At 37.0% G+C, this 461,373-nt stretch carries 442 protein-coding genes, 7 tRNA genes, 3 rRNA genes, 18 pseudogenes, 1 CRISPR repeat array and 1 riboswitch; of the genes and pseudogenes, 238 read left to right on the top strand and 232 right to left on the bottom strand.

Annotated features, from left to right (window positions below; genetic code table 11):
* Positions 1-279: 279 nt before the first annotated feature.
* Both dnaN and K2F26_RS03235 read right to left on the bottom strand, forming a co-directional pair.
* Entirely contained in the window at positions 280-1,428 is a 1,149-nt protein-coding gene (gene dnaN / locus K2F26_RS03240) for a DNA polymerase III subunit beta (RefSeq protein ID WP_220610329.1), read from the bottom strand.
* 443 nt (positions 1,429-1,871) lie between these two features.
* Positions 1,872-2,045, bottom strand: coding sequence for a hypothetical protein (locus K2F26_RS03235; RefSeq protein WP_220610328.1), 174 nt, complete (start codon positions 2,043-2,045; stop codon positions 1,872-1,874).
* A 219-nt stretch (positions 2,046-2,264) separates the two neighbouring features.
* Here K2F26_RS03235 and K2F26_RS03230 point away from each other — a divergent pair, with 219 nt between their 5' ends.
* Positions 2,265-3,344, top strand: coding sequence for an RNA-guided endonuclease InsQ/TnpB family protein (locus tag K2F26_RS03230; protein ID WP_220610327.1), 1,080 nt, complete (start codon positions 2,265-2,267; stop codon positions 3,342-3,344).
* A gap of 214 nt (positions 3,345-3,558) precedes the next feature.
* Here K2F26_RS03230 and dnaA read toward each other — a convergent pair whose 3' ends face one another.
* On the bottom strand, positions 3,559-4,935 hold the full coding sequence (gene dnaA, locus K2F26_RS03225) for a chromosomal replication initiator protein DnaA (RefSeq protein ID WP_220610326.1): 1,377 nt from the start codon (positions 4,933-4,935) through the stop codon (positions 3,559-3,561).
* 154 nt (positions 4,936-5,089) lie between these two features.
* Here dnaA and K2F26_RS03220 point away from each other — a divergent pair, with 154 nt between their 5' ends.
* The 6 genes from K2F26_RS03220 to dhaL all read left to right on the top strand — a co-directional run bounded on the left by K2F26_RS03220 (position 5,090) and on the right by dhaL (position 10,101).
* Complete coding sequence (locus K2F26_RS03220; protein ID WP_220610325.1) at positions 5,090-6,349, top strand: HhoA/HhoB/HtrA family serine endopeptidase; 1,260 nt, start codon at positions 5,090-5,092, stop codon at positions 6,347-6,349.
* An 89-nt stretch (positions 6,350-6,438) separates the two neighbouring features.
* The gene (gene def / locus K2F26_RS03215) at positions 6,439-6,978 is read left to right on the top strand and encodes a peptide deformylase (protein ID WP_220610324.1); all 540 of its coding nucleotides are present in this window, start codon (positions 6,439-6,441) and stop codon (positions 6,976-6,978) included.
* A 314-nt stretch (positions 6,979-7,292) separates the two neighbouring features.
* On the top strand, positions 7,293-7,583 hold the full coding sequence (locus K2F26_RS03210) for a DUF5132 domain-containing protein (RefSeq protein WP_220610323.1): 291 nt from the start codon (positions 7,293-7,295) through the stop codon (positions 7,581-7,583).
* Positions 7,584-7,671: 88 nt separating this feature from the next.
* Positions 7,672-8,199 carry an HMA2 domain-containing protein gene (locus tag K2F26_RS03205; RefSeq protein ID WP_220610322.1) on the top strand — a complete coding sequence of 176 codons (528 nt, stop codon included), beginning with the start codon at positions 7,672-7,674 and terminating at the stop codon, positions 8,197-8,199.
* A 173-nt stretch (positions 8,200-8,372) separates the two neighbouring features.
* Positions 8,373-9,446 (top strand): dihydroxyacetone kinase subunit DhaK, encoded by a 1,074-nt coding sequence (dhaK, locus tag K2F26_RS03200; protein WP_220610321.1) that lies wholly within the window; start codon positions 8,373-8,375, stop codon positions 9,444-9,446.
* 1 nt (position 9,447) lies between these two features.
* The gene (gene dhaL, locus K2F26_RS03195; protein ID WP_220610320.1) at positions 9,448-10,101 is read left to right on the top strand and encodes a dihydroxyacetone kinase subunit DhaL; all 654 of its coding nucleotides are present in this window, start codon (positions 9,448-9,450) and stop codon (positions 10,099-10,101) included.
* A gap of 231 nt (positions 10,102-10,332) precedes the next feature.
* Here the strand turns inward: dhaL and K2F26_RS03190 are convergent, their stop codons facing one another.
* From K2F26_RS03190 to K2F26_RS03180, 3 genes are all read right to left on the bottom strand, one after another.
* Complete coding sequence (locus K2F26_RS03190) at positions 10,333-11,631, bottom strand: DHH family phosphoesterase (protein ID WP_220610319.1); 1,299 nt, start codon at positions 11,629-11,631, stop codon at positions 10,333-10,335.
* Between the two features lie 534 nt (positions 11,632-12,165).
* Positions 12,166-13,245: an RNA-guided endonuclease InsQ/TnpB family protein gene (locus K2F26_RS03185; protein ID WP_220610318.1), complete on the bottom strand. Its 1,080-nt coding sequence runs from the start codon at positions 13,243-13,245 to the stop codon at positions 12,166-12,168.
* A 345-nt stretch (positions 13,246-13,590) separates the two neighbouring features.
* Entirely contained in the window at positions 13,591-14,088 is a 498-nt protein-coding gene (locus K2F26_RS03180; protein WP_220610317.1) for an HNH endonuclease, read from the bottom strand.
* A gap of 348 nt (positions 14,089-14,436) precedes the next feature.
* Between K2F26_RS03180 and alr the strand changes: the two genes are divergently transcribed.
* The 6 genes from alr (at position 14,437) to K2F26_RS03150 (ending at position 23,580) form a co-directional block, all read left to right on the top strand.
* Positions 14,437-15,624 (top strand): alanine racemase, encoded by a 1,188-nt coding sequence (alr, locus tag K2F26_RS03175; protein ID WP_220610316.1) that lies wholly within the window; start codon positions 14,437-14,439, stop codon positions 15,622-15,624.
* Positions 15,625-15,758: 134 nt separating this feature from the next.
* A tRNA-Leu gene (locus tag K2F26_RS03170) sits at positions 15,759-15,840 on the top strand.
* A 480-nt stretch (positions 15,841-16,320) separates the two neighbouring features.
* The gene (locus K2F26_RS03165; RefSeq protein ID WP_220610315.1) at positions 16,321-17,370 is read left to right on the top strand and encodes a response regulator; all 1,050 of its coding nucleotides are present in this window, start codon (positions 16,321-16,323) and stop codon (positions 17,368-17,370) included.
* A 310-nt stretch (positions 17,371-17,680) separates the two neighbouring features.
* Positions 17,681-18,178, top strand: a complete 498-nt coding sequence (locus tag K2F26_RS03160; protein ID WP_220610314.1) for a chemotaxis protein CheW — start codon at positions 17,681-17,683, stop codon at positions 18,176-18,178.
* Positions 18,179-18,256: 78 nt separating this feature from the next.
* Positions 18,257-20,554 carry a methyl-accepting chemotaxis protein gene (locus K2F26_RS03155; protein WP_220610313.1) on the top strand — a complete coding sequence of 766 codons (2,298 nt, stop codon included), beginning with the start codon at positions 18,257-18,259 and terminating at the stop codon, positions 20,552-20,554.
* Positions 20,555-20,586: 32 nt separating this feature from the next.
* A complete protein-coding gene (locus K2F26_RS03150; protein WP_220610312.1) occupies positions 20,587-23,580 on the top strand; it encodes a hybrid sensor histidine kinase/response regulator in 2,994 nt (997 codons plus the stop codon).
* Between the two features lie 133 nt (positions 23,581-23,713).
* Here K2F26_RS03150 and K2F26_RS03145 read toward each other — a convergent pair whose 3' ends face one another.
* Together K2F26_RS03145 and K2F26_RS03140 are read right to left on the bottom strand one after the other, a co-directional pair.
* The gene (locus K2F26_RS03145; RefSeq protein ID WP_220610311.1) at positions 23,714-24,520 is read right to left on the bottom strand and encodes a DUF4231 domain-containing protein; all 807 of its coding nucleotides are present in this window, start codon (positions 24,518-24,520) and stop codon (positions 23,714-23,716) included.
* A gap of 311 nt (positions 24,521-24,831) precedes the next feature.
* Positions 24,832-25,131, bottom strand: coding sequence for a hypothetical protein (locus K2F26_RS03140; RefSeq protein ID WP_246605508.1), 300 nt, complete (start codon positions 25,129-25,131; stop codon positions 24,832-24,834).
* A 368-nt stretch (positions 25,132-25,499) separates the two neighbouring features.
* Here K2F26_RS03140 and K2F26_RS03135 point away from each other — a divergent pair, with 368 nt between their 5' ends.
* From K2F26_RS03135 to K2F26_RS03125, 3 genes are all read left to right on the top strand, one after another.
* A complete protein-coding gene (locus K2F26_RS03135) occupies positions 25,500-26,324 on the top strand; it encodes a DUF2382 domain-containing protein (protein WP_220610310.1) in 825 nt (274 codons plus the stop codon).
* 228 nt (positions 26,325-26,552) lie between these two features.
* Positions 26,553-27,476, top strand: a complete 924-nt coding sequence (locus K2F26_RS03130; RefSeq protein WP_220610309.1) for a DUF2382 domain-containing protein — start codon at positions 26,553-26,555, stop codon at positions 27,474-27,476.
* 186 nt (positions 27,477-27,662) lie between these two features.
* Positions 27,663-28,133: a DUF2382 domain-containing protein gene (locus K2F26_RS03125; RefSeq protein ID WP_220610308.1), complete on the top strand. Its 471-nt coding sequence runs from the start codon at positions 27,663-27,665 to the stop codon at positions 28,131-28,133.
* Positions 28,134-28,228: 95 nt separating this feature from the next.
* Here K2F26_RS03125 and K2F26_RS03120 read toward each other — a convergent pair whose 3' ends face one another.
* The 7 genes from K2F26_RS03120 to K2F26_RS03090 form a co-directional block, all read right to left on the bottom strand.
* A complete protein-coding gene (locus K2F26_RS03120) occupies positions 28,229-29,407 on the bottom strand; it encodes an MFS transporter (protein WP_220610307.1) in 1,179 nt (392 codons plus the stop codon).
* Between the two features lie 211 nt (positions 29,408-29,618).
* On the bottom strand, positions 29,619-29,738 hold the full coding sequence (locus K2F26_RS03115) for a photosystem II reaction center protein J (protein WP_220610306.1): 120 nt from the start codon (positions 29,736-29,738) through the stop codon (positions 29,619-29,621).
* Between the two features lie 58 nt (positions 29,739-29,796).
* On the bottom strand, positions 29,797-29,916 hold the full coding sequence (psbL, locus tag K2F26_RS03110) for a photosystem II reaction center protein PsbL (RefSeq protein ID WP_197704893.1): 120 nt from the start codon (positions 29,914-29,916) through the stop codon (positions 29,797-29,799).
* A gap of 9 nt (positions 29,917-29,925) precedes the next feature.
* Positions 29,926-30,063: a cytochrome b559 subunit beta gene (gene psbF, locus K2F26_RS03105; protein WP_096570965.1), complete on the bottom strand. Its 138-nt coding sequence runs from the start codon at positions 30,061-30,063 to the stop codon at positions 29,926-29,928.
* A 9-nt stretch (positions 30,064-30,072) separates the two neighbouring features.
* Positions 30,073-30,321 carry a cytochrome b559 subunit alpha gene (gene psbE / locus K2F26_RS03100; protein ID WP_220610305.1) on the bottom strand — a complete coding sequence of 83 codons (249 nt, stop codon included), beginning with the start codon at positions 30,319-30,321 and terminating at the stop codon, positions 30,073-30,075.
* Positions 30,322-30,417: 96 nt separating this feature from the next.
* The gene (locus tag K2F26_RS03095; RefSeq protein ID WP_220610304.1) at positions 30,418-31,440 is read right to left on the bottom strand and encodes a photosynthesis system II assembly factor Ycf48; all 1,023 of its coding nucleotides are present in this window, start codon (positions 31,438-31,440) and stop codon (positions 30,418-30,420) included.
* 205 nt (positions 31,441-31,645) lie between these two features.
* Entirely contained in the window at positions 31,646-31,990 is a 345-nt protein-coding gene (locus K2F26_RS03090) for a rubredoxin (RefSeq protein ID WP_194059340.1), read from the bottom strand.
* A gap of 194 nt (positions 31,991-32,184) precedes the next feature.
* Here K2F26_RS03090 and ndhC point away from each other — a divergent pair, with 194 nt between their 5' ends.
* From ndhC to K2F26_RS03065, 5 genes are all read left to right on the top strand, one after another.
* Positions 32,185-32,547 (top strand): photosynthetic/respiratory NAD(P)H-quinone oxidoreductase subunit C, encoded by a 363-nt coding sequence (gene ndhC / locus K2F26_RS03085; protein ID WP_220610303.1) that lies wholly within the window; start codon positions 32,185-32,187, stop codon positions 32,545-32,547.
* A complete protein-coding gene (ndhK, locus tag K2F26_RS03080; protein WP_220610302.1) occupies positions 32,538-33,272 on the top strand; it encodes a photosynthetic/respiratory NAD(P)H-quinone oxidoreductase subunit K in 735 nt (244 codons plus the stop codon). Before ndhC ends, ndhK begins: the two co-directional genes overlap by 10 nt.
* Entirely contained in the window at positions 33,265-33,777 is a 513-nt protein-coding gene (locus K2F26_RS03075) for an NAD(P)H-quinone oxidoreductase subunit J (RefSeq protein WP_220610301.1), read from the top strand. The genes ndhK and K2F26_RS03075 overlap by 8 nt, the downstream gene beginning before the upstream one ends.
* Before the next feature lie 443 nt (positions 33,778-34,220).
* Complete coding sequence (locus K2F26_RS03070) at positions 34,221-35,513, top strand: ATP-binding protein (RefSeq protein ID WP_220610300.1); 1,293 nt, start codon at positions 34,221-34,223, stop codon at positions 35,511-35,513.
* Positions 35,503-37,260, top strand: a complete 1,758-nt coding sequence (locus K2F26_RS03065; protein ID WP_220610299.1) for a tetratricopeptide repeat protein — start codon at positions 35,503-35,505, stop codon at positions 37,258-37,260. The genes K2F26_RS03070 and K2F26_RS03065 overlap by 11 nt, the downstream gene beginning before the upstream one ends.
* Before the next feature lie 82 nt (positions 37,261-37,342).
* On the opposite strand, the gene K2F26_RS03060 is transcribed toward K2F26_RS03065, so the two are convergent.
* From K2F26_RS03060 to K2F26_RS03050, 3 genes are all read right to left on the bottom strand, one after another.
* Positions 37,343-37,582 carry a hypothetical protein gene (locus K2F26_RS03060; protein WP_220610298.1) on the bottom strand — a complete coding sequence of 80 codons (240 nt, stop codon included), beginning with the start codon at positions 37,580-37,582 and terminating at the stop codon, positions 37,343-37,345.
* A gap of 404 nt (positions 37,583-37,986) precedes the next feature.
* The gene (locus tag K2F26_RS03055; protein WP_220610297.1) at positions 37,987-38,538 is read right to left on the bottom strand and encodes a phosphate-starvation-inducible PsiE family protein; all 552 of its coding nucleotides are present in this window, start codon (positions 38,536-38,538) and stop codon (positions 37,987-37,989) included.
* Positions 38,539-38,654: 116 nt separating this feature from the next.
* Positions 38,655-39,692, bottom strand: a complete 1,038-nt coding sequence (locus K2F26_RS03050) for a tetratricopeptide repeat protein (protein WP_220610296.1) — start codon at positions 39,690-39,692, stop codon at positions 38,655-38,657.
* A gap of 358 nt (positions 39,693-40,050) precedes the next feature.
* Here K2F26_RS03050 and K2F26_RS03045 point away from each other — a divergent pair, with 358 nt between their 5' ends.
* Complete coding sequence (locus tag K2F26_RS03045) at positions 40,051-42,072, top strand: elongation factor G (protein WP_220610295.1); 2,022 nt, start codon at positions 40,051-40,053, stop codon at positions 42,070-42,072.
* 196 nt (positions 42,073-42,268) lie between these two features.
* On the opposite strand, the gene K2F26_RS03040 is transcribed toward K2F26_RS03045, so the two are convergent.
* From K2F26_RS03040 to K2F26_RS03030, 3 genes are all read right to left on the bottom strand, one after another.
* A complete protein-coding gene (locus K2F26_RS03040; protein WP_220610294.1) occupies positions 42,269-42,748 on the bottom strand; it encodes a hypothetical protein in 480 nt (159 codons plus the stop codon).
* A gap of 74 nt (positions 42,749-42,822) precedes the next feature.
* Positions 42,823-43,284 carry a DUF29 domain-containing protein gene (locus K2F26_RS03035; RefSeq protein WP_220610293.1) on the bottom strand — a complete coding sequence of 154 codons (462 nt, stop codon included), beginning with the start codon at positions 43,282-43,284 and terminating at the stop codon, positions 42,823-42,825.
* A 134-nt stretch (positions 43,285-43,418) separates the two neighbouring features.
* The gene (locus tag K2F26_RS03030; RefSeq protein WP_194051816.1) at positions 43,419-43,616 is read right to left on the bottom strand and encodes a hypothetical protein; all 198 of its coding nucleotides are present in this window, start codon (positions 43,614-43,616) and stop codon (positions 43,419-43,421) included.
* A gap of 449 nt (positions 43,617-44,065) precedes the next feature.
* On the opposite strand from K2F26_RS03030, the gene K2F26_RS03025 reads away from it, so the two are divergent.
* The 6 genes from K2F26_RS03025 to rpsN all read left to right on the top strand — a co-directional run bounded on the left by K2F26_RS03025 (position 44,066) and on the right by rpsN (position 48,319).
* Positions 44,066-44,374, top strand: a complete 309-nt coding sequence (locus K2F26_RS03025) for a hypothetical protein (protein ID WP_220610292.1) — start codon at positions 44,066-44,068, stop codon at positions 44,372-44,374.
* A gap of 300 nt (positions 44,375-44,674) precedes the next feature.
* Positions 44,675-45,478: a hypothetical protein gene (locus K2F26_RS03020; protein ID WP_220610291.1), complete on the top strand. Its 804-nt coding sequence runs from the start codon at positions 44,675-44,677 to the stop codon at positions 45,476-45,478.
* A gap of 57 nt (positions 45,479-45,535) precedes the next feature.
* On the top strand, positions 45,536-46,798 hold the full coding sequence (locus K2F26_RS03015; RefSeq protein WP_220610290.1) for a hypothetical protein: 1,263 nt from the start codon (positions 45,536-45,538) through the stop codon (positions 46,796-46,798).
* 206 nt (positions 46,799-47,004) lie between these two features.
* On the top strand, positions 47,005-47,250 hold the full coding sequence (locus K2F26_RS03010; protein ID WP_194051808.1) for a UPF0175 family protein: 246 nt from the start codon (positions 47,005-47,007) through the stop codon (positions 47,248-47,250).
* The gene (locus K2F26_RS03005; RefSeq protein ID WP_194051806.1) at positions 47,247-47,729 is read left to right on the top strand and encodes a PIN domain-containing protein; all 483 of its coding nucleotides are present in this window, start codon (positions 47,247-47,249) and stop codon (positions 47,727-47,729) included. The genes K2F26_RS03010 and K2F26_RS03005 overlap by 4 nt, the downstream gene beginning before the upstream one ends.
* Positions 47,730-48,016: 287 nt before the next feature.
* On the top strand, positions 48,017-48,319 hold the full coding sequence (gene rpsN, locus K2F26_RS03000) for a 30S ribosomal protein S14 (protein WP_096570571.1): 303 nt from the start codon (positions 48,017-48,019) through the stop codon (positions 48,317-48,319).
* 209 nt (positions 48,320-48,528) lie between these two features.
* Here the strand turns inward: rpsN and K2F26_RS02995 are convergent, their stop codons facing one another.
* Positions 48,529-48,858 carry a DUF8822 family protein gene (locus K2F26_RS02995; RefSeq protein WP_220610289.1) on the bottom strand — a complete coding sequence of 110 codons (330 nt, stop codon included), beginning with the start codon at positions 48,856-48,858 and terminating at the stop codon, positions 48,529-48,531.
* Between the two features lie 227 nt (positions 48,859-49,085).
* On the opposite strand from K2F26_RS02995, the gene aat reads away from it, so the two are divergent.
* The 7 genes from aat (at position 49,086) to K2F26_RS02960 (ending at position 55,658) form a co-directional block, all read left to right on the top strand.
* Positions 49,086-49,670, top strand: coding sequence for a leucyl/phenylalanyl-tRNA--protein transferase (aat, locus tag K2F26_RS02990; RefSeq protein WP_220610288.1), 585 nt, complete (start codon positions 49,086-49,088; stop codon positions 49,668-49,670).
* Between the two features lie 122 nt (positions 49,671-49,792).
* Positions 49,793-50,356, top strand: coding sequence for a peptide deformylase (def, locus tag K2F26_RS02985; RefSeq protein ID WP_220610287.1), 564 nt, complete (start codon positions 49,793-49,795; stop codon positions 50,354-50,356).
* 12 nt (positions 50,357-50,368) lie between these two features.
* Positions 50,369-50,572, top strand: coding sequence for a hypothetical protein (locus K2F26_RS02980; RefSeq protein WP_194051799.1), 204 nt, complete (start codon positions 50,369-50,371; stop codon positions 50,570-50,572).
* A 330-nt stretch (positions 50,573-50,902) separates the two neighbouring features.
* Positions 50,903-51,748, top strand: a complete 846-nt coding sequence (locus K2F26_RS02975; RefSeq protein WP_246605507.1) for a PD-(D/E)XK nuclease family protein — start codon at positions 50,903-50,905, stop codon at positions 51,746-51,748.
* An 87-nt stretch (positions 51,749-51,835) separates the two neighbouring features.
* On the top strand, positions 51,836-52,477 hold the full coding sequence (locus K2F26_RS02970; RefSeq protein WP_194051795.1) for a GNAT family N-acetyltransferase: 642 nt from the start codon (positions 51,836-51,838) through the stop codon (positions 52,475-52,477).
* Between the two features lie 105 nt (positions 52,478-52,582).
* Positions 52,583-54,895: a single-stranded-DNA-specific exonuclease RecJ gene (recJ, locus tag K2F26_RS02965; protein ID WP_220610286.1), complete on the top strand. Its 2,313-nt coding sequence runs from the start codon at positions 52,583-52,585 to the stop codon at positions 54,893-54,895.
* Between the two features lie 55 nt (positions 54,896-54,950).
* On the top strand, positions 54,951-55,658 hold the full coding sequence (locus tag K2F26_RS02960; protein ID WP_220610285.1) for a Uma2 family endonuclease: 708 nt from the start codon (positions 54,951-54,953) through the stop codon (positions 55,656-55,658).
* Between the two features lie 385 nt (positions 55,659-56,043).
* Here the strand turns inward: K2F26_RS02960 and cydB are convergent, their stop codons facing one another.
* Positions 56,044-57,057 carry a cytochrome d ubiquinol oxidase subunit II gene (gene cydB, locus K2F26_RS02955; protein WP_194051789.1) on the bottom strand — a complete coding sequence of 338 codons (1,014 nt, stop codon included), beginning with the start codon at positions 57,055-57,057 and terminating at the stop codon, positions 56,044-56,046.
* A 10-nt stretch (positions 57,058-57,067) separates the two neighbouring features.
* Positions 57,068-58,510, bottom strand: a complete 1,443-nt coding sequence (locus tag K2F26_RS02950) for a cytochrome ubiquinol oxidase subunit I (protein ID WP_194051787.1) — start codon at positions 58,508-58,510, stop codon at positions 57,068-57,070.
* An 828-nt stretch (positions 58,511-59,338) separates the two neighbouring features.
* Here K2F26_RS02950 and K2F26_RS24565 point away from each other — a divergent pair.
* On the top strand, positions 59,339-60,079 hold the full coding sequence (locus K2F26_RS24565) for an MbnP family protein (RefSeq protein ID WP_228019524.1): 741 nt from the start codon (positions 59,339-59,341) through the stop codon (positions 60,077-60,079).
* A gap of 65 nt (positions 60,080-60,144) precedes the next feature.
* Here K2F26_RS24565 and K2F26_RS02940 read toward each other — a convergent pair whose 3' ends face one another.
* The 5 genes and pseudogenes from K2F26_RS02940 to K2F26_RS02920 form a co-directional block, all read right to left on the bottom strand.
* Positions 60,145-60,969: an energy-coupling factor ABC transporter ATP-binding protein gene (locus tag K2F26_RS02940; protein WP_220610284.1), complete on the bottom strand. Its 825-nt coding sequence runs from the start codon at positions 60,967-60,969 to the stop codon at positions 60,145-60,147.
* Entirely contained in the window at positions 60,944-61,756 is an 813-nt protein-coding gene (cbiQ, locus tag K2F26_RS02935; protein WP_220610283.1) for a cobalt ECF transporter T component CbiQ, read from the bottom strand. The genes K2F26_RS02940 and cbiQ overlap by 26 nt, the downstream gene beginning before the upstream one ends.
* A 9-nt stretch (positions 61,757-61,765) precedes the next feature.
* The gene (locus tag K2F26_RS02930; protein ID WP_220610282.1) at positions 61,766-62,068 is read right to left on the bottom strand and encodes an energy-coupling factor ABC transporter substrate-binding protein; all 303 of its coding nucleotides are present in this window, start codon (positions 62,066-62,068) and stop codon (positions 61,766-61,768) included.
* Positions 62,055-62,834 (bottom strand): energy-coupling factor ABC transporter permease, encoded by a 780-nt coding sequence (locus K2F26_RS02925; protein ID WP_220610281.1) that lies wholly within the window; start codon positions 62,832-62,834, stop codon positions 62,055-62,057. The genes K2F26_RS02930 and K2F26_RS02925 overlap by 14 nt, the downstream gene beginning before the upstream one ends.
* Before the next feature lie 22 nt (positions 62,835-62,856).
* Positions 62,857-62,997: riboswitch (cobalamin riboswitch) on the bottom strand.
* A 65-nt stretch (positions 62,998-63,062) separates the two neighbouring features.
* Positions 63,063-63,341: pseudogene (locus K2F26_RS02920) on the bottom strand (YdcF family protein); the annotation flags it as partial.
* A 333-nt stretch (positions 63,342-63,674) separates the two neighbouring features.
* On the opposite strand from K2F26_RS02920, the gene ctpB reads away from it, so the two are divergent.
* From ctpB to K2F26_RS02905, 3 genes and pseudogenes are all read left to right on the top strand, one after another.
* A complete protein-coding gene (ctpB, locus tag K2F26_RS02915) occupies positions 63,675-65,024 on the top strand; it encodes a carboxyl-terminal processing protease CtpB (protein ID WP_220610280.1) in 1,350 nt (449 codons plus the stop codon).
* Positions 65,025-65,152: 128 nt separating this feature from the next.
* Positions 65,153-65,278, top strand: a pseudogene (locus K2F26_RS25115) (glycosyltransferase family A protein); the annotation flags it as partial.
* A gap of 193 nt (positions 65,279-65,471) precedes the next feature.
* A complete protein-coding gene (locus tag K2F26_RS02905) occupies positions 65,472-66,167 on the top strand; it encodes a response regulator transcription factor (protein WP_220610279.1) in 696 nt (231 codons plus the stop codon).
* A 358-nt stretch (positions 66,168-66,525) separates the two neighbouring features.
* On the opposite strand, the gene K2F26_RS02900 is transcribed toward K2F26_RS02905, so the two are convergent.
* Positions 66,526-66,807: an Npun_R1517 family heterocyst differentiation transcriptional regulator gene (locus tag K2F26_RS02900; protein WP_096570543.1), complete on the bottom strand. Its 282-nt coding sequence runs from the start codon at positions 66,805-66,807 to the stop codon at positions 66,526-66,528.
* Positions 66,808-67,511: 704 nt separating this feature from the next.
* On the opposite strand from K2F26_RS02900, the gene K2F26_RS02895 reads away from it, so the two are divergent.
* The 4 genes from K2F26_RS02895 (at position 67,512) to K2F26_RS02880 (ending at position 72,853) form a co-directional block, all read left to right on the top strand.
* Positions 67,512-67,868, top strand: a complete 357-nt coding sequence (locus K2F26_RS02895; protein WP_302850041.1) for an NAD(P)H-quinone oxidoreductase subunit M — start codon at positions 67,512-67,514, stop codon at positions 67,866-67,868.
* Between the two features lie 480 nt (positions 67,869-68,348).
* Positions 68,349-70,340 (top strand): protein phosphatase 2C domain-containing protein, encoded by a 1,992-nt coding sequence (locus K2F26_RS02890; protein WP_220610278.1) that lies wholly within the window; start codon positions 68,349-68,351, stop codon positions 70,338-70,340.
* Positions 70,341-70,466: 126 nt separating this feature from the next.
* On the top strand, positions 70,467-72,053 hold the full coding sequence (locus K2F26_RS02885; protein WP_220610277.1) for a CHAT domain-containing protein: 1,587 nt from the start codon (positions 70,467-70,469) through the stop codon (positions 72,051-72,053).
* Between the two features lie 158 nt (positions 72,054-72,211).
* Positions 72,212-72,853 carry a hypothetical protein gene (locus K2F26_RS02880; protein ID WP_220610276.1) on the top strand — a complete coding sequence of 214 codons (642 nt, stop codon included), beginning with the start codon at positions 72,212-72,214 and terminating at the stop codon, positions 72,851-72,853.
* Between the two features lie 234 nt (positions 72,854-73,087).
* Here K2F26_RS02880 and K2F26_RS02875 read toward each other — a convergent pair whose 3' ends face one another.
* From K2F26_RS02875 to K2F26_RS02835, 10 genes are all read right to left on the bottom strand, one after another.
* Positions 73,088-74,458, bottom strand: a complete 1,371-nt coding sequence (locus K2F26_RS02875) for a PrsW family glutamic-type intramembrane protease (protein ID WP_220610275.1) — start codon at positions 74,456-74,458, stop codon at positions 73,088-73,090.
* 27 nt (positions 74,459-74,485) lie between these two features.
* Positions 74,486-74,611 (bottom strand): hypothetical protein, encoded by a 126-nt coding sequence (locus K2F26_RS25110; RefSeq protein ID WP_302850040.1) that lies wholly within the window; start codon positions 74,609-74,611, stop codon positions 74,486-74,488.
* 246 nt (positions 74,612-74,857) lie between these two features.
* Positions 74,858-75,313: a nitrate reductase associated protein gene (locus K2F26_RS02870; protein ID WP_220610274.1), complete on the bottom strand. Its 456-nt coding sequence runs from the start codon at positions 75,311-75,313 to the stop codon at positions 74,858-74,860.
* Positions 75,314-75,568: 255 nt separating this feature from the next.
* Complete coding sequence (locus tag K2F26_RS02865; RefSeq protein WP_220610273.1) at positions 75,569-76,027, bottom strand: phosphate-starvation-inducible PsiE family protein; 459 nt, start codon at positions 76,025-76,027, stop codon at positions 75,569-75,571.
* Positions 76,028-76,157: 130 nt separating this feature from the next.
* A complete protein-coding gene (locus K2F26_RS02860) occupies positions 76,158-78,350 on the bottom strand; it encodes a molybdopterin oxidoreductase family protein (protein ID WP_220610272.1) in 2,193 nt (730 codons plus the stop codon).
* Between the two features lie 89 nt (positions 78,351-78,439).
* Positions 78,440-79,285, bottom strand: a complete 846-nt coding sequence (locus K2F26_RS02855) for a nitrate ABC transporter ATP-binding protein (RefSeq protein ID WP_220610271.1) — start codon at positions 79,283-79,285, stop codon at positions 78,440-78,442.
* 74 nt (positions 79,286-79,359) lie between these two features.
* Complete coding sequence (locus tag K2F26_RS02850; protein WP_220610270.1) at positions 79,360-81,318, bottom strand: nitrate ABC transporter ATP-binding protein; 1,959 nt, start codon at positions 81,316-81,318, stop codon at positions 79,360-79,362.
* Positions 81,319-81,404: 86 nt separating this feature from the next.
* Positions 81,405-82,247, bottom strand: coding sequence for a nitrate ABC transporter permease (gene ntrB / locus K2F26_RS02845; protein WP_220610269.1), 843 nt, complete (start codon positions 82,245-82,247; stop codon positions 81,405-81,407).
* A gap of 79 nt (positions 82,248-82,326) precedes the next feature.
* Complete coding sequence (locus tag K2F26_RS02840; RefSeq protein ID WP_220610268.1) at positions 82,327-83,652, bottom strand: CmpA/NrtA family ABC transporter substrate-binding protein; 1,326 nt, start codon at positions 83,650-83,652, stop codon at positions 82,327-82,329.
* Between the two features lie 113 nt (positions 83,653-83,765).
* Complete coding sequence (locus tag K2F26_RS02835; protein ID WP_220610267.1) at positions 83,766-85,316, bottom strand: ferredoxin--nitrite reductase; 1,551 nt, start codon at positions 85,314-85,316, stop codon at positions 83,766-83,768.
* A 383-nt stretch (positions 85,317-85,699) separates the two neighbouring features.
* Between K2F26_RS02835 and K2F26_RS24555 the strand changes: the two genes are divergently transcribed.
* The 4 genes and pseudogenes from K2F26_RS24555 to K2F26_RS02815 all read left to right on the top strand — a co-directional run bounded on the left by K2F26_RS24555 (position 85,700) and on the right by K2F26_RS02815 (position 88,001).
* Positions 85,700-86,119, top strand: a complete 420-nt coding sequence (locus K2F26_RS24555) for a hypothetical protein (protein WP_228019521.1) — start codon at positions 85,700-85,702, stop codon at positions 86,117-86,119.
* Between the two features lie 5 nt (positions 86,120-86,124).
* Entirely contained in the window at positions 86,125-86,595 is a 471-nt protein-coding gene (locus K2F26_RS02825; RefSeq protein ID WP_220610266.1) for a type II toxin-antitoxin system VapC family toxin, read from the top strand.
* Positions 86,574-87,634, top strand: a pseudogene (locus K2F26_RS02820) (IS630 family transposase). Before K2F26_RS02825 ends, K2F26_RS02820 begins: the two are co-directional and overlap by 22 nt.
* Positions 87,635-87,746: 112 nt before the next feature.
* Positions 87,747-88,001, top strand: coding sequence for a UPF0175 family protein (locus K2F26_RS02815; RefSeq protein ID WP_220611756.1), 255 nt, complete (start codon positions 87,747-87,749; stop codon positions 87,999-88,001).
* A 63-nt stretch (positions 88,002-88,064) separates the two neighbouring features.
* Here K2F26_RS02815 and K2F26_RS02810 read toward each other — a convergent pair whose 3' ends face one another.
* The 3 genes from K2F26_RS02810 to K2F26_RS02800 all read right to left on the bottom strand — a co-directional run bounded on the left by K2F26_RS02810 (position 88,065) and on the right by K2F26_RS02800 (position 89,264).
* Positions 88,065-88,361, bottom strand: a complete 297-nt coding sequence (locus tag K2F26_RS02810; RefSeq protein ID WP_220610265.1) for a type II toxin-antitoxin system RelE/ParE family toxin — start codon at positions 88,359-88,361, stop codon at positions 88,065-88,067.
* Entirely contained in the window at positions 88,358-88,582 is a 225-nt protein-coding gene (locus K2F26_RS02805) for an addiction module protein (protein WP_220610264.1), read from the bottom strand. Before K2F26_RS02805 ends, K2F26_RS02810 begins: the two co-directional genes overlap by 4 nt.
* 457 nt (positions 88,583-89,039) lie before the next feature.
* Positions 89,040-89,264 (bottom strand): DUF433 domain-containing protein, encoded by a 225-nt coding sequence (locus K2F26_RS02800; protein ID WP_220611755.1) that lies wholly within the window; start codon positions 89,262-89,264, stop codon positions 89,040-89,042.
* A 125-nt stretch (positions 89,265-89,389) separates the two neighbouring features.
* On the opposite strand from K2F26_RS02800, the pseudogene K2F26_RS02795 reads away from it, so the two are divergent.
* From K2F26_RS02795 to K2F26_RS02770, 6 genes and pseudogenes are all read left to right on the top strand, one after another.
* A pseudogene (locus K2F26_RS02795) lies at positions 89,390-89,849 on the top strand (DUF29 domain-containing protein).
* A gap of 84 nt (positions 89,850-89,933) precedes the next feature.
* Positions 89,934-90,137 (top strand): type II toxin-antitoxin system HicB family antitoxin, encoded by a 204-nt coding sequence (locus K2F26_RS02790; protein WP_137666538.1) that lies wholly within the window; start codon positions 89,934-89,936, stop codon positions 90,135-90,137.
* A complete protein-coding gene (locus K2F26_RS02785) occupies positions 90,134-90,340 on the top strand; it encodes a type II toxin-antitoxin system HicA family toxin (RefSeq protein ID WP_096570507.1) in 207 nt (68 codons plus the stop codon). Before K2F26_RS02790 ends, K2F26_RS02785 begins: the two co-directional genes overlap by 4 nt.
* Positions 90,341-90,412: 72 nt before the next feature.
* A complete protein-coding gene (locus K2F26_RS02780; RefSeq protein WP_220610263.1) occupies positions 90,413-90,853 on the top strand; it encodes a QcrA and Rieske domain-containing protein in 441 nt (146 codons plus the stop codon).
* A gap of 197 nt (positions 90,854-91,050) precedes the next feature.
* Entirely contained in the window at positions 91,051-91,995 is a 945-nt protein-coding gene (locus K2F26_RS02775; RefSeq protein WP_220610262.1) for a LysR family transcriptional regulator, read from the top strand.
* Between the two features lie 75 nt (positions 91,996-92,070).
* On the top strand, positions 92,071-93,117 hold the full coding sequence (locus K2F26_RS02770; RefSeq protein ID WP_220610261.1) for an anthranilate phosphoribosyltransferase family protein: 1,047 nt from the start codon (positions 92,071-92,073) through the stop codon (positions 93,115-93,117).
* Between the two features lie 69 nt (positions 93,118-93,186).
* Here the strand turns inward: K2F26_RS02770 and K2F26_RS02765 are convergent, their stop codons facing one another.
* The 5 genes from K2F26_RS02765 to K2F26_RS02750 form a co-directional block, all read right to left on the bottom strand.
* A complete protein-coding gene (locus K2F26_RS02765) occupies positions 93,187-94,092 on the bottom strand; it encodes an MBL fold metallo-hydrolase (RefSeq protein WP_220610260.1) in 906 nt (301 codons plus the stop codon).
* An 11-nt stretch (positions 94,093-94,103) separates the two neighbouring features.
* Positions 94,104-94,487 (bottom strand): aspartate 1-decarboxylase, encoded by a 384-nt coding sequence (gene panD, locus K2F26_RS02760; protein ID WP_220610259.1) that lies wholly within the window; start codon positions 94,485-94,487, stop codon positions 94,104-94,106.
* A gap of 191 nt (positions 94,488-94,678) precedes the next feature.
* Complete coding sequence (locus K2F26_RS02755) at positions 94,679-95,191, bottom strand: inorganic diphosphatase (RefSeq protein ID WP_220610258.1); 513 nt, start codon at positions 95,189-95,191, stop codon at positions 94,679-94,681.
* A 388-nt stretch (positions 95,192-95,579) separates the two neighbouring features.
* The gene (locus K2F26_RS24550) at positions 95,580-95,768 is read right to left on the bottom strand and encodes a TLTLP motif-containing protein (RefSeq protein ID WP_246605506.1); all 189 of its coding nucleotides are present in this window, start codon (positions 95,766-95,768) and stop codon (positions 95,580-95,582) included.
* 454 nt (positions 95,769-96,222) lie between these two features.
* Positions 96,223-97,194 carry an Npun_F2552 family protein gene (locus K2F26_RS02750; protein ID WP_220610257.1) on the bottom strand — a complete coding sequence of 324 codons (972 nt, stop codon included), beginning with the start codon at positions 97,192-97,194 and terminating at the stop codon, positions 96,223-96,225.
* 134 nt (positions 97,195-97,328) lie between these two features.
* On the opposite strand from K2F26_RS02750, the gene K2F26_RS02745 reads away from it, so the two are divergent.
* Entirely contained in the window at positions 97,329-97,982 is a 654-nt protein-coding gene (locus K2F26_RS02745; RefSeq protein WP_220610256.1) for a Uma2 family endonuclease, read from the top strand.
* Positions 97,983-98,049: 67 nt separating this feature from the next.
* Here the strand turns inward: K2F26_RS02745 and K2F26_RS02740 are convergent, their stop codons facing one another.
* Both K2F26_RS02740 and K2F26_RS02735 read right to left on the bottom strand, forming a co-directional pair.
* Positions 98,050-98,526 carry a DUF29 domain-containing protein gene (locus tag K2F26_RS02740; protein WP_220610255.1) on the bottom strand — a complete coding sequence of 159 codons (477 nt, stop codon included), beginning with the start codon at positions 98,524-98,526 and terminating at the stop codon, positions 98,050-98,052.
* Positions 98,527-98,650: 124 nt separating this feature from the next.
* The gene (locus K2F26_RS02735; protein WP_220610254.1) at positions 98,651-100,063 is read right to left on the bottom strand and encodes an aspartate ammonia-lyase; all 1,413 of its coding nucleotides are present in this window, start codon (positions 100,061-100,063) and stop codon (positions 98,651-98,653) included.
* Between the two features lie 115 nt (positions 100,064-100,178).
* Here K2F26_RS02735 and K2F26_RS02730 point away from each other — a divergent pair, with 115 nt between their 5' ends.
* Both K2F26_RS02730 and pgsA read left to right on the top strand, forming a co-directional pair.
* Complete coding sequence (locus K2F26_RS02730) at positions 100,179-100,745, top strand: Uma2 family endonuclease (RefSeq protein WP_220610253.1); 567 nt, start codon at positions 100,179-100,181, stop codon at positions 100,743-100,745.
* A 119-nt stretch (positions 100,746-100,864) separates the two neighbouring features.
* Entirely contained in the window at positions 100,865-101,386 is a 522-nt protein-coding gene (pgsA, locus tag K2F26_RS02725; protein WP_220610252.1) for a CDP-diacylglycerol--glycerol-3-phosphate 3-phosphatidyltransferase, read from the top strand.
* An 897-nt stretch (positions 101,387-102,283) separates the two neighbouring features.
* Here pgsA and K2F26_RS02720 read toward each other — a convergent pair.
* On the bottom strand, positions 102,284-103,078 hold the full coding sequence (locus K2F26_RS02720; protein ID WP_220610251.1) for a L,D-transpeptidase: 795 nt from the start codon (positions 103,076-103,078) through the stop codon (positions 102,284-102,286).
* A 453-nt stretch (positions 103,079-103,531) separates the two neighbouring features.
* Here K2F26_RS02720 and K2F26_RS02715 point away from each other — a divergent pair, with 453 nt between their 5' ends.
* Both K2F26_RS02715 and K2F26_RS02710 read left to right on the top strand, forming a co-directional pair.
* Positions 103,532-104,188 (top strand): sigma-70 family RNA polymerase sigma factor, encoded by a 657-nt coding sequence (locus K2F26_RS02715; protein WP_220610250.1) that lies wholly within the window; start codon positions 103,532-103,534, stop codon positions 104,186-104,188.
* A gap of 161 nt (positions 104,189-104,349) precedes the next feature.
* A complete protein-coding gene (locus K2F26_RS02710; protein WP_220610249.1) occupies positions 104,350-104,985 on the top strand; it encodes an anti-sigma factor family protein in 636 nt (211 codons plus the stop codon).
* A gap of 50 nt (positions 104,986-105,035) precedes the next feature.
* On the opposite strand, the gene K2F26_RS02705 is transcribed toward K2F26_RS02710, so the two are convergent.
* The 4 genes from K2F26_RS02705 to K2F26_RS02690 form a co-directional block, all read right to left on the bottom strand.
* Complete coding sequence (locus K2F26_RS02705; protein ID WP_220610248.1) at positions 105,036-105,446, bottom strand: gamma-glutamylcyclotransferase family protein; 411 nt, start codon at positions 105,444-105,446, stop codon at positions 105,036-105,038.
* Positions 105,447-105,493: 47 nt separating this feature from the next.
* Positions 105,494-106,828, bottom strand: a complete 1,335-nt coding sequence (locus K2F26_RS02700; protein ID WP_220610247.1) for a TRAP transporter large permease — start codon at positions 106,826-106,828, stop codon at positions 105,494-105,496.
* 8 nt (positions 106,829-106,836) lie between these two features.
* On the bottom strand, positions 106,837-107,460 hold the full coding sequence (locus tag K2F26_RS02695; RefSeq protein ID WP_220610246.1) for a TRAP transporter small permease subunit: 624 nt from the start codon (positions 107,458-107,460) through the stop codon (positions 106,837-106,839).
* A gap of 170 nt (positions 107,461-107,630) precedes the next feature.
* The gene (locus tag K2F26_RS02690) at positions 107,631-108,458 is read right to left on the bottom strand and encodes a Uma2 family endonuclease (RefSeq protein ID WP_220610245.1); all 828 of its coding nucleotides are present in this window, start codon (positions 108,456-108,458) and stop codon (positions 107,631-107,633) included.
* A 160-nt stretch (positions 108,459-108,618) separates the two neighbouring features.
* On the opposite strand from K2F26_RS02690, the gene K2F26_RS02685 reads away from it, so the two are divergent.
* The 4 genes from K2F26_RS02685 (at position 108,619) to leuS (ending at position 113,581) form a co-directional block, all read left to right on the top strand.
* Positions 108,619-109,752, top strand: coding sequence for a TRAP transporter substrate-binding protein (locus K2F26_RS02685; RefSeq protein WP_220610244.1), 1,134 nt, complete (start codon positions 108,619-108,621; stop codon positions 109,750-109,752).
* Between the two features lie 131 nt (positions 109,753-109,883).
* Positions 109,884-110,126 carry a hypothetical protein gene (locus tag K2F26_RS02680; RefSeq protein ID WP_220610243.1) on the top strand — a complete coding sequence of 81 codons (243 nt, stop codon included), beginning with the start codon at positions 109,884-109,886 and terminating at the stop codon, positions 110,124-110,126.
* Complete coding sequence (locus K2F26_RS02675; protein WP_220610242.1) at positions 110,126-110,860, top strand: hypothetical protein; 735 nt, start codon at positions 110,126-110,128, stop codon at positions 110,858-110,860. Before K2F26_RS02680 ends, K2F26_RS02675 begins: the two co-directional genes overlap by 1 nt.
* A 141-nt stretch (positions 110,861-111,001) precedes the next feature.
* Entirely contained in the window at positions 111,002-113,581 is a 2,580-nt protein-coding gene (gene leuS, locus K2F26_RS02670) for a leucine--tRNA ligase (protein ID WP_220610241.1), read from the top strand.
* Between the two features lie 127 nt (positions 113,582-113,708).
* Here leuS and K2F26_RS02665 read toward each other — a convergent pair whose 3' ends face one another.
* Both K2F26_RS02665 and K2F26_RS02660 read right to left on the bottom strand, forming a co-directional pair.
* On the bottom strand, positions 113,709-114,116 hold the full coding sequence (locus tag K2F26_RS02665; protein ID WP_220610240.1) for a hypothetical protein: 408 nt from the start codon (positions 114,114-114,116) through the stop codon (positions 113,709-113,711).
* Between the two features lie 2 nt (positions 114,117-114,118).
* On the bottom strand, positions 114,119-115,021 hold the full coding sequence (locus K2F26_RS02660) for a hypothetical protein (RefSeq protein WP_220610239.1): 903 nt from the start codon (positions 115,019-115,021) through the stop codon (positions 114,119-114,121).
* Between the two features lie 118 nt (positions 115,022-115,139).
* On the opposite strand from K2F26_RS02660, the gene K2F26_RS02655 reads away from it, so the two are divergent.
* On the top strand, positions 115,140-115,628 hold the full coding sequence (locus tag K2F26_RS02655; RefSeq protein ID WP_220610238.1) for a helix-turn-helix transcriptional regulator: 489 nt from the start codon (positions 115,140-115,142) through the stop codon (positions 115,626-115,628).
* 298 nt (positions 115,629-115,926) lie between these two features.
* Here the strand turns inward: K2F26_RS02655 and tnpA are convergent, their stop codons facing one another.
* The gene (gene tnpA / locus K2F26_RS02650) at positions 115,927-116,364 is read right to left on the bottom strand and encodes an IS200/IS605 family transposase (protein WP_220610237.1); all 438 of its coding nucleotides are present in this window, start codon (positions 116,362-116,364) and stop codon (positions 115,927-115,929) included.
* A gap of 211 nt (positions 116,365-116,575) precedes the next feature.
* Between tnpA and K2F26_RS02645 the strand changes: the two genes are divergently transcribed.
* From K2F26_RS02645 to K2F26_RS02630, 4 genes are all read left to right on the top strand, one after another.
* The gene (locus tag K2F26_RS02645) at positions 116,576-116,830 is read left to right on the top strand and encodes a helix-turn-helix domain-containing protein (protein WP_220610236.1); all 255 of its coding nucleotides are present in this window, start codon (positions 116,576-116,578) and stop codon (positions 116,828-116,830) included.
* A complete protein-coding gene (locus tag K2F26_RS02640) occupies positions 116,831-117,400 on the top strand; it encodes a PIN domain-containing protein (RefSeq protein WP_220610235.1) in 570 nt (189 codons plus the stop codon). It abuts the gene before it with no gap.
* Positions 117,401-117,536: 136 nt separating this feature from the next.
* Positions 117,537-118,619 carry a DUF262 domain-containing protein gene (locus K2F26_RS02635; protein ID WP_220610234.1) on the top strand — a complete coding sequence of 361 codons (1,083 nt, stop codon included), beginning with the start codon at positions 117,537-117,539 and terminating at the stop codon, positions 118,617-118,619.
* 10 nt (positions 118,620-118,629) lie between these two features.
* A complete protein-coding gene (locus K2F26_RS02630; RefSeq protein ID WP_220610233.1) occupies positions 118,630-118,962 on the top strand; it encodes an MAE_28990/MAE_18760 family HEPN-like nuclease in 333 nt (110 codons plus the stop codon).
* A 141-nt stretch (positions 118,963-119,103) separates the two neighbouring features.
* On the opposite strand, the gene K2F26_RS02625 is transcribed toward K2F26_RS02630, so the two are convergent.
* The 5 genes from K2F26_RS02625 to acpP all read right to left on the bottom strand — a co-directional run bounded on the left by K2F26_RS02625 (position 119,104) and on the right by acpP (position 124,657).
* Positions 119,104-119,709 carry a DUF4360 domain-containing protein gene (locus tag K2F26_RS02625; protein WP_220610232.1) on the bottom strand — a complete coding sequence of 202 codons (606 nt, stop codon included), beginning with the start codon at positions 119,707-119,709 and terminating at the stop codon, positions 119,104-119,106.
* 378 nt (positions 119,710-120,087) lie between these two features.
* The gene (locus K2F26_RS02620) at positions 120,088-120,414 is read right to left on the bottom strand and encodes a hypothetical protein (RefSeq protein WP_220610231.1); all 327 of its coding nucleotides are present in this window, start codon (positions 120,412-120,414) and stop codon (positions 120,088-120,090) included.
* 238 nt (positions 120,415-120,652) lie between these two features.
* Positions 120,653-122,665, bottom strand: coding sequence for a transketolase (tkt, locus tag K2F26_RS02615; protein WP_220610230.1), 2,013 nt, complete (start codon positions 122,663-122,665; stop codon positions 120,653-120,655).
* 334 nt (positions 122,666-122,999) lie between these two features.
* Complete coding sequence (gene fabF, locus K2F26_RS02610; RefSeq protein ID WP_194054163.1) at positions 123,000-124,247, bottom strand: beta-ketoacyl-ACP synthase II; 1,248 nt, start codon at positions 124,245-124,247, stop codon at positions 123,000-123,002.
* A 170-nt stretch (positions 124,248-124,417) separates the two neighbouring features.
* On the bottom strand, positions 124,418-124,657 hold the full coding sequence (acpP, locus tag K2F26_RS02605; RefSeq protein WP_220610229.1) for an acyl carrier protein: 240 nt from the start codon (positions 124,655-124,657) through the stop codon (positions 124,418-124,420).
* A gap of 241 nt (positions 124,658-124,898) precedes the next feature.
* Between acpP and K2F26_RS02600 the strand changes: the two genes are divergently transcribed.
* Positions 124,899-125,819 carry a CoB--CoM heterodisulfide reductase iron-sulfur subunit B family protein gene (locus tag K2F26_RS02600; protein ID WP_220610228.1) on the top strand — a complete coding sequence of 307 codons (921 nt, stop codon included), beginning with the start codon at positions 124,899-124,901 and terminating at the stop codon, positions 125,817-125,819.
* Positions 125,820-126,004: 185 nt separating this feature from the next.
* Here the strand turns inward: K2F26_RS02600 and K2F26_RS02595 are convergent, their stop codons facing one another.
* Entirely contained in the window at positions 126,005-126,649 is a 645-nt protein-coding gene (locus K2F26_RS02595) for a PAP/fibrillin family protein (RefSeq protein ID WP_220610227.1), read from the bottom strand.
* A gap of 50 nt (positions 126,650-126,699) precedes the next feature.
* Between K2F26_RS02595 and K2F26_RS02590 the strand changes: the two genes are divergently transcribed.
* Genes K2F26_RS02590 through K2F26_RS02575 form a run of 4 tightly spaced genes read left to right on the top strand, consistent with a single transcriptional unit; the run spans position 126,700 to position 128,405 of the window.
* Complete coding sequence (locus K2F26_RS02590; RefSeq protein WP_220610226.1) at positions 126,700-127,182, top strand: adenosine-specific kinase; 483 nt, start codon at positions 126,700-126,702, stop codon at positions 127,180-127,182.
* 16 nt (positions 127,183-127,198) lie between these two features.
* Positions 127,199-127,654: a hypothetical protein gene (locus tag K2F26_RS02585; RefSeq protein WP_220610225.1), complete on the top strand. Its 456-nt coding sequence runs from the start codon at positions 127,199-127,201 to the stop codon at positions 127,652-127,654.
* Between the two features lie 38 nt (positions 127,655-127,692).
* A complete protein-coding gene (locus K2F26_RS02580; RefSeq protein ID WP_220610224.1) occupies positions 127,693-128,205 on the top strand; it encodes a DUF4258 domain-containing protein in 513 nt (170 codons plus the stop codon).
* Positions 128,202-128,405 carry a DUF2283 domain-containing protein gene (locus K2F26_RS02575; protein WP_194054179.1) on the top strand — a complete coding sequence of 68 codons (204 nt, stop codon included), beginning with the start codon at positions 128,202-128,204 and terminating at the stop codon, positions 128,403-128,405. The genes K2F26_RS02580 and K2F26_RS02575 overlap by 4 nt, the downstream gene beginning before the upstream one ends.
* Before the next feature lie 86 nt (positions 128,406-128,491).
* Here K2F26_RS02575 and K2F26_RS02570 read toward each other — a convergent pair whose 3' ends face one another.
* The 5 genes from K2F26_RS02570 to K2F26_RS02550 all read right to left on the bottom strand — a co-directional run bounded on the left by K2F26_RS02570 (position 128,492) and on the right by K2F26_RS02550 (position 133,546).
* The gene (locus K2F26_RS02570; protein ID WP_220610223.1) at positions 128,492-129,244 is read right to left on the bottom strand and encodes a DUF6920 family protein; all 753 of its coding nucleotides are present in this window, start codon (positions 129,242-129,244) and stop codon (positions 128,492-128,494) included.
* Between the two features lie 95 nt (positions 129,245-129,339).
* Positions 129,340-132,108 (bottom strand): acetate--CoA ligase alpha subunit, encoded by a 2,769-nt coding sequence (gene acs / locus K2F26_RS02565; protein WP_220610222.1) that lies wholly within the window; start codon positions 132,106-132,108, stop codon positions 129,340-129,342.
* Between the two features lie 70 nt (positions 132,109-132,178).
* The gene (locus K2F26_RS02560; protein ID WP_220611754.1) at positions 132,179-132,640 is read right to left on the bottom strand and encodes a hydrogenase maturation protease; all 462 of its coding nucleotides are present in this window, start codon (positions 132,638-132,640) and stop codon (positions 132,179-132,181) included.
* Between the two features lie 9 nt (positions 132,641-132,649).
* Complete coding sequence (locus K2F26_RS02555) at positions 132,650-133,156, bottom strand: DUF29 domain-containing protein (RefSeq protein ID WP_246605505.1); 507 nt, start codon at positions 133,154-133,156, stop codon at positions 132,650-132,652.
* Positions 133,157-133,207: 51 nt separating this feature from the next.
* Positions 133,208-133,546, bottom strand: coding sequence for an alcohol dehydrogenase catalytic domain-containing protein (locus tag K2F26_RS02550; RefSeq protein ID WP_220610221.1), 339 nt, complete (start codon positions 133,544-133,546; stop codon positions 133,208-133,210).
* A 337-nt stretch (positions 133,547-133,883) separates the two neighbouring features.
* Here K2F26_RS02550 and K2F26_RS02545 point away from each other — a divergent pair, with 337 nt between their 5' ends.
* Entirely contained in the window at positions 133,884-134,270 is a 387-nt protein-coding gene (locus K2F26_RS02545; protein WP_194054189.1) for an Alr5209 family pentapeptide repeat protein, read from the top strand.
* 117 nt (positions 134,271-134,387) lie between these two features.
* Here the strand turns inward: K2F26_RS02545 and K2F26_RS02540 are convergent, their stop codons facing one another.
* From K2F26_RS02540 to K2F26_RS02505, 8 genes are all read right to left on the bottom strand, one after another.
* Positions 134,388-135,836, bottom strand: coding sequence for a Ni/Fe hydrogenase subunit alpha (locus tag K2F26_RS02540; RefSeq protein ID WP_194054191.1), 1,449 nt, complete (start codon positions 135,834-135,836; stop codon positions 134,388-134,390).
* A gap of 170 nt (positions 135,837-136,006) precedes the next feature.
* Entirely contained in the window at positions 136,007-136,621 is a 615-nt protein-coding gene (locus tag K2F26_RS02535) for a CP12 domain-containing protein (protein WP_194054201.1), read from the bottom strand.
* A gap of 172 nt (positions 136,622-136,793) precedes the next feature.
* A complete protein-coding gene (locus K2F26_RS02530) occupies positions 136,794-137,339 on the bottom strand; it encodes an NADH-quinone oxidoreductase subunit B family protein (protein ID WP_194054203.1) in 546 nt (181 codons plus the stop codon).
* Positions 137,340-137,434: 95 nt separating this feature from the next.
* Positions 137,435-137,971 carry a DUF3122 domain-containing protein gene (locus tag K2F26_RS02525; RefSeq protein WP_220610220.1) on the bottom strand — a complete coding sequence of 179 codons (537 nt, stop codon included), beginning with the start codon at positions 137,969-137,971 and terminating at the stop codon, positions 137,435-137,437.
* Positions 137,972-138,069: 98 nt separating this feature from the next.
* Positions 138,070-138,786 (bottom strand): bidirectional hydrogenase complex protein HoxU, encoded by a 717-nt coding sequence (hoxU, locus tag K2F26_RS02520; RefSeq protein WP_194054207.1) that lies wholly within the window; start codon positions 138,784-138,786, stop codon positions 138,070-138,072.
* A gap of 44 nt (positions 138,787-138,830) precedes the next feature.
* On the bottom strand, positions 138,831-140,435 hold the full coding sequence (locus K2F26_RS02515; RefSeq protein ID WP_220610219.1) for a NuoF family protein: 1,605 nt from the start codon (positions 140,433-140,435) through the stop codon (positions 138,831-138,833).
* Positions 140,422-140,931 carry a bidirectional hydrogenase complex protein HoxE gene (gene hoxE / locus K2F26_RS02510; protein ID WP_194054211.1) on the bottom strand — a complete coding sequence of 170 codons (510 nt, stop codon included), beginning with the start codon at positions 140,929-140,931 and terminating at the stop codon, positions 140,422-140,424. The genes K2F26_RS02515 and hoxE overlap by 14 nt, the downstream gene beginning before the upstream one ends.
* Before the next feature lie 107 nt (positions 140,932-141,038).
* Entirely contained in the window at positions 141,039-141,533 is a 495-nt protein-coding gene (locus tag K2F26_RS02505; RefSeq protein WP_220610218.1) for a universal stress protein, read from the bottom strand.
* Between the two features lie 723 nt (positions 141,534-142,256).
* Here K2F26_RS02505 and K2F26_RS02500 point away from each other — a divergent pair.
* Together K2F26_RS02500 and K2F26_RS02495 are read left to right on the top strand one after the other, a co-directional pair.
* Positions 142,257-146,264, top strand: coding sequence for a response regulator (locus K2F26_RS02500; RefSeq protein ID WP_220610217.1), 4,008 nt, complete (start codon positions 142,257-142,259; stop codon positions 146,262-146,264).
* Between the two features lie 218 nt (positions 146,265-146,482).
* On the top strand, positions 146,483-146,869 hold the full coding sequence (locus tag K2F26_RS02495) for a response regulator (RefSeq protein WP_220610216.1): 387 nt from the start codon (positions 146,483-146,485) through the stop codon (positions 146,867-146,869).
* A gap of 160 nt (positions 146,870-147,029) precedes the next feature.
* Here K2F26_RS02495 and K2F26_RS02490 read toward each other — a convergent pair whose 3' ends face one another.
* On the bottom strand, positions 147,030-147,758 hold the full coding sequence (locus tag K2F26_RS02490; RefSeq protein ID WP_220610215.1) for a dienelactone hydrolase family protein: 729 nt from the start codon (positions 147,756-147,758) through the stop codon (positions 147,030-147,032).
* Between the two features lie 86 nt (positions 147,759-147,844).
* Positions 147,845-148,486 carry a phosphoribosyltransferase gene (locus tag K2F26_RS02485; RefSeq protein ID WP_220610214.1) on the bottom strand — a complete coding sequence of 214 codons (642 nt, stop codon included), beginning with the start codon at positions 148,484-148,486 and terminating at the stop codon, positions 147,845-147,847.
* A gap of 665 nt (positions 148,487-149,151) precedes the next feature.
* Here K2F26_RS02485 and K2F26_RS02480 point away from each other — a divergent pair.
* Both K2F26_RS02480 and K2F26_RS02475 read left to right on the top strand, forming a co-directional pair.
* Positions 149,152-149,679 carry a universal stress protein gene (locus K2F26_RS02480; RefSeq protein ID WP_220610213.1) on the top strand — a complete coding sequence of 176 codons (528 nt, stop codon included), beginning with the start codon at positions 149,152-149,154 and terminating at the stop codon, positions 149,677-149,679.
* A gap of 395 nt (positions 149,680-150,074) precedes the next feature.
* Complete coding sequence (locus K2F26_RS02475; RefSeq protein ID WP_220610212.1) at positions 150,075-150,761, top strand: LabA-like NYN domain-containing protein; 687 nt, start codon at positions 150,075-150,077, stop codon at positions 150,759-150,761.
* Between the two features lie 955 nt (positions 150,762-151,716).
* Here the strand turns inward: K2F26_RS02475 and K2F26_RS02470 are convergent.
* On the bottom strand, positions 151,717-152,952 hold the full coding sequence (locus K2F26_RS02470) for an HhoA/HhoB/HtrA family serine endopeptidase (RefSeq protein WP_220610211.1): 1,236 nt from the start codon (positions 152,950-152,952) through the stop codon (positions 151,717-151,719).
* Between the two features lie 347 nt (positions 152,953-153,299).
* On the opposite strand from K2F26_RS02470, the gene K2F26_RS02465 reads away from it, so the two are divergent.
* From K2F26_RS02465 to K2F26_RS02440, 7 genes are all read left to right on the top strand, one after another.
* Positions 153,300-153,893 (top strand): TetR/AcrR family transcriptional regulator, encoded by a 594-nt coding sequence (locus K2F26_RS02465; protein ID WP_220610210.1) that lies wholly within the window; start codon positions 153,300-153,302, stop codon positions 153,891-153,893.
* A gap of 43 nt (positions 153,894-153,936) precedes the next feature.
* Entirely contained in the window at positions 153,937-155,226 is a 1,290-nt protein-coding gene (locus K2F26_RS02460; protein ID WP_220610209.1) for an ABC exporter membrane fusion protein, read from the top strand.
* A 51-nt stretch (positions 155,227-155,277) separates the two neighbouring features.
* The gene (gene devC, locus K2F26_RS02455; protein ID WP_220610208.1) at positions 155,278-156,459 is read left to right on the top strand and encodes an ABC transporter permease DevC; all 1,182 of its coding nucleotides are present in this window, start codon (positions 155,278-155,280) and stop codon (positions 156,457-156,459) included.
* Between the two features lie 104 nt (positions 156,460-156,563).
* Positions 156,564-157,268: a DevA family ABC transporter ATP-binding protein gene (locus tag K2F26_RS02450; protein ID WP_220610207.1), complete on the top strand. Its 705-nt coding sequence runs from the start codon at positions 156,564-156,566 to the stop codon at positions 157,266-157,268.
* 79 nt (positions 157,269-157,347) lie between these two features.
* Entirely contained in the window at positions 157,348-157,476 is a 129-nt protein-coding gene (locus tag K2F26_RS25105) for a response regulator (protein WP_302850039.1), read from the top strand.
* A 296-nt stretch (positions 157,477-157,772) separates the two neighbouring features.
* Positions 157,773-157,979 (top strand): glycogen debranching protein, encoded by a 207-nt coding sequence (locus K2F26_RS02445; protein WP_096571641.1) that lies wholly within the window; start codon positions 157,773-157,775, stop codon positions 157,977-157,979.
* A 152-nt stretch (positions 157,980-158,131) separates the two neighbouring features.
* Complete coding sequence (locus K2F26_RS02440) at positions 158,132-158,692, top strand: methylmalonic aciduria and homocystinuria type D protein (RefSeq protein ID WP_220610206.1); 561 nt, start codon at positions 158,132-158,134, stop codon at positions 158,690-158,692.
* Between the two features lie 79 nt (positions 158,693-158,771).
* Here K2F26_RS02440 and K2F26_RS02435 read toward each other — a convergent pair whose 3' ends face one another.
* Entirely contained in the window at positions 158,772-159,836 is a 1,065-nt protein-coding gene (locus tag K2F26_RS02435) for a potassium channel family protein (RefSeq protein ID WP_302850038.1), read from the bottom strand.
* Between the two features lie 131 nt (positions 159,837-159,967).
* Here K2F26_RS02435 and K2F26_RS02430 point away from each other — a divergent pair, with 131 nt between their 5' ends.
* Entirely contained in the window at positions 159,968-161,236 is a 1,269-nt protein-coding gene (locus K2F26_RS02430; RefSeq protein ID WP_220610205.1) for an aspartate aminotransferase family protein, read from the top strand.
* Between the two features lie 143 nt (positions 161,237-161,379).
* Here the strand turns inward: K2F26_RS02430 and K2F26_RS02425 are convergent, their stop codons facing one another.
* From K2F26_RS02425 to K2F26_RS02415, 3 genes are all read right to left on the bottom strand, one after another.
* Positions 161,380-162,063 carry a Uma2 family endonuclease gene (locus K2F26_RS02425; RefSeq protein WP_220610204.1) on the bottom strand — a complete coding sequence of 228 codons (684 nt, stop codon included), beginning with the start codon at positions 162,061-162,063 and terminating at the stop codon, positions 161,380-161,382.
* A 41-nt stretch (positions 162,064-162,104) separates the two neighbouring features.
* On the bottom strand, positions 162,105-162,764 hold the full coding sequence (gene tsaB / locus K2F26_RS02420) for a tRNA (adenosine(37)-N6)-threonylcarbamoyltransferase complex dimerization subunit type 1 TsaB (RefSeq protein ID WP_220610203.1): 660 nt from the start codon (positions 162,762-162,764) through the stop codon (positions 162,105-162,107).
* 200 nt (positions 162,765-162,964) lie between these two features.
* The gene (locus K2F26_RS02415; protein ID WP_220610202.1) at positions 162,965-163,213 is read right to left on the bottom strand and encodes a Ycf34 family protein; all 249 of its coding nucleotides are present in this window, start codon (positions 163,211-163,213) and stop codon (positions 162,965-162,967) included.
* 136 nt (positions 163,214-163,349) lie between these two features.
* Here K2F26_RS02415 and K2F26_RS02410 point away from each other — a divergent pair, with 136 nt between their 5' ends.
* Positions 163,350-164,627, top strand: a complete 1,278-nt coding sequence (locus K2F26_RS02410; RefSeq protein ID WP_220610201.1) for a tRNA nucleotidyltransferase/poly(A) polymerase-related protein — start codon at positions 163,350-163,352, stop codon at positions 164,625-164,627.
* A 122-nt stretch (positions 164,628-164,749) separates the two neighbouring features.
* Here K2F26_RS02410 and K2F26_RS02405 read toward each other — a convergent pair whose 3' ends face one another.
* Positions 164,750-165,214, bottom strand: coding sequence for an SRPBCC family protein (locus K2F26_RS02405; RefSeq protein WP_220610200.1), 465 nt, complete (start codon positions 165,212-165,214; stop codon positions 164,750-164,752).
* Between the two features lie 116 nt (positions 165,215-165,330).
* Positions 165,331-166,911 carry a B12-binding domain-containing radical SAM protein gene (locus tag K2F26_RS02400; protein ID WP_220610199.1) on the bottom strand — a complete coding sequence of 527 codons (1,581 nt, stop codon included), beginning with the start codon at positions 166,909-166,911 and terminating at the stop codon, positions 165,331-165,333.
* A gap of 232 nt (positions 166,912-167,143) precedes the next feature.
* Between K2F26_RS02400 and K2F26_RS02395 the strand changes: the two genes are divergently transcribed.
* The 3 genes from K2F26_RS02395 to K2F26_RS02385 are packed head-to-tail and all read left to right on the top strand — an operon-like array spanning position 167,144 to position 167,983.
* Positions 167,144-167,275 carry a type II toxin-antitoxin system HigB family toxin gene (locus K2F26_RS02395; protein WP_220611751.1) on the top strand — a complete coding sequence of 44 codons (132 nt, stop codon included), beginning with the start codon at positions 167,144-167,146 and terminating at the stop codon, positions 167,273-167,275.
* 43 nt (positions 167,276-167,318) lie between these two features.
* Positions 167,319-167,660, top strand: a complete 342-nt coding sequence (locus K2F26_RS02390) for a helix-turn-helix domain-containing protein (protein WP_246605503.1) — start codon at positions 167,319-167,321, stop codon at positions 167,658-167,660.
* Positions 167,657-167,983: a helix-turn-helix domain-containing protein gene (locus tag K2F26_RS02385; protein WP_220610198.1), complete on the top strand. Its 327-nt coding sequence runs from the start codon at positions 167,657-167,659 to the stop codon at positions 167,981-167,983. The genes K2F26_RS02390 and K2F26_RS02385 overlap by 4 nt, the downstream gene beginning before the upstream one ends.
* Before the next feature lie 215 nt (positions 167,984-168,198).
* On the opposite strand, the gene K2F26_RS02380 is transcribed toward K2F26_RS02385, so the two are convergent.
* A complete protein-coding gene (locus K2F26_RS02380; protein WP_220610197.1) occupies positions 168,199-168,375 on the bottom strand; it encodes a hypothetical protein in 177 nt (58 codons plus the stop codon).
* Between the two features lie 369 nt (positions 168,376-168,744).
* On the opposite strand from K2F26_RS02380, the gene trpS reads away from it, so the two are divergent.
* The 4 genes from trpS to K2F26_RS02360 all read left to right on the top strand — a co-directional run bounded on the left by trpS (position 168,745) and on the right by K2F26_RS02360 (position 171,529).
* A complete protein-coding gene (gene trpS, locus K2F26_RS02375; RefSeq protein ID WP_220610196.1) occupies positions 168,745-169,752 on the top strand; it encodes a tryptophan--tRNA ligase in 1,008 nt (335 codons plus the stop codon).
* A 108-nt stretch (positions 169,753-169,860) separates the two neighbouring features.
* Positions 169,861-170,775, top strand: a complete 915-nt coding sequence (locus K2F26_RS02370) for a methylenetetrahydrofolate reductase (protein WP_194054260.1) — start codon at positions 169,861-169,863, stop codon at positions 170,773-170,775.
* A 128-nt stretch (positions 170,776-170,903) separates the two neighbouring features.
* Positions 170,904-171,185: a DUF433 domain-containing protein gene (locus K2F26_RS02365; protein WP_194054263.1), complete on the top strand. Its 282-nt coding sequence runs from the start codon at positions 170,904-170,906 to the stop codon at positions 171,183-171,185.
* Positions 171,182-171,529 carry a DUF5615 family PIN-like protein gene (locus tag K2F26_RS02360; protein WP_220610195.1) on the top strand — a complete coding sequence of 116 codons (348 nt, stop codon included), beginning with the start codon at positions 171,182-171,184 and terminating at the stop codon, positions 171,527-171,529. Before K2F26_RS02365 ends, K2F26_RS02360 begins: the two co-directional genes overlap by 4 nt.
* Before the next feature lie 167 nt (positions 171,530-171,696).
* On the opposite strand, the gene K2F26_RS02355 is transcribed toward K2F26_RS02360, so the two are convergent.
* The 3 genes from K2F26_RS02355 to K2F26_RS02345 form a co-directional block, all read right to left on the bottom strand.
* On the bottom strand, positions 171,697-172,023 hold the full coding sequence (locus K2F26_RS02355) for a DUF5615 family PIN-like protein (RefSeq protein WP_220610194.1): 327 nt from the start codon (positions 172,021-172,023) through the stop codon (positions 171,697-171,699).
* Positions 172,007-172,246 carry a DUF433 domain-containing protein gene (locus tag K2F26_RS02350; RefSeq protein WP_220610193.1) on the bottom strand — a complete coding sequence of 80 codons (240 nt, stop codon included), beginning with the start codon at positions 172,244-172,246 and terminating at the stop codon, positions 172,007-172,009. The genes K2F26_RS02355 and K2F26_RS02350 overlap by 17 nt, the downstream gene beginning before the upstream one ends.
* Before the next feature lie 306 nt (positions 172,247-172,552).
* Positions 172,553-173,095: an NYN domain-containing protein gene (locus K2F26_RS02345; RefSeq protein ID WP_220610192.1), complete on the bottom strand. Its 543-nt coding sequence runs from the start codon at positions 173,093-173,095 to the stop codon at positions 172,553-172,555.
* Positions 173,096-173,332: 237 nt separating this feature from the next.
* Here K2F26_RS02345 and K2F26_RS02340 point away from each other — a divergent pair, with 237 nt between their 5' ends.
* The 3 genes from K2F26_RS02340 to K2F26_RS02330 are packed head-to-tail and all read left to right on the top strand — an operon-like array spanning position 173,333 to position 174,827.
* Positions 173,333-173,584 (top strand): UPF0175 family protein, encoded by a 252-nt coding sequence (locus K2F26_RS02340; RefSeq protein ID WP_220610191.1) that lies wholly within the window; start codon positions 173,333-173,335, stop codon positions 173,582-173,584.
* A complete protein-coding gene (locus K2F26_RS02335; protein WP_220610190.1) occupies positions 173,577-174,062 on the top strand; it encodes a PIN domain-containing protein in 486 nt (161 codons plus the stop codon). The genes K2F26_RS02340 and K2F26_RS02335 overlap by 8 nt, the downstream gene beginning before the upstream one ends.
* A gap of 51 nt (positions 174,063-174,113) precedes the next feature.
* On the top strand, positions 174,114-174,827 hold the full coding sequence (locus tag K2F26_RS02330) for a Uma2 family endonuclease (RefSeq protein WP_220610189.1): 714 nt from the start codon (positions 174,114-174,116) through the stop codon (positions 174,825-174,827).
* 1,516 nt (positions 174,828-176,343) lie between these two features.
* Here K2F26_RS02330 and K2F26_RS02325 read toward each other — a convergent pair.
* From K2F26_RS02325 to K2F26_RS02305, 5 genes and pseudogenes are all read right to left on the bottom strand, one after another.
* Positions 176,344-177,090: pseudogene (locus tag K2F26_RS02325) on the bottom strand (ABC transporter ATP-binding protein); the annotation flags it as partial.
* A 130-nt stretch (positions 177,091-177,220) separates the two neighbouring features.
* Positions 177,221-177,745 carry a hypothetical protein gene (locus K2F26_RS02320; RefSeq protein WP_220610188.1) on the bottom strand — a complete coding sequence of 175 codons (525 nt, stop codon included), beginning with the start codon at positions 177,743-177,745 and terminating at the stop codon, positions 177,221-177,223.
* A 36-nt stretch (positions 177,746-177,781) separates the two neighbouring features.
* Positions 177,782-179,197 carry an AAA family ATPase gene (locus K2F26_RS02315; RefSeq protein ID WP_220610187.1) on the bottom strand — a complete coding sequence of 472 codons (1,416 nt, stop codon included), beginning with the start codon at positions 179,195-179,197 and terminating at the stop codon, positions 177,782-177,784.
* Between the two features lie 225 nt (positions 179,198-179,422).
* Positions 179,423-179,507, bottom strand: a tRNA-Ser gene (locus K2F26_RS02310).
* Between the two features lie 57 nt (positions 179,508-179,564).
* The gene (locus K2F26_RS02305; protein ID WP_220610186.1) at positions 179,565-180,494 is read right to left on the bottom strand and encodes a TIGR04168 family protein; all 930 of its coding nucleotides are present in this window, start codon (positions 180,492-180,494) and stop codon (positions 179,565-179,567) included.
* A gap of 372 nt (positions 180,495-180,866) precedes the next feature.
* On the opposite strand from K2F26_RS02305, the gene nadA reads away from it, so the two are divergent.
* Positions 180,867-181,829 carry a quinolinate synthase NadA gene (gene nadA / locus K2F26_RS02300; protein ID WP_220610185.1) on the top strand — a complete coding sequence of 321 codons (963 nt, stop codon included), beginning with the start codon at positions 180,867-180,869 and terminating at the stop codon, positions 181,827-181,829.
* An 87-nt stretch (positions 181,830-181,916) separates the two neighbouring features.
* Here the strand turns inward: nadA and K2F26_RS02295 are convergent, their stop codons facing one another.
* The 4 genes from K2F26_RS02295 to K2F26_RS02280 all read right to left on the bottom strand — a co-directional run bounded on the left by K2F26_RS02295 (position 181,917) and on the right by K2F26_RS02280 (position 187,967).
* Positions 181,917-182,822 (bottom strand): hypothetical protein, encoded by a 906-nt coding sequence (locus K2F26_RS02295; RefSeq protein ID WP_220611750.1) that lies wholly within the window; start codon positions 182,820-182,822, stop codon positions 181,917-181,919.
* A gap of 119 nt (positions 182,823-182,941) precedes the next feature.
* Positions 182,942-184,072: a CO2 hydration protein gene (locus K2F26_RS02290; protein ID WP_220610184.1), complete on the bottom strand. Its 1,131-nt coding sequence runs from the start codon at positions 184,070-184,072 to the stop codon at positions 182,942-182,944.
* 351 nt (positions 184,073-184,423) lie between these two features.
* Complete coding sequence (locus K2F26_RS02285) at positions 184,424-185,923, bottom strand: NADH-quinone oxidoreductase subunit M (RefSeq protein ID WP_220611749.1); 1,500 nt, start codon at positions 185,921-185,923, stop codon at positions 184,424-184,426.
* Positions 185,924-186,110: 187 nt separating this feature from the next.
* Positions 186,111-187,967, bottom strand: coding sequence for an NAD(P)H-quinone oxidoreductase subunit F (locus K2F26_RS02280; RefSeq protein ID WP_220610183.1), 1,857 nt, complete (start codon positions 187,965-187,967; stop codon positions 186,111-186,113).
* 869 nt (positions 187,968-188,836) lie between these two features.
* Between K2F26_RS02280 and K2F26_RS02275 the strand changes: the two genes are divergently transcribed.
* The 7 genes from K2F26_RS02275 (at position 188,837) to K2F26_RS02245 (ending at position 195,094) form a co-directional block, all read left to right on the top strand.
* A complete protein-coding gene (locus tag K2F26_RS02275) occupies positions 188,837-189,145 on the top strand; it encodes a carbon dioxide-concentrating mechanism protein CcmK (RefSeq protein WP_006276527.1) in 309 nt (102 codons plus the stop codon).
* 99 nt (positions 189,146-189,244) lie between these two features.
* Positions 189,245-189,589 carry a carbon dioxide-concentrating mechanism protein CcmK gene (locus K2F26_RS02270; protein ID WP_096571313.1) on the top strand — a complete coding sequence of 115 codons (345 nt, stop codon included), beginning with the start codon at positions 189,245-189,247 and terminating at the stop codon, positions 189,587-189,589.
* A 6-nt stretch (positions 189,590-189,595) separates the two neighbouring features.
* Entirely contained in the window at positions 189,596-189,898 is a 303-nt protein-coding gene (gene ccmL / locus K2F26_RS02265; RefSeq protein ID WP_220610182.1) for a beta-carboxysome shell vertex protein CcmL, read from the top strand.
* A gap of 209 nt (positions 189,899-190,107) precedes the next feature.
* Positions 190,108-191,775 carry a beta-carboxysome scaffolding protein CcmM gene (gene ccmM, locus K2F26_RS02260; RefSeq protein ID WP_220610181.1) on the top strand — a complete coding sequence of 556 codons (1,668 nt, stop codon included), beginning with the start codon at positions 190,108-190,110 and terminating at the stop codon, positions 191,773-191,775.
* Positions 191,776-191,964: 189 nt separating this feature from the next.
* Positions 191,965-192,747, top strand: coding sequence for a beta-carboxysome scaffolding protein CcmN (gene ccmN / locus K2F26_RS02255; RefSeq protein WP_220610180.1), 783 nt, complete (start codon positions 191,965-191,967; stop codon positions 192,745-192,747).
* Between the two features lie 49 nt (positions 192,748-192,796).
* Complete coding sequence (gene ccmO / locus K2F26_RS02250) at positions 192,797-193,582, top strand: beta-carboxysome assembly protein CcmO (protein WP_220611748.1); 786 nt, start codon at positions 192,797-192,799, stop codon at positions 193,580-193,582.
* 570 nt (positions 193,583-194,152) lie between these two features.
* On the top strand, positions 194,153-195,094 hold the full coding sequence (locus K2F26_RS02245; protein ID WP_220610179.1) for a LysR family transcriptional regulator: 942 nt from the start codon (positions 194,153-194,155) through the stop codon (positions 195,092-195,094).
* 67 nt (positions 195,095-195,161) lie between these two features.
* On the opposite strand, the gene K2F26_RS02240 is transcribed toward K2F26_RS02245, so the two are convergent.
* A complete protein-coding gene (locus K2F26_RS02240; RefSeq protein WP_220610178.1) occupies positions 195,162-195,329 on the bottom strand; it encodes a hypothetical protein in 168 nt (55 codons plus the stop codon).
* Between the two features lie 325 nt (positions 195,330-195,654).
* On the opposite strand from K2F26_RS02240, the pseudogene K2F26_RS02235 reads away from it, so the two are divergent.
* The 4 genes and pseudogenes from K2F26_RS02235 to K2F26_RS02220 all read left to right on the top strand — a co-directional run.
* Positions 195,655-195,807 (top strand): annotated as a pseudogene (locus K2F26_RS02235) (hypothetical protein); the annotation flags it as partial.
* A 45-nt stretch (positions 195,808-195,852) separates the two neighbouring features.
* Positions 195,853-196,203 carry an AAA family ATPase gene (locus tag K2F26_RS02230; protein ID WP_246605502.1) on the top strand — a complete coding sequence of 117 codons (351 nt, stop codon included), beginning with the start codon at positions 195,853-195,855 and terminating at the stop codon, positions 196,201-196,203.
* A 196-nt stretch (positions 196,204-196,399) separates the two neighbouring features.
* A complete protein-coding gene (locus K2F26_RS02225; RefSeq protein WP_220610177.1) occupies positions 196,400-196,801 on the top strand; it encodes a hypothetical protein in 402 nt (133 codons plus the stop codon).
* Positions 196,802-196,918: 117 nt separating this feature from the next.
* Entirely contained in the window at positions 196,919-197,665 is a 747-nt protein-coding gene (locus K2F26_RS02220) for a DUF561 domain-containing protein (protein WP_220610176.1), read from the top strand.
* Between the two features lie 639 nt (positions 197,666-198,304).
* On the opposite strand, the gene K2F26_RS02215 is transcribed toward K2F26_RS02220, so the two are convergent.
* Positions 198,305-199,453 carry a DegT/DnrJ/EryC1/StrS family aminotransferase gene (locus K2F26_RS02215; RefSeq protein WP_220610175.1) on the bottom strand — a complete coding sequence of 383 codons (1,149 nt, stop codon included), beginning with the start codon at positions 199,451-199,453 and terminating at the stop codon, positions 198,305-198,307.
* A gap of 169 nt (positions 199,454-199,622) precedes the next feature.
* On the opposite strand from K2F26_RS02215, the gene K2F26_RS02210 reads away from it, so the two are divergent.
* The gene (locus K2F26_RS02210; protein WP_220610174.1) at positions 199,623-200,399 is read left to right on the top strand and encodes an ABC transporter permease; all 777 of its coding nucleotides are present in this window, start codon (positions 199,623-199,625) and stop codon (positions 200,397-200,399) included.
* 32 nt (positions 200,400-200,431) lie between these two features.
* Here K2F26_RS02210 and K2F26_RS02205 read toward each other — a convergent pair whose 3' ends face one another.
* The 4 genes from K2F26_RS02205 to K2F26_RS02190 all read right to left on the bottom strand — a co-directional run bounded on the left by K2F26_RS02205 (position 200,432) and on the right by K2F26_RS02190 (position 202,966).
* Entirely contained in the window at positions 200,432-200,635 is a 204-nt protein-coding gene (locus tag K2F26_RS02205) for a PIN domain-containing protein (protein WP_194054332.1), read from the bottom strand.
* A 73-nt stretch (positions 200,636-200,708) separates the two neighbouring features.
* Positions 200,709-201,212 (bottom strand): restriction endonuclease, encoded by a 504-nt coding sequence (locus K2F26_RS02200; protein ID WP_220610173.1) that lies wholly within the window; start codon positions 201,210-201,212, stop codon positions 200,709-200,711.
* A 167-nt stretch (positions 201,213-201,379) separates the two neighbouring features.
* Positions 201,380-202,153 carry a DNA methyltransferase gene (locus tag K2F26_RS02195; protein ID WP_220610172.1) on the bottom strand — a complete coding sequence of 258 codons (774 nt, stop codon included), beginning with the start codon at positions 202,151-202,153 and terminating at the stop codon, positions 201,380-201,382.
* Between the two features lie 201 nt (positions 202,154-202,354).
* Entirely contained in the window at positions 202,355-202,966 is a 612-nt protein-coding gene (locus K2F26_RS02190; RefSeq protein WP_194054334.1) for a hypothetical protein, read from the bottom strand.
* 135 nt (positions 202,967-203,101) lie between these two features.
* On the opposite strand from K2F26_RS02190, the gene K2F26_RS02185 reads away from it, so the two are divergent.
* Complete coding sequence (locus K2F26_RS02185) at positions 203,102-203,545, top strand: biotin carboxylase (protein ID WP_137666650.1); 444 nt, start codon at positions 203,102-203,104, stop codon at positions 203,543-203,545.
* Between the two features lie 214 nt (positions 203,546-203,759).
* Here K2F26_RS02185 and K2F26_RS02180 read toward each other — a convergent pair whose 3' ends face one another.
* The 3 genes from K2F26_RS02180 to upp form a co-directional block, all read right to left on the bottom strand.
* Positions 203,760-204,032: a YggT family protein gene (locus K2F26_RS02180; RefSeq protein ID WP_096571285.1), complete on the bottom strand. Its 273-nt coding sequence runs from the start codon at positions 204,030-204,032 to the stop codon at positions 203,760-203,762.
* A gap of 131 nt (positions 204,033-204,163) precedes the next feature.
* A complete protein-coding gene (locus K2F26_RS02175) occupies positions 204,164-204,511 on the bottom strand; it encodes a ssl2009 family thylakoid membrane protein (RefSeq protein ID WP_194054336.1) in 348 nt (115 codons plus the stop codon).
* Positions 204,512-204,680: 169 nt separating this feature from the next.
* Positions 204,681-205,331: a uracil phosphoribosyltransferase gene (gene upp, locus K2F26_RS02170; protein ID WP_220610171.1), complete on the bottom strand. Its 651-nt coding sequence runs from the start codon at positions 205,329-205,331 to the stop codon at positions 204,681-204,683.
* Positions 205,332-205,718: 387 nt separating this feature from the next.
* Between upp and crtH the strand changes: the two genes are divergently transcribed.
* Positions 205,719-207,206, top strand: a complete 1,488-nt coding sequence (gene crtH / locus K2F26_RS02165; protein ID WP_220610170.1) for a carotenoid isomerase — start codon at positions 205,719-205,721, stop codon at positions 207,204-207,206.
* 174 nt (positions 207,207-207,380) lie between these two features.
* On the opposite strand, the gene K2F26_RS02160 is transcribed toward crtH, so the two are convergent.
* Both K2F26_RS02160 and purT read right to left on the bottom strand, forming a co-directional pair.
* On the bottom strand, positions 207,381-208,187 hold the full coding sequence (locus K2F26_RS02160; RefSeq protein ID WP_220610169.1) for a DUF4058 family protein: 807 nt from the start codon (positions 208,185-208,187) through the stop codon (positions 207,381-207,383).
* A 212-nt stretch (positions 208,188-208,399) separates the two neighbouring features.
* Positions 208,400-209,569 (bottom strand): formate-dependent phosphoribosylglycinamide formyltransferase, encoded by a 1,170-nt coding sequence (gene purT / locus K2F26_RS02155; protein WP_220610168.1) that lies wholly within the window; start codon positions 209,567-209,569, stop codon positions 208,400-208,402.
* Between the two features lie 291 nt (positions 209,570-209,860).
* Here purT and K2F26_RS02150 point away from each other — a divergent pair, with 291 nt between their 5' ends.
* From K2F26_RS02150 to K2F26_RS02140, 3 genes are all read left to right on the top strand, one after another.
* On the top strand, positions 209,861-211,180 hold the full coding sequence (locus tag K2F26_RS02150) for a serine/threonine-protein kinase (RefSeq protein ID WP_220610167.1): 1,320 nt from the start codon (positions 209,861-209,863) through the stop codon (positions 211,178-211,180).
* Positions 211,181-211,419: 239 nt separating this feature from the next.
* A complete protein-coding gene (locus K2F26_RS02145; RefSeq protein ID WP_220610166.1) occupies positions 211,420-211,785 on the top strand; it encodes a nucleotidyltransferase domain-containing protein in 366 nt (121 codons plus the stop codon).
* Positions 211,742-212,110, top strand: a complete 369-nt coding sequence (locus tag K2F26_RS02140; RefSeq protein WP_220610165.1) for a HEPN domain-containing protein — start codon at positions 211,742-211,744, stop codon at positions 212,108-212,110. Before K2F26_RS02145 ends, K2F26_RS02140 begins: the two co-directional genes overlap by 44 nt.
* Before the next feature lie 120 nt (positions 212,111-212,230).
* Here K2F26_RS02140 and mnmE read toward each other — a convergent pair whose 3' ends face one another.
* Positions 212,231-213,625 carry a tRNA uridine-5-carboxymethylaminomethyl(34) synthesis GTPase MnmE gene (gene mnmE, locus K2F26_RS02135; protein WP_220610164.1) on the bottom strand — a complete coding sequence of 465 codons (1,395 nt, stop codon included), beginning with the start codon at positions 213,623-213,625 and terminating at the stop codon, positions 212,231-212,233.
* Positions 213,626-213,738: 113 nt separating this feature from the next.
* On the opposite strand from mnmE, the gene K2F26_RS02130 reads away from it, so the two are divergent.
* Positions 213,739-213,939, top strand: a complete 201-nt coding sequence (locus K2F26_RS02130) for a hypothetical protein (RefSeq protein ID WP_194054355.1) — start codon at positions 213,739-213,741, stop codon at positions 213,937-213,939.
* Positions 213,940-214,161: 222 nt separating this feature from the next.
* Here the strand turns inward: K2F26_RS02130 and rrf are convergent.
* The 5 genes from rrf to K2F26_RS02105 form a co-directional block, all read right to left on the bottom strand.
* Positions 214,162-214,279 (bottom strand): 5S ribosomal RNA (gene rrf, locus K2F26_RS02125).
* Positions 214,280-214,392: 113 nt separating this feature from the next.
* Positions 214,393-217,218, bottom strand: a 23S ribosomal RNA gene (locus tag K2F26_RS02120).
* A gap of 156 nt (positions 217,219-217,374) precedes the next feature.
* A tRNA-Ala gene (locus K2F26_RS02115) sits at positions 217,375-217,447 on the bottom strand.
* Between the two features lie 86 nt (positions 217,448-217,533).
* Positions 217,534-217,607: transfer RNA gene (locus K2F26_RS02110), tRNA-Ile, on the bottom strand.
* Positions 217,608-217,730: 123 nt separating this feature from the next.
* Positions 217,731-219,217: ribosomal RNA gene (locus K2F26_RS02105) — 16S ribosomal RNA — on the bottom strand.
* The 16S, 23S and 5S rRNA genes sit together here with 2 tRNA genes alongside, the layout of an rRNA operon.
* A 449-nt stretch (positions 219,218-219,666) precedes the next feature.
* On the opposite strand from K2F26_RS02105, the gene K2F26_RS02100 reads away from it, so the two are divergent.
* Positions 219,667-219,822 carry a hypothetical protein gene (locus K2F26_RS02100; RefSeq protein ID WP_220610163.1) on the top strand — a complete coding sequence of 52 codons (156 nt, stop codon included), beginning with the start codon at positions 219,667-219,669 and terminating at the stop codon, positions 219,820-219,822.
* A gap of 63 nt (positions 219,823-219,885) precedes the next feature.
* Entirely contained in the window at positions 219,886-220,752 is an 867-nt protein-coding gene (nadC, locus tag K2F26_RS02095) for a carboxylating nicotinate-nucleotide diphosphorylase (RefSeq protein ID WP_220610162.1), read from the top strand.
* Positions 220,753-220,839: 87 nt separating this feature from the next.
* On the opposite strand, the gene K2F26_RS02090 is transcribed toward nadC, so the two are convergent.
* Positions 220,840-221,787, bottom strand: coding sequence for a zinc-binding dehydrogenase (locus K2F26_RS02090; protein WP_220610161.1), 948 nt, complete (start codon positions 221,785-221,787; stop codon positions 220,840-220,842).
* 125 nt (positions 221,788-221,912) lie between these two features.
* Here K2F26_RS02090 and K2F26_RS02085 point away from each other — a divergent pair, with 125 nt between their 5' ends.
* Positions 221,913-222,308, top strand: a complete 396-nt coding sequence (locus K2F26_RS02085) for a carboxymuconolactone decarboxylase family protein (RefSeq protein ID WP_220611747.1) — start codon at positions 221,913-221,915, stop codon at positions 222,306-222,308.
* A gap of 138 nt (positions 222,309-222,446) precedes the next feature.
* Here the strand turns inward: K2F26_RS02085 and K2F26_RS02080 are convergent, their stop codons facing one another.
* Positions 222,447-223,763, bottom strand: coding sequence for a pentapeptide repeat-containing protein (locus K2F26_RS02080; protein ID WP_220610160.1), 1,317 nt, complete (start codon positions 223,761-223,763; stop codon positions 222,447-222,449).
* A 205-nt stretch (positions 223,764-223,968) separates the two neighbouring features.
* Positions 223,969-224,931 carry a protochlorophyllide reductase gene (locus K2F26_RS02075; protein WP_220610159.1) on the bottom strand — a complete coding sequence of 321 codons (963 nt, stop codon included), beginning with the start codon at positions 224,929-224,931 and terminating at the stop codon, positions 223,969-223,971.
* Between the two features lie 486 nt (positions 224,932-225,417).
* Here K2F26_RS02075 and K2F26_RS02070 point away from each other — a divergent pair, with 486 nt between their 5' ends.
* The 5 genes from K2F26_RS02070 to K2F26_RS02050 all read left to right on the top strand — a co-directional run bounded on the left by K2F26_RS02070 (position 225,418) and on the right by K2F26_RS02050 (position 230,366).
* Positions 225,418-226,161: a tetratricopeptide repeat protein gene (locus tag K2F26_RS02070; protein ID WP_220610158.1), complete on the top strand. Its 744-nt coding sequence runs from the start codon at positions 225,418-225,420 to the stop codon at positions 226,159-226,161.
* 31 nt (positions 226,162-226,192) lie between these two features.
* Entirely contained in the window at positions 226,193-227,059 is an 867-nt protein-coding gene (locus K2F26_RS02065) for an SDR family oxidoreductase (RefSeq protein WP_220610157.1), read from the top strand.
* Positions 227,060-227,340: 281 nt separating this feature from the next.
* Positions 227,341-227,583: a hypothetical protein gene (locus tag K2F26_RS02060; RefSeq protein ID WP_220610156.1), complete on the top strand. Its 243-nt coding sequence runs from the start codon at positions 227,341-227,343 to the stop codon at positions 227,581-227,583.
* Positions 227,584-227,926: 343 nt separating this feature from the next.
* On the top strand, positions 227,927-228,322 hold the full coding sequence (locus K2F26_RS02055) for a GxxExxY protein (RefSeq protein ID WP_220610155.1): 396 nt from the start codon (positions 227,927-227,929) through the stop codon (positions 228,320-228,322).
* An 820-nt stretch (positions 228,323-229,142) separates the two neighbouring features.
* Positions 229,143-230,366 (top strand): GTPase family protein, encoded by a 1,224-nt coding sequence (locus tag K2F26_RS02050; protein WP_220610154.1) that lies wholly within the window; start codon positions 229,143-229,145, stop codon positions 230,364-230,366.
* A gap of 135 nt (positions 230,367-230,501) precedes the next feature.
* On the opposite strand, the gene gcvP is transcribed toward K2F26_RS02050, so the two are convergent.
* The 5 genes from gcvP to gcvT all read right to left on the bottom strand — a co-directional run bounded on the left by gcvP (position 230,502) and on the right by gcvT (position 236,070).
* Positions 230,502-233,414 carry an aminomethyl-transferring glycine dehydrogenase gene (gcvP, locus tag K2F26_RS02045; protein ID WP_220610153.1) on the bottom strand — a complete coding sequence of 971 codons (2,913 nt, stop codon included), beginning with the start codon at positions 233,412-233,414 and terminating at the stop codon, positions 230,502-230,504.
* Between the two features lie 110 nt (positions 233,415-233,524).
* Complete coding sequence (locus K2F26_RS02040; protein ID WP_220610152.1) at positions 233,525-233,902, bottom strand: aspartyl protease; 378 nt, start codon at positions 233,900-233,902, stop codon at positions 233,525-233,527.
* Positions 233,893-234,222 (bottom strand): hypothetical protein, encoded by a 330-nt coding sequence (locus tag K2F26_RS02035; RefSeq protein WP_194056880.1) that lies wholly within the window; start codon positions 234,220-234,222, stop codon positions 233,893-233,895. The genes K2F26_RS02040 and K2F26_RS02035 overlap by 10 nt, the downstream gene beginning before the upstream one ends.
* A gap of 239 nt (positions 234,223-234,461) precedes the next feature.
* Complete coding sequence (gcvH, locus tag K2F26_RS02030) at positions 234,462-234,851, bottom strand: glycine cleavage system protein GcvH (RefSeq protein ID WP_194056882.1); 390 nt, start codon at positions 234,849-234,851, stop codon at positions 234,462-234,464.
* A gap of 82 nt (positions 234,852-234,933) precedes the next feature.
* Positions 234,934-236,070 (bottom strand): glycine cleavage system aminomethyltransferase GcvT, encoded by a 1,137-nt coding sequence (gene gcvT / locus K2F26_RS02025; RefSeq protein WP_246605589.1) that lies wholly within the window; start codon positions 236,068-236,070, stop codon positions 234,934-234,936.
* Positions 236,071-236,323: 253 nt separating this feature from the next.
* On the opposite strand from gcvT, the gene K2F26_RS02020 reads away from it, so the two are divergent.
* Positions 236,324-236,827 carry a pentapeptide repeat-containing protein gene (locus K2F26_RS02020; protein WP_194056886.1) on the top strand — a complete coding sequence of 168 codons (504 nt, stop codon included), beginning with the start codon at positions 236,324-236,326 and terminating at the stop codon, positions 236,825-236,827.
* 175 nt (positions 236,828-237,002) lie between these two features.
* On the opposite strand, the gene K2F26_RS02015 is transcribed toward K2F26_RS02020, so the two are convergent.
* The gene (locus K2F26_RS02015) at positions 237,003-237,329 is read right to left on the bottom strand and encodes a DUF760 domain-containing protein (RefSeq protein WP_194056888.1); all 327 of its coding nucleotides are present in this window, start codon (positions 237,327-237,329) and stop codon (positions 237,003-237,005) included.
* 201 nt (positions 237,330-237,530) lie between these two features.
* Here K2F26_RS02015 and K2F26_RS02010 point away from each other — a divergent pair, with 201 nt between their 5' ends.
* Positions 237,531-238,283 carry a TspO/MBR family protein gene (locus K2F26_RS02010; RefSeq protein ID WP_220610151.1) on the top strand — a complete coding sequence of 251 codons (753 nt, stop codon included), beginning with the start codon at positions 237,531-237,533 and terminating at the stop codon, positions 238,281-238,283.
* 80 nt (positions 238,284-238,363) lie between these two features.
* Here the strand turns inward: K2F26_RS02010 and K2F26_RS02005 are convergent.
* Positions 238,364-238,636 (bottom strand): annotated as a pseudogene (locus K2F26_RS02005) (hypothetical protein).
* 117 nt (positions 238,637-238,753) lie between these two features.
* Between K2F26_RS02005 and K2F26_RS02000 the strand changes: the two are divergent.
* The 3 genes from K2F26_RS02000 to K2F26_RS01990 all read left to right on the top strand — a co-directional run bounded on the left by K2F26_RS02000 (position 238,754) and on the right by K2F26_RS01990 (position 240,711).
* On the top strand, positions 238,754-238,975 hold the full coding sequence (locus K2F26_RS02000) for a hypothetical protein (protein ID WP_220610150.1): 222 nt from the start codon (positions 238,754-238,756) through the stop codon (positions 238,973-238,975).
* A complete protein-coding gene (locus K2F26_RS01995; RefSeq protein WP_220610149.1) occupies positions 238,972-239,388 on the top strand; it encodes a type II toxin-antitoxin system VapC family toxin in 417 nt (138 codons plus the stop codon). Before K2F26_RS02000 ends, K2F26_RS01995 begins: the two co-directional genes overlap by 4 nt.
* Before the next feature lie 540 nt (positions 239,389-239,928).
* Positions 239,929-240,711 carry a reverse transcriptase domain-containing protein gene (locus K2F26_RS01990; protein ID WP_220612030.1) on the top strand — a complete coding sequence of 261 codons (783 nt, stop codon included), beginning with the start codon at positions 239,929-239,931 and terminating at the stop codon, positions 240,709-240,711.
* 211 nt (positions 240,712-240,922) lie between these two features.
* Here the strand turns inward: K2F26_RS01990 and K2F26_RS01985 are convergent, their stop codons facing one another.
* The 9 genes and pseudogenes from K2F26_RS01985 to K2F26_RS01945 form a co-directional block, all read right to left on the bottom strand.
* The gene (locus K2F26_RS01985; RefSeq protein WP_220610148.1) at positions 240,923-241,075 is read right to left on the bottom strand and encodes a DUF6887 family protein; all 153 of its coding nucleotides are present in this window, start codon (positions 241,073-241,075) and stop codon (positions 240,923-240,925) included.
* Positions 241,076-241,158: 83 nt separating this feature from the next.
* Entirely contained in the window at positions 241,159-241,344 is a 186-nt protein-coding gene (locus tag K2F26_RS01980) for a hypothetical protein (protein ID WP_246605588.1), read from the bottom strand.
* An 81-nt stretch (positions 241,345-241,425) separates the two neighbouring features.
* Positions 241,426-241,599: pseudogene (locus K2F26_RS25395) on the bottom strand (DUF6887 family protein); the annotation flags it as partial.
* A gap of 11 nt (positions 241,600-241,610) precedes the next feature.
* Positions 241,611-241,904, bottom strand: coding sequence for a DUF3349 domain-containing protein (locus K2F26_RS01970; RefSeq protein ID WP_220610147.1), 294 nt, complete (start codon positions 241,902-241,904; stop codon positions 241,611-241,613).
* Positions 241,905-241,906: 2 nt separating this feature from the next.
* Positions 241,907-242,038, bottom strand: coding sequence for a DUF1308 domain-containing protein (locus K2F26_RS25100; RefSeq protein WP_302850058.1), 132 nt, complete (start codon positions 242,036-242,038; stop codon positions 241,907-241,909).
* A 222-nt stretch (positions 242,039-242,260) separates the two neighbouring features.
* Positions 242,261-243,868 (bottom strand): IS1634 family transposase, encoded by a 1,608-nt coding sequence (locus tag K2F26_RS01960; RefSeq protein ID WP_220608157.1) that lies wholly within the window; start codon positions 243,866-243,868, stop codon positions 242,261-242,263.
* Between the two features lie 203 nt (positions 243,869-244,071).
* Positions 244,072-244,686: pseudogene (locus K2F26_RS01955) on the bottom strand (transposase); the annotation flags it as partial.
* A gap of 86 nt (positions 244,687-244,772) precedes the next feature.
* Positions 244,773-244,931, bottom strand: a pseudogene (locus tag K2F26_RS01950) (VOC family protein); the annotation flags it as partial.
* A gap of 131 nt (positions 244,932-245,062) precedes the next feature.
* Positions 245,063-245,136, bottom strand: a tRNA-Val gene (locus K2F26_RS01945).
* Between the two features lie 693 nt (positions 245,137-245,829).
* On the opposite strand from K2F26_RS01945, the pseudogene K2F26_RS01940 reads away from it, so the two are divergent.
* Positions 245,830-246,135, top strand: a pseudogene (locus K2F26_RS01940) (ISH3 family transposase); the annotation flags it as partial.
* Between the two features lie 258 nt (positions 246,136-246,393).
* Here the strand turns inward: K2F26_RS01940 and dcd are convergent.
* On the bottom strand, positions 246,394-246,945 hold the full coding sequence (gene dcd / locus K2F26_RS01935) for a dCTP deaminase (RefSeq protein WP_220611745.1): 552 nt from the start codon (positions 246,943-246,945) through the stop codon (positions 246,394-246,396).
* A gap of 123 nt (positions 246,946-247,068) precedes the next feature.
* Positions 247,069-247,141 (bottom strand) — tRNA-Arg (locus K2F26_RS01930).
* Between the two features lie 494 nt (positions 247,142-247,635).
* Between K2F26_RS01930 and K2F26_RS01925 the strand changes: the two are divergent.
* The 3 genes and pseudogenes from K2F26_RS01925 to cutA form a co-directional block, all read left to right on the top strand.
* Positions 247,636-247,902: pseudogene (locus tag K2F26_RS01925) on the top strand (Npun_F0813 family protein); the annotation flags it as partial.
* Positions 247,903-248,064: 162 nt separating this feature from the next.
* Entirely contained in the window at positions 248,065-249,054 is a 990-nt protein-coding gene (locus K2F26_RS01920) for a helix-turn-helix domain-containing protein (RefSeq protein ID WP_220610146.1), read from the top strand.
* 2 nt (positions 249,055-249,056) lie between these two features.
* Positions 249,057-249,389 carry a divalent-cation tolerance protein CutA gene (gene cutA / locus K2F26_RS01915; RefSeq protein WP_367890322.1) on the top strand — a complete coding sequence of 111 codons (333 nt, stop codon included), beginning with the start codon at positions 249,057-249,059 and terminating at the stop codon, positions 249,387-249,389.
* A gap of 97 nt (positions 249,390-249,486) precedes the next feature.
* Here the strand turns inward: cutA and K2F26_RS01910 are convergent.
* Both K2F26_RS01910 and K2F26_RS01905 read right to left on the bottom strand, forming a co-directional pair.
* Positions 249,487-249,717, bottom strand: a pseudogene (locus K2F26_RS01910) (ADP-ribosylglycohydrolase family protein); the annotation flags it as partial.
* Between the two features lie 235 nt (positions 249,718-249,952).
* A pseudogene (locus K2F26_RS01905) lies at positions 249,953-250,369 on the bottom strand (ADP-ribosylglycohydrolase family protein); the annotation flags it as partial.
* Between the two features lie 233 nt (positions 250,370-250,602).
* Between K2F26_RS01905 and K2F26_RS01900 the strand changes: the two are divergent.
* On the top strand, positions 250,603-251,139 hold the full coding sequence (locus K2F26_RS01900) for an autotransporter outer membrane beta-barrel domain-containing protein (protein ID WP_187041093.1): 537 nt from the start codon (positions 250,603-250,605) through the stop codon (positions 251,137-251,139).
* 477 nt (positions 251,140-251,616) lie between these two features.
* Entirely contained in the window at positions 251,617-253,530 is a 1,914-nt protein-coding gene (gene sir, locus K2F26_RS01895; RefSeq protein ID WP_220610145.1) for a sulfite reductase, ferredoxin dependent, read from the top strand.
* Positions 253,531-253,752: 222 nt separating this feature from the next.
* On the opposite strand, the gene K2F26_RS01890 is transcribed toward sir, so the two are convergent.
* From K2F26_RS01890 to arsM, 5 genes and pseudogenes are all read right to left on the bottom strand, one after another.
* Entirely contained in the window at positions 253,753-254,265 is a 513-nt protein-coding gene (locus tag K2F26_RS01890; protein WP_220610144.1) for a hypothetical protein, read from the bottom strand.
* A gap of 378 nt (positions 254,266-254,643) precedes the next feature.
* A pseudogene (locus tag K2F26_RS01885) lies at positions 254,644-254,814 on the bottom strand (ISLre2 family transposase); the annotation flags it as partial.
* A 182-nt stretch (positions 254,815-254,996) separates the two neighbouring features.
* Positions 254,997-255,263 (bottom strand): annotated as a pseudogene (locus tag K2F26_RS01880) (ISLre2-like element ISCst1 family transposase); the annotation flags it as partial.
* A gap of 436 nt (positions 255,264-255,699) precedes the next feature.
* Entirely contained in the window at positions 255,700-256,689 is a 990-nt protein-coding gene (gene arsS, locus K2F26_RS01875; RefSeq protein ID WP_220611743.1) for an arsenosugar biosynthesis radical SAM (seleno)protein ArsS, read from the bottom strand.
* A gap of 404 nt (positions 256,690-257,093) precedes the next feature.
* Complete coding sequence (arsM, locus tag K2F26_RS01870; protein ID WP_220610143.1) at positions 257,094-258,062, bottom strand: arsenosugar biosynthesis arsenite methyltransferase ArsM; 969 nt, start codon at positions 258,060-258,062, stop codon at positions 257,094-257,096.
* 123 nt (positions 258,063-258,185) lie between these two features.
* Between arsM and sixA the strand changes: the two genes are divergently transcribed.
* From sixA to K2F26_RS01825, 8 genes are all read left to right on the top strand, one after another.
* Entirely contained in the window at positions 258,186-258,680 is a 495-nt protein-coding gene (gene sixA / locus K2F26_RS01865; protein ID WP_220610142.1) for a phosphohistidine phosphatase SixA, read from the top strand.
* A 112-nt stretch (positions 258,681-258,792) separates the two neighbouring features.
* Complete coding sequence (locus tag K2F26_RS01860) at positions 258,793-259,929, top strand: citrate synthase (protein WP_220610141.1); 1,137 nt, start codon at positions 258,793-258,795, stop codon at positions 259,927-259,929.
* Positions 259,930-260,567: 638 nt separating this feature from the next.
* Positions 260,568-261,686 carry an NADH-quinone oxidoreductase subunit NuoH gene (nuoH, locus tag K2F26_RS01855; protein ID WP_220610140.1) on the top strand — a complete coding sequence of 373 codons (1,119 nt, stop codon included), beginning with the start codon at positions 260,568-260,570 and terminating at the stop codon, positions 261,684-261,686.
* 96 nt (positions 261,687-261,782) lie between these two features.
* Positions 261,783-262,367 carry an NAD(P)H-quinone oxidoreductase subunit I gene (ndhI, locus tag K2F26_RS01850; RefSeq protein ID WP_220610139.1) on the top strand — a complete coding sequence of 195 codons (585 nt, stop codon included), beginning with the start codon at positions 261,783-261,785 and terminating at the stop codon, positions 262,365-262,367.
* Positions 262,368-262,468: 101 nt separating this feature from the next.
* The gene (locus K2F26_RS01845; protein ID WP_220610138.1) at positions 262,469-263,074 is read left to right on the top strand and encodes an NADH-quinone oxidoreductase subunit J; all 606 of its coding nucleotides are present in this window, start codon (positions 262,469-262,471) and stop codon (positions 263,072-263,074) included.
* A 134-nt stretch (positions 263,075-263,208) separates the two neighbouring features.
* Entirely contained in the window at positions 263,209-263,514 is a 306-nt protein-coding gene (gene nuoK / locus K2F26_RS01835; RefSeq protein WP_006199065.1) for an NADH-quinone oxidoreductase subunit NuoK, read from the top strand.
* A 6-nt stretch (positions 263,515-263,520) separates the two neighbouring features.
* Positions 263,521-264,441 carry an NAD(+) kinase gene (locus K2F26_RS01830; RefSeq protein ID WP_194059069.1) on the top strand — a complete coding sequence of 307 codons (921 nt, stop codon included), beginning with the start codon at positions 263,521-263,523 and terminating at the stop codon, positions 264,439-264,441.
* A gap of 411 nt (positions 264,442-264,852) precedes the next feature.
* The gene (locus K2F26_RS01825; RefSeq protein WP_220610137.1) at positions 264,853-265,629 is read left to right on the top strand and encodes a GNAT family N-acetyltransferase; all 777 of its coding nucleotides are present in this window, start codon (positions 264,853-264,855) and stop codon (positions 265,627-265,629) included.
* Between the two features lie 159 nt (positions 265,630-265,788).
* Here K2F26_RS01825 and K2F26_RS01820 read toward each other — a convergent pair whose 3' ends face one another.
* On the bottom strand, positions 265,789-266,568 hold the full coding sequence (locus K2F26_RS01820; RefSeq protein ID WP_220610136.1) for a Uma2 family endonuclease: 780 nt from the start codon (positions 266,566-266,568) through the stop codon (positions 265,789-265,791).
* Positions 266,569-266,784: 216 nt separating this feature from the next.
* Entirely contained in the window at positions 266,785-267,510 is a 726-nt protein-coding gene (gene sfsA, locus K2F26_RS01815; protein ID WP_220610135.1) for a DNA/RNA nuclease SfsA, read from the bottom strand.
* A 417-nt stretch (positions 267,511-267,927) separates the two neighbouring features.
* Here sfsA and K2F26_RS01810 point away from each other — a divergent pair, with 417 nt between their 5' ends.
* Both K2F26_RS01810 and K2F26_RS01805 read left to right on the top strand, forming a co-directional pair.
* Positions 267,928-268,596, top strand: coding sequence for a 2OG-Fe dioxygenase family protein (locus K2F26_RS01810; protein WP_220610134.1), 669 nt, complete (start codon positions 267,928-267,930; stop codon positions 268,594-268,596).
* Positions 268,597-268,824: 228 nt separating this feature from the next.
* Positions 268,825-270,090 carry a tetratricopeptide repeat protein gene (locus K2F26_RS01805; protein WP_220610133.1) on the top strand — a complete coding sequence of 422 codons (1,266 nt, stop codon included), beginning with the start codon at positions 268,825-268,827 and terminating at the stop codon, positions 270,088-270,090.
* A gap of 284 nt (positions 270,091-270,374) precedes the next feature.
* On the opposite strand, the gene K2F26_RS01800 is transcribed toward K2F26_RS01805, so the two are convergent.
* Both K2F26_RS01800 and K2F26_RS01795 read right to left on the bottom strand, forming a co-directional pair.
* Complete coding sequence (locus tag K2F26_RS01800; RefSeq protein ID WP_220610132.1) at positions 270,375-272,456, bottom strand: serine/threonine-protein kinase; 2,082 nt, start codon at positions 272,454-272,456, stop codon at positions 270,375-270,377.
* 338 nt (positions 272,457-272,794) lie between these two features.
* Positions 272,795-273,301: a 2TM domain-containing protein gene (locus K2F26_RS01795; RefSeq protein ID WP_194059081.1), complete on the bottom strand. Its 507-nt coding sequence runs from the start codon at positions 273,299-273,301 to the stop codon at positions 272,795-272,797.
* A gap of 256 nt (positions 273,302-273,557) precedes the next feature.
* Here K2F26_RS01795 and K2F26_RS01790 point away from each other — a divergent pair, with 256 nt between their 5' ends.
* Entirely contained in the window at positions 273,558-273,944 is a 387-nt protein-coding gene (locus K2F26_RS01790; RefSeq protein ID WP_220610131.1) for a hypothetical protein, read from the top strand.
* Between the two features lie 37 nt (positions 273,945-273,981).
* Here the strand turns inward: K2F26_RS01790 and K2F26_RS01785 are convergent, their stop codons facing one another.
* From K2F26_RS01785 to K2F26_RS01760, 6 genes are all read right to left on the bottom strand, one after another.
* Positions 273,982-274,647 (bottom strand): L,D-transpeptidase, encoded by a 666-nt coding sequence (locus K2F26_RS01785; RefSeq protein WP_246605499.1) that lies wholly within the window; start codon positions 274,645-274,647, stop codon positions 273,982-273,984.
* Between the two features lie 252 nt (positions 274,648-274,899).
* Positions 274,900-275,343, bottom strand: a complete 444-nt coding sequence (locus tag K2F26_RS01780; RefSeq protein WP_220610130.1) for a hypothetical protein — start codon at positions 275,341-275,343, stop codon at positions 274,900-274,902.
* 84 nt (positions 275,344-275,427) lie between these two features.
* A complete protein-coding gene (locus tag K2F26_RS25285; protein WP_220610129.1) occupies positions 275,428-276,861 on the bottom strand; it encodes a protein kinase domain-containing protein in 1,434 nt (477 codons plus the stop codon).
* Positions 276,862-276,873: 12 nt separating this feature from the next.
* Complete coding sequence (locus K2F26_RS01770) at positions 276,874-278,094, bottom strand: FHA domain-containing protein (protein WP_220610128.1); 1,221 nt, start codon at positions 278,092-278,094, stop codon at positions 276,874-276,876.
* A 251-nt stretch (positions 278,095-278,345) separates the two neighbouring features.
* A complete protein-coding gene (locus K2F26_RS01765; RefSeq protein WP_220610127.1) occupies positions 278,346-279,941 on the bottom strand; it encodes a nickel-dependent hydrogenase large subunit in 1,596 nt (531 codons plus the stop codon).
* A 142-nt stretch (positions 279,942-280,083) separates the two neighbouring features.
* Positions 280,084-281,046 (bottom strand): hydrogenase small subunit, encoded by a 963-nt coding sequence (locus tag K2F26_RS01760; RefSeq protein WP_220610126.1) that lies wholly within the window; start codon positions 281,044-281,046, stop codon positions 280,084-280,086.
* Between the two features lie 385 nt (positions 281,047-281,431).
* On the opposite strand from K2F26_RS01760, the gene K2F26_RS01755 reads away from it, so the two are divergent.
* From K2F26_RS01755 to K2F26_RS01730, 6 genes are all read left to right on the top strand, one after another.
* On the top strand, positions 281,432-282,556 hold the full coding sequence (locus tag K2F26_RS01755; RefSeq protein ID WP_302850037.1) for a DNA cytosine methyltransferase: 1,125 nt from the start codon (positions 281,432-281,434) through the stop codon (positions 282,554-282,556).
* A gap of 32 nt (positions 282,557-282,588) precedes the next feature.
* Positions 282,589-283,698 carry a NotI family restriction endonuclease gene (locus tag K2F26_RS01750; protein WP_220610124.1) on the top strand — a complete coding sequence of 370 codons (1,110 nt, stop codon included), beginning with the start codon at positions 282,589-282,591 and terminating at the stop codon, positions 283,696-283,698.
* Positions 283,699-284,115: 417 nt separating this feature from the next.
* The gene (locus K2F26_RS01745; RefSeq protein ID WP_220610123.1) at positions 284,116-285,096 is read left to right on the top strand and encodes a hypothetical protein; all 981 of its coding nucleotides are present in this window, start codon (positions 284,116-284,118) and stop codon (positions 285,094-285,096) included.
* Between the two features lie 249 nt (positions 285,097-285,345).
* On the top strand, positions 285,346-285,606 hold the full coding sequence (locus K2F26_RS01740) for an asr0689 family protein (RefSeq protein ID WP_220610122.1): 261 nt from the start codon (positions 285,346-285,348) through the stop codon (positions 285,604-285,606).
* Between the two features lie 11 nt (positions 285,607-285,617).
* Complete coding sequence (locus tag K2F26_RS01735) at positions 285,618-285,842, top strand: hypothetical protein (RefSeq protein WP_220610121.1); 225 nt, start codon at positions 285,618-285,620, stop codon at positions 285,840-285,842.
* A 168-nt stretch (positions 285,843-286,010) separates the two neighbouring features.
* Complete coding sequence (locus K2F26_RS01730) at positions 286,011-286,817, top strand: NifU family protein (RefSeq protein ID WP_220610120.1); 807 nt, start codon at positions 286,011-286,013, stop codon at positions 286,815-286,817.
* An 84-nt stretch (positions 286,818-286,901) separates the two neighbouring features.
* Here the strand turns inward: K2F26_RS01730 and K2F26_RS01725 are convergent, their stop codons facing one another.
* Positions 286,902-287,687 (bottom strand): Uma2 family endonuclease, encoded by a 786-nt coding sequence (locus K2F26_RS01725; RefSeq protein WP_220610119.1) that lies wholly within the window; start codon positions 287,685-287,687, stop codon positions 286,902-286,904.
* Positions 287,688-287,839: 152 nt separating this feature from the next.
* Between K2F26_RS01725 and K2F26_RS01720 the strand changes: the two genes are divergently transcribed.
* The 8 genes from K2F26_RS01720 to hypB all read left to right on the top strand — a co-directional run bounded on the left by K2F26_RS01720 (position 287,840) and on the right by hypB (position 295,852).
* A complete protein-coding gene (locus tag K2F26_RS01720; RefSeq protein ID WP_220610118.1) occupies positions 287,840-289,003 on the top strand; it encodes an NHL repeat-containing protein in 1,164 nt (387 codons plus the stop codon).
* 45 nt (positions 289,004-289,048) lie between these two features.
* Complete coding sequence (gene hypF / locus K2F26_RS01715) at positions 289,049-291,391, top strand: carbamoyltransferase HypF (RefSeq protein ID WP_220610117.1); 2,343 nt, start codon at positions 289,049-289,051, stop codon at positions 291,389-291,391.
* Between the two features lie 136 nt (positions 291,392-291,527).
* Positions 291,528-291,776: a HypC/HybG/HupF family hydrogenase formation chaperone gene (locus K2F26_RS01710; protein ID WP_220610116.1), complete on the top strand. Its 249-nt coding sequence runs from the start codon at positions 291,528-291,530 to the stop codon at positions 291,774-291,776.
* Positions 291,777-291,867: 91 nt separating this feature from the next.
* Positions 291,868-293,019, top strand: coding sequence for a hydrogenase formation protein HypD (gene hypD / locus K2F26_RS01705; RefSeq protein ID WP_220610115.1), 1,152 nt, complete (start codon positions 291,868-291,870; stop codon positions 293,017-293,019).
* 105 nt (positions 293,020-293,124) lie between these two features.
* Entirely contained in the window at positions 293,125-293,340 is a 216-nt protein-coding gene (locus tag K2F26_RS01700) for a tautomerase family protein (RefSeq protein ID WP_096570868.1), read from the top strand.
* A gap of 140 nt (positions 293,341-293,480) precedes the next feature.
* A complete protein-coding gene (gene hypE, locus K2F26_RS01695) occupies positions 293,481-294,584 on the top strand; it encodes a hydrogenase expression/formation protein HypE (RefSeq protein WP_220610114.1) in 1,104 nt (367 codons plus the stop codon).
* Positions 294,585-294,677: 93 nt separating this feature from the next.
* A complete protein-coding gene (gene hypA / locus K2F26_RS01690) occupies positions 294,678-295,019 on the top strand; it encodes a hydrogenase maturation nickel metallochaperone HypA (protein ID WP_220610113.1) in 342 nt (113 codons plus the stop codon).
* Positions 295,010-295,852, top strand: coding sequence for a hydrogenase nickel incorporation protein HypB (gene hypB / locus K2F26_RS01685; protein ID WP_220610112.1), 843 nt, complete (start codon positions 295,010-295,012; stop codon positions 295,850-295,852). The genes hypA and hypB overlap by 10 nt, the downstream gene beginning before the upstream one ends.
* A gap of 49 nt (positions 295,853-295,901) precedes the next feature.
* Positions 295,902-296,455: a CRISPR direct-repeat array (repeat unit 37 nt; unit sequence GTTTCAATCCTCAATTACCTTAATTAGTAATTGTCAC).
* 228 nt (positions 296,456-296,683) lie between these two features.
* Here hypB and cas7c read toward each other — a convergent pair.
* The 4 genes from cas7c to cas5c all read right to left on the bottom strand — a co-directional run bounded on the left by cas7c (position 296,684) and on the right by cas5c (position 300,474).
* A complete protein-coding gene (gene cas7c / locus K2F26_RS01680) occupies positions 296,684-297,568 on the bottom strand; it encodes a type I-C CRISPR-associated protein Cas7/Csd2 (RefSeq protein ID WP_220610111.1) in 885 nt (294 codons plus the stop codon).
* Positions 297,569-297,710: 142 nt separating this feature from the next.
* Positions 297,711-297,965 carry a hypothetical protein gene (locus K2F26_RS01675; RefSeq protein ID WP_220610110.1) on the bottom strand — a complete coding sequence of 85 codons (255 nt, stop codon included), beginning with the start codon at positions 297,963-297,965 and terminating at the stop codon, positions 297,711-297,713.
* Positions 297,966-298,171: 206 nt separating this feature from the next.
* Positions 298,172-299,824: a type I-C CRISPR-associated protein Cas8c/Csd1 gene (locus K2F26_RS01670; protein WP_220610109.1), complete on the bottom strand. Its 1,653-nt coding sequence runs from the start codon at positions 299,822-299,824 to the stop codon at positions 298,172-298,174.
* Complete coding sequence (gene cas5c, locus K2F26_RS01665) at positions 299,809-300,474, bottom strand: type I-C CRISPR-associated protein Cas5c (RefSeq protein WP_220610108.1); 666 nt, start codon at positions 300,472-300,474, stop codon at positions 299,809-299,811. The genes K2F26_RS01670 and cas5c overlap by 16 nt, the downstream gene beginning before the upstream one ends.
* Before the next feature lie 123 nt (positions 300,475-300,597).
* Here cas5c and cas3 point away from each other — a divergent pair, with 123 nt between their 5' ends.
* On the top strand, positions 300,598-302,664 hold the full coding sequence (cas3, locus tag K2F26_RS01660; RefSeq protein WP_220610107.1) for a CRISPR-associated helicase Cas3': 2,067 nt from the start codon (positions 300,598-300,600) through the stop codon (positions 302,662-302,664).
* Positions 302,665-302,740: 76 nt separating this feature from the next.
* Here the strand turns inward: cas3 and K2F26_RS01655 are convergent, their stop codons facing one another.
* Entirely contained in the window at positions 302,741-303,679 is a 939-nt protein-coding gene (locus K2F26_RS01655) for a phosphoribulokinase (protein ID WP_220610106.1), read from the bottom strand.
* A 290-nt stretch (positions 303,680-303,969) separates the two neighbouring features.
* Between K2F26_RS01655 and K2F26_RS01650 the strand changes: the two genes are divergently transcribed.
* Complete coding sequence (locus K2F26_RS01650; RefSeq protein ID WP_220610105.1) at positions 303,970-304,632, top strand: class I SAM-dependent methyltransferase; 663 nt, start codon at positions 303,970-303,972, stop codon at positions 304,630-304,632.
* A gap of 143 nt (positions 304,633-304,775) precedes the next feature.
* On the opposite strand, the gene K2F26_RS01645 is transcribed toward K2F26_RS01650, so the two are convergent.
* The 5 genes from K2F26_RS01645 to petM all read right to left on the bottom strand — a co-directional run bounded on the left by K2F26_RS01645 (position 304,776) and on the right by petM (position 311,181).
* On the bottom strand, positions 304,776-307,610 hold the full coding sequence (locus tag K2F26_RS01645; protein ID WP_220610104.1) for a zinc-dependent metalloprotease: 2,835 nt from the start codon (positions 307,608-307,610) through the stop codon (positions 304,776-304,778).
* A gap of 395 nt (positions 307,611-308,005) precedes the next feature.
* Positions 308,006-308,692, bottom strand: coding sequence for a response regulator transcription factor NblR (nblR, locus tag K2F26_RS01640; protein ID WP_220610103.1), 687 nt, complete (start codon positions 308,690-308,692; stop codon positions 308,006-308,008).
* Positions 308,693-308,876: 184 nt separating this feature from the next.
* The gene (locus K2F26_RS01635; protein WP_220610102.1) at positions 308,877-309,794 is read right to left on the bottom strand and encodes an NAD(+) kinase; all 918 of its coding nucleotides are present in this window, start codon (positions 309,792-309,794) and stop codon (positions 308,877-308,879) included.
* 80 nt (positions 309,795-309,874) lie between these two features.
* A complete protein-coding gene (locus tag K2F26_RS01630; RefSeq protein ID WP_220610101.1) occupies positions 309,875-310,873 on the bottom strand; it encodes an SDR family oxidoreductase in 999 nt (332 codons plus the stop codon).
* A 203-nt stretch (positions 310,874-311,076) separates the two neighbouring features.
* Complete coding sequence (petM, locus tag K2F26_RS01625; protein ID WP_096567167.1) at positions 311,077-311,181, bottom strand: cytochrome b6-f complex subunit PetM; 105 nt, start codon at positions 311,179-311,181, stop codon at positions 311,077-311,079.
* Between the two features lie 556 nt (positions 311,182-311,737).
* Between petM and pdxA the strand changes: the two genes are divergently transcribed.
* Together pdxA and K2F26_RS01615 are read left to right on the top strand one after the other, a co-directional pair.
* Positions 311,738-312,829, top strand: a complete 1,092-nt coding sequence (pdxA, locus tag K2F26_RS01620) for a 4-hydroxythreonine-4-phosphate dehydrogenase PdxA (protein ID WP_220610100.1) — start codon at positions 311,738-311,740, stop codon at positions 312,827-312,829.
* Complete coding sequence (locus K2F26_RS01615) at positions 312,822-313,118, top strand: helix-turn-helix domain-containing transcriptional regulator (RefSeq protein WP_220610099.1); 297 nt, start codon at positions 312,822-312,824, stop codon at positions 313,116-313,118. Before pdxA ends, K2F26_RS01615 begins: the two co-directional genes overlap by 8 nt.
* Before the next feature lie 10 nt (positions 313,119-313,128).
* Here K2F26_RS01615 and K2F26_RS01610 read toward each other — a convergent pair whose 3' ends face one another.
* Both K2F26_RS01610 and K2F26_RS25095 read right to left on the bottom strand, forming a co-directional pair.
* A complete protein-coding gene (locus K2F26_RS01610; protein ID WP_246605498.1) occupies positions 313,129-313,920 on the bottom strand; it encodes an endonuclease/exonuclease/phosphatase family protein in 792 nt (263 codons plus the stop codon).
* 378 nt (positions 313,921-314,298) lie between these two features.
* Positions 314,299-314,430, bottom strand: a complete 132-nt coding sequence (locus K2F26_RS25095; protein ID WP_302850036.1) for a hypothetical protein — start codon at positions 314,428-314,430, stop codon at positions 314,299-314,301.
* A gap of 268 nt (positions 314,431-314,698) precedes the next feature.
* On the opposite strand from K2F26_RS25095, the gene alaS reads away from it, so the two are divergent.
* Positions 314,699-317,341, top strand: coding sequence for an alanine--tRNA ligase (alaS, locus tag K2F26_RS01605; RefSeq protein ID WP_220610098.1), 2,643 nt, complete (start codon positions 314,699-314,701; stop codon positions 317,339-317,341).
* Between the two features lie 55 nt (positions 317,342-317,396).
* On the opposite strand, the gene K2F26_RS01600 is transcribed toward alaS, so the two are convergent.
* Together K2F26_RS01600 and K2F26_RS01595 are read right to left on the bottom strand one after the other, a co-directional pair.
* On the bottom strand, positions 317,397-317,612 hold the full coding sequence (locus tag K2F26_RS01600; protein WP_220610097.1) for a type II toxin-antitoxin system HicB family antitoxin: 216 nt from the start codon (positions 317,610-317,612) through the stop codon (positions 317,397-317,399).
* A complete protein-coding gene (locus K2F26_RS01595; RefSeq protein ID WP_148766281.1) occupies positions 317,612-317,803 on the bottom strand; it encodes a type II toxin-antitoxin system HicA family toxin in 192 nt (63 codons plus the stop codon). Before K2F26_RS01595 ends, K2F26_RS01600 begins: the two co-directional genes overlap by 1 nt.
* A gap of 375 nt (positions 317,804-318,178) precedes the next feature.
* Between K2F26_RS01595 and K2F26_RS01590 the strand changes: the two genes are divergently transcribed.
* The 3 genes from K2F26_RS01590 to K2F26_RS01580 are packed head-to-tail and all read left to right on the top strand — an operon-like array spanning position 318,179 to position 321,359.
* Entirely contained in the window at positions 318,179-319,561 is a 1,383-nt protein-coding gene (locus tag K2F26_RS01590; RefSeq protein WP_367890354.1) for a pentapeptide repeat-containing protein, read from the top strand.
* Between the two features lie 56 nt (positions 319,562-319,617).
* Positions 319,618-320,706: an AAA family ATPase gene (locus tag K2F26_RS01585; protein ID WP_220610095.1), complete on the top strand. Its 1,089-nt coding sequence runs from the start codon at positions 319,618-319,620 to the stop codon at positions 320,704-320,706.
* A 2-nt stretch (positions 320,707-320,708) separates the two neighbouring features.
* The gene (locus K2F26_RS01580) at positions 320,709-321,359 is read left to right on the top strand and encodes a DUF3226 domain-containing protein (protein WP_220610094.1); all 651 of its coding nucleotides are present in this window, start codon (positions 320,709-320,711) and stop codon (positions 321,357-321,359) included.
* A gap of 68 nt (positions 321,360-321,427) precedes the next feature.
* On the opposite strand, the gene K2F26_RS01575 is transcribed toward K2F26_RS01580, so the two are convergent.
* On the bottom strand, positions 321,428-321,715 hold the full coding sequence (locus K2F26_RS01575) for a hypothetical protein (protein WP_194052320.1): 288 nt from the start codon (positions 321,713-321,715) through the stop codon (positions 321,428-321,430).
* 151 nt (positions 321,716-321,866) lie between these two features.
* Between K2F26_RS01575 and K2F26_RS01570 the strand changes: the two genes are divergently transcribed.
* Positions 321,867-322,697, top strand: a complete 831-nt coding sequence (locus tag K2F26_RS01570; RefSeq protein ID WP_220610093.1) for a 3'-5' exonuclease — start codon at positions 321,867-321,869, stop codon at positions 322,695-322,697.
* A 100-nt stretch (positions 322,698-322,797) separates the two neighbouring features.
* Here K2F26_RS01570 and K2F26_RS01565 read toward each other — a convergent pair whose 3' ends face one another.
* The 3 genes from K2F26_RS01565 to gnd all read right to left on the bottom strand — a co-directional run bounded on the left by K2F26_RS01565 (position 322,798) and on the right by gnd (position 329,888).
* Complete coding sequence (locus tag K2F26_RS01565) at positions 322,798-325,950, bottom strand: Hsp70 family protein (protein ID WP_220610092.1); 3,153 nt, start codon at positions 325,948-325,950, stop codon at positions 322,798-322,800.
* Between the two features lie 180 nt (positions 325,951-326,130).
* The gene (locus K2F26_RS01560; protein WP_220610091.1) at positions 326,131-327,342 is read right to left on the bottom strand and encodes a nucleotide exchange factor GrpE; all 1,212 of its coding nucleotides are present in this window, start codon (positions 327,340-327,342) and stop codon (positions 326,131-326,133) included.
* A gap of 1,115 nt (positions 327,343-328,457) precedes the next feature.
* Entirely contained in the window at positions 328,458-329,888 is a 1,431-nt protein-coding gene (gnd, locus tag K2F26_RS01555; RefSeq protein WP_194052324.1) for an NADP-dependent phosphogluconate dehydrogenase, read from the bottom strand.
* A gap of 239 nt (positions 329,889-330,127) precedes the next feature.
* Here gnd and K2F26_RS25390 point away from each other — a divergent pair, with 239 nt between their 5' ends.
* The gene (locus tag K2F26_RS25390) at positions 330,128-331,057 is read left to right on the top strand and encodes a Ycf66 family protein (RefSeq protein WP_220610090.1); all 930 of its coding nucleotides are present in this window, start codon (positions 330,128-330,130) and stop codon (positions 331,055-331,057) included.
* Between the two features lie 404 nt (positions 331,058-331,461).
* Positions 331,462-332,826, top strand: coding sequence for an NAD(P)/FAD-dependent oxidoreductase (locus K2F26_RS01545; RefSeq protein ID WP_220610089.1), 1,365 nt, complete (start codon positions 331,462-331,464; stop codon positions 332,824-332,826).
* Positions 332,827-332,946: 120 nt separating this feature from the next.
* Here the strand turns inward: K2F26_RS01545 and K2F26_RS01540 are convergent, their stop codons facing one another.
* From K2F26_RS01540 to K2F26_RS01490, 12 genes are all read right to left on the bottom strand, one after another.
* On the bottom strand, positions 332,947-333,345 hold the full coding sequence (locus K2F26_RS01540; protein WP_194052330.1) for a helix-turn-helix domain-containing protein: 399 nt from the start codon (positions 333,343-333,345) through the stop codon (positions 332,947-332,949).
* Positions 333,346-333,391: 46 nt separating this feature from the next.
* Complete coding sequence (locus K2F26_RS01535; RefSeq protein ID WP_246605497.1) at positions 333,392-333,748, bottom strand: type II toxin-antitoxin system PemK/MazF family toxin; 357 nt, start codon at positions 333,746-333,748, stop codon at positions 333,392-333,394.
* Complete coding sequence (locus K2F26_RS01530; RefSeq protein ID WP_220610088.1) at positions 333,726-333,956, bottom strand: hypothetical protein; 231 nt, start codon at positions 333,954-333,956, stop codon at positions 333,726-333,728. The genes K2F26_RS01535 and K2F26_RS01530 overlap by 23 nt, the downstream gene beginning before the upstream one ends.
* Positions 333,957-334,018: 62 nt before the next feature.
* On the bottom strand, positions 334,019-334,156 hold the full coding sequence (locus K2F26_RS24520) for a hypothetical protein (RefSeq protein WP_246605496.1): 138 nt from the start codon (positions 334,154-334,156) through the stop codon (positions 334,019-334,021).
* Position 334,157: 1 nt separating this feature from the next.
* Positions 334,158-334,295 (bottom strand): hypothetical protein, encoded by a 138-nt coding sequence (locus K2F26_RS24515; protein WP_246605495.1) that lies wholly within the window; start codon positions 334,293-334,295, stop codon positions 334,158-334,160.
* A gap of 90 nt (positions 334,296-334,385) precedes the next feature.
* Positions 334,386-334,799: an HNH endonuclease gene (locus tag K2F26_RS01520; protein WP_220610087.1), complete on the bottom strand. Its 414-nt coding sequence runs from the start codon at positions 334,797-334,799 to the stop codon at positions 334,386-334,388.
* Entirely contained in the window at positions 334,800-335,009 is a 210-nt protein-coding gene (locus tag K2F26_RS01515) for a hypothetical protein (RefSeq protein WP_220610086.1), read from the bottom strand.
* A 239-nt stretch (positions 335,010-335,248) separates the two neighbouring features.
* Positions 335,249-335,701, bottom strand: coding sequence for a GUN4 domain-containing protein (locus tag K2F26_RS01510; protein WP_220610085.1), 453 nt, complete (start codon positions 335,699-335,701; stop codon positions 335,249-335,251).
* Between the two features lie 17 nt (positions 335,702-335,718).
* On the bottom strand, positions 335,719-336,336 hold the full coding sequence (locus K2F26_RS01505; RefSeq protein ID WP_220610084.1) for a hypothetical protein: 618 nt from the start codon (positions 336,334-336,336) through the stop codon (positions 335,719-335,721).
* A gap of 109 nt (positions 336,337-336,445) precedes the next feature.
* Positions 336,446-336,697 carry a DUF4926 domain-containing protein gene (locus K2F26_RS01500; protein WP_220610083.1) on the bottom strand — a complete coding sequence of 84 codons (252 nt, stop codon included), beginning with the start codon at positions 336,695-336,697 and terminating at the stop codon, positions 336,446-336,448.
* 22 nt (positions 336,698-336,719) lie between these two features.
* A complete protein-coding gene (locus K2F26_RS24510; protein ID WP_246605494.1) occupies positions 336,720-337,445 on the bottom strand; it encodes a DUF6883 domain-containing protein in 726 nt (241 codons plus the stop codon).
* A 41-nt stretch (positions 337,446-337,486) separates the two neighbouring features.
* A complete protein-coding gene (locus tag K2F26_RS01490) occupies positions 337,487-337,684 on the bottom strand; it encodes a hypothetical protein (protein ID WP_148760455.1) in 198 nt (65 codons plus the stop codon).
* 147 nt (positions 337,685-337,831) lie between these two features.
* Between K2F26_RS01490 and ileS the strand changes: the two genes are divergently transcribed.
* The 3 genes from ileS to K2F26_RS01475 all read left to right on the top strand — a co-directional run bounded on the left by ileS (position 337,832) and on the right by K2F26_RS01475 (position 341,776).
* A complete protein-coding gene (ileS, locus tag K2F26_RS01485; RefSeq protein ID WP_246605493.1) occupies positions 337,832-340,714 on the top strand; it encodes an isoleucine--tRNA ligase in 2,883 nt (960 codons plus the stop codon).
* A gap of 237 nt (positions 340,715-340,951) precedes the next feature.
* On the top strand, positions 340,952-341,107 hold the full coding sequence (locus tag K2F26_RS01480; RefSeq protein ID WP_194052348.1) for a UPF0175 family protein: 156 nt from the start codon (positions 340,952-340,954) through the stop codon (positions 341,105-341,107).
* A 63-nt stretch (positions 341,108-341,170) separates the two neighbouring features.
* A complete protein-coding gene (locus K2F26_RS01475) occupies positions 341,171-341,776 on the top strand; it encodes a Uma2 family endonuclease (protein WP_194052350.1) in 606 nt (201 codons plus the stop codon).
* Positions 341,777-341,875: 99 nt separating this feature from the next.
* Here the strand turns inward: K2F26_RS01475 and K2F26_RS01470 are convergent, their stop codons facing one another.
* The 4 genes from K2F26_RS01470 to K2F26_RS01455 form a co-directional block, all read right to left on the bottom strand.
* Positions 341,876-342,760: a ParA family protein gene (locus tag K2F26_RS01470; protein WP_194052351.1), complete on the bottom strand. Its 885-nt coding sequence runs from the start codon at positions 342,758-342,760 to the stop codon at positions 341,876-341,878.
* Positions 342,761-342,870: 110 nt separating this feature from the next.
* A complete protein-coding gene (locus tag K2F26_RS01465) occupies positions 342,871-345,471 on the bottom strand; it encodes a DNA translocase FtsK (RefSeq protein ID WP_220610082.1) in 2,601 nt (866 codons plus the stop codon).
* 15 nt (positions 345,472-345,486) lie between these two features.
* Complete coding sequence (locus K2F26_RS01460) at positions 345,487-347,592, bottom strand: ATP-binding protein (RefSeq protein ID WP_220610081.1); 2,106 nt, start codon at positions 347,590-347,592, stop codon at positions 345,487-345,489.
* A 101-nt stretch (positions 347,593-347,693) separates the two neighbouring features.
* Positions 347,694-348,551, bottom strand: a complete 858-nt coding sequence (locus tag K2F26_RS01455) for a transcription factor RcaD (RefSeq protein WP_220610080.1) — start codon at positions 348,549-348,551, stop codon at positions 347,694-347,696.
* Positions 348,552-349,128: 577 nt separating this feature from the next.
* Here K2F26_RS01455 and K2F26_RS01450 point away from each other — a divergent pair.
* Positions 349,129-349,368: a hypothetical protein gene (locus tag K2F26_RS01450; RefSeq protein ID WP_220610079.1), complete on the top strand. Its 240-nt coding sequence runs from the start codon at positions 349,129-349,131 to the stop codon at positions 349,366-349,368.
* A gap of 340 nt (positions 349,369-349,708) precedes the next feature.
* A complete protein-coding gene (locus K2F26_RS01445; protein WP_220610078.1) occupies positions 349,709-350,878 on the top strand; it encodes a helix-turn-helix domain-containing protein in 1,170 nt (389 codons plus the stop codon).
* 1,048 nt (positions 350,879-351,926) lie between these two features.
* On the opposite strand, the gene K2F26_RS01440 is transcribed toward K2F26_RS01445, so the two are convergent.
* Positions 351,927-352,307, bottom strand: a complete 381-nt coding sequence (locus tag K2F26_RS01440) for a hypothetical protein (protein WP_220610077.1) — start codon at positions 352,305-352,307, stop codon at positions 351,927-351,929.
* 714 nt (positions 352,308-353,021) lie between these two features.
* Between K2F26_RS01440 and K2F26_RS01435 the strand changes: the two genes are divergently transcribed.
* On the top strand, positions 353,022-354,215 hold the full coding sequence (locus tag K2F26_RS01435; RefSeq protein WP_220610076.1) for a glycoside hydrolase family 10-like protein: 1,194 nt from the start codon (positions 353,022-353,024) through the stop codon (positions 354,213-354,215).
* 72 nt (positions 354,216-354,287) lie between these two features.
* On the opposite strand, the gene K2F26_RS01430 is transcribed toward K2F26_RS01435, so the two are convergent.
* From K2F26_RS01430 to gatA, 5 genes are all read right to left on the bottom strand, one after another.
* A complete protein-coding gene (locus tag K2F26_RS01430; protein WP_220610075.1) occupies positions 354,288-355,784 on the bottom strand; it encodes a site-2 protease family protein in 1,497 nt (498 codons plus the stop codon).
* A 434-nt stretch (positions 355,785-356,218) separates the two neighbouring features.
* Complete coding sequence (locus K2F26_RS01425) at positions 356,219-357,457, bottom strand: glycosyltransferase family protein (RefSeq protein ID WP_220610074.1); 1,239 nt, start codon at positions 357,455-357,457, stop codon at positions 356,219-356,221.
* Between the two features lie 154 nt (positions 357,458-357,611).
* Positions 357,612-358,292 (bottom strand): uracil-DNA glycosylase, encoded by a 681-nt coding sequence (locus K2F26_RS01420; protein WP_220610073.1) that lies wholly within the window; start codon positions 358,290-358,292, stop codon positions 357,612-357,614.
* 123 nt (positions 358,293-358,415) lie between these two features.
* A complete protein-coding gene (locus K2F26_RS01415; RefSeq protein WP_220610072.1) occupies positions 358,416-358,784 on the bottom strand; it encodes a hypothetical protein in 369 nt (122 codons plus the stop codon).
* 124 nt (positions 358,785-358,908) lie between these two features.
* Complete coding sequence (gene gatA / locus K2F26_RS01410) at positions 358,909-360,363, bottom strand: Asp-tRNA(Asn)/Glu-tRNA(Gln) amidotransferase subunit GatA (protein WP_220610071.1); 1,455 nt, start codon at positions 360,361-360,363, stop codon at positions 358,909-358,911.
* 189 nt (positions 360,364-360,552) lie between these two features.
* On the opposite strand from gatA, the gene K2F26_RS01405 reads away from it, so the two are divergent.
* From K2F26_RS01405 to K2F26_RS01380, 6 genes are all read left to right on the top strand, one after another.
* Positions 360,553-360,969, top strand: coding sequence for a XisH family protein (locus K2F26_RS01405; RefSeq protein WP_194052718.1), 417 nt, complete (start codon positions 360,553-360,555; stop codon positions 360,967-360,969).
* Positions 360,957-361,292 (top strand): XisI protein, encoded by a 336-nt coding sequence (locus K2F26_RS01400; protein ID WP_220610070.1) that lies wholly within the window; start codon positions 360,957-360,959, stop codon positions 361,290-361,292. The genes K2F26_RS01405 and K2F26_RS01400 overlap by 13 nt, the downstream gene beginning before the upstream one ends.
* 183 nt (positions 361,293-361,475) lie before the next feature.
* Entirely contained in the window at positions 361,476-362,246 is a 771-nt protein-coding gene (locus K2F26_RS01395; RefSeq protein WP_194052712.1) for a PDDEXK family nuclease, read from the top strand.
* A gap of 187 nt (positions 362,247-362,433) precedes the next feature.
* Entirely contained in the window at positions 362,434-362,718 is a 285-nt protein-coding gene (locus tag K2F26_RS01390) for a hypothetical protein (RefSeq protein ID WP_194052710.1), read from the top strand.
* Complete coding sequence (locus K2F26_RS01385; protein ID WP_220610069.1) at positions 362,715-363,161, top strand: PIN domain-containing protein; 447 nt, start codon at positions 362,715-362,717, stop codon at positions 363,159-363,161. Before K2F26_RS01390 ends, K2F26_RS01385 begins: the two co-directional genes overlap by 4 nt.
* A 97-nt stretch (positions 363,162-363,258) precedes the next feature.
* Positions 363,259-364,938: an AIPR family protein gene (locus K2F26_RS01380; RefSeq protein ID WP_220610068.1), complete on the top strand. Its 1,680-nt coding sequence runs from the start codon at positions 363,259-363,261 to the stop codon at positions 364,936-364,938.
* Here the strand turns inward: K2F26_RS01380 and K2F26_RS01375 are convergent.
* Positions 364,935-365,582: a Uma2 family endonuclease gene (locus K2F26_RS01375; protein WP_220610067.1), complete on the bottom strand. Its 648-nt coding sequence runs from the start codon at positions 365,580-365,582 to the stop codon at positions 364,935-364,937. The two genes, K2F26_RS01380 and K2F26_RS01375, sit on opposite strands and share 4 nt — an antisense overlap.
* A 153-nt stretch (positions 365,583-365,735) precedes the next feature.
* Here K2F26_RS01375 and K2F26_RS01370 point away from each other — a divergent pair, with 153 nt between their 5' ends.
* From K2F26_RS01370 to K2F26_RS01355, 4 genes are all read left to right on the top strand, one after another.
* A complete protein-coding gene (locus K2F26_RS01370) occupies positions 365,736-367,091 on the top strand; it encodes a helix-hairpin-helix domain-containing protein (protein WP_220610066.1) in 1,356 nt (451 codons plus the stop codon).
* 81 nt (positions 367,092-367,172) lie between these two features.
* Positions 367,173-367,517 carry a DUF6464 family protein gene (locus tag K2F26_RS01365; RefSeq protein ID WP_220610065.1) on the top strand — a complete coding sequence of 115 codons (345 nt, stop codon included), beginning with the start codon at positions 367,173-367,175 and terminating at the stop codon, positions 367,515-367,517.
* A gap of 74 nt (positions 367,518-367,591) precedes the next feature.
* The gene (gene ybiA / locus K2F26_RS01360) at positions 367,592-368,029 is read left to right on the top strand and encodes a riboflavin biosynthesis intermediates N-glycosidase (RefSeq protein WP_220610064.1); all 438 of its coding nucleotides are present in this window, start codon (positions 367,592-367,594) and stop codon (positions 368,027-368,029) included.
* Between the two features lie 309 nt (positions 368,030-368,338).
* Positions 368,339-368,641 (top strand): DUF6881 domain-containing protein, encoded by a 303-nt coding sequence (locus K2F26_RS01355; protein ID WP_220611737.1) that lies wholly within the window; start codon positions 368,339-368,341, stop codon positions 368,639-368,641.
* A 62-nt stretch (positions 368,642-368,703) separates the two neighbouring features.
* On the opposite strand, the gene K2F26_RS01350 is transcribed toward K2F26_RS01355, so the two are convergent.
* On the bottom strand, positions 368,704-369,390 hold the full coding sequence (locus K2F26_RS01350) for an HAD family hydrolase (RefSeq protein WP_220610063.1): 687 nt from the start codon (positions 369,388-369,390) through the stop codon (positions 368,704-368,706).
* Between the two features lie 104 nt (positions 369,391-369,494).
* On the opposite strand from K2F26_RS01350, the gene K2F26_RS01345 reads away from it, so the two are divergent.
* Positions 369,495-370,271, top strand: coding sequence for a glucosamine-6-phosphate deaminase (locus K2F26_RS01345; protein ID WP_220610062.1), 777 nt, complete (start codon positions 369,495-369,497; stop codon positions 370,269-370,271).
* Between the two features lie 611 nt (positions 370,272-370,882).
* Here K2F26_RS01345 and K2F26_RS01340 read toward each other — a convergent pair.
* The 4 genes from K2F26_RS01340 to K2F26_RS01325 all read right to left on the bottom strand — a co-directional run bounded on the left by K2F26_RS01340 (position 370,883) and on the right by K2F26_RS01325 (position 375,064).
* Positions 370,883-371,572 (bottom strand): DevA family ABC transporter ATP-binding protein, encoded by a 690-nt coding sequence (locus tag K2F26_RS01340; protein ID WP_220610061.1) that lies wholly within the window; start codon positions 371,570-371,572, stop codon positions 370,883-370,885.
* 159 nt (positions 371,573-371,731) lie between these two features.
* Complete coding sequence (gene devC / locus K2F26_RS01335; protein ID WP_194052689.1) at positions 371,732-372,904, bottom strand: ABC transporter permease DevC; 1,173 nt, start codon at positions 372,902-372,904, stop codon at positions 371,732-371,734.
* Positions 372,905-373,112: 208 nt separating this feature from the next.
* A complete protein-coding gene (locus K2F26_RS01330) occupies positions 373,113-374,312 on the bottom strand; it encodes an ABC exporter membrane fusion protein (protein WP_220610060.1) in 1,200 nt (399 codons plus the stop codon).
* Between the two features lie 428 nt (positions 374,313-374,740).
* Positions 374,741-375,064, bottom strand: a complete 324-nt coding sequence (locus tag K2F26_RS01325) for a hypothetical protein (protein WP_096565517.1) — start codon at positions 375,062-375,064, stop codon at positions 374,741-374,743.
* A 1,006-nt stretch (positions 375,065-376,070) separates the two neighbouring features.
* On the opposite strand from K2F26_RS01325, the gene K2F26_RS01320 reads away from it, so the two are divergent.
* The 15 genes from K2F26_RS01320 (at position 376,071) to proC (ending at position 399,190) form a co-directional block, all read left to right on the top strand.
* Positions 376,071-383,036 (top strand): type I polyketide synthase, encoded by a 6,966-nt coding sequence (locus tag K2F26_RS01320; protein ID WP_220610059.1) that lies wholly within the window; start codon positions 376,071-376,073, stop codon positions 383,034-383,036.
* Positions 383,037-383,174: 138 nt separating this feature from the next.
* Positions 383,175-385,973: a PfaB family protein gene (locus K2F26_RS01315; RefSeq protein WP_220610058.1), complete on the top strand. Its 2,799-nt coding sequence runs from the start codon at positions 383,175-383,177 to the stop codon at positions 385,971-385,973.
* Between the two features lie 168 nt (positions 385,974-386,141).
* On the top strand, positions 386,142-387,797 hold the full coding sequence (locus K2F26_RS01310) for a PfaD family polyunsaturated fatty acid/polyketide biosynthesis protein (RefSeq protein ID WP_220611735.1): 1,656 nt from the start codon (positions 386,142-386,144) through the stop codon (positions 387,795-387,797).
* A gap of 2 nt (positions 387,798-387,799) precedes the next feature.
* Entirely contained in the window at positions 387,800-389,128 is a 1,329-nt protein-coding gene (locus K2F26_RS01305) for a phthiocerol/phthiodiolone dimycocerosyl transferase family protein (RefSeq protein ID WP_220611736.1), read from the top strand.
* 4 nt (positions 389,129-389,132) lie between these two features.
* On the top strand, positions 389,133-389,438 hold the full coding sequence (locus K2F26_RS01300; protein WP_194052681.1) for a phosphopantetheine-binding protein: 306 nt from the start codon (positions 389,133-389,135) through the stop codon (positions 389,436-389,438).
* A gap of 264 nt (positions 389,439-389,702) precedes the next feature.
* Positions 389,703-391,598, top strand: coding sequence for a TubC N-terminal docking domain-related protein (locus tag K2F26_RS01295; RefSeq protein WP_220610057.1), 1,896 nt, complete (start codon positions 389,703-389,705; stop codon positions 391,596-391,598).
* 88 nt (positions 391,599-391,686) lie between these two features.
* Positions 391,687-392,697: an NAD-dependent epimerase/dehydratase family protein gene (locus tag K2F26_RS01290; RefSeq protein WP_220610056.1), complete on the top strand. Its 1,011-nt coding sequence runs from the start codon at positions 391,687-391,689 to the stop codon at positions 392,695-392,697.
* Between the two features lie 227 nt (positions 392,698-392,924).
* Positions 392,925-393,761: a class I SAM-dependent methyltransferase gene (locus K2F26_RS01285; RefSeq protein ID WP_220610055.1), complete on the top strand. Its 837-nt coding sequence runs from the start codon at positions 392,925-392,927 to the stop codon at positions 393,759-393,761.
* A 79-nt stretch (positions 393,762-393,840) separates the two neighbouring features.
* A complete protein-coding gene (locus K2F26_RS01280) occupies positions 393,841-394,044 on the top strand; it encodes a hypothetical protein (protein WP_220610054.1) in 204 nt (67 codons plus the stop codon).
* Between the two features lie 92 nt (positions 394,045-394,136).
* The gene (locus K2F26_RS01275; protein ID WP_220610053.1) at positions 394,137-395,147 is read left to right on the top strand and encodes an NAD-dependent epimerase/dehydratase family protein; all 1,011 of its coding nucleotides are present in this window, start codon (positions 394,137-394,139) and stop codon (positions 395,145-395,147) included.
* Between the two features lie 15 nt (positions 395,148-395,162).
* Complete coding sequence (locus K2F26_RS01270) at positions 395,163-395,921, top strand: class I SAM-dependent methyltransferase (protein ID WP_220610052.1); 759 nt, start codon at positions 395,163-395,165, stop codon at positions 395,919-395,921.
* A 479-nt stretch (positions 395,922-396,400) separates the two neighbouring features.
* Positions 396,401-396,679, top strand: a complete 279-nt coding sequence (pipX, locus tag K2F26_RS01265) for a transcriptional coactivator PipX (protein WP_096565540.1) — start codon at positions 396,401-396,403, stop codon at positions 396,677-396,679.
* Positions 396,676-397,380 (top strand): YggS family pyridoxal phosphate-dependent enzyme, encoded by a 705-nt coding sequence (locus K2F26_RS01260; protein WP_220610051.1) that lies wholly within the window; start codon positions 396,676-396,678, stop codon positions 397,378-397,380. The genes pipX and K2F26_RS01260 overlap by 4 nt, the downstream gene beginning before the upstream one ends.
* A 310-nt stretch (positions 397,381-397,690) precedes the next feature.
* Positions 397,691-398,284, top strand: coding sequence for a cell division protein SepF (locus tag K2F26_RS01255; protein ID WP_220610050.1), 594 nt, complete (start codon positions 397,691-397,693; stop codon positions 398,282-398,284).
* A 90-nt stretch (positions 398,285-398,374) separates the two neighbouring features.
* A complete protein-coding gene (gene proC, locus K2F26_RS01250; protein WP_220610049.1) occupies positions 398,375-399,190 on the top strand; it encodes a pyrroline-5-carboxylate reductase in 816 nt (271 codons plus the stop codon).
* 70 nt (positions 399,191-399,260) lie between these two features.
* Here proC and K2F26_RS01245 read toward each other — a convergent pair whose 3' ends face one another.
* The 3 genes from K2F26_RS01245 to K2F26_RS01235 all read right to left on the bottom strand — a co-directional run bounded on the left by K2F26_RS01245 (position 399,261) and on the right by K2F26_RS01235 (position 401,248).
* Positions 399,261-399,524, bottom strand: a complete 264-nt coding sequence (locus K2F26_RS01245) for a type II toxin-antitoxin system RelE family toxin (RefSeq protein ID WP_220610048.1) — start codon at positions 399,522-399,524, stop codon at positions 399,261-399,263.
* On the bottom strand, positions 399,517-399,795 hold the full coding sequence (locus K2F26_RS01240; RefSeq protein ID WP_220610047.1) for a hypothetical protein: 279 nt from the start codon (positions 399,793-399,795) through the stop codon (positions 399,517-399,519). The genes K2F26_RS01245 and K2F26_RS01240 overlap by 8 nt, the downstream gene beginning before the upstream one ends.
* An 85-nt stretch (positions 399,796-399,880) precedes the next feature.
* Positions 399,881-401,248, bottom strand: a complete 1,368-nt coding sequence (locus K2F26_RS01235; RefSeq protein ID WP_220610046.1) for a pentapeptide repeat-containing protein — start codon at positions 401,246-401,248, stop codon at positions 399,881-399,883.
* A gap of 150 nt (positions 401,249-401,398) precedes the next feature.
* Here K2F26_RS01235 and K2F26_RS01230 point away from each other — a divergent pair, with 150 nt between their 5' ends.
* From K2F26_RS01230 to K2F26_RS01210, 5 genes are all read left to right on the top strand, one after another.
* The gene (locus tag K2F26_RS01230; RefSeq protein ID WP_220610045.1) at positions 401,399-401,590 is read left to right on the top strand and encodes a type II toxin-antitoxin system HicA family toxin; all 192 of its coding nucleotides are present in this window, start codon (positions 401,399-401,401) and stop codon (positions 401,588-401,590) included.
* Positions 401,590-401,805 (top strand): type II toxin-antitoxin system HicB family antitoxin, encoded by a 216-nt coding sequence (locus tag K2F26_RS01225; protein WP_220610044.1) that lies wholly within the window; start codon positions 401,590-401,592, stop codon positions 401,803-401,805. The genes K2F26_RS01230 and K2F26_RS01225 overlap by 1 nt, the downstream gene beginning before the upstream one ends.
* 25 nt (positions 401,806-401,830) lie before the next feature.
* On the top strand, positions 401,831-402,529 hold the full coding sequence (locus K2F26_RS01220; RefSeq protein WP_246605491.1) for a type I restriction endonuclease subunit R: 699 nt from the start codon (positions 401,831-401,833) through the stop codon (positions 402,527-402,529).
* 32 nt (positions 402,530-402,561) lie between these two features.
* Positions 402,562-405,234: a DEAD/DEAH box helicase gene (locus K2F26_RS01215; RefSeq protein ID WP_220610043.1), complete on the top strand. Its 2,673-nt coding sequence runs from the start codon at positions 402,562-402,564 to the stop codon at positions 405,232-405,234.
* Positions 405,235-405,724: 490 nt separating this feature from the next.
* A complete protein-coding gene (locus K2F26_RS01210; RefSeq protein ID WP_194052635.1) occupies positions 405,725-405,985 on the top strand; it encodes a hypothetical protein in 261 nt (86 codons plus the stop codon).
* A gap of 146 nt (positions 405,986-406,131) precedes the next feature.
* On the opposite strand, the gene K2F26_RS25515 is transcribed toward K2F26_RS01210, so the two are convergent.
* The 3 genes from K2F26_RS25515 to K2F26_RS01200 all read right to left on the bottom strand — a co-directional run bounded on the left by K2F26_RS25515 (position 406,132) and on the right by K2F26_RS01200 (position 410,312).
* Positions 406,132-406,296 (bottom strand): DUF8639 family protein, encoded by a 165-nt coding sequence (locus tag K2F26_RS25515; RefSeq protein ID WP_496560036.1) that lies wholly within the window; start codon positions 406,294-406,296, stop codon positions 406,132-406,134.
* Between the two features lie 53 nt (positions 406,297-406,349).
* Entirely contained in the window at positions 406,350-408,497 is a 2,148-nt protein-coding gene (locus K2F26_RS01205; RefSeq protein WP_220610042.1) for a serine/threonine-protein kinase, read from the bottom strand.
* Between the two features lie 96 nt (positions 408,498-408,593).
* Positions 408,594-410,312, bottom strand: a complete 1,719-nt coding sequence (locus K2F26_RS01200) for a serine/threonine-protein kinase (protein WP_220611734.1) — start codon at positions 410,310-410,312, stop codon at positions 408,594-408,596.
* A gap of 197 nt (positions 410,313-410,509) precedes the next feature.
* Between K2F26_RS01200 and K2F26_RS01195 the strand changes: the two genes are divergently transcribed.
* On the top strand, positions 410,510-412,018 hold the full coding sequence (locus tag K2F26_RS01195; RefSeq protein ID WP_220610041.1) for a phenylacetate--CoA ligase family protein: 1,509 nt from the start codon (positions 410,510-410,512) through the stop codon (positions 412,016-412,018).
* Between the two features lie 60 nt (positions 412,019-412,078).
* Here K2F26_RS01195 and K2F26_RS01190 read toward each other — a convergent pair whose 3' ends face one another.
* Positions 412,079-412,441, bottom strand: a complete 363-nt coding sequence (locus K2F26_RS01190; protein WP_220610040.1) for an ArsR/SmtB family transcription factor — start codon at positions 412,439-412,441, stop codon at positions 412,079-412,081.
* A gap of 152 nt (positions 412,442-412,593) precedes the next feature.
* Here K2F26_RS01190 and K2F26_RS01185 point away from each other — a divergent pair, with 152 nt between their 5' ends.
* Positions 412,594-413,703 (top strand): NAD(P)H-dependent flavin oxidoreductase, encoded by a 1,110-nt coding sequence (locus K2F26_RS01185; RefSeq protein WP_220610039.1) that lies wholly within the window; start codon positions 412,594-412,596, stop codon positions 413,701-413,703.
* A gap of 97 nt (positions 413,704-413,800) precedes the next feature.
* Here the strand turns inward: K2F26_RS01185 and K2F26_RS01180 are convergent, their stop codons facing one another.
* Positions 413,801-414,532 (bottom strand): diacylglycerol/polyprenol kinase family protein, encoded by a 732-nt coding sequence (locus K2F26_RS01180; protein WP_220610038.1) that lies wholly within the window; start codon positions 414,530-414,532, stop codon positions 413,801-413,803.
* 83 nt (positions 414,533-414,615) lie between these two features.
* Here K2F26_RS01180 and yidD point away from each other — a divergent pair, with 83 nt between their 5' ends.
* Together yidD and K2F26_RS01170 are read left to right on the top strand one after the other, a co-directional pair.
* Positions 414,616-414,861 (top strand): membrane protein insertion efficiency factor YidD, encoded by a 246-nt coding sequence (gene yidD / locus K2F26_RS01175; RefSeq protein WP_194052615.1) that lies wholly within the window; start codon positions 414,616-414,618, stop codon positions 414,859-414,861.
* A 202-nt stretch (positions 414,862-415,063) separates the two neighbouring features.
* Positions 415,064-415,759 carry a M15 family metallopeptidase gene (locus tag K2F26_RS01170; RefSeq protein ID WP_220610037.1) on the top strand — a complete coding sequence of 232 codons (696 nt, stop codon included), beginning with the start codon at positions 415,064-415,066 and terminating at the stop codon, positions 415,757-415,759.
* 471 nt (positions 415,760-416,230) lie between these two features.
* Here the strand turns inward: K2F26_RS01170 and K2F26_RS01165 are convergent, their stop codons facing one another.
* Both K2F26_RS01165 and glgA read right to left on the bottom strand, forming a co-directional pair.
* Positions 416,231-417,250: an IS4 family transposase gene (locus K2F26_RS01165; RefSeq protein ID WP_220611733.1), complete on the bottom strand. Its 1,020-nt coding sequence runs from the start codon at positions 417,248-417,250 to the stop codon at positions 416,231-416,233.
* A 352-nt stretch (positions 417,251-417,602) separates the two neighbouring features.
* Positions 417,603-419,084: a glycogen synthase GlgA gene (gene glgA / locus K2F26_RS01160; protein ID WP_220610036.1), complete on the bottom strand. Its 1,482-nt coding sequence runs from the start codon at positions 419,082-419,084 to the stop codon at positions 417,603-417,605.
* 754 nt (positions 419,085-419,838) lie between these two features.
* Here glgA and K2F26_RS01155 point away from each other — a divergent pair.
* Entirely contained in the window at positions 419,839-420,093 is a 255-nt protein-coding gene (locus K2F26_RS01155) for a hypothetical protein (RefSeq protein WP_194052603.1), read from the top strand.
* Between the two features lie 143 nt (positions 420,094-420,236).
* Positions 420,237-420,500, top strand: coding sequence for a hypothetical protein (locus K2F26_RS01150; protein ID WP_220610035.1), 264 nt, complete (start codon positions 420,237-420,239; stop codon positions 420,498-420,500).
* 52 nt (positions 420,501-420,552) lie between these two features.
* On the opposite strand, the gene K2F26_RS01145 is transcribed toward K2F26_RS01150, so the two are convergent.
* Positions 420,553-421,935 carry a cytochrome P450 gene (locus tag K2F26_RS01145; RefSeq protein WP_220610034.1) on the bottom strand — a complete coding sequence of 461 codons (1,383 nt, stop codon included), beginning with the start codon at positions 421,933-421,935 and terminating at the stop codon, positions 420,553-420,555.
* 511 nt (positions 421,936-422,446) lie between these two features.
* On the opposite strand from K2F26_RS01145, the gene K2F26_RS01140 reads away from it, so the two are divergent.
* The 8 genes from K2F26_RS01140 (at position 422,447) to K2F26_RS01105 (ending at position 428,374) form a co-directional block, all read left to right on the top strand.
* Positions 422,447-424,657 (top strand): phosphoketolase family protein, encoded by a 2,211-nt coding sequence (locus tag K2F26_RS01140; protein WP_220610033.1) that lies wholly within the window; start codon positions 422,447-422,449, stop codon positions 424,655-424,657.
* Positions 424,658-424,746: 89 nt separating this feature from the next.
* Positions 424,747-425,136, top strand: a complete 390-nt coding sequence (locus K2F26_RS01135; RefSeq protein WP_220610032.1) for a GxxExxY protein — start codon at positions 424,747-424,749, stop codon at positions 425,134-425,136.
* Positions 425,137-425,194: 58 nt separating this feature from the next.
* Positions 425,195-426,550, top strand: a complete 1,356-nt coding sequence (locus K2F26_RS01130; protein WP_220610031.1) for a GIY-YIG nuclease family protein — start codon at positions 425,195-425,197, stop codon at positions 426,548-426,550.
* A 239-nt stretch (positions 426,551-426,789) separates the two neighbouring features.
* Positions 426,790-427,020: a type II toxin-antitoxin system ParD family antitoxin gene (locus tag K2F26_RS01125; RefSeq protein WP_220610030.1), complete on the top strand. Its 231-nt coding sequence runs from the start codon at positions 426,790-426,792 to the stop codon at positions 427,018-427,020.
* 33 nt (positions 427,021-427,053) lie between these two features.
* Entirely contained in the window at positions 427,054-427,308 is a 255-nt protein-coding gene (locus tag K2F26_RS01120) for a DUF2281 domain-containing protein (RefSeq protein WP_220610029.1), read from the top strand.
* Entirely contained in the window at positions 427,295-427,708 is a 414-nt protein-coding gene (locus K2F26_RS01115; protein ID WP_220610028.1) for a type II toxin-antitoxin system VapC family toxin, read from the top strand. The genes K2F26_RS01120 and K2F26_RS01115 overlap by 14 nt, the downstream gene beginning before the upstream one ends.
* Positions 427,689-428,009, top strand: a complete 321-nt coding sequence (locus K2F26_RS01110) for a papain fold toxin domain-containing protein (RefSeq protein WP_220610027.1) — start codon at positions 427,689-427,691, stop codon at positions 428,007-428,009. Before K2F26_RS01115 ends, K2F26_RS01110 begins: the two co-directional genes overlap by 20 nt.
* 23 nt (positions 428,010-428,032) lie before the next feature.
* The gene (locus K2F26_RS01105; RefSeq protein WP_220610026.1) at positions 428,033-428,374 is read left to right on the top strand and encodes a hypothetical protein; all 342 of its coding nucleotides are present in this window, start codon (positions 428,033-428,035) and stop codon (positions 428,372-428,374) included.
* 97 nt (positions 428,375-428,471) lie between these two features.
* Here the strand turns inward: K2F26_RS01105 and K2F26_RS01100 are convergent, their stop codons facing one another.
* Positions 428,472-428,846 (bottom strand): type II toxin-antitoxin system PemK/MazF family toxin, encoded by a 375-nt coding sequence (locus tag K2F26_RS01100; RefSeq protein ID WP_220610025.1) that lies wholly within the window; start codon positions 428,844-428,846, stop codon positions 428,472-428,474.
* Entirely contained in the window at positions 428,840-429,130 is a 291-nt protein-coding gene (locus K2F26_RS01095; protein WP_246605490.1) for a hypothetical protein, read from the bottom strand. Before K2F26_RS01095 ends, K2F26_RS01100 begins: the two co-directional genes overlap by 7 nt.
* Positions 429,131-429,494: 364 nt before the next feature.
* Here K2F26_RS01095 and K2F26_RS01090 point away from each other — a divergent pair, with 364 nt between their 5' ends.
* The 5 genes from K2F26_RS01090 to K2F26_RS01070 all read left to right on the top strand — a co-directional run bounded on the left by K2F26_RS01090 (position 429,495) and on the right by K2F26_RS01070 (position 431,687).
* On the top strand, positions 429,495-429,719 hold the full coding sequence (locus tag K2F26_RS01090) for a type II toxin-antitoxin system HicB family antitoxin (RefSeq protein ID WP_220610024.1): 225 nt from the start codon (positions 429,495-429,497) through the stop codon (positions 429,717-429,719).
* Between the two features lie 116 nt (positions 429,720-429,835).
* Positions 429,836-430,060, top strand: a complete 225-nt coding sequence (locus tag K2F26_RS01085; protein WP_137666340.1) for a ribbon-helix-helix domain-containing protein — start codon at positions 429,836-429,838, stop codon at positions 430,058-430,060.
* A complete protein-coding gene (locus K2F26_RS01080; protein WP_220610023.1) occupies positions 430,039-430,386 on the top strand; it encodes a type II toxin-antitoxin system PemK/MazF family toxin in 348 nt (115 codons plus the stop codon). Before K2F26_RS01085 ends, K2F26_RS01080 begins: the two co-directional genes overlap by 22 nt.
* A gap of 7 nt (positions 430,387-430,393) precedes the next feature.
* Positions 430,394-430,531: a hypothetical protein gene (locus tag K2F26_RS01075; protein ID WP_220610022.1), complete on the top strand. Its 138-nt coding sequence runs from the start codon at positions 430,394-430,396 to the stop codon at positions 430,529-430,531.
* A gap of 127 nt (positions 430,532-430,658) precedes the next feature.
* Complete coding sequence (locus K2F26_RS01070) at positions 430,659-431,687, top strand: GUN4 domain-containing protein (RefSeq protein WP_220610021.1); 1,029 nt, start codon at positions 430,659-430,661, stop codon at positions 431,685-431,687.
* 83 nt (positions 431,688-431,770) lie between these two features.
* Here the strand turns inward: K2F26_RS01070 and K2F26_RS24505 are convergent, their stop codons facing one another.
* Positions 431,771-432,817: a DUF2281 domain-containing protein gene (locus K2F26_RS24505; RefSeq protein ID WP_246605489.1), complete on the bottom strand. Its 1,047-nt coding sequence runs from the start codon at positions 432,815-432,817 to the stop codon at positions 431,771-431,773.
* A gap of 286 nt (positions 432,818-433,103) precedes the next feature.
* On the opposite strand from K2F26_RS24505, the gene K2F26_RS01060 reads away from it, so the two are divergent.
* Positions 433,104-433,697 carry a Uma2 family endonuclease gene (locus K2F26_RS01060; protein WP_220610020.1) on the top strand — a complete coding sequence of 198 codons (594 nt, stop codon included), beginning with the start codon at positions 433,104-433,106 and terminating at the stop codon, positions 433,695-433,697.
* 411 nt (positions 433,698-434,108) lie between these two features.
* Here K2F26_RS01060 and K2F26_RS01055 read toward each other — a convergent pair whose 3' ends face one another.
* Complete coding sequence (locus tag K2F26_RS01055; RefSeq protein ID WP_246605488.1) at positions 434,109-434,360, bottom strand: hypothetical protein; 252 nt, start codon at positions 434,358-434,360, stop codon at positions 434,109-434,111.
* A gap of 248 nt (positions 434,361-434,608) precedes the next feature.
* On the opposite strand from K2F26_RS01055, the gene K2F26_RS01050 reads away from it, so the two are divergent.
* Together K2F26_RS01050 and K2F26_RS01045 are read left to right on the top strand one after the other, a co-directional pair.
* Positions 434,609-435,733, top strand: coding sequence for a saccharopine dehydrogenase family protein (locus tag K2F26_RS01050; RefSeq protein WP_220610019.1), 1,125 nt, complete (start codon positions 434,609-434,611; stop codon positions 435,731-435,733).
* A 226-nt stretch (positions 435,734-435,959) separates the two neighbouring features.
* Positions 435,960-437,324, top strand: coding sequence for a cytochrome P450 (locus K2F26_RS01045; protein WP_220610018.1), 1,365 nt, complete (start codon positions 435,960-435,962; stop codon positions 437,322-437,324).
* Between the two features lie 75 nt (positions 437,325-437,399).
* On the opposite strand, the gene K2F26_RS01040 is transcribed toward K2F26_RS01045, so the two are convergent.
* The 6 genes from K2F26_RS01040 to K2F26_RS01015 form a co-directional block, all read right to left on the bottom strand.
* Positions 437,400-438,398, bottom strand: a complete 999-nt coding sequence (locus tag K2F26_RS01040; protein WP_220610017.1) for a metal ABC transporter solute-binding protein, Zn/Mn family — start codon at positions 438,396-438,398, stop codon at positions 437,400-437,402.
* Positions 438,399-438,679: 281 nt separating this feature from the next.
* Positions 438,680-438,967, bottom strand: a complete 288-nt coding sequence (locus K2F26_RS01035; RefSeq protein WP_220610016.1) for a hypothetical protein — start codon at positions 438,965-438,967, stop codon at positions 438,680-438,682.
* A 50-nt stretch (positions 438,968-439,017) separates the two neighbouring features.
* Complete coding sequence (locus tag K2F26_RS01030; RefSeq protein ID WP_220610015.1) at positions 439,018-440,058, bottom strand: WD40 repeat domain-containing protein; 1,041 nt, start codon at positions 440,056-440,058, stop codon at positions 439,018-439,020.
* Positions 440,059-440,226: 168 nt separating this feature from the next.
* Positions 440,227-441,198 carry a CobW family GTP-binding protein gene (locus tag K2F26_RS01025; protein ID WP_220610014.1) on the bottom strand — a complete coding sequence of 324 codons (972 nt, stop codon included), beginning with the start codon at positions 441,196-441,198 and terminating at the stop codon, positions 440,227-440,229.
* Positions 441,199-441,369: 171 nt separating this feature from the next.
* Entirely contained in the window at positions 441,370-442,260 is an 891-nt protein-coding gene (locus K2F26_RS01020; RefSeq protein WP_220610013.1) for an alpha/beta fold hydrolase, read from the bottom strand.
* A 119-nt stretch (positions 442,261-442,379) separates the two neighbouring features.
* The gene (locus K2F26_RS01015; protein WP_220610012.1) at positions 442,380-442,808 is read right to left on the bottom strand and encodes a SufE family protein; all 429 of its coding nucleotides are present in this window, start codon (positions 442,806-442,808) and stop codon (positions 442,380-442,382) included.
* Positions 442,809-443,103: 295 nt separating this feature from the next.
* On the opposite strand from K2F26_RS01015, the gene psaK reads away from it, so the two are divergent.
* Positions 443,104-443,364, top strand: coding sequence for a photosystem I reaction center subunit PsaK (gene psaK, locus K2F26_RS01010; protein WP_220610011.1), 261 nt, complete (start codon positions 443,104-443,106; stop codon positions 443,362-443,364).
* Positions 443,365-443,487: 123 nt separating this feature from the next.
* A tRNA-Ala gene (locus tag K2F26_RS01005) sits at positions 443,488-443,560 on the top strand.
* 125 nt (positions 443,561-443,685) lie between these two features.
* Here K2F26_RS01005 and K2F26_RS01000 read toward each other — a convergent pair.
* From K2F26_RS01000 to hsdR, 6 genes are all read right to left on the bottom strand, one after another.
* Complete coding sequence (locus tag K2F26_RS01000; RefSeq protein WP_220610010.1) at positions 443,686-444,837, bottom strand: restriction endonuclease subunit S; 1,152 nt, start codon at positions 444,835-444,837, stop codon at positions 443,686-443,688.
* Positions 444,838-445,013: 176 nt separating this feature from the next.
* Positions 445,014-445,418: a type II toxin-antitoxin system VapC family toxin gene (locus tag K2F26_RS00995; protein WP_220610009.1), complete on the bottom strand. Its 405-nt coding sequence runs from the start codon at positions 445,416-445,418 to the stop codon at positions 445,014-445,016.
* Positions 445,418-445,642, bottom strand: coding sequence for a DUF2281 domain-containing protein (locus K2F26_RS00990; RefSeq protein WP_137669239.1), 225 nt, complete (start codon positions 445,640-445,642; stop codon positions 445,418-445,420). Before K2F26_RS00990 ends, K2F26_RS00995 begins: the two co-directional genes overlap by 1 nt.
* Before the next feature lie 92 nt (positions 445,643-445,734).
* The gene (locus K2F26_RS00985) at positions 445,735-447,528 is read right to left on the bottom strand and encodes a class I SAM-dependent DNA methyltransferase (protein ID WP_220610008.1); all 1,794 of its coding nucleotides are present in this window, start codon (positions 447,526-447,528) and stop codon (positions 445,735-445,737) included.
* 51 nt (positions 447,529-447,579) lie between these two features.
* Complete coding sequence (locus K2F26_RS00980; RefSeq protein WP_220610007.1) at positions 447,580-448,881, bottom strand: hypothetical protein; 1,302 nt, start codon at positions 448,879-448,881, stop codon at positions 447,580-447,582.
* Between the two features lie 3 nt (positions 448,882-448,884).
* Positions 448,885-451,272: an EcoAI/FtnUII family type I restriction enzme subunit R gene (hsdR, locus tag K2F26_RS00975; protein ID WP_220610006.1), complete on the bottom strand. Its 2,388-nt coding sequence runs from the start codon at positions 451,270-451,272 to the stop codon at positions 448,885-448,887.
* A 150-nt stretch (positions 451,273-451,422) separates the two neighbouring features.
* On the opposite strand from hsdR, the gene K2F26_RS00970 reads away from it, so the two are divergent.
* Together K2F26_RS00970 and K2F26_RS00965 are read left to right on the top strand one after the other, a co-directional pair.
* Positions 451,423-451,797: an NINE protein gene (locus K2F26_RS00970; RefSeq protein WP_220611730.1), complete on the top strand. Its 375-nt coding sequence runs from the start codon at positions 451,423-451,425 to the stop codon at positions 451,795-451,797.
* Positions 451,798-451,810: 13 nt separating this feature from the next.
* Positions 451,811-452,341 (top strand): ComEA family DNA-binding protein, encoded by a 531-nt coding sequence (locus K2F26_RS00965; protein WP_194056487.1) that lies wholly within the window; start codon positions 451,811-451,813, stop codon positions 452,339-452,341.
* Positions 452,342-452,481: 140 nt separating this feature from the next.
* Here the strand turns inward: K2F26_RS00965 and lepB are convergent, their stop codons facing one another.
* Entirely contained in the window at positions 452,482-453,057 is a 576-nt protein-coding gene (gene lepB / locus K2F26_RS00960) for a signal peptidase I (RefSeq protein WP_220610005.1), read from the bottom strand.
* 404 nt (positions 453,058-453,461) lie between these two features.
* Here lepB and K2F26_RS24500 point away from each other — a divergent pair, with 404 nt between their 5' ends.
* From K2F26_RS24500 to K2F26_RS00940, 4 genes are all read left to right on the top strand, one after another.
* Positions 453,462-453,611 carry a helix-turn-helix domain-containing protein gene (locus K2F26_RS24500; protein WP_246605487.1) on the top strand — a complete coding sequence of 50 codons (150 nt, stop codon included), beginning with the start codon at positions 453,462-453,464 and terminating at the stop codon, positions 453,609-453,611.
* Positions 453,612-453,987: 376 nt separating this feature from the next.
* Positions 453,988-455,682: a beta-carotene ketolase CrtO gene (gene crtO / locus K2F26_RS00950; RefSeq protein WP_220610004.1), complete on the top strand. Its 1,695-nt coding sequence runs from the start codon at positions 453,988-453,990 to the stop codon at positions 455,680-455,682.
* 228 nt (positions 455,683-455,910) lie between these two features.
* Positions 455,911-456,816 (top strand): bestrophin family protein, encoded by a 906-nt coding sequence (locus K2F26_RS00945; RefSeq protein WP_220610003.1) that lies wholly within the window; start codon positions 455,911-455,913, stop codon positions 456,814-456,816.
* Complete coding sequence (locus K2F26_RS00940) at positions 456,813-456,992, top strand: hypothetical protein (RefSeq protein WP_220610002.1); 180 nt, start codon at positions 456,813-456,815, stop codon at positions 456,990-456,992. Before K2F26_RS00945 ends, K2F26_RS00940 begins: the two co-directional genes overlap by 4 nt.
* Before the next feature lie 251 nt (positions 456,993-457,243).
* On the opposite strand, the pseudogene K2F26_RS00935 reads toward K2F26_RS00940, so the two are convergent.
* The 3 genes and pseudogenes from K2F26_RS00935 to K2F26_RS00925 form a co-directional block, all read right to left on the bottom strand.
* Positions 457,244-457,405, bottom strand: a pseudogene (locus K2F26_RS00935) (M28 family peptidase); the annotation flags it as partial.
* A gap of 26 nt (positions 457,406-457,431) precedes the next feature.
* Positions 457,432-458,598: an RNA-guided endonuclease InsQ/TnpB family protein gene (locus K2F26_RS00930; RefSeq protein WP_220610001.1), complete on the bottom strand. Its 1,167-nt coding sequence runs from the start codon at positions 458,596-458,598 to the stop codon at positions 457,432-457,434.
* Positions 458,599-458,705: 107 nt separating this feature from the next.
* Positions 458,706-458,918 (bottom strand): annotated as a pseudogene (locus tag K2F26_RS00925) (peptidase M28); the annotation flags it as partial.
* A gap of 307 nt (positions 458,919-459,225) precedes the next feature.
* Between K2F26_RS00925 and dnaK the strand changes: the two are divergent.
* Positions 459,226-461,328, top strand: coding sequence for a molecular chaperone DnaK (gene dnaK / locus K2F26_RS00920; RefSeq protein ID WP_220610000.1), 2,103 nt, complete (start codon positions 459,226-459,228; stop codon positions 461,326-461,328).
* Positions 461,329-461,373: the final 45 nt, after the last annotated feature.

The raw sequence follows: 461,373 nt of genomic DNA, 5'->3' as shown, positions 1-461,373 counted from the left end.
CTAAAGTCAAAGTCCCCCTTTTCAAGGGGGATTTAGGGGTATCTATAAATATTTGATACGCCATCAGCGACTTTTAAAACATCCTCTAACGCTTTGCAGTAGATGATATCTACAAAATGGGATTTACCTGCTTCGCCCGTACAGCAGATCAAGGAGTCAGGAGGCTGGAGAAATGAAAATTGTAACTTTTGCCTTTTAATTTTCTCCCCCTGCTCCCCCTGCTTCCCCTACTTCCCCTGCTCTCTGTCACCTGTCACCTGTCACCTATTACCTAAGATGCTAATTTCTAAGCTGTACAGGCATAGCTAAATAGGTCATTTTTAACCCACCTAAAGGAGTAAAAATAACTGGGGTTAAACTTTGATTTAAGTGCATTTGAATTTCTGTAGAAGGTAATTCTTTCAAACCTTCCATGAGATATTTGACATTAAAAGCAATGTCTATATCTTCCCCAGAAATTTGCGCTGGCATTGACTCTGTACCACTGCCTACGTCTTGCGCTTCACAGGATAATGTTATTTCTTGATTTTCGTTATCAATGCTGATTTTGACAATATTATTTTTCTGGTCAGCTAATACAGCAATTCTTTCTAAAGTGCTGATAAATTGCTTCCGTTCTAATACTACTTGGCGTTCAAATTGACGAGGAATTAATTGCCGATAGGCGGGATATTGTCCTTCTAAAGTGCGGCTAGTTAAACGTTGATTTTGCCAAGCAAAAACTATTTGACCTTGATCTAAATATAAGGATACAGATTCTTCTGAAGAACTATGAGCCAACATCCGTTGTAATTCTCTTAATGCTCTTGCTGGTACTGTAACTTCTAACTGTTCGCTACCTTCTAAGGGACGCTCGTTAGCGGTTTCTAGCACTGCTAAACGGTGTCCATCGGTAGCTGCAAATTCTAAACTGTCTTGTTTAACGGTTAAATGTAACCCTGTGAGGACTTGCTTGGTTTCGTCGGTGCTGGTAGCAAAGAGAGAACCTTTTAAACCTTCAATTAATGCAGCGGTGGTGAGTTGAATTGGTTCTGAGACTTCAATTACAGGTAATTCGGGAAATTCTTCTGCACCCATAGCGCGGACTTGATATTTACCGCTTTTGGGTTTGAGGGTGACTACTATACCTTCTCCGGTGTTGTCTGCTGACTCGTCATCTAGGGAAATTTCCCCTTCTGGTAAACGAGAGGTGATATCTACCAGTAGTTTAGCAGGAAGAGCAATTTCTCCACCTTCAATTACTTCTGCACTAAAACTGGTACGGATACCCAGACTGAGATCAAACGCTGTTAAACTGACTTGGTTGGTTTCCGCATCCGCTTGTAAAAGCACGTTAGCAAGAATGGGGTGAGTCGGTCTGGATGGTACTGCACGACTGACGAGGGAAAGGTTCGTACTGAGGTCACTTTGAGAGCAAACTAATTTCATAGCGCAGGGAATAGGGAATAGGGAATGGGGAATAGGGTTGAGTTTGAGGAGATATATTTGTTCTCATCACACTGACAACCGCTATCAATATGGATTTAACAAGCGAAAAACAATGGTAACAAATTTTTGACATGGAAGATATAACTGCTAAAAAGCTGATTACTGATAGCTGATTGCTGATTGCTATATCTGTGGAAAAGCTGTGGAAAAGCTCGCTTAGTTTTCCACAAGGTAATTATACTTAATGTATTTTCTTGACAAAATTATTAAGTTTTCCACAACTTTTTCCCCAAATGGTCATATTTTTTCCACAATCGTAGCTAAATTTAACAATTTTTTATACTTGGCTTAACATTAGGTGACAGGTGACAGTGAGTTCTTCTAACAAAATTGTTGTAAATTATGCCCCGCAATAAACGCCAAATACAAGCCGGATACTGTTATCACATCACAACTCGTTGCAACAATCGTGAGTTTAGACTGACTCGATTAGAATGTCGGGAAGTATTTTTATATGCAATTACAATACCTTCGCCAAAATCAAAAATATCTTGATTTGTAGGTTGGGTTGAGGAACGAAACCCAACAAATACGTTGAGTTTACGTTGGGTTTCCACACGGTAAACCCAACCTACGGGAAAATGGCAAAGGTATTGTTCTACAGAGCTTGTCCTAAGTTGACAATTTACTAGACAAACCTATACAAGTACATACAAAACTACAAGTATTTGAAGTATACATGGAATAAGTTGACTAAAAAATTAAGCAAAATGTGTCAGAATTAAATAATAAAGTATAGTGTTGAAAATGGCTATCGCCACGCAAGCTATCAGCAAATGCTTTTATCCATCAAAACAAAACTCAAGTTAAATAAAACCCAGGAAATATTAATGGCTAAACACGCTGGTATAGCAAGGTTTACCTATAATTGGGGTTTAGCTACTTGGCAGGATTTGTATAAAGATGGATTAAAGCCAAACAAATACATCCTCAAGAAATTCTTTAATAATCATGTAAAACCTGAATTGGCATGGATTAAAGAAAAGGGTATTTGCCAGAAAATCACTCAATACGCCTTTGATAGTTTAGGTGAAGCTTTTCAAAGATTCTTTAAAGGACAGTCTCAATATCCTAACTTCAAAAAGAAAGGAAAAAATGATAGTTTTACAATTGATGCAGGTGGTAAACCAATTCCTGTAGGTGGTACATCAATAAAACTACCGACAATTGGATGGGTAAAAACTTATGAAGGATTACCTCACACCACCTGTAAAAGTATTATTATTTCCAGGACTGCTGATAGTTGGTATATAGCCTTTTCTTATGAACAAGAATGTCAACCAACTATCAAAAACCATGCTGTTGTTGGTGTTGATTTAGGAGTCAAGGAACTAGCTACACTAAGCACTGGTGTTATATTTCCTAATCCTAAACACTATAAACAGAATCTAGCTAAACTACAAAGATTATCCAAAGTCTATTGTAGAAAAGCTAAAGGTTCAAGCAATAAGCATAAAGCTAAAATTAAACTGGCTAGACATCATGCAAGAATAGCAAACCTGAGAAAAGATACTCTTCATAAACTTACTACTTACTTATGCAAAAACCACGCCAAGATAGTAGTAGAAGATTTGAATGTTTCAGGGATGTTATCAAACCATAAATTAGCCCAAGCAATAGCTGATTGTGGGTTTCATGAGTTTAAGCGTCAGCTAGAATATAAAGCTAAAAAGTTTGGTTGTGAAATTATAATTGCTGATAGATTTTATCCATCAAGTAAAACCTGTTCTCACTGTGGACATAGAAAAGATAGTCTTTCTTTATCTGAAAGAATTTATCACTGCGAGAACTGTAGTTTTGAGATGGATAGGGATCTGAATGCTGCAATTAATTTATCGCGTTTGGCTAAAGCGTGAAAGTCTACCGAGGGATAACCGCTCCCATGCTCCTGTTGAAGTAGAAAGTAAAGTCTAGCTTTGTCTAGGTTTTATATAGCAGATAATAGACTTGCAGTCCAGACAAGATACGTAGGAACTTCTGCAAATTGTAAACTTTTGTAACAGGTTTCAGATTTCCTCGCTACTCCTATTTCTGATAACGACTATTCATATTGATGCGATTTCTAAACTCCTATTTCTGATAACGAGTATTCATATTAATGCGATCGCTCAACTGTCGTAAGGTTTGCATTAAACTTTTATCTGTCTCCTGAAGTTGGGTAATTTTTTCACAACTATACATCACCGTTGTATGGTCTTTCCCGCCAAATTCCTCCCCAATTCTTGGTAAACTTAATCCTGTATATTGACGCATTAAATACATTGCAATTTGTCTAGCCCAGCTAATTTCCCGACGACGAGAATTACCTTTTAAATCTTCAATCGCCAGATTAAAAAACTCAGCTACCACATTTAAAATAACTTCCGGTGTAGCTTCCGGTTTTTGGCTATAAGTGCTTAAAACTGGGGTGATATTTTCCACAGTCATAGGTAAACCCCAAATCGAAATATAAGCCAAAGCCCGAATTAATGCCCCTTCCAATTCTCTAATATTAGAAGTATAATTATAAGCAATATATTCAACTACATCTCTAGGTAAACGAATATTTTCATATTCAGCTTTTTTCTGTAAAATTGCCATGCGTGTTTCTAAATCTGGGGGTTGAATATCGGCAATTAAACCCATAGAAAACCGCGAACAAAGACGCTCTTGTAAACTCGGAATTTGTTTAGGAGGACGATCCGAAGCAATCACAATTTGCTTTCCTGCCTCATGTAAAGTATTAAAAGTATGAAAAAATTCCTCTTGAGTATATTCCTTACCTTCCAAGAATTGAATATCATCAACTAATAAAATATCAGCAGCCCGGTAATGTTCCCGAAAATTTTGCATACTATCATTACGAATTGCCGTAATTAAATCATTAGTAAACTGCTCGGTTGAAACATAAAATATTTTAGAATCAGGATAAATTTCCCAACGATAATTACCAATAGCTTGCATTAAATGGGTTTTTCCCAAACCCACACCACCGCATAGAAATAAAGGATTAAATTCCCTACCGGGATATTCTGCCACTGCTAAAGAAGCAGCATGAGCCATTCTATTATTAGCGCCAACCACAAATCTAGAAAAAACGTACTTAGAATTTAACTCTGTACTTTTTTGTTGATGTTTGGGAACATTTGATTGAATAGTATTAACTGCTGGAACTGCCCAATTAACATCTTGTTGATTTAATCCAGAAACTTCATCACCTTGAACAGCAGTAATGTAAATTTCTACAGGATAACCTAAAATATCCTGCACCACACGCGCAATAGTATTGATGTAATACTTTTGCAACCAGTTTCTAGCAAATAAATTAGGAGTAGATATAACTAAGCAATTATTTTCTAGCTGTACTGCACTAGCAGTTTTAATCCAAGTTTCAAAGGTAGGACGAGATAACTCTAACTGTAAACGCTCTAACACCTGATGCCACAGATTGTCTAGGGTAAATTCCATCTTCTACTACCTTTGCTGCTAATTGCCACAATAGAAGGAGATATGAGCAAAAAATTATGTAACTTTATGTAACTTGAAACTGTAACCATTCTGGTTGAAACCAGGTAGCTAATATCCTACCACCTAGCGACTAACACGGAGAAAAAATAACATCATGAATACGAATCATCATCATCTAGAATCCAAACATATTGATACCAGTGATTTGATCCACCACAGGAAAGCAAAAACCAGAGTTTGGATGTTAATAACTGGGTTAGCCGCAGTAGTTCTTAGTGGCTGCTCTAACTTAAATAGTAGAACCTTAGAAGCACAACAAGGCACAAATCAATTAGAAAACACTACAAACACAAATTCGGGAATTGTGCCTCCTGCCATTATCGCATCTTCCGGCGACCCTAATTTTGTTGTTAAAGTAGTACAAAAAGTAGGTGGTGCGGTAGTTCGCATTGATTCCGCGAGAACCGTCACATCTCAAATACCAGCAGAATTTTCCGATCCATTTTTCCGCAGATTTTTTGGTGATAGAATCCCCCAACCAAGAGAAAGAGTAGAAAGGGGTAGTGGTTCGGGATTTATTATTAATTCATCTGGGCAAATTTTGACTAATTCTCATGTTGTAGATGGAGCAGATGAAGTTACGGTAACACTCAAAGATGGGCGAACTTTTGAGGGTAAAGTATTAGGAGAAGACCCAGTTACAGATGTGGCAGTCATTCAAATTAATGCTAATAATTTACCAGCTATAGCTTTAGGTAATTCTAATACCTTGCAACCAGGAGAAGCGGTAATTGCTATTGGTAATCCTTTGGGTTTAAATAATACAGTTACTTCAGGAATTTTGAGTGCTACAGATCGTTCTAGTAGTGATATTGGCGCTAGTGATAAACGAGTAGATTATTTACAAACAGATGCAGCCATTAATCCTGGTAATTCTGGCGGTCCATTGCTCAATGCTCGTGGTGAAGTTATAGGAATGAATACAGCAATTATTCAAGGCGCTCAAGGTTTAGGCTTTGCCATTCCTATTAATACGGTGCAAAAAATTTCTCAAGAATTAATTAGCAAAGGTAGGGTAGATCATCCTTATTTGGGTGTACAAATGGTGACGCTGACACCAGAAGTTAAGGAAAGAATAAATGCTAGATTTGGTGATAGACTAAATTTAGTTGCAGAACAAGGAGTTTTATTAGTGAGAATTGTTCCTGAATCACCAGCCGCAATAGGTGGACTCAGAGCAGGGGATGTGATTAAAAGTATTAATAATCAACCTGTAAATAAAGTAGAAGAAGTGCAAAAATTAGTAGAAAATAGTCAAATTGGTAGTCCTCTACAGGTTCAAGTAGAACGCAATGGAACAACTGTTCAATTAATAGTTAAACCTGCACCTTTACCCATTAGAGATGATAGGTGATAGGTGACAGTAATAAGAGTAGGGGTAATTCATGAATTACCCCTACACAAGAATCAAGTTTTTAGTCTGATTTTACAGGAGTTTTAAAAATGACCGATAAATCATCAATTATTCAATTAGGAAATCCTAAATTACGTGAAAAAGCTGCTTGGGTTGAAAATATTCAAGATGAGAAAATTCAAAAACTCATTGATGATTTAATAGCTACAGTTGCTCAAGCTAACGGTGTGGGAATTGCTGCACCTCAAGTAGCTGAATCATTACGTTTATTAATTGTTGCTTCTCGTCCAAATGCGAGATATCCAGATGCACCAGCAATGCAACCAACAGCAATGATTAATCCGCAAATTATTAGTTATTCCACAGAAGTTGTTAAAGGTTGGGAAGGTTGTTTAAGTGTTCCCGGAATTAGGGGTTTAGTTCCTAGATATCAAACAATTGAAATTGAATATACTGATAGAAATGGAAATTTACAACAACAAGAATTAACTGATTTTGTAGCGCGGATTTTTCAACATGAGTATGATCATTTAGAAGGAAAGGTATTTTTAGACAGGGTAGAATCTACTCAAGACTTGATGACTGAAGTGGAATATCAACAGAGGATAGTTAAAGCTGATAATAGCTGATTGCTGATTGCTGATAGCTTAATGCTCAATACAAACCCTACTACATAAGGTTGAGTCTGAATTATGAAAACATCTACCATTAGCCAGAGGATTTCATGAAAGAAATTAGAGTAAATTAAAAAGCTTATTGTAAGCATTCAGCCGTCAGCTAACAGCCATTAGCAAAATTTCCCAAAATATAGGTAGGGAACTAAAATTTATAATTTTCCCACCAATTTATATGTGAAGGGTATTAAAAGCTGATTACTGATTACTGATAGCTAAATGGTGACGGCTTATTTAAGATTCTCTAATTTATTGGAGGTGGATTTAATATGGCAAAAATTACTGCTTTTGTAGAAGATGCTGGCGCTCCTGGAATTATCGCTGGAATTGGTGCAGTTTTGCTTGCACCTGTAGTAATTCCTGTTGTTGCTGGAGTGGGTAAACCCATAGTTAAATCAATAGTTAAAGGTGGTCTTGTTGCTTATGAAAAAAGCAAGGGAGCTTTTGCCGAATTGGGTGAAACTTGGGAAGATATTGTTGCTGAAGCAAGAGCAGAAATAGCAGAAGCAAAACACACCCCAGCATTTGAAGCGGCTGCGGAAAATCAACATAATTCCTAATAATTCGTAATTCGTAATTCGTAATTCGTAATTGAGTTATGAATTATGAATTATGAATTATGAATTTTTCATAATCAGGGGTGAAAATATGTTGCAAATTACAGAGAAAGCAGATTTAAATAAACCCTTTAATCCTATCAATACAAAAATTGTTAGTGATACCCCAGGAAGACTCAGGTTAAGAGTTGCACAGGAAAACCGTGAAGTTGAGAAAATTCAACATATCGCCAATTTTTTAACAGCACAACCTCACGTTAGTCATGTAAAAACTAATATTCATCATGGTAGTATTTTGATTCATCATGATAGTCAAACTGGTACTTTATCAGAGATTTTGGCAACTCTGAAAGATATAGGTATAATTTTTGCAGATATTACCCAAGGTCAAACGGAAGCCGCATCGGGAATATCTAATACAGTGATTGATTTAAACCAACGAGTTGAACGTGCTACAAATGGTACTGTAGATTTGCGTTTTCTGTTTCCCTTGGGACTTGGTACTTTAGCGGTAAGACAGTTAATAATTAAGGGTTTGCAATTAGAAGTAATTCCTTGGTATGTTTTAGCTTGGTACGCTTTTGATAGTTTCTGGAAATTAAATACAGGTGATAGGTGAAGACGATTTTAGATTTTAGATTTTAGATTTTAGATTGGAGTTTATCAATACAATCCAAAATCCAAAATCCAAAATAGAATCCCTGTTCCCTGTTCCCTTCTATGAGCAAAAATGCTGAAATTTGGTGCGGTAAAAGTTTATCCTGATTTTTAGCACCTTTACCAACAGAAATTATGAAAAAGCTGATTAATCAACCGGAAGCATTTGTTAGGGAAAGTTTAGCAGGTATGGCTGCTGCTCATACTGATTTAATTAAGGTAAATTTTGAGCCAGCTTTTGTGTATCGAGCAGATGCACCTGTACAGGGTAAAGTAGCAATTATTTCTGGTGGTGGTAGCGGACATGAACCAATGCACGCGGGTTTTGTGGGGATGGGAATGCTTGATGCTGCTTGTCCTGGTGAGGTTTTTACGTCTCCTACTCCTGATCAAATGTTAGCTGCCGCAGAGCAGGTTGATGGGGGTGCGGGTATTATTTATATTGTGAAAAATTACAGTGGCGATGTAATGAATTTTGAAATGGCTACGGAGTTAGCTAGAAGTGAGGGTATCCGTACATTAAATATTATTATTGATGATGATGTGGCGGTGAAGGATAGTTTATATACCCAAGGAAGAAGGGGTGTGGGAACAACGGTTATGGCAGAAAAAATTTGTGGTGCGGCTGCGGAAAAAGGTTATGATTTGCAGCAGGTTGCCGATTTGTGCAGAAAGGTAAATCTGTATGGTCGTAGTGTGGGGGTGGCGTTAAGTTCTTGTACTGTTCCGGCTAAGGGTACACCGACTTTTGCTTTGGGGGATGATGAGATAGAATTAGGTATTGGTATTCATGGAGAACCAGGAAGAGAACGGGTTTCTATGATGTCAGGAGATGAAATTACTGAAGTTTTATGGCGATCGCTCTTTGATGATACTGCCTATTGTCGCACAGTGCGGGAGTGGAACGAAAGCAAGGAAGAATGGCAGGATGTGGAACTGTTAAATAAACCGTTGCAAAAAGGCGATCGCCTCTTAGCCTATGTTAACAGTATGGGTGGGACTCCCATTTCTGAACTTTATCTGGTCTACCGCAAATTAGCAGAACTCTGTGAGATGGAAGGACTGGAAATAGTGCGTAATCTAATTGGACCCTACATGACATCATTAGAAATGCAAGGTTGCTCCATCACTCTGCTGAAGTTAGACCAGGAAATGCTACAGCTATGGGATGCACCAGTTAAAACCGCAAGTTTACGCTGGGGAGTTTGAAATGGTTACTCAGGTGCAAATTATTGAATGGTTACAGGTGTTTGCTTCTGTCATTAATCATCATAAAGAAGAATTGACGGAATTAGATGCAGCCATAGGTGATGCTGATCATGGTATTAATATGGATAGAGGTTTTAAAAAGGTCAGCAGTATTTTACCGAGTATTGAAGGGAAGGACATCAGCAGTATTTTTAAAACTGTCAGCATGACTTTAATATCTAGTGTTGGGGGTGCAAGTGGTCCTTTGTATGGAACGTGGTTTTTAAGAGCGAGTTCTGTAACTGCGGGTAAGCAAGAATTAACGACAAATGATCTCTTAAATTTACTCCAAGCTGGATTAAATGGTGTAATTGAACGTGGTAAGGCGCAGTTAGGAGATAAGACTATGGTAGATGTGCTGTCTCCCGCCGTTACCACTTTTGAAAAAGCTGTAAATGAAAGTAAGGGCAGTGTGGAAGCTTTGCGGTTAGCTGTAGCGGCGGCGGAACAAGGGTTAAAGGATACTATACCCATGTTAGCAAAAAAAGGTAGAGCGAGTTATTTAGGCGATCGCAGTATCGGACATCAAGATCCGGGGGGGACTTCTGCGTATTTTATGTTGCGGAGTTTGTTGGAAGTGGTAGAAGGTTCGAGGAGGAGTAAATATCGTAAATAGGGGATGCTGAATAAATGTAAAACCTAGATAAATCAAGGGATTGAGGATGGTGAAAATTAAAATTGTGCAATGTTTTAGGTACTGTGAGCCTAAAAAAGCTTGCACTTTGTTAGTGTTTGCACAATTTCCAAATCAAAAAAACTCCTTGAACCACCCTCCTGCCTCCTGCCTTATTTATCCCCAACCTCACAACGGATGGGGAATGAGGCGATTTTTACCGAAACAGTGTAACTAAGACTGAATTGGGTTATCTTTAGGATTTACCAATTTCAATAATTTCTGCTTAATTTGAGAATCAAAAACTTCCCATTTCATTTTCGCATAAGCAGAATTTTCGTTACCGCCTGATAAGAATCCCATCGGAATCTCAAAGCCACCAGCACCAGTGCGTCCACCACCAAAAAACCGCCCTGTGCTATCTTGTCCAAAGGCTTCTTTGATAAATTCGTCAGGATCTAAGGTAAGTTTTGTGGTTCTCAGAGAACCTATGACTACTTCTAGTTCGTCATCTTCATCGTGAACTATGCCGTATACTACCGCAGTATGCACGTTTTCTTCTGTTACCAGAAAATCAGCCGCTTGGGGTATGGCATCTCTGTCGTCGTAGCGTAAATAACCCACACCAGCTATGGAAAAGTTATTTTGGACAATGCGATTTTTGAGCGATCGCTCGATCACATCCATTACACGCTTAGAACGATTTGCTTGTAAAATGGCATTGAGCAACTGAGCATCATAAAACCTGCTCAGATAGGCAGCAGCCATAAAATCTTCTTCCTGCGCTTGCATTAACCGATTGGTATCTGAGCGCAAACCATGCATTAGAGCAGTTGCACATTTTACGTGCTGGCTAAGACTGCTATCTAATGTGAGTAAACCCGATTGTAAATACTGTGTAAAGATTGTGGCAGTTGCTCGTACATAAGGACGAACATCGGTAAACTCTGCTTTGAGTTCTCCTTGCAAGCTATGATGATCAACCAGCACTACTAGGGGAAGTCCGGCCTGTTGTACTGCTGCTAGTAATTGAGATGTAGTTCCCTGATTATCAATCAACACAAACCCTTGATAAGATAACAAATCTTTACTTTTCAGGGTTTGCATTGTCCAGCGTTGAGCAGGTAAAGTAGTTAGCTTAACTAAAGCAATATTCTCTTGATGGCTGAGAGTCCCAGCATAAATGATTTCACATTTGATATCGTATTGTTGGGCAATTAGCTGGTAAGCCCAAGCACAAGAAAGAGCATCAGGATCAGGAAAATCTTGTAGAATTACCAGATGGCGCTCATGTCTATGGTTGAGCAGGGTTTTTTGTAACTCTTCTGACTTCTGAATAGCAAGGGAATTGCCACGTTGAGCTAAATAGATACCTCCATCACCATTTGCTGCTGCCCCATTTGCTGCTGGCAAGGAAGGCCGGGTAAGTGGTGGAAGTTCAAGAGCATCTCTCTCTATTTCTACTTCCTCCCCATTCGGCTCTGTGGTCAATGAAAAGCCCTCAAATTGAGTAACGGGAGAATTCAAGTACATAGGGAATTTAGTTTTCAGCTTGGTGGCTCCCACCAGTTACGCTCTGGCTCGTCCACACATTACGATCTTGACAGAAATCTACAGTCTTTGCACAGCATCATGTTGGTTTATTTTTTGTCAAGCCCATTAGTCAGGGATTGCTGGGAATGTTAGATTTTAGATTTTAGATTTTAGATTTTAGATTAAAAAAATTTGGTACAGGTCTAGGTCCTTCAGGATGGAACAATACTCGCTGCGCTGCGTACGCTTCGCTAACGTAAATCCCAAATCCAACGTTTTCGAGCTTCCACACTTTAGGGTGGAGTCAATCCAAAATCCAAAATACTCGCTGCGCTGCGTAAGCTTCGCTAACGTAAATCCAGAATCGAGTGACATCTAACTGGTGTACATATAGTTACTGGGAATAACCCAGCAACTTTTTCTTAAAAGCTGATTTGAACTTGAATATTTATCTGCTATATAAAACCTAGACAAAACTAGACTTTACTTTCTACTTCAACAGGAGCATGGGAGCAGTTATCCCTCCGTAGACTTTCACGCTTTAGCCAAACGCGATAAATTAATTGCAGCATTCAGATCCCTATCCATCTCAAAACTACAGTTCTCGCAGTGATAAATTCTTTCAGATAAAGAAAGACTATCTTTTCTATGTCCACAGTGAGAACAGGTTTTACTTGATGGATAAAATCTATCAGCAATTATAATTTCACAACCAAACTTTTTAGCTTTATATTCTAGCTGACGCTTAAACTCATGAAACCCACAATCAGCTATTGCTTGGGCTAATTTATGGTTTGATAACATCCCTGAAACATTCAAATCTTCTACTACTATCTTGGCGTGGTTTTTGCATAAGTAAGTAGTAAGTTTATGAAGAGTATCTTTTCTCAGGTTTGCTATTCTTGCATGATGTCTAGCCAGTTTAATTTTAGCTTTATGCTTATTGTTTGAACCTTTAGCTTTTCTACAATAGACTTTGGATAATCTTTGTAGTTTAGCTAGATTCTGTTTATAGTGTTTAGGATTAGGAAATATAACACCAGTGCTTAGTGTAGCTAGTTCCTTGACTCCTAAATCAACACCAACAACAGCATGGTTTTTGATAGTTGGTTGACATTCTTGTTCATAAGAAAAGGCTATATACCAACTATCAGCAGTCCTGGAAATAATAATACTTTTACAGGTGGTGTGAGGTAATCCTTCATAAGTTTTTACCCATCCAATTGTCGGTAGTTTTATTGATGTACCACCTACAGGAATTGGTTTACCACCTGCATCAATTGTAAAACTATCATTTTTTCCTTTCTTTTTGAAGTTAGGATATTGAGACTGTCCTTTAAAGAATCTTTGAAAAGCTTCACCTAAACTATCAAAAGCGTATTGAGTGATTTTCTGGCAAATACCCTTTTCTTTAATCCATGCCAATTCAGGTTTTACATGATTATTAAAGAATTTCTTGAGGATGTATTTGTTTGGCTTTAATCCATCTTTGTACAACCAAGCCCAAGTCGCTAAACCCCAATTATAGGTAAACCTTGCTATACCAGCGTGTTTAGCCATCAATATTTCCTGGGTTTTGTTTAACTTGAGTTTTGTTTTGATAGATAAAAGCATTGCTCGACCTTAACACTGTATTTCTTTGCTGTCTAAAACTGACATATCTTGTACAGGTTTGTCATTGATCTTAATTTTGGGACTATTGGGAAGAATTTACAGCGACAATAATCTATACCTCAAAAAATGAGGTACAATAATAGGTCTGTGTTTGTGTCGGCTCGCTGGAATTTGGACAAACAATCCTTCCAGCTTTAGGGAATGCCCCTGAAAAGCTGCAAAAAACACTTACCAAGGGCAAATTTAACCCTCAACTTGTGGTATACTGTCTGGGTCAAGGTCAAACAGCAACACCTACAGGTGAAGATTCATCCCCCTGCTGTCTAAATTAGTTCTGTGTTAATGTCAAAGTCCTATAACATATTTTTGCCACTCCTGATGAAGTCCACTCTTGAGATGTTTTGTCACCTCAAAATAGAGGCTACTGTATGGTTGACGGGGTGGATGGCGCAAAGGCATCCGGGCTTCTTGAGGTGTACGACAGCCTTTTTTGACGTTGCAGCGTACACAGGCAGTAACGATGTTTTCCCAGGTGTCACCTCCTCCACGCGATCGCGGCATTACATGATCTAGGGTCAACTCCTCACCTGTGTAGCCACAGTATTGACAAGTATGCCCATCTCGATGCAATATATTTCGGCGCGTCAGAGGAATTTCTTTATAGGGAACACGCACATAATGGCGCAACCGGATTACGGTTGGCAGAGGAAAATCCGAGTAGAGGAATTTACCGTTGTGTTCTACGTGTTCTGCCTTGCCTTTTATCAACAAAACTATGGCACGTCGCCAACTCGTGATGTTGAGCGGTTCGTAGGAGGCGTTCAGGACTAAAACCTTCCCCATTGATGTTAGCTCAAGGTATTAGTTTTAGATATTTTAACACAAATATACCTTCCTAGAGAGATGAGAATAATTTATACTTCCTTAATAATTTGGTTGCAGGTGATTGGGGACTGGGGACTGGTGACTGGGGATACAATGAAAGGATTTTGGATTTTGGATTGTTTTTGTCAATTTCAATCTAAAATCTAAAATCTAAAATCTAAAATTATTTTGACTCCTGACTACTTGTACAAACTCCCGGATCAACGTTACACTTTGCTGATTAAATTGATATGGCTTTGAGGGGCAAAAATTAGCACAGTCGGAGCGTCTGGAAGCTTTGCAGTGGTGTGATAGGAGTGAAGAGGAATGTTTAGTAGCAAACAAACCCCTAGTTTTGCTGATAGTGAAGAGTGCAATACTTACGCTTGGTTTTCTCAACGTGCTTGGGTGGAAATTGATTTAGGGGCGTTGTCCGATAATGTCAAGCAATTAGTAAGATTTTTATCACCACGTACACAGTTAATGGCAGTGGTAAAAGCTGATGCCTATGGACATGGGGCGGTAACAGTTGCTAAAACTGCGTTAGAAGCGGGTGCAAGTTGGTTGGGTGTAGCGACAGTTCCCGAAGGGATTCAATTACGGGAAGGTGGGATCAAAGCACCAATTTTAATTTTAGGAGCAACCAATACAGCAGAACAAATTCATGCGATCGCTCATTGGAAACTGCAACCCACACTTTGCAGTCCTAAACAAGCTTTAATATTTTCAAACACATTAGAAGCAATTAAATATAATTCTCCCTTAGCTGTACACATCAAATTAGATACAGGAATGTCTAGATTAGGTACTGATTGGCAGCAAGCTGGTGATTTTGTGCAGTTAGTACAAGGATTACCACATTTGGACATTGCCAGTATTTATTCTCATCTAGCTACAGCAGATAGTCCTGATCCGGCGATTATGGAAGAACAGCATAGAAGATTTGAGGAAGCGATCGCCCAAATCAAATTTAGAGGTATCAAAATTCCCAGTTTGCATTTAGCCAACTCAGCCGCTACCCTGGCAGATCCCAGATTACACTATGATATGGTGCGTGCAGGTTTAGCCATTTACGGACTTTATCCTGCTCCCCACCTGCAAAATCAAATCAAACTGCGACCGGTTTTACAACTTAAAGCCAGAGTTACCCATGTAAAATCAATTGCTGCCGGAACTGGCGTTAGTTATGGTCATAAGTTTATCGCACCCAGAGAAATGCGGATTGCAGTAGTGGGTATTGGTTATGCGGATGGAGTTCCCCGCAGTCTTTCCCAACAAATGCAAGTTTTACTGCGTGGCCAGCGTTTGCAGCAAATTGGCACAATTACAATGGATCAATTAATGATGGATGTTAGTTCTATTCCCGATGTGCAGGAAGGGGAAATAGTCACCTTATTGGGAGAACAGGGAAGAGAAACAATCACCGCTGATGATTGGGCAAATCAATTAAATACTATTTCGTGGGAGATTCTCTGCGGCTTCAAGCATCGTCTACCCCGTGTTGGTGTAATGTAGGTTACTGGGGACTGGGGACTGGGGACTGGGGACTGGGGACTGGGTAATTAATGATATTTTTCCCAATCACCAATCACCAATCACCAATTCCCTCTTGCCATCCTGAAATTGTTATGCTAATATTAAAAACTGATGCGGATGTGGCGGAATTGGCAGACGCGCTAGATTTAGGTTCTAGTACCGCAAGGTGTGAAGGTTCAAGTCCTTTCATCCGCATTTACCAAATAATATGATGTTTGCTGATATCAAAATCTTCAAATCAGCATTAGGAGAATAAATCTAGCTTGGGTTGATCACAGTGTAACTGAACAAAAAGCTAGATCAAAGTATCTTGAATTGCAGGAAATATTTTTTCAGATACCGTGTAGAGCGAGCTAAAAGCAAGTTCTGGTAATTTGGTAATTTACAGTATTTTAAAATAAAGCTGTTATTGTTGGCTATTAATACAAAATAAAACATCGGTATTTGTATTGAGAATGACACAATATCTGATGTTTTATAGTAAATTTTCATTTGATTTTTTATTTAATGTATCTGTTATACAAATTCAAACCATATCATGTCCGGTTAATTACTGAAAATAAACTTTTTTCTATTCCTGATTCCCTATTCCCTATTCCCTGCCCAAACAGATATGATAACTATGCAAACGCAAATGATATGACAATTCTTTAATTTAGCTAAAGCAAAAGCAAAATGATGACAACTCCTCTAGGTAGTTACAGGTTGTTTAACAAACTACATCCATTATCTCTGTTGGCACAGTTAAGCACAAAGAAAGTAACAGGTTGTTTAAATGTATTTACTGAATTAGTTTCTTGGTCAATTTATTTAGAAGAAGGTAAATTAATTTACGCTACTTATTCAGATAAACTATTTGAACGTCTGGAGAGTCACTTACAACGTTTGAATCAGGAAATTCCTGCTTTTAACAATGTAACTTATGAACAGATGGGTTTGATATATCAGTATGACAATAACTGTCAATTGATACCAAACGCTGACTATCATGCGATTGGCTGGCTAGTAAATCAAAATTATATTACCCCTCAACAAGCAGGGATGTTAATAGAAGAACTGGCCAAAGAAGTGCTAGAGTCTTTTATTTCCTTAAAAGAAGGTAACTATAAACTTAATCCTGATAATTCCTTAAATGAACTACCAAAATACTGTCATCTGGATTTGCAATTAATAGTAGAACATTGTCAGAAACAGTTACGTTATCGGCAACAAATTGAGTCCAAAAAATTATCTAATAGCAGTTTAACAAAACAAACAACATCTGCACCAAAAACAGAAGATAAATTAGAGGATAAATCAGCAAAATTTGCCACTATTGAAAGGAATTTTCATAACAATTCGCCATCTGCTTTGAGTGATAAATTATATACAATTGCCTGTATTGATGATAGCCAAACAGTGTTAAATTCTATTAGACATTTTTTAGATGAAAAAATGTTTTACGTTGTCATGATTAATGATCCAATTAAAGCTTTAATGCAAATCATTAGAAGCAAACCAGACTTAATTTTGCTAGATGTGGAAATGCCTAATTTAGATGGTTATGAACTATGTTCATTATTACGGAAGCATTCAGCATTTAAAAATACACCCATTATTATGGTTACTGGTAGAAAAGGATTTGTGGATAAAGCCAAGGCGAAAATTGTCAGGTCATCTGGCTATTTAACTAAGCCTTTTACAAGATCAGATTTGCTGAAAATGGTATCTAAATACATTGGTTAATTTAATTATTTTCCTAAATATTCAGCTATCAGTAATCAGTAAATGGCTACGCCACACTTTACTAAAAGCTTTCACCTTGAGCATGAGAAGTGCTGAATGGGGAAAGTCTTTACAGAAGTCAGAAGAAGATTGATATTATTATTCATGATGGGTAATATTTTTCAATATGGAAACTGATATAACTTTTTATAGCCGTAGACAGAGTAGTTAGGACATCAATTAATCATGAAACTCTTACTACAAAAGGGTTTTACTCCTGACTCCTGCTATAAGTTTTGAGATTTTGCAAACAAATATTTGAATTACAGTCATGAGCAATTCTAAACAAACCGTGTATTATCAAACCATTCAAAACTCTTTGGGAGATAGCTATCTTCAATTTCAAATCAATCAACAAACTACCGCTGTCTTATCCGTCGCTCACACCCAAGAAGCAATTATTGTACCCGTTGAATCTGTAACATCTATGCCTAATATGCCAGCCTGTATATTAGGATTGATGAATTGGCGTAGTCGCGTAATTTGGGTAATTGATTTGCCAAAAATGTTTAATTTAGAAGGTTTAGATCATCGCCTGAGAAAGTATAATATTATCGTGATCAAAGTGGAATCAAAGCTTTTAGGTTTAGTTGTGCAAGAAATTAAAGGTACGACTAAATTGATGGCTGATGATATACATTCTCCTGTGGGACAAGTGGCGGCTAGTTTAGTGCCTTATTTATGTGGCTGCGTGGAACAAAAAGAAGAAATATTGTTGGTATTAGATGCACATAATATTGTAAATTATTCTCATGGGGGCAGTGATTAGTTAATCAAGCTCAGAAAAATCATTTTTTGTTGTTATTATTACATAGAGTCAGGGGTATTAATTTAGGGGTATTCATTTATGTTTAATAAAACTGACACTGCTCAGACTGGTGATCCCAAGAAAAAAGCATCTATTAAGACATTATCGCCCATGAAAGATAAGAGAAAAGAAGTTATTGAACAGGAACACATAAAAACAACTAATAAGTATTTTGCTAATAATATAATTAAATATTTACAGCAACTAAAATTAAGTACAAAAGCATTAATTTTTTCCATTGCTATAGGTACATTGCCAGTATTGGGAATTGGCATAATCGCTTATAGCTTTGGTAGCAATTTGATTAGTAAGCAAATTATCAAAACTCAAGAAAATCAATTAATTAGTTTAGGTGATATTATTAATCTGTTTCTGTTGGCAAGATATGGAGATATTCAAATTCTCTCAACTTTGCCATTTTTGACTAATGCGGAAGTTAGTAAAAGTACCACTCTTGCCGAAAAACAAACTGTATTAAACCGTTTCATTACAGCCTATCAAGGTTATGATCATCTGGCGGTTTTTGACTTGAATGGAAGAGTGATTATCCAATCTCAAGGTGAAACCAGTAGTCAGGAAAAAAACTTGAAATATTTTCAAGAGGTTATACAAAAGAATGCTCCTGTTATTAGTCAACCAGAAACATTACAAAATAATGTAGTAGTGATTTATATTGCTGCTCCTGTGAAAGATGTAGCTACAGGAAAAGTGATTGCTGTAGTGCGAACACGCATATCCATCCAACGATTAATAGAAGCAATAAAAAATTACGTAGATAATAACAAAGATTATTATTTAGTTGATAATGAGGGAAAATTTTTTCTCAGTCTCCAGAGGGAGTTATTAGGTCAAAAAGCTACAGTAATATATCCTGGGTTAGCTGACTTGCTGAACAGTGAAAAGGTGGAAAATTCTAGAGGAGTGCGGACTATTCATCAAACGCCACAATTGGTTAGTTATGCACCGTTAGAAAAATTAGAAGGTTTACCAGAACTCAATTGGCAATTAATTTTAGCTGAAAATGCTGGAATTGCTTTTGGACTGCAAAGACAATTTCTCAAGCTGATTGCTAATATCACAATATTCATAGCATTGGTGATGACATTGCTGGTAGCTTGGTTAGCAAAGAGTATGAGCAAGCAAAATTCTGCTGAGTTAGTAGGGATAGAAAAAACCACTGAGAATGAAAGTGAGAATCTCCTGGAATTTCAGAAAATTGCCGAATTACCTGAAGAATTACCTACTGATGGGGAAGGTAATATTCAGGCGAACCAAGAATTTATCCAAGAATGTATCCAAGAATCTATAAACGAATCTATATCTGAGGAAAAAGAGCAGCAAAAAGATACTCTACATTTACAAATTGTGCAATTAATTAGTCAGGTAGAAAGTGCGGCTAAAGGTAACTTAAAAGTACAGGCTGAAGTGCAAGATGGGGAAATTGGTACTATTGCTAATGTCTTTAATTCTATTTTAGAAAGCCTCCGAGATATTGTTACCCAAGTCAAACAGAATGCTAGTCAAATTAATAGAGATATTAGCTTAAATCAAGACTCTATCAACAATTTAGCAGAGTCAGCTATTACACAAGTTGAAGAAATAAACCGCACCTTGGCCACAGTTGAGCAAATGACCAAATCTATCCAAGCTTTAGCGGATGGCGCTCAAGAAATTACTGCTATTGCTAATCATGCTAACCACAACGCTAACAAAAGTGGAAGAGCAATGGATTTGACAGTAGAAAATATTTTATCTTTGCAAGAAACCGTGGGTGAAACTGCTAAGAAAGTTAGGCATTTGGGAGAATCTTCTCAACAAATTTCTCGTGTGGTTTCTTTAATTAACCAAATTGCGATTCAAACTAATTTGTTGGCGATTAATGCTGGTATTGAAGCGGCACGTGCAGGAGAAGAAGGTCAAGGTTTTGCTGTTGTTGCCGAAGAGGTAGGGGAGTTAGCAACACGCAGTGCGGCTGCTACTCAAGAAATTGAGCAAATTGTCGAGCAAATTAAACGAGATACAGATGAAGTTGTGAAAGCTATGGAGGTGGGGACAAATCAGGTGATTCAAAGTACGCAAATTGCCGCAGATGCCAAGCAGAGTTTAAGCGAAATTGTAGATATTTCCCAACAAATAGATGCTTTTGTCAAGTCAATTTATACGGCTTCAGTTTCTCAGGTAGAAACATCAGAGGTGATTAACCAATTAATGAAAGATGTGCTGGCTATTTCACAACGTACTAGCGAGTCTTGCCGACAAATTTCTACATCTTTACAAAAAACTGCGGATATTTCCCAGCAATTAGAAAAACAGGTTGAGACTTTTAAAGTCAATTAATTTTAAAAAAAATAAATAAGGAAAAATAATCTATGACTACAGATAAAGAACTAGAAATTCAAATGCAGTTTTTGGAGGAAGCAACTGATTATTTGAATACCTTAGAAAGTATTTTGCTGGAACTAGATACAAGTAAACATCTAGATGTAGATAAGATTAATGCTGCTATGCGATCCGCCCATTCTATTAAAGGTGGTGCGGCGATGATGGGTTTTAAAGTTTTGAGTAATTTGGCTCATCGTTTGGAAGATTCTTTTAAGGTTTTAAAAACTCGGAAAAAATCTTTAGAAATTGATACTCATTTACAAAGTTTATTATTATCTGGAGTTGATTGGTTACGGCAAATTGTAGAATTATTATCAGAGAGAAAATCTCTAGATGATAAATGGTTAAAAACTTTTTGTTATCCGATTTTTGATGAACTGCATGAGCGTTTGGGTGATCCTTCTCCAGAGGATATTACTACCATGCTCTCACCAGAAGATGGTCAAGAAATTATTCCTTTGCTGTTTGAAACAGAAGTAGAAGAATGTTTGCAAACTTTAGAACAAACTTTAGAATCTTTATCAGCAAATAGTTCTACAAATGATTTATATTCGCAAGTAGAAGTGATGGCTACAGAGTTGGGTGGTTTGGGTGAAATGTTGGAGTTACCTGCTTTTACTCAGCTTTGTGAGTCGGTGCGTCAACATTTAAAAACTGATGCTGATCGCTGTGTGGAAATTGCTCAGTTAGCATTGCAAGCATGGAGGCGATCGCAAGCTTTAGTATTAACAAATCAACGGGATAGAATACCAGCCAATATTAAGTTAGGTGAGTTAGGTGAAGTAGTTGTTAATCCTATTCCCCCACAGGTTAATACTAGTAAAATTCCCACAGAAAATCAAGAGAATACCTTAGTAGCAGAATTAGTATTAGAAGCAGTAATTCCTGATTTGGCAGCTTTAGAAATAGAATTACCACCAGAAATTAATGCTGTCGAGTTTCCTGATCCCAATGTAGCATTTACACAAGAAACTCCGGCTTTAGACTATAAAAATTTTGACCGCAAAAGCGAAATCAGTGGAGTTAATAAAGATAAAGAAATTCATGAAAATACAGTTAGAGTTCCTAGTAAACAATTAGAAGAAATTAATGATTTATTTGGGGAAATTATCATACAGCGTAATGGTTTAAATTCTCAATTAGAAAGATTACGTAAACTGGTTTTAGGACTAAGCCAACGAGTGCAAACGTTGCATCAAGAAAATCAAGAAGTGCGTGCAGTTTATGAAAAAATCATTAGCGAAGATGTAAATTCTGGAGTATCAACATCAGCAGAGACGATGAGAGAAACAGAAACATTAGATCGCTATCAAAAATTAAACTTGCTTTCTCAGGATGTGATGGAAACTATTGTTCAGGTAGCAGAAGTTGCCAGTGATATTCAACTCAGTATTGATGATACAGATCAAATTGCTCGGAAGTTGAATAAAACATCAAAGCAAGTCCAGAGAAAATTAACGCAAGTGCGAATGCGTCCTTTATCTGATTTAGTTGAACGTTTTCCTAGAGCAATTCGTGATTTAAATGTTGAGTATGGTAAAAATGTACAGTTAAAAATTGAAGGTGGGAAAACCTTAATTGAACGTAGTATTTTAGAAGCTTTGAACGAACCTTTAATGCACTTATTACGTAATGCTTTTGATCATGGAATTGAAGATACTGCTACCCGTCGGAATTTAGGAAAACCAGAACAAGGATTGATAAAAATTAAAGGATTTCATCGTAGCGATCGCACAATTATTACTATCAGTGATGATGGTAGAGGTATTTCTCTAGAAAAAATTCGCCAGCGTGCTGTAACTATGGGTTTGGATACCACATTAATAGCTACTGCAAGTGAAGATGAACTATTATCACTAATTTTTGAACCTGGTTTTACCACTTCTGAAAAAGTGACAGCTTTATCTGGCCGTGGTGTGGGAATGGATGTAGTTCGCAATAACTTACAATTAGTGCGGGGTGATATTAAAGTTGATACACAAGCTGGAATTGGCACAACTTTTACTTTATCAGTGCCATTTACCCTTTCAGTTGCACGAGTTTTATTAGTAGAAAGTGATACTGCTAACAACTCCCATCATCGCATGGTTTTAGCATTTCCTACAGATGTAGTTGCGGAAATCTTTTTATTAGATAATGAGCAAGTTTTTTCAATGGATGGTGGAGAATTTCTTAAATGGCAAGATACCATGTTACCTTTAATGCGTTTGGGTAATTATTTTGAATTTAATTGTTCTCACTATCATCATTTAGAAATCGAAAGTCCAACAGGAATAAATGCTAGTAGTGTATTAATAATCAAACATGATCATCAACCAATAGCTGTACAAATAGATCGTTGTTGGGGTGAACAAGAAGTAGCAATACGTCAAGTTGAAGGAAATATACCTTTACCTGATGGTTTTAGTAACTGTACAATGCTTGGTGATGGTCGAGTAGTACCATTAGTAAATACTAATGAGTTAATCTCTTGGGTGACAAATAATCAACGTCCTCATAAAACTAATAAATTACCGACCACAAAATTAAAAACAGCTTTTCTCAAACCACAAAAACCCAAACTCATAGCTAGAAAAAATCATCAAAAAGGCATGATTTTAATTGTTGATGATTCGATTAATGTGCGACGTTATTTAGCTTTAACCTTGGAAAAAGGAGGGTATCAGGTTGAACAAGCTAAAGATGGTCAAGATGCTTGGGAAAAGCTAGAAAGTGGTTTAAAAGTGCAAGCGGTAATTTGTGATATTGAAATGCCTCGTCTTGATGGTTATAGCTTTTTAGAACGGGTAAAATCTCATGGGGATTTAAAAAGTATTCCCGTTGCCATGTTGACTTCTCGTAGTAGTAATAAACATCGTCAACTAGCCATGCAGTTAGGAGCGCGGGCGTATTTTTCTAAACCTTATAATGAACAAGATTTATTGAGAACATTAGAAGATATGATTTTTAGAATCGCGGAAACGGGAACTGTTAATAATTAAAGGATTAAAGTCAAAAAACAGGGAACAAGAAGAGGACAAGGAACAGGGAGCAGGGAGCAAGGGGGATAAATCTTCTCCCCTGCACCCTGCCCCCCGCCCCCATGCTTCTTCTGCCTCCTGACTCCTTACTTAATTAAGCAGCTTGTTCAGTTTTTGGTTTATCAGAAGAACCAGATTCTTCCTTAGTTCCTTCAGCGGAGACTTCTTCTTTCTTCTTCTCCTGTTGTTGTTCTGCTTGTTGAACTTGTTGCAGGTGAATATTATTTACTTGGCTAATAAATAATTCCACTGCTTGACTTACTCTTTGTTGTTGTTCTGCTTCTCCAGCAACATCATAACAACGGTAAGCTGGTGTAATTCCCAAGATAAATTTTTCTTGTTCTGCTTCTAACAATTCAACAGTTGTGTTAGCAGCAACAGCATTTTTTTGAAAAGGGAAAGAGGTGACAATACTAGCAACAATGGAAGCCAGCGCAGGACAAATTACAGGTAACCACTTCAGCCAAGCTTGTCCTGCTTCTAGTTTATCTACCAACACTAAAATTGGGGTGACACCAGACAAAATAACAGTGGAAATTTGCAAGACATAGTAAAGATTTCTTGCCCAATTTCTAGTGTTTTTGTAATCATTGATTAAATCTTGGCAATACTCTAAAGCTTTGGCTCTGGCAGGAACGATGGTATTGTTTTCCAAGGAATTACTATTCTGTAATAACGAGGTGTATAGTTCAGCTTTTTTTGCTAGTTCGGCTTTTTGAGCTTCTTTCCTAGCATTATTAACTGAGTTTCTGTTGAGGAGAAACAAAAAAATTGCAACAGCTAAAGCTCCAACTCCAGCTAGTACATATTGTTGATTGCTAGAATCGAAATAAATGACAAAAGCCGCACTGATAAAAACAGCTGCTAATAGATAATCAATCAGCTTTAAGAACAAGAGCATTTTTTCACCTGGCGAAGAAAATGGATGAAATGTATAAGCATTTTCTAACTCAATTAAAAATTGAGTGAAAAGCCTGAAAATAGGTTATTTCGCAAACAATTAATCATCTTACACCAAAGTAGCATTAAATACAAGATTGTCATGCGGCTAGTTAACAAAAATAAAAATATTTTGATGAAAAATTTAAAGTTTTGTAAAATCCATACATTTGATTTATACCTTGGTAAGTATTCAGCAATCGGCCATCGGTTTCCATCAACAAGAGGTTGAAAAAACAAATTAAAATATTCATGAAGTAATTGCACATATTTTTAAACTGTGATAAAGAAAACAATTAAGATCATGCTGATAGTCAGAGCAAAAATTAAAGCATATTCAAATCTCCGACTAAAAAATCCGATAATAGTGATTAATCCTACTAATAAAATAGCAATACCAATATATTGTTCTTTTTGCAAATTTTTAGCGATTAATGAATCATCAGTTCGGGAAGGAGTTTCTTCAATATTATTAGTTTTGGGTGTTGAGTATTGATATGAATTTATCTCACGCAGAGACGCAGAGACGCAGAGAGTATGAATTGTTAACATTTGCTGTTGTGTAATTTTCATAAATCCTGTATTCTTGCCAGATATAGATGAGAGATAAAATACAATAATTAACCAAATTACATCAAAAAATTGACAAAATAGCAATGAAGGAATATCAATTGAAAATTGATATTATCAAAATATTGCCCTGAATGCTTAAATAAGTTGGGGATCTTGTCATGAATAAGTTTTGATCAGTTTTTGATCATATCTCTCATTAGTTATATTTCCATCAGCAACATCACTACTAATAATTGCCTAAAATTTCCCTCCCAGTATGAGATATAAACCATAGTATATATCACTAGAAGTCAGTCATCAGCAAGAGGGAAAATAGTCAAATTACTTCTAATGTTGTGAATAGATATTCAAAAAAATGGACATAGAATATGCCTCTTTATAAACTAGAAGAATTTGATCCAAACTATCGTGAAACCTTTGGAGGAGATGATATTAAAAGTTTGAATCTCTATACCGAAGGAGGAACAGAAGTAGGTGCAGTTGCTGATGCTTTAGTCGATGAAAATGGCAGGTTTAGATATTTAGTTATTGATACAAGTTTAGATTCTGTTGGTAAGAAAATATTACTACCCATTGGACTAGCTCGCATCAATTATCCTGCTGGATGTGTCTATGTCGATGGACTTAGCAAGCAGCAAGTAGAACATTTACCTGAGTACCGAGAAAACATCATCGTTGATCAATCATTTGAAGAATTGGTACGCACTGTCTATCGTTCTAACCTTGGTACTGTAACTTATGAACTGGAAACTTACAACTACGAACAAGAACCAACTTTATATGGTTTAAATGAGCAATATCATCAAACTCTCAGACTTTATCAAGAACGTCTAATTGCCAATAAACATCGGGTGAAAACGGGAGAAGTAGCCCTTGGTAAACACATTGAAACTGAAACTGCACGGGTAACAGTACCTATTGAAAAAGAAAGAGTTGTTATTGATAGAGTTCAAACACCAGAGATAGGTACAATGGTAGACCCCAATGAAATCAAATTTCAAGCAGGGGAAGTAGCACATATAGATGTTTATCAAGAAACTCCAGAAATTCATAAAGAAGCATTTGTTCGTGAAGAAGTGCGAGTCAGAAAAGTGGTAGATCGGGATATTGTCGAAGCAGAAGACACGATTCGCCGGGAAGAATTAGACATTAATACTTCTGGTGATTTAAATATCAATGAAAATCGTGCATAAATAAATTCAGGAATCAGGAATCAGGAGATAGTAGGGGTTTAGATCCCCGACTTCTTGAAGAAGTCGGGGATCTGGGTATTGGGTATTTTCATTTCCACCAAATATCTGACTTTTGATAATTAGATTTTCTGGCGATTCATTCGTGAGAAAGATGGAAATATCAGCATCAATTAATATTCTTGAAAGTAAGAAATTCAGAAATACTATTAAACGTTGAGGAAAAATATAATGGTTCTTTACAAATTAGAAGATTTTGATCCTCAGTATCGCACTACTTTTGAAGACAAAGACATCAAGGGATTAGGAGTATATACAGAAAGAACAGATGAAAAAATCGGTACAGTCCATGATGCTTTAGTTGATGAAAATGGACATTTTCGCTATTTAGTAGTTGACTTAGGCTTTTGGATTTTTGGTAAAAAAGTTTTACTACCTATTGGTCGCACCCGCATAGACTATGGTAATGATCGCGTTTATGCTATAGGTTTAACCAGAGAACAAGCAGAAGATTTACCTGAATTTAACGAACGTCTAACAGCAGATTACGACTATGAAGAACGGGTGCGCGGAGTATATCGTCAACCCGAATACCGCACCCCACCTGTAGAAGCATCAACCCCTGTAGAATCACCAGTACCTGTAGACGCGACAGGAGTAGCAACAACCGCAGTAACAACCACCTCTACAGCCACAACTACACCAACTTACACCCCTGATACCTACCGCTACGAACATGAACCGGAGTTATTTGGATTAAATGACCAAGATCATCAAACTCTAAAACTGTATCAAGAACGGCTTATTGCTAATAAACATCGCCGCAAAGTGGGGGATGTAACTGTTGGTAAGCACGTAGAAACTGAAACTGCACGAGTATCAGTACCAGTAGAAAGAGAACACGTTGTTATTGAGCGTGTCACTCCTGAAGATGCTGGTAGAGCAGTTTCTCCCCGTGAAGCTGACTTCCATGAAGGTGAAGTTGCTCGCATGGAAATCCACGAAGAAACCCCGGAAGTTAGAAAAGAAGCTTTTGTGCGGGAAGAAGTGAGAGTGAAAAAAGTTGTAGAGCAAGATACTGTGGAAACTCAAGACACTGTGCGTCGGGAAGAGTTAGATGTTAATGCTCCTAATCTCCCGATTGAAGAAAGATAATTAGTCAAATATTCAGGATTCAGGAGTCAGGATTCAGGAGTCAGAATAATTGTAAAATCAGGAATCAAGAGATTCAAGATTTTATAAAATACATCAAGATCATGAAAGTCTTAATTTATTCTGGATCTGGATTTTGAATTTTGAATCCTTCCATCTTAACTATTGAAATCATATTGATTTTATTTAATGAACGAAGAAGACACGAAGGACACTAAGGACACACAGGAAGAAAAGATTATCTCTCTTCTAGAAGAAAGGTTGTTTATTGATCATAATAAACAAAAGGTAGGAGAGGTAATTGTTCGCAAAGAAATCGAAACTGAAATGATCCAAGTTCCTGTGAGACGGGAAAAATTGATTGTTGAACAAGTGAGTCCAGAGCATAAACAACTAGCAGAAATTGATTTAAGTCACGGGGAAATTTCTGGACTTGAGTTAATTGAAGAAATATCAGAAGTTACCAGTGTTGCGAGGGGTTTAACTGTTAGTGGAGAGTTTATTTCACCAAAGATTGCTAGTTTGTTGTTAAATGCGATCGCTCAAGAAAAAAATCATGGTTGTCAACAAGTCAAAATCACAATTTATGTAGAAAATCAGTCCCAACAGCAAAAGTATCAAGAGTGGTTTAACCGCTGTTCTCATTCTTCTCATATTTAATTTTAGGGTGGGCATTACCCACCTTTTTAATTTTTCAATTAACTAATTAATTATCAATTATCAATTATCAATTATCAATTATCAATTATCAATTATCAATTAATTGGTGTATATCTTTGACGATTATATATGGCAAAAGCTAAAACTAAAAAGGTGCATATTCCTGCTAAATATAAAGGATAGCCATAAGTTATCGGCCGAGATTGCTGGACAATCATTCCCGCAATGACAGGACCAATACCATTGGAAATACTTAAATAAGAAGCATTCAATCCTAATGCAGTTCCCTGCTCTTCCGGTTTAGCATTGAGAGAAATTAATGTGCTAATCATCGGTTGCACCAGAGAATTAAAAAGTGAAAATAATATACTAACTACGACAAAATAATTAATATTAGCCCAAATTGGCATCAAGAAAAATGACAAACTGCGGAAAAACAAACCTAAAAATAATATTTTGACGACATCAAATTTTTCTTTGAGTATAGAAATTCCCCAAGTTTGCATAATCACGCCTAGCGTACCAAAAGTTAAAAATAAAAGAGTTAACGATTGACTATTTTGATTTAGAACTTTAATAAAGTAAGGTTGAAAAGCATAAGTAAACATTGTAAAAGTTGTACCAAGCAAAAAGTTAATGAATAGCAAAATGCCCACTCCTGGCATTGCTAAACCTTTAATTAAATTTCCTAAACCTAAATCAAAAATGTTTTTAGGTTTTGGCGATTGTTTTTGCAGAGTTTCTGGTAAAAATAAAGCTGTTATTAATAAAGCGATAAACGCCACTGCACCAGAAGCTAAAAACGCGGTCCCTAAAGAAATCTGCTGTGCAAACAAACTGATAGCAGGTCCTAAAACAAACCCTAATCCCATCGCCGCCCCATAAATACCAAAAGCTTGGGCGCGATTTTGGGGACTGGTAATATCAGAAATCACAGCTTGAGCAACAGAAACATTACCACCTGTAATACCATCTAAAAATCTGGCAAAAAATAGCAACCAGGCTACTGTCGCATTGCCAGCAATAAAGTTAGCAATTACCGTACCTGCTAAACTGATAATTAATAAAGGCTTACGTCCAAATCTATCTGATAATTTACCAATAACAGGAGTAGCGAAAAATTGAGATATTGAGTAAACAGAAAATAATAAACTGGTGTGAAAATCACTCAGTTCAAATTGTTTACCATAAAGGTAAATAATGGGAATTAAAATTGTCAAACTGAGAGAGTTAACAAAGGCAATTAAAGCAGTAATCCAAAAATGACGATTCATAAATAAGTAAGAATTCAGGAGTCAGGAGTCAGGAGTCAGGAGTCAGGAGTTTTTTATTTTGGATTTTGGATTTTGGATTGTTTTTGTTATCTCCAATCTAAAATCTAAAATCTAAAATTTTTCTCCCCAGTCACCTTAAAACCGCCCATCCTCAAGAGACAGGCGGTTATTTAATGTTGCTTATTAAACAGAAAATCGGATCAGGTTGTCATTATAATGAAGAACCGATTCCAGCGTAGGCTCCATAAAAGAAAATACCTACAACAGTAATTACACCTAAACCTGCGATTGTAGCGACAACCCACAGGGGAATTCTCCCAGTTCCAGACACAGTTTTCTCCTCCCTTAACAACAAATCAACAGAAAGTTAATAATGATGACGATTCCAGTTAGTTAAAGAAGTAACTGGAGAATAGAATACCGAGAACGAAAATCAATAGTAGTCCCAGGTACAAAGAAGTACGGTTTAGTTCAACAGGTTGTTGATTAGGATTAGGCGTTCTTTCCATGATTTGCTCCTAACGTTGAATAAACTGCATTGCTGCGATCGCACCTAAAAAGAAGACAGTAGGTACGCCTAAAGTGTGAACCGCCAGCCAACGGACGGTAAAAATAGGATAAGTAACAGGTTGATTGACGTTATTGCCGGTAGCCATGATCTTAAATTACTTTCCGATAAATGTTTCTACTTGTTTCTTAGCTTCGTAACGGTTGCTAACGATGGGTACTTCTTGACGTACTTGAGTGAAATACTCGTTAGGACGGGGTGTACCAAAAACATCGTAAACCAGACCGGTGCTGACAAATAACCAACCAGCAATAAATAAAGCTGGGATGGTGATGCTGTGAATTACCCAGTAACGAATACTGGTAACAATGTCCGAAAATGGACGTTCTCCAGTGGTACCTGACATTTAACTACCTTCGCAAAAACTACTATTGAGTCTATTATCCTACAAAGTTTAGAAACAGTTACAAGTTGCAACTTTCTTCTCAGAAAAGGTTATCACCTAAGCTGCCTCTGGTTGAGAGGTTGCAGCTACATTGGGATTATATTTGAGCAAAATGCCGTGATCACCGATGATAAAACCTTGATCTGGGCTAAAAAATACAACTTTGTACAGATTAGCAGCGACTTCTTCCACATCACGGTCTTTTTCCCAAGTTTGGCCACCGTCGGTACTGCGTAGCAAGTTACCGCTACCACCACCAATCCAAATTTCATCAGGTGTGCGATAGGCTAAATCTAATAAACCCCAGCTAGTAGACAACTCTGGATATTCTACATCTAACCATTCATCTGATTTAGCTGGATCACTAAATTGCACTTGACCACCGCGTGCTAATAACCACAACTGACCGTTATCAGCAAAACCCATATTTTCTAAACGACGGGAACTGTTGCGGTTATGGGGTTCCCAAGCTTCCATTCCTGGTTGCCATACTGAGTAAAAACTACCTTTAGCAGAAACAGCAATATATTTACCATCGGGCGATCGCTCTAAGTTCCGCACCACACCCACAGCAGTTTCTACCTGTGCTTTCCAGTTTAGACCACCATCGGTAGTTTTATAAATCGCGCCCACATCAGTTGCCATTTCGGCTGTACCTTCACCCAGTGCAGTCACCAAAATGGGACTACCGGGTAATTTTTGACTCAAAGGTAAACTAGACCAAGACTTCCCACCATCAGTAGTATGCAGCAACAAAGAAGGCTCTCCCACGATCCAACCTTCTTGACCGGCAAAACTTACCGAGTCAAAACGGGATCTTGGCTCATCCACAGCCAGTTCTAAACGTTGCCAAGTTCTACCACCGTCTTTAGTTTCCAACAAAGTGGCATTACTACCTACTAAATAACCATGATTGGGGTCATCAGTAAAAGCAATATCAAACAGTTTTTCCTCGGTGGGTACACTAATCACTTCCCAAGGATTAAAAGTTGTAGAGGGAACTTTGCTACAACCTATACAAGCTAGGACTACTATTAACGCGGCAAATATGCCTTGCCACCTTTTGAAAATTGATTGCATCAGTATTTTTTAGTGTGTATCGAAAATTGAATCAAGGGAACAGGAGTCAGGAGTCAGGAGTCAGGAGTCAGGAGTCAGGAGTCAGGAGTTATGTATTTTGGATTTTGGATTTTGGATTTTGGATTGTTTTTGTCAACTCCAATCTAAAATCTAAAATCTAAAATTTTCTTCCCCAATCACCAATCACCAGTCACCAAAGAGGATATTACTGTAGGCCGTAAAGACTGATAAAAAACAAGAAGCCAAGGGCTAAAGCACCAAATATTAAGATATTCTTTTGCGCTGGTGTGAGTTTATTTACACCTAAGCCATAACCTAAGTTTTCTTTGAAACCAGATGCCGTACCCGCAGGACCGATATTAGCAAAAGCTACCTTTTTAGCGGTGCAAACTGGACACTTCCAATTGATTGGCAGGTCTGCAAACTCTGTCCCCGCCGGGATATCATATTTATCGTCTCCCTTCTCCGGTTCATATACATAACCACAGGCGCGACACTCATAACGGTCTAACGCCTGAGTCTCAAGAGCTTCTTCAGCTTGCTCACTCATGGCTGGGTTCTCCTAGAGGGGAAATCTTAAAGATACGTTACAAATTATGACATAATTGTTAAACTTTTCTATCAATCCTAAAACTGAATCAAATACCCCACTCTGTCTGTTTTCCAGATTTCAAAATACCTGGACATATATAATGTAAAAATAAGTTACAGCTTGATTTTCACCCTAATCGGTAGATATTTATTGTGTTTGTCCTTAGCGGTTATGAATATCTTCTAGGCTTCTTGATCCTTTGTAGCCTAGTTCCAGCCTTGGCGCTCTCAGCGTCAAAACTCCTTAGACCTAGTAGTTATAGCCCCGAACGGCGTACTACCTATGAATCCGGTATGGAACCCTTTGGTGGTGCTTGGATTCAATTCAATATTCGCTACTATATGTTTGCTCTCGTCTTTGTTGTATTTGACGTAGAGACAGTATTTCTATACCCTTGGGCGGTAGCCTTTCACAAATTAGGGTTACTGGCGTTTATTGAAGCACTGATTTTTATTGCGATTCTTGTAATCGCCTTAGTTTACGCATGGCGTAAAGGAGCATTGGAATGGTCTTAAATTCTAATCTAACCACCCAGGACAAAGAACAAATCATTAACCCCATCCAACGGCCTACAGTTACTCAAGAACTGTCAGAAAACGTAATTTTAACCACCGTTGATGACCTCTACAACTGGGCGCGGCTTTCTAGTTTGTGGCCTTTGCTGTTTGGTACAGCTTGTTGCTTCATTGAATTTGCGGCTTTAATTGGCTCTCGTTTTGATTTTGACCGTTTTGGGCTAATTCCTCGTTCTAGCCCCCGTCAAGCCGATTTACTTATCACTGCTGGCACAATTACCATGAAGATGGCTCCTCAATTGGTGCGTCTTTATGAGCAAATGCCCGAACCTAAGTATGTAATTGCTATGGGCGCTTGTACCATTACAGGGGGTATGTTCAGCGTTGACTCTCCCAGTGCAGTGCGTGGGGTTGATAAGCTGATTCCTGTAGATGTGTACTTACCTGGTTGTCCTCCCCGTCCAGAAGCGATTATTGATGCAATTATTAAATTGCGGAAGAAAATTGCTAATGATTCGATGCAAGAACGGGGTCAAATCAAGCAAACCCACCGCTATTACAGTACCACCCACAATATGAAGCCAGTTCCCGAAATTTTAACTGGTAAGTATTTACAATCAGAAACTCGCTACAACCCACCCAAGGAATTGACAGAAGCGATTGGTATGCCTGTACCACCTGCGTTGTTAACATCTCAGACAAAGGAGGAACAAAAGCGTGGCTGATGCAGAATCTCAAGAATCTACAATAGTTCCTGCGGGTCAGGTTTCCCAGTGGTTAACTGAAAATGGTTTTGACCATGAATCTCTGGAAGCTGATGTCAATGGTGTAGAAATTATTAAGGTTGCACCTGAGTTTTTACTTCCTACCGCTACTGCTTTGTATGCTTATGGGTTTAATTGTCTCCAGTTTCAAGGCGGTATTGATTTAGGTCCTGGGCAGGATTTAGTTAGTGTTTATCACTTGATTAAGGTAAGTGATAATGCTGATAAACCGGCTGAGGTAAGAATTAAAGTGTTTTTGCCTAGAGAAAATCCGGTTGTTCCTTCAGTGTATTGGATTTGGCGCACTGCTGACTGGCAAGAGCGTGAGTCCTATGATATGTTTGGGATTATCTATGAAGGTCATCCTAATTTGAAGCGGATTTTGATGCCGGAAGATTGGGTAGGTTGGCCTTTACGTAAGGATTACATCTCGCCTGATTTCTATGAGTTGCAAGACGCTTATTAGGTAGTGCTGATTTGTGGTTTACCCCTTTCCGGTGGCGGAGAGGGGTATTGTTTTAGAATTGTGTTTCGCGCAAAGATGCAAAGGAGCAAAGGCGCAAAGTTTTTGAGTTTTTGAAGATTTACGCACATCTAAAGAAAAAACGAACCACAGAGGCACAGAGGACACGGAGAAATTAGGGTTTGAGTGTTATTGTTTCTGGATGTTGGTTTTTTTATGAATTTAATTTTCTATTTTGTCTAGGATGAGTAATGATATAAATAAATAATAACCCAAGTTGCTAGTTATGTAGTTGAGGCTGTTAATGGGTAATTGGTAATTGTTAATAGGTGATGAAATCCCTGTTTTGATCCTGTAAATCCTGAAATCCTGGACATCCTGATTCAGACAGTTTCCCTAACTAGCAACTTACGTTAATAAGATCAGAAAATTTATAGTTAAGTATTATGTCTCAAGATTTGTTAAAAGCATTTCAACAAGCTTATCGAAATTTGGAATTGTTACCACTGATAGAACAGAAAGATTTATCACAGTTTAGAGTTGATTATGGTTCTGAGGTAATTGAGGAATTAGAACAGTTAGTTGAAGATAGTCCTAATGGTGATGGCAAGATTATTTTTACAGGACATCGTGGTTGTGGTAAGTCTACTTTGTTGGCTGAGTTTTCACGCAGATTAGCAGACCGTTATTTTGTGGTTTTATTTTCGATTTCAGAAACTATTGAAATGTCAGATGTAAACCATGTTAATATTCTTTTTGCTATTGCAGTTAATTTAATGTATGAAGCGGAAGCACGTCAGGTAGAAATTCCTAAATCTACTAAGGATGCTTTTTATAAGTGGTTTGCAACGAGAATTAAGACGGAAACGGAAACTTTAGAAGCCGAAGTTTCTGGTGGGTTTGATTTACTGAAGTTATTTAAAAGTGCATTGAAAGTTAATGCTTCTGTGCGGAATGAAATTAAACAGGAGTTTGAACGTAAAATTTCTGATTTGGTTGCCAGAATTAATGAAATGGCAGCAATAATACAGGCAACTTTGAAAAAAGAAGTTTTAGTAATTATTGATGATTTGGATAAGTTAGAATTAGAAAGGGTTAATTACATTTATCGAGACAATATTAAAGCCTTATGTCAACCCAATTTTAGAATTATTTATACAATACCTATTGCTGTTTTAAGAGATAAGTTTCTCAGACCTTTAATTGAAACTGAAACAAATGATCAGGTTGTGGTGATGCCTGTTTTAAAGTTGTTTGAAAAAGGGCAAAGTCGTCAACCTCATCCCCAACCAAGAAGTCAAGCTAAAGATGTTTTATGTGAGATTTTACAAAAACGTATTGCTGATGAATTGATAGAACCAAAAGCAGCAGAACAAATTGTTTTAAATAGTGGTGGTGTATTACGAGAGTTGATTAGAATTGCTAATGAATGTTGTAGGATTTGTCTAAGACTAATTAGGCGTAAACCTGGGGAAGCTATGATTATTAATGAGCAGATTTTAGATGAAGCAGTGAATAATATTCGCAATGATTTCGCTGTTCCTTTAGGTAAGCTTGATTATGCAATTTTGCAAACTACTTATCAAAATTTTACACCTGATGATCCTAAAGAACCTGAGTTTTTAGATTTGCTGCATGGTCTTTATGTTTTAGAATATCGCAATCGTAAAAACTGGTATGATGTTCATCCCATTGTAGTTGAACTCTTGAAAGAACAGGGTTTGATAAATGCTAACTAATGATTTATTCGCAGCAGATGATCAAGAAAACCTTGATGCTTATGATGATTTAATTGTCAGCATTCAAGCTAAGGAAGATGATTTTAGTTTACTGATAGCTGTTGTTGATGATTTGAATTTTCGAGAGGAAATAATTTCTCACTATGAAACAGAATTACAGCCTGATTTTCGTCCCTATCGAGTGACATTAGCAAGGGGTGAACCAAGTTTAAGGGGTGCTATTTCTCAATTAGTAGAAAATGAAGAATATCTGCATCAGGGAGGAAAAGCTGTAATTACTGTGACTGGTGTGGAACAGCTTTATTTTCTGAAAATGGGGGAGGAAAGGTCAGAACAGGAGATTTTTTTCGGATATTTACAATGGACAAGGGAAGCTTTGCGCGAGTTTCCTTATCCGATAATTCTGTGGGTGACAAATCAAATTTTGGGTAATTTAATTAAAAAAGCACCGGATTTTTGGAGTTGGCGCACTGGTGTTTTTCATTTTGTTTCGAGAAAGAAAATTACTGTTTCTAGTAAAGATATAGAACCTATACGTTCTTTTTTAAGTGAAAGTTTATCATCTGGGATTGATGATGATAGTCCCTATTTTTTACCGATAGAAGATTTAAAACAGTTTATCACACAGAAGGAACAAGAGGAAGTTAGAGATTCTAGTTTGGCGACATTATATTTTAGTTTGGGTAATATTTATAGAAGAAGGCTAGAAAAGGGTGAATTTCAGGATTATAAAACTGAACAAGATTTAGCAATTGAGTATTTTAGTAAGGCTGTTGAATTGCAAAAAGAGTTAGGTTTAGAAAAAGAGTTGGCAAATAGCCTAAATAATTTGGCAATACTTTATGATGACCAAGGAAGGTATACAGAAGCTGAACCCTTATTTATTCAGGCTTTGGAATTGAATAAAAAACTGTGGGGAGAATCACATACCAATGTTGCAATTAGCCTAAATAATTTGGCAGGTCTCTATAAATCACAAGGAAGGTATAGTGAAGCTGAAAGCTTGTATATCAAATCTTTAGAAATGAGTAAAATTCTACTTGGAGAATCACACCCTGATGTTGCCAATAGTCTAAATAATCTTGCTGAACTTTACCGCATTCAAGGAAGATACGGTGAAGCAGAACCTTTGTATCTTCAATCTTTAGATTTGAAAAAAAGTGTGCAGGGAGAATTGAATCTTGATGTTGCAATTACATTGAATAATCTAGCATTACTTTACTTTTATCAAAGACGCTATGAAGAGGCTGAAAGATTTGCACTGCAAGCAATAAAAATAGATAAACAATTATTAGGAAAAGAACATCCTGCGGTAGCTACTGACATTCATAATCTTGCATTAATATATCGTGGTCAAAAACGTTATAAAGAAGCAGAAGATTTATTTATTAAGGTATTAGAATTAAAAGAACGTCTACTACCAAAGAATCATCCTGAATTAGTGGATACAATTTATGCTCTTGGTTATATGTATAAAATCCAAGGACGTTATAGTGAAGCTGAACCATTTTGTGTGAAAGCATTGGAACTTGATAAACTTTTGTGGGGAAATAATCATCTCAATGTTGCACAAAGTCTTACTAATCTTGCCGAACTTTACGATTCTCAAGGCAGGTACACAGAAGCTGAATCTTTGTATATTCAAGCTTTCAATATTTATGAACAAAGTTTAGGGATGAATCATTCTCATACGACTACTGTCCGAGAAAATCTAGAAATACTCCGCGCAGAAATGCAAACCAAGTAAAAATTATAAAATTATCAAATAATTTCAAAATTGAATTTTAAATAAATGGTGCGTTATGCTGTCGCTAACGCACCCTACAAAATTACATCTTTCCTTTTGTCATTACTTGTTGCAGATGTTCTCTGATTTCGTGCGCTTCATCAATTTCTGACTGACGCAATTTTTGGAATAGTTCTACACAAGGTTGAGAATTTGCTTCTTGTGCATCTTTTATGTATCTGTCGTAAGCTTGCACTGCTGCGGCTTTGTTATGCAGGACTGTGATAAAGTCATATTCTAAATTACTAATTGGTTCTTGAGTTTTCGTCTGGGTAGCAGTCATTTCTTTGCTCCTTTATTTATCTATTTATTGCATTTATACAGATTATCTAAGCTATATTCATCTATCTCAAAGTGGACAAAAATATTACCTTTAGATATAAGTATTAAGATATAATTTAAAAAGGGTTTAGCATAATACAAAACTGATAACCCGACTGGGAATTAATTCCCAATCTCATAGCAAAAGTCATCTAAAGATGACTAAATAGTGTCAATGATACAGCACTTTCCTTTGTAATGAGGTACACGATTGGCGGGCAAGATGCCCACCCCACAAGAGTTTCATAATTATGATTTGTACCTCATAATAATGAAATCTGCTGTAGTATTAGACACGGCTTTTAGCACTGTCACCTGTCACCTGTCACCTGTCACCTGTCACCTGTCACCTGTCACCTGCTATATTTATTTTGATAGAGGTGGGTTATCCTCATCTTCATCGGAATACTGAAATACCAACTTGTTTTGTATTTCTCTATTCTCTTGATGCACGATAGGACAGTATTTTGTGTTGGCACTCATGCAGTCCATGTGGGGTGTTTTTGCACATACTAATAATAGTCCACCTAAAATGAATAATAAGCTACAAATTGCTGCTGTTTGGGTGCCGGAAATATCTAACGCACCGTGAACTACTACTTCCCGCAGTACGGAAACTATGGCCACTTCTACGGCTACACCAACAGAAATACTATGTTCTTGTAAGTAAACTATGAGTAGTCGAAATAATTCCACGAGAATTAACACAAATAGTATTTTTGATGTCAATTCTTTGTAGTCTAATGAATTAATGATGGCAATAATTATGCCCCACAATTGTATCAACATTACCGCAAATAAGGCTAAACATAAAACCATAACAATTAAGTCTTGAAAAGCCTCCATGTTACGCACTATTGCATGGCGATCTAACCAGCGATCGCAAAATAAAAATCTGCTCTTGAAGCGTTTTTGCATGACTACTTTGCCCCTATGACTCCTGACTCAAGAGGGCAACCACAGGGGTTTGCCCCTACTGACTCCTGACTCCTTACCAATATTCCTATTTTTACTTGATATTAATGTTTTCTGCCTCAGCGTGGTTTGTTATTTAATTTTTGTATTTGTGTTAACAATTTATCGGCATTATTCACCCATTGAGTATTACCTTGATTTTTATACAAATCTCTCGCATATTTGATTACTTTTATGGCTTCTGGATATTGTTTTAATTGGACAAATACTAATCCTGCACCATAATAAGCATCGGCATAATTTGCATTGGCTTGGGTGGATTTTCTAAATGCGTCTAATGCTTCTTTAAATTTACCTTGGTTAAATAAAATTGAACCTAAATTATAATGAGCTTCTGCATATTTGGGATTGATGGTAATGGCGGCGGAAAATGCTGCTTTTGCTAGTTCAATACTGCCTTTTTGTAAATAACAAAGTCCTAAATGATAGGAAGGTTCTGGAGAATTTGGACTGTTTATTATTGCTTGTTGAAAAGAGGCGATCGCCCCATCCCAATCTTTTTTAATTTCTCTTATCAATCCTAAGTTATAATGAGCAAAACCCAATTTTGGATCTAGTTGTAAAGCTCGTTGTAAATAATCATTTGCTAACTGTAAATTATTCCCTTCTAACAAAGCACTACCTAAATTGGCAAAGGCTAATGCAAACTGTGGATCGGCTTGGGTAGCTTGATAAAATGCGTCCGCTGCTGGTTGTAACTTTCCAGTTTGTCGCAGTGCTAACCCTAAATTATAATGCGCTGCTGCTAAAGTCGGATCTAATTTTGTTGCTTGACGAAAAGCGTTAATAGCCTCTTCTACTTTTCCCCCTTGAATAGCTTGTAAACCCCTATTTAACCAGTCTAAAGCAATTTGACGGGGATTTTGAGCTAATAGGTGACAGGTGACAGGTGACAGGTGACAGGTGACAGAAGGTGGGGAGACTTGCACTGAGCGACCTGTACTGAGCGACCTGTACTGAGCGAAGCCGAAGTAAGCCGAAGTAAGCCGAAGTGTGGGGAGGTGGGGAGAAGTGGAAAATACTGGCTTAATATTTACACCTAGTACCAGTAAAGTTAAAATCCCAATTAAAGGATACTTTTTGCAGGAAATATTCATAAATTAGCCGAATAATATTGTCACTAAATATTGAGTATGAACCTATTTTTTAACAAATATTTTAGATTTGGTATATAAGTTAGCATAGCTTAATATTACTTAATCTTAATCTTACGATAAACTACAATTTTTTGAAACCGAGCTTAAAAGATGGATAATAAAAAAGTCAGGAGTCAGGAAACATAAATCAGAAGTCAGAAAGTTTGATTATTAAGTTTAAGATCAGCAAATAAAGATTTTTGGCATAACTGTTAAAAAGCTGAAAGCTGAATGCTAAAAGCTGACTGCTGAGAGCTAAAAAAAAATTACTCCTGAAAAAACAGAATGCGGTTGAGGGAATCACCGTAAAGGAGGGTTTATGAGCGAAAAAGTAAAATCCGGTTCGCGTAATGTAGCAATTGTTGGACCCTATTCCAGTGGTAAAACCACATTATTAGAAAGTTTGTTATTTGTCACCGGAGCGATTTCTCGCAAAGGTAATATCAAAGATGGTAACACAGTCGGAGATAGTGCAAATGAAGCACGCGATCGCCGCATGAGTGTGGAAGTTTCCCCAGCTTTTACAGAATACGAAAATACACGCTTCACCTTTATAGATTGTCCCGGTTCAGTAGAATTTGTTCAAGAAACATACAATTCTTTAATGGGAATTGATGCAGCAATTGTTGTTTGCGAACCCATCAAAGATCGAGTTTTAACTTTAGCCCCATTATTCAAATTTCTCGATGATTGGGAAATTCCCCACATCGTATTTGTGAATAAAATGGATCGGGCAAATATTCATGTTTTAGAAACATTAAACGCCCTCAAAGCCGTTTCTAGTCGTCCTTTAGTGCTGCATCAATTCCCCATTATGCAAGGGGAAGAACTCACAGGATTTATTGATATGGTAAGTGAAAAAGCTTATCAATATCATCCTGGTGCTGCTGCTGATCCTATCCCATTTCCAGAAGCATTAAAAGCCGAAGAACATCAAGCTAGAGCAGAAATGTTAGAAACTTTGGCTGATTTTGATGATCATTTGTTGGAAGAATTATTAGAAGATATCGAACCTCCCCAAGAAGAAATTCTCAAAGATTTAAAACTAGAATTAGGTGCTGATTTAGTAGTACCAGTTTTCTTTGGAATTGCGGAACAAGATTATGGTGTTAGACCTTTATTAGAAGCAATATTAAGGGAAGCACCAGCACCAGAAACCACAATGGAACGGCGTTTAGAAACAATTAGTGATACTCCTTTAGCGCAAGTTCTCAAAACCTTCTATACTCCCCAAGGTGGTAAACTTTCCCTAGTGCGAGTATGGCAAGGAACATTAACAGATGGTATTGTTTTAAATGGTGTTCGTGCTGGGGGAATTTATCGTTTAGTTGGACAACAACAGCAGCAAATTAACACCGCTGTTGCTGGAGAAATTGTTGCTATTTCTCGGTTAGAAGGAATTAAAACCGGAGATACAATTTCTACCAGTTCCCAAATTAAACAATTACCAAAAGCAGCAGAATTAGAACCTGTTTTTGCTTTAGCAATTACTCCAGAAAAACGTAATGATGAAGTCAAACTTAGTGCTGCTATTACTAAGTTATTAGAAGAAGATCCCGCTTTAGCGTGGGAACAACATGGAGACACCCACGAAGTAATTTTGTGGGGACAAGGTGAGATACATTTGCAAGTTGCGTTAGATAGACTCAGACGCAAATATAACTTACCCATGTCTACCCATCTTCCCCAAATTCCTTACAAAGAAACTATCCGCAAACCTGTTTCTTCCGTTCATGGTAGATATAAACATCAAAGTGGTGGACATGGACAATTTGGAGATGTTTATTTAGACATTCAACCTTTAGCAAGAGGTGAAGGTTTCAATTTCAATGAAAAAATAGTTGGTGGTGTTGTTCCTAGACAATACATTCCTGGGGTAGAAATGGGAGTGAAAGAATTTCTGGCACATGGTCCATTAGGTTTTCCGATGGTTGATGTTGCGGTGACATTAACTAATGGTTCTTATCACACTGTTGATAGTTCAGAACAAGCTTTTAAACAAGCTGCACGTCTCGCAATGCAAACAGGAGTACCCCAAGCACAACCTACCCTTTTAGAACCAATTTTAAAGGTAGATGTGAATACTCCTAATGAGTTTACCTCTAAAGTTTTACAACTTTTAAGTGGTAGACGGGGACAAATTTTGGGGTATGAAGGTAGACAAGATTGGCAAGGATGGGATAAAGTTTGTGCATACTTACCCCAAGCAGAAATGCACGATTTTATCGTAGAATTGCGATCGCTTACCTTGGGTGTTGGTTCTTTCCATTGGGAATATGATCACCTGCAAGAAGTACCGGATAAAATTGCCGAACGGGTTTTAATTAATAACGGTAAATAGTCAATTCTTGTTCCCAGTCTCTTGACTGGGAATGTTATTAGGAAGGTTCTACCTTCCGTTCTTTTACAGTTATTGAAAGATATGATTGGCGAAACTGTGATAAAGATCCTGAGTCCATAGTTGCAGGATTTCTTGCAATTCTTCAAAATAGTTAAACATTAAATAATAGGATATATGTATTTTTTGTAACATAAAATCAACGTTTTGGATAAGGTAAAGTACCTCTGAACTCTCCACCTTCCCACCAAGAACTATTCATCCAATCATTATCTTCTGCATCCCACAGCAAATAATAGGCAACTGATAGAGTATTTATAAATTTATCAACTGGAATCATCCAATGTTGTGCCATGATGTTTAATGTCTCTATTGTTGTCGAACTTGATGATGTAAAGTTTTGCTGTATCTCATCGTAATTACAAGAATATCCATCAATAAATTTATCAAAATATGGTTCATACTTTTTTACTGGATATGGTTTTTTAAAGTTGGTAAACCGGACTTTATCAGCAAAAAAATCTAACTTTAACCCAGCGTCAAATCCTTGAGAATCTTGACCATAGGTATAATAATAAAGTGAAGTACCTTGTTTGTTGAAAGTATAAGTAGCACATATTAGTCTTGGAGAGACAAAATCATCATCCTCAAAGTCTGCAAGAACATCATTGATTGACATATTTTATCTTCATTTGTCTATCTACAGGTGAATGTTAATAGCTGATTACTGATAGCTGATTACTTGCATCAAGTTTATTCTGGTAAATAATCTTGATTTAAAATTTCATCTGTAGTAACAGGACAGTCTACAGGAAAAGTATCAAGTGATAAACCTGTTTCCAAGGATGCTTGTTTTCTCGCATCTTGATAACATTCGCTAAATACTTCAGAAAAATATTTTTTTAAACTTGGACTTTCAGTTAATTCTTCTTTCAATCTGCGTCTATGTTCAAAAATAGTAGATAACCAACTATTACTATGTGTATCTGGTTGATATTTATATTTGAGAAGGTGCATTAATAAAATTAATAAGTTGCTTTTTAATGCTCTTTTTTCACCTCTTCCCGTGCTTTCGATTTCTTCAATTAAATTCTCTAAATCAATTTCTGCAAAGTTACCATTTTTTAATTGTTTTGCTGTAGTTTCTATCCATAAATAAAAATCTTCATCATAAAGATTTGAACTAGCAAGGTTTGTAGGTTGAATTGCTTTCATCTGCTGGAAACCTCCGCAAATAAATTGTGAGATTTTTCGGTAGCTTATTCAGATTATAATACGATAATTCCTAATTTCTTTTCCATACCAGTCTCCTGACTGGGAATGCTATCAGGAAGTTTCTACCTTCCGTATTAATATTCATCATCATTATCAAAAGTCACACAAGGACTATCAACTTCTACTGCTGGAGTAAAAGAATTACAAAAAATGACAGTAGCACAATTAACCCCCAACTCATCAGGGTGAGTGCATTCCTCCTGGACAAAAAAAGCACAGTCTTTACAAATACTCTTACATGACATTGGTTGCGCTTCTTTGGAGTCTGACATAGTTAAAAACCCTGAATATCAGATAAAACCCACTACATTGGGTGTATTGTAGTGGGGAATAGCAGTAACAAACAATGTCATTTTCATCATCTGTTATTTTTGTCACTGGTTTAATTATTTTATGTAAAAATTACATCATTATCTTGCATTTATGGCAAAATACCACATTAAGAAAGTTTATTTTTCTCATCAGTTAAAATTTTATTTTCGTTTTTATATGTTGTAACCTTTAATTATACGTTATTTTGTTGGTGATTATGTTCGGGTGTTTTGCGTCAACCCAACCTACTTTTATTTTTTATAAGTTACGTAAATTTTATGTTGCTTTTTGTGTAGAAATTTTTAGCAATTTATAAGAAATATCGAGAAATTAAACAATTTTTTTGTTGTGGTGACATAAAAATTACAATCATTATTATAATAGTTGCAGTTATTTAACACACATCACCATGAGTTCAAAAACTAAGGGTTTACAGGTAAGTTACGCTAAAACTCGCTTGCTGCTTGCGTTGTGGGATTTGGGAGCAAGTCAGCAGAAGGTAGCTAAGGGTAAGTTAAGCAAGCGGGTAGTGTCTAAAGGTCAGAAGATGGCGGACTATCAAAGTATTTTAGAGGATTTGGCAGCACAGGGAGCGATCGCTGTCTCTAAAAAAGGTTCTGCTATTAGTTATTCTCTCACGTCACCAACTGGTTTAGAGGTGTTAGGTGCGGGTTTAAACATTGACTATGATTTGTATAAATTAGTATTAGCGCAATAAAACATAAATCAAATAAATCAAATTAAGCTGTTGTGCTTAATAAAATTAATTTATGTCGTAATTTAAATTAAGAATTACCACTTTAGGGAATAAGACAATGAAAGAATTTGGTTTAACTCTGGAACAAACAAGAATCATGTTTAGCTATCAATACCATCTGGTATTAGCAGATATTAAATACGAGAGCCATTTTGAAACGAAATCTCTGAAACAGCAATGGTTATATCAGTGGCAAGAATCAACTGAACTTTTTTACAAGGACAAATTAATCAATCAAATCATAGTCATTATTCTTCTAATTTGATCACAGATTTTGAATTACTCAAACAATTAGTTACAGTGATTAAGACAGATGCGGGAAATAAATTAACTCTATATATAATGTTCTTAGAAGTAGTTATTTTCAAGCCATATTATAACCTTGGTAACACAAATGATGACAAATATAAAAATCTAAAAATATCTGACGAATACAAACTGATCAAGAAATTACAAATTTTTGCCAGAAGCCTAGATTTAGATTCAGATGTTGTTACACGTTTTAAGTCGAACTATAATGAGGCGATTCAAGGGATTAAAGGTGGTTTAAATCCCTGGCTAATCGGTGTCTTAGGTGCAGTTGTTTTAGCCATCACAGCAGCATTTTTTACACCAGTAATCGCAGGTTTATTAGCACCTATACTAGCACCTGGTTTATCTGGTGCAGCAGCGGTATCAGCTGTTTTAGCCGCTCTTGGAGGAGGTGCAATAGCAGCAGGTGGTTTGGGAATGGCGGGTGGTTTTGCAGTCCTTGTTGGTGGTGGTGCGATTCTTGGCGCTGGTGCGGGTGTTGGTGTTGGTGCTTTGTTTGCTCAGTCTCCAGATGCTGCTTTAACCCAAGCAGCTAAGTTAGAAGTTGTAATGAAAGAAATTGTCCTCATTCAAAAAGATATTCGTTTAGCTCAAGAAATTATTAAGGAGCAAAGGCAAGCTATTCGCTCTCTGGAAGATGAAAGAGATGATTTAATTGTGAATAAGGAACAAAATAAGCAACAAATAGAAAATCTGGAAAAAGCAATTGAGTATTTAAAAAACGCATTAAAGAGAAACCAAGACTTACTATAAATAAATAGGAAATTTTTTATGTCTAGGATATTGAATTGGGATAATGAGTTTTTAGAAATGTCTCAAAGAATTAGAGATGTTTATTCCTCTTTTGCCACAATTAATCAGACTCAGAAACAGGAAACAGAAAAATTGACACAATTACAAAATGATGTAATTAGTCTAGCTAAAGATATTGGAGTTTCAGAAGATATTATCAGAAATATCTTAGATACTAATTTACAACCATCTAGATCACAAAGTCAACTAATTTGGGAAGATGAAATTTTCTTAAATAACAACTTTCTGATTATTGAGGATAGGGTCAAAGAGGAAGTTTTCAGAAACCCAGAAATTTTGCTTCCATTATCTAATTTAGATTATGCAATAGTTGGTATATCAGGTTTAGTCGCTACTATTCTTGATTTTTTAGTTGTCAAGATTCCCAAAGATATCAACTATCTAGGAAAATATCAACAAGAAGGAAGTAATTTTACACAATGGTTAAAAAGTTTAGGTATTGATCAAGAAGGAAAATTAAATCCATTTTTAAAGTGGTGTGAAGATACTTGTAAAGTTTCTTATGACCAAAGTATTAATCCGAATATTAAAGGATTTAATCCGAAAACTCATAGGTTATTAAGTCTTGGTCATGATCCGCTATTTGGTCTGATATTTGGAACAATAGACATTATCAATGGCAATATGACTGCTTTTGACATCAATGGTAATCTTCATATTTTGAAAACATTTGATATGTCATTGGAAAATAAAGCCTTCGCTCCTTTGATTTGGTTGGGTCATATTATATCTGATATGTCTACTAAAATGGGAGTTCCTATTCCTGGATGGGCATTTCTCCAACTTATGCAATTTGGTTTTTATGGATCGGATACAAAAACCATAGCAGATATATCTAGGTGGATGTATTTAAATGGTTATGATCTGAGACACTTTATCACAATGTCAGTTCCTGTAACTGTTATAGAAATAATCGTCAGAGGTTATCACTATCTTTCATGTTTGGATAGTGCAGAACAACTTCAATACCCCTTGCATACTTCTATTGCAAATAGAGAAATGTATCAAATTCAATCTAATCTAAAACTTCATAAAATGTTGTTTTTAGCTCATGCAATATCAGCTAGTGGCAATGCGCTAAAAATTTTTACATACGCTGGTAATCCTTTAGCTATTAATTTCCCTCAATGGTTATTCTTTGCTAAGGAAAGTGTGACTATTTTACAGGCATTTACAAGAGATACAACACCTGAAAAAATAGTTCGTAATCGTGGTAATATTAATGATGATTGGGACGAAATTAAAAATATTAATATTTAAACAATTTTGTTGTCAAAGCTCAGATTTAAACTTTCAAGTTACAGGTTACTTAGGAAGAATTAAAGAAGATGATTGGACAAAAGATCGCTTTTACTACCTACGCGACTTATCAATCAATTAAAAGTAGACTAAACTGAGAGAGATATATATTGCTGCTGTGTAGTAGAAATTTGAGGATAACTTCAAGAAGTTGATGAGGTAAAAAGATGAGTGTGGTGATTACAGATGATGTCTTGCAGACTATTCAAATGTCTGACAAGGAATTAATTCAGGAAATAGCTATCTTGCTGTTTACACAAGAACGGTTTACTTTAGGACAAGCGAGTAATTTTGTCGGTATGAATCAACTTGAGTTTCAGCGATTACTTGCTAGTCGCAACATTCCTCTTCATTATGATATTGCTGAACTGAGAGAGGATATCAAGAGTTTGGAAGCTAACAATTGGCTATGATTATTGTTAGTAATACATCTCCTATCAGTAACTTAGCTGCAATTGGTCAGTTAACTTTGTTGCAGCAACTATATGGTAATCTTTTTATTCCCCCAAAAGTCTATCAGGAAATTCTTGCTTGTGGTAGTACAGATCCAGGTACACTTGCACTGCAAACTGTCGATTGGATTCAAGTTATATCTGTTACCAACTTTGATTTAGTTGACACTCTACAAAAAATTTTAGATCCTGGAGAAGCAGAAGCGATCGCTCTTGCTGTAGAGTTAAATGCTGATAGACTAATTATTGATGAGCGAAAAGGCAGAAATGAGGCTATCAAGTCCCGATTGCAGGTTACTGGACTATTAGGTATTGTACTAGCTGCTAAACAAAAAGGGATTATTCCGCTAGTAAAACCGATATTAGATGATTTGACTGCTAATGGCTTCTGGATTCGTAAACAGTTGTGTGCAGAAATTTTATCAATTGCAGGAGAATAGCGATCGCACAAGCTCAGAAAATAAAGTTGAAGATGAGGTTATTGTTAATTTCATGATTTGACAAAACTTGACACAACTTGTTTATGCACACAAGATAGTTCTTCCTCATCAGGATTAGCATAACAGGGTTTTCGGTCCGTGTCAAGAAGATTTACTACCTCTATTGCGGAAAAATACCAAAAAAAATGATGATTGCAAAACGACGGATTTTTTTGCTTTGATAGAGACGTTCCAGACGCAGAGAGTGTAGAATAGAAAACGCTGCCTTTTAATAGATTAGATATTTTATGGCTAAAAAGAGCATGATTGAGCGCGAAAAGAAACGCGCTAAAATGGTGGAAAAATACGCTGCAAAACGGGAAGCCCTGTTAGAAGAGTTCAGATCAGCAGAATCTCCCCTAGATAAGTTAGAAATTCACCGCCAAATCCAACAACTACCCCGTAACAGCGCACCTAGCCGCCGTCAAAACCGTTGTTGGTTAACAGGTCGTCCCAGAGGAGTTTACCGTGATTTTGGACTATCTCGGAACGTTCTGCGGGAATGGGCGCACCAAGGTTTATTACCTGGGGTTGTCAAGTCTAGCTGGTAGTCATTAACCCAGGGAACAGGGAACAGGGAACAGGTGACAGGTGACAGGTGACAGCAAAGAGGGAGGGGAAGCAGGGGAATAAGAGGCAGGGGAGCAGGGAGCAGGGAGCAGGGGGAGAAGAATATTTATCTTTTGCCTTTTGCCTTTTGCGTTTTGCCTTTTGACTTTTGACTTGATCTTGCCCAATGCCCCATGCCCCATGCCCAAAGTCATTGTCCACAACAACGATCAATTCCCAGACTATCTAAGAGTAGATCGCTAACGGCGTTGGCGATCGCAAACTCTCCATAAAAGCTTTTAGAAAAATCAAAAGACTGCATCTCTGTAACAATAGCAATCACCAGAGATCCTAAATCATTCTCCCCTTCCATGCGTTGCCTGACAAAAATCTGCGCTGCACGTTGGGCAATTTTTTGATTAACCAGTTCGGGCAGAAATTCCGTATCTAGCCATAACAACAGTCGCTTTTGCAACCATTCGCCTTCTTGTTGAGGATTTTCCGTAGGTGGTAGGGTAATGGGTGGAATTGGCTGAGTCATATTTGTATATCTTAAATAGATGTTGTGTACCAAGGTAATCTCATACCATTTTGGATTTTAGATTTTGGATTGTAAAAGTCTTGTTAAACAAGCTTTTAACACCAGCTTTTAACCTTTCGATATCTCAAAATCATGGTTCAAACTGGGATGAGAGAGAAAAACGCAGCAGCAGTCAAATCACAGCCAAATGCGTTCCTCTGGGGGTTTTGTTATGATGTTCATAAACTATGGAATATGATGTTGCTGCTATTATTCGGGGTTATGCTCAAGGATATTTTCTCATGGCTGATGAGCATGATCACCTGGGATGGTATGGAAGTAGGGAACATACTTTAATTCCCTTAGATGAAAGATTCCGCTACCCCAAGTCGTTACGACGAGTTCTGAACCAAGAAAAGTTTACAGTAGCGGTTAACCGTGACTTTATGGGTGTGGTTAATGGATGCGCTAACCGAGAAACAACTTGGATTTCTGAAGAATTAAAAAAAATCTATTGGTTACTATACCAAACTGGTTATGCTTATAGTTTTGAAACCTGGCAAGGTGATCAACTTGCAGGAGGAATTTTAGGTATTGTGATTGGAGGTGCTTTTATTGGTGAATCTATGTTTTACAACATTCCTGAAGGTTCTAAAGTAGCGATGGTGAAGCTGGTAGAAAGGTTGCGGGAAAGGAAATTTTTATTGTTTGACGCACAAATGATGAACCCTCATTTAGCCCGATTTGGTGCTTATAACGCCAATAATAAAGAATATGAAACTTTGCTGAGACAAGCTTTGCAAACATCTTGTTCATTGGTTGGTAATTGGTAATTGGTAAATTTATTTCTGTCACCTGTCACCTGTCACCTGTCACCTGTCACCAATTACCAATCACCAACCAAATAACGATAGAATGAAATTAATCAGACATTCATCATTAAGCTAAGACAATCATGCCCTCTGATATTGCTGTAGAGAAGAAAAAGTTAAAAAATCCACCTTTGAAGCTTCATTATTTAGGCGATCGCGCCCTGCGTCAACCTGCAAAGCGGGTAACAAAAATCGATGATGAACTTCGTCAACTGGTGCGGGATATGCTGCAAACTATGTACAGCGAAGATGGTATTGGTTTAGCCGCACCCCAAGTCGGAATTAATAAACAACTAATTGTCATCGACTGTGAACCTGATAAACCAGAAGCACCCCCTCTGGTATTAATCAACCCCGTTATTAAACAGGTTGGCAATGAGCTTTGTATTGCTCAAGAGGGTTGTTTAAGTATTCCTAAAGTTTTTTTGGATGTCAAACGCCCGAAAGTTGTAGAAATTGCTTATAAAGATGAATATGGTCGTCCCAAAACCTTAAAAGCTGGTGATTTACTGGGAAGATGTATTTTACACGAGATGGATCACCTCAATGGTGTGGTTTTTGTGGATCGTGTAGATAATTCCTTGACTTTAGCACAGGAGCTATCTAAAAATGGCTTCTCGTATCAAGCTGTAAAACCAGTAGCATAGGGTGGTCTTGTTGTGTATTTAACTCCAAAAAGCGGTTTATTTTTAGGTGGTTCTTGTTTTACAGCGATCGCTGCTGTTGGTTCTGTTTTTGAACTGAGTTCTGGACAACCTGATTTTGGTGTCCAAACTACTGCCATTATTCTAGCTTTAAGCATTCCCCTGACTGTTTTATTTTTTATCGCCGCAGTCAAGGATGCACGGGCGAATATTAAATAAGCATCAGGCATCCAAAAAGGTAAAAGTTTATACTAGTCTTTTACCTTTTTTTGGTGATTGGTAATTGGTGATTGGTAAGTATTTAATTTAACATAAAAATATAAAAAAATCCGTAGGAGAGAGGATTGATTTTTTTCTAGGGGCGTGGTAGGCTATAGACTATCTTCAATATAATGGGATGTAAGCTTTTTTAAAAATTTGAGCAACACTCCATTATATTAGAATAGTACCGCGCCCCAGGGAAAAAGTCAACGACCCAAAGATAAAAAGTTGCGCGACTCTCATCAAAAATTAAAAATAAAAATTGATAGATTGATAATTAGTAATTTGATGAAAACAGAAAATGCAAAAATGGTATTAACATCAACTGATAGTAAATTATTAAGACTTTCGCAAGGACACCTCAACGTACTAGAAACCTGTCCGCGTAAATTCCAGCATAATTATTTAGAAAAACTGACAACACCGACAGATCCCAAACAAGAAGAACATCAGATTGCAGGTAGTCGTTTTCACCTATTAATGCAGCAGAGAGAAATAGGTTTACCAATTAATAGTTTTCTGGAAGCAGATGATAAATTGAAAACTTGGATGACAGATTTTAAGGAAACTGCACCAGAAATATTAACACCTGATATTAATAATCAAAATTACCGTGACAGTGAACATTATCGAACTTTGCAAATACAAAATTACCTACTGACAGTAGTTTATGATTTATTAATTGCAGATCAAGAAAAAGCACATATCTTTGATTGGAAAACATATCAAAAACCACAAAAAAGAAATGATTTAGCTAAGAATTGGCAAACCAAACTTTATCTGTATGTTTTAGCAGAAACTAGCACCTATTTGCTGGACAATATATCTATGACTTACTGGTTTGTTCAGGCTAAATCCCGATCTAACAATATTCCTTTTCACTATGAAACCAAAAAACACAAACAGACAGAAAAACAACTCCATCAATTGTTAAATCAATTAACAAATTGGTTAGATGATTATGAAAAGGGTAAGCCATTTCCGCAGGTAGAAGAATCTAAAACCTGTAATTTTTGTCAGTTTGCTAAACAGTGCGATCGCTTTGCTGATCGGAGGTATGACTCAAAAACTTTAGTAGCAACCGCAATTAATGATCTACCTAATTTTGATATTATTGAAGAAGTAGCACTATAACAGGAAACTCTTAACAAAGAACAGGAAATATAGCAAAAATTAACCAAATAAATCTAAATCAAATAAATCTAAAAATTAACAAAAATTATGAAAACCTTTGATGAAACCGATACAATTTATGTTCGGGAATTAGGAATTGATGACATAGCACCTGTTTACCACTTAGGTGAAGAACTATTTACCAGCGATTTATATCCTTATTTATACCGTACCTGGGATGAATGGGAAGTAATAGGACTTTATAATACAGATCCAGAATATTGCTTAGTTGCGGAAACAGAAAGTGAACTTGCAGGATTTATTTTAGGGACAATAATTAGTAAAGCATCATGGACCTATGGTTACATTTTGTGGTTAGGAGTAAATCCCAAATTTCAACGTCAGGGAGTTGCAGATAAATTAGTTGATAAAGTTGTTGCGCGAATGATTGAAGATGGGGCGAGGTTTATGTTAGTAGATACCGATCCTACAAATACCCCAGCAGTGAAATTTTTTAATAGAAAAGGTTTTGGTAACATTCGCCAACATATTTTCTTATCAATGAATTTGAGTAAACATCCATATTATGGCAGACTAATAGATTATGAACATCAAAAAGCAGAAAGGGCAGGTTATAGGCGCACACGAACTACAATTCGTTCTCGAAAATCCGAAGGTATTCCTGGAGAAATAGCGATGAATCCCTTAGTAAATGAATCATCAACAGATTTAATTATTAATGAGGAATAAAGAGAGGAGTCAGGAGAATTTTAGATTTTAGATTGGATTTATGAAATACAATCCAAAATCCAAAATATAATCATCAATCACCAGTCCCTTTTTAAAATTAATTCAATGCAGTGGATTTTATTAGAAACAGAACAAATTACTGAGTGCTTCATCCAAGCAGTTAAACAGTACACACCTTTATCAAGTGGGATTTTTGCTGCACAATTATTATGGCAAAGAGGAATAAAAACAGAATTAGAATTAGCCAGTTTTGTGAATTTCCAAAGTTATCAAGCTGCAAGTCCTTTTGAATTTGGACAAGAGATACACTTGGCGGTTAAACGTTTAAAAAAAGCGGCTATATCTGGTGAAAAAATAGCGATTTGGGGAGACTTTGACGCTGATGGTATTACCTCAACTGCGGTTTTATGGGATGGTTTAGGACAATTTTTTATTCAACATGAACAATTAACTTATTATATCCCTAATCGGTTAACAGAATCTCATGGTTTAAATTTAGCAGGAATTGATAATTTAGCCCAACAAGGTTATAAATTAATCGTTACTTGTGACACGGGAAGTACAAATATTGATGAAATTATTTATGCCCAAAAATTAGGAATTGATATTATTGTCACAGATCATCATACTTTACCTGCTGAACGTCCTCCGGTGACTGCAATTATTAATCCTCGTTACTTACCAAAAGAACATCCATTATTTCATCTTTCTGGGGTTGCAGTTGCTTATAAATTAGTGGAAGCATTATATGAAACGTTACCAGATGTACCCCAACATTCCCTAGAAGATTTATTAGATTTAGTAGCGGTAGGATTAATTGCTGATTTGGTGCAATTAAGTGGAGATTGCCGTTATTTAGCACAAGTAGGAATTGAAAGATTACAAGCAGAATATAAAAAACCTGTTGTTGAAAGAAGACGACCAGGGGTAGGTAGATTATTAGAATTATGCCAGAAAAGTGGCGATCGCCCTACAGATATTTCCTTTGGTTTAGGTCCGAGAATTAATGCAGTTAGTCGCATTCATGGTGATGCTAGTTTCTGCGTAGAATTATTAACAAGTCGAGATATTCAACGCTGTCAACAACTTGCAGAAGAAACAGAATTAGCGAATACCCGACGCAAATCATTACAGAAAGATGTACAAAATCAAGTATTAAAAAAACTCTCCCAATTAGATTTATCAACTACCAGTGTCATAGTTTTAGAAGACCCACAATGGGCTAATGGTGTGTTAGGTTTAGTTGCAGGTCAAGTTGCCCAAGAAACAGGAAGACCGACAATTTTATTAAGCACAGAAAGCGGAGAAAATGAAGCCAATAAACCAAAATTTGCACGGGGTTCTGCCAGATCAATTAATGGTGTGGATTTATATCAATTAGTTAACGAACAATCTCATTTATTACATCGTTTTGGTGGACATCCTTTTGCGGCTGGTTTAAGTTTACCTGTAGAAAATATCCCCTTATTTACAGATGCAATTAATCAAAAATTACGGCAATCTTTAGGGGGAATAAATCTCACACCAACAGTCCAAGCTGATGTGGTGGTGACAGTTGCAGATTTAGGGAAAGAATTATTTTTAGAACTGAAACTTTTAGAACCTTGTGGAATGGGAAACCCTGTACCAAAATTACTGATTAAAAATTGTTGGTTTGAAAATGCTTGGCATCGAAATCAACAAGATTTAAAAGGTAAGAAAATACAATATATTAAAACAGAGTTTGACATGAGAGATGATTCTACTAAAAATCCTTTTCCTGGTATTTGGTGGGGACATTATAAAGAAGAATTGCCTATAGGTAAATGTGATTGTATTGCAGAAATAGATTTTAATAGTTTTAAAAAACGTTATGAAATCAGATTAATTGCTGTGCGTCCTTGTGCAGATTTAGAAGTGCAAACTGAGAAATCAGCAATGATTTTAGATTGGCGAAATCAGGAGGTTTCGGAATTTGATGTAGACAATTCAATATTAATTATTAAAGATTGTCCTACCAGTTGGAATGATGTTCGCGCTTGGTTGAGAAAGTCAATTTATCATCAACAAAAATTAGCTATAGCTTGGTCAAAACCAGACAATAAAACACCCCAGGAAATTTGGTTAACATTGGTAGGAATTGCTAAATATCTCAATCGGAAAAATAACCTAGTTACCCGTGTACAACTTTTAGAAAAACTGGGTATTAGTGATCCTAGTTTATATTTAGGATTTCAGGCTTTGAAATATTTAGGTTTTACTATTGAAAGTCAAGATCGTTATCTACAAATTACGTGGAATGAATTTATTAGTGATGACATAAACATGAATCATGCAATTAATCAATTTTTAGCCGCAGTGACAGAAGAACAATTTCAAAAAGAATATTTTGCCACAGTTCCTATATCTATAATTCAAGGAATGGCGTTTAATGTTTGACCATGATCACAGTAAGATATAATAAATTTAGCTACTCCTAATATTATTTGCAGTTATGGTTAACACTTCTGTAAAAACTGCCCATAATTATCCTGATTATATTCCGCCTTTGGAAAGTGGCGATCGCCTGACTCGTCCAGAATTTGAGCGCCGTTACAATGCTATGCCAAAGCTCAAAAAAGCTGAATTAATTGAAGGAGTAGTTTACGTGGCTTCCCCTCTGCGTTTTGAACCTCACGCCGAACCTCATGCTAATTTAATGGGTTGGTTATGGTCTTATAAAATAGTTACACCTGGTGTCAGACTAGGTGACAATGCAACGGTAAGACTAGATTTAGACAACGAACCCCAACCCGATGCTGTACTATTAATAGATACAGCCTGTGGTGGCAAATCTTATATAGGCGCAGATGGTTATATAGAAGGCGCACCAGAATTAATCGCAGAAGTAGCAGCCAGCAGTGCTACCAAAGATTTATATGATAAAAAAAGAGCCTACCGTCGCAATGGAATTGAAGAATATATAGTTTGGCAGGTTTTTGAAGGTACAGTCAGTTGGTTCAGTTTAAAGAATGGTGAATATATAGAACTTACAGCAGATGAACAAGGAATAATTAAAAGTCAAGTATTTCCTGGTTTATGGCTGAATGTTTCTGCATTAGTAACAGGAAATATGTCACAGGTAATGACTGCTTTACAAACAGGTTTAAGTTCAGAAAAACATCAAAAGTTTGTGGAAAAATTAGCTGGAAATAGGCAATAGACATCTGGTGATATTAAAAATATGTAGGGGTTGCTGAGAAAGTCTTTTCGTGGAGGCAGGGAACAGGGAACAGTTTTAGCTATCTGTCATCCCCCCATTTTGGGATTTCTTGGTTTCAAAATGCACGGTTTTTCAGGTATACCCTTCAAAAGTCTTGCACTTTTTTCCTCTTTATCAACCTCAAACCTTTGATTTATAAAGGGTTGCGCTTTATTCAGAAAACCCTATGTAGTTTCCATATAAAATATCGACTGATATTTAAATTGATAAGCTGTTACACAGCTAAATTTTATAATCATAACATAGTTAACTCTTGTGGTGCGGGCAAGATGCCCGCAAAACTTAATACAAATTGAATGCACAACAGCTTATCAATTATTGCAATTTATTCCGGTTCTTCGCTAGTAACTACCTTGCCTCTAAACACAAAGTAGTTATAGATATTATAAAACAACATGACAGGAATTAAAAACCCAATGAAAGTGATCATAAACACCATTGCACTGGGGGAAGAAGCTGCTTGATAAATAGTAATTGTGGGTGGGATAATATAGGGAAAAGCAATAAATCCTAACCCGATAAAAGTCAACAAAAAAATTAACACTGTATAGACAAATGCAGCCACTTCTTGTTTACTATTTAAGCTTTGTTGCAATAACCAAATTAACAACACACCCAAAACAGGAATCATGGCAAAAATGTATACTTCTGGTTGATGAAATAATCTGGCTCTCGCATTTTCATAAACAATTGGGGTTGTAATTGTAATTAAAACTGCTCCAATTAAAGTTGTCCAAGCAGCTAATTTAGCTGTGCGAAAATGAGTTTCTTGTAATGCTCCCTCGGTTTTGAGAATTAGGTAAGTTGAACCAATCAATACATAACCTTGTACAAGTGTCAATGCTGTTAGTAATGATTGCCAACTTAACCAATCCCATATACCCCCAGTAAAATGTCCGGCTGCATCAACTTTGATTCCTGCTAATACACCACCCAAAGCAAATCCTTGAAATAAAGCAGCAATAAAACTGCCAATACCAAAGGCAAAATTCCAGAAACTTTTATTATCAGAATGTTCCCGAAATTCAAAAGCAACAGCCCGTAAAATTAACCCTACAACCATCACCATTAAAGGCAAATACAGGGCATTTAAAATTGTTCCATAAGCTAAAGGAAAAGCTCCAAATAATGCACCTGCCATCAAAACTAACCAGGTTTCGTTAGCATCCCACACATTACCCAAACTGGTCATTAATAAACTACGGCGTTTTTCATCAGAAGAAGTCAAAGAGAGGATACCAACGCCTAAATCAAAACCATCTAAAAGCACGTAAAGAAACAGAAATAATCCCAGAATTACAAACCAAACTTGTGGTAAAAAGTGCAGTAAAGCTTCCATGTAATTGTTCCTATTGCGGTGTTTCCAAAGGACGACTATCGGGAATATGACTCACAGATTCAGTAGCAATTACTGTTTTGATCTCACCTCCTGGTATGGGTAAATTCAAATCTGGTCCTTTGCGAATAATGCGGCTACCAAAAAACATAGCTGAGACGAACAACACACTGTAAAGAAGAGTAATAACTGTGAGTGAAAATAACACTTCACCTGGTTCTAAATGAGAAGCTGCATCAGTAGTACGAATTTGCCCATATACCGTCCAAGGTTGTCTTCCCACACAGCGAACAATCCAGCCTGATTCAATTGCCAAATAGCCCAAAGGTGCAGACAAAATCCAAGCTCGTAACAACCATTTTTGCTGAGTTATATTTTGATTACTTAGTTGACCTCTTAGCCATTGAATAATACTCCACAGCATTAATCCGACTAAGAAAAAGCCGATTCCTACCATTAAGCGGAAAGAATAATAAATGAGGGGAATCATTGGTGGACGGTTTTCTGGTTTCCATTCTTTGAGTCCCAAAACTGGTTCAGAAAGTTTAGGTTTGAGTTCTAAAATGTAACTTAACCCATTGGGAATAGAAATTTCCCAATCATTTTTTTCCGCTTTGCCATTAGGAGATGCCAATAAACTCCAATTCGCAGATTCTCCAGCGGGAATTGTTTCCCACTGTGCTTCCATTGCTGCTAGTTTGGTGGGTTGATAATGATAAACTTGATCGCCACTAGCATGACCAATGAACACTTGTAAAGGAGCGACAAAAATTGCGATCGCTAAAACTATTTTCAAAGATTTGCTAAAAAATTCTTGCTGGCGATTATTGAGAATATACCAAGCACTAATCCCCCCAATAACAAATAGAGAAGTCTCCAAAGTTGCCAAAAACATATGGAGAACACTATTCACCATGAAGGGATTTAAAATTGCTTGGAAATAGTCATCAACAATAAACTTCCCATTCACCATTTCTCCACCACTAGGAGTCTGAAACCATGAATTAGCAACTAAAATCCAAAACGTGGAAAGATTCGCCCCAAACGCCACGAGAATAGTTGCTAAATAGTGAATTACTGGAGGAACTCGATCCCAACCAAACATCATAATTCCTAAAAAAGAAGCTTCTAACATAAATGCCATTGAGCCTTCAAATCCCAAAATACTACCTAAGAAATCTCCCACCGCTTCTGATAGTGGGGCCCAGTTAGTCCCAAACTGAAAACCCATTGGTAAACCTGATGCAACTCCGATACCAAAGTTGAGTAAATACAGTTTTGACCAAAAACGAGCATGATAATAATAAGTAGGATTTTTGGTTTTTAACCATAGTCCTTCCACGACAATTAAGTAGATAGACATACCTGTAGTTAGCACAGGCCAAATCATGTGGAAAATCGCTGTAAATGCAAATTGCATCCGCGATAATGCTACAGTGTTAGATAAAATTTCCATACTCTTGAAACGAGTTACGCAAAAACGCTAAATATGTATTTAGGATATACAGTAATTTTGTGTTGATCTGGTATTACTTCCAAAAGTTTTAACCTTTGAAATATTTGACAAATCGTCATTTTATTTCTTTTACCTTTTTTGTAATCTGTCATCTATCCCAAGAAATTAACTGTCAAGATATAAGTATGTTGGCGTTGAAAATTGTCGTTGGGGTATTGTGAGCATTTAGCCGTCAGCTATCAGCCCTAATTAGACCCCACCCCTAACCCCTCACAAGGGTAGGTATTTTACATTGTCGTGAGGGCAAGACTTGGAGGACAAGGAAGGACAGTGGACAAGGGAGGAAATCCGTACAAATAATGTACAATTGGTAACAACAAGCAACGCTCAACAGACCATTTTTTGTATAAAATCTTCCTTGTCTACGTTCCCTCCTTGTCTTCCAGGTTCTGCCTTAACAGATAATATTAAAAACCTACCCCTGTGAGGCAGGATGCCCACCCCACAAGAGGCAGATTTTTTACCAATGTTTTAATCGCAGTAGGAGTAACAGGAACTCTTTGGGCAACTTTCTTTAATAACTTGGGATAAAGAAGTTGGCGGTGAGTTATAAACTGAATAATTTTCTAAGAAGTCTCTGTTATTACAACTCAGACTTCTTTTACTTTTAATTATTTAGCACCTTATCTGAAGCCAAAAAAAACAAACATCTAGTTTGACGACCTGTCTTTTGACTATGGGAATTATTTAACTCAAAATGACCCTTGATGACAAGCAATAATCATACAAATCATCATTGGGAAAACTATTGCTAAGATAAAACTGAATATGAAACAGCAACTATTATTGACATCTACCATAACAGCAGGAATTATTCTGGTGGGTAATTTCTGGGGCGTTAACAAAACTATTGCTCAAACAACTAACACCCAAGAAGTAACCATTAATTTTCAAGCCAGAGTCGGTCAACAACCATTTGAATGTGGTAAAACCTATACTTTAGGTAAACCAGCCACAAAAGTTACTGCTGCCGATTTCCGTTTTTATGTATCCGATGTTGCCTTAATTGATAACAAAGGTAAGGCTGTACCTGTGAATTTAACACAGGATGGAAAATGGCAATACCAAAATGTCGCCCTCTTAGACTTTGAAAATAAATCCGGTGGTTGTGCTAACGGTACAATCGAAACACAAATATTAGCAATGTTGCAAAATGATGCGAAATATCGGCAGATGTTTACAGATGCTTTTAGTAATGAGCAAGATGTTATTAACCTCAGTAATTTGACTAAAGCGTTGGCCGCTTTTGAACGCACTTTGATTTCTGTCAATTCTCCCTATGATAAATATCGCTTTGGTGGTGATGCTAATGCAATTTCACCAGCAGCGAAACGGGGTGAAAAATTATTTCATAGCGAAAAGTTAGAATGTTTTCACTGTCATGGTGGGATTAATTTTACAGATTCAGTGATGCACGAAAAATTAGCTTTTCAAGAAATTGCTTTCCACAATACTGGACTGTATAATATTGATGGTAAATTTTACGTCTTTACCTCGCACAAAAAATAAACTTACACATTTGGGATGCTCCCCACTGAAAGGCTTTTCGCATTGTCACCTGCTATACTTCCTGATTAAACATCCTTAAATATCCGTTGTCGCACCCTTTCTAAAACGGCTTTTTCATCAACAGATAACCCAGAAAATAACATTTCATATATCAATGGTAAACCTAATTCTAACTCCTCTAAAAGATGATAGTGATTAAACACATCCTCTGGTGTTCCTTCTAATATCAATCTTCCTTTATCCATGACAAAAACCCAATCTGCCCAACGATAAACTAAATCTAAATCATGGGTAGCTATTAATAAAGTTGTGCCATTATTACTATGAATTTTTTTCAGTGTATTCATCAGATTACGAGTGTGTTTTATATCTAAATATGCTGTGGGTTCATCTAGTATTAAAAGTTGTGGTTCTAATACCATGACATCAGCTATAGAAACTCGTTTTTTCTGTCCTAAACTGAGATGATGTACAGGTTTTTCTGCTAAACTATTTAGCCCAAATTCAACTAATATTTTCTCGACTCTGATTTGAATTTCCGCTGGGGATAAACCCAAATTACACAACCCATAGGATATATCTTCCTCAACAGTAGATGCGACTAATTGCTGTTCTGGATCTTGAAATACTAAACCAATTTTTTGCCGTAATTTTGTCAGATAGTTTCTATGATAGCTTAACGGTTCATTCAACCATTTGATAATTCCCCGATCAGGTTTATATAAACCATTAGATAATAAAAATAGTGTTGTTTTACCACAACCATTTTGACCAATTAAGGCACACTTTTTACCAGAAGGAATTTTGATATTTAACCCATTTAAAACTGATTGTTGTGTACCTGGATAGGTATAATATACCTGTTCAAATTCGAGTAAATATTCCTGCATTTCCCCCTAATTCTAATCCTATTAAGACTACACAGCCACTAATTGCTTCAATAATATATCGTTTGGATAATTGATAGCGTTGGGGATGCCAGACTCTAAATTCTTCTGTCATTCCCCTTGCTGCTAATCCCAAAGAAAAACGATGATATTGTTGTAAAGTACGCTGTAACAATTGTCCTATTAATATTGCTAAACTTCTCATGCCTATTTTCCAGTTGCGGTAGCCACAACGAGAATTTTGTGCTATCCATAATTCATTGGCTGTGTTTAGAAGTAGGAAAATAAACCTATACATTAATAATAATAAATCGGTTAAAATTGCTGGAATTTTTAAGTATCGTAGTGTTTGTAATATTTCTGTAAATGGCACAGTTAACATGAGGAAATATAAACAAGAAATGGCAGCAAAGGCACGACAAAAAATTGCAAAAGCTTGTATACTGCCACTGTGACTAATGTAAATATATTCAGAACCAAACTTTAACCCATATAATAAATCTCTTTGAATTTGTGAAAAGTTAGCGAGGTTGACCATATTAATTGTTAATGCTGGTAAACTTGTCAACCAGAAAAAACTAGCAAAAATTAACAACCGCAAATAGATTTTCAGAGGAATTTTAGCATAAACTACAGTCCAAATACCCATCCATAATGATAGTAAAATTTGTACAAATGGATGGGTTAAAAGTGCAAGTAACAGCGTAGTAAAGGCAAAGATAATTTTATGTGCTGGGGGAATTTGTCGCAGTTGATTGGTGTAAGCTAAAGTATCTAATTTTAGGCTCATTTTGTAGACTTATTCTTCATGTTTTTGTTGTTGAGAACGTCCCTTGTACAAACCAATAACATAACCAATTACTCCCGCACCTATGGCAGCTTGAGCAGAAAATAATAAACTGGCTACTTCCCCACTAGGAGGTTCAAATATTGATTGAACCCAGGGTTGATATTCGGGTTGAATTTCACTAATGGCGGTTTTTGCTTGGTCATCTGCACCACCAAATTCAGCATTTTTGACTAAAATTAGGGGAGCAAATGCTAAAGCAAAAACAGCTAAGACTAATAACCAATTATTAAACCCTTGTTTAAACTGATTCATTACTTTGAGTTCCCAGTTTGATTAATTTTAGCAATTCTAATTCTTGAGGATTATAGGATTGTAACCAATTCCATACCAACACGGTGAGTAGTCCTTCACTAATAGCTAAAGGAATTTGAGTAATAGCAAAGATACCAGCGAACTTGGTAAATGAAGCGATAAACCCACCAACGGGTGCAGGAAAAGCTAAAGCCAATTGAATAGAAGTGATAATGTAGGTGAGTAAATTTGCGATCGCTGCTGATAAAAATATGGCAATTCTTTGTTTACCACCAAACCGAATAATGAGATGATAGATCCAGTAAGCGGCAAACGGTCCAGCGATCGCCATTGAAAAAGCATTTGCTCCCAGAGTTGTTAAACCACCATGTGCCAATAACAAAGTTTGAAATAATAGTACCAAGCTACCCAAAACTGTCATCGTCAAAGGTCCAAACAGCACCGCACCTAACCCTGTACCTGTGGGGTGAGAACAACTACCTGTCACAGAAGGAATTTTTAACGCTGACAACACAAAAGTAAAAGCACCAGCTAACCCTAACAATAATTTTAATTCTGGGTTAGCTTGAGTAATGCGAGTCAAATTTCGCAAACCGAAAATAAAAAATGGTAATGCTACCACCCACCAAAAAACCGCCCATTGCACTGGTAAAAAACCTTCCATAATGTGCATTGCATAGGCAGGTTTAGGGAAACCAACTACTAAATAAAAACTAATAACTGCCATCAGGGTTAGACTCATCCAACCCCGTTTTTTTATAGACATAATCTGTACCTCGCAGATTGATGTAAAAGTATTCTCATCGGCGGGTATCCTGACTTAACCTAATAATGGTTCACAGTTGCGGGACAGCGCCGGACTTGCACCGAACTTTCCCCCTTGCGTCCAATGACTGCTCCTCATCAGAACCGATGGGAGTAACAATATCATGACTAACGCCAGTTGCTAGTAAAGTTTTGCAAATATAGCAAAAGTCAGGAGTCGTAGGGGCGAAATACATGGTTCTGGAGAACCTTGAGAAATGAGAATAGGAGTTTGCGGAAATTGTTTCCCTAGTTGAGCAACATAAATTTCCCGGATAATACTACCACCAAGCACAAACAAGGCATCTACAGGCTGTAAAGAAGCAGAAACTAAGGTTATAGTAGTAGAAATTAACCAAACCACCAGGATTAAACCCAAACCAAATGTAATCTTTTGTAACAATCGCCACAGTTTTCTGAATCTCATCAGCCAAGAAACTAATGATTTGATGGTAGGTTTGTGCTTCATAACATAGAAAATTAAAGCTTTATTGTTTAATATTGAAAAATCCAGTCATCAAGTCAACAAAGTGCTATCGTAGGAAAAGGATCTTAGTTGAAAAAAGAAAGGAGTGATGAAATTCACACAAATGCTGTGGCTGCTTTAACAGTAAAACCACTTCCATCCCAGCGATATTTATTAATAAAAAGACCGTAATTTCCACATCATTTACAAAGGAACAAATGATGGATTAATCTTAGATTAAGCATAGCTCATAAGTAGAGTATAAAAACTTAAAAATTTCAGGAAAGCCTGATTGCTAAACTGTCAACAATACAATTATTTATTCCATCTGTATACATGAATCAATCTGCGAAACGTCACTCACCGCTCCAAGCAGCCTTGATTGGTGGAGCGATCGCTACAACTGCTACTATATCTTTATTTGGTCAAGCTTGGACAAAGTGTGTTCAAGCCGCTTTACAAGATAGTCCAAAAGCGTTAGTTGACCAAGTATGGCAACTTGTAAATAGGGAATATGTTGATGGCAAATTTAATCAACAAGATTGGCAAGCAATTAGGCAAAGCCTGTTAAGTAAAGAATATACTTCCAATGAACAAGCTTATGTAGCCATCCGCCAGGCATTGCAAAGATTGGGTGATCCTTACACGCGGTTTATGGATCCCAAGCAATTTGAAGCCCTCACCCGTCAAACATCTGGAGAGGTTACAGGAATTGGCATTCGCATGGAAATCAACGAAAAAACCCAGCGATTGACAGTGGTTGAACCTATAGAAAATTCTCCAGCCCAGAAAGCAGGTATTAAAACAGGGGATGAAATTTTAGCAATTAACGGTAAACCCACTCTCAAGATGAAAGTGGAAGAAGCATCTAATTTGATTCGTGGTCAAGCGGGTACTGCCATCACCTTACGACTGTCAAGACCAGGAAAAAATCAGTTTGATGTCAAGCTGACAAGGGCAACTATCGAAGTTCCCATAGTAAATTATACCCTCAAACAAGATGGTGGCCGTCGCATTGGCTATATTCGGTTAAGGGAGTTTAGCGGCCACGCTGCGGATCAGATGCGAAAAGCGATTCGTGACTTGAATCGTCAAAATGCTGATTCCTTTGTCTTAGACTTACGAGGCAACCCAGGCGGTTTATTACAAGCAAGTATTGAAATAGCGCGGATGTGGCTAGATAATGGTGGCATTGTCAAGACAGTAGATCGTGTGGGAGGTAGTGAAGAAACCAAAGCCAATCGCACAGCCTTGACAAATCGACCCTTAGCTGTACTTGTAGATGGTAATTCCGCTAGTGCTAGTGAAATTCTCACCGGTGCACTCAAGGATAATAACCGGGCGGTAGTTGTAGGTAGTCAAACCTTTGGTAAAGCCTTGGTACAATCAGTCCATGAACTGCGTGACGGTTCTGGGTTAGCTGTCACCATTGCCCACTACTACACCCCCAAAGGTACGGATATTAACAAGACAGGAATTACACCAGATATTCAGCTAGATTTAACGGAAGCACAAGAGCGTCAGTTAGCTGCTAATCCCAAGTTAATTGGAACTTTAAATGATCCACAATATGCTCGTGCTATTCTAGCTCTCTCCAATACAAAATATGCTCAACCTTCCATACCTGCTCAAACTTCTCAAAATACTCAACCTTTGAGTATTCGCGCTGAAGATTTGAAATTTTAGTTTTCAGGAGTCAGGAGTCATCCAATTTTAGATTTTGGATTTTGGATTTTGGATTGATATCCACTAAAAAAAAGATCCCTGATTTCTCCAAGAAGTCAGGGATCTGCTATTATGTATAGTATAAATATTTGCAAAGTTCCTACGCCGCCCGCAACACAGGAATTAAAGCAGCTACTGGTGAAATTATCGCTTTTACCGATGCAGATTGTCGTCCTCAAACCCAATGGTTACATAAATTAATTCAGCCTTTGATGATATCAATGATAAGTTGCAGCATCAAAATCAGAAATTTGTTTATTTTAAAGGTACTTCTGGTTAGCTACACAGCATAAATTAATACCAGATTCAACAGGAATTGTAAAACTCTCCCATTCCCAGTACCCAATCCTAACCAACTTTCGCTAAATTAGAGAAAGGTAAACAACAGTAAAACTAAGGGAATTTTCAATGTCAGCACAACTGTTACTGGTAGATGATGAACTAGGGTTAAGGGAAGCCGTGAAAGAATACTTACAAGAAAGCGGCTTTAGTGTTCAAGTTGCCAGTAACGCCCGTGAAGGTTGGGAATTGATGCAACAAAATACACCTGATTTGGTGATTTCTGATATTATGATGCCCCAGGTGGATGGCTATCAGTTTCTCAAGCAACTGCGAGATGACCCGCGGTTTCAGGCATTACCTGTAGTATTTTTAACTGCCAAAGGCATGACAGGCGATCGCATTCAAGGATATCAAGCGGGTGTTGACGCTTATCTACCCAAACCATTTGATCCTGATGAATTAATAGCCATTGTAGAAAATTTACTCACCCGTCGCACTGCTCAAGCCCCAGCGATAGGAGAAGATAGTGAAAACATGGACATTGCCAAATTAGCCCATGAAATTTCCAAAATCAAAGATTTGTTAAGTCCCAGAACTGCCATTTCCCAGACTCCACCCCCCTTTAAAATTGATTTAACCCCCAGAGAGCAAAGTGTATTAAACCTAGTAGCACAAGGGTTGATGAACAAAGAAATTGCTCGACGCTTAGAAACCAGCGTCCGCAACGTCGAAAAATACGTCAGCCGTTTATTTAGTAAAACAGGCACGAATAGCCGTACAGAACTGGTGCGTTTTGCTCTAGAACATGGACTAGCTCAGTAGCAGCAAAACGACAACATCATGTCACTCACCATGATCAAGAGCAGTGACAGCAACAGCTTTCTTATGCAAATTGAATCAAAATGATTGGTAAGACTGGTAAAATGCACCTGGTTGAGTTTGCTATCAAACTCTACTAAATGGGTTCTTGTGATAGAAATGAAACCCTAAGTTTTTGTGAAATTTCCCTGAGTATAAATTTAAAACCACCTAACCAAAAATTTAAGCAAGGGGTGACCGAATTAAAAGACATCCAGGTTTTGAGGTAGTGCAACCGGCAAGGGTTAATGTAGATGCTGAATTGAACTTATAGATAATCTTCTTGCTGGTGTTGTAGAGTTACATTATCTCTCTCTATTGTCTATTGGCTGTTATCAACAAAGTTTCTTAAGCGCATCAGTTGTCGTCTCATTTGAGGTGAGGCTTTGAACTCAGAAACCTCCTGCGCCTTTACAGACGCTTGTAGTGTTTCCAAAAAGTCATCAGATCCCTCAGTGAGTGCGTCTAGTAGCACCTGCAAAAGTTGTTCACGATCGCCCAACAGACTCTTTTCCTCAATCAAACGGAACTTGAGATGTATTTCGCACTCATAAACACCTACTTCGAGATTATTGATTTGACGTGGTAATGCTTTAGAGTTCATAGTTTTGAGGATTCCTTTACTGGGTGTTTATACAGGTGAGGAGCTAAAATATCCAGAAAAAAAATTCTTTATATTTTCTTTAAATACAAAGAACTGATTGAATGTAAGAGTTTTTTCTCATCCATCAAATTTGCGTTCAATTTCTCACTCCCCCCTATTGTGATTCCAAGTGGTTTTTTACTGTCTAGGTTTTGATATTCCCGTGGTAGTTTTGGCATATCTAAGTCATACACTATTATTCAGTTTTTCAGATTCTATACAATAAAGTTTCTGTAAGAACTTGTCCAACCTTTTTAAAAGTTTTTACATCAACTTTATGCAAACGTCAATAACTGTTTAACTTTTTACGCTAATCATAGTGAGGTTACTGAAAGAAATTAGAGATTATTTTCCCTTTGTTATCAGCCATTTAAGATTTTAGGCAATTTAGGTTAAATCAACAATGTGTTCTTTTTTATCTGTAAAAATTTAATGGGTAAGATAGTAAGTTTGTAAACTGTAGAAATTCGGTTGTAGATCATCACATATACACCGAACTAAATTATCTTAGCCCAGAATTTTGCCAAAGTCTTACTGATTTTAAATATTACTATTTGTACTGAAAAGGATGTTTTAAGCTCAAAGCTTGTAAATTGAAACAATTAAGCTTAGGGAGAGCAGTTAAAATAGTTGCAGTGTAACTAACCGAAATCTTACACCTTTTTATGGATAACCCGATGCTGCTCAAGTCCACAACCCGTCATATTCGCATTTTTGCTGCGGAAATAGACAAAGATGAATTAGTTCCTAGCAATCACGTCTTGACCTTAGATGTTGACCCAGACAACGAATTTAACTGGAATGAAGACACACTACAAAAAGTTTATCGCAAGTTCGATGAACTAGTAGAAGCTTCCAGTGGTGTAGACCTAACAGATTATAACTTACGTCGGATTGGGTCAGACCTAGAGCATTTTCTGCGATCGCTCCTACAAAAAGGTGAAATTAGCTACAATCTCTCTAGTCGCGTTACTAACTACAGCATGGGACTACCCCAGGTTGCAGCTAACGCCAATCAATAAGATTGAGAATTATTGTTGATGAGTTACAAGATTTATAAAACAGGAGTCAGGAGTCGTAGGGGCGAAGTAGGGGCGAAGTAGGGGCGAAGCATTCGGAAAATAACCTGTGATCAAAATTGATAATTGGTTGCCCGAATGCTTCGCCCTTACAGGAAAATAACCTGTGATCAAATTGATAATTGGTTGCCCGAATGCTTCGCCCTTACAGGAGTCAGGAGTAAAACTGGCTTTGTGTATAGGCAAAACTAACCCCCATAGAGGTAGCTATCCTGGAGGAAGGGGAGAAAAGGCAAGGGAGCAGGGTGCAGGGTGTAGGGTGCAGGGAAAAAGTTGAAAGTTCCCAGTTAATAATCCCCAATACCCAATACCCAATCCCCAGTCCCAATCTCCTATGATGATTGAATACAAAAACATCAGCGGATAAATTACCGCTGCTTATGCTGTTGAATAAATTCGCAATCGCTGATCGGTGCGACAAATATGGAAAATGACGCGGCAACGCTTTACTGCCCAAATGAATATTGTCAAGCTGCCAACCCCTTGGCTCACAAGTTTTGCCAGCGATGCTCCACACCCTTGCCCAAGCGTTACCTGTGGGCAGCGGCAGATAGTTTGAGCCTGGGTAGTCCTGGAGAAATTTTAGCCGATCGGTATTTGGTCATAGGTCAATCAATTATTCTGGATCTCAAACCTGGTTTACTACCCCAAATACCTGAATTAGATAATTTAGAAAAAATCAAAGCTTATCTAAAACTAATTCCTTATCGCTTACATATACCACAAGTATACGGGATCATCTCTGTCAACGAGGGACAATCTCAACCAGAAATCTTACTTCTAGAAAAACCGCCCTTGTTAGTTGATAGTACATATACTCAAATACATCTGTGCAGCCAACTAACAGCAGCTTGGGGTGATGCCTCATCAATGCGACAAATAAATTGGCTTTGGCAGATAGCGCATTTGTGGCAACCACTTTTGACCGAAGGAGTAGGTTCTAGCTTATTAGACCCCTATTTAATCAGAGTGGAAGGGGGTTTAGTGCGGTTACTAGAATTGCGTTTTGATCACCAAACAGCACCAACATTGTCACAATTAGGGGTATTTTGGCAACAACTCCTCAAAAATGCCAAGCCAGCCATAGCTGAATTTCTCAAGCAAATTATTGATGCTTTAATTGATGGTGAAATCCACTCATCTGAACAATTAATTACGGTTTTAGATCAAGGACTGACAGGATTGGGGATAGCCTCCTGTGGACGAAACTCGCCAATCCCAAGCACTAACATTAAAATTATTACCCAAACAGATACAGGACCTTCTCGTCAACGTAACGAAGATGCTTGTTACCCACCTAGTGGCGTTATGGTGAGTAAACCTCCCCAGCAAACCGCCTTAGCTATTGTTTGTGATGGTATCGGTGGACATGAGGGAGGCAACATAGCATCAAATTTAGCCATTGAAACTCTTCAGCAACAGGTGATCCAACTCACTTCAGTTCCTTATGAAAACATAGATCCGTTAACAATTATCAATGATTTAGAACAAGCAGTAGCACTTGTAAACGATAAAATTAGTCAGCGTAACGACACTGAACATCGTCAAGGCCGTCAACGCATGGGAACAACCCTAGTCATGGCCTTGCCTATTGCCCATGAAATGTATATTACCCATATTGGTGATAGTCGTGCCTATTGGATTACACGCCACGGTTGTTATCAAGTTACCCTGGATGATGATGTAGCTTCCCGTGAAGTGCGCCTGGGCTATGCTATTTATCGTGAAGCATTACAACATAGTGGTTCTGGCTCCTTGATCCAAGCTTTAGGCATGAGCAAGAGCGCCTCATTGCATCCTACTTCCCAACGATTTATCATTGATGAAGATGCTGTTTTCTTGCTCACCTCCGATGGATTGAGTGATTTTGATCGAGTAGAAGAGTTGTGGGAAACGGAAATTTTACCAATTCTTGGCGGCAATACAAATATAGAAGATGTTGCTGCCCGACTCATAGAAATTGCTAATACTAAAAATGGACATGATAATGTCACCATCGCTTTAGTACATTATCAAGTCAAATACTGTGAACCAGATATCATTCTCAAAGCGGACATTCCGACTATTTCAGCCAGCAAAACAGTAGATTTGACACCAAGAACCACAAATGCAACAACTTTAGGCAATGAATACCAGCAAACTCAAGTAATTACAGAAACTAAGCCAGGACGTATTACCAAAGTGCCGCTACAGTTATTGATTATTTTAGGTGTGCTGTTAGGAGCCGGTGGACTGGGATATTGGCTCAAAATCCAACGAGAACCACAATCGACAATTACCCCATCAACTCCATCTGCAACCCAACAACCAACAACAACAGTAAAACCAACACCAGTAAAACCAACGCCACAAAACTCAGAAAACCGACAAGAGTCATTGCCATCACCCCCTGACCAAAGTCCCGCGCCTGAGTGATTCTCATTACCATTATGGGATATGATCAAGCAGGTGATCAATACAATTAAAATTCACTTACCAGACACATACCAGACACAAGTTGTTGTCAATTACTGCTACTTAGAGTTTAGTTTCCACAAATCCATGTCCTGCCTAAATCTGGCGATCGCTCGTCTAGTAAATACTGGAAATGATAATTTCGCCATTTGGGTCGTTAAAGCTCCCTATCCCAGTGGTTATGTTTTGCGTGACTGTGTTTTTTCTCCTGAACTGAGTCAAATTTGGCAAGAATGGCAGCAAATGTTTGCTGGTCATAGTCCCCTGGATATTGCTTTGGCTTCGACATCTCCAGGGACTAACTACATGACAATTGATTTGAATTTACCCCAGGTCGGTCAAACTACAAGTCCCTACAGTAGTCGGTTGATGCAATATTTAGGCATCAGTTTATGGCGTTGGGTATTCGATGGGCAAATTCTTGGTAGTCTAGAACGTAGTCGCGGTATGGCTATGGGTCAAAATAAACGGTTGCGCTTGCGATTGGAAATTCGTGACCCTGATCTAATTGCTCTACCTTGGGAAATTATGCAGCGCGAACCTGGCCAGTCAGCAATATCTCTTTCCCAAGATATTTTATTTAGTCGGACTACCAGTGAAGTTGAACCCCTGCCAAATTTACGAATAGACCCGGCTTTAAAAGTCCTGTTGGTTTTGGGGCATGATGATAAATTAGAGTTGGAAAAAGAAGCTGCTATTCTGGAAAAAATTTTGTCAGAATGTAGTCCATTTCAGAAAAATTATGTATCAGCTTGTATAGTGAAGACACTCTTGCAACCCACTCCACAACAGTTAATTCAAGAGTTAGAAACCCAAAGCTACAACGTCTTTTTTTACGCTGGTCACGGTATGCCAGATCCTGATGGTGGTTTATTATTTTTGGGACCTGATCTGACCCTCAATGGTATTGAATTAGCCCAGGTATTAACCCGTACAGGTGTAAAATTAGGGGTGTTTAATGCCTGTTGGGGAGCGCAACCAGCAGCAATTAATCAACAAGCTATACCTGCAAGTAGTTTAGCGGAAGTCCTGATTCGTCATGGTGTACCTGCGGTACTAGCAATGCGGGATGAAATTGCAGACCAAGAAAGTCACAGTTTTATTCAAGCTTTTGCCGAAGCATTGCGAGAGCGTAAACCAATTGATGAAGCAGTGGCAGCAGCTAGACAAGAACTGTTAACAGTATATAAGTTTAATCAACCTGCTTGGACATTACCAGTTCTCTACCTGCATCCAGATTTTAATGGTGATTTGATCAAAAGTGTGGATGAAGGAATTACGGAATTACCAGATACTGCTATTTCTGGTATAAATTCCCCAATATCTACTGCTTCTTTGCGATCGCTTTCACCAGAAGGTAAAACTTGGTTACTGCGTTCTGGTGTCACCCGTATTGGTCGCACTAAGGATAATGATATTGTGATCCCCGAACTCTATGTTTCTAAACGCCATGCCGAAATTCTCTGCCGGAATATTATCGCTGGTTCTCAATCAGTTCCCACTTATTACCTGCAAGATTTTTCTACCTACGGTACAACTTGGTGTTTAGGTCCAAATGGTTGGCAACAAATTCTCCGTGAAGAAATACTTCTGACATCAGGTATGAAATTAAAGTTTGGCAGTGCTAAAGGCGAAACATGGGAATTTGTGATTGAAGATTCAGGTGATTGGTGACTGGTGATTGGGGACTGGGGACTGAGGACTGGGGACTGGGAAGAGTAACTAATGACTAATGACTAATGAATAATGAATTATTTTTTGCGGAAATTTTAATATTCCAGTTGTAGCTGAAAACAAGAATGGATTAATGGGAATGAATTGTGAGGTGAAACATGATTAATAAAATTAATGAGTTAGATAATCGTCAATTTTTACCATCGACAGTAGATTTAGAATTATTAGCAGCACTACTACAACCTGAAGATGAGACTTATCCCTGGAATCTGGCTGATCAAGAATCGGAAGCTTATTTTCATCAACTAGAACAGCAGTTTGAATATGATGATTTACTAGCAGAAGACTTGACTAGGCGATCGCAAGATTTTTATCACAATTTAGACAAAATTTGGGATCAAGTTTACCATTCTAAAACTGACCGTGATGAACAACCATCTAAATGTATAAAATCAGCTTTACACAGTGTTTTTGCTCCTGCTGTTCCTTTAAGTTGGCTAAATACCATCGCTCAAAAAGCATCGGAAATTATCAATAATGTAGAACAATCTACAAGTGAGAAACTAGTAGAATGTGTGCAAACTTTACTGCCAAATTTGCTCACAGAAGATTTATTTGTTTTAGCTCGTCCTTTTGCTTACTCTATGCGAAGTAACGAACAGCAAAACTTGGCAGTTATAATTAGCAATATTGACAATCGAGAGTGGACAGCTTTATCAGAAATAGAACAAGCAAAAGTCAGTTTAGCAATTGCTGATTATGCCTTCAAAGAACTTTCTCACTTACAAAATGAATCGTAAATTTCTGCCCTGATGAATGAATGGGTGATGATTAAATTAATAAACTGATTACAGCATCTGTGGCGCGGTTTTTCTGTGTCTTAAAATCTTCTGCTGATTCTTATTTTTGATGGCAAATTACTTCAGCATAAGTTACATATAGACTGATTGCCAGAATTGCGCCATCTATCCTTAGACATAGAAAAGGATAGTCCCCAGTCAAGAGTCCCCAATCACCAGTACCTGATAACTGTTTCATTTGGGTTCGAGGAAGCGAGTAGCGAAATTTTGCGATCGCGTGGGTGATAATGCTCGTGCTTTGAGAATTGCGGCCATCAAAAAGGCATAAGATAAAACACCGACAACCACTAACAGCAAAGCATTAATAGAACCGGTAGCATTCCATAAAGCATGGAGAGCGGAGGCGCTTAAATAACCAACCGAGAGAATTTGCCAACCCATCAAAGGTTTGAGGACAGCTAACCCTATAAAATAGCCTAAATAACCGCTATAAGCCATGTGTCCAGCGACAGAACCTAAAATTCTGGGAATTAATAGTTGTAAACCCACCAGTTGACCTGCGCCTACTCCTGATTGTTGGGTAACATTTTGTGTAATCATTGGTACATATTGGCCAAGAGTTTCCAGCAAAGTAAAACCCACAGCAGAAGCAGTTCCCAGAAGAATGCCATCTAGTGGTTCCCAAACTCCGATCCGTTCTCGCCAAGGTGATGGTACTGAATTACCGATGAAATATGCAGCTAATATTGGTAATGCCTTGAGTAATTCCTCCATTAAACCTGCACCAAAGAACATTCTGATCAGTAATTCGGTGAAGGTAATAGAATCTTGAGATGAGGGTAAACTACCAGGCAAAATTACGCGAAATACAAAGATAAAAAAATCTAATAAAGGACTGACTAAAATTAGCATTGTACTCACTGCCATAGCTATGAGTACCCACCAAGGCTTTTGTTTACCGCAAAGTTGGTAAACAAAATAATAAGCAGCTGAGGCGATATAAGAGCCGACAATTACTTGATTTGCTTGGGGATGTCCTACAGTACCGAACATTAACACTACGAAGATAACTGTTAATATTCCTGGTATGAGATAAGCTTTGCGAGTTAAATCTTTACCGGTGGAAATGATTGGAAATAGCTGTGTGAAACTAACGGAGTCATGCTGTGAGTGCAGTTTTCCATTTTTGGTAGAGGCTATTGCTGTACCTTGGTTAGTTGTGATTACGGTTGGTTGGGAAATAAATTCATACTCAAATATGAATTGTGGACCATCAGCACCCAAAGAAATGCGATCGCCGTGGTGTAATTCCTGAGAACCTACCAAAAGTTGACCATTTAAAAAAGTACCATTGGCACTGTTTAAATCGCAAATCACCCAGCTAAATCTGCCATCTGGTGATAGGGAGAGGGGACGAACCACTGCATGACGACGAGACACCATCCTGTACATCATGGCATCCAAGACAACTTGGCAGCTAGGATCACGTCCAATTACCATTTCTTGATTCGGAAGCAGTGAGTAGCGAGATTCTGACTGGGAAGCTACTTCATTACTAGACACTAGCCGCAGAAATGCATTCTGTCTTGCGTTTTTGCCTGTCATCGAGTTAGTGAGTGTGTCTAAACAAATTCATGGCTTATGCCATGCTACGCGATCAAATGTTTGGGTAGTAGACTTAATCTTAGCCTGAGAAACGGCAGCACCTTCGATAAATACAACTATAGCTTCACTAACCGATGCTTTGCTCCAGTTCAAAATACAAAATGTTGAATTAACAGCAGTCAGGAGTCGTAGGGGCGAAGCATTCGGAAAATAACCTGTGATAAAAATTGATAATTTATCGCCCGAATGCTGATGCTTCCAGCACGCTTCGCGAACGCCCGTACAGGAGTCAGGAGTTCAAGGAGTCAGGAGTTTTTAATTTAGGATTACAAAATAGAGCGATTCTACAGAAACATAGCTAAAATATAACAATTTAAGCTGAAAAATTAACCCGCAAGGCTATATTAGCTGAAATTCTGCCATTGCTTTGGGAAAGTTTTTGTTTTCATGTCCAGAACGGCTGAGTTTAATTAGAGCAAACCTTTGTAATGGAGTTAAAATTTCCCACTGTTGTAAGGTAATAGTCACACCTATTTCTTGTGCTTTTTCTTGAACACTGGGTGGTACAGTTGCAGTATCTATCCAAGGGGGATGAGGTTCAATGGGTAGTTTGCTAACTGGTGTACCTGTCCTTTCTAAAATTAATTTTTGTAGGTAATCTTGGTAAAATTGAATTTCTGTTTCTTTTGCACAAGGTAATTTTACTAAATTAGCACGTTCTAAAGTATTCATTTGATGCCAATCAGACAATTTCAATTTAATCCCACAGGTATCCAATTTGTAACGGACTTGCATCGGTATGCAACGGAGAGAGTCAACAAAATCTGCTTCAAATTCAAAAAATTCGGCTGTCATGGGATTTTAGATTTTAGATTTTAGATTTTGGATTTTATGTAAGTATTCAGCTATCAGTAATCAGTAATCAGCTTTTAGCTATAAGTGTTGATTAGGAAAATTTTGCAGATGAAATTTGTGTTTTTTAGCATCTTGCTGACTGCTGTTAGCTGACGGCTGAATGCTGACGATTTTAGATTTTGGATGAAAACCACAGATAAATCAGGGTGGTATTTTAGCCTTGAAAGCTAAATGCTGACAGCTAAATGCTGACAGCTAATTTTGATTATTAGACCTACTAGAACGAATTATTAAATAACTAATTGAAAGAGCAAGTACAGCAATTCCTAAACCAATAATATCAATTCCTGTGACTTTTTCTAAATCTAGAATAATAATTTTTCGGGCAACAGCAATTAAAGAGGTAACAATTACTAACTCAACTTGAAAAACGTGCTTTTTGAGATAAGCTGTGATATTTTCTAAAATCTCTAAAGCAATAAGAACATTTAAAAATAAACCGAATACCTTAAATAAAACAGTATTGAATTTACCATAAGGTGCATCGAATAATTCTTTTACCAAAAAAATACTCAAATCTGCGATCGCCACAAAAATTACTATCACCATCAAAATGGAGAGAATCTTAGAAACTATTACTTCGATGTTTTCAATGACGTGCATGAAGTTATCGTCGCTAGTCCAAGCTTTAATTTGCTTAAATAATCTCTTCATTAGTTTCTCTCACTCCAATTGATACTCCAAAATAAATCTTCAAGAATCATCAAGAATAATCGTTACTATAGATTATGGACTATATTAGCCGTTCTTGAGGAATTTACTTAGAAGCTTACCATTATGAAGCTTACCATTGTGAAGACTGAAGCTGATAATTTTTCGTGGTAATTTTTACAGAAATTGGAACTAGTTGCACAGCACAAGCTTTTAATTCTGGCTGGAGTGAATCAGGGCATGATTCAGAGTGAGTTAGTGAGTTAGCCTCTGCTTCATCTGCCCAAAGTTTACCCCAGTGCATTGGTACAAAAACAGTACCGGGAGATATAGCTTTGGTGATTTTAGCAGGAAACTTAGCTACACCACGACGCGATCGCACTTCTACCACCTGACCATCAATCATACCTAACTTTTCTGCATCACGGGGATGAATTTCTAGAAACGGTTCGGGGTGCATTTGTTTAATTTTCTCAATTCTTCCTGTACGAGTTTGAGTATGCCAATGTCCATATAATCTTCCAGAAGTTAGCACAAAAGGATAATTAGGATCAGGGGGTTCAGCTAAACCTTGAGAATAATAAGCACCAAACTTAGCGCGACCATCTGGAGTATTAAACTGTAAATTTGTATATAAACGTTTAATTTCTAGTTTATTTTCTGAATTATTATCCTGAGAAAAAGGCCAATGAGTTGGACCATTTATTGATAAAAACTCATGACTTAAACCAGACATATCACAAGGACGATAACGAGTTAACTGGACAAATTCTTGATAAATTTGGGATGAATTTTGAAAATTAAACTGATCTTCAAATCCTAATCTTCTTCCCACTTCTGCGAAAATTTCCCAGTCTGGTTTTGCTTCTTTTGGTGGTGTTTTAAAAGCTGAACATAGAGTTACCCTTCTTTCAGAATTAGTCATAATTCCGGTTTTTTCACCCCATTGGGCAGCAGGTAATAAAAGATGAGCATAACTAGCAGTTTCTGTAGGATAATAAGCATCTTGATAAATAGTAAAAGGCGAATTTAACAACGCTTTTTTAGTCCGTTCTAAATCTGGCATACTCACAGCAGGATTAGTTGCAGCTATCCATAATAATTGGACAATTCCAGATTCTAAACCTGTAATCATTTCCCAAGCAGTTAAACCAGGAATAGGTGAAATTTTACCCCTTTCTAAACCCCAAAAATCCTCAACTTCTTGGCGATGTTCTGCATTTTTAACTGAACGATAACCGGGTAATAAATGCGATAAACCTCCCGCTTCTCTACCTCCCATTGCATTAGGTTGACCTGTTAAAGAAAAAGGACCAGCACCAGGTTTACCGATTTGTCCAGTCATTAAATGTAAATTAATAATAGTTCTGACTTTTGCAGTACCTTCAGAAGATTGATTCACACCCATTGACCATAAAGAAAGTACAGATTTTGATTTACCCCAATATTTTGCAGCCGTTTCTAAATCTTCAAGAGAAATACCACATTGACGGGCAACAATATCAGGAGAATAATGACTAATTACTTCTGCATAAGCTGGAAAATTGCTAGTACAATCATCAATAAAAGTGGTATCTAAATAGTTCCATTTCATTAATAAATGGGCAATTCCATTTAATAAATCAATGTCTGTGCCGGGACGAATAGCTAAATGTAAATCTGCTGCTTCGGCGGTGGGTGTGCGCCGAGGATCTACAACTACCATTTTTACATGACGATTTTTTTTATGATATTTGGCTAATCTGTTAAATACAATAGGGTGACATTCTGCGGTATTTGTTCCTATTAAAAAAGCACAGTCTGTTAATTCTAAATCATCGTAACAGCAAGGAGGACCATCAGAGCCAAAACTTTGTATATACCCAGATACCGCACTAGACATACAGAGACGTGAATTAGCATCAAAATTATTAGTTCCTAAGCAACCTTTGAGTAATTTTTGGGCAATATAATAATCTTCTGTTTGAAATTGTCCAGAACCATACATACATATTGATTCTGCACTGTAATTATTAATTGTTTGTTGTATTTTTTGGGTAATGATATTAAATGCTTCTTCCCATGTGATGGGTTGAAAATCTTGATTTAATGATTCTCTAAACATGGGATGATGTAGTCTATTTTTATGTATTGCTTCGGTGACTGTTGCACCTTTTACACATACCATTCCTTGGCTAGATGGATGGTTTTTGTCTCCTCTAACTCTCCAAGTTGGTGTTCCTTCACTATCTCTATTTGTGGGTTTTCCATGTTGTGCTGGTGGGGTGACTTCTAAACCACATCCAACTCCGCAATAGGGGCAAAGTGTTTTTGTAATTTCTGTCATAATTCTAGATTTTTTTATTGCACGCAGAGACGCTGAGGCGCAGAGAGAGGTGTTGTTCTTTGCGTCTTTGCGTGAGATATTTTAAGATTTTATTCTTCAATGTGAGCGCAACGACGATATAGGAAGTCGAGGGCGTAGTTTCTGAGGTGATAATATTCTGGGTTTTCCATGATGCGGCGACGGTTACGAGGACGGGAGAAGGGAATTTCTAATATTTCGCCAATGTTTGCTGCTGGTCCGTTGGTCATCATGACTATTTTATCTGCTAGGAAAAGTGCTTCGTCTATGTCATGGGTGATCATTAAAACTGTGACTTGATGATCTGACCAAATTTGCAGTAATTCTTCTTGTAATTCTTCTTTGGTGATGGCATCTAAAGCACCGAATGGTTCATCTAAAATCAGGACTTGGGGACGAATGGCTAAAGCACGTGCTATGGCTACTCTTTGTTTCATTCCTCCTGATATTTGATGGGGTGTTTTTTCGGCTGCTTCTGTTAGTCCTACCATTGCTAAATGTTCTCTGACTATTGCCCTTTTTTCGGCTTGGTTTTTGTTAGGAAATACGGCATCAACGGCTAAGTAAACGTTATCAAATACGTTTAACCAAGGTAGTAAGCAATAGTTTTGAAATACCATCATCCGGTCTGGTCCTGGTTCGGTGATGGGTTGACCTTGTAACCATACAATGCCGTTTGTAGGTGTATTAAATCCAGAAACCATGTTTAAAAGTGTGGATTTTCCACAACCGGAATGTCCTATTAAACAAATAAATTCGCCTTCACTAATTTTTAGGTTAATGTTATCAAGAACGGTATATGGTCCTTCGGCTGTGGGATAAATTTTGTTGACTCCTTCAATTACTAAAAAGTCTTCTTGTCTCTGGGGTTGTAATTGTTGGACTTTGGTTTTGTTATTGAAGTTTAATGTTGTCATGATTTTTTGGTAATGGGTAATTGGTAATAGGTAATAGGTAATTGGTAAAAAAACTAATGACTAATGACCAATGACTAAATAAACACTTCTTCAACTCTAAGCTGGCGTTTAATTTCCAAACTTTTGAGATATTCTATTGGTTCGGAAGGATTAAATATTTTACCATCAAATAGTTGAATGGTTTCTTCTCGACCAATATCTAAAATTCCCATTTCTCTTGCTGCTGCACCGAATATATCTGGGCGGCAAACTTTGTCAATTATTTCTATCCAGTTTTTGGGAAAAGCTACTAAACCCCATCGGGCTAATTGGGTTAGTATCCACAGCGTTTCATTACGGTCGGGATAGTTGGCTTTATTGAAATAAAATTGATGGGAAGTTTGGGTATTTTGGTGATTATTTTTTGAATAAGTATCTATTAAATTTGTATGCAAATAGGGAGAAATTAATGTGATAACTTCGTCTTGGTTGCGAATATCATCACAGTATTCACAAGCTGCTAATAGGGCTTTTACTAATGCTAAATGTGTTTGCGGGTTTTCTTGCGCCCAGTCTTCTCGCACTCCTAATACTTTATCTGGATGTCCATGCCAAATTTCTGATGTGATCTCAATAATAGAGCCTAAATTTTGCTCAACTGCGTGGGAGTTCCAAGGTTCTCCGACACAGTAACCATCAATTTTTTTATCTTCAAGGGCAGTCACCATTTCTTCTGGTGCAACTGTGATTAAACTGACATCTATATCAGGTTCAATTCCATTTGCTGCTAACCAATAACGTAATAATAAGTTCTGCATTGATGCAGGATGAACTATACCTAATGTGTGGGTTTTGTCTAGGTCTGCGTTAATGGTTTTGTGAAATTCTGTTAGGTTTTTAACTCCATGATCAAATAGTTCTTTGCTGAATGTAATGGCGCTACCATTACGAGAAAGTGTCATTGCTGTAACTATGGAAATGGGCGTTTTACCACCTGCACCTAATGTCATTGCTAGGGGCATTCCTGCCACCATTTGGGCGGCATCAAATTTATTTGTGGCTATACCTTTGGCGATGTTATTCCAGTTATTTTCTGGGTGAAGATTGACTGTTAAACCGTATTCGGCAAAGAAGCCTTTTTCTTGGGCAATTATTAAAGGTGCGGCTTGAGTGACGGGGAGATAACCAATTTCTAATTGAGTTTTTTCTAAAGTTGTTGCTAAGTTATTATTAGCAATAATTACTGGTTTTGTGGGTTGTTTTTGGCGTTTTTTCGCTTCTTTTTGTTGGTTGAGGAAGTAGATCATTTCGTTCCGCAAGTTGTAATAACTGGGATGGTTGACTACTTCTAAACGTTGACGAGGACGGGGAATAGGAACTTCTAAAATTTGCCCAATGTGTGCTTCAGGTCCATTGGTTAACATGACAATGCGATCGCTCAATAATAACGCTTCATCAACATCATGTGTCACCATTACACAAGTAATTTTGTGTTCATTACAAATTTGCATTAATTGTTCTTGTAAATTACCTCTGGTTAACGCATCTAACGCACCAAAAGGTTCATCTAACAATAACAATTTCGGACGAGTAGCTAATGCACGAGCGATCGCAACTCGTTGTTTCATCCCCCCAGATAACTCACTAGGATGTTTGTTAGCTGCACGTCGTAAACCCACCAGATCAATATGTTCTTCTATTATTCCTCGACGTTCTCCTGGAGGTAAATTTTGATGTACTTCATCAACAGCTAAAGCAATATTTTCTCTTACAGTTAACCAAGGAAGTAAAGAATAATTTTGAAAAACTACCATTCGATCTCGTCCTGGTTCTCTAACTTCTCTACCTTCCAAAGTCACACCACCAATACTAGCGCGATCTAACCCAGCAATAATATTCAGTAAAGTAGACTTTCCACAACCAGAATGACCAATTAAAGAAATAAATTCACCCTGGCGAATTTTCAACTCAATATTTTTTAAAGCAATATATTTACCACCATTAGGAAGGTTAAATATTTTGTCTAAGTGGTCAATTTCTACAAAAGTATTCATAGGGAATAGGGAATAGGGAACAAGGAACAGGGAATCATGAATAATTCATAATTACGAATTACGAATTACGAATTACAAATTACGAATTATTTATGTTCTGTTTTCACAACTTTATCCGCGATAAAAGCCACCATTCTATCTAACATCAGACCTACCAAACCGACATATATTAAGGCAATAATAATCTCACTCAAGTTAGTTTCCGTGCTGGTATTATAGGCATCCCAAATAAATGAACCAATACCCACACCACCAACTAACATTTCTGCGGCGACAATTGCCAACCAAGATAAACCGATACCAATTCTCAAACCTGTAAAAATATAAGGAACAGTTGCCGGAAATACAATTTTTAAGAAATATTTACCCTTACGTAAACGCAAAACACGGGCAACATTTACATAATCTTGGGGAATATTTTGTACACCCACAGTTGTATTAATTAAAATCGGCCAAATTGAAGTAATGAAAATCACAAAAATTGCCGATGGGTTAGCTTGTTGAAAAGCAGCGAGAGAAATAGGCAACCAAGCAAGGGGGGGAATTGTTCTTAATACTTGAAAAATGGGATCTACAGCATTATATAAAAACTTATTCACCCCAATAAATATTCCTAAAACCACACCAACAACTGCGGCTAAAGAAAAACCTAAAGCTACTCTTCCTAAACTGGTTAAAATTTGCCAACCCAAACCTTTATCACTGTCACCATTATCAAAAAAAGGCTGAATAATAAACGGGTCCCAAGTTTCAGAAAATGTTTCAATCGGACCAGGTAACTGAAAACCAGGAATTAAACAAAGCAATTCCCACAACACTAAAAAAATAAATAACCCAAAGATTGGTGGTATGACTTTATTTACTAAAAACTTATTAATTGCCTTTTGCTGTTTACTACTCACTCTACGACTGCCAACACTAATAGCCATTTCTTACTCCTTAATTCTCTTTTCTCTGCGCCTCTGCGTCACTAATGGGTAGGGGTAATTCATGAATTACCCCTACTAATTAAACTTTTTTAATTTGCAAACTCTTTAAATATTCCTCTGGTTTTTCTGGATCAAATTTCACTCCATCAAAAAATGTTTCTACACCACGAGAAGAACTACTAGGAATTTCCGCAGCAGATACACCCAAAGCCTTAGCTGCTTGTTTCCATAAATCTTCTCTATTTACCTGATCTACAACTTCTTTGATTTTTGTATCTTTAGGTAAATAACCCCAACGAATTTCTTCAGTTAAAAACCAAGTATCATGACTTTTATAAGGATAAGAAGAATTATCAGCCCAATACTTCATCCGATATTGGAAGTTTTGTTCTTTGCGTCCATCACCATAATCAATATTACCTTGAGAACGTTCTAAAATGTCAGCTACAGCCACATTAAAGTATTTTCTATCAGCACAGATTTTACACATTTCTTCTTTATTTTCTGGCTTTTCACACCATTGTTGTGCTTCCATAATTGCCATTAATAATGCTTGTGCTGCGTTAGGATTTTTGTCAACCCAGTCTTTCCGCATTCCAAAGGCTTTTTCTGGATGATCATTCCATAATTCACCAGTAGTTAAAGCAGTATAACCTAATTTTTGGCTCACTAATTGCGCGTTCCAAGGTTCACCTACACAGAAAGCATCAACAGTACCAACTTTCATATTAGCTACCATTTGTGGTGGTGGAACTGCTTCTAAAACCACATCTTGATCAGGATTAATACCACCAGCAGCTAACCAATAACGCATCCATAAATCATGAGTACCACCGGGAAAAGTCATAGCAATTTTGATTGATTTTTTATCAGCTTTGGCTTTATTTACTGCGTCTTTCAAAGATTTACTTTGTACGCCGATTTTTAAATCTTTGAATTTTTCTGCCACAGATATAGCTTGACCGTTGGTATTTAATCTGGCCAATAGATACATTGGAACTTTATCATTTATGGTCAGCAAATAAGGCATAGGGCTGAGAATATGTGCGCCATCAATACCACCACCAGATGAGCCAATTTTTAGATTATCTCTTGTGACTGGCCAGGATTTTTGTTTGCTGACTTCTACATCAGTCATGCCATATTTGGCAAAGAAACCTTTTTCTTTGGCAATAATTAAAGGTGCAGAATCAGTTAAAGCAATAAATCCTAATTTGGCTTTGGTTGTTTCTACTTTTGCAGCATTACTAACTGTGGAATTGTTAGCAAGTTGGGCAGTGGAAGAAGCTGCACTATCTGTTGTTGCTGACTGAGAGTTATTAGATGAACAACCGTGAGCTATGATAGAAGTCGCTGCTGCTAAACTGGAGGTAATTATAAATTTTCTGCGGGAAATATTGCTCATTTTCAACTCTCAGTTGTTCGATTTTAGATTTTGGATTTTAGATTTATGCTAATAGAAAATCATTGCCCAGGTTTGATTGGAGTTTTCAATGATGTCTATATTTTTCGGTTTATTTAATGGGAAATTAAGGCTTCTTCCCTAAGTTTTGCACCGAAGTTTTGAATGAGTATTTCTTTTAATATGGGTTGTACATCTTCACAAGGAACGCTTTTTTGTACACAAGTTCCTAGTTTAGCATCTTTACCAACTTTCCCACCCATATAAATGTCAACGCCTTCTACTGTTTGCCCGTTTTTACGGACTTTTGTACCCATTAAACCAATGTCTGCTACTTGGGGTTGTCCGCAAGAATTTGGGCATCCTGTCCAATGAATACGGACGGGTTTTGATAATATTAATTCCCGTTCTAATGCTTTACTCATGGCAACGGCACGATTTTTTGTTTCTATTAATGCGAAGTTACAAAATTGTGCGCCTGTACAAGATACCACTGCTCGCGTTAATAAACCAGGATTAACACCAAATTTATTTAACAATGGTTCTGTTAAAAATGCGTTTAAAGCTGAATCGGGAATATTAGGAATTATGGCGTTTTGTTCGACTGTAAACCTAATTTCGCCACTGCCATAAACTTCTGCTATCCGGGCAAGTTCAAACATATCATCGGCAGATAATCTACCTACGGGAATGTTTAAACCTACATAATTTAATCCTGGTTTTTTTTGGGGATAAATACCAATATGATCCCGTTTTTCCCAGTCTATTTCGTCTTTTGGTGCTGCGGTTTTAAATGTTTTTCCCCAGCGTTTTTCTACTTCTGAACGGAATTTTTCTAAACCCCATTCATCAATTAACCACATTAACCGGGCTTTTTGACGGTTGAGACGTAAACCATGATCCCGGAAAATTTCGACAATTGCTTTACATAAACTAACTACTTCTTCGGGTTTTACCCACACATTTAAAGGAATAGCTGCTTCACAACGTTTACCGGAGAAAAAACCACCGACTAAAACATTAAAACCAAATCCTTCTTTAAATGCTGGTACAAATGCTAAATCATTGATTTCTGCGTGAACTGAATTATCTTTTCCTCCAGTTACCGCAATGTTAAATTTACGAGGAAGATTGGTAAATTCTGGGTTTCCTTTACCATTATTAGTGAGCATATCTTGAATTTGCTGCACTAATTCTCTGGTGTCGTACAACTCGTTAGCATCTAAACCCGCTACAGGATCACCTGTAATATTACGGATGTTATCCATACCGGATTGAATGCTTGTTAACCCAACGGTGTTAAATTTATTAAAGATGTCAGGAATATCTGAAAAATTGATCCCGCGAAGTTGTATATTTTGTCTAGTGGTGATATCTGCGCTGCCGTCGTCACCGTAACGCTGTATCACTTCTGCTAAAATATACACTTGACTGCTAGTGAGAATACCGTTAGGTATCCGCATCCGCATCATGAATTTTCCGGGTGTCACTGGGCGAAAAAATACACCTAACCATTTTAGGCGATGGTTGAGGTCGTTTTCGTCCATTGCTTCCCAACCAATTTTCACAAATTCGCTGATTTCGTCTTTAACTGCAAGTCCGTCTTTTTCAGCTTTGAATTTCTCGAATTTATTCAGTTTTTCGATGGTAGTTGCTGTTTCTGTCATGGGTTGTTTTTTGGGAACAGGACTTAATTAATTGTGTATCCGTGTTCTTATCGGTGCTGTACTTTCCACTTTTAAGAAAACAACTGATAGTAGTTTCCTGGTTGGTGGTTGTAACAATTTCGATATTGCTAAGTTAAGGTGAATTTTTATAACAATTCGTATAGTGTGTTACGAAATTTCTAGAATTATGCAGAAAACGGATATTGGGATTGCGTTTTTTGCATATCTTATTAGTATTTCTCAGTTTTGGAAAGGGTAAATATTGCCATTCCCAGTAATTATTTAACGCAGATGAACGCAGATGAACGCAGATATTTTTGGAATCTGATATAATAGGAATCAATGATGATTTCAAGAGAAATAATTTTAGGTGAGGTTAAACAATGAAAGCTTTTGAAGTAACGGGTAAAATTGATGAAAAAGGTCAATTATTATTAGATGAACCTTTACATATTGACACATCTAGTCAAGTGAGAGTAATTATTCTTGTGTCAGATGACAATAAAGAACACAATAAGGACAAGGAAAAAGAAGCTATGAAAAATAGAATTGAGAAAGTTGTGAATATTTTAATGGAAGAACGTCCTTTATTTAAGGAAGAACTTAATCCAGAGGAAATGATTCAACATTTATGTAAGATATTTGATAAAAATGTATCTATTGGAGAGTTTTATATGATGGAAGAAGAAGACTTAAAAAATAGATGTAGTGGTATCTTGTCTGTACAAATGTTGTCAGGGTTGTTAGATGATTTAACTCCTGAACAAGTAGCTATTTTTGATGAAGTTGTAAAAAGGAAGTAGAAAAAATGAGTTATTTATTAGATACAAACATTGTTTCTTTTGCCATGAGAAATAACCTGATAATTAAAGAAAAATTAGATCAATTACGATCTCGCAAGGAATTAGTCTCTATTAGTTGTATTACTTACTTTGAAATTAAAAGAGGTTTATTTGCAGCTAAAGCCACTAAAAAGTTAGAAATATTTGATAATTTTTGTAAGGATTATCAAATCCTTTTCTTAGATGATTTAGCAATTGTGGAAAAAGCAGCAGAAATTCATGCAAATCTCAGGTTACGAGGTTTACCGATTCAAACGGAAGATATTTTAATTGCTGCAACTGCTATTATTAAGGGTTTTACTGTGGTTTCTAATGATAGTGATTTGTTGAGAGTTGAGGGTTTAACTGTGGAGAATTGGTTATATCATGTCCGGCTAATCGCTTACGATAAAAGAGGTGAGTGCAAAGATGACCAATGCCGAAACGAATTAGTGTAGCCACACATCTGAGTATTGAAGAGTTAGAAAAACGTTACCGTCAAGCTAAAGACGGGATAGAAAGCCGTCAGTACCAGATTATTTGGTTAGTAGCGCAAGGCAAAAAAACGGAAGAAATCGAGGAAATCACAGGCTACAGCAGAACATGGATGTACGCATTGGTAAAAAGATACAACGAGTTAGGGATCGAAGGATTAGGCGATCGTAGACAGTTAAACCAAGGTACACAGCCGCTAGTAGATGATATCCAGCAGGCACATTTATGGCAAGCGTTACAAGAAAAAGCACCAGATGGAGGATTATGGAATGGGAGAAAGGTAGCAGATTGGTTGAGTGAAGTCACAGGAACAAAGATAAGCAGACAGAGGGGATGGGAAATATTGCGGCAGATGACTTTCAGGCTCAGAGTACCCCGTCCGTCTCATACAAAAAGCGACCCTTTTGAACAACAAGCCTGGAAAAAAAAATTGCTACAGAAGTAGAACAACTGCAAACCAGCTACCCAGATGCGGAAATTCAGTTGTGGTGCGAAGATGAACATCGCTTGGGACTTAAACCAGTTTTACGACGAGTTTATGTACCAGAAGGAGAACAACCAATTGCTGATGTGAATTGGCGGTTTAAATGGCTATGGTTGTATGCTTTTGTACATCCTAAAACTGGAGAAACCTATTGGTGGATTCTTCCTTATGTGAACACAGAGCTATTCAATCAGGTTTTAGCCGATTTTGCTCAAGAATTTGGCTTAGGTGCTAATAAACGTATTCTTTTAGCCGTTGACCAAGCCGGATGGCATACCAGTAAGAGTTTACAGATTCCCGAAGGGCTGCATTTAACATTATTACCATCTCACTCACCTGAATTACAACCCGCAGAAAGGCTTTGGACTTTGGTGGACGAACCAATTGCTAATCAATCTTTTGAGACACTCGATGATTTAGAGGATGTCTTATTTCATCGGTGTCAATCTTTACTCCAACAGCCTGATTTAATTCGTGGTTTGACGGGTTTTCATTGGTGGTTGCAAACTGGCGCTTAATCGTAAGTCATTACCCGGACATGATATTAGAGGAATAAGGGAAAATTAGATAATATAGCAGATGGGATGGTAATTTGTTATAATTTTATCAACCTTTGCTATAGAATAAATTATTTCTTTACAACTTAAAATTAACTACCCTGAAACTTTACCTGATGCTGTTGGTAAAACTAGAGAACAGTTTGAACAAGAAGCAAAATGGGCTATGGCTGTAAAATTATATGAAATGAAACGCCTTTCTTCTGGTATGGCTGCGGGTTTATTAGGAGTTGAGAGAGTGACTTTTATGATGAAATTAAATGATTATGGAGTACCGTTAATTGATTTAAGTGAAGAAGAATTATTATCAGATATGGAAAATGCCTAATACTAGCTAAATTGTTATTAGATACTTCTCCTTTAATTACTATTTGTGATTAACTTCTATTTTTTAGGTTCGCATTTGCCATGATTTTGGATCTCTTCGACTGTGAAAAATTGCTGTCACAATTATACGACTCGACACAATTCGGTAGTATATGGCGTAGGGAAAACGTCGCACTACTACCCGTCGCACGTCAAGATAGACCACTGCATAAGATTCTGGCATTTGACAAATGCGATTTAGCATTTCATCCACGCAGTCTAAAAACTCATCACCAAGTCCTGCTTGCTGATTTTGATACCATATATACGCCTCATCTAGTTCTTCACGAACTTCTGGACGAAAAACTAGAACATAATTCATTGTTTTCCTCTAATTGAAGTTTTAATTTCTTCCCATGTCATCACATTATCTGGATTTGATTCATAATCAGTGATGCGACGATCAAGTTCTTGTTTTTGCGCTGTTGTTAAATCAGGATATGCTTGTTCTGCTGCGATACTTGCTAAAATCTCTTGGACAATACTAATTCTCTCTGCAATACTCAGAGCTTTGATCTGATTTAAGGTTGTACTGATGTCCATGTTTATTGACCTCAAAACGAAGATAAGGCATACATCTATTTTATAGTGTAGGCGATCGCTTCATGCTTTGAATTAATGTCAGGGAGCGATCGTGCTGTTTGGTATATTATAAAATAATTATTTTGTTTGCTAATTCTAATTATTTATTGATTCGGAACGTGACTTGTATTCATCAAAATCCAAACAAGGTGGAGGAAACGGATATATCAACAATACAAGTGCGGAGTTGAGCTAAATTATCATTACTATTTGACATATTAATTAAGTATTTCCCCAAAAAGTTGTGTAACTTTTTATAAATTAGATATCACTTGCTATAGTGTATCATTACACTCCATTTAAGTCAAGTAATTTCAATTAGTGCTTAACCAAAAGATAAAATATTGACAGCTTCCAGTAAATTTATACTCAGAATTTTCCTCAGCAGATAGCGATAAATGTGCATCAACCCAGATTATCATGCAACTAACACCGGATGATTGAGTTTTCGTGAAGCGTATAAAAGTGCAGCTTTAAGATCATCAGCTTCAAGATCCGGCATTTCCTCTAGTATTTCTTCAGCATTTAAACCAACAGCAAACAAATCTAATACATCTGATACCCTAATTCTCATTCCCCGAATACAGGGACGACCACCACATTGTTTAGGATTAATTGTAATTCTTTCCAACAAATTTGACATATAAGCTAATTTCATAAACTCTTATTTTTAGGATACATCAAATTGGTAAAATCTGCAACTCAATTAATAACATTAATCCCTAAATTAAGCTAGAATAAAATAAATAGTAAAATCCTCACCAGTATATGGTTACATCAACACAACCCAAAACTCAAACCTTATACGATCAAGATTATTACCTGTGGATAAAAACAACTATTAACCAACTTCGCACAGGACAATTTTCTGCTGTTGATTTAGAGAACTTATTAGAAGAATTAGAAACTCTATTTAGAACTCAAAAAAGCACAATTTACCATTTATTAATTAAACTCCTTGTACATTTAAAAACTAAAATATTGGGATAATGAAAGAGAAAGAAATCAAGGACATTGGAAAGGTGAAATTAGAAGATTTAGAATACAACTAAAAGATGAACTGAAAGATAGTCCTAGTTTAAAACCTTACATTTTAGAAATATTTGATGAATGTTATCAAGATGCTAGAAAAGAAGCATCAGATCGTTCTCAACTTCCCCTTGATACATTCCCTATTATTCCTATCGGTTCTTTAGAACAAATATTAGATGAAAACTGGTTTCAGTGAAAATAGTCATCAATACTAAAACTGTTATAGTTAATTTAACCACATTGTGCTATAATCTTAATCAAATCAATTAACGGTAAAATCATGAAACTAAAAATCATTGTACATCAAGCAGAAGAAGGCGGATATTGGGCGGAAGTTCCTTCTCTTCCAGGTTGTGCTACTCAAGGAGATTCTTTTGAGGAACTTTTACAAAATTTATATGAAGCTATTGAAGGCTATTTATCAGTAGATATCAATGATATTCAACTACAAGATAATGCTAAGGTTTTAGAAATAGCTATATGAAATCAATGACGGGTAAGGAATTAGCTAAAATCTTGGAAAAACATGATTGGGTATTAATTAGAATCCAAGGAAGTCATCATATTTATGGTAAACCGGGTATGAATGTAAAAATATCTGTGCCTATTCATGGCAATAAAGATATTAAAATAGGATTGCTAAGACACTTATTAAAACAAGCGGAATTATTTGATTATCTTGATTAAATTCACGACAAAAATCAATTTATGAGTAATAATAAACAATAGTCAAAAATCAAACCATAAATCACAGCATCTATGAAACGTCGTGAATTTTTCAACTGGGTCGGTTTAGGTTTATTAGCAAGTTCCTTACCTGTAGCTATAGCAGCTTGTACTACAGACACAACAACAACAGCATCTTCCCCTTCTCAGGGTGCTGCTAAAGACTGGCAAAAAATCGGTACTGTAGCAGAATTAGACAAAACAGGGCAATTATTAGTAGAAGATTCTCCAGTAGGTGCAGTGTTGGTAGTTGGTACATCTAAAGCTGCAAAAAATTTAATTGCTGTTAACCCTACCTGCACTCATCAAGGTTGTACCGTTGCATGGAAAACAGATAAAAATCAATTTGTCTGTCCCTGTCATGATGCAAAATTTGCCCGTGATGGTAAAGTGCAAGCAGCACCAGCCGAAAAACCGCTAAGAACCTACCTAGCTAAGATTGAAAATGATTCTGTGTTTGTTAAACCAGCTTAGTAAAGATTTCTATTACTCAATCAAGCATCAAGATGATTTTATTCTGTACGGGTTTAGCAATGCTAAACTCCTACTGAATTTTGACTGCAATATCAGAAATTTTTACCAAATTTTGTATCATAATCTACTAAAATAATGTAATCAACTTGTTAACTTTGTTAAGTTTATTAAAATTGGGAATGTAATTCCTGCTACCTATGCGTTTAGAGCAGTTACAAGCTTTTTTGGCGATCGCCCAAACTGGCAGTTTTCAACAAGCAGCAAAAAAATGTGGTGTCACCCAATCTACAATTAGTAGACAAATTCAGGGTTTAGAAGCAGATTTAGGTGTAGAACTGTTTCACAGAACCACCCACGCTAAACTCACATTGGGGGGTGAACGTTTGCTTCCCCGTGTGCGGAAAATTTGCCAAGAATGGGATACAGCAATTTCAGAATTAGCAGATTTAGTAGCAGGAAAGCAACCAGAATTATGTATTGCGGCCATTCATTCTATTTGTGCTTCTTACTTACCACCAGTGTTACAAAAATTTTGTCATGATTATCCCCAAGTACAATTAAGAGTAACATCATTAGGAAGCGATCGCTCTCTCAAAGTCCTCAAAGATGGACTTGTAGATTTAGCAATAGTCATGCACAATCGCTTTTTAATCACTGGTAAAGAAATGGTCGTAAAAACATTATATGATGAACCGATAGAAGTATTAACAGCAGCGAGTCATCCCCTGGCGAAATTTGCATCTATACCCTGGAACGAATTAATTAAATATCCCCAGGTAGTATTTAAAGATGGCTATGGAATGCAGCGTTTAATTCAAGATAGTTTTGATAAACTAGGAACAAAACTGCAAGCAGCATTAGAAGTAAATACTTTAGATGCTTTTCGCGGAGTAGTCCGTCAAGGAGAACTAATAGCTTTATTACCTCATTCAGCATTAATAGAAGCAAAATTTGATCCTAGTCTTGCAGTTCGTCCTCTAGACAATAATAGTAATTTACCAGATAATTCTAGTTCTAGTTTAACTCGTCGCGTAGTCATGGTAACAACTCAAGACCGTTTACAAATTCCTCCTATTCAACATTTTTGGCAATTAGTCAGTGATAACATTCCCCCAAAATTAGAACAACAGCGGACAGCATAACAATTAAAAATTAAAAATTAAAAAATACTACCAATTACCAATTACCAATTACCAATTACCAATTACCAATTACCAATGTCTCATACATTTAAAGAATTTATCCAAAAAGTCGGTAGCGGTAGTCATACTTCAGAAAATTTAACTCGTACTGAAGCTGATACCGCCATGAAAATGATGTTATTAGCTGAAGCTAAACCTGCACAAATAGGAGCTTTTTTAATTGCTCACCGTATTAAACGCCCCACAGGTGAAGAATTAGCAGGAATGTTAGATGCTTATTATGAACTCGGACCTAAATTACAACCAATTAACAATAATCATCATCAAATTCCCATCGTTTTAGGTATACCTTATGATGGCAGAACTCGCACTGCACCAATTAATATTATTACAGCTTTATTATTAGCATCTGCGGGACAACCTGTAATTATGCACGGAGGCGATCGCTATCCGACAAAATACGGTTTACCTTTAATAGAAATTTGGCAAAAGTTAGGCGTTAATTGGAATAATTTATCTTTAGAAAAAAGCCAGGAAATATTTAATAAAACTCATCTTGGTTTTATTTACACACCGCATCATTTTCCCCTCACTAACACTCTTTGGGAATATCGAGAACAATTAGGAAAACGGCCACCATTAGCAACAATGGAATTAATTTGGTGTCCTTATGCTGGTGATGCTCATATTATTGCCGGTTTTGTTCATCCACCCACTGAAGCTATGTTTCAAACTGCTTTAGAATTGCAAGGAGTGAAAAAATATACCTTCGTTAAAGGTTTAGAAGGTAGTTGTGACTTACCACGCGATCGCACTGCCATTATTAGCGTATCATCATCCACAACACAAGAAATAGAAAGGTTACACCTCGTACCCCGTGAATATGGTTTTACCCCCAAAAACGTCCCCCTGGGTACAACCGAAGAACTCATCAAAGATATGCAATCTGTTTTAGCTGGAAATGACAGCGAACTGATGCAAACAGCTTTATGGAATGGCGGTTTTTACCTATGGCACTGTGGCATTTCTCCAGATATTGCGACTGGTATAGACAAAGCCAGAGAATTATTTACCAGTGGTTTAGTAGCTGCTAAACTACAAGAGGTAATAGGTAATTGGTAATTGGTAATAGGTAATTGGTAATTGGTAATTGGTAATTGGTAATTGGTAAAAACTATCAACTATCAACTATCAACTCTTCCCTACATACAACATCATACCTTCAGAAGCTAGTACAACATTAGGAAAAATAGACTTAACTTCATCCTGAATTTTGTCTAGAAAATCATCATCATCATCTGGGTGATGGTGAGATATCACCAATTTTTTCACATTAGCAGTTTGAGCCAATTCTACTGGAGTTTTCCATAGCAATTCCCCATATTCATGATTTTTATCAGTTGGTGGAGTATAGGTAGCATTAGCAACTAATAAATCAACATCTTGAATAATGGGTAAAATCTGGTTTTGTTCTTGTATATCAAGACTCTTATGTAAATCTGTTGTATAAGCAATACTATGGTTTCCCCAACTCACCTTGTAGCCTATGGATCTCTGATATTTATTAATTAAGGCTGTTGTCACTTTTATCTCACCTAATTCTATGACGTTGCCAGGAGTCAGGTTATAAAAAAGCAACTCTGACTCCATTACCTGTAAAGGGTAAGGAAAGTGAGGTTGGAGCATCTGATCGCACAGACATTGTTTAATTGATGCACCATTGGAAGCAGCCGTACCGTAAATATGAAAACAATTGTCCGTCACAAATGCCGGGGCGAAAAAGGGAAATCCTTGGATACGATTTGATTGGGAGTTGGTAAAAAATAAATGGGCTTCCAGAGCTTCTTCTTGTTGTTGCCAAGTTTTCCCTAAAATGCGTAAGCCAGTACCTCCATCAAAAATCAAGCGTTTTCCTGCTACGTATATTTCTACACAAGCAGTATTACTACCATAGCGGCAGGTGTGACTGTTTGGGGTAGGAATTAAACCTCGTACACCCCAAAATTTAACCCAAAACTCCCCAGCAAGGTGATTAAGCGGAGGAGTTAATTGATCATTGACGTAGCTTTGGGAATCAGAAGGCTCAAAATTTGACATTTTCCTTGAACTTAGAGCTTACTGAGCAGATCATCGTAATTTCTTACTTCTAAAATTCGGTTTTGTTCGTCCACAATGACGACCGTGGGAGAGTAATTTTTTAACTCCTCTAGTGTAAACTGCCCGTAAGTCATTATAATCAAGCGATCGCCTATGATGCCTAGCCTTGCGGCCGCACCATTCAACTCAATGATTCCTGAGTTAGCTGGAGCCGGAATTGCATAAGTAATAAAACGCTGACCATTAGCATTATTCACTACTTGTACTTGTTCATAAGGTAAAATACCAGATTTATCTAAAAGAACTTGATCGATACTGATACTACCCACATAGTTAATATTTGCCCCTGTGAGGGTACAGTTATGAATTTTAGCCAAAAGGAGAGTGCGCTGCATTTCGTTTTGGGTTGTTCCGCAACAACCAGGAGTAGTTTTAGTCTATTAAACAGGTTTGTGCTTGGTAATGGGTGATTGGTAATTGGTAATTGGTGATTGGTAATTGGTAATTGGTGATTGGGAAGAATGAATTTACTACCCATTACCCATTACCCATTACCCATTACCCATTACCCATTAACCATCATTTATTATTTTTTAGCAGCAGCGATGAACTTTTCTACTAAGGGTGCAACCCTGTCTACATCCTGCCAACCGAGAATTTCTGTTACCTTTTTCTCCAAATTTTTGTAAGAACGGAAAAATTCAGCAATTTCGTCTAAACGGTGGGGATGGATGTCTTTGAGGGAGTTTACATTGGCATAACGTGGATCTTTGGCGGGAACACAAAGAATTTTTTCATCGCGATCGCCACCGTCAATCATTTCCAAAAAACCAATTGGTCTAGCAGCAATGATACAACCTGGAAAAGTTGGTTCATCCATGATTACCATCCCATCCAGAGGATCACCATCATCAGCTAAGGTGTTGGGTATAAAGCCATAGTCATAAGGGTATTGTACCGAAGAAGAAAGCACTCGGTCTAGGGCAAAAGCGTTTAAATCCTTGTCAAATTCGTATTTATTTTTACTCCCGCCTGGTATTTCAATCAAAACATTAACTACACCCGGTTTAGGTTGGGCAGGAATAAGAGATAAATCCACAACAAAACTCCTTCGCTTATAGTGAGAATCCAGGTAGCACGCAGTTTGGCTCCCCGTGTTAGATTTTAGGACAATTGTGTATCTGTTCCCAAGGCTTTGGGCAAAAAGTTAAGTCTTCAGCTATCAGTAATCAGCTTTTGTCTCTAGTGAGACTGAGTTAGTAACAAAGATGCAGAGTTTTGTCAAATTACACCATTGTTAATGAGAGTAATTTATAGCATATTATTGGTGGGTTTCTGATTTCTGCTGCCGGAAACCGACAGAAACCGACGGCTGAATGCTGACTGCACAAAATACAGATCCCCGACTTCTGGGAGAAATCAGGGATCTGCTCATTCATTGTTAATTTTTAATTGCTAAAGCACAACTAAATTGGAAATAAAAGCGGTTATTTATTGCTTCTAGCTAAATCGTATGTCAGGGTTTGCCGAGGATTTGGAACATCAGTTGAAGAATAGTGGGAAATGATAAATACAGGTAGGATCAGGGTCACGAGTGCGATCGCCGTTCCCACAATGTCTGCCACACGTTGGGAATATGTGTCGGGAGGGTTGGCAGACTGGCTATTTGAATTCATAAAAAATTCTGGTTGTTCCTATCACTTGTAGTTCTACTCTCTGTGAGAGAGTTTCATTTCTATTTTAGCTATTTTTCTCAAATCAAGCTGCTAACTTTAAAGAAACTTATCCTGTTGCAAAAATGGCATAGGAGCTTTTTATACATGGCATTTTTGTTACAAATGAAATATCAAACATCTGCTTCTTCATGGGGTAATTAATATTTTCTGGAAATTCGTTTCACTACATCAAAATCACCCGATTTAGTGATCGTAGTCACAGAATTATTAATGTTCTTGTGCATTTACAGCAATTTTAGATTTTAGATTTTAGATTTTAGATTTCTCGTTCCCAGTCTCAGACTGGGAATGCAATATAGAGGCTCTGCCTATGATTTTACCAAAGTCAGAGCCTTTGAAAATTCATTCCCATACAGAGTATGGGAACGAGAAAATTTAGGATATATTTGAGCTTTTATCCTTTAGCGTAAGCACCCATTGGTTCTTTAATAAACCGGATATAAAGATGCCTAAAAGTAGATTTAATGACACGGGGCATTGCAAAGTCAATTGACATTAAATTATCAGGTAAACGCCAATCTTCTATTTGTAAGAGATCAGGAGATAAATTAGGGAATTCAATTTCACTTAATTCTGGACAAATACCCAATTTTTGAGAAGCTGCAACTGTGGGAACTTGTAGAGGATCAACTTTGAGAATTTCTAACACTGCCCGATCTAAAGCAAACACATGATCCGAAGCTGCTAAAACACCTAAATCACGAGGTTCACCACCACTAGGACCATTACCTTCATGACCAATAATACCATCTAAAATGGTTAAACTAGGATTAATTGCTCTGGCAGTTTCTACCAACATTTCCCCAAATCTTGCGGCATCTTTTCCTGCCTCCATGTGCCACCAGGCTTTCATTTTACCAGGTACACAACCAAAGAGATTTTTCACACCCAAAGTTACAGTTAATTGCATATGAGATTTAACTTTAGGTAAATTGATAATTACATCTGCTTCCATTGCTTCTTTTGATAGTAACAGATGATTGAAATTATCATTCACAGTTTGATAACGTTTACCGTGAAATTCCACAATAGGAATATTCAAATCTTCCAAAATTGGTAATAACCCATTAGCTGTAGCGACACCTTTAGCACTACCAAAAGCGGGACTATCTCCCAAAAATGGTTTACCTCCCACTTCCAGCACCATTTCAGCCACAGCGCGGACTAATTCCGGGCGTGTGGTACATTCTTTAGTAGGACGAGAACCGGTGAGTAAATTAGGTTTTAAAAGTACGCGATCGCCCTTTTTCACAAAAGCTGCTATTCCCCCCAAAGGTGCTAACAGCGTAGTCAAGGATTCTCTTAAAGCCTCTTGTTCGTAAGATTTAGCCCGAATTAAACTAACGGCTGGTTTTGGTGTCTGCATAGTTAATTAATAATTGCGTTATTATATCACAATATAGACTATTTTTAGCTAAAATGTCAGCATTCGGCTAAAAGCCAGAAGTTAAAAAACTGAATACATGAAAAAGTAGAATGTTTTATTAGGAGTAAAAATAAATGACAAACACAATTTCCCCAACCCAAAAAACAGAAATTACATATCCCGATAGTGACGGTAAACCAATGGCAGATAATACCAAACAATTTAGATGGATTGTAACAATTCAAGGAGGAATAGACGCATTATTCAAAGAGAATCCTGATGTATTTGTAGCAGGTGATTTACTTTGGTATCCGGTAGAAGGAAACAATAAACTGCGTCAAGCACCAGATATCATGGTAGTATTTGGAAGACCAAAAGGAGATAGAGGTTCTTATCAACAATGGAAGGAAAATAATATTATTCCCCAAGTAGTATTTGAAATACTCTCTCCCGGAAATACATTTCCAGAGATGTTAAAGAAATTCAAATTTTATGAAACTTATGGAGTAGAAGAATATTATATTTACGATCCAGATACAGGAGAATTATTTGGTTACTTGCGTTCAGAAACAGAATTAAAACAAATCGAAGAAATACAGGGTTTTAGTAGTCCAAAATTAGGGATCAGATTTGAAATTGTAGATGGAGAACTACAAATTTATCGTCCTGATGGAGAGAAATTTCTGAAATATGTAGAGTTAGAAGAAAAGAGACAATTAGCAGAAGCAAAAGCAGCGAGATTAGCGGAAAAATTGAGAGAACTGGGAGTGAATCCAGAGGAGATTTAAGAGATTTTATATTCCCGACTTCTTTTCTTGATGTTCTCAGAAGTCGGGGATCTGAATATAAAGACTATTATCTTTTTTTGCGAGGTGATGAGATTTCGATAGGATACCATTCAAGATCAAGTAATTCTGAAAGACTGTAAATAGATTCTGAAGGAAAATTCACAGAATTTTGAGTTTTGATTTTCACAAATCCTAAAGCATCCTGATAAATAAAATCCAACTCTGATTCTAAATAATTACGCAAATTTGTATTAAGTCGGCGGTTTAATTGAACTCTAAAAGTATAGATTTCACTTTGCCAATGTACCCCATTATTCTCGTGTTCACTTGTCCAAAATTGAAATAGTAATAAATGACGAATAATTTGCTCTAACAGACTAGCTACAGCACTTTTATCTCTTCTTCCCAACTCCTCTAACTCCTCAATTAAATTCTCCAAATCTAAATTTTGAAATTGCCGATTTTTTAATAATTTAATAGTTTCTTCCAACCATTGAGAATCATCAGCTTCATAGAGTTGTTTTAAATCATGAATAGTTTTCATAATTCCCACCTCAAAAGAGTATTATAATTATTATATCATCTTTCTTTGTTTCTTTGCACCTTTGCGTCTTTGCGTGAGATAAAAAATCAGGGTTTAGCATTGCTAAACCCCTACAAACTATTTATTAATTTTCCAGAGGAACAATAGAACTCATTTGTTCCAAATCTAAAACAGAAGCTAATTCTTCCTCAGTCATTAAACCCTTTTCCAGAACAATTTGCCGCAGAGACTTTCCAGTTTCCAAAGACTCCTTAGCGACAGCAGCAGCATTAAGATAACCAATGTGAGTATTTAAAGCAGTAACTAATGCTAAACTACCTTCAGCGTAACCCAAACATCTTTCTTTGTTCGCGGTAATTCCGCTAATACAATTGTTAGTTAATGCCCCAATTGTATTACCTAAAATTTCAATGCTGTGAATTAAATTATAGGCAATAAGAGGCATCATCACATTTAATTCTAATTGTCCTGCTTGTGCTGCAAGAGCGATCGCGCTATCATATCCCATCACCTGAAAACATACCATTGATGTCATCTCTGCCATCACGGGATTATATTTCCCTGGCATAATAGAAGAACCTGGTTGCACTGGGGGTAGTTGAATTTCCTTAAACCCGGTTTTGGGTCCAGAGTCCATCAAACGCAGGTCATGGGAGATTTTAACTAGATCCTGTGCTAAATTTCGTACTGCACCGGAAACATTAACAAACGCACCCATACTTTGCATTGCGGCCATTAAATGGGGTGCTGGTTCTAAAGGTATTTCTAATAGTTGCGAAAGCGTCTCTACCACCCGTTTACGGTATTCTGGGTGGGTATTCATTCCTGTACCGGCTGCACTTCCCCCCAAACCCAGAACCATTAAATCACCGGAAGCGGTGTATAATCGGTTTTGATGTTCGCTGAGAATATGCGCCCAAGCGCGGAAGTTTTCACCCAAACGCACGGGTACAGCATCCTGTAAATGGGTTCTTCCAGATTTGACAATATCGTAAAATTCGACTGCTTTGGCTTCTAAGGTAGAAATTGCAGTTTCTAAAGCGGGGTGTAGAGTTTGGGAAAGTGCTAATAAACCACCGATACGAATAGCGGTAGGGATGACATCGTTAGTAGACTGACCGTAGTTGACATGATCATTAGGGCTGACACGCTTATATTTACCTTTTTCCTCACCGAGTATTTCTAAAGCGCGGTTGGCGAGAACTTCATTAATGTTCATGTGGTGAGATGTACCTGCACCTGCTTGGTAAACATCAACCACGAACTGATCACGGAGTTTACCGGCTAAAATTTCATCAACTGCTTGAATGATAGCTTTGCTGATATCTGCGGGAATACAATTTAATTCACCGTTGACGATAGCGGTAGCTTTTTTGATATATAAACCTGCGTTAACGTAGGTGGGTAGAGGTTTTAAACCACTGATGGGGAAATTTTCAACAGCGCGTTGGGTTTGAATACCATAATAGACGTTGTTGGCAATTTGGCGATCGCCCATCGAATCCCGTTCAATGCGAAAATCTGTATTGTTAGTCATAGTGTGTCGTAGGTTATCTGAAAATACAGATCATCCCATGTGAGGATGCTAAAAGCCTAATTTAGCAATCTTTTTTAGGATAAACTTGGGTTAAATACTAAAAGGTAAAAATATTATGGTAACAACACCCACCCGTAAATTAACTTTAGAAGAATTTTTACAACTACCAGAAACCAAACCTGCAAGCGAATATATTAACGGAGAAATAATTCAAAAACCAATGCCACAAGGTAAACATAGCAGATTACAAGGGAAAACAGTTAATGCGATTAACAATGTAGTTGAAGATGCTAAAATTGCTTTAGCATTTTCAGAATTAAGGTGTACATTTGGGGGACGTTCCATAGTTCCTGACATAGCGGTATTTGCATGGGATAGAATACCCGTAGATGAAAAAGGTAACATTGAAAATGCTTTTAATACCCATCCAGACTGGACAATTGAAATTCTTTCTCCAGAACAAAGTATAGCCAAACCTACCAAAAATATTTTACATTGTTTAAATCATGGTACTAGCTTAGGTTGGTTAATTATTCCCGAAGAATATAATATCATAATTTATCCCCAAAACCAACAACCAATTTATTTAGAAAATGAAACAGACATATTACCAGTTCCCGAAATAATGAAAGAATTACATTTAACATTAGGAAAATTATTTGAATGCTTAAAATTAAAATAGATAAAAAATATTACCGACTTCTTATAAAACCTCTTTGTGTTCTTTGCGTACTTTGCGGTTCGTTAATAAAAAACCTGTAAGAAAACGAAAAACCCGAAAAATAACAAACTTTAAAAATCATGAACATACCAAACACAATCACCTTTTCCCGACTCATAGGAATACCATTTTTATTATATGGCTTATATATACCCACACCCCAAGCAAAATGGATATGCTTAACCATATTTTTAATAGCAGCATTAACAGACTGGTTAGATGGATATTTAGCCAGAAAACTTAACCAAATTACAGACTTAGGAAAATTTCTAGATCCCTTAGTAGATAAACTCCTGGTACTAGCACCATTATTAGTATTAGTAGAACTAGGAAAAATCCCAGGATGGGGAGTATTTATAATCTTAGCACGAGAATTAGCCATAGCGGGATGGCGAGTCAATCAAACTAGCATCAGTGGGGCAAATATTTGGGGTAAACTAAAAACAGTAAGTCAAATAATCGCCATAGCATTACTCATCGCACCATTATCAGAAACTTGGCAACTTCCCGCAATAATTTCTTTTTGGATTTCCGTAATTTTAACCATAGTTTCTGGAGTGATCTATGTAGTACCGCCCAAAAGTGGTATAATTACTGAATAAAGCCCATTCAGCAAGTTAAGTCAAATCCAATAGGTATTTGGCGTATGGCATACGACAACCCACATTCTGTACTTCGTTTTGTAATATACAAAGACTACAAAAATTGGGGTTAATGGTCGTTGAATAGCAAACTGCTTGCAGCAGCGCTTCGCTATCGCCAAAGGTCTGTAGTTCATACGTTTAAATACTGAATTATGTCAACATTTTTGGTAAAAATAATTGAAGTATTAACGTATGACATTTTGAGGTTCGGAATGTGGGGTAAATAATACGCGAACTCTTTTCTCTTGATCCTACCCCCTCTTTTTCCTTAACCGAACAGTATTGAGTCGGTTTTTTCGGATTTTTGAATAAATTTAAGGATAAATTTGATACAAAAAATGTGAATTTTCAAGTGTGGAGCTTGAAAATTTTGGATTTGGGATTTACGTTAGCGAAGCGTACGCAGCGCAGCGAGTATTTTTCCGTCCTGAAGGACGGGGCTTGTACCAAATGTTTTTAATCTAAAATCTAAAATCTAAAATTCCCGGTCAATGACCATCCCCTCCCGTGGCAGAAACAAATCACTAAACTCACCCCTGGAAGGGTTGCACAAGCTATGCCTGGGATTTTGCTCAGGGTTTCTACTCCTGCCAAACCACCAAAACCAAGGGGTAAATCTCCTGGATGGAAGACCGGACAGAAGTCGTTTGGGGATTTGAGATTGGTGATCGCCATCTAAGATTTCGACCATTTTGTATCAAAATTATCCTCAACTTGGTTAAAAAATCCGAAATTACCGATTGTGACACTGGGGGGTGCGGAATGTGGGTTGGATTGTATTTCATGAATCCAATCTAAAATCTAAAATCTAAAATCTAAAATTCTCGTGACTCCTGACTCCTGACCACTGCTATTTTAGTCGCGCACTAATACTGGTGTGCCTAAATCGATTTGCTCATATAACATTCGGACATCAGGGTTACGCATTCTCAAGCAACCATGAGACACGGCTGCACCTATTAAATCAGTATCAGGTGTACCATGAAAGCCAATTTCGTTTCTGCCATCTGACCAAAAACCAATCCATCTGTCTCCTAAAGGACTATCTGTACCAGCTTCATATATTTTCCCTGTAATTGGATGCTTCCAAATTGGATGATGTTCCTTATGTATGACTTGAAAATTACCTGTGGGCGTTTCCCAACCTTTTTTACCGATAGCAATGGGGTAACTAGCTATAACTTGGTCATAGCGGTAAACATAAACCCGGCGATCGCTTAAATCAACCACCACTTCTGTCTGAGTAGATTGAGAACCTTGAACAGACGTGGACTCATCCACACCGCGAAAGAAAAAGCCCTTTGGTTTGCTGTTTGTCTTCTGCTTCTCGATCTGTTCTGGAAACACCAACTTTGTATTTTTTGGTGTATCCGCAGCACTAGCTACATATTTTTTCCCAGCAGTAGAATTTGATGGAGAAGAGGGAAAAGACGCGCCGAAAGCGGTTTCCCCAATGCTAATACCTGGAGAAATATTTTTACTAGAGTCAGTCGGGGAAGTAGAATTTTTCCTTAATGTAGTGGATACCGACGGATTTAACTGGGCTGTTGTTCTCATACTGTGCCAATGGACAGCCAGAGATAAAATTGCTGTGCCAAAACAGAGGAACATTACCATCCGTGCTACAGATTCATTTCTTGCCATTGCCATTGCTTATTGTGTATCCCTGACATATCTGGCTCATTAAAATTAATTATGGACTGCCAACAGCAGCCAATTAGCAAAGAATTTATCAATAATTATCAGTTATCTCATTACCCTGACAATATCTTTATAATTTAGGAGTTTTAGGAGTCAGGAGTCAGGAGTCAGAAGAAGCAGGGGGGCAGGGTGCAGGGCGCAGGGGAGAAAAGATTTTTACCAATTCACCAGTCCCCAGTCCCCAGTCCCAATTGTCAAGGGGTAGTAGTCAGTTGTTCAAGTGAATACAGTTTACTGATGTTTTTTCCTAAATCCAACACCCGACAGTGTACACTCAAAACTTTTTTTATAATTCCTGATTTATATTTCCGTGTTGATCTCATAAATCCGTCACTTAACCCAGGAACATCTCTCTAATTATCTAGTCTAATAGGAAGGGATGATTTACAGCCAGTACGATCTATGAGTCAATCGATTACTGTATCCTGGTCAACTGTTGATGCCAATTATTCACAAGCATCGGTGCAAGTTGACAAACTCTCAAACCACGATCTTATTTTACGCTGTCAAACAGGACTGCGCCCAGATAAAGCTGCCTTTGCAGAACTGTTGCGGCGCTATCAGACTCAAGTCGATAGGGTTTTATACCATCTGGCTCCTGATTGGTCTGACAGAGCCGACTTGGCTCAGGAAGTGTGGATTCGAGTCTATCGGAATATTAACCGCTTACAAGACCCTGCTAAATTTCGGGGTTGGTTAAGCCGTATTGCTACTAACTTGTTTTATGATGAGTTGCGTAAACGCAAACGGGTTGTCAGCCCCCTGTCATTGGATGCTCCCCGCTCGGTAGACGACGGCGAGATGGATTGGGAAATTGCTGGTGATACACCAGGACCAGAGGAAGAACTCACTACTAGAGAATTTTACGAGCAACTGCGAGATGCGATCGCCGATTTACCAGAGGTGTTCCGTACTACAATTGTCCTGAGAGAAATCGAAGGATTACCCTATGAAGAAATTGCCGAAATTACCGGCGTTTCTCTAGGAACTGTAAAATCGAGAATAGCTAGGGCTAGATCCAGATTGCAAACCCAGTTGCAAAGTTATCTAGATGGTTAAGTAAATTTACAACATCTTTCCTTAATTTAATGGTAGAATGTTAAAAGAACAAGAACTGTGGTGAAATCTCAATTTTTTTCTGCCATTTGGAAGTAAAATTGCTTAAATTCTCAAATTTATCCGCTGTGTTTACCCGTGTATGACTTGGTAAAAACGTTAAAATGAATACTGATTCTCAGTTTGATGACCGTTCCCCCTCCCAACTCCCTAGCGATGTAGCAAATGGAATGGCTAAATATACCAACGAATCAACGGGTACTAAGGATATGGAGAAACGTGATTGCCGACAACACAACGAAGCTGACCGCTTTGAGTTATTGAGTGCTTACCTTGATGGCGAAGTTACCGCCGCCGAACGTAAGCAAGTAGAACAATGGCTGTCCACGGATGACTCAGTTAAGTGCTTGTATGCACGACTGTTAAAACTGCGGCAAGGTGTAAAAATGATGCCCATACCAGCATCTGCACAGTCTCCAGAAGCGACATTCCAACAAGTCTGGAAACGCTTGAGCTACCGTTACCAACTAGGTTGGATGTTTGGAGGGGCTGCTGTAGCGGCTTGTATCATTGGCTCAATATCTGGTTTCATACCTGGTAATACATCCAAGTTGCAACTGGCACAACAGAAAATACAGCCAATAACGGTAACAACACAGCCAGCAGTTCCTACCTCACCGTTAATGGTAGCTTTGAACAACCCAGTAATTGAAATTCCGAAAACGGCGGTAGCTTCTCCGAAAAAGCCAGTTAATCAGTCAAAAACTTTAGAAAAAGGCACGGAATTAGATATTAACTAATTAGAGGTGACAGGTGACTCTTGACTCTTGACAGTTTAAAAGCTTTGATGTTAACTATTCCAACAACCATCAAGTTGAGGAATACCACGGAATTGGTAAACCTTTTCTGGTGTCATTAAGTACACCCAATTCCAACCTAAAGACAAGCCATCTACATCAAAAATCTCGATAGATTGGCGATAGTAAAGATTTTTTGACATTGGTCTGGTAGACTCGTAATCTTCTAAATCATCCAATGCTGGTAGAATCTGGGAGTCTGGGAAAGACAGTAAATAACCATAAACTTTGCCATCTCCCAGAGTCATCGCTGGATAACCCATTGGTAAATTAAATAGTTTACCTGATGCGATCGCTTTTTTTGCTGTTAATACTTTATGTTCACATAGGTGATAATTATCTTCACGTGGTTTGAGACTACCGTATACAAAAACATTTATTATGGTCGGTTCAACACTGAACATAGTGGTTTGGGAATTGGTAATTTTGCTGAGGGCTGAGGGTTGATTGCTTACGTTGCCGAAATATCAATTAACCAACGAACTGTTTGCGGGAAATTAATTACAATTAACAACACAATAAACTGCAAAACCATAAACGGAATAGCACTTTTATGGATATCAAATGTACTTACCTCTTTTGGTGCAACACTTTGTAAATAAAACAAAGAAAACCCTACTGGTGGAGAAATAAAAGCAGTTTGTAAATTAATAGCCATTACCACCCCAAACCATACCATATCAATATCTAAAGCTTGGGCAGCCGGCACAAATAAAGGCATAGCAATAAAGCAAATTTCCATAAATTCTAGAAATACTCCCAGAGCGAAAATTGCTAAATTACTCACAATTATAAATCCCCAATATCCTCCTGGTAAACCTGTTAATAATTCAGTAATAAGAGTTTTTCCGCCCAAAGCATCAAACACTAAACTAAACATCGAAGAACAGAACAAAATCATTACCACTAAAGCTGTAATTACTGCGGTAGAATGAGCCGCATCACGAATTAATTGGGGAGTTAAACGTTGATTAAAAGCCGCAAGTATAGCAGCCCCAACAGCACCAACAGCACCTGCTTCTGTGGGAGTAGCGACACCAAAGAAAATACTGCCTAATACCGCAAAAATTAAGAGAATAGGTGGAACAACAGCCTTAAAAACCTTTTTAATTAATTGACTACCTTGAGGAATTTCCACATCAGCAGGGATAGGTGGAACTTTTTCAGGGTTAAAAAAAGCTAGTCCTAAAATATAAAGAATATAAGAACCAGATAACATTAAACCGGGAATTAATGCCCCTAAAAATAAATCTCCGACAGAAACACCAATTTGATCACTGAGAATTACTAAGACTAAACTCGGAGGAATTAACTGGGCTAAAGTACCAGAAGCAACTATCACTCCAGCAGCTAATTTTTTATCATAACCATAGCGAATCATTACAGGTAAAGATAACATCCCCATAACAATTACTGTGGCTGCTACCACTCCAGTTGTGGCGGCTAAAACAGTTCCCACTAAAACAACTGCTAAAGCTAAACCACCTCTCACGCGACTAAAAAGAATGCCAATAGTTTCTAATAAATCTTCAGCTAATCCTGATTTTTCTAATACTGCACCCAGAAAGACAAAAAACGGAATAGCTAACAAAGTAAAATTCGACATTGTGCCGAACCAACTATTGGGTAATAGGAGGAGACGAGCAGGATTAAAAGCCCCTACTACTGTACCAATTATTCCAAAAACAATGGCTGTACCTGCAAAGGAAAATGCTACAGGATAGCCACTCATTAAAATAAAGAAAAAGCCGACAAACATTAAAATAGATAACCATTCAAACCCCATAATTTTACCTACTCAATATTGATATTTTCTGAAGTTTCTAAACGAATTTGTTCTGCTACTTGCTGATAGCCTAATAATACAGCTAAATATTTAATTGCTTGAGAAATACCTTGTAAAAGCAGAAATAATAAACCTATAGGAAGCATAGTTTTAATGGGAGCGCGGGGTAAACCATTAGCATCAGAAGATACTTCCCAATTTCCCCAACTACCATCACTTAATCTTCCCCAAGACTGTAAAACTGGGTTAAATGTCACCCAAATACCAATTAGACAAAAGGGAATTAAAAATAATAGTGTTCCCAAAAAATCAACTAAGGCGCGTCTTTTTTCACTCATATTAGTATAGAGAAAATCAACCCGCACATTTTCGCCATGACGTAAAATGTACGCAAATCCTAGTAAGAAAGTGAGAGAAAATAGATACCATTGTAGTTCTAATAAGGCATTAGAAGATAATTGCACTCCGATGAAGCGCCCTAGATAACGGGCGACAACATTAAAGAAACCAACGCCAATGGTGAGTAAAACTAGCCAATTGGATAACCATCCCAATTTATCAGCACAATTGTCAATAAACTGCGAAAATTTTAACAGCTTGCTGATGAGAGTTAATCTTCTTGAGTTACGCATAGAACATAATAAATTCAGGGTAAGAATTGAGAATGCAGGATTAAGTATCAATAATACTTTAAATATTGTTCAAAATTCAGTTATAAAAAATTTTTTACAAGATGATATTTCACAATATTTAATCTATTTATCAGTCCTGTAGGGGTCTAGCACTGCTAAACCCCTACTATTTAATTAATTAATCTTTCCACATCGAAAATATCCAAATTTGTTAACTGTGCTACTTGTTCTACAGACATTCCATTCTGTAATAAATTCATCGCAACTTGTCTTAATTGCAGTTCAGCTTGTTCTGCACGTTGTTTTTCTTGTTCTGCACGTTGTTTTTCTTGTTCTGCAATTTGTTCTACTTCATCTGCTTTTTGTTTTGCAATTTCTGCGATTTCCTGAGAAGTAGGAAATAACTCACCATCCAAAGTTGCCCAGCGTAACCATGTTGTTTCCACACCTCTATACTTACCTTGCCAACGCACTAAAGCCAAATTTAAGACTTTACTTACCAGTTGCTTTTGATCATTTAATGGTATTTGTTGATATACACCACTATTTAGATCAAAACCTGCAAAATCATCTGGGTTAAAAGGGTCATACCAAAAATATTCAGATACCCGCATTTGATTTTGATAAATCAATTTTTTCGCATTTTTATCATTATTAGCTGTACTTTCTGAAAGTAATTCAATTACAACATCTGGCGGTTTTCCCTCTTCCCAAACCACCCAAGATAATCTTTCTGTTTTCGGCACACCTAAAACAGCAAAGAAATCTGGACCGCGAAAATCTTGATTTTTTAATTGTGCTAAACTGTAGTAGACAAACATATTGCCTCCTACATATCCATCAGCCCTTTGATCTAACCAAGGCTGAATCGTATCAATTAAAATATCCATTTGTAATTTATGTCTTTGTGTCTCCATCGGGATACCATCATCACAAGGAAGTTCTGCCTGGGTGGGTGGCAGTTTAACGCTAGGTTTGGCCAAAACAGTTTCTAACATAGCTGTTAAATATTAGTTAGAAATTACTTAATATTTTTATACTAATATGAAATGATGGGAAATTGACAAAATTATCAGAAATCTGATCGGAATTTCTGAATTGTTGCATCATTATGATATTGTGGGAACATCTTATTTTACGTCAATAGTATTAACTGTTATGAAACGTCGAGCTATTGTTAACAGATTATCTCAAAGTGCGATCGCTGCTACAGGAGTGGCAATAGTTGGTGGTTGTCAAAAAGCCACAAACTCAACTACAACAGCAAAAGTAGACACAAGCAACCTACCTACTATTACATGGCAAATGGCTACAAGTTGGCCAACATCCTTAGAAACCATTTTTGGTGGAGCGCAGGTTTTAGCAGAGCGTGTCAAAGTCTTAACCAACGGTAAATTTATCATCGAACCCCGTGCAGCGGGAGAAATAGCCCCTGGTTTAGAAGTTCTGAATGTAGTTTCTCAAGGTGCAGTACAAGCAGGACACACAGCAGCTTATTACTACATTGGGAAAAGTCTGGCTTTAGCTTTTGGAACATCCGTACCATTTGGATTGAATGCCCAACAGCAAAACGCTTGGTTATATGAAGGAGGCGGTTTAGCCAAACTTCAGGAAATTTACGCCCGTAAATTTAATGTGATTCAATTTCCTGCGGGAAATACGGGTACACAGATGGGGGGATGGTTTCGCAAGGAAGTGAAAACACTGAATGACCTCAAAGGCTTAAAAATGCGTATTCCCGGTTTAGGCGGACAAGTCATGTCCAAACTAGGGGTAACAGTACAGACACTTCCAGGGGGAGAGATATTCCAAGCCTTACAAACCGGCGCTATTGATGCTGCTGAGTGGGTAGGCCCCTACGATGATGAAAAATTAGGCTTAAATAAAGTTGCTAAATATTACTATTATCCTGGTTGGTGGGAACCAGGCCCAACCTTAGAAGTACAAGTTAATTTAGACGAATGGAAAAAGCTGCCACCTCAATATCAAGCAGCTTTAGAAACAGCCGCATATCAGTCAAATACAACAATGTTAACTCGTTATGATGCTCGGAATAACGAAGCATTAGAAAGACTGTTAAAAACCGGAACTCAAGTTCGTGCCTATAGTGAAGAAATTTTAGCAGCAGCGGAAAAAGAGTCCTTTGCTTTGTATGATGAATTTGCAGCGAAAGACGCAGATTTTAAAGCCGTGTATGAACAGTGGAAAGCCTTTAGAGATCGAATCTATGCTTGGAATAATCTTAATGAGGGCAGTTTTAGCCGTTATGCTTATGGGAAATTGAAAGCTTAGTGCAATTGTCGGTATTGTAGGGTGCGTTAGTTAACAATAACAAACCCTGTGAGTTTGACAATGAAATTTGGCAATATAACGACTCTGAAAAATTTATATGGTAACTAATTACCTGAGTATGATATCAGGTCATGGCAACGTTTAAGTTTGAGTTTCGTACTACTACAAGTTTTGAAGCCATTGCCAGTCATCTCAATAGATTCTGTGGAATTAGTCGAGAACTTACTAGAAAACGCCTTCACAACCTCAAAACGATTCATGGTTTAGGAGGTGCAGACAATGTAACTTTCGACTTTTCTGGGGGAGTGTACAATACTATCACAGGGGAGTTACTAGGAAGTCTTACTGCTGGAGGCGCAAAGGAGAAAGCCTAATGAAAAAATCAGATGCTTGGGTTGTCCTTAGATTAGATGGAGACGCTGTAGGATTTAAAGATTATATAGCAGTGAAGGGAGTTTATGATAGTGAGAGTGCCGCACAATCAGCAATTCCCAGTTTATCTCCAGAATCCAATTATATAGTTATTAGGTCTCGGCATTATTCGGAAGATAACAAATCAGAAATTATTACAAATAATCATGCAGATAAAGTTCAAGGATTGAAAATTCATTCTGCAAATGGAGGACAAACAAGCAATCATGGTTTATATGAGAAACTTAATGTAATTCGAGATTTTTGGAATCAGCTTCCAACATCAAATCGTCGAGAAATTATTATTCCACTTCTATCACAATTTACAGAATTAGCGATCGCTCAAGTTATGAATGCTGCAATAATTGAAGATCGCAGTTTATGGGGAGATTTGAAATTACCAAATGGTGAAATAGTGGAAGTAAAAACCATACTCCTTGATCCTGAACGGAGAAAATCTCCTCATCTTCAGTTTCCAGCAGAAGCAAATTTTGATTTTCTAGCAATAGTAATCTTTGATCCAGATTTTAATATTGAAACAGCACGAATGATTCCCGTTGACGCACTGAAATTATATGCACGTCCAGTATCTCAACGCGATCGTCAAATGATGAATCTTCGAGTAATACAGCCTTTTCTAGACTATCCGGGTTATAAAGATATTAATTTTGCTAACTACTCACTGAGTGTTGCGTAAAAAGTTTTAAGTGGGAATTTTTGAACTTGTACTGCTGATGAGTTTTTGTAGGATGGAAAGCGATTGGCTGAATGACTTCAGGACAACTCTATATTATGCCACAATAGCGAAACTAGGAAAAAACATTAGGAGTTTTTAGTTGTGGAGTCCACCCAAAAAACATCATACAACCCGGCCGCGATCGAAGAAAAATGGCAACAAACATGGTTAGAGCTAAGCTTAGATAAAACACCTCAAGATATAAGCAAGCCAAAATTCTACGCGCTTTCTATGTTTCCCTACCCATCCGGTAGCTTGCACATGGGTCACGTCCGCAACTACACCATTACAGATGTAATCGCCCGCTTTAAAAAAATGCAAGGGTATAGAGTATTACATCCAATGGGCTGGGATGCCTTTGGCTTACCCGCAGAAAACGCCGCCATTGATCGGGGTGTACCTCCTGCCCAATGGACATATAAAAATATAGACCAGATGAAACAGCAATTAAAACGTCTGGGATTATCCTTAGATTGGGATGCAGAATTGGCTACCTGTTCCCCCGATTATTATAAGTGGACACAGTGGATTTTTCTACAATTTTTAGAAGCGGGTTTAGCTTATCAAAAAGAAGCGGCTGTAAATTGGGATCCCATTGATCAAACCGTACTAGCTAACGAACAGGTAGACAGTGAAGGACGTTCTTGGCGTAGCGGTGCAATAGTAGAACGTAAATTATTACGTCAGTGGTTTTTAAAGATTACCGATTATGCCGAAGAATTATTAAATGATTTGGGTAAATTACCAGGTTGGCCAGAACGAGTTAAAGTAATGCAAGCTAACTGGATAGGTAAATCCACTGGTGCATATTTAGAATTTCCCATAGTCGGCTTAGATGAAAAAATCGCCGTTTATACCACCCGTCCTGACACCGTTTATGGCGTGAGCTACGTCGTATTAGCCCCAGAACACCCTTTAACTCAATTTGTCACCACTTCAGACCAAAAAGCGGCTGTAGAGGCTTTTATCAAGGAAGTTACCAACCAAACCGAGTTAGAAAGAACCGCAGAAGACAAACCAAAACGGGGTATTCCCACCGGGGGGAAAGCTATCAACCCCTTCACCGGGGAAGAAGTACCGATTTGGATTGCAGATTATGTACTGTATGAATATGGTACTGGTGCGGTGATGGGTGTACCCGCCCATGATGTGCGAGATTTCAAATTTGCAAAGGAACAGAATTTAGCGGTTAAAGTTGTCATTGTTCCCGAAATTGGCGCAGATGAAAATTTAAAATCTGCCTATACAGAACCGGGAATTTTAGTTAATTCAGGTGACTTTAATGGCATAAATTCAGTAGATGGGAAAAAGGCAATTACTGACTATGCAGAAAAGCATGGTTTTGGTAAAGAAAGGGTACAATATCGCTTGCGAGATTGGTTAATTTCTCGTCAACGTTATTGGGGCGCACCTATTCCTGTTATTCATTGTCCTGAATGTGGAATTGTACCAGTACCAGAAAAAGATTTACCTGTACAATTGCCAGAAGAAATTGAATTAAGTGGCCGTGGTGGTTCACCTTTAGGACAGTTAGAAAGTTGGGTAAATGTTCCTTGTCCTAGTTGCGGTACTCCAGCAAAAAGAGAAACCGACACGATGGATACTTTTATTGATTCTTCTTGGTATTTCTTGCGGTTTACTGATGCCACAAATGCAGAGAAAATTTTTGATGGTGGTAGAGTAAATGATTGGATGCCGGTTGATCAATATGTGGGCGGTATTGAACACGCAATTTTACATTTATTGTATTCTCGTTTCTTTACTAAAGTGTTAAGAGATAGAGGTTTGTTGAATTTTGATGAACCATTTCAAAAGTTATTAACTCAGGGAATGGTACAGGGTTTAACATACATGAACCCGAAAAAAAGCGGTAAGGATAAATGGATTCCTTCTCATTTAGTTGATGTTAATAATCCTGTTGATCCACAAACCGGAGAACCTTTAGAAAAGGTTTATGCTACCATGTCTAAATCTAAAGGAAATGGTGTAGCACCGGAAGATGTGATTAATAAATATGGCATTGATACGGCGCGGATGTTCATTTTGTTTAAAGCACCTCCAGAGAAAGATTTAGAATGGGATGAAGCTGATGTTGAGGGGCAATTTAGATTTTTAAACCGTGTTTGGCGGTTAGTTACTGATTACGCTGCGGCGGGAGTTTGTAAACAGAAAGCTGATTTGGAGAAGTTAAGTAAAGAGGAAAAAGATGTTAGGAGAGCGATTCATTTAGCAATTCAAGCAATTACGGAAGATGTGCAGGAAGAATATCAATTTAATACTGCTATTTCGGAGTTGATGAAGTTAAGTAATGCGTTGACTGATGCTAAGTGTAATAATTCACCAATTTATGCAGAAGGGATTCAAACTTTGGTGATTATGTTAGCGCCTTTCGCGCCCCATATTGCTGATGAATTATGGCATTTGTTGGGTAATAAGGGGACGGTACATACTCAAGTTTGGCCGAGTTTTGATCCTGCGGCGTTGATAGCTGATGAGATTACTTTGGTAATTCAAATTATGGGTAAAACTCGCGGTTCTATTCAAGTTCCTTCGCAGTTAGATAAAGCTGAGTTGGAGAAGTATGCGCGGGAGTCTGAGGTGGCGAAGCGTTATATTGAAGGGAAGGAAGTTAAGAAGGTGATTGTTGTTCCTGGTAAGTTGGTGAATTTCGTTTTGGGTTAGGTTTTCTCACGCAGAGGCGCAGAGGCGCGGAGAGTTTTTTGAGGTGGGTTGGCGAAAGTTTAACCCACCAATTAGAGGTTGTTTCAAAAGTTTTTAATATATCATTAGGGACTTTGAAAACATCCTCTTAAATAACCCATTCATGATCGGGATCATCAAGGGCTGCTGTTACGGATTGCAAGTTAGCAAAATCTTTAAATGGACTAGACTTTGCTATTTCTGTAATAGAATGCAAAGCTAAAGTTAATTGGTTATTATCACCTGCTGCTATTGCCTGATCTACTTTTTCAAACAGAAAGCTAAAATTTTTAGCTCTTTCATCAAATGAGCTTTCAAGATATTTGAGGAGAATATCACGATCAGCTTTAATTTTGGTGATGGTTGCTTTTTCCCAGGCTGCTATACCACGTCGTTTAGTTTTTTCTTCTTCTGCAACGATTTTGTATTCAGTGTAGGCTTCAACAATAGCCCGTAAGGTTTGAGCCGCATCTGCACCTGTACCTAATACTTCTACATGAACTTTTTTGGCAGTCATTTTTATTTACCTGGCAGAATGCGATATTTTTCTATGACGTTTACAGTTCCAATATTAAGCTGTCCATCACTGTTTAATACTGGAGTTTTCAAAATTTCTACAAGTCCTTTGATGAGAGTTCCTGTTTGTCTAAATTTCTCCGCATCTCTCTTTGCATTAAAAGGTTTAGATTCAAGTTCATTGAGACTTTTAACAGCATAATTATTAATAGATTCAAAGACATCTCTTAATTCAGTAATGCGCTGTTTTACCTTTTGGGAATATTTTTTAGCTGTGTTAATTTCTGTAATAGCCTTATTTACTTTTGCTTCATACTCTATGGCTTTTGTCATTGCTTTTTCACCTTCACGAGCCGCAAAAAAGCCGCCAATAGCCAAAGCTGGCAAAATGGTGATACCGCCCAACACAACAGTACCCAAAGCCATACCACCCCCACCAGCTGCGATCGCTCCACCGCCAAACCATGCCAACATTGCATTTGTAGCTGCTGCTCCACTGAGGCTTGAGATAGCTGTTCCAGTGCTTGCTACTCCTATGGATGTAGCAACAGTTATAGCACCACCGTAACCTGCTGCTGCTGCTCCAGCCGCTTTAGCTCCAGCCATGAAATATTGTTCTGCTGCTATAGCCGCAGCTTTATACTCTTGTATTTGCTTGACTGTAAAGTCTATACCTTCTAAAAGCCGCTTCTCACTTTCAGAAGCCTTTCTCCCAGTACGCTCAACGAAATCAACAAATCTTTTAATAGTTTCTTTTATAACCTTTAATTGGAGTTCACCATACTCCTCAGCTAGTTTATTTGTTGCTGCTTCCTCGGTTTTTAATGACGCTAATGCACGTTCATATCTTTCTTGAGCGCCTTTAGCCAGTTCATTGGCTTTCTGCCCTGGATAAAATGAAACCATAAAGAAATCCTTAAATTCTATAAAATTAGACTAACACTGCTGATTTTAGGTATGTACTAGCTAAGATTAGAAGTTAGGCTAGTATAAGGTTAGGAATTTTATATACACAATGTTGATAATGGCATCTGTTGAAGAAAGCTTTGCTCAGGCTGCTAAATACTGGGATTTGGAAACGCTGTATACTGATCTTGCATCTGCTAAGGGAAAACGTCTTACACCTATTGAGAAACTGCATTTGCGGGGGTTACTTTGTGGTTACAGTCCTTCGGAAATAGCTGAGAGACTGAATAAAAATGTTAAAGGTGTTGAAGTTGATCTATGTAACACTTTGTATAAATATGTGAAAAATCTAGTAGATAAATGTGATGAAAAAATAGAAAATTGGAGAAATATTAGTGAATGGCTTGAGGAAGCAGGATATAAAAGTCAGCTTTATATTGAATCAGAAAGTGGTGATGGTGTATCTATCAAATTATCGGTACAAAAAGCAAATATAACTCTTGAAAAAAATCAATTAATAATTGACTTTAACCTCCGAATAGTAGCTCCTTCACCATCAGAAAATCCGGTAATACAAGACTTTAACAGCAATGGTAAGTTGAATTAACAAATATGGTAAAATCTAAAGAATTAATCACAAACCTGTCATAAAAATGAAAATCTTATAGTCGGCTTCAGCCGACTTTTGCTATTAGACTGGGAATTAATTCCCAGGCGGGTTATTGCGTTTCGACAATTCATTTCCCGGTTGTTGATGATTTCAAATTCATTCCCAGGCGGGTTTTAAAATACATTTTCAGACTGGCTTAAAAATTCCATTGATATCCACATTCCATCTTACCATTATCCCCACGCCCGCCTCAGAATGAATTCTGAGGCTAATAACCAAAGTCAGCTAAAGCTGACTACATATAGAATTTTTGTGGTGGATCATCATCTTGATTAAAATCTTCCAAAGATTTAATTATTGTACCCTGTGCATGATGTTCCTTTTGATTTTTCACATAAATCACAGCTTCTTCTAGTTGTTTTCTGCCTAACGAAAAAACACCATATCCTCTTTGCCAACCAAACATATCTTCTACAGAAAATACATTATTAATATAATGGGTGCTGCTACCTTTGATTTTTTGCACAAATTCAGAAATAGAAATATTGGGAGGAATAGAAGCTACTATATGAATGTGATTTTCTGTACCATTAATAGCATGAATAATCGTTTCTAATTCATCAGCTTTGCTAATAATGTAACTGTAAAGTTTCGGTTCTCTCTCATTGGTAATTAATAATTGACGCTCTTTTGTAGCCCAAACCAAATGATAATACAATCTCCACGAAGCCATAATACACCCTGTTGATAATGATGTTTTCATATTCATTATTCCCACAATTTATAAAAAAATAGTCGGCTTCAGCCAACTTTTGTTATTAGACTGGGAATTAATTCCCAGGCTTGAAAAAATATGGTATCATTGATAATATATGTATAAATATTATTACCTCAACACAAACCCGTTAGAATCATAGTTAAAATTTGTAGATTAGGTTAATAAAATGCAAACCAGAAAAGTGAATCTTACTACATCCGATCAATTAACTACACAAGAAGCAGCTAAAATTCTCAATGTTTCCCATCAGTATCTGATTCAATTATTAGACTCTGGTGAAATTCCTTATCATAAAACGGCAAATCATCGCCAAATATTCTATCAAGATTTAATAGAGTATAAAAATACAATTGATGCTAAACGTCAAGAAACTTTAGCAGAATTAGCAAAACAAGCTCAAAAATTAAATATGGGATATTAAATGCAATCAATTGGTTTGATAGTTGTTTATGATGCTTGTGTTTTATATCCTGCACCTCTCAGAGATTTTTTGATGTGGTTAGCTTTAACTGATTTATTTCAGGCGAAATGGACTGAAAAAATTCATAAAGAATGGATGAATAATGTTTTGAAAAATCGCCCTGATCTCACTTATAAACAGTTAGAAAGAACGAAAAATTTAATGAATCAAAATGTTCGAGATTGTTTAGTTACAGGATATGAACAATTAATTGAGGAATTAGAACTTCCAGATGCAGATGATCGTCATGTTTTAGCAGCAGCTATTAAAAGTTGTGCTGAAATAATTGTTACTTTTAATTTAAAAGATTTTCCATCTGAATATATTGAAAAATATGGTATTAAAGCACAACATCCAGATGATTTTATTTTGAATTTAATCAATCTTAATTCTGAGCTTGTTTGTCAAGCATTTAAAAATCAATTGAATACTTTAAAAAATCCCCCAATGACATCAGATCAATTATTAGATATTTTAATTAAACAACAACTTAATAAATCTATGGCAATTTTACAAGAATTACTGTTATAGGTTATAGTTTGGATTAAATGAAAGAAATGCAACCCAACATATTTATTATTATTGCTTGATGTTGGGTTTCCTCAACCCAACCTACAAATTGATATAATCAGATAATAACAATTACCCATTGCTAACGGTAAATAATATGGATACTGAAAAACTAACAATACAAATCGAAGAACAGAGAAATTTATTACATACCGATAGACTTGACGTATCCTTCGGTGAAATAATGGGTATGTATGAACGTAAGGAAATAGTTATTAAACCTGCATTTCAAAGATATTTTCGTTGGGATATAGAACAGAGAACACGGTTTATTGAATCTATACTTTTAGGTATTCCTATTCCTCCCATATTTGTAGCTGAAGACAGTGAAGGAGTATGGGAATTAGTGGATGGTTTGCAAAGAATTTCTACTGTACTTTCCTTTTTTGGAGTTTTGAAAAGCGAAGATGAAGGTATTAGGAAGAATAACAATTGGATGTTAACAGCAGGTGAAAAAGTTGAATCTTTGGAAGGATTCACTTATGAAACTATACCCAATAAATTTCGATTAAATTTAAAAAGAGCTAATTGTAGAGTAGAAATTCTCAGAACCAATAGTAATTATGATATGCGGTTTGAACTTTTTAATAGATTGAATACTGGTGGTTCTCCTTTAACTACTCAGGAGATTAGAAATTGTATTTACAGGGATATTTCACCTAAGTTTAATGATTTTCTCAAAGAACTTGCAGCTAATCAAGATTTTCGGACATTAATTGATTTGAGTAATGAGCAGTATGAGCAATTATATGATGAAGAATTGGCGTTGAGATTTATTTCTCTTTACAAAAATCTCAAAAAAGTCCGCACCAGTATTTCACAACACATGACTAAGTTTATGAAAGATGCGTTAGAAGATGAACATTTTGATTACGAAGGTTACAGAAAAATATTTACTCAAGTCTTTGCATTGCTGCAACCTTTAGGAAGAAAGATTTTTCGTCAGAATGACGGCAATTTTGCCACTGCTCTTTATGATGTTATTACTATTGGTGTTGCAGAAAACTATGATTATTACAAATCTCAACCCTCAGATGTGATCTTAAATAAAATAAACAAGGAAGTGCGTACAGATACAATTTTAATCAAGTTTTCTAGAAGAGGCGGAAATAATCAAAAAGATAGAATTATCAATCGTCTGACAGAAGCAAAGCGAATATTTGGCAACATCAATAAATAATTAATAAGTAATGAGTAATAATATCACTCTTTTAGAACAAGAAATAATGTCAGACATTGAGGAAAGAAGAGAGTTAATGTCATGGTTAAAATTGCTGTGCGCTAGATATGGATTTTCAAATATAGATGAGGAATTATTTCTTTATTATTCCATCCCCATAGTTTATGCTATTTGGGAAGGTTTTATTCAAACTTCTTTGCAAATCTATGTTCGAGAGTTAAATAAGTTAGAACTTACTATTGATCAAGTGTGTGATTCAATAATAATATATCATATTGAATCTACATTTCCCCAATTTAAACAATATCCAGATTCTGAAACTCTTGGTAGGGACAATTCATGAATTGTCCCTACATCTTTTTCGGAGATGTCTAATAGATATAGGACTCCTATTTGATTTTTGAACAAGCTGTAAACCCTAAACCCTATATTATCAACGATTGATTCTCAGTATATTGAGCAAGATTCAAGTAGGATTCCTATATTATCGACAACTGCGATATTTGATGTGATAAACCAAACCGCGATGAGCAAGATCAAAGGAGTCCACAGTCGCCATCCCTTGACCATTAGCGATCATTGCCGCGTTCACCCGCATATTTACACTATCACCACAGCTTGACCAGACATCACCCACAGTCACTAATTTATCTCGAACATTGTAGTCAGTTTCGCCTCTAAATGTCCTAGAAAAAACAGGGCCACGCTGACCAGCAAAAAAGTATTCTGCTCTTAGTCTTCCAGTTGTTCCAGGAGCAACATATCCCCGATAATCAGCATCATAGAGGGAAATTTGAAAGCCTTGGGGTACTTGAATGGGAATACTTAAGTTACAGCTTTTGCGTGTCTGTGCTGAATTATTTCCTAGTGCTATAAATTGATCAAAGAGAATACTTAACTCTTGACCATCTGGACTGACATTTACACTAGCAGATCCTTCAGGGCAACCGTTACCACCATATTCTGCCCCTAAAATTTGCACTTTTTCATTAGCAAAGGCTGGTCCAACAGAGGCCATTGTCAATGTCGCAGCAGCCAAAAAAGCTGGTGTTGCTTTGCGAGCAATATTCTTGAACTTTTGATGATTCATAACTTACCTGTTCTAAATATTATCAAAGGTGTGACAGATGTTTCCAAGTATTTAAACCACACCCTGAATAATTCTTGTTTTGTCCTGTTTCGCCTTTTTACCTACTCTTACTCAAGATTTATCCAATTCTCTTTCAACATAGATAAACTCAGGGCTGAGTTACACAACTTTCCTTAAAGTGTGTTTCATTTACCTGGAAATAGCTGTAAATAACAAACTTTTCACAAAAGTTGTTCTGTAAACAACTTTCTAAATATCAGACTGACATGAGGACAAATTTGTTTCTGATTTGACAAAATTAGATTATAAAACTTAATATCTCTTTCATAATTATGCGATTTTTTATTTGTTGCCAGCAGCAAAATTGAAGTATCTAAATTAACCAATCTTTGTCATAAGAAGTTCCGTAATTTTTTCAACGCATGATTTACCATAATCAGAATTGCTAAAATTTATATCAATAGAAGTTGAATTTATACTGCGCGTTGTTACTCTGCTAATATGCAACTGAATATAATAATGTGCAAATGGATCACGAACAGAAGTTAAATCTTTACTGTTGATGGTGAAACAGACAATTTTCGTATATGGAATAAATAAGATAGTCCCGTTTTGAATTTCTACACCTTTATCTGTGAATGTCCAGACACTTACAGGACTGCTATCTTCACCGTTTCTTTTTTCACCTTTAAATGTTTGTTGCATATCTAATCTAATGTTATTTTTGTGGGTTCTCATAGCTTATAAGTAGTCGTGCAAAATAAATTTTATATTTGGGAGAGGGAACTCTTAACTCTTAACAGGGAACAGGTAAGGAATACAGACATTTTTGTTTTCACTCAATATGTTAAATTAATTTTGCTTGGGTACTTACCAGTAGACACAAAAAAAGGGCAGGATTTTCATCCCACCCCAGAAAATAAGAGAAATATTCTGTTGCTAATTAACCCAACAATGCTTTAGCTTTAGCCAATACATTATCAACAGTAAAACCAAATTTCTCCATACAAGTACCACCAGGAGCAGAAGCACCAAAGCTATCAATACTGACTGTATCGCCTTCAGTACCAACATATTTATGCCAGCCAAAACTGCAACTAGCTTCTACTGCTAAACGCTTTGTCACAGATTTTGGTAGTACAGATTCTTTGTAAGCTGCATCTTGAGCATCAAATAATTCTGTAGAAGGCATAGAAACAACGCGGACTTTCTTACCTTCGGCGGTTAATTTCTCAGCCGCAGTCACACACAGGCTCAGTTCTGAACCAGTACCAATTAAAATGATGTCTGGTGTACCAGCACAATCTACAATGGTGTATGCACCTTTAGCCACACCATCAACAGATGTACCACCTAAGTTGGGAACGTTCTGACGGGTGAAAGCTAAGAGAGTGGAAGCATTTTCCTTAGACTTTTGGATCGCTACTTTGTAAGCACCAGAGGTTTCATTGCCATCTGCGGGACGAATTACTGTTAAATCAGGAATAGCACGCAGAGAAGCTAAGGTTTCAATGGGTTGGTGAGTAGGACCGTCTTCGCCTTGGCCGATGGAGTCGTGAGTCATTACCCAAATTGCCCCAGCTTCAGAGAGCGCAGCTAAACGAATAGCCGCCCGCATATAGTCTGTAAAGATGAGGAATGTTGCACCGTAGGGCATTAAACCGGAACGATGTAAGGCTATACCGTTACAGATTGCGCCCATTGCGTGTTCCCGTACACCAAAGTGAATGTTACGGTTTTGGAATTGTCCTTTTTGGAAGTCTCCAGCACCTTTGAGTTCGGTGAGGTTGGAGTGGGTTAAGTCAGCAGAACCACCGATTAATTCAGGTAAAACAGCGCCTAGTTTGTTGAGGCAGATTTCTGAGTGTTTACGGGTAGGTTGTGCTTTGTCTTCGGCGGTGTAGGTGGGAAGAACTTGATCCCAACCTTCTGGTAATTTACCACTGAGGAAACGTGCAAATTCTGCCCCTTCTTGGGCATATTTAACTTTGTATTCAGCGAAGGTTTTGTTCCACTCTGCTTCGTAAGCAGCACCACGTTCTACTGCTTTGCGGGTGTGGTTAAGAACGTCTTGAGGAATTTCAAAGGGTGCATAGTCCCAACCTAAGTTTTTCCGGGTTAATGTTGTTTCATCTGCACCTAGCGCAGCACCGTGAATACCAGCGGTATTTGCTTTGTTGGGAGAACCATAACCAATGGTGGTTGTCACCTTGATCATGGTGGGTTTGTCGGTGACAGCTTTTGCAGCTTCGATCGCTTTGGCAATTCCTTCTAAATCGGTGTTACCATCTTTAACGTGAAGTACGTGCCAACCGTAGGCTTCAAATCTCTTAGAAACATCTTCGGTAAAAGCTACATCGGTAGAACCATCAATAGAGATGTGGTTATCATCGTACAGGGCGATTAATTTACCTAATCCCCAGTGTCCAGCGATAGAAGCAGCTTCACCGGAAATACCTTCCATGTTGCAACCATCACCCAGAATTACATAGGTGTAGTGGTCTACAATTGTGGCATCGGGTTTGTTAAATTTAGCTGCTAGGTGTGCTTCTGCTAAAGCTAAACCCACTGCGTTAGCAATACCTTGACCCAAAGGACCTGTAGTTACTTCCACACCATCTGTCACAAAGTTTTCTGGGTGGCCTGGGGTCTTAGACCCCCATTGACGAAATTGCTTGATGTCGTCTATGGTAACGCTATCGTAGCCCATGAGATACAGTAAGGCATACTGCAACATCGAGCCATGACCAGCAGATAAGACAAAGCGATCGCGGTTAAACCATTTAGGATTTTTGGGGTTATACCGCATGAAGGAGTCCCACAGGACAAACGCCATAGGAGCAGCGCCCATAGGTAGTCCGGGGTGTCCCGACTTGGATTTTTCTATGGCATCAACAGCCAAAAAACGGATTGAGTTAATACAAAGTTCTTCGATGGATTTTGTTGCAACAGCCATAATCTTTTATTGTTAACGACGGGTTAGGACTCTTTGTAGCTTTCTGTTTTTGGGTTCATTATCAAGTGATCCCACAATTTACATCATCCCATTCTTACTAGCATAAGGACAAGCGGGATCTTCTGAGTTTTAGGTGATGAATAGAGCTAATAATTTGGTCATGCCAAACCCTTGGTTTAGCTGGGAATGACATATATAATACGTTCCAGGGGGAAAGTTAGGGAGATAGGGAGGTGAGGAGATGGGGAGAAAATCAAGTCAAAAGTCTAAAGTCTAAAGTTAAAAATAAATAACTCCCAATCACCAATCACCAGTCACCAGTCACCAATCACCATTAACGATATTTCCTAAATGCTAAGGTGACATTATGACCACCAAAACCAAAGGAGTTGGATAAAGCCACCTCTACGATTTGAGCGCGGCTGGTGTGAGGTACGTAATCTAAATCACAACCCTCATCAGGATTATCCAAGTGGATGGTGGGGGGGATGTGGTCATGAGCGATCGCCAAAACTGTAGCTACTGCTTCTATTCCTCCTGAACCACCTAACAAATGACCTGTCATGGATTTGGTGGAACTAATTGCTATCTTATAAGCATAATCGCCTAAAGCCTTTTTGATAGCTGCCGTTTCTGTGACATCATTGGCTGGGGTGCTGGTTCCATGAGCATTAATATAGGTAATCATTTCTGGTGTCAGTTGACCATCTTTGAGTGCCAGTTCCATTGCTCTAGCTGCACCTAAACCACCGGGTACGGGGGAAGTAATATGATAGGCATCACAGGTCATCCCATAGCCGACCATTTCTGCATAAATTCTCGCACCACGACTGATTGCGTGTTCTAATTCTTCCAGAATTAAAATTCCTGAACCTTCACCCATGACAAAGCCATCCCGATCTTTGTCAAAGGGACGACAAGCTTTTTCCGGGTCATTTTTTGTAGATAGCGCCCTAGCTGCGGCAAATCCAGCTACAGACAATGGTGTAACTGCTGCTTCCGAACCGCCACAAATCATTGCTTGGGCATAGCCATTTTGAATTAAGCGAAAGGCATCACCGATAGAGTTAGAACCAGCGGCACAAGCTGTCACAGAACAGGAGTTTGGACCTTTTGCACCAGTATGAATTGCTGTTAATCCTGCTGCCATGTTGGCAATCATCATCGGTATCATGAATGGACTACAGCGGTCTGGTCCTTTGTTTAGATAGACTGTTTGCTGGTCTTCTAATACTTTAATGCCACCAATGCCTGAACCGATCATGACACCTATTTGCTCGGCGTTGAGGTCATTGATAACTAATTGTGCGTCTGATATAGCCTGTTTAGCACCTGCGATCGCAAATTGGGCAAAACGATCAGTGCGCTTGGCTTCTTTGCGCTCCATGTATTCATGCGGATCAAAGTTTTTCACTTCCCCCGCAATGCGGCAGTCATGCTTAGACGCATCAAAAGCTGTGATGTGGTCTATGCCATTACGTCCGCTTAACAATCCTTCCCAATATTCAGATGGTGTGTTACCAATAGGTGTAATCGCGCCAACACCAGTTACAACAACGCGGTTACGTTTATAATCTGTCATGATTCAGTTAAAGGTGGCGAAAAAGCAGCAGGTATAACAATATAAAGACTGGTGATGAGGGATGAAGGATAATTGGGATCAAAATTAGGAACATTTCAAAATTCAATATTTCTCAGTCCCCAGCCCCTGATACCCATTCCCTCACAACTCACAAGGCAGATGTAACAAAGTTATTCTTGATTGTCGATGTAGTCTACTACCTCTTGAACCGTTAAAATCTTTTCGGCGGCTTCATCAGGAATTTCTAGATCAAATTCTTCTTCCAAAGCCATGACCAGTTCCACGATATCTAGGGAGTCAGCCCCTAAATCATCTGTAAACGAGGCTTTTGGCACTACTTTTGCTTCATCAACCTCTAGTTGCTCAACGACGATTTTTTTAACCCGGTCAAAAGTTGGTGATTCACTCATAGATAAAAGTCCTTAACCAGTTGCTATGATCTGCTCTTTATAGGCAATCTTGCTTTGAGCATATACATCTTATCGGAAAGGGTGATCCTGAGTACAGTTATCAGAAAAAGGTAATTGATGACTGGGGACTGGGGACTGGGTTATTAATATTCCCCTGCTTGCTGTTGGGAGATAATGAAACTGCTAAATTTGTCTTACCAGGGCGATCGCTACGCCTATAACCAAAACTTAATTTTATTTTATGCTATCTCAAGTCTTAAAATCTCAAGTCTTAAAATACGCTTACTATCCCGGTTGTGTTGCTCAAGGTGCTTGTCGGGAGCTTTATCTGTCTACTCAATCACTTACCCAAGCTTTGGGTATAGAACTCATTGAACTTAAAAAAGCTGCTTGTTGCGGTTCAGGTACGTTTAAAGAAGATTCTCAATTGTTAGAAGATACAGTTAACGCCCGAAATATAGCTTTAGCAGAAGAATTAAATCTGCCTCTTCTTACTCATTGCAGCACCTGTCAAGGTGTTATTGGTCATGTTGATGAACGTCTAAAGCAATGCCAAACAACTAACCCTGCTTATCTTAATCAAGTTAATGGCTTACTAGAAAAAGAAGGTTGTTCTCCTTATCGGGGCAGCACAGACGTTAAACATTTGCTTTATGCTTTGGTTACAGATTATGGTTTAGACAAAATCAGCCAGCGTGTCACCCGCAAGTTATCTAACCTCAAGTGTGCAGCTTTTTATGGCTGTTATCTCCTTCGCGCTCAAAAATCCATGCCCTATGATGATCCATTTAACCCAGAAGCAATGGAAAATGTTTTTCGGGCTGTGGGGGCAACTCCTATATATTATCGTGGACGCACCCAATGTTGCGGTTGGCCTCTTTCTAGTTATGCTACTACCGAATCTTTCCAAATGGCAGGTATGCACATTCAAGAAGCTTTGTCAAGTGGTGCTGATTGTATTGTTACACCTTGTCCCCTGTGTCATCTTAATTTAGATTCTCGTCAACCAGAGGTAGAAAAGGTGATTGGTAAAAAATTAGGTTTACCTATTTTACATTTACCACAATTAATTGCTTTGGCTTTAGGAGTTAGTCCTGAATTACTGGGTTTAGAGCGTCACATTGTTTCCACAAAACCAGTGTTAGAAAAATTGGGAATCTAATCTAAGTAGACTCTTTGAACCCACAATCTGCGTCCCTTGAGGGCGCAGATTGTCAAAAAAAATGTCAGTATTCAGCTATCAGTAATCAGTAAATGGCTACGCTAACAGGTTTTGTCTTGAGTGAGACTGAGTTAGTAAGAAAATTGCTGACGGAGACAGACTGCTGAATGCTTACAAAAAATGGGTTAAATCTGCTGTAACTCAGGTAAATCATCAGCTTTCTGGAGAATAAATAAACTTTCATCACCTCCTCTACCAATCCTTAATGTTTCATCTAAGTAAGTAATATCCAGAGTTGCAACTCTACCTTTGGGACCTTTAGCATCTACAACTTTAAAAGGATTTAACTGAGGAGTGTTAACACCTAAAATTTTGTCAATCGCTAAATAACGTTTATCAAAATAAACATTAATTCGCTTATCTGGTAAGTTAGATTGAGCTAAATCAGGTTCAAATCTAGCTGTTACTTTTACATATCCTGAAATAAATTTTAGGGGATGTTTGACATAAGCAAGGTTAAAAAATTGTGCGTCAGCAACATTAATTACTTGAAATACTTTACCTATTCTTAATCCTAATGGGAGAGAATCCAAAGCGCGAATTTCTCTAGCTGTAGAGTATTGTAATTGCCAGATTCCATTTAATAAATTAATAGCATTCTGGAGTGGTTGAGGATGGGGATTGAGATTTTCTAATTCAACTGTTAAATTTTCTATTTCTGCGGCTTTCTTTTTGTCAATTTTTAAATTAGTAATAGGAGAATCATCATCCTGTTTTTTCAGTTCCTTAATTAATACTTGTAATTTTTCTTTCAATGCTTGACGTTCCATAAACTGATACTTGGCAATGCAGTAATTAACAAATTAAATTGTAACCCAAAATGGAAGTAAAAACTGTAAATTTAGAAATTCCTGTAGGTTGTAACCTGATTTTAGGACAAACTCACTTTATCAAAACTGTGGAGGATTTATATGAAATCATGGTAGGTATATCTTCACAGGTAAAATTTGGTATTGCTTTCTGTGAAGCATCCGCCGCTTGTTTAATTAGAATGGCTGGAAATGATCATACTTTGCAAGAAGTAGCTACTAAAAATGCCAAATCTATAAGTGCTGGACACTGTTTTTTAATTGTGTTAAAAGATGCTTATCCAATAAACTTTCTTAATGCTATTAAACAATGTCCAGAAGTTTGCAATATTTATTGTGCTACTGCTAATCCTGTACAAGTGATTTTAGCAGAAACCGAACAAGGAAGGGGTATTATTGGTGTGATTGATGGATTTTTACCCAAGGGTGTAGAAGGAAATGAGGATATAAAATCACGTCATGATTTACTGCGTAAATTTGGTTATAAAATGTAGTAATTGTGCAAGAAAAATGGCAATTAATTATAGACAAAAAATTATTAATCTATGGATAGTTTTTTTATTAGGTACGTTGTTTCATACACAGTTGGGTTTAATGCCATTATTTCACGGGTTAGATGTATTAGAATCCCAACCAGCAACATCACTTAATGAAGTATCGGGTATTTTTTGGTTAATGTTAGGCTTCTTTGTATTGCCAATGTTAGCAATTATTGGGAATACATTTACAGAAAATAAACGTTATCGAGTTATTCATTTTGGCTTAACTATTTTTTATGGTGTAATGAATTTAATCCACCTAGTTTTAGATTTACTTTTAACCCAAGTTATTTGGTATCAAATTGCTTTGATGGTGTTATTATTTTTGATTGGTTTATTGTTGATTTTTGTGGCTTATCAGTGGATGAAATATCCAGTAAATAGACAAAATCAGCCAGAAGGCAATATTTCTATACCTTTCAGTTAAGGGATAACAAATGATGATATTTTTAAATCTCTTACTTCTTGAATAAGTTGGGTATCTTCGTGTTTATTCAAGGTTTAGAAAAATCTATTGGTCTTACTGGTGACTATCCGCCAGTTTTACAAGATTTGAATTTTGTCCGGGATGCTTATAAAAAAACCGTACCCCATCCCATTTTATTTATTTTACCAGATTATGCTATTAATAGATTAGCTAAATTTGCCCCTGACTTTTGGGCTTGGCGTTCTGGTGTGTTTAGATTTAAAACTGTAGAAAAAACTAGAGAAAATGCCACAAACAACTTTCCTTATGATTTGACCGTTCATGCCCAACAAGTTATTACTGCACGGGAAATTCAACTAGAATGGATAACACGGGTATTAGCAGAACCTCAAAAAACAGAACCAGATCGGGAAGATCCAGAATTACGTCACGCTTTAGCTCGCATTCCTGAAAATGGCAATAGAGTATTGCGTGTTGTGTACAATGAAAATAAAGAACCTTGGCGAATTATCACTGTTTATTTTGACCGCACCCAAAGGAATAAATTATGAAAGTACATATTGATGAAGAAGCGGATGCTTTGTATTTACGTCTTGATGAATCGAAAATTATTGAATCTGAGGAAGTTTATCCAGGAATTGTGCTTGATTTTAATGAAGAGAATCAAGTTGTGGGTATTGAAGTCTTACAGTTATCTAGTAGGATCAATTTGACTACAAAGAATATAAAAGTGGAAATTTCTCAATCTTAAACAAATCTGATCAAGACTTTTGCGACTGATTATTTCATCATCTATAAGCATAAAATTATGTCTTGTACCTACAGACTTAACAACAACTAAAAAAATTCCGCTTCCTCAATACTTGCTTGAAAAAACCCATTATAATTTTCTGTTCCTAACCACCATCCCGCATTTATTTGGGAAGGAATAGTAAAACCTTGAAAAGTGGTTTCCTGTGCAAATGTGCCACCAAAGGGTATATATTGCCAAGTTTTATCTGTGGTTTGATTTCCCCAACGTGGTAATTTTACTTCTAAAACTCTACCATTTTCATCAATAATAAAAGTTAGATTAACTGTTTCACACTCAATATTGCAAGTTGCTTGAATTGTATTGTGATCAATAGCTTGCCAAATTACTTGATTTTGTGGTAATAAAGCAGATGGCAACCAGAATAATTCACCTGCAAATCTACCAATACTAGAACGGTTAATGTCGGGATTTTCCTCTTTGACTAATGGGATTAAACCCAAAATTTTAAACTCTACTTTTCCTGAATGATTATAATAGTAATCTGCCCCTTTAATGTTAAAAAATTTATTACCCATTACTGCTTGCCAAACAAATCCTTTAGCAGTTAAAATTTCTGTAGCTTGCATGGGTAATTTTTTATCTTTACTGGGTTGAAAATAACCTTGCATTTTTAACTTCACACCAGTTGCTAACGGTGTTCCCAAAGTAATAGCGTGTAAGAAATAACGTTGTACTGGTTCTGGTAATTCAGCAATTAAATCCTCGGTAAATGTTTGTTTTTCTGTTTTTGTATTTTCCAAATTTTGCCAAATTTGATTAATTTGTGTTGTCATCATTTTGGATAAATTTACTAACCGAAAAATAAAACAGGGAAGAGATCAAGTCAAAAGTCAAAAGTTAAAATTAACAACTCCTGACTCCTGACTCCTGACTACAAATCAATTTCCGCTTTTAAGACTGTTGCATCATTGCTATGTGACATCTTAAAACCGAGTCTTTCACATACTTTCTGCATTCCTAAATTATCAGCTAAGATATCAGCAGAAATAGAGGATATTTTCTCGTTTTTACCTACTTCTATTAATCTCTTGAGTAACTCTGTACCTAAACCATTACATTGATAGCGATCGCTCACCAGCATAGCAAATTCCGCCCCATCATTACCATGTAATTTACTCAATCTTCCTACAGCTAAAATTTCCGTTGCTTGAGTTTCTGGGTTGTGATGTTCTGCGACTAATGCCATTTCTCGATCATAGTCAATAAAACAAATTCTTGTCAGTCTTTCATGAGCTATTCTTTGACTTAATTTAACCATGTGAAAATACCGCAAATAAACACTTTCCTCTGATAGTGTTTTATGGAATTTTACCATTAATGGTTCATCTTCTGGACGGATCGGACGAATAGTAACAGGTATACCATTTTTCAATGTCCAATTACTAACATATTGGTGAGGATAGGGACGAATTGCTAATTTTGGTAATTCCGTTTCTCCTACATCCGCAGAATGTAAAACTATTCTACCATCTAATGCTATTAAACCACCAGGATGATCAGGAGAGGGAGGAATAGCTAATAAAGGATTAATATCTATTTCTTTAATCGCTGGTTGTTCTACTACCAAATGACTAAATACTACTAACAATTCCTCCAAAGCTGCCATATCAATACTTTGTCTACCCCGCACTCCTTTTAATGCTTTATAGATTTTCGTTTGTTCCATCATCCGCCGTGCTAGGGTAGTATTTAAAGGTGGTAAAGCTATGGCGCTATCTTGGAAAACCTCGACTAATTCTCCCCCAGCACCAAATAATAATACTGGTCCAAACTGCGGATCTAAACTACTACCAATGATCAATTCATAACCGCTAGTTTTGACCATTTGCTGCACGGTTACGCCTAAAAAATCTTCTGGTTTAGCTTTTTCTAATACCGAAGTTTCTATTAAATGATAAGCTCTTTTAACAGCTTCTGCATTTCGCAAATTTAACTGTACTCCTCCCACATCTGTTTTATGGGTAATTGTTTGCGAATACAATTTCAAAACCACGGGATAACCGATTTTCTCAGCACATTCTACTGCTTCTTCTGCACTCTTAGCAATACTTCCAGCAACTACCGGAATACCATAGGCGGCTAATATTTCTTTAGATTCAAACTCTGTTAAAATCGCTCTTCCGGCTTTTCTGGCATCCTTAATAATGGTTTCCACCAATGCACAATTACGGGTATTTGTATCACATTCTAAACTTGGTAAAACAGGAGTTTCATAAATTCCCTTGAGGTTATAACTATACCGCCACATATAGCTAAATATTTTAGCTGCTGTATCGGGATAATCATAAGTAGGAATGCCTTGATGGTTGAGAATTTGTTTTCCTTCTGCCACATCTTCCCCACCCATCCAACTAGCTAAAATTGGTTTATTCGCCATTTGTGAATAGGGTTTTAATTCCTCGGCAATTTTTGTCGGATCGGTCATAGCTTGGGGTGTTAAAATTACTAATAACCCATCACTATTAGGATCTTTGGCAGCAATTTCTAAGGCTTTTGTATAGCGTTCTGGGTCAGCATCTCCTAAAATATCAATCGGGTTATTATGACTCCATTGTGGGGGTAAAATTTCATTTAAACCCTGCATGATTTCTTCGGAAATTGGTGCTAGTTTGCCTCTACTTTCTATCAATGTATCGGTGGCTAATACTCCAGGACCACCAGCATTAGTTAAAATTGTTAAACTTGGACCTTTGGGGCGCGGTTGTTTTGCTAATACTTCTGACATATCAAATAAATCAGAAATACTATTAACTCTTAATACTCCACATCTTCTAAATGCAGCATCTAAAACAGCATCACTTCCTGCTAATGAACCTGTGTGAGAAGCGGCCGCTTTTGCTGCTGCTGCTGTCCGACCGGCTTTGATAACAATTATCGGTTTTGTTAATGCTACTTCTCTCGCTGCGGATAGAAAAGAACGCGCATCACCGATGGATTCCATATAAATTACAATACTTTTTGTATTGGGGTCATCTCCCAAATAATAAATTAAATCTCCCCAACCTATATCTAACATTGAACCGATAGAAACGAAGGCACTAAAACCAACGTTTTCCTGTAAACTCCAATCTAAAATAGATGTACATAAAGCACCGCTTTGACTGAGGAAACCTACATTTCCTGGTTGTGCCATTTTACTCGCAAATGTCGCATTTAAACCGGAAATTGGACTCATGACCCCTAAACAGTTTGGTCCAATAATTCTAATTTTTCCTTTGTGTGCTATTTCCAGAATTTCTTTTTCTAAAGCTATTCCTTTTTCTCCTGCTTCTTTAAAACCAGCGGAGATTATTATTGCTCCTTTTATTCCGGCTTTGACACAATCATTAATAATTTGTGGTACTGTAGGTGCTGGGGTGGCAATTACCGCTAAATCTATTTTTTCAGGAACATCAAAAATAGTAGGATAAGCTTTAATTCCTAATACACTATTGCGTTTAGGATTGATAGGAAAAACTGTTCCATTAAAGGGGTTAGTAATTAAATTCCAAAGTAAAGTTCTACCCACACTTCCAGGTTTTTCACTAGCACCAATAACAGCAACGGTTTGAGGTGCAAAAATCGCGTCTAAGGGGTTTAGTCTCTCAGTTTGTAAGATGTCGTAAGCTTTGTCTGCGGTTGGTTTGATAGATGCTTGCATAATTAATTACTCCTTTCAATAAGTGACAGGTGACAGGTGACAGTAAAGATAGGGAGATGGAGATAAAAATTCATTCTGATGTGATCCCTAAATTGTTATTTTGTTCAAGAATTTGCATGATTTTTGAAAGTGCAGTGGTAATACCTTTTTCTGCTTTTAGTGAAATGCGATCGCCTAATTCAAAATTTTGTCCTGGTACTGTAACTAACCAAGCTATAGGAGATTTACCATAGAGAAATTCAGTTAAAGCTAGGAGCGATCGCGGATCTGCAAAATGTCCTATACTATGATAATGATCATTTGTTAATGATAAAGGTGCTACTACCATATTTTCATTAATCGTAGCATCAACAAAAATTGATAAATTGACATTGGCCAATTCATCCGCTAATTCTGGTGTGAGTTGATGAACTGCTAGGGATTTTACATTTGATAAATTCCAGGAATCAATAGTATCAGCTATTTTTTTTCCCACTCCATCATCACTGCGTAATTCATTACCGTAACCAATCACTATTACTTTTTTCATTATTAATCACTATTAACTAGGAAAATCGAAAAAGTCCTGATCTAATATTTGTTCCAGAGAGAAAGGACAAATATTTGGATATTCATTTTCTTGAGGAATACGCACACCAAAAAACGCTTTTTTCCCTTCTTGAATAGCTAAATTACGCCCATCAGGATAAGCTATCTCTAAGGCGGTTTCTAAATAAGATTTTAACGAAGGAGTATTTTTAATAGCGATGATCACTCGTTGACGATGTTCAATAATTGAACGATACCAACTTTGTTTCATGGAATCAGGAGCATCATGTTGAACCATCAGTTTTAGTAGATGTGCTAATAAAACCATTAAGTTACTTTCTAATGCTCTTTTTTCTGATTTACCCAATTCTTTAAGCTCCTCAATTAAATGTTCAATATCTAATGAGTTAAATTGTTTTGTTTCCAAGGAGCTAATTGTTTGTTCAATCCACAATTGAAAATCTCGTTCATAAAGATTCAACGGTTTATTAGATTGTTGGTTATCTAATTGTGATTTCACTAACTTCTCCTTTTTAATATTGAATTTCTATTAATCATCTTACCATATATCTTAGGAAAAAACATTTTCTTCTCCTCGTAAACAAGCGTCACAAGTTCTGCAAGAGTTACGAATCCAACCAAAACCAACGCGATCGCCTATTTTTAATGAAGTCACATCTTCTCCGATTTTTGTTACTTTTCCCACCACTTCATGTCCAGCAACTAAGGGAAATGTACTCACATTCCATTCATTATCTCTCATGTGAATATCGGTGTGACACAAACCATTATGAGTCACTTCAATTTCAATATCTTGACGACCTAATTCTGCGGGTTCATACTCCCATTTCTGTAGTTTCTCTCCTTGTTTCAAAGCTGCATAACTTGAGAATTTTTCAGTTAGTGTCATAAAAGCTGATCCTATATTATGATTATTTTTTTAATTGTCTTTAATCTTCCCACACCTATCTAATATCTAAACCTGACCACATAAGAAATTATACGAAAATTAAAAGTTCTTAATACAAATGGTTCTTCATACCAAGGAAAATTTTGATCTCGTTAACAACAGATTAATTTTTTTAAAATAGCATCAAAACTTGAGGAATTTGTGAAGAAACTCCACGAAAACAAACGCAAACTTATGTTAATAATAAATGTGATTTATAGATTATTGGTTGTATAATCAATTGCGGTAACTGAATAAAGACAGTTAAAAAATTTTACATAAATCGTGAGGCTGTTTTATGCCTGAAATCAATTTTCAACAGCCAATTAATAGTGCTGCTACTCTTGTAAAAGAATACGCAGTGGGGAAACGAGATTTTGAAAGAGCAGAATTAAGTGATGCTAATCTACAAGATGTTGATTTAAAAGGATCTGACCTCAGCTATGCTGATTTAAGTACAGCCAACCTCAGCGGTGCTAATTTGCGCGGTTGTGATCTTAGCTACGCTGATTTGAGTCAAGCTAATTTACAGAATGCAGATTTGCGGGGTGCAATGTTGTTTTCTGCGAATCTACGTCAAGCTGACTTGCAGGGAACCCATTTAGAGAATGCTGACTGTGACCATAACACCCATTTTCCCCGCAACTTTGACCCAATGCAAGCGGGGATCAAGATGAGCGAATAACAGTATAAATATTGAGGCGGCTATATCAACCGCTTATTTTTTATACAATTAAAAGATCCCTGACTTCTTTGAGAAGTCGGGGATCATATAAAAATTTACTCCTGCCTTATGCCTTCTTTAATCCCGACAAATTTGATTTACTACATTACCATTTTTGTCCACTAATTCTATTAGTAAAGGCATTTGTCCCACCGCATGAGTAGAACAACTCAAACAAGGGTCAAAAGCCCTAATACCAGCCTCTACCCGGTTTAACATTCCCTGTTGAATATCACTACCGTTGACAAAATGACGGGCAATTTGGGCAACTGTGCGATTCATTGCTAAATTATTTTGACCAGTAGCAATAATCAAATTTACCTTTGCCATCAAACCATTTTCATCAACTTGATAATGATGGAATAAAGTCCCCCTTGGTGCTTCACTCACACCCACAGCTTCTAATTGATTAATACCAGCTTCCGCCCGCAAACGAGTTGATAAAATATCAGGGTCATCCAGTAAAATTTCAATGTGTTCAATACAAGCCAAAATTTCAATTAACCGTGCATAGTGATAAAAGAAAGAAGATTTTACAGTACCAGTTCCATGACTGCGAAATTCTTTTAATTCTTTATCTGCTAATGGTGTACCAATATGACTACAAACATTCAATCTAGCTAATGGTCCAACACGATACATTCCACTATCTAAACGACAATGATCACTACTATCTGGATAACCTAGAGGACGATAGTAAGGAGATTTTAAATAAGAATCAGCTTGGACAGCTTCACCGATAAATTCAGGATAATTAGCAGCATCTAATTTATCAGCAACAATATTTCCTGCACTATCAACAAAGCGGATATGTCCGTCGTAGGTTTCCCATAAACCATCAGGAGTTACTAACCCCATAAATAAACTAGGGAAATTACCAAAAGTTTGTGCTTCTTTTTCGTAATCTTTTAGTAATCCTTTAAATAAATCTATGGCATTTAAAACCGTGCTTTTCGCTTCAGGAATACGGTTTTGAATATGGGTTCTATTTTCTGAAGTTAAAGGATCACTCACACCACCAGGAACAGCCCAAGAAGGATGGATTTTTTTCCCTCCTAATAATTCAATAATTTCTTGTCCAAATTGCCGTAAACGAATACCACCTCTAGCTAATTCTGGATCTGCGGCTATCAAACCAAAAACATTTCTAGTTGCTGGTTCGCTATCCATTCCTAATAATAAATCTGGGGCGCTCAGGTGAAAGAAACTCAAAGCATGAGATTGAACAATTTGCCCTAAATTCATTAACCGACGTAATTTTGTCGCGGCTTTGGGAATAGTGACAGCCAATATTTGATCACCTGTTTTTGCTGATGCCAACAAATGACTTACCGGACAAATACCGCAAATTCTTGCAGTAATTCCCGGCATTTCTGGGAAAGGACGACCCACACAAAACTTTTCAAAACCGCGAAATTCTGTCACATGAAACCGCGCATCATTTACTTGACCGTCATCGTCTAAATAAATGCTAATTTTGGCGTGGCCTTCTATTCTCGTAACCGGATCAATAACGATTTTTTTCATATTATTTGGTAATTTGGTAATTTGGTAATTGGTAATTGGTAATTGGTAATTCAATTTTGGATTTTGGATTATTGTTTTTGTCAATTCCAATCTAAAATCTAAAATCTAAAATCTAAAATTTTTCTCCCCAGTCACCAGTCGCCAATCACCAGTCCCCAGTCCCCAGTCACCTAGAAATCATAAACTCTAGCTTCTTCGGCTTCTGGAAACTCTTCACAGTATTCTTCAAAAGCTGTTTTTAAAGGTTTCATTGCCCGTTGGTGGGCAATTTCTGCTTGTATTTCTTCTACCACATCCCAAGCGGCTGCACATTCGGGGGAATTAATTCCTTTTTCCGAACAAACAAGACGAGCTTTTCTAATTTCATCTTGTAATTCTTGTTCTAACAAAATTGCATGGGGTTTTTCTAAGGCACTGCTGCCAGCTAAGATGTCAGTTAATGAAATTATTCCTATTAATTCGCCACTAATTACCGGCGCACGATGTAAACGATAATTAGCAAATAATCTGGCTACATATTCTAAACCTAGTTCGGGATTGACGACAATACAAGGTTTAGTCATAATCTCATAAACACGGACTTTATTTGTATCTTTCCCGTAGGCTACGACTTTATAAACAATGTCGCTTTCTGTAACAATTCCATAAGCATCTTGATCATGACGACGATCTACAATTAACGCCCTCCAGTCTCTAGCTTTCATTAAATCAATTGCTTCTTTAACTGTAGCAGAACCGCGAATCATTGCTACATCTTTGGTCATTACATCTGCTGCTTTTAACATAATTTTATCTCCCAAATTTTTAGGTGACAGGTGACAGGTGACAGGTGACAGGTGACAGGTGACAGGTGACAGGTGACAGGTGACAGTAAGAAGGGAATAGGGAATAGAGAATACTTTTAAATATTACCAATTACCCATTACCAATTACCCATTACCAATTACCCATTACCAATTATCCAAATTTAATCATTTCCCGTCCTTCCATTACTGGTATTTCTCCTTTTAATAATGGTTCAAGTGCCGCACGAATGCGAGGGGCTGAAGGAGGACAACCGGGTAAATAAATATCAACTGGTACTATGTAATGAACGGGTACAACTTTATCAATTAAGGGTGGAACAATACCAGGTGAATGGGGTATTTGTTGATTAACATCTGCACCTTCAATATAAGCTAATTGCAGACTCACATCTGCATTTCCTGTTGGGTTACGCATAGCGGTTACATTTCCAGTAACAGCGCAATCTCCAAAGGAAATAATTGTTTTGGTGCGTTGCCTAATTTGGTGGATCAATTCTAAATGTTCTTCGTTAGCGATCGCCCCTTCTACTAATACCACATCCACGCCTTCTGGATATTCTTTAATATCAGCAATGGGACTATAAACTACATCAACTTGGGCGGCTAAATCTATCAACCATTCATCCAAATCTAAAAAGGACATATGACATCCAGAACATCCACCTAACCAGACTGTTGCTAATTTTATTTTATCCATTTTTTTTACCTTTTTAGTAATCAGCTTTCAGCTTTTAATCAGGTTTAAGATTTGAGTTTTTGAATGAGCGCAGTCAGCATTCTTTTTACTAATTACTAATTACTAATTACTGATAGCTGAATGCTTAAAATTGATTTCCATTCTTTCACAACATTAATTGGAACTGAAATATCAATAGACTTCGCACCAGGTAAAGGTATTGCTAAATTTAAAGGTTCGGTCGGTAATTGGGGCAATATTTCAGTGAGATCATATTGACCAATTGTAGGGGCTGGTGCTTCATCTAAAAATATATCATTAGCGTTCCAAATTTGACCAGTTTTTGAGGTAATTCTTAACGGTTGGGGGTGAATTAATTCCGCAGAACCAGGAAACCCAACTAAGCGCAAATTAATCTTAGATGTTTGCCCAGGGTAAACTTGTTTAAACAAAACAACTTGCCAAACTTTACCTAAGTGATCATCTAATTTTGTGAGTGAGCGATAAAGAACTTCTTCCGGTGCTGGTTCTATTTTGGTGGTGATAGCAATAGCACTTTTCCAAGTTACACTTCCTAAACCCAGGAATATACAAATTGTCAATATTCCCACTATTAAGAATTTGCCCATTTTTAACCAAATCAGATACAACATGAAATTTCATTTTTGGTGAGTAAGTGATTATTGAGTTAGCTATTACTTCAGATAATTACTAAAAGTTGAAAGCTGATTGCTAATTGCTGATTGCTAACTTAATAATTCCATTCTTTCTTAGTTCTAGCATTAACCAAAAATTCAATTTTACCCCGATCATGTACCATTTCTCCCACACTAGAACCTTGATAGAACAGCGCACCTGTGGGACAAGCATTAATACATTTACCACAGGAAGTACAGGTTTGAGAAGTTCCCCAAGGCTGATTTAAATCAGTAATTACGTGAGATTTTGATCCTCTACCTGCCATGTCCCAAGTATGTGCGCCTTCGATTTCATCACACACACGAACACAGCGAGTACAAAGCACACAACGATTATGATCTATGCCAAATCTATCATGAGAAGTATCAACAGAACGTTGAGGATTTTGATATTCTAAACGTACATGATCCATGCCCATTTCTATAGCTAAATCTTGTAATTCACAATTGCCATTAGCCACACAAACAGAACAAATATGATTACCTTCGGCAAATAACATTTCAATAATTGTGCGCCGATATTTTTGGAGGCGATCGCTATTTGTATTCACCTCCATTCCTTCAGAAACTTTGGTAACACAAGCTGGTAAAAGTCTATTCATCCCAGCAATTTCTACCAAACACAAACGACAAGCACCCACATCTCCCACACCTTCTAAATGGCAAAGTGTAGGAATATGTATACCCGCTTCCTGTGCTGCTTCTAGTAAGGTTTCATCCTCACGGGCGCTAATCATTTGCCCGTTAATTGTTAATGTTTTTACTGTCATACGAATTTTAGATTTTGCAATTAGTAATTATCAATTGTCAATTGTCAATTATCAATTATCAAAGCCAAATACTCATCTCGAAAATATCGCAAAGTGCTAAAAACTGGATTTGGTGCAGACTGTCCTAAACCACATAAACTGGTATATTTCACCATGTCACACAATTCTTCTAATAATTGCAAATCAGCTTGTGCAGCTTTACCATCACCAATCTTCACTAATAAATCATGGAGTTGCACAGTTCCCACCCTACAAGGAATACATTTTCCACAGGATTCATCCATACAAAATTCCATGAAAAATCGCGCCACATCTACCATATTTGTGGTTTGATCCATGACAATCATCCCACCAGATCCCATCATTGATCCCAAAGCAGTTAAGGATTCATAATCTACAGGTGTAGCAAATTTTGACGCTGGTATACATCCTCCAGAAGGTCCTCCAGTTTGTACTGCTTTAGCAATACCACCATCAGGAACACCACCACCCATTTCTTGAACAATTTCTTCTAAAGTTGTCCCCATAGGTACTTCTATTAAACCTGTATTGCGGATTTTTCCAGCTAGTGCAAAAACCTTTGTTCCTTTACTTTTTTCTGTGCCAATACTCGCAAACCATTCCGCACCATTTCTCATAATTGGCGCAATATTTGCAAAGGTTTCTACATTATTAATTAAGGTCGGATAACCCCATAAACCAGATTCCGCCGGATAAGGTGGCCGGGGGTGAGGAACACCTCGTTTACCTTCAATAGAAGCCATTAATGCTGTTTCTTCACCACAAACATACGCACCCGCACCAATACGAATTTCGATTTTAAAATCAAAGGGTGATTCAAAGATTTGTGAACCTAAAAGTCCTAATCTTTGGGCTTGGCGAATAGCAGTTTCTAATCTTTTAATAGCGGTGGGATATTCTGCCCTCACATAAATATAACCTTGACTTGCGCCCACAGCATAAGCAGCGATCGCCATTCCTTCTAATACTCTATGAGGATCACTTTCTAATACACTCCGGTCCATAAATGCACCGGGATCACCTTCATCCGCGTTGCAAATAACAAACTTTTTCTCACCTTGAGATTTGGCAACTGTCGCCCATTTTAAACCTGTGGGATAACCAGCACCACCTCTTCCTCTTAAACCACTTTTAGTAATAGTTTCTACTACCTCAGAGGGTTTCATTTCTCTTAACACTTGGTAAAGGGCTTGATAACCATTTTCCACAATGTAAGATTGAATCCTATCCGGGTCAACTTTACCACTATTTTCTAACACAATGGGTAATTGTTTAGTAAAAAATGGTTGGCTCAAATCTTGCTGTTTTAAATCTGTTTCCTTACCCTGTACAGCCTCAATTACTTTTGCTGCATCCTCTGGGGTAACTTGTTCATAAAGTTTCGTTTCTTTGTTGTTTTCTTGATCCACCTGAACTAAAGGACCTTGACAACAAAGCCGCATACAACCCACACCAGAAACATGAATTTCATCCTCTAAACCCGCAGCTTTTACAGATTTTTCTAAGTTATCTTTTACAGCTTGAGAACCAGAAGACAAACAACCCGCAGCAGTACAACAACGAATCTGTACAGGTTTCGCCTGAGAACGTTCTATTCTGGCAATTTCTAATAATTCATTTAGTTCCATTCTGCCATTCTCCCACTTTTTCACAAACTGTTTCTGAAGTTTGATTTCCTAAAACAGCACCATCAAAAACTACCGCCGGTGCAATCCCACAAGCACCTAAACATCTGGCAGTTAACAGGGAAATTTCCCCATCAGGTGTTGTATCTCCGGCTTTAATTTTGGTGGTATTTTCTAAACTTGTTAAAATTGCTTGTGCGCCTTTTACATAACAAGCAGTACCTGTACAAACTACACAATTATGTTTACCTTTGGGGGCAAGGGAAAATAAATGATAGAAAGTTGCTACCCCATAAACCCGACTGGGTGGTAATTTTAATTGGTGGGCAATGTACAGCAACAAATCTAATTCTAGATAACCGAATAATTCCGAAGCCCGATGGAGAATTTCAATCAGTGCATCTTGTTGATATTGATGCCGTTTGATTGTTGCATCCAACATTTTTAAACGTTTATCTCCACTCGGATGAGTAGAGGTTTCTTTAACAGAAGTTGTCATAATGATTGGTAATTGGTAATTGGTAATTGGTGATTGGTAATTGGTAATTGGTAATTGGTAATTGGTAATTGGTAATTGGTAAATTTATTACTGTCACCTGTCACCTGTCACCTGTCACCTATTCCCTCAAAATGTATAATATACACAGAACAAGATGCATGATGTAAAACATAATTACTAACACTACCGATTAAAAATTCTGTGATTCCAGAAAGTCCACGTCGTCCAATCACAATCAAATCCGCATTCCATTCTTTAGCAAAGTTACAAATTACTTTACCCGGACTACCGACATTTTGCGAAAATTCAGTATTAATATTCTCAGCATTTGCTTGGGCGCAGAATGCTTGTAAAATTTCCAAACCTTCGTTTTTATGGACTTCCAGTTTTTGCAAGTACCTTTTCATGCTGTCATCACCCCAGCCTGGATAGTAATCCATCTGAGAAATAACCATTACATCATGAATGCCGTCTTCATCAGGTGATAGAACGTGCAATAGCATTAATTTGGCTGATGTTAACCTTGCTAAAGACAGGGCTTGTTCAAAAACTTGCTTACCCATGTCCGAGCGATCCAATGCAACTAAAATTTTGTTAAACATCGCTACCCCCATCTTAGCTCGTCAATTATTGAAAATAGCTCTTTCTGCTTTCTAGATTCTTGGTTAGTCAAAATATGTTTATTTCATTTGGGTTTCTGGACACTCATCTTCACAATTCCTTAATTTTTCACACCTGCCCTGTGACTTGGTTCTACACTTATGCTTATACGCAAACAATTTGAGGAACTTGTGAGGATAAATTATTGGTACTTCAGTCAGTATTCATCTGAGAAATTCTTGTAAACATTCAGTTGTCAGCCGTCAGCCGTCGGCAATAACCTAAAAACCATCAATAATCAGGTGTTCAAAAATCAAATAGGAGTCCTATAGCTAAATAGTTACGTTTAATTAATATTTAATTAATATTTAATTAATATTCAATTATTATTTAATTAATATTTAATAATCTACTGTTTTATGACTTATAGCGTTTCCTGCTCTAATGAAGTACACACCAATTTATTCCCTGTTCCCTGTTGCCTAAAACGAAAAAACTTTATACCTCACTAGCATGAGAACGGTTATATTCTGATTTGTGACTACTGAATTATTACAGAATATATATTTTTAGCTTTATATAAATTTATGTTTCTACATCAATGTTACTATTGAATGTATAAAGTTAAACTTGTTTAAATTATATCTAGGAAACCTCAATTTAATATTGAGTTCTTTTCCACTATTACCAGCTTTTAAAGGTACGATATTAGGGAAGCTTTTAATATGAAGATTTTAGTGATCGAGGATGACGAGTTAAATGCCTATGCACTTACCACCTTTCTCACTGAGCAAAATTATGCAGTAGAAGTGGCCAATGATGGTGATATCGGCTGGGATTTAGTCGAAACTTACGATTATGATTTAATTCTTTTAGATGTTATACTGCCCAAACTGGATGGTATTAGTTTATGTAAGAAAATTCGCTCTAGTGGTCGGCAAGTACCGATTTTATTATTAACAGGATGTGATAGCTCTCACGATAAAGCCATTGGCTTAGATGCAGGTGCTGATGATTATGTAGTTAAACCTTTCAATCAAGAAGAACTTGTAGCCCGTGTCAGGGCATTATTAAGACGGGGTAGCATCGCCTCACAACCTGTATTAGAGTGGGTAAACTTACGATTAGATCCCAGTAGTTGTGAAGTAACATATCAGCAAAATCTCCTCTCACTCACACCAAAAGAGTATGCTTTGTTAGAACTCTTGATGCGAAATAATCGCCGAGTCTTTAGCTGTGGCATGATTTTAGAGCATCTTTGGTCCTATGAAGACACACCAGGAGAAGAAGCCGTTCGCACCCACATTAAAGGTTTACGTATGAAGCTAAAATCAGTGGGAGCGCCTCACGATTTAGTAGAAACAGTATATGGTATTGGTTATCGTCTGAAACCCCAGGAAGATGAAGGAGAGCAATTAGGAAATAGGGGAAATAAAAAGACCAAAGAAACAGGAGAAACAGGGGTATTAAAGGATCAGAAAAGCAATTTAAAATCTCAGCCAACTCTTACAGCTATTGGGGAAATTTGGCAGCGATTTCGTGGCCGGGTAGAGGAACAAGTTACTATCATAGAACAGGCAGTACAACAGATTGTAAATTCAAGCTTAAACTCAAGCTTAAACTCAAGCTTAAACTCAGAAGTGCAAACTGAAAATTCATCACTTGCGCTATCACAGGCTATTAAAGAAGCCCACACTTTAGCAGGATCTTTAGGCACTTTTGGTTTGCCTAATGGTTCAGAATTAGCGAGAAAAATTGAAAAATTACTCAAATATGGTAAAAACCTAACTACAGTTGACACAACCAATCTCAAAAATTGGGTTAAATTACTCCGTCAAGAAATTGATAGCAAAAATCGGGAAAATCTACCCTCTCCCAATAATAACCATAAACATTCTTTAAATTTACCACAACCATTAGACCAAACAACCACTAAAGCCAAAATATTAGTCGTAGATGATGACCCACAAATTTTAGCATTATTACAAACATTACTTACACCTTGGGGAATGGAAATTATTCCACTTAATGATCCCCTGCATTTTTGGCAAACTTGGCAAAGTTTCCAGCCTGATATGCTGATTTTGGATATAGAAATGCCTGGTACAAATGGGATTGAATTATGTCAAATGATTCGCAACGATCCCCAAGGTAGTGAACTACCAATTTTATTTCTTACTGTCCATAATGATGCCGAAATAGTGAATCAAGTTTTTAGCGCAGGTGCTGATGATTTTGTCAGCAAACCCATCATAGGATCGGAGCTAGTTAACCGCATTATTAACAGATTAGAAAGGGTGAAACTGTTAAGAAGAATGGAGCAAAATCGAAACAAGCAAGTTAATAACCTAGAAAATAAAAATAGATTTATTCAGGAAAGTTATCACAATTTAGTCGAAGTTTATCCAGAAACAATTTTGATTGTCAGTCAAGATAAATTGGTGTTTGTAAACAGTGCCGCAGTTAAACTTTTTGGTGTCACATCAACAGCAGAATTATTAGGGAAGAAATTTATTGACTTTGTACATCCCGATTTTCAAAGGGAAATGAACAAAGAACTGCAAAACCTCCAAATCAAGAAACAATCAATTCCCTTGCATGAAGTTAAATTGATCAGGTTAGACGGTAGGGAAATTCATGTAGAAATAGTAGTTGCTTCTCTCACCTACAAAGGTCAATCAGCAGCCCAAATATTTGCTCGTGATATTACTCAACGCAAGCAAACAGAATTAGCACTGCACAAAGCTAAAGACGAACTAGAATTAAGAGTAGCAGAACGTACAGCCGAGTTAATTACTGTCAATCATCAATTACAATCACAACTTGATGAAAGACGACGGACACAGGAAGAACTGCGAATTTCTCAAACTCGATTTGAAGGCATTTTAAGTATAGCTGATGATGCCATTATTTCTATTAATAGTAATCAAAAAATTACTTTATTTAATCAAGGTGCAGAAAAGATTTTTGGTTACTCTGCTCAAGAAGTGCTAGGAGAAAAACTAGATTTACTATTACCTATACGCTTTGCTGAACAACATCGCCATCATGTATCTGATTTTGGTAAATCTTCAGGTTATGCTCGCAGAATGGGAGAAAGAAGAGAAATATTTGGTTGCCGCAAAGATGGTACTGAATTTCCCGCAGAAGCTTCTATTTCTAAATTAGAAGTGGGTGAAGAATGTGTTTATACAGTAATATTGCGAGATATAACTGAACGTAGACAAGTGGAAAAAATGAAAGATGAATTTGTCTCTGTTGTCAGTCATGAATTGCGTACTCCCCTAACATCAATTCACGGATCTTTAGGAATGTTAGCTAGTGGTTTATTACCAACAGATTCAGAACAGGGTAAACGCTTATTACAAATAGCCACTGATAGCACCGAGCGTTTGGTGAGATTAATTAATGACATTCTCGACATTGAGCGCATCGAGTCGGGTAAAGTAAAAATGGAACGGGAAACTTGTAATTTAGAAGATTTAATTAACTCGGCTGTGAATATTATGCAGCCTCTAGCCAATAAAGCTGAGGTAAATTTATCTATTGCTAGTTTATCTGTAAAAATCTGGGCTGATCCGGATCGGATTATTCAAACTTTAACAAATTTGTTGAGTAATGCGATTAAATTTTCCACATCTGGGGCTACAGTTTCCTTGCTGACAGAATTAAAAGAAAATGAGGTGCTGGTGACAGTTACAGATACTGGAAGGGGAATACCAGCTGATAAGTTAGATAGTATTTTTGAACGATTTCAACAAGTTGATTCTTCAGATTCACGCAACCACGATGGTACTGGTTTAGGGTTAGCGATTTGTAAGAGTATTGTACAGCAGCACGGCGGACAAATCTGGGTAAAAAGTTTGTTAAACAAAGGTAGTAGTTTTTATTTTACACTGCCAATTTGCCAGATTGACCAAACACCTGAATTAGAAAATTATGCCATTGAAGAAACTGAAGAAATTATCATTACTAATCAGCATTCTTCTTTGGTTTTAGTTTGTGATGACGATGCGGTAATTCGTAGTGAATTAAAAAACTTATTGGAACAAGGGGGATATCGGGTAATTACAGTAGATAGAGGTGAAGAGGCGATCGCTCAAGCCATTGCTAAACATCCCGATGTCATTGTATTAGATTTACTTATGCCCGGTATGAATGGCTGGGAAACAATGGCACTATTAAAAAAACGTCCAGATACTCAGGATATACCAATTGTGATTTGTAGTGTCTACAAACCCAATAAAAATAATCCCCCCAGTGCTAATTTTGTTGATTGGTTAAGCAAGCCAGTAGAGGAAAATTCCCTGTTAAATTCCTTGAGAAAAGTTGTATCTGAACCTTCTCGCAAAGTTAAGATTTTAATTGTTGAAGATGATCATGATTTGGCAGATTTATTAGCAACTTTGTTTGCTAGACATGATATTGAAACTTTCCTGGCTAAAACTGGTAGAGAAGCTATTCATCTCAGTCAAAAGGTAAATCCTGATTTACTAATTCTTGATTTAATCTTGCCAGAGAGTGATGGTTTTACAGTTGTAGATTGGTTAAAACAACATAATCAACTTTTTAGTATTCCCGTAGTTGTTTATTCTGCTAAGGATTTGGATGATTCAGAACGCCATCGACTAAAATTAGGACATACAGAATTTTTGACTAAAGGAAGAGTTACTACCCAAGAATTTGAACAACGAGTGATGTATCTGCTACAAAGAATTACCCATAATCATTAGTCAGGAGGCAGGAGGCAGGAGGCAGGAGTCAGGAGTCAGGAGTCAATAGTCAGAGTAGGAAAATGATGTTACAATCAACGTCAGTATTTCACATTCCCAATCTCAAATCCAAAATCTCAAATCCAAAATCTCAAATCCAAAATCTCAAATCCAAAATCTCAAATCCAAAATCTCAAATCTCAAATCTCAAATCTCAAATTTATCAGGGGATAAAAATCATGAACAAAAAGCGAATTTTAGTAGTTGATAATGAGCAGTATATTCAAGAAGTAGCTAAAATTTGTTTAGAAACTGTTGCAGGTTGGGAAGTGCTGACAGCTAGTTCTGGGAAAGAGGGAATAGTACAAGCAGAAAATCATCAACCAGATGCTATTTTACTAGATGTCATGATGCCAGATATGGATGGAATTGCTGCTTTTGCAAATTTACAAGCAAATCCAAATACAAAAGAAATTCCTGTGATTTTGTTAACTGCCAAAATTCAAGCTGCTGATCGTCGTCGCTATGCTCAGTTAGGTATGAAAAGTGCGATCGCTAAACCATTTAATCCTCTAGAATTAGCCGCTCAAGTCGCATCTGCCTTGGGTTGGAATTTGGAAAACTAACACACACAAGTAATTGCATCAAATATGAACAATTGACAATTATCTCTCCCTTAAAGTCAGAGAATTTAAAAAGCGGAATTTTTTGCTGTTTTACCCTGTAAATAGGAGGTTTTAAATCTTGAATGCAACAATTATTGAAACAATTATCAATTGTCAATTATCAATTCTCAATTGATAACGACATCGCGTGTAAATTTAATTCCCCCTTTTCAATTGGTGAGAGATAATATTTAAACCATTGACTCGCTAATCTTGCTACTTCTTCTATAGCACCTGGTTCGTTAAACTTGTGACTGGCTTCAGGAATAATCTCTATTTGTTTATGTTGGGTGGGAATTTCTGCTATTGCATCCTCATTCATGGCAATTATCGCACAATCATTACCACCAACAATCAATAAAGTTGGGGTTTGCACATAACAAAGGTTTTCACTTACCAAATCAGTATAACCACTACGGCAAACAATCGCCCCCACATTCATCGGACGAGCTAATGCAGCTAAAAATGCTGCCCCACTACCTCTATTTACACCAAAGTAACCAACTTTTAAATTACGAGTCAGGGTATTTTCAAACAACCAGTCTGTGACGGTAATTAACCGCGAAGCCAGAAAACTAATATCATAACGTAAATGCTGAGTACGCTGATCAATTGCATCTTCTTCTTCCGTCAATAAATCTATTAATATAGTTGCCAATCCTTCCTGCTGACGCAACAAATGTGCTAAATAATGATTGCGGGTACTATAACGACTACTATCACTACAATGAGCAAATACAACAATTCCTTTTGCATCTGGGGGTACAACTAATTCTCCTTTGAGTCTTAGAAGTCCTAACTCAATGGTAACTATTTGCTCTAAAACATTCCAAGATTGTTTATCGTTCATTGGTTTTACCTTTTGGGTAATTGGTGATTGGTAATTGGTGACTGCTGATTGGTAATATCTAAAATCTAAAATCTAAAATCTAAAATCTAAAATCTAAAATCTAAAATTTCTTTCACTTCCTCATCAGTAGTTTGGGAAAAGTCTTCATACCATAATCCAATAGCAGACAGGTATTCTATAATTTGCAAACACACTATTTCATCTACTTCTGACTGCAATTCTTTATAAGTGCTTGTCGGTGCAACTGGTATAGCAACAACTATTTTTTTAGGTTGTTGTTGTTGAAGAATCGCAATAGCAGCACGCATAGTTGAACCAGTAGCAATACCGTCATCTATCAAAATCACAGTTTTATTTTCGACGTTTATAGGTGGAGCATCCCCGCGATAAGTGCGATCGCGTCTTTGTAATTCTTGCAATTCTTCAGCCGCAACAGCCTGAATCGTTTCTTTATCTATTCCCAAAGTATTGATCACATCAGAATTTAATACTCCTATTCCCCCAGCAGCGATCGCCCCCATTGCCAATTCTTTATGACCAGGTACACCCAATTTTCTCACTATACAAACATCTAAAGGTGCATTTAAAGCTTTCGCTACTTCACACGCCACCGGCACACCCCCACGCGGTAAAGCTAACACCAACAAGTTTTCTTCGTGAGTATAAGCGGTCAAATTTTGCGCTAACATTTTTCCTGCTTCTGTACGGTTGCGAAATCTTAACACCATCACGATCACCTCCTGGTACTGATTTTGGATTTTGGATTTTGGCTGCAAGGATTTTGGATTGATAACTGGTAATTGGTGATTGGTAATCAATCTTTTCCCCTACCTATTAACTATGATTTTTGTAAATCTCCGTAACAGACAGAAAACTTTAAACTTTTAAATTTGTGATCCTCTTTGCACTGTTAAAGATACAGCATATTATCGATAAATGAAGTACAAACATTAATAATAACTCTTGTGGGTTGGGACGCACAGCCCGCCCTTGTGTACCTGATTCTCATCAAATTTGCTGTATGGATGTGAAGATTTCATTTTTTGATTTTTCCAACAAACAATTTAACAAAATACCAGATTTTATCAGAGATCAAAATCCCAAAACTTCATCTAAGAATACTTTGGCTATCATGATTGATATTGTTGATAAAATCTCAAATCAGTTCATTCCTAATTTGAAAATTCTGATCCTGACTCCTGACTCCTGACTCCTGACTGCTGACTCCTGAATTATTACAACAAGATGACAATATTGATACTCAGCTAGTTGATGATTTATTATTCCTGCATATTTCCCAAAAATTGATTAACATGGCCAATATAGCTGAAGTTATATCAGAGAAAAACCACAATAGGTATAGATTTAAAATACTCCCCAAGGAAGACTAACTATGTTTCACAAAATTTTAGTTGCTCTCGACAACTCAGAAAGAAGTCAGTATATTTTTGATCAATCTCTATTTTTGGCTCAGGCAAGTGAGGCAGAAATGATGTTGCTTCACGTTCTATCCCCCTTAGAAGATCCTTACATCAATCCCATATTTTTGCAACCAGAAACAATTTATCCTACCTTGCATACTGAAACTATTAATCAATATATGCAAGCTTGGGATAAACTAAAGCAAGATAGACTAGATTGGATGCGATCGCTGACTCAAACGGCAATTAAGGCAGGTGTCAAAACTGAGTTTACCCAAACCGTAGGTGATGCAGGCCGAGTGATCTGTGAATTAGCTTTAAGTTGGCCAGCTGACTTAATTATAGTCGGTCGCAGAGGACGTACTGGCATTAGTGAAATTTTATTAGGGAGCGTCAGCAACTACGTTTTACATCATGCTTATTGCTCTGTTCTCACCATACAAGGCCTCACGCCTCCTACCATAGCAAACACCGAAAATACACAAGTAACTTCCACCTGAAATGATCACAATTTTTTAATATTTTTTTAATATTTGTCCCTGTGCCAACAGGGATCTTGAAATACTCCCAAATTCTGGGTTATCACTTCAATACAAGCCATAAGTCGAAATACACCAGTGCAGGTAAATGAACTACAAAATTTTCCCAAATTTCGATTCAAAATCAAGTATCAAGGCTGGTTTACTCCTCACTACTTACTGTACAGACAGTTAGTCCAAACGTCTCTGTGGACTCCTAAATTCTGCTGTAAATGCTGTAAGTTAAGTTTATTTGCAACTCGTCTCTTGAGACAGTTTCTTGCTAAGTTTACTACAAATGTTATGAACTTAGCAGCGACTATACTAGATAATAGCAATTTATCAAAGACATCCCAATTTAAAATATCGAGGCATCAATGAATTTTACTAATCTTCACAAAAAAACAAACGAATATAAAGAACTTAAAGAAAAACCACATTGGCAAGGACCAACTGCAATAAAAACAACTGTCAAAGGTCGAGATATCAAGCCACAAGAGGCTATGAACGATATGAGCATTGGTGATGATCTTAATCGCGGTAGAGTAGCCATTTTTATTGATGGTTTAAGCTTATTTCACTCTGCCTTGCAACTAGGCATTGAAATTGACTATGTTAAATTACTTTGTCGTTTAACTCAAACCTCTCGTCTTTTACGGGCTTTCTTTTATACTGGTGTCGATGCCAGCAAAGAGAAACAACAGGGGTTTCTGTTGTGGATGCGTCGCAATGGCTATCGTGTAGTCACCAAAGACATACTAGCAGTTGCCGAAAATGGTAAAAAACCCAATCTGAATGTAGAAATTGCTGTGGATATGATTACTCTAGCTCCTTACTACGATACCGCTGTGTTAGTCAGTGGAGATGGAGATTTAGCCTATGCTGTCAATGCCGTTACCAGCTTGGGATCTAGAGTAGAAGTAATTGGTCTGCAAAGCATGACCAGTGATAGCCTGATTGATGTGGCTGATTATTTCATTGATTTCGAGAGTATCAAACAGTACATTCAAAAAGATTCTCAAGTCGGTTATACTTATCGGTCTTCGTCTACTTCCCAACTTTAAATTCCCATTTAATTACTTTAACTACTGACTCCTCACTCCTGAATTTTGAGGTCAGCATTTTCCCAGCTATTTTGTCTGTTCCAAATTGACTGGTTCTAGTACATCTATTGAGGATGTAGCTGATGCTGCATTGTATTTGCCACTTTTTTAGACCTGTGCTATACCAAAAAGGGAATAGCTGATTAACATTTATATGTATAATTGCTATCCTAACTACCTTATCAATTGATAATTGTCCATTGTGAAAGGCTTGGCGCAAGATTTATGCGAGGAAGTAATCAGAACCAAAAAATTATTTAGGAGTGCAAATAGTGACCCAGATCCAATTAACATTAGTGATTAGTTACCTACTAATGACTTGCTATTTTTTTACCAATTGGTTAAAGTTTTCCCTTCTTCACCCTACACATACACCAGAGGATAAATTTTTATCATTTGTTATGTTTGTAATCACTACCATCTTCTGGCCTGTAATTATTCCGATATCTTGCTTCAAAATCCTCAAAAATCGCCAACTGGAATCTAATACTATAATTCCTGTGCTTTTAGCTATTTTTGCTCTTAGCTTTTCCTACTATATCACCTCTCTTTGAATAGTTATCATATCTGTTTGGAAAGGTAACAGGTAACAGGTAACAGGTAACAGAAGGCAAAAGACAAGAGACAAAATAATTTTAGATTTTAGATTTTAGAGGTTGTTTGAAAACTTTTTCGTATGGGATTTGACACCCGCAGATCCTCCATTATCCCCCTTAAAAAGGGGAGCAAGTGCGTTGGGCGGGTTTACCGACTTGAAGCAACTGGCGTGGATTTTGAGGAATTTAGCCCCCATTTTTAAGGGGGGTTGGGTGTATCTCCATGAATTTTGATACTTTTCCAACATCCTCTGAGATTGGAGATAACAAAAACAATCCAAAATCCAAAATAAATAACTCCTGCCTCCTGCCCACTCTAATTATTGGATATTTGTGGGAAAAGTCCCCGGTCGGACAGCAATATTAATACTTTGTCCATTGCGACGTAAATCTAAGCGCAAATTCCCTCCCACTTGTGCTTTTTCCACCGCTTTCTGTATAGCAGATGCTTCTGTGACTACTTCACCGTTTAGCCTTTGAATCACATCCCCAGCACGTATTCCGGCTTTAGCTGCGGGTGAGTCGGGCATGACTCTAATTATTAATACTCCTTGATTTTCATTCACAGTTAAACCACTGTTGGGATCTGAATTAATCCGTTGTTTTAACTCAGGTGTGATCCCTACCATCTGAATGCCTAAATATGGATGTTGCGCTTTACCTGTAGTGATTAATTGATCAGAAATTCGTTTTGCTGTATTAATAGGAATCGAAAATCCTAAACCTTGCGCTCCTTGAATTATAGCTGTATTCATGCCAATTACTTCTCCACGGGCATTGAGCAATGGACCGCCAGAGTTACCAGGGTTAATTGCTGCGTCGGTTTGAATAAATTCTACTCGTTTATCAGGAACACCTACTTGGTTGCTAGAACGTCCTGTGGCGCTAATAATACCTGTAGTTACAGTATTATCTAAACCCAAGGGATTACCAATAGCGATCGCCCATTGTCCCGGTTGTAACTGATCAGAATTACCCAAAGATACAGTCGGTAAATTATTTGCTTCAATTTTTACCACTGCCACATCAGTTAATTCATCTTTTCCTACTACTTTACCTTGAAAAGTGCGTCCATCCTTTAAAGTGACTGTCACCCTATCCGCACCTTCCACTACATGAGCATTAGTCAAAATACGACCATCCGCACTTATGATGAAACCTGAACCCGCACCCCTTTCTACCCGGTTTCCTCCCCTTGGTAATCTTGACCCAAAAAACTGCCGGAAAAACGGATCATTAAATTCTTCCGGTATCCTGCTTTGCACAGTGCGAGAAGAATTTATCCGCACCACCGCAGGTCCGACTCTCTGCACAACCTGAGTCACAAAATTCGGATCTGTGTTTCCTGGTAATGGCGGCGCTGCATTTACACTTTGTACAGCTAGTTTAGATGCCGTTTCAGCCACTTGCTGTTGGTTATTTGCTAAATAGCCTCCTGCAAAAGTCATCCCTGATCCCAGCAACACCAAGGATAAAGAAGCCGCTGCTTTTTTCCAAGGCGCATGATCATGGCTTTTGGTTAACAGATTATCTTTGTCTTGAGGTTGGTTTTGCATTTCTTTATCTGAAAGGATATTTAGAGTTGTTACTAATGTAGATATTTTTTTGGCAGATTTTGTTGCCTAATTCCATCACTGTCAACAGTTTAGCTGCTATTAATCAGCACCGGTATTTAGTGAGATACACTCACAAATGTAAATTTTTCCAAAAAATCTATAAAATCTGTTAAGATTATACCAACTTTACTCATTTCACAATATTAGGACTTACCCAACTGGAAATTTCGGGAAACCGGATAGCGGTTTGTTAAAAACTCACACCTTGACAAAATTCTATCTCTGATATTAACTTAAAATAACAAACGTTCGATATAAAATAACAAAACAAAAAGAAAACATCAACTATGCCGAAAATTGTGGATCATGAACAATACCGCAAAGAATTACTCGGCAAGTGTTTTGACTTATTTGCAGACAAAGGATATGGCGCTATCACCATGCGGCAAATTGCTAACAGTTTAGGGGTTTCCACGGGTACGCTTTATCACTACTTCCCCAGTAAACAAGCTTTATTTGAACAACTGGTAGAAGAAATTAGTCAGCAAGATGTGATGGCAGCTTTAGCAGAATTAGGAGGAAAAAACAACATATCAGAAATGATGACAGCTTTGGGTAATTATCTTGTCAATAACGAAGATTACCTAATTAAATGGACTTATGTTTGGGTTGATTTTTGTCAAAATCAAGACTCAAAAACCATGCTCAATAATAGCACAGTTTTCCAACGTGCTAACAAAAGATATCAACAAGCAGCTTGTGAATTTTTGGGTATTGAAGATCAAGTTTTAGCATCATTTGTATTGAGTTTTGTCAACGGTGTAATTCTGGAAAAATTATGGGGTGATAAAACAATTGATTTTATGGAACAATGCCAACTTTTAGGGGAAATGTTAACAGCTTATTTACAGACAAAGAATAGGTCAATATCATTAATTTAACGCAGATAAACGCAGATTTTTTTATTGTGGGGAGTCAAAAAAAATGAGTTATAAATTATTATTGAAACCAGGAAATCAAGGGTTAATTGTTTTGGTTTTAGCAGCCACCGCTATAACTGTGGGAATTGCAATCTATGGTATTTCTAATTTTGGTAAAGTTGGCAATGCGACCACTGGAGAATTAACAGAAACTGCTGCTATTCCTAGTAAGGTAACAGCTTTAGGAAGATTAGAACCAGAAACAGAAGTAATTAAGCTATCTGCACCTTTAGCATTAGATGGAGATAGAGTAGAAAAAATCCTCTTTAAAGAAGGTGATATAGTTAAAGCAGGAGAGGTAATTGCGATTTTAGATTCACGGGATAAATTGCAAAATTCTGTCCTCCAAGCTGAGAAACAAGTGAGAGTTTCCCAAGCCAAACTTGAGCAAATAAAAGCTGGAGCTAAAGCAGGAGAAATTCAAGCACAAAAAGCTAATCTTGAAAGAATAAAAGCCCAGTATGAAGGGGATAAAAACGCTCAACAACAAAATATTGCTAGAATAGAAGCTCAATGGCAAGGTGATAGAATTGCCCAACAAGCAACTATTAATAAATTAACAGCAGAATTAAAGAATGCCGAATCAGAATATCAACGTTATCAACAGTTATATTCAGAGGGTGCAATTTCTAATTCTTTAATTGATAGTAAACGGTTAAATGTAGAAACTGCCAAACAACAATTAAGTGAAGCTAAAGCAGTTATTGAACGTATAAATTCTACAGCAACCAAACAATTAGCCGAAGCAAAAGTGGCATTAAATAGAATTAACACTACTAGCAATAAACAAATTAACGAAGCCAAAGCTACACTTAACAGTATTGCCGAAGTTCGTCCTGTAGATGTGAACTTAGCACAAACAGAAGTTGAAAGTGCGATCGCTGATCTTAAACGCGCTCAAACCGAACTCCAAGCAGCATTTATTCGCGCTCCCATGACAGGAAAAATTCTCAAAATTCATACCCGTGTCGGTGAGAAAATAAGTGAATCTGGTATTGCAGACTTTGCACAAACAGAACAAATGTTAGCAGTAGCAGAAGTTTATCAAACTGATATTAATAAGGTAAAGATTGGACAAAAAGCTGTAATTACCAGTCCTACATTTACAGGTGAACTGCGGGGAGAAGTTGCCCAAATTGGTTTACAAGTCAATCGTCAAAATGTGTTTAGTAACCAACCAGGGGAAAATTTAGACAGTCGAGTTATTGAAGTGAAAATTAAACTCACTTCTGAAGATAGTAAAAAAGTTGCAGGTTTTACTAACTTACAAGTACAAACAGCAATTGAATTGTAATGGTGATTGGGTAAAAATAACTAATAACTAACAAATAATAACTAATGACAAATGACTAAAAAACTATTTCTGAAAACGCCTCTTGCTTTGCGTCAGCTAATGAAAGAAAAAACGCGGTTAGCTGTTGCAGTCGCGGGAATTACTTTTGCTGATATGTTGATTTTTATTCAGATGGGTTTTGAAAGTGCATTGTTTGATGCAGCAATTCAACCACATCGCAATTTATCAGCAGATTTAGTATTAATTAATCCTCAATTTAATACCTTATTCTCTGTGAAAAGTTTTTCCAGAGAAAGACTCTATCAAGCATTAAGTTATGATGGAGTAAAATCAGTTAATTCTGTTTATATTGGTACAGGACAATGGCGCAATCCTGAAACACGAATTGATCGAGCTATTTTAGTTTGGGGAGTAGATCCAAATCAACCAGGATTGAAATTTCCAGAAGTGCAAAAAAATAACGATGCTCTCAAACCACTAAATCAAGTAATGTTTGATCAAGCTGGTCGTCCAGAATATGGTGCTGTAGGTGAAATATTCAAAAAAACAGGCAATTTTCAAACAGAACTGAATAATAAATCTGTGAGTGTTAAAGGTGTATTTAGTAATGGTGCTTCCTTTGCTGCTGATGGTAATGTGATTACGAGTGATTCCACTTTTTTGCAATTATTTCCTGAACGTAAACCCGATCAAATTGAAGTAGGTTTAATTAATCTCCAACCAGGTGCAGATGTGGAGAAAATCAAAACACAACTGAGAATAGGATTAAATCCAGATCCTAAAAATCCCTTTGTAGAAATAGGAACACCAGAAGATTTTGCCCAAAAAGAAAAGAATTATTGGGCTAATGGTACAGGTATTGGTTTTATTTTTGGATTGGGTGTAGGAGTTGGATTTATTGTTGGTATTCTGATTGTTTATCAAATTCTTTATTCTGACGTTTCCGATCATCTTCCAGAATATGCAACTCTTAAAGCAATGGGTTATACAGATGGTTATCTTTTGGGAGTTTTAATACAAGAGGCTTTATTTTTAGCTATTTTAGGTTATTTGCCGGCATTTTTTCTTTCTTTTGGATTATATCAACTCACATTTGCAGCCACTATGTTACCCATTTCTATGAAAGTAGATCGAGCAATTACAGTGTTTATTATGACGGTGATTATGTGTAGTGTTTCTGGTGCGATCGCCCTGAAAAAACTTCGTTCTGCTGATCCTGCGGACATTTTTTAAAGTTCCTAAAAAGTTCGTAGTCAGGACTTTAGTCCTGATGTGTTCAGCAAGAATGAGCAATAAATTGCTGACTACAAACCATCACAAAATACTCACAACAAACCATGTTAAAAATTAATACTCAATCAAAAATTGCTTCAAATACAGTAATTCATGTTTCTCAACTGCATCATTATTTTGGTGAAGGAAATTTAAAAAAACAAGTATTATTTGATATCAACTTAGAAATTAAAGCCGGGGAAATTGTGATTATGACAGGTCCTTCTGGTTCAGGTAAAACCACCTTATTATCATTAATGGGTGGGTTGCGTTCTGCTCAAGAAGGAAGTTTGCAAATATTAAATCAAGAAATGCGGGGAGCGAGTAAAAGCAAGTTAACTAAATTGCGTCGTCAAATTGGTTATATTTTCCAGGCGCATAACTTAATGAGCTTTTTAACAGCTAAAGAAAATGTGAGAATGTCCTTAGAGTTGCATAAAGAATATTTAAATCAAGATATTAATACTAAAGCTATTTCCATGTTAGAAGAAGTTGGGTTAGGAGATCGTGTAGATTACTATCCAGAGAGTTTATCAGGAGGACAAAAACAAAGAGTAGCGATCGCCCGTGCTTTAGTTAGTCATCCTAAAATAGTATTAGCAGATGAACCTACTGCTTCATTAGATAAACAATCAGGACGGGATGTGGTAGAATTAATGCAAAAATTAGCGAAAGAGCAAGGTTGTACCATTTTGCTTGTTACTCACGATAACCGCATTTTAGATATAGCAGATCGGATTATTTATATGGAAGATGGAAAGATGAACTAGGGAAAGTCTACTTTATTGAGGCTGGGGTTTTTACATCCCCAGCAGTAGGTTGAGATTTTTGAGACTTCCTCTGGGATAGTTGCCTCAAACTATTGGCTTCACTGCCGATATTTCTTCAGAAACCCGTCATAAATGTTTGGCTATGGGTATGAATAATTTTATCTCTAAACCTATCAAACTGGAAACACTCCAACAAGCCTTACTTTGAATCACAGCAAGAGGCAGGAGGCAGAAGTTCTTTAATTTTGCTTTTAATTTTTCTCCTCTGTTTATCCTATTCGCTATTACCTGCCGTAATATAGGACTCCTATTTGATTATTGAACAAAAATCCGTACACCGAAATTCTCTAAAACCCTTTTGCCTTTTGCATGACTGCCTCTTGTCTGCCTAAACAAATAATTTCAGGAATCAAATTGGATCACTATAGATATGATAAGATTTCAACTGGACATGATATAACAGTTTTACCAAAAGTTTACCACAAGATTTAAAAAGAGGTAGCTATGACTATTTGGGTAAATGAGCAAATTGATCCATCGGGAATGATTCATGCTTGTATTGCTTGTTGTGATCAGAGTCAAGCTCAAGATTGTCATGAGTCCTTTCAAAAAGGGTTGACTGATAAGCAAAAAGCAGATGGTTGGGTTGCACAGTTACGTACTGTAAATTCTTGGGATGAAGTTCCAGTCAATGCTTTAAAACTTAATTGATTTAGAGTTGCTTGATAAAACCTCAAATCTGTTTCCTCCTGACTCCTGACTTCTGACTCCTGACATCAAATATTGATGATTTTTTAGAAGTTTTCAGAGTTATTATCATAAGCAAGGAATAAATAAAACAAACTTGCAAAAACAGATTAAATGTGGTGAACTATTCCAGTGTTTGCACTTCTGAGCCAGGCTATCCCATTAATTTAGTTGGCAAAACGGGACAAGCTGTACAAATTTCTATTCATAACCCCAGTCAATATATCTGTGCCAACTGCGAACAGATATTACCAGATTGGACACAGCAACAGTTTTTGTGGGTGGTGGTTGTTTTACAACAATCAAAATATCCACTTTTAGAAATTACTGCGGAAACAGAAACAGAAAAAGAAAGGTTACGGGAAAAGTTTATGCGGTTCGGTTGTGATGTGGCTTTTAATTTGCGCGATCGCGGTTATGTCACCGATTTAATTGATCCCCGTACAGGTTATCCTTTACTTTCCCATCCCGGTCCTGTTCCCCATGATGATACAGCAGTTGCTAAAGCTTTACTAAATTATCCTGTGATTAAAAATAAATGCTGTGTACTGGTGCATCCTCAATGGGGTGCTGCTGTTTATCCTAGTGTGTTACTTTCGGCAGCATCACCAGAAATAATTGCATCAGTAATGAAAGCGATCGCTCCTTTGCATGGGTGGACGGAAGTTGATGTTTAATTAATTCTCCTCCCATATTATTGCAGCAGTGACAACTATTGAAAATCCCCAACTCTTAACCCAAATCTTAACCCAAATCTTAACTTTGTTTTGGTCTTCTTAGTTGTTGAGAATTAATAGGTCCAAGAATTTGATTTAAACTTCGCAGTTGTTCAGCCGTACCCATACAAATTAGGGTATCTCCTGACATTAAAACAGTGTCTCCCGTTGGTCCACCAATGAGATTTCCATCACTGCGACGAATAGCTAAAACTAATGCGCCGGTTTGCGATCGCAATTTCGCTTTTTGTAAAGTTTGCCCCACAAAAGGACAGAAAGCCGCATCTAATAAAAATTCTTCCATATATAATTGACGGTCTGTACCAGAAAGCATCCCATCCACAAAGTCTAAAATCTGTGGTCTGAGAGCAGCCGCAGCCATGCGTTTACCTCCAGTAATATAAGGAGAAATCACCGCATCAGCCCCTCCTCTTTGTAACTTTTGTACAGCTTCCTCTGTACTTGCCCGTGCGATCGCCCGAATATTAGGATTGAGAGTTTTTGCTGATAAAACAGTATATAAATTTTCCGCATCAGAAGGCAACGCTGCCACAATACAAATTGCCCGTTCAATACCAACTTTCAACAAAGTATCATCCAGTGTGGCATCACCCTGATACACAATATAACCTTCTGACTGAGCTTGCTGCACAGATTCTAACTCAGAATCAATCACTACAAAAGACACACCCTCAGCCTGAAATTCCTTAGCGATTTGTCGCCCAGTCCGACTAAAACCACAGATAATATAATGTCCAATTAATGATTCCATTAAACGCCTTTGTTGTCTGAGTCGAATACCCTCTTGAAAATAACCTTCAATTACTGCTTGAGTAAATCTATTGACAATGTAACCGAGATTGATTACACCCATTAAAATCAGGACAATTGTAAACAAACGTCCCTGATTATCTAACGGGCGAGTTTCGCCATATCCTACAGTAGCTAAAGTAATGACCGTCATGTAAACCGCATCTTCCCATGACCAGCCTTCCACCAACCAATACCATAAAGTGCCACTAAGGAACACAAATACTAGGGCTACAGCCCCAGCCATTAACTCTTGTTGAATACCTTTATATTTTTGCTCAAGGGTAGAATACACAGGTGATTAAAAATTAAAAGTTAAAAATTAAAAATTAAAAAAAATTCTACTTCATACTATAGTAAATTTTGAAATATTTAGAAAAACCTGCTAAATAGATTATAGAATTAAAAATTTCTGGAGGTGCGGTAGTGAGTATCCAAAGTTTAGTTGAACAGCCGATAAACCCCTCAAATATGACTTCCTTTAGTGCAGATAGTTTTAATCAAGTGGTGATGTCCACCTACGGACGCTTTCCCATAGCTTTAGAACGAGGTGCTGGCTGTCGCGTTTGGGATACCCAAGGCAGGGAATATCTCGATTTTGTGGCCGGAATAGCTACTTGTACTTTGGGACACGCCCACCCTGTCATGGTAGAGGCAGTCACACGCCAAATTCAAAAACTGCATCATGTCTCTAATTTATACTATATTCCCGAACAAGGGGAATTAGCCAAATGGATTGTAGATCATTCCTGTGCAGATCGGGTGTTTTTCTGCAACTCAGGCGCTGAAGCCAACGAAGCAGCAATTAAACTAGCGAGAAAATACGCTCACAAGGTTTTAGAAATTGCCCACCCCATTATTTTAACTGCTCATGCCAGTTTTCACGGCAGGACTTTAGCCACTGTCACCGCTACCGGACAACCAAAGTATCAAAAAAACTTTGATCCTTTAGTCCCTGGTTTCCACTATGTTAAATATAACGATATTAAAGAGGTGGAAGCGGCTGTTACTGAGTTGGATGAAGGAAATTATCGCGTCGGTGCAATTTTAATTGAACCTTTACAGGGAGAAGGGGGAGTCCGTCCTGGAGATAAGAAGTATTTCCAACGATTACGGGAAATTTGTGATGAAACCGGCATTTTATTGATTTTCGATGAAGTGCAAGTAGGGATGGGACGCAGTGGTAAATTATGGGGTTATGAACATCTGGGAGTAGAACCGGATATTTTCACCAGTGCAAAAGGACTAGGTGGCGGTATCCCCATCGGTGCAATGATGAGCAAGAAATTCTGTGATATTTTTGAACCAGGAGAACACGCTAGTACATTTGGTGGCAATCCCTTTGCTTGTGGTGTAGCTTTAAGTGTGTGCCAAACTTTGGAAAAAGAAAATATTTTAGAGAACGTGCAAGAACAAGGCGCACATTTACGGGAAGGGTTAAAAATGATTGCCCGTAAATACCCTCATCATATTTCCGAAGTGCGGGGTTGGGGTTTAATCAACGGGATGGAAATCAAAGAAGATAGTTCTTTAACTGCGGCTGATGTTGTCAAAGCGGCTATGGATGAAGGTTTATTATTAGTACCAGCAGGTCCTAAAGTCGTGCGGTTTGTACCTCCTTTAATTGTCACAGATACAGACATCAATCAAGCATTACACACAGTAGAAAAGGCATTAGCTAAAGTTACAGCATAATTGGTAATTTGTAATTCGTAATTCATAATTCGTAAATTTAGGATTATCAATTACGAATTTTTCTACATCATTTTCAAGACTTTTCGTTAAGTGTGAAAAATGAAACAATTATCAATTGTCAATTATCAATTATCAATTGATATCTATCCTAAGTTTTCGACAAAACTTTGATGTTCTGCACCTGCTAAACCTTGCTGTAAAATCTCTAATACTTTAGCTAAATTCCCAGCTAACAAAGCAGATTTATCTAACCATAAACCAGGAAAAACCTGAGAACAAAAAACTCCCTCAGCATTAGCTTCCAACTGTCGATATTCTCCATCTTTTAAAATAAACCAATCAAACTCACCGTCATAAACTCGCCAAATTAAATATTCTTGTACCTGATTTCGCCGATATACTTTAAGTTTATCATAGGCATCAATAGCCGCACTACTAGCCGCAATTTCTACAATCAATTCTGGCGCACCTTCTACATAATCATCTGCACTTATCCGCGACTGTCCCCCATTTTCAATTCTTAATAGTGCATCTGGTTGAGGTTCGTTATCTGCATCTAGACGCACAGTAGTATTATCCGCTAGTTCTACACCTGGTGTAGCTGACTCATAGAAACCTAACCAAGTCATTATATAAGCATGGGGTTTTCCATGACTTCTAATTCTTACAGGTGATGCCATATAAACAATTCCTTCAATTAAATCTGCTTTTTTCACATCTGGCATGGTATGATAACGACGTTCAAACTCAGAACGAGTAAGTCTATCACCATTTTCCAAAGGTGGAATTAATTGCACAGGTTTGATAGTATCTTGAGTCAGCGTCATAATTTTTAACCCACTAATTCAACCATTAATTAATTCTAATATTAAATATCTACAGGATGTTGACCATAATAGGGTAAAGCTTCAGACCAATGAGGACGTTTACCTTGTTGCCAATCTAAATAAGCTAATTCTAAAATACTGGTGACGGTTGCCGCTAAACCAGATGTGGCTTTAATTAATTGATATTCAGTTTGCCAATTATTTAAAGTTTCCTGCCATTTTTCTGGTGTAAAAACAGTATCTGATAATAAAGCAGTAATACCAGAATTATCAGCATTAATTTGATAAATTGCACCAAAAACTTGACCTCTTTGGGCGGGCATTTCAATAGCTAAAATTGGTTGAATTTCTGAATTTTTACTTTTTTCATACCAGGCAAATGCAGCTAAAGTAGAAACTGCAAACACGGGAATTTCTAACTGTTGTCCCAAAGTACGAGCAGTCACCACACCGATGCGAGTACCTGTAAAACCTCCCGGACCTTTAGCCACAGCAATAAATTGTAAATCTTGCCATTTTTGAGGTTTAATTAAATCGATTAAATATTGATGGATATGACTGGATACATCACGTCCTAAATTCCAAACATTTCTGCGAGTATCATCTGCAAAATTACTAATTACTAAACCTAATTCCGGTGTAGTAGTGTGTAGTGCTAAAGCGTATTTTTTTAACGGTAGAGTTTCTAGATTATTGTTCAAGGTAGTTGATTGAAAATAAATAAACAAAGTAAATTATAATATAATATCAAATAAAAAAATCATTTCTCTGTGTCCTCTGTGGTTTGTTACTCCATAAATCATCAATAAATTACACAAATATAAAGTAGAGACATTTTAGAAAACATCTCTACAAATTGACATCAAACAAAATCTAAAATCCAAAATCCAAAATCTAAAATTCAAGTGGGTACTAATTCACCAGGACGTAATTTAGACCATTTACCCATTTCTTTTTTAAAGCTAAGACAACCAACAACATCCCATTCCATTTCAATAATGTCATCTTTTGTGCGAATATTAACATTAATCGAGGGTTCATTGGGGTCAAAATCGGGATTTTCTGTTAAGTGGGGTTGTTGATGTTGTGTTTCTACAGCATTATAGGTTATGCAACGGTCTACATAGTGGCAGTTCACGCAAATACACATAATAGAACCAACTCCTAGAACCTTTTATAGTTAATGTAGCTTAGGGCAAAATATTCAGCATTAGTTGGTGGGTTGATTTTTATTACAATAGTAAGAATTGAGGAGTCAGGAGTCAGAATTTTTGGTAAATCAGTAGATGAATAATTCAATTGTTGATATTCTAGATGCCCAAAATTGGCCTTTTAGCTTGGAATGGTTGCCACAACCAGCTTACATGGTGGGTGGTGCGGTGCGGGATGCGATTTTGGGTAGAAGTCGAGAATATTTAGATTTAGATTTTATGATCCCAGATGATGCGGTGAAAGTGGCACGGGCGATCGCCAAACATTATCATGCTGGTTTTGTGTTACTGGATGCCCAAAGAAATATTGCCCGTGTGGTATTTGCCCATGCTACCGCTGATTTTGCCCAACAGGAAGGGGATAGTTTATTAACTGATTTACACAGAAGAGATTTTACCATCAATGCGATCGCCTATAATCCCCACACCCAGGAAATTATCGACCCCCTTCAAGGTTGTGCAGACATAGAAGCCTGTCTATTACGGATGATATCACCTCAAAATCTGCAAGATGACCCTTTGCGGTTAATGCGTGCCTATCGTCAAGCTGCACAACTGGGATTTACAATAGAACCAACTACCCAAACCACTATTCGCACCTTAGCAGCAGATATTAATAAAGTTGCATCCGAAAGAGTACGGGTAGAAATTAGTTATCTTTTAGACAGTTATCAAGGTACGCCTTGGTTAAAAAGTGCTTGGGAAGATAATTTATTAGCTAGTTTTTTTACAAATGCTAACCGTGAAAGCTTGGAGAAATTAGCCGCAGTTGATCAGGCATACAACTTGATAAGAGAAACATATCCACAGTTAGGGGAAGAACTACAAAAACCTGTCCGTGATACTATCAAAACCACTTGGTTAGCTATTGCTAAACTCGCGTGTTTACTTCACCCTAACCCAGAAATAGCAGAAATCGAATTACAGGAATTAACCTATAGCCGTGCGGAAATTCGAGGTGTAACTACGTCCCTGCGACTGTTCCCGCAATTCAAAAAAGCTAGTTATATGTCCTTACGAGAACAGTATTTTTTGTTTCAGGACGTGGGAGTTGTTTTTAGTGCTACAACTGTCTTAGCCTTAGCAGATGATCTTGTAGTAGGGGCGATGTCTGGCGATAATCCGCTGTGCGTTTATGTACCTTTAATCAACTGTTACTTCAACCCTGATGATTTGGTAGCTCACCCCTCACCGTTAGTGAGTGGTAAAGAGGTAATCTTAGCACTAAATATTCCTGCGTCGCCACTTGTGGGTAAAATCTTGAGTGAAATTGCGATCGCTCAAGCTGAGGGTAAAATTAATACAGCAGAAGGGGCGCTAGAATTTGCAAAACAGGTGACAGGTGACAGGTGACTTTTTAAATTTTAGATTTTAGATTTTAGATTTTAGATTTTAGATTTTAGATTTTAGATTGGATTTGACAAAAACAATCCAAAATCCAAAATCCAAAATCCAAAATCAATGACTCCTGACTCCTATTTTGCATATTTAGGAGAGCGTGCAAGTTCTTCCGCAACTCGTTTAAATCTCTTGAGTTGTGCTTCCATATCTGCTTTTGTCCAAGATGCTGCAAAAGTGTTAAAACCCCAACTGACAACAGGGTTAGGAATTTTAAACTCAAAGCGGTTAATTAATAATGTACCTTGAGGGAGTGGTTGACATTCCCAGCGATCGCTACCTTGAAAAAACCCTTTAAAACCCCAAACTATCAAACCCGGTTGTCTTTCAATCACCACAGTATTTAAAGTAGGTTTAATCACCGGAATTTGAATCATAAACCGACTACGACTACCTAGTTCTGTACTCCACACTTCTCCCACAGGTTCGCAACGGAGAACAGGGTTAAGCCAACGGTGCATTAAAGTTAAATCAGTTAAACATTGTTCTACCAACGTAGCAGGAGCATTAATTTTAATTGATTGTTCTAAAACCTGGGACATTTTTTATTAATAAGGCTATTGCTATGTTTATCATAAGCTACTATAGCAATTCTATCTTATTTGTGAAATATCTCAGGCTCAAATACTCGGCTTTGTTAAAATTAATTCACAGTTTCTTAACTCACAGCTTCTAATTGCAAACTTGCGGTTTCTTTATTCTCCAATTCTTGCTGCTGTAATAATGCTAATTCTGCTGCTAGTTCAGCTTTTACCTCATAACGGAACTTAAAGAAATGTTCACCCACACCTAAAACAATTAAATAATCATATAATAAATTTGGTTTACGCCATGCCATGACTATCAATTGCCACCAAAAATGAAATCTTGTAGAACGTAATATTCCCTGTCTCCAACAAATAGCCTTGAGAAAATCCCACTCTGCTTTTGTTAAAGTACGTTGATATTTAGCCCGCCAACCTTCCATCATCATAAAATGCTTAAAAGTCCGTTTTAGATATGGTAATGGTTCATAAAGATTCCAAAAAGTATCAATAAACTCGTTAACAATTTCCGACATCGGACGGGTAGGAACAAAATTCATCATAGCTTTCTGAGAAGTAAAATATTTACCTAAACCATCCATTAAACGTCCTTCTTTTTGCAGACGAGTCCACATTGCTGTATTTGGTAATGCTTGCAATAAACTGAGATGGGCTTGGGGAATACTCGTTTCTTCCACAAACTCTTGAATCCGTTTACCAGCACCCGTTTTTTCACCATCAAATCCTAAAATAAAACCAGACATAATTTGTAATCCGGCCTTGGTAATTTTGTGACAAGATTCAACTAATGAAGTTCGAGTATTTTGCTCTTTATTTACTCCCGCTAAACTTTCTATATCAGGGGTTTCTATCCCCATAAATACCTGGACAAAACCAGCTTTAACCATCAATTCTAATAATTCATCATCTTCGGCTAAATTCAAAGAAGCTTCTGTTAATAAAGCAAAGGGATAATTACGTTCTTCCATCCAGGGAATTAATGCCCTTAAAAATACTTTGGCATTACGTTTATTACCGATAAAGTTATCATCAACAATAAACACATAACGCCACCAACCCATCTGATATAATACTTCTAATTCTGCTAATATCTGTTCTGGTGTTTTCGTGCGTGGCTTACGTCCAAAAAGGGTGATAATATCACAAAATTCACATTGAAAGGGACAACCGCGAGAAAACTGTACCGTCATTGCTATATAAGCGTCTAAATCTAATAAATCAAATCTTGGGATAGGAGTTTGGGTAACATCTGGTTTTTCTGTGGCGCGGAAAATACCCTTTTCTTCTCCATTTTCTAAAGCTACTAAAAACATGGGAATAGTGATTTCCCCTTCATCCAAAATTAAATAATCTGCTCCTGCTTCTAGGGCAAATTCTGGTACAGATGTGGCAAATGGTCCACCGACTGCAACTTTTTTACCTAATGTTTTAGCTTTTTTAATTAATTCACCAAAATCTTGTTTTTGGATAATCATTGCTGAGATAATGACAATATCACACCATTGCCAATCTGCATCAGTTTCTAAACGAACATTGCGATCTACTAATCTCATTTCCCAGTCATTTGGTAGCATTGCTGCTACAGTGATTAAACCCAAGGGGGGATTTGTAGCACGTAAATTAGCCAAATCAAGAGTTTCCTGATAAGACCAAAAAGAATTAGGCATGATCGGCCATATTAATAAAGCTTTCATCAAGCATATCCCCCAGATTTGCTTTATGTCTAAATACCCATTTAGTCTTGAAATATAAAAGCTAGAACAGTGAGGTTTTATCCATCTGGAGGTACAGATTTATCAATTGATAATTGACAATTGACAATTGATAATTGATAATTGTTTCATTCAGGGTTGAAAAACTCCCCTTTCAAGGGGAAAAAACCAAAAAAATCCGCTTTTTCAATCCTCTCCCTTTAAGAGAGAGGTCATTGTCATTAGAGGAAATAACTATCGTTTAATAGTTGATATTGTCTATCCTAGTCAAAGAATTTATATAAAATATATTTTAACTCATGCTGAATACGATCAAGGAAAATGGAAAAATGACCCTTACTTTTAACCCAGAGTCCTAGGCAGCTTTACTTGCTCAATATCAACCAAAAGTGATCACAACTGAAGCAGAGAATGAAAACGCGATCGCTATTGTACAAGATTTAGAACACCGTTCCCATCTCACTCCAGAGGAAAAAGCATTATTGGAATTATTGGTAACATTAATATCCAAATTTGAAGAAGAAAATTATCCCATACCTCAAGGAACACCACATTCTATGTTACTGCACTTAATGGAAGCGCAAAATGTGACACCAGAAGATTTAGTTGAGGTGATCGGTTCACGGGAGATAGTTACTCAGATTATTAATAATCAGTTACCAATAAATAAAAATCAAGCTCAGGCTTTAGCCAAGTTTTTCCAAGTAGATGTAGAATTACTACAATTATGATCATAATTGCTATCCAAAATCAAATAAATTCTATTTTGGATCAAGAAAACATTACCCAAGATGATCGAGATTATCTCAAGTTTCTCGGTACTTTGGTTTATGATTATGAACAGCAACATGAAAAAATGCCAACTCTTAAAGGTATCGCATTATTTCAAGCATTGTTGGAAGAATCGGAACTACAACCAAAAGATTTAGTTGCTATTTTAGAAAGTGAGTCAATAGTATTAGATGTTCTTAATGGGAAACGGAAATTAACAGAAAAGGAAATTCAAGATTTAGCAGTATTTTTTAAAATAAATTCTAGTTATTTCTTTGAATAATTTTGCATTATAAAATTAATACTTTACCACCACAAAAATACCTATTTAATGAACCACGAAGACACGAAGAACACGAAGGAAGAAGAAAGAAGATAGGAAGATAGATAATCTTAGACCGACAAGTCAGTAATAGACTTCTTGCAAAAGTCTAGGAAGAATAAAAGAAACTTTAGCAAGAGGTCTAACAAGTAGGGATTATAGATTTAGCTGAAAAGCTAATTTTTCTGAGTTGGTGCAGGTATATGGAAACCTATGTAAGTTCCTACTGCGACTTTGGTCAAATCTGTAAATGTTCCACGAGTTGAGGGATCAATTACTGCTAAAACTAATGAACCAAAAACCAAAGTTAATACAACAAACGCTAAAACTTGCTCTTTTTTGGAAAAGTTCATAAAGCCTCCAACCGTTTTATTAGACCTGAAACGAGAGAAAGGAGGCAAGTAGACTAAAGACTCAGTGCGGACAAGTTAGAACAAAATTAACTACTGCAACCAAATCCTCGTTTCAGACTTAAAGTTAAGTCTAAATTTTTATTCTCTAGAAAAACTGTTACGTATATTACTAAATAAAGCCAGATACTAATTATATACTTGTTTTTAGAACAAAATTAATTACTGCGACCCAAATCCTCATTAGAATTTGGGTCTTTTTACTCAAGTTATATTAACCAACCCCCCATCATGAATCCCCAATGACTACTAAAATAGGTTTTGTAACCGCCACCTAAGAAAGCGGTGATAGGAGATAACTAAGAAATAATTATGGGTAAGCAGCGCGTTTTGTCGGGAGTTCAACCAACTGGTAATTTACACTTGGGTAATTACTTGGGTGCTATTCGCAACTGGGTAGAAATTCAAGACCAGTATGAAAATTTCTTTTGTGTGGTAGATTTACACGCCATCACAGTACCACATAACCCCGCCACCTTAGCGGCTGATACTTACACCATCGCTGCTTTATATTTAGCCTGTGGCATTGATTTACAACATTCTAACATTTTTGTACAGTCTCACGTTTCTGCCCACAGTGAGCTTTGTTGGTTGTTAAATTGCATTACTCCCTTAAATTGGTTGCAAGATATGATTCAATTTAAGGAAAAAGCACTTAAACAAGGTGAAAATGTCGGTGCGGGTTTGTTGACTTATCCCGTTTTAATGGCTGCGGATATTTTACTTTATCAAGCGGATAAAGTTCCAGTGGGTGAGGATCAAAAGCAACATTTAGAACTAGCACGGGATATTGTTAACAGGTTTAATCATCAATTTGCTAAGGATAAACCTGTATTAAAGTTACCTGATCCTTTGATTAGAAAAGAAGGTGCAAGGGTAATGAGTTTAACCGATGGAACTAAGAAAATGTCAAAGTCTGATCCATCGGAGTTAAGCAGAATCAATGTTTTAGATCCACCAGATCAAATTGCTAATAAAATTAAACGTTGTAAAACTGATCCAGTTCGCGGTTTAACTTTTGATGATCCAGAACGACCGGAATGTAATAACCTGTTAACTTTGTATATGCTGCTGTCTGGGAAAACTAAGGAAGCGGTAGCTGCTGAATGTGCGGATATGGGTTGGGGTCAATTTAAACCTTTGTTGACGGAAACAGCGATAAATGCTTTAAAACCGATTCAAGATAAATATAAGGAGGTGATGGCAGAAAAAGGTTATTTAGAGTCAGTGTTAAAGGATGGTAGAGAAAAAGCAGAGGCGATCGCCAATCAAACCCTAGCAGATGTAAAATCAGCATTAGGTTATACCGCAAGGTTGTAATTTTGAGGATCTAAGATCCTTGACTTTTCCAAGAAGTCGGGGATCTGTTTAAGCTAGAAAGTGTAATTCAGTTTACCTTGAAAAAAACCTCAAAATTAAATTTGCATTATGCAGGATAGTCATAAAACTAGTACATTAAACAACTTCCGCAAAGCGGTACAAGCGGGAGAATTTTTAGTTACTGCGGAAGTTGCACCACCCAAAGGGGGAAACATCACCCACACCATTGAAATGACAGCGACTCTTAAGGGGAGAGTTCATGCTGTTAACATTACCGATGGTAGCCGTGCGGTGTTGGGAATGTCACCATTAGCAGCTTCAGCAATTTTATTGCAACATGGAATTGAGCCAATTTGTCAATTTGCTTGCCGCGATCGCAATAGAATCGGATTACAAGCAGATTTAATGGGCGCTCATGCTTTGGGTATTCGTAACATTTTAGCCCTTACTGGTGATCCTGTAAAAGCAGGTGATCACCCCGATGCAAAAGCTGTTTTTGATTTAGAATCTGTGCGATTATTGCAGTTAATTAGAAACATGAATGAAGGGGTTGATTTTAATCATAAAACCCTGAATGATGGGGCATTAGATTTATTTGCAGGTGCAGCAGTTGATCCACAGTCGAAAAGTTGGTCAGGTTTGCAAAGTAGGTTTGAAAAGAAGATTGAAGCGGGAGCGCAATTTTTTCAAAGTCAATTAATTACTGATTTTGAAAAATTAGAAAAGTTCATGGATCAAATTGCATCTCGTTACAATAAACCAATTTTAGCAGGAATTTTTCTTTTAAAATCTGCGAAAAATGCCCAGTTTATTAATAGGATGGTCCCTGGTGTGAATATTCCTGACCATATTATTGAGAGGTTAGCGAAAGCGAAACATCCATTACAGGAAGGGATGAAGATTGCAGCCGAACAAGTGCAGATGGCGCGGGGTTTGTGTCAGGGAGTGCATATAATGGCAGTGAAAAAAGAAGAGGCGATCGCGCAAATTTTGGATTTAGCGGGGGTGGAGAAAGTTAGTTAGAATAAATAGCGATTGCATTTATTAAGTTAGGTGCGATCGCTACCCCATATATTGCTAAAATTGGTAATAATTAATTGGTGATCAAACTGGAGTAAGAAAATCAAGTATAACCTATATGAGAGGTAAATATGGTTCAAGCAACAGAATATCTTTATATAGTGCGGGATGATGAAATTCTCAATGGAGAACCTATAATTAGAGGAACTCGCACACCTGTGAGAGCAATTGTTGAAACGTGGCGCATGGGCATTGCACCAGAGGAAATTCCTAAAGGAATGCCACACCTAACTTTAGGGCAAATTTTTGGAGCATTAACTTATTATAGTGACCACCAAGAAGAAATTAATCAATATATTGAAAAAAACCGCATTCCTGAAGAATTAATTGATCCATTGGTGAGAGATTTGTGAGTAAAATATTTATTAGTTTGTATTTGGATGAAGACGTTAATGTCTTAGTGGCCGACTTGTTACAAGCAAGAGGGTTCGATGTTACCACCACACGAGATGCAGGAAAACTGCACGCAACTGATGTGGAACAATTAGCTTATGCTGTAAGTCAAACCAGAACTCTGGTTACTCATAATAGAACTGATTTTGAAGAACTTGTACAAAGTTATTTTAATTCAGGTCAAATGCACTACGGAGTAATTTTTGCTGTGCGTCGTTCTCCTCAAGAGATGGTACAAAGATTACTTGTTATTCTCAATCAAGTAACTTGGGAAGAAATGCAAAATCAAGTGAGATATATTTAGTCAGGTTGTAATTGAATTTTAACGCAACCGCATTTGTTAGGTTAGGTGCGATCTTTACCCCCAGAGAAGGCGATCGCGCAGATTTTGGATTTAGCGGGGGTGGGGAAGGTTAGTTAGAATAAATAGCGATCGTATTTATTAGATTAAGTGCGATCGCTGTTCAACTTTCATAAGCCTCCAATTTCAATCACTGCTCCCGGAGTAATGGTATTCAACACCTGACGAGCATCTGGTATCAGAGGAAGTAAGTCAGCGAGCTTGTTACTCGGTGCTACGAGAACGAGGACTGCCACTCCAGCTTGCTGTAAATTTTGTTGATAACGCAAATTTTGATCGGTAGTAAGCAGAATTGTAAACCCTTCCTGACTCATAAGCCGCAGCAATTCACCGTTCTTTTTTCCTGACCATCCCATCTCAACAACTGTCTGTATCTTGTAATCGGAAAGTTCACGCTTTAGAGGTCTTGGGACACATTCATCAAGCAGGATTCGCATAAGCTGTCAGCATTTCCTTTGCTAATTCAAGGGCTGCGATCGCCTGTTCCCGACTAACACTAGGGAAATGATCTAGAAATACCTCTAATGAATCACCAGCTTCAAGATAATCAAGTAGGGTTCTCATTGGGACACGAGTTCCTACAAAAACAGGGATTCCTCCTAAAATGTCGGGATCACTATGAACGACAGACAGTAATGATCGCTGCAAAGAATTTATCATATTGAAAATCAGAAATATCAGGTTGTAATTGAATTTTAACGCGATCGCATTTATTAGGTTAGGTGCGATCTTTACCACCGGAGAAAACGATCGCGCAAATTTTGGATTTAGCGGGGGTGGAGAAGGTTAGTTAGAATAAGTAGCGATTGCATTTATTAAGTTAGGTGCGATTACTCTCCAAGTTACCTGAGAAGTTACCCTCTTAATTTGGATGAATCTATCCCACTAATCTGATTTGCGGTAAAAATCTTTATTTTTTTGCACATAAAATTGGTATTCAAAAGTTAATACTGTTGCAAAACAAGATTAGTTTTGTAGCTTTAGATGCTCTAACCATTGATCAAGCTCAGTGAATGAAGTTGCAGCATCTTTGATGTCTCGTGATGCGTGTTTCCAAAAAACAACATGAACAGGTATTCCACGTTTCTTGAGTTTCTCTATTGCTGGAACATAGTCAGAATCTCCAGAAACCAATGTTATCTCATCGCCAGGTTGCAAAATCTCATAAGAATCTTCGATCATTGTTGCAACTATATCTGTATCAATTTTCTTTTCGGCATTGACAACGTTTCTGTCATAGATTATTACTTCAAAACCATTTCTTTCGGCAGCAGACCATAAAGAATCGTTATTTGGAGGTTTGGAACCAAATAGTGCTGCTTTTCTAACTTCTTTTTTGTCACCTCCAGCAAAACTGAAAAGCTTGCCAAAATCAATTTTCCAACTGTGCTCGCAAATATTTCCTTTTACCGCAGTCCAAACATCCGTTGCCATACCACTTTTGTAGGCTGCAACGTGGATTCCTTCAATCCATACATTTGAATTATCGACATACAGTAAATTTGCCATTTATTTCTACCTTGACAAGCTAACTACTTATTATACTGATTATACGGAAGTTTGTGTATTTTTATTACAGGCTATTCAACAGAGATAGTATTACTGTTTCCTGGACACCTACTTTAGCAATAGACAAGTGCCTTGAAAATACAATTGGCAAGAAGTTTGATCGCTCCCCCTTCCTCCTCCACACCTTAAAATTGCTAAAGTAAACTTAATAATATTCCTCCAACCCAAATAAACTTCATGACTACCATTACCTTAGAACTACCCGAAGAAATATTTTCAGCCCTACGACTTTCACCTAATGAATTTGTCCAAGAATTGCGACTAGCAGCAGCTATTCACTGGTATCAACGTGGTGAAATCTCCCAAGAAAAAGCAGCTAATATTGCAGGTTTAGATAGAACAGATTTTATCCTCGCTTTATCCCGTGAAAAAGTAGATGTTTTTCATGTTGATTTTGACGACTTACAAAGAGAGTTAGAACGTGGCTGAAAGACCTGTGATTAATGCTTCACCTCTCATATTTTTATCTAGAGGTGGAATACTAGATTTATTGCAATTATTGGGTGATGAAATTTTAGTTCCTTCAGCAGTAGCAGTTGAAATTCAACAAAGAGGAACAAGTGATCCTACTGTTTTAGCACTGACACAAACCAACTGGTTAGTAGTTGTAGAAACACCCCCAACTCCTGAAATTATCCAATCTTGGGATTTAGGTAAAGGTGAATCATCTGTTTTGACTTGGGCATATACACACCCTGGTACAGAAGCAATTGTAGATGATCTAGCTGCGCGTCGTTGTGCAGCAGTATTAGAAATTCCTGTTCGTGGAACATTAGGGTTAGTATTAACAGCGAAACAACGGGGTAAAATACCAGCAGCAAGACCAGTTTTAAATAATTTGCGATCGCTAGGAATGTATTTATCTGACCGTGTAATTAATCAAGCACTAGCATTAGTTGGAGAATGATCAGCATTGGCTTGCTAAACTAAAACAAACCTCACAACCAGCGAGGACACCATGACCTCTGCAACCAACCGCCCCTACACAGAAACCAGTCTCCCAGATCATACCCAACTCCCAGAAATTAATGGTACAAACTGGCAAAAACATCCCCAAAGCATTCTACTAACCCAGTCCATCAAACCAGTATTACAAAAACGTCATCCCGAAGGACAATATACCATAGGCCAAGATTTAGGAATTTACTGGCGTATTACTGACCCCCCAGAACGCGGTGCAGAATCTCCTGATTGGTTTTATGTTCCCAATGTTCCACCTTTGTTAAATGGTCAATTTCGCCGTTCCTATGTCCTTTGGCAAGAATATATTTCACCATTAATTGCCTTAGAATTTGTTTCTGGAAATGGTGAAGAAGAACGAGATAAAACGCCTTGGCAGGGTAAATTTTGGATTTATGAACAGGTAATTAAACCCGCTTTTTATGGTATTTATGAAGTGACTAAAGCCAATCTAGAAGTTTATGAATTAATTGGTGGACAATATCAGTTATTACCAGTAAATGAACGGGGACATTATCCAATTACACCGATGGGTGTTGAAATAGGTTTATGGCAGGGTGAATATCAAAATGTAGAATTACCTTGGTTACGTTGGTGGGATTTAGATGGTAATTTATTATTGGATGGTGATGAAAGAGCCGAACAAGAACGGCAAAAAAGCGATCGCCTTATCGCCCAACTACGTGCTTTAGGTGTTGAACCAGAAATATAAAAACATCCTCTATAAATTCTATCATGCTTGTGGGGTGGGCATCTTGCCCGCCCTTCCTCCTACCTAACATCTCCTCAAAGTCATTATAGATGGCTGGGTGTTGGTGAACTGCAACCACTTTACTCCCAGCCCAGTATAAACCAGCCCAGTATAAAATTACCTAACGCCCTGCTAATAAAGCCTTACTTGCAGACTCACCCAAAACCTGTACTTGTTTGTTCAACTTCCAATTTAACAAGGCAACAACAGTAAAATCAGCTAACAACGCCATAAAAATCGTCGTCATACTAGATTTTTCAATACCCGCCCAAGGGAAGGTAGAAAACAACCATACAGCAGGATTTTTGTAGGGTTCTAAACCCAAGACAGAAAGAATAATTGGCGGTAAAGAAATTGCCGCTATGATAGTCAAAACCGCCCATACATAACGCTTTTGATTTTTCATCAACAACATTAACTGAGCAATACTGGCATAAATCAACATTAAACTGATAGACAAAGCTACTGCTAATAATGCTTTAGTTTTACCAAAATAGCTGATCTCTGGATTTTCTGAAGCAATAGCCATCCAAATAATTACAGGTGTGACAGCTATCACTAAATTAATTGCTATTGCTAAAATAGCTGGACTTTTTTCACCCCAAACTAAATCTTGCCAAAGAGATTGATTTCTATTATTTTGGTGGCGATATCTTGCCCAGTCTTGAATATTTTGCCGCACAGGTGAGAGAATCAAAATTAAACCGAATATGAAAGCAGCATTTATTAATATTAACATATACATCACTAACTCTGATTTCGGTTCTGTTTTTTGCAAAGTCAAACCTACAAACATCAACTGAGTAAAAGCCATTAATAAATAACTTTGTCCTTTACTCAAAATAGTAGTTTGGGGATTACCAAAATTCCGTTTTATAGCTTGCCAAAAACCATAAGTGCAAATTCCGTAATTGAGTAAATAAAATCCTAATAAACTGGCTACATTTTTGCCAAGTGGTAAATAGAAAAATTGCCAATTTTCTAATTGTGAACCGTTATATATACGGAACAAATTAGGAAATAGATAAGCGATAATATCCCAAGGACTAAAAAATCTAAACCAAGCACCAGGGTTATTGAAGTCATTGTTATAAGAAGCTGATGCCATGATCATTGTCATGAACAAGAATAACAAAACTCCACCACTACCCAGCCAAGGTTGAAAGCTACTAAACCAGCGACTGACTAAACCAAATAATAGTGCAGCACTATAAAAGAAACCGCAACAGGCTATAATTACAGCGTAGTAACTGAGAATGTAGCTAGAAGCGATATTTGCAGAATGTCCAGCCCAGAAATGTAGAGGAATAGCAGTGAGTACAAACAGATAAATTAAACTTGGTACTCCTAACATTTTTCCAGTTAAAATACTGGTTTCAGTTTGGGGACTGAGGCGAATAAAATTGAGTGTACCTCTTTGTTCTTCTTTGGCTAAATCGCTGATCAGTAAATAAGTTCCAGCAATTAATAGTGTAAAACCCAAAGTTGAGATAAAAATTTGCTGTCGGGCTAAACGTTGGTACAATGTTTGCAGTGAGGCACTTTCTACGAGAAAACCTAGTTCCATAATGCCCACGGAAGTACATAATTCCGCTAAGTCGCTGAGAACGTGGGAAGAAATTAATATTGTCATCCCCGCTTCTCGCAAAGCTTTGATAATTTCCCGAAACTGCATCCTGGCAATGGGATCAAGTCCAGAAACTGGCTCATCTAAAAGTAGTAAAATCGGTTCATGGATGATAGTGCGGGCTAAACTCAAACGCTGTTTCATCCCCCGTGACAGAGTAGAAATCAAACTATTGCGTTTATTACCAAGTTGGATCAGTTCTAAAACTTCATGTAAGCGTTGGGTGCGACGTGGTTCTCGTAAGCGGTATAAACGGGCAAAATAATCTAAATAGTCCCAAACGGTTAAATCTTCATACAGTGGGTAGTCATCGGGTAAGTAACCAAGACGACGTTTGAGGGTGGGGTTACTGTGATCACGTAACAAGCGATGGTCCGAAGGACCCGCTACGCGAACGCCATTAATATAAATCTCACCCGTAGTTGGTTCTTCTGCTGCGGCTAACATCCGTATTAGGGTAGTTTTACCAGCACCATTAGGACCTATTAAACCGTAAACTTCGCCCATCTGAATTTCTAAGTCCACATCATTGACAGCAACGTGGCGTTCAAATTGTTTAGTTAGTCCAGTGGTGCGAATTGCTATTTCTTTTACCATAGCTGCTGGGGTGCGGCTTGTGTTTAACAGTTAAGCTAACTTGTTTCTACAGCAGTTGGTACTCTCGTTTCGGAAATTGAAACTGGGAGGAGAGGTTTTTGGTATTCAGGTATAAATTTTGTCTTTTATCTTACCGCTGCTTTCGTTTTCCTTTAGGTTGATACTTCGCACCTCTTAGAAAAGCACCTAAATCTGAATTTTTGCTAATGTCATAGTTACCTTCACCAAATTTAGCCTTTAATTCTTTTTTATATTCTTCTATTTCTTGTGGTGCAGCAACGTTCGATCTAATATAAGTTTTTGGAGTAAACTTTAATGATGAATCAGTTTTTTTCAAGAATTTATCAAAGTAAGTATATGTATTTATAACTTGTTCCTTTGCTGTATTTATATCCTTACCCTTCAATTCTACAAAGCAGATTATCCTTTCACTCTCTTTTGCATAGAATACGATGAGATCACAGATTTTCATTCCTTCTTTATCTAATCCTAATAATTTACGAAACTGACAATTAGGATTTGATTTTTCGTCTATATGAAAAAATAAAACTGTTTCACCACTCGCTGGTTGTAAAGTTACCTCTACTCCATCTTCTTTATGACTTGTTTTTCCTGGTAGTAAACAACCTGATAACAACAAATGATTGAAAAGCATTTTTAAATCACTCCTGAATTGAAAATTTAAGAGTGATTATGGAAAAATATGGGAAATGTCATCTGATACATCACCAAATGTTCCCCAATCTATCCTACCGTCTTCATGTAATATATTTTTAGCTGTACCATCTTCAAACAAATATACAGAAACTTTATCTTGAGGAATAAAAGCTTCTGTTCTTTCTAAATAAAATCGTTCTTTGATACTTTCTTTGTCTTCATATTTAGCAGCTTTCATTAAATTAGAAAGATGATCAACAATATAAGGGCTATGAGTTGTAATCAAAACCTTTAAACCAGCTTGAACTAACATTGCTAAAAATTCTGTGATTTCTACTTGCGCTGCTGGGTGTAAATTCATTTCTGGTTCATCAATAATCAGTAATTCATTTGGTAAAGCTAAATGACGCAAGTACAAAACTAATGGTGCTAATTCTTTAACCATTGACGAAGAAACCGCCATTTCTAATTTAATATTTTCTGATGGTTGATATAATATTTCTTTATTAATCCCAGTGTCATCAATAATATTTACTTTTCCTTCCAAAATATCATTTTCTAATATTTGTGCTAATTGAATATATTTTGAAACTTCTGGGTATACTTGATTCTCTTCTTCTCTCTCAATAGATGTTTTTTCGTATACGGAATATACCATATTTTTAAATTTTTTTACTACTTCGGTGAAGTTTACATATCCATACACAATATTTTCATCATCATCTTCATAATCTTCATAATCTTCACTTTCATAATACTCCTCTATTTTGTTAATTGAAGAAAATAATGGTAGAACACCAGTTCTTTCTGTAGGAAATATATATACACATGAATAAAAAGCTCTATGAATTATCTTAAAAATTTCTTGAAGCAATATTTGTTCAAATACTATTTTAGGTAATTTATTCAAAATACTATATTCAGAAACTGAAACTATATAGAAATAAATACTGGGTTTACCTAATTCTTTAAGAATATGAAGAGTATTTTTACTTTGAGAACCAAAAGAAAATTTTTGTTGCACAACATGAGTTTTGATATTATCAAATATTTCTTGTTTAGCTTCAGATAAATTAAAACTTACGTTCATATTTTCAAAATTAACACGCTCGGTTTCTAGAAATGTATTCATCCAGTTATGTGACAAAGAAGAAACATCATTGATGTATATTTCAATAAACTCTTCAGCAAAATCTATTAAATCAATCCGAACATTTCCTTCTTGTAAAAATTCTTCAATTGCATTATCTATAATTGGATATCTCTGTTTAGTCTTTTTATCAATATGCTCTTTCCAATATCTAACACATCCATATTTACCTAAAATAGATGCTAAAGTATAAGCTGTCCAAGTTTTACCTGTGCCATTTCTACCAATAAACACAGTTAAAGGCTTTAAATCTATTTCCGCTTTTTCAACAACACCTAAATTAGCAATTTTTACTTTCATGAGTAATTTTTAATTATGACTAAATATTTCCACTCCTCTACACCCTATCATTAATTGCAATTTCAGCAAATCATACCCACTACTGAATTACATATCAGAAAGGTGATATCTGGAATCATAGCAAAGCTGACTCTTACCTTACATCAGATTTTAATATAGTTAAATCAAACTCCTGCGCTCTTCTCTGCGACTGAAGCGCCTCTGCGTGACATAAAAACCATCAAACGGAGAGGGGGAGATTCGAACTCCCGGAAGCTTTCACTTCACCTGATTTCAAGTCAGGCGCAATCGACCACTCTGCCACCTCTCCAAATTGTCTGTCAGTTTGTCAAACACAAAAACCGACAGATAACAGTATAGCCTATAATTACGCCGTTGGCACTACCGAAGGCAAAGAATTATAAAAAATTTCTTCCGATACCACCTGGAAGTCATCACCCACCCAAACCAGAGAAGCTTTTGTTACCACACCCCCATCTAACTCAACCAAGGAAAAATTCCGCCGTTTTCCCCCATTTTCTGCCACAATTCTGGGGACATTTGCCGCATTTAAATAAACTGTTCCCTCTGGACTTCTAAATATAGCTTTTCTTAACACTTTCTTAGTATGGCGCAGATTCCGGTGCATATGACCAAAAGCCACCAGAGAAACGGTTTTGTTCATATTGATACTTTGAGAAATGGCTGCTGCTAAGTCAGGATCACCAAAGTCACCACCAATAGGATGCCAATCTTTACCACAGGGATCTTCAGGGCGATCGCCTAACCCTGTCGGTCCATTATGACCCAAAAAAATAATATTCTCACAAGCTGCACTTTTCACCGCTTGCACTATTTTATCTACTGACTCTTCTAAAGTGCTGACACCATACCGTTGTTTACAGATATCAGCAAATCTCCACTCTGATCCACCCCAAGTAAAAGGACGACTACCCACTACTGTTAAATTCCAATCTGGAAAATCCAATTTACCATAACCGACTTGGGCAGATCCTAATAAATCTAATTGTTCCTGTACCCGGTCTTCCTTAGTGCGGTCATAAGGACATTTTTTCCGTCCCCATTCAGTGGCAGTGTACCATGCGTCGTGGTTGCCCATTACTGCTGCTTTGGGAATATCCAGGGAAGCGATCGCTCTTACCACCTCCACCGACTCATTCCCAAAATCTCCCACAAACAGCACTAAGTCAACACCCAAATGTTTGAGTGCGATACCATCTTCTACTTCCCATAAGTCGTGAACATCGCCAACTACAGCGATTTTCACAGGTTTTGATTGAGTTTTCTGACTGGTCATGCCACTTTAAAAAGCCATATCCATATATATATCAGGATAAGAAACTCTACCCCATTTGGAAATAAATTGGGAGCATTCCAATGAACGAAAAAATAAACGCAGCCACACCAAAAACCCTCTGAAACTCTCTTACCTTTGTGTACTTTGCACGCCAGTTGCTACAAGTTGGCAGAGCCGCCCAACGCACTGGCTCGTCTTTGCGGTTCAATCATATCAAGCCAGGGATAATTTTCTGTTGTCAGACAAAAATAAACTTACACATTTGGGATACTCCCCATAAATTACCCCCATCAACCGTCTACCATTTTTGGTAAAAACTACTATAATTGAATCCATAAAGTAACAATTTGTAATCAAAAGCAGTTCTTAATTGTGTTTACAACTACACTCGCTCGACCACAGGGTACACTACCATTAGATTTATTTGCTGCCATTGAGGATCTGAAAACAGAACTCAACGCAGTAATATTAGCGCATTACTATCAAGATCCAGATATACAGGATATTGCAGATTTTATTGGAGACTCTTTACAATTAGCAAGAGCAGCAGCACAAACAAATGCAGATGTGATTGTGTTTGCTGGTGTTCACTTCATGGCAGAAACCGCAAAAATCCTCAATCCTGATAAATTGGTACTGTTACCAGATTTAAATGCTGGTTGTTCCTTAGCTGATAGTTGTCCCCCAGATCAGTTTGCAGCTTTTAAAGCCGCACATCCAGACCATCTAGTAATTTCTTACATTAATTGCTCTGCCGAAATCAAGGCCATGAGCGATATTATCTGCACCAGTTCCAACGCTGTGAAGATTGTTCAGCAAATACCCAAAGAACAACCAATTATTTTTGCACCAGATCGGAACTTGGGACGGTACGTAATGCAACAAACCGGACGGGATATGCTGTTATGGCAAGGTAGCTGTATTGTTCATGAGACATTTTCCGAAAAGAAAATAGTTGAGTTAAAAACTACACATCCAGAAGCAGAAGCGATCGCTCATCCAGAATGTGAAACCAGCGTCTTACGTCACGCCAGCTATATCGGCTCTACAGCCGCTTTATTGAATTATTGTCAAAAAAGCCCTAGCCAGGAGTTTATCGTCGCTACAGAGCCAGGAATCATCCACCAGATGCAAAAATTAGCACCGGGTAAACACTTTATTCCTGCACCTCCTGAGAATAACTGTAATTGTAATGAGTGTCCGTTTATGCGGTTAAATACCTTAGAAAAGCTGTACTTAGCGATGAAAAACCGCACCCCCGAAATTACCATGTCAGAGGATATTCGTCTTGCTGCACTCCAACCCATGCAACGGATGTTGGAAATGAGTGTTTAGTCATCAGGAGGCAGAAGGCAGGAGGCAGGGGAGGCAGGGGAAGAAAAGATTTTTACCAGTCACCAGTCACCTGTCCCCAGTCCCCAGTCACCTGTCACCCATTTTTTCTGCTTCTTTCTCAGCATCTTTACTATATTGCCTGTATAATCTGGCACGAATTTGTGCTTCTTGATAGCGGCCATGACTAGGTGGAACTTGATTCATTAAATCAGAAGCCCTTTGCCATCTAGCAGCTAACTCCAACCACTGAGTTGAAGTTGTAGCTGTTTTACCAGCAGCAGAGGCTTGGTTAGCAAGTCTCACTGCATCTGCAAATTGATCATCAGATGTATCATTTACAGATTGAGCAGGACTTTTTTGATTATCAGAAGATGATACTTTTGATTTAACCTCACCTGCGGTTTTTACAGATTGCGAGATTTGCAATGGTATAAGATTTTTTATTGAATTACCCAAACGTTCATCAAACAACCCAGCCAGCAAAAGTAATGCAGACAAACTAACCGAACCGATGATCAGCTTGTTGGTTGCATCCTTGTTTTTATCCTGGTTAGTTAGTAAAGATTGCGCTTTAGGTAAAATCGGTTTTCCGAACTCAGTATAGGCGGTTGTAAAATCTTGAATTAATTGCTGGAAAAGACTAGGCTGAGATAGAGTAATTTCCTGTGACCAAAGTAATTGATTTTCGCTATTGCGGTTAATTTCATCTAACCATAATAATTGCTCTTCCCGCACAATGCGACTGTTGATATTGACTTTGCGAATGTTACGCGGTGCTATAGATTCCAAAATTTGCTGGATGTTAGCTACCAAAGTAGACTGCTCAAGTTGTTCTACCTTAGCCGCTTCGCATAAAATTTGTAACACACCATCAGCAAAAATCGCTCTAGTTCTGACACCAGACATCACGAGTCTTTCGTTCAATACCTGAATAATAGCGGCAACGCTGCCTTGATGAGCTTGCCAAGCTATATCGTTGATTCTATCTACCATTTGAGATTGAGTGATCACTCTCGCACCCTGACCTATGAACTAACTCATTATCATTAATTTTGCACTCTGTTGTCACTAACTTCACCTAGTCTAAAGCAAACTTTGTCTGTACCTATGTACTATTTATTTACTTCTAATAACCGAGAAGTTTTAAATCTATCCATCCACTTTTCTAAATATACCCGATTCGCTGTTTGCTCAGATTGATCTTCTGTATCCACAGGATAAGGCATCAATCCTAAAATAGCAGCACTGGTGACACAAAACATGGACTTTTGGAAACTCATACAAATTTGTACCCGCAGATCATCTTCACCCCGCAAACTACGCTTATAAATATCATGCAGATATTCTGGTAAATAATGGCGCATATCTTGCATTAACAATGTAGGAGGAATACCTGCACCACCAATAGGTAAAGGATCTGCGTATAATGCACCATATTGAAATCTGGCCTGATCTGGGGGAACTTGATATGCTTGGGCGTTTAAAGAAACAGTTCCTAAAAAGGGAGTTCCCCGGAAAAATACCGCTTCTACATAAGGAACTGCGGTATCTGGTAAGAATGTTAAACCAACTGATTTGGGAATAATATCATAAACCTTACCGCCAATTTTCACATCGTAGGTAATAGGTCTTAAAGCATCTTTTACCAAACCAGTTTTAATATGATCTACAACTTGAGGAATTGATTTAATTTTCCCTTGATCATAAAGGTCTGATAAGCTGAGAAAAATATCAGCCATAACTCGCCAAAATTGACCTAAACCACTATAGTAGGCAGATACTCGCAACTGTTCAATTAAAAAATCAGGGAACAGATTGTTAATTCCTAAAATTAAAGGATTATACTTAAACTTAGCAGCAATTACCGCTTCTGCTCTTTCTGCAAATTCTTTACTATCTAAATAACTATCTAAGCCACCACCACCATGCCACATCATGGTTTTCATGCAATATTCGGCATACTCAAAATTAATTCTGTCATGCCACCAATGACGCAGTAATTGAGATAAAGAAACTTTACCATCAAAATATTTTAAAAATGGGAAAAATACTAAAAACTGATTTTCAGCAATGTAAATAAGATTTTTAGAATAAGCATCTAAAACCACACCATAACTTTTGAGAATACCCACGACTTCCAAAACGTTTTCTGGGCTATCTTTCAGTAACGCTTCTCCAGTTTGTAAACGCTGGATAAACTCATTCAAGGGATGATCAACGGGTTTGTTTTTGGTATTAACCATTAGTGTTTCTCCAGAACATCAAAAATAACTACGTCTAAATAAGAGAAATAAAAAGATGAGGTAGTAGTATAAAAAAAGCCAAGAGGCAAGAGGCAATAGGCAAGAGTTAAACCCTCTTTATTCTTAGGTTTTCAGGAATAATCATGTCCTAATCTGAATGGCTACAGCTATATTAATTAAACTGTAATTATTCAGAATATCAGCAGTCAGTATTCAGCATCTTTGAGAGATAGCTATATTATCAATGAGTGATTTCTCACTCAATCTTGCAAAAGCTGATTACTGATTACTGATTACTGATTACTGATTGCTGATTGCTTACCTAAAACTCTACTACAAACCTAACACCTTTTAGTTTCTTTCCCCTTGATCTACTGATACAGTTGCTACTAAACTGGGAGTATTTACCATTCCTTGAATTGTCGCTTGGGTCCAATGTGTTAACCAAGATGGTTGGATGCCAAAAACCACAATTAACATAGCTAAGATTAAAGCAGGAATGCGATCGCTCCAATATACTCTTGGTAAGTTCATCACTTGCTCAGATAACCGCCCAAAAAAGGCACGATTTACCAAAATTAAGAAATAAACCGCCGTTAAACCAGTACCCAGCATTGATAACAGGGTTTGTACAGGAAAAACTGCATAACTACCCCGAAATACAATAAATTCGGCAATAAAACCCACCATTCCCGGTATACCTGCGCTGGCCATGACTCCTAAAATCATCAAAGTACCAATCACGGGCATTCCTCGTTCTGGGTTAAGTAATCCCCGAATCGCTTCTAAATCACGGCTACCAGCTTTTTGATACACAACCCCCACCAAAAGAAACATCAGAGCAGAAATTAAACCGTGACTCACCATTTGCATCACCGCACCCAAGACACTGAGTGGTGTTGCTGCTGCTGCTGCTAACAAAACATAGCCCATGTGTCCGATAGAACTATAGGCTACCATTTTTTTCATGTCAGTTTGGGCGATCGCACAAGATGCACCAAACAATACACTTATTACCGCCCATGTTGCTAAACTTGGCGCTAAATATTCCCAAGCTTGGGGTAACAAATTCATCCCAAATCTGAGTAAACCGTAAGTTCCTAATTTCAACAATACACCAGCTAATAAAACAGAAATTGGTGTAGAAGCTTCGACGTGAGCATCGGGCAACCAAGTATGAAAAGGAACGAGAGGAATTTTAATTCCAAACCCAACTAAAATTCCTGCTAATAATAATAGTTGAGTAGCTAAAGGTAGAGTGTGAGCATTTAAAGTTTCTAGTCCAAAACTAGGAGAATGACTCAACCAAACCATCCCCAAGAAACTAGCTAAAATTAAGATTCCCGAAATCGCAGTATAAATCAGAAACTTAGTAGCAGCATAACCCCGTTTTGCACCACCCCAAATAGCAATCAACAGATACAGGGGAATCAATTCCAACTCATAAAACAGGAAAAACAACAATAAATCCTGTGCTAAAAAAGCTCCTGTTACTCCTGCACTCAAAAGCAGAATTAAGGAGTAATAAAATTTAGGACGTTGTAGAGATTCATCACTACTATAGATGGCAATACCTGTTAAGAGTCCATTTAACAACAGCAATGGCAAGGATAAACCATCTACACCTAAATTATAGTTTAAACCTAACGCATCTATCCAGGGTAAAGACTCAGCAAACTGTATTCCGACTTCCCCAGGATTAAATTTAATTGTCAGGAAAACCGTCCACAGAAAAATAATTACCGCAAAAGCCAAAGCTATTTTACGGGCAATTTTCCCACTTAAAGCAGCAGGATAGAAACCAATTAATGCTGCACCCACTAACGGCAGCAATATCAATGTACTTAGCATCATAATGAGGAGTTCAGGAGTTCAGGAGTTCAGGAGTTCAGGAGGAAGTAGGGGAGATGGGGAGATTGGGAGGTATCAAGTCAAAATTCAAAAGTCAAAATTCAAAATTAAGAAACTTTTGCCTCTTGCCTCTTGCCTTTTGCCTGATTTCCCAATCACCAATCACCAATCACCAATCACCAATCACCTAAAAAGGCAATTTATCCAGTAAACCCAAGGACAAGCTAATAAAGAAGCCCAGAAGGCTGATCACAACGAGGATAGTTAACATATAACCTTGAGATTGACCGGAAATGCTGTATTTTAAGCTTTGTCCGCCAAAAATAGTGGCAAAGCCGACTAAATTCACAAACCCATCCACTAAATAGCGATCGCTCCATGCAGATATCTTGGACAATAATGCTACTGCACTAACTATGGTGAAGCGATAAACTCTGTCAATGTAAAAATCATACCCTAGTAAATCTTGTAAAAATCTCCATCCCAAAATTCTGGATCTTGACCAACCTTTATGCAAGTAAATCGTTGAGCCAATCACCACCCCTAAGACCGTGGAAGTCACCAAAGCTAATACGATGTACCAATCAATACTTTCCCAGTTTGGTAGTAAGTACCATTGCTGAAGCATCATTGGTATTAGCAGGGTGATGATAGTTAAAGTCACCATTGGTAAAGCCATTGGCCAACCGACTTCTGGGGCGCGGCGTGTTTTCTGTTGTGGTTGTCCCCAAAAGATCAGCCGGAAAACTCTGGTTAAATTTAAAGCTGTCAAGCCATTAACCAAAACTAAAACTGCAATCACCCAAGGGTTAACTTTGATTAAGCCATCAGCCCAAGCCAACATTGCCCAAAAACTACCCAAGGGTAATAATGTCACCATCCCTGCTGAACCAACTACAAAGGCGGTGGTAGTAGCTGGCATTTTTGACCACAAACCACCCATTTCGGTTAAGTCTTGACTTTGGGTGGTATATATGATGGAACCGGAACTCATAAATAATAAGGCTTTGGCGATCGCATGAGTTAGCAACAACATCAAAGCTACACCACCTTGTTCTAAACCCACTGCCAAAAACACCAATCCCATATAGGCACTTGTAGAATGAGATAAAGCCCGTTTAATATCAATCTGGGCTATTGACACCAATGTTGCACCCACCGCAGTCACCGTACCCATAATTACCAAGGCATTGAGCGCCACAGGGGATAGAACTAATATGGGCTGAATCTTGTACAAAACATAAGCACCACCAGCCACTACCAAAGAGTTTCGCATTACCGAAGCCGGGTTTGGTCCTTCCATTGCCTCATCTAACCACAAATGTAGGGGAAATTGGGCGCACTTACCAGCAGGACCAGCTATCAAGGCTATACCCAGTAATGTTGATGTTAATGGACTTAAATTAGCAGTTTGTACCCATTCATACAAATCGGAAAAGTTCAAACTACCAGCTTGGGTGGAAAGGACAACCACAGCCATCAGCAATAACAAATCTCCCACCCGCTTAGTTAAAAAAGCATCTCGCGCTGCTGTAACTACCAAGGGTTGAGCATACCAAAAACCCACCAGCAGATAAGTAGAAAGGGTGAGAACTTCTAACAAAGCATAACTCAGGAACAAGGAATCACTAATCGCTAAACCAGTCAAAGCAGCTTCAAAAAATCCCAGCAGTCCAAAAAACCTGGCTAAAGACCAGTCTTTTTCCATGTAACCCAGGGCATAAATTTGAGCTAATAGACTTAATCCTGTGATTAAAACTATTGCCCCAATACTTACTGGTGACAGTTCCAATGCAAAGGTTAACTTAAAATCCGCAGCTTGAAACCAAGTAATTACTAAATTTTCTTGGTCTCTGTTCCAGATGTCTCTAAATACAATCAAGCTATGGACAAAACCTAGTAAGGTCGTCAACAAGTTCAAGTAAGCAGCAGGTCTAGGTCCTGTACGTTGAATTAACCCAATGCCCCAGGGCAATGTTAAAATTGCCCCTAGTAAGCTATAAAAAGGTACAAACCAACTGGTGAAAAATAGAACTTCATTCATTTAATTTTTCCTTGACGAATCAGCCTTTGGTTTCTTAAACAGCCTTAAATCAATCATTTGCTTAAAAAATGTTAATTTTGAAAAAATCAAGTTTTTCTTAACTATTTCTCAAAAAACTTGAATCAGTATTTTTACTTTATTTTTACTTTTACCTGCGCTATTCACGGGCAGTTAGATATAAATTTACAAAATTTACAAAGTTTACAAAGTTTACAAAGTTTACAAAATTTACAAAATTTACAGATTTCGCAGCATTTACTGATCTTCAGTATTCAGCAATCTTGTTAAAAAAAACCAAGACAAAAGCCAGTCTGTAAATTTGTATTGTGGAATTGGCCAAACTTTTAATTTCATCAAAAACCTCTCTGCTTATAATAGGTTAAAACTGATTACTGATAGCTGAATGCTGACTAATTATCTTCTAATGGGAAATTTGTCTTCCTACTTTGAAAAAAGAACTTTATACTTTATATTTAAAAATCTTATATATTTTTCATTCAATATCTGTGCCAATAGCAAAAATCAAGGAAAGACTGAGACAGTAGAATATACAGCCTCTGTTCAATCCTGAGTAGTTCAGATTAGCCGTGGTTATGAATGTGATTTTTTAAAGTAATAAAAAAATTATAAAGCATAAGTAGCCACTCTAGGAAACCGTGAACTTTGATGTATTTTTTGGGTATATTAAGTTTTGTTAAGTTTTTTAAAAGTATTTTATTATAAACTATTATAGTAATTTATGTTGCCAGGGATGCCAAGGTTTCATATCCTTAATTTTAGAAGTATTTTTCTCCAATGCTCAAAATGAGCATCCCCGTCAAAAAATACACCCATAGTACAGATTGTATTAAATTTTTAGGAGTTCTGCGATGCCAATTGCAGTTGGAATGATTGAGACAAAAGGGTTTCCAGCAGTAGTAGAAGCTGCGGATGCGATGGTAAAAGCAGCCCGTGTTACCTTAGTAGGCTATGAAAAAATCGGTAGTGCGCGTGTTACCGTAATTGTGCGGGGTGATGTATCTGAAGTACAAGCTTCAGTAGCAGCGGGAATTGAAGCAGCTAGAAGAGTCAATGGTGGAGAAGTGTTATCTACTCATATCATTGCTCGTCCCCACGAAAACCTAGAATATGTATTACCGATTCGGTACACAGAAGCAGTAGAACAGTTCCGAACCTAAACACTTTTAAAATAAAGTGGTTAAAGGATTTGCTTGCTTACGTGGAAAATTTGTTTGTTTGGTGCTTGTTGAAAAATTTGATTTAAGGATAAAAGAATAATGTCAATTGCAGTGGGAATGGTGGAAACCCTGGGCTTTCCAGCAGTAGTAGAAGCTGCTGATGCGATGGTAAAAGCGGCTCGTGTTACCTTAGTAGGCTATGAAAAAATTGGTAGCGGTCGGGTAACAGTTATCGTGCGTGGTGACGTTTCCGAAGTCCAAGCTTCTGTAGCAGCAGGAGTAGAAAACGTGAAACGAGTCAACGGTGGACAAGTGTTGTCTACACACATCATTGCTCGTCCTCACGAAAACCTGGAATATGTACTGCCAATTAGATATACAGAGGATGTTGAACAATTCCGGGAAGGTGTAAGCGGAATTCGTCCTTTCAGAAGCAGACAATAATTAAGAATGCAAATTGCTAAAGTGCGTGGCACAGTAGTTAGCACCCAAAAAGATCCGAGTCTGCGGGGTGTAAAACTACTAATGTTGCAATTAGTAGATGAAAACGGAAATCTCCTCTCAGAATATGAGGTAGCAGCCGATAGTGTGGGAGCAGGAGTAGATGAGTGGGTACTTGTAAGTAGAGGCAGTGCCGCTCGTCAAGTTCTTGGAAATGAACAACGTCCGTTAGATGCAGCAGTAGTGGCGATAATAGATACAATTCACGTTGAAGATCGTTTCATTTACAGCAAAAAAGATCAATATAAATAGTCAGGGAACAGGTGACAGGTGACAGGTGACAGGTGACAGAAGTATATAGCAGGGGAGCAGGGAGCAGGGAGCAGGGGGGCAAGAATAACCACCAACCACTGATTACTGACCACTGATTACTGACCACTGATTACTGACCACTGATTACTGATTACTGACCACTGACCACTAAAAACTGACAAAAAGCATATTTCAGGAGGAATCTCACAATGGCAGTCCGCAGCACGGCGGCACCCCCAACCCCGTGGTCTAGGAGTTTAGCTGAACCCGATATCCATCAAACCGCATTTGTACATTCTTCTTGTAATCTCATTGGGGATGTACACCTGGGTCAGAATGTGATTATTGCTCCAGGAACTTCGATTAGAGCAGATGAAGGTACACCTTTTTATATTGGTGAAAATACTAATATTCAAGATGGTGTAGTCATTCATGGGTTGGAGCAAGGCCGAGTAATTGGTGATGATGGCGAAAAATACTCGGTATGGATTGGTAAAAATGCTTCTATTACCCACATGGCGCTGATTCATGGACCAGCTTATGTTGGGGACAGTTGCTTTATAGGTTTTCGCTCCACTGTCTTTAATGCCAGAGTCGGAGCAGGTTGCATCGTTATGATGCACGCATTAATACAAGATGTAGAAATTCCCCCGGGAAAATACGTAGCTTCTGGCTCTATTATTACGACCCAGCAACAAGCGGATCGTCTGCCAGATGTACAAGATCAGGATCAGCAATTTGCTCACCACGTTGTGGGGATAAATCAGGCTTTGCGGGCTGGTTATCGCTGTGCAGAGGATCTCAAGTGTATTACCCCAATTCGGGATGAACTGAATGTTTCTGGGGCAAAATCTTATACAAGCATTACCGTTGAAGAATTGGATAGGAGTAGTGAAGTGGCAAGCAAATTGGGTGCAGAAACGATAGAGCAAGTGCGCTATCTACTGGAACAAGGTTATAAAATTGGCACTGAACACGTAGATCAAAGACGTTTCCGCACAGGTTCTTGGCAAAGCTGTAAGGCTATTGAAACCCGGTCATTAGGGCAAGCGATCGCAGCCTTAGAATCTTGTTTAGTAGACCACAGTGGCGAGTACGTGCGGTTGTTCGGCATTGACAATGGTAGAAAACGGGTATTAGAAACCATCATTCAACGTCCTGATGGTGTAGTTAGCAACGGTACATCTAGCTTTAAAGCTCCGGCGGCTACATCTTACAGCAGCTACAACGGCAATGGTAATGGTAACGGTGCTGTTGCCAGTGGTAGCCTCAGTGCCGAAACCATTAACCAAATTCGCCAACTTTTGGCTAATGGCTACAAAATTGGTACAGAACACGTGGATGAGCGTCGTTTCCGTACAGGTACATGGCAAAACTGCCAACCCATTGAAACAAATTCTGCTAATGAGGTAGTAGCAGCGTTAGAAGATTGTATGGTTTCCCATCAGGGGGAATATGTACGTTTAATTGGCATTGACACCAAAGCTAAACGTCGCGTATTGGAAACCATTATCCAGCGTCCTAACGGTCAAGTAGTATCTTCTGGCACAGCGAAACCAGCAGCAGCTTCTTATGGTGGTGGAACTACAACCGCAACTGCAACCGCAACCAGTACCCGGTTGAGTGCAGAAGTAGTAGATCAACTGAGACAGTTGTTACAAGGTGGGTTGAAAATTAGCCTGGAACACGTAGACCAGCGCCGTTTCCGTACAGGAACTTGGGCGAGTGCCGGACAAATTGAAGCCAGAACAGAAAGAGATGCGATCGCTGCTGTGGAAGCTTGCCTCTCTGAATATCCCGGTGAATACGTGCGTTTAATTGGTATTGACACCGCAGCAAAACGCCGCGTATTAGAAGCAATTATTCAGCGTCCATAATTTTAGGTGACAGGTGACAGGTGACAGGTGACAGTATTTCCAGGAGTCAGGAGTCAAGAGAATTTAAGAATAAAGAATTAATTTTTCTTCCCCTGTTTCCCCTGCTTCCCCTGCTTCCCCTGCTTCCCCCACCGACCTATCTCAAAATATTCAACATTAATTTTTCCGGCTTCCGAGGTAAGAAAATCCATGTCTGTGCCGTTGCTTCGCCTCAGCGACAAATTTGATTCTTATATTAGTGGCGAAGTGAATATTCATCCCAGTGCAGTAATAGCACCAGGGGTAATACTCCAAGCAGCTGCCAACAGTAAAATTATTATTGGTCCTGGAGTATGTATTGGCATGGGGTCAATTCTCCAAGTCAATGAGGGTATCCTAGAAATAGAAGCAGGAGCAAACCTGGGAGCCGGCTTTTTGATGGTTGGCCAAGGCAAAATTGGGGCTAATGCTTGTATCGGTGCTGCTACGACAGTGTTTAACTGTTCCGTCGCACCGGAGCAAGTAGTACCATCAGGTTCAATTCTGGGAGATAGCAGTCGGCAAATTGATGAAAATCAAAATCAACAGGAGGTAGAAACGGCCTCTGATACCACTGAGAAAAATCCCCCAGAAGCAGAACCTGAAACACCCAAGGAAAACGTAGTTACTTATACTCAATTTTCTGCTGCGGCTTTTGTGGATTTTAAACAAGAATCTATTTCCGTACCTCCACCTTCTCCCATTCCTAAAAGCCAGTCACCTCCTGTTGCAGAAACTCCCCTAGTTACTGACTCTACCCCCACAGAAACAAATCTCCCAGGTTCACAAGCAACTAACACTCAAGAACCCGAACCAAGTCCAGCTAACACAGAAAGTTCTCAAATTTTTGGAACACAGATATATGGACAAGGAAGCATTAATAGACTATTGACTACATTGTTTCCCAATCGGCAACCCTTGAGCAACCAAAACTCTGAAAATTCCTCAGAGTAAGTGTTATTTGTTAGTTGTCTGCCTTTGCGAGAATCCTGGTGAATTTATGATGGAAACATACAACCAACGCTCTCTTAGTACCATCCATGCACCACGTCGCCGCGATCCCCTCAAGGATGCAGCCTTGGGTATGGTATCCACTCTCAGTTTTCCGGCTATTGTTGGCACGGCTGATATGATGCTCAAGTCGGCTGGTGTTCATTTAGTCGGCTATGAAAAAATTGGTAGTGGTCACTGTACGGCTATTGTTCGGGGTAATATTGCTGATGTGCGTCTAGCTGTAGAAGCTGGTGTACAAACAGCAGAACAGTTTGGACAATTGGTGTCTAGTTTGGTTATTCCTCGGCCTTATCCCAATTTGGATATAGTTCTACCTATTAACCGTCTCACGCAAATAATGGAGGATGGCAGTTACAGCCGTTTGAGTAATCAAGCGATTGGTTTGGTCGAAACTCGTGGTTTTCCGGCAATGGTAGGGGCTTGTGATGCTATGCTGAAATCAGCAGATGTCCATTTAGCTTCCTATGAAAAAATCGGTGCGGGTTTATGTACTGCCATTATTCGGGGTACAGTGGCTAATGTGGCTGTTGCTGTAGAAGCGGGAATGTATGAGGCAGAAAGGATTGGTGAGTTAAACGCTGTCATGGTGATTCCGCGACCTTTGGATGAGTTGGAACAAACTTTACCGATAGCTAGTTGCTGGGTGGAAGAACGTCAACCAGTGAATATACCCTTGAATATCAAGGATAAAATTGTCGATGCAGAAGCAGTGGAATTACCTGATTTAGCAAAATTGCCTGTAAAAGTTAAGGAAGAACTTTGGATTGATGAATGATGAATGGTGAAGAGTCAATTAAATGTAGCTGTGGACAAGAAGATTAAGGCATTATGGAAAACTCAAACCTATTTATGACAAGGGTTTTACTTTTGCCTTTTGCCTCTTGCTTTTTGCCTCTTGCCTGATGCTATATTTTCGATATTCAGCATTCATCTAGGGTTAGAAGGAATCTTACGTTTTGTGTTGTTTTGATCATATCTTTTCAATTCCATAAGTCCAATACTACACTTCTGATAGCGAGGATAGACTTTTACCTATACTTACACTCATAACTTTGTGTGCCACTACACAATTTTGCAGTGTTCAGTAATACTAAATATATATAGCAGTCGGCAGATAATGAGGATCATCTCAACTTCTACAATCTTTGTAAAACAAGAGTTTTTATAATCTTACTGCTGACTAATATATCTGACTCAAGTTGCTAGTTACAAAAAAGTCAGGGTGTAGGGGTGTAGGGGAAAAACTTAATTCTTGGTTCTGAACTTCTGAACTTCTGAACTTCTGAACTTCTAACACAACTAGCAAATTAAGTTATCTATTAACTGCTATTAGAGGAGAATCACCTTGAACCAAGCGACACTGCACCAGTTGAAGGTGTTCGAGGCCGCTGCCAGACACGGTAGCTTTACCCGTGCTGCTGAAGAGTTATTTCTCACCCAACCGACTGTATCAATGCAAATCAAGCAACTAACAAAATCTGTCGGGTTGCCATTGTTTGAACAGGTGGGAAAACGCTTATTTTTGACAGAAGCGGGACATGAGTTATTTGCCACTTGTCGCCAGATTTTTGAGACTATAGCCCAGTTTGAAATGACTGTAGCAGATTTGAAAGGGCTAAAACAAGGTCAATTGCGGTTGGCGGTGATTACCACAGCTAAATATATTATTCCCCGTTTGTTGGGTCCGTTTTGCCAACAGTATCCGGGAATTGATATTTCGCTACAGGTGACAAATCATGAAGGTATTTTGGATCGGATGATTGGTAATTTGGATGACTTGTATATTATGAGTCAAGTTCCAGATCATTTGGATATCAATTTTGAGGCTTTTTTGGAAAATCCTTTGGTGGTTTTTGCTCCTGCTGGACATCCCTTAGCCAAGGAAAAAAATATTCCTATAGAACGACTGGGAGAAGAACCGTTTATTATGCGGGAACCTGGTTCGGGTACACGCCGCGCTGTGCAGAGTCTCTTAGACGAACATGGGGTCAAGGTCAAGGTAAAATTGGAATTAGGGAGTAATGAAGCTATAAAACAGGCTATAGTTGGAGGCTTGGGAATTTCGGTGTTATCTCGTCACACTTTGTTGACGGATGCCCATGAGTTTAGTATTTTGGATGTACAGCATTTTCCCATTAAGCGGACTTGGTATATAGCTTATCCAGCAGGTAAACAATTATCTATTGTTGCTCGTACTTATTACGAGTATCTGCTAGAAGCAGCAAGGAAAATTGTGGAACAGGAAATTGCTCCTCTCAGTATTAAGGTTGAGCAATTTCCGTCATAAAATTTGCATCAAATTTACATTCAAAACTTCCTTACTGCTTGACGGTGAAACAGGAAACCATTGACAATTAACCAACATAACTATTAAACCAGTGAACAGGCAAAAGGTGACAGTGATAACTGGTAACTGACAACTGATAGCTGATAACTGTTAAACATGGTGGAAAACTGGCAATGGTAAACTCGGAATTATCATCTTGGCGTAAAACAATACAAAGCCAGATTGTATCTGTCACAGTCTATGGTGACAAAGCTTTGGTTACAAGAAGAGCTTGTCCTAAGTTGACCATTTTATAGACAATAATATACTTATGTTGACAAAAATGGACATAAGTTAGCTCAGAAAAATGCCAACTTGATATATAATCCTCAGATATCAAGTATTGAATCAGACTATTACCGACGCGAAAACCAAGCATTGATAGTGATAGTCTGTTTCCAAATCTTAACCTGAGAAAGTCGCGTTGGGCTACAGCGTGCAAGTCTACTGAGGGATAACCGCTCCCATGCTCCCGTTGAAGTAGAAAGTAAAGTCTAGCTTTGTCTAGGTTTTATATAGCAGGTGTAATATCCTTAACAGGAGAAGAACGAGAGTTATTAATTACACCTTTGCCTGTGACTTTGGAAACGGAGTCTGTGCGGGTAAATGATGCTGGTACGGTAGGGGTGCGGTTGCTGGGAGTCAGCAGCGATCGCATTTATACTACTGAACCATTCATTTCTGAGAATCCGAACATTAATTTATAAGGTTTATTAATCATGGTAAAAATAAAATCAGTCTCTTTTGAAAATTACAAAGCATTTTATGAAAAACAGACAATGCAATTAAAACCAATTACTATTTTGATTGGTAAAAATAGTTCTGGTAAAAGTTCTATTGCTAAATTATTTACTTTGCTGGAAAATTCGCTTAATGGAGATATTAATGAACCGATTTTACTAAACAATAAAGGAGTGGAATTAGGTGAAGAGTTTAAGAATTTATTTTTTGGAAATAAATCAGGTGGTTTTTTAAATTTTCAGATTTTTTATAAAAATAATGTGGTGATAGAAGTTGCTTTGAGAGACAAATATACTAAATATGGTAAAAGAGATAGCTATGCTTTATAAATTTATGAATGGAAATATAAAGATGATATAATAGAAATTGAGATTGAATTAAGAGATGACAAATACTATGATAAAAATACTCAAATAGAGTATGAGTGTGAATTTAAAGGATTTATTCCTACTAAGTTTACAGACAAAAATACTAATCAAGATTTATCTAAGGAATGTCAAATACATTTATAGAGTTAATGAGGATATGGAATTTACTACAGCTAAGTATCCAAGTAAATTAAATTTTACAGGAGTTAGACCTAAAGCATTACAATTATTTTATTTAAAATCAATTCTTGGTAATAGTGAACCTCAAGATATGGAAGGAATAAAGGAAATTTTTATTTCTTCTAAAAAGGATAGAACTCCAGGTAATATAATTTTGAGATTATCTTCTGAATTTGATCTATCACCTGAGAAAAAAACATTAGCTAACTTTATTAACACTTCTCAACCTGATGTTTTAGAAAAGCATTTTATAACAGAAGAAATGGTTACTTTATATAAACAGGGGAAAATAGATGATTTTGTTTCTCAAAGAGATGAGTATTTAAAATCTAAAGAAAGTAAATTTGTTGAAAGTTTTAATATTCAATATGTAGATTAAATTCTGAGAAATATCTGGTAATTTTACCTATTTCCTGTTCCTTATTCCCCAAGCCCTATTCCCAAATCCCCCAAATAGTGTATAATTCTTACCTCAATAGGTTCAAAATCAGATATTATGACTATGCTTCCTAATTTGCAACGTGCATTTGCTAACCGCAGTGTTTTAAAAGTAATTAGCGGTTTAAATAATTTTAACGCTGAAAGTGTTGCTGCTACTGTGAAAGCGGCTGATCTGGGTGGTGCGACTTTTGTTGATATCGCTGCTGATGCGGCTTTGGTACATTTAGCTAAAAGCTTGACTAAATTACCTGTTTGTGTTTCCGCTGTTGAACCAGAAAAATTTGTAGAAGCTGTTGCTGCTGGTGCTGATTTAATTGAAATCGGTAATTTTGATTCTTTTTACGCACAAGGTCGCAGATTTGAAGCTGATGAAGTTTTGGCGTTAACTCACCAAACTCGCGCTTTGTTACCAAACATCACTTTATCTGTGACTGTTCCCCATATCCTGACTTTGGATCAGCAAGTACAACTGGCTGAAGATTTGGTAAAAGCTGGTGCTGATATCATCCAAACTGAAGGCGGTACTAGCAGTCAACCCGTTCACCCCGGTACTTTGGGTTTGATTGAAAAAGCTGCTCCCACTTTAGCGGCTGCTTATGAAATTTCCCGCGCTGTTTCTGTACCTGTTTTGTGTGCTTCTGGTATTTCTAATGTGACTGCACCTCTGGCTGTTGCTGCTGGTGCGGCTGGTGTGGGTGTGGGTTCTGCTATTAACCAACTCAATAGCGAAATTGCCATGATCGCTGCTGTGCGTGGTTTAGTAGAAGCTTTAGCAACTGTGAGCGATCGCACTTTTGCATAAAAGGCAGGTGACAGGTGACAGGTGACAGATAAAAATTTTGTTCTCTCCTGCTTCCTGTTACCTTGAACAAACTCCTGGATACAAAAAACGCAGATGAACGCAGATAGACGCAGATGGTTATAAATATTTTTTTGTCAAGAGTTTATTTGTACTATTCGGTTTTTCAGATAAGTTTACCCCTAAAATTGGTGCAAGTAACATCTATTTTTTCTCAGTGTTTTTTGAAGATGATTTAAGTATAGATTTTGCAAATATTTTTATATCAAGGGTTAAAAGATGGCAATTTTTGATGTTTAGAAAATTTGACATACTTACCCTTATTGTGAAATTTGGGAAAATTATAGCAAATGCCGGAAACTATTGCAATACCGTAGATAAATAAAAATAATTCTCAATAAAAAATTAAGAAATGTTAAGGGAAAATGGTTGTAATATTTGAATATGTAAACAGATGCTACTTTAAGATAAGTTAGGGTTATAAAAATATGATTTTCTGAGTTGCGGTAAAATATGTTTATTCGCTTTTTTTATTGTTAAGTCGCATTTTTTTATTTCACGCAGAGACGCAGAGAGAAATTAAAATTTCAGTTGGGGAGAAGTTTGTTACCCCTCCCTCTTAACTGTCACCTGTCACCTCTTCTAACTTAAACAGTCTTTTAAGGCATAAATGACTTTATCTTGTTGTTCTTGGGTGAGTTCTGGGAACATGGGTAAAGCGATAACTTCATGACAAGCTTGCTCGGATATTGGTAGTTGTCCTGGTTGATAGCCTAAATTTTCATAAACTGGTTGTAGGTGTAAAGGACGGGGATAGTAAAGCATGGTGCTGACTTCCTTTTCTTGCAGTTGTGTCCGCACCCAGTCCCGATATTTGGAACTTGCTCCGTTTCTTTCTTGGCTGGAAACGCGGATGGTATATTGATTCCAAACTGCTTCTCCTCCTAATAATTCTTGGGGGGGAGTAATGCCAGGAATTTGACTGAGGTATTGATAATAATATGTTGCTATTTTTTGTCTGTGTTTGTTCCAGGTGTCTAAATAGCGGAGTTTGATTTGGAGGATGACTGCTTGAATGGCATCTAAACGACTGTTAACTCCGATTTCTTCGTGAATATATCTAACTTTGCTGCCATGTTCTCGTAATATCCGCAGTTTAGCAGCGATCGCACTATCGTTAGTTGTGATTGCACCTCCATCACCGCAACCTCCAAGGTTTTTGGTGGGGTAAAAGCTGAAACATCCAATATGTCCAATACTACCGACTTTTTGATTTTCCCAACTTGCACCGGTGGCTTGAGCGCAATCTTCAATTACTGCTAAATTATGAGAGTTGGCGATCGCCATTAAAGCTGTCATATCCACTGGTAAACCAAACAGGTGAACGGGGATAATAGCTTTAGTTTTGGGTGTAATTGCTGCGGCTATTTGGGTGACATCTAAATTAAAGGTAGTGGCATCAATATCTACAAAAACAGGTGTTGCACCGACAGCAGTTATGACTTCGGTGGTAGCAAAAAAGCTAAAAGGTGTGGTAATAACTTCATCACCTGCACCAATTTCTAAAGCACGTAAAGCCAGATATAAAGCGTCAGTACCGGAATTACAGGCTACACATTCCGTCACACCATGATAAGCTGCAAACTGTTGTTCAAAACCTTCTACCGCAGGACCACCAATATAACGGCCAGAACTGAGAACTTCTAAAACAGCATGACTGACTTCGGCTTCAATAGCGGCATATTGCTGTTTTATATCAAATGCAGGAACGGAATTTACACTTTGGATCATAGTTGTTATTTTATCAAGAGATTCAAAAGATACACTTTTAACGGTGATATAGCAGTATACAGGGTAGTTATGACATTAATTTACGACATTAATTGATCCTAAAACTAGGACTAAAATAGGTTGTACTTCTGCCTCCTGCCTGTAGACTATCTCAGGAAATAAAGAAACCATGCCGGATTTGATTAAATTGGATATTGTAGATTTAGTGTTAGCTGTGGGTTTAATGGCGATCGCTATTGGTTTATCTGTCTGGGAAAAATTAGGACTAGAGTTAAACCTAGCATTAGCCACCGGTAGAACCATCCTCCAACTTATAGTATTAGGATACGTTTTAGACTTCATTTTTGCTGTTGACAATGTTTGGGCTGTTGTGGGAATTTTCACAATCATTCTCACAATTACGGCGATTGTCGCACGAAACCGCATCAGTCAAAAAATTCCTTTGCTACTGCCTTTAGTTTGGGTAGTGATTTTTGCTAGTACGTCATTCACCTTACTTTACACCAATTTTTTGATTATCCAACCTGACAGATGGTATGAACCCCGTTATTTAATTCCTTTGGGTGGTATATTGATCGGTAACGCTATGAATGCCGCAGCAGTAGCCGGAGAAAGGCTAGTTAGCACTATTAATCAATTTCCTACAGAAATAGAAACACACCTCAGTTTAGGTGCAACACCCCAGCAAGCTGTTAGTCACTATCGCAAGGATGCAATTAAAGCTGCATTGGTTCCTACTTTAAATCAAATGATGTTAATTGGCATGGTGACAATACCCACTTTTACCAGTGGACAATTATTAGCTGGAGTATCTGCATTAGAAGCGGTTTCTTATGAAATTTTAATTATTTTTATGGTAGCTGTGGTTAATTTGTTGACGACTATTTTTGTCACTAAAGGTTTATGTCGGCAGTTTTTTAATGATGCGATGCAGTTGGTGAGGTGATTAATTGACAATTGACAATTGACAGTTGACAATTATTTTAAGCTTAACTGTAAAAAACTAGGTAAAGCATCAGGTAATTTTTTACTGATATTTCTTTCACACTCTATTAAAACTTGCTCTGATATCACTAATTGAAATAAACCTATCTCTGCCATTGTTAATACACCACGACTAGCTCCTGTCCGCGAAGCAGAACCAGCAATGAGAATACTAGAATCAGCAAATACTTTACGCATTAATTTTTATGAATATCCAGACTTGATGATTATTTAAATGAATAAAACCGTATTATTGTTTTACTGAAAACAGTTATTCCTCCCGAAAAAGTTCTAATTGTGTTTGTTTCACTTCCTTTTGTTTTTCCGCAGATTTCAAAACTTCTAAACTTAATCTCATATCTAATCTTTTTTGTGATTCAATGATTTCTTGTACTGTGATCATCTGAATTTTATCTACAGCTTGACTCATATAACGACTTTGATATATTCCTGCTTCTTTTGCAGTTTTGATCATGTCTTTTGTCGGTGGTTTTAAGGTAATTAAAATCCCTAATGCTGCACTTTCTAGGATTATTGTTCCCTGTAAATCTCTAATATCTCCAGATTTGACATGACCAGATTTTACTTGTAAAATTATCTTTTCTGGTTCGTTTTTGTCTCCTGTAAAATACGCTATTCCATCAATTCCTTTATCTGCTCCTTTTTTTTGATTAATGGTAGCACGATTATTAGTATAGGTTAAAATTGCCCATTTTTCAAATTCTTTACGAGTGCGATCGTCTTTTTTTAATGCTAGTGCTTCCGCAGATTGCATATCTTTGGGAATACCACTAATTTTAATATTTTCTAATACTTGTTTCCCAAAAGAGTCTTCTAATCTTTTCAGAATTAAACTAATACTTTGATAAGTAATATCAATTCCTATCCATTGACGATTTAATCTTTGTGATACTGCTACTGTTGTTCCACAACCACAATAAGCTAGTAAATTCTCCCTTCTTTGTCAAGTTTTTCCATTGTTTCTTTTGGACATCTCCACAGTTTTGTCACTCCATTCCATTCATATTGATAACCGCCTCCAGCTAAACCAGCAGCACCTAAATCACCTGACATCCATTTTCTCCCATCATCATCTTGATATCTGTAATATTTATCAATATAATTTTGTTCATATTTTTGATATACTTGATTCCAGGTATTTTTCAAACTTTTGGAATAGTAAAAAATTACATCATGAACATTACCATATTTACCAGAATCACTATGTCCTGATGTACGTTTCCAGATAATTTCATTTTTGAAATCTCCACCCTGAGAACAAAAAATAGCATCTATAATAATTTTTAAATAATGGGAAGCTGTAGGATCACAATGTAAATAAAAACTACCTGTAGGTTTCAAAACTCGGTGTATTTCTGCTATTCTTAAAGTCATGTTAACTAAATAAGCTAATAGACTTCCTTTACCCAGAACTTTGGTTAATCCAGAAATTAAATCTATGCTTTGAGCAGTAAAATGTCCTAAATAGTTTTCTTGAATTTCTGCTAAACCTTGATTAGCTTGATCATCCCATGTCCATGTATCAATAAAAGCTTGGGTTTGTGCTTTATCTTCTTTACCAATATTATTATAAATTTGGTGATAATTGCGTTGAGAATTAAAGGGCGGATCAATATAGCAAAGATCCACAGTTTCATCTTTGATGTGTTTTCTCAAAACCTGCAAATTATCACCATAAAATAACTGATTGACCATAATTAATAATCTCAAAATTCAAATGTTTTAGCTATAGATAATATTTTACAATATGTCTAATTTAATGCTATAAAATTGTATAAAATATTAATATCTTCCTGGTTGTTTACTTTAATAAATAAGTCAAAATCAAATTAAAATTGATAGATACTGGACTTATTTAATAAGTCTGGTATCTGGGTAAATGATATTAAATGATATTTACTTTTTAGGCCACCGCCAATTATACCGATTCCATTCATAAACACCGGGTATTTCATATTCACTACCATTAAAAAACCGAATTTGACAAATACTAAAACTGTCATTACTATTAACAACTTCATCAATTTTAATCACCATACAGGGAAACCATTCTTTTTGAGATAAATCATCTTCTGGTATCCATTCCCATAGTGCATTAGAAACTTCAATGCGATCGCCTATTTTCAGTTTTAATGCTTCTTCCAAATAAGCATACTTATCAAAATGATATGCTTGCACCCGATTTAACCACTGTAAACCATAACGTTGGCGAATAAACTGGACTTTTCCCGAATCTTGTGCTAAAAGCCAATCATTAAGTAATTGTACTTTCCAAGTGCGGTTTTGTGCTTCCTCTGCTTTGACAAACTCTAAAAACGCTTCTAACTCCTCTGGGGTGAGTTCATCCAAAGGGTTGTTAGTATCTGATAGCTTAGAAGTTAAGCTTCTCTGAATCTGTTCGACTACTTGCAGCAATATTTGTTTCTGCATATCAGTGAGAGGACAGTCAGCAGCATCACAACGACTAAATGCTGTTTGCAAGACTGCTTCAATCTCATCTGGATTCATAAGCTGGTGCAAAGAATGGTCTATTGATACAATTATTGCAAAATTAAATTCCACTCTCTCATTAAAAAATAGGGAATTTTCGGTAATTGGAAAATAAAAATTTTGTATACTTTTTGTAAATTTACTTTGTGTTTTATGCGATCGCACTCACTCAAGCTATCACTCAAGCTAATATTAATCTCTTGTTTATTAGTTTTCTGCTCTTGGGTTTTTACCTTACCTGCCCAAGCTTTAACACAAATTAAACTATCTGACTTATCATACCAAGATTGTCCACCAGAATTAGCGCAAGGTGCTGTTGTTAGCAATGGTTCAGGGTCTGCTAATTGCTTTATTGTCACTGGTAAAGCTGAAAACAGCACTTATAAAACAGTCTATGATGCAGATATCTACGGACGCATCTATGATGCTAACAATAACCCCATACTCCAAAACCGCACCCGTCTAGGTTCTATTCCTGAAGTACCACCTGGTGTTAGTAATTTTGAGTTAAGAATTTCTGTACCTGCAAACCAACCAACTCCATTACAACTCAAGCAATTTAAAGCATCTGGTTTTAGCGGTAAGGTGCGAAGATAAGAGGCAGGAGTCAGGAGTTATTGATTTTGGATTTTGGATTTTGGATTTTGGATTGTTTTTGTTAACTCCAATCTAAAATCTAAAATCTAAAATCTAAAATTTTCCTCCCTATTCCCTGCCTCCACGAAAAGACTTTTTCAGCAAATCCTATATTTTTACAATACATTCCCGGCTGATATCAGACCGGGTAATTACCGAAATGAGCAGAAATGATTTAAAATCCCTGGACTAAAGGAACAAGACCAGATATTAAACTACTAGCAACATTGAGTGCAAGGAAAGCTAGGATAGGCGAAAAATCCATACCACCCAATGGGGGGATAATTGAACGAAATAGATTAAGATAGGGGTCACTAATCTGGCTCAAGGCTGCAAATGGTTGGTTATACCAGTTGACTTGGGGAAACCAGGTTAATAAAACCCGAATGATTAGCAAAGAGCTATAGATAGTGATGAAAGTATTGAGAGTGTTAATCAGTAAATACATAGATGGGTTATTTTTGTGGTAAAAGCTAAACGCTGTCTTATTTCTTGATTGTAATGGAGCTAATGTCATAGCGTCTGCAAATAACAGCGACATCTACCAAAATAGGTTTTTTGCTATGATATAGCCGTTGTTTAAGAGTCTTGGGACATAGAGCGTTCAGCGGTTGGAGATGAACTACCATTAACATTGCTCAACTGATTTCGCACATCATCAATTGTGGCATTGAGTTGAGCGATTTTATCTTCCAGCGATCGCCTTGCTGTTTCCATTTCCCAATCTTCACCACCAGCGGATCTCATCTGCCGTCTTCTTCTAGCTGGAACTTTACCCGCTGTCACAGAACCATTGTTGATTTCTATCTCTTCCTCTTCCACTGTATCCCGTCGAGATGCCAGCACAGCACCTAAAACGCCGCCAACTACACCGCCAACAATAGTTCCTAGTAAAAAACCACTGGCAAAACCATCTTTTTGACTCATATTTTCACCGCCTTGAACAAAGAAACCACAAGCAGCCAATTTTCAGCAATTTTATTAATTATCGAAACAATTGGGTCTAAAACCCCGCTTTTTCAGGTGCAAAGTTTTTGCAGTGGGTGATTAATACCCATAACAAAAACGGACTTCTGCCTTCTGCCTCCTGCCTTCGTCAAGTCCCAAAGATGCGATCGCCTGCATCTCCTAAGCCCGGTAAAATAAATCCCTGCTCGTTAACCGTTTCATCAATAATGGCACTGTAAACTGTTAAACCAGGATAAGCAGCACTCAATTTTTGCAAAGCTGGTGGTGCAGCTACCACACAAACAATTCGCGTTAACGCCGGATCAACACCCCTTTGTGTCAATTCTGCCATTGCTGTCATTATAGATCCTCCTGTTGCTAACATGGGATCGGTAATTAACACCCTGGTTTCTGGATCGAATTTCTCTGGTAGTTTATTCAAATAACAAGAGGGTTCTAAGGTTTCCTCATTTCGCACTAAACCCAAATGGTAAACTTTTGCTAAAGGTAATACCGTTTGCGCTCCCTCTAATAAGCCTAACCCAGCCCGGAGAATCGGTACAACTGCCACTGGTACTTGTGGATCAATAAATGTTGCTGCACAAGGCGCTAAGGGAGTATTAACTACCGTGTCTTGCGTTGGCAACCACTCTCTCGCTGCTTCATAAGTTAGCCATCTGCCTAACTCAGTGATGGCGGAGCGAAACAAAACCGAAGGCGTAGCAGCATCACGAGCTACCGCCAGCCAGTGTTTGATCAGGGGATGGGGTGGGACATAAACCAGCAATTGTTGTGTCATAGTTCAGAAAGCAGCCTGTCACTATCAAGGAACTGAACCACCATCATACTCTTTCCCGCCTGTGCATTGGTTAGATAGGCTCATTTATGGCTGTAGAAAATCTATGTATTTCCGGCATTTGTGCGATCGCCTTCAAATTATTGCCAAAAATTTTCATTAGTAGTTGACAGATATTCTCAATCAAGGATATATTATTTATAGTGTTCTCCTCTCTTTAAAGGATCGGCAGACGGGATTGGCCAGTAATAGCGGCTTGTCCCTCTTTTTTTCAGCTATCAGCAGTCAGCTTTCAGACAAATTAACAGATTCTAAGATTTACAAATTAAGAATTATAATTCATAATAAATTACCAATTACCAATTACCAATTACCAATTACCAATTAATTATGTTTGATGTTATTATTATCGGTGCTGGTATTGGGGGTTTAGTCACAGCCACCCAGTTAGCAGCTAAAGGCGTGAAAGTCCTGGTTTTAGAACGTTATTTAATTCCCGGTGGAAGTGCAGGTTATTTTCAACATCAAGGATATACTTTTGATGTTGGTGCTTCCATGATTTTTGGTTTTGGCAAAAAAGGAACAACCAACTTACTCACCCGTGCTTTAGATGCAGTCAATGTTCACTTAGAAACCATCCCTGATCCTGTCCAAATTCATTATCATTTACCTGATAATTTAGATATTAAAGTTGATCAAAATTACGAGAAATTTTTACAAAATTTAATTGCCTATTTTCCCCATGAAGAAAAAGGGATTCGCAAATTTTATAACGAATGTCAAAAAATATTTAATTGCCTGAATAGCATAGAATTGTTATCATTAGAAGAACTCGGTTATGTCATGCGAGTATTCTGGCAAAACCCCTTAGCTTGCTTAGGTTTAGCCCAATACTTACCGCAAAATGTCGGCGACATAGCCCGCAAATATATTAAAGATCCGTTATTATTAAAATTCATTGATATTGAATGTTATTGTTGGTCTGTAGTTCCTGCTAATATGACACCAATGATTAATGCAGGAATGGTATTTTCTGATCGACATTATGGGGGAGTTAATTATCCTCAAGGTGGAGTAGGAAAAATTGCCCAAAAATTAGCAGAAGGTTTAGAAAAATGTGGTGGTAAAATTGAATATCAAGCCAGGGTGACAAAAATTATCACTAAGCAGGGTAAAGCTATTGGTGTACAATTAGCAACAGGTGAAGTTTATCATGCTAAAAAAATTGTATCTAATGCTACGCGATGGGACACTTTTGAAAAATTACTACCAAAAGAACAAATACCACCTAATGAGAAAAATTGGCAGCAGAGATATCAAAAATCACCCAGTTTTTTAAGTTTGCATTTAGGGTTAGAAGCATCTGTATTATCTCAAGGTACAGAATGTCATCATATTATTTTAGAAGACTGGGAAAAAATGGAATCAGCAGCAGGGACGATGTTTGTATCTATTCCTACATTACTAGATTCGAGTTTAGCCCCAACAGGATACCACATTATTCATGCTTTTACACCAGCTTGGATTAGTGATTGGCAGGGAATGAGCGCGAAAGAGTATAATTACAAGAAAGAACAAGCAGCAGGGGAAATTATTGAGAGATTAGAGCGAATTTTCCCCGGTTTAGATGCGGTTTTGGACTATATGGAAGTGGGAACACCCCTAACCCATCGGCGGTTTTTAGGTCGGGTTGATGGGACTTATGGACCCATACCCCGGAGGAAATTACGGGGGTTGTTAGGTATGCCTTTTAACCGTACTGCTATACCTAATCTTTATTGTGTGGGTGATAGCACGTTTCCGGGTCAGGGTTTAAATGCTGTGGCGTTTTCTGGGTTTGCTTGCGCTCATCGTATTGCTGTAGATTTGGGATTTTGATTGATAATTTATATTGATAATTTATTTGGTGGGTTAGGCGATCGCTCACACACCCTGACCTACAGCAGTTTCGAGGTAAATGAGGTACAAGGTTAACAGGCAGGATGCCTGTTCCACAAGGGTTTTATGATTTGAGTTTGTACCTCACTGGTATGAAATATGCTGTATCTATATTTAGCTTTCACCTCTTCTTCCTTGTTCTCTTAATAATTTATCCATCCATTCTTGAGCTTCCACAGATAAATCTGGTACAGGAGGAATATTATAATCTAAGGTTAAATCAAATCCTGCTTGTTCATATATTTCTAATAACAAATCCTGCAAGTTCACTTCTATTTCCTGTTCCCCTTTTTGTAGAGGAATAGTAAAATTAGGTATAGTTTCTCTGACACTAAATGCAAATAGTTGTGCCGATGGTAAGCGATAAGACCTAACAATTAAAATTCGATAATCTGTATCAGCAATATGGGTAATCATAGGCATTTTTTCCCCAGCCCTAATTAAGTCTATTTCTACTAAATTAGTATCACCTTGTAGTATGTTCTCCCGTTTTTCTAAATAGGATTTTCTACCTTCTTTTGTTCTTTTATTAGTAGGAGAAAGCACTTCAATTACAGTTACTACTTTACCTGTAGAAACTTCTCTAATTTCTAAATATCCTTCTTTGATTTCTAAAGGTAAGGGTAAAGTGACATCGACGGATTTATTTGCTGTTTCTGTGGATAAAGTTGCTGTTGCTGTATAATTATCTGATTTTTGAGTTTTTTGTTTTACTGATAAAATAGTTACATCGGGAATACCAACTAACAGAGAATCTTCACTGTCAGTTCTATAGGTTCTTTTTTCTATAGCTACGCGATATTTAGGACGCAAAGGAGGGGATATAGCAATAGCAATCGCTGTAATTAATCTATGATGTACTTCTGACCATAAATCAGGATTTTCTAAATAGGGATTCATCCCTGGAAATGGTGAAGTCATACATTTATCCTATAAAATTATTAGAGTTACTGTTTTATTATAGCATTTCTATGAAAGTAAGTATTATTATACAGCAGATTGCATATCAATAAAGTACAGAATCTAAATTGAAACCTATACACACAGCTAGTTTTACTCCTGACTCCTGACTCCTGCTGTATATTGTAGGGTGTGTTAGGCACAGCGTAACGCACCCTAATGGAGTTTTATATTTAAACTAATTTGACTTTATTGGCGGCTACTTTCGCTTTTTCTCTCGCTGATTTTTCATCATTTCCTTTTGCTAATGCTACTCCCATTCTTCTGTAAGGATGTGCGGTAGGTTTACCAAATAACTTAATATCTACATCCTTTTCTGCTAACGCATCAGCAACACCAGTAAAAGCAATGGAATCTGATTTTGCTGAAGCTAAAATTACTGCACTTGCAGAATATCCTAATTGTTCAATGTTAGGAATAGGTAAACCTAAAATTGCTCGCAGATGTAATTCAAATTCGTTTAAATTTTGGGAAATTAATGTCACCATTCCGGTATCATGGGGACGGGGTGAAAGTTCAGAAAAGATAACTTCATCTTTGGTAATGAAAAATTCAACTCCGAAAATTCCCGCACCTCCTAAAGCATCAGTTACTTTTTTAGCTATTGCTTGAGATGCTAATATTTTATCATCAGAAATATTTGCAGGTTGCCAAGATTCTTGATAATCTCCTCTTTCTTGTCTGTGGCCAATAGGAGGACAGAATATAGTTTCTGCATCCCATTGTTTAATGGTAAGTAAGGTAATTTCAATTTCAAAATTGATAAATTCTTCAACTATGACTTTTTGACTATCACCTCTAGAATTTTCAATTGCATACTTCCAAGCTGTTTCTACTTCTGTTTTATCATTAACTACAGATTGACCTTTTCCAGATGAGGACATTACGGGTTTCACAACATTAGGAAATCCGATTTCTTCAGAAATAGCAATCAATTCTTCTAAGCTGACTGCATAACCATATTTAGCGGTTCTGATTCCTAATTCTTTATGTGCTAATTCCCTAATTCTATCACGGTTCATTGTGTAATTAGTTGCTGCTGCGGTGGGAATAACTGTAATTCCTCGTTGTTCAAATTCTTGTAATTTTTCGGTTCTAATGGCTTCGATTTCTGGGATAATAAAATCAGGTTTGTGTTTAGTAACTACTGCTTCTAAATCTTCTGCACTGAGCATAGAAATGACTTCTGAACAGTCAGCAACCTGCATTGCGGGAGCATTTGCATAGCGGTCAACTGCGATTACATAATTACCTAAACGTTGTGCAGCAATGACAAATTCTTTACCTAGTTCTCCTGAACCGAGTAACATTAATTTTTGGGGTAGTTGCCGTAATTTTTTCATGGTTTACTTTGGTCGGGTTTTAATGTTTTGATATTTTAAAATAATAAACTATTTAGATACACAATTTTTGAGAGGGGATTTGATTTTTTTAAATTGTCAGAATCAGAATGTCCAGGATTTGAGGATTTACAGGATGTTATTGATAAATTGATGGTTTGATTTTATGTCTTTATTTTGTCTGAATCAGGATGTCCAGGATTTGAGGATTTACAGGATGTTTTTGATTGTTGATCGTGTTAATACTTATGGAGTGTGTTATGATCACGGACATAATCAATCATCACCCTATTTATGCTACAACCAGGAAAAGCATTAAAACAACGTCCCCAATACATCATAGAAACAGAAATTGGTGTTGGGGGTTTTGGTGTTACTTATAAAGCTAAACATCAAGATTTGAATTTTCCCGTTGTTATTAAAACTCCTAATAGTCGGTTGTGTAGAGATGCTAATTATCCTAAATTTGTGGAAGGTTTTCGCAAGGAAGGAAGAAGATTAGCCGATATTACACAATTTCATCATCCTAATATTGTCAGAATTATAGATTTTTTTGAAGAGGATAATTTACCTTGTTTGGTGATGGATTTTGTGAAGGGTGAAAATTTATATCATTTAGTACAAGATAAGGGTATTTTATCAGAATCAACTGCTATTAATTATATTAAACAAATTGCTGATGCTTTATCTCTTTGTCATGAAAATGGCATTATTCACCGGGACGCACATCCTGGTAATATGATATTAAGAGAAAATAGCAATACTGTAGTTTTAATAGATTTTGGTTTAGCAGGAAATGTGAATAGTCAAAGTATTAACCAAGCTGCTAATATGGCTTTTGCACCTTGGGAACAAATGTTAGAAACGGAAAAATCAGCAAGTATAGATGTTTATACTTTAGCTGCTTCTTTGTTTTATTTGGTGACTGGAGATACTCCCACACCTTGTTTAACAAGGAAGATGTTAAATAATGATTTAATAGAACCAAAAAGGATAAATTCAAGGATTAGTGATAAGTTAAATCAAGCGATTGTTAAGGGTTTAGAATTAGAACCTAAAAACCGTCCGCAAAGTATGAAGGAATGGGTGGGGTTATTTCCTGGTTTAAGTGATGATGTCAACGTAAATGAGCGACCATTAAAATCATCCTATGGGATGGATTATAGTAACTTAGAAAAGTACCTAAAATCACTCAATTGGAAAGAAGCAGATGAGGAAACGAGAAGGGTAATGTTAGCAGTTGCGAAACGCAAAGCTGAAGCTTGGTTAAGAGTAGAAGATATTGATAATTTTCCTTGTGCAGACCTCCGCACCATTGACCAGTTGTGGTTAAAATACAGTGATGGTAAATTTGGATTTTCTGTGCAGAAACGAATTTATCAAGGTTTAGGAGGAACGAGAAGTTATTATGAGAAAATCTGGGAGAAGTTCGGGGACACGGTAGGATGGAGAAAAGGAGGAAGGTGGTTGTGCTACAACGATATTACTTTTAATATAAAAGCACCAGAAGGCCACCTCCCTGGCCACCTCCCTGGGGTTGGGTGGAGGTGGGGTTGGGGGGTGTTTGGGTGGATTGTGGGGGTCTTATCTCGCGTCAAGACTTGTAAACTCTAACATTTAAAGGTTACAGAAAATTATTAAGGTCAGAATCAGTATAACCAGGATTAAAGGATGTACTGGATGCTAATTTATAGATGGTTTATAATCATTTAAAGACAATCATTCAAAAACATCCTGAAAAATCCTCAACATCCAAAAAACAATTATTCAAAAACATCCTGTAAATCCTCTAATCCTGGATATCCTGATTCAGACAAAAATGATACATCTCCAACTATAAATATTAGCAAACAATGAGACATCCAAAACTAAAAGAAATTATGCAAGAATTATGCAATAACTTGATCGAAACTTATGGAGATCAGTTAATTGCAGTCATTCTTTTTGGTTCTCAAGCGCGTGGTGATGCTACTTCTGAATCAGATTTTGATGTTTTAATTATACTTAAAGATTTAGTGCAAGCAACCAAAGAAATTGAAAAAATCGGCTTTTTTCTTAGTCCCCTTTGTTTAAAATATAGTGTAGTAATTTCTAACCTGTTTTACTCCCTCAGTCGTTTTGAGAAAGAACAAACAATACTAATACAAAATATTAAAAAAGAAGGTATTTATTTTTATGAACAAAGAACAAGAATTTCTAGTGCAAAAAGCCCAAGATAGTCTACGTGCAGCTAAAATTTTAGCAAGTGAAAATCTCGCTGATTTTGCTGCTTCCCGTGCTTATTATGCTATGTTTTATATAGCTGAAGCATTTCTAGTAGGTGAAAATCTCAGTTTTAGTAAACACTCTGCTGTAATTAGTAAATTTGGGGAACTTTTTGCGCGAACTGGTAAAATAGATCCTAAATTTCATCGTTATCTAATTGATGCAGAACAAATCCGGTTAAAGGGAGATTATGATCGTTCTGAACGTTTAAGTCCTGAAGATGCAAAATTACTAATTGAAAGATCGGAAGAGTTTTTAGAATTAGTAGACTATTTATAAATATCAAAAATTAAATCCACATCGGAAATGCAAGATAGGTTACGCACTTTGATTAAATCTAGTGAGTTTATCCTGTAAATCCTAAAATCCTGGACATCCTGATTCTGACAAATACAAAACTTACTTACCAATACAAAATCTACTAAAAATCCGATCTAAAACCGATTCCGTCACCTCCTCACCCGTTATTTCTCCCAACGCATAAATCGCACCTCGTAAATCAATAGTCCAAAAATCTAACGGTAATTGATTTTTAATAGTTTCTTGCACCTGTACTAAATCAATCTTCGCTTTTGTTAAAGCTGCTGCTTGTCTTTGATTAATAGCTAAATCCATATTAGCAGCTTCCACATTTCCAACTTCCACACTTTCCAAAATCGCAGCTTCCAAATCATCAATACCCTGATTTTTTGCAGCAGCAGTTTCAATTTTAGATTTTGGATTTTGGATTCTAGATTTCAGAGTTTCTTTTTCTGTTTCTGAAATTAAATCAATTTTATTAATTACTAATATCAAAGGACGATGTTTTACTTGTTCATAAATTTCCTGATCTGCATCTGTCCAACCCACAGAACCATCAATAGTAAATAACACTAAATCAGCATTATTAGCAGCTTGACGCGATCGCTCTACCCCTATTTTCTCTACCTGATCTGCTGTTTCTCTAATACCCGCAGTATCCAAAACCTGTACAGGTATTCCCCCCACAACTAACTGAGATTCTACCACATCACGGGTTGTTCCAGGTAAGTCCGTAACAATAGCGCGATCGCTCTGACTCCAAGCATTTAATAAACTTGATTTTCCCACATTCGGACGACCAACAATAGCAACTTTTAACCCAGTTCTTAATAATTCACCTTTATCTTTTGTCGCTAATAATTGATTAATTGCCAAACTAATTTGATCAATTTCATGAATAATTCTTTGTTCATCTAAAGGAGGTAAATCTTCTTCAAAATCAATTCTGGCTTCAATTTCTGCTAAAATATCTAAACATTGATCGCGTAAATTTCTAATCGGTTGCGCTAATTTTCCCCGTAACCCTGCTAAAGCTGTTTGTACAGCTTGGGGAGATTTTGCACCAACTAAATCTGCAATACTTTCCGCTTGGGTTAAATCTAATCTACCATTTAAAAACGCTCTTAATGTAAATTCTCCTGGTTGCGCTAACCTTGCACCATTTTCTAAACATAGTTGCAATACTTGTTGCACGGCCATAATTCCCCCGTGACAATGGAACTCTACCACATCTTCACGGGTAAAAGAACGGGGAGCTTTCATGATCAATAATAAAGCTTCATCAATAATTTGCTTTGTTTGGGGTTGACGGATAAAACCATAAAGGATGCGGTGACTTTCCCACACCTGCTTTCCTGGTGCATAAAATAGAGTTTGGGCGATCGCCAATGCTTGATCACCAGAAACCCGCACAATACCTACACTACCTTGTTGGGGGACAACAGCAGTAGCAATAGCAGCGATCGTTCCAGTATGAGTTAATAATTCAGACATAGGAATTTAGATAACAAGTGACAGGTCATAGGAAGAATAACTTCAACCATACAAACTTAATAGTAATATTTATCTAAAGGTTAATAACGCCGTACTTGAGAGAGGAATTTACTGTGGAGCAAACAATTAACTGTGCTGAAGCTTGCGTGAACGGTTGCATTTTAGGCGATAAATGTCCCAATATTGAGTTTAGAGAAGCAACTTCCAAATTTATTGAAGAGACTTCTTTAGATAAAATGCTAGAAATGGCAGAAGAAAGACTCCGCAAAAAAATGATGGAACCACCAAAATGGGTATTTCCAGAAGATCCTTAATTTCCTAGTTCTTAAAACTTCCTGGACAAGCAAATGCAATAACGAATTTCATACTATTAATAATCATCTCTAGTGGCAGTATCTAATAATTATTGCCACTAATTGCACCATTTTTAAACTAATTATCCCTTGTCTAGTTTACTTCTTTCTGAAGGTCAAGTACAAAATATCAAAAACCCCTCTTTGCTTTATCAAAAGAGAGGTTTTATGATATAATATTAGCCCTGGCATCGAGCTATTGTGACAGAGGGCAACCCCTCAACTATCGTCGCCGCAACAGCGTTTCACCTCTGAGTTCGGGAAGGGATCAGTGTGGTTCCACCGCGCCATAGACACCAGGAAAACCCGTTGGGAATTGATAATTGACAATTGATAATTGAAAATTAAAGAATTATCAATAATCGTTCAAAACCCTGAAGACTGCAAGTAACGCGAATTATGCCAATGATGTTTGAGGTCAAGCCCTCGGTCTATTAGTACCCCTCTGCTACATACATTACTGTACTTCCACATAGAGCCTATAAACGGGTGTTCTGCCCGTGACCTTACCTACTTAAAGTAGTGAGAACACTCATCTTGAGGTGGGCTTCCCACTTAGATGCTTTCAGCGGTTATCCGCTCCGAACGTGGCTACCCAGCGTCTACTGTTGGTACAATAACTGGTACACCAGCGGTTCGTTCCTCCCGGTCCTCTCGTACTAAGGAGGACTCCTCTCAATGTTCTTACGCCTGCACCGGATATGGACCGAACTGTCTCACGACGTTCTGAACCCAGCTCACGTACCGCTTTAATGGGCGAACAGCCCAACCCTTGGGACGTACTTCCGCCCCAGGTTGCGATGAGCCGACATCGAGGTGCCAAACCTCCCCGTCGATGTGGACTCTTGGGGGAGATCAGCCTGTTATCCCTAGAGTAACTTTTATCCGTTGAGCGACGGCCATTCCATGCTGCGCCGTCGGATCACTAAGGCCTACTTTCGTACCTGCTCGACTTGTCGGTCTTGCAGTCAAGCTCTCTTAATGCCTTTACACTCGCCGCACGGTTTCCAAGCGTGCTGAGAGAACCTTTGCGCGCCTCCGTTACCTTTTAGGAGGCGACCGCCCCAGTCAAACTGCCCACCTGAAACTGTCCTCTCTCCGGCTCACGGAGATGAGTTAGAATTCTAGCTTCGCCAGAGTGGTATCTCACCGTTAGCTCCCTTCCCCCCACAAGGAGAAGTTCATCGCTTCCCACCTATCCTGCGCAAGCGAAGCCCGAACACAATTCCAGGCTACAGTAAAGCTTCATAGGGTCTTTCTGTCCAGGTGCAGGCAGTCCGTATCTTCACAGACATTCCTATTTCGCCGAGTCTCTCTCTGAGACACCATCCAGATCGTTACGCCTTTCGTGCGGGTCGGAACTTACCCGACAAGGAATTTCGCTACCTTAGGACCGTTATAGTTACGGCCGCCGTTCACCGGGGCTTCGGTCGTCAGCTTCATGTTACCACTGACCAACTTCCTTAACCTTCCGGCACTGGGCAGGCGTCAGCCCCCATACGTCCTCTTTCGAGTTAGCGGAGACCTGTGTTTTTGGTAAACAGTCGCCTGGATCTCTTCACTGCGACCCACTCTCGTGGGCACCCCTTCTTCCGAAGTTACGGGGCCATTTTGCCGAGTTCCTTAGAGAGAGTTATCTCGCGCCCCTTGGTATTCTCAACCTCCCTACCTGTGTCGGTTTCGGGTACGGGTAACATATGTTCATCACATTACTAGCTTTTCTTGGCACTAACATTCACCACGCAACGGTCGTAACCGTCTCCCAAACCAATCAGGGTGTGGCTATCTTTCATGCGTCCCTAGCAATGCTCCCATATCTTAGTCAGGGATTGTTGACCCTGTGTCCATCGACTACGCCTTTCGACCTCGCCTTAGGTCCCGACTAACCCAGAGTGGACGAACCTGGCTCTGGAACCCTTAGGGTTTCGGGGCATTGGATTCTCACCAATGTTTGCGCTACTCAAGCCGACATTCTCACTTCCGTTTCGTCCACAGCTGCTCGCCGCTACTGCTTCTACCTACGACGGAACGCTCCCCTACCGATTAATGTTTAGTTAATCCCACAGCTTCGGTACATCACTTAGCCCCGTTCATTTTCGGCGCAGGATCGCTTGACTAGTGAGCTATTACGCACTCTTTCAAGGGTGGCTGCTTCTAGGCAAACCTCCTAGTTGTCTCTGCAATCCCACCTCCTTTATCACTTAGTGATGATTTGGGGACCTTAGCTGGTGGTCTGGGCTGTTTCCCTCTTGACGATGAAGCTTATCCCCCACCGTCTCACTGGCAATGTGTTCATCGGGTATTCTGAGTTTGTCTCGATTTGGTACCGGTCTCCCAGCCCGCACCGAAACAGTGCTTTACCCCCCGACTTTAATCATTACCGCTGCGCCTCAACACATTTCGGGGAGAACCAGCTAGCTCCTGGTTCGATTGGCATTTCACCCCTAACCACACCTCATCCGCCGATTTTTCAACATCGGTCGGTTCGGACCTCCACTTGGTGTTACCCAAGCTTCATCCTGGACATGGTTAGATCACCAGGGTTCGGGTCTATAAATACTGATTATCGCCCTCTTCAGACTCGGTTTCCCTTTGGCTCCAGCATTCTCGCTTTAACCTACCAGTACCTATAAGTCGCCGGCTCATTCTTCAACAGGCACGCGGTCATCCGTTTAATCGGACTCCCACTGCTTGTAAGCTAATGGTTTCATGTTCTATTTCACTCCCCTTCCGGGGTTCTTTTCACCTTTCCCTCGCGGTACTTGTTCGCTATCGGTCACACAGTAGTATTTAGCCTTACGAGATGGTCCTCGCTGATTCATACGGAATTTCACGTGCTCCGTACTACTCGGGATGCAGCTACTATCCTTTAACTTTTGACTACAGGACTTTCACCTCCTCTGGTGCAGTATTTAGCTGCTTCGTCTAGTCTCTGGATTCGATATCGCTGTCCCACGACCCCAAAAGGTAAACCTCTTGGTTTAGGCTTTTCCCCTTTCGCTCACCACTACTAGGGGAATCTCTAGTTGATTTCTTTTCCTCTGGCTACTAAGATGTTTCAATTCGCCAGGTTGGCTCTTTCCTGTCTATATATTCAACAGGTAGTACATAGGGTTGCCCCATTCGGATATTTCCGGCTCACCGTTTGCTTCCAACTCCCCGGAACTTTTCGTAGGTAACCACGTCCTTCTTCGCCTCTGTGTGCCTAGGTATCCACCATTAGCCCTTATTAGCTTGACCACTTGACATTGGTTTCTTTCATTTCAGTTTATCTGCTGCTTTCGCACTAGATTACTGACTGCCTCGCGTTACTATGCAGTTTTCAAGGTTCTGACTGGACTTTCATCCAGCATTCTGCACTATTCTCATAGTTTCAGGTGCTGAATTTTTCCAATGTGGAGGTTAGCGGACTCGAACCGCTGACATCCTGCTTGCAAAGCAGGCGCTCTACCAACTGAGCTAAACCCCCATCCACAATTTTGGATTTTGGATTTCGGATTTTGGATTGTTTTTTTAATCTAAAATCTAAAATCTAAAATCTAAAATTCTTTCAGGTGGGCCATCCTGGACTCGAACCAGGGACCTCACCCTTATCAGGGGTGCGCTCTAACCACCTGAGCTAATAGCCCTTAAATGAACCCAATCATAGTTTGAAAGACGACACTCTTCAAGTCTGCGACCGACCTAGAGTAGACCAGTTTAGTATCTAATTACTGATTGTGTTCGATATCTAAATGGGTAGGTCTCCCTAAAAAGGAGGTGATCCAGCCACACCTTCCGGTACGGCTACCTTGTTACGACTTCACCCCAGTCACCAGTCCTACCTTAGGCATCCCCCTCCAAACGGTTGGGGTAATGACTTCGGGCGTGACCAACTTCCATGGTGTGACGGGCGGTGTGTACAAGGCCCGGGAACGAATTCACTGCAGTATGCTGACCTGCAATTACTAGCGATTCCTCCTTCACGAAGGCGAGTTGCAGCCTTCGATCTGAACTGAGCTACGGTTTTTTGGATTTGCATCACATCGCTGTGTAGCTGCCCTTTGTCCGTAGCATTGTAGTACGTGTGTAGCCCAAGACGTAAGGGGCATGCTGACTTGACGTCATCCTCACCTTCCTCCGGTTTGTCACCGGCAGTCTCTCTAGAGTGCCCATCTTAATGCTGGCAACTAAAAACGAGGGTTGCGCTCGTTGCGGGACTTAACCCAACATCTCACGACACGAGCTGACGACAGCCATGCACCACCTGTCTCTGCGCTCCCTAAGGCACTCCCAGCTTTCACCGGGATTCGCAGGATGTCAAGTCTTGGTAAGGTTCTTCGCGTTGCATCGAATTAAACCACATACTCCACCGCTTGTGCGGGCCCCCGTCAATTCCTTTGAGTTTCACACTTGCGTGCGTACTCCCCAGGCGGGATACTTAACGCGTTAGCTCCGGCACGGCTCGGGTCGATACAAGCCACGCCTAGTATCCATCGTTTACGGCTAGGACTACTGGGGTATCTAATCCCATTCGCTCCCCTAGCTTTCGTCCCTCAGTGTCAGTTGCGGTCTAGCAAAACGCTTTCGCCACCGGTGTTCTTCCTGATATCTACGCATTTCACCGCTACACCAGGAATTCCTTTTGCCCCTACCGCACTCTAGTTCTGTAGTTTCCACTGCTTTTACAAGGTTGAGCCTTGCTCTTTAACAGCAGACTTTCAGTACCACCTACAGACCCTTTACGCCCAATCATTCCGGATAACGCTTGCATCCTCCGTATTACCGCGGCTGCTGGCACGGAGTTAGCCGATGCTTATTCCTCAAGTACCGTCATTTTTTTCTTCCTTGAGAAAAGAGGTTTACGACCCAAGAGCCTTCCTCCCTCACGCGGTATTGCTCCGTCAGGCTTTCGCCCATTGCGGAAAATTCCCCACTGCTGCCTCCCGTAGGAGTCTGGGCCGTGTCTCAGTCCCAGTGTGGCTGATCATCCTCTCAGACCAGCTACTGATCGTCGCCTTGGTAGTCCCTTACACCACCAACTAGCTAATCAGACGCGAGCTTATCTTCAGGCGATAAATCTTTCACCTTCCGGCACATCCGGTATTAGCAGTCGTTTCCAACTGTTGTCCCCGACCTGAAGCCAAATTCTCACGCGTTACTCACCCGTCCGCCACTAAATCCGAAGATTTCGTTCGACTTGCATGTGTTAAGCATACCGCCAGCGTTCATCCTGAGCCAGGATCAAACTCTCCGTTTTGTTAAGTTTGTTTAGCTCTTCTTTGACTGTCTTTTAATACCTCAGTCCGGTATCATTTTCTTTACTTGACGCAGGACTTGTTGTATACTGTCTTTCAAACTATAATATTTTCAAGGTTCGGTGTCCTTCCGAGTCCCGCTCTCTCGCGGCTCTCTCTCAGGCACTTATTCAATATAGCGAACCTATCTTGGAATGTCAACTACTTTTTCAAACTTTTTTTGGAATTTTTTTTCTAATCAGTTCAACTCCTTGTGCTGTAAGGGTTGGGGCAATGAAATTAGTAGATGTCCATGAATCCAGATGGACTATCAGCCTGGACGCATGATTTTTTCAGCGACTTGGTGCAAAAACCTTTGCCGTAGATAAAGTAGTTTGGATTTGCCAATCAGCATTTCGTAATCATCACGGCTAAAGTTCCGCCAAAATTCCTCTACTAAAGTATCTGTTTGATGGGAGTACGTTCTAGCTGCCAGCGTAGGGCTTTTGCTGCGATATGCAAACCTGCTTTACTACTACACCTGCTTTACTACTACAGTAGATGGGGAATTATGCTGAGTTTGTTTATTTATGACTCTGGAATTTCTGTGAGCGATCGCAGGAGATGAAACAATTGTTGATAGGGTTGAGTAGACATAATACTTGACTAAATTCCAAAGGTGAGAATTCAAATGAAGAGTTCTGTGGCTGTATTACCACCATTTTTGGTGCTGGATCAATTGTTGCAAAGTTGGTTAATGGAGGATATTGGGAGGGGCGATCGCACAACTCAATCTCTTTTATCCCAAAATTCAACTATCAGACAAGCGAGGTGGGTAGCAAAAGCCCCAGGAATCATTGCAGGTTTACCGATCGCAGCCAGGGTGTTTCAGTTATTAAATCATCAAGTCAGGTTTGTAGCTGTCAAGTCTGAGGGTGCAAGGTGTGAAGCGGGAGATGTGGTAGCGGAAATTCAGGGTTCATTAGATGCGCTGTTGATGGGTGAACGGGTGGCGTTAAATTTGGCGATGCGGTTAAGTGGAATTGCAACGTTAACTAATATATATGTGGAGAAAATAGCAGATTTACCTGCAATGTTTGTGGATACGCGCAAAACTACACCAGGTTTGAGAATTTTGGAAAAGTACGCTTCTGCTGTCGGGGGGGCAATTAATCACCGCATGGGGTTAGATGATGCAGTGATGATTAAGGATAATCATATTGCGGCGGTTGGGGGTATTGGAGAAGCCATTACCAGTATTCGTTCTCAAATACCTTATCCTCTGACTATTGAAGTGGAAACAGAAAGTTTAGAACAGGTGCAAGAAGCGTTAAAGTATCAAGCCGATATTATTATGTTGGATAATATGCCTTTAACAATGATGACTGAGGCTGTGCAGTTAATTCGTGAACAGGATAGCCGAGTGAAAATTGAAGCATCGGGAAATGTCAGTTTAGAAACTATTCGCGCAGTAGCAGAAACAGGTGTTGATTATATTTCTAGTAGTGCGCCAATTACTCAATCAAGGTGGTTGGATTTAAGTATGAAAATGATTTAAGCAATGTAGCAGCAGAGGCAAAGCCTCTGTGATGGCATTCCCAGTCAGAGACTGGGAACGAGTTAACGAGTTAAGTATTTTTATCAGTTAGGAAATGTGTAAAACTGCTTTTCCTGGAAAACGTCTATCTACCAGTTTTTGAGCTATATCAGCAATTTCTGTCCAAGGGGCTTCTATGTCAATATGAGGGCGTAATTGTCCTGATTCTACTAATTCCACTAACCATTTTAACCCTACAGAAGCTGGTTCTTGCTTGAGTTCATGGAAGACTATTAAACCGTAAATACTCGCACCACCAAGAGCATAGAGATTACCTGCATTAAAAGTTACTTCTCTTCCGGCAGTAGTTCCAAATACTACTGCTTGACCATTTATACCTAAGAAACCTAACGCTTTACCGAGAACATCACCGCCTACAGAATCTATTATTAAATGATATGGTCCATATTGTTGAGCAGGTGATATATCTTCACCAATAACAATGTGATGAGATCCTGCTTCTTTGACTATTGGTTCATATTTAGAAGTACGTAAATGGGCTGTAACCTTTGCACCGCTTAACCGTGCTAATTGAATAGCAAAGTTACCAACACCACCAGAAGACCCCGTAATTAACACAGGTTGATTGAGGAGAAAACCGCCTTTTTTCATGATATGATAGGCTGTTAAACCTGCTATGGGTAATGTGGCAGCTTGAGCAAATGATACAAAGCGGGGGAGTTCTGCGAGAGAGTGGGTAGGTACTGCAACTATTTCACCCCAAGCACCAGACGGGAGAAAACCCACTACCCGCGCTCCTTGTGCTGGTCCTGAACCGTCTGCGGCGGGTGTTTCTACAGTACCGGCGAGGTCCCAACCAGGCCGCCAACCTGCTTGGGCAGTAGAAGCGCGTCTGATCTCGCCGCGATTGAGTGAAATTGAGGCAACTTTAATTATGGCTTCGTTTGTTGCGGGTGTGGGTGCATTCACCTCACCCAAGGCCAAGCGTCCTGGTATATTGGGATCAACGACGACAGCACGAATTTTGTTGTTCATGTTTTTGATATCCTGGTTTGGGTTAAAAACTTGTTTTTCTTTGGTTTATATTACAATTACTTTATCAGCATCAATTTATTATCTTTATTGTCTGAATATTGACAAAACTGATCACAAAAATTATGATGACTAACCTAATCGAATACAAAGATGCTAACCCAGAAGTACGCGCAGTTTACGACGATATACGCGCTACAAGGCAAACTGAATATATCAATAATTTCTGGAAAGCTTTAGCTAATCATCCTCCAACTTTACGCCGTACTTGGGAAAGTCTCAAGGAAATTATGGCGGGTCCTGGGGAAATTGATCCACTGATGAGAGAATTAATTTACATTGCTGTGAGTGTGACTAATAACTGTGAATATTGTATTGCATCACATACCGCAGCCGCAAAAAATAAGGGGATGACTGATACGATGTTTGGGGAATTGATGGCTATTGTTGGTGCTGCAAATATGACTAATAGGTTTGCAAATGGTTATAAAATTCCTGTGGATGAAATCTTTAAACAGCAGTAAAACTTCAATCATGGACAATTAATAATTACCTATCCCTTGGAGCGCGAAGATTGAAAAAGCAGAATTTTTTTCTTTTTTCCCCTTCAAAGGGGATATTTTAAACCTTGAATGAAACAATTATCAATTATCAATTGTCAATTATTTTCCCAACTTGTTGGAAATACCTTCACAACCACCGGGAATGGTTTTTCTGCTTTTTTCTCCGCACCAAGCACAGCAGTAACGACGCACGGGTTCTGACATTCTTTGTACGTTGCTAAAATCGGCATTTTCTACTACTGCACCGGTGTATTCTCCGGTTTCATAGTCGGGTGGGTGGGTGCGACTGCGGGGTGAGGCTTTTTCTAATGAACCATAAAATAACCGGACACTGTTTAAATCGGCATTACTCAAATTTGCTTCATATAAAATCGTGCGGGCAAGGTTGGCTTTGACTAAATCACAACCACTAAGGTTAGCACGCACTAGGTTAGCTTCACTCAAGTCAGTCCACCGTAAATCTGTGTAAGAAAGGTCTGCACCTGCTAACATTACACCTAAATCTATTACCCGTACACCTTCTATTCTGTCTTCGGCGTAGCCACCGCTACCATCGAGAATGGCTCTACCTAAACGGCGATCGCGTTTTAATGGTGTTAACAGTTTGGAACGGGAAAGAAAGCGGAGAATTTTGGCTTTACCACTGCCATCTACACTACTAAAAATTGCAGCAGTTCGTCCTTCTGCTATGGCTCTTTCCTGCGGCCAGTCTTCTAATAATCCTTCTTCATCTAATACTAAATCAGAAATTCCTTGAAAATAAGAATCTATGGTTTGTTGTTGAGTAATAATATTTTGTTGAACTGTAAGCAAGTTTTGTTGAATAGTTAAATCTTTAGAAATTACATATTGTCGCCAAGCTACATAAACGGCAATAATAGCTATCAAAATTTGTCCTAAAGCACCAAACCATTCTGCTAAAGTTCCTGAAGCTTCCCAGTTAATTTTTTTGCCCCAACGTAAGAGATGATAACCTAAGCCGCTAAATTTAAAGAAGCCAATAATACCTACCAATAAACCTATAAAAGCTAATAATAATGTTCTATCTTCTGGAGAAAACCATTCTTTGATCACATCTTGCAACAAAGGAAATAGCATGGCTATGGATAAAACCAAAGTTGCGAAAGTTCCCAAAATACCCAGGAATGAGTTATTAATAGCAATACCAATAAAAGTTAGGGCGATCGCTAATAAAGTAAAAATTAAAGCTCTAGGTTTAACAGCAACTTGACTGTGATAATGTTCTCTAAACCCAGATGTTGCTCTTTTGAGGGCATTGGTATTTTGGGGAGATTGTAAAGAAGAAATAGCTGCTAAAGCTTGTTGTGCAGCTAAACCTTCTGCTGTGAGTTCATTTTCACTAGCACTATCAAAATCATCTGGTTCTAAATTGTGTTCTGGAATGGGTTCTGGCATTTGTGGATGAGAAGAATTAGATTCAATTTTAGATTGGTAATTGGTAATTGGTAATTGGTAATTGGTAAATTAATTACTGTCACCTGTCACCTCTCCCTTATAACCTACTGTATCAACAAGCCAGGAGTAAGTCGCGCTGTTGACTTTTAACTCCTGACTTTTGCTTTAAAAATTTATTTTTTATGGAAACGGAAACAAGAATTTGTTAAGGTAGTCCTACCAACTTGGCGCTGAGGTCCCACATTTTTTCAGCTTTAGCATCATCGCTGGCTTCATTGGAAACTTTCTGAACAAAGGACTTGCCATCTTTTTTCTGTCTATTTCCCCAACTCCAATAAATTCCAGATTGATTGTAAGCTGGATCTGCTACTACATCAGCTACTCTTTCACCAGCTAATTCTTCGGAAACAAACCCCCCAGTAATGTATTTTTGGAACACAGGGAAGAGTTTCTGGAACAAGGGATAATGGTTACGGAATAAGGCAGTGGTAGCCACGCAACCGGGATACAGGGAACTAAAAGTAATACCCGTTGAATCATGATAACGTCTGTGTAATTCTCTCATAGTCAAAACGTTACAAACTTTACTGTCTTTGTAAGCCTTAACCGGTTCAAATTTCTTACCGTCTATCATGGTATAGGGAGCTTTAAATCCAGCTTCAAAACCTTTTAAATCTCCCAAATCGGGACGAGGGGGAATTTTGCCGCCTAACTCGTTGGGGTTGTGTGTAACTGTTCCTAAAATCACTAGTCTGGGTTCAGAAGTGGAAGCTTTCTTTAGATCCTCCAACATCAAGTTACACAGCAGGAAATGGCCAAGATGGTTAGTAGCCACACTTAACTCATATCCATCAGGGCTATATAAAGGCTCTTTAATCAAAGGCATATAGATAGCAGCGTTGCACACCAAAGCATCTAATGATCTGCCCGTAGCTCTAAAATCCTGAACAAATTTTCTTACACTATCTAAAGAGCCTAAATCTATGTGTATAATAGTGTAGCTGTCTTTAGGGATTCCCACTGTTTGGGCTGCTGTTTGGGTTTTTTCCAGGTTGCGACAAGCCATAATAACGTGCCAACCTCTGTCAGCTAGAGCCTTAGCTGCGTACAAACCCACACCAGAGGAAGCGCCTGTGATTATAACCGTTGATTTATGCTGTTGTTCCATCGTCTTGAGAATCTGATGATTGTAGTTGAGTTATTATTATGATCTCACACCATGTTCATCCATGATCAGCCTTGTAGCTTACGGGATGAAAACAGGGAAATCCTGACCAAAAAAAGATAACAATTTTTGCTAAGTTGCATGAGATTAATTCAATTTAATTTATATATGGACAGATCGTGAGTGATTGCATATTTGGCAGATTTATTTGTAATAATGCAATAAATCCTCATATTTGGTAATTTTACCAAACTTGAAAAGCTTAATATACAGTCAAAGTTATGGACAAATTGAGAATAGATTGTATAAAATAATTGATTAATTATAGCTGGACATGGTATAGTTTATGTGATTAAATCAAAACTTATCAAATTCTTTATTTCTTTTTCATTCAAATACAAGATAATTAATAGCAGTTTAGTGGACTTGGATACAATTTTCAAACATTCAAAAGGCATAAGATTAAATTATGAGTTGTGTAGGTGCAGTATGATATTGAGGCGATACTTTATTGCCTGTGGATTCATGAGTTTTTTGGCTGTTGGTTGTGGTGATTTGGCAATATCATCAACAGAATATACCAAACAAGTTGTACAAGAAAACAATGTTGCTCAACTCATAGCAGAAGTACAAGATAGTCAAAAAGCGGAAGAATTATTCATTCAAGGCAATAATTTTTTAGATAGCAGTCGCTACAAAGAAGCTCTGGTTTTTTATAATCAAGCAATTGAAGTTAAAAAAGACAGCGTAGAAACATGGGTGAATCGAGGTAATGCCCTGATAGCTTTACATCGGTATGACGAGGCTTTAGAATCCTATGATAAAGCGATCGCCATTCGTCCGAATAAAAATGAAGCTTGGTATAATCGGGGTAATGCTTTATCAGCTTTACGGCGTTATGAAGAAGCCGTAAAATCCTACGATGAAGCTATAGTTATTGAACCAGATAAATTTGAAGCTTGGATCAACAGAGGAATTGCACTAACAAAATTACGCAGGTACAAAGAAGGTTTGGCATCTTATAATGAAGCTATCAGTATCAACCCAAATTCCCACCAAGCATATTACAATAAAGCTTGTAATTATGCCTTACAAAATAAACCAGACTTAGCAATTGAGTACCTAGTAAAAGCTATGCAAATGCAACCTGAAAAATACCAAAAATTAGCCCAAAATGACACAGATTTTGATAAAATCAGGGAGAAAAAGGAATTTCAGGAATTATTAAAATGAAGAATTTAGGAGTCAGGAGTCGAAATAGATAATGAAAAAACTCCTAATTACGGGTGCGAGTGGTTTCTTAGGTTGGCATCTTTGCCAAATAGCAAAGAGAGAAAAATGGGAAGTTTACGCTACTTATGCCACCCATTTTTTAGAGATACCAAATGTAAAAATATTGCAAGTTGATTTAACAGACTTTCAGAAATTAAAAGAAATATTCCATCATATAAAACCAGATGCAGTAATTCATACTGCGGCACAATCTCAACCAAATTATTGTCAACTGCATCCTCAGTCATCTTATACTATTAATGTTACCGCATCTTGTGACATTGCTGGACTGTGTGCAGATCATAATTTACCTTTAGCTTTTACTTCCACTGACTTAGTTTTTGATGGGTTAAAAGCACCGTATAAAGAAACAGATGCAGTTTCACCTGTGAATATTTACGGTGAACAAAAAGCGCAAGCAGAAACAGGAATATTACAAGTATATCCCCAAGCTGCAATTTGTAGAATGCCGTTAATGTTTGGTAAGGAAACACCCACAGCGAAAAGCTTTATTCAGGGTTTTATACAAACATTGAAAGACGGAAAAGAACTAAGTTTATTTAGAGATGAATTTCGCACCCCAGTCAGTGCAAATACAGCCGCAAAAGGATTATTATTAGCATTAGAAAAGGTAAATGGGATTATTCATTTAGGTGGTAAAGAGAGAATTTCTCGTTATGATTTTGGTAAATTTTTAGTGGAAGTAATGCAACTACCAGATGATAAACTAAAATCATGTTTGCAAGATGATGTGAAAATGGCAGCACCAAGGCCAAAGGATGTTTCTTTAGATAGTGAAAAAGCTTTTAGTTTGGGATATCAACCATTGTCGGTGAGGGAAGAATTAGAGAGTTTGTAAATAGGGGAATTTTGATGATTTTGTCAGAATTAGGATAACCAGGATTATAGGATGTACAGGATGTTATTGTTTATTTGAAGTGGGGATTTGAGGATTTTTTTGTCAGAATCAGGATAACCAGGATTATAGGATTTACAGGATGTTGTTGTTTTATTCTCTATGAGAAATAGAGACTTTGGGAATATTTAGGTAAAGTAAAAATTTATAATATAATTTATAATCTTATGTTGTAATTAGATTTAAGATTTGCTATGATCTTGGAAATAATTAGGTAAAAATCAATGATTTCAGAACAAGAATTATTAACAAAGTGGCGGTCTTTACCCCAGGATAAACAAGAAGAAGGTTTAAATTTTGTAGATTTTCTGCACCTTAAAACCACAGTTAAAAAACCGCCTTTGGGTGAACGTTTGCGAGAAATTCGCTCTAGAATTGTTGCATCTGGTAAACCTTTATTAAATGCAGATGAAATAGAACAAGAATTAGCTTCTCGTAGAGGTGGAATCCAAGGTAGAGAAGAATGATCATAACAGATTTTAAGATGTTAGATAATCAATTATCTGTTAAATTATCTACTTTAATTTGTTGACTTTTAGAGTAATTTTATTGTATACTATTCAAGTATTTACAAACAATTTATCAATTACAATCCTGAAAATCCTCAAATCCTGGACATCCTGATTCAGACAATGAAAATTTCAGCATCCCACTAATAACTTATCAATTACAATCCTGAAAATATTCAAATATTCATAAACAATTTATCAATTACAATCCTGAAAATCCTCAAATCCTGGACATCCTGATTCTGACAATGATAATTTCAGCATCCTACTAATAACCTACAAATAACAATCCTGTACATCTATGAACACACCCAATAATAAAAACTTAGATGAAATCACATATATAATTAATGGGTGTGCAATGAAAATACACCGAACTTTGGGAAATGGTTTTCAGGAGGTTATTTATCAAAGATGTATGGAAATTGAATTGCAAAAATCAGGTTTAGGTTTTGGAAGGGAGATAGAACAAGTAATTTATTATGAAGGTATTGAAGTAGGAACACGAAGAGCAGATTTTATAGTTGAAAATCAGGTTGTTGTGGAGTTGAAAGCGATAATTAATTTAGAAGATGTCCATTTAGCGCAAGCGAAAAATTATTTGGTTGCTTATAATTTTCCTGTGGGGTTGTTGATTAATTTTGGTGCGTTGAAGTTGGAATATAGGAAGGTTTTTAATTCTAGATATCAGGGTTAATTTGTCTGAATCAGGATAACCAGGATTAGAGGATTTTCAGGATGTTGTTGTTTATTTGATGTGGGGATTTGAGGATTTTTTTGTCTGAATCAGGATGTCCAGGATTTTAGGATTTTCAGGATGTTGTTGTTTATTTGATGTGGGGATTTGAGGATTTTTTTGTCTGAATCAGGATGTCCAGGATTTTAGGATTTTCAGGATGTTGTTGTTTATTTGATGTGGGGATTTGAGGATTTTTTTGTCTGAATCAGGATAACCAGGATTTTAGGATTTACAGGATGTTGTTGTTTTATTGTCTATGAGAAATAGAGACTTTGGGATGATTGATAAGATAAATTATCTGTTAAATTATTAAATTATCTGCTGTTACTTCTTGACTGTTGGTGTAACTGTATTTTATCATCTTTCAATATTCACAGACAATTCATCAATTACAATCCTGTAAATCCTCAAATCCTGGACATCCTGATTCAGACAATGACAATTTCAACATCCCACCAATAACATATAAATAACAATCCTGAAAATCCTCAAATCCTGGACATCCTGATTCAGACAATTAAAATTTCAACATCCCACCAATAACCTACAATTTACCAACGCACCATACAAACTGTAGGTTGGGTAGAACGCAGTGAAACCCAACAATTTAATCATCATTTATATTACTGTGAAAGTGTTGGGTTTTCTAAGGTAAAGGTAAAAGTTGAGCGATCGCACTAAATTATCATGTTAATATTTATTAATTATTACTAGGTAAGTGTTATATATGATACCCTGTAATATAGCGTTTAATGCAATCAAATTCGGAGTTACAAATATGACTGATTCTCAGGAAATAAATAAAGCATTGGATCGTAACGAATTTCTAGTAACAGAACTCTTGAAATATATTGGCAAACTACCAAACATTTTGGGAATGAAAAGCGATATTCAAGAAAAATTAGAAAATTTACGTTCTGCGATTCAAGGAATGCGTCCACCACGAGTTATGGTAATTGGACGCTGTAAATCTGGTAAATCATCTTTAATTAATGCCATTTGTGGTTTAAAGGTTGCAGAAGTCAGTGATATAAAACCAGAAACAGGTATGGCTGAATGGAAGAAATACTACCACAATGGAAGTGATTTAATCCGTATTTTAGATACAAGAGGTTTACAGGAATTAGAAGCACCAAGACAATTCGATTCAGCCAAAAACCCTTATGAAAGTATTATCGAAGCTGTTAAGAAAGAATGTCCAGATATCATTCTATTCTTATGTAAAGCAACTGAAGTTTATAGTGCTAGTCAAGAAGACCTCAACAAATGTGAATTAATCATCAGAGAAATCAATAAGATACATCATCAAAATAACTTACCTATTATTGGAGTTTTAACTAAGTGTGATGAATTAGCACCTCCGAAAGAGCCTTTACCAACTGATAATGAAAGGAAAAAACGCAATCTTCAGGAACAAGTTACAAATTTTTCAGTTTTTCTAAACCAAAGATCAGGGTTAAGCCCGTATGTAAAAGAGGTTGTTCCGACTGTCGCATACGCTGAGTATGAAGATGGAAAAAACGGTTTAATTCTTCCTGATCAAGACTATCGGTGGAATATTACTGAATTAGTGGAAACAATGATTAAGCATACACCAAAAGAGCGGCACGCCTCTTTGTCCCGAATGGCGCACCTTAAAGGGTTTCAACTCAAAAATGCGAGAACAGTTGTTACAGCTTGTACTGCTGTCTCTGGTTTTGTTTCTGCTAACCCAATTCCAGGTGCAGCAATACCAATAGTTGCTGTTATTCAAACTTTTATGGTGATGTATGTTGGTTGGCTTAGTGGTAGGGAATTTTCACAACAAACTGTTCAAGACTTTCTTGTAACAGGAGGTGTAGGTGCAGGTGCAAATCTTGGTATGATTGGCCTTGCTGATATTGCCTTAAAGGTTATACCTGGTTGGGGTAGCTTGCTGGCTGCGAGTGCTGGGGCGATCGCTACACAAGGTTTAGGAGATACAGCGATCGCGTATTTTCTTAACAATGGTAAAACTCCGTAGGGTGCATTAAATTTAAGAATTCAGATCCCCGACTTCTTTTTTCAACCCCACCAATAAATGATAAATTGAACTCAGAAATCGAGGATCTTCAAAACTTAATTAGCTGACTGCTGAAAGCTGAAAGCTGATAGCTATTTAACTATAAGCCTCCATCGGTAAACAAGAACAAACAAAATTCCGATCCCCAAAAGCAGCATCTATCCTACCCACACTTGGCCAGAACTTAAATTCCTTACTCCAACTTGCAGGATAAGCAGCTTGTTCACGAGAATAACCATGATTCCACTCACCAACAATCAAACTTTCCGCAGTGTGAGGCGCATTTTTCAACACATTATCTAGCAAATCCATCTTACCAGATTCAATCTCAGAAATCTCCTTTCTAATCGCAATTAACGCCTCACAAAAACGATCCAATTCTTCCTTAGATTCGCTTTCCGTTGGTTCTACCATAATTGTACCAGCCACAGGCCAAGATACAGTAGGAGCATGAAAACCATAGTCCATTAACCGCTTCGCAACATCATCAATTTCAATGTTGGCTGATTTTTTCAAAGCACGTAAATCTAAAATACATTCATGTGCCACAAAACCATTTTTTCCCTCATATAAAACTGGATAAAATGACTCTAATTTCTTAGCGATGTAATTAGCATTTAAAATCGCAATTTTGGTAGCTTCCGTTAACCCATCTGCACCCATCATTGCAATGTACATCCAAGAAATTACCAAAATACTCGCACTTCCCCAAGGTGCAGCAGAAACCGCACCAGAGAATTTTGGATTTTGGATTTTGGATTTTGGATTATTTTCCTGTATTTTAATGACAGAATGTCCAGGTAAGAACGGTACAAGATGGGAAGCGACACCAATAGGACCCATACCGGGACCACCACCACCATGAGGAATACAGAAAGTTTTGTGTAAGTTCAAATGACAAACATCAGCACCAATATCACCAGGACGACAAATACCCACCTGAGCATTCATATTAGCCCCGTCCATGTAAACTTGTCCACCATGTTCATGAACTATGGCACAAATTTCTTGAATTGCTTCTTCAAATACTCCATGAGTTGATGGATATGTCACCATTAAAGCTGCTAATTCATTGCTATGTTTTTCAGCCTTCGCTTTTAAATCAGCAACATCAATATTACCCTGATCATCACAAGCAATTCCTACAACTTTCATTCCACACATTACCGCACTCGCAGGATTTGTACCATGTGCAGATTGGGGAATTAAACAAACATTTCTGTGTCCTTCTCCCCGATTTTGATGATATTCTCTAATTACCAAAAGTCCCGCATATTCACCTTGAGAACCTGCATTTGGTTGTAAAGAAATTCCCGCAAAACCTGTAATTTCTCCTAACCAGTTTTCTAATTGTTGAAAGAGAATTTGATAACCTCTGGTTTGGGAAATTGGCGCGAAAGGATGGATTTTGCCAAATTCTGCCCAAGTTACGGGAATCATTTCTGAAGTTGCGTTTAACTTCATGGTACAAGAACCCAAAGGAATCATTGATGTTGTTAATGATAAATCCTTGGTTTCTAGTTGATGTAAGTAACGCAATAATTCTGTTTCTGAATGATAGCGGTTGAAGATGGGATGAGTTAAGTATTCACTTTCACGAATTTGGGAAATGTGAGAGTTTGAAAAAGTGATTTCTGCAATATTAAAAGGTAAGTTATCTGTACCTGCGAAAATTTGCAATAAATCAATTACATCTGCTTCCGTTGTGGTTTCATCTAAGGAAATACCTACATCAGAATTATCAAAAATCCGCAAGTTGATATTTCTGGCATCCGCAGCTTCTAAAATTGCCTGTAAACTGGTATTTCCTAACTCTATCCGCAGAGTATCAAAGAAGTTTTCACTAACAATTTTATAACCTAACTTTTGCAAACCTACGGCTAAAGTTGCGGTTAATTGGTGGATGTTTTGAGCGATCGCCCTTAAACCATCGGGTCCATGATACACTGCATACATACTCGCCATCACTGCCAACAATACCTGCGCTGTGCAAATATTACTGGTGGCTTTATCTCTGCGAATATGTTGTTCACGGGTTTGTAAAGCTAACCGATAAGCAGATTTACCATGAACATCTTTTGATACACCCACAATCCGCCCTGGAAGTAAGCGTTTATACTCCTCTTTAGTAGCAAAATACGCCGCATGAGGTCCACCGAATCCCATCGGAATACCAAACCTCTGGGTGCTTCCTACCGCTATATCTGCCCCTAATTCACCGGGGGGTGTGAGTAATGTTAAACTCAGAGGATCTGCCGCAATTGTCACCAATGCACCCTGAGCATGGGACTGTTCTATAAAGTTGCGATAGTCGTAAATTTTACCATCAGTTGCGGGATATTGCAGAATTGCCCCAAAGATAGTTTCGGCAAAATCAAAGGTTTGATGATCACCGATAATGATATTAATACCCAAAGGTTTAGCGCGTGTCTGCAATACATCAATAGTTTGGGGATGACACGCACTAGAAACAAAAAAGTTATGGGATTTATTTTTGCAGATACCATAACTCATACTCATCGCTTCTGCTGCTGCCGTCGCTTCGTCTAATAAAGATGCGTTTGCAATTTCTAAGCCAGTTAAATCAATAATCATGGTTTGGAAATTTAACAACGCTTCTAAACGTCCTTGGGCGATTTCTGGTTGATAAGGTGTATAAGCTGTGTACCAACCGGGATTTTCTAAGATGTTCCGTTGAATAACCCCAGGAGTGATACAATCGTGATACCCCATACCGATGTAAGAACGGTAAACTTGATTCTTTTCAGCGATTTGTTTTAATTTTGCTAATGCTGCATATTCGCTTTGTGCTGCTGGTAATTTTAAATCTTGGTGAAAGCGAATAGAATCGGGTACAGTTTTATCAATTAAATCATCTAAACTAGACAAACCCAATAAATTTAACATTTGCTGAACATCATCGGATTTTGGTCCGATGTGTCTTTTAGCAAACTCACTTATTTGGTTGATTTTAGCGGAAACTTGAGGACGTGGGGGATTAGATACCACAAATTATGCTCCAGATGTTACATTTTCATATATTGTAATGATTACTTGGAAATATTAGGGAATAGGAAAATTAATTATCATAGTTGACGAATAGAATCTAAGAAAATAGATTATTCCACTTTGTTTAGCGTAAATATACTTTTAGATTTATTGATGAATAGTTCCATGATATCCAACCATGCTGAACCCATGAGAGTATCAGGTATATCATCTCCAACATGAACAGGAATGATCAACTCTGTTTCATCAACTATGACTCTACCTTCATACAAATCAAAATAATCTTCACCTCTTGCTGTTCGCATTTCAATTTGTGCTGCAATTCTTGGCCACTCCAAAACTGCTAAGTCTTGGGAGTTGATAGCTAACCACCCACCAGTAAAACCAGTATCTAAAAAAGCTTCAACGGAAAATACTTCGCTATTGGTAGCAACTAACTGAATTTCTAACCATAACTCACCATTGTCACCAAAAGAACCTATACCCATAATCTACCGCAGTTTCCCGTATCATTGAGGCGAAATATAGTTAGTTTCAGGTCGTTATCGCTGTATTTTTGACGAATTTGCTGTATTAACCCTTGTAGATCAGGATTAATCAAATATTCTTCCATATCGGGGTCAATGGCAATAAACCAGTTATGATGATCTACTATTAGCTGTTCTCGAAGACGTTCAAAAATAACACGACACCGTTTAGCTATTTCCTGACGTTTTGCTTGAGAATGATGTATGTCTGATAACTGTGCAGTTTTTGTAGTTGCTGATGAAAGGATGCGACTGCGACGGGGAGAAGATACCTGTCTCATGAGAAAAATTTTTTGGGATTTGTTTTAATTTACAGCAGATTGCAGATCAATGAGGTACAAAATCTAAATTGAAACCTATACACAAAGCAAGTTTTACTCCTGACTCCTGACTCCTGACTCCTGACTCCTGACTCCTGCTGTATATCAACAGATGACAAGAAACAGATCCAAAGAACATTTCAACTCTGTCACCTGTCACCTGTCACCTGTCACCTGTCACCTGTCACCTGTCCCCAGGTTTACAAACCTTCTACTGAAGCACTATACTCACTAGCTGTCATCCCATCTTCAACTTCACCAGGATCATTAACACGCACTTTGACCAACCAACTCTCCCCATAAGGATCATCAACTATTGACTCAGGAGAGTTAATCAAATCTTCATTGCGTTCTACTACTGTACCTGTAACTGGTGAATTGAGGTCTTCCACCGCTTTAACAGATTCAATTGTACCGAATTTTTTTCCTACTTCGACTGCCTCACCAATTTCTGACAGTTCCAAAAATACAATATCACCCAGTTGATCTATAGCAAACTCAGTAATACCAATCGTGGCTATTTCCCCATCTAGACGTACATATTCATGAGTATCTTGATAGCGTAGATCATCGGGATATTCAAAAGCCATAACACTTCCTCTTCCACGTTAAAAAAAATGGAGTTACAAGAGTAACCCAAACAACATTATTCCTCAAAAATCTCAAAACTTGTCAGTTAGTAACACGATTTTTTGAGCGATAAAAAGGACGTTTTACCACGACTGCTGGATAAGCTTTACCGCGTATCTCCACTTCTAACTGCTGTTTAACGGTTGCCAGTGGGCTGGAAACATAAGCTAAAGCAATGGGATAACCAAGGGTAGGTGATAAAGTACCGCTTGTTACGTCTCCCACTACCTGACCTGATGATAATACGGGGTAGCCATGACGGGCAATATTTCGCCCTTGGGTTTGCAAACCTACAAGTTTACGTTGTACTCCCCCGGTTTTTTGCTGTTGTAAAATTTCCCGCCCGATAAAATCGCCTTTAGTATCTAAATGTACCAGCCATCCTAAACCAGCTTCTAGGGGTGTGGTGTTATCGTCAATATCTTGGCCATAAAGTGCCATTGCAGCTTCTAAACGCAATGTATCTCTACAACCAAGTCCACAAGGAATGACACCAGCATCATAGAGACTTTGCCACAATTGTATTCCCACTTCAGGATCTACCATCACTTCAAAGCCATCTTCCCCAGTGTAGCCTGTACGAGCGAGGAAAGCAGGTTGATCAAAAATACTGGTTTCTAGATGTCCAAAGGCTTTAATTGGGGTTAAATCATCGGATACAAAAGATTGTAAAATGTTAGTAGCTTTTGGACCTTGAACAGCAATTAAAATTTTGTCCCGTGACAGGTCTTGAAACTGCACTGTATCCAGGTCAAGATGTTGTAATAACCATGTTTTGTCTTTTTCTGTTGTGGCAGCATTAACGATAATTACCGCTTTTTCGCTATCTGTATTTTCTCTACCTTGGTAGTAAATAATGATATCGTCAATGATTCCCGCTTGCTCATTTAACAATACTGTGTATTGAGCTTGACCGGGTTGCATACGACTTAAATCGGAAGGAACTAATTTTTCTAGTTGGGAAATGAGGTTTTGACCTTGGAGAGTAAATTTACCCATGTGGGAAATATCGAACATCCCCGCAGCATTTCTAACAGCTTGGTGTTCTTGGGTAATACCGCTATATTGTACCGGCATTTCCCACCCACCGAAGCTGGTAAAGCGGGCTTTGAGTTCAACACCGATGTGATATAAAGAAGTTTGCGCTAGAGTTTGGGTATTATTTTCTGGTTTAGCCACAGGTTTTTTTGGTATTTTAGGTATTTTGGGCGATCGCAAGTCAACATTTATCCATCCTAGTATTAAGTCAAAAGTCATGCACTCAAAAGTCAAAACTAATAACTTCTGCTTCCTGAACTCCTGTAACTCCTGACTCCTGACTCCTGACTCCTGACTCCTGACTCCTGACTCCTGACTCCTGACTCCTATTCCTAACTAGCAACTTGGGTTAATAATTAATAGTGTAATTGTTGAGATTTATTAAACAAAAATTATGAAGCGTGGGCAAATTTGGCAAATACTCGCTAGTGTGGTTTTAGCTGTGGTGTTGTTTGTATCTCCCTTATCCGCACAAGCAGCAAGTTCTTCCAGTATTACCCGTTCTGCGGGGTATGAAGTCGAAAGTCAAGATTTTTCTGGACAAAGTTTAATAGGTAAAGAATTTACCAACATTAAACTAGAAAACGCTAACTTTAGCAACGCTGACTTACGGGGTGCTGTGTTTAATGGTACTCTATTAGAAGGTGTAAATTTACATGGTGTAGATTTTAGTCAAGGTATTGCTTATTTAGCCAAGTTCAAAAATGCTGATTTAAGTGATGCAGTATTAACAGATGCGATGATGTTGCGTTCCATATTTGATAAAGTTGATGTTACTGGTGCGGACTTTACCAACGCGGTTTTAGATGGAGTAGAGATTAAAAAACTTTGTGCTAAAGCTAGTGGTATTAATTCTAAAACTGGTGTAGATACTCGTGAATCTTTAGGATGTAGATAAGTAAAACCATAACCCGCCTGGGAATTAATTCCCAGTCTCATAGCAAAAGTCATCTAAAGATGACTAAATAACCCGAAAATTTTTAGTAAACTTTAGTTTACTTTGGTTATTAGCCCAGAAATTCATTTCTGGGCGGGTATGGAAGCTAACAGATAACTCTTTTTAACCTTAATTTTTACTGAATATCTACTAATTGAAAAGTCTTTTCCATTTCTAATCTTTGTTCTGCATTTCGTAGAAAATACCCATCAATCATCGCTGAACCTAAAAGTTTTCCTAATTCATCTCGGCTAGTGGTAATCATAGTATTATATCTGTCATGAGGCAAATTACCTAACATAGCAACAATAGATTTTTGAATCAATTCTAATACTTCTGGTGAGTTAGGTTTAGATAGTTGGGATACTGCTTCTGGGTTTAAAGATTGTATGTATTGCCAAAACTGATCATTATTTTCTTGTGGTGCAAAATACTCAGGCTGAGAATGGGAAAGATTACTCATGGCAGTTACTTTCAACTCGCTTGATTATCAATTTATCAAGATATGTCTGAATTGGTTGTCAAAGAAACCGAACATGAGAAGATGGGTTTATTCTACAGCAGGAAGTAAAAAAATATAACTATTTATAACTACGGTTGATTGTGAATTATATCATATAATAATTTATGAACACTACTAAAAAATACTCGCAATATATCAACCATGAATCAAACTAATAATATCGGCATTCTGGAAAAGTTTGTCAACACGGTAATGGGAGTAAAACCAGGGAATCAAAAACAGTCACTCAACACATCAGCAGCAACACAAGAACTAGACATCAAAGCAGTCATCGTTTATAAACTAGGGACTATTCTACAAATAGGAACGATGATTCTAGTATTACTAGGAATGGAAAAGTTAGTCAATTTAATTGATAGTAATTCTGCCTTTCCTAGTTGGGTTACCACTGTAGTTACTGCCTTATTTTTCGCTTTATTAAGTATTCGTTCTCGGATTTTTTCACTTTTAGATAATACCCGTTCTCAAACAACTTATGTTCAAGTCATTAGACCTAGATGGTCGCCCCCACCTTTAGCATTTCCTATAGTTTGGATGCTAATTGCAGTTTTACGAGTGATTTCTTCTGTGTTAATTTGGCAAGAATTAAATCATCAATTCTTAGTATTACCATTCATTTTATTTGTAGTGCATTTAGCTGTCGGTGATACTTGGAATACAATTTTTACCGTAGAACGCAGATTAGGTGCTGCTGTTCCTGTAGTGATTTTAGGACCTTGGTTATCTGCAATTATTGTCACAGCAATTTATTGGCAAACAGTACCTTTAGCGGGGATAATTTTATCTTTTTCTTGTGTGTGGTTAACTGTAGCTTCTGCGTTGGTGTTTAGGATTTGGCAATTAAATGGATCTGAGCCATTGTATCCTTTAAAGTTAGCATCTGTGGAGGAGTAGAGGGGTAATTTCAGATAGGCGATCGCTCTTTTTTAGTTTATAGAAAATAAGAGCGATCGCACATTTACACCAGAATTTTATCACCGATAATCACGCTCCATATCCCCACAGAAAGAAACAGCAAATTTGTAACCAATACGAATCCCAAAAAGTCGAGCCAAGGGGTTTTTATTCCGTAAATAACGCGCTGACTCTATTCCTATTTTGTCAACTGCATATTCACCAGTTTCTATATCAATAATCACCATTTTACCGATATTTTCTTCAGTTTCTACCTGTGAACGAATGCTATTTTCATATCATTCTTTGGCACGTTTAGCAACTTCTTCACTGCTGAGGAGAATGGCTTGCATTTTATGTCATCCTTGTTTTGTGATTATATTTATTATACTGGATGTATAATAAAATTTATCCTTCTTCTTAAACTAAATTGATATATAATGAAAATAAATAATTTTGGATATCTTCTCATGACATTACAAGAATTGCAAAAACAAGTATTACAGTTACCAATGAGTGAACGCTGGCAATTGGTACAAACTGTATTAGAATCAATTCAACAAGAATCTATCTCAGCATCAAAGAAAGGTAATTTATCTCGACTGCGTGGTATTGCTAAAGCTGCAAATACTTCTAGTGATGAGAATATTAATGGAGATTATGCGACTTATCTAACTGAAAAATACCAATGAAACGAATTTTTATTGATACGAATATCGTCCTAGATTTTTTACTGGAACGAGAACCTTTTGTAGAAGACGCAGCAAGTTTATTTGCAAAAATTGATGCTGGTGAGATAGCGGGGTTTATTGCTGCTACCACAATTACTAATATTTATTATATTATTCGTAAAGCCGCAGGTGTAACAGTTGCTCAAGATGCAATTTCTCAAATTCTCACAGATTTACACATTTGCGCGGTTGATAAAAATATGTTAGAAACAGCAGTAGCTTTAAATTTTCGAGATTTTGAGGATGCTGTGCAGTATGCTTGTGCTATGAAATCAATGGTAGATGTGATTGTCACTCGTGATGTATCTGGATTTTTAGGTTCAGAAATTCCAGTGATTTTACCTGGGGAGTTAAATCATATTTCTCAAGAGTAAAAGCGACGCATTACATCCATATTAACTAAGAGTGATCGCACATCTTCCACCATCATCTAACTAAGAGCGATCGCACGCTGTATTAATTCTGTCATGGTTGAAGAATTGGAATGGCTTTTTACTATTTATGATATCAAGTATTTGAGTTAATCACGCAATACCTTCGATAAACTACGCTAACGCATTTATCACACTGTTAAATAAGAGCGATCGCAATATTTCCTACTCTAAAATTATTTGATTAAACTTTACAAAGTTTACAAATTTGTTACTTGACTGTTTGCGTGCATTTAGCGGTACAATATATAACAGCTAAATGTGAATCATCAAATTTAGATGATTGCTTATACTAGCTACTTAAATCACTTGCGGGAATAAGTATTGATTTCCGTTGTTGATCCTGCGACGGTGTATTTGACGGTTAGCCTTATTCGCTTTCCTTCTCCTGGAATCAGAAAAAAAGAACAGGCCGGGGGGGGACAGTAAAGCTAGAATACATCCCCAAGTGATATTTTTTCTTCATTATTCATTACGAATATAATGCAACAAGATTCTAAGTTACTTCTAAAACTAAGTACCAAAACTTTGCGAGAAAAATTTTACCATCTCAAAAGACCTGTAGATATAGCTAACCTTGTAGAAGTTTCCTATGATCATCTTGTCTATCATATATATCTTGTTCCATCTGAGCATCGATACACAACTTTTGAAATTCCCAAAAAATCTGGTGGTACTCGTCAGATATCAACTCCGGTAAATGCAATTAAAATTATTCAAAAAAAACTTAATCAAGTTTTACAAGCTGTATATCAAACAAAGCCATCAGTACATGGTTTCGTAAATGGGAAAAATATTGTAACTAATGCTCAAGCTCATGCTAGAAAACGCTATGTTCTCAATATTGACTTAAAAGATTTTTTCCCTTCTATTAATTTTGGTAGGGTGCGAGGTATGTTTATGGCTACTCCTTATAATTTACCTCCAGATGTAGCAACAGTTCTAGCACAAATTTGTTGTTATAACAATCAATTACCACAAGGCGCACCAACATCACCAATAATTACTAATATGATTTGCGCGAAAATGGATAGTCAATTACAAAGGTTGGCTAAAGATTGTAAAGCTACTTATACAAGATACGCAGATGATATTACTTTTTCAACAACGTTACCTAAATTTCCTAATAAGTTAGCATATGTGTTGACTGGAGAAGATACAGAAAAAGTTTTTATTGGTAATCATTTACTAACAATTATTCATGAAAATGGATTTGAGGTAAATGAGCATAAAATTAGACTTCAAGTGAAAGGTAATCATCAATAAGTAACAGGACTAACAACTAATGTTTTTCCTAATCCTAATCGAAAATATGTGCGTCAAGTTCGTGCTATGCTTTATGCGTGGGCTAAGTTTGGAATTGAAGCGGCGGAAAATGAGTATTTTGAAAAATATTCATTAACACCAAGGTCTCCTCTAAAAGAAAAGCCTAAATTTTCGCAGATATTAAGGGGAAAAATAGAGTTTATAGGTATGGTTAAGGGAAAAGATGATTGCATTTATCAAAAATATCTTCAGCAATACAAACTACTAGATAGTAAACATGAAACGCCGCAATATTGTCTCTATGAGTGAGAACATAACGACGTAATTGTTTCAGAGTCATTGCTTGATAATTAACTAAGGTCATTATTTATCCTCTATTAAAATCTCTTACTCTTCTTTGCGCCTTTGCTCCTTAGCGCCTTTGCGCGAAACAAAAAATCTACTAACTTACACCAATTCTTCAGCTAAAAGCCTACCTTCAACTGGTTCATATTCATCTTCCAATAACCATAACTTAGCAACTTCATAACTATTACTAGAAAATACAACCTTATCACCCTGTTTAGGATCATAAATTTGACAATTTCCCTCACTATCACAAAGTAATAACAGAATGTATGGAGGTGATAACATCGGATCTATCCATACTTCTGTAAATTCCCAATTATTCTTGATTTCCCAACACCCCTTTTCATTACTAAAACGCTGCAAAAACTCAGGATAATTAATCAAATCATCAACAGACGCAGAAGGCGACATTTCCACCCAATTTCCCTCAGCATTCAACTTATCTACATAACAAGAAAATGCCTCTTGATCATCCCGATGCGATAAAACATAAGCACGTAATTCCTTCAGATTCATACATTTAAAATTAGGCTGATTCATACCACCTACTTTTATCCTTCCTCAAGCCACTGTTCATAACCACAAATAAGCAATCTTTCTTTTAAATTATCAATTGCTTCAGTTGTAGGTATATCAATTGATTGTACCCGATATATATCATTGAGTACAACACTATATTCTTTACTACTGTAGTTAGCTACAACTTCAGCTAAATTTCTATCTGACATTTCTTCACTTAGTAATGCTAAAAGCGGTAAATAATTTTGTGATTCTATCCCCTTGGGAAAAGCACATTGAATTAATTTATATGTACTTTGTAAATGTGGTGAAATAGTGATTTGCATGATTAATTACCAGTTAAAGGAAAAGGTGGATGAATATATACAAGAAAATCCACACCTTGAGCAGAAGCGGCTTTCACTGCTTTTGCATCTGCTGTGGTGGTGACAATACCTAGTTGATCACCTGTACCTAAAATAATAAATTCCGCACTTCAAAAAGTAGCATAAACAAACTACATTGACGGTAAATTAAAACTTATGGTTTGAACAATTACGTATCAATGTAAAACAAAATTATGGACACACAAAGTTGAGCTTTAGAAGGTGTTTAAAAGCTATTGCAATAACAATATTTAATTCAAGGTGTGGAATCAGTTATCAAAAAGATAACCGATGAAATAGTAAAAATAGAGAGAAAACTAAGATAATAAATAATATTTTTGACAAGTAGTAGGTAGGAATTGCAAGATATGACAATGCGACTCCGTTAAATTAAGAATTCGTTGAAATCCTTGTGCCATCAAAAGATGAATACCTTGAAAGCACTGAAATATCCATCTTAATGTGGGAGATTCTGTAGGTTTATTCAGTTGGTTTTTAACTGTGGCTTTTTGTGCCTTCAATGACATTCTTAATTGTCTTTGTCCTAAATTATAAACCAAAAGACATAATGCCATTAACATCATCATTGTCTCTACTCTTTGGGGATTTTTCACAAACAGACTATCCGCGAAAAATAACGGGTCTTTGATAAATCTAAATCCTCTTTCTGTAGATTGTTGTTCTTTATATATTTTGAGGATTTCTTCTGACTCTAACTCCTGAGCATCCAAAATATTGGTGGCTAAAATAAATCTGCCACAAGAGTTTTGCTGTTGTGTAATTAACTCCTGATTTTCTCTTAATTTACATTTCACTCTATAAACTGCTGTTTTCCCTTGATTTAATGTCTCGGTAATTCGATAGTCTGATATTTGATGATATTTTAATTTAGCTGTTATTTCTTTGATTTTCAACTCGGCTAAAGATTTATCAGCAAATTCTTCCTGTTCTAATTTATCTACTTGTTTGTTAGCTTTTAATAACTCTTCTTGGATTTTTTTGTCTAGTTTATTTAAGTCTGCTTTTTTTCTCTCTACGCTTTCTACTAATAACCATCTTTGCTCTATTCCTCCATAAGATACTTTCTCTTCGATATAGCTATAACCTTTGATTTTACAGGCTTTCATTTCATTATTTATGGAGGCTTTCACTAAATTTTTTGCTTTTTTAATGGATAATGGTACTCGACTTATCCATTTCATGTTTGACATTAATTTTAAATTACTTTCGCTATATAATGCACTGTCAGCCACCATGATACTTTCAAAATCTATTTGTTTAGAATATTCTACTAAGATATGAGCAAATACTGCTTTATCTGATTCGTTTCCTGATGCCCCTCTAAAAAATAATGGTATATCCCCATCACTACTTACTATTAAATCTAATATACATTGTTTTAGGTCTGGGCGATGGTCACGAGAATATCCTTGTGTAATCATTATTGGATGTTCTCGATTTATTCCTAGTTCTTTCTCTAGATTATTTACGCAATTCTTATATTCCCCGTGTAAATGTAATGAGCTTGAGTCTAAATGGGAATATTTTGTGTCTATTCCATATTTCTTTACTACTTCTAAGGCAATGATTAAGAATAGTTTAGTTAATCCATATTTATAGAGTTTATCCATGACTCTACCTATTTTATCGTCGTTTAAATCTTCTGCTTTTATTCCTGTTCCTATTAGATGTTCTACGGCTTTGTCTTTAAAGAAATCTGGGAACAAATATAGTGGTCTTGATACAAAGCCTAGTCCATTGAGAATGATTGCTTTGACTACTTCTCCTGTGTTTACTTTCTCTCTGATATCTATTGAAAATATCTCGTTGATTTTTTCTACTATTCCTATTTCATCTATTATTCCTGCGATTATTCCTAAGTGATCTATGTTTTTACTCTCAATTTCTTCTGTTTGGTAATTCATATTATGAAGGCATTTTTAGGTACTTCAGTCTCATTCTCTCATTTTTTCCTGAATTTATTCTCAATGCCTTATGAGTTTCTCTTTAGTAGTCAAATGGGAATTAAAGTCTATATTTTTACTTTCTTGATTGCGTATTTATGTTTAACACTCTATGCTGCTTATGATACTTGTATATGTACTACATTTTGAAGTGCGGAATGTGGGATATAAAGTGGTGCATAACAATATGCTCCATAATATGTGTTGAAAAATACTTGTTCTTGATTCCCATGTACTAAATCATCGGTTACGTCTAAGTCTAGGATTATTTGTTTCGGTTCACTAGAATATGATTCTAGGAATATTTTCACAAATAATTTTTCTATTTCTGCGGTAGAATGTCCGATGCGATGATATCTACTTTCTGCTCCCTGTTCTATGTTTAGAGGACAATGTTCTAACCGATTTAATGTACTTTTTGAAGCTAATGTTACTGGTTCTTTTTCTTGCCCTATTCTTTTTCCTACTGCTATGGCAAACATGGGGTCATGACGTAGTTCTTCATGGTCGTTTAGGTCTTCATATCCCATGATTAACCCATATATTCTTTGTGCTATTAGGTCTTCTATCGAATGTTGTCTTTTATTTGGTTGCCTGTAATCTTGGAAACATTGTGCTAGTCTTGCTGTGATCTGTAGTTTCCTGTCTATCTCCGCAATTAAACTTAGTCCTGCATCTGATGTTACTTTCCCACCTTGGAAATTTACTACTACTGGGCGGGTTTTTTCTCTTTCAAATTTGAACTGTTTTGGTGTACAATCTGTTGATACTTGGGTCATACTTTATAACTGTTGAAATGCTTTCTACATATACATTTTCTCAGTTTTTGACCCTTTTTTTCTTTTTCTTTGTGAGAAATCCGGGCTTTAGTGATGTGGGCAACTAATTGATGTCCATAAAGGTTGAGAATTAAAGCATGGGGGCTTTCTCTTCCGGGGATGCAGCCTAAACCATCAACATAAAATTCTTTGGTTTGGGCGATGTTGGTGACAGGGAAGGCGAGGTGAAATATGATTGTGTTCATGGTGGGGGTTGATTGCCAAATTATTTGACTACTTGACAGATTGATTAACCGAACTAAAAGGATCATTAATTTGTCAAAGCGGAAAAATAATCTAGCAAAGGGCAGATATAATTAAAGTAAAATAAAAAACATGGACGTAACTGGATTCGAACCAGTGACCCCATCGATGTCAACGATGTACTCTAACCAACTGAGCTATACGTCCTTAACCTTTAACTAGTAAGCCTTTCAGCTTTTTAATTAGTTCTCTAAAAGTGACTTCACTTTTCCCAGTATGCAAGTTTATGCAAAATAAGTCAAGACAACTGTATTAAGAAATGTTAACCAGTAAATCAACCTTGACATCCTAGAATCCCAAAGCTTAGAATTTACACAGGCTATAGTCCACCAAGTCAAGTTGAAAACAATGGTTAGTAAACTCTGACTTAACCCGCATCTGTGGTGGAAAACAAGTTTCGTATATCCAGGTGAACTGAATACCCAACCTACCTGGAGAGAAGTATACAGGTCAACTCTCCTGGGAGCAATGCGATTTTGTGGGATGACCCCACTGCCTCACAGGGGTAGGTTTTTAATATTATCTGTTAAGGCAGGACCTGGAAGACACGGGGGGAAAGTAGACAAGGAAGATTTGATACGCACAATGGTATTTTGACGGACAAATAAGCTGATATCGCTTTTTGGACCTGGTTTACCATCAGGGTAGATACACGATTTTACCTTGTTATACCATAATTTGATTCTTTTTCGGAGATATCTAATACTTTGTTTATGCTGTCCATAAAATCCGCACAAGTTTATCTTACAGCAGTTTCGAGGTTGATGAGGTACAGTAACCTATTGAACTTCAAGTTTTAAAACTACCCTCCAAAATTGGTGTACCTCATTTACTCCAAAACTGCTGTATATTTATCAGGATTATCGCCAAAGATTTGGGATTGAAAGTAGTTACCGAATCAAGAATATTTGCCGTATTAGAACCAATAATAAAAATCCCGTATTGAGGTTACTATTCGTTGGTATATCCTTTCCTCTAGTTAATATTTGGGTTAATCTTCTATGGCTCAAAATTAGTCAAAAGAGGAAAGGTAGCCAATTAATTTATCGTACACTTTTTACACTCAAACAGATGTTAGCCTTTTTATCTCAAGCTATTGAACGTAAATATCAAGTGGTTGATGCTATTTATCTTCCTGACGGTTAGCATCTTTTTTTGTTAGTTAGTAGAATAATAAGTATTTTTTATATATACTGTTGTCTACTCTTGTGCTTTAAATTACTAGACACTCCATAATACTTAGCGATCGCTCTTTGGAGAAAAACTTTTTGGTTTACTGTTGAATCAATAATGGTTTTTGAATCCACTGACTTTCGTCAAAACATAAAATTCTTTTTAGATCGGTATTAGTGAGGACTGAAATTTGCTCTGATTCCCATTATCTAACTCAAGTTACAATTCAATTCAAACCCTAGCCAGCGTTACAACATCTAACTGATCTTGATACTTACCCTGACGTGAAGCATAACTAACACCACAGGGTTCACCTGCTAAAAACATTAACTGGACAATACCTTCATTAGCATAAATACGACAGTCAGCACTAGAAGCGTTAGATAACTCTAAAGTCAAGTAACCGCGCCAAGCCGCTTCAGCGGGAGTAACATTTGCAATGATGCCACAACGTGCATAAGTGCTTTTACCAATACATATTACTGTAATATTATCTGGTATTTCTAGCTTTTCCAGAGCCACACCAAGTCCATAGGAATGTGCAGGAAGGATAAAATAACTACCATTTTCATCTGTATGTAGTTTTGTGGGTTCTAAATTTTCAGGATTAAAATTTTTCGGATCAACTACAGTACCGGGAATATGCCTAAAAATACGGAAATCATTGGGAGATAGACGGATATCATAGCCAAAGCTGCTCAAACCATAGGAAATTACAGGTAAATCTTCCACATAACGTATTAAACTAGGTTCAAAAGGCGAAATCATACCTTTTTGAGCCATTTCGGTAATCCAGATATCGTTCTTAATCACAAGTCCACAGATAACTCAAATCGAATTAATAGGATATCGTGAATTGGTATCCTAAATTAATAACCAACATTAAATTTTCTGATTCTTGGTAAACGAGCGCGGCAGGGTTCGAACCTGCGGCCGATTGCTTAGAAGGCAATTGCTCTATCCACTGAGCTACGCGCCCAAGACTCGTATCTGGCTTTTGAACAAACCATCCTTGATTATTATATACGCTGTTCCTAGTAAAAAGCAAGATAGAATTAAATATTTAACGATTTTTATAACGAACCATCACCTCATGAACCAGTAGATGTAAACTAAAAAACGAAACCAAGTAGGTATTTACGATATATTGAGATGTCAAGCAATACCTTCGCCAAAATCAAAAATATCTTGATTTGTAGGTTGGGTTGAGGAACGAAACCCAACAAATACGTTGGGTTTTACTTCGTTCAACCCAACCTACGGGAAAATGGCAAAGGTATTGGTCAAGGGGTAACTTTACCTTGAGTGCTAATCCTCTCATACAGATATCTGGCAGATATTTGGTAAAGTATTTGGCAAACGTCTAATTTTATTTCACCATAATATAAATTATTATACTTTAGGCTATTTTGCCCAAATGAAAGACAAATCCCAAATCAAAACAGCCCCTGTGAGGAGTTAGTTGCTAGTGCCATGTTTATTCTTAAACGCCAGGATGTTGAAATATCTACCGTTCAGCACCCAACGCGGGATCAGCAGGTGCTGATCCTCCATTATCAGGGGCAAACCTTTCGCCTGATAAGTGTTTTCAAAGCCAGTCAAGAAGTTGAAGCTAAAACTCTGTGGCGATCGCTGACTGACAATAGAGGTAAAGCCTGTGTCTTGCTGGAAGAACCCGAACGCTTTAGCGTCTGGGGCAAAATTCGCTTGGAACAGCTAGACAGTGATACAGGTAGCCATAACTATGTTACAAATTATCAAAGTGGAGACATACTAGAAGTGTTCTGGGTGTTTAGTGGAGTGTTATTTGGTATGGGCGCTGCTCTGGAATACGAAGCATCATTGAGCCTCAAGCGGCGTACCAGTGGACGCAAACGCAGTTAACAAATTTTGGTGTCTACCGTGAGAAAATTAACAGATTCAGACAAACAAGAAATTCTCAAGCTATATAGAGAAACTGCCGAAACTACCTCGACTTTGGCAGAACGCTATGGAGTAAGCAACTCAACCATTAGCCGACTGCTTAAAAGTACCTTACCCGAAGAAGATTACGAATATCTTGTTTCTTTAAAACGCGCTGCCAGAACCCCTGAAGGCAGAGCGCAGGTAAGTTACGAGCAGTTACCCCTGTTGAGTCAACCACCAAAAATCGAAACAGCACCTGTAAGCAGTGATCAACCTAGCTTAGAGTTGCCCAAGGTTGAACCACCTAAAACGGTCATCAAAGAGGTGAAAGAGGCTCCTAAGTCTGAACAAATTCCACCTCCTATCCCGGCTATTAGAAGGGTGAAAACACGCTCTTCTGCCACGGAAAAACCACAATTACCGGTAGCTAGGGATCTGGAAATCGTCCGACATCGGCCGCCTGAAATACCGAGCATCCCCAAAACCATACTAGAGGATGAGGAGCCAGAAGAAAACGTCATCAGCAATATGTTCGATGATGATTTACTGGATGAGTCTGATGATTTGGATGATTTAGACGATGATTTATTTGAAGATGAGGAGGATTTTGAAGACGAAGATTTTGAGGAACCTACACCCCTAGTTACCAGACGTAGACCAGGAGAAGGAGCAGTTCAAGTTTTACCCTTGTCGGTGGCATCTTTGCCGAAAACTTGTTATCTGGTAATTGATCGCTCTGCGGAATTAATTACTAGACCACTCAAGGATTTTGGGGACTTGGGAGCTATTCCTACTATTGAAACCCAGCAGAAAACTCTGCCAGTGTTTGATAATCATCGCGTGGCCAAACGCTTTTCTACCAAACGCGATCGCGTGATTAAAGTCCCTGACAGTAGAATGCTGCAAAAGGCTAGTAACCATCTCCAAGCCAAAGGTATCACTCGCTTGTTAATTGATGGTCAAGTCTACTCTCTGTCTCTGGTTTAGCAATGTTGCAGCAACCAACTGGTTATGGTGTAGTTATGGTGACAACTGCCACGGAAGAGGAAGCGAAGGCGATCGCAGAAACTGTGATCGAAGCTAAACTCGCAGCTGCTGTCAGTCTGTCACCCACCTACTCTATTTACAGATGGCAAGGAGAAATTCACAAAAAAAATGAATGGCAGTTAATGATTAAGACTAATTTGGCGCTATTCTCTACATTAGCAGCCAAAATCCGAGAAATTCATTCCTATCAACTGCCAGAAATTATCGCTCTACCTATTCTCCTTGCTGGTACTGACTATCAGCAATGGATCAATGAACAGATGCAAATAGAATAGTCTTTTCGTTATGTACAGGAGTCAGGAGTTATTAATTTTGGATTTTGGATTTTGGATTTTGGAATGTTTTTCTTGACTCCAATCTAAAATCTAAAATCTAAAATCTAAAATCTTCCTCCCTATTCCCTATAAATAATGACAAACGATTGCTCAAGTCTATAATGTCTTGTTTCCGAGCAATTTGATCAAGCCATTCTGAGGGAATACCTTCCCAACCATAATAAATTCCTGCTAAACCACCTGTCACCGCAGCAGTAGTATCCGTATCTCCGCCTAAGTTAACTGCTTTAAGTACAGCTTGGGCGTAGGATGAGCTATTTAAGAAACACCTTCAATAATGGACAATTAACAATGGACAATTGACAACGACCTCTCCCTGAAAGGAAGAGGATTGAAAAAGCGGATTTTTTTGGGTTTTTTCCCCTTGAAAGGGGAGGTTTTAAACCGTTCGGCACTTCGACACTTCGGCAAGCTCAGTGACCGCAAGCTCAGTGACCACTGACGCTCACGGCGGAAGCCTTGAATGAAACAATTATCAATTGTCAATTGTCAATTATCAATTGATAAGCCATTGGCAAAATTCGCATTAAAGAACCATTGCCATTACTATTTTCACCAGTACCACCTGCTTTTAGGGGTGTTACTCCTTGTTGCCAATTAATAATAGCTTGTCTGGTAGTTCCACCAATATCAAAGACTTTACCATGAGCGCCCCAGTAACCTTCACTATACCAACGGTAAAATGATTGAGCGATCGCATCTAGGGAAAAACCATCACACAAACATTCTGCCAAACACAAAGTTAAAGAACTGTCATCAGACCATGTTCCTGGTGGTTGATTCCACGTACCATAACCTAACATAGATGTTACCGGAGATTTTAAGCGTTCTGCACGACTTGTAAACTCCACTGGTACACCCAAAGCATCACCAACACACACACCCAGCAAACCAGACAATATCTTTGTAGTTTTTATCATCATTTTATATTACTCAGTGACGATTAGTAAACTGTCACCTGATCATCTGGAATACTCAAAGATGGCAGTGTAACTATAACCAAGGATGCAAAAGTTTACTAAATACCGATAAGTTCAACATATTGCATTAATAGTAACAATGAAGTTAGTAAATTTTCAAATCATCTGGAACATTTCAATCTCCGATTCGACTTAGAATTTAACAGTAAAACTTCTAAATTGTGGTAAAACTTATGAAACGCTTACTCAAGTCTTTAGTGACAATTTCTGCTTTATCTTCCTTAGTAATTACTCCTGCATTTTTATCTGTTGGTAAAGCTGCTGCCGAAACTCAAAAAGGCACAGATGCTAGTTATATTGGTGTTGGTGTAGCTGCTGGTGTTACCAGTGGTGGACAAGGTAACGATGATGCTACCTTTGGTGGAAATGTCACAGGTCGTTTAAAATTAGGAAATACTCCTTTTTCCGCACGGGGTAACGTCCTCTGGGGTGATGAAACAGCTGCTATCATCCCTGAAGTTTCTGTAGATTTACCCATTGCTAATAAAACCAATGTCTTTGTCACTGGTGGCTATTCTTTCGTAGAAAATGACGGTAAACCCACACCTTTGGGTAATAGAGATTCTGTAGTTGTCGGTGCTGGGGTAGAATCTGAAGTTACTAAGAATTTCCTGGTTTACACTAACGCTAAAGTAGGTCTCGGTGCTTATCAAAATAGTGATGCTTCTGCTGTTAGTATTAATGGTGGTATCGGTTATCGCTTTAAGTAAGTTGGTGATTGGTGATTGGTGACTGGTGATTGGTGATTGGGTTATTAACCTCCTTTTCCTGCCCTGCTTCCCCTGTTTCCCCTGCCTTCTGACTCCTGCCTCCTGCCTGCTGACTGTTGATTTACCAAAAAAATGGGTTTGAGGTTCCTCGCCAGGAGGCGACTTTTTGATACAATAGTGCAAACAGGCAGGGCATTGTCTGTTGGGCGAGACGGTGTAAGACGGGGATTCCTGCAACTGTTGTTTGAAACCAGAATCTCCGCACTTCTAGGGCGGGCAGTGTGTCAAATCTAAAATACTGAAATAGCTGGTTTTGTTAAGTGTGATATCACTAATGAAGCCGGCTTTTCACTGTGTTAAAATTAAGTTATTATTCATAATTCCGACGGAATTTTTGGTGTTCTACCAGCAGAAAAAGTATAGCTAAATTTCTAATTAGTCTTTAACTGCTGCATTATTTACAAACATACTACTGTAATGGTTAACTCTGAGCCTTCTCCCGTTAGTACCCGTAAACCTTCCAAAGTCGAAGGTATCAAAGAAAATAGTAATTTTTTGCGTGAACCTGTAGCGACTGAAATACTTCAGGATACAACCCATTTTAGTGAAGATGCTATACAGATTCTGAAGTTTCACGGATCTTATCAACAGGATAACCGTGATAATCGTGTTAAGGGACAGGAAAAAGATTATCAAATGATGCTGCGGACAAAAAATCCTGGTGGGTTAGTACCACCGCAGCTATATTTGGCTTTGGATCAATTGGCGGATGAATATGGTAATCATACGTTAAGAGCTACTACCCGCCAAGGTTTTCAATTACATGGGATTTTGAAAAAGAATCTCAAAACGGCGATCGCTACTATTGTCAAAAATCTTGGTTCTACTTTGGGTGCTTGCGGTGACATTAACCGTAACGTTATGGCTCCCCCTGCACCCTTTAAAAATCGCTCAGAATATCAGTATGCTTGGGAATATGCCCAAAATATCGCTGATTTGCTTTCACCCCAAACCGGTGCTTATTATGAAATTTGGTTAGATGGTGAAAAAGCTATTAGTGCGGAAGAACACCCAGATGTGAAAGCAGCACGACAAAAAAATGGCACTGGGACAATTGTTCATGATTCCGTAGAACCAATCTATGGTACTCATTATATGCCACGCAAATTTAAAGTTTGCGTAACTGTTCCCGGTGATAATTCTGTAGATTTGTATTCCCAAGATTTAACATTGGTAGTAATGACCAATAAAAAAGGGGAACTCCAAGGTTTTAATGTCTTTGCTGGTGGTGGTTTAGGAAGAACTCACAATAAGGAAGAAACCTTTGCGCGAGTCGCTGATCCAATTTGCTATGTGGCAAAGGATGATGTTTATGATATCGTCAAGGCAATTGTTGCCACTCAAAGAGATTATGGCGATCGCACCGACAGAAGACACGCCAGATTAAAATATTTAATCAATGATTGGGGTGTAGACAAATTCCGCAGCAAGGTGGAAGAATACTTTGGTAAAGCCGTCGAACCTTTCAAACAATTACCCAAATTCAAATATCAAGATTTTCTGGGATGGAATGAACAAGGAGATGGTAAACTGTTCTTGGGTATTTCCATTGATAATGGTCGGGTAAAAGATGAAGGTTCTTTTCAACTCAAAACCGCTTTGCGGACAATTGTTGAACAGTTTAATTTACCTATTCGTCTCACACCAAATCAAAACCTGATTTTCTACGATATTGCACCAGAAGATAAAGAAGCAATTCAAGCAATTTTAGATAAATGCGGTATTATTGCTGATCCTAGTCAAATTGCCGCCTTAACCCGCTATGCTATGGCTTGTCCCGCTTTACCAACTTGCGGTTTAGCTATTACCGAGTCAGAAAGAGCAATTCCTGGTATTTTAGAAAGAATCCGAGCTTTATTAGATCAAGTGGGTTTACAAAAAGACCATTTTGTGGTAAGGATGACCGGTTGCCCTAATGGTTGCGCTCGTCCTTATATGGCAGAATTAGGATTTGTAGGTAGCGCACCAGAATCTTATCAAGTGTGGTTAGGTGGTTCACCAGATCAAACACGGTTAGCGCAACCGATCATTGAAAAATTGCACCACAACGACATCGAAAGCTTTTTAGAGCCGATTTTTGTCTTCTTTAAAAAATCACGGAAAGGAAAAGAAAGCTTTGGGGATTTTTGCGATCGCATTGGTTTTGATGCTATCCGTGAATTTTCAGCCACTTACACACCAGGAGAACCCACCAGCAGCGGAAAATCACGTCATCGGGTGAGTTTACGAGATGATGTTTATTCCCAACTCAAAGAAACCGCAGAAAAACTCAATAAACCCATGACAGAGTTAGTACACGAAGCTTTGGATAAATATTTCCAAAGTTTATAGGACGATATTCTCACGTAAAAGTTTTCTCTCGTTTCTCTCGTTCCCAGTCTCAGACTGGGAATGTCATCATAGAGGCTCTGCCTCTACGTTTAATAGAAGGCAGAGCCTTCTAAAATTCATTCCCATACAGAGCATGGGAACGAGAAATACAGAGCATGGGAACGAGAAACGAGAAAAAAAAGAGTAGAATGTTTCACCTGAAAACGACTCAATAAGCCTAATTTAGTTATCAATTTCCAAATTGAGTATATAACGTCCCAATTGTAACTTTTCCGACCACAATTCATAGTCAAGTCGCAGATGTTCTGGGAATTTTTGTCCGGTAAGATTTAAGCTATTAGTAAAGTTACGTAAACGAATAGGCTTGTGTGGTTGCAAAGATTCATTAGGCAACCAATAACGACTAATGCCATAAACGCCCTGTTCCCAGAAATGTCGGTAACTGACTTGAGTGTTACCTTGCATAGTCATAATGATTCGGTAGGGGGAAATTTCCAACCACAAAATTCTGGGACTTGTGGGGATTTCAACATTTTTTTTAGTTTGAGGAACAGGATTTTCTCGACTGCTTAAATTTCCTACTTCACAACTGATTAAAGGTGGTGCAGTCAATAGTAAGTGAAATCTGTCAGTATCTTTTTGATATAATGTTCCAGAAGTTTCCACTACGGACCAAACTGGTAAGTCAGTGGAAATAATTGATAAACAAACAGGTTTGCGGTGATGGGTGAGCATGGGAGCGATAAGTGGTAGAAGCGGTTGAATAAAATCAAATGAACACTAGGTAAACTAAAAAGTTAGTTGAAACAACTTAAATAGTAAAACCTGATTCATATTAACCGAATCTACTAAGGGAGCAATGCGATTTTGTGGGATGACCCCACCGGGAGAGCGATGCCTACGGCGGGCTACGCCTACGCTAAATTAAAAGTCTTAATAGTTAGTTAAAATAAAAACAATTTAAGCAAAAGAAGCCACAGAAATTTATCTTCTTGAGATATCCCAAAAAGACTACACAGCAATGATTTGAGATTGATAGAAATAAAAAGCCTACGTCAAGATAATGACGGCAAGTATTGATGATGACAATACAAACCTCAAACTGAAACTAATACCCTGTTGTAGTTTATTTATTTGAGATTGACGTAAGTCAATACCAATTTTACCGAATTTATATGTGAGTCGTTCAATTCGTTTGAGACTCATATCAATTCCCCAATCTGATCAGATTGTTTGTGCAGCTTCAAATGAACTACCTATTGCGCCATATTTGGCAATATTTGACCGGGAATTTTAGATTTTATATTTTAGATTAAAAACATTTGCTACAAGCCCCGTCCTTCAGGACGGAAAAATACTCGCTGCGCTGCGTACGCTTCGCTAACGTAAATCCCAAATCCAAAATTTTCAAGCTCCACACTTGAGGGTGGAGTCAATCCAAAATCCAAAATCGTAAATCCAAAATCGGTTGACCACACTAATGGGGTTAAACCTTCTGACATTCCTAACCATTTTAACCAGGGACATAATCCTTGGTTTTTCAATTTATTTTTCTCAGGATTTTTTTCTTTTCTGTTGACGACATAAGGTAATTTAAGTGTTACTAAAACATTACCTACTGTTAATATTTCTCTTTTTCTACAACCGTGTCTTTTTGTCTTGGGATGCCAATAACCTTTGGTTTGATTTATTGCTGTTTGATGAGCCAATTCTGATTGAGAAAGCTTATGCAATAATCTTGTATTAAATTGCTAATTACTACTTAATATCTATTTAGCGATCGCTCTCCCGGTGGGGTCATCCCACAAAATCGCATTGCTCCCATGAGGTATATTAGGTTTGTAATCTTTGCCAAATACTAAGTCAGGTGTTTATTTTCAACGACATGAATTTGTCACTAGCAAGCCAAAAGCAAAAATTACATCTTAAACGACAACAATTTAGCATCATGACATGAATTTGTCACTGATGACAAATAATTAGTCACTGTACAATAAAAAAACCGCGAACCAAATTAGTTGGTGTCACGGCTTTCGGTATGGTGTGAGGAGCTTAACTAACTCCATCATAGACCACCAAATCAAGAATGGGGACGCTCGTATCAATTTTGGTAACAGATTTTTTTTAGTAACAGGTTATTTGAGGATTTAGCTATCAGCTATCAGTGATTTATTCTACTAAAGCACCACCACAACTAGAACCACATCCAGCAGTACAACCATAACAATAATCAGCAGTTTGTACTTCCTTGATGATATCTAAACTACCAGCTTCTAATAATTTCCTAATTGTCAGGGGTTGACCATTTTGAGGTCTTGCAGGTAAATTCATCATTTGGTTAAAATCGCAATCATAAACATTACCCAAATAATCAACAGAAATTTCTTCACGACACATTAAATTATCAATCGTGTCAGGGTTAAAATGTGATTCTAAAAATTGCAAATATCGATCATAAAGATGTTTACGTTCTAAATATAACTTGGTTCTCCCTACAGGTATATTAGTTATAGTGAAAAGGTTGTTAAAGACAATATCAAAATGTTCTTGTAAGAAATTTTTATAAGCTAGTTGAAGATTTTTTTGATCTGGAGTTAAAGAAAAATTTTCATCCTTTGGTAACTGAGGATTATACACCAAATCTAAAATTAAATTTGCATCTTGACCATAACCCAATTTATTTAACCATTGTAAAGCTTTAATAGACTGATCAAAAACACCATAACCCCGCATTTTATCCACATTATCAGCTAAATAACAGGGAAGAGAAGCAACAACACGAACTTGATTTTTCGCTAAAAATTCAGGAATATCTGCAAAACCTTCGACAAAAAAGATTGTTAAATTTGATCTAACAATAACTTGTTTACCCGCTAACCTAGCAGCTTCTACTAATGGCTTAAAACCAAAATTCATTTCTGGAGCGCCCCCAGTTAAATCAACAATTTTAATTTCTGGGAATTTATAAATGAATTCAATTAACTCCAAACAAGTTGCCAGAGAAAGTTCCTCAGTTCTTTTAGGTCCTGCTTCCACATGACAATGAGAACAAGCAAGATTACAACGTTTACCGAGATTGACTTGTAAAACTTGGATTTTTTGCTTAACTAAAGGTGAACTGAGTTGTTTGTGAAAAGGAGTAACCGCTATTTTTACCATCATTAATACCTAAAAACCCTAATATTAAAACTTTCCGATGATTGCGTAGGGGTAATTCATGAACTACGCCTACTTTTTCTTTCTGTGCGTTCTCTGTGTCTCTGTGGTTAGTTAATCTGAAAAATTATCAAACACCCAACTACAAAACACAGAATATACTGCTAAAAAATGCCCTTAACAACGTAAGTATTCAGCTATCAGTAATCAGTAATTAGCTTTTACCTACAGTTAGATAGGTTGTAAGCATTCAGCTATAAGTAATCAGTAATTAGCCAATACCCCGGATTCAGACGTTGTAATCTTAGAAATGTTATGTGCATCTGTTTCTTTACATTATTTGTATTTCAATATTTCAGGTAAATAGCTGATGGCTGACTGCTGAAGGCTGAATGCTGAATGCTTACTTAACAACAACCACCACCATCATAATACCAAGTAGAATCAGTAATCATGATTTCTTCTGGTTTCAAATCTCCCAATTTAGCAGCCGTTTTATCACAAACTGCGGCGGGAATACCCCTTTGTAAAATATGTCCTGCTCCATCATCAAAAAATGATTCTGAACCTGCATAAATAGCAGTTTTACCTGTGAAAATACAAGCACCGTCTTCAGGAATTTGCACCTTAAAAGAAACGGAATCAAGACTTTCCAAAAGTAGATTTTCTTCCAGGTTATAAGTTTGTTTATCTAATAATCTATAGGGACGACGGGCGCGAATTTCTATTTGTCCAAATCCAGCATTTATAATTAACTGTGTATATTCTTCATAAGTGAGCGCACCGGATAAACACATTGCTCTTAATCTTTCATCTTGTCGTAAATGTTGAGGAATAGGACGGGTAGCAATGGGGTCACTCATTTGTAATCTACCACTTGGTTTTAATACCCGATATGCTGCTGTTAAAGCGCGGGTTAAATCGGCAGGTTCAAAGATGTTAAAAAGACAATTTTGGGCAACTATATCAACAGCAGCATCATCTACAGGTAAATTAAAAGCATCCCCGGCAATAATTTCCACAAAAATAGGATCAAACCAAGGATTTTCTTGGGCAGCAATTTCTAAATTTCTTTTCGCAGCTTCTCGCATTTTTGCTACTGGTTCAACTGCAATGACAGCACCGGGACGACGGGAAAAATAGGCAAATTGCAAGGCTTCTAAACCACCACCGACACCAACATATAATACTGTAGGTTGGTTTGCTAATTCGTTAGTATGAACGGTAGTTCCGCAGCCATAATTCATTTCCTGCATAACTAAAGGAATTTTTAATCCTGGTAGTTGCAGGGGTGTACTTTGGACACAACAAAGTCCTACTTCTGGTGTTTGGGCAACTTCGCTGTAAAATTGGGCTGCGGTTTCTAAATAGGTCATTGCTGTTTTTTGGGTTTAACTTTGTATATATTCATTCTGCATATTAATATAATATATTGACATATATTCTGAGAAGATTTTAATGATTTTTACAGTGATTACGGTGATTACAGTAGAAAATTTATGGAACTATATTTAATCCGTCATGGCATCGCCGAAGAACATCAACTAGGGCTAAAAGATGAAGCGCGATCGCTCACCCAAGAAGGCAGACAAAAAACCGCAAAAGTAGCCCAAAGATTAATAAAACTAGGTTTAAAATTTGATTTAATCCTTACCAGTCCTTTAACCCGCGCCCAACAAACAGCAGAAATACTTATTCAAGCTGGATTAAGTTCTCAAATAGAAACCTCAGATCATCTCAGCTTTAAAGGCGATATTCATAGCTGGCTACAAGACTGGTTAGAACCGAGAAAATATACCCAAAACACCCAACTAGCACTGGTAGGACATGAACCCTGTTTAAGCAGTTGGGCAGAAATTCTCCTTTGGGGTGAAGCAAAAGAACAACTCGTCCTTAAAAAAGCAGGTATGATCGGAATAAAAGTACCAGATGATGGTTCTCCTGTGGGTCGTAGTCAAATGTTCTGGTTGACACCCCCCAAGTACCTACTATAACAGTTTTTCGAGCTTTCGCATAAAATAGTTGTTAAATCGGCAACTGTTATAGTGAAAAGGATCTCTGGTAAGTTAGCGTGTTCAGATATTTCACAAAGCAAGTGGTGTAGCCATGACGGTGTGCGAATATAAGCCTGGTTTAGAAGGCGTTCCCGCAGCCCAGTCTAGCATTAGTCATGTAGACGGGCAAAAGGGAATACTAGAGTATCGGGGCATTCGGATCGAAGAATTAGCAGAAAAAAGTACCTTCCTAGAAACTGCTTATCTTCTCATCTGGGGAAAACTGCCCAGCAAAGAAGAATTGATAGATTTTGAGAGTGAAGTTAACGCCCACAGACGGATAAAATACCGTATTCGGGACATGATGAAATCTTTTCCCGAAAGCGGTCATCCAATGGATGCGCTTCAAGCCTCTGCTGCTGCCTTGGGTTTATTTTATTCTCGTCGTGACTTACATAATCCTGTCTATATTCGTAATTCTGTAGTCCGCTTAGTAGCGACAATTCCCACAATGGTTGCGGCTTTCCAGTTGATGCGGAAAGGAAATGATCCAGTCAAACCCAGGGATGACTTAGATTATGCAGCCAACTTTCTGTATATGCTCAACGAAAAAGAACCTGACCCCCTAGCAGCGCGGATTTTTGACATCTGCTTAATTCTGCACGTTGAGCATACAATGAATGCTTCTACCTTTAGTGCGCGAGTCACAGCTTCCACCTTAACCGATCCCTATGCAGTTGTAGCTAGTGCAGTAGGGACATTAGGCGGACCATTGCACGGTGGCGCTAACGAAGAAGTAATTCAGATGTTAGAGGAAATTGGCTCTGTAGATAACGTCCGTCCTTACTTAGAAGATCGTCTACAAAGAAAGGCGAAAATCATGGGATTTGGACACCGCGTGTATAAGGTAAAAGATCCTAGAGCCACAATATTACAACGTTTAGCGGTGCAATTGTTCGAGAAATTCGGCTACGACAAGTTTTATGAAATTGCCCTGGAAGTAGAAAGGGTAATGGCCGAAAAAGTTGGCAGTAAAGGAATTTATCCTAACGTTGACTTTTATTCTGGTTTAGTGTATAGGAAGATGGGAATTCCTACAGACTTGTTTACACCAGTATTTGCGATCGCTCGTGTTGCAGGTTGGTTAGCACACTGGAAAGAACAACTGGAAGAAAACCGAATTTTCCGACCCACCCAAATTTACAACGGTAATCACGAAGTTCCTTACATTTCCATAGACAAGCGTTAACCAGTAGGAAAGGTGACAGGTGACAGGGAACAGGTGACAGGTGACAGTTAGGAGGTATTTCCCTAGTAATTAGGTGATAAATACCCAATTTTAGATTTGAGATCGTGGATTCATGCCCTCAAGTGGACAGATTGATAACTGTCAACATACAGCAGGAGGCAGGAGGCAGGAGGCAGGAGTCAGGAGTCAGGAGTCAGGAGTTAGGAGTTAGGAGTAAAACTCTCTCACAGAAAACCGTTACCAATTTGGAGACGGTAACTTTCTCTTGACTGGTGACTGGTGACTGGTGACTGGTGACTGGTGACTGGGTAATCAATTTTATGTTTCCCTATCAACCAACTATCACCTTTTCCCTGATCACCAATCCCCAATCCCCCAATCACCAATCCCCAATCACCAATCCCCAATCACCAATCCCCAATCCCTAATCACCAATCTCAATCTCAACCATAAGCAGAAGTTGTCATCTGGGATCAAAAGGGTAAAACCATCAAAGGATATACTAAACTCAGGAATTGGCAACAAATCTACAATCAGGCATCATCTCAATAGAGATTCTAAACCAGTAAATTTACAGATATTAAATTAAATAATGTTTGTGAATTTACCATGACTCGACGAATTACAGAGTAGCAAACATGAATGCAGGAATTGACCTCCAAGGAACTTTTATCGAATCCGTAAAGGATTTGGGCTTACCAGCAGGAGCAGCCAAAGCCCTGTGGATGCCATTACCCATGATCCTGATGCTGATTGGAGCGACAGTAGGTGTACTGGTTGCTACCTGGCTAGAACGGAAAATTTCTGCGGCCGCACAGCAACGGATTGGTCCTGAATATCAAGGTCCATTTGGTTTGCTAGTGCCTGTAGCCGATGGTTTAAAGCTGATCTTTAAAGAAGATATCGTACCAGCCAAAGCAGATCGCTGGTTATTTACCCTTGGTCCAATAATCGTAGTAATTCCGGTATTCTTATCATTTTTGATTGTTCCCTTTGGGGAGAATATCGTCATTACTAACGTCGGTATGGGTGTATTTTTGTGGATTGCATTATCCAGCATTCAGCCCATAGGCTTATTAATGGCTGGTTACGCATCTAACAACAAATACTCCTTGTTAGGGGGTTTGCGGGCAGCCGCGCAATCAATCAGTTATGAAATACCATTGGCGTTGAGTGTATTGGCGATCGCCATGATGTCTAACAGCCTCAGCACCATTGACATCGTTAACCAACAATCAAACTTTGGGATTTTGGGTTGGAACGTTTGGAGACAACCACTAGGTTTCATGATCTTCTGGATCGCCGCCCTAGCAGAATGCGAACGTCTACCCTTTGACTTACCCGAAGCGGAAGAAGAACTGGTAGCAGGATATCAAACCGAATACGCAGGGATGAAATTCGGTTTATTTTACTTAGGTTCTTACATCAACCTGATCCTTTCTTCCCTACTCGTAGCAATTTTATATTTAGGTGGTTGGCATTTTCCCGTTCCCGTCAGCCTGATAGGTGACTGGCTAGGAATGAGCGAAACCAACCCCATCTTACAAGTAATCACAGCCGCTTTAGGTATCACCATGACCGTACTTAAAGCGTATTTTCTCGTATTTCTTGCCATCCTCATACGTTGGACAGTACCACGAGTCAGAATTGACCAACTGTTAGATTTAGGATGGAAATTCCTACTACCAGTTGGTTTGGTTAACCTGCTATTAACCGCAGCCCTAAAATTAGCCTTTCCCGTCGCTTTCGGTGGTTAGAGAGATTTTAGATTTTAGATTTTAGATTTTGGATTGAATCTTAAATCTAAAATCCAAAATCCAAAATCCAAAATTGTTAGAGAAGAGACACAAAAAATGCTAAAGTTCCTCAAACAAGTTGGTGATTACGCCAAAGAAGCAGTACAATCAGCGCGTTATATCGGACAAGGATTATCCGTCACCTTTGACCATATGCAACGCCGCCCTGTTACCGTACAATACCCTTATGAAAAACTGATTCCTGGTGAACGGTTTCGCGGTAGAATCCACTATGAATTTGACAAGTGCATTGCTTGTGAAGTGTGTGTGCGCGTTTGTCCCATCAACCTCCCCGTAGTAGATTGGGAAATGGACAAAGGCACCAAGAAGAAAAAACTCAAACACTACAGTATAGATTTCGGAGTTTGTATTTTCTGTGGTAACTGCGTGGAATACTGTCCCACAAACTGTTTATCCATGACAGAAGAATATGAACTTTCTACTTACGATCGCCATGAACTAAACTACGACAGCGTAGCATTAGGACGCTTACCATACAAGGTGACAGACGATCCAATGGTGACACCACTGCGCGAACTCGTTTACCTACCCAAAGGCGTACTTGAACCCCACGGAGTCCCCGCAGATGCTCCCCGTGCTGGTTCTCTTCCAGAAGACTTAGTAGAAAGTGGTAATGGGTAATGGGTAATAGGTAATGGGTAATAAATCGCTTTTTCCAATTACCAATTACCAATTACCAATCACCAATCAGCATTTATCAAACATCAAAAGGATCGAAAAAAGTGAATTTAGCCGAAGGAGTACAATCTGTTTCATTTGGCATATTAGGTGTAATGATGATTGGCGCAGCACTAGGAGTAGTGTTGTTTTCTAACATCGTTTATTCTGCTTTTTTGCTAGGTGGTGTATTCATCAGCATGGCCGGACTTTACCTATTGCTAAATGGTGATTTTGTCGCAGCAGCACAAATTCTGATTTATGTAGGTGCAATTAACGTTTTGATTTTGTTTGCCATCATGTTGGTAAACAAACGTCAAGATTTTTCCCCTTTACCCAGTGCTGGTTTACGGAAAATCATTACCGGTGTAGTGAGTCTGGGACTATTTGCCCTATTAAGTACAATGGTACTGGCAACACCTTGGGCTAATACCTCTACATCCCCAGCAGCTAAAAATTCCATAGTTTTAATAGGTGAGCATTTCTTTACCGACTTTTTACTCCCCTTTGAATTAGCTTCCGTATTGTTGCTAATGGCAATGGTAGGAGCAATCATTTTGGCACGTCGGGAATACTTACCAGATCAAGTTACCCCTTCCGAACTGCCACAAACCATCTTAACCTTGCCAGAACGCCCCAGAGAATTGGTATCTAGTGGCACTGAAGACTAGGGTACTGGTGACTGGTGACTGGTGACTGGTGACTGGGAATATGAATTTACCCAATGCCCAATTACCAATTACCAATTACCAATTACCAACTACCAATTACCAATCACCAATTAGCAATTAGCAATTACCAAACTATGCAACTTCAATATTTCTTATTACTTGCAGCAGCTTTATTTTGCATCGGTATCTATGGTTTAATTACCAGCCGTAACGCAGTGCGTGTACTCATGTCCATTGAGTTACTGTTAAATGCCGTTAATCTAAATTTAATGGCATTTTCCAACTTTCTTGACTCAACATTAATTAAAGGTCAGGTTTTCACTGTTTTTGTGATTACTGTGGCAGCTGCGGAAGCGGCGGTAGGGTTAGCGATTGTACTGGCTATTTATCGTAACCGTGATACCGTTGACATGGAGCAGTTTAATCTCCTCAAGTGGTAACAATACGTGCAATTAAAGCAGGTAATCATAGCTTACAAAGCGCGAGACTCCCAAAGTAAACGCTGGGCTGAACTCTGCGCTAAACAATTAGAAGACCGCCAATGTCAAGTTTTGGTTGGACCTAGTGGACCCAAAGACAACCCCTACCCCGTGTTTTTGGCATCCGCCAGCCAACCCATTGATTTAGCTTTAGTCCTTGGTGGTGATGGTACAGTTTTAACCAGTGCCAGACATTTAGCCCCGGCTGGTATCCCCATTTTAGGGGTGAATGTGGGCGGCCATTTGGGGTTTTTAACTGAGTCAATGGATGAGTTTCAAGAACCGGAACGAGTTTGGGACCGGTTATTTGAAGATCGCTATGCCCTCCAACGCCGAATGATGTTACAAGCGGCTATTTATGAGGGTCATCGGACAAATTTAGAACCAGTTACAGAACATTACCTCGCCTTAAATGAGTTTTGTATTAAACCCGCTTCTGCTGATAGGATGATCACCTCGATTTTGGAAATGGAAATTGATGGTGAGGTGGTTGATCAATATGTGGGCGATGGGTTAATTATTTCTACTCCTACAGGTTCTACTGGTTACACAGTTTCGGCTAATGGTCCGATCATGCACGATGGCATGGAGGCTATTACCATCACTCCCATTTGTCCCATGAGTCTTTCTAGTCGTCCTTTGGTTTTACCTCCTGGTTCTGTGGTTAGTGTTTGGCCTTTGGGGGATTACGATTTAAGTACAAAATTGTGGATGGATGGGGTATTATCTACTTCCATTTGGCCAGGACACCGTGTTGATGTGCGAATGGCTGACTGTCGTGCTAAGTTTATTGTGTTGCGGGCTAATAATTCCTATTATCAAACCCTGCGAGAAAAGTTACTTTGGGCTGGTACTAGGGTGCGCTACAGTAATAATCACCGCAATTAGATTTTTCGTAAAAATCCGAATATTCAGATCCCCCTAAATCCCCCTTCAAAAGGGGGACTTTAAGGGAGCATCCCAATTTTGAAAAAATAAACGCCACTACACCAAAAACTCTCTGAAAACCTCTTACCTTTGTGTACTTTGCGTCCTTTGCGGTTCAATCAAAAAAATAAACTTACACATTTGGGATGCTCCCGAATTTAATATTGAATATTTTTTTATCTGTAAGTCCCTTAAAACCCAGATAAAAAGAGAGTTTTACTCCTGACTCCTGCTGTAGATTGACATAAAATTTAAATTGTGCATGAGATAAATTTGTATCTTATTGCCAGATTTTATTTATCAAAATGTTCATAATGAAGTTTTAAATCCTCATATAATTTTTCACAAATTTAAGTAGGAAACCGGATGTAAATGTATTACAATCCTATATCTTCACCTTTGTATATTTCTGATTTTCCGGTTTGGGAAAATGAAAAGTATGTCTTGCGACTGGCTAAAACTGATGCAGAGTTAGAATCTATTTTTCGCTTACGGTTTCAGGTTTTTAATCAAGAGTTGGGTTTGGGTTTTTCTAGTTCTCATTGTCAGCAGATGGATCGGGATAAGTTTGATTATTTTTGTGATCATTTATTGCTGATTTGTAAAAGGACTGGTACAACTATTGGTACTTATAGAATGCAAACTTATACAATGGCTGCAAAAAATTTAGGTTTTGATGCTGCTGATATATTTAATCTTGCTCAAATTCCTGATTTTATATTGCAGTCTTCTGTAGAAATTGGTCGTGCTTGCATAGCTCAAGAATATCGCAATAGTTACACACTTTTATTACTTTGGCAAGGTTTAGCTAATTATTTAATTTATACGGGTAATCAATATTTTTTCGGTTGTGCATCTTTGTTAACTCAATGTCATAAACAAGCTGTTTGTGCTTATAATTATTTTCTCTATAATCATTGTTTACATTCTCATATTTTAGTGAATCCTCATCCAGAATATTCCATAGAAATTAATTCTAATTGTCCAGATATCTATGATGTGGAAATTCCGAAAATTTTACAAGCTTACTTGAGTATTGGTGCAAAAATTTGTAGTCTTCCTGCTATTGATAGACAGTTTAAAACTATTGATTTTTTAATTATCTCTAATATTGGGGATTGGGGATTGGGTATGGCTGATTTAGCGTAAGCATTCAGCCATTAGCAGTCAGTCGTCAGCTATGTTTCTGTAGGGGCAATTCATGAATTGCCCCTACAATGTATAATATGATAAAAATCTGATTATGGCACTAAAATCTAAAATTATCGGTCAATTGTTCATTGTTAATTGTCCATTATTGAAGTTGGGTTACTCTCCAAAAATTTGCTTTGGATCTAAACCTGTTAACTGTGTGACTTGTTCTATAGGCATTCCATTATTTAACAAATTAACTGCCACTTGTCTTAATTTATTTTCAGCTTGTTCAGCCCGTTGTTTTTCTTGTTCAGCCCTTTGTTTTTCTTGTTCAGCAAGTTCTATAGAAGTAGGAAATAACTCACCTGCCAAATTTGCCCAACGTAACCAAGTGGCATTTACACCGCGATAATTACCCTGCCAACGGACTAAAGTTAAACCTAAAACTGTACTTACTAACTGATTTTTTTCATTAAAAGCGATAGTTTCATACACACCACTATTGATGTGAAAACCTGCAAAATCATCTGGGTTAAAAGGATCAAACCAAAAATATTCAGAAACACGCATTTGATTTTGATAAATCAGTTTTTTCTCATTTTTATCATTTTTGGCTGTGCTTTCTGAAAGTAATTCAATTACTACATCTGGTGATTTTCCTTCTTCCCAAACTACCCAAGAAAGACGCTCTTTTTTGGGAACTCCTAAGACGGTAAAGAAGTCGGGACCACGAAAATCCTGATTTTTTAACTGCGCTAAACTGTAGTAGACAAACATATTGCCCCCTACATATCCATCAGTCCTTTGATCTAGCCAAGGCTGAATGGTATCAATTAAAATATCCAATTGTAATTTATGTCTTTGTGTCTCCATCGGAATACCGTCATCATAAGGAAGTTCTGCCTGGGTGGGTGGCATTTCCACAGTGGTTTCAGTCGCAAGAGTTTCTAACATATAGCAATCTGATATGATTACTCAGATCATTCACGTTTCCTGCTGTTTGTTGTTTTTATTCAACAAAAACTACTGATCAAAAATAGGAAGTTTATCTTTGCTGTTTGTGGAAACGTGAGGAACAATCTTTGTATTCATATTAGCATTCTCTTGAAAGAAAGTTTGTGTGTAAATAATGATGTACTTTGCTTTCATTTTTGGCTGGCTGATAAATGCTTAAATCTTTAGTTCTGCTAACCCTAAATAACGGATACCTTCAGGAGAAATATCAAACCGACAAGGGAGAACTTCTAAACCTTGTTTAATTGCTTCCCGTAACAATTCACCATATACAGGATCTGTGCTATCTCCTGGGGCAAATTGTGTACAATCTCCCCGATTGATAAAATACAACATTACTGCCCGACTTTGGGGTAAAACTTCCATTAATTCCCGCAAATGTTTTTGTCCTCTGGTAGTTTCTGTATCGGGAAACAGGGCTAAAGTTCCCTGAGACCAAGTTGTATTTTTTACTTCTACATAAATGGGGCGTTGTCCTTCTTTTCCGGTCAGGTAAAAATCTACCCGGCTTTTTTTATCTTTTCCATAAACCACTTCACCTTTAACTTGTGTATATTCACTTAATTCTGGGAAAAGATGTTTCTCTAAAGCCTGTTTCACAACTCGATTAGGTAAAGCAGTATTGACACCGACCCAAGTTGGTGCTAAATCATCTACTTGAATCAATTCCAGTGTATAAGCTAATTTGCGGTTAGGATTATCACTTTTAGATAACTGTACAGGACTACCTACTTTGGAAACTCCTGTCATGGGTCCTGTATTGGGACAGTGTGCTGTTACAACCTCCCCTCCCTCCAGTTGAATATCAGCAAAAAAACGCTTGTAGCGTTTGAGTAAAATACCAGTGTATAATTTAGGGTATTGATACAGCCAGTTATTCATTCTGCTAGGTAAATTATAAATTTGAATTAATAGTAAATATACGATAAAAGAGGTTAGCAGGAGGAATGAGAGCTTTGAAAATATTGGGAAAATATTGGGAAAATATTGGGAAAATATTTTTGTTCCCAGATGAGTAACTATATAATGGAACAGGGAATAGGGAATAGGGAATAGGGGGAAAGTGAGTAGCTAGAGTTCTTGTTAAATATTCCAACTTAATAAATTTTGTAGTCACATTTACAACAGTTCCTAAATAGTTGCTTATAATAGATATTACATACCTCTCATGTAAAAAATGGGAGAAATTTAAAAATCCAGTTCGCATTCAGCTATTAGCGGTCAGCAGTCAGCTAAAACTACCTGGGAAATGGAGTTTTTGCTGGCTGAATAATTATAAAATGCAAGGAGAAAAATCCTATGCAACAAGTATCTTCTGTAACGGGGTTAGAATATGCTTTTCTGTTTACTCTGAGAAAGGTAAATTCTATTAATACTGAAGGTTTCCAGCCATTTTTTCAGAACTTACCTGTTGATCCTTATATTAAGGGCAAATATCGCTCTAGAAGGTTATCAAGAGTAATGGTTGCTGAGAATAAGTTGATTAAACTTTCTCATGGATATTTGTGCCAAAGTCGAGAGTATAATCCTTTATTGGGTGATATCAAAAGAGAGTTCGCAGAATTAGAAGATGGACTGATAGAACTGGAAATTTTTAAGAATTTGGTTTTAGCATTTATTGATTCTTGCAAACTCCATCCAGAAGCAGAAATTGGTATTCATCAAATCAGAACTACTTGTTCACCAGGACATTTAGGAAATCCCGCCCCTGAAGGTATTCATCAAGATGGAACTGATTTTATTGGCATCTTTTCTGTTGGTAGGGACAATATTAAAGGTGGAGAAACACATTTATATACTGCTAAAAAAGAGAAACCAGTTTTTCACAAAATCCTCCAACCCGGAGAACTGCTTTTAGTTAATGATCATGAGTTTTTCCACTTTACTAGCTCGATTAAATCTGAAAATCCAGCACCGGGAACTAGGGATGTTTTCGTGTTGACTTCTCCCAGTTTAATTCAACCTTAAAAAACGTAATACTCAGATCCCCGATTTCTTAAATAAGTCGGGAATCTATCCACTTTATATTTTATTTTTAGTTATGTTGATATAATTATTTTATTATATTGTATTACAACCCACATTTTCCGTAGGGGTTTAACATTGCTCAACCCCGACAACACTAAAACAACAAAAATTTGTGATATAATATTGTTTTAAATAAATTTGATTAGAGTTCATCGAAAAAACTAAATTATGACTTCTGAATTTTACAATCGCGGATTAGAAAAAGCGAAACAAAAAGACTATGCTGGAGCTATTGAAGATTTTAACCAAGCTATACAGCTAGATCCTTACTTTAGTAAAGCTTACATAGAAAGGGGTTTAGCTTATTACAACTCAGGTGCAACTTTACAAGCAGTTTTTGATTATAATGAAGCTATTAAGCTGGATGGAGAAAATGCCAAAGCTTATTATTTTCGGGCGTTAGCAAAATTAACTTTAAAAAATCTTCCTGGTGCTTTAGAAGATGTAGAAAAAGCGATTCAGTTTAAATTTAATGATGCTGGTGCTTATGATTTACGGGGGATAGTGCAGCGCAAACAAGGAAATATTCCAGAGGCGATCGCTAATTTTAAAAAAGCAGCAGAATTATATTTAGCACAAAAAGATAAAGAAAATGCACGTCTTTGTTTAGAGAAGATTAAACAGCTACAACCCAAAGCAGAACCAAAACCAAATCAAGAAATCAATAAACCAGCAGCAATTATATCTACTCAAGATTATTTCACACAATTATTAGAAAAGGCAGAACAGGGAGATACAAAATCGGCAATTTCTGATTTAAATTGGATATTAAAAGCTGACGTTCAAGATGCCCAAGCTTATTGCTGTCGTGGGGTGGTACTTTGCAAAATGGGTAATTATCGAGAGGCGATCGCAGATTTTAATCAAGCAATAAATTTAAATTTTCAAGATGCTATTGTTTATCGTAATCGGGGAAAAGCTCGTTCTCAAATAGGAGATCATCAAGGAGCTTTGGCTGATATCAATCAAGCCTTGAAAATGCAAACACAAGACAATTTAGTATATATTGCGAGAGGCAATGTCTATCAATCAATGGGCAATTATTTAGCAGCAATTCAAGATTACTCTCAAGCAATACAAATGAATCCTGAGCATCCCTTAGCTTACTATAATCGTGGTATTGCCTACACTTGTTTAGAAGAAATGCCCAATGCTGTGGAAGATTATCAAAAAGCAGCTAGTATCTATTGTGAACAAGAAGATTGGGAGAATTATCAACAAGTTTTAAATAGTCTGCAAAAAATTCAATCATCTATCCCAGCAACGAACAAAGCCACCTATAATTTATTACGTCAAAGACTGTTACGCATGGTTGGGGGACATTGGGAAATAGCAGAAAGATTAATTGAGCAAAAGCAAGATTTTTATCCGGGTATGTCGGAGGAGTGGTATTTACAAACAGTGATTGATGATTTGGAAAGAGATAGACGATAACAATTGATAATTGACAATTGACAATTGACAATTGACAATTACATCTTTTTCTCATTAAAAGGAAAGGGTTTAAACTTGGCATCAAACAATTATCAATTATCAATTATCAATTATCAATTACATCTTTTTCTCATTAAAAGGAAAGGGTTTAAACTTGGCATCAAACAATTATCAATTATCAATTATCAATTATCAATTACATCTTTTTCTCATTAAAAGGAAAGGGTTTAAACTTGGCATCAAACAATTATCAATTATCAATTATCAATTACCCAGTCCCTACATTATTGTGAAAAAAGCCAAATCTTAATTTTCTTATCCTCTCCACTGCTAACTAAAGTTTTGCCATCAGCACTAAAAACCAAAGATGTGACGGTGTTAGTATGTCCAGTGATAGAGGAAATTTCCTCACCTGTAGCCACATCCCATAATTTAATATTAGGTTTAATAGTTGGATGACATTCTATACAATCTCGATTACCACTAACAAGAGTTTTACCATCTGGACTAAAAGCTAAAGATGTGACATTATGATCTTGTTTAGTTATAGTGCGAATTTCCGTTTTTGTATTGAGATTCCACAGTTTAATTTGGCGATCACGACTAGCACTAGCGAGAATTTTACCATCTGGACTAAAAGCTAAAGATGTCACAGTTTGGGAATTAGGAGTTAATGAATGAATTGATTTTTCTTGGGGTTTTTCTTGGGTGATATTCCACAGTTTAATAGTTTTATCAAAACTCCCACTTGCTAAAGTAAAACCATCAGGACTAATAGCCAGAGAACGTACCCAATAAGTATGATCTTTTAGAGTAATAATTAGGTTGCCTGTTGCTAAATTCCAAACTTTAATTGTTTTGTCATCACTAGCACTTACCAAAGTTTTCCCATCCTTACTAATATCCAAAGCATGAACTGAATCAGTATGACTAATTAAGGTATGAATTAACTTACCTGTTGCTAAATTCCAAACTTTAATTGTTTTGTCATCACTACCACTGACCAACTTTTTACCATCAGAACTAATAACCACAACATTGATTTTTTGGGTATGTCCTTGCAGTGAATAAATCTCTTGACCTGTGGTAATATTCCATAGTTTAATCATGCGATTACCAGCACTAGCAATAGTTTGACCATTTGGAGTAATAGCTACCGATGAAATTGATTCATTTGGTTCTGTGATAGTTTTCAATAAAGAAATTTTTTCTAAAGACTCCTGTGGTGGTTGTTGAACAATAGTATCACTCTTAGTTTGACTTTTCCTATTTTGCAGGGGACTCCAGCGAGAAAAAAGAGTTGTTTGTAGTTGGTGAAAGTGTCTATAACCAAATTCTCCCAAACCTAAAAATACTATTGTTCCTACTATTAAAATTGAATTTCTCAGCAAAATATATTTTTGAGGATAAACATTAGCTTTCTTGGCTGGTGCGGATAATAAAGAATTACTAGCTGGTGCTAGTAGATGTGTGTACTGTTTACTTAAATCTCTAATCACTTCATCAGCAGATTGATAGCGATTCCGAATATCTATTTGTAGTAACTTATCAATAATTATGGCTAACTCATAACTGAGAGGAGAATGCAAATAAGATTGCCAATTATTTAACCAACTATATCCATGTTCCATCCATAACTGAAAAGGAGAAATTCCCGTTAAAAGATGAAAGCAGGTAGCACCCAAACTAAATAAATCACTAGCAGGGTAAGCTTTACCATCTCTGATTTGTTCAATAGCGGAATAACCATGTGAACCTATGGAAGTTCCATGTTTTTTCTGTACTTTGGCTGTTAATTGTTTAGAAGAACCAAAATCAATGAGAGTTAATCTTCCGTCACTTTTGCGGCGGATAATATTTTCCGGTTTGATATCTCGGTGAATAACGCCTCGACTGTGAATAAATTTGAGAATTGGCAACAAATCTAACAAAATAGATTGAATATCCCAATCTTTGTAGTTTTTCCGTATTTGCAACTCCTGTAATAAATTTTGTCCATCAATAAACTGTTGTACCAAATACAGACAGTTATCTTGTTCAAAATAAGCTAAAAGAGTGGGAATTTGTGGATGTTCTCCCAGTTCTCGCAGTCGTTTTGCTTCTTCACAAAACAACTCCATTGCTTTTTTTTGTGACCAAGTTCCTTGAAATTTTGGTGCTAACTGTTTAACGACACAACAATCATTTAATTTATCTGTATCTTCTGATAAATAGGTTCTGCCAAAACCCCCTTCATCGGAAAGCACCCGAATCACACGGAAACGATTTCTTAAAAGTGGTACTAAGGGAGTATGGCAAGTTTGACAAAACTCTTTTCCATCTGGATTTTGAGGATTTTTGCAATCAGGATTTAAGCAGCATATCATGATCAAATAAGAGTGACTGCATAATAAAGAATTAAAAATTAAAAATTAAAAATTAAAAACTGTTGCTGACGGTTATTTATACAACACCATTAATCGTCTTATCATCATACAGCAGCCCAAATTAAAAATCAGGTCAAATTGCCATGAAGTATTTGATGAATATGTTAATGATTTCGTGAATAATTTATCAAGCAATCATCTGGATTATAATCTCTCAATATTTTATTTTTTGAATCTCATTTAATACTCATTTCTGTTATTCAAAATACTAAATTTATGTCATCAATCTTGTATTAACTGACAAATGATAACTGATAGATGTTGATATTGAGTTGATATTAATATGTTTTAAATGCGTTAAACCACTTATTTAGAACTGTATTGATAGTTTGTTTAATTTGATGCTTACGATTCCATTTTTGGAAAGCAGCTTCATAGTCTTCACCTTGGCTTTGAAAGGTATTCCAAATATCAAGTACAATTGTGAGTCCAGAGAATAGTAAAATGTATAGTGACCAAGAAATACCAGCACCACCGACCAAATCTACAAGTATGAAAAAACTATTAACAATTGCATAATTACCCAGACGTTTTTTGAATTTACCTTGGCGGTAAAGATCAAAAGCTTTGCGTTGTTGTACTTCGCTTTGTTGGGCTATCCAATCACATTCTGCTTGTTTAACTGCTTCTGGTGAAATTTGTAACTCGGCAGCAATTTCGATAATTTGCTGATATGAAAATTCTTGATCACGATCATCAGTTTGACGAGCGATCGCCAATTGTAGAATTTGCTGCACCTGTTCTTGACTGTAGGAACGGGGGTTGTTAGATTCAAATACCGTCATAATTTTTGCTCTGATAATAATTTTCATAATTTGCACTACTTCTACAGTAGCAAATCTAGATGGTGATTGGTGATTGGTGATAGGGTTATTAACTTCCCCTACCTCCCTACCTCCGCATCTTCCCACCCAGCGACACCAGAAGTAGTCATTTGAGGGCAAGTTTAGGGCTAAAAGCTGCAAAGATGTAGATTTACCCAGGAATTTAAGGTAATATTAAAAGGTAATATTAAATATTATTGCCAAGTTACCCGATGCCATGTTTGATATATTGCCCTTTAGATTTGAATTAGATAAAATTGCGATCGCTGGAGCTTGTTTATGGTCTTTAGCTTTATATTTAGCTTTAGCATCCACCAGAGAATGGGTGATAGAACTATTAAATCGCTGGTTTAATTTTGCCGAAAGATTCCTTTACACCAGTGAAACAGAATTTGAAAAAACCCGCAAAGCTAGAGAATCACAAAACGCCTTTTACGCTTCAGTTTTCAGCATTGTACCTTTTATCATATTTGGTGCATTATCTAATTGGGGTTTAGAAATTAGTTTAGGTGGTAGTTGGGGAATTAGCACAGGTATACTTGCCTGTATGGGTGCGGGTATTTATGAACTAGGGCGTAGAGACGGGGAAGCAGGTGACGGTTGACTGGGGACCCTTGACAGGTGACAGAAAATAAGATTCTTTAGGGAACTACAATTACAGGTGTTCCTACTTTCACTATTTCATATAGTTTTAGCACATCCTCATTATACAAACGAACACAACCGTGAGAAACTGCTTTTCCTATTGAATCTCTCTGATAAGTACCGTGAAATCCAATTTCGTCTTTTCCATCACTCCAAAACCCAATCCAACGTTCTCCTAGAGGATTCAGCGAACCTGGAGAAATAATCTGTTTATTTTCAACAAAAGGGTTTTCCCAAGCTGGATTTTCAATCATATTCAGCACTTTAAATTTGCCTACAGGTGTTTCCCACTCGGGTTTACCAATTGCCACCGGGTAACTCGCTTGTAGAATATCTCCACGATATACGTAAAGTCTTCGTTCTTTCAGAACGAGCAGTAAATGAATATTTTCTTCCGTAGTATCAGGAATACTGAGCGGAACAGGAGACACTGACCTAATTAGTAACTGCTTTCTACGCACAGATTTTCTGGAAAGGTCTGGTTGCGCCTGGGGATAATTTATACTTAGAGTAGAATTTGGCTGAGTATTATTGATATTGTTGCTTTCCTGCTGATTAACTTCTGTTTGAGCATTAGCAATTGATTGCAGCCCAAAAAATAGTAATATCACAGTCAAAGTGAACTTGAAAATAATACGATTATCAGCACTATTATTCATCATTATTCTTTATTAAAGAAAATATACAACCAAGCTTTTTTAGTGGTTTAAATAACTTTAATTTATAGAAATGAATCAGAATTCAGTTATTGTCTGAACTCTGAATTTTCAGTAGCTAAATTACTAAATAGGGTTTGCGGAGAAAGTCTTGTGGTGGAGGCAGGAAATAGGGAATAGGCAATAGTTTCAGATATCTGTCATCCCCAAATTTTTTGATTATTCAGCAAGCCCTAAATATCACGAACTAAGTAATTTTTACCCTCTTCCTCTAACTGGTTTTGCTGAAGGTTTTGGTTGTGGTGAAGAAGTTGCTTCTGGAGTAGGTTTTGGTTGTGGTGAAGAAGTTGCTTCTGGAGTAGGTTCTGGATCAGGTGAAGAAGTTGCTTCTGGAGTAGGTTCTGGATCAGGTGAAGATGTGGTTTCTGGAGTAGGTTCTGGATCAGGTGAAGATGTGGTTTCTGGAGTAGGTTCTGGATCAGGTAAAGATGTGGTTTCTGGAGTAGGTTCTGGATCAGGTGAAGAAGTTGCTTCTGGAGTAGGTTCTGGATCAGGTGAAGAAGTTGCTTCTGGAGTAGGAGTAGGTTGTATTTGTCCCAAAGTTATTTTTGGGAGAATAGCAACACTAAAATAGACAGTGAAAAAAATTAAGGAAGCTAGAGTAAAAATAAATTTCCGTTGCTTGGCAGATTTTTGATTCATTTTTCTGGTAAAGGTTGATTTATGACAAATAATAACTAAGTTTCAGCATTAATTATGAATAGATAAATACCATCTTTGTATTTACTAGCGATTGCAGGATATATTACTGTCTAACAAATCTCCATTTTGCCAAACTCCACTCTTGAAAGATCCATCAGGGAACTGAAATATTCCTTTACCATCACATTTGCTATCTCGGAAATGGCCTCTATATTCACTACCATCTTTCCACTTAATTTTTCCTAAACCATTAAATTTATCATTTACAAATTGACCAATGTAATATTCATAATAACTGATATTAACAGGATATACAAACCTTCCACAACCATAACGCTTACCATTTTTGAACTCACCATCATATCTACTACCGTTAGTGAATATCATTGTTCCCTTGCCAACAAATAGATTATTTTTATCCAAAGAACCGTAATATTTAGTACCATCTTTAAAAGTAGCATTTGGGGTAGTTGATAAACTGGGAACAGATACTTGAGAACTGCAAGGTAGTTGAACAAAATTTTCGGTGGACACAGTATTTGCCGCTTTTTTTTGAATAGAATCAGCTACAAGTGTTATAGTAAGAGTTATACATATTCCTACTGTAATGCCTACTCCAGCTAAAATTTTTCTATTATTAGATAGCCATGTCCATTTGTGTAACGTTCCTGATCTGATTGGAGACAAAGCAAGCAATACCTCTAAAACTTCTGCTGCTGTTTGGTATCGCTTGCTAAAGTTGTAAGCCACCATTTTGGTTAAAATATCAGCTAGTCTATTGCTTACATTAGCCTCATTTCGCCAAATGATTTCTCCACTGTTAGGATCTTCTGGAAAATTCCGAGGCAACTTACCAGTTAAAGCTTGAATACCAATAACTCCGACTGCATAAATATCACTACATAATTTTGGCTTAGAATTAGCCTGTTCATTTGGCATATAACCGTTAGAACCAATAATTATAGTGGAAGTCACTTGTCCTTGAGCATCAGTAGTCAAACCTTTAATTTCTTTGACTGACCCAAAATCAATTAGCATAATCTTTCCGTCTTTACGGCGACGCATCAAGTTTTGGGGCTTAATATCACGGTGAATAATATTCTGTTGATGAACAACTTTTAAAACTTGTAGAATTTCCTGCAATAGTTTAATAACTTGACTTTCACTCCAAGGACTACCAGGAATTATTTCTGTGGATAAATCATAGCCATCTATAAATTCTTGCACTAGATAAAATTCGCCATTTTCCTCAAAGTACGCCAATAATTTAGGTATTTGGTTGCTAAGTTTTCCTAAACGGTATAAGGTTGCTGCTTCGTTCTCAAATAGCCGTCTAGCAACTATTAAAACTTCTGGGTGGGTATTTTTTGGTTTCAGGTGTTTTACCACACATTTGGGATGAGTAGGTAAATCTAAATCTTCACATAGATAGGTGTCACCAAACGCGCCGCTTCCCAAACTGTTTAAGATTCTATAGCGTTGACGAAGAACTTGATTTATAAGTTGATCAGCATCCATTTTATCCTACAATTATGATTTCTCGTCAGCATTTACTAAATCTAGAGTTTTTCCAGCAGTGCATTTGAAAACTCTGTTTGTTACTTCTTTACTGTCATCGACTTGAACCTCGTAAAATTCAACTATTTTCTTGTTATCTTTATTTTTATCGTTATTTGGTCTGTCAATATAATTAAAATCACTATCAGAAACTAACCTTTTTCTAAGGTTTGTTATTTGAGGTTTCCATATAACTGTAGTACCATTATATTTAGTTTTAGCATATAAATATATGTTTTTAGATGTTTTTTCAGCATCAAGAGGTATAGGTTTTAATTCTCGGTTAACAATAAACCAGCCTTGAGTTTTTGATATGTTATCTAGACCAGTAAAGCTAAAGGCAACTTTTACAGGATTAGGACAATTCTCATTTTTTAGATTCAATCTTCGGTAAGGGTAATCACCTTTTTCTTGTCTAACTTCTTCAATCGGTTTATCTGTCTGTTTTATAACTTGTTCCTGATGTACTTTTAAGTATTCAGTATCCTGCGTTTCTTTATCAGTTTTCACTGTATACTGTTGTTTTTTTTTATTAAGTTCTATCTCTTTGTATTTAGTAGCATTTTCTACTTTAATTTCTCCACTTTTTTTATCTATTATATTATCAGATAAATTAATAAATGCACTGACAATTGTTGCTATTCCTCCTATAATTGCTACAATGATTGTAGGTTCTTTCCAAGAAAATCGGGTTTCATTTAAATGGGAATTAAGCTTAGTGGTATGACTTGTATTAGAACTGGAGCTAAGTTCGTTCAAATTTAAATTTTGAGGGGCTGGAATTGAATTAGTGTTTGCAGGTAATATTCCTGAATAATCTGTTGATGGTAGTTGGTAAATTTGAATATCAATAATTTGTAAACGTTGCTTTCCTAAAAAAATTATACTATTAATTAGCAATTCAAACTCTTTACCAGAATCAATATTCTGTCCATTAAGATTAGAAATATTTTGAGGATTTAAACTTTTGATAAAAAACTTTTGTTGTTCTTCCTTAAAGGAAATCATAATATGTTGAGCAGATACACTATTATTATTTATTACTAGATCACATACCTGAGAGTCGCGTCCAATAATTATATCTCCATTATGGTTATTATTTATTACTTGTCCTTTGGAAATTTGCTGATTCTTTAATTTGCCAGATTCTTCCCATTGGAAGGTAATTGCCCATTGTATAATAATTGGGTTCATAATTTTGAATGTGCTGGTAAATTATACTAATTAATCCAATTCCTCTTATGAGGATTTTATTAACAAAAATAATAAGATGTGCCTAATAAATGATTTGTATTGTGTGTTACTATCATTAATATTTTTGGCTTAATTAACAACAAGTTAAATAATCAAAAATATTTAATCAATAACAAAAAATATCTGACGTTTCAAACATTTCTAAGTAGGTGGGAAAAACCCACCCTAGATAACGTAAATCAAAACATAAATTAAGCCGTCCGAAAACGGGCTAATTCTTTACCTGTTTTAGCATCATGGGCGTGAACTGTACACACCAAACATGAATCAAAAGAACGCGCCACATGGCCAACTTCCACAGGATCAGTAGGATCTGCAATAGGTGTACCTATTAACGCTTCTTCCACAGGTCCGCGTTTACCAGCACCGTCACGGGGTCCAATATTCCAAGTTCCGGGGGCGATAACTTGGTATTGTTTAATTTTCCCATCTTCAATGTCTACCCAGTGACATAAAGCGCCTCTTGCTGCTTCCGTTGCACCCCATCCTTTACCGTCTTTTTCTTGGGGTTTAATATACCAGGGTTCGTTTAATTTGAACTCCTTTAAACAACGTTCCGCTTGACGATATAATTTGACTAATTCATGAACCCTGGCTAGTTGTCTGAGGTGAACATTAGCACCGCCCATTTTTTTGAAGACATCTAGAATAAATGGGTCATAATGTTGCCAAGACTCTCCATGTTTTCCACCTGCAACTAACTGACGTGCTAGGGGTCCTGCTTCTAAACGTCCTAAGTCTTGGTGTAAAACTGCACTAGACCAAGAATATGCACCATTAAAATCTTTTTGGTTGTTGATAGTTGGTGCTGTGGTGCGATCGCTCGGATGCCAATCTTGAGTACCTTCATTATACCAAGAATGGGTTAAATTTTCTCGCACAAAACCCTGTTCCATCAATCTATGGGTATCTTTACAACCATCGTAAACACCGCTTTTCATAATTACCGCAGCGTTACGTCCTTCAATGGTAGGTTTATTATATCTATCCTCATGGGGTAAATATCCCCAACTGACATATTTACCCACACCTACACCATAGCGATCTAACCCGATATCTAAACCCATGCGCCAATATAAACCTAAATCAGATTCTCGGTGTTTGATATCTTCATTTAACCACTTTTGAAAATCCTCATAAGATTGAATTTCTTCATATCTTTCTAAAGAACAACCTAACCAAATCGGTTCTAACCAATTAGTGCGGAAATATTCTAAAATCCCCCAAGCACGGGTAATATCGGTTAGAGTTGGGGCGCACATCACACCACCAGGAACCATATAACTGCTGTGCGGCCATTGTCCACCTAATAAAGCGTAGATTTCTACAGGTTTGGCAGAAATTGTCACACCTATTTCATAGGATTTTCCTGTGAAAGCAGCAAAGCGCCGACAAGCTTCATCATAAAAATGACTGCGGCGATAATTTTTATTGGTTAAATCAATGGCAAACAATCCATAAAAATATCGAGGAATACTTTGGATTGTTTCCACAATTTGACCTAAATTTCTCGCCAAAATTGCATTTCTGGGAACTTCTGTTCCCCAGGCTGTATCCAAAGCCCAGGAAGCAGAACTTAAATGAGAACCGCCACAAATTCCGCAAATTCTAGGGGTGACAATTAAACCAGCTTGGGGGTCTTTTCCGCGTAAAATTATTTCAAAACCGCGAAAAAGTTCGGCATGAGTCCAGGCATTTGTAACATATCCGTCTTCGATTTCTACACGGACATCTAAATCACCTTCGACTCTACCAACGGGTGCAATATCTAATGTTTGAATTGGCATAATTTTTTTGGGTAATTGGTAATTGGTAATTGGTGATTGGTGATTCAATTTTGGATTTTGGATTTTGGATTTTGGATTTTGTTAACTCCAATCTAAAATCTAAAATCTAAAATCTAAAATTTTTCTCCCTAGTCACCAATCCCTAAATTAAGAAAAAGTCTTCATCAGCCCATTTTGGTGCTGCGTCTTTAGCAACCACGGTGAGGACTGCGTAATCTTTTTGGTTGACTCCGGGGGGTATTTCTTTAGGAACTCCCATAATGGTTTGAGTTTTAAATACTGTTCCCGGTTTGAGGTCATGGAAGGGAAATTCTGGTTCTGTACAACCAATACAGGGCATTCCGGCGCGGGTTTTCGATGATACCCTGTTCCAAAGGATGCGGTTACAGGAAGAATGGGTCATGGGTCCACGACAACCTAAGTCATAAAAGAGACAGCCTTTACGTTGTCCAAATTCGGCGGTTGTGGCTTTGTAAGCAAAGTGAATGTTGCGAGTACAACCGGTTTGGGTAAAGGTGTTAAAGAAGGTTTGGGGACGGTGTAGGTCATCTAGAGTAATATCGCTGATGCGTCCGGTAGCTATAGCGACTAATATCTGGGTTATCCAGTCAGGATGGGCGGGACATCCGGGTATATTTATTACAGGTAAACCGGCTTTGCTGACAAAATCTTTACCTAAAAAACCGCCTTTGTTGCGTTTGAGAAATTGTAAACCCTCAGATTCGCTGGGGTTGGGTGACATTGCAGGTATACCCCCCCAGGTAGCACAGTCACCAATAGCCACGACAAAATTAGCAGCTTTAGCTAAGTCGTTTAACCATTCTTTCATGGGGCGATCGGCGAAGCGGTTCCATTCTCCTGTACCGTTGGGGGCGTTAACTACGCTACCTTCAAATACCAAAATATCCAGGGGCGTTTTACCTAAGACACATTCCCAAAGCAGGGTTTGTAAGTTTGCACCGAGTTCTAAACCCAGGGAAGGATGCCAAAGAATTTTGATACCGAAGTCTGCGATTAAATCACAAGCTGTTGGTTCTTCGGCGTTGAGAAATGACATGGTGTTACCGGAACAAGCACCACCTTGCAGCCAGAGTACATTTGTCATTGGCTATGATTTTTCTGTTGTAGATGTGGAGAGATACACGGGATTATTTCACGGGATTATTGCGTCCGTGTTGATGGGGAGATACGCAGGAATTTTAGCAACATTATCAATTTTTGAATTTCTACTACTGAGGATTTTTGTAGAGTATCGCTGATTGATTATTATTGTTATTTTAACATGAAATTTCTGTCTGAATCAGAATTGACAGGATTTGTTGATTTACTGGATTTTGATTGATTGATGATACAGAAAGTCAAAATTAATCATCAGTATATGAGCAAAATGTATCAAGATAAGCAAATTTAGTAAATAAATATAAAAGTTAAGATGAGTGTGATAATCTGAAAAGAGAAAAAATAAAAAACTATTAGATGTACATTAATTTATGAAGCTTTCTGCTTTATCTATTTTTTCAGGTGCCGGCGGGATGGATATTGGAGTTCGTCAAGCAGGTTTTCAAATATTAGCTTGTATTGAAATTGATCCATACTGCTGCCAGACTTTACAAAGTGCTATTCAAAGAGAAGGGTTAATAACTACTCTTATTGAGAACGATATTACACAAATTCAACCATCTCATCTCATGAGAAATTTAGGTTTAAAATCTGGTGAGTTAGATTTATTATTTGGTGGTAGTCCTTGTCAGAGTTTTTCTCAAGCTGGTAAACATGAATCTTTGGATGATGAACGTGGTTTATTACTATTTGAATTTGTGAGATTTGCGGAAGTTTTTCAACCAAAGGTAATTTTTATAGAACAAGTTAAAGGTTTTTTAAATGCCAAGGGTGAATTTGGTAAAATTGGTGGTGTTTTTGCGTCTTTAGAAAGTGAGTTTAACAAATTAGGATATAGATTAAATACCAAAATTATTAATTCTGCAATGTATGGTGTAGCACAATTGAGAGAAAGGGTTTTTATAGTTGCTACCAAAAATATAATACCATTTTATTTCCCTTTGCCAACTCATGAAAAGTTAGATAGTCAATTTTCCTTATTTAGTCTTCATAAGTATCTTACTGTCAGAGAAGTAATAGCAGGGTTAGCTATTCCTACGAAAGATAAAAATAATCCACCAGAAGATAGTCATTTAGATATTACTCCTGCGGGTGATATTAGACGTATTCATGGAGTTTCCGAAGGTTCTTTTTTAGCAAAAGAATTACATCTTCCGCAAAGTCAGAGAGGTAATTTAACTAAGAAAGACACTACAAAATTCCGCAGACTTTCATTTTCTGAACCTGCATTAACTCTCAGATGTGGAGAAATTTTCTTTCATCCAATTGAAGATAGATATCTTACTCCCAGAGAATATATGCGTATTCATGGTTATCCTGATAGTTATTTGCTCAAAGGACCCATTCGCGGTCGTTCGGGTAGGGTAAAGTATTTGGATCAACATCGCCAAATTGCTAATTCTGTAACTCCACCAGTTGCTCACGCTATCGCTGATAATATTGCTCAATACATCATGAGCAATAAATTAGAATTTTTAGACTTAATTTATGCTTAAATATTAATTGACTCTCAATACATAATAAAATCATGCCTACTATATTTGAATTATTTGGTTTACCGATAAATGACCGTAGTGAAGAAGCAGAGATCATCAGAAAATATCGTCAATGTCCATTTATGGGTACAGATTGTGATGGGGGTGGAAATCGGTATCAAACCAAGATTAAACTTACAGAAAAAGAACCTTTAAGCAACTATTTTAATAGTGATGTGAAAGAAGTAATACCGGGGGTGTGTTCAATTCAATCCGGTAATGATATTTGGGTTGTATGTCCACGTCGTTTGTTTGCTGCAAAATTTGATGGTGATGGTTTACCGATTATTAATCATGCTCTACAAAAATACGAGCGTGATTTATTAATTAGTGCCGGTTTACCAACAAAAACTAATATTGGAGTTTGGTCGGAAGTATCTTTAAAACATCGAGTAGAAGATGCAGAAATAAATTATAATTTTGATTACATTTTAGCACCTTTAGTAGAAACATCTTTAACATCATTATTGCAGCAAAGCGATTTTTTAGAGGCAAATAAAGATGACTTAGATTATTTGATTAAAGCAACCAAAAAACTCGGTTATTTTACAGAAAAGACTCAAAATTTAGCTGATGCTTTAATTTTGCTACCTGATATTTCTCATTTCTATATTCTTGAAGTAATGACTGCTAGTACAAGTGGTTCTGATACTGAAAACTCCACAGATATTAGGAGTGCATTTCGTAATGCTTTACTTACCTCTGAGCATACCAGTCCAGGAATTAATAAACGACAAGTTTGGGGTCGCATGGTAACACAATTGTTTGCGAAAACAGCTTTAGCTCATGAATGGAATGGAAAAACAATCTGGGTCATTCAAGATGCTTTACTTGACAACATTGAACTGACTACTAGGTTAAAAACTTTGAATGTGCCAAGCAATTCACAACGCAATATTAGTTTGTTAACTATGAAATACTTAATGGGTAAAGATAGAGAAAAACACATGATTTTTCAAGATCATATAGAGGGTGATGCAGGTATAAACTTTGAAGGCAACAATACATTTACTGATATTTTATTACCTAAATTAGCTCCTCCTAAAGTTGAGTTATTAAAAGCAATATTAAGACGTAAAATACAAGCAGTATTCAAGCTGTAAATTGTACTATTAATAACCTATACATAATTCTCCTCAGTGTTTTTAAACATATAAATATCAAAACAACATTGGTAAATTTACGCTAGATTTTTACAAAAAATTTGTTTTATATTGAAGATCATTGATGTTATTACCCTTCCTTTCAATCTCAAAAACGGATAGGTACAAACACTTTATTTTCTAAATTCAGCAGTCAGAGTAACTTCTGAAAAGCTGATAGCTGATTACTGATAGCTGATAGCTATTCAAAGGGGAATCTGTAAAAATTTATTTAATTAATATAGCTGTAGACAAGGTAGTTAGGACATTAACTAAAGCTGAAACGGAGACATTAAAACTCTTTTAGCACTGTCACCTGTCACCTGCTATAACTGCGTAAATCGGCTTAGTTGATGACTCAATTACTATGGCCAATTTATGACTTATAGTGTTACAGATTCTGCCGTAAAAGCGGCTATGGCGGCCATTTCTGATGAGTCAGCAACAGCAGAGGAAAAAATCCAAATGCTGATAGAAATGGCGCAGGGTTTTCTCAAAAAGCCAAAAAATTCTCAAGATTTGCGAAGTGGGTTAGGATTGTTTTATCGTGCTTATCAAATGTGTGGTGAAGATTATCCTTTACTGAAAGCACGGGCAAAAGTGGGAATGGCGGGTACTTTACAAATGATACCTGATTCTAACCCCCAATTATTAGTACAAGCTAAGGATAATTACGAAGAAGCTTTACCTATTTTAAAGCAGTTTGCTACACCAGAAGAAGTAGCAGAAGCGCAGATGAATTTGGGTTTAGTTTTACAGTCTTTAGTGGCCTATAATTTAGCACGGCTAACTGATAGTATTCAAGCTTATCATGAGGCTTTGCGGGTATTTACTTGGCAAGAATATCCCCAGGAATATGCGATTTTATATAATAATATTGCGATCGCCTATCTTTCGATGCCAATGGCTTCAGAACGGGAATATTTACGTCAAGGGTTAGCAGTACAATCTTTTGAAGTTGCACTCAAGCATATTAACCTAATTGATCATCCCAGGGAATATGCAATGTTGCAAAATAATTTAGGTAATGCTTTGCAATATTTAATTAGTTCCCATCCCATTGATAATAATTTGCGGGCTGTTGCAGCTTATGAAGAAGCTTTAAAAGTGCGTAATCTTCAAGATACACCCTTAGAATATGCTAACACAATTTCCAACAAAGCTAACGTACTTTTTAACTTACCAGACAACCCCGAACAACCAGAATTAGGGAATCCTAAAAACCTGCTCCAAGCTAAATTATACTATCAAGAAGCTTGGCAAATATTCACAGACAATCAAGAAATTGAGAAGGCGGAAATAGTAGCCCAAGCACTCAAAGATTTGGAAGCAGAAATACTAGCAGTTTCCTTAAATTAAATATCAGGAGTCAGTAGGGGCGAAGCATTCGGAAAATAGCCTTGGACAAAAATTGATAATTGATTGCCCGAATGCTTCGCCCGTACAGGAGTCAAGAGTCAGAATATTTACTTGCATCAAAAATTGAGATAAGCAAGTATTTGAATCAGGTTTCATTAATCAGGTTTTAATATCAAATTAAACAACTTGATGAATCTGATTCATCCTGAAAAATGACCATTAACTTGTCAACAAATAGGAGAAATAAAGATGTTCGATTTTGTCAACAACCCAGCATTGAGAGATTTCGTTTATAGTTTAAATACCGACCTCAATTTTACCACAGCATTAGCTTGGTTAGCCATTGCCGTAATCTTATCAATGGTAGGTGGTGCAATTGGTGGAATGATTTTAGCTGGTAAAGATTTAGGCTATAAATTTTCTGCCACTATTGGTAGTTTATTTGCCCCTGCTGGTGTAATTCCCACCCTAATTTTAGGGTTGTTAATCTTAAACATTTTAGGTAACTAATAGGAGGATATATGTTAGAATTAGGCTGGTTTTCTCTGAGATTATTTCTCAAGGGTAAATTATTTCGTGATCCGCTCTATTTTCTGCGTCAAACAATACTAGCTAGTGGTATTGGTACTGTATTATTAGTTTTATTAGCACAGGCATCAATTCCCCTTTGTATTCCTATTACTGTAGCTAGTTTAGTTACAGGTTTAATGATGCCTTTTCTGCTGAAAGATTTCCGCATGAAATGATCTATTAACAATTATAAAAGTTATCAATCCCTACAGATTTATCTGGGGGATTGTTTTATTATACTAGGTGACAGTGAACAGGTGACAGGTGACAGTGATAAAAGCCTTTGGCTGTTTCATTTTATCATTTTCATTTGTTATATAATCTACATATAAACACAGATTTTTATGAATGATTTGAATGAATTAATATCAGATATTCAAAGATTTGAAGCGATTATTGCTGAATGGGATGAAAGCCAAAGATGTGTAGCTGTGGGTTTAAAAAGTGCGGTTGAGGCTTTACATAAAGCGGCATTAACTAATTTAATTAAAAGTCTGAAAAAAGATAATTTAGCAGCTTTACGCAACGCTGTAGATGATGATATTGTTTATGCAGTTTTGTTATATCACAACTTGGTGAAACCGCCATTATCAGAACGGATAAAAACAGCATTAGCGGAAATTCGCCCTAGTTTACAAAGTCATAATGGGGATGTAGAATTAGTTGCTATTAAACCACCGGATACAGTTGAGATTAAATTAATTGGTAGTTGTAGTAATTGTGCATCTTCTACTTTAACATTAACGCAACTGGTAGAACAAACAATTAAAAAACATTGTCCAGAAATTACTAAAATTGTAGCTGTTAATAATACTCCTAATTCTACAACCGCTGCTATTCCTACAAATTCATATTGGGAGAGAGTTGCGAATATTAATGAAATTCCTGAAAATCAAATATTAGCAGTAAGAGTTGAAAATCAGAACGTGATTTTACACCGAAAAGGTGATAACATAAAATGTTATCGTAATGCTTGTTCTCATTTAGGTTTTCCTTTAGATAAAGGTAAAGTAGAAAATGGGATTATTACCTGTGCATCCCATCAATTTGAATATGATTTAAACACAGGTAAATGTTTAACTGTTCCTGATGTTTCTCTACAAAGTTATGAGGTGAGGGTTAAGGGTGATAAGGTGTATGTGCAGGTTTAAAGTTTGATAAGTAGGTAAACCTTAAAAAACGCAAGATCCAGATCCCAAACTTATTAAATAAGTCCGGGATCTATCCATTTTGTGTTATAAATTAGGTTCTATACCCAAAGATTTCAACTGAGCGAGTAATTTTTCTGTTTTTAGTCTTTCCTCCTCAAGTTGTTGAGTTGTTTGATTGAGTTTAATTTTTTCCTCCTCAAGTAATTTAGTTTTTTGTTCTTCAACAGTTAAAACCCAATTTCTCTCAGCATCATACCAGCGTAACCAAGGCATTTCTACACCTTTATAGTTACCTATCCACACACCTAAACCGATTTCTATATCTGGCATCCAAAAGCGATTATCTGATAAATTGACTTCAGAATAACGAGATCCATTGAGTTGAAACATCTTAAATTCTGACTTGTACCTATCAAATATTGCATAATAAGGAACTCTCAAAATTTGTTCATAAACTTCCCATTTTGTAGGCGGTTTTTCTACATCTCGTAAAGTTTGCCCCAAGTCTTCCTTTTCTGTTCCTGGTGATAGCAATTCTACAACAATATAAGGGTTAACTCCTTCTTGCCACACTACATAACTTAATCTTAAATCCCTATTTTCATACAAATTTGGTACACCTAAAGCCGCAAACCAATCTGGTCTTTTGTACCATAATGTATGACGCACATCATAATAAAGATTGATGTCGCTGCCAGTAAATATCTCTGCGAAAAGATAATTTTTGGGTTGGAATGTATCAGTTAATAATTGTGGTTGTAGAAGATGAAATTGATCTGGCAAACCAGCCTCCTCTGGATCTTCGCTAGGAAGATCATACATGGTTGGTAATGTTTCTTTGGGGGAAAGTGGTGGATCTGTTTGATACATTTTCACTATCCTCTCAGTTGATGGTATTTCTTGATATTATCATATTTATTTGTATATTTTCTGTCTGAAAATGTAATTAATTAAACACCAAATTATATAAATATTAAATAAATTAATATAAAGCTTCCAATTTTTACTATTGAAATCCATAAATGTTAAATCATCCCACCGAAAAAATACCCTATTTACCCCCATTTTCCCAACCTGCAAAAATCATCTTAGGAAACCCTAACAAACCCGAACAAATAACCATACCCCTTGCACCCACACCCTCAACAATGTTCGGACCCCGTGCAGCTTGTTTAATCTCACCAACTGGACCATTATGGGTGTCAGATACAGGACATCATCGGTTATTAGGATGGCGAAATTTACCCACAAAAGATAACCAACCGGCAGATTTAATTATCGGACAAACCGATTTTTTTAGTGAAGGACAAAACGCCAAAAGTACACCAGGAAAAAATACATTTAGTGTGCCTACAGGTATTTGTAAATATGGTAATGGTTTAGCTGTTGCTGATGCTTGGAATCACAGAATTTTAATATGGTATAATCTCCCAGAAGCAAATAATCAACCCGCAGATTTAGTATTAGGACAAAGTAATTTTATTGATAATGAACCTAACCGGGGAACTCAACAACCAGCAGCTAATACTTTACATTGGCCTTATGGGATTTTATGTTATAAAAATCAATTATTGGTTGCTGATACTGGAAATAGAAGATTATTAATTTGGCATAGTTTACCTACAGAAAATGGACAACCTGCGGATATAGTTTTGGGACAACCAAACATGATTTCTCGTAATGAAAACGGGGGCGGTTCTCCCACTGCTGCTAGTATGCGTTGGTGTCATGATATCACGATTTGGAATGATAATTTAGTAGTGACAGATGCGGGTAATAATCGGGTGATGATTTGGGAAGGAATACCCACAGAAAATAATAGTCCTTGTGAAGTTGTTTTAGGACAGAAAAATTTTAATTTTGTGGAATTAAATCAAGGTGTTTATTTTCCGAGTCGTAGTAGTTTAAGTATGCCCTATGGTGTAGATATTTGGGAAGATTATTTAATAGTTGCTGATACTGCTAATTCTCGTTTGTTAGGATGGAGGAAAAGGGAAGATATTTTTTTGTTACAGGGTGCGGATGCTGATGGGGTTTTTGGACAGGATAATTTTACGAGTAAGAGTGAAAATAAGAATTTTGGTTTACCAACTAGGGAAAGTTTAAATTGGTGTTACGGAATTAAGGTTTGTGGGGAAAATATGGTAGTTTCTGATTCTGGGAATAATCGAGTTTTGATTTTTTAATTTTTTTATTTCACGCAGAGACGCAGAGAACGCAGAGAGGGAAGGATGATAAAAGAGGAAATTAGGGTTAAGGGTATTGTTCAAGGTGTGGGTTTTCGTCCTACTGTTTATCGGTTGGCGAAAGTTTGTGGTTTAAAAGGTGATGTTTGTAATGATGGTGAGGGTGTTTTAATTCGGGTTTTTGGTAGTGAGGAAAAAATTACTGAGTTTGTAGATAAATTATATCAAGAATGTCCACCTTTGGCGAGGATTAATGAGTTAATTATAAGTCCATATTTGGGTGATTTTGATGTTGATGATTTTGTGATTTCTCATAGTGTGAATACTGTGGTGAAAACGGAAATTTCTCCTGATGCGGCTACTTGTTCTCAATGTCAGAAAGAAATTTTTGATCCTTTTAGTCGTTATTTTCGTTATCCTTTTACAAACTGTACTCATTGCGGTCCCAGGTTAACTATTATTCGGGCTATTCCTTATGATAGAAATAATACGAGTATGGTTAAGTTTCCAATGTGTGGAGACTGTGAAAATGAATATCAAGATGTGGAAAATAGGCGTTTTCATGCCCAACCTGTGGCGTGTTTTAAGTGTGGTCCAAGTGCATGGTTAGAACGTGCTGATGGTAAAGCTGTTATTGCGGATATGTTTTCAATGTTGGATGATGTGGATGCGGTTTGTACTTTATTACAAAAGGGGGAAATTGTCGCTATTAAAGGTTTGGGTGGTTTTCATTTAGCTTGTGATGCAACTCAAGAAACTGCGGTACAAAAGTTAAGAGAACGGAAAAGACGTTATCATAAACCTTTTGCTTTGATGGCTAGGGATATCAATATTATATCTGAATATTGTCATGTTTCTGATTTAGAAAAAACTTTATTAACCAGTCCTGCTGCACCTATTGTTTTATTAAATGTGAAAGATGAAAAACAAGTAGCTTTATCAGTTGCACCAGGACAAAATACGTTAGGGTTTATGTTACCCTATACGCCTTTACATCATTTAATTCTTAGAAGAATGAACCGCCCCATAGTTTTAACTAGCGGTAATATTTCTGATGAACCCCAATGTATAAATAATGAAGATGCTAAAGCAAAGTTAGGGAAAATAGCCGATTATTTTTTATTACATAATCGGGATATTGTCAACCGGGTTGATGATTCAGTTGTGAGGGTTATTGATGATAAAATTCAAACCCTGAGACGTGCGCGGGGATATGCACCAGCACCGATTATTTTACCATCTGGTTTTGAGAAAGTACCGCCAATTTTAGCAATGGGTAGTGAGTTAAAAAATACCTTTTGTTTATTAAGAGAAGGTGAGGCGATTTTATCCCAACATTTAGGAGATTTAGAAAACGCTGCTGCTTTTAATGCTTATCAAGAAACCTTGAATTTATATCTGAATTTATTTGAACATAAACCAGAAATAATTGCTATTGATAAACACCCAGAATATTTATCATCAAAACTGGGAAAAGAATTAGCAATAAATAACGAAATCAAAATCACAGAAATTCAACATCATCACGCCCATATAGCTGCTTGTTTAGCAGAAAATCACATACCTTTAAACACAGAACCAGTATTAGGAATAGCCTTTGATGGGTTAGGATATGGGGAAAATGGGACATTATGGGGAGGAGAATTTTTATTAGCTGACTATCAAAAATTTCAGAGAGTAGCCACATTTAAACCCATAGCCATGATAGGAGGAAAACAGGCAATTTATCAACCTTGGAGAAATACCTACGCCCACTTAAATAGTGCATTTTATTGGGAAGAAATGAAACAAAAATATGCTGATTTAGAAATTATTAAATATCTCGAAAATAAACCATTAAAATTACTGAATCAAATGATAGAACAAGGTATTAATACACCCCTAGCATCATCAGTTGGGCGGTTATTTGATGCAGTAGCAGCAGCTATAGGTATTTGTCGCGAAGAATGCAGCTATGAAGGACAGGCAGCTATAGAAATGGAGGCAACAGTTAATGTTAACATATTAAACAATGATAAAGAAACTATAAACTATGCCTTTAAAATTGAAAAATTAGATAAAATTTATTATATAGACCCTTCCCCAATGTGGGAGGGAATATTGCAAGACCTCAAGCGGCAAATTTCACCATCAGAAATAGCTGCAAAATTTCACATAAGTTTAGCTATTTTAATCACAGAAATGGTTAAACAACTAACCCAAGAACACAAAATTAATCAGGTGGCATTAACAGGAGGAGTATTTCAAAACCGGATACTGTTACAACAAACAACCAAACACTTAAAAAAACTAGGAATAAACGTCCTCACCCATAGCCTAGTACCAGCAAACGATGGGGGAATATCATTAGGACAAGCTGTTATTGCTGCTGCTAAATGTATGAGGTGACAGGTGACAGGTGACAGGTGACAGTTAAAAAGAGAAAAAGATAAAAATTAAATAATTTGATTTTTATCTCATTCTAAATTAAAACCTCTGCGTTTTCTGCGCCTCTGCGGTTCTTATAAAAAAGGAAAATAAAAAAATGTGTTTAGGAATACCAGGACAAATTGTAGAAATAACCAACCCAGAACATAAACTAGCGATGGTTAACGTCGGTGGAGTTAAACGCCAAATAAACATAGCGTGCATCGTAGACGAACAACACCCACCAGAAAAATGTATAGGAGACTGGGTACTCGTTCACGTTGGTTTTGCCATGAACAGAATAAACGAACAAGAAGCAGCAGAAACATTAAAAATTCTCCAAGAAATAGCCGCATCTTATACATAAAAACCTCCCTTTCTTATTCCTTCCTCCTCTTCCTTCGTGTCCTTCGTGCCTATCCTTACGGAAAGCTTCGCTAACGTGGTTCAATAAAAATATGAAATATGTAAATGAATTTCGTAACCCAGAAAAAGCCCAAGCCTTACAAAAAGAAATAGAAAAACTCAGCCGCCAAATAGACAAACATTTAAAAATCATGGAAGTATGCGGAGGTCATACCCATTCAATTTTTAAATACGGCATCGAAGAAATATTACCCAATAATATCGAACTAATTCATGGACCAGGTTGTCCAGTTTGTGTGATGCCCAAAGGTAGAATAGATGATGCGATCGCCCTCTCCCAAAATCCTCACATCATCCTTACCACCTTTGGCGATGCCATGCGCGTACCCGGTTCAAAAACCAGCCTCTTACAAGCAAAAGCCCAAGGCGCAGATATCCGCATGGTTTATTCACCCTTGGATAGCTTAAAAATTGCCAAAGAAAACCCAAAAAAAGAAATAGTTTTCTTTGGTTTAGGTTTTGAAACCACCGCCCCCAGTACCGCTTTTACAGTTCTCCAAGCAGCCGCAGAAAACATTACTAACTTTAGTTTATTTGCTAATCATGTATTAGTAATTCCTGCCTTACAAGCATTATTAGAAAATCCCGATTTACAACTTGATGGTTTTGTTGGTCCAGGTCATGTAAGTATGGTCATAGGAACAGAACCTTACGAATTTATTGCCCAAAAATATCATAAACCCATCGTTGTTTCTGGCTTTGAACCATTAGATATTTTCCAATCTATTTGGATGTTATTAAAACAAATAGTAGAAAATCGCTGTCAAGTAGAAAATCAATATAATCGCTTAGTTGAAAAAGCAGGAAATAAAAACGCATTAACAGCCATGAATCAAGTTTTTAAACCCCGTGAAAAATTTGCATGGCGTGGTTTAGGAGAAATCCCTAATTCTGGTTTTCAAATACGCGAAGAATACGCCCAATTTGATGCCGAAGTTAAATTTGCTATTCCTAATTTAACAGTTCCCGATCATAAAGCCTGTAAATGTGGTGATATTCTCAAAGGAGTTTTAAAACCTTGGGAATGTAAAGTATTTGGCACAGCTTGTACACCAGAAAATCCCATTGGTGCTTGTATGGTTTCTTCTGAAGGTGCTTGTGCAGCTTATTATAAATATGGCAGACTGGCAACAATGGATAAAAAAGCCAACAAGCAAAATCAAGTAGTTGCAAATGTCAGTTAAAACCTCACATAAGTCCCTGATTTATTTCAATAATTGTATTCATTTATAGAGAATATAAAAAAGAAGTCGGGGATCTTATAAATTGTAGATTAAAGGTAAATTATTATGCCATTTGTAACTGTGCAAATTGCCAAAGGACACTCTATAGAAAAGAAGCGGAAATTAGCCCAAGCTGTCACAGATGCTTTGGTTTCTGCTTTGGGTACAAAACCAGAATGGATCACTGTTCACATTGATGAGTTTGAAAGGGATAATTGGGCGGTTGGTGGTGTTTTACATTCTGATAAACACGCCGGTAGACATGAGGAAACTGGGAGGTAGTTTGTAGTATTTTGTAGGGTGCGTTGGCGTTATCGTAACGCACCAATTCTTTTTTTTATAACCGCAAAGTACGCAAAGTACACAAAGGAAGAGAAGAAAGGTTTTTAAGTTAAGAAGTTTATAAGATGAAGATGTTTAATATGGAAGTTTACAATAATCAAGAAGTTAAAAATCCGCTATTTCAAAAAATTGAACAGGTGCGCCGTCGTGCTAATAAGGTGAAAGATACTCACATTAATTTATCTCATGGTAGCGGTGGTAAGGCTATGAGAGATTTGATTAATGATGTGTTTGTTAGTAGTTTTGATAATCCGATTTTATCACAGTTGGAAGATCAGGCGAGTTTTGATTTATCTCAACTTTCTCAGTTAGGAAATAGGTTAGCTTTCACTACTGATTCTTATGTAGTTGATCCTTTATTTTTCCCAGGTTCAGATATTGGGGAGTTGGCGGTTAATGGGACTATTAATGATTTAGCTGTGAGTGGTGCAAAGCCTTTATATCTCACTTGTAGTATGATTTTGGAGGAGGGTTTAGAGTTAGAAACTCTCAGAAAAGTTGTGTTAAGTATGCAAAATGCTGCCCAAAAAGCAGAGGTACAAATAGTGACGGGAGATACGAAAGTCGTCCATCGTGGTTGTGCTGATAAACTCTTTATTAATACTGCTGGTATTGGTATTATTCCTACAGGAATTGATATTTCTCCTCGAAATATTCAACCAGGTGATGTGGTAATTATTAACGGAGAAATTGGAAATCATGGTGCTGCCATTTTAATTGCCAGGGGAGAATTAGCATTAGAAACAGATATAGAAAGCGACTGTCAACCATTACATGAATTAGTTGCTGAAATTATTAATGTTTGTCCAGGAATTAAAGCTATGCGAGATGCAACGAGAGGAGGTTTAGCCACAGTATTAAATGAATTTGCCCAGACTGCAAATGTGGGAATTAGTATTAATGAAAAAGCCATTCCTGTACGAGAAGAAGTTAATGGAATGTGTGAAATTTTGGGTTTAGATCCTTTGTATTTAGCCAACGAAGGTAAATTAGTTATAATTGCACCCAAAGAAAAAGCCGATTTAATATTATCAACAATGCAAAACCACCCAGCCGGAAAACAAGCAGCAATTATTGGTGAAATTCTGCCCCAACCCCCAGGAATAGTATTATTAAAAACCGCCTTTGGTGCAGAAAGAATAGTTGATATGTTAGTAGGTGATCAACTTCCAAGAATATGTTAAAACTCCTCCTTCTCTCTGCGACTCTGCGCCTCTGCGTGATATAAAAAATCTTCCTTATTCTCTTTGCGTCTTTGCGTGAGAAAAAATCAAACCATGCACGAACTAGGAATAACTCAAAACATCATCGCTATCGTTAGCGAAAACGCCCAAAATAAAAAAGTCCAAAGAGTATTACTAGAAATAGGCAAACTCTCCGCCATTATGCCCGATGCCATTAAATTCTGCTTTGATATTTGCTCCCAAGGTACAATAGTAGAAGGGGCAATATTAGAAATATTAGAAATACCAGGAATGGCAAGATGTCGCCAATGTGGTAATACATTTTATGTAGATAAACCCTTTGGAATTTGTGAATGTGGTAGTGTAGAATTAGATTTAATCACCGGTCAAGAATTAAACATTAAAGAAATTGAGGTAGAAGAGTTATGTGTGTAACCTGCGGCTGTTCTGATGATAACAATACAACTATTACAAACATGGAAAATCAACATTCTCATACTCATACTTTACCCGATGGAACTGTAATTACCCATTCCCATGATCATGAACATCATCATCATGATCATCAACATCATCATGAATCACCAGCAAATGTTCATGCCAAAATTCATAATACTACTATATCTTTAGAACAGGAAATTTTAGGTAAAAATAATTTATTAGCTGCTCAAAATCGAGGCTGGTTTAAAGGTAGAAATATACTGGCTTTAAATTTAATGAGTTCTCCTGGTGCGGGTAAAACTACTTTATTAACTCGCACAATTAATGATTTAAAAGATCAGTTGAATATTAGCGTCATTGAAGGTGATCAAGAAACTACCAATGATGCGGAAAAAATTAAATCTACAGGCTGTAAAGTAGTGCAAATTAACACTGGCACAGGTTGTCATTTAGATGCTTCGATGATAGAAAAGGGTTTACAGGAACTTAACCCCCCATTAAATTCTGTGGTGATGATTGAAAATGTGGGTAATTTAGTTTGTCCAGCTTTATTTGACTTAGGTGAACAGGCTAAAGTTGTAATTTTGTCGGTGACGGAAGGGGAGGATAAACCAATTAAATATCCTCATATTTTCCGCGCTAGTGACATTATGATTATTACAAAAATTGATTTGTTACCCTATTTGCAGTTTGATGTAGAAAAATGTATTGAATATGCAAAACAGGTAAACCCAAAAATACAAATTTTTCAGGTTTCTGCTACTACTGGCGTGGGTTTAGATGAGTGGTATGGGTTTTTGTCATGTCAATCTGCAATTACTGTGTAATTTCTTATTGTGAAAATCATTATCTTTTAGTTTTGTTTCAATCCTCAATGTTTCAATCCTCAATTACCTTAATTAGTAATTGTCACCTACCACTGGACCCGTTACCAGTGGCTATGGCATGAGGTTTCAATCCTTAATTACCTTAATTAGTAATTGTCACTCAGTTATCCTGCCGGAAGCCAAAGCATATCTAATGTTTCAATCCTCAATTACCTTAATTAGTAATTGTCACTCGCCAACATCCATCAACAACTGAAACAACTAGCCAAGGTTTCAATCCTCAATTACCTTAATTAGTAATTGTCACCAGGATAACGCTGATGTGGGTAGCTTGGGATATCTGTTTCAATCCTCAATTACCTTAATTAGTAATTGTCACCTGTGAAAATATGCAAGAAAGGTACACCGGCGCGGACGTAACTGTTTCAATCCTCAATTACCTTAATTAGTAATTGTCACTTGCGGAATATCTTGGCATGGCTACGTATGCGAAGGTTTCAATCCTCAATTACCTTAATTAGTAATTGTCACCGGGCTTAATAATTACTTCTTAGGAAAATATGCCTGTTTCAATCCTCAATTACCTTAATTAGTAATTGTCACTGCCGATCGCGCAAACCCTTAGAAATAGGACATTTCCACAACGATTTGCGCGAACCCTGCCATAATACCCCATTCCAGAAAACAGCACAAGAACGAAAAACGCCGAAACCCTTACAGCGTAAGGTGCGCGGGTGGTTGACAACACCTAATGAATAAAAACTAGACAGTGCAAGAGTTTCCAGCTTAGTCATAATCACTCCGACTTAACACCCACCCATCCGCGCATTTTCAAGCCAACTTCGTCAAAGTCACACCATCAGGTAACACCTCATCCAAGTCAACCTGATAATCAGCAAAACTGCGGGGTACATCAACAGTAGACTTAATTTTAATTTGCAGTTTATCAAATAACTGATGAACAGGAGCATTACCATATTTACTGGCATGAGTAAAAACATACAAACTACGACAAGCCATAAAACCCCGTGCTGAAGAACGGTCAAATTCCCAAGCCTTAATCAAAGCTTGCCAAAATAAGTCTAAATCCCGTTCATTCACACAACCAGATTTTTCCGCCAAATGGGGATTATAAAAAACATAAGACCTATATAAACCATAGGGTAAAACCTCTTTTCTGCCCATAGTTTTATTATCCTTTTTTACACCATCTTTTTTTTCTTTTTCTTCCGTTGCAGCACAACGAGTAATACTCACAGATTGGGGAAAAACCGGATCAATACTACGAGAAAAACTGATTTGCACAGGTCCCCAAACTTGACCAGCTTTTAAACCAGTAGATAATACTGCACCAAACATTCTTAAATCATAAAAATTTTGTTGCATCCACTTAGCAACCTGTAATTGTTGTTCTGGAGTTCCTTCTTTTTGTGGTAAACCTACAGCATCATAAGCGCGACTGATTTTTTCATTTAATACGCTTCCTTCTTCCACAAATATTTTATATCTTTCTGGTGTTGTTTCATCCTTACCAAGCATCTCTACATAATTTCTCACCTTACGTTTTAAACAGGCATCTGTCACCAAACCTTGATTAGTTTGAGGGTCAATTCTTGGTTGATTTCCGGCATCAGGATCACCATTGGGATTACCATCCAAACAATCAAATAATAAAATTGCATCGTGTTTTTTAGTAGGGTCTAAATGTGCAGTCATGATTTTTGTTCCTTGTGATTTGTGGATAATTTAAAGACCTAACCCCTAGTCCCTGTCCTGGGAGGGAAGGAGGACAAGAATTAGATAAAAACTGATTTTTAAAGCCTCTCTCCTGGTAGGAGAGAAGTTTGGAGAGAGGTTTTTATGATAAATATTCACGTTGCCAAGTATCCTCTTTTGTACAATAATCTTCAGATGAATAATCTACCTCTTGACGAAAGTAAAAATTTTCATCTTTTAATCTTTGGTTGTCAGTATGTAAATCATATTCAAGATATGTAATTCTTGCTTTCATACTTTGATTTTCAGCCTCAATAAAACGAAATTTATTTTCTAAATCCTCTATTTTTTGTAAAACAAATTTCATGTGATCAATTTGCATTTTACCTATGTACATAATCATCAATTCCTATGCTTTATCAAACTTACACATCAATCTGGTTTATTAGTAGGTTGGGTTGAGGTACGAAACCCAACATTGAAAATTACCCAATGTTAAAAATTACCCAACATTGAAAATTCCCTAACATTGAAAATTCCCTAACATTGAAAATTACCCAACATTGAAAATTATTTGTTGGGTTTCACTTTGTTAAAACCAACCTACTCAGATTTTTCCCTACCTTTAAAAAACTCGGCTCTTTTTTGCCACCAACCTTGAAAAAACAAAGCCTGAGATTTTAAATCTAGCACTTCTGGCAATACAGAAATATCAAAGTTTTCAAATTCTTCAGCTAGTAACTTTTTGAATTTACTATTATCACTTTCTAAATGATAATGAGTACAACCATGACAAAGCCGAGCAAAAACTTGAGTCGGTGTAGAAGATAAAGTCTTTAAACTACGCATAACATTAGTATTATCTTCACTCATATTTTGAGCTTTAACTTGTGATTGGTGCATTAAAAATGCAATTCTGCCTAAAGTGTAAGCAGTATCAAATTGAGGATCGCCTGTGGGATATTTCATATTGTTTGTGGCTAAATAAAGTAATAAACCTTGCAGTCTGGGAAAATATCGAGATTGTTTAGATTTAGATGGAAAGTCATTAAACACCTTTTCTTTACATATCCGATCAATGATTCTGTAAGCATATTCATCCGGTAATGCTTCACCTAAAAAAGCAGCTTTAACTAAAGCAGTTGCTATCCTTTCTGTGTGTTCCTTACTAGGATTAAAAAAAGCACTATTACACAACATCCAAAGCGGACTAGGTGCTAAATTATTAAGTTGCTGACATTCGACAAACTGCTGAATAGAATCTTTGATTTTTTGGGTAGTAACTTCACTCCAACCACTAACGGAAATTCTCCCTTTATTACCTTTGAGAATCGCTAAATAAAATCTGCTAGATTTAATATCCTCCAAATTAAATTTTTTCGGACTATGGGGACTTGCAAAAATAGATTCAAAGGCAGGATTTTCCCATATTTCAGGATTAATACCTTCTCCGTCTTCTTCTCCCCAATAAACAAAAACCTGCTCTCCTAATTTATAACGATTGGTGTCACTATTAAGTAAAAAATCTAAAGTTTTATGAAATCTAACGGCACTTTCAAAACCAATGGGAGCGTTAATATTTCCATCCCATCCGTGAGATTGATAAGCACTTTTATCAAAACTACTAATAGCAGCACCAGCAGTAGCAGCACCGGGAACACCTTTAACCATCATGGGCATTTTTCGCCCCATTGTTAAAGTCTGTTCACCTGTTAATAAACAAACTCCATTAACGGTATCTTGTTTACTGCCATAATAATTAAACCACCATTTTTGAACTACGGAAATTTTGGTGATTTGTTTACCTTCAAATAAAAACACAAATCTATCCCGACACCAATCTGTATTAGCTGCTTGTGGATAAATTTCTGTTAACTGGGCTGTAATTTTTTCTACAGTGGTGTTAGTAACAAAATCATAAACTGCTTTAACTGCTTCGTGGTTAGTTTCTTGTAAACATCTTTCCAGAAGTTGTAAATACAGTTGATGCCGTTTTTCACCTCTATCACCAGCACCAAAAACATATTCTCCCCCATCATCAATTAATAATGGTTCATCACCATTACGCCGCAAATCTGGTACTAATATTTTTCTGCCAAATTTCGGTTTACCTTTGGTTGCTGCTGTTTCTAAAACTTGAAAACTACCTAAAGGTAAATTAATTTGCCAATGACACAGACATTCACTAAATCCTATGGGTGTGAGTTGATTATCCTGTTCTAAAGCAATTCCTAATTGATTTAATTCTTGCAACATAACCGCCCATCTCGCATTATAAAGTGAGCAAATTCTGTAACTACATTTCCTTTGACAAAACCTTGAGCAGTACGCCAAGAAACTGTACCTTTTTGATCAGGTATAAAGTGCATTTTTTTAGGCATTAAACCTAAATCTATTTCCCCCTTTAACTCTGGTGCTGCTTGATCTTCTTCTGAAGGAACACCAAAATGGGCTATATATTCTCGACATCCAAAATAGGGTTGTTTAAAACATTGCCCTTTTTCAATTCTCCGCTTTATTTGTGCTGCATATTTATTAGATAAATCTTCTTCTGTTTGTAAGTCAAAATTGAAATCAACAATGTAGGCCACATCATGCAATATGACATGATTTCTCTGAGCGCGATCGCCCACAGCAGTGTAACTCCCTATACCATCACTCTTCATCCAATCTTTAGCATTTCTATAGCTTTGTTTGGACTGCACCATGTTACGCTGGATGCTAAATGTATTAATTGGCTTTAGTACCGTGATGTGATTAATCTTGTACTTAATTTCTGGTTTCCAGAAAATAGACTCTAATACACCTACAGCCGCCGTAAAGGGCATTACCCTGTAACTGTGCGGTTCAGCTTTAAACTCCGGCCTTGTGAATAATGCCCATTCACCAAATAGCTTGACTTGCATATAACATAATGAGACTAGCTAATATTCTGAACTAAATTTATGTATAACACAAGACTAGCCATTTTGTAAATAGTCTCATGTAACATCATGAAACCTATAAACTCAGGAAAGGCATATCACAAAATGAAATACTTAGCAAGAATTACTACAGATTGTAAAGAACAACTACTAGCAGCACATTTACAGAATGTTGCACAAATGTCTGTAAACGCTGTACCACAAGAATTTGCAGCATTAGCCAAATATGCTGGTTTATGGCATGATTTGGGTAAATATCAGCAAAAATGGCAGGAATACTTAAAAAATAACGGTAAGCGGGTTGTACATTCTCCCCACGGTGCTGTTTTAGCTTTACAAATGTCTAAAAAAGAACCGCCAGCAATAGCTTATATCATCGCTGGCCATCATTCTGGTTTACCAGAAAGATTGAGATTAAGAGGTAGTGAGTATAAACAATTAGCAGCAGGTTTAGAGGAATGTTTAGAAATAGCTAGACAGGAAATAACTGATTTTATACCGCAAGAATTACCAGATATTAATTTACCTAAATTGCGGCGAGAATTTGCCATTAGAATGTTATTTTCTGTCTTAGTTGATAATGACAGATTAGACGCTCGCAAATTTGAAAATATTGAAAATAAAGGTGAAAGCTCCATATATGTACAAGATTTGGAGCTTTCTGCATATAACAAAACGAGTTTCAATCCTCATTCCTTGTTTCCACAATCAGCAAATGCGATTAGTGAAGCTAGAAATGTCTTTGCCCAACATTGTATCAACAAAAGTGAATTACCCAAAGGAATTTTTAGATTAACAGGACCCTGTGGAATTGGTAAAACCATTGCTAGTGCGAGATTTGCCTATTTGCACAGTCAAAAACATCAAATGTCAGGAATAGTTTATGTCGGACCATTGAAAAGTATTATTGAACAAACTGCTGCCGTTTATCGGCAATTATTTGGAGAAAATGCAGTATTAGAACATCATTCAGGATATGAACCAAAATTAGAAGAAACCAAAGATTATAAATTGAATACCGACAGATGGGATAAACCCGTAATTGTCACCAGTGGAGTGCAATTTTATGAAAGTTTATTTGCTAATCATCCTACAAAATGCCGAAAATTACAAGGTTTAATTAACAAGGTAATTTTATTAGATGAATCTCAATCTATACCTAGTGATTTAGTCCGGCCAATATTAAATGTTTTGCATACATTAGTCACAGATTGGGGATGTACAATAGTTTTAATGAGTGCTACCCAACCAGCATTTCATAACCTTTATGAAGATGATTTAACCGATGTTGCTGATATTATCCCTGAAGCTGAAACTAAGAAAATATTTCAACAACTTAACCGTGTTAATTATCAATATATTGCTGATATTTGGGAATGGAAAAATTTAGTTGATAGCATTAAATCATCTAAATTAAATCAAGGCTTAATTATTGTTAATACCAAAAAATTAGCCAGGGAAGGATATGAAATATTATCTGCCAAATTTCCCGATCATTGTTTTCATCTTAGTTCTATGATGTGTCCTGATCATCGTTCTCAAGTTTTGGACAAAGTGCGAAAATTATTAAAAGCTGAACAACCTTGTTTTTTAATTAGTACCCAAGTGATAGAAGCTGGTGTTGATGTGGATTTTCCCATAGTATACCGTCAACTTGCACCTTTAGATTCTATCATTCAAGCAGCAGGAAGATGTAACAGAGAAGGAAAGCAGGATCAAGGTAATGTAATCATTTTTAATATGTCATCTTCCAACCCACCGGGATATAAAGACGGAATAAGTATTACTAAAAAAATCTTAGAAAAATATGATATAAATGATGATATTTTATCTTTGATAAAGATTTACTTTAGTGATTTATTGAATCAGAATCATGATGGAGGTGTGGATATTCAAAAATTAAGAGAAAAGTATGATTTCCCTGAAGTTGCTAAAGCGGTGAAAGTAATTGATAATGAACATCAAATGGCGGTAGTAGTTAAATGGGGAGACAGTGAAAAATTAATTGCAGAAATGGAAAATAAAGAATATATTACAGAAACAGATTGGCGCAGATTGCAAAAGTTTACTGTGAATATTCCTAAGAACGATCAATATACAAATTATACTCAAATTGGTAAAATAGATGTTTGGATGGGAGATTACCAAGAAACGGGAATTAGGGTTTGTTGAGAAAGTCTTTTTGTGGGGATAAGGAATAGGGAATAGGTAAAGAATTTGCTCCCATCTTCCCAGTCCCCAATCCCCTCTACTGATGAATCTGCGTTGCTTTGAGCATATGATAGGTAATAATTAACTGTGTCAATGCTAGGGGGTAACTTTGTAATGTTTCCCCAGTTGTACCAGCGATTTTACCAAGTTCAGGATTGATTTCGCGATCGCAAATATTCTTTAAATAAGGCATATCATTACACATAATATGCTCTATCTTATTCACCTGATCCAAGGTAGCGTGTCCATCAACTTCCAACACATCCACCGGTTTACCCATATCCCTACCTAGTCCCAAACGCACCGCTGATTCAGAATCATCATTATCTGGGTGAATAATCTGAGTAAAATCAGGATGGGGAATAGTTGGACGTAACACCAACCGCACATTTAAATGTCCATTGTTTTCATCCTCATTTTCACTAGGAGGATAAAAACTCACCACAATATCAGACCATTGACGTTGGGGACGAATAAACGCTTCTGAGTCTGGTTCCCGTTTTTCCAACTCTGCTAATACTTGTTCTTCAGTATAACCGCGTTTTTCTGTATCTCGTTTAACCTTCCATTTTGCCCGTAGTGATTCAGGAGGAGCAAGATAAACCTTAACATCATAAGCATCACGAGCAGCACGGGTAGAATAACCAAGTAAACCTTCAATAATTACAAATTTATTGGGTTTAATATACTTTGGCGGTTCAAAAGTCCCCGTTTTGTGGCTATAAACAGGTTTGAGAATAGCTTGTCCTGTACGTAACAGCGATAAATGCTGTTGCATAATATCTAAATGATTGCAGTCAGGATGCAGGGCTGTAATACCGATTTCCGCCCGTTGTTTACGATCATAACGGTGGTAATCATCGGTACAGATGAGTGTAACATTCTCCGGTCCAAGTACCTGAGCAATACCCCTAGTCAGAGTAGTTTTTCCCGCTGCGCTATCACCAACAATACCAAGAATGATTGGACGACTCATCTTACCCCCTTGAAATACAAGCTGGTTACTTAATAATGTTTCTGGAGAACATTTTTAGTTAGTTTATTCATTCTAGTGGCAAATTAGTTGAAAAATTCCAGCTTTCCCTTTTCTCGCAACATCTCTCAACATAATCCGGCTCATATCCTGATTCAAAAATTTTAAAATTAGCATTTATGCCTAAAAATTACATCTGATATGATAAAATTGATAAGGAAGAAATATGTTAAATTCAATAAAAAATATTGAATATACAGATATATTAGTTCAATAAATTTAGCATCACAGTAATGGCAAAACAAACCATAGGCTTAGAACAAAACCTGTATGATTATTTACTTTCTGTTTCTGTACGTGAACCAGAAATTTTAACCCAACTACGTCAAGAAACCGCCCAGCTACCAATGGCCATAATGCAAATTTCCCCAGAACAGGGACAATTTATGGCACTGTTGGTTAAATTACTAGGAGCAAAAAAAACATTAGATATAGGAGTATTTACAGGTTATAGTTCCTTAGTAGTGGCGTTGGCTTTACCAGCAGATGGTAAAATTATTGCCTGTGATGTGAGTGAAGAATATACCAACATAGCGAGACGATATTGGGAAAAAGCAAGAGTAGCAGATAAAATTGACTTGCATATTGCTCCAGCTTTAGAAACTTTGGATAACTTGTTAGCAGCAGGAGAAGCAGAAACTTTTGATTTTGCCTTTATTGACGCTGATAAAGGAAACTATGAAAATTATTATGAGCGATCGCTGCAATTAATTCGACCCGGTGGACTAATTGCCGTTGATAATGTTTTATGGTCTGGGAAAGTAGCAGATCCAGAAATACAAGATAATCAAACTAAAAAAATTCGCGCTTTCAATCAAAAATTATATCAAGATTCAAGAATTACCCTAAGTCTAGTTCCCATTGCTGATGGTTTGACATTAGCGAGGAAAAATTGAAAGATTGGTGATTAGTGACTGGGCATTGGGCATGGGGCATTGGGCATTGGGCATTGGGTTATGAATCTTCCCCTACTTCCCCTACCTCCCCTGCCTTCTGCCTTCTGACTCCTAGAACTCCTGACTCCTTGATCTCCTGTCACCTAGTTAGCTTGCAACGGAGCATTTAAAGCTTTTTCAATGCGATCGCGGGTTTCCAGCAAATGCGCTCTTGTATACTCATCATCAGACCTCACCCGTTTAAGTTGCTGATCTAATTGTTTTAGCTTATACCATGCTAAAGTGCGAGCATCTTCTGGTACATCTACTTTCCGTAATACCATTGCTGTTAAAAAATTGACATATTGCCGTTGTAAACCCCGTCGGAAACTAGAAATTTCTAATTTTCCTTTTGGTTGTAAAACCTCCGTCCAAATTCCTGTTTGCAAAGTATTAAATAATTCAGGAATAGTCAGTGCTTCAACGGGTTTGCTTTTGAGTTCAATATCCTTGATGCGAGTCAGGCGATCGCCAGAAAGTAAATCACTCAAAACAGCACTCTGTACAAACAACACCAAATCATGAACCGGGAAATCTAAACGCCCCGTGACAGGTGTACTTCCCCAGTGATACCAACGAGAAGGTGCTAATTTATTCAGTAGTTCCGGTGAAAATTTCAGCGCCTCCTCATCAAAAACATACTCTTGCAAAGTTTCTAATGCCTGTCTTTGTTTTTCCACAGGAACAGCTACAAATGGTAATCTGTCTTTATTGTCAACTGGATTAACTCTGTAAAAAGACTGACCACCAATGTATTTAATAGTATAACTTAATTGCTGTAAATAATTGCCAAAAATGGTACTAAACTGATCAGTTAAATCGCTGTAACTGTCACCATACATTAAATACCCCTGATTTAAACGATCCCACATCACACGGGAATTATCCAACTGCCAGCGAGAATAAACTAGCACATTCCGGCTATTATCCCAAGGTGCAGATGTAGGATCAATTTCCGATGTATCTTCATCAGGAGAATAACTCAACTCTGGGTTTTCTGATAATTTCGCTATTTCTGCCAAAAATGATTTTTCTGCAATGGTACTTTTTGCCCCAGAAGGAGTATAACCATACTGTATTGCCCAAATATCATAACTTCCCACTTTATCAGGAAAATAATCTCCCTGAACTGTACCACGAGGGGCAATATTAGGAGGAATATAATCCATAACCGAAGCAGTTAAACCCTTAGTGCTAGTAATTTCTCGATTATTCATCTCCTCTGGTGGTAAAAGATGACTACCGCGAAAATTATGACGCAAACCTAAAGTATGGCCGACTTCATGGGCAATAATTAAACGTAAATATTGATGAATATAATCTTGCATCTGATCCCGACTAGGAACAGTATTTGCTAATAGTGACATAGCCAAAGCACCAAAAGCAAATTGATTAGCAGATTCTATCCCATAGCATAAATCATACTCTCCCGCTAGTTTAGATAAATTGCCAATTAGCCCTTTATTTTTTTGATCATTTTTACCACAAAGAAGGCGATTTTGCATCAATGCAGATAAAGAAGTTGGCGTTTGTGTTTGTTTTTGTGTTTGCTTGGGTAGAATAATTTGCCGATATTCATTTTTTAAAGCCCTAACAAAACTAGCATCTACCAGAATATCAGCATCTAAAATTTCTCCCGTCAAAGGATTAACACGAGATGGACCAAGGGCAAAATAACCATCTACCGTATTAATCCAGCGAATTGTATTATACCTAATATCAGCCGCATCCCATGTAGCATTATCTGGCATTTGTTTAACTTCAATCGCATCCTTAAAACCCGCTTTCAAAAAAGCTTGATTCCACATCAAAACCCCTTCTCTAATGGCATCACGATATTCCAAAGGAACAGCGTTATCAATCCAGAAAACTATCGGTTTTTTAGGAGGAGAAATTTCCGCTTTAGGGTCTTGTTTTTCTAAGTTCCAGCGATTAATATAACGGACAAAATTATCATGACGATCATCTCTAGATAAATCTTGATATGCAGTGAGAAAATATCCCACACGCTCATCTGCTAAACGCGGTTGATAATTATTATTAGGCAGTTGAGAAATACTATAGTGCAGCTTGAGAGTAAAGCCACGACTATCAGCCAGTACACTCAGATTTCCGCCAGCGCCTGTAAAATTTAAAATTGATTGCACTTCTAGATTATGGGGAAAAACTTTAGCATTACCAAAATAGGCTTGTTCTGGACTTGCTGATAATTCTAAACTTGCAGATAATCCTGCTAAATCTGTTAAGAGTAAATCACCTAAATCAATGAGTATTGTTTTCCGTTGGGGATGAATACTTTTAATCGGCAAATTATACAAAACGGAATCACTAAAAGAACGGCGCAAAGAACGAGCTTGGGGATCTCCTTCACGAGTCCGAAAATTCACATTCCGCACCACAAATTGCAAACTATTATCTATGCGTTGGAAATAAAATAGAAAATCTTGCAACGGTAAACCACTATAAACTCCTTTTTCGCCAATACCAGATTCCAAAGTAGCTGTAGCTAAGAAGTTTTTATGAAGTTGTTCTGGTTGAATTTCTAAATAGATTTTATTATTTTCTTTGTGGCGATAAAGAGTAAATATACCCTCTAATTTTTGAGTGTCTTTGACAACATCATCAAATTCTTCTAAATCCTCATTTTTAGATGGTTTAGTGCTATCTCCAGGTTTTTTAGTTGGTTTATTGGCATTTTTAGCAAGTTGTAAAAATGGTTGTTGTCTGGCTTGTTTTGGATCTTGCACCACCCACATAAAAGGTTGTTTTTGTACCTGTTTATTTTGATTAATTACCCATAGTTTCGATGCTGGTAAAGTTATTTGATCTGAAGTTGGCAGATTTTCCTTTGCTTTTGTCTCTAATGACTCGGCGTAAGCAGTTCCCATACCTAAAAATAAACTATGTAACACAACTATATAAAAAGTTAATTTTTTCATTCTACATCCCTAATAACTATTGATTCTTGTGAAAACAACAAGGCTGAAACTAAGCTAACACGCTCAGAGATTTTCTCTAGGATGATTAACCATTACTACAGTATAAAATTAAAAAATTGTCAAATATAGCAATCCTGAACAAAAATCAATAAATGAAATTCCTGCAAAATCAAAGATTTGAAGGTATTGGGAATATTAACATAAAGAAATATTAGGTTGGCAAGGCAAAAGGCAAAAGGCAAAAGGCAAGAGGAAAGAGACTTTTGGGAATTTTACATTTTGTAACATACCTCGGTTTTTTTGTGCCAACTTACTTAGTTAGGACATCCATTAATCATGAAACTCCTGCTACAAAAGGGTTTTACTCCTGACTCCTGACTCCTGCTACAAAATTGTTAAGATTCTCTTAAAACATATCCTACACCCCGCACCGTTTGAATCAGGCGTTTTTTTCCTTCATCTTCAATTTTCAAGCGTAGGTAGCGAATGTATACTTCAATCACATTTGACTCACCCATAAAATCATAACCCCAGACATTTTCCAATATTTGATCACGGGTTAATACTTCACGGGGATGTTCCATAAAAAACTTTAATAGTTCAAATTCCTTCATGGTTAAGTCGATAGCTCTACCGTTATAGATAGCGCGACGGATGCCAATATCTAGCACCAAATCTCCAAAACGCAACTGTTCATTAGTATCGACATCAGGTTTGAGATATAAACGAATCAGCTTTAAAAAATCCTCTGAGCGATAGGGTTTAAGAATATAATCATCAGCACCAGCTTCTAGACAAGCGACACGATCATCAACTGTATCTCTGGCCATTAAAATTAAAACAGGGGAACGATGGCCGATAGTACGGAGATTTTTGCACAAAGAAAGTCCAGATTCTCCCGTCAGCATCCGATCTACAACAATTAAAGCCGGTTGCAAATCGCGGCATTTTTGCAAACCACTGGCTGCATCATGAGCCATAACAGCATCATAGCCGGCTTCTTGCAAATCAAAAGCTAATTGATTAGCTAAACTATCATCGGGTTCAATCACCAGAACACAGGCACTGTGAGAAAAGGTCATATAAATTGGTAATGGGTAATGGGTAATTGGTAATGGGTAATGGGTAATTGGTAAAAACCTTGTTTCATCCCATATTACCTATTACGTTGTGCCATAAATTTCACTCCCAATACAATTGCCTCAATGCCGATTCTGGAAGAAAACCAGTATTGACCACTGACAACTGACAACTAACTGCTGAAAATTATGGCAACTCTACAGAACTTGGTTTAGCAATATGTGGTAGTCCCCAACCTAATTTTTCCCGTAAAACGCGGAAAAACTCTGGTGATTGTAAGCGAATAAACCTAGCTTTATATTGCGATCGCTCTAAATATACCCGATCATCTGGAAATACATAACACCCACCATTACCATCTACCACCATCACCATCCGGGGTACATTGACTGGATAGATGTTCACAGGTTCATTGTTAGGAAATACTAAAGCCCTCGAAGCCAGAGAATGGGGACAAATTGGTACTAGCTGCAACACAGGTACACCGGGAATAATCACAGGTCCACCAGCACTTAATGAATAAGCAGTTGAACCCGTAGGAGTAGAAACAATTACACCATCGGCTGCAATATCCACTGTTGCATGATGACCAATTTGAATTTCAAAATGGCACATCGAAGTTAATGGTTCTCGATGCAACACCATTTCATTTAAACATAAGGCTTCCCATAAAACAGTTTCCCCCCGTAGCACTTTGACATTGAGCATGGTTCGTTCTTCGATTTCATACTCACCTGCCATTACCTGTTCTATGGCTTGGGGAAGTTGGTTAAGGTACGCTTCTGTCAAAAATCCCATGTGACCAGTATTCACAGTTAACAATGGTATGCCACAGGCGGCAACTTGGCGGGAAGCTGCTAAAACAGTTCCATCTCCTCCTAATACCACTGCAAACTCCATACTGGAATCAAAACCGGGAGGTGTGAGAGCTTCCACTGGTGTGTGGCATACAGGACTATCAGGATTTGAGTAGCCCAATATACCACCGATGCTGGCTGTCACACACACATCCCAACCAGTTGCGGTTAACTGGTCTTTGAGTTCGATAGCGGTTCTAGTTGCTATCGGTTTAACGTCGTTGTAGATAATGCCAGCTTTCGGCACATTCAAATATCCAAGTAGGCTATGCTTTTTCTTTAGTAATGGTTACATATTTTGGGATATTGTAATCAACATCTGGGATTTTATTGACTATTAGCTTTTGATGACTGTTTAAAAGGCGTTTTTTTATCTTTTTTCTTTTTGCTTTTGGTTTTCTCGTAGTCTAGCTCTTTCAGCTTTTTCATAATCCGGCTGAAATACTCTTGCAAGTAAGTTTCTACTGTGGCTGTCTGTTGTTGTTCTAAACCAAATACTGTATATACTTCTTCCATTGGCGCATTTAAGGGCTTACCACTGGCTAAAACTTCGGAAAAAGCCAATCTATCAGCTACATTCCATCCCCACTGGAAAAACCGCAGTAAGCTTTTAACACCACGCAGTAAGCCTATAGGCATCCGTGTTACTCTGGCATCTTTTCCTGATAAACGTTCACAAATATTTATTATTTCCTCTGCACTCCAAGCACGAGTACCAACAACGGGGAAAGTTTGTTTTTGGGTTTCTGGTACACTCAAAGCCCGAATCGCAAATTTAGCAATATCTTGAGTATCCATATAAGCCACGGGGGAAGACTCACCTGTCACCCACACCGGCTGATTTTCCAAAATGGGGATGCCATATTGACCGATTAAGCCTTGCATAAACCCAGCTAATCTTAAAATAGTGTAATTTAAGCCAGATTCAGCTAAAAATAATTCTGTACATCGCTTGATTTCCATTAGCGGTACATTGGGATATTTATCAGCATCAAGAATAGAGAAAAAGATAAAACGCTCTACACCAGCAGCTTTGGCGGCTTGAATTAATGCTACCTTACCTTCCCAATCTACCTGTTTAATTGTTAATGAATCTGTAGCGCGAGATGTGGAAGCATCAATGACTTCGTTTACACCTTCTAATGCTCCTACTAGGGTTTCGGGATCACACAAGTTGCCTTTCACCAGTTCTGCACCCCATTCTTTGAGAAATGCAGCTTTTTTGGTACTGCGAACTAAGCACCGTACTTTGTACCCCTCGTCAATAGCACGACGAGCTACTTGTCTTCCTAATGTGCCAGTAGCACCGACAATCAATAATGTCATGAGGGTCGTTATATATTTTAATGTTTTATGATAAAAATCTTAACAGAGTTTAGTTATAGAAATAAAAGTTTACATTTTTTTCAGAAGAGAGGGAACAGGGAACAGGGAACAGGGAACAGGGAAGGTGGAGGAAGTAGGGGAAGTAGGGGAAGATTAATAACCCAATGCCCCATGCCCCATGCCCCATGCCCCATGCCCCATGCTTATTCTTCAGCGCCTTGAATTTTCAGCAATAAAGCGCCGAGTCCCCAACCTACGAAGATTAAGCCGAAAGACAACATAGCTGCATTTAAGATTTCGCCGCCCATTTGCTGTGTTTCTCCTTTGTGAAGTGAATGGTTTGTAGATGTTTACGGTTTATGAGACTGCTTAACTTAACTTGATCTGCTATATAAAACCTAGACAAAGCTAGACTTTACTTTCTACTTCAACGGGAGCATGGGAGCGGTTATCCCTCTGTAGACCTTCACGCTGTAGCCCAACGCGATTGTGTTCCAATTAAGTTTCTGAAAAAGACTACCACCATCATTGCTTGGTTTTCGCGTCGGCAATAGTCTCAATTCAATACTTGATATCACCGTATTATATATCAAGTAGTTGATTTTTTCCGGAAAATATATTGATTTTTGTCAATATAAGTATAGTTTTGTCTATGAAATTGTCAACTTAGGACAAGCTCTCAAATCTCATTTTTGCTAGTCTGGCAAATAAGGTAAACCAGGTCTTCAACTGCCTTTGGGTTTAGACCTTTGTAAATAATTCTAAAATAGTTTAGCAACTAATTGAAATCGGGACTGGGTAGCTTCCAGGTAAGAAAGCTATTTTCCCAATCACCAATCAACAATCACCAATCACCAATCACCAATGACTAATCAATGTCCACGTTTAGCAATCACACTAGGAGATCCCGCAGGAATTGGCTCAGAAGTAATTTTAAAGGCTTTGGCTGATTCAGAAGTGAGCCAAAACTGTGATGTTGCCGTCGTGGGTAGTCGGGATTTACTCACTAAAACTTATAAAAATTTGACAGCTAATACTGATAATTTACTAGCTTTGGTAAATCCAGAGGAGTTAAATGTCATTGATATTGATATTGATGTGCCAAACTCAGGTGAAATTATTACCGGGGTGGGTAATGCTGCTAGTGGTGCAGCGAGTTTTGCTTATATGGAATATGCGATCGCTCAAACTTTAGCGGGTGATTTTGATGGTATTGTCACAGCACCTATCGCTAAATCAGCTTGGAAAGCTGCTGGTTTTGATTATCCGGGACAAACCGAACTTTTAGCCGAGAAAGCAGGTGTAGAACGTTTTGGAATGTTGTTTGTCGGGCGATCGCCTTTTACTGGTTGGACTTTGCGGGCTTTACTTGCTACCACACATATTCCTTTATGTCAAGTATCCCAAGCTTTAACACCGCAATTATTAACAAAAAAATTAGATTTATTAGCAGAATGTTTACAAAGAGATTTTGGGATTAAAAATGGGAAAATTGCGATCGCTGGTTTAAATCCCCACAGTGGAGAAATGGGACAATTAGGAACAGAAGAAATAGATTGGTTAATCCCTTGGTTAAAAGCAGAACAACAAAAAAGACCGCATTTACAACTAGAAGGACCCATACCACCAGATACAATGTGGGTTAAACCAGGTCAAGCTTGGTATAGTGATTCTAATGTTAAAAACATTGCGGATGCTTATTTAGCACTTTATCATGATCAAGGTTTAATTCCGGTAAAATTAATGGCTTTTGATCGGGCGGTAAATACTACTATTGGTTTACCGTTTGTGAGAACTTCCCCAGATCATGGAACTGCGTTTGATATTGCCGGAAAAGGTATTGCTGATGCAACCAGTATGAAAGCAGCGATTCAGTTAGCGGTGGAGTTGGTGAAGCAAAGGCAAAGTTTACCTCACGCAGAGGCGCAGAGACGCGGAGAGGAAAAGGATGTCTAAAAGCACTAGCTACCATGAAAAACTAATCCAAGACTTAAAAGATCCACTGGAAGCAGCAGCTTATATTGAAGTTGTTTTAGAAGAAGGCGATCCTAAAATGTTAAATAAGGCACTTAAAAATATAATTGAAGCTCAAGGTGGAATTGAGAAACTATCAACACCTATACAGCAATGTTATGAGAACCTAGCCCAGAAATTATCTGAGCAAGGAGAAATTGAATTTTATAGTTTAAGTACCTTATTGGATGCTTTGGGATTACATTTAGCAGTATCCGTTAAATCTGCTTAATTTTCGATTACTATTCCCTATTCCCGATGCTTAATTTCACAATTACCGGAAAATGATCAGAAGGCCAAACACGTTGCCATTGTTTATTTTCAATGATTACCTGTTCGATGTGAAAACGGCGATCGCCATAAATAGTATCTCTAGCATCCACAGGTTCACCAGTAAAATCATGAAAAGTTTTTTGTTCTGCTAACGGCAGATTTGCTAAAGTATCTTGCATTCTATAATTATCAGCTAAAATTATTCTTTCTAAAGTTCTGGAATGGGCGTTAAAATCTCCAGTTAAGATTACATAATCTTCAGCAGGAAATTCCATTAAACGCAGACTCAGCAAACCTGCACCCAACTCTCTAGCTTTAGCAATTTCATGATCTAAATGAGTATTAACAATAGTTAGGGAAATACCAGGATTACCAAATGTAAAATTAGCCCAAGTTGCCATGCGTGGTAAACGAGTTGCCCAAGTAATACTACCAGGAATTTCTGGAGTATCACTGAGGTAAAAATCTTGAGTTTGTTGCAGTTTTAAAAGTTCAGGTTTATAGAAAATTGCACAGTGTTCATCTTCTCCCGTACCAGAGCGATCGCCCCCAACAAATTTATATTCTGGTAAAAGTGCTTGTAAATCTTTCAGTTGATGGGGTTTACCTTCCTGTGTACCCACTAAATCTGGTTGATAATGTTGAATAACAGAAGCGATCGCACCTACACGCTTTTCCCACTGACGTACCCCCGGATCTGGTTTATCGCAGCGGAGGTTAAAAGTCATAACTGTGATTTTCATTACTTTCTTTAATGGCATCTATATTCTTAATAATATATAGTATATGGTCAGTTTAGATTTTATAGTTCTAGAATAACTTAATTAGCACAAATTTCACAAATCCAAAATCGTAAGCATTCAGCCGTCAGCCATCAGCAGTCAGCAAGAAATAAGAAAAGCATCAATAATAGCATTTAAATTACTCTCATTAACACTGGTGGAATTTGAGAAAACGGGAGCATCCTGGTGATTAACTCAGGCTCTCTTTAGAGAACAGGGTAAGAGGTTGTCTTAAAAGTTTTTGGCGAATATAATTCGCTACTACACAAGCAAAGTCCACTAGTGGACTAACGAAAAATTGAGGTTTTCAAACCTGCGAAGGCAGGTTTTGTCTGTGTAGATGTGATTTCTAATCACTCAATTTAGACTTTTCAAACATCCTCTTAGAGCATGAGTATGATATTTTTGAGTAGTCAATTCAGGTAAATGAACTAAATAACATTGATCTTGATCACTCCATTGAATAATCATACTATAACGTAAACTCATTTTTATAACTCCTAAAAAACCACCTTTCTTAATCAAAAAAAACCTCTTACCTCTGTGTCCTCTGCGCCTCTGCGGTTGGTTAAAAAAAATAAAATAACCGTATTCAAGCACGAAAATTATACAATAAAATTTATATTTTCCCCAAAATTTACAGACAGTAAATAACTAAATATTTACCATAGCTCTAATTTTATGGCATAACTAATAAATAGTAATGATGCTTTTTGCAGAACTGACCAACTAATTAAAATTGATTTTGTAAACACTCATGTCATCAACTCCCCAGTATCTTAGCGGTAACGATATTCGCGCTTTATTCCTTGACTTCTATTCCCAACGGGGACACCAACCGCTTCCTAGTGCATCCCTCGTACCGGAAGATCCCACCGTACTGCTAACTATAGCGGGGATGCTACCATTTAAACCCATATTTTTAGGACAGCGCACACCGGAATTTAAACGCGCTACAACTTCTCAAAAGTGTATCCGTACCAATGATATCGAAAATGTGGGACGGACAAAACGCCACCATACATTTTTTGAGATGTTGGGTAATTTTAGCTTTGGTGATTATTTTAAAGAACAAGCGATCGCCTGGGGTTGGGAAATTTCTACCCAAGTTTTTGGTTTACCTCCTGAAAGTTTAGTAGTTAGCGTTTTTGAAGAAGACGACGAAGCATTTAACATCTGGAAAGATAAAATTGGAGTTTCAGAAAAACGCATTAAACGCATGGGAGAAGATGATAATTTCTGGGTTTCTGGTCCCACTGGTCCTTGCGGTCCGTGTTCAGAAATTTATTATGATTTTCACCCAGAATTAGGAGATGATCATATTGATTTAGAAGATGATACCCGATTTATCGAGTTTTATAACTTGGTATTTATGCAATATAATCGGGACGCAGAAGGAAATCTCACCCCATTACAAAATAAGAACATTGACACCGGAATGGGTTTAGAGAGAATGGCGCAAATTCTCCAAAAAGTTCCTAACAATTATGAAACAGATTTGATTTTCCCCATAGTAGAAACTGCGACGAAAATTGCTAAAATTGATTATCATCAAAGTGATGAAAATACCAAAGTTTCCTTAAAAGTCATTGGTGATCATGTTCGTTCTGTTGTACACATGATCGCCGATCAAATTCGTGCTTCTAATGTTGGTAGAGGTTACATTTTACGGCGTTTAATTCGTCGCGTTGTCAGACATGGAAGATTAATTGGAATTTCTGGGGAATTTATTAACCAAGTTGCAGAAACCGCAATTTCTCTTTCTGAAAATGTTTATCCCAGTTTGCGACAAAGGGAAGCATCTATTAAAGCAGAGTTAGCAAGAGAAGAAGCTAATTTCTTGAAAACTTTAGAAAGAGGTGAAAAGCTCTTAGCGGAAATTATCCAAGAAGTAAAACAAAAAGGTTTAACTTCTATTAGTGGTGAAAGTGCATTTACCTTATATGATACCTACGGTTTCCCATTAGAACTAACTCAAGAAATTGCCGAAGAACAGAATTTAACTGTTGATGTAGATGGTTTTAATGCAGAAATGCAAAAACAGGTAGAACGTGCAAAAGCAGCACACGAAACCATTGATTTAACAGTCCAAGGTTCTTTAGATAAACTTGCAGAACATATCCACTCTACCGAATTTTTAGGATATACTCAATTAGCAACCACAGCAAAAATTGAAGTATTGTTAGTTAATGGTATTTCCCAAGAAGAAGCAGAAGCAGGAACAGAAGTACAAATTGTCCTGGATAAAACCCCATTTTATGCGGAATCAGGTGGACAAATCGGAGATAAAGGTTATATTTCTGGTGATGGAATTTTAATCAGAATTGAAGATGTGAAAAAAGAATCTGATTTCTTTATTCACTTTGGAAAAATAGAACGTGGTACAATTAGGGTCGCTGATCAAATTACCGCCCAAATTGATACCGCTTGTCGTCGTCGCGCTCAAGCTAATCATACAGCAACCCATTTATTACAAGCTGCTTTAAAGAAAGTAGTTGATGAAAGCATTTCCCAAGCAGGATCATTAGTTTCTTTTGATAGCTTGCGGTTTGATTTTAACTGTCCTCGCGCTTTAACTGCGGATGAAGTTCAGCAAGTTGAAGAATTAGTAAATAGTTGGATTTCTGAAGCGCATTCAGCCAAAATCGAAGTATTACCTTTAGCAGAAGCAAAAGCTAGAGGTGCGGTGGCAATGTTTGGTGAAAAATACGGTGATGAAGTACGAGTAATTGATTTCCCCGGTGTTTCAATGGAGTTATGCGGGGGAACTCATGTTAGTAATACTGCGGAAATTGGCGTTTTCAAAATCATATCTGAAGCGGGAGTTTCTTCAGGAGTGAGAAGAATAGAAGCGGTGTCTGGTGCATCGGTTTTAGATTATTTGAACGTGCGAGATCAAGTTACCAAAGATTTGTGTTTCCGTTTTAAAATCAAACCGGAAGAAATACCCGACAGAATCACAACTTTACAAACCGAACTCCGCAACAGTGAAAAAACAATTCAAACCCTAAAATCACAACTTGCAATAGTTAAATCTGACAGTTTATTAACAACTGCGGAAACACTGGGAGAACATAAAATTATTGTTTCTCAACTGGAAGATGTGGATGCAGAATCATTAAAAGATGCAGCAGAAAGATTACTGCAAAAAATCGGTAATGGTGCTGTGGTTTTAGGTTCTATTCCTGAAGAGGGGAAAGTAAGTATTGTTGCTGCTTTTAGTTCGGAAGTGAATAAAAAAGGAATACAAGCAGGTAAATTTGTAGGTGCTGTAGCTAAAATTTGTGGTGGTGGTGGTGGTGGAAAACCCAATCTCGCGCAAGCTGGGGGAAGGGATGCAAGTAAGTTACCAGAAGCTTTGGAAACTGCAAAAAATGATTTGTTAGCAGGGTTGAAATAGGATTTAGATCAATATTTATATCCCGGACTTCTTTAAGAAGTCCGGGATCTGGATTTTAGATCATCACTGCAACTTGACCTACTTTTGTAGAAGGTTTGGGTATAGGTTTGCCATCTTCTTTCAATACTTCCAAATATAATTCTATAGCTTCTTTAATTAGTTCTTCTGTTTCTTGTAGAGTATCACCACAGGCAACACATCCGGGTAAATCTGGAACATAAGCAGAATAATTACTACCGGCCCATTCATAGACTACTGCATAATTTTTCATTATTTGTCCTCCAGTTGTGCTTGGGAAAAAATACTCTTTCGAGTCCCTTCCGCTAAGTCTTTACTAAGTTTACCCGCTAATACCACGATACCCGATTTAATTTGATGTTTGAGGATACGATGACTACCTCTAATACGATCTATATACCAACCATCTTCTTCCAGGATTTTGAGAACTTCTTTAACCTTCATTGTTTACTATCATAGCGTGATTAGTGATTTGATAAGTTAAGCGTAAAAGCACCAAGACATTAAGTATAATATATTCAGTCCACAGAATCGCAAATGTTAGTTATTTATTAAGTTAGTTTAAGGAGTTGTATGATTTATAATAAATATAGAGCTAATTTTGAAGCTTATATGTGTATCCAGGAAAATATAAAAAGAGATACAACACTTATTAAACTGTACAAAGAAGGTAGGAGGGATTTTTCTGATTATAAAGGTTATAAAATAAGAAGTACAGCACTTTGCGTAACGTTTAGGTACAAAAACATAAGACAGAATTATTACATCAAGCTAGAAAATAGGATATGAACTGTACTAGATAGACGTGCAAAGTGCTGTATCAAAGAAACACAAACAGGAAAAAGAGAAATCGAAGAAGGATATGCAGAATTATGTAATCAAGACCTGAGAGAAATTATATTAAGTGGTTCAAATTTAAGTTGTGCAAATTTGAAAAATGTGAATTTGGAAAAAGCAATAATAAAAACTGCAACCCTTTTTAAAATAAATCTCCAAGATGGTAATCTTATTGCTGCTGATTTAAGTGGTTCAAATTTATCTTCTGCATATTTAGAAAATGCTAACCTTAGTGATGCAATCCTGAGAGGTACGAATTTTAAAGGTGCAAAATTACAAAATACTAATCTATCTGGTGCTGATTTAAGTGGTTCAGATTTATCTTCTGCATATTTAGAAAATGCTAACCTTAGTGGTGCAATCCTGAGAGGTACAAATCTTAAAGGTGCAAAATTACAAAATACTAATCTATCTGGTGCTGATTTAACAGATGCTTGTTTAGATCATACTCTTTTAAAAGATATAATTATTGATAATAATACCAAAATTAATCCAAAATATTATTTAATTTGGGAAATTACTAATAAAGAAGTAGAAAATAGAAATCTCTCTGGACAAGATTTAAGAAGAGCTAACTTATCAGGATTAAATTTGACAAAAGCTATATTAAAAGATACAAACTTAGCTCAAGCTAACTTAGAAAATACCAAATTGCAAAGAGCTATTTTAACAGGAGCTATTTTAACAGAAGCTAACTTAACAAGAGCAAAATTAACAGGTGCAAATCTGAGGGGAGCAGAATTGACAAAATCCACCATTATAAATGCTAATTTTGCAAAAGCTAATTTTGGCAACACTGATTTAAGTCAAACCAACACTAAACTCACCAATGTTAGCACTTTAAACGGAGCATATTATAATGATGAAACTAAATTTCCTGAAGGATTTGATCCTAAAATTAAAAAAATGATTTGGTCAAATTATCAAGATCCTCAATGGATAAAGGATTTATTAAATAATAAAGTAGAACCACAAAAATATCCACCATCACGAGAAGGACAAGAAAAATTTAAAGAAGAACTAACAAAAAAATATGGTCATAGATGTTTAATTAGTGGCTGTGAAATTAAAGAAATTATTGAAGCAGCACATATTATTCCTTATAGCAAAATCGAATCTCATGATGTTGCTAATGGCTTACTTTTGAGAGTAGATTTGCATAGACTTTTTGATGCACACCTCATAGCTATTCACCCAACAACGAGAGAAGTATTAATATCTGAACAAATAGCGAAAGACTATCAAGATATTAGAGGAATAGAAATAGTAAGTTGTCTAACTGGTGAAGATGCTACTAAACAACAGGACGCGCTAAGATATCATGGTGAACAATGTAATTGGATAGATAAACAACTTCTGGAATAAGTCAGGGATCTGATATAATAAACTTGGTCATTATTTCTCTATTATCTTGATAAACCATGCTAAAAAGTGTAAAAATAGAGAACTTTCGCTGCTTCAAATCTTTTGAACTTCAGCAATTAGGTAGAATTAACTTACTGGTTGGTGAAAATAATAGCGGTAAAACTTCTATATTAGAAGCTATTCAAATTTTTTGCTCACGTTGTGATTTAGAAATACTGCGTGAAAGAATGAATAACCGCAGTGAATATTTTTATGATGATGAACTGAGGAGAGAAGGTGAAATTGGAAGAGATGGAGAACTTGATATTCGTCACTTGTTTTATGGTCACGAAATTGAACCAGGAAGTCAATTATCTATTATAGATCATAACCAAAATCAACTGACTTTATCCATAGAATTATCTCCTAGTGATGAAAAAATACCAGATGAACTACAAGAACTTCAATTTAGAGTTTCTTGGACTCCTGAATTAGCAGATGAAACTTTCATATTACCTTTATCATCTAATGGTGGACTTCCTGTATTTCATATACGTAAATTTCGTACAAATGCTAAAAACCCACGACCAAAAACATTATTTATTACATCATCATCTTTAAAAACAGATCAAATGATAGAGTTATTTAATCAAGTGGTACTAACACCTGATGAAAAAATTATTGAACAAGCACTGAATAAAATAGATTCAAACATTCAACGTATTGCTGCGGTTAATCCTCAAAGATTAAGATATTCGCCATATTCACGCAGTGGTTTTGTTGTACTTCTTAGTGATAAAAAACAGCGTGTACCTATTGGCAGTATGGGAGATGGAATTTGGCGAATTTTAGGACTCGCATTAGCTATAGTATCAGCTAAAGATGGTTATTTATTTGTAGATGAAATTGACACTGGACTCCATTTTACTGCAATGTCCGATATGTGGAAAATGATTTGGGATACAGCGAAAAAATTAAATGTCCAAGTTTTTGCAACTACACATAATAGTGATTGTTGGAAAAGTTTAGCTGATATTGCAGAACAAGAAAATGTCACTGATGATGGTATTAGGATTCATAGAATTGAGAAAGGTAAATCAAAAAGTATAGTTTTCAATGAATCTCAAATGGTCATTGCTGCGGAAAGAGAACTGGAGGTACGTTAGCAATGGCAAAAAATGATAAACCCAAAAAATTATTAGTTGAAGGTCAAGATGATTTACGAGTGATACCAGAATTAATTGAAAAGAATGGGATTTTTTGGGGTAATAATAAAGAAGAAGCAATTATATCAATTCAAGAATGTGGAGGTTATGAAAATATTACTTATGATCTCATATATACAGAATTGCAAACTAGAGGACGCACACATTTAGGTTTAATGGTAGATGCTGATGATGATGCGTTTTTACGTTGGCAAAGTATCAGAAATGCTTGTTTACCAAATATTCCTCATCTTCCTGAAGCTATACCAGAAAATGGGTTAATTATTAATACACCAGATAATCAAAAATTTGGTGTTTGGATTATGCCAAATAATATCATAGAAGGAATGTTAGAAACATTTTTAGGTTATATGATTCCTGAACAGGGAGAACATCTTTGGGAATATGCACAGGAAGTAGTCAGAGAAGCAAAAAATAAAGGTGCAACATTTAAAGAATCTTATATTGATAAAGCAGAAATTTACACTTGGTTAGCATGGCAAAATGAACCAGGTAGACAAATACATCAAGCTATCAAATATAATATTTTAAATCCCAACAATCCTAAAGTGCAGGGGTTTATTAATTGGTTTAAAGAGTTATATGATTTGTGATCAAAAAGATCCCCAACTAATTTAATCAGTCAGGGATCTAAAAATACATATTTAAAAGTAAGTGAAAATTAAGATTCCTGTTCAGGAGGACGATTTTGTAAAATATCAAGAATCCGCCGATTTTCAGTTTGCAAACCCCGCACATCCATCTGTATTTCTCTAATCTCAGACTGCATTTGCACCATATCAGAACGCATATCTCTAATTTCTGCAATCACCATTTCAAAATTACGCTGAATCGTATCAAAATTACGCTGATAAACAGCCGTAGTTTCCAATAAAGCACTTACCGCTAACCGCATATCAATAAGCTGATTTTCCATTTTATCCATCCTTGCTTTATCTTCATTACTCATATTTTGAAAACTTCACAACCTGGTAAACTATGATCTTCATTATAACGGAATGTGATATAATTATTTTCTAATTAGTTTTCTAGTGGGAGTGCAAATTGCGTATAATCTATTTGTCAAGTTACACACCAATTATATAGAATCCCAAATCCTTATGAAACTTAACTTATTAAAACCACTGGCGTTTATTGATTTAGAAACCACAGGAGTAGATATCATCAAAGATAGAATTGTACAAATTGCTATCCTCAAAGTATTTCCCGATGGAAGGGAAGAACTTAAAAACCAGATAATTAATCCCACAATTCCTATTCCTCCTACTGTTTCATTAGTACATGGAATTTATGATGAAGATGTAAAAGATGCGCCGACATTTTCAGAAATTGCTGTTGACTATTTAAATTTCCTTGATGATAGTGACTTGGCTGGTTTTAATTCCAATAAATTTGATATTCCTCTGCTGGTAGAAGAATTTTTACGTGCAGGACTTTGTTTAAAATTATCAGGTAGAAATTTAGTAGATGTGCAAAGTATTTTTCACACAATGGAAAGACGCAATTTAAGAGCAGCTTATAGGTTTTATTGTGGTCAAGATTTAGAAGGAGCGCATGATGCAGCAGTTGATATTCGTGCTACCTATCAAGTTTTTAAAGCACAAATTCAACGTTATGAAAATGTAGAATATAGTAATGATGGTTCTCCTGTTCCTGTACCAATTACCAATGATATTAAAGTTTTAAGTCAACTGAATACATTTAATTTTTTAGATCCTAGTAATAAATTGATTTATGATGAGCAGAAGCAAGCTATTTTGTTTAACTTTGGTAAATATAAAGGTCAGAGTTTGTTAGAAGTTTTTTCCAAAGATCCTGGTTATTATGACTGGATGATGAATAAAGGCGATTTTTCATTATCTACTAAGAAAGTTTTGAAAAGAGCTTGGAAAGCAATTCATAATTCAGACAACAGGAAACATATCTATTGAGGGGATACCTTTATTTATCCCCCGAAAAATGGTGACTTTGAGAAATTTAGTCCCTTTTTCCCAAGAGATTCGGGGGTATAAAAAGCAAATTCTATTGAGATTATGTTTTATTTACCAATTCTAGAAAACGTTTTATTTCCTCTCCCTCTTTCCCCGTAACTGTTTCGATATTCGGCATTTTCTCTATCAGAACCAAATATTTATCAAAGTTCTTTCCAATTTGGGGAAAATCTTTCATCTTACTTTCACAAGGTAGATAAATTTTTCCTAGTGATGAAATATCATTGACAATTCTCTCATGTAATAAATGTCCTTTAAGATGCCACAACAAACATTGACTCAAACAAACTAAAGCATCAATAGCGACTTGTGGTTCAGTGATGCGATTTTTTAGCTGATCTAAAACAAAATATGCTACATTTTCCACATCATTTATTGTCGCTCGCCATTCTTGTGGTTGACCAAGACTGATAATTCTTGCTAAAGCCCAAAAAGCCTTTTGACGCAAAGCTAAATGTTGATTAGCTTGAATAATAGACCGTAATCTAATGATATTTTTGCTAGAAGGTTCAGCACAAATGCCAAAAGAGTTAAGTAAATAAATAGCGCGGGGTTGGTTTGATATTTCTGAGAATTGTTGATAAATTAACTCGCCAAAATCTGACCACAAAAGTTTACCAGGAGTATGGGCGATCGCTGAATAGAGTTCATCATTAGATAGCAATTGAGATAACCCAGACTCAAATTTTCGCAAAATCCAACTATGATATCTTTGCTCTAATTCTCTAGTTTGAAAGTCAGCAGCATCAGAAGGTAGAGCTTGAATAATATTGGATAAAGCCCTTACTGCCAATGTTTGCCTTGTTTTTTGTAAGTCAGTATTATTATTTCCTATTTCCAACCATTGCAACAAACTTTGAACAATTGATAGCCGATTTGCAGCTTTAAGAGTTTGCTTTTCTAGGTCATTTATTTGATCATAAACATTCCCACCTGGATTTCTAGACAGTGTGAATGCAACTGTACCCCATCTAGTAAATTGTACCTGAATACTAGGATCTATCTCAATACCAATACGTGCGCGGAGAATCTTGGGGATGAATACATCTATATCTATAACAGGTTTATCATTTCCCCCTGTGGAAGTATCTTCTTTTGTGTCTATCGTTTCTATTTCATCCACAACTACTAATTTAAACCGACAATCTGGACGATCACGATGCACCAATGTTAGTAACAATTGCTCATCAAATGTATATTCAACTTCCAGATTTAAATAGTCTCCTGGTTGAATATTAGCAGCCCTAATTTCATCGGTATTAACGTAGCGTCTGCGTTGTAAAGTTGTATTTTGGTTTGGTTTTGAACCTTCACCCACCCAAACTTTAAATTCAATCAAACCTGTTTCCTCTGGTAAACGAAATCCACTTAAATTTGCATGATAAGGATATTTTTGACCGTGAGGAATTAATAATTCTAGTTGGGATTTTTGAGTAGTGGGATCTTTCACTTCCAGCCGAATACTTGTAGGATTAATATTGTCACCTTTGATTGTCCCAGAAGCGTAAAGTGCCGCACCACGAGCAACAGCTAAATCTGGATTTCCTTGTGATAAAATCAGAGTTCCTGGTAAAAGTCTTTCTAAACGTTCCCGAATTAAGGGAAAATAAGTCATCCCCCCATTTAGCAAAATAGCATCTACTTTTGGTACAGTTCCTAACCGATCTTTTGCTTTTAATAGCACATCCAAAACAGGAACAACAAAAGTATCACGCCGATCTGTAAATGGAGATTCATCAAAAGCTGTTTTTGGATCTAATTTTTCAATTAGCTCAGGTTTAATATCTAAACACAAAAGGTCTTTCAATGCCTCTTGCATCTGCCGATAATTAATCTTACAGAATATGGAAAAATTACCATCTAAAGCAATATAATCAAATGGCAAGCTAAACTCTTGTTTATCTGGATGAGAAAGATATTCTGCACCCCAAACTTGCTTAAATTTCTCAGCATAAATTCTTAATTCATGCCAGAGTTTTTTCTGATCAGGTGCAGATAATCTCTGAATTTTGCTATTTTTAGCAAATAAATAATCCACAATTCTTTCATCAACCTGATCACCACCCACTCTAGTCCGAGATCCAATAGAAATATCATCAATTAAAAACTGAGAAATCTGACTATTCCATTCCACTTTATGTAAGGAAGTATCTAATGTTCCTCCTCCTAAGTCATAGACAAGAATATTTAAAGGGCGACTGGTATCTAAATCAGCAAAAATATCTCCATGTAGAAATCTATGCAGAAAATCATATAAAGCAGCTTTTGGTTCTGGTAATAAGACAATATCATCTTCTTTCCAACCAGCTAATTTAGCTGCTTCTCTTGTTGCTTTGATTGCATCAGGTTCATAAGATGCAGGATGCGTAATTACTACACCACCCCCCAGATCAACTTGAAATTCCAGCAACTTCTCACGACAAAATTTTAAAATTTCGCTGGCTGCTTGTTCTGGTTTAATTTTACCAATGGTCAATTCATATTCAAAAGGTTTACCATCTTTGAGAGTACCAATATCATGTTTCCAAGCTAGAATAGTTTGATCTCTAAAAGCATAGTATTGACTACGGACGTGCTTACCAATTTCTGAATTATCTAATTTAGAAAACCGCACAGAAGAAGGAATCAATTCTGTGCGGTGTAATGCACCACTTTCACCTCTGACAGAAACACCAACAGCGTTGACTGCTAATTTTTGTATTAGTGCTTGCTTTGCCTGTGCTATCACTGTATTAGTAGTTCCTAAATCAATACCCAAATAGGTAGGTTTTAGGACATTAGTAAGAAATTCAATATAGTCTGCGGTTTCTCGCAGTCTATTCCCGATGTGGGAATTACCAATAGCTACAGTTTTAATTCCTTTCTTTTTCAAAGATGTAAATAAATTTGCATAGTCATTATCATTGCTAACTACAGCAATGATTTTAATATTTAAACGAGAATTATTAATTAATTCTTCCGCAGTACGGAAAATTAAATTATCAACTTCTTGACGAACAATATCAACTCCTGGAGTTAATTCAAAGCGGTATTCTAACGCACGTAATCTACCACCATAGACGGCTCGCAATGCTGGGGTATTGGAAAATGCCCGCCGTTCCTTGATATTGCCATACTGTCTACAAATATCTTCTATTTCTTGCAATTCAGGTCTAATATTATCGAGATCCAGTAAAATAGCTACATTAGACATCTTTTTTTCTCCCTTGTATTTATGGGTAAGTTGGTGATTGAAAATCTGTATATGTTCCAGAAGTTCCAGAATTATATGTTATGGAAGTTATGGAAGAAAGCCAGGGAATAAATTCCCTGTCTTATAGCTAAAGTCGGTTAAAACCGACTAGATTTTAGGATATTGAAAATAAACTTTCCTTTATTGATCGCTATTTAGCTCTCTCACTTTTGCTGGTGTGATGACTATTTCTCCTACTTTCCATCCTGCTTGAGTACACTCTACTTGTTTAATTTCCCCCTCATTAGCAAAAGGCTTTCCTTCGATATAGGCATATTCTGAAAGCTGATTTTGAGAAATTTGTAATTTAGCTTTTAATGATTTAGGATAACTTTCAATTCCCAATTCCTGAAATATTTTCATCAGGTTACGGAGAATAATAAAGACAGTCAAAGCTTGATCAGAATCAAGTTCCGGTTCTCCAGTTGCTTCAACTTGTGATTCTAATAAACTAATCATCTGCTGTATTTGATTTAAAGCAGGTTGTCTACCATTTTGGAGAGCATTAGCTATGTAAATTACAGCTTCTTGACGTGCTTGCTTACGAGTTTTTTCTAACTGCTCCTCCAGTGCAAATTTTTCTTGTTGTAAAATATTAATTTGAGTGTTCAAGTCTCTCTCAATTTCATCTTTCTTCCTAATACCATCACGAGCAATGTCATCTGTTATGTCAGCACGGGTTAATCGAAAACGTCTCATAAAAGCCATGCTAAAGTTTTCAAGTTTCATGTTTGGACCTGCGGCAATTATGTTTTGAAAACCTTTTGATGCTGCAAACATCGGTTTAGCATCTGCTGGTACTAATTCTGGCAGTTGGGCAATGATAAAATAGGTTTTTTCTGGATTGTTATGAAAGTAATCTATAGCTTCATTCAGTTGAATTTTTCTATTGATTCTATCATTATCTATCTTTCCATCTACAAAACCATATTCATCGTGATTAAGTATGACTTTAATAGTTGTTTGTGATGCTTGATAAACTTCCTGGGGTTTGAGTTTTTTATATCTGGAAATCTCCTGATAAAATTCATCTGCTGCTACTTTTTCTGATTGAGGAATCCTGCTTAATATTTCACTCCAAGACTCTTGATGATGTTCGATCAAGATGCGGATAGCGTTTTGGATGATTTTCGCTTGTGTTTCTAGTTCTGGCTGCGGACGAGGAGTAAAATATTGATAGGATTCTTCTATAAATAATAAAAATTGTCCCCAAAGATTCTTTTCTAAAGTTTCTAAATCAAATGCTTCCTTTAAAGAGCGAAAATTGCTTTTATCTCCTTTTTTCTTGGGACGTTCAAATACAGTCTCTTCCTGACGTTTGATTATGGGTTTGGGTGTTGAATGATTCATCATTTTAATGTCATCTTGACGGTGAGATTATTTACTCTGTTTGCTCTTTTATGATTGGGAATACTGCAAGATATGATTGATCTTGTTTTCGCCAATGGTGTTTTATAGCCGTAGACAGAGTAGTTAGGACATCAATTTATTATCAAACTTTGACTACAAGAGGTTTTTACTCCTGACTCCTGACTCCTGACTCCTGCTATAACTGATATGTGTTTTATTGCTTGATGTTGCAATTCACCTATCTAATGTCATGATAATCACATTTCACCATAATTGCAAGCACATCATAGCTGAATCTTGAGGTAATTTTTTTGTTGCTTTTTAAGTTTATTTCAGTAAAAACCGAAATGTTGATTGCTGTAATCTAGTTATAAATACTGTCAAATTTGTTTAATTGTGTTTTTTAAAGTTAAGTAATTTTACAATTTATCAAGGTTAAAGATTAAAAATATATTAATTCTTTGGCTTAGTGACCATTTCTGACACTAGCAGTCAGAGTAAATTCTAGGTAGACTTCAATTTATCATTGTATTTATATCAGTAATTTCACTTTTATTTAATTTGCTTATTAGTTGATTATCATTAATAAATTTTTATAAACAATAAATAATTTTATTTGATAAATGCCAGATACCGGATATAGTTGAGGTTTACCTATTCCTAAAAATGGCGTTAGCGTTAGTTTACCGAAGGTATCTCTCAATATATTTAGGGGTTGCTGAAAAAGTCTTGTCGTGGAGACAGGGAACAGGGAACAGGGAACAGGGAACAGGGAACAGGGAACAGTTTCAAGAGTTGGATGGGAGCGATTTTTCCTTTGAGTAGGAATTAAATGCAAGTTTTTTAAGTTTCCACCTCGTAAAAGCTTGCACTTTTTTTACTTGAAACCGGCTCAAACCCTTTACCTGTAATCTTTTCATCTTTATTTAACAAGCCCTATTTAATCATTTCTACAATTTTGTTTTAGTTGTAAATTCTGCGTACAAAATCATCTGCGTTTATCTGCGTTTATCTGCGTTTAATTATTACTGCTTTTACCTCATTTGCATGGTAATTACTATATACAAAAAGGCGGGAAAACCCGCCCCTAAAATCAATCGTAACTAACTAAAAACAACTTACTTCTTAGCTTCAGCAATGGGGACCCACTCAGTATGGAAAGTTCCTTCCTTATCAATACGTTTGTAAGTATGAGCGCCGAAGTAATCCCGTTGTGCTTGAGTCAAGTTTTGAGGTAAACGAGCGCGACGGTAGCTATCAAAATAATCGAGAGAAGCACTAAAAGCAGGAACAGGAATTCCCATTTTAGCAGCAGTCACAATAATTTCCCGCCAAGCAGCTTGTCTATCCAGAATTGTTTGCTTAAATTCAGGTGCTAACAACAAGTTAGGTAATGCTGGATTTTCGTCAAATGCTTTCTTAATCTTATTCAAGAAACCAGCGCGAATAATACAACCACCTTTCCAAATTCGAGCCATTTCACCCAAATTCAGACCCCAATTATAGGCTTGAGAAGCGGTAGAAATTAACGCCATACCTTGAGCATAAGAACAGATTTTGGAACAATAAAGTGCATCCCGCACCATGTTCACAAAAGTTTTTGTATCTTTAAAGATTGTGGGAGCAGGACCAGTTAATTGTTGAGATGCGGCAATCCGTTCTTCTCTAATTGAAGAGAGAATCCGGGAATTAACAGCAGCAGTAATTGTAGGAATAGCAACGCCTAATTCCAAAGCAGTTTGTACAGTCCAACGACCAGTTCCTTTTTGTCCCGCAGCGTCAACAATTAAATCAACCAAAGGTATCTTGGTTTCTGGATCAACGTAGGGGAAAATATTCGCGGTAATCTCAATCAAAAATGAATTGAGTTCGTCGGTTTTATTCCACTCTGCAAATACTTGATGTAGCTGTGCAGCATTTAAACCACCGACATTTTTCAGCAAATCGTAAGCTTCTGCAATTAACTGCATATCGCCGTACTCAATGCCGTTGTGAACCATTTTTACATAGTGACCAGATCCACCAGGTCCAATATAGGTAACACAGGGACCATCATCAACTTGTGCAGCGATTCTGTTGAAAATGGGGGATAGATACTCATAAGAGCTTTTTGTACCACCGGGCATGAGAGAAGGACCATTTAACGCGCCTTCTTCACCACCACTCACACCCATACCGATATAGCGTAAACCAGTGGGTTCTAATTCTTGAGTGCGTCTTTCGGTATCTTCAAACCAAGAGTTACCACCATCAATAATGATGTCACCTTCTTGCAGTAAGGGTTTAAGCTGTTGAATTACCGCATCAACAGGTTTACCAGCTTGCACCATGACTAAGATTTTGCGGGGACGTTCTAATGCAGCGACAAATTCTTCCAGGGTATAAGCTGCTTTAACATTCCGTCCTCCAGCACGGTTGGCCATGAAGGCATCGGTTTTTTCACGGGAACGGTTGTAAACTGCAATTGGGAAGCCATTACGCTCAACGTTTAGAGCGATATTTTCGCCCATAACGGCTAATCCAATCACACCAAAGCTTTGTAGTGTCATAGTTCAAATGTTTTTTGGGTTTGGCTAACTCTTGCAGATGCTTTCATCTTTAAGGGTAATCCGAGATTTTGGGTTCACTCCTAAAGAAGACATTAAGAGTTGAGGTAAATGGCAAAAATCACATCTAACACCAAGAATTGGTTTTGATTTGTATCTGAGTCAACAATTCAATGACAAATCAATAACAAAATTCGCAAAATGGAAATACGGCACATGAGAAACTGTAAGGAGTTTAAAAAATGCTCGCCTATATCCTAGCGTTAGTAGTGGGAATTGGCAGTGTAGCTATTTACATAGCTGCTTTCTTTTTCCCGGAAATTCACCGCAAGAATGATTTTATTTGGAGTGGTGTGGGTTTATTTTACGCTTTGGTGTTATGGATTTTTGCATCACGCATTACTGGGGGCTTATTACTGGGTCATGTAGCTAGTGTGGCGCTTTTGGTGTGGTTTGGTTGGCAAACTCTTTCTCTGCGTCGTCAACTTACACCAGAGGTACAACAAACACCTGTTCCCAGTCCTGAGTTAGTTAAAGTGAGTATTCAAGAACAGGTATCTAAGTTTTCTTTACAGGAAAAGCTGGGACAGTTATCATCGTTAATTGCTAATGTTTTTAGTGGTGTTAAAGGTAAGGTACAGCAGACTGGGAGTAAAAAACCCGTTGCACCTCCAGAAAAACCTGTTGTGACAATTGTTGATCAGACTACTCTTGTTGCAGAACAACCAAGCCAAACAACATCTGCAACGCAAGCGGTAACTGTTCCCGCACCTGAAACGGCTGCATCAACAGCAGAAGTAACTGAGGAAGTTAGTCAAACTGAAGGGGTAACTGTTCCCGCACCTGAAACGGCTGCATCAACAGCAGAAGTAACTGAGGAAGTTATTTTTGAGGGTGAGACTGTTTCTGCTGTGACTGAGACAGAAACACCAGAAGTTGCACAGGTGAGTGAAGAAGTTATTTCTCAAGGTGAAACTGAAACTAAAATTAAAACTGTTTCAGAAGTGACACCTCCAACTCCTCCGACTCCTGAGTTAGTCGCACAAGCGCAAGAGGAAACCGAGGAAAAACCACCTATTTCTGTTGAGGAAGTCGCCCCAGATGCTGTACTTGCTCCCCCAGCAGAAGCACCACCGGAAAAATTACCACCCAGTGAAGGAACTGGGAGTTAGGTATTGGCAGGGAGTGGGGACTGGGGAAGAAAATTTTAGATTTTAGATTTTAGATTGGAGTTAAGTAGGTAGGCGTTAAAAATTATCGTTGTGGCAAGGCAAGAGGCAAGAGGCACTCATGCAAGAGGGAAGAGACTTTTAGCAAGTTTATATTTTGTTACATACATCCGTTTTTTCAGACCGACTTACTTAACAAAAACAATCCAAAATCCAAAATCCAAAATCCAAAATCCAAAATAAAAAACTCCTGAATACTGAATACTGAATTATTACAAATTTAGTTACTTTAACTACTTTTATTATTTTGTCAAGTGTTTTCTAAGAAACGGCAAACTATCTTATAACTTTGTTACATATTTGTTAAGAAAAGTTACACGCTTCTTAACAAAAGGGAATATTTTCTTATGGTTGTTTCACTTGAAAAGAATAAACAACATGAGGTTGTCATCATTGGTGGTGGTTTTGGTGGACTGTATGCGGCAAAATCTCTTGCTAATAGAAATGTAAAGGTTACTCTCATTGATAAACGGAACTTTCACTTATTTCAGCCTCTTTTATATCAAGTTGCCACTGGTACATTATCTCCTGCTGATATTTCTTCTCCTTTGCGTGCTGTTCTCAGAAAAAGTAAAAATACAAAAGTTTTGCTGGGAGAAGTAAATAATATTGATCCGAAGACACAAAAGGTATTTGTGGGTGATAAAATCGTACCTTATGATACTTTAATTGTGGCTACAGGTGCTAACCATTCTTATTTTGGGAAAGATAACTGGAAAGACTTAGCTCCTGGTTTGAAAACTGTAGAAGATGCGATAGAAATGCGTCGGCGGATTTTTTCTGCATTTGAAGCAGCAGAAAATGAAACTGATCCTGAAAAACGCCGTGCTTTGTTGACTTTTGTGATTGTGGGTGGTGGTCCTACTGGGGTAGAATTAGCGGGTGCGATCGCTGAGTTGGCATATAAAACCCTGCAAGAAGATTTCCGCAATATCGACACTTCAGAAGCGAAAATTTTATTATTGCAAGGTGGCGATCGCATTCTTCCTCATATTTCACCAGAATTATCGCAATCAGCAACAGAATCTTTACAAAAATTGGGTGTGATGGTTCAAACCCAAACCAGGGTAACAAATATTGAAAATGAAGTTGTTACTTTCAAACAAGGTGATAAAGTACAACAAGTTAGCGCCAAAACTGTATTATGGGCAGCAGGTGTGGAAGCATCTGGAATGGCAAAAGTTTTAGCGGATCGTACAGGTGTAGAATGCGATCGCTCTGGTAGAGTAGTTGTAGAACCAGACTTAACTGTTAAAGGTTACAAAAACATTTTTGTGATTGGAGATTTAGCTAATTTCTCCCATCAAACTGGTAAACCTTTACCCGGTGTTGCACCTGTAGCTAAACAACAAGGAGAATATGTTGCTGGGTTGATTTTACTACGGCTTCATGGTCATACTTTGCCACCATTTCATTACACCGATGTTGGTAGTTTAGCAATGATTGGGCAAAATTTAGCGGTAGTAGATTTAGGTTTTCTGAAACTTACAGGTTTTATTGCTTGGGTATTTTGGCTAGTAATTCACATCTATTTCTTAATTGAGTTTGATACTAAGATGGTAGTGGTAATTCAGTGGGCATGGAATTATATTACTCGTAATCGTCGTTCTCGATTGATTACAGGTAAGGAAGCTTTCTTAGGACCACAACCTATTAACAATTCTCATCCTTATCAGGCGACAGAAACCGTCAAACAGCCAGTTAAGGTTTAGGTTTTTTTGTAGTTATTAGCAGTACCTTGAAGCCGATAGAGAAACCCGTCATTAATCTCAACACTTGATCTATTAGTGTGAGACTTATGGCGGGTTTAACTTGTAAATAATGCCGTGTCATTAAATAAACAATGCTGGAGAAACATTAAACAATTCTCCTAATGCTTTAGCTTGAGCTTTACTAATAGCTCTTTTTCTATTTACAACTTCAGAAACTACACCTTTAGAACCAATAATTCCTACTAAATCAGATTGTTTAATTCCCCTAGCATCCATTAAATGTTCTAGCATTGCGTGGGGTGATGATGGTTCAAGAGGATAGTGTTTATTTTCAAATTCTTCAATGAGAGTAACTAATAATTGTAAAATCGCAGTTTGTTCTGGTGTACGCTGTTTATTAGCTATTAATTTTTCTACAGTTTCTAATGCTTGATCATATTCTGCTTCTGTGGTGATAATTTTGGGTTGATATTCTACTAATAATTGACTGTAGGTGATTTTATCTAAGGAAATGGTCATGGTTAACTCCTGTTAAAAGAAAGGGTCATTTTTACATTTTCTTTTGTCATTTAATATCCAGAACAATAGCTAAAGCATTACTAATTTCCTTCATAATTTCTTCGGAAACAGTTCCCACTTTTTTAATTAGTCGTTGTTGAGAAACTGAACGAATTTGAAAAGTATCTGCTGTGGATAATTTGCTTAAATTATTCTCTGGTGTTGGTTCAATACGTATCATCCAAGGTACTTGTGCAAAAACTTCGTTCCATCCGGTAATAGGTACAATAACCTTTAAGCGTAAAGTACCTATATCATCATTGTTGACAATAATACAAGGTCGTGTTTTGCTGATTTCATCCCCTACTGTGGGATCAGCATTATACAGCCAAATTTCGCCTCTACGCATAATCTTGATACTCATAAAAATCTTCATTACAAGTATCAACAAATTCTGTTAAACTGCTTTCTGTTTCATAATAGGAACGCATCATTTCCGCAGCAGCAGTTAAGCTCATTTTTTGAGGATTTTGCATTTCTTCACGCATGAGTTTTAAGGCAAATTCAATTATCTCTAGTCTTTCGACATTAGGCATTTGTTTAATAGCTTCTAAAATTTGTGGGTTAATCATAATTTGGGCAATTGTTAGTAGTTTCTATTTTATAGGACTGGCATCTAATAGAATAACCTTATTCACCAACTGACACCTTTTAATTCTTGCGGAAATAATTGACGATTAGATAAACGATTTTCATCTAAAGCATTAATTAAATATTCTCCTGTTTCCTGCTGTTCTTGTTCATCACTTTCATCTATCCAAGACTGAAGCACATTAACTATTTTTAATTGTTTTTCTTTTTGCAGAATAGATTGTTGGAAAGGTGTAGGTTTCTACAGAAAGTCCTTGTTGTTGTGCTTCCTGGGTTAAATACTGTTCTAATTCTGGTGGTAAGTTGAGGGTTAATGTCATAATGTATATTGTGAGTGAGTTTATATATTGTAAACCTAGAAAATCAAAAAATGTAGGTTGTTGTTTCTTGATCCAACCTAAAAATAAGAATTAAAATGGTGGATGACGGCCAAGTAATTCCTCTTCACCTCGAATTGCTAACATCATCGCACGATTCATATTTAAAGCTTCAACAGTTCCTCTTCCTGTAGCTGTTAATCCTACCACTGTTACACCATCCCAGCGAAAGTGTTCTAGCCATAATTGTTGACGAGGATTAAAAATAGATACTGCTTTTTTTGTATCTGGATCTGTTACTGTTTGTTTAGCAGATTTACGCAGTGAACATGACACACAAGCAAGAGCTAAATTATCAGATATTGTTGCACCACCAGCCACAACTGGAATAATATGATCTATGTGAAATGTTGCAGCTTGTCCTGCTTGAGATAAACAGCAATATTCACATCTATTTTTTGCACGCTGGATAACTAATTGACGGAGAGAATTTGGAATTTTACCCATTTATTCAGCCCGCATGATACGCTGAGAACGCAAAGAAAGCAAAGATAAAAATTCCGCTAAATCTACTAAACCTTCTGCTTCATTTCTTTCTGCTAAAGTCAATTCTTCCCCAGCATCTTGACGATCTAATAAAAATTGTAACCGTGCTTGCACTGCTTCAGGAAGTTGAAAATAAGTCAAATTAACTGGGATTTCAATTACTTCATTCATAATGTCTATTGTGAGTAACTGTATTTATTGTAAACCTGGAAAATCAAAAAATGTAGGTTGGGTTGAGGAACGAAACCCAACATTGATTATAATACTCAATGTGTGGTGTTGGGTTGCGCTTTGCTTAACCCAACCGAGGAAATTATTTTTGATGATCATATTGCCAACGAGTAGGTTGGGTTGAATAAAATGAAACCCAACAATATAAACATAGGTTGTGTTGGGTTATGCCTACAAAACTATTCATCCTTTAAGCTCTGAAAATAATCTTGAAGATTGCTTAAAGAGTCCATATAAGGTTCTATTTCATGCTTAGAAACAAAATCATAAATTTTATTTACTCTCATTAAGAGTTGCCTTTGCTTGAAACCTACAAACTCTCTGACTGTTTTTCTTGTAGGATTATATTTTATTAGTGTAGATATACACACCCAGTAAGAAGGAAAGAAGCCATCTGGACCAGAATGAGCGAATTGAAATTCAGCAGGCAGTACAGGCTCATCATAAGTACCAAAAATTGGGTCTTTTTTGTACCAGCCAACAACTACTGGCATTGACTTTTCGTCGTGCTTTAAAAGAATTTCAGATTGGACTTTGAAACCATATTTGCCTTTTGTAGACTGATCCCACAATTCCGATACAATGTATAAAATAGGTTTACTAATTCTTTCATAATCCTTATCGTAGTCCATTAAGCCTGTTTGTTTGTTTATTCTGAAACAATTTTCAAAAGAGATTTGCTATATACATTTTGAATATCTATTTTTTCTAAAGCATCAAATAAATCTTGATTAATTTGCTGCCTTATCCCCTCTTTTAATATCTGTACATTTTCTTCTACACGCAAGTAAATGTATTGTTCTAATATTTCCTGTTTATGAGCGTAAGCTATCCTAGCACTTTCGGCTGCTTCAGAGTCATCTGCTAACTTCAAAGCTGTTGCTTTTTGTTTCTCCAGTCCTTGTTTCACAAATATAAAGTAAGTAATATTTGCTAAGACGGATTTATTAGACCTAATTAAGCCAACTAATACTAAAATAGCTACTAAAATTCCTACTCCAATAACCCAACGATATATAAGTACAACTACAGTTGCTGTTATGAATAACAATATAAGCCAATTATGCTGCGTTACTCTATCAATAATCGATTGCAGAGACATCTTCCATTGATTCTCTTTGTGTGCAAACTTTTGAATGATTTCTTTGCTTCTAGGTTTTAAACAAAGCTCTTCATCATAGATTATCTGTTCGGCTGCAATCAAGGCTTGCTCTGATGATTCAAAAGATTTTGACATAATTGCCTGAATATTTTCGATTAAATTCAATAGTTACTTAGGTTAGTTAAGTGATCGCAAAACCCAACATTAATGACAAAATAATAATGAGTCCTGTTGGGTTTATTTTCTCAATTCAAATTACCTATGCTAAAGTTACTTAGGCAGTAACCATTTCCGGCACTAAATTAGGTGATGTTGGCTCAAAATGTAACACCATAATTTGCTCTGGACGTAAACCAACAGATTCATAGGTTTGTCCATTACTATCGCTAAATTCTACTTCAAACGCAGCACCATCGGCTAATAATTCAACTATTGTACCAACTTGACCACGCAATAAGTTATATTCAGGTAAATCAACGGTGAGTGCTACTACAGCTAGTAGATTGGGTGCAAGAATTTTGCTCATTTTCTATAATCTCCAGGTATTTTTATAATAAAGGATAGCAAGACGTTAATCTGGGAATATCAAAACCAGGTTCAATAATCCAACCAGTGCGAATAATTCCACTTCTATTTTGCCATTCTAGAGTAAAGTCCAGTGTGTAGCGTTGTCCAAATTCATCACACCTATTCAAGCTAACTTCTTGAGTTTTCAATTTTTCTAAAATAATCTGGCGTAATTCCTCAGCATTTTCAGCAGTCATACCCAAGATTGATGAAAAGAGACGGGCTTTATCCTTTCCTGTAGGATGATTTCGATTAAGAGAGTAGTCACGTAATTTACGAATGTCAATAACTGCATTTTCAGCATTGGGAAGGAGATTTGAGTTTAGTCTGATAATATCTTCCAAATTGAATCCTTTCTCTTCGATTTTTCGGCGCTTTTCAGGTTCTTGCATCAACACAAAAGCCATGTCTCTCAATACGTGCTTTGTCTCCCATTTCTTTGATTTCCACAATTCTTCAGCTTCTTCTCTCCCCAAACTACTTGCAAACCGCTCATGGAATTCATGCTCATCAATCTCTTGTTTTCTAGCAAGTGCAGCATTACCATCTTTGATATCTTGCCTCATAGCTCTATATGTATGTTCAATCTCTTTCTGGAGATCCTTTTGTTCATCTGCTTCAGTGGCTTTATTCAATCTTTCAAGAAGCTCATTAAGATAAAACATTTTCTGTTCTAAGTCTTTTCGTTTTTCCTCTGGATTTATCATAATTATTATTACACTCAATTAATACTGTATTGATTTTAACATCAATTAGTCTGAGAACGCAAAGAAAGCAAAGATAAAAATTCCGCCAAATCAACTAAACCTTCAGCTTCATTTCTTTCTGCTAAAGTCAATTCTTCACCTGCATCTTGACGATCTAATAAAAATTGTAACCGTGTTTGTACAGCTTCAGGAAGTTGAAAATAAGTCAAACTAACGGGTATCTCAATTACTTCAGTCATATAATATTTCCCTACAGATGTGATCTATTGTCTGAAAGTATGACTATAAATATCTGATCAATATAGCGATCGCTCACCGCATCCTACAATCATACCATCTCTTATAATTGATCAAATAACTGCAAACCTAGATTTAGGCATGAAACTGTGACCGAAACTGGAAAATACAAAGATACCGTTAACCTCCCCAAAACTAACTTTGATATGCGGGCAAACGCAATTAAACGCGAACCCGAAATCCAAAAATTCTGGGAAGAAAACAACATTTATTCTCGCCTCTCTCAAGAAAACCCAGGCGAATTATTTATACTGCATGATGGACCACCCTACGCTAACGGTCAGTTGCATATTGGTCACGCTTTAAATAAGATTCTCAAAGATATTATTAACCGTTACCACCTCCTCCAAGGTCGTAAAGTTCGTTACGTTGCGGGCTGGGATTGTCACGGATTACCGATTGAGTTAAAAGTTCTGCAAAACATGAAACAAGCAGAACGCCAAAACCTCACACCTTTACAATTGCGTCAAAAAGCAAAACAGTTTGCCATTGATGCTGTTAATGACCAACACAATAGTTTTAAACGTTATGGTGTGTGGGGTGACTGGGATAATCCTTATTTAACCTTAAAGCCAGAATACGAGGCCGCGCAAATTGGCGTATTTGGGCAAATGTACTTAAAAGGATATATCTATCGCGGTTTAAAGCCTGTACACTGGAGTCCTAGTTCTAAAACCGCTTTAGCAGAAGCTGAGTTAGAATATCCTGAAGGCCACGTTTCCCGGAGTATTTACGCCGCTTTCCCGGTGGTGAAGGTGTCGGAAAAACTAAAATCAGTTTTAGAGCCTTTCTTACCTGATTTGGGCGTGGCTGTGTGGACAACTACTCCCTGGACGATACCCGGTAATTTGGCGGTGGCTGTGAATGGGGCGTTAAATTATGCGGTTGTTGAGGTGGCACGCAGAGACGCAGAGACGCAGAGAGGATGCAAGTATCTGATAGTTGCGGCGGAGTTGGTGGAAAGTTTGACTGCAACTTTGGATGTTGATTTGACTGTGAAGGCGACTTTTGCGGGTCAGGATTTGGAACACTGCACTTATCGTCATCCGCTTTTTGACCGTGAAAGTCCGGTGGTGGTTGGTGGTGATTATATCACTACTGATTCTGGTACTGGGTTGGTGCATACTGCTCCTGGTCATGGTCAAGAAGATTACATTGTGGGTCAGCGTTATGGTTTGCCGATTCTCGCCCCTGTGGATGATAATGGTAATTTCACGGATGAAGCTGGTAAGTTTGCTGGCTTGAATGTTTTGGGCGATGGTAATCAAGCGATTATTGATGCTTTGATGGAAGCGGGTTCTCTGTTGAAAGAGGAAGCATACTCTCATAAATATCCTTATGATTGGAGAACCAAGAAACCGACGATTTTCCGCGCTACTGAACAATGGTTTGCTTCTGTGGCAGGATTTAGGGAGGATGCTTTAAAGGCGATCGCATCTGTGCGTTGGATTCCCGCGCAAGGTGAGAATCGCATTACACCGATGGTTGCAGAACGTTCTGACTGGTGTATTTCTCGTCAGCGTTCTTGGGGTGTTCCCATTCCTGTGTTCTATGATGAGGAAACTGGGGAAGCGTTGCTGAATGCAGATACCATTAACCACGTGCAAGCTATCATTGCAGAGAAGGGTTCTGACGCTTGGTGGGAACTTTCTGTTGAAGAGTTGTTACCCGAAACTTACCGCAGTAATGGGCGTAAATATCGCCGAGGTACAGATACGATGGATGTGTGGTTTGATTCTGGTTCATCTTGGGCGGCTGTAGCGAAGCAAAGACCAGAATTAGGTTATCCTGTTGATATGTATTTGGAAGGTTCTGATCAACATCGGGGATGGTTTCAATCTTCGCTGTTAACCAGTGTAGCGGTAAATGGCATTGCACCTTATAAAACGGTTTTAACTCATGGTTTTGTGTTAGATGAACAAGGCCGAAAAATGAGTAAATCTGTGGGGAATGTGGTTGATCCGCAAATCATTATTAATGGTGGAAAAGATCAGAAAAAAGAACCCGCTTATGGTGCGGATGTGTTGCGTTTGTGGGTGTCTTCAGTTGATTATTCTGGTGATGTGCGGTTAGGAAGTAACATCATTAAACAATTAGCTGATGTGAGAAATAAAATCCGCAATACTGCACGGTTTTTGTTGGGTAGTTTACATGATTTTGATCCTCAAAAAGATGCGGTTGATTTTGATAAGTTACCTGATTTAGATCGGTATATGTTACACCGCATCCGTGAGGTATTTAATGAAGTGACAACTGCTTTTGATAGTTTCCAATTTTTCCGCTTTTTCCAAACAGTCCAGAATTTCTGTGTTGTGGATTTGTCTAATTTTTATTTAGACATTGCCAAAGATAGATTATATATCAGTGCTGCTGATAGTTTCCGTCGTCGCAGTTGTCAAACAGTTTTGCAGATTGCATTGGAAAATTTAGCGAGAGCGATCGCACCAGTTTTGTGTCATACTGCGGAAGATATTTGGCAATTTATCCCCTATCAAACTCCTTATAAATCAGTGTTTGAAGCTGGTTGGGTAAAGGTTAGTGATGAATGGGAAAATGCAGAATTAGCAGAATTTTGGGATACGCTGCGAACACTCCGCACTGATGTTAATAAGGTGATGGAACAAGCGCGGATCGAAAAAATGATTGGTTCATCTTTGGAATCAAAGGTGTTAGTAAATATTCCCCATCAACAGTTATGTGAAGCTATCAAAGGTTTCAATTCTGCAAAGGGTAATGGTGTGGATGAGTTGCGATATTTATTATTAGCATCTCAGGTAGAAATAGTAGATGAAGCTGCCAAAATTGCCGATGTGAAATACACCGCAACTACCGAAAATTGGACTATTGGGGTGGTAAATGCAGACGGTGAAAAATGCGATCGCTGTTGGAATTATTCTACTCATGTAGGAGAATCTGAAGAACATCCTTTACTGTGTGAACGTTGTGTTCCCGCATTAGCTGGGGAGTTTTAGTAAAACCGATAACCCGACTGGGAATTAATTCCCAGTCTCATAGCTGAAGTCATCTAAAGATAACTAAATAAATTAAAAGAAAATTTTTTAGTATAGTAAACCTTGGTTGACTTTAGCTATTAGGGAGGGTGTAAAAAATGCGATATTATAAATTAATAAAAATAATTAAAATTAATGGACAATCAATATTAATTTGATTATAATTATACAATAAATTATTAATAGTAATTAGTAAATATGAGCAAATTAATCTTAGAGATTCCTGATCAAATAACCGAAGAATTACGCATACCTCCTGATGAACGTCTTGATAGAGTAAAGATTGAATTAGCAATTAGACTTTATCAAAAAAGGATTCTTTCTTTTGGTAAAGCGCGTGAATTATCTGTTTAGCATTGCTAAACCCTTACCAAAGAGTCAGTTTTTCCGATTATACATAGTGTGAAGATCAAAACTATGAACACACAAACACCCGTAGTTACAGAAACCTTACCAATGGTGCTAAAAATGCAACCAGATATCATCATGACTGATGATCAATTTTTTGATTTCTGTAAATTAAACCGTGATTTTAGAATTGAACGTAACCAATTTGGAGATTTATTAATTATGTCACCTACCGGATCAGAAACAGATGAACGCAATTTTAATTTAATTGTGCAATTAGGTATTTGGACAAAAAAAGATGGTACAGGAGTAGGTTTTGGTTCTAGTGGTGGTTTTACCTTACCTAATGGTGCTGTACGTTCTCCTGATGCAGCATGGATCAAAAAGGAAAAATGGGAAGCAATACCCACAGAACAAAGAAAGAAATTTGCGCCAATTTGTCCTGATTTCGTAGTAGAGTTGCGTTCCGAAACTGATAACTTAAAAACACTACAAGAAAAGATGGAAGAATATATAGAAAATGGTGTGAAATTAGCTTGGTTAATTGATAGAAAACAACAAAAAGTATATATTTATCGTCCTAGTCAACCTGTGGAAGAATTAGACCATCCTCAAACATTAAATGGTGAAGATATTTTACCTGGATTTATTTTAGATTTAAGAGAAATATGGTAATTTTTAATAAAATAACCGCAGATCCCCGACTTCTTTTTTAATCTTGTAAATAAATGATAAATTGATGTCAGAAGTCGGGGATCTATATGCACGAAAATTTTACAACTTCCGCAATAATTCCTCAGTTAACTGCATAAATGACTTCGCGCCAGCAGAACCCGGACTCATTAACGTTACCGGCATAAAACTATCAACAGCTTTGGCTACATTTACATCAACGGGAATTTGTGCCTGACAAATAGTTTCTACACCAAAATCTTCCACAACTCGGTGCATTACTTGTTTATAATATCTGCCAGTCAACAAGTTAGTATTGCACATACTAAAGACAATTCCTAACATTTTGATATTGATTTTTGCTTCATGTTCATGACTGTCTTTCAACTGAGCAATGCGTCTTTCTAATAATTGAATACCCACCACAGATAAAGGTTCTGGTTTAGCAGGTAAAAGATAAAAATCGCTAGTTGCTAAAGCACTACGAGTCATGAGATTATAACCAGGGGCGCAATCTAAAAGAATAAAATCATATTGATCACGCACTGGTTTTAAAATGTCTCTAATTAGCACTCTTTCAAAACGATTCCAAATAGTCTCAAAATCTTGTTCACCCAAAGCTAAAGCTTGATTATGCAGCATTTCTGAAACGACAAATTCATCATATAAGTCGATATCTCCAGGCAATAAATCTAATCCCGGCAGCTTACATAATTCACCTTGAATGATATCCTGAATCTTGTATTCAGCATTGGGATATGGGTTAATAACTTCATCTATCAAATATCTAAAAGTCTTTCTTTGTTTGCGACGTTTAGCAAACTCCACTGGCGACATTAAACTGAGGGTAGCACTAATTTGACTATCTAAATCGAGAACCAATACCTTTTTCCCGTGATTTTTTGCTAAACAAGTGGCTAAATTAACAGTAACCGTAGTTTTACCCACTCCACCTTTCATGTTTGCAGTTGCAATTACATATCCCATTTTTATTTCCTCTGCTGACGCATTCCCATTAATGTAGCGTACATATTATCTAATAGATTTTCACTTTTTCTACTTAGATCCCCGACTTCTGGAAAAAGTCGAGTATTTAGTTAAGAGAGTTTCATATTTTTTACTAATAAACTTTGTAAACGATGTAACTGAGAACCAACTTGATAAAGTAAATCACCTTTACCTAATAGATATGCTGCTGCTGTTTGTGTTCCACCAAGAACAATTTTAGAATCAGCTTCACTAGAGGTTCTTAAAGCAATTCTTCCCGGTAAATTTGAGCGAATAATAGGGGTGACTATCCCCGCTTCTGGACGTTGGGTAGCAATAATTAAATGTATTCCTGCTGCTCTTGCCATTGCACCTAAACGTTTGATACTTTGTTCTAATGCAGTACGAATTTCTTTTTCTGCCATAAAATCGGCATATTCATCAAAAATACATACTATCCGGGGTAAAGGTGAGGCAGATTTTTGATTATAAACGGTTAAATCTGCACATTTAGCTTTTTCAAATTTTTGATAGCGAGATTCCATTTCTATCAATAATTCTTCCATTAATTCGATCGCGCGATCGCTATCTTTAACTACTGGTGAATATAACCAGGGAATTTGTTCAAACTCTGGAAATGTTACTCTTTTCGGATCAACTAAGGCAATTTTCAGATGTTGGGGAGAATAACGGTATAGTAAACTGAGAAGTAAGGATCTTAAAAATTCACTTTTACCGCTTCCTGTTGTTCCTCCTACTAAAAAATGGCAAGTATTCGGATCAGATAAATCAGCTTCCAATAAATTACCATCAATACCTATTCCCACCGCAATTTTAACAGGTGTATTTGCTGGTAAAAACTGCTTGGGAATATAATCCTCAAATTTAGCAATTTGTCTATCTTTGCGTGGTAAATCAACACTGACATAACCAGCTTGGGGAGCAATTAAAGGGGGATTTTCTAACCCTAATTGTACTTGTAAATCAGCAGATAATTTTAAAATTGAAGGCACTTTTACCCCTAAATGGGGTTTAATTTTCACACGAATAAATGCCGGACTTACATCAGCACCATGATAATCTACATTAACCTTAAAAGATGCCAAAGTTGTCACTAAACATTCTCCAATTTCATTAGCATTAATATTTGGTAAACTCTCCCTACTTTTTAAGTGAGGGGTATCAGATTCTCCAATTTCATCAGAGTTAATAATAGGTAAACTCTCCCCCCTTTTTAAGGGTTGGGGGGGATCAAATTCCCCAATAAAAAAACTTTGACACTTTTGTTGTTGAGGACAAATTTCACATAAATGGGGTTGAGTCGTCGCAGGTGGTGGGTTAGGGTTAGGAGACTCCCATTTTAACCATTTCTGCATTTGTAATAGTTTGTAGGGAATTAATTGATGAACTGTATTTTCTAATTGTTCCCAGGAATATTGATAATCTTTAAACTCAGGTAAAACACAATAAACCGCAGAATCTACCGATGTTTTTTTCTTTTGAAATAACATATAACTATACAGAGAAACCTGTGCTAACTGTGCTGCTGGATCTACAGGGTGATAGGTTTTAAACTCTATCATACACAGGCGTTTAACTTCAAAATTAAAAACTAAACAATCAAATTCACCTCTCACTAATTGTTGTGTACCATCAGGTAAATTAAAATAATATTCTAAAGTTCTTTCTTCCTGAATAAAAGTATTTTTAATTACCGTCTCAGCACTACAATAACGCCGATTAATAATTAATAATTCCGTGATTTTTTTAATTAGTCCTTGTATTCCCTGCCAAACTTGTAATAAAGTAGTTGCCTTACTATCATCTTGACTGATACTATTTTGTAAATAAGGGAAGAATTTAATTTGATAAAATATTTTTTGAATTTCTGAGGATATTTGTTCTAAATTTAATCTACTGACATCGGCGATTAATAAAGATTTAATTTGGGGATTAATCTTGATTAATTCTATCAGATCATCAGCTAATTTATGAAAAACATTACCAACACCGGAAATATAATTTTTAGGCAAGAATATTGCTTTATTATCAAAATGATGATTCAGATAAAATAAACGCGGACATTCAAACGCTATTCTAACTTTAGTCGGTGTTAAAGATGAATTTTCAGATTTATTATTTACCATATTAAAAATCTCATTAATAGCTTCAGGTTGAGATATTTGTAGTAAGCGACGGTGGACAGCAGCTAAATAAACTGTATCCATTGCTGCATAGTTTAACTGTTTTTGAGTAAGAGGACGTTTTCCCCAATCACTTGTTCCTTCTTCTGCATCTACATCATAAAATTGACAAAGTTCTACAGCTAAAGTTTTGAGTTTTAAATTACTAACTTGCAGTTTTTCACGGGTAATTTTTCTAGATAATTGGTATGTACAAATAATATTTTGGGCTAGTTTTCCCCCTAAATATTTAACATCAAATCCAGAGTTATGAAAAACCTTAGTAATTTCTGATTTTACCATGATTTGATTGATAAAATAATTTACCAAATCAGGTTTATCTAAGACATCTAAAATTAAAGCAGACTCACCAGTTAAGTCTGTGGTATCAGCCAATACTTGAATTAATGATAATCTAGGGTAAGGAGTATTCCAATCAGCAATTTCTGTATCTATCCATAGAGTTTTTGATCGGGATATTTGGTAAATTTGCTGATATATTTCGCCATCTTTTGTTAGGTAGTGCATTGGCTGATATATAGATTATATTTGAGGATTCCAAGAAATTAATTGGTCTTGTAATTTAGCTTTTGGGTTCATAATCTTAGTTTTATTTTCTTGACATAATAGGTCAATTAACATTTTAATGTCAGTTTCTTGAACATCAGAAAATTGACTAGATGTTTGGGAAATTAATGTAGGTACTCCCATAAATCCTTGAGTTTTGACGAGATTTAAAAGAAAATCTTTTACAGGTCTGTAATCTCTTCTAACTTTACCATTTGTATCTTTTTCTGTTGCAGCAACAAGACCTAAATCATGTAACAAAGTACATTTGTTATGCAAGATTTGAGATTCACGCACTAAAGATTCTAATCCTTGTACATTAATCTTTTTCCCACCAATGACTAATTCTTGAGATTTTGCAGAATTGACAAAACTTTGGTATGTTGCTAAATAATGAACTGCTGTTAGACTTGGTTTGATATGTTGGTGATGAGTGTGTGTAAAAAGTTCCCTATAAAGTTGATTTCCTGCAAGATTTGGTTTTCCTACATTTCCAGCACGGACTAAATAAAGAGTTTTACAGCTATTGTTATGAATTACATTTTTGCAAGCATTCATAACATGAAAAAAAGTAGTCATGTTAGAATCTTCTGTCCAGACTATTCCTACTCTTTCTTGTTTTTGAGACTGCTGATAACTCAATGAATAAGTAGCATATTTTCCAGTTAAAAGTTTGGGTTTAATTCCCTGTATTTGTAAAGCTGATAGAGATTGTTGTAACATCTGAATTAAGTCAGATGATGATAACAGAGATAATTTTGTAATTTTACCCTGAATTTTCTTATATTCTTTTTGCCATAGTAATTCAAATTCTGCTTGAGTTGTTTCTGGATCACTTACAGATAAAGAAATAGTAATTATGGGATCAGGAGTGATTTTTTGTTGGGGTATGGTAACTTTTGTTTGTGCTACAGGTTCAGGTTTGATATGACCACTGATGATATCAATTTTATATTTTTGATATTCGTCACGTCCCAGAGTTAATGTATTTCTTGGCTTGGTTCTACCACCGGGGTAATTTGTTTCTAAAATTTGCCGAGTGAGAGGAAAAAGAGAGGATTCTGGTTGAGGATATGCTAATTGATGTAATGGTTTGAGATGATAAGCCCAAAGTGCTTCCGCTTGTTCTATAGTAATGTCTTTTAGCTGAATTGTTTTATGTATTCCTGCTTTGTCCGCTGGCAGTACCCGATCCCAATGGCGTTTTAAAGTATTTGTGATCACACTGATAATCACTAAGAAATTTTTTAAATTATCCCCATGAATTGTTGTATTAACATTAAAAAAAGGTTGGATATCCAAAAAACCTTCTGGTGATTGGGGCATAGTATCTAAATTATCAAAACATAAAACTATTGGTTGGGTTTGTGTGGAAATTCTGCCAAAATTAGCTAAAATATTTTTGGCTGCATCTTCTGTATCAATACAGTGTTTAACCTTTATTTCTTTCATTGATTCTTCACTTAAATCATCTCCTCGCAACCATTCACAAGCTGTATCATATAATTCAGGATTTGCTAAATCGTGCAGCACACCAAAAAAGATATCTGGGTTATAGATACCTGCTTTTTTATAGGTTTCCTTGAGATGTTTAATAAATTTTTGGCGATTACTTTGTAATGCTTCCCAAAAATTATCATTAAATATTCGTTTTTTGATATCACTTTTTGTAAAGGCTGATAAACTTTTCAGCCATAACATTAATTGTGATTCTTTTTCACCTTCAGGAACTTGAATCAAACTATCAACTGTATAACGTAAAATATGCCGCCAAATATTACTACTATCAGCCCAGTTACAAAGAATATAAGCGAAAAAAGCTTTAGGGTTAAGAGTGCGTTTGAGACGACCTAATAAATAACTTTTACCTGCACCAGACTCACCAACTAATAAAACTGTACGACTACGATGATCTTTCCCTACTAAATTTAGTAAATATTCTATCTCTGTGATTGCTTCTTTATGAATTGAATCAACCATTAATGTTACATCCTGTTGATCCGCCCAAAAATTAGTAGGCTTTAAATTGATAACATCAAAAGGGTTGACTTCACGTTTGATAATATCGTTAATGTTTGTCATTGCTAAATCTAAAAATCGGTGTGAGGAGGAATTAAGGAAAAAAGCAAATAATCAGAAAATAATCAGAAAATAATCAAACTATGTAGATGAATTGATAACTGTTAGTTGACGATGATAAAAAACAGTTGACCACCAATATTTTGAGGGATACCCGCATCAATTTGTTCTGGGGTATAAGCACTAACTTCTTGTAAAGAACTCAAATCAATTAGATCATTTCTTTGCAACCTATATAAAGCGTGATCTAATTCATCCCTTGATAAAGGTGGTTGTAACTTTTCTCGCAGATGAAAGATGGGTAAATAATTCTCTGTACCCAGTTCTCGATCTAATTTTTTAATAGTCTCTAAAACCTGTTCATCACTAGGTTTACTGATAGTTTCTATTTCCGAATTTTCACTGGTAGATAATAGGGAAACAACTGCTTGTGAGTGGCGTAAATTCTTCCGCAAAAACCGGATATAATTACCCAATAAGTCTAAACTTATAACAGGATTGTTACCTTGATTGGGGATAAATTCATCCCGCAAAAATTCCATCCCCCTTGGAGTTAACCACACTTCAGCTTTGAGTCTTTTCATCTTGATTTCTATTTCAATCAAACCCCTTCCAGTTAATACGTTTAATATCGTCTCTCGTTCATCTGACTTCAAACCAGAAACTTTAATTTCACTGGGGGCGATTTTTTTAGAACTTTTACCGATCTTTTCCAATACTTTCAGTTCTTTATCACTGATGGGTAATTGACTGGAATCTAATTTTAACAAAGCCTGTCCAGCATCCTTGATTTTTACTGTGGCAATCTCTTGGGAATAGTCTACCAGTTCTAGTGCTTTCAAATCTCGGCAAATTTTGTTTTTATCTTTTTTAAAAGAATCAAAAACACTGGAACTTAACCCAGCGCGGTAGTTGGGACATCCCAATAGTTTTAATACAAATTTTAACTGGTTAGTATCCATGTGCTTAATGTTGCTGGCTGCGAACTATGACTAATCTAGGTTAAACAGAGAAAAATTGACACACTTTTATTATATTAACTCTAATGTGTACCATTTTTCACTAAATATTATGATTATGCAAATTTCTAGTCATTCCTTCCTGAATAAGCTATTGTTAGATTTGGTTGTGTAAAGATTAATCTACTCCCGGAGCGATCGCGGGTTAGAAGGACTTACTGTAAATAGTATCAACACACCACGACGAGCATTAAAAGCAAAATAACCCGCAGAATACATAAAAGCTATTAGTCAAATTTTTAAAGTTTCACAACTTAGATATCAACTCTCTCATAATGCCAGATAATTTATATAAACTTATAGAAACTAACTTTACTTGGGAAATTGCTAGAAAGCTTTATAAACAAATTTACTTATAATGTGAGTAATAAAAATAATTTAATTAGGACTTACGCAAGATTTGACTGAAAACCTGATTATTGTGTAGGGGTAATTCATGAATTACCCCTACTTTCTTTCCCGTTTGCGTAAGTCCTGTTAATACAGCTGTTGTTTTCATTTAAAAAAGGAGTTAACACCAATGAGTAATTATATTCACTGTCCTCATAATAGCGTCAAACCTGTATCCAACGGAGAGCAAATAGCAGATTCCAACTTATGTGATTTTTGTTGGCATGAATACTGCTTTTGTTGGTCAGAATATTGCATGAGTGAATGGTATGAAATACAAACCCAGCATGATCAGCAAAATGGCAACAAAGTTCACAAAAAATCAGGCGATCGCCAATCTCAGTATCCCAAAAATTCGCCCAATCTATAGACAAATATAGTTATCAGTGGACGAATTACGCAACTGGCACATTGGTAGGGTACGTCAGATGTCAAAAATCTGTTTATTCGCATAAATTAATCCTTATAATGCAAACTACAAGTAAACAACGCTAAAAAATAAACAATTTTAATATAATTAACTTTATTAATATATATATATATATATATATTAATAGTAAACCTTTTAAAAAAATACTAAATGATTAATTAAAGATTAAACTATAGTGAAGTTTGATTTCTTAACACCTTAAAAGGCTATAAAAAAACTTTCCCAAATTTAAAGTAATGGAATTTTTCACTGAATATCCATATAAAGGCGGGAACTAAAAGTGAACATACAACTATTTATCCAACGAGCAGAAGCATTACACCAGCATTTAGCAGATTTATACCAAACTGCTACCGTATTACCCTGGATTCCCTCTGATCTACTACCCCAAGCATTTAAAGAACTACATAGCACCTCAAAAATGTTGCAATTAGCAGCTGAGGAACTTTACCAGCAAAACGAAGAACTCATGCAAAATTGCACCTTGCTGGAAACACAACGCCAACATTACCAAGAATTATTTGAATTTGCACCAGCAGCTTATTTAGTAACTGATCAACAAGGTATTATCCAAGAAGCCAACCGATTAGCATCACAATTACTAAACATCGACCAAAATTTTCTAGTTGGAAAACCAATAACAAATTTCATTTCACAAGAACAACACTCCTACTTTTTCAGCACAATTAACCAGATATCTCCATCTGAGCAAATCCAAGAAATATTATTACGATTAAAGCCACATCATGATGATTCATTTGATGCCTCTTTGAAAGTCAAATCTGTTGCCAATCAGCATGAGAAACGGACGAAATTACACTGGTTAATACATAAAAGTGTTGCCTCTCAGCCAGTAGAATCAACAGATGTTAAACATTTGACCGACCTAATTGAAAATCGTCCTATACATAAACATTCCAAAGGAGAAATTATCACCCTCAATCCTGTATTAATTTGGTTAGTTCGTCAGGGTTTAGTTAAACTCAGTTCATTTAATGAAACAGGTGCAGAAATAATCACAGGGTTAGCAAAACCAGGCATGATGTTTGGCTCTAGTATGACATCTCTACCCATTTACCAAGCCACAGCCATTGCAGATGTCGAAGTAGTACCAATTTACCTCTCAGAAATTGCAGCTACACCCAACCTCAATGAAATCCTATTATCTAAAATGCAACAGCGATTACAACAAACACAATCTTTTTTATTTATGGCTGGTCAACGAAACGTACAAGAAAGATTACACAAGTTATTAGAAATTTTAAAACAGCAAATTGGAGAACCAGTAACAGAAGGAACACGCCTCTGTTTTCGCCTCACTCATGAAGATATTGCCAATATCTGTGGTACTACCAGAGTCACAATTACACGCTTACTGAGTCAGTTCCAACAACAAGGTAAAATTCAATTTGATCATAAAAAACATATCATCATAATTCATAATTCATAATTCATAATTCATAATTCGCAATTACAATTTATGTAGGCTTTAACCTATTAAATAATGATTACGAATTACGAATTAGTAAGAGGATGTTTTAAAAGCTAATGCCACGCTACGCTATCGGCGAATATAATTCGCTACTATACAAACGAATTCCACTAGTGGACTCATGAAAAATCAAGGCTCTTGAACCCACGAAGGTGGGTTTGGTCTGTGTAGACGCGATTTATAATCGCCAAGGGATGTATGAATTTAGACTTTTCAAACAACCTCTAAAAATTTCCTCAATTTGAACTTGCTGCACAGCTAGTAAAGAATTGTGCCAACATTATGATCATGAGCGAGGCAGAAGGCAGCAGGCAATAGGCAGAAGGCAGGAGGTAAATAGGGGATGCTGAATAAACCAAAAAACCTCATAAATCAAAGCTGTGAGGCTCATAAAAAAGACGGTAGGTGCTTTCGTTATAGCGTCTTGAGTCTGAAAAACCTTGCACTTTTCTGGGCGGACAGAAATGAAAAAATGTCTTTAATTCTCCTCCTGACTCCTGACTCCTGACTCCTGACTCCTAGCCCTAACGAAAGGACTTTTTCAGCAAACCCTAAATATTTCTCCCCAACTCCCCTGCCCCCTACCATGAGGAAAATAGGAAAAGGGGCGCTCCTCAACGCCCCATCTATGCAATCAAAATCCTCATTTCCACCGTCAGCCCAACAATTCAAGGTTTTGGCAATTTGGCAGACAAAATTTTTTAGTTACCGTTTTAATAGAAATATCAACAAAAAGAACAGGACAGTTAAAAATAGTTCCAAGGGAAGGATGGCAGCCAACCCTTAGAACTTACAGCCACTCGCCAGTTGTTGATGAAGCACTGTACAACACCCCTATATGTTGTAGCAGTCCCTTAACTTTTTAGTCGCTTCACTACAACTGGCTAAATATCTCACAGGAAACATATAACTCTTTTATCAGTTTTATCAGTTCATCCATTGTTTGGTTGAGCATTTTTTGATTTGGCATGAGCAGTCTAAAAAAACATTGGTTAGTCATTAGCTATTAGTCGCGCAGCATTTGGGAAATGATTTTGTCAGCTTGCAATCTCTGATAAGTCAAGCGGAGCAAACTAGCAGTATCGAACAAACCACAAACATAGCAGGCAAAACCCAAAGCATCCAACAGCATCAAGCTACTAACGCCTTCTTTGGCCAGGGATAATACAAACTCAGTCACCCCTGGCGCACTTGTATCTAGTGGCATTGTCGCCAACAGGAAACGTATACAATCGCCTGATACAATTGTTCCTTCTAATTCTTTGCTATCCGTCGCTAGACGAACAATACCAACCAAAATTTGATTTGGTGTCATTCCTTCTTCCATGAGAAGGACAAATAAAGATGCCAGACTATCTGGAGTGTGTTTATCGAGTTTGATATTCATCGTGCTTACATATTTACGTGTAACAATAAACTCAAAATTTTTTGTAGATCCGGAAAATTTAAGCCAATTTTTTTACTTTCTAGATGTGAAAAATTTGTTACCAAGGTATATTTACTTGCTGAGTGAAGAAAGTCAGCAATATATACCAACAGTCAGAGCAGAAATTCCGCAGAAAAGTCTTTACAGCAGTAAAAATCCCTAACCTCATTACGAAAATAGATAAATTTTGTACCTAATTTACTTACAATATTTAGTATTCAGTAAATCACCAATTTATCTGTTTTGGCAGGCTGTGGAGAATTTTTAGCTGTGGTCAAAATAATTTCAGAGCTATTGAGAGAGAGCAATACAAACCTCTAGTCTAAAAAACTCTACTATTTACCTAAATATCCGTTGAGAATTTCCAAAAGCTCAGAAATTTCTTCTCTGCACCCTGCACTTTTTTGCTTGACTAACACAGTAGATTGCAAGTTCCACAGAACTGTAAAATTTACTCAAAAATTGATGCACCAGCAACTTTAGACCACTGAGTGCGGCCGCAGTTTCCGAATCTTAAACCATAAGGCAACATATTGCCTGTGATCTGAGTCATATCTTTTGGGTTAGGTTAGGAAATAGGGAATAGGGAATAAGGAATAGGGAAAATTTCTGAGGTAGAATGTGGGTCAACGGATAAAAACACGGATAAAATCAGGGTTATTTGCATTGATATTTATGCTGAGTATGATAGCTGTGGTTATGCTATCTTTACCCTTAAAAGCGCAAGTAATTATTCCTCAAAGGCAAACATCAGAAACATCAGAGTTAAGGGGAGTGTGGTTAACAAATATTGATAGCGATGTTTTATTTGAGAGCGATCGCTTGCAAAAATCCCTACAACGTCTACAAGAGTTAAATTTTAATACCGTTTATCCAACTGTCTGGAATTGGGGTTATACACTTTATCCTAGCAAAGTTGCCGCAAAAGTGATTGGTAAATCCTTAGATCCCACACCAGGATTACAAGGACGAGATATGCTCAAAGAAGTAGTTACAGAAGGACATCAACAAGGTTTAAAAGTAATTCCTTGGTTTGAATTTGGCTTTATGGCTCCTGTTGATTCACTTTTAGCCAAAAATCGCCCCCAATGGCTAACTAACCGCAGTGATGGTACAAAAATTGTCAAAGAAGGAACACATGATCGGGTATGGTTGAGTCCTTTTCGTCCCGATGTGCAACAATTTATTCAAGATTTAATAGTAGAAATCGTCAAAAATTATGACATTGACGGGATTCAATTTGATGATCATTTTGGCTTACCTTCAGAATTAGGTTACGATGCCTACACAGTAGCACTATACAAAAAAGAACACCGTGGAAAAGCACCATCAAAAAACCCCAAAAATCCCGAATGGGTGCGCTGGAGAGCAGACAAAATTACCGATTTTATGAAGCGGGTGTTTTTTGCCATTAAAGCTAATAGAAAGAATTGTATAGTTTCCGTTGCCCCTAATCCCCAACGATTTTCTTATGAATATTATTTAGCAGACTGGCAGAAATGGGAACGGATGGGATTAGTAGAAGACTTGGTTTTGCAAATATATCGAGATGATTTAAATGTCTTTATCCAAGAATTAGAATACCCGGAAGTGAAAGCAGCCAAGAAACATATACCTGTGAGTATTGGGATTTTGACAGGATTAAAAAATCGCTCCGTTCCCATGCAGCAGATAAAAACCCAAGTAGAAAAAGTGCGCGATACCTCCGGTGAGCGAGGCGATCGCCAATTTGCGGGTGTTTCCTTCTTCTTCTATGAAACTCTCTGGAACATCAGCCAAGAAAAAGCCCTAGATCGTCAAGCCGGTTTTCAAGAACTTTTCCCCAAACCAGCAAATTATCCTAACTTACTGGCAGGGTGGAAAGGTTAGCAGGTGGGGAAGCAGGGGAAGCAGGGGAAGAAAGGGAAGTTAATAACCCAATCACCAATCACCAATCACCAATCACCCTATTCCCAACTTTCCAGCCAAAGCGGGAGTGAGAGGTAAAAGGGTGCTAACCATTAAAAATAAAGCCAAAAGACCTAAAGCGGCTCTTGCGTCATCGGGTTCAGTAATTTCATTCAAACTGGGGCGTTCTGCATCTCGTTGTAAAAAGAAAATCACTATTGCCCAATAAAAAGCCAAAGTATTACCCAGAGATACCAAAGCTAAAACGATTAAAGTGGCAATTGTCGCTCTTCCTGCGGTTTTACGTCCATAAATTGCCTGAACAACACGCCCCCCGTCTAATTGTCCGGCTGGCATCAAGTTTAAAGCTGTAATTACCAACCCTAACCAACCAACTATCACCAAAGGATGAACATTCACCAAAGGCGCTTGTAAAGCTGAACCTAGCACAACTCGCGCCAAACTACCGACTAAAATTGAACCTTGGAAAAATTTATTGGGTAATTGAAATAAACTACCAGGGTGGGAAAGTAACAACCCTGTAACCAACATGATCAAAGACACGATACCGCCAAAAGCTGGACCTGCTAAAGCAATATCAAATAACGCTTTGCGGTTGGGTAATAGAGACTGAAAACGGGTAATTGCCCCAAAAGAGCCAATTTGTACTGCTGGCAGGAAAAAAGGCCAAGTTAGGCGGACTTGGTGTTTACGTGCTAATAACCAATGTCCAATTTCATGGGCTATCAAAATTGTAAATATTCCCAAACCAATGGGTAAAGCTTCCGAAACTCTTGATGGGTTGGCGAATAAATCAAAATTCAGCAGTAAACCCGCAGCTTCCAAACTTGTGGCGATAGTTGCTACTAATAAAATTACAGCAAATGCTTTTTGCGATAACTGCATTGGTTTAGGATCAGTGCGACTCGGTAGCACAATCATCACTGGTTTACCATCTGTATTTTCTACGAAAAACAGACGATATTGATCACCTAATCGCTCTTGCAATCTTTGGGTAAGACGGTTGTGAACTTGTTCTGCATCTCCCCGCAAGTTACCTTTAAAAATCGCTCCCTCTTGATAGGGTATGGTTTCCGTGGCAAAAAATGTATCAATACCGAAAATACCTTTGATGGTATTTAAATCTTCTTCTGGTATATTGATAGCCTCTGGTTTTACTTCTGCTATGACTACGGGTTGGTTAGCATTTTCTGAAGTGCTTGCTGTTTCTGAAGCTTGGTTAGCTAGTCTTTCCGTTGCTTTAGCTTTGAGCATAGCATCTTGGCCAGCTTGGCGTAATTGTCTACCTAAGAAGATGTATATTCCTGTGGAAAGCACCAGCAATAATAATACACCCACTATATTGATATAAATGCCCGCAGCAAACAAACCAAAGAACACCAGCCAGGGAGCCATCAATACTACAGACTGTAACCAGGCTAAGATACCCAGCTTACCAAAAGGTCTGGCGCGATAAAAGCCCCAACCTAAAATGCCGAAAGCGACTAGCACTACAGCCGCTATGATAGGAGTTTCTGATGAAGTTAACATTGCTCAACCTTTGCTAATCTATAACGCAAATAGGAGTCTACCCAAATAATGTAGTGCTGTTATTTGGGAATATTCAACTAAATTGACAAATTTAACATTTTATGATATTATAAGTAGTTATTTTTATATCAGTTGGTTCATTTGTTTCTTTGTATTCTTTGTATTTCCATATTTCATGTACATAGCTAATAGAAACCGACTGCTGACAAAAATAGGTTACCTTTTTATACTTGGTTGAGTGATGGGAAGCCCTGCTTTTCCAGAGGGATTTAGGGGGATATGAAGATATTTTATACATCATGAGTGAATTTTAAAAAATTATACTTAAAAACTAACTTTTTTGCAACCACCACTGCATAAAAATAGCACGACATTGTAAACTTTGGAACGAAGTTCTAAAAATCGCTCTTCAACCCGCCAATATTTTGATTTTATCATCTGACAATAACTTCCTTCACTAAACCTGCTAACTTTTGTGCAGCACCACCTTCACCCCTAGCACTGCGTAATTTATCTTTCATTGCTGCTAACTTTTCAGGATTTTCTAACAAGTCTAAAACCATTTCTCCCACAGTTTCTGGTTGCAATTTTCCCACTAATTCCGGTACAATTTCACTTTGCGCCCAAATATTAGGCCAAGCTAATAAACCTTTATTTCTCAGAAACCACCAATTAATTAATTTAGCAAAACCAGAACCTACACCCGGTAAATTTGCTAATAAACCTGGTAAACCATCCCAAGAACGCATTGCATCTAATTGTTGAGTAGGTAATAATACAATCATTGGTATTCCCAAAGCGCCTAATTCTGCGGTATTTGCTCCTACTGTAGTTAGACAAATTGCACATTGAGATAATAAATGATAAGCGGGGTTTTCTTGTTTTAATTCTACTGTTAAACCTGTAGAAGTTTGCAGAGAATTATCTATTAAAGATGCACCGTTAAAACCGAAAGCTTTGGTAAATTCGTTTTTTTCAGGATTGGCAAAACTGGCTAAAGTCGGTAAATCTAAAGTTGGTGCAACAGGAATAAAAAACTTTGTTTGTGGTCTTTTACTATGAATATATTCCGCAATAGCTAATTCTAATGGTACACCTTGAGTTAATTTCGCTGATTTTGAACCTGGTAACAACCCAATAATTTCATTTCCCCATCTCCCCATTTTCTCATCTTCCCATTTTCCCATCTCTCCCGCAGCTTCTAACATTAAATCACCGACAACGGTAAATTTATGTGCATATTGAGGTGAGACATTCTTAATAACTTGGGGTTTCATCACTGCAAAACAGTCTATAAAATTATGCCAACGTGCTTCCCATTCTGCATAAACTACGGTTTTATATCCTAATTTTTTACCAATGATGACAGGAAAAATTTGATCTCCTCCCAAAAATACAACTACACCTTTTTTTCTCCAGTCCCAATTTTCGGCTGTTTTTCCTGTTAATAAAAACTGCCAAAAATTCTCAGGTGCTTGCACTCTATTTACCTCTGGATAGGAACTAGCTATACTTACTTCTTTACCACTAGCATGAGGACAAGGTGATAAAATCACAGAAATTCGCACTTGAGAAATATCATATCCTAATTGTTCTCTTAATGCTTTAACAACAGGACGCACCCAAGTTGTAACTTCTCCTGGTCCATTGGAAAGAATGAGAATATCGATCATGTTTTTTTAAATAGTTATTTAATTTGTTATGGTTGGTAATTGGTAATTGGTAATTGGTAATTGGTAATTCAATGAAAGGATTTTGGATTTTGGATTGTTTTTGTCAATTCCAATCTAAAATCTAAAATCTAAAATCTAAAATTTTCTTCCCCAGTCACCAGTCACCAGTCACCTCATCATATTTAGCTTTAACAGCTTGTATATCTTGCCACATTAACCATTTTGGTGAGCCTTTTTCCCTGGAAGGATTACGCAACAAGTAAGAAGGATGGAAAATAGGCATACATAAACGCCCTTCCCAGTCTAGCCACTGTCCGCGAATTTTCGTAATTCCTTGTTTGTTGCCTGTAATTCCTTTGACAGCAGTTGCACCTGTTAATAAAATGATTTTGGGGTCAACTAAGCGAATTTGTTCTAATAAATAAGGTTTACAAGCGGCCATTTCTTCCGGGGTGGGAACTCGGTTTTCCGGTGGACGGCATTTTACTATATTACAAATATATACATCATGCTCCGTACTCAAATTTACAGATGCCAAAATTTTATCTAATAATTGCCCAGACTTACCCACAAATGGTAAACCAGTTTCATCTTCATTTTGTCCTGGACTTTCCCCAATAATCATGATTATAGCTTGGGGGTTTCCCCTTCCCACTACAGCATGAGTGCGATTTTTACCCAACTCACAGCGATGGCAATTTTGACAATGTGGTGTTAATTCCGTCAAACTTGTATAAGTTCCTGACGGAATGGGAATTTTTGCATCTGTAGGAATCAAGTCTTTTTGATTAAAGTTTGATTCGTTAAAAAGGCTAAGTTGGGTATCGCTGTTCATGAAAATTGGGGCTTTGGGTAGGCTATTTCTAAAGTAGACGTTTGTTGAATATTGATCTTAGTGAGAATTTCATTGTATCAAGTCCTTGGTTTATTTTCAGAAAGTGAATTAATGGCACACAAATCAAAATGCTTCTGGTGGGGAAATATCAGCCCCCAAACCAACACCTCTAGCATGAGAATTAATTCCTGGTTTAACGGATTTAACATTTACTGCTGTTTTTTGTGTTGATTCACATAGTGATGAAGATGTGGGAATAATCACTTGGGAATTTTGGACTGTGCTATTTTGAGAAATTAAAGATAATCCTTCCACAGCAACAGCTAAAAGGGCTGTGTAACCTACATATAAATGTATCAGACCAATTTCTAAATTTAATTGTCCTGGAGATTTTTTGGTTTGATACCAAGATGGTAAAACGGATTTTGCTTGGTTGGGTACGGGTAAGGAATTAGCTAAAATTGTACCGTTTAGTCCTAAAGCATTGCCCATCACGCGGATAAAACCACGAATTAAGATATAGGAATCCTATTTGATTGGTGAACACTGCAAGAGTCAGATCCCCGACTTCTTAGAGAAGTCGGGGATCTTGTTGTTCATAACTCATTTAGGATTGCTATATTTTCGCTGTTTGCAAATGCCAATTAGTTGATTGTTCGTAGGCATAAGCTACTTGAAAAAGTTGATCTTCTCTTAATACTTTACCAATTAATTGTAATCCTATTGGTAAACCTTGGCTGTCAAAACCACAGGGTAAACTAATTCCAGGTAAACCGGCAAGGTTAACAGGAATTGTCATTAAATCATTCAAGTACATACTTAAAGGATCGGTGATTTTTTCCCCGGCTTTAAATGCTGTGGTGGGGGCGGTGGGAGTGACTAAAACATCAACTTGGGCAAAAGCATTTTCAAAGTCTTCTTTTATCAATGTGCGGACTTTTTGCGCTTTCAAGTAATAGGCATCATAATAACCGGCACTCAGGGCATAAGTACCAATCATAATCCGGCGTTTGACTTCTGTACCAAATCCCATTGCACGGGTGCGGGTGTACATTGATAATAAATTATCTGCTTCTTCTGCACGTACACCATATTTCACACCATCATAACGAGCGAGGTTTGCTGATGCTTCTGATGGGGCAATAATATAATAACTGGGAACACCGTAACGGAAACGGGGACAGGAAATTTGTTGAACTTCCGCGCCTAAACTTTCTAATTGGGCGATCGCTTTATTTACTGCTTCTTCAACTTCTGGATCTAAACCATCACCAAAGGTTTCTTTAATGATACCAACTTTGAGTTTTTTACCTTTTAAATCTGGTGTTAAATTAGCAGTGTAATCAGGAATTTCGACTTTTAAACTGGTGGAGTCTTGAGGATCATAACCTGCGATCGCATTTAATAAAATCGCTGCATCTTCCACACTTCTACCAAATGGTCCAATTTGATCCAAAGATGAAGCATAAGCTACCAACCCATAACGGGAAACTAACCCATAAGTCGGTTTCATCCCCACCACACCGCAAAAAGAAGCAGGTTGACGAATAGAACCCCCAGTGTCAGAACCGAGAGAAACTACACATTCTTCCGCCGCAACCGCAGCAGCAGAACCACCAGAAGAACCACCGGGAACTCTGGCAATATCCCAAGGGTTAGCGGTAGTTTGATAAGCGGAGTTTTCTGTGGAACTACCCATAGCAAACTCATCTAAGTTGGTTTTACCAACCATTACGCCCCCAGCATCAGCGAGTTTTTGGGTGACGGTAGACTCATAGGGAGGGATAAAATTTTCCAGAATTTTAGAAGCGCAAGTGGTGGGAATGCCCTTGGTACACATATTATCTTTAATACCGATGGGAATCCCTGCGAGAATACCGATTTCTTCCCCAGCAGCGATTTTTGCATCCACAGCGCGAGCTTGTTCTAGTGCCTGTTGTGCAGTGACAGCCAAGAAACTGTGCAGTTTTGGTTCTAGTGCTTCAATGCGGTTTAATGATTCTTGGGTGATTTCAACGGCTGAACGTTCTTTTTTTACTAGCTGTTTGTGCAACTCGTTAATGGATGCCATAAATATTGTTTCTCTTTAATATTCAAGTCTCTGATTTTAGCATTTACAGGTGTGAGGGTGGTGTTTTGTTGGATCTCACGCTCCAGACGCGGAGAGGGGTTTGAGGGTTGGGTGATGTTAAATTATACTGATTTTTTTGTAATGTGTGGACATCCTGCCCGATTAAGAAAATAAGGTAACATTTTGAATATGCCCGCAAAAGACATTTATCACAATACTGTTAAAAATGCTTTAATTAAGGAAGGTTGGATAATTACAGATGACCCTCTACATTTAAAATGGGGTCAAAAAGATATGTATGTAGATTTAGGAGCAAAACAACTTTTAGCCGCAGAACAAGGAACTAGAAAAATTGCTGTAGAAATTAAAAGTTTTGTTAGTCCTTCAGAAATGGCAGACTTGAAAGATGCTATTGGTGGATTTGTTTTGTATCGTGCTGTGATGAATCGTCTAGAACCGGATAGAATGTTATATTTAGGAGTGCGAGACGCTGTATTCACAGATTTATTTGAAGAACCAATTGGTAAACTTTTAATAGAAAGTGAAAATGTGAATTTACTTGTTTTCAATGCTGAAGATGAGAGGATAATTCAATGGATACCTTAGATAATTATCGGCGGATTATTAAGGAAGTTTTAATACCTTATACACAAATTCCTTATTCTTATGGTGTGATTGAATGTAAACCAGTTTTTGATGAGGAAAATGATAGTTATTTATTAATAACTTTGGGGTGGCAGGATCATAAAAGGATTCATGGTTGTTTAGTGCATCTGGATATTATTGATGGGAAGATATGGGTACAAAGAGATGATACAGAAGATGGTGTGACTTATGATTTAGAAGCGGCGGGAGTTCCTAAAGATAAAATTGTGTTAGGTTTTCATCCGCAGAATGTTAGACAGCATACGGGTTATGCGGTAAGGTAAGTTTAAGGGATTATCGCACTAGATTAAAACTGAGTATCTGGGTGGAAATCATCTCAGTCAATATAGCAACAAGCAAACAAGTAAGGTAAAATTTTTAATACAGGTGTAAAAGCAATCTAATTTTATAATTAGATTTGCATAAGCACGAGATAAATAAATCATTATTCAGGAGAAAGAATATCAATGGTAAGAGTGTTAATTTCTTTACTAGGAGGGCGGCCAGTTCCAAATATCTTAACAGCACTGCATATTAAACCAGATTACATTTACATGATTGTATCAAAAGATTCTTTAAGTTCCGGTGGAAGTTATGATAAGGCTATTAGTGCGCTACCTAAAAACTTACAACCATCTGAGCCGCTTGCGGTTAGACCTTATGTACTTCAAGATACTATCGAAAGATGTCAAGAAATTGCCAAAAATCATAGTAACGATGAAATTATTATTAACTCAGCCTCAGAACCAAAAACTATGACTTTTGGGGCTTATGATTTTGCTAAGGCGTTAAACGCAGATGGGAAAAAAGTTGATATATGCTATCTCTCAAGAGAAGGCTTTATCTGGGCTTTTAGAAATACAGATAAAATAGAATCGGCAAAAATTGGTCTACAAGAATATTTTGCAAGTTATGGATGGGATATTAGGTTGAAAACTCTTAGTGATAATTATAAATTTCGTAACTTGGTTTCACTGTTAACTGAAAATATGCCAAATTTGCATTCTAAGGCAGAGCAGTTAGGAAAAGGAATGTGTTCTACTTTACTGGTAAGCAGTGTTTCAAAAAATAAGAGAACTGAAAAAGATTTACAGGAATTTGAGAGATGGGCTAGAGAACGCCAGATAGTTTTAGTTATGGCAGAAGATATACCCAGAATGTCAGATATACTCAAGAAGATAGTGACAGGTGATAAGGAACTAGAACCTAAGAATATTCCTTGCTATGCTCGAATCTAGGTTTTATTTTGAGCATTGAGTAAGAGTTTGGAAATTTCACTCTACTTTTGATAAATGGGTTTAATTTAAAATTTCCAAAATTTGTGGTGAAGTTGACAATATACAAGTATGATCGCTTAACCTAACCTTGATCTAAAATAGAATAAAATCAACTATAACAGCACAAAAATTTATCATCAAAATACCTATGACACTAACCCTTGATCTATCACCAGAGTTAGAGCAATATCTTTTACTAGAAGCCAATCAGCATGGACTTTCTGTAGAAGCAATGGCATTACAACTTTTAACAAATTCTATTTTATTAAAACAAAAGCAAGCCGAAGCTGTTAACCTTATCCAGTCTTGGATAGATGATGAAGATGAATCAGAACAGCAAGAAACAGGTGAATATTTAATTCATGCTTTGGATAATGATCGGTTATCTGAACGCCAATTGTTTCCCGTTGAAATGAAGGGGATTACTTGGTGAACCGAGTCATTATTTTGGATACAGGTCCCCTTGGTTTAGTTACTAATCCTAAGCTATCGCCTGAGAGTATAGAATGTGCTAAATGGCTTCAAAATCACATTAATTCAGGAAGTCGTGTGATTATTCCAGAAATTGCAGATTATGAGGTTAGACGTGAGTTATTACGAGCAAATAAAATCAAGGGAATTGCACGTTTAGATGATTTAGCCAAGTTCCTTAAGTATCTGCCAATTACAACAACTGCAATGCAAAAAGCCGCAGAACTTTGGGCAGAAGCCCGTCAACAAGGGCAACCGACAGCAGGTGATAAAACAATTGATGGTGATATAATTTTGGTGTCTCAGGCAATAACTTTAGGAGTTCCAGATGTGGTGATTGCCACCACTAATATTGGTCATTTATCGCGGTTTATTAAAGCTGATCTGTGGCAAAATATTTCTTAAAGTAGTGCGATCGATCCTCTTTTCACTTGAGTTAAACAAAGCAGTCTGTAGATGAAAAGCGATCGCCTGAATTAATTTACTGTAGTCGCTAAAAATTATGAATATCAATGCTTCTATTATTGATCAACGTTTAAACTCATTAACTGATACCATTAAACAACAGGCAGATCAAGAATTAAATATCAATGATCCTGGTAAACTTAAATCTTTGGCATTTGTCTATTTTTGTGTGCAAACTATCCTTGATTTAGATGATTCTAATACCTTTGATTGTTTAATGGAAGGCGGTGGAGATTTTGGTGTAGATGCTATCCACATTTCCGAAGAACATGATGGAGAGTTTACCGTTAGTTTATTTCAAGCAAAGTACAAAAATGATCTACAAGGAAACGCAAATTTTCCTGAAAATGGTATCAATGCTCTCATCAATGCAATTAGATTTCTGTTTGATCCCAGTGCCAAATTAGAACATATTAATCAACGTTTACTTACCAAAGTAGAAGAAGCTCGGAGCTTAATTAGAGATGGATATATTCCCCAAGATCGGGCATTAGCTTGTAATAATGGCATAAAATGGAATCAATCTTCTCAAGAAGCTATTGATCGTGCAGGATTTGGTGATCAAGTAACTTGGGAACACGTTAATCATGAACGGTTAATAAAAATTTTACAAGCTTCTCGACCAGTTAAAGACACTTTGCAACTTAGTGGTAAAGCGGTGGTTGAAGATATGAATTTTAGTCGGGTGCTTGTGGGAAGAATTTCCGTAACTGAAATTGCCGCACTCATCGAAAGGCACGGAGAAAGGTTATTAGAACGTAATATTCGCCGTTACTTAGGGCTACAAGGCAACCGAGTTAATGAAGGTATTCGGGATACTTTAAATAGCGATGAGAGGAATAATTTCTATTTTTACAATGGCATCACTTTAATTTGTGACAAATTCTCCTACAATGCACTGCAAAATAGTGATCATCAGGTACAAGTTGAAAACCTACAAATTATTAATGGTGGTCAAACCTGCATGACAATTTTTAAAACTCTTCAAGATTCAGATTTACTACAGCAAAATAACCAAGCATATCTTTTGTTAAGGCTTTATCAATTACCCAGTGATAATGATGATTTAGTCCAAAAAATTACTTATGCTACTAATAGTCAGAACCCTGTTGATCTAAAGGATCTCCGAGCTAATGATCATCTACAGCAAAGGCTGGAAATGGATATCAAACAACTGGGATTTAACTATCGTCGTAAACGTTCTGATACCAGTGCCAGATCCACTACAGAGATTACTTCAGGGGTAGCTGCTGAGGCGGTACTGGCTGTTTGGCGACACAAACCCCATCAAGCCAAGTTTTTTACTCGTGAGCATTTTGGTAAACTGTACGATTCAATTTTTACTGAACAGCTTAATGGCGCACAGGTTGTAATTGCTGTACAGTTATATAGAATTGCCGAAAACCGACGTAAACGACCAAACCCAAATGATCCTGCTTGTGTCCGTTATTCTTCATGTTTTATTGCCATGCAAATGGGGAAAAGACTTCTCAAAAAAATGAATCTCCAAATACAGCAAATTAACCACCGCAATTTTCATGATGCTAATTTGTTTATCGAGCAAAAGGGGGAGGATTATTTTAATGATTCAGTACGAGATATTCAACAAGCACTACAAAAACTTTATGGCATTCAAGATATTTCTTTACAACAACTTTCGGCTACATTCCGACGTGGAGATTTAATTGAAAAACTTCAACAAATAGAAATATCTTAACTGAGGTTTGTTTGCGAAATTCCCTCATTTAAAGTTCTCAAAACTTGCTGCATATCTCGCGCTAATAATGCCTCCACATTTAACCATAAACCCGTAAATTCCACACTCCTAATTATTCCCTCTGCATCTGGTTTCATTTCTATATATTTACTATCTTCTAAAACAAACCAATCAATTTGTTGATCAAAAGTTCGCCAAACTATATACTCTTTTACACCATTTCTCTGATAAACTCGTTTCTTATCATGGACATCGTAGGAAACGGTACTGGCAGCAATTTCTACTATCAGTTCTGGCGCACCGGCAATATAACCATCATCATCAATTATGGCATTTCCATCTACTCTAAATAACACTACATCGGGTTGAGGTTCGTTATCATTATCAAGGCGTACAGTGGGTTCAACACCCAACTCGATCCCACCGACAGCAGTTTTGTAAGTCCATAACCAGCCTATCAAGTCGCCATGTGGTTTAGCATGGGGTGTAAAGCGTAAAGGAGAAGCCACGTATACAATACCTTCAATTAATTCAGCTTTTTTGACATCGGGTGTCGCAGTATAACGACGTTCAAACTCTGCACGATCTAGGCGATCGCCATTTTCCAATAATGGTAAAATTGGGGGAGATTTAGCAATAGTCATGGCGTGTAAAAATATCTCAAGCTGTTAAGTATGGTCAATAAACTTGAAATTACCAAACATTAATTAGGCAATTGCCTAGTACAAAGATAACAAATCTAAGCCTGATCTAAAATCCAAAATCCAAAATCTAAAATCTAAAATGGTATAAGTAATATGGTTAAAATAATTTCCCGTCAATACGTAGGTGAAGCCAATGTTTATGATATTGGTGTTGAGAAAGATCATAATTTCGCCATAAAAAATGGTTTAATTGCCTCTAATTGTTTCAATAAATCCCACTCTACAGCTTACGGTTATGTCACTTATCAAACAGCATATTTAAAAGCTAATTATCCATTAGAATATATGGCAGCACTGTTAACCGCTAACAGTGGTGATACAGATAAAGTGCAGAAATATCTTAACAACTGCACAACTATGGGAATTGAAATTGATCCGCCGGATATTAATCGCTCAGGTTTGGATTTTACCCCCGCAGATAATAAGATTTTATTTGGATTTTCTGCCGTGCGAAATGTGGGACAAAATGCGATCGCCTGTATTTTAGAAGCGAGAGTAGAAGCAGGAGTATTTAAATCTCTGGCTGATTTTTGCGATCGCATTGATTTACGTGCTGTTAACCGCCGTACTTTAGAATCATTGATTCAATGTGGAGCTTTTGACAAAATAGAACCTAACCGCCATCAATTGATTAAAGATTTAGAATTAGTCTATGAATGGGCGCAATCTCGTGCTAAAGATAGAGCTATTGGACAGGGAAATCTCTTTGATTTGATGGGGGGAGGATTTGGTAATAATGGTACGCAAACAAAAACTAATAATGGTTTTGAATCTGCACCTAAAGCTGAAACAGTTTTAGATTATCCCCCACAGGAAAAGTTGCGGATGGAAAAAGAATTATTAGGTTTTTATGTATCCGCTCATCCTCTGAAAAATATCAAACAATCATCTTCTTTGCTCTCACCAATTAATTTGGCACAGTTGGGAGAACAAAAAGATAAAACATTGATTTGTGCAGTTGTCATGCTCAATCACGTGAAAAAAGTGATGACTAAAAAAGGTGACCAAATGGCAATTTTACAAATAGAAGATTTAACCACAGCATCAGAAGCGGTTGTATTTCCTAAAACTTATGAACGAGTTAGTTCATTATTGGAAATAGATACCAGATTAATCATTTGGGGAAAAGTAGACAAACGAGATGAACAAACTCAATTTATTGTTGAAGATGCCGAACAAGTTGAAAAAGTGCAGATGGTAGTAGTGGAATTAAATCCACAGGAAGCTACTGATATTGAAGTCAAGCGTCATTTAAGTTCAATTTTAACAGAACAATCAGGGGACAATAATCAAGCAAAAGTTCCTGTAATTGGTATTATTCAGGCAGGAAATTCTCGTCAACTGGTGCGTTTTGGTAAGAAATATTGGGTACAAGATTCTTTCTTAACTATACAATCTTTAAGAAATGCTCACTTTTCTGCTCATGTCAAACAATTGACGGATAATTAGTAAGTATTCAGCTATCAGTAATCAGTAATATTTGAGAAAAAATCAATGTCAAAATGAGGTAAACTGAGAGGTAAAGTGAAAATGTTCAAAACAATACTGTTGCTTTTCATTGGTTTTTTGCCGGCTCTATGGTCTTTGTGGGTACTTCGCAAAAACCAGCAACGGACAAGCGCACGCAGGAGACAAGTAACTCTTAACTATTCCCAGATAGAATCATATATAAGACCAGTTCAAGACGATTGTGCAGAACCCATCAACGAAGGCGATCGCTATTATTTAGAGGGTGTAGGCTATTTAATAGGTGATATTAGTTGTAAATTTAATGCTCGATCTGGTTACGTCCGTTGTGCTGTCAACCCTAGCGGTCCTTGTCAAAACTGCCGTCACTATGAACCTAGAGAGTTAACCAGTAGCAAGCAAATTTAACTATACAACCATATAATATAAAATTATTGCATTCTCAATATGAAAACAAGAATCATTTGACAGGTATAATTTCCATGACAATCTACTTTTATCATACTCTTGAACAATATGGTTGTTTTTCTAACTTTTCACCGCACGGATTTGTATTAGATGATTTATATTGGTTAACCAGTGAACATTACTTTCAAGCACAAAAGTTTATTGGTACACATCATGTAGAACAAATTAGGCTTGTTAAAACACCTAAAGAAGCTCCAAAAATGGGCAGACAAAGGACTCGTCCTCTACGTTCAGATTGGGAAGACGTAAAAGATGATATTATGCGAAAAGCGTTGTTATGTAAGTTTTCTACCCATGCAGATATTAGGGAGATTCTCCTATCTACAGGTGATGAGGAAATAGTGGAAAATTCACTGATAGATTATTATTGGGGTTGTGGATCTGATGGTAGTGGAAAAAATATGCTGGGACAAATTTTAATGGAAGTCCGGGAAATCATCCGACTTAACTAAAACTTAACTAAATACTCAGACTAGAAATATTGCTGAATTTCAATTAAAATTTTAGTAAAATCTTATTATCATCAATTTTTATCCTAGTTAATAGGTAAAATAGGTATTGTAGAGGTTTTATTTGGAAGTCATAAAAATTCAAGTAACTATCTGTAGATGAGGAGTGAAATTATCTATGGCATTCGTAAATATTATGTGAATTATGTGAGAAAATCTATTACTTGTTGTCCGTTACCTGCATCAAAAAATAACTATAGCTAGACCATGCAAAATATTACAAATGAAACACAAATGAAAGAGGATTGCGATATGACTACATTACAAAAAACAAAGAAATATTACAAATGGTCTTGGGATGTATCACTTGGGGGTGAATATGATTCTTGGGGTCGTAGCACCTACTTTATGGAACTTGATAGTGATTTATATGCACGTAGACAAATAGAAGTTTATGAAAATGGCAATGTATTATTCTATGATAAAAGCCATTCATCCGATGATTATGGAATGCTCTGCGATAAAAAATTAGATGATAAAGATATTGAGGAATTTGAAATTTCCGAGGCAGAATTTGAACAAATATGGCAAAGTAAAACCCCTATTAATAAATAGGAGTTAGGAATTAGGAGTTAGGAGTTAAGGGAATTACCTGTATTAAAAATCTCAAAAATTCATCAAAATGTAGATGATAACTGAGCTAAATTGACTGTTATCGAGGAATTAATGAAAGTCCATAGACGCAAATCAGTAAAATCGGGAATGTCCATGAATGTCCCCATATTTTGTAAGACTTGGGGATCATGGGTAGAAGCAATACCAATAGTGGGGATATTAGCAGCAACAGCAGCACGAATACCAGAAGGAGAATCTTCTAAAGCAATAGCTTGTTCTGCTGTAATTCCTAACTTATTGAGAGCAACTTTGTAGGGTTCAGGGTCGGGTTTACCTGCTAGACAATCATCTGCTAAAACAATAGTATGGAAAACGTCTTTAATTCCCAGAACTTCCAGCATAAATTCCGCATTTAACCGGGGAGCATTGGTTACTAATGCGCGTTTTATCTGATGTGTTTTGGTCCATTCTATAAGTTCAGAAAAACCAGCTAGGGGTTGCAGGTGGGAAGCACGGTGACGGAAAAGAGCTTCTTTTTCATCTGCAAATTTTTCACCTGCTGCTAATGATAAATGTGGTAAAATATCATTGACAATTTCTGGGTTGATTCGTCCACTAATGCGGGATTTGTAGAAACTTTCATCAATTTCGATGCTGTGACTTAACAGCATTTCTCTCCAAGCTTGGTAATGTATAGGATCAGTATTGACAATAGTTCCATCTAGATCAAAGAGAATTGCTGTCAGCATGATTTTTTTGCTAAAATGTAAACAACTATTAAGTTAATTTACTTAGTTTAGCGTAAATGAGTCCATAAAATCCCCACATTCTTTTTTTATCTTGTCAATAAATTATGAATACTGCTACAACATCTTTTCATGTCGAGGATCTCCTGGTGCAGATTTATAAATCGGAAACAGAAATGGCGCAGGATGTTGCTGAAATTGTACAGAAGTATCTATATAAACTGCTGCAAGAACAGGAGACAATTGCTTTATTATTAGCTACAGGAAATTCTCAACTTAAATTTTTGGATGCTTTAATTACTTTAGGTGGGATAGATTGGTCAAAGATAACTTTATTTCACCTTGATGAATATTTAGGAATTAATGCTGATCATCCTGCAAGTTTCCGGTATTATTTGCGGGAGCGTGTAGAAAAAAGGGTATTTCCAAAGCAATTTTACTATATAGAAGGAGATGCTTTAGAACCTGTTGCGGAGTGCGATCGCTATACCAAATTATTAAAAGCTCAACCCATTGATTTGTGTCTTCTTGGTGTGGGAGAAAATGGACATTTAGCTTTTAATGATCCCGCAGTTGCTAATTTTGAAGATGCTGCTAGTGTCAAATTAGTAAAACTAGATCAAGTCAACCGTCAGCAACAAGTGAAAACCGGATATTTTCCCAACTTAGAAAGCGTTCCCCAGTATGCTTTTACTGTAACTATACCTATGATTTGTGCAGCTAAAAAAATTATTTGTTTAGCACCAGCAACACGCAAAGCCAAAATAGTTAAAGAGATATTACATGAGTCAATTCACACAAATTGCCCAGCTTCAATTTTACGAACACAACCACAAGCCGTCTTATGTTTAGATGTAAATTCTGCTAGTTTACTATCTTCTTAAACTGCTGAATTTTGGCTTTTGTTGAAGATATTTTTGATGTAATTTCCAACTAGACAAGCAACTTTCTAAATATGGACAATCTTCACATTTCATTTCTTTTCCAGGGTTTTGACATCCACAGGTAAGATTGACAAAACATTGATCAAAACTTTTAGGAATCCAGGACTTTCTAAATATAAAATATAAAGTTGCTTCTTGTAAGCAAATAAGTAAATCTTGCATCATAATACAATTAATTGTGAATCTAAAATGTGAATTTTCAAATGTGAATTGACAATTTAAAAGATAAGTATGTCAGTGGATAGATCCCCGACTTCTTGGAGAATTAGGGGATCTGACCATGACATTCCTATACTTTACATAAATGTACATAAATAGGAAAATTATTACCTCATTCTCAAAGTAGATATTTTATCCACCAAAAGACATAATTCAAACTCCCAAATTTTACTAACTCTTATAGATACTGTTTACAGCGATTTTCAGGTAAATGAACCACATTTTTTAATCTCACGCAAAGACGCAAAGGCGCAAAGGAAGAAAGGAAGATAACAAGAAGGATGTGGTACAAATACATGAAAACTGCTGTAAATTCTTTACTCTTGAAAGAGTTATGAAACTTGTTTAATTAACTTACCATCTTCCATGTGAATGATTCGGTCAGCAATATCTAAAATACGGTTATCATGTGTCACCATTAAAATAGCACAATTTTGTTCCCGTGCTAATTCTTGCATCAAATTAACAACATCTCGACCTGTTTTACTATCTAAAGCTGCGGTAGGTTCATCAGCTAAGACTAATTTAGGATGACTAACTAAAGCACGAGCAATAGCAACTCTTTGTTTTTGTCCTCCAGATAGATCGGATGGATAATAATTAATGCGATCGCCTAATTTTACAGCATGAAGCATTGCTTCTGATTGTATTCTAGCTGCCGATTCAGAAATGTTTGGTTGTAATTCTAAAGACATTTGTACATTTTGTCTAGCTGTTAAAAAGTCAAGTAAATTATGAGCTTGAAAAATATAACCAATTTGACGACGGACTTGCACTAATTTATTGTTTCCTGCTCCACATAATTCTTCTCCAATAAATTTTAAACTTCCCTTTTGTACAGAACGCAAACCACCAATCAAAGTTAATAAAGTAGTCTTTCCTGAACCAGAAGGACCAGTCATAATGACAATTTCACCAGATTTAATTGATAAATTGATGTCAAATAATATCTGATTTTTTAATTTGCTTGTACCAAAGTATTGATTGAGATTACTAATTTCTAAAATTGCCTTTGATTCCATAAAATCCATAATATTATATGGGTTGATAAAAGTAACTCTTCAGAATCCAGACTAGCGAAAAAGAACATATTTTCCAGTCTAACTAGATAATTATCATAAGCTCTGAAAGCTTTCTTTCTATTCCTGGTTTCACCAGCATTCTGACTCCTGAAATATTAATTAGAAAATTTCTGCTGGATCTAATTTGCGTAATTTATTAGTAGAGAAAAATCCTGAAGTTAAACACATGACAATAGCAGAAATTAACACTATTAATGCTTTGTTCATATCCATAGTCATCGGTAACTGAGTTGCATTTTTGGCAAGATCATAAAGTCCCAAGGATATAGCAAAACCGGGAATATAACCCAAAGCTGCTAAAATTAAAGCCTGTTGAAAAACCACCCGTAAGAGATATTTATTTTTAAAACCCATTGCTTTAAGAGTAGCAAATTCAACGAAATGGGTAGATATATTACTATAAAGAATTTGATAAACAACAATTACTCCAACCACAAAACCCATGATCACCATTAAGTTAAATACAAATCCAATCGGTGTTCTTAAAGTCCAATAACTTTTTTCAAATTCAATAAATTCTTTACGAGTCATAACGATAACATCTTTGGGTAACTTAGCTGATAAATTTGTCAAAACTTTTTTGGAATCAGCACCAGGTTGGAGGTGAATTAAACCTATGTCTATGTCATCCGCATCTCGCCCAGCAAATATTCGCATAAAGGTAGAAGAACCAACAATTAAATTACCATCAACTCCAAAGGAAGGACCGAGACTAAATAAACCACTAACTTTAACTCTGTAACCTACTAAACCTGTATAACTAAATATTTCCATAGTCACAGGTTTATTTTGCTGATGATATTCAGCAATGGGTCCAAATTCTGGACGTGAAGCACGGTCAAAAAATACTTGATCAGGTATTTGCAGTGACTTAAAATCATCTTGTATTTCTGGTAATTTAAAGATTGATTTTACTGGATCAAATCCTAATACATAGATAGGATACTTACGCCCATTAATGGGATTTTTGAACTTAGCAAACTGTACATATAAAGGATCGACTGCTGACACATCTGCAAAACCTAAAGTTTGATATAAACGACTGCGGGGAAAACTTTGATTAGATGTTAAAGACCTATATTGGGCGCTAATTAAAAATAAGTCTCCTTGCAGATTTTTATGCAATTGTGTAGCACTAGCATACAAAGCGTCTTGAAAACCGATTTGCATAAACATCAAAACAGCAACAAAAGCAATTCCAGCTAAAGCTACAAAAAAGCGAACTCTTTGTTTAGCTAATTGTAGCCAAGCTAGAGGTATATTCAAAATCATATTTAAAACCTCTGAAAGTATCAATTAGAATGATTAAATGTCAGCATTCAGCAATCAGCAGTCAGCTTTTTAATTGTTAAAGATTCTGACTCCTGTACGGGCGTTCGCGAAGCGTGCTGGAAGCATCAGCATTCGGGCGAACAATTATCAATTTTTATCACAGGTTATTTTCCGAATGCTTCGCCCCTACGACTCCTGAATTATTAGCTTATATTTTGATCATTACCTCAACCTGTAAGTTAGTTAAAGCTGCAACTTTTTGGTTGTCTTTTGGGTCATTAATGCGAATTTTGACATCAACTATTTTGTTGTCGGTATCAGCACCGGGATTATTATTAAAGATATTTTGTTTACTAACTTGCAAACCAATATCTGTAACTGTGCCTTGAATTTTTCCTGTAAAAGCATCAGCAGTAATTTCTACGGACTGACCTAAACGCACTTTTTTAATATCAGTTTCGTAGACTTCTGCGACTACATACATTTGTTGAGTGTTACCTAATTCAGCAATGCCATTACTACCAATTATTTCTCCTGGCCAAGCATTAATTTTTAACACTTGTCCATCTATTGGTGAACGGATAGAACTTAAATCTAGTTCAGCTTGAGCTTGTTTCACTGATGCTTTGGCAATTTCAACATCTGCTTTCGCTGCTTGCACATCGGTAGGACGAACTTCGGCAATACTATCAAGTCTAGCTTGGGATTCATTTAACTGTTTTTGCAACGTTGCTACAGTTCGATTTAAGGCAGCTTTGGCTTCATTTAATTGTTGTTGTACAGTATCCCTGCGTAAGCGTTTAGTATCAGCATCAGAAGCAGAAATAGCACCATCTTGATATAGTTTTTGATATCTTTGATTTTCTGTTTCTGCATTATTTAATTCAGCTTCTAAACGAGCAATTGTTGCTTTTTGTGCAGAAGTTTCACCTCTTAACTCAGCTTCTAAACGAGCAATTGTTGCTTTTTGGGCATAAATATCACCTTTTTTTGCTCCAGCTTCTACTCTTTTAAGATTAGCTTCGGCAACTTGTACCTGTCGTTTAGCTTTTTCTAAAGCTGCTAGATTAGGAGCGTAACTATCAAGAATTGCTAATACTTTTCCTTCACGAACTTTATCACCTTTTTTTACCAAAAGTTTGGCTACTCTTACACCCCCCAATTGTGTACCTGGAGCAGACAAACGAATAATTTCTCCTTGAGGTTCTAAACGTCCTAAAGCAGCAACAGCAGTCACTATTGGACTAGGACTGCTGATAGGAATTGGTTCGTTTGATTTAGATTTGGAATTAAAACGTGAAAGACTGTAAAAATATACTACGCCAGTAGCTACAACTGTAGTCATTGCCAAAGTTATTGACAACCAATTTACAGGGTTTGCGAATGACTGCTTTTCTTTGTGTACCATAATTATGCCTTTAATTATGCCTTTAATTATGTGTTTCAATTGGCAATTAGCACGTTGTTTTTCCCCTCATGGGGTTAATAGAAGCTGCTATCTCGATCAATAAAATCAATCCAAGAGATAGAGCAGTACACTTGATAGCATTCCCTGATAATGTTGGTGCAACTTAACCTCAGCATTCAGATGTCAGCAGTCAGCTTTTTAACGGTTACGCTAATAATTAATTTTTGATAGTCAACCGATTGATCAAACATTATGACTCCTGACTCCTGACTCCTAAATCCTAAATTCTTATGTTTTTTGTGGTTATTAATATTTGATAAATTTGGTAAAGATAGAGCTAGGAAGATGGATATATATCCATCAATTCCTTAGCTGTATCGGCTGTGAGCAGAGCTATTTAGTATTTGCTGCACCTGCAAAGTGCATGGTTATTTGTTGAGCATCACTTCTTTTTTCTTTTTCATAATTGCCAAGTATTCACTGCGAGTTCCATCCACGCGATAATGATCACAAATTTGGCACAATTTGAGGATATCCAAGCGGCTGAATACTTTTTGATGTTCAATTCCGTTGTCATTGCGCCACCGCCAAAAAGTTGTTCTATCAATTCGGCGATCGCTCTCTGGCCATCTACGTCGTGATAGAAATTCTACCAATTCATCTTCATAAAAAGAGTAGCCTTTTGGTAATTTCAGCAGTTCTTCTCTCAACTCATTTAGCGGTATGAGTGGATCTAATTCAGATAGTCTCATGCCAGCAAGCCCTTATAGTTTCTTGTAATTACCATGTTGCAGAAATTTACACACAATCTACACACAATCTGGTTAAATTGCATGAATTTTTACTGCAATACTGGGTGGTTAAGAGTGGATAGATTGATGAATTAATAAAGTGAATTTATATATTCACTCAACCTAAATTCTGGATCTACCCACTACGTTAAACGAACAGCATGGATTTACATTTACATCATTCAATCACACACAATAAACTGATTAATGATCAATTTCAAGTCCTATGCAACAAATTTATTCAAGAAAATTTGCACGTAGCTTGACAGATTGAAAATTCATCAATATAGTTTATTTGCATTTGATACTTAAATACCTAATTTAAACGCTTTTTGATCCACAAAAATGATTATTCTCATACTTTAGATATAGTCGGTAGTTATTAAAATTACAGATATTTTTCTTTTCTTATAAGATATAGCTTCATCAATTATTAAATATGTTAGTAATTTAAATATTAGTTAAATCTTATTTAAATAAGATAAAAAATCTGCTTTGGGATAGATGCAAAATTCACAAACTTGTAAAAATACTTCCATCAGTGAATAACTAGTTGAATAAATATCCTTGTTTGTACCTGAGCTTTTTTTGTTCTTTCTATTCCCTATTCCCTACCTTCAAAGATATGCAATTTATATGCAACTTTTGTAATCAAATAAAAATCATCAGCTAAATTTGATAGTAATTGGATAAGCAAAAAGCTCACGAATTAATATATCTCAAGCTCAAGCAAACTTAGATTTCATCCAACTTGATTTAGTTGCATCTAAGTTGCATATAAGTTGTAAAAGATTTGTCACCAGTCTAATATCAAGATAAGTTAGCGGCAATTTGAAGTTACAGGGAAGAGGATTAAGTTTTTTCTATGAAACTATCCTTGCTTGAGCCGCCGATCAAAGCATTTTACCAAATTTAAATAACAACTTTCTCAAAAAAAGTCAATCGCACAATAAACAAAGATATTGTCATGGCTGCTGCCAAATTTGAAGCTGCGTTAGCACAATTGCAAGATGAAGTTAGTAATTGTGAAAAGGCTTTGCTCAAGCTTATTAAGGTGAAGAAAAATATGCGCGATCACAAAACAGAACACACCAATTTAGACAGTAAAATTAATAGCCAATTGCAACAAACTAACATAGCAATTATTGGCATGGCTTCGATATTTCCCCAATCAAAAAATTTACAGGAATATTGGGAGAAAATTATTCAAAAAGTAGATTGTATTACTGATGTTCCTCCTTCTCGGTGGAATATAGATGATTACTATGATCCTGATCCCAAAACACCGGATAAAACTTACTGTAAACGGGGTGGATTTATCCCAGATATTGATTTTAATCCGATGGAATTTGGTTTACCACCAAATATTTTAGAGGTGACAGATATTTCTCAATTATTAGGTTTGGTAGTTGCGAAAGCAGCAATGGAAGATGCTGGTTATAGTGAATCTAGAGAATTTAACCGCGAACGCACTGGGGTAATATTAGGTGTAGCAATTGGTAGACAATTAGCAGTACCTTTAGGTTCAAGATTGCAATATCCAGTGTGGGAAAAAGTTTTGAAAAACAGCGGTTTATCGGATGAAGATACCCAAAAAGTAATTGAGAAAATTAAAAGTGCTTATGTGCAATGGGAAGAAAACGCCTTCCCCGGAATGTTAGCTAATGTGATTTCTGGACGTATTGCCAACCGACTAGATTTAGGCGGTATGAATTGTGTAGTTGATGCTGCTTGCGCTAGTTCTTTAGGTGCATTAAAAATGGCAATTAGCGAATTAGTTGAAAATCGCGCCGACATGATGATAACCGGCGGAGTTGATACTGATAATTCGATTTTTGCCTATCTGTGTTTTAGTAAAACTCCTGCGGTTTCTCCGGGAGAAAAAGTTAAACCATTTGATGCAGAATCTGATGGCATGATGTTAGGTGAAGGCGTGGGAATGTTGGTACTTAAACGCCTGGATGATGCAGTGAGAGATGGCGATCGCATCTATGCAGTAATTAAAGGTATTGGCAGTTCCAGCGATGGCAAATATAAAAGCATTTACGCCCCCCATTCCCAAGGACAAGTAAAAGCCCTCCGTCGTGCTTATGAAAATGCCGGTTTTTCACCAGAAACTGTGGGTTTAATTGAAGCACATGGCACAGGAACAATGGTAGGAGATCCCACAGAATTTACATCCATAACTGAAGTTTTTAGTGACAACAATCCTAAAAAACAATATATTGCTTTGGGAACAGTTAAATCCCAAATTGGACACACCAAAGCCGCCGCTGGTGCTGCAAGTTTAATTAAAACAGCGTTAGCATTGCATCATAAAGTATTACCACCCACAATTAACGTTACTCAACCACATCCAAAACTGAATATTGAAAATTCACCATTTTATTTAAACACAGAAACTAGACCTTGGATTAGTAACCAACCCAGACGCGCCGGAGTAAGTGCATTTGGTTTTGGAGGCACAAATTATCATGTTGTTTTAGAGGAATACACCAATGAACATGATCACTCGTATCGTTTACACAATTCTGCAAAATCAATTTTATTATTTGCACCCACAACCGCAGAATTATTATCTCGCTGTGAGAATATCCAACGACAACTACAATCAGAAAATAAAGAACAACATTATCAACAACTAATTACAGAATCTGAAAAATTAGAAATTCCCATCAATTATCCCAGAGTCGGATTTGTAGCAGCATCTTTGACACAAGCAACGGAATTTTTACCAGTCATTATTGACTTACTAAAAAATAAACCGCAATCTGAATCTTGGGAACACCCAAAAGGAATTTATTACCGACAAAAAGGAATAGAAACTACAGGAAAAATAGTAGCTTTATTCTCTGGACAAGGTTCGCAATATTTGGAAATGGGACGGGAATTAGTCATTAACTTTCCTAACTTACGTCAAACCTATAATCAGATAGATAATTTGTTTTGCAAAGATGGGTTAAACTCTTTATCTGAAGTTGTATTTCCACCACCAGTTTTTGATGCAGAACATAAACAAAAGCAACTAGAAACACTGCAAAAAACCGAATATGCACAACCAGCAATTGGCGCTTTTAGTGCAGGGTTGTACAAGATATTACAACAAGCAGGTTTGAAAGCAAATTTTGTTGCCGGTCATAGTTTTGGAGAATTAACAGCTTTGTGGGCGGGGGGTGTTTTAAGTGAAGAAGATTATTTTTTCTTGGTCAAAGCTAGAGGACAAGCAATGGCCACACCCACAGAAATTGATGCCGGGGGAATGTTGGCAGTTAAAGGTAATGTCAGTCAGGTAACGGAATTAATTAAAGACTTTCCTCAAGTTGCTATTGCTAATTGTAATTCTCAAAATCAAGTAGTATTAGCTGGGAAGAAAGCAGAAATTAGCAAAGTGCAAAATGTTTTGCAAGAAAAAGGATTTTCAACATTTTTATTAGGAGTTTCCGCTGCTTTTCATACACCATTAGTAGCCCATGCCCAGAAACCTTTTGCCCAAGCAATTGAAAAGGTAACTTTTAATCAAGCGCAGATTCCAGTTTATACTAATGTCACAGGAGAATTGTACCCAAATGAACCCGCAGCAATGCAAAAAATTCTCCAACAACATTTGTTAAATCAGGTGTTATTTCAACAAGAAATTGAGAATATATATGCCGCTGGTGGTTATTGCTTTATTGAGTTTGGACCAAAAAATGTTCTCACCAACTTAGTGAAAGAAATTTTGGGAGAAAAACCCCATATAGCTGTAGCTTTAAATGGGAATTATCACAAAAATAGCGATTTGCTATTAAGAGAAGCAATAATACAGTTGCGAGTTGCTGGTGTACCTTTGCAAAATCTAGATCCCTACCAAATTGAAACTAAAATACCCGAAGTTAATAAAAAGGATCAAAAGAAAATTTTGAATGTGCGTTTGAATAGTACAAATATTACCGACAAAGCACAAAAAGCATTTGCTAAAGCCTTAGAAAATGGTCATGTTATCAAAGCGGAAACAGCAAAAGTTAATGAACATCACCCACAACCACAACCAGTTGCGGATAACAAAATTACCGTCCCTCAAAATCAGGAAGTGTTAGTAGAAAAAAGCAGTAATGCTCAGACTGTGAATAATGGTAGTAATGGCAAATTAGAAAAAGTTGAAAAAGTAGAAATTCAACTTCCTAATTACGACCGAGTTATTGACAGATTAGAACAATCATTAGCAGAATTTACTCGCCAACAAAGTGATATTACACACGCCCATGAACAATCTTTGCAAAATCAAACAGAGTACACAAAGACATTTTACGAATTAATGCAACAACAATATTCGTTGTTAGCAAATGATGAAGTAAATGAACATCAAGCGCAAACACAACAACTAGCAATTTCTAGTTGCGAACGTAGCATGATGCGGCTGCATGATCATCAAGCTGAAACTATCCGCATACATGAAAAATATTTGAACTATCAGCAAGACTACGCCAATAATTACTTTCAATTACTGCAACAACATTATGATTTTTTGCAGATTACTGATGATATAAATCAACCCCAATCTCCTTCTCAACCTCTTCCTAAACATCTCCTAAAAGCACAAGAAAACGGAAAAACCTTAATTAACGAAAATGATTTTAATATTTCTCCTCCCCTTGTAGGAGAGGGGTTAGGGGAGAGGTTTATTTCCCCTCCTCAACCAGAGAAGACGTTAGCAGAAAATTCAAATACCATCACCGTCATCTCCAAAAATTCAATTAATATTGATACCTCCAATCTTAGCCAAACTTTACTCAATATCGTCAGTGATAAAACAGGTTATCCTGTAGAAATGTTGGATTTATCAATGGATATTGAGGCAGATTTAGGAATTGATTCCATCAAAAGAGTAGAAATTTTAGGAGGACTTTTAGAACTTTATCCCGACTTACCCAAACCCAACCCAGAAGAATTAGGACAATTGCGGACACTGGGAGAAATTGCCGAGTATATAAAAACTCTAGTTCCAGAGTTGCTAAATCAAAAAATAGAACAAAAAGTAGAGAATTCAGAAACAAAAGAAACTCAAAAATTACCCGCACAAATGTTTGTAGAAGTTCCTCATAAAACTGTTGAACATGAACCACAATTTTTGGCATATTCAACCAATCTGAGTGATACACAAACTAATGCTGCAATTGTCATTTATTCCAACGAAGATGTATTAGTTAAATCTGAAAATCAACAAATAAAAATCCCCACAGATTTGAGTAAGATTCTGCTCAACATTGTTAGTGATAAAACAGGTTATCCTGTAGAAATGTTAGAACTCTCAATGGATATTGAAGCAGATTTAGGAATTGATTCCATCAAAAGAGTAGAAATTTTAGGAGGACTGCTAGAACTTTATCCCGACTTACCCAAACCGAATCCAGAAGAATTAGGACAACTGCGGACACTGGGAGAAATTGCCGAGTATATGCAACATCAAGCTGAGGGTTTAACCCAGTTGTTGACGCAAGAAAAACAGGATGTCAAAGAACGGGAATTTCATCACAAAATTCTTCGCAGTCCAGCAAAATTAAAACCACTACCCCAACCTGATAGTTTAGATTTCACCATTCCTGAAAATCACATTGTTTTAATCACTGATGATGGTTCACCAACGACCGAAAAATTAGCTAGGATTTTAACAGGTAGAGGTTGTAAAATTGTAGTTTTAAGCTTTCCCTCTACGCAATCAGATTTACCTGTAGGAATTAATCAGATAAAATTAAATGATTGGCAAGAAGAAAGTTTAGAGCAACAGTTAACCGATATTTCTAATAAGTTTGGTCTTGTAGGTTCTTTCATTCATCTACACTCTGTATTCAGTGATAGTTCGGAAACAGAAAAAACCATTCTCCGTCATGTCTTTTTAATCGCCAAATATCTCAAAGAATCACTCAATCAAGCAGCAACAAAAGGACGTAGTTGTTTTTTAAGCATTGCGCGGTTAGATGGGGAATTTGGATTAGGAAAAACCAATAATTTTAGTCCTATTAGTGCGGGACTATTTGGACTGACTAAAAGTTTAAATCAAGAATGGGAAACAGTATTTTGTCGTTCCCTGGATTTAAGTCCTGATTTAAATGCAGAAACATCGGTAAAATACATCCTTGCAGAATTGCAAGATCCAAATTTATTAGTTACAGAAGTAGGATATAACAACAAAGGTAGATTTACTTTAGTTGCAGAACCTACCCCATTAACCATTACTAATCATCAATTACCCATTACCAAAGATCAAGTATTTTTAGTTAGTGGTGGCGCAAAAGGAATCACTGCCCAATGTGTGATTAAATTAGCCCAAGAATCTCAATGTAAATTCATTCTTTTAGGTCGTTCCAGTACAGAACCAGAACCAGTTTGGGCAGAGGGTTATGAAAATGAAGCGGAATTAAAACAGCAAATTATGGAGGATTTTCTCGCCAAAGGAGAAAAACCAACCCCCATCATGGTGCAAAGAAAATATCAATTGATTTCCTCTCAAAGAAAAATTCAAAATACATTAAAAGCCATTGAAAAAGCAGGAGGAAAAGCTGAATATTTGAGTGTAGATATCACTGATAGAAATTTATTAACAGAAAAACTTGCACCTGTAATTGAAAGGTTAGGGGCGATAACTGGAATTATTCACGGTGCTGGTAACTTAGCTGATAAACGAATTGAGAAAAAAACAATTCAAGACTTTGAAACAGTTTACACTGCCAAAGTTCAAGGTTTAGAAAACCTGCTGCATTGTGTACCACCAAGCCAACTGCAATATTTAATCTTATTTTCTTCAGTAGTTGGTTTTTATGGAAATGTGGGACAATCAGATTATGCACTTGCTAACGAAATCCTCAACAAATCAGCCCATATTATCAAACAGAATTACCCTCATTGTCATGTAGTTGCTATTAACTGGGGTCCCTGGGAGAGTGGCATGGTATCACCAGAATTAAAGACAGCATTTGCAGAAAGAGGAATTGAAACTATACCCCTAGAAATCGGCACACAAATGTTAGTTAATGAACTGAGAAATACCAATTCAAATACAACACAAGTAGTAATTGGTAGTCCCTTAGTTTATATTCCTCCCACCTTACCCAGTGACTTAAAAACCTATCACATCAAACGTCAATTAACATTAGCATCCAATCCATTTTTACACGATCATGTTATAGCAGGTCGTCCCGTGCTTCCCGCAACTTGTGGACTATTATGGATGGCTAACACTTGTGAACAACTATATCCCGGTTTTAAAGCCTTTAGTTGTCCTAACTTCAAAGTTTTAAAAGGAATTGTCTTTGATGAAAATTCAGCAAATGAATACACACTAGAAATTCAAGAAATTGCTAAAATTGAAAACAAAGAAATACAAATAGCTGCTAAAATTAGCAGTATCACCCCCGAAGGAAAAATCAGATATCATTTCAGTACGAATCTGATTTTAAAACGGGAAATTCCCACACCTCCTAACTATGAATTGTTGAACTTAAACCAAGATGAACAATTTCTATCTACCAATCCATTACTATATCAAAATGGGGGAAGTAGCCTATTTCACGGAACTATCTTTCAAGGCGTAAAATCAGTATTAAATGCTAGTCCTGGTAAACTCACCATTGAATGTAAATTACCAGAACCAACAGCACAGCAACAGGGACAATTTCCAGTGCAGACATTCAACCCCTATATAGCAGATGTGCAGATTCATTCTCTCTGGATTTGGACACAACACTTTCATCAAATAGGTTGTTTACCCTCAGAAATTCTCAACTTTGAACAATTTGCACCCGTTCCCTTTGGGGAAACATTTTATGTAACTTGTGAAGTCAAATCCAAAACAGAATCAAACGTAGTTGCTGATGTTATTACCCACAATCAACAAGGACAAATTTATAATCGCATGATTGGCGCTAAAGGAACACTTTTGACCAAACAAATAGGTTAGATACCTCAGGCAAAAACGCAGAGACACAGAGCAAAAATGTAGATTTTACCCTCTGAATCTCTGCATTAGATAATAATCTTCTTTTCTCTGCGACTTTGCGTGATATCTTCTATTAATTCTGAAAAATGGAGAATGATCATGAAAGAATTTGCACAAAATAAACTTCCAAAAATGGCAATTATCGGCATGAATTGTCTTGTTAGTGATTGTCAAGAATTAGACGATTTTGAACGCAGTATTTACCAAGGAAAACAATATTTTACACCTATTAATTATAGTCAAAACGATAGTCAAATATCATCCTTACCAATTCCCTTAGCAGAAATTGAAAAATTATCACCACAACAACAATTAATGTTAAAAGTGGCTGATAATACTCTCAAAAATATTAAACTGCGACCAGATACAAAAATTGCAGTGATCATGGTGAGTAAATCCCAAACTCAGCACCAAGATAAATTAGCCAGCTATATTTCCCGGCTTTGGGATGCAACAAGTCCCGCTTTTGCTGAAGAAAATTCAGTTTTTTCAGCCTTAAATTTAGCACAAAAGCTCTTAACAAATAAGCAAGTAGATGCTGTTTTATTAGCAGCAATGAACTTTGCTAGACAGGAAAATCACCGCATAGATATACAGACCCTCAGTTATGACCGAAACGCTCATGAAACTTTAACAGGAGAAGGTGCAGCAGCAGTAGTATTGCAACTTCATGATGTAGCCAGAGAAGAGAATAATTGCATATATGCAGTAATTGATGCTTTAAGTGTATTGCAAAATTCTCCATATCAACCAGAAGCTGTCACCCAAGCTTGTCAAACAGCTTTTTCTCTGGCAGAAATTGAAGCCAAAGATATTGGTTATCTGGAAGTTTATGCTAGTGGAATTACCCAACAAGATGAAGCAGAAATTCAAGGTTTAATCACAGCTTATACAACAGGAGAAACAAATTTAAATAGTTATTTCAATTGTGCTTTAGGTAGCGTTAAGGCTAACATTGGTGACACTCACACAGCATCAGGAATTATCAGCTTAATTAAAACAGCACTTTGTTTATATTACCGCTACATTCCCGCAGTTCCCCAATGGAGTGGTGTAAAAAAACCAGATGTTTGGCGTGGTAGTCCTTTTTATGTTGCCACAGAATCTAAACCTTGGTTTTTAGAATCAGGTGCGAATAGAAGAATAGCTGCTATTAATAGCATGGAAGCTGATGGCAGTTATGTACATTTAATTTTGTCAGAAGATCCCAGTCAAATAGAACGCAGCAGCAAATATTTAGAACAAATCCCTTATTATTTATTTGCTATAGCTGCCAAAAATCAATCTTCACTCCTAGACAAAATTTTCACACTGCAAAAAAATCTGCAAAATTATCCTACTTTATCCCAACTAGCTAACCAAACATTTAGAGAATTTCAAAAACATCAAAAACATCAAAATCAAAATTACACCATAGCAATTTTAGCACGTAATCAAGAAGAATTAACAAGAGAAATAGATCGGGCAATTCAAGGTGTTAACATTGCCTTTGAGACTGGCAAAGATTGGCAAACTCCTCTTGGCAGTTATTTTACAGCCAACCCACAGGGAAAAAAAGGTAAAATTGCTTTCGTTTATCCCGGCTCTTTCACATCTTATCTTGGCATAGGTCGTAACCTCTTCCGACTATTTCCGAAAATTTATGACGATCCAGTAATTAACAACGTTTATGAACGAGTTGCTAAGATTGAAAAAATAATTTATCCCCGCAGCATCAATAAACTGACAAAAAGACAATTAGAAGTCATAGAACAGCAATTAATAGATGACCCAGTAACAATGCTGGAGGCAGAAGTTGGCATTGCTGGGATCATCACAGCAATTCTCAAAAATTATTTTCAAATTCAATCTCAATGCGCTTTTGGCTACAGTCTTGGTGAAACCAGCATGATGTTAGCCCAAGGTATTTGGACTAGCTTTAAAAATACCAGTGATTACTTGAACTCATCTCCTTTATTTAAAACCCAACTATCAGGAACGAAAAATGCAGTTCGTAAAGCTTGGGGGATACCTTTAAATAGCAATGTTCCAGAATTTTGGAGTAACTACATTGTTATATGTCCAATATCAGAAGTTAAGGAAGCAATCAAACATGAAAACCGTGTGTATATTTCATTAATTAACACACCCGAAGAAGTTGTGATTGCAGGAGAAATACAAGCTTGTAAACGAGTCATTGAAGAACTAAAATGTGATGCTTTTCCTACATCAATAAATCATGTAATTCATTGTCAACCAATGGAATCAGAGTACAATGAACTTGCGAAAATTAACACATTGCCGATTCAAGAAATACCAGAATCTACTTTTTATTCGGCTGCAAATTACGAACCAATTACAATTGATAGTCAAACTATAGGACATAACATTGCTAAAAGTCTCTGTCAACAACTTGATTTTCCCCGTTTAATTAACCGCGTCTACAATGACAACATCAGAATATTTATTGAAGTAGGAGTTGGTAGCAATTGTACCCGCTGGATAAATTCAACCCTCAAAGAAAAAGAACACCTCGCTGTATCTATGAATAGAAGGGGAGTAGATGATCATACTTCAATTATTAGAGGATTAGCCAAACTCGTCAGCCATCAAGTTGAATTAGATTTATCACCCTTGTATTCTCTTTCTGGGGTAAATAGTCAAACTCAAGTTCAATTAAAACCCAACAGTAATTTCCAAAATCCACCTTTAATTTCTCTGGAAGATTTAAAATCTATCACCCATCATCCCTCTAATCTGCACTATCAAAAATTGAGTGATAACAATGCACTCATGAATAAAGCTCACAGTTTTTTATTAAAATCACGCCAAGCATCATTACAGCAAATCAATTGTTTAATTCAACAAAAAATAGGCATTTACAAAAAGATAGTTGAACAAGGAGCAAAAATTAAATAACCTGTATTTGTGGTGTATGTGTGGGGTGGGCATCTTGCCCGCCCAAATAAGGTAATTTACTAATAGATAAAGGAATCAGGTGCAGGAAGTTTAGATAATATCAATTAATTGAATAATTTATTTTTCGGAGTTCCCAAAACCACATTAGATGTTAAGAGGTTGGCTCAAATGTACAATACAGAAAATAGATCGAATCAAGAAAATAATCTCCATTTTTCTAACTTATTTATCAACCATCATCAAAATTGGCAAGGTAATTTTAAAAATGTTTCCTTTGATGCAGAACAAATTAAATTAAAACTGAGGAATTTAGAAAAACCATGTTATATAGTTAGAAATGAAGGGATAATTGGCATCACAAACGAAGGTAATTTATCTCATGTCAATAATGGTAAAACAGCCCAGATGGAAATGTTAATGGCTGTTCCACCCTTAGCAATTCAACAACTAGGTGATACAAGGTTTCTCGATTTTTATGGTGTAAAATATGCCTATATGACTGGGGCAATGGCTCAAGGAATAGCATCAGAAGAAATGGTAATTGCACTAGGTAAACAAAGAATTTTAAGTGTCTTTGGTGCAGGAGGTTTATCCCCTTCCCGTGTCGAGACTGCTATTAACAAAATTCAGCAAGCCTTAAATCAAAAACCTTACGCTTTTAACTTACTCCATAGTCCCAGTGAACCAGCAATTGAACGTCTTAGCATTAATTTATATCTCAAACATCAAGTCAGAATTGTTGAAGCATCTGCATTTTTAGATTTAACTGACAACATTGTTTATTATCGAGCCGCAGGATTAAGTTTAAATTCAGCCAATCAAATCCAAATCAAAAATAAAGTCATCGCCAAAGTTTCTCGCCGCGAAGTTGCCACTAAATTTTTGCAACCTGCACCTACAAAAATCCTTAAACAATTAGTTGAACAAGGTTTAATTAGTGAATTACAAGCCAATCTTGCCAGCAAAATTCCTATGGCTGATGATATTACAGTAGAAGCAGATTCTGGAGGTCATACAGATAATCGTCCCCTGATATGTTTATTACCTTCCATCTTAGAATTAAGAGATGAATTTCAAAATAAATACAGATATGAAAACCCCGTCAGAATTGGCGTAGCTGGCGGAATTTCCACACCAAAATCAGCCTTAGCTGCCTTTATTATGGGTGCTGCTTATGTTGTCACAGGTTCTATAAATCAATCTTGCATTGAAGCCGGAACTTCTGAATACACCAAAGAATTATTAGCTCAAGCCGAAATGGCTGATGTGATGATGGCTCCCGCCGCAGATATGTTTGAAATGGGTGTAAAATTGCAAGTTCTCAAACGTGGTACACTCTTTCCTCTCCGCGCTCAAAAATTATATGAATTATACAAAAATTATAATTCAATTGAAGAAATTCCCCTAGCGGAAATAGAGAAACTAGAAAATCAAATTTTGAAAAAGCCTGTGCAAGAAATTTGGCAAGAAACAGTTAATTATTTATCCCAACGCAACCCAGATAAATTAACCAAAGCTGCAAGTAATCCTAAACTGAAAATGGCTCTAATTTTTCGTTGGTATTTAGGATTGTCTTCTCGGTGGTCTAACAGTGGAGAAAAAGGTCGAGAAATTGACTATCAAATTTGGTGTGGACCGGCAATGGGTAGCTTTAATGATTGGGTGAGAGGTTCATACTTAGCTGAACCAAAAAATCGTAAAGTGGTAGAAGTTGCTGACCACATTATGACAGGAGCAACATTTTTATACCGCATCCAAAACTTAAAAATTCAAGGACTACAAATTCCAGATGAATACAGTCAATATTTTCCAGAAAAATTATGACTATGCCAGATAACAGAGAATTAAGCAGTCTGGAAGCAACAATGGAAATCCTCAATAGCCGTGCTAAAACCTGGAATTTAGTTACTATTAGTCGCATTAACGGCAACCTCCAAAAAGCAGTTATCAGACAGGCTTTAGATATTATTCAATATCGCCATCCTAGTCTAAATTCTCGCATTATCCATTCTCAAAATCGTTTTTATTTTCAACCCATAGGTACAGAAAAAATCCCTTTGCAAACAGTTATAAATTTAGATAAGGAACAATGGCAAGAAGTTGTTAATCAAGAAATGAATGAGGCAATTGATAGTAGCAAATGTCTAATGAGAGTTGTCATAGTTACTATCAAGGATGAGCCAAAAATTAATTATCTAATTTCCACCTTGCACCATGCAATTTCTGATGGTTTATCCAGTATTCAACTGCATTCAGAAATTTTCACTTATTACCAAAGACTTACATCTGGTGACACCATTAAACAAGTTACCACCTTAGAACAACTACCACCCATTGAAAAACTACTACCCAAATATACACAAGGTTGGAGAGGGAATACAAGCAGATTTTTATTATTGTTAAAAATTGGATTGCAAAAGTTTTGGAAACAACCAAAAACATTAGAGGTTGAAAAGTATGTATCCATTTATCAACGGAATTGTGCAATTATCCATAAACAAATTTTTGCAGATGCAACTGAAAATTTTATTGCTCAATGTCAGCTAGAAAATACCACAGTCAACAGTGCTTTATGTGCCTTACTCATGTTGACAGTAGCTAGAAAAATTATAAAACCAAATCAAAAAAGTGTCTGCATGAATTGTCTATCTTATCTTGATTTACGCAGACGTTTGCAACCTGCAATTAATAAGGAAAACTTAGCTGTTTTAGCTACATCTCTGATGGGATTTCACACCATAAACCAAAATACATCTGTTTGGGAATTAGCAAGGGAAGTCAAACAAAATTTAGAATTGGGAATTAAGCATGGTGATATTTTTAATATGGTATTACTTGCCAAGTATCTGACCAAGTTTTGTTTTCTCTTTCCTCAACAAGTAGCAGCTACAGTTTCAGTATCTAATATTGGCAAGGTAAACATTCCCAAATCGTATGGTGAATTAGAACTAGAAGAGATCAGTTTTGCAGGTTCTCATTCTTTATATGCAGGTATGTTTGTGATTCATGTGGCAACTTTTCAAGGCAAAATGCTGTTAAACTTCGTTTTTTCTCAACCTTCAATTAGTCGGGAGACAATGGAAGATATGGTAAATCAAGTTGTCTGTTACATCCTTAATTTATCATCCAATACTGCAAAAATTAGAGGTGCATAAATAAATGAGCGAAAATCTTTATCAACACCCTGTAAAAACAGCCGTTAATACCGCAGATATTCAAGCTTGGCTAATAGATAATATTTCTCATATATTGGGAGTTAACCCAGAGGAAATAGATATTCGAGAACCGTTAGATAGCTACGGTTTAGATTCATCTCAAGCCATAATACTTGCGAGTAAAGCTGAGAAATTTTTGGGATTTAAATTATCTCTAATCCATTTGTGGTATTATCCCACCATTGAAGAATTGGCACAGAGATTAGCTGAAGAATTAGAAAATTCAGACTCAGAAATTTTGCAGATTTAAACAATACATAAACATTTTTGTAAGAATTTAGCTTGTAGTTTCCAGCATTTTTCACAAAATAACACGATACGAAGAAAGACACGAATAAATTGGCGATTCTTTGGTGTTAGCTGACTGCTGATGGCTAATAGCTGAATGCTTACAGATTTTCAAGTTTTTCCTCCTCTAAGACTGACACTTCGCACGAATGGAGGAAACATCATTCAGCGGAGTGTCTTCTTTTCCTTATGCTTTTTAGTTCGTTAAAAACTGGGAGATTTAGTCATGAACGCATCCGAAATTTTAGCGAAACTCACTCAACAAGGTGTGGAATTTTGGGTTGAAAATAACAAACTCAATATTCGTTCTCCTAAAGGGGTAATTACACCAGAAATACAAGCGGAAATAGCCACATCCAAAGGAGATATTTTGGCATTATTACAAGAAATGAATATCGCTACAAAATCAGCTTCTGAACCTCTGATTCAAGGAATTAGTTTACAAACTATTGGCAGGTTAATAGGTGGTTTTGCAGGTGAATCACCTATAGGATATCAGCCCCCAATTATTAACCCAAACATGATGGCTCAAAATCTCAGTGTGACATTTAGACCTTTACCTCATGGTTATCATCATCAAACAATTATTAAATTCCGCCAAGAATTAGCAATTAAGTTAAAAAACTTGGGCGTTACTGTTATCCCTTGGCAGGAAGCAACAACAGAAATTTTATATGATATCAAAATTCCTCTATTTAATTGGAATCATTCTTTAAAAATCAAGGGTGTGCGAGCAGAAATTGATGCAGTAATAGATGTAGAAAGACCTAATTCATGGTTGAGAAAATTAGGAATATTTATAGCTGAAAGTTTTTATATTTTATCTTATCCCTGGCTAGTAAATCAGCAAAAAATGTCTGTTGTTCAAATCGCTAAATTAAGTAGTTGGGCGGAAGATCATGCCGCAAAATATGTCGAAGATCCAACAAATACTCAAGTCATCATTATTGGTGAAATAGATGAAGAGTTTGTAAATCCCTTAACCAAGTATCAAGACAAAATTAGCATTGGCATCAATACACTCATTAAAACATTTTCCGAAATTGTCATTGGCGTATCTAATGATAAAATTTCCATTCTCAATATGAATCTATCAGATTCTATTTTCGAGAGAACAGAAATAGATAATTTTATTTCCAAATCTCTGATTCCTAAAGTTTTTGTTCCCATCGCTCCCCTGTTAATGAATAGATTTGAAATCGGAGAATATAATCCTTATATATCTAGCTATGCTCATAAATTGGTGAAACTAGGTCAAGAACTAGCATCAACTGGTTTATTTCCACCAGGTTTTAAACTAGCGGAAGTTATTAAAAGAAAGTCCCACAGAGATATTGTTAATGTCATCGTCAATGGTAGAACGGGAGTTTCCTATGGTTTTGTCGCTTATGCAGAACCACCTTATTATGTAGGAAAACCAGAAATCACTGCTGCTGAATGGGAAAACTTATTACCTGTTGCGGGATTTAGTAGTAATGAAATTCGTACAAATGAAACAGGTAGACGTTATATTAAAATCCTCATCGCTGGAGAATATGTATTTAAACAAATCCCTGATATTTGGTTACTTAGTTCTCGTTCAGGTTCTAATAAAACAGATTTAAATATTGAGCAAGATATCCTTCGCATTGCGTTAAAAAATAATTTACATCTGCAATTACCACTAGGCAATCAGTCAACTAAATCAGATATCAAACCTTCCTATGATATCTATGTTATGCTGGCAATTACTCTAGGTGCTGCCTTATATACACCAGAATTAATTGCCAATGGTGCGCCAATTGTTCACTTTCATGGCTATCCTGCTTATGATTGGTTTCAAGAAAATGAATATTGCTTTGGTGTTGATAATCCTTCTGTACCCTGTGGAACTTATGAATCAGGAGTCTTTAATTTTTTAGGTTTTTCTAACTTAGCTAATCAACAAACAAAAAATATCAAATTAGTTAGTTTGATCGAACCAGATCATGGCACAAATTTTATTGCTCATGATATGGACTATCTAGTTGATAGATTAAAAAATGGATGTGTAGCAGAACAAATTGAATTAGGTGGACAACATTTTGCTTCTCTCAAGGCAAATCTAAGTAGCAAAAATCAATTGATAATTCATAGGAAATAGGGAACAGAGAATAGGGAATAGGTAATAGGGAATAGGTAATTGGGTTATTAATCTTCCTAGTTAAAAAATTGAGTAATTTGTGAGAATTATGAACATCAATTCAAAAACATTACTGATTACGGGAATAGATAACTTTATTGGTTTACGTGCTGCTGAATTAGCTTTAGAACGGGGAATGAAAGTTCGTGGTTTACAAACTTCTATGAACAGAAAAAATACCAATAATTTGGATGTTGATTTATTGTTTGGTAACATCACTGATTTTGCCATTGCCCAAAAAGCTTGTCAAGGAGTAGATATTGTTTTTCATACCGAACAATTGGCAGCAGAAACAGGCAATATCAAGAAATTTTGGGAAATAAATGTTGGTGGTACAATGAATATGGCAAAAGCCGCCAAAGATGCTGGTGTGAAAATTTTTGTGCATCTTTCTAGTGTCCTAGTTTATGGCTTTAACTATCCTCATCAAGTGACAGAATCAGAATTGCTTTGTGGAGAAAATAACCCCTATTGTCAAACGAAAATAGAAGCAGAATCTGCACTTTTAAAATTGAATGCACCACCAGATTTTAATATTATTATTATCCGCGCTGGTGATGTTTACGGTCCCGGTTGTATTCCTTGGGTAGTACGTCCACTTTTATTGATGCGTCAAAATTTATTTGCTTATGCCAATGATGGTAAAGGTGTAAGTAATCATCTCTATATAGATAACCTCATTGATGCTATCTTTTTGGCAATTGAAAAAGAACCATCGGGAGAAATATCTGGAGAAATATTTAATATCACAGATGGACAAGAAACTTCTTGGAAAGAGTATTTTACAAAATTAGCTGCAATAGAAAATTTACCAGCTTTTATTTCTCTACCCAAAGATGAAATGAAATTATTGTTGCAAGTGCGTTACCAAGGTCAAAAACTGTTGCGAAAAAAAGCCGATATTCTGCCAGAATCACTAGATTTTATCACTCGTCCTTATGCCTATTCCATCACCAAAGCAAAAACTATGCTGGGTTATCAACCAAAAATTGATTTGACTGAAGGAATGCGTCGTACTCATGAATGGTTGAAAAAAACTGATATCCAAAAATTGATTTAGGAAGTATCCCAACTTTGAAAAAAATCAACACAGCCACACCAAAAACTCTCTGAAACTCTCTTACCTTTGCGTTCTTTCGCCCTTTGCGGTGCAATCATATCAGGATATTAGTGCATATTATTTCCATAGATAAAAATAAATTTACACATTTGGGATGCTGCCTTGATCTCCAGCTAAACTCACTTTAAACCTGTTCATTTTAATCACCTATTACTTGGGAGTTCAAGATGTTGAATAATTTCACTTCTCTGCCTGAAAATTTGTTAAATAACTTTATATCTCGTCCTAATCACTATCCCTTGAGAAGATTGTTTTGGAAAGGATGGTATAACCTTTTCGCAGCTAATTATAGCAACATAAAAATTACTTTTATCAACTATGGTTATGCAGATGTAGAACCGAATACCAAAAAACTAGAATTGAACCCATCTGAAGAAGAAGAACGTTATTGTCTTCAACTTTATCATCATGTTGCCAATGCTATTTCACTGCAAGGATTGGATGTTATTGAAGTAGGATGTGGACGTGGTGGTGGTTCTTCATATATTACCCGTCATTTACAACCAAAAACAATGACCGGGGTTGATTTTTCCAAAAGCAATATAGCATTCTGTCAAAAAGCACATTCTGTTCCCCAACTAAATTTTCAACTCGGAGATGCAGAATCTCTACCATTTAATGATTGTTCCTTTGATGTAGTCGTTAATGTTGAATCATCACATTGTTACGGTTCACCTGAACGTTTTTTCGCTGAAGTTTTTAGAATTATGCGCCCAAATGGTTACTTTTTATTTACTGATTTTCGCCCCAAACAAGACATTGAAAAAACAACCATAGCATTAAAAAATACTGGTTTTAAAATTTTAAAATCGGAAATAATAACCCCTAATATTCTCAAAGCTATGGATTTAGAAAATGAAAGAAAGCTAAAAATAATTAACCAGTATATTCCTAAATACTTACACATAGTCGCCAACTGGTTTGCTGGATGCCAAGGAACTCCCATGTATGAAGCATTTAAAAATGGAGATCAAGAATACCTTTGTTATGTTTTACAAAAGTAACTTTTCTTTCAACAAAAAATGCCAGATTTAAAAATTAACGAAACGTTTACTGATAGTTTATTAATCACATTCAGGAGATGTGAATCGTGCAATTCAATCTTCTACAAAATCCCTCAATACACCAGAAATTGAGATTCATTGGGAGTGTATTAAACCAAAGGCAGATTATCCTTATCCTTATAAAATAGTTGCATCTCATTTATTAGGAACGGTTTCCCATAAATGGAGTCAGGTGTATAGAGGAATCAAAAATGAATTTACTGAAAATGCAATATTACTCTAAACCCGAACAAATAGCACCATTCTTATCAATTGATAATTGATAATTGAGAATTGTTTCATTTTTTTTACGCCGACCCACTTATAATCATTGCTATGAACCTCTGTGGAAAAACACTTCTTATTTCTGGAATCGGTGGGTTTATCGGCTTACGTACCACCGAAATAGCCCTAGCAAAAGGTTTGAAAGTTCGTGGGCTGCAACATTCCCAAATAAAAGCTAAAAAAGCTGAAAAATTAGGCGCTGATGTCATTATTGGCAGTGTAACTGATCCTGCAACTGTGCAAAAAGCTTGTCAGGGAGTTGATATTGTTTTACATACAGCAGCCATTGTCAAAGAACATGGATCACTCCAGCATTTTCGTGAGGTAAATGTGGGCGGAACTGTTAACATAGCCAAAGCTGCTCACAATGCAGGTGTGAAAACCTTTGTTCATCTTTCCAGTGTTCTTGTTTACGGTTTTAATTATCCTGATCGTGTCACCGAAGCTGATCCAATTTTTGCCGAAAATCATCCCTATTGTCAGACAAAAATAGAAAGCGAAAATGCACTTTTGCAACTTAATTTCCCCCCAGATTTTAACATTATTATTCTCAGACCAGGAGATGTTTACGGACCAGGAAGCTATCCCTGGGTAGTTCGGCCACTGCAATTGATGCGCCAAAAAATATTTAGGTTAGCCAACAATGGGCAGGGAGTAATTAACCATTTATATATAGACAATCTCATTGATGCTATATTTCTAGCCATAGAAAAAGAAGCATCTGGAGAGATATTTAATATCACTGACGGACAAGAAACTTCTTGGAAAGAATATTTTACACGGTTGGCGGAAATTGCAGATTTACCTGCACCTCTTTCTCTGCCTAAAAATGAACTCAAACTTCTGTTGCAACTGCGCCATCAAGGGCTAAAACTAATTGGCAAGAAACCTGATATTTTACCGGAATCCTTAGATTTTATCACTCGTCCCCATGCTTATTCCATTGCTAAAGCACAAAGTGTATTAAATTATCAACCAAAAATTGACCTAGACGAAGGAATGCGACGCACACAGAAATGGCTGCAAACATTGGACTTGAAAGCATTAGATCAAATGGGTTAAAATAGGTTAAAAATTATGAAATATAAACACAATCTCCCCAGTCAATCGGTAACAACTTTAGATAGTCTTCCCTTCACTTGGGAACGTCTAATTCCCAAACAGATACCCAGCGATCCAGCAAGTCAAAAACTTTTTGAAATTCATTTGCGACGCTACGAAACTGCGGCAACTTATGTACAAGGTAAACGAGTTTTGGATATCGCCTGTGGTACAGGATACGGTAGTCAGATGCTTCGTCTTGCAGGGGCGATCGCAGTAGTCGGGGTAGATATCTGCCCAGAAACCATACAATACGCCAGAAACCACTATCAAGAAAACAATGTAGAATTTGTCTGTGCTGATGCTCTGACCTTTGAGTGGTTACAGCAATTCGACGTGATTGTTTCTTTCGAGACGATAGAACACCTACCCTATCCTGCAAAATTTCTAAATCGTCTTCGCAGTTTGATAATTCCCGGAGGTGACTTACTGCTGTCAGCACCACTTGGTGAAACCCGACATATAGATCCTTATCACCTCCATGCTTTTAGTCAAGAAGATATATTTACACTACTTGAAAACGCGAATTTTTCTGTAGACAGATACCGTTGTGATGATTGGTGTCTAACTCGTGGGGATCTTCTACTGTGGCGACAGCTTTATCCAGCAGCCAGACCAACCCTACGGGAACAGTTTTTCACTCTCAGAGGCTGGCAACTTCTCAGCGATTTTTTCTTCCGGGGTGTGATTAATATACCTGAACTCATGGTTGCTGCCAAATTAATTACCACCTAAAAAGATCAGCGGCAGTAGGGGCAATCCCCCCGTGGTTGCCCCAGGAGGCTTACGCAAAACAGAATGAAAGTAGGGGTAATTCATGAATTACCCCTACGTCAGAATCAGGTTTTGAGTCCAATCTTGCATAAGTCCTATATTTAAGAAAATCGTAACTAGCTACTAACCCCACCCCAGCCAGAACAACAACATCGGCTGAGATTTGCGCCATAAAGCGAGAATTATGGCAGGATGGAAACAAGCCCATGCAACGAGAAGTCCAAAAGCTGGTTTTCACTCTGAGGAACTTCATAGGAGGCAGGAGGCAGGAGCGAACAGTTAACAGTCAATGGCGATAACTGATAATTGATAACTGATAACTGATCCACAGTTTCGCATTGTCAGCCAAAAAAAATTCTGGCCGAAGACTGCTTATTATCGTCGGAATGATTGTGTGAGACTGCGAAAAAAGAATATATACTCCAAACCTTGACTATTAAATGAATCCAGACTACTCAGAAACTTACATCAATCATCCAACGTGGGGTTTACTATATAGGATCTGTATGGTTGATGATAACCAGGATCTGTTTACTACACTATATGCCCAACGCTTATTTTTTTTGGTAACAAATGACGTTAAAGGTATTAAATTTCAGTCTATTGGCCGGACTGAAGCCAGAATGATGCTGGAAAATCGTTTGCGTACTTTGCGTCGCAGTGGCAAGCCACAGGAGTACGATCAGCTTCAAAGTGTTTTCCAACGAACATTCCAATGACAAGTTCAATTAGTGAACGTATTGCTACCATTCGTGCTGAACTTCCGCCTTCAGTACGGTTGATTGCTGTTAGTAAGCAAATACCAACCGAACTGATGCGGGAAGCATACAGCGCGGGCATTCGTGATTTTGGTGAAAGTCGCATCCAAGAAGCTGCCAGTAAACAACAGGAGTTACAGGATCTGCCAGATATTACTTGGCACTTCATTGGACATTTACAAAGTAACAAAGCTAAAAAAGCTCTGGAATTATTTAATTGGATTCACTCTGTAGATAATCTACATCTAGCCCAGCGTCTAGATACCCTGGCGCAACAGCTAGGAGTGAGTCCCCTGGTTTGCCTACAAGTCAAAATTCTCCCTGATCCTCACAAGTCTGGTTGGATAATCCCAGAACTATTAGCAGACTTGGCAGCACTTGATCAATGTAAAAATTTGCAAATTCAAGGTTTGATGACAATTCCGCCTCTGGGTTTGGATGAGGGGGAAATTTTGAATGTGTTTAAACATACCCATAAACTTGCCCAAGAAATTGCCTCACAACAATGGGGTAATATCACAATGCAGCATCTATCTATGGGTATGTCTGGGGATTATCAATTGGCAATCCAAGCAGGTGCAACAATGGTCAGATTAGGGACTATTTTGTTTGGGCATCGCTCCCAAATTTCCCACATCTCACCGGATAATACCGTATCTTAAAGAACTCAGCACTGACAATTACGTCAGTGCCTATTAGAGAAAACCAAGTAGCTAGATTTATATACTTGACAAATGTAAATACTAAGACAAAACTAGAGGAAAAGAACTTTTCATAACTCCATCTTTAGGATATAATTTTAACTCATTGTTATGTCCATATAAAGTTCTTTCTAGAACAGTCTTTTCTTCATGAAAACCTGTACTAGAAAATACAAATAGCAATGAAATTGCTCAAGGCAGCAGCACTTACTAGGGCTACCACAATTTAAATCTGGATCAATTAAGGTAATTTCCACTGGGAGCGTAGACAATGAACAATATATTTTCCAAACTTCGAGATTTTGTGGGCTTGAACGAGCAGGTAGAATACGAGTATTACGAGGAAGAACCAGATACCGATAGCTACCAAAATCTGTATCAGCAAGAAAATCCTCAACCTGCTCCACAAGAAACTCCTGCTCCTAATCGACGTTGGCGTGAAAACTCCTCTACAATGGGAGATGAAGTAGCAGCAGCAGGATCAAAGCCTATGAGTAATGTGATTGGTATGCCAGGCGCAATTAATGGAATTTCTGAAGTTTTAGTCCTTGAACCTCGCACTTTTGAAGAAATGCCCCAGGCAATTCAAGCATTACGTGAGCGTAAGTCTGTAGTATTAAACTTGACGATTATGGACCCGGATCAAGCTCAACGGGCAGTTGATTTTGTTGCCGGTGGTACGTATGCTTTAGATGGACATCAAGAACGGATTGGTGAAAGTATCTTTTTGTTCACACCCAGTTGTGTGCAAGTCAGCACCCAAGGCGGATTTTTACATGAAGTACCCCAACCACCAGTACGTCCCGTTCGTCCTACAGGTACTACTCCCACTTGGGGCAGCGAACCTAACCGCATGGCACAATAATAATGAAGTTGAATTAGTCATTGGTTCTTTATTGTCATGTTGACTATTAACTAATGACTAACCACTGATGACTAATGACTAAATAGCTAAATGATTATTAAATTTGGTTTGATTGGTGGTGGGGTAATGGGTGAAGCTCTATTATCCCGCCTTATTGCACGGGGCATTTATCAAGGTTCAGAAGTTATAGTGAGTGAACCCCAGGAGGCTCGTAGGAGTTTTTTACAGCAGCAATATGGGGTAAATGTGACAACTGATAATAGTTTGGTGTTGTCTCAGGCTCAAGAGGCGGTCATGTTGGCGGTGAAGCCACAAATATTAAGTGCGATCGCCCAAGAATTAGCAGATATTTTACCTATACAAAATACACCTTTAATTATTTCTATTTTGGCGGGTGTGCCTTTAAAACAGCTAGAAGCGGCTTTTCCCGAACTGCCAGTTATTCGCGCTATGCCTAATACCCCAGCTACTGTGGGTGCAGGAATGACGGCTATTTGTACGGGTGCTTATGCTCAACCCAGTCATCAAGCAACCGCTAAGGAAATTTTTACGGCAGTGGGGGAAGTGGTGGAAGTTCCAGAAACGCTGATGGATGCAGTGACAGGTTTATCTGGTAGTGGTCCTGCCTATGTGGCGTTGATGATTGAAGCTTTATCCGATGGTGGCGTGGCTGCGGGTTTACCCAGAGCAGTAGCGAAACAGTTAGCTTTACATACAGTATTAGGAACAGCAAGACTGATAGAAGAAAGTAACATTCATCCCGCAGAGTTGAAAGATCAAGTTACCAGTCCGGGGGGAACGACTATTGCGGGAGTGAGTGAGTTGGAGAAGGCTGGTTTTCGTTCTGCTTTAATTGAAGCGGTGAAAGCTGCTGCTCATCGTTCTCAAGAGTTGGGGAAAGGGTGATCGGTGATTGGTGATTGGTGGTTGGGAGATGGCTAAAATATTAGGTGTTATTAGACGCACCAAATCACATTCACTGTTCGTATACTTCGCCACGATGAGCGATCGCCACAACAAATACCTGCACCACTTCATCCTCTATCGAATAGATAACTCTGTAGTCCCCAATTCTATAACGATAAAACCCTGCGTAACCTCCCTTGAGGGCTTTGATGTTGGGATGCGATCGGGGATTTTGTTCTAGTTGCTGCAAACATCTAGCAATTTTCTTGGCTAGGGCTTTGTCAGCATTGACATAAACCTTTTGGGCATCGGGATGGAGAAGAACTTCATACATCAGATCGAAGGTTTCTCCAGTTTGTGTAATGGGTTTTAGGGGTGGTTTGATTTTGCTTAACTCGTTCTAGCAATCCTGGAATTGCCAAAAGTTCTTGTGTTGCTGCTTCGCTTTCAGCATTTGCTAAGTAAGCCGCAAAATCTGCCAACACCTGTAATCTTTCTGGTGATAGTTGCTTGAGTAATTCATTAAGGTGGTTCTGTAACTCAGTCACAGATTCTAAAACCTCCGATGAACTATCCAAATGTGGGGAATCATTTGTAGTATTCATCGTTTACCTCCACTTTCGGAAATTAGTAAATTGTACAGTCATATTCATATCTCCATAGACAAATTGATTATATCAAATTTCTGAGTTATTCCAACAGTTGTTTATCTATCCAATTACATTGTTCACAATGATATCTTAGCGCGTCCTGTTGTTTAGTAGCATCTTCACCAGTTAAACAACTTGCTATTTTTATTCCTCTAATATCTTGATAGTCTTTCGCTATTTGTTCCGATATTAATACTTCTCTGGTTGTTGGATGAATAGCTATGAGGTGTGCATCGAAAAGTCTATGCAAATCTACTCTCAAAAGTAAGCCATTAGCAACATCATGAGAATTAAGATCCCGATAAGGAATAATATGTGCTGCTTCAATAATTTGTTCAATGTGACAACCACTAATTAAACATCTATAACCATAAGTTTCTTTTAGTTCTTCTTTAAATTCTTGTTGTCCTTCTCGTGGTGGTGGTGGAGATTTTACTGTTTTAACTTTTTTCTTGGTTAATAATTCTATCCATTCGGAATTATGATATTTTTTAGTTTTAATATCATCTTCATGGATCATTTGTGCAAATTTGGGATTAAATCCTTCAGGGAATTTAGTTTCATCATTATAATATGCTCCTTTTAACTTAGCACCTGTAAGTTTGGTTTTAGTATTGGTTAAATCAGTGTTTCTAAAATCAACTTTTGAAAAGTTAGCATCCCTAATTCTACATCTAGTCAAGTTTGATCCCATCAAGTTTGCCCCTGTTAGATCTGCTTTTCTCAAATCTGCTTCTGTTAAATCTGCTCCTCTCAAATTTGCCCCTGTTAAATTTGCTCCTCTCAAATCAGCTCTTCCCAAATTCGCATTTTCTAAATTTGCTTCTGTTAAGATTGCTTTTTTTAGTCTTGTTATAAGAATTTTATTTTGATATATTTTTGAAGCATTATTAACCCTATCTTCGTGCAAATTTGCATTAGAAAGGTCAGCTTTAGTTAAGTTAGCACCATCTAAATTAGCACCTATTAAATCAACTCCAGAGAGATTTACAACTACTACTTCTTCGTTAAGAATTTGCGAAATTAAATAATATTTTTTATGAATCTTGGTTTTCTCATCAATAATAACATTTTTGAAAATAGCCCCATCTAAACAAGTATTGGTTAAATCTGCACCAGATAAATTAGCACCACTAAGGTTTGCATGATATAAATTTGTATCTCTAAGGTCTGTATCAACTAAATTTGCACCACTAAAATTTGTACCACTTAGGTTTGCATGATATAAGTTGGAATGAGTTAAAATAATTTCTGCCAGGTTTTCATTGCTAAAGTTTGGGGAAGCATTATCAGTCCAAATAACCCTATCACATATATTATCAAGTTCAATATTTCTGTTATATAATCTATGATGACTAAAATTTCTTTTACCTTCTTTGTAGAATTTTAAAAGTTCTCTATCTTCCATTTTTACCTGACTATAAATTATACAACTACTTAAATTAACTTAATAAATAACTAAAATTTTTGATTTCGTAGATTGAATATAGTATACTTGATATAGTAGTGTTTTTACCAAAAATTTATTAAATCACTAATCACGCTATGATAGTAAACAATGAAAGTTAAAGAAGTTCTCAAAATCCTAGAAGATGATGGGTGGTATATAGATTGGATTAGAGGTAGTCACCGTATCCTCAAAAATGAAAATAAATCAGGTATTGTAGTTGTACCTGGAAAACCAAGTGATGATATTCCCATAGGTACACTTTCATCAATTTGGAAGCAAGCAAAATTAGGAGATGTCTAATGATTGAATACACAGTAATTTATGAACGTGGTGAGACAAACTGGGGTGCTTATGTTCCTGACTTACCCGGTTGTGTCAGCATTGGGGATACTTTAGCAGAAGTACAGGAAAATATTAAAGAAGCTATAGAAGTGTATTTAGAAGTATTGAAAGAAGATGGACAACCCATACCCGAACCATCCACAGAAGTTGGTAAAGTTGCAGTGACAATATAATCACAGCTACCGGAAAAAATCTACCATGCAAGGACTAGCCGTTACTGAAACCATCACCACCATAGCTGAAGCAGAAAAACGATTTGGTTTAACTCGCAGTCAATCTCAGGATTTTTTTACAGAATGGTATGATCAACTACCTGAGATTAATTCTAATGACCGCACTAATCTAGAAATTCTCTGGCAGCGTTATATTTATCATCGTTCCGGTGGGCATTTATTAGAAAGTACAGTAATGCTATTACTTGTCTCTCGATTGCTGACCGTTGCAGGTTTGCATGATCCACCTTTTCGCATCAAGGCTGAAGAATCTGTACAAATTACAATAACCGATAGCGAAGAAACTCTACAGGGTCAAATATATATTTTAGTATTGAAAGATCGCCTTTGGATAATTGTTTTAGAGTCCAAAAAAACCATGTTATCAGTTTGGTCGGCATTACCCCAAACTCTTGCTTACTTGATGTCCAGTCCAAATACTGATTTACCTACTTTTGGAATGTTAACTAATGGTGATGATATTGTTTTTGTCAAAGTCCAAAATCAGCAGTATGCTATTTCACGGGTGTTTGCACCTCTAACTACTCGAAGTGAATTAGAGTCTGTGTGTGGAGTGCTACGCAAAATTGCAGAAACAGTCAGCAGCATAGGGAACAGCGAACAAGCAGAATCACCAATTACCAATTACCAATTACCCATCACCTATTCCCTAATCAGGTTATGATAGTAGATAGTCTGGATGCAAAAGATGATTGAGTGAACTACACCGCACCCTCTTCAGAAATTAATTTAGGATCGATTTTTCCTTTTGAGTTGGATCAATTCCAACTAGATGCGATCGCCTCCCTCAATGCTGGCCGCTCAGTGGTTGTCTGTGCGCCCACAGGATCGGGTAAAACTTTGGTTGGGGAATACGCTATTTATCGCGCCCTAGCCCGTGGTAAACGAGTATTTTACACCACACCACTTAAAGCTCTATCGAATCAAAAATTACGCGACTTTCGGGAAAAATTCGGATTCGATCAGGTGGGACTATTAACCGGGGATGCTTCCATTAACAGGGATGCACCGATTATAGTCATGACTACCGAAATTTTCCGTAATATGCTTTATGGCACACCCATAGGTCAAATCGGGATCTCTTTAACAGGCGTTGAGGCTGTAGTCCTCGATGAGTGCCACTACATGAACGATCGCCAACGGGGTACAGTCTGGGAAGAATCTATTATTTACTGTCCCCGTGAAGTCCAACTGGTCGCCCTTTCCGCTACAGTTGCTAATAGTGACCAACTCACGGACTGGTTAAATCGTGTTCATGGACCCACAGACCTAATTTATTCTGATTTTCGCCCAGTTCCCTTAGAATTTCACTTTTGCAACCCCAAAGGTTTATTTCCTTTATTAAATGAAAGCAATACTAAAATTAATCAACGTTTAATTAGACGTGGTAAAAAGGGTATAGGAGAACGAGGTAGAGGTAATCGCCCAGAACCACCAACAATAGTTTATACCCTGAGTCAATTAGCCCAACGGGATATGTTACCCGCAATTTTCTTTATTTTCAGCCGCAGAGGTTGTGATAAAGCCGTTGCTGAGGTGGGTGATTTATGGTTAGTGAATAATGAAGAATCCCAAATATTACGTAGGCAGATTGATGATTTTTTAGCCCGTAACCCAGAAGCCGGACGTTCAGGACAGATTGCACCGCTTTATAGAGGTATTGCGGCGCATCATGCGGGGATTTTACCAGCTTGGAAGGTTTTGGTTGAGGAACTATTTCAACAAGGTTTAATTAAAGTTGTTTTTGCAACGGAAACCCTGGCAGCAGGTATTAATATGCCAGCACGGACAACAGTTATTTCTACCCTTTCTAAACGCACTGACAACGGACACCGTTTATTAAAAGCTTCAGAATTTTTGCAAATGTCCGGGCGTGCTGGTCGTCGGGGCATGGATTTACAAGGTCACGTTGTGACATTACAAACTCCCTTTGAAGGTGCAAAAGAAGCCGCTTATTTAGCCACATCTCCCCCAGATCCTTTGGTGAGTCAGTTTACTCCCAGCTACGGTATGGTGCTGAACCTCTTGCAAACCCATACCTTAGAACAAGCGAAGGAACTGATAGAACGCAGTTTTGGCCAGTATATGGCGACTTTGTATTTAAAACCAGAGTATGATGAAATTGCAGTCATCAAAGCAGAATTAGCAAAAATTGAATCAGAATTAGCCGCAGTAGATGAAAATGAAATTGCACTTTATGAAAAATTGCGCCAACGGTTAAAAGTAGAACGGCATATATTTAAAACTCTACAGGAACAAGCACGGGAAGACAGACAAGAGCAACTTTCCATGATGTTGGATTTTGCTGTAACGGGAACGCTGTTAAGTTTGAAAGATAAAAACATGACAGCGACATTACCGTTAACAGCTATATTATATGGTAAAGCTCCTGAAATTGGACCTACGTCTTATTTGGTTTGTTTAGGACAAGATAACCGCTGGTATGTAGCGACAACAGCAGATGTGATTGATTTATATGCAGAGATGCCCAGGGTAGAAGTACCAGAGGATATTTTACCACCTGATGAACTAGGTTTAAAACGAGGTCAGTCAGTGCGGGGAAATGCAGCAACAGAGGCGATCGCCCAAAGTATACCCGATCCCAGCGAATATATGTACATGACACCGGAAGTAGCTGCTCAACTGAGTCGGGTGAATGCGGTACAATCACAAATAGAAAATCATGCCTTGCATAAATCAGGGAATATTGCCAACATATTTAAACAACGAGCGCGTTGTGTAGAATTAGAAGCGGAACTAGAAGAGTTAGAAGAACAAGTACAACAACACTCACAGCAACATTGGGAAGAATTTCTGAATTTAATTCAGATATTACAGCACTTTGGCGGGTTAGATAATTTAACACCCACAGAACTGGGACAAATGGCCGCAGCCATTCGGGGTGAAAATGAGTTATGGTTAGGATTGGCGATCGCCAGTGGTGAGCTAGATAATTTAGATCCGCACCATTTAGCAGCAGCAGCAGCATCTTTAGTCACAGAAACACCACGCCCTGATAGTAGAGTACGCTTTAACCTCAGTAACGAAACAGCAGACGCTTTAGCCAAACTCCGGGGTATTCGTCGCAAGCTGTTTCAAATTCAACACCGTCATAACGTAGCTTTACCTATTTGGTTAGAATTTGAACTCATTGCAGTAGTTGAACAATGGGCGCTAGGAATGGACTGGTTACAACTTTGTGCTAATACAACTTTAGATGAAGGTGATGTAGTTAGGTTGTTGCGTCGTACCCTAGACTTATTATCACAAATTCCTCACGTTCCCTTTGTTCCTGATAGTTTACGACAAAATGCCCAAAGAGCAATGCAATTAATTGATCGTTTTCCAGTCAATGAAGCAATGGAATAAATAAAGCAAACCGAGTTCATTAGACATCTCCGAAAAAGAATGTAGAGACGTTGCATACAACGTCTCTAAAAGGGTTCTGGAAACCGCATATTTAATTTCTGGAGATGTCTATTGATCATCCCATAAAACCAGCAAATAACAAAGGTAAAAGTATCAAAGCTGATCCTATTAAAACCAAAGTTGCTGGATCAATTTTAATGTGATTTTTTTGTGGATCTGGTATTTTTGACATTCTCTAAAATTGGTAGTTTAGCTAATTTTAAATCATGAATAACTGTAAACTGTAACCTGTAACCTGTCACCTATTCTCTCTTTTACCAGGAAATTTAGTACCCATTTCCGTTAGCGCAGAAAAGATGAGATAGGTAATGAGTAAAGCGAAACCTGCAAAAAAAGCGAGTAAATCGTTGTTCATAATATACCTGATTTTACCTACAAAACTATTATAATAGTTGAAGATACCAAAAAAGTAAAAAAATGGGAGTAAACAATGGGGCGCATTAATCCTTACACCCTACAAATGCAAATTACCAGAATGTTTGCAGAAGGACAATCATTCTTTGCTTTAACAAAAGTGCAAGATTGGTTAAAAGAACATAATCAAAACCCCTTAGAATATGAGATTTTTTTTCATAAAAAACCTGCTCCTCCTGGTTCTAAAGAAGTGATGGTAATAGAAATAGAACTGAAACGTAAAGACGGACAACCTGTGGACTCTTGGTTGAAAGAACAAGTAAATTTACACGCTTAACTAATTTAAAAAATGGAAAATTGACAATGGAAAATTGACAATTACCTCTTTGTCAGAGAAAATTTTTTCTTTTTTTCTCCTGACACGGAGAGGTTTTAAACATTGAGTTAAACAATTATCAATTATCAATTATCAATTATCAATTCTTAATAATCACTATCAGCAACACAAATTCCTTTACATTTAATCCCATTTGTAGCAGTGCGTTTACAATGGGGACATAGCACTTTTTCAGTTTCGATATCTTGATTTATTTCTATATTGTTACTTGAGTGTAACTTGTCTTTTTCGGTCTGAATTTTTTCACTCATAAGCATCAAGGAATTTTTTGCGGTTTACAAACTTCTATCTACCCATTTACTGGTTACGGTGTTTCCGTGGGTGTGGGTTCTGGTGTTTCTGTGGGTTCTGGAGTAGGTGTTTCTGTAGGTGTTTCTGTAGGTGTGGGTTCTGGTTCTGGGGGATTTTCTGCTGTCACCGTTAACTGATAATCTGTAGATTTAGAAGCTGTGGAAACTACGACAAATTCATAAAATCCAGTTTCTGGTAATGTTTTGGATACAGTCCGCACTGTAGAATCTTCTAAAAATGTGACTTTACCAGAGGGAGAATAAATAGATAATAACACCTGAGAACTAGCATCTAGTTTAACTTCCATTATTTGATCTTTTGCTAGTCCAGCGATGAAAACTTTACCTCCTCCTGGTTGTAGATTACCACTAACTGTTTTACCTGTAGTCCCAGGATCAAATACTATTCTTGCAAAGGCACTATTAGAAAGGATAGCATTGAGTTTATCACTAACAAAGGCGTGCCAAACTTGTCCTATAGGTTGCTCTATAAAATTTTTACCCCGATATTCAGGAAATACGCGGAAAAAGGTTGCATCACCTAAGTCATACAAAGCACGACTGCTGACGTTTCTGCGGTTAACTTCTACTTTCCAGCGATCGCGTTCTGCTGGGGTATAAGTTCCCATTTGTCTACGCGCTCTACTACTTAAAAGAGACAGTTTATCTAGGGTTCGGGAAGCTATGCGATCCCATTCTTTCCGTAAATCTTCGTCTTCTGGTGTATCTTTGAGTGTACGTCCTTGGATATTGGGGTTTTTCTCCCAAAAGAGTTGATTGATTAAGCTCACATAAAAGCTATTATCTATACCCAACTGTTGACGGCGATCGCTTAATCTTTGTTTGCGTTCTCTTTCTTCCGGTGAATAGTTATTTCCTGAGTTGGTGGGGGTATCTCTCGGTGTAGGACTTAATGTAACATCCGGGTTACTTCCATATTGGTTGTTTCTACGGTTACTAATACCCCACCACAATAAACCAATACTACTACATAAAGCTATCGTAACAATAAATACGTTAGTTGCCGTCCAAATACTTGTATTTTGGGGTGTGGGAGTAGCAACTGGTGGAGGTGCGGGAGTTTTGGGAGGAGAAACTGCAACAGTTCCTGCTGTGGTTGGGGAAGTTGTGGGTTTTGGGGGTTGAGTAGCTGGATATACTGTAGGTGCGACAGGAGGAGTATTATTAGGAGTGTTATTAACCGCTTTTCCATTCAGTGCGTCTAAAATTTGACGGGCTGACTGGTAGCGATCGCTTGGTCTGGGAGATAGCATTTTATCTAAAATGTCCCCCAATAAAGGACTAAGGCTAATTTCTCGCCGCCATAGCCATTGTAAATTTTGTGTATCTATTAAATCCTGTGGTAGTTTCCCTGTCAGTAAAACCAACACTGTCACAGCTAAAGCATATAAATCACTGTGAGGATATACTAAACCGGTTTGCATTTGTTCAGGAGGTGCAAAACCGATTTTTCCTAACAAAGTTCCACTACTTCCAGATGTAATTTCACCAGATTGATAATATTGAGAAGCAACAGTTTGCGCGACTTGTTTTACTCCCCCAAAATCAATTAAAACTGGTAATTGATCCACACTTCTCAAGATTAAATTATCAGGAGAAATATCACGATGAATCACACCTACATTATGGATATATTCTAAAACTGGTAAAAGTTGTTCTAATAATTGACGAACTTCAATTTCTGTAAATTTTAAACCCTGTTGTTTGCGAGTATTTAATAAAGAATTATAAGTTTCACCAGCTACATGATCCTGCACTAAAAAGAGAGATTCTTTACCTTGTAAATTAATGCGTAAAAGTTCCCGAAAGCGGGGAATTTGGGGATGTTGTAACTGATAAAGAACACTAGCTTCTCGTTGAAATAACTCCTCCGCTTTTTGCACAACATAAGGAGTTTGTACCTGGGGAGAAAATTCCTTTAAAACACAAGCTTCTCGAAACCGGTTACTATCTTCAGCGAGGTAAGTTTTCCCAAACCCACCTTGTCCGAGTTGACGTACAATTACATAGCGATCGCCTAAAGTTTGTCCTGCTTTAATCCCACTATTGACAGGAGTTTCTATTATCTTCTCACCACACTGAAGACAAAACTTACTACCGGCTGGGTTTTGATGTCCTTGAGAACAATAAAGATTAGTCATTAGTAATTAGGAATTCATAATTGGGAAAAACTGTCACCTGTCACCTGTCACCTGTCACCTGTCACCTGTCACCTGTCACCTGTCACCTGTCACCTATCACCTATTCCCTACTTGATCAGAGGCGATCGCATACCAAAACTGCATAAAAGTCTGCTGATTTAGTCTGCCACGTTCTTGACCAGGAAACAATGGATCAAATTTTTGATATGTTTCCTCTCTTAACTCCTGAAATGAACGATATTTACCCAATCTACCAGCTTTAGCTAGTCTATCCCATCTTTGGGAATCTTCTACACTATAATTACCTATTTTCCTCCGTGCGGTCTGACTCAAGTTTGCTTGTTCTATTTTCTTTAACAACTCATCCGCTGTACTGTTCCACTGTTCCCGTAAAACCCGATCTTCCGGTTTATCTGTTAATACCCTTCCCCCTAACCCAGGTCTTAAAGTATAAAATCTTTCATCTACTGTTTTAATAAACACTGCTTGGGAAATTTCTAACTCTTTCACACGGTTAAAAACCTCCTCAATACTGCGGTTTTTATTTCCCAAACTCGTAGGATTATTAATACCTGGTATAGCAGGAACTTCGACTTTAGGTACACTAATTGATGTCATACTTCTTACCAGAAAATTTCCTAACGCCCAAACTCCCCCACCAACTAAACCTACTCCCATAGTTATAGTAAAAGTGACAGCAAAAGGACGCAACCATATAGGCATAGGTATATTTTGCAGCGCCATGTGAGTAGTTCTATATACTTGTTTTCCTGGTGCTGCTACCATTGTTTGCAACTTGCTCAGATGAGTGTTTGTTTTATTAACAGAAGGTTGCATAGTATTTATACTAGTGCTTAAAGTATTAATAGCTGTAGAAACAGAACTAGAAACAGATGTTAGTGGTGGTAAATCTTTGATAACTTGATCTGCGGTTTGATAGCGATCGCTGGGTTTATATGCCAACATCTTTTTTAAGACTGCTGTTAATTTCGGACTTACCTTAATTTCCTTTCCCCAATACCAAGTCCCGTTATAACTATCATAAAGCAAATGCGGTTCTTTACCAGTCACTAACACCAAAGCAGTCACCGCTAACGAGTATAAATCACTGCTTTTAAATACCTTTCCCTGAAGTAACTGTTCTTCCGGTGCATAACCTTTTTTACCCAACAGAGTACCATTTCCCACTAACTTTGTTTGCCAAAAACCTTGATAAGCTGGTAGTTGTTTGACACCACCAAAATCAATCAACACAGGTAAACCATCTTTGTGGCGTAAAATCAAATTATCCGGCGAAATATCCCGATGTACGATATCTAAAAAATGAATATAACTCAAAATCGGGAGAATCTTGTGTAAAAGGTTAATTACCTCCTCCTCAGAAAAAGATTTTCCCTGTTTTTGCAACTGTTCAAATAACTGATAATAATTAGCACCTTCTACATAATCTTGGACTAAAAAGAAAAAATCTTTATTACCAATTTTAACCTGTATAGATTCATGAAAATTGGGAATTTGCGGATGTTTTATTTTTTTAAGTACACTTGCTTCTCGTTCAAACAACTCTTTAGCTTTTTGTAAATCTTCCTTTTTAGTGACTTGAGGTGCAAACTCCTTTAAAACGCACCTTTCACGGGCTTTTTGTCTATCAATCGCCAAATAACTCCGCCCAAAGCCACCTTGCCCCAGTATACGCCCAATTTCATAACGATTATTGATGACCTGTCCTACAGTCAGAGGTAAAGATTCTCCGCACTGAGTACAAAAACTGTTACCGTTATTATTTGCGTGTTGCTTACTGCAATATACAGACATGGTAGGGAACATAGATCAATATACTGATACAGTTCTACAATATCAAAAAGGTAATTTACGAACTATTTTGGTAATGGGTAATTGGTAATGGGTAATTGGTAATTGGGAAAATACAAATAATTTCTCCCCATTTCCCCTACCTCTTCACTGTCACCTGTCACCTGTCACCTGTCACCTGTCACCTGTCACCTAAACTTATGAACCCAAAAACACAAAAAGCGATTCAAGAACTAGAAAAATTTGTTTCTACTCCCCTAGCAGAAACACTGGAACAACATCAAAAAACTACACCGCAAGAAATCGCAATTAACCTATTTAAAACTGTAGCTGCTACCGTACCAGCTTACAAAGCGTTTTTAGCAACACATCACATCAACCGAGAAACAATTCACACTTTAGCAGACTTCCAAAAATTACCAGTTATTTGTAAAGAAAATTATATTTCTCTTTACACTCTACCAGAACTATGTAAAGATGGAATATTAGGAAGCTGCGATATGATCGCGGCTTCCTCTGGCTCAACGGGAAAACCCACATTTTGGGCGCGTTTCTTAACGGATGAACTACAAATAGCCACCCGGTTTGAGCAGATTTTTCATGATAGTTTTGATGCAGATAATAAAAGCACCTTAGCAATAGTTTGTTTTACCTTGGGAACATGGGTTGGGGGAATGTTCACTACTAATTGTTGTCGGTATTTAGCAACTAAAGGTTATCCCATTACAGTCATTACACCTGGAAATAATAAAACCGAAATATTGCGAGTTGTGCAAGAATTAGGCAGTAATTTTGAACAAGTTGTATTATTAGGATATCCACCATTTTTAAAAGATGTCATTGATACAGGAATTGCCAATGGGTTACAGTGGAAACGATATAAAATTAAATTAGTAATGGCAGGAGAAGTATTTAGTGAAGAATGGCGGAGTTTAGTTGGTGAAAGGATAGGATCAGAAAATCCTTGTTATGATTTTGCGTCAATGTATGGAACAGCAGACGCAGGAGTTTTAGGAAACGAAACACCTTTAAGTATTTGTATTAGAAGATTTTTAGCAGCAAACCCAAAAGCAGCAAAAGCATTATTTGGAGAGTCACGTTTACCGACATTGGTACAATATGATCCTTGTAGTCGGTTTTTTGAAGTTGAAGACGGTAGACTTATATTTTCTGGTAATAATGGCATTCCTTTAATTAGATATAATATCTTGGATAATGGGGGTTTAATTAGTTATTCAGAAATGTTGAAATTTTTAGCTGAATGGGGTTTTGATCCGGTTTCTGAGTTAGGTGAAATAGGTGAAAATAGAGGAATACATAAATTACCATTTGTTTATGTTTTCGGACGTTCTAATTTTACAGTTTCCTATTTTGGTGCAAATATTTATCCTGAAAATGTGACTGTGGGATTAGAACAACCGATAATTAGAGAATGGGTAACGGGTAAATTTGTGTTACAGGTGAAAGAGGATGAAGACAAAAATCGCTTTTTATCTGTGGTTGTGGAGTTAGCACCAAAAGTAGAAAGTAGTAAGGAGAAAATTACACAGATCACTAATTCTATTCTGACTCAATTGTTGCGTTTAAATAGCGAGTTTGCAAATTATGTTCCGGTGGAATATCAAACACCACAAGTAGAATTAAAACCTACTGGTGATGCTGAATATTTTCCTGTGGGTGTGAAACATAGATATACAAGGAAGAATTAAAAATTAAAAATTAAAAATTAAAAAGTTCTCGTTAGCCGATACCTAATTACTGCCTTAAAATCAAAATCCTGTATTTTTACTGCGAAAAGCTTTTAAACTTTCAGCTTGTTGTAACACTCGTTGACTAATGCGATCACAAGCTAATTCACAAAGTTCAAAAATTATCGGATCTGCTATTTCATAATATGCGCTAGTTCCTTTCGGCTGACGTGATAAAATACCAGCTTGAGTTAATACTTTTAAATGCTTAGAAAGATTTGCTTGTCCTAAACCAGTCGCTTCTCCAATTTCCATAACATTCATTGCACCTGACTTGAGACAGGTTAAAATCTGCAAGCGACTTGCTTCTGATAAAACCTTGAAATAGTCAGCCACGGCGGCGATAATCGCTGGATCAGCCGTGGTGGGCTTAGTTTTTAGCATAGGGCAATTTAATGATTACCAAAACATTTTATCACTAATTAGTATTATAACTAAATATTGATGAAAAATTATATTTATATCATCTTATATCATCATCCATAGAAATTGTCACTGATAATGATAAGATTACCTAGAGGTTATTTAGTTAATTAATGAATAGTTCTGGTATAAAGTCTATCCTTCATCCGTTGCGAATTGGTGAACACATTGCCCGCTATCCAATTATTCAAGGTGCAATGTCAGTGGGTGTATCCGGTGCTAAACTAGCTAGTGCAGTGGCTAACGCTGGTGGAGTGGGTGTCATTGCTTCAATGGGAATAGGGTTAAATTCTCCGTATTTTCACAAACGCCAAAAAGGCAGTTTTTTTACAGCTAATCAGTTAGCATTGAAAGATGAACTGAGAAAAGCGCGGATTATTAGCCCAGAGGGAATTATTGGTGTGAATGTTTTAGTTGCTACTAGAGATTATTTGACATTAGCTCAAACTGCGGCAACAGCAGGGGCAAATTTAATTATTACTGGTGCGGGATTACCTTTGACTTTACCAGAATTTACGGTAGACTATCCTGATGTAGCATTAGTGCCGAGTGTTGCTAATGTACAATCTGCAAAGTTAATTTGTGAAACTTGGAAAACTCAGTATAATTGTTTACCTGATGCTTTGATTTTGGAAAATTGTCAAAAGGTGGGAGGGCATTTTTCACAGTGTGAACAGGCGAATTTTCCTGGGTTTTCGATCAAGTGGGTAATTTCCGAATTGCAGGAGTATTTAGGACAACAAGAAAAGAGCATAGCATTGATTATTACTGGGGGAATAGGCGATCGCACAGAAATTGATCGAATATTAGGGATGGGAGCAGATGGTGTACAAATTGGTACACGATTTATTACTACAGAAGAATGTGATGCCGATTTACGCTATAAAGAATTTCATCTCAGAGCAACTCCAGAGGATATTGTCACAGTACCGAGTCCGGTGGGAAAACCCAGTCGTGCTTTAAAAAATGCCTTTGCGGAAAAGGCGATATCTTCGATAAGCTGCGCTAACGCTGATTTATCATTGTTAGAACGTAGGTGTATAGCAAATTGTTTAGAATCGTGTTTATGTAGAGATAGTAAAAAAACCTATTGTTTGCTACAAGCACTTTCTAAAGCTGCTTGTGGAGACATAGAAAATGGTTTAATTTTTTCTGGTGCTAATTTGGGATCAGGCGATCGCATTATATCAGTTTCCGAATTAATGGCAGAATTAACCTGTTGATAAAAGATGGGGAAATAGGGAAAACATTATTTACTTATTCCCTATTCCCTATGACTTTACCAGAGGCGATCGCATTTAATAAACATTTAATAAACATTTAATAAAAATTCACCCAATCCATACCATTAAAAACTAATATTTGAATTAAACCATAAGCCAAAGCTGCACTACCGATAGGAACAGTTAAATTATCAATACCCAGAAAAGAAAAAGCTTCTAAAAATGTAGCTATTATAGCGACAATTATTGATATCAGCCATATTTGCCAATAATTTCCTTGAGTTGGTAGTAAAATCAACATAGTTATCAAAAAACTCACAAAAGTCATAGTTAAAGAACCTTCCCAACTTTTGTTTGAACCAAAAAGTTTATATTTATGTTTACCAAATCTTTGCCCAACTAAAGCTGCTAGTCCATCTCCCCAAGCCATAATTAAAATACCTAATGCAGCATATTGGGGTTGATGTAAATACCAAAAACAAGCAACTAAAATCCCAATACTGACTGCATAAAAAAATGTACCTAAACTTTGACGACCAACGCTATTAATTCCCGGTAAAAGGGGGAAAAAATAGGATAATAAAGTAATAATGCCAGCTAAAATTGCAGATGTAATGCCAATAATAGCAGGGATATTGAACCACCAAGCCAGTAAAATTACATTACCTGTGCCAATATGGACTATTTTACGGATAATTTCGGGTTCACTGTTGGTAAAGCGACTGACTAACCAAGCGATGAGGATGACAAGTAATACCCAAGCCGCAGCAACCGAAATTTGTTGCCACAATGGGATAATAGATTCTAAACCAAGAAATGTAATCAACAATGTAATCAACAATGACGCAACTGATAATTTTGGGACTTTGATTCTTGTTATTTAAACCTAATACTACTTTAGGCGATTTGGGCATGAAAATAATATTGATTGGGCTAATTAAAGGTTATCGCTTATTTATCTCTCCTCTGTTTCCCCCGACTTGTCGCTTTCAACCAACTTGTTCAATGTATGCTATCCAAGCTATTGAGCGTTTTGGGGTGTTCCGTGGTGGTTGGATGTCTATTTGCAGAATTTTACGTTGTCATCCCTTCCACCCTGGTGGTTATGATCCTGTTCCAGAGGTGCAGCAAAAGTCTTGTTGCGAACATCGGGAGTAACAGGTACAGGACTGGTTTGAGAAAATTGGGTACTGGAAAACTCATTCAAAACTTGCTATTTTACAGGACTTACGCAAAATACCTATCAAACCCTCTTTCCTTCCTGTCCTACCCTTCGGGAACACCTCCGGTGAACGTGCCTTCGTGGTTCGTTTTTTCGTTGCTTATGCGTCAATCCTATTTTACACACTGAGTTGATAATATGCGTCCATATCACCAAATTTCCATTATTGAATGTGGTGAACCTTTAGTAAAAATTCCCTTAGAACTGTTTGCGGTGGAAACTCCCCATCCTTATGAAAAGTTAGGTGCTGACTATGGGGGATATTCTGCTTATTTTTTGCGTGCCAGTGTGGTCAAAAATTTAATTGAGGCACAAAATTATTTACAATTGCTATATCCTGGTTGGTATATTCAAATATTTGATGCTTATCGCCCGGTAGCTGTGCAGCAATTTATGGTAGACTATAGTTTTGCCCAAGCTGTGCAAGCCAGGGGATTGATTGAGAGTGATTTATCAACTCAACAACGGGAAGAAATTTGGCAGCAAGTATATGAAATTTGGGCAGTACCAAGTTTAGATATGAATACTCCTCCTCCCCATAGTACCGGTGCTGCGGTGGATATTACTTTGGTAAATGAAAATGGGGAAGTTGTGAATATGGGTTCACCGATTGATGAAATGTCTGAGCGATCGCACCCTGATTATTATGCCCATTCTGATGCCCATCGTCATCAAGAATATCATCACCATCGAGAATTATTACTAAATGTGATGTTAAAGGCAGGTTTTCAACGTAATCCTAGAGAATGGTGGCATTTTTCTTTTGGTGATCAAATGTGGGCTTGGTTGTGTAATCAACCAACAGCACGTTATGGGCGTTTCCATAATGAATAATTAGGGGTTGCTGAGAAAGTCTTGTCGTGATGACAGGTGACAGGTGACAGGTGACAGGTGACAGTTTCAAGAGTTGGATAGGAACCAATACTTTTCGGTTAAGCTCAAAAAATAGAATTATGTAGGTTAGGTTGACGTTAGGAAACCCAACATTTACAAGCTTTTGTTGGGTTGCGCGATCGCTTAACCCAACCTACAAAAACTCTTAACCGAACAGTATTTGGATAGGAACGATTTTTCCTTTGAGTAGGAATTAAATGCAAGGTTTTTAAGTTTCCACCCCGTAAAAGCTTGCACTTTTTTTACCTGAAAACGGCTCAAACCCTTTACCTGTAATCTTTTCATGTTTATTCAGCAAGCCCTAATTAACAATTAACAATTGACAATTCCTTGAATGAAACCCACAAGTGTTGAATGTCGTTACAAAACTTTACATATTTAAGTATAGTAGTCTTATCAAGGGTAGAAATGTCAGCATTTCATAATATCTTCCATCCAATGAACATAACTGATTTGTTGACACATACAAGCCTGAAGATAGCGGAATTTATCTAACATCTTTTCACCCCATTCTTTCGGAACAGATACAAGTTGTAAAATTAGATAAGCAATGAGACTAGCATAGATTTGGATAGCAATACCATTAACATTTTTGGTAATTAATCGATCCAGTTTTAAGTGCATCTTTAAAAATTTCCATAACAGTTCAACTCCCCACCGTAAACGATAAATATATCTGATTTCATCATCTGTAACTGCTGCCTCTCCATTGGCAGGTAAATTCGTGACTAAGCGGAATTCAGTTTTCGTTTCTAAATCACAAAAATTAATTACCCTATAAGCGGCAGCATCCGTCGATGAACCAATTTTGACTAATCCAGTTTCTGATTTAAATTCTAGTTTCCAATTATTCTTAATTCGCACTACAAAATATTTGTCTTTTTGCACTAACTCTTGCATAAAATCTAGCCCAGCAAATCCTCTATCCATTACCCCAACTGCATCTGGTGGTAAATTAGACATCATTGATGAGCCGAATCTATAATCATGAGCATGACCAAAATTTATCAAATTATCTTCTGGACTGCCTGTTGACAGATTGAGGGAACTAAACAGTTTTACTTGATGATGACCTAGAACCCATAGCAACTTGCTCGTTAATGTAATTACTGTTGAATCAATTGGACAAATTGCGTATTTTTCATGTAATTTTTTCTGGACTTTTTTCTGGACTAATTGATTCAATTGATGATAAATCTTTCGGAATATTTCTCGGTTTCTATGTGTGTTAGCCTTGGAAAATGTTGAAATACTTACGTCAATTCCCGTATTATTTAATCTTTTAAATAAGTCCCGCATACTTGTTAAGCTATTATCCAAGGCATAAGCCAACCAACACTCAACATAAAGACGGCTGTTCAAAACTGGATAATCATTTTTGGGCAAAGGTCTGAGGATGTCTTTGACAATCTTGGGAAATGAATTTATAATAGACCTCTTGCAGAATTCATTTTATGTTACAATAGGGGCTTGCCTTAATTTTATCCAAAAGTTAGAATTAAACGCCCATCTTTAAATTTGCGATCGCAACAACACCCAAACACACATAAAACCTAAAACCTTCAATTGTACCACAGAAACAATTGTGCAAGAGGTCTAATCATTATCAATTAATTAATTTTAATCGTTCGCCCAAAATTTACCATATTTTGGGCTATTTTTATCACCTCTTTCTTAACATTCAACACTTGTGAATGAAACCATTATCAATTATCAATTATCAATTATCAATTGATGATGGTATTCCCAGTCTGAGACTGGGAAAGAGAGGGAAATTAAAGATTTACCATTTATGTCTGATCCATTCGTAAATCTCTAAATATTTCGCACCGGGAATATTCCAAGAATTATCATACAACATACCCTGAATAGCTAATTTTTTAAACTCTTCGGGTTGCTGATACCATAAATCTATAGCCCGTCCCATTGCTGATTCTAATGCTTGGTTATCCATGTCATAAAATACATAACCATTGCGTTTTTCTGGTGGTAAATTTTGATCATAATCTCTGTCAAAAACAGTATTTACTAAACCACCTACCCCCCGAACAATGGGGACAGTTCCGTATTTTAAACCAATCATTTGGGTTAAACCACAGGGTTCATAATTACTGGGAACAACTATCATATCTGCACCAGCATAAATGAGGTGAGATAATTCTTCATTAAATCCTAGTTCTAAATGCACATCTGGGTTATTATTTAAAAATTGTTTTTCATGGTAAAAATGAGCGTTAATTGCTGATTCTGTAGCTGAACCTAACAATACAAATTGCGCTCCTCTATTCAAAGCATAGTACATCGCATGGTGAACCAAATGGACACCTTTTTGATTATCTAAACGACCGATGTAAGCAATGATGGGTTTTTTCTCATCATGACCTAACATCAATCTTTCCCTTAATGCTTTTTTGTTATAAGCCTTTTGTTCAAAATCATCCCAGTTGTAATTATTGGGGATGTATCTGTCAACTTCAGGATTCCAAAAATCGTAATCAATACCGTTGAGAACTCCACTAAATTTGTCTTTTTGCAAATATAATGTATGTCCTAAACCACAACCCACATCACTGGTTTGGGCTTCTATTGCATGATTTGGTGATACTGTTGTCACTGCGTTAGCATAATTAATTCCTGCTTTCATAAAATTGATAGCAAAAGGATTAAAATTATCCCGCAGTTTGTCGTATTGAAAATAATATTTTGGGCAGTTTAAATTAGTTGCTTCTAGAGTTTCAACTCCTCCCATGCCTTGATGTTTAAAGTTGTGAATGGTGTAACAAACTCTTTGATATTCCATGCCATGATATTTATAAATTTCATACAACATGACAGGAATTAAACCGGTTTGCCAGTCGTGACAATGAATGATATCTGGTCTTTTATTACTTTGCAGTAAAAATTCTAAAGCTGCTTTACTAAAGAAAGCAAATCTCATGTTATCGTCATTGCAACCATAGTAACAACCTCTATTAAAGAAATTATCTTGACTGTGGGGTTGAATGAAGAAACAAACCCGACCATGTACCCACCCGCAGTATACAGAACAGTGAATAGCCGCACCATACCAAGGGACCCACAAATTCAGGTAGGCATCATGTAAACCCCAGATATGGTCATAACGCATACAATCATACATTGGGAGAATAAGTTCAACAGTGTTTCCCCGTCCTTCTAACTCCCTGCTAAGTCCATAAACAACATCCCCCAAACCCCCAGCTTTTATTACAGGAGCGCATTCTGAGGCAATTTGTACTATGTACATTCCTAGCCCTCGCCTTACAAAACTTTATGTTTACTATATAGCAATTTATGAAAAATGTACTCATTGACAACTAGGTATTGGGATGATAGATGAGGATTGAATTTTTGGGTGTGGGGTGTAGGAATTTTCATCTTCACTCTTGCCTCTTGCCTGTCCTCACAGATAACATAACTATTCAAACGGACTTGATATTACTCCTGACTGCTGATAGCGTAGCGTAAGCCATATTTTGCTGTAAATTAAGATATCAGCAAGGGAATCTATCCTCAGAATTATTATCCAAGCATTAAGTTTCCAGACAAAATCCTGGGATTTATGTCTGAAAAGAGTATGCTTCAAACCTGAAGATATCGAAATTTTGTATTACAGCAGTTTTCACCTAGTTAGACCACAGTAGAGACGTTGCGTGCAAATTCTCTACAAGGGTTTTAAAGATTGTTTTGTGGTTCATTTACCTGAAAATCGCTGTAATGTAATTTGGTAATCTCAATCTATCAAGGTAAAAATTTCAGACAAAATTGTGTGGTTTAGGTTCTGACATAATATCTAAAAATATTTTTAATATGTGAATTTTCCATTATTGGAATTTAGTAATTTTAAAATATACGAATTACATTTTTAGACAAAATGATCGGATTTATGTCCTATGATCATGTGCATAAAGCTTTATATCTATCAGAACTTTGGATTATTTTAAATCTAGTTATGCAAAAACATTTAAAAGGAATCAACTCCTAATTTAGAGGATAAAACAATGAAGAAAATAGTAATTGCGGACTTAAAATATAATGCAGAAAGCCTTTTTCGTGAGCTATCTGTGGTTGAAACAAAGACTGTATCTGGTGGTAGTGGTGGGAGCGTCAATAATTATTTTATATCGGGTAATACTGGAAACGTGGAGAATACAGGGACTGGTGATGTTAAAGGTGTAGATAGTGGCATCAGGGATAATAAGGTCGCTACTGTAGACTATTCCAGGTCAATATACGTTGTCATAAATTCTTGGTAATTAATTATTTGTATTCTGGCACTGACATTAAGTAATTTTTAGTTGGTTGAGGGTAAAATATTTTTTTAGGGCATTTGTTTTTACAGATTTTACTCCTCATAAATTTTCATACCTGCTCATTTCTGGATTGGTAAATTAAGACAATGGCTGCAATCATGAATACTGAATTACATTCTGTTCAAGTCAATGAGCTTTTTCAGAAACTGACTTTAGAAGAAATGGAGTCAACGTCAGGAGGTAATACTGTTATTCCTTTATGGAGTAGTGGTTTAGCGGCTTTCTCCCTCAATATGTTTTGTGATGAGTTAAATAGTTTATTCAGTGAATATTACATACCTCCGATTTTTTACGACAACAAGCTTTTTACGGTTGATTTTTCGGAAATAGATGTCTATTTGGTAGTTTAATCATTTGCGGGGGTTAAAAATTGGTTTGTACCGACTCTTAACCCCTTAAACATTAAACGGCTATTGTCTCTAAAGTTCGAGATTGTTGCTGACGATGACCGTGGTAAATCATTTGAATAGGTTTATCTTGACCTGTCACCAAACCACGGCGTTTTGCTTTCACTTCACGAGTATCTGCTAGTTCCATTTCCCAACCTTGGAGTATTTTAGCTAGTGCTAATTTCATTTCAAATTGGGCAAATGCTAGACCAATACAACGTCTTGCACCACCGCCAAAAGGGATAAATTGATAGGGTGAAAATTGCTTTTCTATAAAGCGTTCTGGGTTAAATTGTTTGGAGTTAGGATAAATATCTTCTCGATGGTGAGTGAGATAAATTGAACCCATAACAACTGTACCTGGTTCTAGTTGATAACCATCTACAGAAATAGGGGTTTTTACCCGACGGGGAAAAGTCAACATTCCCACGGGATAAATCCGCAAAGTTTCATTACAAACGGCGGTGAGATAAGGTAATTTAAAAATAGTATTAGAATCGGGATTTTCGCCTAAAGTATCCAGTTCAGCTAATAATTTTTGGCGGACTTCTGGTAGTTTATGAATCCAATATAAAGCCCAGGCTATGGCTGTAGCCGTGGTTTCATGACCTGCTACTAACAAAGTCATTAATTCATCTCGTAATTCTATATCAGTCATTGGTTGACCGTCTTCATCTCTTGCAGACATCAGCAAACTGAGGATATCTGTACGTGATGGGTCGGGATTTTCTCTGCGTTCCTGAATTTCTGCATACAGGAGTTGGTCAGCTTTATTTTGACGACGTTCCTGTATTTCCCAAAGTGTGGAAAGACCAATCATCTTTTGTAAAGCCGGAAAATATAATAAAGTCACTCTCCAAACTTCACTACCTGCTTCGAGAATTTCACATAGTAAGTGTTGTAATTTCTCAGCACGTTCACCTTCATAAAGTCCAAAGACAGCTTGCATCATCACCCCCAGGGTAATTTCTTGGGTAGCTGTTCGCACATTAAAAGGTTGATTGATTTGCTGTTTGCTGATGACTTTTTCAGTGATATTATTAATTACATCGGCATAAGTTCGCATTCTTTCCCCGTGTAAGGGAGGCATGATTAACTGCCGTTGTCGCTGATGTTCTTTACCACTTTGGGAAATAACAGAATTTTTACCTAATAAACCTTCAAATAGTTGATTTAAATCGCCTGGTGCTTCTAATTCTTTGGTATCATTGCTTAAAACCTGCTGCATTGCTTCTGGACTATGAATAAATACCAGAGGAGGTAAATTTTTATCCAGCTTGAGAGTAAAAATATCACCATAAGTTTTGGCGCATTCTTCCATGTAGGACATGGGGCTAAATACCCAGCGTAGCATTTGCAGGGTAGCTGGAGTGTTGGGTCCTTTGGGTAGAAGCATAAAAGTTTTTTGGTAGATGTTAGTTTTTTACTAAATATCTTATAGCAAAATTCAGAAGTCAGGAGTCAGGAGTTCAAGGAGATATTTTGCGTAAGCTTCCACACCCGCCATGAAATGAATTTCATTTCCTTGCGGGCTATTTATTGGTTTGTCATGCTGCTTTCTTGACGCTCCCCGCCTTAAAAGGACGGGGATTCTTGTTTCAATGAGTAACCTTGCCCAAACTTGTTACCAAATCTGGGTAGAGGGTCATCTCACTGACCGCCAAGTTCCGATACTTTATCGGGCGTGGTTTTGGCTCACTCGATTTTCTTATAATCTCTGCTTATGTTTTGCATTGTGAAACAGCTATAAACCGTTGCAACCACGAAGATGTAAAATTTTGGTTACATTACAAGAGTTTTCATATCCCAGATTACCTCTTTCCCTCCTCTCTGCGCCTCTGCGCCTCTGCGTGAGAAAAGAAAAACGTATTTGATGAAAACGACGAAATTATTTTAAGGTACTCAGCATGACAACTACAACAAAGGCATCTTCCACAGTTCCCAATTTTTGCGAAGGTATTCAATATTTTGGGGAAGCATTGCCAGATTTTGAAACTTATGGTGCAACGCCAGTGATAGAATCGGGCAAAGGTGCGATCGCCTCACCAACAGATCCCAGTGCAGCTTATCAAACCCTACTCGCTGCCGATGCCCTGCGCTACCTCACCCTACAAATTACTGGTAGTAAGGCTTCTGGACATCCCGGCGGTTTTGCCAGCCAAGCGGAAGCTTATGCAGCTTTGGTCATGCTGGGACATAAAAACATTATCACCGAAGTTGGACACCACGCCCCTGGTTTTTATAGTGCCATGTTCCTAGACAGATCCTTAGAAGACATGGGCATTTTTACTGTACAACAATTACGCGATCGCTTTCGAGAAAAACATGGTTTAATCGGACACCTTTCCGGTTACATTCCTGGTATTCTCGCCCCTGCTGGTCCTTTGGGACAAGGGCAACATTTCGCCATGTCTGCTGCACTCCTGCACCGTGACAAACTCTTCCCCTTCACCGTGGGAGATGGGGGACTGGGTGAACCCTACATCATGAGTGCAATGGCGCATTTTAACACCGCTTACCCCAAAGTCACCAACTTCCTACCTATCCTAGTGTGGAACGGTTACAGCCAAGAGCATCATAGCATGGTATCTTTAAAAACCACCGATGAGATGATCGCCTATTGGAAAGGTAACGGTTTTGCGGAAGTGATCATCGTAGATGCTAAGGAATTTGACGACCAAAACCAACCAGGAGATTACGTAGATAGTACCATTTTCTCCTTCCAAAAACGGTTAGAATTTACCAAAGCGGTATTAGTAGGCATTGATAAAGCTGCCCGTTCCGCTATGAGTGGCACATTAACGGTATTTATCATTAAACAACTAAAAGGCGCGGGTGTTCACGCTTTAGGGGCAAAATCTCACAACCTCTATCCTCAAGATACTTTAACCGCCCCTCACATTGTCACAGCTTTACAAAAACGCGCTTTATCTGTAGAAGCATGGCAAACAGTCCGCACAAATGCGGAACGTGCCGGAGGTGGACCCGCAGCGAAAACAGTAGTTACAGAATTTGAATTACCTTTAGCAGAAATTGGCGAATTACCATTAGAAGAATATGCAGTTGGGGGAGAACCAAAAGTTTCGACAACCGCAATGGGAAGGTTAGTAGGAATAATCGGAAATAAAGATAAAAATTTCCTCGTCACTAACGCCGATGGTAACGCTGCTTCAGGAATTGGTAATATTAATGAAGCCTTAAAAATCATTCACCCCACAGCAGATGAAACCTATCATCAGGCTCCAGGAGGTCAAGTTTACGAACCTTTGAGCGAAGATGCTTGTGCAGGTTTAGCAGTTGGTTTATCCTTAATGGGTGCGAGAAGTTTGTGGTGTTCATACGAATCTTTTGCCATCAATGGTTTACCAATTTGGCAAACAGTCACCCAAGCAATGGCAGAATTAAGAAGAAAAACACCGTCAACTATTACCTTATTTACTGCCGGTGCTTTAGAACAAGGTCGCAACGGTTGGACACACCAAAGACCAGAAATTGAAGCTTATTTTGCTTCGATGATGAGAAATGGTAATGTATTTCCTGTTTTTCCCCCCGATGCTAACAGTATTCAAGTCTGTTATGACTGGGCTTTAGGAACAAAAAATAAGGGAATTGTCATCACTGCAAGTAAGTCACCTTTACCCATTAGAACAACATTAGAACAAACAAAAGAAGGGTTAGAAAAAGGCGCGATTTTATTACATGAAGTTGCGGGAGGAAAGCAAGTTGTTTTTGCTGTAATTGGCGATATGACGTTAATTCCCGTATTTGAAGCGGCGGCATTTTTAGAGACAGAAGGTATTGGAGTGAAGATAATTTCTGTTATTAACCCCCGGCGTTTATATCGTGCTGATGATACAGCTTGGGATACTTGTTCTGAACCTGATGGTGGGTTTTTGAGTGATGCAGAATTTGATAATTTGTTTGCTGGTGATGCGTTAATTGGTGTGACTGGTGGTGCTGGTGCGATGTTAGAACCTATTATGTTACGCAGTACCAGTAAGCGGGATATTTTCGCTTGGAAGCGTGGGGAAACTACCGCAAGCGCGGGTGAGTTGATGGCTTTTAATGGGTTGACTGCGGAAGCGTTGACGAAGCGGGCTATTGAGTTAGTGCATTAAGGATTTTTAACCGCAGATGTACGCAGATGAACGCGGATGACTTGGCGTTTAGTTGCGTACATTTGCGGATTTATTTGGAGGAAACGCAGATGAACGCAGATGAACGCAGATTGGAGTTAAATAGGGTGACGGAGCAGGTTATTGGGTGTGCTTTCAAAGTGGGTAATACTTTGGGGGTTGGTTTTTTGGAGCAGGTTTATGAAAATGCTCTGGTGCATGAGTTACGGAAAACAGGTTTGTTGGTTGAGCAGCAGAAAATGTTGGAAGTTTGGTATGACGGTGTGGTTGTGGGTAATTATCGGGCTGATTTGTTGGTGGAAAACGCTATTATTGTGGAGTTAAAGGCAGTAACAACACTAGAGAGTAAGCATTTTTCCCAATGTATGAATTATCTGAAAACAACTGGACTTACTCTATGTCTATTAATTAATTTTGGTAATCCCAAAGTAGATATAAGGCGTGTTGTGCGTAATTTCTAAACCCATCTGCGTTTATCTGCGTTCATCTGCGTTCCTCTGAATCAGAAGAGTATGAAATATGGAAACTGTCAAAACATTTCTTATGATAGAAAAAATCAACATTTCCGAACTACCATCACTTTCTCTATTAGAAAAAGATCATTTTCCTAATTGTGCAGCTATTTACTTTGTATATGATAGCAAAGATCAAATTATTTATATAGGTAGAACGGTAAACTTATCTGAAAGATGGAAAGTACATCATAGATTTAATCAACTAAAAAGATTTAACAGGAAAAATCCTATTCGTATTGCTTGGTTAAGCTGTAGTAAGCAAGAAAATCTTGCCCAACTCGAAAATCAATTTATTAACTTATACAAGCCTCCTCTAAATTGGTCTAAAGTAATAGTACCAATTAGAAAAATAACTCCAGCAGAAACGGCATTACAGCAAAGTCTTTATCAATTAGCAAAATTCAATGTTATGATAGTTGGTTTTGATACAATCTTAGATGAAGAACCACCAACAATATATTTAGTATATCCTGTTTATGGTAGAACAGGATTTTCTGGCAGTATTAGAACTGCATTAAAAAACATTAATAAAAAAGCTAGTTCCCTAAAATGGAAAGAATACAAAACATATCCTAAATCTTCAGGTAAATTCGGTTTTTGGCAAACTGAATATAACGGTTTAAGAATAGATTTATCTCCATTTGATAATTTAGTTTATTTCATGGAAAATTCAAGTCGTCAAACTCTAGCTGGAATAGAACTGATGGCTTTTAGTAGCGAACAGCTAGAATTAATATTAGATAAGAATGAAGAAGATGAAAATACATCAGGTTTAGAAGCATTAGAAGATGATCCTATTCCAGTAGAAAATGTTTATAAAAAACAACCTATAAATGATAGGGTAAAAAATACAGTTGAAGTTGAACCCTGGGAGGAATTAGAACCGATGGGTGAAGGTGAAGTTAGAGTAATGACTCGTCAATTTGTGTATGTAGATAATGTAGAAATAGAAGTTTGTACTAACGATAATGGAAAGCATTTTGTTAGACATAATCTCTATTGGTGGATAATGCACAATACAAAAAATCCTGATCCTGAGTATAATTGCATAATCAAGAATTTCCAAAATGCAGTAGAGAGACTACCTAATATTAGATGGTCTGGTTATAGATATAGATTTGAAACTATTAGGTTTAGTAAAGATGATGTAGAAGTTGAAAATGTGGTATTGCTTCCACTAGCTATGTTTGAAGATTTAATGAAAGATCAATCAACAGTTAGTCTAAATAGTAGTGTTTTAGAAGAAATTCAGAAAGGAGAATATAAATCAAAACCAAATGATAGTATGAGGCTAAAACTATTTGTGTGGTTACAGTCTAATTTTTTATCTTCACTACTTCAAACTAATAATAGTCAGTAAGTTGATTTTTGTAGTAAGTAGTCAGTAGGTTGGGTTAACGCAAGAAAACCCAACAATAATTATAATTTCCATCTGCGTTTATCTGCGTTTATCTGCGTTCCTCTAAATCATCTATTGGTAAGTTAGGTTAACCCAACATCACCCAAACCACCCAACTATCATGAATAGTGTTTTCTCCCAATAGCAGAAAATGACAAAAACCTCCATGATAGAAAAAACAACATTCAGGAAGTCACATTATGAAAAGCATGAATATTTCCTTACCTGACAACATGGGAGCTTACGTAGAAGAACTCGTAGCGCAAGGTGGTTACAGCAGCGTCAGCGAATACTTTCGGGAATTAGTGCGAGAAGACCAAAAACAGAGAGCAAAAGAACAACTACAAACCATGCTTTTAGAAGGTTTGAACTCTGGAGAAGCTACAGAAATGACTGCACAAGACTGGGAAGATATTCGTCAAGCAGTATAATAGTAGTAACATAATTTAAAAAAGGCAGTAATTATGGATATCAAACTTGCAGAAATATCTCAAGAAATTAACAGCTTACCAGAAGAAGCACAAATCTTACTCCTTGATTTTATTCAACTACTTAAAAAACGTTATCCACAACCAGAAAATCATCATCAAGAAAAAACCATCTATGAGAAATTTGATGAAATTGGATTAATTGGTTGTTGTGCTGTGGAAGAAAATTTATCAACCACTTATAAAGAAGTTTTATCTAATACCTTACCCAATAAATATGATCATAGTTGATACAGGTTTTTGGTTAGCTCTTATTGATCAAAAAGACACCTACCACAAAAGAGCAAAACAAACTTTAAAAAAATACAACGAACCATTAATTACAACATGGTGTGTTGTCACAGAAACTTGTTATCTTTTGCTAACTCGCAAAGGATTTCCAGCGCAAATTACTTTTTTAAACAGTCTGCAACAAGAATTATTTACAGTTTTTAATTTAGAACCTTACCATACTCCGCGAATTATTCAATTAATGGAACAATATGCTAATTTACCAATGGATTTAGCTGATGCTTCCCTAGTGATTTTAGCAGAACATTTAGGACATGGGCGCATTTTTTCTGTAGATCAACGGGACTTTAATACCTATCGTTGGAAACAAAATTATCCTTTTGAAAATTTGCTATTTTGAACTACCCTGTGCTAGAGCAATCAAAGAATTTTTAATCAGACAAGGTATTCATGGCAAACATATCAAACTAGATACAAATTCTCAAGATCCCATTTATGGCAGAATTTATGATGATAGCATTGGAGAATTGATTGCTACTACTGGTCATCATGAAGGTGTTATAATTGAGATCAATGGCGTAGAAATTGTTTTTGATAACATCCACCATCAAGGAATTACGCGATTAGACTGGATACAGAATCTCTATTCACCTATTTTAGATGCAGGATTAGAGTTTCAAATCACAGAAACATACTTTTAAACTAGAAAATTAGTGGGTTAAATATGGATAATCTCTACAACTTACTGCAAAAGATCAAAAAAAGACCAGCAATGTATTTAGGTAAAAACTCTATTTTTAGCCTTCAATCATTCTTAGATGGCTACTATTTTGCCCGTCGAGAAATTGGTATTCCCTTAACAGCAGAAGAAACAGAATTTCAAGATTTTTTACAATGGATCAGACACAAATTTAATGTAGAAACAGGTCAATTATGGTCAAGTATTCTGCTTTTCCATTCAGCCGATGAAAAAAGCGCGGTAGATAGATTTTTTACTTTGTTTGAAGAATTTTGTCAACAACAGAAAAATCATGAAATAGCAAAAATTGATGAATTAGTTTCATGAAAATAAAAATTATAGTGTAGGTTGGTTTGACGCAAGGAAACCCAACATTTTTAGGAGGAAAGTAAGTTCAGTGAATAGGTTGATTTGATGAATTAATTTATGTTAGTTTTACTAAACCCAAACTAATCTGAATTGCTCTATCTACATCTTCCATTGTCACTGCATCGAGAACACCCAAACGTTTCATTAACCTTTGTTTATCAATAGAACGAATTTGATTAAGAAGCGCAACAGAATCAACTTGTAAACCTCCTTCTGGTGATTTAATTAGCACTTCAGTAGGATACAAAGGTTCTGTAAATTGAGAAGTAATGGCAGCAACAATAGTTATAGGACTATATTGATTAGAAACATCATTTTGCAAAATTAAAGCAGGTCGTGTTTTTTTGATTTCTGAACCGATAGTTGGATCAAAATTAACTAGGTAGATTTCACCACGTTGAGGATAAATGATTTTTTCTGTACTTAACACGCTTCTTCTTCCAAATTAAACCACTCATCAACTAAACCTAAATCACGTTCTGCTCTTTTAATAGCTCCTTGTTTTAACTGTTCTTTAATATTAGTAAATTTGTGATAATTACCATTTGCATACTCATCATTTACTAATTGAATTTCTCTTTTAGTTTGTTTATCTTGAGCAATAGCATCATCAAGAATATGTACAAGTTGTTGTTTTTCTGATAAACTTAGGGCATTTAAAGAGTTAATTAGTAACTCCATCGGAATGAATAGATTTAATCCAGTCTGTGACATAGTTTTTATCATGATGTGATGATTTTTTACATTATATCAAATGATGTTGGATTATTGTATAAATCACCTGATGAAAAGCATAAATATTTCCTTATCTGACACCATACGAGCTTATGTAGAATAGTAGCGCAAGGTAGTTACAGCAGTGTCAGGGAATTAGTGCGACAAGACCAAAAACAAAGAGCAAAATAACAGCTACAAACCATGCTTTTAGAAGGTTTGAACTCTCTTTGAAGCTACAGAAATGACAGCACAAGACTGGGAAGATATCCGTCAAGCAGTGCGGGAAAGAATTAATAAATATCAAGGTGCAAATTAGCAGTGATGTATTAAATTAAAAAAAGACCTCCCAAAAAAAATCACTATGAAATTTCAAGTAATATTCACCCATGATTCAGAATACCAAGGTTACATTGCTGAAGTACCAGAACTTCCTGGTTGTGTCAGTCAAGGTAAAACCTTAGATGAAGCAATTACAAATATCAAAGATGCTATAAAAGGCTATCTTCATGTATTAGAAAAACATGGTAAACCCTATCTATGTAGCTCAATCGGTTACTGTACCTCATTAACCTTGAAACTGCTGTAATAAATCAAATTCTCAAGTTATCCAATTAATTACCTAATAGAAAAATTTTGACAGAATTACTAGACTAAAAATATTAAAATCTGTTATACTACCAATGGTATGACTAGAGGTAGGATATGGCTAAAATTTCAATTTCATTGCCAGATGACTTACTAAATTACATTGACCAAAAAGTTGATAACCGTAGTGCATTAATTGAAAGTCTCTTGAAACAATGGCAAAAACAAAGACAAGATGAAGCACTAGCGGCTGCTTGCGCTGTAATTGATGAATTAGAATTAGGTTGGGAAAGTGAATGGCAAAATATAGCGATTACCGAATGGGAAGCATCTGGATCGTAACATTTGATCCATCCGTAGGTACAGAAATTCAAAAAACTCGTCCAGCACTGATAATTTCTGGGACTTTGTTTAATAACCAACGCACCAAAGTCACAGTTTTACCTTTTACTTCTGCAAAATTTAATAACTCCCGTATTTCACCAGCAGTAGTTGAAGTACCTGCATCAACACAAAACGGACTTTCTGTAGATAGTCTTTTGATATGTGTTGAACCAATGACTTTTGATAAAGTTCGTTTAACGCAACAATTAGGAGAATTAGAAACAGAGTTATTAGAACAAGCGCAAACTATTTTGCGTTGCTATCTGAGTTTAAATAACAATTAATTGTTTTATGTTATGGAATCTCAGGAAGTGGGATATTTTCCCTTGGAAGCGTGGGGAAACTACTGCAAATGCGGGTAAGTTGATGGCGTTTAATGGGTTGACTGCGGAAGCGTTGACGAAGCGGGCTATTGAGTTGGTGCATTAATATCATATTTCTGTAGGGTGTGTTACGCTATTGCTTAACGCACCTTACTACCTGGGTTATTATGAGTCATGAGAAGGCTTTTAATATAGGTTAGATATTCTCATATTTTAACAACTGGAGAGATGAAATGCCGATAATCAATAGAGATGAATGGCCAGATAGCGTATTTTTCAGTCCAAGTAATTTCTTAGAGTTAGGAACTAGAAACACGGGGGAAAAAATTATTCAAATCGGTACAGATGGTGATTGTCCTATAGTTGCATTCGCTAAAACAGATAATCCAATTGATGAAGATTTAGAGCCTATCGAACTTTGGTCATTACTAAAATTTTCCTATGTTCCAGATGAATACGTTTTTTATGACAAGCCAAAAAAAATTACACAGCAAAAAAAAATTACACAAAATTTAAAAACTATTAAAAAATATCAATTGCCTGATAGTGGTGAATTTGAACTTGATAATATACCGATTGATTCTCAAATTATTGCTGTACAAATTCAAAAAGATAAACCCTGTTTGTGGATGCTGATTGACTCTCAAAAAGAAAAAGATGATATCTATAAAAAAAGGACATTTTGCTGGTTTCGGACAGGAGAACCTATAGATTATACAGATTTAATTCATATTGCCACTCTACAGTCTAATGGTGGTAATCATGTATCTCACTTATTTGAATTGAAAAATTATGTAAACTACAACAAGTTAGAGAATTTATTAGCGACCAAGAAATGGCGGGAAGCTGACCTAGAAACATTTGAAATTTTGAAATCTTTATGCGGTTATGAATATTACGATTCTACATGGTTAAATTCTGAAGAAATCGTTAATATACCATGCTCACATCTACATACTATTAATAATCTTTGGATTAAATACAGTAAGGGTCGTTTTGGGTATAGTGTTCAGCTAAATATTTTGAAAAAACTGGGATTTCAAAAAAATGGAAACTATGAGCAAATCTCAGAATGTTTAGAAAATTTTATGGACAAAATAAAATGGAATACGGCTCATGCTGCTTTAAATTTTACACTCAAAGCTCCTATTGGTCATCTTCCTGCCATTCTGGCTTGGGGTATGGCAACCAGTCCAACATTAGATAAAGCTAAAGAAGCTTACTTTTGTCTTTGTTCTCGATGTGAAGAATGTAATCTTTAAATATGGTTGTCAAGTTTTCTGATAATTGTAGGACAGTCTTAATAAAGTTCAGCTAACTGAATTATTCTGTCCCACAAATTATTTTATTTGTATTGAGAAGCTAGAGAAAGCAAAGTAGATTGAATTTCATTGGAAATATCTTGAGATAAGTTAGCAATACCGCCACCCACAGCGTATTTATTCTTGCTTTTGATAGTAGTCTGATTTTGCCAGCCCAATATATCCCATCCACTTTCTAGCATTTGTTGAATCTGAGCTAAATCATCTTTTACCACTGTTATATGTTCTTTTCCATCATAGCCAGAATAGGTCATGGTAGTAATAGGAGCTATCCGAATTTTACCTTGTAAATGCTGATAATTTGGAGTATCTAACAGTTTTTCCATCTCAGTCATTACATTAGCCTGATTTGCTCCTGAAGTTCCTGTTTTATATCCACCTTCTGTGTAGGTTTTTCTAATATTTTTGGTCTGATCATAATTGGCAGAGTATATGATAGCAACTCCAAAAGAACCTTTTTTCAGCAATGTATCGGCTTCCTGCAAGATTTTTTCTGCTTGGCTTTTTGCAGAAATATGATTACCATCTTGACTATACGGGAGGTAAAAATCAATAAACTTGCCTTTTTTACTCATTGAGTTTTGAATTTTTGCTAATAAAAATTCTACAAAATCCAACACTTCTTGTTGCTTATCAGCAGGTAACATTTTTACCTTATCTATGATGATTTCTTCCATGCTCATTTTTATGCTCTTTAGATAAATGTTTTGTACAAATTTTTTAATTTCTACAACATGAGGTTTATACTCATCTTGCCATATATTATACCATTCTTCGTTTCTGTATTGTACTGGAATTTCTGAATCTACATATTTAAGAAATAACTTTCTGTAAAGTTTGTAATATTTACTGTCCTCTGTCTCGTATACTAAATCCCATTTACAAAGCGCTCGCTGAAGAAAAAACATTGCTGCTAAACCGTCTAACTCTCCTACATCTTCACCCAAAAAAAGTTTGTCAAATGTTAAGCTTGGATTAAATCCTGTTTCTTTTTGGTATTTGTACCCATCAAATCTTAAAGCGCAACAAGTTGTTATTTCGTGTTCTTTAAATTGGCTATTAGCGTTCATGTTTATTTTCTATGTAATCTGATTTTAAAGTATAACATTCCAAAAGCGTATATTTGCGGAAATTAGTAAGTTGGTTGGGTTGGTGCAAGAAAACCCAACATCACCCAAACCACCCAACCATCACCAAATATCATGAATAGTGTTTTCTCCCAATGGCAGAAAATGACAAAAACCGCCATAATATAGAAAACAACATTCAGGAAATAACCTCATGAAAAGTATCAATATTTCCTTACCTGACACCATGAGTTATAATAAAACTTAAAGTCATAAACATAAACTTACTATGACTATCCAAACCTTAGACAAAACTACCACAATTTCCGAACAGCGATTTCTTCTACCTGGCCATTACACCTGGGAGGAATTGGAAACAATAGAAACCTTAACCGCAGACGCAGCAGGTTTGCGGATAACTTATCTTGATGGGTGCATCGAATTTATGACACTTGGTGAACAACACGAAAATATCAAAAAAATTATCGCTATTTTGATAGAAGCATATCTTTTTGAAAAAGGGATCAACTTTATCCCTGTAGGTAGTGCTACCCGTCGCGCAAAAGAAAAGAGTGCTTCCTTTGAACCTGATGAATCTTATTATATAGGAGAGAAAAAGGAAAATCCAGATTTAGCAATTGAAGTTAATATTACCAGTGGAAGTATTGATAAACTGGAAAAATATAAACGGTTTAATATTACTGAAGTCTGGTTTTGGGAAAATAATCAATTGTCTCTATATCATCTCAAAAATGGTAATTATGAGCAAATTAATCACAGTCAATTATTGCCAGATTTAGATATAGATTTGTTAGTAACTTGTGTTTTAATACCGTCCATTATTGATGGGAGAACAGAATTTATTAAAGGTATTAAAAAGTAGTTTTTAGGTTGGGTTGACGTAAGGAAACCCAACAATATTAATAACCCTAAATTACAACCCAAAAACCCTGTATCTGTTCACATCATCTCAACCAACCATCACCAACCATCATGTAAATAAGAGAAGATAATAGAACCATCACAGATACACTTGGAAATATTCACCTCACCTGAGAATTATCGTGCGTAGTTTATAATAGAATCATACCGAAAAATTTTATATAGGATTTAAGGTTATTCATAATGCTGCAAATTATCCAAGCAACCTGTACCAACGGTGAACTTATTTTGAATGAAATGTACCTCATGGATATGAAATATGCTGTATATACACGCTCTTGTATATTACTAGGAAGATTATCTAATTGTTTCTGAATAGATTTAGTAATAATAATATCATAAGTCATAGTATCTATTTTCTCTGATTTAGATACTGTTGAAAAGTCATATATTCCCCATTCGCATATTCCTCACGGATTAATTGAATTTCTTTTTTAGGTTCTTCATCTTCTCGCCAACTTTCCTCTTCAGCATCAGCGATCGCTTCATCAAGAATCCGCCAAAGTTGCTGCTTTTCTGATAAACTTAGTGCATTTAAAGAGTTAATTAGTAACTCCATCGTAATGAATAAATTTAATCCTGTTTCTGACATAGTTTTATTCATGGTTTTTGGATATTTTATATTTTAACATAACTTATAAAAATAAGTAAGCTGTGTAATATATAATTTAAAAAATAGCTATAAGTAAGCACAGGAAATACCCCTCATCAACAGTATGAATATTTCCTTGGAGTAGGGGTTTAGCATTGCTCAACCCTAACATTCTTATCATACTTACAACTGATGACAAAAGGTACAGAAATATGGTGGAATAAAAATAATATTGTCAGAATGTTGTCCAAAATTTAATCATGACAGATCGTGTATTGATACTAGGTGGAAGGGGACGCATTGGTAGCGCAGTTGCTAATGATATTCTCAGCCACACCCAGGCAAATATTACCATCACTGGACGTTCCCCAGAGACGGGAAAGGGTGTCAACTTGTCTTCGGGAGGAAGAGAGCAATTTTTGATTTTAGATTTGAGTGAGGTGGAAAAATTAAAAGAGGCGATCGCCAACTCTAACCTCGTCATCCACTGTGCAGGACCATTTCACTATCGAGACACCCAAGTTTTAGAAATCTGCATTGATCAAGGTGTCAATTATCTTGATGTCAGTGATCACCGTTCCTACACCCAAAAAGCTCTAAAATTACATGAAAAAGCGGTTAATGCTGGTGTCACCGCAATTATTAACACGGGGATTTTCCCCGGTATTTCTAACAGTTTAGTCCGTCAAGGAATCGAACAATTTGATATACCAGAAAAAATCCATTTAAGTTATTTAGTATCTGGTTCTGGTGGTGCTGGTGTCACCGTAATGCGAACCACTTTTTTAGGTTTACAACATTCTTTTGAAGCTTGGATCAATGGTGAATGGCATTTAATTGAACCCTATAGCGATAGAGAAGAACTGACTTTTCCCCTACCCTATAAACGCAGTGGAGTTTATTGGTTTGATATGCCAGAAACTATTACATTACCCCATTCTTTTCCCACTGTCAAAACTGTAATTACTAAATTTGGTTCAGTTCCAGATTTTTATAATCATCTCACTTGGATAACCGCCCATATTTTTCCTAAATGGTTAATGCAGAAAACTGAAACCATTGAATTTTTATCTTATGTTAGTCATCGCATGACCGATTTTACTAATATCTTGACTGGAATTGGTGTAGCAGTACGCGCAGAAGTCACAGGAAAAAAAGATAGTAAAACAGCAACTTATGTTTCTACATTACTCCATGAAAATACAGCCATTGCTTCTGGTTTAGGTACTGGTAGTATTGCCAAATTATTATTAGAAGGTAAATTGAAACACCCCGGAGTTTTACCTGTAGAAGCAGCATTAACTACAGATTTATTTAAACAAATAATGGCAGAAAGAAAAATACAAATTGGTTCTCATTGGGTAACAATACATAGGAGAGAATAGGAAAGATCAGGTAACAGAGGAGATGACGGAGAGGGGGAGATAAATTAAGTCAAAAGTCAACATTAATAACTTCTGAATCTTGACTGCTGACTCCTGACATTAAAATTATTCAAACTCATCAATAGAAATAAGTAGAAATAACCTCAAGATAGATTTTTTATAAATATTTGGCATTTATGGTTATATTTGTTAATCTAGTAAGAAATCATTTTTAATCTTTTGTGTTATGCCAAGTTTCTCTAGTCCCACAACCCCCCAATTTATCCAACGCTTCCAATGGTTATTCAACCCTTGGGGATTTATGGAAAAAAATGCCAAAGATTATGGTGATTTTTTCCAAGCATATATTATTGGTAAAGAACCCATTGTGTTTATTAGTAACCCCCAAGCAATTCAGGAACTTTTTGCAGCTTCTCTAGAAAAATTAGATGCTAGAGGTTCACAACTTTTAAAATCTTTATTGGGGGAAAAATCTTTATTGTTGCTGAGTGGAACAGAACACCAACGCCAACGGCGATTATTAACACCTCCATTTTATGGCGATCGCATGAAAGCTTATGGTCAAATTATCACTGATATTACCAAAGAAGCCATCAGCAATTTGCAAATTGGTACACCATTTTCTGTCAGAGAATCAATCCAACAAATTTCTCTAAAAGTGATTTTACATACAGTATTTGGTATCTGTGAAGGAGAAAGATTTAGAGAATTAGAAAAGCTGCTTTGTTCACTTTTGAATTTCGGTGATACTCCCCTACGAGCAGCCGTTAATTTTTTCCCAGCACTACAAGTAGATTTGGGAGAATGGAGTCCCTGGGGTTATTTTTTACGACAAAGGGAAAAAATTGATCAATTATTATATGCAGAAATTCAAGAACGCAGAGATCATCCTGATCCCAATCGAACTGATATTCTTTCTTTGATGATGTCAGCGCGAGATGAAAATGGTGAAGCCATGACCAATATAGAATTGCGAGATGAATTAATGACTTTATTAATAGCAGGTCATGAAACCACAGCTTCCGCAATTACATGGGCATTATATTGGATTCACAATTTACCAGAAGTGCGAGAAAAGCTGCTGCATGAGTTAGATAGTGTGGATGAAAATACAGATAAAAACGAAATTTTCCGCCTACCTTATTTAACGGCAGTTTGTAACGAAACCCTCCGCATTTATCCTATTGCCATGATTACCTTACCGAGAATTGTCAAATCGCCAATAGAAATTATGGGTCATGAATTTCCCTCAGGTTCATGGTTAGTAGGCTGCATATATTCAACCCATCGCCGACCAGATTTATATCCCGAACCAGAGAAATTTAAACCAGAAAGATTTTTAGAAAAACAATTTGCACCTTATGAATATTTACCTTTTGGTGGTGGAAATCGTAAATGTTTAGGAATGTCATTTGCACTATTTGAAATGAAGCTAGTTTTAGCTACAATCTTGTCACAATTAGATTTTGAATTAGTAAATAACATTCCTGTTAAACCTGTGCGTCGGGGTGTCACCTCAGCCCCTTCTGGTGGTAAATGGTTAGTTGCAACTGGAAAAAGACAAAGGGTAAAATCTCCTTTAGGTGTTTAGTTATATTGGTAATTGGTAATTGGTAATTGGTAATTGGAAAAAATAAAATTGATTACCCAGTCACCAGTCCCCAGTTTACCTACCAATATTTGGCTCAAATTTCAAATAAGTACCTCCCAAACCTTCAACAATACTCCGCGTATTTGCATCTATCATTTTTTGATAGGTTTCTCCATCACTACCAGGTTTACCTAGTCCATCAATATAAAGTTGTCTATCAAAAAGTTTCACATTTGCTTTGCTGGTAATAGGTTGCAGTGACATAAGATTAATTGTTGTATCTGCAAAAACTGTTGGTGCTTTTGTTTTTTGAATATATTGGGCTAAATTTTTCACTCTTGTATCTGTTAAATTATCTTCATTCCTAACATCTGCTAAACTACCTTTATAGGGAAAACCATAAGCTTTGACATAATAAATCATTGCTTCATGGGTGGTTAACAATTTGCGATTTTTATCAGGAATAGTGGCAAGTGTAGACTTAACCCAATCATGTAGTTCATTTAATTCTTGGGTTAATTTACTGGTATTGCGACTATATTCTTTTTGATGTTGAGGTAATATTTTACTTAAATTACTATTAACTACTTCTGCCATTTTAATAGTATTTTTCACATCATGCCAAATATGTGGTTCAGTAAAACTTTTACCATTTTTACGTAATCTTTCAGGTGTGGTGACAGCACGTTGAGCGACTGCTATTTTGGGTGCATTATTTTGAGCATTTTGAATAGGTTTAATTAAACTTAGTTCAAAATTATAACCATGATATAAAATAAGTTTCGCTTGTTCAATGGCTTGGATATCTTCTGGTGTCGGTTCATAAATACTTGGATTTAAACCAGGAGGAATTAAACAAGTTAAGTTTATTGTTTCTCCCGCAACTTGTTTAGTTAAATCACATAATACACTGGTAGTTGCCACTACTTGAGGAAGATTTTTGTTAATATTTTGCGTCTGATTATACTGAATATATCTGGTATTGAAATTGCGATTATTGCAACCAGAAAATCCCAGAGAAATCACCAATAAGGCAATATTTAATAAATTCTTGTATATGATTTTTTTTGTCATAAATAACTGCTATTTCTAAATTAAATTTAAATCAAAAAATAGGGAGCATTCCAAATGTGTAAATTTATGTTTGTTGATCTAACGAAATAAAACGCTCCCATATCCTGATATGATTGAACCGCAAAGGGCGCAAAGGACACAAAGGTAAGAGATTTTAAGAGATTTTTTAGTGTGGCTGGGGTTATTTTTTCAAAGTTGGGATGCTGTCAAAAAAGCAAGTAATAAAGGCACAGAAATGAGTAATACTGTGCCAGAATTTTGTTTCATAATTGCTAACTTGATTAAAAGTCAGCACCAGGTAATTTACCTTGCAACTTATGAAAATTAGATTGAACACAAGCACTACAACTGCAACCAATATTATTGGAAATTTGCTGGTTTTGTTGTTTGAAAATGGGTTTTGTTAATTCGGGAATTGGTTGTACAGATGCCGCTACAATCTGATCAGAAGTAGCTACAGTCTTCCATCTAGTAGATGCTTGTGCTGGACTTACTACCAAAAACAAAGATGCTAAAAACAGATGACAAGCGAGAAAAATCAGTTTAGTTATGTTTTTAGTTATGTTCATAGTTCACCCTTAAAGGCTGCTGCTGATACAGCATAACCAATTATTCAACATTAGTCATTAGTTTTTGACCAAATTAGTAACTCTCCTTGTTCCCCACCTGCGGCTAAAAATTTACCTTGGGGGTGCCAAGCTAAAGTCGAAAAACCCCCACGTACACCTGTGAGAATTTGCGATACTTCACAATTTTCGTTCCATAAACATAACCACCCATCAGCACCAGCAGAAGCAAGTATATAACTTTGGGGTGCATAGGCGATCGCATTAATTATATCCACATGATTCGTTAAAACTTGCGCTTCCCAACCTAAAGATTCATCCGTTGATTTTTCCCAAACTACCACACCTTCCACACTGGAAGCAGCTAACAGCGGCGCACCTGTAGCAGTTGTTACATCAGACCAAGCTAATTGTCGAATTTTACCCGGAAAACCACGCATAACCCAAGGATCAGGATTTTCCCATTCTACAACTGTGACGCTACGATCCATATTTCCTGACGCTAAATATTTACCATCGCCAGACCAGGCCATTGCTACACTAACTGTACCCATAGCTAAAATATAAGGTTCATGATCCCAATCTTGACTATTCCAAATTTTCACTCCTTGATAACCACCAATAGCTAAATATTTACCATCTTTTCGCCAATCAATTCCTAAAATTGATGAATTTTCAAAGTTAAGAGTGACAACAATTTCTTCTGTATCTGCATCCCAAACTTGCACATAACGCCCTAAACTAAAAGCTAATAGATTATTAGTATGATTCCAAGCTAATTGATCAACCCAAGCAGGGGCATTTTCTAAGGTTTTAATTAATTGATTTTCTCGCCAAATCTTCACTTTTCCATCTTGTCCACCCACGGCTAAATATTTACCATCTGCGGAAAAAGCTACACAGTCTATTGATTTACCTATTGCGGTTTGTAAGTAGGTAATTTCTTTATTTTCCCAGATGACAACTTCTCCCGCAGCAGATATTACAGCCAGTTTTTCACCTGTGGATGACCAATTTAGAGAGGTGATATAATCTGCAAAGTTTCCTGAATAGTAGGTTGTAAATTGTTGAGGTGTGTTAGTTGTGAAGTCCATATTTTAAGAGGGAATAGGGAATAGGGAATAGGGAATAGGGAACAGGGAACAGGGGAGAAAAATTTTAGATTTTAGATTTTAGATTTTAGATTTTAGATTGGAGTTGACAAAAACAATCCAAAATCCAAAATCCAAAATCCAAAATAAAAAACTCCTGACTCCTGACTCCTACACCATACAAGCCAGAAAATCTTGTTTTAACTTGGCTTCATCTAAATTACGTCCAATAAAAACAAGTTCATTTTTTCTGGTTTCATTTTCTTTCCAAGGTCTATCTGCTTTACCATCAAAAATCATGTGTACACCTTGGAAAACAAAACGATTATCTTCACCAGCAATGTTTAAAATGCCTTTCATGCGGAAAATATCAGTTCCTTTGGTGCTGAGTAATTCTGACATCCAAGCATTTAATTTTTCCCCATCTAATGCACCTTTTTCTACTAATGCTACAGAATAAACACTATCATCATGTTCATGGGCATCTTCACCTAAAAAGTTAGGATCAATTTCTAAAGCGCGTTCTAAATCAAAGGCATTTACCCCCAATAAAGCATCCATTGATAATTCAGAATTACGGGTGCGGTAAATTTTCGCCATTGCATTCATTGACCGAATGCGGTTTTCTAATTCATCTAAATTTTCTGGACTAACTAAATCGGTTTTGTTTAATAAAATAACATCCGCAAAAGCAATTTGTTCTTGGGCTTCGTCTGCTTCCCAATGTTGCCAAATATGTTTGGCATCTACAACTGTAACTACTGCATCTAGTGATAGTTGACTCTGCATATCTTCATCAACAAAAAATGTTTGAATCACAGGTGCAGGATCGGCTAATCCGGTGGTTTCAATTACTAAATGATCAAATTTATCCCGGCGTTTCATCAAATTACCAATGATGCGGATTAAGTCACCGCGCACTGTACAACAAATACAGCCATTGTTCATTTCAAATATTTCTTCATCGGCATCAATTACTAATTGATTATCAATGCCTACTTCCCCAAATTCATTAACGATAACTGCAACTTTTTTACCGTGTTCGTAGGTGAGAATATGGTTAAGGAGGGTGGTTTTTCCTGCGCCTAAATAGCCAGTTAAAACGGTTACGGGTACGGTATTTGCTATTTCTGAAGTCATCATAATTTCAAACAATGTAAAGCAATTTTGATAATTTGTTTGTCAGCTATCAGCAGTCAGCAGTCAGCTTTTTAACAGTGACGCAAAAAACCAGGATTTAATCATCTAGTGATTGATCAAATATTCTGACTCCTGACTCCTGACTCCTGACAGTCATTGAGAATCATTCTCTGTTTAACACATATTGGTTAAAAATGGCAGTATTGCATCAAAAACAATTGCTGGATATTCCTCATGAAGTCCCAAAGTACCAGGAATAATCACGCTATTAACTTTTTGTAATTCTGCTAAAGCGTCCATTTCTTGCCGCGATTTTGGCGGACTAGATGCGCCTATAACTGCCATTATGGGAACGTTTACCGACTCAACCAAGGATAAAAATTCTCCTTGACTGTGAATAGTGTCAATGTTGCCGGTGACAAAGGCCGCAGAGGCAAATCTGGCGTTTGGTTGTTGGGTGGTTTGCCATTTTTGGGCGATAAAGTCGGGTGTCAGTTTAGCTGTATCGGTAAAAACGTGACGGCGATACATCCAAGATAAAAATGATGGGGTGGTGTTTAGCTTATATAATGCTTGACCGAAAATAGGCGATCGCACCATTTCCCTAACTATACCAGCAATATTTTGATTTACCCCCATTGTTGGCAGTGGTCCGCGCCAAGTCGGTGCTAATAACACAATCTTAGAAAAAGCATCTGGTTGTTTAACTGCCAGTTTCAAGACATAACCAGTAGCATGACCAGCCGCAACTACAATAATTGGAGTATTAAAAACAGATTTCACAAAATCTGCTAAAAATTGCTCATATATAGCGGGATTGTAATCTAAACTCAAGCGTGAACTTTCACCAAAACCCGGCCAGTCAATAGCAGTAACCTGAAAATGGGTAGAGAGTAACTTGGCAAGTTCTCCCACTTCTCCCCGTGTGGAAACGCTACTAAAAGCAGGAAGTAGTAAAACTGGTAAACCCTCTCCTCTGGTTTCATAAACCACCCGCAATGGCTGATTTTGCCAATTCCAAAGAAATTCTTGTACTTTTCCAGTAAATACACTAAAAGTAGTCATTAGTCATTAGTTATTAGTTATTAGTTATTAGTTATTAGTTATTAGTTATTAGTTATTGGGTATTGGGTATTGGGTTATAAATTTTCCCCAGTCACTAATCACCAGTCACCAGTCACCAGTCACCCATCACATTCCAACGCTTTTTTTTGCATAGTTTTAAAAATGTTGTAAAAACCATTAGCGCGGGAAGGTGTGAGGCTGACATTTAAACCCGTGGCTTGAATAAAATCAGGAGTTAGTTGTACAATTTCATTAGGTGATGATCCGTTTAATCCTTCTATTAAAAGTGCTACCAGTCCCTTAGTCAGTTGAGAATCAGAATCTCCCTGAAAAACCACCTTCCCGTCATTGAGTGTAGCTGTAACATATACCTGAGAGACACAACCAGGAACTTTATTTTCGGGGACTTTATCAGCTTCAGGAAATTCTGGCAGTTTCTGAGCATACCAAATTAATTGTTCATAACGTCTTTTTGGGTCAGAAGCACGTTGAAAACGTTGCACAATTTTAGCCAAAGCTGGTGGTAAAGAATCAAGACTTAAGGACATAGTAAATTTAGAAAATAATCAGTCTTATGTTGAGTGTAATTGATTTGCGATCTTTAATCGCTGGTGATTGGTGATTGGTGATTGGTGACTGGGGAAGAAGCAGTGGAGCAGGGGGAAATTATTTGTATTTTCCCAATTACCAATCATCCATCACCAATTACCCATTACCCAATCATGAAGTATTTAGACGAAATATTAAAAAATGCTGCAAATTTGAGATTTTTGTTGAATTTTATGAGTAATTCTGAAGATTATATAGTCAATGATTCAATAATCTATCCAAGGAGAAAACCCGGTGTTGACTTCAACTTTACTCGCTGCTGCGACCGCACCCTTAGAATGGAGTCCTAGCGTTGGTATCATCATGGTTATCGCTAACATCATTGCGATCGCCTTTGGTAAATTTACAATTCAATATCCCAGTGCAGCACCAGCAGCACCCGCGCCTCAGTTTTTTGGTGGTTTTGGTTTACCTGCTATTTTAGCAACTGCCGCCTTTGGTCATATCTTAGGTGCTGGTATTATCTTAGGATTGCACTATATTGGCAGAATCTAGGATTTACATCTCATCCCGTCTTTTGTGATTCATTATCCCGGCCGCATCTACAATGGTCGGGATTATTTACGAACACAGTTGACTAAATTAAAATAATCTGTCATAATATGTAATATAACCTACGGGGTTATAGCTCAATTGGTAGAGCGCTTCAATGGCATTGAAGAGGTCAGCGGTTCGATTCCGCTTAACTCCACTGTATTTTAAATTATTATTGTTACTTTTGAGAAAGTGCATTTATATTTTACCAAAAAATGACTGCATTTGATGGTGTGCAGAAAGCGATCGCATTTTTTACGTAAGGGTATTACCCCTAAATTTTTACAATTCACCTTTAAATGCTTTATCGAGTATGGAAGGTAAAAGCGCATCAAGTTCTTTTATTGCTTCTTCTCTGAGTTGTTTCATTGTGTCTATTTTAGTTTGAAGATCATCAAACCATAGTTGTTTCTCAAATAGAGGAATAGGAACTTGTATATTTTCTAAAGCTTTCAATCCAAGAGTTCTATTTCGTCCTGCACCTCCTGGAGATGCTTTTCCTAAATCTTCTAATCCTTTTTCAGTTAAGAAGTGAAAGCACAAAAATGAAGAAGTGGCAATTCCTGGCTGTGGAACACAGGTTAAGAAACGATGAGAACCAAAACGTCCATTATCTTTAGATTGTGCAACAGCTACAGCACCTTCCCATGCAAATACAATTTGAAATAACAAATCATTGGCTTCAATTCTAAACAGTTTTTTCGTACCAACTTCTGCTCCGCTTAATGCTGGTTTATGAAATGTTCCTTTTCCAAAAGACCTTATACCCAATTCAGGGTAATTATTTGATAAATTAATTTCTATTGCCCTACGTTCTAGAGGTGCTACAAATTTCATAGGTAAGTATTCAGCACCTTCAATTAGTTTATAATATGCACTCAGTAGGACTTTTTGAGAATCTTGAATGATTTCGTTTCTTAATGATCGCACTTTCTCAATTTTCCCGACTAATTCCTCAACCCTTGCTACAATTTGCCTTTGTTCTTCTAGTGAGGGAAGGGGTATTTCCATTGAAAGAAATTTTGATTCTTGTAAATATAACCGATTTGTAGTACCATCACTTGCCCTTACACAAAAATCAATAAATAGGAGAGTTTTAGTTAAATAGTCAAAATATTGAATATCGAGAAGTTTATGATTTACTTCAAATGCCCAAAAATTACCTGTGATAATTGCACCATCACAAACATTTGGCAAAATTCCAAAAGCACCGTTACGAGCATCTATTTTAGATAGAATTAACTGACCATATCTTGCTATAAACTGTTTTTTTGTTCCTATTTCACTACCTAAAACACAATCTCGAATTGTAATACCTTGACCATTCATTTTTATGGTAATACGAGTATAGGTATTCAATTCTTGAATGTTAATTTCTTCTTTCTTGCGTGTAAGTAATTGATTCAAAGGCACTAAGGGATAAACTTTACTCATAAATTTATATAAATATTATTCCTAATAAATGAAAATCCAATTGCATTTTAAAAATTGCCAACTGTAAATAAAAATGATATACTATATATAAACCAGGGACAAAATTCGGCTTCATGCCGTGTGATTGTCAAGCAAAGTCTTAACAATCCTATATCCCTGGTATTTTTGTAGCTTTTCTACCAAATAGTTTTAATAGTGGTTAAAGCTTGAATCCTCAAATCACGAGTAACTAAAGGAATACCCAAAGAAAACGCCGTAGCTGCAATAATTCTATCAGGCATATCAGGAACTGTTACCCGATCAATTTGTCGAATTGCACCTGAAATATTACGATCCAAAGGTACAAGTATAATACCTACATTGGGATCATCCAAAGCATTTAAAATTCGTGTTAATACCTCTTCTGTAAAGCGTCCCTTCTCAACTAAATAAGCAATTTCTATAACCGTAATAGCTGAGATATAAATAGGATTACCTGTATTAACTGCTTGTTCTAATGCTGTTAATGCAGCTTCTGATAATCTCTGTAAATCAAAAACGTACCAAATTAAAGTATGTGTATCTGCAACCACTGATGTCATTAAATTATATCCCTTGGAAAATTACCCCACATTTCTTGACGCGCTTGATAAATATCTTCTTCACTAATATCTACTTTTAAATCAGCACATAATCCTCTAACATTCTGTAAAGGAGTTTTAAGAGTCATTTTTTGAGACAAAAATTCCGCAAAATCTAATAATTGCTGTTGTTTATCAACAGGTAAATGGCGTAACTTTTCTAACACAGATTGCTCAATATTCATTGAAAAATCTCCTGAATTTACTACATAGTATCACCTTACATCTTTGATTGTCGAGGCAATACCCTACGGGAAGCAAGCTACATGAATTGCCCCTACCCTAAAATTGCTTTAATCTCAGACATAATTTCAGCAACTCGCCGATCTTTCTCCAATATATCATTTACCAGTTGCTCTGGGGGTAAATGTTCAAAATCCGTCTGATTATTGGGGTTTTTGCGGTCAAGATTATAAATTGCCCAGTAAATAGCATCACCTTTGGCTTTCTGTTCCTTAGCAAATTCGCGCTGATTTTGTTCCTCAGTTTGAAACTGTTTTACTTCATCCTTAATTTTTTGAATCTGCTGTTTAACTTTAGTAACTTCTTTAGGTGGAGAAAAATCTAAAATCGAATTTTCTAAAATTTTGATTTTTTCAGTTAATTCTTTGACATTTTTAGCTAGATTATTAGCCCTTTCTTCAGCTTCATTACCAGCATCCCAAAAAGGTTGTGCATCTGCTCTAGCTTGATGATAAACTTCCCTAAAGTTATACTTCCAAGCGTTTTGATTTTCTTCCCGATTCTGCCACCATGCTACACATTCAGCAAAATCTTCATCTTGTATTGGCTTAGTTTTAGTGTAACTTTTTCGTCCTTCTGGTAAAGGAATTTCATAATACCAAATTTCATCCGTTTGTCGAGAACGGTCAAAAAATAACAAATTTGTCGGAATACTGGTATATGGTGCAAACACCCCATTAGGAAGACGGACAATAGTATGCAAATTAAAATTTTTCAGTAAATCTTCCTTAATTTTGGCGCACATATTATCCCCAAATAACACCCCATTAGGAAATACAACCGCAGCGCGTCCTGGTTTCGGTCTTTGTCGAAGACGACGCATAATTAACTGAAGGAATAACAACGCCGTTTCTTTAGTTTGTCTATCTTTGGGAAAGTTGTTTTTAATTCTGTCTTCTTCCTCACCTCCAAATGGTGGGTTAGTGAGAATCACATCAACCCAATCTTTTTCACCCATTTCTGACAGAGTAAACCGTAAACTATTACCATCATCAATATCGGGATATTCAAAACCATGTAATAGTAAACTCATGTGTGCTAACATCAAAGGCAAAGATTTCGCCTCAGCACCAATCAGACTTTTTTGTAAAATTTGCCAATCTTGGGCGCTACAATTCTGTTTGAGATATTTATAAGCCTCAACCAAAAAACCACCAGTTCCGCAAGCAGGATCAAAAATTGTTTCTCCTAATTGTGGGTTCATTACCTGCACCATAAACCGCACCACTGGACGAGGGGTATAAAATTCTCCCGAATCTCCCGCAGCGTCGCGCATTTCCTTTAACATGGACTCATACAAGGTGCTAAGGACGTTCACTTCTTCGGATTTATCAAAGCGAATTTCATTGACTTTATCCAGCACATCCCATAGCAAAGTCCCGCTAATCATACGGTTATTGACATCTTTGAAAACCTTAGCGATAACATCAGCGCGTTTATTACCAGCTTTGGTTTTGAGATTCCGCAAATAAGCGAGTAAACCTTCACCTTTGTTACCATCTGGTAAAACTGCTTCATCATTATTGATGAAACTTTTTAACTTATCGCTGGTAAAATCTTCATTAGCAGCCCAATCACGCCAACGATAAGGCGGTTTAATTGTGGGTTTATAGTCCATTCCTGCTACTTTTGCATCTGCTTCGAGTAGTTTTTCGGAATCATCCAACAATTTCAAGAACATGATCCAAGTCAACTGGGGAAGTCTGTCTAATTCTCCATTTAGACCTTTATCAGTCCGCATGATATCACGGGCTGATTTTACCACGCTGCCTAGTTTTTGGGCGGTGGTTACGGGTTTGTCGGTTTTTTTGGTAGTGGGTTTTGGCATTAGTATTTTTAGTAAGAAAAAAATTAGTTTTTATTGAATTTTAATAGTAAACTAATCTTCGTAGTGTTCAGCAATTGTAATTCTATGTCCTGATTCAAGTAAGTTATTTATTACTTGATTCAATTCAATTTGATTTTTGATACCCCTAGAGCCTATTAATCCGCTTTTAACTAATTCAATAAATAAATTATTGTTTATTCTATAAGGTATATCTTCTTCTCTAATTAATCTCCCCCCATATTTTCCTGAACATTCATTCATACATATTTCCGTATATAAATACGGTAAATATAATCCTCCTATCATGTGCTGATTATAACTAATATTTTCAGGATAGCAAATTTTGAAATAAAATGGATTTGGATCTATTCTATAAGAATTCAAAGTGAATTTTGTAAAAATATGTTGTCTGAAAAGAATTTTATCGGCTGTTTTCATGCTAATTATTTGTTTTGCATAACCATCATCATATCTATATATATTTCTTCCAGATTCTTGTTTCCAAGTTTTATATTGAACCATAACAAATGACTCAAATTTACGATTAAAATAAATTAAATCTACTCCAAGAGTTGTTTCAGCCTTTTTACGGTTAACATTGGTTATATTTAATGTATTTTTTCCTCTTTTAAAAGTCCTTTGTACTATACTTGACTTATTTACATCTATATGCCAATCGTCAAATATTGATGAATCATGATTGATAATATCGTCTTCAATAACATAACTTAAGTAATCCCTGTGTTTAACATCCATTATTGAATTGAAAGATTTTTCTGATAATAAATCTGTATCACCAAAAACTAAATTTAAACACAATTGAACAGCATCTTTTTGCTGTGCCATTCTATTAGAATCATCACCTTCAAATATATTTGTATTATTGACTAATTCCAGCATTTCATCTAAATCTCTAGCAATACTTCCCCTCATTCTTTTTATACAGTTTATTAATTGCTCCCAACATGGTGAATTTATTTCATACATATAGGGATTTTCATTTTCCCATGCTGGTAAACACTTTAAAGAATCCAAACTAATTTTTAAAAATGTTGAATTCTCATAAATTTCATTTAATGGAATTGGATCTTGTATATTTAAGGATTTAAAAAAACTTAAATATCTTTGTGGTAGAGTAGTTTTGTGATCCTTATTACCTGTTTTTAATAAAACGGCATAATGAATATTTTGGTTATCAAAGGAAATAAATAATAATCTGATAATTCTTGATTTCTCTTTCCATAAAAAAGTAACATTCTCAGCAAAAGGTTCATTTTTTATAAGACAATCACGAAACTTTTTTTGTTCATTGGGAAGATAAACAATAAATCCGCTAGTTTGTTTCATAGACATAAATTATGCTGAATAAAGTAAAATTTGCAATTGATTTACAGCGTCCCTCAACTCCTGAACTCCCCCAAACCGTTCAGCAATTTCAATTATATTACCATAGTTATCAAACTCCCGATTAGCTTTAAAACTTGTGCGAATATCAAACTCTTCAATACCCTTTTCTGCGTACTTATCCAACAAAATATTTAAAATTGCCCTTGCTTCCTCCCCATATTGCTCAAAAAAGTCAGATTTACCACGACGTAACCTTTCAGCCCGTTGTTTACAAGTCAAAACCGGAGCATCAAAGGCTATATGACATAATAAATCAAAAGGATCAACATCGGGAAGATTTGTCACTGCTTTTAACTCATCAAAATTAATTCCCCTATCTGCCAACAAATCAATAATTTCTGCCCGTTCTTCATGAACAGACCAGCGTTGTTGTATTTCTATAGTAGAACGATAGAGAGTCCTAACTTGTTCTCTCGTATAGTCAACTAATTTAGACAAACGCAGTTGATTATCTGCATCTAAATCATAAATTTTTTCCTCCACAATTTCCTCACTACCTCCATCAACGTAATATTTCCGAGGTGGTGCGTCATCATCATCAGGAATGCCCCCAAAACCAGATTTATCATCCTCCTCAACATCATCATCTTGCGCTTCTGGTTCTTGTGAGTCTATTTCCTGTTCATCTTCTGAAATAATTTTTCCCTGATCATCAATTTCTGATTCATTAATTAAAGTAGGTTCACCATCAAAATCTTTATCTTCAAAAAGTACAGTGCTATTAGTATAATCAACAATATTAAAAGATATTTTACCCTTTTCTTCTCTGACACGAGTTCCCCGGCCAATGATTTGTTTAAAATCTGTCATGGAACGAACAACACGGGCAAGAATCACATTTTTACAAGTGGGAATATCTACCCCAGTAGTCAGCAATTTAGAAGTAACCGCAATAATATGAGTTTCATCTAAAACATCCTTAAATTTATCGAGATGTCCTTTACCAACATCACCAGCATCAGCAGTAATGCGAGATATATAATCAGGATTTGTTTTGGTAATATCAGTATTCAGATTGCGTAACTCCTTCACCATTGCTTTAACGTGAGGTTCATCCACACAAAAAACAATTGTTTTAGCATAACGATCTGTATCTTTGAGAAAATCAGTAATATGTTTAGCAATGGCTTTTGTCCGCACTTCTCTAACTAATTTCCTCTCAAAATCTGGAGTTTGATAAACTTCATCAGGAATAGTTCTTCCATAACGATCAATTTCTCCAGCACTAGGCCGCCATCCTTCCTTATCAGAACGAGTAGTAACCCGATAAACTCGATAGGGGGCTAAGAAACCATCATTAATCCCTTGTTTTAGAGAATAAGTATAAAGAGGATTACCAAAATATCTATAGGTATCTACATTATCATCTCTTAACGGTGTTGCGGTTAATCCTAATTGATAAGCAGGTTCAAAATATTCTAAAATTTGTCGCCAGTTACTTTCATCTTTGGCGCTACCTCGATGACACTCATCAATAATAATTAAATCAAAATAATCAGGACTATATTCTCTATAAAGTCCTGGTTGATTTTGAGTATCACTAATTGCTTGATAAATAGCAAAATAAAGATCACGTCCTTTTTTAGCTTCACCTTGAATTTTGTAGATTTTATCCTCATTAAAAGCGGAAAAATCCTTATTCATCGGATCATCTACTAATATATTCCTATCTGCCAGAAACAAAATTATTGGTGAGCGAAAATAATCTGATTTATTCCATTCTATCTGTGAAAGTTTCCAAGCAATTTGAAAAGAAACCGTAGTTTTTCCCGTTCCAGTTGCTAATGTTAATAATAACCGCTTTTGACCTTGGAAAATTGCTGCTAGTGCTGCATTAATAGCATTTCGTTGATAATAACGTATAGGTTTATCAGGAATTGGATAAGCAGGAGTTAATAATTTTTCAGCAATATCTTCTCTAATTTGTTCTTTTGATTCACCTTGCAACCTGCGCCAAAGTTCATCACCACTAGGAAAGGAGTCCATCACATCCGACTGTTCACCGGTGATGAAATCAAATTCAACAATTCCCTTACCATTGGTTGAATAAGCAAACTTCACCCCTAGAATTTTCGCATAGTCCATAGCTTGTTCTAGTCCCTCATCAGGAGTTTTGCGTTTCCGCTTTGCTTCTACCACTGCTAGGGGAAAATCACCTTTTAGAAGTAAATAATCTACAAATTTCCGTTTACCACGGGGTTGACGCTGATTTTTTGGTCTAATCTTACCATCAGTAAAGCAATACTGCTCATAATAATCATAAGGTGCAGTATTCCAACCAGCTTGATTTAATTTTGGTTCTACATACTTACGACAAGTATTAGCTTCATTACTCATAACTGGTCATTTATCCTGCTAGATTATCTAAGTGATGATGTGTTTTTGGGTATTAATTTTATCATGATAAATTGATTCCATGAATTAAGTAATTTACTATTATATATGTCTGATTCTAAGAGTTGTAATAGTCGGATCTGGAAAAGAATGATATTAACGAAACGGAAGAGTAGAAGCATTGCTGCTATTTTAGCCTTTTCTGGCACACTAACAATTTCAGGTTTACATAAATTTTACTTGGGACAGCCATTATGGGGAATTTTGTATGTATTGTTATCTTGGACACCAATTCCTAAAGTAGCTAGTGCTATAGAAGGGGTTTGGTATTTGGCGCAAGATGAAGAAGCTTTTGACCGAAACTTTAATTTTGGTAAGTCCGCAGTGAAGGCTTCACCACAGATCAGTAATCAAGTAGAATCTGTAGCAAATGCCTTACGTGAGTTAGATGCTTTGCGTCAAGACGGCTTGATTTCTGAGTATGAATTTGAGCAAAAGCGCCGTCAGCTATTAGACCAGATTTCTTGATGTAATTAATACCATGATAAACTGGCTACCTTTAAATCTCAAATTGCAAAAACTCCGAGCTAAACTGCTGAATGATCCCTATTATCGTCTACAATCTGGGGCAGAAATTCAGATGGCTGCACAACTGGGGATGCGTATTGATGCTAATCAAGCGACTGTAGATGATTGGCTACGTTTACCAGGGTTATCTATTCATCAAGGGCGATCGCTCGTAGAACTATCACGTTCAGGTGTTAAATTTTATTGTATTGAAGATATAGCAGCGGCTTTGAGTGTTCCTGTACAAAGGCTAGAACCACTGAAACCACTGTTAAATTTTAGCTACTATGATGATGAATCTCTCGCTAATACTACGCAGGTAAATCCCAATACCGCAACGGTAGAAAGTCTGGCGAAAATTCCATTGATAGATTTGTCTCTAGCTGAAACGGTGGTGCAAAATCGCCTCACTGCTGGTTATTACCGTAATTTGGCTGATTTTCAGCAACGGTTAGGACTGTCAGGTGAGGCGATCGCTCAATTAATGTATTATCTGCGGTTTTAGGTAGGAGATCAAGGAGTCAGGAGAATTTTAGATTTTAGATTTTAGATTTTAGATTGGATTCATGAAATACAATCCAAAATCCAAAATCCAAAATCCAAAATAGAATCACCAGTCACCAGTCCCCAGTCACCAATCACCAATCACAAAATTAAGCCGATGCGATCTAAAGGCCAGAAGCGAAAGGTAGCACGGCCAATGAGATTTTGCTGAGGTAAAAAGCCCCAGTATCGGGAGTCATTGCTATCGTTGCGGTTGTCTCCCATCACGAAAAATTCATCTTCTGGGATTTTTACGGTTGGAAATGGCTGATTTGGTGGTTCGGCTATGTAATCTTCTTGTAAAGGCTCACCGTTGAGGTAAACTTTACCATTAGCTACGCTAATTACCTCTCCTGGCTTGCCAATAATACGCTTGATAAAGGCTTGGTTTTTGTCATATCCACGACGTTGTAATTCTGGTGGTGTTTCAAAAACGACAATATCGCCGGTTTCGGGAGGATGAAAACGGTAAGATACTTTTTCCACTACTAAGCGATCGCCTGTGTGTAAGGTGGGGTACATTGATTCTGATGGTATTAATCGGGGTTCGGCGATAAATGTCCTGATCAGTAATGCTAAAGTTAGTGCGATCGCTATTAAAGTCAGATTTTCTTGCCAACCACGCCATGTTTGTGCAGATGTGGATGTTTCTTTAATATTACTTTCCTGCGGCTTCATAGTATTTTGATGATTGTGACTCTCAAGGTATAATTATTAGTAATTTTGGTTCTGTCCGAACCCATACCAATAATCTGAATTATGTCAGAATTCAGGAGTCAGGAGTCACAGGATGTTTGAAAAGTCTAACTTGGGCGATTAGAAATCACATCTACACATACAAAACCTGCCTACGCAGGTTTCAAATCCTTAATTTTTCGTTAGTCCACGCAGGTGGACTTTGCTTGTGTAGTAGCGAATTATATTCGCCATAAACTTTTAAAACATCCTCTGAGATTATAAGCAACATAGTTGAGTATATTGATAACAATCCTGAAGAATCACAACGGTTATTAGGACTGCATTATGAACAGCTAAAGCAACTGATAGAGAAAGCTATAGAGCTACATAATAATAAAAAAGAATTGGCAGAATCTAAAAAAGTCAGGCTGATTCTGGGAGAAGGTGGACGTAAGCAAAAATTAACCCCAGAGTCGCAAATAATTTTAACATTAACATATTTACGTCATTTGACAACATTTCAGAGGATGTTTGAAAAGTCGGAAAGGATGTAAAAAAGCTCTCTCAGTATAAGCTGTGAATAGATAATAAACAGGACCGAGAGAGTAGTATCCGACTTTCCGCACTTCAAAATGTACTACGTTAATACTTCGATAAATTTTACAAAAAATGTTGACATTATTCAGTATTTAAACGTATGAATTATAGCCCTTCGGCGATCGCTATTCAACCACCATTAACCCCAATTTTCGTAATCTTAATGTATTACAAAGCGAAGTGAGGAATGTGGGTTATTATCCTAACTCCTGACTCCTGTACGGGCGAAGCATTCGGGTGATAAATTATCAATTTTTGTTTAAGGCTATTTTCCGAATGCTTCGCCCCTACGACTCCTGACTCCTTATAGAATTTGATGATAAAATAAAAAACATGAAAGAATATGATGTTTTAATTATTGGCGCAGGACACAATGGTTTAGTGTGTGCTGCTTATTTACTCAAAGCAGGTTATAGCGTCCTGCTACTAGAAAAGCGTTCTGTTCCCGGTGGTGCGGCCACAACAGAAGAATGTATACCAGACAACGCACCAGGGTTTAAATTTAACCTCTGTGCTATTGACCATGAATTTATTCATCTCGGTCCAGTTGTTCAGGAATTAGAACTGGAAAAATACGGTTTAGAATATCTAGAATGTGACCCAGTTGTTTTTTGTCCCCATCCTGATGGTAAATATTTTTTAGCCCATAAATCATTAGAAAAAACCTGTGCAGAAATAGCCAGGTATAATGAAAGAGACGCTAAAAAATATGCCGAGTTTACCCATTATTGGCAACGGGCAATTAACGCCATGATGCCCATGTTCAACGCTCCACCCAAATCAATTATAGATATTTTTGGTAACTACAACCTGCAAAAATTCAAAGATTTATTTTCTGTCATTGGTTCTACCCAAAAAAGTTTAGATTTTGTGCGAACAATGCTCACCAGTGCCGAAGATATTTTAAATGAATGGTTTGATGAAGAATTTCTCAAAGCACCTCTTTCTCGATTAGCATCAGAATTAGGAGCGCCACCATCACAAAAAAACCTGGCCATTGGTGTAATGATGATGTCCATGCGTCATCATCCGGGAATGACTAGACCCCGTGGAGGAACAGGTGCATTAGTCAAAGCATTAGTGAATTTAGTCACAGCAAAAGGTGGCGAAATTCTCACAGATCAGCAAGTAGAAAAAGTCTTAATTGATGATGGTAAAGCCGTAGGTGTGCGGGTTGCTAATGGTGAAGAATATCGGGCAAAATATGGAGTAATTTCTAATATTGATGCCAAAAGATTATTTTTACAATTGATAGATGCTCAAGAAGTAGATGATGCAGATCCTGAATTACGAGAAAGATTAGAACGGCGCATAGTTAATAATAATGAAACTATCTTAAAGATAGATTTAGCATTAGATGAACCCTTGCGTTTTCCCTACCATGAACATAAAGACGAATATCTCATTGGTTCAATTTTAATTGCAGATTCCATGAATCATGTAGAACAGGCGCATAGTAAATGTACATTAGGAGAAATACCTGATAGTGATCCCTCAATGTATGTAGTAGTTCCTAGCTTTCTTGATCCGAGTTTAGCACCACCAGGAAAACATACAGTTTGGATTGAATTTTTTGCCCCTTATCAAATAGCTGGAGCAGAAGGTACAGGTTTAAAAGGTACAGGTTGGACCGATGAATTGAAAAATCAAGTTGCAGATAAAGTAGTTGATAAATTAGCAACTTACGCCCCCAACGTGAAAACTGCAACCATCGCTAGAAGAGTAGAAAGTCCAGCAGAATTAGGAGAAAGATTAGGGGCTTATAAAGGCAATTATTACCATATTGATATGACATTAGATCAAATGGTATTTTTTAGACCTTTACCAGAATTAGCAAATTATAAAACCCCCATTGATAACCTGTTTTTAACAGGTGCTGGAACTCATCCCGGTGGTTCAATTTCAGGAATGCCAGGACGTAATTGTGCAAGAGTATTTTTGCAGTCCAAACACCCTATTACTCAGACATTAAAAGATGCTGGAAATTCCATTAAATCTACTGTGGGTTCTGTATTTGGCATTAGTTAAGTAGATGAGATGAAAGAATACACTAACTAAATAATAACCTGATCCCCGATCTCTTTGATCTTTGAGAAGTCGGGGATCTATATCTTGGGGGTTTATCATTGCTCAACCCCTACTGACTGCGGATTCCTAAATTTTGTTGTTAGTATTTAATCAGACATGGTATAATTAAGATTGTCATTATCAAGAGTGAATGTATATTCACCAAAAAAATACATTTAGGAAAACAGTATGGAAAACGAAAAGCAGCAATGGTTTCAACTTGCGCTCCAGATTAAAGGATCTGTAATTACCTCAATTTATAAAAGAGTTATCGGGTGTGGAATATTTGGAATATTAATTTCCGTTCTGTACTATTTTCAAGTACCAGTTTCTCAACCGATTTTAGGAAGTGTGATTCCCAGCATTGTTTTAGGTTTATTATTAGTCTTTAGAACCAATACAGCTTATGAAAGATTTTGGGAAGGAAGAAAAATTTGGGGTTCAACAGTAAATACAGTCCGCAATCTCGCCCGACAAATTTGGGTATCTGTGGATGAAATTGCTATTGAAGATGAAAAGAAGAAGATTGAAACTTTGAAATTATTAATAGCTTTTGCTGTAGCGACTAAACTGCATTTAAGAAACGAACCTATAAATAGCGAATTAGAAGAATTAATGCCAGCATCTTATTATATTAACCTCAAAACAATGAATAATCCGCCCCTTGAGGTAGCTTTTTGGATTAGTGATTACCTACAAAAACAATATAACCGCAATTGCTTAAATAGTTATCAGTTAGCAGCAATGCAGCAATTAGTCAATATTTTAGTCGATAATTTAGGGGCTTGTGAACGCATTTTAAAAACACCCATCCCTCTCGCTTATGCTATTCATCTCAAACAATTATTATTACTGTATTGTTTATTATTACCATTTCAAATTGTTGAGAGTCTTGGTTGGTGGACAGGGTTTATTTCTGCTTTAGTTAGCTTTACTTTATTGGGTATTGAAGCTATTGGGTTAGAAATTGAAAATCCCTTTGGTTATGATGCTAACGATTTACCATTAGATAAAATTTGTGACACCATGAAACGGAATCTTGATGATTTAATCAGTTTGACTCCTAGTATACATTCAAGGAAAGAAGATGTATGAGGGTAACATTATATTGTTGGCAGTTATTTTTAAGCGATCGCTCGATTTCTTCCTTGTTTCATTTTGGCAATATAGGAACATCTCAAATGTGTAAATTTATTTTTATCTATGGAAATAATATGTACAAAGGTTCTGATATGATTGAACCGCAAAGGGCGCAAAGGACACAAAGGTAAGAGAGTTTCAGAGAGTTTTTGGTGTGGCTGTGTTTATTTTTTTCAAAATTGGGATGCTCCTGGCGATATCTTCCCCCTTGATGTTTTTGCAGAGACGTATACCAAATTAATAATTATTAATTTTACATGAAAATTACTTCACTTTAAATAATAATACTTTGGCAACTTTCAATGCTCAGATTACCGACTTCTCTAAGAAATATGCTATTTTCTGGTTAAAAATTTATTCAAATTTACAAACACTTAATACCTTCCATATCAAAAGCAACCAAGCGCAAAGGATATCTAGCAGGTGCTTGGGCAAAAATGCGGGCAAATTCTAACAAAACTGCTACTCCAGTAGCATTATCATCAGCAGCTACAGTACCAGGTACACCATCATAGTGAGCGCCGATTAAAATAGGAGGTAAATCAGCCGATACAAAAAAGCTAACTAATGCTAACAACAGCCAGCTTTTTCTTCCTGCTTCACCCTAGAAGTGTCGGCACTATCTAGTCCACAGGCTAACACGCTCAATCTGACCGCTTCTTGTTTTAAGTTAATCGCAGCGTTTAAATCTCTGTCAATCTCAAAGCCACAACTATCACATTTAAACACTCTTTGAGATAATGACAGTGATGATTTTTTCTCTCCACAATTTGAGCAAGTCTTACTACTGGGATAAAATCTATCCACAATTACTAACTTACTGCCATACAGTTGTGTTTTGTATTCTAGCTGCCTTCTAAATTCATAAAAGCCCATATTCGCAATAGCTTTTGATAATTTCCCATTCGCTAACATCCCAGATACATTCAAATCTTCTATCCCTATAACCGCGTGGTTTTTGCTGATATAGGTGGTGATTTTATGTAATGTATCTTTTCTGATGTTGGCTATTTTTTGGTGTAATCTCGCTATTTTGATTTGTGCTTTTCTATAATTATTTGAACCTACTTTTTTATGGCGGTTCAAATATTGCATTCTTGCTAGTTTATCTTCATACTTTTTATAGCTTTTTACACCATTGAATATTTCTCCTGTTGATAATATTGCTAGATGATTTATGCCTAAATCTACTCCTACAAACTCTTGATTTTTCTCGGTTTGAGTCGTTCTCACCTCCAGTTTCCAAGAGATAAACCATTTATCAGCCTGTTTACTTATGGTGACAGATTTAGGTTTATATCCTGTCGGGAGAATTTCATAAGTTTTCAGCCAACCAATGACAGGAACTTTTACCTTTCTGTAGTCAATTTTTATTGACCCATCTAAGGTAAAAGAATCATGTCTCCCTTTTTTCTTAAACTTAGGAAATCCTTTACTTTTTTTAAAGAAAGCTTTAAAGGCATCTGAGAGATATCTTAATGCGTATTGAGGGGCGCATTTGGATACGTCATAATACCAAGGATGGGTAGATTTAATGGCTGCTACTAACCATTTATGTAAATCTATGGCTGTAGGAAATTTGATTTTGTCTTGAGAATTAAGTTTGTTATGTAATAATACCTGTTGACAAAGTGCTAAACCTTGATTCCAAGCGTGTCTAGCTACTCCTGCGTGTTGTGCTAGTAGTAGTTGTTGTTGCTTGTTAACCTTGAGTTGGGTCTTGAATCCTAGTAACATACAAGTATTTTACTGTAATTCTGTCATCAAGAGCAGATGAGTCGAAATTTTGAGCAAATGTTAGTATTTGTTATTATTAGTTAATAAAACAGTAACTAGCTACTAACCTTTTGTCTTTTCTCTTGAGCAGGTAAATTTAAAATCAGGTTATTACAACTTTTACTCCCCACTTTAAAGGTGTGGATTTCCACACTTCCCCATTGTCCTAATTGCTGGCGGATGTATTCTTGAACAAAGAAATGTCCCGCACTGGCCATATAAGGATCGCGTTCCCGTGCTATTTCTTGCAGATGATTGAGTAATCGTTGTTTTAAAGTCAAGATGGTGATTGGTGATTGGTGATTGGTGACTGGTGAATGGGAAAATCAAATAATTTCCCCCTGCTCCCTGCTCCCTGCTCCCCTGCTCCCCTGCCTATCTACCTGTTCTCCCTGTGCAAATGCTATCCTAGTTTGGCAAGTGACAGGTTAAGCTACAATTTCTCTAAATATCTAAATTATTGAATTTATGGAATTAATGATAATTATACCATTGGGCGGTTTTTAACATCTGGCTGCCAGCGGAAAATATGCCTCCCAATCATAATATATAGATGTAGTCAAACACGCAGCAGGAGAAGAGTAACGCATGGGCAAGGTAGTCGGCATCGACTTGGGTACAACCAACTCAGTAGTCGCCGTGATGGAGGGTGGCAAGCCGGTGGTGATTGCCAATGCTGAAGGTATGCGAACCACCCCCTCTGTTGTTGGTTTCAGTAAAGAAGGCGAAAGGGTGGTGGGGCAAATGGCCAGACGGCAAACTGTGCTGAATCCCCAAAATACCTTTTTTGCAGTTAAACGCTTTATTGGGCGCAGGTACGCGGAACTTAACCCCGATTCTAAGCGTGTACCCTACACTATTCGTAAGGATGAAATGGGCAATATTAAAGTTGCCTGTCCGCGATTAAATAAAGAATTTGCCCCGGAAGAAATTTCAGCAATGGTGCTGAAGAAATTAGCGGCTGATGCGAGTCGTTATCTGGGTGAACCTGTGACGGGGGCTGTAATTACCGTACCTGCTTATTTTAATGATTCTCAACGTCAAGCTACCCGCGATGCTGGCAGAATCGCAGGTTTAGAAGTGCTACGTATTCTTAATGAACCTACCGCCGCTTCCCTAGCCTACGGATTAGAAAGAGGTGATGTAGAAACCATCCTGGTTTTTGACTTGGGTGGTGGTACTTTTGATGTTTCCATTCTAGAAGTAGGTGACGGCGTTTTTGAAGTTAAAGCTACTAGTGGAGATACCCAGTTAGGTGGTAATGATTTTGACAAAAAAATAGTTGATTGGTTGGCGGATCAATTTTTAGAGACAGAAGGGGTAGATTTAAGGCGCGATCGCCAAGCATTGCAACGGTTAATGGAAGCCGCAGAAAAAGCCAAAATTGAACTTTCTGCCGTCAGCGTCACCGATATTAACTTACCCTTTATCACCGCTACCGAGGACGGACCAAAACATTTAGAAACTCGCCTCACCCGTTCCCAGTTTGAAGCTTTATGTACTGACTTAATCAGTCGGATTCGTAACCCAGTCAAACGGGCGTTAAAAGATGCCGGACTATCACCTGTAGACATTGAAGAAGTTGTCTTAGTAGGTGGTTCTACAAGAATGCCAATGGTAAAACAACTGGTAGAAGATTTAATTGGTATTGAACCCAGCGAAAATGTCAACCCTGATGAAGTAGTAGCCGTAGGTGCAGCTATTCAAGCAGGTATTCTGGCAGGAGAAACCAAGGATGTACTACTGTTAGATGTCACACCCTTATCCTTGGGTTTAGAAACCATAGGTGGGGTGATGAAAAAACTGATTCCCCGCAATACTACCATCCCCGTCAGACGATCTGATATTTTTTCTACATCGGAAAATAACCAAAACAGTGTAGAAATTCACGTAGTCCAAGGGGAAAGGGAAATGGCAGCAGATAACAAATCCTTGGGACGTTTCAAGCTGTATGGTATTCCTCCAGCACCTAGAGGTATACCACAAATTCAAGTAGCTTTTGATATAGATGCCAACGGTATTTTACAGGTAACGGCATTAGATCGGACAACTGGACGAGAACAGAGTATTACTATTCAAGGTGCTTCTACCTTGAGTGAATCAGAAATTAATAGAATGATTCAAGATGCTCAGAAATATGCTGATATTGACCGGGAACGCAAAGAAAGAGTAGAAAAACGGACTCGTTCCGAAGCTTTGATTTTACAAGCAGAAAGACAACTGCGGGAAGTAGCCTTAGAAATGGGGATGCAGTTTGCCCGCAACCGTCGTCAACGCATTGACAATATTTGCCGGGAACTGCGAGAAAGTTTAAAAGATGATGATGATCGGGGTATTGATCAGGCTTACTCAGACTTGCAAGATGCTCTCTATGAGCTAAATCGAGAAGTCCGTGAGTATTATGCTGAAGATGAAGACGAAGATTTATTTGGTGCGATTCGGGAAATCTTCACAGGTGATAAAGAACGAGAACGAGATTATTCTCCCAGAGAAACCTATCGAGAACGGGATTCTTATAACAGAAACTATGGTCGGGACTATGGTAAAGACTATGGTAGAGGCAATGGCAGGGACTATGGTAAAGACTATAGTCGAGAAAATCGTTCTTCCTCCTATGATAACAGTCCTCCCCCCCGTCCCAGTCGTCCCAGCTATCAAGACAACTGGGATGATGATGATGATTGGCTGTAAAGCAATTTTAGATTTTGGATTTTAGATTTTAGATTGGGGATTAAA

The organism is Sphaerospermopsis torques-reginae ITEP-024, from assembly GCF_019598945.1.
Classification (GTDB): domain Bacteria; phylum Cyanobacteriota; class Cyanobacteriia; order Cyanobacteriales; family Nostocaceae; genus Sphaerospermopsis.
The sequence above is the reverse complement of the archived record's forward strand: the minus strand, read 5'-3'. Positions and strand labels throughout refer to the sequence as shown.

Excerpts from the sequence above, each read along its gene's own strand:
- K2F26_RS02020 (WP_194056886.1), top strand. The coding sequence starts at position 236,324 with ATGAAGCGTGGGCAAATTTGGCAAATACTCGCTAGTGTGGTTTTAGCT.
- K2F26_RS01135 (WP_220610032.1), top strand. The coding sequence starts at position 424,747 with ATGAACGCAGATGAACGCAGATTGGAGTTAAATAGGGTGACGGAGCAG.
- panD (WP_220610259.1), bottom strand. The coding sequence starts at position 94,487 with ATGCAGCGCACTCTCCTTTTGGCTAAAATTCATAACTGTACCCTCACA.
- K2F26_RS01115 (WP_220610028.1), top strand. The coding sequence starts at position 427,295 with ATGATCATAGTTGATACAGGTTTTTGGTTAGCTCTTATTGATCAAAAA.
- K2F26_RS01710 (WP_220610116.1), top strand. The coding sequence starts at position 291,528 with ATGTGTTTAGGAATACCAGGACAAATTGTAGAAATAACCAACCCAGAA.
- K2F26_RS02445 (WP_096571641.1), top strand. The coding sequence starts at position 157,773 with ATGACTATTTGGGTAAATGAGCAAATTGATCCATCGGGAATGATTCAT.
- K2F26_RS01185 (WP_220610039.1), top strand. The coding sequence starts at position 412,594 with ATGAATAGTTCTGGTATAAAGTCTATCCTTCATCCGTTGCGAATTGGT.
- K2F26_RS01645 (WP_220610104.1), bottom strand. The coding sequence starts at position 307,610 with ATGAAAAAATTAACTTTTTATATAGTTGTGTTACATAGTTTATTTTTA.
- K2F26_RS01170 (WP_220610037.1), top strand. The coding sequence starts at position 415,064 with ATGCGTCCATATCACCAAATTTCCATTATTGAATGTGGTGAACCTTTA.
- K2F26_RS01520 (WP_220610087.1), bottom strand. The coding sequence starts at position 334,799 with ATGGGTAAAATTCCAAATTCTCTCCGTCAATTAGTTATCCAGCGTGCA.
- K2F26_RS01320 (WP_220610059.1), top strand. The coding sequence starts at position 376,071 with ATGGCTGCTGCCAAATTTGAAGCTGCGTTAGCACAATTGCAAGATGAA.
- K2F26_RS02775 (WP_220610262.1), top strand. The coding sequence starts at position 91,051 with ATGCGTTTAGAGCAGTTACAAGCTTTTTTGGCGATCGCCCAAACTGGC.
- K2F26_RS02635 (WP_220610234.1), top strand. The coding sequence starts at position 117,537 with ATGGATACTGAAAAACTAACAATACAAATCGAAGAACAGAGAAATTTA.
- pgsA (WP_220610252.1), top strand. The coding sequence starts at position 100,865 with ATGAACATACCAAACACAATCACCTTTTCCCGACTCATAGGAATACCA.
- K2F26_RS00985 (WP_220610008.1), bottom strand. The coding sequence starts at position 447,528 with ATGCCAAAACCCACTACCAAAAAAACCGACAAACCCGTAACCACCGCC.
- lepB (WP_220610005.1), bottom strand. The coding sequence starts at position 453,057 with ATGAAGCCGCAGGAAAGTAATATTAAAGAAACATCCACATCTGCACAA.
- K2F26_RS02090 (WP_220610161.1), bottom strand. The coding sequence starts at position 221,787 with ATGAACAACAAAATTCGTGCTGTCGTCGTTGATCCCAATATACCAGGA.
- K2F26_RS01000 (WP_220610010.1), bottom strand. The coding sequence starts at position 444,837 with ATGAGTAAAGTTTATCCCTTAGTGCCTTTGAATCAATTACTTACACGC.
- K2F26_RS02545 (WP_194054189.1), top strand. The coding sequence starts at position 133,884 with ATGCCTGAAATCAATTTTCAACAGCCAATTAATAGTGCTGCTACTCTT.
- K2F26_RS02270 (WP_096571313.1), top strand. The coding sequence starts at position 189,245 with ATGTCAATTGCAGTGGGAATGGTGGAAACCCTGGGCTTTCCAGCAGTA.
- dnaN (WP_220610329.1), bottom strand. The coding sequence starts at position 1,428 with ATGAAATTAGTTTGCTCTCAAAGTGACCTCAGTACGAACCTTTCCCTC.
- K2F26_RS01595 (WP_148766281.1), bottom strand. The coding sequence starts at position 317,803 with ATGAAGGTTAAAGAAGTTCTCAAAATCCTGGAAGAAGATGGTTGGTAT.
- K2F26_RS24565 (WP_228019524.1), top strand. The coding sequence starts at position 59,339 with ATGAAACAGCAACTATTATTGACATCTACCATAACAGCAGGAATTATT.
- K2F26_RS02575 (WP_194054179.1), top strand. The coding sequence starts at position 128,202 with ATGAAAGTACATATTGATGAAGAAGCGGATGCTTTGTATTTACGTCTT.
- K2F26_RS24505 (WP_246605489.1), bottom strand. The coding sequence starts at position 432,817 with ATGAACGCTAATAGCCAATTTAAAGAACACGAAATAACAACTTGTTGC.
- K2F26_RS02740 (WP_220610255.1), bottom strand. The coding sequence starts at position 98,526 with ATGAAAACTATTCATGATTTAAAACAACTCTATGAAGCTGATGATTCT.
- K2F26_RS02215 (WP_220610175.1), bottom strand. The coding sequence starts at position 199,453 with ATGATCCAAAGTGTAAATTCCGTTCCTGCATTTGATATAAAACAGCAA.
- K2F26_RS02530 (WP_194054203.1), bottom strand. The coding sequence starts at position 137,339 with ATGGATAAAATAAAATTAGCAACAGTCTGGTTAGGTGGATGTTCTGGA.
- K2F26_RS02790 (WP_137666538.1), top strand. The coding sequence starts at position 89,934 with ATGAAACTAAAAATCATTGTACATCAAGCAGAAGAAGGCGGATATTGG.
- nuoK (WP_006199065.1), top strand. The coding sequence starts at position 263,209 with ATGCAACTTCAATATTTCTTATTACTTGCAGCAGCTTTATTTTGCATC.
- psbL (WP_197704893.1), bottom strand. The coding sequence starts at position 29,916 with ATGGAAAGAACGCCTAATCCTAATCAACAACCTGTTGAACTAAACCGT.
- K2F26_RS01235 (WP_220610046.1), bottom strand. The coding sequence starts at position 401,248 with ATGGAAGATAGAGAACTTTTAAAATTCTACAAAGAAGGTAAAAGAAAT.
- K2F26_RS02705 (WP_220610248.1), bottom strand. The coding sequence starts at position 105,446 with ATGTTCAGTGTTGAACCGACCATAATAAATGTTTTTGTATACGGTAGT.
- hoxE (WP_194054211.1), bottom strand. The coding sequence starts at position 140,931 with ATGACAACTTCTGTTAAAGAAACCTCTACTCATCCGAGTGGAGATAAA.
- K2F26_RS01365 (WP_220610065.1), top strand. The coding sequence starts at position 367,173 with ATGTTCAAAACAATACTGTTGCTTTTCATTGGTTTTTTGCCGGCTCTA.
- K2F26_RS01260 (WP_220610051.1), top strand. The coding sequence starts at position 396,676 with ATGACAAGTTCAATTAGTGAACGTATTGCTACCATTCGTGCTGAACTT.
- K2F26_RS01400 (WP_220610070.1), top strand. The coding sequence starts at position 360,957 with ATGGATACCTTAGATAATTATCGGCGGATTATTAAGGAAGTTTTAATA.
- nadC (WP_220610162.1), top strand. The coding sequence starts at position 219,886 with ATGAAGAGTTCTGTGGCTGTATTACCACCATTTTTGGTGCTGGATCAA.
- K2F26_RS02345 (WP_220610192.1), bottom strand. The coding sequence starts at position 173,095 with ATGGCAAATTTACTGTATGTCGATAATTCAAATGTATGGATTGAAGGA.
- pipX (WP_096565540.1), top strand. The coding sequence starts at position 396,401 with ATGAATCCAGACTACTCAGAAACTTACATCAATCATCCAACGTGGGGT.
- K2F26_RS01675 (WP_220610110.1), bottom strand. The coding sequence starts at position 297,965 with ATGTACATAGGTAAAATGCAAATTGATCACATGAAATTTGTTTTACAA.
- K2F26_RS02745 (WP_220610256.1), top strand. The coding sequence starts at position 97,329 with ATGACAAACACAATTTCCCCAACCCAAAAAACAGAAATTACATATCCC.
- K2F26_RS03165 (WP_220610315.1), top strand. The coding sequence starts at position 16,321 with ATGATGACAACTCCTCTAGGTAGTTACAGGTTGTTTAACAAACTACAT.
- K2F26_RS01425 (WP_220610074.1), bottom strand. The coding sequence starts at position 357,457 with ATGATCGATATTCTCATTCTTTCCAATGGACCAGGAGAAGTTACAACT.
- K2F26_RS03050 (WP_220610296.1), bottom strand. The coding sequence starts at position 39,692 with ATGAATATTTCCTGCAAAAAGTATCCTTTAATTGGGATTTTAACTTTA.
- cas7c (WP_220610111.1), bottom strand. The coding sequence starts at position 297,568 with ATGACTGCACATTTAGACCCTACTAAAAAACACGATGCAATTTTATTA.
- K2F26_RS01570 (WP_220610093.1), top strand. The coding sequence starts at position 321,867 with ATGAAACTTAACTTATTAAAACCACTGGCGTTTATTGATTTAGAAACC.
- K2F26_RS01800 (WP_220610132.1), bottom strand. The coding sequence starts at position 272,456 with ATGATATGCTGCTTAAATCCTGATTGCAAAAATCCTCAAAATCCAGAT.
- K2F26_RS01420 (WP_220610073.1), bottom strand. The coding sequence starts at position 358,292 with ATGAACAGCGATACCCAACTTAGCCTTTTTAACGAATCAAACTTTAAT.
- K2F26_RS02040 (WP_220610152.1), bottom strand. The coding sequence starts at position 233,902 with ATGGGTATAGGTTCTTTTGGTGACAATGGTGAGTTATGGTTAGAAATT.
- K2F26_RS02900 (WP_096570543.1), bottom strand. The coding sequence starts at position 66,807 with ATGAACTCTAAAGCATTACCACGTCAAATCAATAATCTCGAAGTAGGT.
- ctpB (WP_220610280.1), top strand. The coding sequence starts at position 63,675 with ATGAATCAATCTGCGAAACGTCACTCACCGCTCCAAGCAGCCTTGATT.
- K2F26_RS01455 (WP_220610080.1), bottom strand. The coding sequence starts at position 348,551 with ATGGATACTAACCAGTTAAAATTTGTATTAAAACTATTGGGATGTCCC.
- aat (WP_220610288.1), top strand. The coding sequence starts at position 49,086 with ATGGAATATGATGTTGCTGCTATTATTCGGGGTTATGCTCAAGGATAT.
- K2F26_RS02695 (WP_220610246.1), bottom strand. The coding sequence starts at position 107,460 with ATGCGTAACTCAAGAAGATTAACTCTCATCAGCAAGCTGTTAAAATTT.
- K2F26_RS03120 (WP_220610307.1), bottom strand. The coding sequence starts at position 29,407 with ATGAATCGTCATTTTTGGATTACTGCTTTAATTGCCTTTGTTAACTCT.
- K2F26_RS03230 (WP_220610327.1), top strand. The coding sequence starts at position 2,265 with ATGCTTTTATCCATCAAAACAAAACTCAAGTTAAATAAAACCCAGGAA.
- K2F26_RS02190 (WP_194054334.1), bottom strand. The coding sequence starts at position 202,966 with ATGAATCCAGATGAGATTGAAGCAGTCTTGCAAACAGCATTTAGTCGT.
- K2F26_RS02010 (WP_220610151.1), top strand. The coding sequence starts at position 237,531 with ATGAATCAAACTAATAATATCGGCATTCTGGAAAAGTTTGTCAACACG.
- K2F26_RS02465 (WP_220610210.1), top strand. The coding sequence starts at position 153,300 with ATGCCGAAAATTGTGGATCATGAACAATACCGCAAAGAATTACTCGGC.
- K2F26_RS01085 (WP_137666340.1), top strand. The coding sequence starts at position 429,836 with ATGGCTAAAATTTCAATTTCATTGCCAGATGACTTACTAAATTACATT.
- K2F26_RS01405 (WP_194052718.1), top strand. The coding sequence starts at position 360,553 with ATGCCCGCAAAAGACATTTATCACAATACTGTTAAAAATGCTTTAATT.
- K2F26_RS03135 (WP_220610310.1), top strand. The coding sequence starts at position 25,500 with ATGCCTCTTTATAAACTAGAAGAATTTGATCCAAACTATCGTGAAACC.
- K2F26_RS01985 (WP_220610148.1), bottom strand. The coding sequence starts at position 241,075 with ATGACCTTAGTTAATTATCAAGCAATGACTCTGAAACAATTACGTCGT.
- purT (WP_220610168.1), bottom strand. The coding sequence starts at position 209,569 with ATGAAAAAATTACGGCAACTACCCCAAAAATTAATGTTACTCGGTTCA.
- def (WP_220610287.1), top strand. The coding sequence starts at position 49,793 with ATGCCCTCTGATATTGCTGTAGAGAAGAAAAAGTTAAAAAATCCACCT.
- K2F26_RS01245 (WP_220610048.1), bottom strand. The coding sequence starts at position 399,524 with ATGTATGAAGTTCTTCTCCATCCCGATGCCCAAAAGGTTTATGTCAAT.
- K2F26_RS01780 (WP_220610130.1), bottom strand. The coding sequence starts at position 275,343 with ATGAATCAAAAATCTGCCAAGCAACGGAAATTTATTTTTACTCTAGCT.
- K2F26_RS01370 (WP_220610066.1), top strand. The coding sequence starts at position 365,736 with ATGGTTAAAATAATTTCCCGTCAATACGTAGGTGAAGCCAATGTTTAT.
- K2F26_RS01080 (WP_220610023.1), top strand. The coding sequence starts at position 430,039 with ATGGGAAGCATCTGGATCGTAACATTTGATCCATCCGTAGGTACAGAA.
- K2F26_RS02525 (WP_220610220.1), bottom strand. The coding sequence starts at position 137,971 with ATGTTGTATCTGATTTGGTTAAAAATGGGCAAATTCTTAATAGTGGGA.
- K2F26_RS02450 (WP_220610207.1), top strand. The coding sequence starts at position 156,564 with ATGTTAAAAATTAATACTCAATCAAAAATTGCTTCAAATACAGTAATT.
- dnaA (WP_220610326.1), bottom strand. The coding sequence starts at position 4,935 with ATGGAATTTACCCTAGACAATCTGTGGCATCAGGTGTTAGAGCGTTTA.
- K2F26_RS01270 (WP_220610052.1), top strand. The coding sequence starts at position 395,163 with ATGAAATATAAACACAATCTCCCCAGTCAATCGGTAACAACTTTAGAT.
- K2F26_RS02200 (WP_220610173.1), bottom strand. The coding sequence starts at position 201,212 with ATGCAATCTGCGGAAGCACTAGCATTAAAAAAAGACGATCGCACTCGT.
- acs (WP_220610222.1), bottom strand. The coding sequence starts at position 132,108 with ATGCAAGCATCTATCAAACCAACCGCAGACAAAGCTTACGACATCTTA.
- K2F26_RS03145 (WP_220610311.1), bottom strand. The coding sequence starts at position 24,520 with ATGCTCTTGTTCTTAAAGCTGATTGATTATCTATTAGCAGCTGTTTTT.
- mnmE (WP_220610164.1), bottom strand. The coding sequence starts at position 213,625 with ATGTCTGAATTATTAACTCATACTGGAACGATCGCTGCTATTGCTACT.
- K2F26_RS02785 (WP_096570507.1), top strand. The coding sequence starts at position 90,134 with ATGAAATCAATGACGGGTAAGGAATTAGCTAAAATCTTGGAAAAACAT.
- cas3 (WP_220610107.1), top strand. The coding sequence starts at position 300,598 with ATGAAATACTTAGCAAGAATTACTACAGATTGTAAAGAACAACTACTA.
- K2F26_RS02800 (WP_220611755.1), bottom strand. The coding sequence starts at position 89,264 with ATGTCAAATTTGTTGGAAAGAATTACAATTAATCCTAAACAATGTGGT.
- K2F26_RS02470 (WP_220610211.1), bottom strand. The coding sequence starts at position 152,952 with ATGCAAAACCAACCTCAAGACAAAGATAATCTGTTAACCAAAAGCCAT.
- K2F26_RS02500 (WP_220610217.1), top strand. The coding sequence starts at position 142,257 with ATGAAGATTTTAGTGATCGAGGATGACGAGTTAAATGCCTATGCACTT.
- K2F26_RS02720 (WP_220610251.1), bottom strand. The coding sequence starts at position 103,078 with ATGGCAATGGCAAGAAATGAATCTGTAGCACGGATGGTAATGTTCCTC.
- K2F26_RS02035 (WP_194056880.1), bottom strand. The coding sequence starts at position 234,222 with ATGAGACAGGTATCTTCTCCCCGTCGCAGTCGCATCCTTTCATCAGCA.
- K2F26_RS02870 (WP_220610274.1), bottom strand. The coding sequence starts at position 75,313 with ATGACAGCCGAATTTTTTGAATTTGAAGCAGATTTTGTTGACTCTCTC.
- K2F26_RS02865 (WP_220610273.1), bottom strand. The coding sequence starts at position 76,027 with ATGAAGAGATTATTTAAGCAAATTAAAGCTTGGACTAGCGACGATAAC.
- arsM (WP_220610143.1), bottom strand. The coding sequence starts at position 258,062 with ATGACCTATTTAGAAACCGCAGCCCAATTTTACAGCGAAGTTGCCCAA.
- acpP (WP_220610229.1), bottom strand. The coding sequence starts at position 124,657 with ATGAGTGAATCACCAACTTTTGACCGGGTTAAAAAAATCGTCGTTGAG.
- K2F26_RS02280 (WP_220610183.1), bottom strand. The coding sequence starts at position 187,967 with ATGAATGAAGTTCTATTTTTCACCAGTTGGTTTGTACCTTTTTATAGC.
- K2F26_RS02645 (WP_220610236.1), top strand. The coding sequence starts at position 116,576 with ATGCAAACCAGAAAAGTGAATCTTACTACATCCGATCAATTAACTACA.
- K2F26_RS01015 (WP_220610012.1), bottom strand. The coding sequence starts at position 442,808 with ATGTCCTTAAGTCTTGATTCTTTACCACCAGCTTTGGCTAAAATTGTG.
- ndhI (WP_220610139.1), top strand. The coding sequence starts at position 261,783 with ATGCTAAAGTTCCTCAAACAAGTTGGTGATTACGCCAAAGAAGCAGTA.
- K2F26_RS01790 (WP_220610131.1), top strand. The coding sequence starts at position 273,558 with ATGTTTGATATATTGCCCTTTAGATTTGAATTAGATAAAATTGCGATC.
- K2F26_RS01430 (WP_220610075.1), bottom strand. The coding sequence starts at position 355,784 with ATGTTAACTTCATCAGAAACTCCTATCATAGCGGCTGTAGTGCTAGTC.
- K2F26_RS25285 (WP_220610129.1), bottom strand. The coding sequence starts at position 276,861 with ATGGATGCTGATCAACTTATAAATCAAGTTCTTCGTCAACGCTATAGA.
- K2F26_RS02185 (WP_137666650.1), top strand. The coding sequence starts at position 203,102 with ATGCGATCGCACTCACTCAAGCTATCACTCAAGCTAATATTAATCTCT.
- K2F26_RS02805 (WP_220610264.1), bottom strand. The coding sequence starts at position 88,582 with ATGGACATCAGTACAACCTTAAATCAGATCAAAGCTCTGAGTATTGCA.
- K2F26_RS01470 (WP_194052351.1), bottom strand. The coding sequence starts at position 342,760 with ATGGGATATGTAATTGCAACTGCAAACATGAAAGGTGGAGTGGGTAAA.
- K2F26_RS00930 (WP_220610001.1), bottom strand. The coding sequence starts at position 458,598 with ATGTTACTAGGATTCAAGACCCAACTCAAGGTTAACAAGCAACAACAA.
- K2F26_RS25390 (WP_220610090.1), top strand. The coding sequence starts at position 330,128 with ATGCTCGCCTATATCCTAGCGTTAGTAGTGGGAATTGGCAGTGTAGCT.
- K2F26_RS02995 (WP_220610289.1), bottom strand. The coding sequence starts at position 48,858 with ATGACTCAGCCAATTCCACCCATTACCCTACCACCTACGGAAAATCCT.
- tnpA (WP_220610237.1), bottom strand. The coding sequence starts at position 116,364 with ATGGCTTCGTGGAGATTGTATTATCATTTGGTTTGGGCTACAAAAGAG.
- pdxA (WP_220610100.1), top strand. The coding sequence starts at position 311,738 with ATGACTAATCAATGTCCACGTTTAGCAATCACACTAGGAGATCCCGCA.
- K2F26_RS02930 (WP_220610282.1), bottom strand. The coding sequence starts at position 62,068 with ATGAATCAGTTTAAACAAGGGTTTAATAATTGGTTATTAGTCTTAGCT.
- K2F26_RS02485 (WP_220610214.1), bottom strand. The coding sequence starts at position 148,486 with ATGGTGTTAAGATTTCGCAACCGTACAGAAGCAGGAAAAATGTTAGCG.
- K2F26_RS02750 (WP_220610257.1), bottom strand. The coding sequence starts at position 97,194 with ATGCAGACACCAAAACCAGCCGTTAGTTTAATTCGGGCTAAATCTTAC.
- K2F26_RS02710 (WP_220610249.1), top strand. The coding sequence starts at position 104,350 with ATGAATACTGATTCTCAGTTTGATGACCGTTCCCCCTCCCAACTCCCT.
- K2F26_RS02875 (WP_220610275.1), bottom strand. The coding sequence starts at position 74,458 with ATGACAGGCAAAAACGCAAGACAGAATGCATTTCTGCGGCTAGTGTCT.
- K2F26_RS02400 (WP_220610199.1), bottom strand. The coding sequence starts at position 166,911 with ATGAAAGCTTTATTAATATGGCCGATCATGCCTAATTCTTTTTGGTCT.
- K2F26_RS02940 (WP_220610284.1), bottom strand. The coding sequence starts at position 60,969 with ATGCAGGAATATTTACTCGAATTTGAACAGGTATATTATACCTATCCA.
- tkt (WP_220610230.1), bottom strand. The coding sequence starts at position 122,665 with ATGGCTGTTGCAACAAAATCCATCGAAGAACTTTGTATTAACTCAATC.
- K2F26_RS01070 (WP_220610021.1), top strand. The coding sequence starts at position 430,659 with ATGCCGATAATCAATAGAGATGAATGGCCAGATAGCGTATTTTTCAGT.
- K2F26_RS02675 (WP_220610242.1), top strand. The coding sequence starts at position 110,126 with ATGAAAAAATCAGATGCTTGGGTTGTCCTTAGATTAGATGGAGACGCT.
- K2F26_RS02100 (WP_220610163.1), top strand. The coding sequence starts at position 219,667 with ATGGGAGTACGTTCTAGCTGCCAGCGTAGGGCTTTTGCTGCGATATGC.
- K2F26_RS02780 (WP_220610263.1), top strand. The coding sequence starts at position 90,413 with ATGAAACGTCGTGAATTTTTCAACTGGGTCGGTTTAGGTTTATTAGCA.
- K2F26_RS03220 (WP_220610325.1), top strand. The coding sequence starts at position 5,090 with ATGAATACGAATCATCATCATCTAGAATCCAAACATATTGATACCAGT.
- K2F26_RS01155 (WP_194052603.1), top strand. The coding sequence starts at position 419,839 with ATGAAGAAAATAGTAATTGCGGACTTAAAATATAATGCAGAAAGCCTT.
- K2F26_RS01090 (WP_220610024.1), top strand. The coding sequence starts at position 429,495 with ATGAAATTTCAAGTAATATTCACCCATGATTCAGAATACCAAGGTTAC.
- K2F26_RS01055 (WP_246605488.1), bottom strand. The coding sequence starts at position 434,360 with ATGAATAAAACTATGTCAGAAACAGGATTAAATTTATTCATTACGATG.
- K2F26_RS03185 (WP_220610318.1), bottom strand. The coding sequence starts at position 13,245 with ATGCTTTTATCTATCAAAACAAAACTCAAGTTAAACAAAACCCAGGAA.
- K2F26_RS02625 (WP_220610232.1), bottom strand. The coding sequence starts at position 119,709 with ATGAATCATCAAAAGTTCAAGAATATTGCTCGCAAAGCAACACCAGCT.
- K2F26_RS03045 (WP_220610295.1), top strand. The coding sequence starts at position 40,051 with ATGAGCGAAAAAGTAAAATCCGGTTCGCGTAATGTAGCAATTGTTGGA.
- K2F26_RS01060 (WP_220610020.1), top strand. The coding sequence starts at position 433,104 with ATGACTATCCAAACCTTAGACAAAACTACCACAATTTCCGAACAGCGA.
- K2F26_RS02730 (WP_220610253.1), top strand. The coding sequence starts at position 100,179 with ATGGTAACAACACCCACCCGTAAATTAACTTTAGAAGAATTTTTACAA.
- K2F26_RS02860 (WP_220610272.1), bottom strand. The coding sequence starts at position 78,350 with ATGACAGAAATTACAAAAACACTTTGCCCCTATTGCGGAGTTGGATGT.
- K2F26_RS01465 (WP_220610082.1), bottom strand. The coding sequence starts at position 345,471 with ATGCACTACCTAACAAAAGATGGCGAAATATATCAGCAAATTTACCAA.
- K2F26_RS01630 (WP_220610101.1), bottom strand. The coding sequence starts at position 310,873 with ATGACATTATTGATTGTCGGTGCTACTGGCACATTAGGAAGACAAGTA.
- hypA (WP_220610113.1), top strand. The coding sequence starts at position 294,678 with ATGCACGAACTAGGAATAACTCAAAACATCATCGCTATCGTTAGCGAA.
- ndhK (WP_220610302.1), top strand. The coding sequence starts at position 32,538 with ATGGTCTTAAATTCTAATCTAACCACCCAGGACAAAGAACAAATCATT.
- nblR (WP_220610103.1), bottom strand. The coding sequence starts at position 308,692 with ATGACCTTTTCTCACAGTGCCTGTGTTCTGGTGATTGAACCCGATGAT.
- K2F26_RS01340 (WP_220610061.1), bottom strand. The coding sequence starts at position 371,572 with ATGGAATCAAAGGCAATTTTAGAAATTAGTAATCTCAATCAATACTTT.
- K2F26_RS01650 (WP_220610105.1), top strand. The coding sequence starts at position 303,970 with ATGGCAAAACAAACCATAGGCTTAGAACAAAACCTGTATGATTATTTA.
- crtH (WP_220610170.1), top strand. The coding sequence starts at position 205,719 with ATGTTTGATGTTATTATTATCGGTGCTGGTATTGGGGGTTTAGTCACA.
- K2F26_RS02590 (WP_220610226.1), top strand. The coding sequence starts at position 126,700 with ATGGAAGTAAAAACTGTAAATTTAGAAATTCCTGTAGGTTGTAACCTG.
- K2F26_RS01205 (WP_220610042.1), bottom strand. The coding sequence starts at position 408,497 with ATGACTAATCTTTATTGTTCTCAAGGACATCAAAACCCAGCCGGTAGT.
- K2F26_RS01535 (WP_246605497.1), bottom strand. The coding sequence starts at position 333,748 with ATGAGTATCAAGATTATGCGTAGAGGCGAAATTTGGCTGTATAATGCT.
- K2F26_RS01860 (WP_220610141.1), top strand. The coding sequence starts at position 258,793 with ATGACGGTGTGCGAATATAAGCCTGGTTTAGAAGGCGTTCCCGCAGCC.
- hypE (WP_220610114.1), top strand. The coding sequence starts at position 293,481 with ATGGAAGTTTACAATAATCAAGAAGTTAAAAATCCGCTATTTCAAAAA.
- K2F26_RS01560 (WP_220610091.1), bottom strand. The coding sequence starts at position 327,342 with ATGATGAATCATTCAACACCCAAACCCATAATCAAACGTCAGGAAGAG.
- K2F26_RS01300 (WP_194052681.1), top strand. The coding sequence starts at position 389,133 with ATGAGCGAAAATCTTTATCAACACCCTGTAAAAACAGCCGTTAATACC.
- K2F26_RS01095 (WP_246605490.1), bottom strand. The coding sequence starts at position 429,130 with ATGTCACAGACTGGATTAAATCTATTCATTCCGATGGAGTTACTAATT.
- K2F26_RS03025 (WP_220610292.1), top strand. The coding sequence starts at position 44,066 with ATGAGTTCAAAAACTAAGGGTTTACAGGTAAGTTACGCTAAAACTCGC.
- K2F26_RS01770 (WP_220610128.1), bottom strand. The coding sequence starts at position 278,094 with ATGAACCCAATTATTATACAATGGGCAATTACCTTCCAATGGGAAGAA.
- K2F26_RS02700 (WP_220610247.1), bottom strand. The coding sequence starts at position 106,828 with ATGGGGTTTGAATGGTTATCTATTTTAATGTTTGTCGGCTTTTTCTTT.
- crtO (WP_220610004.1), top strand. The coding sequence starts at position 453,988 with ATGAAAGAATATGATGTTTTAATTATTGGCGCAGGACACAATGGTTTA.
- K2F26_RS01395 (WP_194052712.1), top strand. The coding sequence starts at position 361,476 with ATGGTAAGAGTGTTAATTTCTTTACTAGGAGGGCGGCCAGTTCCAAAT.
- K2F26_RS01750 (WP_220610124.1), top strand. The coding sequence starts at position 282,589 with ATGCCTACTATATTTGAATTATTTGGTTTACCGATAAATGACCGTAGT.
- K2F26_RS02835 (WP_220610267.1), bottom strand. The coding sequence starts at position 85,316 with ATGACAGAAACAGCAACTACCATCGAAAAACTGAATAAATTCGAGAAA.
- K2F26_RS01030 (WP_220610015.1), bottom strand. The coding sequence starts at position 440,058 with ATGGACTTCACAACTAACACACCTCAACAATTTACAACCTACTATTCA.
- K2F26_RS02640 (WP_220610235.1), top strand. The coding sequence starts at position 116,831 with ATGCAATCAATTGGTTTGATAGTTGTTTATGATGCTTGTGTTTTATAT.
- K2F26_RS02715 (WP_220610250.1), top strand. The coding sequence starts at position 103,532 with ATGAGTCAATCGATTACTGTATCCTGGTCAACTGTTGATGCCAATTAT.
- K2F26_RS03010 (WP_194051808.1), top strand. The coding sequence starts at position 47,005 with ATGAGTGTGGTGATTACAGATGATGTCTTGCAGACTATTCAAATGTCT.
- sfsA (WP_220610135.1), bottom strand. The coding sequence starts at position 267,510 with ATGAATAACTGGCTGTATCAATACCCTAAATTATACACTGGTATTTTA.
- dhaK (WP_220610321.1), top strand. The coding sequence starts at position 8,373 with ATGAAAAAGCTGATTAATCAACCGGAAGCATTTGTTAGGGAAAGTTTA.
- K2F26_RS02065 (WP_220610157.1), top strand. The coding sequence starts at position 226,193 with ATGAAAAAACTCCTAATTACGGGTGCGAGTGGTTTCTTAGGTTGGCAT.
- K2F26_RS01345 (WP_220610062.1), top strand. The coding sequence starts at position 369,495 with ATGAATACTGCTACAACATCTTTTCATGTCGAGGATCTCCTGGTGCAG.
- K2F26_RS02365 (WP_194054263.1), top strand. The coding sequence starts at position 170,904 with ATGGTTCAAGCAACAGAATATCTTTATATAGTGCGGGATGATGAAATT.
- K2F26_RS01545 (WP_220610089.1), top strand. The coding sequence starts at position 331,462 with ATGGTTGTTTCACTTGAAAAGAATAAACAACATGAGGTTGTCATCATT.
- K2F26_RS02415 (WP_220610202.1), bottom strand. The coding sequence starts at position 163,213 with ATGTGTATTTGCGTGAACTGCCACTATGTAGACCGTTGCATAACCTAT.
- K2F26_RS01615 (WP_220610099.1), top strand. The coding sequence starts at position 312,822 with ATGTCTAAAAGCACTAGCTACCATGAAAAACTAATCCAAGACTTAAAA.
- K2F26_RS01515 (WP_220610086.1), bottom strand. The coding sequence starts at position 335,009 with ATGAATGAAGTAATTGAAATCCCAGTTAATTTGACTTATTTTCAACTT.
- dcd (WP_220611745.1), bottom strand. The coding sequence starts at position 246,945 with ATGGCTCAAAAAGGTATGATTTCGCCTTTTGAACCTAGTTTAATACGT.
- K2F26_RS02495 (WP_220610216.1), top strand. The coding sequence starts at position 146,483 with ATGAACAAAAAGCGAATTTTAGTAGTTGATAATGAGCAGTATATTCAA.
- K2F26_RS02180 (WP_096571285.1), bottom strand. The coding sequence starts at position 204,032 with ATGTATTTACTGATTAACACTCTCAATACTTTCATCACTATCTATAGC.
- K2F26_RS01415 (WP_220610072.1), bottom strand. The coding sequence starts at position 358,784 with ATGGGCAATGCTTTAGGACTAAACGGTACAATTTTAGCTAATTCCTTA.
- devC (WP_220610208.1), top strand. The coding sequence starts at position 155,278 with ATGACTAAAAAACTATTTCTGAAAACGCCTCTTGCTTTGCGTCAGCTA.
- dhaL (WP_220610320.1), top strand. The coding sequence starts at position 9,448 with ATGGTTACTCAGGTGCAAATTATTGAATGGTTACAGGTGTTTGCTTCT.
- devC (WP_194052689.1), bottom strand. The coding sequence starts at position 372,904 with ATGATTTTGAATATACCTCTAGCTTGGCTACAATTAGCTAAACAAAGA.
- K2F26_RS01825 (WP_220610137.1), top strand. The coding sequence starts at position 264,853 with ATGTATTACAATCCTATATCTTCACCTTTGTATATTTCTGATTTTCCG.
- K2F26_RS02480 (WP_220610213.1), top strand. The coding sequence starts at position 149,152 with ATGTTTCACAAAATTTTAGTTGCTCTCGACAACTCAGAAAGAAGTCAG.
- K2F26_RS03130 (WP_220610309.1), top strand. The coding sequence starts at position 26,553 with ATGGTTCTTTACAAATTAGAAGATTTTGATCCTCAGTATCGCACTACT.
- K2F26_RS02050 (WP_220610154.1), top strand. The coding sequence starts at position 229,143 with ATGACTGATTCTCAGGAAATAAATAAAGCATTGGATCGTAACGAATTT.
- K2F26_RS02885 (WP_220610277.1), top strand. The coding sequence starts at position 70,467 with ATGTCCTGCCTAAATCTGGCGATCGCTCGTCTAGTAAATACTGGAAAT.
- K2F26_RS01475 (WP_194052350.1), top strand. The coding sequence starts at position 341,171 with ATGAACACACAAACACCCGTAGTTACAGAAACCTTACCAATGGTGCTA.
- K2F26_RS02210 (WP_220610174.1), top strand. The coding sequence starts at position 199,623 with ATGCCGGATTTGATTAAATTGGATATTGTAGATTTAGTGTTAGCTGTG.
- K2F26_RS02150 (WP_220610167.1), top strand. The coding sequence starts at position 209,861 with ATGCTACAACCAGGAAAAGCATTAAAACAACGTCCCCAATACATCATA.
- hypF (WP_220610117.1), top strand. The coding sequence starts at position 289,049 with ATGATAAAAGAGGAAATTAGGGTTAAGGGTATTGTTCAAGGTGTGGGT.
- K2F26_RS03205 (WP_220610322.1), top strand. The coding sequence starts at position 7,672 with ATGTTGCAAATTACAGAGAAAGCAGATTTAAATAAACCCTTTAATCCT.
- hypD (WP_220610115.1), top strand. The coding sequence starts at position 291,868 with ATGAAATATGTAAATGAATTTCGTAACCCAGAAAAAGCCCAAGCCTTA.
- K2F26_RS01075 (WP_220610022.1), top strand. The coding sequence starts at position 430,394 with ATGTTATGGAATCTCAGGAAGTGGGATATTTTCCCTTGGAAGCGTGGG.
- K2F26_RS03095 (WP_220610304.1), bottom strand. The coding sequence starts at position 31,440 with ATGCAATCAATTTTCAAAAGGTGGCAAGGCATATTTGCCGCGTTAATA.
- K2F26_RS01530 (WP_220610088.1), bottom strand. The coding sequence starts at position 333,956 with ATGATTAACCCACAAATTTTAGAAGCTATTAAACAAATGCCTAATGTC.
- psbF (WP_096570965.1), bottom strand. The coding sequence starts at position 30,063 with ATGGCTACCGGCAATAACGTCAATCAACCTGTTACTTATCCTATTTTT.
- K2F26_RS02380 (WP_220610197.1), bottom strand. The coding sequence starts at position 168,375 with ATGAACTTTTCCAAAAAAGAGCAAGTTTTAGCGTTTGTTGTATTAACT.
- K2F26_RS01760 (WP_220610126.1), bottom strand. The coding sequence starts at position 281,046 with ATGACAAATGTACTCTGGCTGCAAGGTGGTGCTTGTTCCGGTAACACC.
- K2F26_RS01765 (WP_220610127.1), bottom strand. The coding sequence starts at position 279,941 with ATGCCAATTCAAACATTAGATATTGCACCCGTTGGTAGAGTCGAAGGT.
- K2F26_RS02355 (WP_220610194.1), bottom strand. The coding sequence starts at position 172,023 with ATGCGAATCCTGCTTGATGAATGTGTCCCAAGACCTCTAAAGCGTGAA.
- K2F26_RS01230 (WP_220610045.1), top strand. The coding sequence starts at position 401,399 with ATGAAAGTTAAAGAAGTTCTCAAAATCCTAGAAGATGATGGGTGGTAT.
- K2F26_RS25515 (WP_496560036.1), bottom strand. The coding sequence starts at position 406,296 with ATGAGTGAAAAAATTCAGACCGAAAAAGACAAGTTACACTCAAGTAAC.
- K2F26_RS02890 (WP_220610278.1), top strand. The coding sequence starts at position 68,349 with ATGGAAAATGACGCGGCAACGCTTTACTGCCCAAATGAATATTGTCAA.
- K2F26_RS01960 (WP_220608157.1), bottom strand. The coding sequence starts at position 243,868 with ATGAATTACCAAACAGAAGAAATTGAGAGTAAAAACATAGATCACTTA.
- K2F26_RS02490 (WP_220610215.1), bottom strand. The coding sequence starts at position 147,758 with ATGAACGATAAACAATCTTGGAATGTTTTAGAGCAAATAGTTACCATT.
- K2F26_RS01390 (WP_194052710.1), top strand. The coding sequence starts at position 362,434 with ATGACACTAACCCTTGATCTATCACCAGAGTTAGAGCAATATCTTTTA.
- K2F26_RS02385 (WP_220610198.1), top strand. The coding sequence starts at position 167,657 with ATGATCATAATTGCTATCCAAAATCAAATAAATTCTATTTTGGATCAA.
- K2F26_RS01355 (WP_220611737.1), top strand. The coding sequence starts at position 368,339 with ATGACTACATTACAAAAAACAAAGAAATATTACAAATGGTCTTGGGAT.
- K2F26_RS02330 (WP_220610189.1), top strand. The coding sequence starts at position 174,114 with ATGACCTCTGCAACCAACCGCCCCTACACAGAAACCAGTCTCCCAGAT.
- K2F26_RS02015 (WP_194056888.1), bottom strand. The coding sequence starts at position 237,329 with ATGAGTAATCTTTCCCATTCTCAGCCTGAGTATTTTGCACCACAAGAA.
- nuoH (WP_220610140.1), top strand. The coding sequence starts at position 260,568 with ATGAATGCAGGAATTGACCTCCAAGGAACTTTTATCGAATCCGTAAAG.
- K2F26_RS02690 (WP_220610245.1), bottom strand. The coding sequence starts at position 108,458 with ATGTTAGAAACTGTTTTGGCCAAACCTAGCGTTAAACTGCCACCCACC.
- recJ (WP_220610286.1), top strand. The coding sequence starts at position 52,583 with ATGCAGTGGATTTTATTAGAAACAGAACAAATTACTGAGTGCTTCATC.
- K2F26_RS02070 (WP_220610158.1), top strand. The coding sequence starts at position 225,418 with ATGATATTGAGGCGATACTTTATTGCCTGTGGATTCATGAGTTTTTTG.
- K2F26_RS03160 (WP_220610314.1), top strand. The coding sequence starts at position 17,681 with ATGAGCAATTCTAAACAAACCGTGTATTATCAAACCATTCAAAACTCT.
- K2F26_RS01305 (WP_220611736.1), top strand. The coding sequence starts at position 387,800 with ATGCCAGATAACAGAGAATTAAGCAGTCTGGAAGCAACAATGGAAATC.
- K2F26_RS02550 (WP_220610221.1), bottom strand. The coding sequence starts at position 133,546 with ATGACACTAACTGAAAAATTCTCAAGTTATGCAGCTTTGAAACAAGGA.
- K2F26_RS02275 (WP_006276527.1), top strand. The coding sequence starts at position 188,837 with ATGCCAATTGCAGTTGGAATGATTGAGACAAAAGGGTTTCCAGCAGTA.
- K2F26_RS01050 (WP_220610019.1), top strand. The coding sequence starts at position 434,609 with ATGACAGATCGTGTATTGATACTAGGTGGAAGGGGACGCATTGGTAGC.
- K2F26_RS02195 (WP_220610172.1), bottom strand. The coding sequence starts at position 202,153 with ATGGTCAATCAGTTATTTTATGGTGATAATTTGCAGGTTTTGAGAAAA.
- K2F26_RS02880 (WP_220610276.1), top strand. The coding sequence starts at position 72,212 with ATGATTAATAAAATTAATGAGTTAGATAATCGTCAATTTTTACCATCG.
- K2F26_RS02895 (WP_302850041.1), top strand. The coding sequence starts at position 67,512 with ATGGATAACCCGATGCTGCTCAAGTCCACAACCCGTCATATTCGCATT.
- K2F26_RS02475 (WP_220610212.1), top strand. The coding sequence starts at position 150,075 with ATGAATTTTACTAATCTTCACAAAAAAACAAACGAATATAAAGAACTT.
- K2F26_RS03040 (WP_220610294.1), bottom strand. The coding sequence starts at position 42,748 with ATGTCAATCAATGATGTTCTTGCAGACTTTGAGGATGATGATTTTGTC.
- K2F26_RS02850 (WP_220610270.1), bottom strand. The coding sequence starts at position 81,318 with ATGAATACTTTTGTAGAAATTGACCACTTAGACAAAATATTTAACCTT.
- K2F26_RS02905 (WP_220610279.1), top strand. The coding sequence starts at position 65,472 with ATGTCAGCACAACTGTTACTGGTAGATGATGAACTAGGGTTAAGGGAA.
- K2F26_RS01435 (WP_220610076.1), top strand. The coding sequence starts at position 353,022 with ATGCTGAGTATGATAGCTGTGGTTATGCTATCTTTACCCTTAAAAGCG.
- K2F26_RS02290 (WP_220610184.1), bottom strand. The coding sequence starts at position 184,072 with ATGGTTAATACCAAAAACAAACCCGTTGATCATCCCTTGAATGAGTTT.
- K2F26_RS01755 (WP_302850037.1), top strand. The coding sequence starts at position 281,432 with ATGAAGCTTTCTGCTTTATCTATTTTTTCAGGTGCCGGCGGGATGGAT.
- K2F26_RS02000 (WP_220610150.1), top strand. The coding sequence starts at position 238,754 with ATGACATTACAAGAATTGCAAAAACAAGTATTACAGTTACCAATGAGT.
- gnd (WP_194052324.1), bottom strand. The coding sequence starts at position 329,888 with ATGACACTACAAAGCTTTGGTGTGATTGGATTAGCCGTTATGGGCGAA.
- K2F26_RS02055 (WP_220610155.1), top strand. The coding sequence starts at position 227,927 with ATGAACACACCCAATAATAAAAACTTAGATGAAATCACATATATAATT.
- K2F26_RS01820 (WP_220610136.1), bottom strand. The coding sequence starts at position 266,568 with ATGTTAGAAACTCTTGCGACTGAAACCACTGTGGAAATGCCACCCACC.
- K2F26_RS01035 (WP_220610016.1), bottom strand. The coding sequence starts at position 438,967 with ATGAACATAACTAAAAACATAACTAAACTGATTTTTCTCGCTTGTCAT.
- arsS (WP_220611743.1), bottom strand. The coding sequence starts at position 256,689 with ATGGTAAAAATAGCGGTTACTCCTTTTCACAAACAACTCAGTTCACCT.
- K2F26_RS01565 (WP_220610092.1), bottom strand. The coding sequence starts at position 325,950 with ATGTCTAATGTAGCTATTTTACTGGATCTCGATAATATTAGACCTGAA.
- ccmL (WP_220610182.1), top strand. The coding sequence starts at position 189,596 with ATGCAAATTGCTAAAGTGCGTGGCACAGTAGTTAGCACCCAAAAAGAT.
- cydB (WP_194051789.1), bottom strand. The coding sequence starts at position 57,057 with ATGGAAGCTTTACTGCACTTTTTACCACAAGTTTGGTTTGTAATTCTG.
- K2F26_RS24555 (WP_228019521.1), top strand. The coding sequence starts at position 85,700 with ATGAAAGCTTTTGAAGTAACGGGTAAAATTGATGAAAAAGGTCAATTA.
- K2F26_RS01540 (WP_194052330.1), bottom strand. The coding sequence starts at position 333,345 with ATGACCATTTCCTTAGATAAAATCACCTACAGTCAATTATTAGTAGAA.
- K2F26_RS01225 (WP_220610044.1), top strand. The coding sequence starts at position 401,590 with ATGATTGAATACACAGTAATTTATGAACGTGGTGAGACAAACTGGGGT.
- K2F26_RS02570 (WP_220610223.1), bottom strand. The coding sequence starts at position 129,244 with ATGATGACAACACAAATTAATCAAATTTGGCAAAATTTGGAAAATACA.
- K2F26_RS03065 (WP_220610299.1), top strand. The coding sequence starts at position 35,503 with ATGCTAACTAATGATTTATTCGCAGCAGATGATCAAGAAAACCTTGAT.
- glgA (WP_220610036.1), bottom strand. The coding sequence starts at position 419,084 with ATGTACATAGTACAAATTGCCTCAGAATGCGCTCCTGTAATAAAAGCT.
- K2F26_RS01330 (WP_220610060.1), bottom strand. The coding sequence starts at position 374,312 with ATGGTACACAAAGAAAAGCAGTCATTCGCAAACCCTGTAAATTGGTTG.
- K2F26_RS02505 (WP_220610218.1), bottom strand. The coding sequence starts at position 141,533 with ATGTTTAACAAAATTTTAGTTGCATTGGATCGCTCGGACATGGGTAAG.
- K2F26_RS01290 (WP_220610056.1), top strand. The coding sequence starts at position 391,687 with ATGAACATCAATTCAAAAACATTACTGATTACGGGAATAGATAACTTT.
- ybiA (WP_220610064.1), top strand. The coding sequence starts at position 367,592 with ATGACAATCTACTTTTATCATACTCTTGAACAATATGGTTGTTTTTCT.
- K2F26_RS01375 (WP_220610067.1), bottom strand. The coding sequence starts at position 365,582 with ATGACTATTGCTAAATCTCCCCCAATTTTACCATTATTGGAAAATGGC.
- K2F26_RS02140 (WP_220610165.1), top strand. The coding sequence starts at position 211,742 with ATGAACAAAGAACAAGAATTTCTAGTGCAAAAAGCCCAAGATAGTCTA.
- K2F26_RS02810 (WP_220610265.1), bottom strand. The coding sequence starts at position 88,361 with ATGAATTATGTTCTAGTTTTTCGTCCAGAAGTTCGTGAAGAACTAGAT.
- K2F26_RS02370 (WP_194054260.1), top strand. The coding sequence starts at position 169,861 with ATGCAGGATAGTCATAAAACTAGTACATTAAACAACTTCCGCAAAGCG.
- K2F26_RS02680 (WP_220610243.1), top strand. The coding sequence starts at position 109,884 with ATGGCAACGTTTAAGTTTGAGTTTCGTACTACTACAAGTTTTGAAGCC.
- K2F26_RS02595 (WP_220610227.1), bottom strand. The coding sequence starts at position 126,649 with ATGGAACGTCAAGCATTGAAAGAAAAATTACAAGTATTAATTAAGGAA.
- petM (WP_096567167.1), bottom strand. The coding sequence starts at position 311,181 with ATGGGCGGCGAAATCTTAAATGCAGCTATGTTGTCTTTCGGCTTAATC.
- K2F26_RS01120 (WP_220610029.1), top strand. The coding sequence starts at position 427,054 with ATGGATATCAAACTTGCAGAAATATCTCAAGAAATTAACAGCTTACCA.
- K2F26_RS01325 (WP_096565517.1), bottom strand. The coding sequence starts at position 375,064 with ATGAGACTATCTGAATTAGATCCACTCATACCGCTAAATGAGTTGAGA.
- K2F26_RS01310 (WP_220611735.1), top strand. The coding sequence starts at position 386,142 with ATGTACAATACAGAAAATAGATCGAATCAAGAAAATAATCTCCATTTT.
- K2F26_RS02585 (WP_220610225.1), top strand. The coding sequence starts at position 127,199 with ATGGCAATTAATTATAGACAAAAAATTATTAATCTATGGATAGTTTTT.
- K2F26_RS01745 (WP_220610123.1), top strand. The coding sequence starts at position 284,116 with ATGACTTATAGTGTTACAGATTCTGCCGTAAAAGCGGCTATGGCGGCC.
- K2F26_RS02855 (WP_220610271.1), bottom strand. The coding sequence starts at position 79,285 with ATGACAACATTAAACTTCAATAACAAAACCAAAGTCCAACAATTACAA.
- fabF (WP_194054163.1), bottom strand. The coding sequence starts at position 124,247 with ATGACAGATTATAAACGTAACCGCGTTGTTGTAACTGGTGTTGGCGCG.
- K2F26_RS02770 (WP_220610261.1), top strand. The coding sequence starts at position 92,071 with ATGTCTCATACATTTAAAGAATTTATCCAAAAAGTCGGTAGCGGTAGT.
- K2F26_RS02320 (WP_220610188.1), bottom strand. The coding sequence starts at position 177,745 with ATGCTTTTCAATCATTTGTTGTTATCAGGTTGTTTACTACCAGGAAAA.
- K2F26_RS02160 (WP_220610169.1), bottom strand. The coding sequence starts at position 208,187 with ATGACTTCACCATTTCCAGGGATGAATCCCTATTTAGAAAATCCTGAT.
- K2F26_RS02540 (WP_194054191.1), bottom strand. The coding sequence starts at position 135,836 with ATGAAAAAAATCGTTATTGATCCGGTTACGAGAATAGAAGGCCACGCC.
- K2F26_RS01125 (WP_220610030.1), top strand. The coding sequence starts at position 426,790 with ATGAAAAGCATGAATATTTCCTTACCTGACAACATGGGAGCTTACGTA.
- K2F26_RS02295 (WP_220611750.1), bottom strand. The coding sequence starts at position 182,822 with ATGGTAGATAGAATCAACGATATAGCTTGGCAAGCTCATCAAGGCAGC.
- K2F26_RS01040 (WP_220610017.1), bottom strand. The coding sequence starts at position 438,398 with ATGACAAAAAAAATCATATACAAGAATTTATTAAATATTGCCTTATTG.
- K2F26_RS02205 (WP_194054332.1), bottom strand. The coding sequence starts at position 200,635 with ATGCGTAAAGTATTTGCTGATTCTAGTATTCTCATTGCTGGTTCTGCT.
- K2F26_RS02950 (WP_194051787.1), bottom strand. The coding sequence starts at position 58,510 with ATGGAAATTTTATCTAACACTGTAGCATTATCGCGGATGCAATTTGCA.
- K2F26_RS01990 (WP_220612030.1), top strand. The coding sequence starts at position 239,929 with ATGCAACAAGATTCTAAGTTACTTCTAAAACTAAGTACCAAAACTTTG.
- gatA (WP_220610071.1), bottom strand. The coding sequence starts at position 360,363 with ATGGCATCCATTAACGAGTTGCACAAACAGCTAGTAAAAAAAGAACGT.
- ccmM (WP_220610181.1), top strand. The coding sequence starts at position 190,108 with ATGGCAGTCCGCAGCACGGCGGCACCCCCAACCCCGTGGTCTAGGAGT.
- K2F26_RS02285 (WP_220611749.1), bottom strand. The coding sequence starts at position 185,923 with ATGCTAAGTACATTGATATTGCTGCCGTTAGTGGGTGCAGCATTAATT.
- K2F26_RS02600 (WP_220610228.1), top strand. The coding sequence starts at position 124,899 with ATGCTATCTCAAGTCTTAAAATCTCAAGTCTTAAAATACGCTTACTAT.
- K2F26_RS01995 (WP_220610149.1), top strand. The coding sequence starts at position 238,972 with ATGAAACGAATTTTTATTGATACGAATATCGTCCTAGATTTTTTACTG.
- K2F26_RS01480 (WP_194052348.1), top strand. The coding sequence starts at position 340,952 with ATGAGCAAATTAATCTTAGAGATTCCTGATCAAATAACCGAAGAATTA.
- K2F26_RS01150 (WP_220610035.1), top strand. The coding sequence starts at position 420,237 with ATGGCTGCAATCATGAATACTGAATTACATTCTGTTCAAGTCAATGAG.
- K2F26_RS02220 (WP_220610176.1), top strand. The coding sequence starts at position 196,919 with ATGACTATGCTTCCTAATTTGCAACGTGCATTTGCTAACCGCAGTGTT.
- K2F26_RS00965 (WP_194056487.1), top strand. The coding sequence starts at position 451,811 with ATGATAAACTGGCTACCTTTAAATCTCAAATTGCAAAAACTCCGAGCT.
- K2F26_RS03150 (WP_220610312.1), top strand. The coding sequence starts at position 20,587 with ATGACTACAGATAAAGAACTAGAAATTCAAATGCAGTTTTTGGAGGAA.
- trpS (WP_220610196.1), top strand. The coding sequence starts at position 168,745 with ATGGGTAAGCAGCGCGTTTTGTCGGGAGTTCAACCAACTGGTAATTTA.
- hoxU (WP_194054207.1), bottom strand. The coding sequence starts at position 138,786 with ATGACAGTAAAAACATTAACAATTAACGGGCAAATGATTAGCGCCCGT.
- K2F26_RS03070 (WP_220610300.1), top strand. The coding sequence starts at position 34,221 with ATGTCTCAAGATTTGTTAAAAGCATTTCAACAAGCTTATCGAAATTTG.
- K2F26_RS02075 (WP_220610159.1), bottom strand. The coding sequence starts at position 224,931 with ATGGAACAACAGCATAAATCAACGGTTATAATCACAGGCGCTTCCTCT.
- K2F26_RS01275 (WP_220610053.1), top strand. The coding sequence starts at position 394,137 with ATGAACCTCTGTGGAAAAACACTTCTTATTTCTGGAATCGGTGGGTTT.
- cas5c (WP_220610108.1), bottom strand. The coding sequence starts at position 300,474 with ATGCAAGTCAAGCTATTTGGTGAATGGGCATTATTCACAAGGCCGGAG.
- K2F26_RS01380 (WP_220610068.1), top strand. The coding sequence starts at position 363,259 with ATGAATATCAATGCTTCTATTATTGATCAACGTTTAAACTCATTAACT.
- cbiQ (WP_220610283.1), bottom strand. The coding sequence starts at position 61,756 with ATGAGCCTAAAATTAGATACTTTAGCTTACACCAATCAACTGCGACAA.
- K2F26_RS01510 (WP_220610085.1), bottom strand. The coding sequence starts at position 335,701 with ATGGACTACGATAAGGATTATGAAAGAATTAGTAAACCTATTTTATAC.
- K2F26_RS02535 (WP_194054201.1), bottom strand. The coding sequence starts at position 136,621 with ATGTTAAAAGCAGCAGATGTAATGACCAAAGATGTAGCAATGATTCGC.
- K2F26_RS03060 (WP_220610298.1), bottom strand. The coding sequence starts at position 37,582 with ATGACTGCTACCCAGACGAAAACTCAAGAACCAATTAGTAATTTAGAA.
- K2F26_RS01725 (WP_220610119.1), bottom strand. The coding sequence starts at position 287,687 with ATGTATCAAACAGATCCACCACTTTCCCCCAAAGAAACATTACCAACC.
- K2F26_RS01490 (WP_148760455.1), bottom strand. The coding sequence starts at position 337,684 with ATGACTGAAGTAATTGAGATACCCGTTAGTTTGACTTATTTTCAACTT.
- K2F26_RS02970 (WP_194051795.1), top strand. The coding sequence starts at position 51,836 with ATGAAAACCTTTGATGAAACCGATACAATTTATGTTCGGGAATTAGGA.
- sixA (WP_220610142.1), top strand. The coding sequence starts at position 258,186 with ATGGAACTATATTTAATCCGTCATGGCATCGCCGAAGAACATCAACTA.
- K2F26_RS02685 (WP_220610244.1), top strand. The coding sequence starts at position 108,619 with ATGAAACGTCGAGCTATTGTTAACAGATTATCTCAAAGTGCGATCGCT.
- K2F26_RS02230 (WP_246605502.1), top strand. The coding sequence starts at position 195,853 with ATGGTAAAAATAAAATCAGTCTCTTTTGAAAATTACAAAGCATTTTAT.
- sir (WP_220610145.1), top strand. The coding sequence starts at position 251,617 with ATGGTTAACTCTGAGCCTTCTCCCGTTAGTACCCGTAAACCTTCCAAA.
- K2F26_RS01140 (WP_220610033.1), top strand. The coding sequence starts at position 422,447 with ATGACAACTACAACAAAGGCATCTTCCACAGTTCCCAATTTTTGCGAA.
- ccmN (WP_220610180.1), top strand. The coding sequence starts at position 191,965 with ATGTCTGTGCCGTTGCTTCGCCTCAGCGACAAATTTGATTCTTATATT.
- K2F26_RS02765 (WP_220610260.1), bottom strand. The coding sequence starts at position 94,092 with ATGTCAAATTTTGAGCCTTCTGATTCCCAAAGCTACGTCAATGATCAA.
- K2F26_RS02405 (WP_220610200.1), bottom strand. The coding sequence starts at position 165,214 with ATGTCCCAGGTTTTAGAACAATCAATTAAAATTAATGCTCCTGCTACG.
- K2F26_RS24515 (WP_246605495.1), bottom strand. The coding sequence starts at position 334,295 with ATGACATTAACCCTCAACTTACCACCAGAATTAGAACAGTATTTAACC.
- K2F26_RS03155 (WP_220610313.1), top strand. The coding sequence starts at position 18,257 with ATGTTTAATAAAACTGACACTGCTCAGACTGGTGATCCCAAGAAAAAA.
- K2F26_RS01890 (WP_220610144.1), bottom strand. The coding sequence starts at position 254,265 with ATGCTCACCCATCACCGCAAACCTGTTTGTTTATCAATTATTTCCACT.
- hypB (WP_220610112.1), top strand. The coding sequence starts at position 295,010 with ATGTGTGTAACCTGCGGCTGTTCTGATGATAACAATACAACTATTACA.
- K2F26_RS02410 (WP_220610201.1), top strand. The coding sequence starts at position 163,350 with ATGAATAATTCAATTGTTGATATTCTAGATGCCCAAAATTGGCCTTTT.
- K2F26_RS01025 (WP_220610014.1), bottom strand. The coding sequence starts at position 441,198 with ATGATGACTTCAGAAATAGCAAATACCGTACCCGTAACCGTTTTAACT.
- K2F26_RS01255 (WP_220610050.1), top strand. The coding sequence starts at position 397,691 with ATGAACAATATATTTTCCAAACTTCGAGATTTTGTGGGCTTGAACGAG.
- alaS (WP_220610098.1), top strand. The coding sequence starts at position 314,699 with ATGTCATCAACTCCCCAGTATCTTAGCGGTAACGATATTCGCGCTTTA.
- K2F26_RS01600 (WP_220610097.1), bottom strand. The coding sequence starts at position 317,612 with ATGAAAAATTATGCAGTAGTCTATGAATGGGCCGGTAGTAATTATTCT.
- K2F26_RS02080 (WP_220610160.1), bottom strand. The coding sequence starts at position 223,763 with ATGCCAGAACCCATTCCAGAACACAATTTAGAACCAGATGATTTTGAT.
- yidD (WP_194052615.1), top strand. The coding sequence starts at position 414,616 with ATGAAAATAATATTGATTGGGCTAATTAAAGGTTATCGCTTATTTATC.
- ntrB (WP_220610269.1), bottom strand. The coding sequence starts at position 82,247 with ATGGCTATTAGTGTTGGCAGTCGTAGAGTGAGTAGTAAACAGCAAAAG.
- K2F26_RS01240 (WP_220610047.1), bottom strand. The coding sequence starts at position 399,795 with ATGAATACTACAAATGATTCCCCACATTTGGATAGTTCATCGGAGGTT.
- K2F26_RS02305 (WP_220610186.1), bottom strand. The coding sequence starts at position 180,494 with ATGACCAGTCAGAAAACTCAATCAAAACCTGTGAAAATCGCTGTAGTT.
- K2F26_RS01315 (WP_220610058.1), top strand. The coding sequence starts at position 383,175 with ATGAAAGAATTTGCACAAAATAAACTTCCAAAAATGGCAATTATCGGC.
- K2F26_RS01580 (WP_220610094.1), top strand. The coding sequence starts at position 320,709 with ATGGCAAAAAATGATAAACCCAAAAAATTATTAGTTGAAGGTCAAGAT.
- K2F26_RS01655 (WP_220610106.1), bottom strand. The coding sequence starts at position 303,679 with ATGAGTCGTCCAATCATTCTTGGTATTGTTGGTGATAGCGCAGCGGGA.
- def (WP_220610324.1), top strand. The coding sequence starts at position 6,439 with ATGACCGATAAATCATCAATTATTCAATTAGGAAATCCTAAATTACGT.
- K2F26_RS01900 (WP_187041093.1), top strand. The coding sequence starts at position 250,603 with ATGAAACGCTTACTCAAGTCTTTAGTGACAATTTCTGCTTTATCTTCC.
- K2F26_RS01190 (WP_220610040.1), bottom strand. The coding sequence starts at position 412,441 with ATGCTAAAAACTAAGCCCACCACGGCTGATCCAGCGATTATCGCCGCC.
- K2F26_RS00995 (WP_220610009.1), bottom strand. The coding sequence starts at position 445,418 with ATGACATCAGTGGTTGCAGATACACATACTTTAATTTGGTACGTTTTT.
- K2F26_RS02175 (WP_194054336.1), bottom strand. The coding sequence starts at position 204,511 with ATGAGTCAAAAAGATGGTTTTGCCAGTGGTTTTTTACTAGGAACTATT.
- K2F26_RS01285 (WP_220610055.1), top strand. The coding sequence starts at position 392,925 with ATGTTGAATAATTTCACTTCTCTGCCTGAAAATTTGTTAAATAACTTT.
- K2F26_RS01700 (WP_096570868.1), top strand. The coding sequence starts at position 293,125 with ATGCCATTTGTAACTGTGCAAATTGCCAAAGGACACTCTATAGAAAAG.
- gcvH (WP_194056882.1), bottom strand. The coding sequence starts at position 234,851 with ATGGCTTTTGAATATCCCGATGATCTACGCTATCAAGATACTCATGAA.
- K2F26_RS01785 (WP_246605499.1), bottom strand. The coding sequence starts at position 274,647 with ATGATGAATAATAGTGCTGATAATCGTATTATTTTCAAGTTCACTTTG.
- K2F26_RS02340 (WP_220610191.1), top strand. The coding sequence starts at position 173,333 with ATGACTACCATTACCTTAGAACTACCCGAAGAAATATTTTCAGCCCTA.
- proC (WP_220610049.1), top strand. The coding sequence starts at position 398,375 with ATGATTATTAAATTTGGTTTGATTGGTGGTGGGGTAATGGGTGAAGCT.
- K2F26_RS01720 (WP_220610118.1), top strand. The coding sequence starts at position 287,840 with ATGTTAAATCATCCCACCGAAAAAATACCCTATTTACCCCCATTTTCC.
- K2F26_RS03030 (WP_194051816.1), bottom strand. The coding sequence starts at position 43,616 with ATGTCAGACTCCAAAGAAGCGCAACCAATGTCATGTAAGAGTATTTGT.
- K2F26_RS01220 (WP_246605491.1), top strand. The coding sequence starts at position 401,831 with ATGCAAGGACTAGCCGTTACTGAAACCATCACCACCATAGCTGAAGCA.
- dnaK (WP_220610000.1), top strand. The coding sequence starts at position 459,226 with ATGGGCAAGGTAGTCGGCATCGACTTGGGTACAACCAACTCAGTAGTC.
- K2F26_RS02515 (WP_220610219.1), bottom strand. The coding sequence starts at position 140,435 with ATGGAACTAAATGAATTATTAGAAATTGCCAGAATAGAACGTTCTCAG.
- K2F26_RS00990 (WP_137669239.1), bottom strand. The coding sequence starts at position 445,642 with ATGAATATTGAGCAATCTGTGTTAGAAAAGTTACGCCATTTACCTGTT.
- K2F26_RS02425 (WP_220610204.1), bottom strand. The coding sequence starts at position 162,063 with ATGACGCTGACTCAAGATACTATCAAACCTGTGCAATTAATTCCACCT.
- alr (WP_220610316.1), top strand. The coding sequence starts at position 14,437 with ATGTTTAGTAGCAAACAAACCCCTAGTTTTGCTGATAGTGAAGAGTGC.
- K2F26_RS01145 (WP_220610034.1), bottom strand. The coding sequence starts at position 421,935 with ATGCTTCTACCCAAAGGACCCAACACTCCAGCTACCCTGCAAATGCTA.
- K2F26_RS01200 (WP_220611734.1), bottom strand. The coding sequence starts at position 410,312 with ATGTCTGTATATTGCAGTAAGCAACACGCAAATAATAACGGTAACAGT.
- cutA (WP_367890322.1), top strand. The coding sequence starts at position 249,057 with ATGTTGCAGCAACCAACTGGTTATGGTGTAGTTATGGTGACAACTGCC.
- K2F26_RS02960 (WP_220610285.1), top strand. The coding sequence starts at position 54,951 with ATGGTTAACACTTCTGTAAAAACTGCCCATAATTATCCTGATTATATT.
- K2F26_RS00945 (WP_220610003.1), top strand. The coding sequence starts at position 455,911 with ATGGAAAACGAAAAGCAGCAATGGTTTCAACTTGCGCTCCAGATTAAA.
- K2F26_RS02225 (WP_220610177.1), top strand. The coding sequence starts at position 196,400 with ATGGAATTTACTACAGCTAAGTATCCAAGTAAATTAAATTTTACAGGA.
- K2F26_RS02060 (WP_220610156.1), top strand. The coding sequence starts at position 227,341 with ATGATTTCAGAACAAGAATTATTAACAAAGTGGCGGTCTTTACCCCAG.
- K2F26_RS01105 (WP_220610026.1), top strand. The coding sequence starts at position 428,033 with ATGGATAATCTCTACAACTTACTGCAAAAGATCAAAAAAAGACCAGCA.
- K2F26_RS02975 (WP_246605507.1), top strand. The coding sequence starts at position 50,903 with ATGAAAACAGAAAATGCAAAAATGGTATTAACATCAACTGATAGTAAA.
- K2F26_RS01980 (WP_246605588.1), bottom strand. The coding sequence starts at position 241,344 with ATGTTATCACCTCCATACATTCTGTTATTACTTTGTGATAGTGAGGGA.
- K2F26_RS01450 (WP_220610079.1), top strand. The coding sequence starts at position 349,129 with ATGAGTAATTATATTCACTGTCCTCATAATAGCGTCAAACCTGTATCC.
- K2F26_RS00940 (WP_220610002.1), top strand. The coding sequence starts at position 456,813 with ATGAGGGTAACATTATATTGTTGGCAGTTATTTTTAAGCGATCGCTCG.
- K2F26_RS00980 (WP_220610007.1), bottom strand. The coding sequence starts at position 448,881 with ATGTCTATGAAACAAACTAGCGGATTTATTGTTTATCTTCCCAATGAA.
- K2F26_RS01670 (WP_220610109.1), bottom strand. The coding sequence starts at position 299,824 with ATGTTGCAAGAATTAAATCAATTAGGAATTGCTTTAGAACAGGATAAT.
- K2F26_RS24550 (WP_246605506.1), bottom strand. The coding sequence starts at position 95,768 with ATGAATTCAAATAGCCAGTCTGCCAACCCTCCCGACACATATTCCCAA.
- K2F26_RS01020 (WP_220610013.1), bottom strand. The coding sequence starts at position 442,260 with ATGACTACTTTTAGTGTATTTACTGGAAAAGTACAAGAATTTCTTTGG.
- K2F26_RS02315 (WP_220610187.1), bottom strand. The coding sequence starts at position 179,197 with ATGAAAGTAAAAATTGCTAATTTAGGTGTTGTTGAAAAAGCGGAAATA.
- K2F26_RS01585 (WP_220610095.1), top strand. The coding sequence starts at position 319,618 with ATGCTAAAAAGTGTAAAAATAGAGAACTTTCGCTGCTTCAAATCTTTT.
- K2F26_RS01440 (WP_220610077.1), bottom strand. The coding sequence starts at position 352,307 with ATGAATATCAAACTCGATAAACACACTCCAGATAGTCTGGCATCTTTA.
- ccmO (WP_220611748.1), top strand. The coding sequence starts at position 192,797 with ATGGAAACATACAACCAACGCTCTCTTAGTACCATCCATGCACCACGT.
- K2F26_RS01805 (WP_220610133.1), top strand. The coding sequence starts at position 268,825 with ATGACTTCTGAATTTTACAATCGCGGATTAGAAAAAGCGAAACAAAAA.
- K2F26_RS01740 (WP_220610122.1), top strand. The coding sequence starts at position 285,346 with ATGTTCGATTTTGTCAACAACCCAGCATTGAGAGATTTCGTTTATAGT.
- K2F26_RS01970 (WP_220610147.1), bottom strand. The coding sequence starts at position 241,904 with ATGCAAATCACTATTTCACCACATTTACAAAGTACATATAAATTAATT.
- K2F26_RS01795 (WP_194059081.1), bottom strand. The coding sequence starts at position 273,301 with ATGACGGTATTTGAATCTAACAACCCCCGTTCCTACAGTCAAGAACAG.
- K2F26_RS01810 (WP_220610134.1), top strand. The coding sequence starts at position 267,928 with ATGCAACAAGTATCTTCTGTAACGGGGTTAGAATATGCTTTTCTGTTT.
- K2F26_RS03140 (WP_246605508.1), bottom strand. The coding sequence starts at position 25,131 with ATGAAAATTACACAACAGCAAATGTTAACAATTCATACTCTCTGCGTC.
- K2F26_RS01210 (WP_194052635.1), top strand. The coding sequence starts at position 405,725 with ATGGGGCGCATTAATCCTTACACCCTACAAATGCAAATTACCAGAATG.
- K2F26_RS01730 (WP_220610120.1), top strand. The coding sequence starts at position 286,011 with ATGAATGATTTGAATGAATTAATATCAGATATTCAAAGATTTGAAGCG.
- upp (WP_220610171.1), bottom strand. The coding sequence starts at position 205,331 with ATGACACAACAATTGCTGGTTTATGTCCCACCCCATCCCCTGATCAAA.
- K2F26_RS03005 (WP_194051806.1), top strand. The coding sequence starts at position 47,247 with ATGATTATTGTTAGTAATACATCTCCTATCAGTAACTTAGCTGCAATT.
- K2F26_RS03035 (WP_220610293.1), bottom strand. The coding sequence starts at position 43,284 with ATGAAAGCAATTCAACCTACAAACCTTGCTAGTTCAAATCTTTATGAT.
- K2F26_RS01045 (WP_220610018.1), top strand. The coding sequence starts at position 435,960 with ATGCCAAGTTTCTCTAGTCCCACAACCCCCCAATTTATCCAACGCTTC.
- K2F26_RS02145 (WP_220610166.1), top strand. The coding sequence starts at position 211,420 with ATGAGACATCCAAAACTAAAAGAAATTATGCAAGAATTATGCAATAAC.
- K2F26_RS02350 (WP_220610193.1), bottom strand. The coding sequence starts at position 172,246 with ATGATAAATTCTTTGCAGCGATCATTACTGTCTGTCGTTCATAGTGAT.
- K2F26_RS03090 (WP_194059340.1), bottom strand. The coding sequence starts at position 31,990 with ATGAGTGAGCAAGCTGAAGAAGCTCTTGAGACTCAGGCGTTAGACCGT.
- K2F26_RS03125 (WP_220610308.1), top strand. The coding sequence starts at position 27,663 with ATGAACGAAGAAGACACGAAGGACACTAAGGACACACAGGAAGAAAAG.
- K2F26_RS02620 (WP_220610231.1), bottom strand. The coding sequence starts at position 120,414 with ATGCAACAAACATTTAAAGGTGAAAAAAGAAACGGTGAAGATAGCAGT.
- K2F26_RS01295 (WP_220610057.1), top strand. The coding sequence starts at position 389,703 with ATGAACGCATCCGAAATTTTAGCGAAACTCACTCAACAAGGTGTGGAA.
- K2F26_RS02460 (WP_220610209.1), top strand. The coding sequence starts at position 153,937 with ATGAGTTATAAATTATTATTGAAACCAGGAAATCAAGGGTTAATTGTT.
- rpsN (WP_096570571.1), top strand. The coding sequence starts at position 48,017 with ATGGCTAAAAAGAGCATGATTGAGCGCGAAAAGAAACGCGCTAAAATG.
- K2F26_RS02925 (WP_220610281.1), bottom strand. The coding sequence starts at position 62,834 with ATGTCTATAAAAAAACGGGGTTGGATGAGTCTAACCCTGATGGCAGTT.
- K2F26_RS03190 (WP_220610319.1), bottom strand. The coding sequence starts at position 11,631 with ATGTACTTGAATTCTCCCGTTACTCAATTTGAGGGCTTTTCATTGACC.
- hsdR (WP_220610006.1), bottom strand. The coding sequence starts at position 451,272 with ATGAGTAATGAAGCTAATACTTGTCGTAAGTATGTAGAACCAAAATTA.
- K2F26_RS25095 (WP_302850036.1), bottom strand. The coding sequence starts at position 314,430 with ATGAGTTTACGTTATAGTATGATTATTCAATGGAGTGATCAAGATCAA.
- K2F26_RS01575 (WP_194052320.1), bottom strand. The coding sequence starts at position 321,715 with ATGAGTAATGAAGATAAAGCAAGGATGGATAAAATGGAAAATCAGCTT.
- K2F26_RS03180 (WP_220610317.1), bottom strand. The coding sequence starts at position 14,088 with ATGGGGAAGGTTTTAGTCCTGAACGCCTCCTACGAACCGCTCAACATC.
- K2F26_RS01610 (WP_246605498.1), bottom strand. The coding sequence starts at position 313,920 with ATGCCATTAAAGAAAGTAATGAAAATCACAGTTATGACTTTTAACCTC.
- K2F26_RS24510 (WP_246605494.1), bottom strand. The coding sequence starts at position 337,445 with ATGATAAATCCAGAGGAAAAACGAAAAGACTTAGAACAGAAAATGTTT.
- K2F26_RS01195 (WP_220610041.1), top strand. The coding sequence starts at position 410,510 with ATGAACCCAAAAACACAAAAAGCGATTCAAGAACTAGAAAAATTTGTT.
- K2F26_RS02840 (WP_220610268.1), bottom strand. The coding sequence starts at position 83,652 with ATGAGCAATATTTCCCGCAGAAAATTTATAATTACCTCCAGTTTAGCA.
- K2F26_RS02825 (WP_220610266.1), top strand. The coding sequence starts at position 86,125 with ATGAGTTATTTATTAGATACAAACATTGTTTCTTTTGCCATGAGAAAT.
- K2F26_RS01460 (WP_220610081.1), bottom strand. The coding sequence starts at position 347,592 with ATGACAAACATTAACGATATTATCAAACGTGAAGTCAACCCTTTTGAT.
- K2F26_RS03015 (WP_220610290.1), top strand. The coding sequence starts at position 45,536 with ATGTCTCAAAGAATTAGAGATGTTTATTCCTCTTTTGCCACAATTAAT.
- K2F26_RS02655 (WP_220610238.1), top strand. The coding sequence starts at position 115,140 with ATGGCATCTGTTGAAGAAAGCTTTGCTCAGGCTGCTAAATACTGGGAT.
- K2F26_RS01735 (WP_220610121.1), top strand. The coding sequence starts at position 285,618 with ATGTTAGAATTAGGCTGGTTTTCTCTGAGATTATTTCTCAAGGGTAAA.
- K2F26_RS02630 (WP_220610233.1), top strand. The coding sequence starts at position 118,630 with ATGAGTAATAATATCACTCTTTTAGAACAAGAAATAATGTCAGACATT.
- K2F26_RS02085 (WP_220611747.1), top strand. The coding sequence starts at position 221,913 with ATGACTAACCTAATCGAATACAAAGATGCTAACCCAGAAGTACGCGCA.
- K2F26_RS02660 (WP_220610239.1), bottom strand. The coding sequence starts at position 115,021 with ATGGTTTCATTTTATCCAGGGCAGAAAGCCAATGAACTGGCTAAAGGC.
- K2F26_RS01500 (WP_220610083.1), bottom strand. The coding sequence starts at position 336,697 with ATGAGCAAAATTCTTGCACCCAATCTACTAGCTGTAGTAGCACTCACC.
- K2F26_RS03210 (WP_220610323.1), top strand. The coding sequence starts at position 7,293 with ATGGCAAAAATTACTGCTTTTGTAGAAGATGCTGGCGCTCCTGGAATT.
- K2F26_RS02665 (WP_220610240.1), bottom strand. The coding sequence starts at position 114,116 with ATGACTGCCAAAAAAGTTCATGTAGAAGTATTAGGTACAGGTGCAGAT.
- K2F26_RS02735 (WP_220610254.1), bottom strand. The coding sequence starts at position 100,063 with ATGACTAACAATACAGATTTTCGCATTGAACGGGATTCGATGGGCGAT.
- K2F26_RS01130 (WP_220610031.1), top strand. The coding sequence starts at position 425,195 with ATGGAAACTGTCAAAACATTTCTTATGATAGAAAAAATCAACATTTCC.
- K2F26_RS03055 (WP_220610297.1), bottom strand. The coding sequence starts at position 38,538 with ATGCAAAAACGCTTCAAGAGCAGATTTTTATTTTGCGATCGCTGGTTA.
- K2F26_RS01350 (WP_220610063.1), bottom strand. The coding sequence starts at position 369,390 with ATGCTGACAGCAATTCTCTTTGATCTAGATGGAACTATTGTCAATACT.
- psbE (WP_220610305.1), bottom strand. The coding sequence starts at position 30,321 with ATGTCAGGTACCACTGGAGAACGTCCATTTTCGGACATTGTTACCAGT.